The following is a 329,169-nucleotide window of genomic DNA, read 5'->3' as shown; positions in this document are numbered from 1 at the left end:
CAAACCACAACTAGACAGAGTTAATATTAACAGCGGATTCAGTTGTTTTATCTTTTTAAATTACATCAAACCACAACATAACCATTTTACTCATGTCTTGATTCTTGGTTGTTTTATCTTTTTAAATTACATCAAACCACAACGAACGGGGTGAAGGTGACAACTGCAAATGAGTTGTTTTATCTTTTTAAATTACATCAAACCACAACCATTGTTTTGGTTGTAAATTCCAACGGCACGTTGTTTTATCTTTTTAAATTACATCAAACCACAACTTAGCGGACTTCGCTTCTGAATCAGCTTGGGTTGTTTTATCTTTTTAAATTACATCAAACCACAACCTGAGCCACAAAAGGAAGTCCGGCCTCGTCGTTGTTTTATCTTTTTAAATTACATCAAACCACAACTATCATTTGGAGCAGTATCTTCCTGCCTTTGTTGTTTTATCTTTTTAAATTACATCAAACCACAACGGCCGCCAAGAGCGCGCGGCTGGATCCGGGGTTGTTTTATCTTTTTAAATTACATCAAACCACAACCGGCTGGTAATGGTATTTCGCATGCAACAGGTTGTTTTATCTTTTTAAATTACATCAAACCACAACTATCGAATCATCTGGGATGATTGGGAAGATGTTGTTTTATCTTTTTAAATTACATCAAACCACAACTATCGAATCATCTGGGATGATTGGGAAGAGTTGTTTTATCTTTTTAAATTACATCAAACCACAACTATCGAATCATCTGGGATGATTGGGAAGATGTTGTTTTATCTTTTTAAATTACATCAAACCACAACCATTTGACCTTCTTCAGCTCTGTTTTAGCAGTTGTTTTATCTTTTTAAATTACATCAAACCACAACTAAAAACCTGAAAGACTTAAAGGCGTTTTAGTTGTTTTATCTTTTTAAATTACATCAAACCACAACTAGAAATAGACAGTAGCAAAAATGATGCACGTTGTTTTATCTTTTTAAATTACATCAAACCACAACCGGCAAAGTTATCACTAACATTGATTAAATGTTGTTTTATCTTTTTAAATTACATCAAACCACAACTAAAGTCTTAATCATTGGAAAAGTACAAGGGTTGTTTTATCTTTTTAAATTACATCAAACCACAACGGGTTTGTACAACGAGCTTAAACCCGAAGCGTTGTTTTATCTTTTTAAATTACATCAAACCACAACCAACGTGCCCGGATAGCTTATATAATGCGTGTTGGAGCAGATAATAGAGCTAAAAAACCGGGGTAAAACAGCATGGAAGTGGTTAAATGCATTCATTTTTTCAATTCTGATGAATCACATTCCAGCACGTCAAAGAACAAACAAATTTAGTGAAATCGTTTATTAAATTTAAAATAATTCGAGCTGTTTCGGCCCTTCCGGTAAAGGTTTCGATTTAGTTCCCCAAAAATTCTGAATATTTCCATATTGCTTATCGGTTATGGACAGGATACTGATCTGTCCCTTTTCAGGCACAGAGGCTTTTACCCTGGTAACGTGCACATCTGCACTTTCCTTACTGGCACAATGGCGTGTATAGACCGAAAATTGCATCATTGTAAACCCGTCCTGCATCAATTCTTTTCTGAAACGGGTTGCAACTTTTCGTTCCTTTTTGGTCGTGACCGGAAGGTCGAAAAATACGAATAACCACATGATATGATATGCATTTAACCGGGTTTGTTCCATGATGTTTTAAATTACCTTTTCCAAAGTTTAAAACTTTGGAAAAGTTTCCTTAACTAACTGAATTCCGGATAACTTATTTTACGGCTTTCTCCCGCGAAGCACCTGGCTAGTGATGCTGTTGTCTGGGACAACGCTACCATTAATGGCCGCTTATTATCGCCAATATATACATCCATGGCCATAAGTTTTAATAGTTCGGCTTTATGCTCGGTTTCAATGGTAAAAGCATCGGGCCATTTTTTGTACATTTCTACAACAAGCTGATCCACAAATGGCCGGTATGGTTCCATAATATCATCGGCCAAACAAAAGGAATTGTACCTGTTTCTGTGAAAAATTCCCAGCGTAGTCAGCAAACCTGAACCGGCCAGCGCCCTTGCAACGGCTGAACGCAATAAAATATAACCATAGTTCAGAAAGTGATTAGGAGGATCTCCAAACCTGTCACGGATAAAGGTCTTTCCAAACAGGGTATTCCAGTAAACTCTGGCAGCAAATCCTTCCCGGTTATCACTATCCCCGCTTTTAACCGTTTTGGCAATGTTTTTTAATCCGGTTGGATCAAATCCGTTATGTTTGAGTAACGCCGCTTGGTTTAATATTTTGGCCTCAACCGTCTGTTTCCACAAATTCTTTTTTAATGGTTCAGACGCATTGATCTGATATCGGAATAATTCGGTCTGAATATGATTGGCATCCAGCGGAAGCAGCATAGATGAAGGCATATGTTTACTGTCGCAAAAAACTACAGCTACGTTAAATGCATTTAGCTGTTCAATCAGTTTCATACTGAATTTTAAATGCGGATGATCAAATACGATAAACCCAAGATCCTCAATCGGAACATTGGTAACCGGATCATTTTCCGGTGATTTTACTACCAGTTGCCGGTCTTTTAGCGACAGGTTGTAAGGATTTGAAAAGAAAAGCGTTCGTTTAAGCATGGTTGGTTTGTTTAACGTTTCCGGTTTAACGTTTCCGGTTTAACTTTTCCAAAGTTTTAAACTTTGGAAAAGGTCTACATATCAAAATCGTAAGGATGACGATGACAATAAAAGAAATTATCAAGTCCTCCAAACCTTTCAATTACTTCTCCCCGTTCAATCAACGTGTTCTTATTACCCGTAATGGCTTCAAATGATGAATATTTCCAATCTGATGGAGATGTGCAAAATCCATGAATGACAGGATTAAAATGAATGTAATTAACTAATTTGATGAAATATTCATCAGAGGTGACTTCTTTACGGCGAAAGTTTTTGTAGAACAGACTGCCTTTTCTGTTTTGGGTCAGATTAAAAGCCTGTGTGTAACTACTAAATAAGTTAGCATATTGTTTGCTGATATATTTACAGGTTCGATCTTCAATATTTTCCCGTTTTTCTGATTTACTTAACTTTTCCAAAGTTTCAAACTTTGGAAAAGTTACCAGCTTCGTAAGTTCATTTTCTTCCCGTATTTGAACAAAAAAATGAAAATGATTTGGTAATAAGCAATACGCCAGGGTTGAAGCTATCGGGGCAATATGGATTCTGTATTTTTCAAGGAAGAACGGATAATTCCGATCTTCGGCAAAAATATTTTCATGCCCGTTTGCATGATTGTAAATATGATAATATTTCCCTGGTTCTAGAGGTATCATCCGATATTAATTGGTTTTAAGAAATATATACCTTTTCCAAAGTTTTAAACCTTTGGAAAAGGTTAAATGAAAAATCAGTCTGACCGTTGTAAATTATTTATAAATTCAATATCGCCTAATGGATTGATTAAAAAATCTACTCTTTCTGTCAATGCATTAAACTGATTCTGACTCATTTTTCTTTGGGGTATATATTGTTCTTTGCTTTCAAACAATCCATCATATGTTTTCAAATCAGATGCGGGAGATGCCTCCATGTGATGCCTCATAAGAATATTTCCAAATTCATAATATTTTTGACCAGACTTTACTCTATTAGTTGATAAACCTACTATTTTGTATAATCGTTTATTTAAATCAGCTTTAGATAAATCATAGATTTCTTCAGGCGAATTTTCCCAAAGAATTACCATTGTGCCCACTTTAATAATTGCCTTTAATGGCAACTCAGTTTTTCCTGAAATTTTATTTTGCGAAAACAAACTGTCAACCGCCCCCAATTCCTGAACTTTTAATGCATTTTGAACAGAAAATTTAAAAAATTCCCCAGCCTGCAAATTATTTACTATCTCAAAATCACGCTTAATTTTCCCTCTCTCATCCTTGTTTTCATAAATGGCCATCATATAATTACCATCATTGGCAGCATAAAATTCCTCCTTCCATGGTTTTACATTCTTTACTGTCCTATCACGTTGTTTTTTAATATGTAATGGATTAGTAACAGAAGGCTGGTATAACCTCACCTTTTTAATAGGTATAGGCTCTCCATTCTTATTAGGTAGTGAATACAATAGTTTTATCTGTTCTTCAATAGCGATAATGTCCGATTTAATTTGTGATTCTGCTAATTCTTCAGCCTTCTGAAGTTTCTTTTTTAGTGAATCAATATCTTTTCGCAACTCCTTTTCTTTTTTTCTGGCGTCAGAAACAATTTCTCGTACACGTTCATCAACAATATTTTTTATATTACTGTCTTCCAAAGTGCCAAGCGGTTTACGAACCACATATTTTATTTTTTCTTCAATTTCACCTTTTTTATTTACCTCTTGTTGTTTTATGGCACCGTAAAATGTGTCTTTGTGAAGACTTCCACGCACCGTATCTCCTTTCAAATATATAGGTTTCCCATCTTTATTGTATTGAATCCTGCCACTTTTCCTTAATTTCTTTTTACTTTGTTTAGGCAGAATAGCAGGGGTATAATGTGAAATCAGAACTTCTTTTTCTATTTCCTTTACATCTTCTGTAAAAGTTGACCAAGGTTTGTCAACCTGAGGTTGTTGATCTACACCTTGAACATGCAGATCTTCAAATTCATGATAAAACTTTGCCAGCTTTTCGTACTGTTCTTTCGTTATACAGGCAATAGTTATGGCATCAATACAGTGGTGAATATGGTTAATACGAGCTTTCTTTTCGTATTCTTCTTGCAAGCCCCAATGTTTTCTGAAATCGGAAACGGTATTTCCTTTTACTGTGTAAACCTTGCCGAATAATGTTTTCAGATACAATCGTGAATATTTAGTAATGATTCCCGTATCAACAAGTTGGCTGTTTTTAAAACCTTCAGGAACATCTTGCATGGTAAATCGTTGATATTTGTCGCGCCAATAATCACGGTCGTAAGTCAATTTATGTCTTTTCTGAATGAATCTATCTTTTGATTCCTTATCTGTTGCTCCCCGCGTTTGACGTATAGCTATCTGAATTTGTTTATCCAATTCTTCATATTTTTCTTTCCAGCTTTCAATACGTTTAATTATTTCAGAATGATTGTTTAATTCAGATGGGATTTTATTCTTTTTAACGGAACGGTTAAAAACATTATCGCATAGTGTTTTATTTGCCTTTGAATTATCAAATGACAAACTTCTTGGAATAGTATGTTCAATATCGAAAGATGGGTTTGGTCCTAAAAACTCATGTATTGCAATTTCTTTACCTGTGTATAAACATTTGTGATTTTGTTCTTCCCAAAGCTGGTATTTTAATATTTCATCTTTTGTGGGTTCGCCTTCGTTCAAAAACTCCTTAATTTTTGAATAATATTCCTTTCTTCTATTTTCATTCTCACGCTGCCAGGTTTGAGTAGCTTTGCGTTCATTGGCATTTAGCAAACCGCGTGACATCTCGATATGTATTTTTGTTGAACTGTCAATAATTCCACTTTTAATCAGCTCATTTATAACGATTCGCAGTTGGTGCATAGCTCGCATGGCCATTGGGTTCCTTATTGATGAAACCATTGGGCTACCCAAATAATAGTTGCCATCTTTTCTTCTTACAGGTGGCTTATAAACATCAATTGCAGACGGATGATAAAGTTTAGTTAATTGTTTTTCCTCCACATCAAAATTATCAGTAATGAATTCAAGGATTCTTTCGTCAATTCGTTGAATTTTTGCATGTTCTCCCTTTCCTAAATTCTTTTTCATTTGCTTTTCCAGCAACTTCAAAGCATCTGATTCAATTCTAATTTTCTTATCATCAGAAAAAGCAGCATATCGCTTAGTACCAAAATATGAGGCGATTTTTGTCTTTAAGTCCTTTTCAAAAAGCTCTTTTGCTTCTTCGCTCCATATATAGTTATTCTCAGGATTTCGTGCCGTTGTAATAATACCGTTTACTATATTAATGATATCTTTTTCTTCATTTTGTGTATCAATAATCAATTTTATTTCATCCCGTATATAATCTTGATTCTTTTCATCTCTCCAAATACCATTCGGGATAACTTCTTCCATATTTGCCAGGAAAATAGCATGTGAATAAATAAGTCCTTTTCGCAAATACGGCAAAATCTTTCTTATTGCCTTCAAACTTAACGAAGCATAATCCTGTTTCAACCTGATCTTAAGAAACTCTTTAATCTGGTAATCGTTAAATATTAAACGATTTCTTGCAAATTCAGCCAGCTTTTCATCCGAATCATAGGAATAAAGTACATGCCAAATATCGTTAATGTCGATAACAGATTTTCTACCATCGCTTTCACGGTTATATTCAATTTGAATATTCATAAAATCGTCACCAAACAAATCTTTAAACCTTGATGATACTGGACAACCACTCACAGTTGTTTTCATACTGTAATTAAATAACCAGTCTTCAGGATTAATATCACGTTCTTTAAAATATTTGTATTGCTTTTTAGGAGACAATTGTTTTGCCAGGTCTTCAAAGTCGAAATGATCTTTACTTTTCCTATAAAACTGGAGAGCAATTTTATCCTTTTCCACATCTGTAAGAAATCGAAGCTGTTCATCTTCGGGAGTTTTGATTTTGATATTATTCACAAAACATAACATTCTGTATTCTTCAAACTCAGGTCGCGAAACTGCGCAACGGTGTTTATTGAGTTCAAAAACACATTTGCCAATGGTTCCTTTTTGAGATTTTAAAAGGCGTTGATAAAATATTGCTTTTTTAATTTGTTCTGTAAATTCCCTATCCAGATTCTGGAATTCACATATTTTGTTAAATTCTTCCAGATAATGGTCTTCTCTGTGGGTATATGTGTTTCTAATTTTTTCATTTCTCTTATATTTCTCAAAAAAGTATTGACCTAAGGTTTTATTTCCTTTTGATTCACTGATTTCAGTAATAGTCTTTTTAACCGCTCCATCGCTTTCCTTTGTGCCCTCTAATCTATTACTCAAAAACCCACGGCGTTGAGCTATATGATAAAAAGCACGTCCAATTTTATACCTATCTTCTTCACGATTTAAATTCAATTTTTGTTCAACAGCTAAAGCTCTAAAGTGATAAGGATTTTTCTTAGTTACCTCATCAGTTCTCTGCCATTCCAAAAATTTCTGGTTTGTTGGATATATTTTTTTGTTTTTCCACTCACTCAACTCTTTACCAGTTAATTCTGGACAAAACCCATATAAGGACAAAACTCTTAATGTATTAATTTTCCTTATTTTACGGCGATATTTTAATCTTCTTGCACTACGAAAACCTGTTCTCTCCGCAGCTTTTGAACCTTCAATACCTTTTTCAATTTTAACACCTTCCTGAAAAATTCTAACACCTTTATTCAATAATGTAAATTTTTCGTCTTCATTTTCCACAACAGCCCAGCCAATACTGTTGGTTCCAAGGTCTAATCCAAGAATTTTCATATTATTTAGTTTTTAAACCGGTGTGAAGTTTCAGGGTAAACATCACAGGGGCATTTTATACATAAGGTTATTAAAAGAATAGACAAGATACAAAAAGTTGATTAATAGCGCACTAAAACAAAACATGTTTCAAAACTGCATATTAGTACTTGTTGTTTTTATCGGAATACTGTAAATTTGAATCAGGATAAAATAAATTACATCTTATCACAATAAGGCTATATGCCGAAGGAAAATATTCCTATACTCCCGCTTCGGTGGGAGTTTTTATTTTAGGTAAATTGATACCTTTTCCAAAGTTTTAAACTTTGGAAAAGGTTATATAAAAAAAGAGACATCCAAAATTTGAATGTCTCTTTTGTGTTGTGACTCAGCTGGGGTTCGAACCCAGGACCCCATCCTTAAAAGGGATGTGCTCTACCAGCTGAGCTACTGAGTCTACACATTTTTTTCACCCTTCACTTTTTGCTTTCCTTAGCCACAACGGCTTTTAAGCGGAATGCCCTTTTTGTGTTAGGCGGTGCAAAGATATATTAATTCATATTACTCACAAATAAATCCTCTCAATTTTTCTGAAAATATTTACTTACTCAAAACTAAATTCCTGCTTTTCAGCATCTTGTTAATTCAATTTTTTTGCAAGAAATTTTGCGGTATACGAAATTTCATTCCTACTTACTTTTTCAGGTGTTCCTGTTATAACCAGACTGCCGCCCATATCACCGCCTTCGGGACCAAGATCGATAATGTGATCGGCACATTTTATAACCTCCATATTGTGTTCAATAATCAGAACAGAATGACCTCTCCGAATCAGCGCATTAAATGCTTCCAGCAGCTTACTGATATCATGAAAATGCAGGCCTGTAGTTGGTTCATCAAAGACAAACATTGTTGGATCAGGTTTCTCTTTGGATAAGAAGAAAGCCAGCTTCACCCTTTGACTTTCACCGCCTGACAAGGTACTGGACGACTGTCCCAGTTTAATATATCCAAGCCCCACTTCCTGAAGCGGCAACAGTTTTTTTACAATTTTCTTTTCGGTTGATCCTTTTCCTGATTTGAAAAAATCTATAGCTTCATCAACGGTTAACTCCAGCACATCGTATATGGACAAATCGTTGTACTTCACGTCAAGAATTTCCTCCTTGAAACGTTTACCCCCACAGGTTTCACAAGGCAGGTTAATGTCAGCCATAAACTGCATTTCGATTGTTATTTCGCCCTCGCCCTGGCATTCATCACATCGTCCGCCATCCACATTAAATGAAAAATGAGACGGTTTAAAGCCATTAATCTTCGATGCTTTCTGAGACGCATATAAAGCCCTGATCTCATCGTAAGCTTTCAGATACGTTACCGGGTTGGAACGGGACGATTTTCCAATGGGATTCTGATCCACAAACTCAATATCCTTCAACATATGAATATCACCTTCGATGGATGCATGCTCACCTGTTTTATCAGCCGATCCGCCATACAATTTTTTGAGTGCAGGATATAAAATATTTTTGACCAACGATGATTTACCAGAACCACTCACACCTGTCACCACAGTCATTACACCTAATGGAAATCTTACATCTATGCCCTTCAGGTTATTCTCAAGTGCTCCTTTTATTTCGATAAAATTATTCCACCTCCGGCGATGTACCGGAACAGGAATAACCTCGGCTCCCGTCATATATTTTGCCGTGTAGGAATCTACTCCGGTCAATTTATCCGGTTCACCCTGAAAGGTGATTTCACCACCCAAACGTCCGGCATCCGGACCAATATCGATAATGTAATCTGCTGCCTCAATAATCTCTTCATCGTGCTCTACCACAATAACCGTATTTCCCAGCTCCTTAAGCTTCTCAAGCACGCCGATTAACAGTTTGGTATCACGTGAATGCAAACCGATAGATGGTTCATCCAGAATATACATAGACCCGACAAGGCTGCTTCCAAGCGATGTTGCCAGGTTAATGCGCTGAGATTCTCCACCTGATAAGGTATTGGATAAGCGATTCAGGGTCAGATAACCTAAACCGACATCCAGCAAAAACTGCAGACGGTTCTGAATTTCAGGTAACAGGCGTTTGGCAACCTTACGATCCTTTTCATCAATCTCGATGCTGTTAAACACCTCATGCAGATCACGAATGGATAAATTAACCAGGTCGTTCATGGCATAACCGCCAACCTTAACATAAGATGCTTCTTTTCGCAGCCTGGTGCCATTACAAGACGGGCAGGTAGTCTTTCCCCGGTAGCGTGCCAGCATTACGCGATACTGAATTTTATACTGTTTGGATTCCAGGTATTTAAAGAATTTATGCAGTCCGTGAAAATATTTATTACCTGTCCATAGCAGTTTCCGTTGTTCTGGTGTTAACTTAAACACAGGTGTATGAACCGGAAAATCGAACTTTGAAGCATTATAGACCAACTCATCTTTCCACTCGCTCATTTTCTCCCCTTTCCAACACACCACGGCATCGTCATACACAGACAGATTTTTATTGGGGATCACTAAATCCTCGTCAATCCCGATAACCTTACCAAAGCCTTCGCATTCGGGACAGGCACCCAATGGATTGTTAAAGCTAAACATCTCTTCTGTGGGCTCAATAAATTCCATGCCATCGGCTTCAAATCTGTGCGAAAAAGGTTTTTCAATGATGTCATCTCCCTGATATACCTTTACAATGCAATTCTTCCGCCCTTCAAAAAATGCGGTTTCAACAGAGTCGCGAATACGGCTCAGAGAATCCTGATCATTGCTCACAGCCATCCGGTCAATCAGGATCAAACATTCCGAACATTTAATAGTTCTGTGGCTTTCAGTTTCCAGTTCCTCCGCGATATTGTAAAGTTCTCCACCGCGTTCTATTCTGCTGTATCCCTGCTTATTCAGGATATCCAGCTGTTCGGCATAAGAACGTCCTTTTGGTATAATCAGGGGAGAATAGATGGCAAAGCGTGTGCCTTCATCAAAGGCCATAAGGTAATCCACAACGTCCTCCACATTATCTTTTTTCACCTCAGAACCGGACACCGGAGAATATGTTTTTCCAATCCGGGCAAACAATAATTTCATAAAATCGTAAATTTCGGTTGAGGTTCCAACTGTGGATCTTGGATTTCGGGTATTCACCTTTTGTTCGATCGCAATAGCCGGTGGAATACCTTTTATGAAATCCACCTCCGGTTTATTCATACGCCCCAAAAACTGCCTGGCATACGACGACAGACTTTCTACATAACGCCTCTGCCCTTCTGCATATAACGTATCAAAAGCTAAAGAAGATTTCCCGGAACCCGACAAACCGGTAATAACTATAAGCTTTCTTCTTGGAATTTTAACTTCAACGTTTTTAAGGTTATGAACCCTTGCTCCCTTTATATGAATGTATTGATTTTCGTTTTCTGACATCGTCCTGAAATAAACCACAAATATAACTAAGATCGGTTTCATAACGTACAAAACATCCAAAGGGTTTATTGTTTAAACGTCTTCAGGACTATATTCTCTTCCTCTCAAAAAAAATTGCCATTGGTTGTAAGAAATTCAATCAGCTTACGTCTATTATTTAAACACAGTCTAAATTATATTTTATGGGCAAACTGTTAATCGTCCTGTTTCTGTTTCTTTTTACGGCACAAATACGGGCTCAAAACGTTGATATAGAAATGAAATCAACGGACAATAAGTGGGTAAATCTTCAGGATCAACTGGGAGAAAAACTGACCATCATCGATTTCTGGGCAACCTGGTGTAAGCCTTGTCTGAATGCGATGCCAAAGATCAACAGCATTTATGAAAGCTATAAAAATAAAGGTGTAAATGTAATTGGAATAAGTGTGGACAGTCCCAGAAACCATTCAAAAGTAAAACCGTTGCTCAGTTCTCTTAAAATTACATATCCTGTTCTATTTGATATGGACGAGGATTTGAAAAATGAACTGAACGTAAGTGTGATGCCTACGCTTTGCATCCTGAATTCTGAAGGAAAACTGATTTACATGCACGAAGGATTCACGCCGGGTGACGAGGAAAAAATAAAGGAAGAAATTGAAAAACATTTGTAAGATGGCCAGGTTCGTTATTCCCATATTGCTGTTATCTTTTCCGTTGAAAACGCTCGGGCAGCTGTCTCTGTATCATTTAGCAGAATACCAGCATGGCAATATTCCGGGAACAGAACCTGAAAACCTCAATACCCTCTATGATCAGTTTAACCTTCAGTATCGCTGGAAACCATTGAAAGCCAGCCTACGCATTGAACAGTTTTACTCACCTGACTCACTTAGTGGTGATTACCAAAAGATATCGCAGTTTATGCTGAATTACAGAAGACGTGGTCTTGACATAAAACTGGGAAACTATTACGAAACGTTGGGCAAAGGACTCCTCTTCAGAGGATATGAAATAAGCAATGCCGTTTATGAGGATCAGGTTTACCGGGTTAAACAAGGGTTTTATAAAGATTTTCTGGGTGCTTATGCAGGCTATACCGATCAGTGGTTTTCAGTAAAAGCCCTGACAGGGAAAATGCTGAATAACCAGTTGCCCATAACCAGCGATAAGCGTAGGGAAAATTATATAAATGCAGGAGAGGCACAGGGATTTTACAAATCGTTTTATTTCGGATCTGTTGTCATGAATTCCGTGTTCAATGATATGACCCAAAATTTTCTGAGCCTGTATACCGGTGGTTCTGTTGCGGAAAACATCAGTTATTACGGCGAATATGCATCTGCCGTTGGTTCGGATCAATCGTATTTTAACACATCCATGGACAGTCAATACGGCGCTTATTTTAATGTGACGTATTCCATTCCGGGATTCGGGATCAGTGCAGAGTTAAAGGATTACCACAACTTTTTCATCGGTTCCGGTTTTTCGGATCCGCCAACATTAGTCAAGGAACACTCCTATCGTTTACTTAACCGAAGCACCCATGTACCGGATCTGAATAATGAAAGCGGCTACCAGGTTGAACTGTTTTTTGCACCAGCTGACCAGCAGTTAATTACGGTGAACCATTCCAGAACTATCAATAAACTCTACGATAACTTTAACTCCTTTGAATATTTTGTGGAATGGTATGCTACACTATGCACATCGAACCAACTAAAGCTATTTGCAGATTATTCCGGAGATGAAATCAGGTTTGAACCGGAACGCTATACCACAGGAATATACTATACACATTATATGGGTTCAGAATGGAGCCTGTCCTTCGAATCGGAAGCACAGTGGTTGAAGCGGCAATTTACAAACAGCGCTGCCAGTATGTACCATAACCTGTTTGGCAGTCTGGCGGTAAATATGTCAACCACATTTTCTGCCACGTTTGTCCTGGAATTTACGGATGATCCGGTTGCTGCGGACCGTTCCAATACAGCAGAAATAGAAACCAGTCACTTTTTCCCGGGATTGAGCCTGTCGTACCGGCCTGACCGCAGAAACACCCTTCAGCTTTTTGCGGGAGAACGACGTGGCGGTCCCGCCTGCACCGCAGGAATCTGTTACGAAGTGCTGGATTTTAAAGGCATTGAATTACGATGGATATTAAAATTATAACATTTAAAATTGATACATTATGAAACGTTTAGCTTTACTTTTTACAATTATCTTTCTGGTGAGCGTATCGCTGCCGGCTAAAGATATCGGATCAACCGCACCTAATTTTACATTGGATAAACTTACCGGTGGTAACGGCATGTTAACGGATTACAACGGGAAGGTTGTTTTTGTATTTATGTTCGGTTATGCCTGTCCCTACTGTATTGGTGCTGCACCTCAGGTGAAATCACAAATCCTTGAAGCTTTTAAGGATAATCCGGACTTTGTAGCCATCGGAATAGATACCTGGAACGGAAGTGCAGCACAGGTTCAGAATTTTAAAAATTCAACTTCACTGGATATGACCATGTTTCTAAAGGGTGGTCCGGTTGCAAGCAGCTGGGAAACAACGTATGACAGGCTTATTGTTATTGGTGCCGACGGTAAATTCAAATATATTGGAACTTCAGGTGCCAGCAGCACTATCACACAAACGAAAAGTGCCATACAGGAAGCATTGAATAATCTGGCAACTCCAGTAAAAGAGGTAACATCAGAAGCACTGAAACAGAACTATCCAAATCCGTTCAGGGAAAGCACTACAATACCATTTCAGCTGGAAAACGGAAATGATGTTAAAATTGAGGTGCTTGACTTGTCCGGCAAAAATATAAAAACATTAACGGAGGCATATTATCCGGCTGGTGACCATAAAGTCATATTTAAAAATGATGGGTTGAAATCCGGCATTTATTTTTACCGTATCCGATCCGGAGACAGATCAGAATCCAGACTGATGACAGTGAAATAAATATTACAGATTTTTAAAAGACTGTCTTTTGCCATCGATGAACACATAAAATACTTAATTATCCGCGATTATTGAGGACGGCGAAACATTATAGTATTGTTTGAATGATTTACTGAAATATGCCGGATCGCTGTAACCTACTTTATAGGCAGTTTCTGAAACAGTGTACATACCTGTTTTAAGAAACTTACGGGCTTCCTGCATTTTTATCTTACGAATGTACTCTGTTGTTGACAAACCGGTAATTTTCTTAAGTTTTAAATGCAGAAGTGTTCTGCTTATAAGCAAATCATTACACAATTGCTCAACGGAATATTCAGCATTTGAAAGTTGATCCAGTATTATTTTGTCCAGTTTTTCCAGAAACATTTCATCCTTGATATTTAACCTGAAAGCCGGCACTTTCTCGTCATCGACTTCTGTTTTGGCAAAATCATTCCGAATATTCTGTTTGGTTCTCAATATGTTTCTGATGGTTAATTCCAGCTCCCTGAGGTTAAATGGCTTATCAATATAAGCATCAGCCCCCAGATTCAAGCCCTCCAGTTTTGAATCATGCCCTGATTTAGCCGTCAGCAGAATGACAGGAATGTGACAGGTTTCAAAATTATCTTTTATACTAGAACAGAGTTCATATCCATCCATCTCCGGCATCATAATATCACTGACTATTATATCAGGTTGAGAATGTTCAATTCTTTGAAGGGCAGCTTTGCCATCATAAGCCACAGTTACCTTAAAGAAACGTGAGAAATGATGACTCAGAAACTGCGAAAGATCCTTGTTATCCTCAACAATCATTAATTCAAAACTGGCATTCTCATTGTTTTTAAATGTTTCAGGTTGCATCTCTTCATTATATTCAACGGCATTTTCTATGAGGTCATCATTGAGTTTTGTATTTCTGGAAATGAAATCTTCATTCTGGATCAATTGTGGTTTGGGATAATGAATCAATGGCATATGGATGATCACGGTTGTTCCCGTTTTCCCATCACTTGTAATATTTATAGTCCCGTTTAAAAACTCTGTCAGGCTTTTTACGAGTGATAATCCGATACCGCTTTTATAAATATTACTTTCACTGTTTGTAAAAAACGGATTAAAAACCTGATCAATTTTAGATTGCGGAATGCCCGGACCGGTATCCTTTATGGTAAGAACCATTTCGCTTGCCAATTTCTCGTTTGGATTTGGATTGGTATGGTCAAAGCTGTCTATAATTTTTACGTCAATTAGTATATTCCCCTTTTTCTGAAATGAATTACAGGAATTACTTAACAGGTTGGTAAGAATTTTTTCTATTTTATCCGCATCGAAATAAACGATATGGCTATCCTTATTCGTTGTAAACCGCCCGGAGATATTCTTTTTTTCCATCAATGGAACGAACAGGTCAAAGGTACTTCTTAGAAAACCAATAATATCGCCATTATTAAGTTTAAGCGTGGAATGATCACTTTCCGTTTTTCTGAATTCCATCAACTGATTGATAAGGAACAATAATCTGTGTGCATTCTTTCTGATCATGATTCCGTAATCCTTAAGTTGGGGTAATACATCCTTATATTCCAAAAGTTGGTCAATTGTTGCAATTACAATGGTAAGCGGAGTTTTAAATTCATGACTGATATAGGTAAAGAAGTTCATCCGGTGCTGATTAATGGCATCGTTCTTTTCCTTTTCCAGTTGCGTCATTTTAATCTTCAGCTTTTCGCTTTGCCTTTGCATGCTGTATCTCCAATATCCATAGATCAGTGACAAAAGAATAAGGAGATATAACATGATTCCCCAGATTGAAAGCCAGAATGGCGGCAAAATCGTAATTTTCAAACTCTTCATTACACCACTTTCATGTCCTTCACTATCGAATACCTTCACATTAAATGTATAATTCCCGGGAGATAAATTAGTATAGGTTGCACTGGTTTTATTACCGACCTCATTCCAGTCCGTTTCAAAACCATCTAAATAATATGCATAATAATTGTTTTTAGGAAAACGGTAGTTAATTCCAATAAAATCTATGGCAAATACATTGTATTTATAATTCAGAACAACTTTGTCCTGATAGTTAATATGTGAACTTAATATACCTCTGTCCCCTATTTTAAGTGGACTGTTAAAGAGTTTAAAGTCGGTAAACAGGATTTTAGTCTCTGGATTTTTTATTTGCAGTTTGCCCGGATCAAAAATAGTAAGTCCGTTAACTGCCCCAAAATAAATTAGTCCCTCTGAATTATTAAAGCATGATTTATAATTATACTGGTTTCCTGGCAAACCGTGTTGTTCAGAGTATTTAGTGAAGGTATTCAATTTTAAGTTATACATCACTAATCCCTTATTTGTACTGAACCAGATATTCCCATCTTTATCTTCCGTTATAGCATAAACGGTATTGTTTGGTAATCCGTCTTTCATCGTATAACTTCTGAATGTATTGCCTTGGGAGTTGTATTTTATCAAACCTCCCTCAACTGTTCCAAACCATAAATCACCTTTAGAAGCAGTAAAAGAATATACGATAACATTACTTTTTATTGCGGGTTCAGTTTGTGTATTATAACGGGTTACATTCTGCTGTTTATCAATTTTATATATTCCTGTATAATAGGAACAAGCCCAAATATTCCCATTTTGATCCTCATTCACATGGTAAATAAAATTATCCTGAAAATATTCAGGCTTAAACATCTTAAAATCCACTTCATCAGGCTCTTTAAGGTACAATCCACTAATGGCACCAACCCACATTCGTTTCTTCGAATCAATTTTAATGGAAAATACGTACTGTAGCGGATTTGGATTCAACAGCTTAACTTTCTCAATTTTTTTTGTGCCGGCATTAAGTTTATTCAGACCACCTATAAACGTTCCTATCCAGACGTTACCCTCATCATCCTGTGTCAGGGCATGCACATTATTTGAGGCCAGTGAATACGGATTATTCTTTTCATGTTTCAGATATCTGAATTTTTCAGTTACCGGATTATAAATCGATATACCCGCGTCTTCACTTCCAATCCATATTTCACCGTTGTTTGTCTCAAGCATTTCACTAACGGCATTACCACTCAAAGTACTCATCCCTCCATCTGCAAAAATGTTCACAAACCCGGATTCGGATGGGATGGTATAATTCACCCCACCAAAATAGGTTCCTACCCACATGGTATTATCCGTGCTTTTATAGATGGAGTAAATGGCTTTGTCATTTAATCCTTTATAGGCTGAATTAAAGGTCTGGCCGTAAAACAGGAACTTTTGCTGTTCAACATCATATATATACAAACCAGATTCTGTACCAATCCATAAGCGACCCTTGTTATCCTCATTTATGACCCTTACAAAGTTGTCTTCCATTGGATTAACACCTTCCTTCATTTTTAATGATGTAAAGGCATCTTTATTTTCGTTGTATAACCCCAGTCCGTTTCTTTTGGTTCCGATCCAGATATCACCACTGGAATGTTTATAAAAGTACTCTACATTAACTGAAGTAAAATCAAAGCTTTCACATCCCGGAGTATTATTATTATAGTGTTTTATAATCTCTCCATTCAGATTCATCATATGTATTTCGTCGTGGGCAGCTCCCCAGATGATATCTTTTTTATATTCACAGATATCACGGTAATTTTCAGTGCTGACGCGTTTGACATAAAAGGAAGAATCTATTAAGTAAAGACCACTCGATGTTGCCGCCATCAGTTGCCCTGAAGAAAGTTCTATTATTTTGATAACGTCTCCTATGGTAAAACCATTTGTAATTATCGGTATAAACCGGTCCTTTTCCTTCTGATAACAGCAGGCTCCCTTATCTGTACCAACAACTAGTTTCTTGTTTGAAGTTACCAGAACCTGCCGTACTGTATTGCCAGGTATATTATCTGGTCCACCATTGCTGTAATAGGATTTCACCGTTTTACCATCAAATTTATTCAAACCTTCCCTGGTCGCAATCCACATTAATCCTTCCGCATCCTGGGTAATGTTGAATACCGTATTATTTGAGAGGCCATCAATAGACGTAAGCTGTCTGAATTGCAGGTAATTACTGATATATTTTCTATTGACTGCATTTAACGGCATAAGGGCATTCACAGCCGTAAATATCACGATCGAATAAACCATCCGCCTGAGGACAGAAAGGGAAGTCAAATGCTTGTGAAATGCGTACAAATTCATAAAAAATGACGTAACGTTCTAAAGATTCACAATATTAACTATTTACAACCGATAATTTTATTACAACAGGCAAATATTGAACACAGTTACATGAATATTGAACATAATTACACGGGGCATGCACTTCAAAAATTAACATTTTTTTAAGTTATGAACGCCAGCACATAACTTTTGAACTTCTGACACCGGTTGCTCCGGACAGGACTAAATACATTTGCCTTATCACACATTATAGTTAACAGGTTTAACCACACATTTAATTAATACTCTATGAAGCGTATTCTACTATTCACAATTTTAACATTTGCTTTTACCTCCTTTTTTGCACAAACAAAAATGGTTAAAGGCAAAGTGAGCGATCCTGCCGGTGAGCTCCTTATTGGTGTTAATATAATGGAAGAAGGAACTGATAACGGAACCGTATCAGCTTTCGATGGCACCTTTTCCATATCCTTAACTTCGCCCGAAGCTGTTCTGGTATTCTCCTATTTGGGATATGAAAAGCAGGAAATTCCGGTTCAGGCAGGGTCAGAATTAGACGTTGTTTTAAAACCGCGTGTAAGTAACCTTGATGAACTGGTCATTATTGGTTATGGATCGATCAAAAAGAGGGACCTCACCGGATCAATGTCTGTAATCAAACTTGACGATGCCCAAACTCCGGAGGCCCTTTCTGTCGGCAATGTAATCCAGGGTATGGCATCCGGCGTTAAAGTAAGTTCCAACGGTAACCTTGGGGCTGAACCAAACATCCAGATCAGGGGAATTGGAAACTTTGGTAACAGCCAACCTCTGTATGTTATTGATGGTATCATTTCAACAGGCGGATTACGCGACCTGAATGTAAACGACATAGAATCAGTTCAGATTTTAAAGGATGCCTCCACTGCCGCCATCTATGGTAATCGTGCTGCCAACGGTGTAGTTATCATTACCACTAAAAAAGGGGTAAAAGGTAAACCACGCATAAATGTAAGCACCACATTCAGTATGGATAAACTTCCTGCACTCCATCTGATGGATACTGCGGAATTCTTTAAATATAACGACATGGCCTACGAAAATGCCGGTCTTGAACCTCAGAACCATTATGACAATAGTACCGACTGGGAAAAAGAAGTGTTAAGAACCGGATTTTCAAAAGATATTAACCTAACGGTTTCAGGTGCAAATGATTATCTGAATTACCTGGTTTCAGCAAACTATTACAATATTAAAGGAACCAGCATGGGAACGAACCTGGATCGTTATAATATCCGTGCCAATACAGAATATAATAAAGGTCGGTTTACGGTTGGTGAAAAAATAGCCGTTACAAAGACAGAAGTCATTCCTTCATCCAGCGGTAATCCTATAACCGATGTTATGCGCATGACACCGGATATAGCTGTAAAAGACAGTACACATCCGGGTGGTTGGGGATATGGCGATGAAGACAGGGCCAGAACATTTGGAACCAATAGCCTTGCTGTGCAGGATTTGAACCGGATTAAAAACTGGAATACCCGAATTAGAGGAATCGTTTACGGACAGGTAAAACTATTTGACTGGCTTAAATACAGAGCCAATTTTGCCTACGAGACCAGTCTGGATGGAAGTCAGCACAGACGTCAGGAAGGTAACTGGACATTAAACCTGCCTTTTGAACCAAACAGTTTGTATGACTTTACAGGAAGATACCAGTCCTACCTGTATGAAAACTTCCTCACATTTGACAAAGAGATTAATGGTCATAAGATTAATGTGGTTCTCGGGTCAAGCCGTCAGGATCAATCCTATAAGCTGGAACAAAACACCGTTAAAAACTTTGCGGAGTGGAATCAGGATATTACCGCCATTGCAGATCCAACAGGCAGTGATACAATAAATGTAAAGCTGCGCGCAGAATGGTTTTTACTGTCGTACTTCACAAGATTAAACTATGACTATAAGGGCAAATATCTTTTAAGTGCCTCTTTACGCCGCGATGCATCATCACAATTTGCAAAGGAATACCGTGCCGGATATTTCCCTTCCATTGCATTAGGCTGGATCATCAGCAGTGAAGACTTCTTTAACGTACCATTTATAAGTAATCTGAAACTGAAAGCCAATTATGGCGAACTTGGAAACTCAGCTATTGTAAACTGGGGAGCTGTATCTGGTCTGTATGATTATATTCCTACACTTACAACATACCCACTGTATGTATTTGGGAATGATGTTATTCATGAAGGAGCCACCGAACGGGAACTTGTAAACAGGGATTTACGATGGGAAACCAAACAGATAGCCAATTTTGGAACCGATATGGGATTCATTAAGAACAAGCTACAGATCTCTGCCGATTACTTTATATCAACGACAAAGGATCTTTTGCTGGAATACCCTATCCTTCTTGCTACAGGAAACGATGGTGGAAATCCATGGGTTAATGCAGGAACACTGCAAAACAGAGGTGTTGAAATAGAAGCCAATTGGAGCGATCAGATAAGAGCCTTTAAATACTCTGTATCCATAAATGCCACGAAACTTAAGAACGAAGTTCTGGATCTCCCCTATTTTGACCAATCCATTACAACAGGGCTAACCAAAACCACTATTGGTGATCCTTTAGCCATGTTTCATCTGATTAAAACAGACGGGATTTTCCAGACCGAAGAAGAAGTTCTCGCTCATACGACAGATATTTACGATGAGGTAACCGGTGAATTTATTGAGACTGTTGTGATTCAACCGGATGCTCAACCCGGCGATCTCAGATATATCGATTACAATCAGGATGGAATTATTTCACAGGCAGGTGACAGGCAATATGCCGGAAGTCCGTGGCCAAAACTTGAGGCAGGTATCAACATTAATGCCAGTTACAAAGGTTTTGACTTTACCGCTCTCGGATTTGGCGCTTTTGGTCAAACCGTATGGAACGGCACAAAGGCCCTGATTGAAAGTTTTGCAGACAACTCCAATTATGCAACAGGTGTGAATCCATGGACCCCGGATAATACAAACACCACCATGCCCAGGATTATTTACGGTGACGACAGAAATACATTGGGCTACACAGACTACTGGCTGGAAGATGGCTCATATTTTAAAATTCAGCAATTAAGCCTTGGTTATAGCCTGAACGGAAAAGTTTTGGAGAAATATATCCGCTCTGCAAGAATAGGTATATCGGCTCAAAACCTTTATACATTCACAAAATACAATGGACTTGATGCAGAGTTTAATAACGGAAATAAACTTGAATTTGGAGTGGATGGCATAGCCTATCCTAATCCAACATCTTATCTGCTTTCCATAAATATTACATTCTAAAACAGTACAACGATGAAAAATAAAATCTCAATACTCATTTTTTTAGCCGCATTACTCATTTCCTGTAATGAAGATTATCTGAGCATCGATGATCCAAACTTTCCTACAGCCGCTTCCTTCTGGGAAAATGTTGATGATGCAGATAAAGGATTAACCGCGACTTATAGTCAGTTTACCCGTCCGGGAAACTGGGGAAGGTGGATCTACTTCCGTTACGACCTGACTTCTGACGAGGGTTACAGTAACAGTCCCTGGGTGACCCTGGCTGACTGGACAAGGTTTATATACACCGATTATAATTTTATACAGGGTGGATCACTGATGTATAAATCCCATTATAAGCAGATTTTCGAAGCCAATCAGGTGATTGCAAATGTGCCTGATATTGAGGCGAATGATGCCGAAGAAGAACAGCGACTGAAACAAATTGTAGCACAGGCAAAATTTATCCGCGCGTTTGACTACTTCAACCTTGCCATCATGTTTGGAAAAGCGGAAATCGTACTTCAGCCCTCCAGTGCCGGTGATACTTACGATGAAGCTAACACAGATACGCTATACGCAATTATTATCCGGGACCTGAATGATGCCATTGCTGATCTACCAGCAGAATGGGGCGAAGCAGATAAGGGACGTGTTACAAAAGGAGCCGCTTATGCGTTGCTGGGTAAAACCTACATGCAGATGCATGAATGGCAAAACGCCAAAGATGCATTTGATTGGCTGGTTGAAGGCGATGGTAAAGGTTACTACGGTTTAATGGATAACTACTTTGACAATTTCACCCATTATAAAGAAAATAACAAAGAGTCTGTGTTTGAGATTCAGTTTTCGGATGCCAGCCAACGTGAAATGGACCGGAATAACGGTTCCATGATTGATGATGATCTACCGAATATGTCACTTGGAAATACCCGCTCACAATTTTTTGCACCCGTAGGATGGCGCGACGGACAACCACGTTCGTGGCTGGTTGATGAATACAAAAAAGAACCAACCAAAGACAATACCGTAAACGGAACAACCATTGACGACAGATTACGTGTCAGCATCATTTATGAAGAGATATTTGATGATTTTCCCAACGAAACACTGTTTGCCGGAACAATAGACAAATATCCGCGTGCCTGGCGAAGAAACATATTCTTCAGAAAGTATGGAGATGATTATTTTAAAGCAGCAACAGATTATTATTCACCCATAAACTACCGGGTCATCAGATACGCCGACGTATTGCTTTGCTATGCAGAATGCCTTGCCAATCTGAACCAGTTATCACTGGCAATTCCTTATGTGGATATGGTAAGAGAACGCCCCAGTACCAATCTTTCAAAACTGGCAGACAGTCCTGTAACAGAAATTGCAGCGAGTGTAACATCCAAAGAGCTGTTCTTAAAACGATTACAAATGGAACGTGCCCTCGAACTCTCGCTGGAGTCGGTCAGGTGGATTGACATTAAACGCTGGGGATTACTGGACACACAGGAAGGTATTGATGAACTGGCATCCAGGGATCCTGATTTTGAAAACTTTGTAATAGGCAAACACAATGTGTTACCATTACCACAATACGAGGTTGACAACAATGATAAACTTTCTCAAAACGATAACTATTGATTTTTACAAAACTGTATTTATTAACTAAAATTTATTATCATGAAAAAAAATGTACTTCTTTTCGCATTTATTTTGCTGATGGGACAATTGGCAACAGCTCAGGATTATCACTGGCCTTTAAAAACAGATCTTAGCGATGTAGCCGGAGGTTTAGATGGTACTAACCACGGTGTAACCTTTGTGGATGATGCTGTAAAAGGTCCTGTTGCCTATTTTGACGGAGACTCTTATGCTAACTTACCGGGATTCGTAAACGGATTAACCGAAATTACAATATCCATGTGGTTCCGTATGGATGAGTTAAGAGTATGGTCACGTATTTATTCATTTGGTCACGGAGATCAAACCGAACCGAAAGATGTTTTGATGGTTATCCCAACATCAGGTGCATTGGATCCGGATACACAGGATAACATGTACCGTTTCACACTTTCTGTACCGGATGATACCTGGTATGACCTGGACTTCTTCCACGATGAAGTTGCTATAGAATTAGACACATGGTATCTTTCTACGGTTGTTTTAAAACCGGATTCAATCATTATTTATCATAACGACGAACAGATATTTGCTGAATCAGGATTTCCAAGAGCTTTCGGAACAATTGAAGATACAGAAAATGCCTTAGGAAAAAGTTTCTGGCCTGATCTTTTATGGAAAGGAGCTCTCAGTGATTTACAGGTGTGGAAAAGAGGATTAAGTAAAAGCGAAGTTATGGATATTTATAACGGCACTTCTACTGCCGTAAAACATACTCAGTCTAACAACATTAACATTTACAGTGTGAACAAACAAATTCGCATTGATACAAATCCAGGCGCTAATGTTGCGGTTTACAATATTGCAGGTGCATTAATTGCCCAAAAGCCGGCTGAAGAAATCCAGAAGATGACGTTCAGAAGCGGTGTTTACCTGGTTCAGGTAGAAACAGCCGATAAGCAAAAATTCACCGAAAAATTATTAATTAAATAAAGATTTAACGAACGCCGGTTTCCTTTTCAATAGTAAAAGGAACCGGCGTTTACTTCTAAAACTTTATCATTATGCAAAACCGATTCTGGCTACTGAATTTAGCCTTTCTGATAATATTTTCTGCATGCAAACCCGGTAATTCTGAAAATAACGATTCCGACGTGGCTGCTTTAAATAAGAGATGGAGCGTTGAACAGGCTCAAAAATGGAGTGAAGAACATCAGTGGCTGTGCGGAGCAAATTTCACTCCAAGCAGCGCTATTAACCAGCTTGAAATGTGGCAGGCAGAATCTTTTGATCCTGAAACAATTGACAGGGAACTTGGTTATGCAGAGTCAATTGGTATGAACTGTATGCGGGTTTACCTGCACCATCTGGCCTGGGAAACAGATAAAGACGGGTTTAAGGACCGAATGAAGAAATACCTTGCAATTGCAGACAGCCATGGTATAAAAACCATATTTGTTTTTTTCGATGACTGCTGGAATCCTGTATATAAAGCAGGTAAACAACCTGAACCGAAGTTAGGAATCCATAACTCAGGATGGGTGCGTGATCCGGGGAACCTTATCTTTCTCGATGAGAACCTTATGAGTGAACTAAAAACCTATGTTGTAGATGTATTATCAACGTTTAAAAATGATCCAAGAATAGCGATTTGGGACCTATATAATGAACCTGGTAATAACAGATTGAATTTGAGCTCGATGCCGCTTTTAAGGAACGTATTCAGATGGGGCTGGGAAGTCAGGCCATCGCAACCACTTTCTGCAGGCGTATGGAATAACAGTCTGAAAATATTAAACAAGTTCCAACTAGAGAACTCTGATATCATTACATATCATAATTACAGGGATGAAATGAACCATGCTGCAGCCATTGATTCATTAAAAAAATACAACCGTCCAATGGTATGTACAGAATATATGGCACGAACAAACGGCAGCAAATTTCAAAATATATTGCCGCTGTTAAAACAAAATAATGTGGGGGCCATTAACTGGGGACTTGTTGCAGGGAAAACAAATACGATTTATGCCTGGGATACTCCTATGCCGGATGGCTCGGAACCCAAAATATGGTTTCATGATATTTTCAGAATCGATGGTACACCCTATGATCAGGAAGAAATCGATCTGATAAAAAAAATGACAGGGAAATAAGATGATACGGATTATTAAAATATTTTCATTACAACTGTGCATTGCTTTGACATTCAGTCTAACGCTGTATGCGCAACAACCGGATCCACCGGGACAGGTTACGGAAGGAGAAGCGGTTAATACAGCCTATCTATTTGCACATATGACACATAAGGATTACGGACATCTCTACTATTCTGTAAGTCTTGATGGCTTGCATTGGCAAATGCTGAATGATGGTGACAGGGTATATGATGCCTACAGAGGGCATCCTGACATATGCAAAGGGCATGACGGCAGGTATTATTTAATGGGTAATAAAAATGATTCATCTCCTGACATCAATATTTGGGTCTCTGATGATCTTTGTACCTGGGAACCATTTTCAATTTTCACGCCGGATCTTCAAAAAACACCCGGATATGAAGAAGCACTTCCCAGAATAGGCGCACCGAAAATATTTTATGATAAAGATTCCGAAACCTATGTCATCACGTGGCATACACCTCATTTATGGGGAACCGATGGAGACCCTGAACGTTACTGGGCAAGTCAGCGAACATTATATGTTACCTCTAAAGATCTTAAAACGTTTTCAGATGTTCCACATAAACTTTTTGAGTGGAATATGGGAACTATTGATGTCATAATCAGAAAAATTGAAGATACGTATTATGCCATTTTAAAAGATGAAAGATATCCAACCCTTGAATGGGTAACAGGTAAAACCATCAGAATATCAAGTTCAGATAATCTTCTTGGTCCCTACTCCTATCCTACCGGTCCAATCAGTCCAAACTTCAGGGAAGCTCCTATGTTGATCCCGTCCCCCGATGCAAATGCATGGTATCTTTACTATGAACAATATCCCGGTGTATCATATGGATTGTCTGTCAGTAGGAATATCAACGGCCCGTGGTTTCAGGTTTCGGGATATACGTTTTTTATGGATTGGGACAAATATTCTTTACCACAAAAAGTCAGGCATGGATGCATGCTTACAATTACAAGCGAGGAATACACTAAAATAGTCACTAAATTTGGGATTGCAGAAGAAAAGGAATAAAAGATAATGAAGATAGCGGGTTGCAATTTTAAACATTTACTTAAGACATATGCTGTATGGATAACTATAGTCATTCTGGCTGTATCCTGTGCCAGCAAAAAAGATAAAACATCAGAACGGGATCAGGTATATTTTACAAATCCCATATTTGATGAAGGCCCCGATCCGTTTGTGTACCTGCATTCTGATGGATTCTACTATTGTATGGTGACCCGAGGTGACCGCTTAACGCTGTGGAAAACAAACAACTTCACGCAACTTCGTACCGCAGAATCAAAGGACATTTGGTTCCCTCCTGAAGCCGGGCCGAACTCCTGTTGTATATGGGCGCCTGAAATACATTACATAAATGATGAATGGTACGTCTATTATTCCGCCTGTGATGCTAATAATGCCGGCGATCATTCACGCTATGTTTTTGTGCTACATAATAAAAGCACTGATCCAATGGTGGACAGTTGGGAAGATCTGGGCAAAATAGATACAGAATTTCCCGGTATTGATGGCAATGTATTCCATTATAAAAATGATCTTTACTTTATGTATTCTCCCTACATTGGTAATCAGAGTGGAATTATGATTGCAAAAATGAAATCTCCTGTTGAAATAGAAACACCGGCAACCTTACTGGGACTTCCTTTGCATGACTGGGAAAAAACGGGAGACAGAGAAATTATGGAAGGTCCTCAGTTCCTTGAAGGGCCTGAAGATAAAATATTCATTATCTACTCTGCCGGGGCATGTTGGGACGACAACTACGGACTTGGACTGCTTAGCGCAGATAAAGATGCAAACCTGCTTGACTCGTCATCCTGGAGCCGCTCCGATCATCAGGTTTTTGAGCAATGTCAGGATAGCAGTGTTTTTGGTCCGGGACATAATTGCTTTACTAAGTCGCCTGACGGAAAAGATGACTGGATCGTATACCATGCGAAAGCTGCATCATCTGATCAGTGTGCAGGCAGAAGTACGAGGGCGCAGAAATTTACATGGTTCAAAGGGGAACCAAAGTTTGGCAAACCATATTCCACCAAAACGAAACTTTCTTTTCCCTGATAACAGTTCTGTAATTTATAATACTAAAAATGAGATCAATTTTTATCTATATCATAATATGCCTTAGCCTTTCTGCTTCATCTCAAACATGGAGTAATCCTTTCATCCTTGATAATCAATGGTCATTATATGGCATAGGAGATCCCTATCTGCTGAAATATAACGGGTATTATTATTTGTATAGTTCCACCCGCGATAATTCCATTGGCGTTAAAGTCTGGAAGTCAAAAAACCTTGTGGATTGGAGCTATCACGGACTGTGTGCAACAGATGCTGTTACCAAAACAGCCTATGCCCCGGAGGTCATATTTTATGAGGGAAGCTTTTACATGTACACATCACCCGGCGGTAATGGTCATTATATTCTGAAAAGTGATTCACCAACGGGAATGTTTGAAGTTGTCACCAATAACCTTGGCCATTCCATTGATGGATCTGTATTTATTGATGATGATGGATCATTGTATTTTTACCACGCCGGTGGTGACGGCATTCATGCCCATAATATGAGCTCTCCTACGATCATCGGTTCAGACATCGTATTGTCTTCCACACGAATGAATGGCTGGACAGAAGGCCCCTGTGTCATAAAAAGAAACGGGAAATATTACATGATTTACACCGGCAATCATGTCATCAGCAAAGGATACCGGATCAATGCAGCCAAAAGTACCAGACCAACATCATGGTTTAATCCCATCGATTATAATCCGGTTATTTTATCTGCGGAAGGAGACCATGTTGGTCTTGGCCATGGAAGTCTTTTTATCGGACCCGACCTTGATTCACATTACATCACCTATCACAATCTGGCAGGTGACTATGGCGTAGGCCCTTATCGCAATCTTAATTTTGACCGTGTTGCCTTTAACGGTGAGGAAATATTAGTCCTTGGTCCTACCGACACACCACAGGAAGTACCTCTAATGCCTGATTTCTTTGATTACTTTGACCAGGAAGGCATCAGTGCAAATTGGAATCTATCTGCCAATGCAAACTGGCAAATCTCGGAAAACAGTCTGCAATTACAATCAGTAGAAAGTTACACTGATGATAATTATAAAGCTTTAATTAATACTGTTCCTTCTGACGACTACACTGCTGAATTCAACTTTTCTAAAGTTCAGTCCGGTTCGACATTACAGGCAGGCATAATATTTAATTATACTGATGATGAAAACTACGGCATTGCATTACTGGAGGAAGCAGATAATCAGTTAAAAGTTAGTTTTAAAAACGGAGGAACCTGGTCTGATACCATATCAACTAAATTAACCGGCGTTGCCAATTATCTGGTCTGGCATTCCATACGGATAGAAAAGGAGACAAAGCAATTCAGATTCTTCGTCAATAACATGCTAAAGATCAGTACTGAAAATGATATTTCAAATGGAGAAATTGGATATTACTCGCAGAACGATAATGCAAAATTTGGTTACTGTGCATTTACGAATCAGATAAACGGGAACAGCATATTTGATTTTCACAAGCCCATTCCGGGAAATATAGCGGCTGTTCATTACCAAACCGAAGGTCAGGATGTAGCTTATCACGATCTTACGGATGGAAATACAAGCGGTATCAGCTATAGGAATGATGATGTGGAAACCATCAAATCAGGAGACGGAGGTTTTCTGGCTCTTGAGTCAGAGTCTGAATGGCTTACATACAAAACAATGGTTAGCACAACCGGCACCTATAATATTGGTATTAAATATGCTGCCGATGAAGAAAGCCAGTTGCGAATCTGGCGTAATAATTATGCCATCACAGATATAATTGATGTCCCGGCAACCGGAGGATTGAATAACTTTTCAAACATAAGTTTAAGCGATATACCACTGGAACAGGGTGAACAGAATCTGAAATTTGAAATCATCAAAGGTAATATTGCCTTATACTCATACGCATTCAGACTATATGATGAATTGACTCCGACAACGCTAAGCTTTGATCGTAATCTGGGGTATTCATGGAACTATGCCGATGGAACATGGTCTACAGAAGATGGTGCAGCAAAAGCTTCAGGATCATCTAAAAGAACATTGGGAAAAACGGGCTGGACCGATTATATGGTTTCAACCGATATAAAATATGTTTCCGGTATGAACGGCGGTATCATATTCAGGGTCAGTAATCCTGCACTGGGAGGCGCCGGAAATGATGCTTCGCTGGGTACGGACTTCTATCAGGGCTATTTTGTTACATTGGGAAGTAACGGAGTTACCCTGGGGAAACAGAATTACGATTATAAGACGCTTACAACCAGCCAGGGAAACTATACGACAAATCAGTGGTACAAACTTGCGGTCAATGTGTATAAAAACAACATTAAAATTTATGTGGATGATCTTACAAATCCTGTAATAGATTACACGGATAATGATCCTTTTATTTGCGGAAAAGCAGGCTTACGTACACATCAGTCGACCGTATTGTTTGATAATTTCGCCATTTCTGAAGCAAATACAATTGATACGGGATTCTCTGAACCTAAAACAGATAACGATGATCGAATAATGATTTATCCAAATCCGGCAACGCAGAAACTTTTTATAACGGCAAATAAAAAATCCGGGGTTAATATGGCATTTTTCAACTGCTACGGGGAAACGCTTATCCAACATATTGTAAATCAGTCAACTTCTTCTTTGGATATCTCCGGATTTTCCAATGGAATATATTTTTTAAAACTTGAATGGCCGGATGGGAAAATAAATACTCAAAAAATTATCATCCAGAGGTAAACTGGAACAGGACATTAGTTCAACATAATCTGAATGTTATAGCTTCTCAAAGTTGATAAAATCAAAATTGTTAATGTACAATATAGGCTGTCCTTTTTCGGACAGCCTATATTGTAGCGATTTATTTCTTTAAAATAAATTCAGTCAATAACTACTTTCGTTGCTTTAGCACCCAATTTTACAATAACCAGTACAGGAAATCCGGAGGTTGGAATATCAGCGGTCTTCCCAGCGGCTACACTGGAATTATAAATCTGTTTTCCTGCCAGATTAAAGACCTGTAACGATTTGGATTCAATGCTGTTATTTTCACATACCACGTTACCTCTTGAATAATAAACCCTGTCGGTCGATTTTTCCAACTGATCAACAGCGGCATTTTCGCCCCAGATTGCATTCACAAATTCAGGATGATCAATGAATGGATTCCGGTTATTTTGATAACTGTAGATCACATCATTCCGGTTACGTTCAAAATCGTCCGGCGGATCCTCTTCATTCCACCTCAATAAGGTACTCAACTTACCGTGATACGGCTGATTTGGCGTAATAGCAGTGATCGAAGGCACTTTGTCCACAACCTGTAAATCAGGGAACCCATCATCGCCATCGTAACGCACATCCATATAAAAAATAATCCGCGCAATATCTCCTTTCACTTCATCACGGGGCTCCCAGGTCTGATCATTCGTATAGCAATCCGTTTTATACGGTTTTGAATAACCTGCCGGGGGCGAATAATCGCTTTCCTGCCAGCCTCCTTCATCAAAATCCTTATTGGAGCGATCCTCGTTTATCGTAGCATCAGCCGGCTTCAGGTTATGCAAATCCGATCCCGGTCCGTCATCGGTACCAAAATCGCCATGCGACTTAGCCCATACATGTTCTCTGTTCCAGGTATTCCCGTAATCCCAGGTACTGCTCACACTGTATCCACCATATACTAATATGATATTACTACTTTTATTCGGATCCCTGTCCGTTTCATCCAGAATATACCGGGCATCACCATAAGTAAAAACCTTATTCCCCTTGATAATCTGATGCAGTTTACTATGCAGAGCTTCACGGTATAATCCATCAGTTCCGTCATAATAACCGGCGGGTATTTGTGCCTGAACCCAACTTAATCCTATCAGCAATACCGCCAATAAAACAATTCTTCGCATTTTAATTCGATCCGTTAACCGATACAGTACTTACTTCCCAGGTCACAGCCTCGGTTGCAGTAGATAAATATTTTAGTGCTACATAGATATTTCCGCCTGAATACGAAGTAATATCAACATTCTCTGAATCCACAAAATTCCAGTCACTACCTGCAGGTTTTGTATTAAATTCTATCAGATTCCATGTTCCCTGCTGATCCGGACTTGATGTACCATCATAATCATTCGACACTAAAACCTGACAATCACCCCATCCGTTAGTCTTAATATAATTCATGGCCTGACGAACCTGTATCGTCACGGTAGCATAACCTGCTGTATTTATAGCAGGAGAAACCAACCAGTCTTCATTAGCTCCCTGATTGTATGCATTGGCTACAGCACAACCTCCATCATAAGTTTGGTATTCCCATACTGCGGAACCAGCTACATTAAATGCCGTAAAAGCGTCTATATTTCCTGAGAATGTCTGACTGTAGATTTGTCCTTCAGGTACATAATCCGGATCAATACCGTCACCATCCATCCAATAACCGTTTACATTTTTAATACCCGGAACACCAAAATAAGCGGTCAATTCCCCTTTAACAATTACCTGTTTTTTATGATTTCCTGCATTATCAGCAAGATTCAATGCTGTACGAATATCACCAAAAGGTAGCTGTACTGGCACACAATTATTTATATCTGTCTCTTCAGGATCATCTGCAAGCAAGATGTTGGTTGTTGCTGAAAATGGTGAAGTAAAGGTTGCTGTACTTAAACTAATATCATTAATACAACCTACGATATAACCTTCAACCCAAACCGTACTGCCCTGATTATTGATAGCTTTCAACACATTGTAAGGATCGTCCTTTGTTCCGGTTCCCTGTTCTTCACCTCCACCACCTGAAGTTCCGGTATATCTTGGCTGATCAAACTGTACATCCTTAGTATCTCTGATAAATAACTGCTGATCCGCATTAAACACACCATAAACGGCAACCAGCACCCCACTTCCTTCAGGCAAAGTATCCGCTACGAACGAGGCAAAGCCACTGTTACGTAATAAAATGGTGTTATTGGTTTTATATTCAACCACTGTACGGTTTTGCGTTGTCTGTCCTACAGCATCGGCATAGGTAGCATTACCTGCCTGACCGTCTGCAAACTGTACATTTTTGATGGCTATCAACGTGTTGATATTATCATCAGATAACTGGCTGATTGCTAAAGTATCGGGTACTGGCGTTACATAATTACCTGTCAGGAAAAATACATCAGGCAACATCACCGGAGGCATCCTCACAATATTTGTAAAGCCACCTGAAGTTAAAACTGAGCTCCCCATCTGAATTACACCGGCATAATCTCCGATATAAAGTCCTTTACATTTCACAAGAACTTCAGCTCCGACAGGATATTCCAGATACAAATCATATTGATCAATCTGAAATTCAATTCCTCCGGTAGAATCCTGCAAAACCAGTTTTTTATAGAAATTTCCCGTCTCGTCACTTGAAATGACGGTTGCTTTAATTACTACATCTGTTTCAATCTGGTTGGTATCCTTATCAGCATCATACATCGCTTTCAGTTCAGCAATGGTGGTATTCGCTTCAAAATCATAATTTTTTGCAACCGGCGGCTCATCAAAATTCTCGTGAATACACGACCATGACAGTAAAGCCAGTAATGTCATGAAGATAACCTGTTTCATTTGTGTTTTATAGTTTTTCATTGTTCTAATATTTTCAGCGTCTTAAATCTTTTGTCTTTTGTCTTTTGTCTTAAATCTTACGTCTTATATCTTAATTAAAAGCTTAGGCTAACATTTAAAAAATAGTTGCGCCCGTAAGCATAGTAATATTTATTTGGATATTTATTCGGATCTTTTCCTGTATAATCAAATCTGTACTGTTCATAACCTCCCGTTACGATATTCTGATTATTAAATACATTTGAGACATTAAGGGAAGCAATCAGGTAATATTTACCCAAATACCATGATTTTCCAACAAAGACATTGGTATAATATGCATCACTGATCCTTTCTTGATCAATTATCTGATGATAGAGTGCATAATCGGCCGGATCATTCAAATTCAAGCCCTGAACCGCGTTTGTTGTTCTTCTGGCCGGATTGAAATCAAGGTAGCGGTCCGCCAGGTAATTGACATTAAATCCTGCCCACCAGTTTTTGGATCCACGATAATCCATACCCCAGGATGCAGCAGTCTGCGGTGTTCCCGGCACATAAAATCCCTTGGCATAAACTACACCTGATTCTTCTTCCACAAGTGCTGCCTGATTGTCTACATACGCCTGGATTGTAGGTCTTGAGGTATAGATATATTCACCTAAAGAAACCACTGCACTGGTTTTCAAGCCGTCTGTAATGGTATATTCAAATCCCAACTCCATGCCACGATGACGGGAATCAATACCTGTTAAAATATAATTCAGCAGGTTCTGATAAGCATCGTGATAGAAAGACACAACTTCTGTATTATCCTCGAACTTGTTGTAATATCCTGTAATCCTACCTGTGAGTGAAGGCAGACGGAAAATATATGAAGCTTCTCCACCATAAATGACCTCACTTTTCAGCCCGTCCACAATCTGATTCCGGGTTCTTGGAGAAACAAATGCATTTCTTACATATGGTGCCTGCGTCATATACATAGCATTCGCACGTAAAATATGCCGTCCGTTAATCTTGTAATCCACTCCACCATGGATACCATAATTCAGGAAACTGGAATGTTTGCTGTCTCCGTAGGAGTCATTCGGGAATAAACCTTTACGCGTATAACCGGTCCGCCAGAATTCAGTTCCTGATAACTTTGCCGAAAGGAACGCGTCAATGCTAATTGAATTATAAGCCAGCTCTCCCCAGGTTTCCCAGCTTCTTACATTAGCTGAATAATCGTGAGAGTATTTGTCGCCTACCTTAAGTAAACGGCCAGGATTATTCAGGTCGTTGTACGCAATTTGCGGATCAGGAAAATCGCGTTCCGCAAACTTGTCTATATCGTAAAAATATTCTCCACCCAATAAGTCTTCCACAACGTTGTAATGGCGACCATCGTAATACCTGTAAGTGGCTCCGGCATTTAGTTTTAAACGTTCTGAAAGCTCATGATTTAAAACCATATTGGCAGAGGCCGTATTCTTTTCGGTTACTCTGTTCTCTATGATATAACTTGAAACCAGACCAGTGAACGTTTCATCAGGATTCCCGTTTACTCCGGAAATAGTTGTTGCACGTCTGTTAATGTCGTACAAATTCTGAAAGTTAACCTGTCCCGTCACATCCGGCTGTGTTAACCAGTAAGAGCGAACAATGTTATAATTGATCTCGTTATCCTTATAATAACTCGGAAAATACCTGTAATAATCAGGTCTGGGATCTTTTCCTCTCAACCAGTTCAAAGCACTGTAACCATTTTTGGCCCATGCATAAGAAAGTACGGTAGTCAGTTTTGTTTTATCACTGATCTGCCATTTATAGTTCAGTATTCCGGTTGGCTCAAAATAGGAAGAAACCCTTGTATTTCTTTTTTCACCGTTCTGGTAGCCCCAATATGGATTATAATAGTTAGTGCCTGTCAGTTCAGCTGCTTCCTTTGTAATGGCTGAATTTCTTCCACTCCTGGAGGGAGCTGCAAATGCAGTAAATGTAATATCATGCTTGGTTCCGAACCTTTTTCCAACACTCAGGAATCCTGCATAGGCATCGTAAAATGTTCCGGGGACATATCCTTCTTCAGCCCAACGTTTAGATAAAGAAGCGGTCAGAGCCCAGTTACCTTTCAGCATACCGGTTGAATAGGTCATCATTACCCTGTTACGGTAATTTCTGTTGGCTGATGAAAGCGTAGTCTTTAGTCCCGTCCGATATAAAAACGGTGATGTATAAATATAACCTGAACCACCCAGCTGGCCGAAATCAAAATCGGAATTCGCCATTCCTCCTACGACTTCCTGGTTACGTACAGCATCATTCAAGCCGCCAAATATTCCATAGGTAGCCCGCCCGCTTTCCATATCATTAATGGGTGCGCCATTAAACCATAGGTTATAATACCTTGAGTCCAGACCACGTTCATTAAAACGCATCACTCCAAATTCATACGAACTGACTTTGTCAAAAACATCCTTTGAAGATGTAAGGATGCCACTTGCTGACTGCTGGTTATCAAGTTCATCTTCATCATCGGTTACCACAACCTGCGACAGATCCACTTTGGAAATATCAGCAAACTCATCTTTGGTTAACTCAATCAGTAAAAAATTCTCATCAGCAGGCAGAATCAGTGTTTTACGGGTATATCCCCTGGCTTCTGCATAGATAATAAGCTGTCCGGCCTGATCTGTTTTCATTTGCCAGGTTCCATCCTCTGAAGCAACAACATCGCCTACTCCATCTATTGTGATAAAGGCATAGGCAACAGGAAGCCTGCTTTCATTGTCAATAACTTTTCCCGAGATCTCCCTGTTCTGAGCTGAAAGAATTGACAGACTGAGAAATGAAAGGAATAAAAAATAAAATCTCATACGTGTGTTTAATTAGTAGTGTGTTCTAAAAAAAGAGAACTAAATTATACAATAACAACCTTTTTTCAAATTGTTTGTTTGAATCATTAAAAAAACATACGAAAATAACTATTTTTATCGCACACAAAACGAATATAAGTCATGTTTAAGATTTTAACACTTATCCTGTCTGCAGGATTTCTCTTATCTGTTCAGTCAGCTGATGCTCAAAAAAAGATTGAACGTGTTTCCATAGGTTTTTATAACCTTGAAAATCTGTTTGATACCGTAAACGACACTACCATCAATGATGAGGAGTTCCTTCCAGAAGGCGGAATGAAATGGACGGAAGAAAAGTATGAGAATAAATTAAAAAACATGGCTTATGCCATATCAAGAATAGGTGATAATGTCAAAAATGGCCATCCGGTCATTATGGGTGTCAGTGAAATAGAGAACAGAAAAGTACTTGAAGATCTCATTCATACAGCACCGTTAAGTCAGCAAAACTGGAAGATCATTCACTTCAATTCGCCTGACAGACGCGGAATTGATGTAGCACTGTTGTACCGTTCGGAATATTTCATGCCTACCAATATTCACCCCTACCCGTATCATTTAAAAGACAGACCCAATTTTAAAACAAGGGATCAGTTACTTATCAGTGGGCTTTTGCTGGATGAAAAAATTAATATCATCGTAAACCACTGGCCATCGCGTTACGGAGGAGAGCTATCCAGCCGTCCTTTGCGAGATAGTGCTGCAGTTCTTACACGGCATATATCCGACAGCATCATGAAGGATAATCCTGAAGCAAAAATCATAATTATGGGTGACCTCAATGATGATCCGATCAACGAAAGTGTGCATAAGTTTCTGAATACAACCGACAGTAAAAACCTGAAAAATGATCAACTATACAATCCTATGCTGACTTTGTTCAATAAAGGAATGGGATCTCTGGCCTACAGAGATCAGTGGAATCTGTTTGACCAAATCATTATTTCTCCGGGATTGTACAAACCCAAAGATAATTCACTGGAATTTCAGAAGGCTTTTATATATAACGAAGAATTCCTGAAACAACAGGAAGGACGCTATAAGGGTTATCCATTACGTACTCATGCAGGAGGAGCTTATCTTAATGGCTACAGCGACCACTTCCCGGTATTTATTTTGTTGAAGCGGTATGTAAAGAATTAGCTATATCTTTTTAAGAATATTGCAAAAAGAGATGTTGCTTTTGCCAAGTTTGCAAATTGTATCTCATTGTCGTTTAATTAACAGAGATTCCCTTGTTTGCGATTCCAACAACTTTGTTAGGAGCAGCGATTTCAGATCAGATAGAGATTTTTATCCTTTATCAAAAGTCGCAAAGACTTTTTTTCATTAATAAATTTCCAAGTATTTAAATCGCAATCTAACACAAAAGCCTTCTGAATGAGTTCGTTTATTTCTTTAAATTGGCGTAAATTTATACCTGTTTTACTCCAAATGCTTGCAAAATGAACGCTTCAGTTATAAAAAAAATTGAACTGACTCTCGTTGGTTTTATGGGAATTCTGCTATTGCCTTCCTGCGAGAAAGAAAAGTCCGGATTGCCGGCAGCTGAAATAACCGAGGAAAATATTGAAGGTATTTTAGAAGAAGGATTTAATCAATATGAAGATCTGATAACAACAGAATCTCCTGAAACGGCAAAGCGAGCGACACTAGATAAACTCGTAAAATCTGACTATGTTACGTCCGGTAAAGTTATTGATCAGGGCATTTTTATTACCTTCAGTGATGGCACACAAGGTGGAATTTTAACTGACGGCGAAGATGGTCCTGAATATGATAAAATTCCTGAAACTCCCGAACGGGAAACAAGTGTAAAATCCTCAAAAATTCAAAATCAATCTCCCCCATTAATTACTAAAACAATTTTCCTAAACCCGCATTATTACGAACGAAAAAAATTCGCTGACTGGCTTATTAATAAATATAAATCTTATTTTCCCATTGCCGGTTACGAGGAACCTGAAGTTTACTTAAATGAAAAATGTACACTTGATAAATTCGCATCACTCGGCGATTATGGCATTATTCACATCTATTCCCATGGAATTAAAATATCAGAAGATACGGTATTATTACTTACAGGAGAACCAATAAATTCAGCCTCCACCACAAAATATTCCGATGAAATAAAATCAAAAACCGTGTTCCGCTTTAGATTAAGGACAGCCAAAAATGTTTATGTTGTCAGCCCAGATTTCATTAAGAAAAATAATAATTTTAAAGATGAAAACAAGCTCGTTTATGGTGGATTTTGCTACAGCTTTTTAGGTGGATGGCCTCAAATGTTTTACGATAATTACAAGGGTGGATATTTCGGTTTCAATAATTCGGTTTATACCGATAAAAATGTTAAATGGGCTGAAGATTTGTTGTATAGGCTTTCATACCCGTATAATTTTGAACCTGAAACTGCCATGACGTGGAGATATAATACTTCATTAGGAAGTTCCTATATAAACAATGAAAATGAAGACGTGAGTATAAAATATATGGGGCTGAATGATTTGACATTATGGCAATGGGAAACAGCTCTGTGGGAACACAAGTTTTACAGGTTCACAGTTAAAGTTGACGCTACAATACAAACAAACAATGGAGCTGTAATTTTAAAAAATGATACCATTATTCATCAGTGTACAGGACAGGGAACATTTTCCGGGAATATCTATTCAGGGGCAAGTTTACAGTGGAGTACCAATAAAGAATCTTATGGTGGTCATTTGACATTTAATATTGATCCCATTACATTTAACATCACAAATTTTACAATAAGCGATACGACAGGTTACAGTTTATGGGGAATTACTGAAACCGATATTATGAAATGTAATCTTTCAGAACTTCCCTATTCAAGCAGCGCCGATCCGTTTGTAGATGGTGCTTACTTTCTATTAATCGGAGATGCAATAAATGATAATTTAAGTTTCTTATCCGATTATCTGTATCAAAATGTGAACGGCAAAGAAAAAACTGAAACGCTCATAAATTTTTCGGTAGATGAAAACAGTGAAATCCGATTTGAACTCCTATGGTCAAAATAGCCAATGTTTTGCAACTTATTTTTTTGCTAAGGAGTTATAATCAATATAATAAAGCACTTTTAGTGAGATACTATTGGTTTGAGAAAGGCTCAGCGTATGATCAAGATTTGAAAAATAACTTTTCATCAAATCATCACATACATCCAGCGAATTCAGCTTCCATGCCAGAGACATTTCACTTCCGGGGGCAAATACCCAACGAAGCGACATATCAATATTAAAGACATTAAAATTGACATCTTCATTATTGGAATAAGATGGATCGGCAGAAAGAGAACCATCAGGATTGAGTAGATAGTAATCCAGATATTTTGCGCATGACCAGTAATGCCGGGCTCTGAAACGCATGGACAGTTTATTATTGAACGCGTAGGAAGCCGACAGTGCATTTGTTATCTCCGCCACATCGCGCCGCCCAAACCAGACAGACATCTCATCTTCGCTTTGATCTACATACCCCCTGTCATTCCAGACATTGTTCACCTCCATTTCATATTCCAGGTTCAGCCTTTTACCGGCTTTTAAATTAACACCTGCGTCATACCCCATCTCCTTTTTATCGCATTTTATGTACCTGCTATTACTTATACTGCCCCAAAAAGTGAATGTTTTCCGGTTATCGGTTCTTAGAAACAGGTTGAACCAGGCATGTCCCGCTTCGGTAAAATAGCGACCATCACCCCTTGGTTCATAATAATCGTTGTGCTTAAAATTATAACCGGTATTCCATTCCATGTAATAGTAATTCTTAAACTGCTCAGAATTGTAAATGCCCCATTCATTTCCTGCCGGCACAAAGGGGTCATAAATTCTGGAATGAAAATACCATGTTTGGGTAAACATTTCGCGAAAAATCCAGAATGGCTCAATAATATTTCGTTGTAGCATGAGCTCGGTATGCACTTCATTGTTGCGGCGCAGATAGCCCAAGTCATTAGGATTAAAGGTGTCATCAATCACCTTCTGCAACAGGGTATACTGCCATTTTCCACTGTTTTTCTCAAGCTGTAACTTCGCTTTGAAACCAGTTTGTGTTTTTCCGTCTTCAAGTCGGTTGCTTACCGCTGCTGATCCCTGTACCGCATAGGTTTTACTTTTATCACGGATAAGGAACTGTGTGCCGCTGACATTGGCGTAAAACGGATTTCCCCACATGGATACATTGGTATTGATAAAACTGACGTACGAATTGTTTTTTAGCGACTGATCCAAAACAATCACATTGTAATTCGTGAAAGGCTGAACACGGGTTTTTCTTGTATCTCCTGTTAACGTATCCCGGATTTCTGCATCAGATGGCAACGACATGGCATTCAGAACACCTATGGCCAAACCTTTGGGTGAACGTCCGGTTATTTTGGTGGCATTTACAAGTTGTGTTTCGGTGGCTAAAGAATTTACAACTTCGTTTTCTTTCAATATATCTTCTGCCTTATATCCAAAGATCGGGGCTGATCCGATTCTGCGGGAATAAAAAATATCGGCCCGCTGAAACAGTTCGGTTCCTTCGTTAAAAAACTGACGCCGCTCATCAAAATAAAGCTCATAAGGAGATAGATTCAGCTCCTGATCATCAGACTGCACCTGTCCGAAATCCGGAATAACCATCATATCCAGCGTATGACTTTCACTTAAACCGTATTTCAGATCAAGGCCACCTTTGTACAAAAAATGGGGCTTTTCTGATCCTGAAAATTCGAGATAGGTTGCGGCATACGGGGAAAAGGATAATCTCACAGGTGGCTTAATATCTTTTATACCACCTAACCTGCCCTGCTGATGAATAAATCCGCTGACATTTCTATTCACAAAATTCCATGAGTTATTGGAGTCGAATCGCCGGATTCGTCTGAACATGTTCATGCCCCAGTCGGCCGTATTATGTTCAGGAAACCGCAAAGCCGAATATGGTATTTTCATTTCCACAATCCATCCCTTATCCGTAATCCTTGTTTTACTCTCCCATACGGCATCCCAGCTTCCGTCCTCATTGTCATGTTCTTTTTTAATGGCTTTAATATCAGTTTGTACACCGGCCGGATTTATAAAAAATCCATAAGCCAGTTGTCCCTGGTTATACGGATCAAGATACACACCAAAATAATCCGACATACCAATGTTATCGCGTTCCGTCACGTAATTGTAAATACTGTCCGGCGCCGAATCATACAACATGGCACCAAGATAAACTGCAGTCTGATCATAAAAGAACCACACCTTTGTGGGTTGCATGGCAGGCTTGCCGTTAAGCGGCATGAGTTGAAGAAAGTCAGTTGCAGGCACGTCTTGTTTGTAACAATCCTCATCCAGAACCGCATCAATTTTTAAAGGCTTTTCAATTAAAAGCGCCTCCACTCTTTTACTTGTATCAACCGGATTTGCAGCATATGACAATGCCAAAAAAAATAAGAAAATTAGGATAAGTAGTTTTTTCATTGCAGTGTGTTCATATGTAAATACGTACACCCAATGAAATTGTTACAGAAATAACGCAAAATCTTATTTATACTTACTTACTCAATAATGGAAGCATGATTTTTCTGACTTCATCAGGTTCATTACAAACCATTAACTGTGCCCGCAAATCAGAAGCATTATCAAAGCCGTTAGCATAAATTTTAAAGAACCGTTTCAGAATATTAAAGTTTCTTTTCCCCTGCCAGACCGCTTCATAAAGGTCAACATGTTTCAGCAGTACCTCTAGTTTTTCAGTTTTGGAAATATCAGTTTTGGATGGATTGAAAAACCATGGATTATGAAAAATACCACGCCCAATCATAATACCGTCAGTGCCAAAGGTCTTGCAGTATTCTTCGCCCTGTTCATAACTCCAGACATCACCGTTTCCAAGGAAAGGAATATCAGGCACCAACTGATTTCTGACCTCCACGCCTTTTGCCACTTCGTTCCAGTCCGCCGGTTTTTCCGACATCATTTTTTGTGTGCGGCCATGCAAGGTTATGGCTGCCGGCTTCACCTCGCAAAGTTGCGTGATCCAGCGCTCCGTTTCATGCTGCCGGATTCCGGTTCTTGTTTTCACGCTCACCGGAAGATGGGTGGCTTCTTTTGCAGCCAAAACTATCTCCTGAGCTCTTGTCGGTTGATCAATAAGCGCTGAACAGGCACCATTCTTCACCACATTTTTTACAGGACACCCCATATTGATATCGATCCCGTCAAAGTTGTAATGCTCCGTGATATATTTCGTGACCCGGTTAAATAATTCCGGTTCTTTACCCCAGATCTGTGCCACGAGTTTTACACCACTTTTTTTCAACCACTGTCGTTCGCTGTCAGTGACCACCAGTCGTTCGGCAACCCTCTCCCGTCCAACAGGATGGTTCATACCGTCTACAGATGTAAACTCAGTAAAAAGAATATGCAGTTTTCCCGGTTCGGAAATACGCATAACCAGCTCGCGGAAAGCTGTATCGGTTACGTCTTCCATTGGAGCCAGTGCAAAAACCGGTTTTGTTATGTCTTTCCAGAAATTATTCACGGGATGCAAAAATACGGTTTCAGGTCATTATCAACAACTAAAATACAGAATGGTTTGAAGCACAAACTATTTCATTGTTTTTCGTCGTTAAAAAGTTTGACCAGTTGCGTCCGGTTCTTAACACCAAGCTTCTGATAAATCCTTGAATTATGATCTTTTACGGTCTGTAGTGTAACGAACAATTTATCTGCTATCTGCTGATTGGTAAGCCCGTTCCGTATTTCCCAAATCACTTCCCGTTCACGTTGGGTTACACCAAACTTAATGAAAATCCTCTCAGAAGATGTCCCTGAAACTTCCGGTTCAACCCTAATATTTAAACCATAGTAAACGGCTACTGTAAAACTTGTCATTACCAGAAAAAAGAACAAGTTAACGACAGATACAATTAACAGATCACTGAATATAAAAACCAGAAATAGATTGCTTATAGCCACCAATGTATAACCGGCAGCATTAATTATACGCAAATTGAAATGAATACATTTACAGAAAAATAAGAGTGACAAGGAAGTCCAAAGCGCAAATAATGCAATTAATACCTGGTTAATCTGGACCGTATTTTGGAAAAAATCATAGTGATACACATAGTAATGCGCACCGGTAAGACTTAAAATTAGCAGAACACCTATGAGCAACTTTAACGTACCTATTTTAATCTCCGAATTGCTGAATATCCAATAAACCAACAAAATAAAACCTGCAAACATAAACGGAATTCCCAGTGCCTGATTCACATTTTGAATAATATCATAGTCGTTTGCGTAATTTGTTTCCGGTAAAATGATCCGGATAAATAGCCTTCCCCACAATACATAAAATCCGAACGTATATAACAGCACCATCGCATAATGTATCTGTCTGAAGTCAGCATTCTCATGTTTTTGTTTCAGCCGGAATAGCAAAAGTACTCCCGTAACCGATAAAGCAGCACAGAACACAAACAATAACCATATGATCAGCAACTCATAATTCATTGATGAGCTAAAAGTATGTAAGATATTACAATTGAGCACACTACTAAAGTAGTTTTTTTGTAAATCACTACTTTGGTCGTTAAAACTCAAACATAATTTAGCCTAAGTTTGAAATAAAAAATCATGGAAATTATAGATTATAAATCGTACTACCCTTCTGTTTCCTTTAGCTTATCAAAAGGATGGGAAAAAATGCTCCAATACTTTCTGCCGCTGTTTCTGGTCTCTATCATAATTATGCTGATTGACGGACCGGTAAATGCATCAGCCAAACATGAAAACTGGAACATTCCGTTTATCATAGAATTCTTTGGAATAATTGTGGGAACAGTCTACTTTTTTCTGCTCAGGCCTGCATTTCATTACAGCGCCGACTATATATATATTCAGGCCATAAGAGATGGTGAAGTTGAAATCAGAGACATTGTTAGGGGGTTCGACCGGTACTGGAATGTTGTTCTGGCTAACCTGCTAAAAACAATGCTGGTAGGAATGGCAACAATTTTGCTGATTATCCCGGGGATTGTTGTAGCGTGCCGGCTTGCTTTTGTATCCTATCTTGTGATGGATAAAAATATGGATGCCATCGAAGCTGTTGAAACCAGCTGGAAACTTACCCGTGGATTTGGATGGCGCATTTTCGGGCTTGCCTTCCTATCTGTTTTCATCATCATTTTCGGACTTATTATGCTTATAGTTGGTGTATTTCCGGCTTCTATTTGGGTTAGTGCTGCTTTTGCCACCATGTATCAGGGTGCATTAAACCAGCATCCGGAACTGTTTCCCGAGGAATATGATTTTGAAAATCAACTGATTGTGTAAAAACATTAGTTCAGGCAGACATGTTTTTACCAAGCTGTCTAAGCATCAAAAAATGGCTGTAAACGGCTTTAAGGAAGCTGGACTGAACATGATACGGGAGTTGGTATTTACGGGTTGTTTTTTTCACTATTTCTGACAGATTTTTATAATGCACATGGCTTACTGTTGGGAACAAATGATGTACAACCTGAAAATTTAACCCTCCTATTAACCAACTAAATACTTTGCTGTTCGGTGCATAATCAGTTGTTGTCATCAACTGATGAACAGCCCAACTGTTCTCAATATTGCCACTATCATCAGGTAACGGAAACGATGATGTCGGCATCACATGTGCAGTTTGAAAAATGATAGTAAGTGAAAATCCGGCCACAATGTGCATAACCAAAAATCCAATAAAAACCCAGTACCAGGCAAAAGGAATTAGTATAATCGGTAAAGCCAATGCAATACCATAATACAGTATTTTTGAAACGATCAGGTCCCTGTATAGTTTTGAATATGATTTATTACTCTTTACAAAGAGCTCATTATCTCTCCAGTTCCATAGCTGCTGGAAATCTTTTACTGTGATCCATGATATTGTCATCAGGGTATAGAAAAACCATGCATACCATTGCTGAATTCTGTGAATTTTATGATGTGGCTGGTTCGGTGAAAAGCGCAGATAACCGGTTGTATGTATATCTCCGTCAAAACCATCAATATTAGTATAACCATGATGTAACGTATTATGTTGAAATTTCCAGGTTGCCGGAAATCCACCCAACAGGTACAGGGAATTTCCTAAGAATGCATTGATTTTCTGATTTTTAGAATATGTTCTATGATTGGCATCATGCATCAGAACCATACCTAATCCGGCCATTCCTATTCCCATAACTCCCCAGAACAATAACATTAACCAGACGGAAGTAATTAGTCCTGAAAGCATTAAGACAAACGGAACGACATAGAGAACCATCATTAAAACCGATTTAATTTTAATCCCTGTATTTCCAAATTTTGAAATATTTCTGTTTTTAAAATACTCATTTACCTGTGATCGCAAATCATCAATAAAATCTGTTTTAGTATGATTTGCATAATTAATTCTGTTGTTACTCATAAAAAATGATGTGTTAGTTTAAAACCTAACAAAAACTTATATCCTAAAAAAAATGTGAAGTTTTGCTCTGTCCACAACTATAACACACCAAAACGCAGCATGTTTTGTGAAATGAATTATTTTATCAATAAATAACCTAATTTATTTTTAATGAACCAGGTTTTAAACGAAGTATTATACCTCTGACTTTTTCAACACAATATTTTCATTCGCTTTTTCAAGAATAAGCTCATAATATGACTTTAACTTTTTATAATCCTGTGCAGGATACTCTTTATCCTTAAACTTATAAGACAGTAAAACGATAAGTTCGTTTTGATTATTACCTTCCTCTATACGGTATTCAAGCTCAAACAAATCATTATCTACCTTTTTATTCAAAGGTTTAAAATCGATAACATAGCCATCCGGAATTTTCATCGTTGTATGAAACTCATTTTTACTGATTTTCACCATATCAATCGGCAGTTTGCGTTCTTTCTGTTTAAAGGGATTATCAGAACCCGCAAACGATAGAAATGGCGCCACATAAAGTTTATCATTTAGCCGGGTAAGTTCTATTTCGCTTTTAAAAGCTGCAAGATAAGGCTTGTTTCTGTCCTTTGCATTTTTTATAAATACAACGGAATCAATTTCGTCCCCCAGTAAATCTTTATAATACGATTTTAATTTATCTTCGTTTCCTCCGATTTTTCTTCTCAGATTCAGTGCTTCATATTCTGATGCAATAACCATTATCTCAGCCGTTGCCTTTTCAAGTTCAACATTCAGTGTGATATTTCTGCGGTAGTCTGACTCAATTTTTGTATTCAGGTTGATCCATTCAACTGGTCCACGTTTTACAATTAACCCTCTGTCGTTCAGACAGCGTTCAGGAATACGCCTGTCATCACAGAGATAATCGGCTCCATCAGTCAGGTACGAGTGTTCGCCATCTTTTACATAAATAATCTGATAGTTAAAGAAATCTGCAAACGGGTATTTATGTTGTATTTTACCATGCTCCCTTGTGCTTAACAAAACCGGATATGCCTCAAATCCGGCAGCCCTGAGTAATCCGGTCAGGAACAGGTTTATTTCAGCGATGGTTCCTCTTTTTTCCTTAGTCAAATCCTTTACTGATTTTGAAACCCCGTCACTGGTAAAACCATCCCAGCTGTAACCTGATTTTACGTAATCAACGATGTACTCAAACTTTTCTTCATTTGGCATGGCCAGCACCTTATCCATGTCCAGAATTTTTGGTGCTGATTTCTCACATTTCTTAATGAACTTACCAAAATTCGGACTTTTTTCATACTCCTCTACCATAGATTCCCAGGTGGTCATGATATCCTGCGTTCCACCCTGTAGCTGATGTATTTTGGCCAGCTGAAAATCAAGTGATAGAATATAATCATTTTTGGATGTAATAAATGATTCATCGCGGAATGCAGGGACATTTTTCATTCCGACCCGAAAAATATTATCCTTAAACTTAAGACCGGCAAAATAACGTTCTGTGGATGATACCTTATTTTCATACACATCAAAAGAAGATGCACCTTTTAAAATATACACATATTCATAAAAAGGGATCATCCGTGTAACATATTCACTGTAAATGGTTGGTATCTCAGACTGAAATTCCCAGTCTCTTAAATAAAATATACGCGGTGAATAAATATCATATGAATATTCTATGACCGATCCTTTTCTGACGTCCGGAATAACAAATTTGTACTTAACATAGTATTCGTTAACCTTTTCAATCTGTACATCCTTTTTATCCAGTTCGGTTTTAACCAGCTGGTCTCCATCCAACCGGAATGAAGCAGCTTTTATCTGTTCTACAGTTTCATAAATATCCCGTGTCCGATATATGAGTATTTCCACCTCTGCATAATCCAGGCCGGCATCATCAAGAATCTTAATTCTGGTTTGCCGCGAGAAACGAATGATAAACCCCTGACCGTCTTCATGGATAAACGCAGACTCCCCAAGATCAAAAATTGTTACAGCCTCAGCATCCGGGTCGTTATCGTATGTTGTCATTTTTAATTCAGACATACTTACACTTCCCATTTCCATAATAATCTTTTCAGCATGCAATGTCAGTGCTGTTAAGGCCACAAGTGTTAAAAGGATAATTTTTTTCATTTCTTATTGTTTAAGCTTAAATACTAAAAAATTCTTTTTCTCAAATTGCCGAATTGAATCCATAAACGCATAAAACTCCGGATAAATATCCAAAGGATAATTTCCTGCATAAAGTTTATAATTACGAACGATTAGTACCCGGTCCTTCATCGGGACGAATTCATACATGAACGCACCATAAGGCGAACTAATGTTAAAATCGTCATTTTCCATCCCCAGTTCATAACCTTCAGGATAAAAATAATAAACAGAGTCAATTTTATAAAAGGGGTAGTCAATCTGAAGAGGAAACTTTCGCTCCTTCGGTTCCTCCATTTCTGGAATATATATTTTAAATTGCCTGACAAGCAATTCATCGTTGCTTTTTATTACCGCTTTCTTAGAGGAGCTTTTGTACGAAATTTCAACATGTTTATATTCTTTATCAACAGGCTTCAGAGAATAGCTTTCAAGCATATATCCTTCATCTGCAAGATTATCAAATATCAACTCCTCCACATCCTTATCTGTAAGATTAGTGTTCATATTATCGAACATTTCAAACATTCGTCCCTTATATTTTGAGGTAAAATCCGCCAATAACATCGATGAATTAATTTCTACGTTTCCAATTCGGGTCTCCAATACATCTTTAGGTTCAAATGCAGGTGTTTTAACAAAATGACTATTGGATCCATCCACAACAAATACCCAGCGGTTTTGGGTAAATGAACCAAGATAATTGTAAGGCCCCTTACTGGTACAGTCAAGCCACACAGTATCGTGCTGCATTGGAATAAAAAGTATAATATGGTTAAACTGCTGAGCTACAAAGTTACGGTCTACCGGCCTTACTTTACTTCCTGCATATACCTTGGTATAAAAGGATTTGATACCGGCAAATTCCAATGCACTTTTAAAATAGTTGGTCAGGGCTTTACAATCGCCGTAACCGTTTTCACAAACATAAGAGGCACTGTTTGGTAAAAGTCCGCCAGTAGCCAGAGAGATGTTCACATAACGTTTTGTCTTCTGCATATCAGCATATAAAACTCTTATTTTTTCTTCATCACTACTACACTTATCTGTCAAACGCTTAATCTTCATCTGTTCTTCATAAGTGAGTTTATTCAATCCATCAAGCAGACTGCTTTGCCATTCTCCATAGGCTTCCCAACTGGTACTTTTTCCATCTTCAACAAAGTGAAAGGCATCCGGCACAATGCGAACACTCGGAAAAATACTGAACTGATGCGGTGTAAAGTATTCATAACTGACCGGCAGATAACTGGCTTCCCATCTTAAATGTTTCTGTTTTCCATCCGATTCAAAAAGTGAGTCAGAAACATGCTGAGCCTTATAATGTACGGGAAAATCCGCCGGGATATATACATCCAGACTGGCCGATAATGTGGCAACCTCATCGTCCATTACCGGCGACCACCACTCCAGATAGACATATGATTTACTATCCGTTTCATACTCATATTCAATAATATACGGATAATTATTATGCTTTATCGGACACAATTTGAGATAGTCATCCTCAAAAAAAGAAAAATCAGAAATATCGCTTTGCACATAAAAATCCTTGTTTGAAAACTTTTTCAGAATATTTCCATTGCTATCTTTCAGATATGCATAATTAATTGAAGCTCTGTTGGTTTCTGAATAGGGTATGCCGATTACGCTGTAGTCATCACCGGAGCGGTTCATAATCATTATTTTAATATGATTTGTAACTTTTTTCCTGCTCCCTTTCACTTCCACTTTTGTGGAATAATTCAATAATACGGCGTTCGATTCTGAAGCAGTCAATTCTATAGATAGCAACAAACAAACAGTGAGTAATATATATTTCATTCAACAGACAATTAAAACTGAACTAAAATAGTTATTCTATCAGAAATTAAAAAATTTTAACATAGTACATGCAACCAAAACTCTCTATATAGATTCATTAAAAAGATCAAACTCTAACTTTCATAAAGTTACGTAGTTATGTTTCCCTAATCAAATTAATAAGTATATCAATAAATAATGATTCGTTTACCTCAAAATTTACCATTATGAAATTCTTTTACGCTATACTCACAGTTTCTTTTTTTTACATGACCAATGTTTTTTCCCAGGTTCAGTTTTCCGATTATTATAACTTTACTGCAGAATGCAGTGACATTTCATATGACAATTCTAATCAGGTTATCGTTTATATACATCAGGATTCTGTTATTGTGGAAATACTTTGGTCCGAACAATGTTGTGCGAATTTTTCGCTTAAAATTAATGCTGAACCTAACGATACCATTTTCATGGAGTTAACTGATACTGCCGAAGCGCAATGTGATTGCATGTGCCGGTTTGAAATCAGAATAAATGCCGGACAGAAAGTGATTGGTACAGAAACAGTAAATTTAAACGGGAAAAACTATCGAATTCTTGACGAAGATTATAAACCACTGGTTCAGATTGGAAAGTCGTGGAATGTGATGAACCTCATTCCGGGACTTGAGAATTCCTTCTTTAAGTCGTTGAAATATTCCATAGATAAAGGTGATGGACACTACTTCTGCTGGAACGGTAAAAGCTATCTTAAAGTAAACACATCGTTATTAACACCATCGGATGGAAACGTTTATGATACTATTCCGAAGTATATCCGCGAAGAAAACGGCAAAATATATCAGCTTGACTCCTCTGATTTAGCTTTTGACGGCTGCAATGAATTTTTGCTGTATGATTTTACTGCCAAATCCGGCGATATTGTATATCAGGGTTATGATAGTATTCCTTTTGAGGTAAATGAAAAAGGAATTGATGAAGAAACCGGACGAAGATACTGGATTCTTAGCGACATATCGCAACCTTATCCTTCAGGGTCTTCCTTATTGCCAAACCCCGTAACAAAATGGATTGAAGGCATAGGTGATTTAAGAGGCATATTTGAGAGCAAAAAAAGCCTGCTTATTGACGGCAGTTATTCCAAGCTGGCTTGCTGTCATATAAATGACTCCTTGCTATATCAGGATTCTGACTATCCGGAATGTGGAGAAAGACCTCCATATAACTTCTTCATTGAAGACGGCAAAGAATGGACATATGTAACACATTGCGGTGAATTGAGTGAAGAACCCGGATACACCAGATTCAGCATTGAGATTGACACATCAAATTTTGAAGATAATCCGTATGCTATGCGGTTCTATCCCTATGGAAACACAAATGTTTATTATAGCGAAGAAAACGGAAGGGTGTATTACAACGATAACGAGAAGTTCCTGATATATGATTTTACATTAAACGCTGAAGATTCGATATTGGTTGAACCAAATACAAATGTGTATTTATATGTTGATTCAACAAAGTATTTGGAATATGAGGATGGTAGCATTAGAAAAACACTTTACATGCACGGTAATCCGGCTTTAACAGGACTGATTAACAGAATATGGGTTGAAGGAATCGGAGACCTTTATAATCCATTGTTTTACTGGCAACCGGTTCCAACAAACTACTGTTTTACAGAATTTGCCTGTTGCAGCCTATCCGGGAATCTGATCTATCATAATCCTGAATATCCTGACTGCGGACTGAATCTGGCTCAAGAAAATACACAACAACAAAGTCCCAGAATATATCCAAATCCCACTAACGGACAGATTTCATTGGAATATTCCGAAGAATTTGTTTCTGCAGAATATGCACTTTATAGCTTATCCGGCAAACTTGTCCAAAAGGGAGATATAAGTAAAACGTTGCTTTTGAATGTCCCATCCGGTGCATATGTTATTTTAATTGCAGTAGATAACACTCCGGTATTCAGAGACATACTGTTTTTGAATGAATAATTTATATCTAATATAAAATTTCCCGGATTGCTCCGTATCTTCATCTTAAAGTATCTAAAGCTATTCGTACACAATATACTTCTTCTAAAAAGACACTGCAATGCAGTGTCTTTTTAATAAAATACTTACCTTAGATTCGATATTTTTTAATTCCTGGAAATTTAACCCAGTTATTTAATGTATGAACAAAATCCTGTTAATCACAAGCAATTTAATGAATCGCTTTCATAATTCATCTTTATGGGACAAGACTATGTTGTAGATGCCAGAACTGCTGAAATAATATCAGAACTACAAATCAAATTATTACAGACGACTGATAGATTTGAAATTTACAGAGTTATACCAGAAAAAATAAGAGAAATACTTGGATTTGGTATTGTATTCACATCTATTTTGTACGAAGAGACTCAATCATTTAAAGTTGAAGCATATGCTGGATTGGAGATGCCTTTTGATAAATTCATAAAAGCCATTGGATTTGATCCTTTAAAACTCGTAGTTCCAATTTCAGCTGTTACACCAGAAGAGCTGAAGTTATTCAGAAGTGGTCATATTGAAAAACTGGAAGGTGGTTTATATGCTCTGGGAGCCCGAAAAATACCAAAAACCATTTGCAGAATCATGGAAAAAATCCTGAAAGTAAAGGATCTATATACAATGGGGTTTGTTTCAAAAAACATCCATTATGGTGGATTAATGATACTATCAGACAAGGATCTTACACCCTATAAACCTATTCTTGAACCGTTAATTAATCAGGCTGCTATTCTGGTTCAACGTTTATGGATGGAAGATGAACTGGTAAAAGCCAAAGAAAAAGCCGAAGAAAATGATCAACTAAAGACAGCATTCCTGCAGAATATGTCACAGGAACTACGGACCCCGATAAATGCCATCTGTGGTTTTGCAGAACTAATCAACGACCCTGATACACCAATAGAAACAGTAAAGGGCTATACCGATATAATCTATAACAGCTCGCTCCAGTTGCTTGACCTGATTAACGACGTACTTTCTATTTCCTTTATAGAAACGAAGCAGGTTACCGTAAATTATTCATTCATTGACCTTAACAAACTTATGACAGAATTGCTTGAGATTTACCGGTCCAAGCAAAAAAATCGTGATGTTAAAATTAATTTAGCAACAGAAATCAACCAAAAAGATATTGTCATTAAAACCGATGAACTAAAGCTAAGGCAAATACTGACCAATCTTTTAAACAATGCCATTAAGTTTACCAGTAAAGGAGAAATTACGTTTGGATATACAGTTAAGGAAAATGTAATCGAATTTTTTGTCAAAGACAGTGGTATCGGAATAAAAAAAGAAGCCCTGGATAAAATATTTGAACGTTTTCAACAGGAAGATGCTACCATCAGTTCACAATATGGAGGTACCGGACTAGGACTAACCATTTCAAAATCCTACGTAGAACTTCTAGGTGGAAAAATATGGCTTGAAAGCAATAAAAACAAAGGGACCAAATTTATTTTTACGATCGAGAAACTGTACTAGAATAAACTCAGATCAGTCCCTTTTTCTTCAGTTCCGTTTTTAACCGGTTATGGCGCTTGTTAAATTTTGATTTAATCCCTTCGAGAATTTTTTCAAACTCTCTGGTATGCACAACTCCCTTAAAAATTGGATCCATCTCTGTAAATTCAACAGTCCAGTAATGATAGTTATCCTGTTTAGCAAATAAGTTCATGTGCTCAAACACCTTTTCATTATCATGTTCAAAGGCATAATATAAGGCCAGCATCATATCCCTGTAGATTGATTTATCCTGCTCTGCCCTTCTGAGATAACTTTCCATGAGGGAATCAGCTTTTTGTACATTTCCTGTTTCTTTTAAAACCGTACAGATTTTAGGATCTTCGTACCAGAATAAGTCCATATTATACGTTTCCCTGACATCTATCAATCGTTGATAATATTTAAGGGCATTGGAGTAATCTTCCTTAAAATAATACATCTTTCCTACTTCCTGAAGAACATCCATTCGGGTGGTGTCCTTTTCGTAAACCTCAAGCAATAGCTTAAGCGTCTGATCCATATTTTTACTACCCGCAAAAAGGATATATGCTTTAACATATTGGGAATAAAGATTATTCGCATTGTAGCTAAGCGATTTATTTATGTAGTATATGGCATCATCTGCAAAGCCGTTTTGGATCAACGCATTGCTCACATGCAAATAAATAAAGCTGGCTGTCGATGAATCGTTGGAGGCAATATCAAGTTGAATGCCTTTCAATGCATATTCCAGGTATCTGGCACTGTTAGGTATATATGTCGTATAAAAATCCGATAAAAAGTTGATCACAAAAGCTGAGTTCGGATTATATTCCAATGCTTTCTCCAGGTAAGGCTCAGCTTTCGTAAACATGCCATCTGACATGTAATACAGGGCTCTGGCTACCAAACTCTGGGCAAGCTCCGGATCATAGAGCAATGCTTTATCAGAATATAAACTAATGGAATCCGTAAACTGCTTCTCGGCCTGCAGAATATCCATGTAATAATAGCTTATTGCAATATCGGCATAAGCCCTTGCAAACTTCGGGTCATGCACAAGTGCTGTTTTAAAATACCGAATGGCCATAATCAATCCTTCTCTTGTTCCTGCGTGAAAATACTCCAGACCTTTAAGAAAATTATCATACGCAATCATGTTCTGCGTTGGAATTTTATCAATTTGTTGTTCTTCTTCAGGAGTAATAATGGCCTTTATAGTTTGAGCAATACTCAGGGAGACATTCTGCTGTAATTTAAAAATATCCGAAGTATTTTCCTCATATTGCTCAGCCCACAAATGAGAATCCGATTGACCATTAATCAACTGAACATGAAGCATGATCCGGTCGCCAAGTTTTTGTCCACTACCCTCCACAAAATACTTCACGTTAAGTTCTTTTGCTATTTCAGGAATAGTTTTATTACTATTTCTGTATTTTTCTACCGAGGTACGGCTGATCACTCTTAAATCTTCAATTTTTTGCAGATTATTCAAAATTGATTCCATCAACCCATTGATAATGTAGATATTGGAAGAATCGTTGCTATCATTTTTAAAGGGTAAAACTGCAATGGATTTATCTGGCTGATTCTTAATCTCATCTGGCTGGAAAAACAAAAGCAAAGCAATTAAACCGGCCAGGATTATAATTATCGGAATGCCAAAAACTAACGTCAACTTTCTTTTTTTAGGTTGATCCGTTTTGTCCGAAGTTTTTTCTACCGGATGGTTTGCAACTTCACCAGGAGAATAACCATAAACTTCCTTAAAGCATTTGATAAAGTACGATGTACTGCTAAATCCTGTTTGCCAGGCTACCTCAGAAACATTTGAAGCAGAATTTCTCAAAAGTTCCATAGCATGTTCCAGCTTCACCTGCCGTATAAACTGACTAACCGATATTCCGGCCTGTTTGGTAACCTTTCGTAACAGGTTAGACCGGCTCATACCTACTTTATCAGCTAATTCGCTGACACCAAACTGCTGATTCCGGATATTATCATAAATAATATTCCTCAGGTTATTCAGGAAGTCGTTATTTGAAAAATCCTGCATTGATAAGCTATTTTCAACATCTGATGTATTTTGCAAAATACAAATTAAATACACATTATAAACCTTTAAGTAAGAAGAAAAACAAGCCACCTACGTCATATTTTATACTACTGCATCAAAATTTATACATTCTGATTTATGCATGTTTAAATCTGCATCATGATATGCCTGATCTTTGAAGTAGAAATTTAAAATCAATTTATCATGAAAAAACCAAGCAAATCTTTATTAAAGCTTACATCTTTTTTGATTCTTTTTACAGCAATTGTATTCACATCCTGCAACGGAAAATCAGGATCAAAAAATGAAAAAAACTCCAGACCTTCTGCACCAGTTACTACATTACATGCTGCTGCTTTTATGGGAGACATCAGTGCAGTGCGGCAACACATCGCCGCAGGTACCAGCCTGAATGCAAAGGATCAGTATGGTTCAACGCCACTGACCATAGCCGCAACATTTGGGAAAACTGAAGTGGCCAAACAACTGATGAATGCCGGTGCTGATACCAACATGAAAAACAATGAAGGCTCTACCCCGCTTCATGTGGCTGCCTTTTTCTGCCGTACCGAAATTGTAAAGGAGCTCTTAGACCATGGTGCAGATAAAACCATAAAAAACAACACTAACTCAACCGCTCTTGAAATTGTTTCCGTACCATTTGCTGACGTGAAAGTTGTTTACGACTATATTGGGAAAGAACTTGGTCCTCTTGGATTAAAGCTTGACTATGACTATCTGGAGAAGACAAGACCTGTAATTGCAAAAATGTTAGAATAAACCAAATAATAAAATGACAGAAAGAAGATACGATATTGACTGGCTTCGGGTAATTGCCATTGGACTTTTGCTGATATACCATATTGCCATAGTGTTTCAACCGTGGGGAGTTTTGATTGGATTTATGCAGAGCCCCGAATCATTAACTTCTGTTTGGACACCCATGACCATGCTGAATATCTGGCGTATTCCTTTGCTCTTTTTCGTTTCAGGTATGGGCGTTGCTTTTGCGATCAGAAAACGAAACTTTAAAGCATTACTCAAAGAGCGAACCCTAAGAATTTTTATTCCTTTTACAGCCGGGATGCTGCTGATAACACCTTTACATGTTATGATATGGCAGAATTATTACAACCAGGACATTACATATACAATCAGTCAGTCGCATTTGTGGTTCCTGTTAAATATATTCCTGTATGTTATCATCCTCTCCCCGCTTTTCTTTTACCTGAAAAAGCACAAAGAAGGTCTCTTCATGCAAGCGCTACAAAGAATTTTGAATAACCCGTTTGGCTTATCGGTAATTACTGTTCCATTTGTACTCGAAGCCTTAATCGTAAATCCTGAATTGTTCGAACTCTACGCTCAAACCTTACACGGTTATATTTTAGGATTTATGGCGTTTTTCTTTGGTTTTATTTTAGTGGAAACAGGAAATGCATTCTGGAATACCGTAAAAAAATGGCGATGGCAATTACTGTTACTTGCTATGTTACTTTACTTGGTCAGATGGTATTTCTTTAATTTGAGATCACCTGACTTCCTGATGAGTATTGAATCGAACCTGTGGATCTTCTCAGCTTTGGGCTTTGCGTTCAAGTATCTTAACCGTCCGGGCAAAACACTCCGGTATCTTAGCCAGGCAGTCTATCCGGTTTATATACTACATATGATCTTTTTATTTCTGGCATCATCTTTAATTCTGCCTTTATCTGTTTCTATTTGGTTAAAATTCATCATAATTGTTGTACTAACAATGGGAGGCTGCCTTCTTACATACGAATTCGTTATCAAACGAATTAACGTGCTAAGACCATTATTCGGGATGAAAATATCCTCTAAAAGTCAACCACGTTCACTTCAAAGAAACACTCTTCCTGCTTAACTGATACTCGCTTTAAGGTAAAAGAAATAATTCGTTTATGTTCTTTTGTTTAGTTTAACCAGCATTATTACAATATTAAATTGGGTTAAGATATGCAACAAAATATCTGCCATCCGGGTTTAACTGTAAGTTTTAAAATCTTATAAAAATGTACCTGACATAATTAGAGCTAAAGCTGAAATTCAGAAGGCAACCTGAAGATTTTTTTTGTAACTATGCAAACCATAAAATGCACATGGATAAACAGAACAACTCATATAATGATCTTTCAAAAGATGAAGAATATGTTATTCTTCATAAAGGAACAGAGCGCCCGTTCACCGGGACATATTATGATTTTTATGAAAAAGGCACATATGTGTGCAAACGATGCAATGCACCTTTATACGAATCTGTTACAAAATTCGATTCCGGTTGCGGCTGGCCCAGTTTTGATGATGAAATTACCGGAGCTGTAGAAAGACAAACCGACAGGGATGGCAGACGCACAGAAATTCTTTGTGCAAATTGTGGTGCACATCTGGGCCATGTATTTATTGGCGAAGGTTTTACAGCCAAAAATACACGGCATTGTGTCAACTCAATATCATTAAAATTTATACCAGAAAATAAACACTAATATAAGATATGAAACAGGAAACCGCAATTTTTGCTGCCGGATGTTTCTGGGGTGTTGAATATTACCTTCAGAAGGCAAAAGGTGTTATATCCACTACTGTTGGCTATGTTGGTGGCCATGTGGACAACCCTAATTACAAAGAAGTCTGTACAGGAACTACAGGTCACGCCGAGGCAGTACAGGTGATGTATGACCCTGAAAAAACAAACTTTGAAACACTTTGCAAATTATTTTTTGAAACACACGACCCTACCCAGGTAGACAGGCAAGGTCCCGATATAGGAGTGCAGTATCGTTCAGAGGTTTTTTACCTGAACGAGGTGCAAAAGATAATTACAGAAAAGCTCATCACTGAGCTGAAAAATAAAGGTTATGATATTGCCACAAAAGTTACACCTTCATCAACGTTCTGGGAGGCAGAGGATTATCATCAGGATTATTACGATCATAAGGGAACGCTTCCCTATTGTCATGGCTATCATAAACTGTTTTAAACATTTTGAGACGAATCTCGTTTTTAATTACATAAACTAAAAATACAACACTATGGCTGAATTAAAAGAAGGCGTGAAAGCCCCTGATTTCAAAGGAATCAATCAGGATGGAAAGGAAATTTCACTTTCAGATTTCAAAGGGAAAAAGCTGATCCTTTACTTTTACCCAAAGGATAATACTTCTGGTTGTACTGCGGAAGCATGTAACCTGAACGATAATCTTTCGGATCTTACCGGTAAAGGGTTTGAGGTTGTAGGTGTAAGTCCCGACAGTACAAAATCACACTTAAATTTTATTGCCAAGTACGATCTTAAGTTTCAACTGATTTCTGATACCGAAAAAGAAATATTACAGGCATATAATGCATGGGGTGAGAAAAAGATGTATGGCAAAAGCTACATGGGTGTACTCAGAAAGACCTATGTTATTGATGAAAATGGTATGATAGCCAAAATCTTTGATAAGGTAAAAACAAAAGAACATACCGAACAAATTTATGCAGAACTGGGGATTTCTTAATCCCCTTTTTTGTTGATAAAACTTTAATAAATACCCTTTCCCCTCCTCGCAAATTCTTCCAATCAAACCAAAAAAGTAGTAACTTGCACCCATTCGGCATTTTTTAGCCCTGAATTGATAATCAGCATATTAAAACTCTTAATTATATGACAGAACCAAATAAGGAAAAACTTAAGGCATTGCAGCTTACCATGTCTAAAATTGAAAAAGACTTTGGGAAAGGCACAATTATGAAAATGGGAGAACAATCTGTAATGGACGTTCCCAGTATTTCATCAGGTTCTTTAAGTCTTGATATCGCACTTGGTGTAGGAGGATATCCCAAAGGAAGAATTGTGGAAATTTACGGACCTGAATCTTCCGGTAAAACAACCCTGGCCATTCATGCCATCGCAGAAGCGCAAAAAAAAGGAGGAATTGCAGCATTTATTGATGCGGAACATGCTTTTGACCGCTTTTATGCTGAAAAGCTTGGTGTAGACACTGACAACCTGTTAATCTCTCAACCTGATAACGGGGAACAGGCACTGGAAATTGCCGACCAGTTGATCCGTTCCTCTGCCATTGACATTATCGTTATTGACTCCGTTGCTGCACTTACACCAAAGGCTGAAATTGAAGGTGATATGGGCGACAGCAAAATGGGACTTCAGGCGAGGTTAATGTCACAGGCTTTGCGTAAACTTACTGCCAGCATAAATAAAACAAATACTGTTTGCGTTTTTATTAACCAGTTGCGCGAAAAAATCGGGGTAATGTTTGGAAACCCGGAAACAACAACCGGTGGTAATGCCCTGAAGTTTTATGCCTCTGTTCGCCTTGATATACGCCGCATTGGACAGATTAAAGATGGTGAGGAAGTTTCAGGTAACCACATTCGGGTCAAAGTTGTAAAAAATAAAGTAGCACCTCCATTCCGTAAAGCTGAATTCGATATGATGTACGGTGGTGGTATTTCAAAAACAGGTGAAGTACTTGATCTTGCTGTTGAAAAAGATATCATCAAAAAAAGTGGTTCATGGTTCAGTTACGGAGAAACCAAACTCGGACAGGGACGCGAGGCTGTTAAACAGGTTCTGGCTGATAATCCTGAGCTTTGCGATGAACTGGAGGCAAAAATCCTTGAATTGATTAAGCAATAATGCTTTTGAAACTGTCTTATACGTACAAACGTTTGTTAAGTATATTGAATAATGCGAACTTTGTACTTTTAAGACAGTTTCTGTTTATATGAAAAACCTGATTAGACTCATACCCTTTTTGGTTTTGTTGCTGCTTACATGTTCTGTATCAGCAAAAAAATATAACCTGGAATACCACTTTAAACCGGGTCAGTATGCATTATACCATCTGGATATGAAACAAAACAATACATATATATTCCAGGGAATAGGAGAAAAGAACCGCATTCATCTCACCTTTGATCTGCATGTTGAAGTAGCAGATAAAACCAAAGAAGGAAACATTATTTTAAATATCAGCATTCCAATGATGGTATGTGAATTTTTTTCAGGCGAGCAGTCCATTTCAAGAATTAATACAAGAGAAAATACAAAAGAGGCAGGCATGCTTCGAAGAATGATAAATCAGGATATCGTTGTTGAGATCTCAACAAAAGGCAAAGTGTCTGTAAAAAAAGGTCTGGGGTCTTTTATTCAGGAAATGGATATTAGTAATTCTATGAAAGGAATTTTGTTACATACATTTTCGAAACAGGGATTTACAGAACTTGCTCATTATCTGTTTCCTGAATATTCGGACATTAAGTTACAGGCAAACGATAGCTGGCAAACAGCATCCAGGCATTTTGGCTCAAAAAATCAAAAAATAACCAGTAACTATGTGCTAACCGAAGTGGGAAATGTACTTAAAGTTAAAAGTGCTGACTACATAGAAAATCAAAAAACAACACTTAACTTATCCGGATCGGAATTTAAATTAAACCTGATGGGATCGTCAGATAGTTCCATTGAAATAGATTCAGAAAACGGATGGTTAAAAACAAACAAAGTAGAAATAAAACAAATATCAGAAGATAAATCAGTTGAACTGATCACTAACCTTAAAATCAGCCAGTAAATCCCATTCAATTCAAAAAGCAGATTTTATGGAAAAAACAGATTTAACCATTTTATTTATTGCCATTGGAGGAGCTCTTCTCGGCTTGATTATTTCTTTTATTGTCAGAAAAAGATTATTCGTTATAGCACGCAAAGCTAAAAATGACTACTGGGAAAATATTGTAAAGCTCATAAAAGACCCCGTACTCTTTTTAGGTTTTGTACTCGGTCTTTACGTTACACAACCGGTTTGGAATGATCTGGATCTTCCGGTTAATCAGAAAAGAATCATGTTTTTTCTATTCCTTTTTTCCATAAGCTGGCTTGTGATTAACAGCATTAAAGGGATAAAATATATTGTACTCACAAAATATGATATATCAACCAAAGACAACCTGAAAGCCCGTAAAATACACACTCAGTTCAGGTATTTCGAAAACCTGATGATTTTCATTGTCATAGTTGTTGCCGTATCAGTAGCATTGATGAGCATCGACAAAATACGTGAACTTGGTTACAGCCTTCTGGCTTCAGCTGGCGTGGCCGGAATCATAATCGGATTTGCTGCACAACGATCCATATCACTTGTACTTGCTGGCTTTCAGATCGCTATAACACAACCCATAAGACTGGATGACGTTGTTATTGTAGAAGGTGAATGGGGATGGATAGAAGAAATTACGATGACCTACGTTGTGGTAAGAATATGGGACAAAAGACGTTTAATAGTCCCCATCAATTACTTCATTGAAAAACCATTTCAGAACTGGACCAGAAATGATGCAGACATACTCGGCACAGTATTCATTTACGTTGACTATGGTTTTCCGGTTGATAAGTTAAGGGATAAAATAGCAGAATTACTTAAGGAGACCGACAAATGGGATGGAAAGGTTAATGTATTACAGGTAACCGATGCAACCGAAAGGACAATGGAACTGAGGGTTCTTGTTAGTGCTTCGGATTCACCTTCTGCATGGGATTTGCGCGTTTTCCTTCGCGAAAAAATTATTAAATTTATAGCTCAGGAATATCCCGATTTTCTCCCAAATTTCAAAATAGTAACTAAAAAAAGTTCAGATAGCGAAAAAAAATAAATTTGACATATTTTTGAGGCAAATGTTTTTAAAATATGCTTAAATTAGCTGAACCTAAATTTTAGCACCCGGATTGTAATGAAAGTAACCAAGCGAATATTACCTAAAGTTTTTCATCCTGAATTTTTTCAATCGCATAAAAATCACAGGAGGTATTTTGAAAACTGGTTATTCAAGCTTGTATCGGAAGATAGGAATTCGGTACTTGTCATCATTCCGGTTATGGAACTTGGGTCAAATCAAAGATGTTATGTTCAGTTTCTAAATGGAATTACAGGTGAAACCTGTGTGGCATATTATGACCTATCAGAATTGATTTCATCGAAATATGAAATGAACTTCAGTTTTGGAGAGAATTCATTTTCTGAAAAGGGTATTAAAATCAGTATTGATCAAAAAGGATTTAAGGGTTCAGGTAAGATCAGGTTTGGAGAACTTATGGAATATCCGTCCTATGGACTCAAACGAAATGTGATAGGATATTTAAGCTTTATGCCATTTCAGCATATTTATTATGCGGTAATATCCATGCATCATAAAATAAGTGGATCCATTTCAATAAATAATCAAACGCTTAATTTTGATAACGGTACAGGATTTATTGAAAAAACATGGGGAAAATACTATCCTGAAAGCTGGTTATATATTGGATGCAATACATTTACGGTTCCTGATACCTATTTTGTAATTACGGTGTCCACGGTAAATCTCGGGTTTACCAAAATTCTGGGTAATGTAGGATATTTTTATTACAAAGGAAAATTGATCAATCTTAGCTTCTACACGAAAACCAAATTTACAAAATTTGATCAGCAGGGTAAAGTGCTACTGGTTGAACTAACAAAAGGGAAACACCGGATTGAAATTTCGTTGATACCAAGAAATAAAGGTAAAATTAAAATACCTTCTGCAACCGATAACAGATACGTTTCTGAAAGTGCGGACTCAACACTGCATTTGAACTACTTTGTAAATAATGAACTCATACTCTCAACCGAAGGAGAACATGCGGAATACGACTTTGTTGAAGGTCTTAACGATCTGATTTCACGCAAATTTTGAATCACCTGAATTTATCCGTTTTTAAGACTTTCAGCGATTTAGGATTTATCACAATTTCAACCGGACTATCCATTTCAACGGCTTCACCATCAATATGAAACTGATTAAAATCTGTATGAATCACAGCACGTTCAAGTCCCTGAATATATTCCACATATCGTGATTGTCGTAGAGAACCTAAAAAAACCTGGATTGCAAAATATGGAAACAGAATCTTGGGGAAAGGCCTGAATAAAAGCAATTCGAATTTGCCATCGAAGGGGCTGGCTTTTGGTGAAATGATTGCATTATTCCCGTATTGTTTATTATTGGCTGCAGAAATAAGCAAATATTTTCCGGAACAGCTTTTTTGTTCGGTTATAATATCAGCATCAATTGATTTTAAAAAAGTAATTGTTTTAAGTGTAGAATAAAAATAACTCCAGAATCCTCTCCGCTTCATCCTGTGAAAAACGTGCGCAATCCTTGAATCAAATCCAGTCCCTGTCACATTAACTGAAATTCTACCGTTCACATTCAAAGAATCCACCTCTAAATATTCCCCTTTATGAATAGCTTTCAACAGTTTTTTCAGACTTTTACTAAAACCAAACTCCCGAGCAAAACCATTTCCGGAACCATATGGCAGTACGGCAACAAGCTTATCACTTCCAATGGCTGCGCCGATTAGTTCATTAAACGTACCATCGCCCCCAACGGCGACAAAAAGATCATATTTTGATTTATTCTCTTTAAAAATATTACGAATGTGACCAGGAAATTCTGTGAGTATATAATCAATGTTGCTGTATGTCGTTTTCAAATCATGCAATACTTTCTTCTTCTTACTTATGCCTGCAACAGGGTTAACAAGTAATAACGTTTTTAACTGGTGAGATTTTTCAAGCATACAGTTTACAATCACAGAATTACAAATGTATCTGAAAAAAAGAGCAAAAAAAAGTGTGATTTAATAAATCACACTTAAACTGTTAAAAATAAAATATTTATGTCGTTTGATTTTCTGTTGACTGTTGCTGTTTTAATGCCGCACTCTCAGCAGCAGTACCAATGAGTGTAAGCAACACAATGAATGCCACAATTACCAATACCCACATGGGCAAAGATACATACAGTAAAAACAGAAAGAATACCAGCATAATTCCAACCATGTACAAAGGGTTCCCAGTATTTTTCTTTTTTGAAAACCCTTAAAAGAAATATAAACATCGCAAGGAGCGGAAATAAAAGCAGAACGGCACGTGCAATTTCTGTCGACATATTGTTCTGTCCCAGTGCTTCTGCCCGGTTCTGAATACCCTTTAACGATGCACGGTTCAGGGGCATATCTACAATTTCATATCCCAAATTGATTAGCGTTACCGGGTTAACATAATGATATTTAATGCGCATGCGGCAAACCAGTTTTGTTTGACGCTTTCCCGAAGGCATAAGCATCCACGTTACAGAAGCATCCGATGATTTACTGATCCCCTTCCAAACAATAAATGTGTCTTTTTTAAAGTCCTGTATTTCCATCTCAAGGCCTGTTCTGACCCTAACAACATCACCTGTATCCAGTTTCTGATATGCAGGAATAATATTATAGGAACTTTGCTTGAATCCATTATTAAACCAGTCCCAACCATACATACCAGCTTTCTTTTTCCCCATCTGCACCAGCCATGGATAAATTTCCCACGGTTTGGCTTCAATTGTAATAGTTCTGGTTGCAATATATGACGGTGAACTTACTATAGAATCTCCAGGTAACGCCATTTCGGCTATTTCATCAGAAGAACCCCAGGTTGATAAAAATGGTTGAATGGCAAATCTGAATATCAGCCCTATGAATATAAAAAAAAGTAAAACAACTAGAAATCGAATGGTTTTGGCTTTAAAATTCATAACACATCATTTACTTATATTGGATTATTTACAAAATGTAAATACTATGAATATAAAAGTAGGCTTTTTTAACAAATTTACATAATTTAAACTCTAAATATTTAAACACCTGAACATTGCTTTTCACGTACTATTCGCTAGAAAATTTTCAGGTTAAATCTTAAAAACCGGTCATATTCTCATAGTATTTACATCCCGTTATCTTCATAAACAACATTCAACTATAAACTTTGTTTTATAACGTCAACTGACATATTGTTATTGCTTGATAAATTTTATCATTTGATTTTCAGTTGATACGATGTATATACCGGGATCAAAATCACTAACATCAATAACGTTGCCATTCCAATAGAAAGTCTTCCGCAAATTTCCGTATATGTCAAAGATCTGAACTATTTTTCCCGGTTCAACATCTGATAACATAAAACACCTGGAAACCGGATTAGGTTGAACAGTCATTGCATTATTTTTGGGTAAAATTACGGATGTCTCTGTCGAGATGATAATACCGATCTTCATTTTAACTGTTGTATAATTCAATGTATCTTCCGGTATAAAAAGTAAATCTACTTCCTCCCCGGTACTGTCCGGTACATATTCCGGATCTGAAAATTCATACGATCCATTGGTTGTAGTCAATCCACCCAGTATTTGGGAATTTATCAAAGATTGACCTTCAGCTATCGGAGTTGTTTCAGGCAACTCTGAGATCTCAGGCATAGCTTTTATTACTGTAAGTACACCGCTTATATATTCCGGTTCGTAATTTTGCGAAACACCACCTTCAATAAATATATTGTATGAACCAACATTGCAGTAATCTCCTGCATTTGTTGTAAGCTGAGGAGAATATACAAATACAGGATTGGGATCACTCTCAATTTTCCCCGATACCGTATATGAAAAGCCACCCGGCTCAGTTCCATAAACTATAGTGGTATCCTTTACCTTAGCAGTTATCAATGCCTTACTGATCGTGAGATCTCCACTTTCATAATGGAAATCATAGTTTTTGTCCAGGGCTCCGCTGACTGTTATAGGATAGACTCCTGCATCACTAAACAGACTTGCATCGGTAGTAATTTCAGGCTGTACGTCCAGTTCATAAACGGTATCTTTGGGAATAAAGCCAGAAATTGCATACTCTAATTCAGGAATACTGTCTCCATAAACAATCTGACGATTCTCAGCCGAAACGTTTAGAAGCCCCTTATCAACAGTTAATGTTGCATTATTATAATTTAGTTCATAATTCAAAGCACCACCACCTGTTATAGCAATTTCATACGTTCCGGCCTCCGGGATTAACTCTGCAGCAACATAATTTATTGCCGGAATACTATCTAATACTGTCGTATCCTCTCCATTTACAAATCCTGAAATAAGGTATTGAGCTTCAGGTAGTGAGTCACCATAAGTAATACGTTGATCAAGTGCCTCTATCTCCAGTTCTGCTTTCTTAACGATTAAAGTACCATTTATATGTTCAAATGTATAATTTTCAGCTTCGCCCCCACTTGTCGAAATGGTATAATTTCCTGCATCAGCCATATCCTGAGCATTTGAGTTTATTTGAGGCATACGAGTTAAAACCGATGTATCTTCATTACCGGCAAAGCCTGTTATTGTATAGGTTAGTGCCTGTAAAGAGTCGCCATAAGTAATTGTTTTGTCATCCGCTGATACCTTGAGAATAGCTTTATTAACAGTCAGTATCATTTTTTTATATGAAGACGGACTATAGTTATCATTTCCGGGTTGATAAACCCAAATAGTAGTTGATCCCATACCCGTAATATGCAATTTCTCTTCATCAGTAACTGTGGCAACATCGCTGTCAGAAGATGTATATATAACCGGGAGCCCTGAACTGGCAAATGCGCCGGGATCAAAGTCAGGTGCACCATATTCTTTCACAGGTATTTCCGGGAATACTACACTTTGGTACATTTTATTGGTCTGAAAAACCATTTCCTCACCATAAGCCGTTCCTTCTGAATTTGTGGCATAAGCCCGGATATAATATACAATACCAGGTTCCAGCGAATCCAGATGTGAGGTAAACTCTCCCGTTCCGCTTCCGTCTATTGTATAGAAATCATCCAACGTTGCACTCCCTGAAGTATTCCAACATACACCGAATGCTGATACGTTTGCCCCTCCGTCACAACCTACAGCTCCACCAAAGTCCGCAGAAGTAGTTGAAATATTCAGAACTTCCGTGGCTGAAATTACCGTAGGTATATCATTATCTCTTGCAATCGTAAAATAGCCACTTTTTACATCAATGTTGTTAAAAAATATCAGATTCCCTTCTATTTTATCTGCCTCATCTATAATCATGAAAGTATCTTCCACCGATGATTTATACATTAATTTATAGTTGTTTACAGGAAGGCAGTCATAAAACAATGCACCAGCTCCTGCATCAAAAATCTGAAATCTCAATGAAGGGTGTTCATCATCATGATTTGTAATAATTTTCCATACCCTGTTAGCTTGAAGATCAACCCCATCATTTGTTCCAACTGTAATTATTCCTGTTTGTCCGTCATGACCAAATAAATCAGCTTCCCGAATATCAAATTCATTATAATCAGTGATCCCAAGATTTAATCCACCTGATGGTTCAGAATATGTACCCTGACTAAATGCACTCCAAAGTGCACGGGTACTCTGCAATTCGTCATCCGAAAGAATAACAGGTCCCGAACTGATGTCAGAAATGATATTCTGGTACAATTCAAGATTATATCCGGTAACTGAATTTAAAATTTGGTTATTATCCAGATAAATATCAGGTTCATTAAACGGATAATACAAAACGAGATTTTGAATATAATCCGGTTTTATAGAATCTGTAACTTCCCGGTGCATCCAATTCCGAATATCAGAAGATGATAAACATTTGTTCCATATTCGCACCTCATCAACTTCCCCATTAAAATTTTGCCCTGTTGCACCATTGACCATTGATTCACAACCAATTGAAAGCCATGTACCGGATAATGGCTCCGTCAATACAGATTTAAAATCAAAAACATATCCGCGTTGATAACCGTCCATATAAAACCTGAGGTAATTTCCGTCAAAAGTCATGGCAAAATGATGCCAACCTCCTGTCATTCCCAAAACAGGAAATGAAATGGTTTGCTCCACTCCATCAAGAAAAGCTTTAAGCATTACCGATGTGCTATTAACTGCAAACTCCCACCCTCCATTCTCGAAATTTGATAAAAGCACTTCCTGGCTTGATACCTGCCATGTTTCCTTAAATGTCCAGAATTCCACGGTTGCAACATTCGATTCTATATAAAATGCTCCTGGAGATATATAGCCATCACCTGTGAAACAAACAGATTTATTAAGAGCTTCAGCAGGCACACTTAAAAGGCCACACAAAGTCAGGTAACAAAGCACAATATAAAGTCTCTTCGACATTACTTAAATTTAACTCAAATTAAACCAATAACAAATATATATTAATTTATTATAAATTTCAAGTTATTTAAAAGATAATTATCGCCATATAAAAAGATATTTAAAAATATTGCATAATGAACATATGTTCATTATATTTGTAAAAAATTAATGTATGTCCCGACCAAAAAGATTGCGAAAAATCAGTAACCCACCCCGCATAAGGGGGATGAATCCTTTTGGATACTACGGAGCGCTTAAAGATCCGGTTCAACTCTATCATGAAGAATATGAAGCCATAAGATTGCTGGACTACGAAGGGATGAACCAGGAAGATGCAGCGAAATTAATGGACGTATCGCGACCAACATTAACAAGAATTTACGACAGCGCCCGTAAAAAAATTGCCATATCGTTCACAGAAGCCAGGCAAATACAGATTGAAGGTGGGCAGGCATATTTCGCTGACGACTGGTATGAATGCAGAAATTGTAACTCGCGGTTTAATCTGCCCCAGAAAGATCCTTCTGTTTCATGCCCTGTATGTATGACTACTGATGTTTCAAACCTTTCAATATAGCCTCCATGAAAACAGCAATATCTGTCTCGGACAAATATAACAACAGGGTCAGTGATCACTTTGTGAGATGCCGGAAATTCATGATTATTGATGCCCAAAATGAAACCCGGGAAACCGTGACCAATCCCTATCACATGACTGCAGAAGACGCAGGCATTCAAGCCATAAATTACCTCAAAGCACTTGGCGTAACAAAATTAATTGCAGGAGATTTTGGAGTTCATGTGCAGGAAGAAGCCAGAAAGCAAAATATTCAGTTGATTATAGTGGATACAAATAAAATAAAAATTGAAGCATTAAAATTTTAAAGTAAAGATGATGAAAATAGCAGTTCCAACGAGGGGAGAAAAAATAGACGATCACTTTGGACAGTGTAATTTTTTCTCTGTTTATGAAATTATTGATGGTAAAATAGAATCTAAAACTCAAATGGATTCTCCACAGGGATGTGGATGCAAATCGAACCTTACCCAGTTGCTGAACGAGCAGGGCGTGACCAAAATGCTGGCGGGAAATATGGGGGACGGGGCCTTAAACAAACTAACGAATGCTGGTATTGAAGTTATTCGCGGATGCAAAGGAAATCCTGACGAAGTTATGAAAGCCTACCTTGCCGGATTTTTGATTGATTCCGGAATTGGATGTGAAAGTCACCTACACCACCATGAACATGGACACAACCATGAACATAGTTGTAACCATTAAATAATTAAACTCCAACCCTATAATAAAATATGACCGGAGTAAATAACGGGGAAGCATAGGGCTTCTCCGTTTATTTTTTTAAAATAAAATATTCCTCCTCAATCCGCAACGCAGAGAAATTAAAGTTATCCCGTATATACTCCAGTGCTTTAACAGAATAGAAAAACACATGGGTGATATCATTTTTATACCACCATGAGTCAAAATCAATGTCCCTGGATAACAGGTTTGTTTTAATATACAATTCTCCGCCTGATTTCATCATTTTACTTAATAACTCAAACTCCTTCGAGGGATTATGGAAGTGTTCAATAACCTCACAACAGACTAAATAATCGTATTTATTATCCAATAAGTCAGTATTATGACAAAAAACAGGATCGTATGCATCTATAGAAAAGCCTTCATTTTTAAGAATCTGACTCAAAACAGGTTCCGGCCCTGAGCCAAAATCCAGACCTTTCTCATCAACCGTATGAAATCTCCTGACTGCATCAATAAGTGGCATAAGAAAATCCACATAACCCTTGTTTGCTGTTCTATTATTGTGCAAGCTATACCGTTCCTTTTCAACGTCGGCTGAGGGAAGATTATCCGGATCAACCTGAACCGATTTGCAATTAACACACTGATAAAAAACACGTTCACCAGGCGCAAAGAATTTCTCTGTATCTGAGTGGCACAATCTGCATTTCATAAATCTAAATAACTGCTAAAATAAGGCATCTCAGCCTAAAAATTATTTAAAAAAGCGCTTATTGCCTGAAAGTAGTTAATTTAAGTTAAACCAAAAATATTAAGTTTCAATTTTTAATAATTTCGGTCGCATTTTGTTTAAAAAACCTTTAGATATTATGGACATTACTGTTGAAAATGTTACCAAGGTGTATGGTAGCCAAAAAGCAGTTGACAACATCTCTTTTAAGGTTCACACAGGTGAAGTATTAGGTTTCCTTGGGCCAAACGGCGCAGGTAAAACAACCACAATGAAAGCTATCACCTGTTATCTCACACCGAACCAGGGTATTATTAAAGTTGGAGGGTATTCAGTAAATGAACAACCTGACGAAGTAAAAAGAAGGATCGGCTATCTGCCTGAAAATAATCCGCTTTACCTCGAAATGGGCGTTATTGACTATCTGAAATTTGTTGCCGAACTGCAGGGAGTAGTAAAATCGGGTATCAATGACAGGGTCAGGGAAATGATCCGTGTATGCGGCCTGAGTCATGAAAAACACAAAAAAATCGGGGAACTGTCAAAAGGATACCGACAACGTGTTGGCCTGGCACAGGCACTTATTCACGATCCTGACGTATTAATTCTTGATGAGCCAACCACAGGGCTTGATCCAAACCAGATTGTAGAGATCAGGGAATTAATTAAACAAATCGGAAAAGAGAAAACCGTAATTCTTAGCTCACATATCCTTGCAGAAGTAGAAGCTACCTGCGACAGAATCCTTATTATTAACAACGGTAAAATTGTTGCCGATGGTACTGCTGAATCACTCAGAAAACAGGCTCAGGGAAATGAAATCATAAAAGTTGCGATAGAAGAAGGTGATAAAAACGAGGTATTCAAGGCATTGAAAGAACTCTCTTCGGTTCAGGTATGCGATTTTATACCAGATAATGATCAGGCCTTCGAAATTCAGAGTAAACCGGACATGTCTTCACGCAAAGCCATTTTTAATCTGTGTGTTCAAAAAGGTTGGATCCTGACCGAAATGACACCGATTGAAACAAAACTTGAAGACGTTTTCCGCGAAGTAACCATGAATTAGAAATTAAAAAAACTATTTTGATATGAATAAAATATGGATCATTGCCAAAAGGGAATTGCGGTCGTTCTTCGATTCTCTCATGGCATATATAATGATCATACTATTTTTAGGTTTTACAGGCTTCTTCACCTGGATAAGTGGTTCAGATATCTTCTTCATCAATCAGGCCAGCTTGGGCGCATTTTTTAATATTGCCTATTGGTCGCTCTTCTTTTTTATACCCATGTTAACTATGCGGTTACTGGCGGAAGAGCAGAAAACAGGTACAATTGAGCTACTGTTAACCAAAGATGTTAGTGACTGGCAGGTTGTTGCCGGCAAATTTTTATCCACATTTTTGTTGATAGCCATCACATTGGCACTTACCATTCCGTATTATATAACTGTCGCCAATTTGGGACAAATTGACCATGGAGAAGTATGGAGTGGTTATCTTGGATTGTTGCTGATGTCTGCCGCATATATTAGCATCGGTATTTTTGCAAGCAGTTTAACAAATAACCAGATTGTAGCCATCCTTATTGCACTGGCCATCGGAATTCTGTTTCATATTATTTTTGGATTTCTCACCCGTGCTACATCCGGCATGACAGCTGAAATATTCAACTATCTGGATTTGAATACCCATTACGAATCCATTACAAGAGGAGTCATTGATAGCAAGGATATTATTTACTTTCTGACCTTAATATTTGGTGGTCTGGTAGCAGCAGAATCCATGTTGGCAAAACGAAGCACAAATTAAAAAGAAATGCATCATGAATAAGAAAAGTAAAACTATATACTCATTGCTGATCATTCTTGGGGTGCTTATCCTTATTAACATTCTGGCAAGCCGGTTTTTCTTTCGTATGGACCTTACTGCCGATAAGCGCTACACACTTAGCGATGCAACTAAAAATATTTTAAAGGAGATTCCTGAACCCATTACAATCACAGCATATTTTTCGGAGGACCTTCCTCCTGAAGTAGGAAAAGTAAGAAAGGAATTTAAGGATATGCTGATTGAATACGTGAACCGTTCCGGTGGAAATATAGCGTACGAGTTTAAAAATCCCGGCAAAGATGACGCAACTGAACGCGAAGCCATGCAGAAAGGCATTCAACCTATTCTGATCCAGCAACGCGAAAAAGACCAGGCGGTACAGAAAAAAGCCTACCTGGGAGCTGTGGTTTCCTATAAGGATCAAACAGAGGTGATCCCGGTCATTCAATCGGGTTCAGCCATGGAATATGACCTCTCCACTTCTATTAAGAAACTTATTGCTACCGACAAACCTGTCATTGGATTTTTACAGGGACATGGAGAAGCGTCCATATCATCTATGATTCAAGCCGTTAAAGAACTGGATGTGCTTTATCAAATTGAACCGGTTAATATGACTGATTCCACGGATCTGTCTATATACAAGACACTCGTTATGGTTCGACCCGAAGACTCTATTCAACAATCACAATTCGATATGCTGGATAACTATCTTGCAAAAGGTGGAAACCTCTTAATTGCGTTTGATCGTGTAGAAGGAGATTTTCAGTCTGTTATGGGAAAAGCCAAGACAACGGGTCTTGAAACATGGCTGGCTAAAAAAGGCATCCAGGTTCCGGCAGATATGATTACCGATGCAACATGTGGAAACATATCGGTTCAGCAGAACAACGGTTTTATGACTTTTAGCTCACAGGTAAAATTCCCTTATTTCCCTATTGTAAATAAATTCGCAGATAATCCGATTACGTCAGGACTTGAAGCCGTAATATTTCAGTTTGTGAGTCCATTAAACTACAATGGCGACTCAACTGTAACCTTTACGCCAATTGTAATGACCGGGAATAAAAGTAATGCCGTACCAACACCGGTATATTTTAATATCGAGAAAAAATGGTCAGAAAAGGATTTTCCTGAAGCTAATATTCCTATCGGCGGTATCTTTTCAGGCAAACTATCTGGAAATACGGCATCTAAAATGATTGTATTCACGGATGGTGAATTTCCGATTAATGGTGATGGACAACGTCAACGCCAGATCAATGCAGACAACGTGAACCTGCTGGTTAATTCAGTGGATTGGTTAAGCGATGATACCGGATTAATAGATTTGCGTACTAAAGGAATTACCGCCCGATTGCTTGACCAGGTGGATGACAGTACAAAATCGTTGCTGAAGTGGTTAAACTTCCTGCTTCCGATTCTGTTGATTGTGATTTACGGAATTTTCAGGTCTCAACGTAACCGGATACGCCGGATTAAAAGAATGGAGGAAGATTATGTTTAGTAAATTCAACCTGAAACAACTGCTTGGAATCTTTGTGATCCTTCTTTTAATAGTATTGGCAGTTGAAGTTTTTGACAGCAAAGACAAAACCAACAGTTCATTTAACAGTAATATTGTTGCTGTGGATCAGGACAATATAGGATCGTTTATTTTATACACAAAAAATAAACCGGAAGTCCCTGTCACGTTTACAAAAAATGATGATCGCTGGAATTTTGAAAGCGAAGGGATATCATACAATGCTGCACCAGATGCAATAAATGCAATTCTAAATCAGATCAGCACTGTTAAAGCCGACCGGATTGTAGCAAATAGTAAAGATAAATGGAATGAATACAAAGTATCAGATTCCCTGGCAACCCGAGTCATTATTAATGACAAGAATGGTAAGGAACTGGCTGATCTCTATATAGGTAAATTCAGTTATAGCCAGCCAAAAAATCAGGGACAAAACCAATACCGGCAACAGCAGGGAACGATGACCTCCTTTGTAAGATCAGGAAATAGCAAGGAAATCTATGCTGTAGACGGTTATTTATCAATGTTGTTTGACCGCGATATAAAATATATGCGTGATCCGGTTATCATTAAAAGTAATTTTAACGACTGGAATAAAATTACCGTAACGGCTCCTTCTGATAGTTCCTTTACACTTGAGAAACAGGGCAATACATGGTTGCTGAATGGACAGACGACAGATTCGGCATCCGTTGTGACGTATCTTCGTGACCTTCAGAACGTAAGTTCGCATAACTTTTTTGATGATTCTGTGGTATCTCAACCCACTTACACCATGATGATCGAAGGTAGCGGATCTATGACTAATCCGATAGAGATTAAGGGCTACACAGTAGATTCAAAACATATAATCAGTACATCAGAAAATAAAAACACATACTTTGAATCCGGAACGGATAAGCTGTTTCATAAGCTGTTCCAGTCCCGACCGGATGTAAAATGATTAAAAAAGGCTGCCTCCGGGCAGCCTTTTTTATGCTTTATATTCTGTCTTGACTCGTTACATCTCATTAAAACAAATAATCCAATCCGATATATAAACCTGTATTTCCATCCTGCTTATTAACTGCTTTTCCAAAATCCACGGCAATCACAAAATTCTCATTCATGGCGATTCTTAATCCAAGACCGTAACTTACGTGGAGTGATTCAGCTCCAAAATCAAAATAACCCTGTGGCAAAGGCATGCTCCAAGTCATAAAATTTTTCTCCACATCAACTTTCTGCACCACCTGACCAAAATCAGAAAAAGCATTAAGTCCTATATAAAATTTCTGATTAATCCAGTCAAAATGAACCGGCTTCCAGCGCAATTCCACATTTCCATATACAAAACCATCGCCAATAACCCGTGCACGCTGTATGCCACGTAAAGTTTTACTTCCTCCAAGGCCAATCTGATCTTTCATTTTAGAAGTCTCTATTTGCGATTGGTAGTAAAACGGTACCTTTCCTGCCAAAGTTCCCTGATAGCTTATACGATACGCGAATGAAAGATCCCGCTTAATAAGCGTAAAATATTGCCGGTGCGTTATATTAAATTTTAAAAAGCCGGATTCAGCACCCAGAAATTTTGGTGCACCAAAAATAAATGCCTCCGTCCAGATACCATGCATCGGATTCGGTTCATTATCCCTGGTGTCATATACCAGACCAGCCTTTAATAAAGGAATAAAACCTCCATTCTTCTCATCATTCCCAATAATTCCCCAATTCACATACTGATCATAAAGCGTTAAAGTATCAGGAAGAAGATTACTCGACTTACCTTTATTCAAACGGTCTATATCCACGGTTGAGATAGTATACTGCTGTAGATTAAAACCGACAAGCCCCAACAATTTCTTACCTGAAAGCGGAAACTGGAGATCGGTTTTAAACCTGAATGTATTGTTTTGCATTTTATAAAACATCCTGGTCTTATAAGCACTATTCAGAGGATCATCATCAATCCATGACTGATTATATACTGCCTCATATCCATTGAAACCAAAAAAGTTAAATGCCATATCCGGCAGATAAGCGAGGTCAGAAGTTACCCGCATACCTGGAATAAGATATTCTGAATCATACGAAAGTCTGTAGATTCCACTCCCTTTTGTAAAACGTGATACTTCAAGATATATATTATGCAAATAGTCCGGATACTCAGATCCATCACCATAATTGAAAAAATTTACAAGACCTCCATATTGAAAGCCCAGATCGGTATTGTAAGTAATTGCGGGCAAGGCACCAAAATTCCATCCTTTTTTGACTTTGGAGTCAGAATTTTCTTCATCCTGAGCACTTACCGACAAAACACTCATGGACAGAGCAGTAAGCAGAATTAACAATAGATTTTTTCTCATTGTATAAATTTTTTTAACAATTCAAAGATAATTAAATTAACAAAATGACAATATTCTTGTTCTACATGACAAAAGCATAATCAATAATTTAACCAGGTATAATCAGGAGAATTGAATTACTGAAAAATTTACGTTTTTAATTTTTTATTAACTGAATTTTTTAGCATTTTTGCTCAGTCAATATTTAGAAACTTTGTTAGAATTGAACAGATTAAAAGTCACCATTTTTATCTTATTATCACTGCTTTTCGGAAGCATAATATATGCGTCTGATCAGGAAGAGTTTTCTATAGGGGATGAAGAAGCTGAGTTTGATGTTAATGAAGTGATCATGCATCACATCAAGGATACTCACAGCTGGCATATTCTGTCGTATAAAGATAAGGAAGGTGAAGAATATGATGTGGCCATTCCATTACCGGTTATACTTCTTTATGACGGACATCTGGATATTTTTATGTCTTCTGATTTCCATCATGGTGAGGAACCTGTGACCAAAGGAGACAGAACATATGTATTGCACCATGAAACCATATATGTTTTGCATGACGGACATGCTGATCATGGTGAACTGGATGAAAAACCGCTGGATTTTTCCATCACAAGAAATGTAGCTGCCATACTGATCAGTTCATTACTGTTATTGTGGATCTTCATTTCAGTTGCACGGTTTTACCGTAAAAACCCAAATACTGCACCTAAAGGACTCGCAGGTTTTCTTGAACCGGTCATCCTTTTTGTCAGAGATGAAATTGTGTTACCGAACATGAGTAAAAAAGATGCGGATAAATATATTGTATATTTACTTTCCGTCTTCTTTTTCATCCTTATAAACAACCTTTTGGGACTGATCCCTATTTTCCCCGGGGCATCTAATGTTACCGGGAATATAGCGGTAACGATGACCCTGGCATTATTTACACTCATAATAACTAATATTAACGGATCCAAGGATTACTGGAAGCATATCTTTGCAACTCCCGATGTTCCCGTTTTTGTATTACCAATATTAATTATTGTGGAGATCATTGGTATTTTTACCAAACCTTTTGCCCTGATGGTTCGTTTATTTGCAAACATCACAGCAGGCCATATCATTATTTTAAGCTTAATATCTATTATATTTATTTTTAAGTCTACGGTATTTGCATCTGTTTCTGTTCCATTTGGTTTATTCATGAGCCTTCTGGAGATATTGGTTGCATTTTTACAGGCTTTTATTTTTACAATGCTTTCGGCATTGTTCATTGGAATGGCAGTACAAAAACATCATTAATTATATAACTTAAATATTTAAAATTTTAATTATGGACGGAATTAGTTTAGCAGCAATTGGAGCCGGACTGGCAGCGATAGGAGCCGGTTATGGAATTGGTAAAATTGGTTCTTCTGCAATGGAAGGTATTGCACGCCAACCTGAAGCCAGCGGTAAAATCCAGACAGCGATGATTATTTCTGCAGCACTTATTGAAGGTGTGGCCTTATTTGCAGTTGTAGTAGCGTTATTGAATTCGTAAACCATGGATCTGATAACACCTGGCATAGGGTTAATTTTTTGGACCACAATCGTCTTTCTGCTTCTGATGGTTCTACTGGGTAAATTTGCCTGGAAACCTATATTAAAAGCAGTTCATACGCGTGAAGCCAATATAAACGACAGTTTAAAAGCGGCAGAACAGGCACGTATTGAACTTGCATCTCTTGAGCAGGACAAGGAAATGATTGTGCGTGAGGCAAAAAGTGAAAAACTCAAACTCATTGATGAGGGCAAAGCCACCCAGGTTGAAATAATCAGAGAAGCTAAGGTAAAAGCAAAAAAAGAAGCAGAAAAAATTGTTGAATCAGCTAAAAAGGATTTCGAAGCTGAAAAACAAAAGGCTGTGGAAAGCCTGAAACAGCAACTTGCGGTTATCTCTATTGACATGGCATCAAAAATTCTGGAATCAGAAATTGATACCAAAAAGAAACATGAAGAGATAATTAATAAAATGCTGGATAAAGCTAATTTTAACTGAGCATGGATAACAGCAGAGTAAGAGTAAGGTATTGTAAAGCGCTGCAAGAACTGGCAGTGGAAAAGAAACTTGAGGATGCGATCCTGCAAGACATGAAGCAGTTGCTTCGTGTTATTCAGGAATCGGAAGACTTCAAAAAGTTTCTTAAAAATACCACCCTTACCCCATCCAAGAAAAAAACTGTAATGCATGCGCTCTTTAAAGGCAAACTGAACGCTTTAACACTTAGTTTTCTCGACCTTGTATTCGATTATGAACGTGAAAGCATGTTGCTGACCATCGTTTATCATTACATTGAATCGGCAAGGCTGGCAAAAGGAATCCGGAAAGCTACTGTAACAACAGCAGTTGATATTGATCCGGGCTTCAAGAAAAAACTGTATCAGAAACTGGAAAAGAGTATGGGATCCAAACTTGAGTTTGAAGAAAAAGTTGATCCGGAAATCATCGGAGGATTTATTCTGCGTGTGGACGACCTTCAACTGGATGCCAGCATTAGTGGTAAATTAGCAAAAATTAAAAAGTCGCTGATCAACAGCTGATAAAAATTGTGCAGAAATGGCAGAAATCAGACCATCAGAAATATCTGAATTACTTAAAAAACAACTGGAAGGGTTCACCAATGAATCCGATCTTGAAGAAGTAGGTACCGTACTTGAGGTCGGTGACGGCATCGCCCGTATCTACGGTTTAAACAATGCCGGTGCCAACGAACTCGTTGATTTCGGATCAATGATGGGCATCGTATTGAACCTGGAGACAGATAATGTAGGTGTTGTACTTCTGGGATCTGCGGAATACGTAAAGGAAGGTGATACCGTTAAAAGAACGGGAAAGATTGCCTCCATTAACGTAACAGAATCCATGTTGGGACGTGTTGTCAATCCGCTTGGTGAACCTATAGACGGTAAAGGAGCCCTAGAAGGCCCGTTCTACAATCTGCCACTGGAACGAAAAGCTCCGGGTGTTATCTTCCGTCAACCCGTAAAAGAACCATTGCAAACCGGTATCAAGGCAATTGATGCCATGACCCCAATTGGTCGCGGCCAACGTGAGTTGATCATCGGTGACCGTCAGACAGGTAAAACAGCTGTAGCAATTGATACGATAATCAATCAGAAAGAGTTTTACGAAAAAGGGAATCCGGTTTACTGTATTTATGTTGCCGTTGGACAAAAGGGTTCAACCGTAGCTAATATTGCCAAAACGCTTGAAGATAATGGTGCGCTGGATTATACTGTAATCGTTTCTGCTACAGCATCAGAATCTGCTGCATTACAATATTATGCACCTTTTGCAGGTGCAACCATTGGTGAGTTTTTCAGAGATACCGGTCGTAGTGCACTGGTTATTTACGATGACTTATCAAAACAGGCGGTATCTTATCGTGAGGTCTCCCTCCTGCTCCGTCGTCCGCCAGGACGTGAAGCATATCCGGGAGATGTATTCTACCTCCACTCCAGACTGCTGGAGAGGGCTGCCAAAATCATTGATTCAGATGATATCGCCAAACAAATGAATGACCTGCCGGACGTATTAAAGCCAATTGTTAAAGGTGGAGGTTCGCTAACAGCACTTCCCATCATTGAAACGCAGGCTGGTGACGTATCAGGTTATATTCCAACTAACGTAATTTCAATTACCGACGGTCAGATCTTCCTCGAAGCAGACCTTTTCAATGCGGGTATCCGACCGGCTATCAACGTAGGTATTTCGGTATCAAGGGTTGGTGGTAATGCACAGATCAAACCGATGAAGAAGATTGCCGGTACACTGAAAATAGATCAGGCACAGTACCGAGAACTGGAAGCATTTGCCAAATTTGGATCAGACCTTGACCCGGCAACCATGCGTATATTGGATAAAGGAGCCAAGAACGTTGAAATTCTGAAACAGTTGCAATACCATCCACTTCGGATAGAACAACAGGTTGCGATTATCTATTGTGGCGTGAATGCGCTTCTCAGAGATGTTCCTATAAAAGATGTGAAAGCCTTTGAAGCAGATTTTCTGGATACAATGGAACGGGAACATAAAGATATTCTGGACAGAATTGCCGGTGGTGAATGGCCTTCAGAAAAAGATAATGACATTGTAAAAACCGTTGAAACTGTTGCACTGGACGTTGCACAGGGCTATAAAAAATAATAAATGGCTGGTTTAAAGGAGATACGCGGTAGGATAAACACGGTTAAAACAACCATGCAGGTGACCAGTGCCATGAAGATGGTTTCGGCTGCCAAACTTAAAAAAGCACAAAATGTTTTGCTGAGTTCCCGTCCGTATGCAAATAAACTGGAAGAAATTCTGGCACATCTGCTGGATGATGAGGAAACCAGAACCAAATTCCCGTATCTCGTTGATGAACCAAAATCGGATAATATACTCGTGATAGTCGTAACCTCAAACAGGGGACTGTGTGGTGCATTTAATTCAGGTTTGGTAAAAGCTACTCTTGAGCATGTAAGGACAGAATTTCCAGGTAGTAGCACTGACTATATTTCCATTGGCAAACAAGGATCAAAGCTGCTTAAAACCAGGGGAATTAAACCAATTGAAACACATGATGAATTGTTTGATGATCTTACGTTTGAATCACTGAATGATTTATCAAAAAAAATCACATCTGATTTTCTGAATGGCACTTATGATCAGATTATTTTTGTCTACACAAAATTTGTATCTGCCGGACGTCTGGATGTAACCTTTGAAAACTTTTTACCGGTTGAACCTGAAGAGATAAACGGTGACACACTTAACCACGATTATATTTACGAACCAAACAAGGAAGAAATTCTATACGATATTATTCCTAAAGCTTTACAGATGCATGCCTATATGGTATTGTTGAACTCGTTTACTTCAGAACATGCGGCAAGAATGCAGGCAATGCAACAGGCTACCGATAACGCTCAAACGTTATTGCGTGATCTTACATTGACTTACAACAAGGCACGTCAGGCTTCCATTACTAACGAAATTCTTGAAATAACCGGTGGCGCAGAAGCACTGAAGAATTCGTAAATTATATCATTAAATTCAGTTTCTGTTTTTGCATGATCTTAGGACATTTTTTATGTGCTACGGGATCGCCCAATACTTATATCCATATCAAAACATTCCTCAAATGGCTGCTATTAAGGTTGAAAAACATCTTTTATGCTCTTGCAGTAATAAAAGAATTATTCTACTTTAGTACCAACTAAAGCCTGTAAATATAATGAATGAAATTACTGTTTATCAATATTAAAACATCCTTAACTGACATGGTAATTTAGGAATAAGAATTATTATTGTCCGTTTAATTTATCCTATGCAACATACCAGCAAATACATATTTACATTATTTTTATTAGTTATTTCAAGCTTATTGGCCAATGCGCAGATCAGTTACTTTATCACGGATAGTTCAACGTCGTATGCCATAAACCTATTAAATGGAAATGATATTATAAATTCTACGTATTGTAGGGTCAAGGAAGGAAATCATATTATTAAATACACAGCTTATCAGGTTAAAGAATATGGTTTTGAAGATGGTCGGGTTTACATAGCAAAAGATATCCATTTAAATGACTCAGTTAAAAGAGTATTTTTAGAAAGACTGGTAAATGGGAAAACCTCCCTTTACTTCTATAAAGATTCAAATAACAGGTTGTTTTTTACAGAAAAGGATTCTGTATTAAACTGTATTTATAAAACAAATGAAAAAAGGAATGATTATAAAAACGAGTTAGGTAATCTAATTTCGGATTGCCACATAAATTCTGAGAACTACAAACTCGTTAAATATAATAAGAAGTCTTTATCAAAATTCTTTACTGGCTACAATCAATGCAAAATACAAAATTATCCATTTTTAAAGTATGGGTTCTTTTTGGGAAGAATCACAACATCCCCAACATTAAATGCAAACAATGAGGATGAAATATTTAAAAACTTTAATGTAAGCTCTGCAAACAGTTTGTATGGTGGTTTTTTTGCAGATTTACCCATAAATCAAAGCAATTTCAGTTTATTACTTAGTTTAGGCTATTACGAAAGTGCATATTCAGGTTCCTCTAAATCAGAATCTACAATTTATGATATGCTTATTGAGCAAAATACGCTGAGATTGCCAATATTATTAAGATATACGCTTCCAACGAAAAGAATAAAGGCATATGCTAATGCGGGTTTGTCGCTTTCAAATAACCTTAAGAATGAAACTACGATTTACAAGTCTGAGATATCAGGAAGTATTATCGAATTTGACTTTCCAACAAATCAAAAGTTGATGGCTGCCAACCTTTATGGTTTTGCATATGGAGGTGGAATTCAATATCATATTAATTATAGGAGGATTATATTTATAGAAGTACGTTATAACAAAGAATTTTCGTTTGGTTCTGCATCACTGCTGGGTAAAAATAGTTTAGAATTCATTACAGGAATAAATTTTTAATTATGATGACAAAACAAATAATCCTGGTATTTACGTTATCAATTCTCCTGTTCTCCTGTTCAAAAGAGACAGAACCGAGAAAAAGAGAATACCCTGCAATACAAACCCTTAGTGTAGATTCAATTAACCCTTTGGGAGCAACTTTCACAGGTGAAGTACTAAATACCGGCTATAAACACATTATAGAGTACGGATTTGTATATTACCCCACCGGCTCACCATTAAAATATATGTACGATACATCTTCTGTACATAGGGCAATTTTAAGTAAAGGATATTTCTCACAACAAATTGATCAGTTTCTATCAAAAAATATTACTTATAACGTTAAAGCTTATGTAAAAACGAGCATTTATACTGTTTATGGTCCCTCAGTGGAATTTACCAGCGAAGGCTGCAGATGGTTTCCTTGGGATTTAATAGCTCAACCCAAGATAATAGGTTATAATAATGTGTTTGCTGTGTCTAATAGCCAATATGCTTTTATTTTAATGACCAGTAAAGAATTTTATTCATTTGATCCTTTCTCAGAAACGTTTACAAAAGTCCGGGACTATCCGGGCAATACGTTATATAAGGCGGCTTCATTTATTATTGATAATGAAATATATATTATAAATAAAGGATCTCAGGATTTTTACAAATATGATATTTCAAAGAACACATGGACAAAATTAGCCAGTTTACCATTTATTCCTGAAGATAATAACTTTGTTGCCTTTGTAATTAACGACGCAGGATATTATTTATCAAACAACAGTTTTTATAAATATGATCCGTATTCAGAAAATTGGATTAAAAAAACAAATGTCCCGTCTACATTAGACATACAAAACTCTGAAGTGATGAATAAGAATGCCTATATTTTTACAAATAGCAAATCTATCTTGAAATATTCACAGGAAGATGATAACTGGCAAGTGGAAACAAATTACCCGGGGGATTTAAATCAAGACATCGTGAGCTTTGCTACCGATAAAAGCCTGTATTATGGTTTAAGTTATTCTGATATTATAACAGAAAAGCAAGCCTCCTCTGAATTTTGGCAGTATTCCCTGGAATCAAAAAAATGGAGAATAGTTCAGAGTTTGCCCTATATACACTCAAAGGACCATGTATTTAGCTTTTCTGTCAGGAATTATGGTTATCTGGGGTATGCTACATCATATAACTATGGTAACAGGGAGTATAATATCTGGAAATTTTCAGAAGACAAACTGTTAAAGAACTAAACATAAGTAATTTAAATACAAAGATATTTATCTTGTATTATTTTTAAACTACTAATATTATCAGTTCATGAAAAGACTTTGGTTACTCATTTCAGCATTCTGCCTATTATCTGTTTTTATTTCAAACGCACAAAAAGATTTTTACCCTGGATATATTATAACCCTAGAAAATGATACTGTTTACGGAACAATTAACCTAGGCACCAGTATTCAGAACAGTCAGAAATGTATTTTCAGAAACACAAATTCAAAAAAATCACAGGAAATATATCCTTCAGATATTTCTGTCTATGTAATTGCAAACCAGAAGCATTTTATATCTAAAGAGATAACATTAAATGAAGTAACCCAAAAGGTATTTTTAGAATATTTGGTTGATGGAATTGTGGACCTCTACTTTATTAAAGCTGATGGTAACAATTATTATTATGTGGAAAAGGAAGGTAAAATGTATCTGCTGTCAAATGATGAGGTTGAATCATATCCAAATGGAAGGTTAGAAATTAAACCCTCCCAAAAATATAAAGGGGTACTTTCATTTCTCTTTCAGGATGATCCTACATCTCTTAAAAAATCTACTCTGGTTCCTTATTCCAACAAATCATTAATCAGGTTCACAAAGGATTATCACAACCGGGTATGTACAGATTATGCATGCATCGACTATACTAAAAATACTAAACCCAATATTTATATTGAACCAATTGTTGGTATCAACCTCTCCAGACTTATGTTCAGAACATCCAAAGATTATGGTGATGATGCTTCTCCAGTTTTGGGTTTTAATATGAGAATAATACCTAGCAACTCATTTCATTTGATAAATTTTAATACTAGCCTCTCGTATTCATGCCTCAATATCAACCATACATATATCAATTCTATCCGGGAATCTTTTTATTTCACATCCGGGGATATTATTAGATCCATTGCTCCAAGATATGACTATCCGGCGAATGTTAAAACAAAATATTCGTATATAAATCTGCCCTTTCTTATTGATTACCAATTTCCTTTAAAAAAAATAATCCAACCCTTTGTTTTCCTGGGAATTAATAATGTATTCATAATAAAATCATCATATTCTGTATCATACACATCCATTACTCATGATATGTATTATCATCCTATATATACTGAATATTATGCTACACCTGAGTTTAAAAAATACCATATCGGTTTTTTAGGAGGTATTGGATTAAGATTTTTTACCGGAAATTCGAATTACCTATTTATTAAAGGCCAATACGAGTATAGAGTTCCATCATCCAAAAGAGGATATTTTCTTGATTATCAAAGAGTAAATTCATTACAGGTTTTGTTTGGTTACGGTTTTAAAATTTAACTTAATATAGTTATTTGAAGATCAACCTCAAACTGACATAGTTTTAAATAAATTACTATCTTTAGTTTAAATCATTCATTTGCGTCAATATATGATTGAATGCCAAAACATAAATGTGCAGTTTGATGGGAAACCAGTCTTAAAAGATCTGTCCTTTAAGGTTGGGAACGGGGAGCATCTGTGTTTTAGTGGCGTATCGGGCAAAGGGAAGTCAACATTGTTGAAACTTTTACAGGGATATGTTATTCCCGATTCAGGGAAAACCAATATTAACGATATCTCTCTGGAAGCATCCAATATTAAAACGATACGTAATCTGATAACCTGGATCCCCCAAAACGTAAATATGCCGGTTCAGAATGGCTTTGAGCTTGTTAAAATGATGGGGAAAGAGGAACGGCGCACCAGTATTTTAGATTTTATGGATCAGCTTGGCCTTGAGCCTGAAATGCTGGATAAAGATTTCAACAAAATAAGCATTGGACAAAAGCAACGCGTGGTGATTGCCGTTTGTCTTGCTTTGGATAAACCAATCATACTGATGGATGAACCTACAGCGGCATTGGATGAAACTTCCATTCAACAGTTGATTGATACCATAAACAAACTTAAAAACACAACAGTAGTATCAGCCTCTCACCATCCTTTATGGATCAAATCCGCAGATAAAACATTTGAGTTATGAAATCAGCGATGGACATTAATATATTTCGTTTAATGGCTGGATTTCTGATCCTGATTCTCCCCATTGCATTTCTGCTCTATTACCGGATTAAACTGGTAAAAAGCACCCTAATTGCAGCCTTACGAATGGTTATACAACTTTCACTGGTGGCTGTTTACCTGGAATGGGTTTTCGATAAAAACAGCGCCTGGTTAAATTCATTGTGGGTCTTTATCATGATATTTGTTGGCGTTTTCACGACCATTAAAAGAGCATCCCTGAACTGGAAGCGATTTGTTGTTCCCTTATTCATTTCAGCCTTGACATCATTGTTAATCATCGATACGTTTTTTTTGGGTTTTGTAATTAAACTGGATTACGTGTTTGATGCCCAGTATTTTATTCCTATAACCGGCATGGTGATTGGGAACGCTTTACGCCACAACATTGTCGGTTTAAGGACATATTTCAAAGAACTTTCCGAAAAAGCAGGTTTATACCAGTTTTTACTCACTAATACAGGAAGCATACAATTATCATTACGTCCTTTTGTTGCAGAAGCCGTAAAACAGGCGTTGAATCCATTGGTTGCTACCATGTCCGTAATTGGGCTTATATCTTTACCCGGTATGATGACAGGTCAGATTCTTGGCGGAAGTTCGCCTGCGGTAGCGATAAAATACCAGATCATGATTATGCTGGCTATTTTTACCGGCTGCTCCATCAACCTGTTTTTAAGCATTATGTTTTCAAAACGCTTTGTATTTGATGAATATAATAATCTGAAATCGGATGAAGTTTTTTCAAAACGTTCATCGAAAAATCATTCTGCGTAAATTAAAAATATTGTTACGTTAAGTATCAAGAAAGGTTATGACCCTTTTTTCCATTTGAGATAAATGGTTGATAATTTATAAAATCAGAAAAGCCAGTCATTATCTTAGATAAATACATCTGCCCTTCTCCATTTAAAGCTAATCGCATAAAATGGTTATGTCACCTTTTATGATATATGCTTAAATACATATATTATTTACATTGTATATAATTAACAAATTGTCTATATTTATATTTTAGAAATAAACCTTTAAAATGCCTATAAATACATTTCAAAAATCGAAAACTATGAAAAAAATATTCATTTTCCTCGGAATCTTCCTTTTATATAATACATTAACGCAAGGACAGACTACTTTTACTTTAAATAATATTAATTATGTTACCAAAAATGATTCTACTGTTACTGTAACAAAAGGGAGTAGCGGTATGTACGTTAACATCCCGTCTTCTGTATATTTTGAAAATAAAAAATACACTGTGACAGCCATAGGGGATAGTGCATTCTTAAAGAATGGAAGTATGCAGTCAATCTCACTACCAGAAACATTAAAATCAATTGGAGTAAAAGCGTTTTACGGATGTTCAGGTTTAAGTAGTATTATATTACCGGATTCTTTAACTTCTATATCTGATAGAGCATTTATGTCGTGTCGGGGATTAACTAATATAAACATTCCAAATTCTGTTCTCAAAATTGGCGAATTTGCATTCATATACTGTGATTTTCTTGAAAAAATTGAAATACCCATATCGGTATCTTCAATTGGATTGGGTGCATTTTATAGTTGCTATTCTCTGACTGCAGTTAATGTTGACCCCAACAATTTAAATTATTCGAGTAATGATGGTGTACTCTATAATAAGGATAAAACAATTTTATTAAAGTGCCCAGATTCAAAATCAGGAAATTTCGACATCCCATCATCAGTAAAAATAATTGAGGAATCTGCCTTTTATCAATGTGCTTTTCTAACAAATATTACAATACCCTCCTCTGTAACTGATATTAAAAATTTTTCATTTTCAAAATGTTTTGGTCTTGATAGTATATACATCCCAAGCAATGTAAGTTCAATCAGTTACCTTGCTTTTTCTACATTTAATGCTCCAATTCATGTTAGTATTGATAATAATTATTATTCTAGTTTAGATGGTGTATTGTATGATAAAGAGAAAACAACAATTATAAAATGCCCTGAATCAAAAACAGGACCAATAAGAATACCTCAAAGCGTGACAACAATTGGAAGTTTGGCAGTTCATAATTGTTTAAGATTAACTAGTATTAATATTCCTGAATCAGTTACAGAGATTGAATATAGGGCCTTTTTAGGATGTAGAAGTCTTGACACTATTTATGTGTATAATCCAGTTCCAATATTATTAAATCCAGATGATCTTATTTTCGGTTCAGTAGGAGAAATTGGTAATATCGATACAGCATGTATCTTGCTAGTTCCTCCCGGGAGTGCAGGATTATATCGATCTGCCGACGTATGGAAAGACTTTTATAGCATTAAGGAATTTGAAGTTATAGCATTAAATTCAATAGTCTCCAATGCTGCAATGTCAGTCAATCTAGAAAACAATAAAATAAGTGTGAAAAATCTTAAGAAATCCGCAACGTTAGCATTATACAATCTAAATGGCAAAGAAATCTTTAAAACCAGTATTTCACCTTTTGAATCAGTTACTCTTTCAAATAAATTATATGGAGTATATATTGTAAAAGTATTTACACAAGAATCAGATATGACTCAAAAAATCTTAATTCTGTAATTTTTTAAAAGTGAAATGAACAGTAAGGAAGTTATATTTTTTGAAACAATAATTGATATTCAATTACCAGAAAAAATATATGTGTAAGAGCCTAACTGACTATTAACCTAACATAATTAGCCATGACCAGAAAAGAACACTTAATGTTTTGCAAGATCTGTAAAAATCAGAAATTTGATCCAAAACAAGGAATCATCTGTGGTTTAACCGGCAAAAAAGCAGATTTTGATTTATCGTGCGCTTCATTTGATCCCGAGGAAAATCAGGCAATCGTTCAACCAACCATAAATGGTATTGATCCGGATATGGAAATGATGAAAGCTAACAATGGAATACGATTTGCTAATTATATGTTGGACACACTATTTATTTATGGCTTCAGTATGATTTTGGGAATTTTTTTGGGAATTATCTTTGGATTGTTTTCGCCATACGCTGATCTTCAGTCCGAAACGGGATTCAATCTACTGTTCTATTTACTCGGTATTATAGCAGTAGTAATGTATTATACATTTTTGGAGGCCACTACAGGCAGAACATTGGGAAAGTTTATAACTAAAACAAAAGTTGTCAACTATAAAGGCGAGACACCTTCATTTGGGGTTATTTTAAAACGAACACTATGCCGTCTTATCCCGTTTGAAGCATTTTCGTTTTTAGGATCAGATGAAACAGGATGGCATGATACGCTATCAAAAACACTTGTAGTAGATGTTAAAAGATATAACATGAAAAAACAGGAAATATTTGCAAACAATAATATTGAGTGAATAATTTTCTTCCCTGCATTCAACGAGGGGGCATTAATTGATCATTTGAAGCGATTAAGCGAGGCTTGAATAATCCACTACAAACAAATAGCAAAAATGCCTTATAAAACAATATTTACTGAGGCATTTAAGTTATTTATATAAACTGATAAAATCTGAATAAGCTATGAAAACTCTTATCCCATTAGTTTGCCTTTTGTTCTTTTTTAGCTCTTGTCATAAAATTATCAGCGTTGATGAGGCAATTGAACCTGCACTTGCAGAAAGAATGATTCCTGTAACCAGACAAGAACTTGTCAGCCCTCCTCCACCTCCCATGCCCAAATTAAAAACTACAGCGGTTATTAAACAAAAAATAATTAAAGACGGTAATCTGGGTATAAAGGTTACCAATCTGGAAAAATCCAAATTACGAATTGATAGTCTGACAAAAGAATTTAAAGGATATTATGCCACAGAAGAATTTAATAACCAGGAATGGGATTTATCTTACAAGCTTGAAATCAGGATTCCCTGTGATAATTTTGAGCATTTTATTTCAAAAGTTGAAACGGGTAAAAACAAAGTACTTTATAAAGAAATAAATGCCCGCGATGTTACTGATGATTTCATTGACCTTGAAGCAAGAATTTTAAACAAAAAGGCTTACCTGAATCGGTATAAAGATCTTCTCAAAAAGGCACAAAATGTAAAAGAGATACTGGATATTGAAGATAAGATAAGGGTAATAGAAGAAGAAATTGACAGTACAACCGGCCGCTTAAAGTATCTTGGAGATCAGGTGGAATACAGTACACTTGATTTAATGATTGCCGAGGAAACAGAGTATAAATATGAACCAGCTAAAAGAGCACAATTCACCGAAAGTTTAAAACAGTCTCTGGTAAAAGGATGGTATGGATTTGTAGACTTGATTCTTTTTATGTTTAAAATATGGCCATTCTGGATTGTTACTACGGTTTTGTTTCTGGGCTGGAGGAGACTCCGAAAAGACAGAAAAAAACGTAAGGACAATATTTAATAAAGCCCGTAAAATACAGCTATCAAAAAAGTAAGAACATATTATACGCCTTGTTTTAAACAAGGCTCATCAGCATATATTTGTGACTCACCCCAGTCTATAGTATTTCACCATCAAATTTTAGATAACCCTCTCTCTCATTTCGCTTCACTACATGACAAAGAGGGACTGAATAGACCAGCAAATATGATTCAAGTGCATCCCAACGAAAATCACTTTTCCGATCGCCCTCCATGGAACCGATTGAAGATCTGATTTAGGGAGGGCAGCTAATGCGAAACCTGCAAGTTTCTAAAAAGCTGGGGTGGGTCAAATAACCAGCCTTCTAAAAATATAAGTTAACCGACCACTCGTTACAAACGAATGACGGTAAACATATGCCAAGTATTGCCAGCGCGAGACAGAACTATGATAATCGTGATTTAAAATCCTGGTAGTTGAAAGTCCGGATCAGTTCAAAGTTTTCGTCATTGTGAATAATGCCAATGGATGGATGTGGTACACCGTTAAACATGGTTGTTTTTACCATGGTGTAATGAATCATATCTTCAAAAATCAGGGTATCCCCTATCATTAATGGTTTATCAAATGACCAGTCGCCCATGAAATCGCCGGCAAGGCAGCTGTTTCCTCCTATTCTGTAGGTTGGTTTGCCTTTTACCGGTTCATGATACGCACCGCGAATTTTGGGTTTGTAGGGCATTTCCAGGCAATCCGGCATATGGCAGGTAAAAGAGGCATCAATTATGGCGGTTTTTATACCTTTATTTTGAACGATATCCTCAACTGTGGTTTTCAAAAAACCGGTTTCCCAGGCAAAAGCACTACCCGGTTCCATAATAACTTTCAAACCTGTACGGGCTTTAAAATCCTTCAGGGTTTCTATCAGGTGATTGGTATCATAATCCTTATGAGACACCAGATGTCCTCCACCCATATTGATCCATTTGATCCGGCCAAACAAATGACCGAATCTCATCTCCAACGCATTCAACGTGTTTTTAAGATCAAATGAATTGGATTCACAAAGCGCATGAAAATGAAGACCTTCAATTCCATCAGGTAAACCATCCTTTAACTGATCTGCTGTAACACCAAGTCGGGAACCAGGAGAACAGGGATTATAAAGCGCTGTTTCCACCTCAGAGTATTCTGGGTTTACACGCAGCCCACAGGATATTTTGTGATCAGCAGAGTTAATCTTTGGCATAAAACGTTTAACCTGTTCCACAGAATTAAATGTGATGTGACTGCTGTATTCCAGGATTTTATCAATATCCTTTTCTGAATAAACCGGAGAGTAGGTGTGTGCCAACGATTTCATCTCCTCAAAGCAGAGCTGCGCTTCAAACACGGAACTGGCTGTAGCTCCTTTTACATATTCCCTGACAATTGGAAAAGCGCTCCACATAGAAAAAGCCTTGAATGCCAGGATAAATTCCACATCTGCAGCTTTGGAAATGTCCGCAATCAATTGCAGGTTTTTCCTGAATCTGGTTTCTTCAAGTACAAAACACGGTGAAGGAATGGAAGAATAGTCAGTCATAATAAATGATACAAGAAAATGGTTAGATGCACTTTAAGTCAATTTCTACCGGTTAAAAAATCCTCCGTCCCGATTTCTCGGGACACCTCCTTTCGAGCAAAGGAGGATGTAAAATGTTCAATTGACTTCGAGTTATATTTTTTAAAAGAGATGTCCCGACAACAATCGGGACAAGGACTCTTTTATAACGTTTTTTAATCAATGAATTATTAAAGTTCTAAGTCAACATCGTGCAACTCATGCCAGGGCAGTCCCTGCTTATTGAGTTGATCCATAAACGGATCGGGATCAAATTCTTCTACATTGAAAACGCCCGGCTTTTTCCATTTTCCCTGTAGGAACATCATGGCTCCAATCATCGCAGGCACACCTGTTGTATAGCTTACACCCTGCGCACCGGTTTCCTCGTAAGCTGCCTGGTGACTACAGTTGTTATACACATAATATGTTTTTTCTTTTCCGTCTTTCAGTCCTTTAATACGGCAACCAATTGATGTTTCACCGGTATAGTTTTCTCCCAGTTCACCCGGATCAGGAAGAACCGCTTTTAAAAACTCCAGAGGAACAATATCTATACCTTTAAATTTGATCGGCTCGATACCGGCCATGCCAATATTCTGGATCACACGTAAATGTGTCAGGTATTCCTGTCCGAAAGTCATCCAGAAACGTGCCTGCTTAATGGTAGGAAAATTTTTTACCAACGACTCCAGTTCTTCATGGTAAATGAGGTAAGATTCCTTAGGTCCGATATTTGGATAGTTTACCGGTTGGTGGATCTCATGAGGTTCTGTCAATACCCACTTTCCGTCTTTCCAGTATTTACCTTTCTGGGTTACCTCCCGGATATTAATCTCAGGATTGAAATTGGTAGCAAATGCCTTACCATGATCACCTGCATTACAATCCACAATATCGAGATATTCAATGGAATCAAAATGATGTTTAGCTGCATATGCCGTAAAAATGCTGGTTACGCCCGGATCAAAGCCACAGCCCAGAATTGCGGTCAGGCCTTTCTCCTTAAATTTATCCTGATAAGCCCATTGCCATGAATACTCAAATTTTGCTTCATCCTTGGGTTCATAGTTGGCTGTATCGAGGTAGTTTACACCTGCTTCAAGACATGCATCCATAATTGGAAGATCCTGGTATGGCAAAGCCACATTAATGACCAGATCCGGTTTAAAATTATTCATCAGGTTTACCAGTTCGCCTACATTATCAGCGTCTACCTGAGCAGTTTTAAATGTACCACCGCATGCCTCGTTAATAGCATCACATTTAGAAACGGTTCGTGAAGCGAGCATTACCTCCGTAAATACTTCAGGATTCTGAGCAACCTTGTGAGCCACTACAGTTCCTACTCCACCTGCACCAATAATTAATACTTTACCCATTTTTAAATTTAAGATGTTGTTTTTGTGATTATTACACCAATTTACCTGTAAGTTAATTTACAAGTGCAAATATTAAAAATAAAAATTTACTTTTTCCACCCCATTTCTCAGTTTTTTAGAGATAAAAAGGCATTTACCAATACACAGCTGTCTTTATATGATTCAAAAAACAGGTATATCCGTAAATGCCCTAATATGGAAAATTTCAATTTCTCTTAGTTAGCCTTAAACCAACCATCCACAAGTTCTTTGTGGTCGTGGTACCAGGCTTTGGCAGCTTCTACCTCTTTGCCGGGATTCTCTTCCATGGCAACCATTAAAGTACCGAGATTTGCATCGTTCATTTTAAAGTTGCTAAAGAACGTAGCCAGCTCAGGATGTTTAGCAGACCATCCTTTTGTTGCATAAATAGAAATGGTCTCAGCCTGTCCGTAAACACCTTTAGGATCATCCAGAAACTTAAGATCCCACTTAGCAAATTTTGTGTGAGGTTTCCAACCTGTAACGGCAATCCATTCCTTTTTATCGTACGCCTTTTTCAATGATGCCAGCATACCGGCTTCGGATGAAGCGACAAGTTCAAAGTCAAGATTATAATCTTTAATTGCTTTCTCTGTGGTTTTCATGATACCAGCTCCGGGATTAATACCGATAATCTGACCATTGAATTTGCCTTTGTTCGCATTTAATTCGTCTATAGAACTAATGGTAACATATGTAGGTACAACAAGTCCTACTTTACCTTCTTTATAAATGGTTCCTACTTTTTCCAGTTTATCTCCAAATTTCTCCATGTATGGTTTATGAGTTGCCGGCAGCCATACCTCCATAAACAGGTCTGCATCACCTTTTGCAACAGCAGCAAAAACAGGTGCCACATCTGCATTGACCACTTCTACCTCGTACCCTTTCTCCTCAAGTACTGCTTCTGCCAGGTACGTGTCTGCAATGCATTCAATCCAGTTTACCATGGCAATTTTAACTTCTCCTTTTGATTCGCTCGCGGAATCCTTCTTCTTGTTTCCGCAAGAAAACAGCATCAACGACGCTGCAAAAACACTGATAATCTTTAAACTTTTCATACTTTTCTATTTATTTCTGTTTTCCAAAATTTTGCGTTATCCTGTCTAATATAATTGCTAATAGTACGACGGCCAGACCACTTTCGAAACCAAGCCCTATCCTGAGCTGACTGATTCCCTGAAGTACGATTTCACCCAATCCCTTGGCACCGATCATACTTGCTATCACCACCATGGATAATGCCATCATTATGGTTTGATTCACGCCTGCAAGAATCGTTGGCATGGCCAGTGGCAGTTGAACCTTGAACATAAGTTGACGAGGTGTCGCACCAAATGCCCGTGTAGCCTCTACAATATCTCCCGGAACCTGCTTAATACCGAGCGAGGTTAATCTTACAACCGGAGGCATGGCGAAAATAATGGTCGCAAATGCTCCGGGTACAGTTCCCAGACCAAAAAACAAGACCGCAGGAATTAAATATACAAAGGCTGGCATGGTCTGCATAAAGTCCAGAACGGGTCGTATTATACTGTTTGCCGTATTGCTTTTAGCACTCCAGATACCAAGAGGTATACCGATAACCAATGCAACTATGGCAGATGCCAGAACCAGCGAGAATGTTTCCATGGTCTCATCCCAGAATCCCATATAGTAAATAAGCAGGAACCCAAGCAATGTTAATGCACCTGTTCCCTTGTTTACTTTCCAGAATGCATATCCTGAAAATACGAGTATGGTTACCCAGAAAGGTACCCATAACCAGAACGATTCAATACCGCTGATGATAGACGACATTCCGGTGTTTATTCCATCAAACAAACCCGAAAAGTTATCTGTCATCCAGTTTATTATCTTTTCTATGTAGTCACCTATATGAATCATAAGTCAATTGCGTTTTGAATGATTTCCTGTATTTCCTTCTTATCTTTACCTGTAACTTCCACAAGGATCGATGTATGCGTTACGACCCCCAGCAAATGATTTTCCTCATCAACCACGGGTATGGAGTGAACCGATTCAGTTACCAATGGCAACATATCCTCTACTGTTGCATCCTCATTAACAGAAGGGACATCGGCATTTACTACAGATTCAATAGATTTTTTCCCTTCTTTTTTACATTTCAAAGCATCCTGAATTGTAACGACCCCAACGAAAGTTCGGTTTGTTCTTACTACAGGAATAGAATCCAGACCTTTGTCCCGCATCTTTTTTATGACAACTTCTGGTCCGTCCCTGTGCATACTGGCGATTGTAGGTTTTCGGAACATAACAGAACCAGCCGTAATAATTTTACCACGGTCCACGTTTTCCACAAAATCACGGACATAATCGTTAGCCGGATCTGTAAGAATCTCTTCAGATGTACCAACCTGAACAATCTCTCCATCTTTCATAATCGCAATCCTGTCTCCTATTTTTATAGCCTCGTCAAGATCGTGTGTAATAAAGATGATGGTCTTTTTCATCTTTTCCTGAAGGATCAACAATTCATCCTGCATTTGCGCCCTTATGAGAGGATCCAGTGCAGAAAAAGCCTCATCCATCAGCAATACCTCAGGATCGTTCGCTAAACCTCTGGCCAGTCCAACGCGTTGCTGCATACCTCCTGAAAGTTCACTAACCTTCATATCTTCATAGCCTTCCAGACCAACAAGCTTTATCGTATCCAGTGCCTTTTTGTTTCTTGTATCTTTATCCACGCCCTGTAATTCAAGGCCAAAGGCCACGTTACTCATTACCGTTCTGTGCGGCAAAAGTCCAAAGTGCTGAAACACCATTGCAAACTCCTTTCTGCGTATTTCAAGAAGTTCCTTATCTGACGACCGGGTGATGTTATTGTCATTGACCCATATATCACCAGCGGTGGGATTGATAAGCCGGTTAATGCAACGCAGTAATGTTGATTTACCACTTCCGGACAATCCCATGATCACAAATACCTCTGCCTCCTTTATTTCAAGGTTAGCATTTTTTACTGCCATCGTGCAGTTGGTTTTTTCAAGGATTTCCTGCTTTGAAGCACCTTGCTTCAACAAGCTCAATGCTTCTTTTTTTCGTTTTCCGAAAATCAAAGACAGATCCTCTATTTTAACTTTTATCATGTTAACAGATTAAAAATAATATCCAATATTTATGTTGAACCTAAGTTCCCAGTCAAGCTGATCCATAGGTACAGGTGTTCCCTGCATAGTCGGATCACTGGAATAATATTTTGACGCCTGATCGTCGCTGTATGTCTGCCCTTCTCCAAATCCGGTTCCGAAGGTTGGGGTCAGCCATGGTTGATTTTTACCTAAAGCGAAATCAACGTAAGTGTAAATATTTCCTGCTGTAATTAAAAAGCCGGGAATCAGATGCTGTGCATCCGTAAAGTTTTTATTTGCCTTATCCACATATGTGTAATCCACATAAGCCTGAATATTGCTTACAGGACCTAACTTAACAGGAATTGAATAAGCCAGACCTGCTACGTACATATTTGCTTTTGTTGCCACCTGATAAGGAAAACCGTATGCGCCCATGGTCACCGTTTCCAATTCAGAACCATCATCAGCAAATGCATTGTAGTTATAAGAGACTAACTCTCCCTTGAAATTAAAACCAGCTGCATTGGCCACTATATGAGCAGCAAAAGCTGTTGACATTTTTCGCTTGTTTAAAACGCTGTTATATATGCCACCGGTCTGTCCCGAAACACCAATCTCCAATCCATCGCAAAGATGGTAAGCGGCTCTCAGGTTAAACTGATCCAGTTCACGGTTTGATGATCCTTCCGAGGGTACCAGATCGTACGAATATCGCCCTGCACCGGAGTTTCCAAAGGTGACATCACCACCATATACAGGCCCTTCCGGTTCTGACTGACGAAAGTACGCCACAGCAAGATCCAGATTTTCGATGCTTGAAATATCAAACTTCAGCCCCATATCGTAATCGTCTTCGAGGCCAACATAGTATGGCGCCTGAAACCACCATGAATGCGAAGCATAAGTGGTGATACCAAAGGGAACCTGAGATACACCCAATTTCACATAGACGTCGTCGGATAAGCCATATCCGAGCCAACCCTGTTTCATAAAATGTGTACCAAACGTAGGATAAAAACGGTATTCAAAATTCAGGTCTACACCCGCTGTACGTGCTTTAACATTTAATCTCCACGTATCAAGAGTTGCTTCAGGCTGTGTCTGATTCGACACCCAGCTTTTACTAAAAATATTAAACCGTAATGCCCCACCGAATTTCACATAATTCTCTTTCTCATCCTGCGCTCTGGCGGAATTGAGCGCCGAAAACACAACTAAAAAAATAAATAAATAAGTTCTACTTGTAGACTTTTGCATAATGTATATTAAATTAAAAATGAATTGATCCGGATTAATTCGGTCAAATGAATGTAAATAAGAGAATAACCTTCAGGCTAAAACCTTTATTCACAACTAAAAATAAGAACCAGGATGTCCATCTGCCAGCGAATGCAGCAGCATGATTTTTACGGTATTTTGTTTTTCAGCTAACCCGATAACACAAAATCTTTTGTCGAAATGCAAAGGTAGTGATACTTATGGCTAAAAGCAAAGTTCACTGTGACTAATCCTGTATTGTGTATTTCGCCAATATTTTGAAATAATCCCAGTAGATATTTTGATTATGATTATTGTCATTTAGTATTTTGAGGTAAAGTGATAATTTGACCGGAAAATCATTTACTATGAATACAAAATATTATATTGATCGCGAAGATACATACGGTGCACACAACTATCATCCCCTGCCTGTGGTACTGGAACGCGGAGAGGGCGTATTTGTCTGGGATGTTGAAGGAAAGCGTTATTTCGACTTTTTGTCAGCATATTCTGCTGTTAACCAGGGACATTGCCATCCATCAATTGTTAATGCACTTGTGGAGCAGTCCAAAAAACTCGCACTGACATCCAGGGCCTTTTACAACAATGTTCTGGGAGAATTTGAGGAATACGTGACCAAACTCTTTGGATACGATAAAGTGCTTCCCATGAATTCGGGAGCTGAAGCCGACGAAACAGCCCTTAAGCTTTGCCGTAAATGGGCATATAACGTTAAGCAGATTCCAGAAAACGAAGCCGTAATAGTGGTATGCGAAGGGAACTTCCACGGCCGTACCATCACCATTATTTCCATGTCAACGGATCCGGATTCCTACAAAGGATTCGGACCCTATACACCAGGATTCAAGGTAGTTAAATACAATGATATTAACGCACTTAAAGAAGCATTATCACAACCTAATGTAGCTGGCTTTTTGGTTGAACCTATTCAGGGTGAAGCAGGTGTGTATGTACCGGACGATGGCTATTTGAAAACTGCCTACGAAATGTGTAAAGCCAACAATGTGTTGTTCATTGCTGACGAGGTTCAGACTGGTTTGGCACGAACCGGAAAAATGCTGGCGTGTGATCACGAAGGCGTTCGTCCGGATATCCTCATTCTGGGAAAAGCGCTTTCAGGAGGTACTTATCCGGTATCGTGTGTCCTTGCCGATGATGACATCATGCTGACAATCAAACCCGGCGAACATGGGTCAACTTACGGAGGAAACCCGGTAGCCGCCAAGGTTGCTATAGCTGCCCTTGAGGTCATTCAGAACGAAAAGCTGGCTGAAAATGCGGAAGTACTTGGAGCGTATTTCAGGGAAGAATTGAGAAAAATTGATTCTCCGTTTATTGAACTGGTTCGCGGTAAAGGTCTGCTGAATGCTATTGTGATCAAGCCAACTAATGGTAAGACAGCCTGGGATGTTTGTTTGGCACTTAAAGAAAACGGGCTGATAGCAAAACCGACGCATGAACATATCATCCGGTTTGCACCACCGCTGGTTATTACAAAAGATCAGCTTGACGAAGCCATAACCATCATAAAAAATACAATACAGCAATTGTGATATTTTAACGAACGGCTGTCCGGATAAGATGTGTAAAGTAGCGGATATGCATTTTTATTCGGACAACTGTTTTTTAAAATAAGACGTAAGATATAAGATCCAAGACTTAAGACATAATTAGTGATCTGATAAATTTTGAGTTATCAGATGAGTCATATCTATTACCTAGTGAATTTACTTTTTTATCCGTTTAACCTCAAAATATTCAATATTTGAAGCGTTTTTTACTTCCTCTTCATGTTCTTTATTCCATTCAGCTCTTCCTGACTGATTAAATCCTTTCTGTATAATTAAGATGTCTTCATCTTTAAATAAACTGTCGATATTTGAATTTAAGAAGTTTCCATAATCATTTGGATTGGCAATGGTAATATTCTTTTTCTGACCTTCAAACCTGAAAATCCTGTTAGCATTAAACAACTGTTTCAGATCCGGTTTACCCTTATTAATTCCTATTCCTTTATCATCAATTTTTATTTCTCCTGCCTGGTCATCTGCCAAATACTTATATACAATAAAAAAATCTCCTGTGTAATCTTCGGGTAAAATAATAACTTCCTGATCTGGTTTCGGGATGGGCTCCATAGGATGTTGATTCTTTCTGGCAATGAAAACTTCATCAATCATATTCTCATCAACATAACTTTTATAATTACATCCAATGCATTGATTTTTACTCAGTCGTTGCAGTATTAGTTTTACAGGAACATCTCCGGAAGAGGATGTTATACTATATTCATTTGGGGCTAACTTAACTGCTTCAAAATCCATATTATCCATGACTCTTGTCCCAATTATATCCCAGTTCAATTTTTTGTTTTCGGAAAAAGTTACGGTACTAACCCCGTTTTCTTTGTTGAGATCCCATGTCCCTACATAAAAATCGTCTTTATTACTACAGGATAACAGGATAAATAAAAAAGGAATTAAAAGTATTGGTTTCATATTAGTTATAATTAAATAAATGAATAAACGCATCTGGCCTGTTTTTAATGTAAGCCAACTTTAGTCTTATAATTTCTAAATTATTCAGGAAACCGGTCAAATTTATTTATTTTTTCCAGCGACTCATCCCAGCTTGCTTTATTTGAGACAAAAATATGTGCATCAGGCCGTTTTTCCAGTTTAGTATCTAAACATCCTGCCGGAACGACTAACAATTTACCATCCATTTGTAAATTGGGTAATGCTGATCCACAATTTGTACAAAAGGCTTTCACATGATTGCTTTTGGGAGGTTGAAATGTTTTGATTTTGGTTTCCGTTTTTATCCATTCCAGTTTTGCGGTTGACGAAAATAAATTTGCGGCATGAGCAGAGCCGGTATCTTTCCTGCAATATCTGCAATGGCACAAATAAAAACTCTCAAAATCACCAATAACTTTAAACTTAATTCCTTTGCACAAACACGATCCCAGGTATTCCATTTAATAAACCACATTTTAAAATTACGAATTTAGTAGAAATCCTTTCCTCTGCATTAAAACTAAACTTCTTGTTTTTTCTAATTAACACACTTTAATCTTTCCTTTAGTTAAGTTCAGGATCGGTCAATATTTTGAACAACAGCGAGCGATATACTTTCTGTAAGATAGGACTGAAAGACGTTGGTAATACACAGTGAACGACAAAATAATGACCAAAAAAACAAGTTACAAAACTTAGTGTTTAGTTATTATGTTCCCATATTTAAACAAAACTACGAATAATGAAGATTAAGGTATTATTTAATATGTGTGCAATAATTCCATAAATCATTCCATAATTGACTCTAATAAATCCATAAAAACTACCACTAATAAGTTGTGGAAGAACAATGAAAGGGGCGAGAAGTAAGTTGTAAATATTTATTTCATAATTCATAATATGTACTAGACCAAAAACCAGAACAGAAAAGTAAAATATCCATTTAAAATTATTATCCCAATATTTTTTTATTCTACAGGCATACTTATTGAGTAAAAAGTATGCTATGACCCCTAATGAAAATGATACGGACACACGAATCAAGAAATCATTATTTATGTCTGTAATATATGTTTTAAAAATACCAAAAGTTGTATAATAATAAGATATCACTGTGATGGAGAGAGCTAGAAAAACTGGTCTGAATTCAAGGTATAACCTAAATGCTGTTTCTTCAATTAATGGCAATATAATAGCGATTACAAGGAAAAAAAATGTTGGAGAATATAAATTTTCAAGCTGTGAAATCCCTAGGTTTTTAGGTCTTAAAGCAAGACTAATACTAACAGCTACTATTACTAATAAAAAATTTTGAGTAAAGAGGATAACTGTATTAATCAACTTTTCATATCCTTTTAAATTACAATCTTCCCTTTGTATGGGGTTTAAAATAAAATGAATAAATGTTACGAAAATTAAGTAGTAATATCTTGGATCTATAAGTTTTTGTTTCATATGGTTTTCAGGCTCTTCTGTTTGTCTATACAATGAACACTAGGTTTATATATCCCCACAATTAAAGATATGTCTGCATTAGTTTATCTTAAAAGTCAGATTTTACATCAACAGAATCTTCTTGTCATGCAGGGCCGGTTTAATTTTAGCGGATTAAATGTAAGTATTTCAGGAGAATATTCCTAATATTACTCATTCGATGAACTTCAGATAGTCGGATAAGTAACGGTACTAAAATCCCCCGCCAATCGTATACGATTGGCACCCCCTTTTGAAAAAGGGAGACGATAATTACAGTAACAAATTACGCTCTATCGGGATAATTTTGGAATGTGCAGAGATCGCATAAGTTTCTGGATCAAGACCACGAAGATTCACAATTCTGATTCGGTTACCAGGCCTGATCGAATAATCTTCACCGTTTTGCCGGGCAGCACTCACAGAGATCTTGTTCCAGAATTCAAGAAAATCTTTCCCATAAAGTTTATATTCTGACTGAAGCTGCTGTAGTATATGTAGTAGCTTTGTGTATCCTAAACCGGATGCATCAATCACCTCAAATTCGTTTGGATCCATATTCTCATGAAGAATTTCCTTCAGCTTAACAGCATCAAAAGGCTGGTTGTATATTTCAGGTACAATCATTCCACTGTAGAACTGCGTTCTGGCACTTTCTGCATGTTTTAAATGTGTTGGTTCAACAGCCGTAATAATCTTATCCGGCATATACCTGATAATGCCTTTTTTAATAACTTCCTGTCCAGTAAATATTTTATGCGAAAGAATTCTGTGTTCCAGATACATGGCTACTGTTTTATGAACTTTTCCGGGAGCTGAAGAGCGGGATCATCCGGATCAGCTAATTCATAAAGCCTTATATTGTTCAAAATGGCATTCTTTCTGACTAAGGTCGAATCCTGATCCAGAAACATGATATTCAGTTTATGCAGAGGAAGAGAATCAGACGTATGCAGGTACAGATTGCAGGACACCAGTGAATCCCTGAACAGAAAGCAGGTATCCGACAAAATGGAATCACCCGTAACAGAATCTGTCAGATATTCTACCTGAAAAACAGTTCGCGGATTTAATGACGAATCATTTGGAAAAAGTCTGATATCCGCTTTTAGAACAAAGCCCTTATGTGGAACAGAATCCAGATAAACCTTATCATAATCACCTTTCCAACTGGTAACTTCGTCCACCACCACCTTACGGTCACCCCACCAGAATTCCTTCAGAACAGAATCGCGCAGTACAGAATCTTCAGGATAATCCTTCATGAGATTCATGGTTTTATAAAGATAGCTCCTATCAAATTGCCCGGCCTTCACCCTGGTTTCACGTATCATTAACTCCTGAATGACCTTATCGTACAACACCTCGTACTTACGTGTATGCAGCGCATAATAATGCATGGTTGAATCGAACCTTGCCCGTTCAATACCCTTAGCTTCTATAACGCGTTCAATAGCCTTACTACGGTCCTGGCTGGTCATGAACTGGCGCACGTTGGTATTCGTTATGCCCTCGGCATAATGGATATCAGAAAGAATCTCAACCAATTCATCCTGCGGAATGATATACGTATTTTTTTTACATCCGGGAATAAGAATCAACAGCAACAATATGTGCAGAAATACACGGCTCATTACAGCTTATTTTCCTTAAAGAAACGCCGTTGAAAAATTAACATGTATCCAATACCTATTGTTATAGAAGAGTCCGCCACATTAAATATGGGCGCGAAGAATTCAAAATATTTGCCGCCAAAAAATGGAATCCATTTCGGCCAGAAGAAGTGGAAAAGGTTAAAATGAAACATATCAACTACTCTGCCGTGTAAAATCGGCGCATAGCCAAAAATTACACCATAGAATACGCTGTCAATAATATTCCCCAGAGCACCGGCAAGAATCAATGAAAAGCCTACAATAATTCCGGTCTTCACATCTTTGCGAACCATTTTTACCAGGAAAACTGCGATGACTATGCTCGCGATCAACCGGAAAATAGTAAGAAAATACTTGCCTCCTTTCCCCGGCAGTTCAATGCCGAACGCCATACCGTTATTTTCGGTATAATCGATAAATGGTAAGGTATGAATCCAGGAAAGCGGTTGGGTCTTAACAACAATTTTAATAATCTGGTCGAACACCAGGATAAGCAAAATGAGAGAAATTGAAATCCACCCTTTTTTTGACATTGTTTCTTTTTTACAAAAAATGAAGGGTCATAGCGACCCTCCAAATATCAATTAATACTATTTCATTGTGTATTTACTGTCCCTGTTTGGCTTCGATAGACAGCGTAGCATGCGGAACAGCACGTAATCTTTCTTTTGGAATCAGCTTGCCGGTTACACGGCAAATTCCATATGTTTTATTTTCTATTCTGACCAATGCAGCTTCAAGATGCTGAATGAATTTTAACTGGCGCTGTGCGAGTCTTCCGGACTCTTCCTTACTTAATACAGCCGCACCTTCTTCAAGCACCTTAAACGTTGGAGAGGTATCCTGGGTATCATTATCATCACTGTGAGTAATGTTGGCCTTTAAAAGATCATAATCTCTTTTAGCTTTCTCCAGTTTTTCAAGGATAATTTGCTTAAATTCAGCAAGTTCCTCGTCCGAGTATCTAGTTTTTTCAGCCATAAGATTAAATTTTCACCAAAGTATAATTTATTTTGTTAAAATCAAAGTTGTTTCTCAATTTTAATCACTGTCTCAACTCCTTTATCTATCTCTACTTCCCGTGCGTCTTTAAGGGTTTCAGAGGGGACCAATTCTACACTGGTAGCCAGTGTTTGGGAGGCAATATATTGTTTATGAGCATTAACCGCTGCATCAATCTCAGAATGACTGCCAATGTACAGGCTAATCTTATCTGTAACCTCCAGTCCCGACTCTTTTCTGATATTTTGAATGCGGTTTACAAACTCACGCGCAATACCTTCCTGTTTCAGTTCCTCTGTAACTGTAACGTCAAGAGCCACGGTATATTTTCCTTCGGTTGCAACCAACCATCCCGGAATATCTTCACTCAGAATTTCCACATCAGCCATCGTCAGTTCTATGCTTTGACCGTCAATTTCAATGTTCTTTCCTTCATTCTTTTCAAACTCAGCAATATCTTCCTGGCTCATTCCATTAATGCATGCAGAAATTTGCTTCATCTGTTTTCCAAATTTCGGTCCCAGTGTTTTAAAATTTGGTTTTATCTTTTTCACCAGAATTCCTGCCGTTTCGTGCAGGTATTCCACCTCTTTTACATTTACCTCGTTCAGCACCAGGTCCTTTATTTTTTCAAACTGATCCACAAACGAACTGTCCAGTACAGGTAACATCAGTTTATTCAGCGGCTGACGCACCTTAATATTCACCTTGCGCCTTAAACCAAGCACCATAGATGAAACCGTCTGCGCAATCGCCATACGCTCTTCCAGTTCTTTATCGATCAGTGCTTCATCGTATTCCGGGAATATGGTTAAATGAACCGACTCCGAGTTATCCAGACCAGTTACCTTATTTAAATCAAGGAACAGCCTGTCCATAAAGAACGGAGCAACAGGTGCCGAAATTTTTGCGATTGTATCCAGACACTTATATAAAGTCTGATAGGCTGCGATTTTATCCTTATCATAATCACCACCCCAATACCGTTTCCGGTTCAGACGAACATACCAGTTGCTCAGGTTTTCCGTCACAAACTCCTGGATGGCACGCCCCGCACGGGTTGGTTCATAATTTTCATAATGATCACGAACTTCTTTAACCAATGAATTCAGCAACGAAATGATCCAACGATCAATTTCAGGACGCTCTTCCACAGGAATATCTTCCTCTTTGTGCGAAAATCCATCCACATTGGCATATAACGAAAAGAAAGAATAGGTGTTATAAAGCGTTCCGAAGAATTTACGCTTCACCTCTTCCACACCTTCCATATCGAACTTCAGGTTATCCCAGGGCTGAGCATTGGTTACCATATACCAGCGTAAAGGATCGGCTCCCTGCCCTTCCAGCACTTCGAACGGATCTACACCATTACCCAAACGTTTCGACATCTTATTGCCGTTTTTGTCGAGTACCAGTCCATTGGATATAATATTTTTATAAGCCACCGAATCGAATAACATGGTAGCTATGGCATGCAGAGTAAAAAACCATCCGCGGGTTTGATCCACACCTTCGGCAATAAAATCTGCCGGATAAAGCTGACTGAATTCGTCTTTGTGTTCAAAAGGATAGTGCTGCTGCGCATATGGCATTGCACCTGAATCGAACCACACATCTATCAGGTCAGATTCGCGCTGCATCGGTTTTCCAGATGGTGAAACCAGCACAATATCATCCACTACATGGCGGTGCAAATCTATTTTTTCGTAATTGTCTTTTGCGTTATTGCCAACTTCAAAACCGGCGAACGGATTGGCTGGCATCAGGCCTGCCTTCACAGACTTTTCTATTTCATTGTACAATTCTTCCACGGAGCCGATACACAGCTCTTCCGAAGCATCTTCCGTCCTCCAGATGGGCAATGGTGTTCCCCAGTAACGCGAACGTGACAGGTTCCAGTCCACCAGGTTTTCCAGCCATTTTCCAAAACGACCAGTACCTGTTGATTCCGGCTTCCAGTTGATGGTTTTATTCAGTTCCATCATCCGCTCACGCACAGCAGTTGTTTTTATAAACCAGCTATCCAATGGATAGTAAAGCACCGGTTTATCAGTACGCCAGCAATGCGGATAATTATGCACGTGTTTCTCTATCTTGAAAGCTTTGTTATTCAGCTTCAGCATAACGGCCAAATCCACATCCAGCGATGCCGCATCTTCGGGAATGGATTCATCGTATGCATTTTTCACAAAACGTCCTGCATACTCACCATAAAAGGCTATATCCACGTACTGATCCACAAATGAAGGATCCAGATCTTCCAGTTTATAGAATTTACCGGTCTTATCCACCATAGGCTGACGCATACCGTCTTTGTCAATCAGGATAAGTGGTGGAATGCCTGCCTGTTTGGCCACCCGGTCGTCATCCGCACCAAAGGTTGGCGCAATGTGTACAATACCGGTACCATCTTCGGTGGTTACATAATCGCCCGGAATAACTTTAAATGCTTCCTTTTCAGGCTTTACAAACGGAATAAGTTGTTCGTAAGATACGCCGGTCAGTTCTGTTCCTTTGTAATGATCCAGTATAACATAAGGAATCTTCTTATCTCCTTCTTTGTATGCATCGAAATCGAGTTCTGCACCTTCCGGTGAGAAATAAGCCTTTACCAAATCTTTGGCCAGGATTACCGTAAGCGGTTCACTGCTGTAAGGATTGTATGTTTTTACTTTAACGTATTCAATTTTGGGTCCAACAGCCAATGCAGTATTGGATGGAAGTGTCCAGGGTGTAGTCGTCCAAGCCAGGAAAAACAAATCACCATCCACATCTTTAAAGAGAAAATCGGATGCCTCATCACGAATCACCTTAAACTGAGCCGTGCACGTTGTATCCTTCACATCGCGGTAACATCCCGGCTGGTTCAGTTCGTGAGTACTCAAACCGGTTCCGGCAGCCGGAGAATAAGGCTGTATGGTGTATCCCTTGTACAGCAGACCTTTCTTATACATCTCTTTCAGCAACCACCATAACGTTTCGATGTAGCGGTTGTCGTAAGTAATGTACGGGTCATCCATATTGACCCAATACCCCATTTTATGAGTAAGGTCCTCCCACATATTGGTGTATTTCATCACCTCTTTGCGGCAGGTATTATTGTATTCCTCTACAGTAATGGTTTTACCGATATCTTCCTTGGTGATCCCAAGGCTTTTTTCCACACTCAACTCCACCGGAAGCCCGTGTGTATCCCAACCAGCCTTGCGTTTTACCAGAAATCCCTGCTGTGTTTTATACCGGCAAAAAATGTCCTTAATGGTTCGTGAAATCACATGGTGAATACCGGGCATACCATTAGCCGAAGGCGGCCCTTCATAAAAAACAAAGGTAGGCCTGCCTTCACGGGTTGACATACTTTTATGAAAAACATCTTTTTCATCCCAATCCTTCAGGACTTCCCTGTTAACCTCTGACAAATTAAGTCCCTTATATTCAGCAAATTTCCTGCTCATACGTCAGTATCTACTCCTTTTATCGGTTCTAAAAAAATTGAGTGCGAATATAGTAAAAATCTTTGGTGGAGAAAAGCAGTTGAAAAGCGGGATAAAGAGAAATGTAATTCATAATGGTTTTCCGCATAAAATATTTCTTTAAAAAGCTATTTTTCAATCCTTTACAAGGATATAAATTAGCATTAAATTATGTGAATAATTTCCTCTTTATATTTTGAACACAAACAATTTTGAACAGTATACGCTACGATTAACGGAATTGTACATTAAGGATGTTTTCAGTCAGTCCTACAGACTGAGCCTCCACTCCTGCCATCACCCGGCACTACGTACCGGGTTTACTACTTCCAGTCTTACAGACTGGATTTCAAACTCCGACCTTTTACCTCGGTGCGATATTCCAGACTTTTGCTGCCAGTCTGTTGGACTGAAACTTAACAATCATGCAAGTTAGATCCAAGGCTGAAAGCCTTACCGATTCCAGCCTGATATGCAATGTCAGGCTGATGAACGAAGTGAATACCCACGCTGAAGGCGTGGACGAAAATCTGAAAACAGGTCATTTTTTTTTGTTTTTGCCTAAACAGAAAATCTCTGTCCAACCTTTAAAAATACTTTTATGTGGTTACCGGGTATTATATTTGGCGTAAGTTTTGTATTTTGGCTCACTGTATAAAAAAACGATTGAATATGAATTTCCTTAAGATGCTCAGCACAATAACATTGACAGTAATGTTTTCGATGCAGATTTATGCACAAAATATTAAGTATGATAACCCAATTGCCGAGGAACGGGCTGATCCGTGGGTCATTAAAGCTGATGATGGCACCTATTATATGACCGCCACCGTACCGGAATATGACCGGATCATTATTCGGAAAGCAAACACTATAAACGGACTAAAAGATGCAGAAGAAAAAGTCATCTGGCGCAAACATAAAACCGGTGTAATGGGACATCATATCTGGGCTCCGGAATTACATCATATTGACGGGAAATGGTATATATATTTTGCTGCAGGAGAAGCGGAACATATCTGGAATATAAGGATGTGGGCTTTATCCAATGCGTCCAATGATCCAACTACCGGTGAATGGAAGGAAGAAGGACAGATTAAAACCAAAAGAGAATCATTTTCACTGGATGCCACAACATTTGAGCACAACGGTAAAAATTACCTGATCTGGGCGCAAAGTGTGAGGCAGGGAGATAACACCGGTCTGCTGATTTCAGAAATGAAAAATCCGACCACCCTGACGGGTCCCGAAGTTGTAATTACTGAACCTGAATTTGACTGGGAACGTGTAAAATACCATGTAAACGAAGGACCTGCAGTGATTAAAAGAAACGGGAAGATCTTTGTCAGCTATTCTGCAAGCGCTACCAATGATAACTATTGCATGGGATTATTGTGGATTGATGAAAATGATGACCTTTTGGTAGAATCCAACTGGCATAAGTCACCAGGACCTGTGTTTTTTACCAATGAGGATCTGAAACGCTACGGTCCCGGACATAACTGTTTTACTGTTGCCGAAGACGGAAAGACAGATGTCATGATCTACCATGCCCGTGATTACAAAGAGATTCAGGGACATGAATTATCCGATCCAAACCGTGCAATGCGGGCAAGACCCATTCGATGGACAAGAAGTGGTTTCCCTGACTTTATGCAGAAAACGGGAGATTAAAAAAATATTAAAGGTAGCGGTCCTTATAATTATGCCAGGAAACCTGCGGCCTGATCCATTACAATATTGAATGTTCTGTTGATGATTCCGGAATTTTGATTTTTAACCATCGGAAACGGATTTTCGTGTGTATAATTATAGTCCGGATTCAGGAAAGACATCCGGCAGCCCTTCAATGTTTTTTTGATCGATTCTGATGGAATTACCTTATCTTTCAACAAACCCAGTACCTGTATCTGATCGCGTATTTTTGAAAAGACATCCTTTTTGAGCCGGTTCAACCGATCCAGGCTGGTCATGCTGTAAAAGCTTTCGCCCAGTTGTGTATCCTTTAATATCTGCCGGACAGGCTTGTTTTCTCTTCTGTTTTCATCGATGGCTTCACCGTAATAATTTATGACCCTGTCAAATGCCACACTGTCCATAATGTATTTTGAAACACCATCCATTTGGTTAAACACGGAACCACCACAGAACATAAACAGTTTTGATGCATCGAATATACCGTTTGGATTGGTAATAAATAAGATTTGAGACAGAAATGCCCCAATGCTGTAGCTGAAAAAGTCGATATCAGTACCGGAATGGAATAACGGATCATTGCCTGATTTTATATCCGATACCAGCTTCAGTATATCCATAGCACTCTGATAACCCGACAACATAAACCGTTCTGGATGGGATGTCAGCCTTTCGCTCAACGCCAGATTTGCAAAAGACGCCATTTTCACATCACTAAACTTCTGCTTTCTGGATTCCAGCTTTTCCATGAGGCTTCTGGGGTTGATCCATTCTTTGGGTGACCGGCCCATATGAAAACTGATGGGAAACAGGATCACATCCTTACCTGTATTCTCAGCCAGCACATAGGCCCAGGACATATACTTATCCCAGTCACGTTCATTCAGTCCGTGTAATAAAACGATAACACCATCGGCCTGATCCTTATGCTTAATAACAGGATATGTGAACCGATCGTTTTCAGGAATCTGCCCGTCAGAAATGTTATAAAAATTGTCTGACTGGTCGATACTGAATAATTCCCGACGGGCAGATATAAAATCACGTTCGGTAATGGAGAGAGAAGTTCCCGGAATGGGCTTTGCCGCTGCATTGTTCATCCGGGCAGAACGCGTTACATATTGTATTTCGTTATAGTCCATTTCCTGAGTTTTGTGCAAATCAAAAGAAGATTTACGGCATCAGAAAAAAAATGTTACAGACACCCTTATACTGGGATAAAAAGTCCTATTTGGGGGTAAAATTCGCTATGTTGGGGTAAAATTTTCAGGCTGATTTATATTAAAAATGGAATATCAGGCAGGATTATCTATTTTTGTAGTTCAATTTACACAGATGGCAGATTTGAACCAACCCATACCACGCTATTTAGTTCTGAAACAAAATATTGTTAAACTCATTCTGTTTACAGCACTTTTCGCGTTGGTGTTCATCAATATCTATGCCCCATTCGGTGTTGAATACTGGTTTAATGCTGGCAAATGGGGTCTTCTGGCCTATTCCAGTCTGATTATACTCACAGGTGTATTGGTTGTTGTGGTGAGCCGGATCATCATGTATCATTATGCAAAAAGGCATTCTATAAAATTGTGGAGCTACCTGGCATGGGTAGCAGTAGAAGTCTTCTGTATGGCGCTATTTTATACATTGTTCGAGAGTCTCATCCTGAAAGATGAACGGTTTTTTATGGATATGCTGAAACTGTCCATTGAGAATACTGCCCTTGTTTTGCTGCTGCCTTATTCTGTTTTATGGCTGTATTTTTCGTGGCACGACAAAAAGCATAAACTGGAACAGCTTGAAAGCGGTAATTTTAGCATGGATACCGGTAATCTGGTATCATTTAAGGATGAACGCGGAACATTAAGATTGTCGGTAAAACAAAGTGATTTACTTTACATTGAATCCGCAGACAACTATGTAAAGGTTTATTACAACGAACATAATAAACCAACCAGTTACCTCCTGCGCAATACATTAAAGAAACTTGAAGCAGAACTTCCTGAGGATATCTTTATCAGGTGCCACCGATCTTACCTGATCAACATGAAGCTGATTAATACCATAAAACGTGAAAAAGAAGGTGTTTTTCTGGAACTGGACACCGAACCTGTCATCCGAATCCCGGTTTCAAAAACATATATTGATAATGTGATCCGGAGGTTTACGAATTAGACACAAGAATCAAGAACCAAGAATCAAGATTTTGTAATTCCTTAATTATTTAAATAGATAAACTTTTGGACAAAGTATATGACAACTAAAATCTTATGTTTATATTCTACTTAAGTGTTGTTTTTGTATTTATCATATGAAAATTATTCCGTTGCTTCAATTTTGATATTTTTTTTCGTGTCAGCACGTCAATTTGAGAGAATAAACTATAATAACTCTCTTCACCATAATAATAAAGAATAATATTCTTCTTTTCATAATATTTATTTGAAGTAGCATTATAAAAAAAGTCACTGAAATACATATGATCAGTTTCACCCAATGAATGACCAAACACAAAAAAATTAGAGCATTGCTCAATAGGTAAATTAAAGTCAATTGCTTTAAAATTTTTATTAACTGATTTTTTCAGAAAAACGTGTTCGGATTTAATTGAAGCCTGATCTTCTACACCAAAAATTATGTTATCTTCCGCAATAGATCCATGAATCTTTACCAGATCAATCAATTGATTAGAATCTTCATCAATTATTTCTTCTACCAAACGTATGACTGTATCAGTATAATTAAAATCAATGATTAATAATGTATAATCTTTAAGTTTATTAATTAATTTAAATCCATGATTATTTCTATCAAAACTATCTAATTTAATGGTTTTTAAATATTTCGACAAAGACATTGAGAGCTCCACAAATTCATAAAAGAATCCTTTATCATCTTTAGCTATCTTACTTGAATACTTTTTTAATTCATTTTCTATATCAATCCAATTTAACAATGAATTTTGCTGCTCAAGATAATTAACAAGACTATTGCCTTTTTCTGCCAAAGACTTAAAATAATTACTTGCTACAAAATCATTATATCCAGTTTTTAAACCAAAATTTAGATCAAAACCATTCCCTATTATTAGAACTGCTTCATAGTCATGATCAAATTCGGTAACTAAATTTAATTTTGTAGACATCGTAATCTGCTTTCTGTCTTTTTAAAAAACTTCACTCCATTCTTGAAATTATAACCTACCTGAACTATATAATGGATTCAATAATTTTCTATAGGCATCTCTAACATTTCCTAATTCTATTCCCAAAGATACAATCTGTTCATTACTATAACTTTCTGGGTTTATCCAATATTCAGATTTAGCATCACATATTCCAGCCAAATTTTCATCAAAGTGTCTCATAGGAATTGCAGCGGCGGACCAATACTTCGATAATTGTGATTCTCTTTCCATATTTCTTTCATTTGCATTTCTAAGATCACGATAATAAAGGTATGTTTCATTTAATGCTGTTGCAATAGCCCTTAAAGCACTATCTTTTAGTTCTCTTCTATCCTTTGATAAAGTTGCAATTGGCCCCAAAATTTTAGTAAGACCACTTATAATTTCACTTAACATTTTATTCTATTTTATTATTTTAAGAATCAATCTCAACATTCAACATAACCACCTCTAAATGTATCAATTAAATAAGAAATAAACAAAAGAAACTAGGTTTAAAATAGGAGATCAAAAAAATTGAATCAAAAAAGTCCAGACATTTTATCTAAAAACTCAGGACATTTTGCATAAAAAGTCCGGACTTTTTTGAAAGTACTTAAGGAAGTTTTGTGTTTGCAAAGTATAATGACTTACCCATCAGCCCAAAAGTAACAAAAAGGGGTGCTCAGACTCATGTAATGTTCCCACAGAAAATCCTGTGTATGTCTTGGTTCTTATGTCTTATGTCTTGCGTCTATTTAAGCCGTTTTCCTAAAACTTCTGACAGCCACAGATAACATAACAGTTCCGTATCCGGTAAGAATTACCAGATCCTGCCACAGGTCCATCACTCCCGAACCTTTTAACACCACATGCCGCATGATCTTTACAAAATAGAACAAGGGATTAAGATAATTGATAATCTGCGCCCAGTGTGGCATGCTTTCTGCCGGAGTAAAGAGTCCGCTCATCAGAATGAACACGATCAGAAAGAAAAAGCCCAGTAAGGCAACCTGTTGCTGTGTTTTGCTTAAGGTTGAGACCAGCAAACCTAAAGAAAGGATCAGTAACAAATAGGCACTTGTAAACAGCAGGAGTACTGGAATACTACCACGAATAGGAATTCGGAAAGCCAACCAGGCCACAAACAATCCTAACAACAGATCAAACAGACCGATAAGCCAGAATGGGATCAGCTTTCCGGCCAGAAACTGCCATTTTTTTATGGGCGTTACATTGATCTGTTCAATGGTTCCTATCTCACGTTCCCGCACAAGATTAACAGCTGCCAGAAACACCCCGATGATAGTCACCAGAACAACAAGAATACCGGGTGCCATATAGTATTTATAGTCCAGTACCTCGTTATACCAGTATCGGGGCTTTATGGTTATGGGAGATGTATTTTGCACATCAGCCTGCAAAACTCTTGCAGCAATTTGCGTGTTATACCGTTGTAATATATTTCCAGAGTATGCATAGGTCAATTCTGCAGCCGTACCGTTTATGGCATCAACCAGCAGTTGCACTTCTCCGGTCATCGAGTTGTAATAGTCCTTCTCAAAATTATTCGGTATCACCAATACCGCATTCGCCTGATTCTTCAGCAGCATCGCTTCCTGATCTTTTACAGCCGGATCAAGCGCCACGATTTTAAAGAACGGAGAGCCCGAAAAATCAGAGATCAATTCACGTGACAGGGTGGAATTGTCCTCGTCAATTATCTGTAGCTTTATCTCCTTCATTTCGAATGTTGCAGCAAACACAAGGATCATCATCTGCACCACCGGCAACATAAAAATGATAGGTAACATGGATTTGTTTCTGAGAATCTGCAGAAACTCTTTCTGAATAATATATAGTACCGTACGCATTACTCTAACCGTGTTTTAAATTTCTTTACACTGACCCCAAGGATAACCGCAATCATAAATATCAGAATGGCCGTTTGTTTCCAGACGATTAATAATCCGGCATCTTTCAGCATTACAGCCCTTATAATCTCAATAAACCACCGGGGTGGGAATATTCTGCTCAAATACTGTAGTACAACAGGCATATTTTCAATAGGGAAAATAAAACCAGATAATAACATGGTCGGCAGCATCAGTGCAAATGCTGATAACATCATAGCCAGCAACTGTTTATCAACAATTGTAGAAATCAGCACACCCAAACTTAAGGCGACCAAAATATACAGGATCACCTCCAGCATCATAAATACCACGCTCCCTCTTATTGGCACGCCAAATATCAGGTTTCCAAGAAGCAGAATCATACCTGCGTTTAAAATGGAAAGGATCAGATATGGAAACACCTTACCCAAAACTATTTGAGATGGTTTTAAGGGTGATGCCAACAAAATCTCCATGGTACCGAGCTCCTTCTCACGTGCGATGGTCACCGAGGTCATCATGGCGGATATCAACATCAGGATCACGGCAATAATACCCGGAACAAACATGTAGGAACTACTCAATTCTTCGTTGTACAACATTCTTACCTGCGGCTTGACGCCTGTGACAGCTTTGCCCTTCATCAGCTCCGACGACATATAATCGTTGACAATGGCAGTGATATAATTTGTTATAAGCGTCGCCGTATTGGGTTCAGAAGCATCGGAAATGATCTGCATCTGAGCATTACCATCGTGGACGATTTTTTCACCAAAGTTAGGTTCAAATACCACAATGGCTTTCACAATTCCCTTCCTGAACAACTCATCAAAACCGCTGTCATCCTCTGGTTCAGCTGCAATGGCAAAAAAACCACTGGACGCAATTTTATTGGTGATCGCTGTGCTCACATCATCGTGTGCCTGATCCAGAATGGCTATTTTAGCATCTTTTATTTCGGTCGTCAGCACAAAACCAAAAAGTATCAGCTGAACCACGGGAATGCCAAACAATATGATCATTGTCCGGGGATCGCGGAAAATATGCAGAAATTCTTTTTTTACAAATCCTATAAAACGTTTCATCTATTTAAGACTTAAGACATAAGAACCAAGACATAAGACTCATTTTTAATGAATAGTGAAAAGTGAATGATGAATAATTTTTCATCATTAATTGTTCATTGTTCATTATCACTCATCGTTATTTTTTCTTAATCGGGCCAGTTTCAAAAACACCTCATCCATATTGGCCGCATTATACTGCTTCATCAGGTTCAGAGGTGTATCCAGAGCCACTATCTTTCCATCTACCATTATGGACAGCCGGTCGCAATACTCTGCTTCATCCATATAGTGCGTGGTAACAAATACAGTTATGCCGCGCGATGCTGATTCGTATATCATTTCCCAGAACTGACGCCTCGTTACCGGATCAACTCCGCCAGTCGGCTCATCCAGAAATACGACCTTCGGCTTATGAAAGATGGCCAGAGAAAATGCCAGTTTCTGTTTCCAGCCCAAAGGCAGATCTGCAATTTTTCGGTCTTTCACCTCCTCAAGGTTCAGACGCCTGATCAGTTCTTCTTCGCGTTGTTTCCTTTCTTTCACCCTGATTCCGTATATACTGGCATAAAACCTGATATTCTCATGAATGGTCATGTCTTCGTATAACGAAAACTTCTGGCTCATATAACCAATATTCTGCTTCACCCGCTCAGGTCTGCGGCTAACATCCACTCCGGCCACCATCACGTCGCCGGATGTTGGCCTCGACAAACCCGACAGTATACGGATAGCCGTCGTTTTTCCTGCACCGTTAGCACCAAGAAAACCAAAAACCTCACCCTGTTTTACGCTGAATGTCAGATTATCATTGGCAACGAATGATCCGAACTTCTTTACCAGGTTTTTAACTTCTATCACATTATCGCTATTCATGTTCAGCCATTTTTTGCATGAATACATCTTCTATTCCGGGCTCCATCTGTTTTACCGTAAAAGCATCCTGAATCTGAGGTTTTAAAACCTCTTCCAGACTTTCTTCCGTCATATCATTGGCAGTGGTAAGATGCAGGAACTGTCCAAATGTATGCACCGATTCAACCTGTTCAATTTCCCTTATCAGCTTTAATGACTGATACAGTTTTTGTGTGCTGTACTGCCATAATTTTCCGTTAAAACCCAGTTTAAGTCCCGAAGGTGTATCGGTTCCAAGTATGGTTCCGTTTTCAATCAACGCAATTCTGTCACATTGTTCGGCTTCATCCATGTAAGGTGTTGACACCAGAATGGTAATGCCCAATGCTTTCAATCGTTTCAACATATCCCAGAATTCCTTACGGGACACCGCATCCACACCTGTGGTAGGCTCATCCAGAATCAACACTTCCGGTTTATGGATCAATGCACACGACAGGGCCAGCTTTTGCTTCATTCCTCCCGACAGTTTACCCGCACGACGTGTTTTAAAGGGTTCAATCTGAACATATATATCCTTGATAAGATCGTAATTCTCTTCTATCGTAGTTCCGAAAACAGTGGCAAAAAATGCAAGATTCTCTTCCACCGTCAAATCCTGGTATAAAGAAAACCGTCCGGGCATATATCCTGCTATATTCCGTATTATTTTATGCGCCTGCACCACATCGTGAAACATCATTTCAGCTTCTCCCTTATCCGGCAGGAGTAAGGTCATCAAAATGCGCATCAAAGTTGTTTTTCCTGCTCCATCCGGCCCTATCAGTCCAAACAGTTCACCTGTCTGCACCTTCAGTGAAACATCCTTCAGTGCCTCTGTTTCACCGTACGATTTTGATATATGTTTTACTTCAATCATATTTTTACAATGAAAAATGAATAATGAACAGTGAATAATTTTTCATTATTCATTGTTAACTGTTCATTGAAAGTACATTTCTCCGGGCATTCCTATTTTTATGGAGCCATCATTTTTGACCCGCACTTTTGTAGCATATACCTGTTTAACCCTTTCTTTTTTAGTCTGAACAACTTTTGGGGTGAATTCCGCTTCCGAAGAAACCCAGATGACTGTACCCTCATAATTTTTCATTGCACCGTCAATGGCATCAATCTTCACATTAACCTTTCTGCCCAGCTTTACGGCTTCCAACTGCTGACCTGAAACATACACACGAAGGTGAATGTTAGAGATATCTGCAAGCTTAAACAGTGGTTTACCGGCCACAGCCAGTTCACCTTTTTCCACATAGCGTTCCAGTATGGTTCCGTCAACAGGAGCAGTAACTGTACAATCGCTTATTTTTTTATCGAGCACCTTCATTTGTGCATCAAACACCATAGCCTGTTCGTCTATAGATAACAGGTTAGCCTTATATACACCTCTTTGTCTGTACAACACGTTTATCCTGTTTTCCACATCATCTTTCTGCTTCTGCGTTGCAGCGCCATCCTTATAAAGATTCTCCACCCTGTTCTTTTCTGTTTCAGCACCCGAAATATTCTCTTCCAGAACCGACATGCTTGCTTTTACCTGCGCACGGTTTGCCAATACCGAATTTTTCTGGGCCAAAAGTTGTTTCATCTGAAGCACAAGGTCCGTTGTATCTACCTGCAATAAGAGATCACCGGCTTTTACGGTTTCTCCTTCGTTGTGATACATGGCCATTATTTCACCTGTACTTTTTGAAGAAACAATGGTCTCCACTGCTTCAAAGTTACCGTAAGCATCAGCTCTGTCAGAATCCCCGTTACATGATGCCAGCATCACGGATAATCCTATCATCCATGACAGCATAAACAAATTGTGTATTCTATTTTTCATCACTATTTATTATTATCTTTTTCAGTTCCGGTTAATGTTATGTACTCATACTTGGCCTTTAGTAGTGCAACCTGATGATTTTCATTGGTTAGTTGCGCTACAAAATAATTGTTCAGGTCGCGGATATAATCTGCTGACTTAATTACACCGTTTTTTAGTTGTGATGCCGAATTATCAGCCACATCTTTTCTAAGTGTTACAAGTTCTTCATCTGTAGCAATGATCCGGTTCAGCTTTTCAATTTCATTCCATTTAGAACGGGTCAGCAAATCCAGCTGATACAGGAAACTTTCCTTCTGATTATCTGCAATTTCTTTTTGCAGTTCAATCTGCTCCTTTTTGCGACTGGTTTCTTTCCAGTCATATATTTTCCACTGCAATCCGACACCTACAATGTACCAGTCGGCAAAATTATCATTGAACATATTCAGCCCCGGACGACCGTAACCGGCCTGTCCGTATCCGTATATTCTTGGTTTGCGGGTATTTTGAAGCAGATCACTCTGATTATCCAGTTGTTCCTTCTGCGCCTCTATTAAGTCAAGCTCCGGACGGTTCACCGGAATTGATGTGCTGTCAGCCACCGGATTAGCCGGTAAAACCAATTCTGTTTTGTCATTGAATGTCTTTCCCGTTATCAACGACAGATTATCCAGTGACGCTTTATGCAGACTTTCCAGTTCAATAATCTGCTGATTCAGCAAAACCATTTCGGCTTTCAGGTTATTCTGTTCATTGCTGTTTACTGCACCGTTTTTAACAGCAGATTCAACCACCTTACTCTGATCCTGCAACACCTGTTTTTTAAGGTTCAGTATCTTGATCTGGTTTTGAAGGTTCAACGCTGAAAAATAAGCAAGGTTTACATTTCCCTTTACTGCGTACAGATTAACCTCCTGCTGCTGCACATCTGCTTCAGTCTTCGCATCGGCGACAGCTTTCTTACTTTTAGCCAGACCGCCATCATAGATGGTTTGGGTCACATCGATATAAAGTTTATACCAGTCCTGAGCCAATTTGGGAATTGTTACACCCGGAATCTGAAGATTGACACTTGTAACATCACTTTGCCAGGATGCGTTGGCTTTCAGAGTGGCCTGAGGCAGATTGGATACCCCACTGTTCTCGTTTTCCAACTCTCCTATTTTAAGCAGCAAACGCATGTTATCATATGACGGATGATGATAATACCCGTCACTGTAACATTGCTGCAGTGTTACCTGCTGACCCAGTAATGCCGCAGGCACGAATAAAAAGATCAGAAAAATCCTTTTTAATAACATGACTATTGGTTTAATAACATTTGTAATATCATTTTTTTTCGCGCAAGCAGAAAGGTGTTCATTTCTTCCGCATTGTTTTCAAATAATAGTGGTTTTAAAAGAGGCCTTGCCAGGTAAGGAAAAATTGTAAGCGAAATAAGGTTTACTATTATTTGCCGCGGGTCAATATCCGGAAGAATATTTTCATCTCTCAGTGCATTAAGAATTTTAAGCAGCTTTTCAATATCAAGTCCCATTTTCTGCAACCTGCTTTTCATACATTCAGGTTCACGGTTGACTTCAGTAATCAGAAAAATAGGCAGAAAAGGATTTTTTGATATCATATTAAAATAATGATCAATAATCATTTCCAACTTTTCCCTGATGTCTTTATCCGTATTAAAAATCTCCACCAGATTTGGAAAGAAATTTGTAAACGCATCCTCAAAAACGGCTTCAAACAATTTCTCTTTCGACCTGAAATAATAGTGTAAAAGGGCTTTATTAATTCCTGCTTCATCTGCTATCTCCTGCATCCGGGCCCCATACATACCCTTGCTTTCAAAAACATTTTTAGCAGCATCAAGAATCTTTTTTTCAGTATTTTGATCTTTTTTAACCATTTAATTTAACTATTTGGTTAAACCATATGGCAAATATAAAATGCATTTTTTTTACGGACCAAATAAATAATGTTAAAAATTAACCAAATGGTTAAACTTTGAATTTCCAGAATCCTGTGAATTCATTTCAAATTATTGATTTCCAGAAATAAAACCAGTAAATTTAACCGGTATTACATAACCGGATTATAATGGCATTAAATTCTCTGGCTTTGTTTTTTCATGATCAGACAGTTCTCTTATCCAGAAATTCTGAATTGACAAAAGAAAAACAAAGCAATAAAAACATACATAAACTGCGTCTTTCCATAAAGTCCATAAAATCCATCCTGAAGATACTGGAGAGCGAAAACTCTGTTCAAATTGATAAACAGGCCATATACGATCAGCTTATTCCCCCTTTCAAAACAGCAGGTTCCCTTCGGGAGCAAAAGGTTAATCTCAAACTAACTAAAAAATTTAACCTTACCGATATCACAGAACTCAATAACTTTTTACAGCAGAAAGTTTTTGAGGCAGAAAAGGAGTTGAAACCACAAATTGACAACCTTAATGAAACGGATCTGAAGAAATGTTGCCGAAGCATAAGCCTATTCATTAACAGTACTGATTTTACTACACTTACTCAAATTATTTTAAAGAGCTTAAATGAAAGATCGGATCAGATTAAAATGCTGACAGAGAAACCTGATGCAACAATCCCGCTTCATAAAATCCGACGCTACCTGAAAGATATCGACTTTGCCCTTACCTGGTTGAGCAACAGTTATGTTTTTGTTCCCGGTATTAATATGGAAACCGTAAATGCGCTCGGGAGAATTATTGGACGCTGGCATGATATTGTCGTTTTTAAGAATGAATTAAAAGAATTTGAATCGACATTTCCTAAGCTTCAACTGAATACCGAAAAAATTTCAGAAACTGAATCAGAGCTAAGACAACACATTATAAGGACGCTGAATGAAATACATTTTGTACCGGAATCAAAAATTGAAGGCGATATTTTCCTTTGGTTTAAAACAAGAAAGGACTACAGGGACTGGTTGTTGGTTAACCACGACAAATGCAAGAGATTCAGAATGGTTTTTTATAAGAAACATACCGGCAAATCTAACATCGAATATAATGATGCTGTGGAAGAATCCCTCTGTTTTGGTTGGATTGACAGCCTTGTGAGGCGGGTTAATGATGACATATATACACGGAAATTTACGCCCAGAAATCTTCGTTCCAGGTGGTCGCCTACAAATATAAAACGTGTTGAAAAAATGCTTAACACAGGTATGGTTGAAGCATCAGGGTTAAAAACACTGCCAATTGATCCAGCAACAGGCCAACCTGACTGGAATAAGGTCACAGTCAGTGAAATGGAAAAGAAGGTACCGGATATTCCGGATCATATCAAAACCATTTTCAAGCAACACGAACCGGCATGGACAAATTTCACTAACCTGGCAGACAGCTATAAACGCCAGTATATCCTTTGGATCACCGCCGCTAAAACCGATGCCACCCGAAATAAACGAATTAAGACCTCGCTTCAGTTGCTGAAAGAAAACAAAAAACCCGGTATGATTTAGGATTATTTTACACAGAAGAAATACTTAAATAACCTACGCACAAAAAATATTATACAGCACATATAAGCTATTAGTATGGAAAAAATTTTCATTTTTTAACATTTATGGTTATTTTTCGAACTACTTGCAATTAAGTATTATTTATAATTAAAATTTAACCACTATGACAAAGTTTTTTTCTATTTGTGTTATTGCATTAAGTTTGGTATTGAGTGTAAATGCTCAGAAACTTTCAAAGATGCCTCCCCGGGTAGTCCTGATTGGTATCGGAGCAAAAAATCCAACATTTAACGAGGCACAGTATCCTCACCTGAAAATTTATTACACGCCGGAATTAACGCCGGTAAAGAATGCTACAGAAACACAAAATGCAGCCGCCAGCCTTTCCGGAGCTGTTAAGTTTACCTATGATGGACAACCGGAGTTCCTTAAAAATATTTGGAATGATAAAAACATCGATGAGGCATTTATGCTGTTTGACAAAAACGGACTATGTGTGGCACAAGGCTATGATGTAGACAAACAGGGAGATATTGCGTCAAGACTTTGTACAGATAAAAAACCTTTAGCTGATCATATCAAGGACTGCGTAAAAAAAGGGAAAACCGGTAAAGCCGAAAAAAAGGAAATGAAACTGAAAAAATCAGATTTTATGGTCGGCTATTCATTCCCTGAATTTAATCTTAGCGATATTGATGGCAATTCAACAAAAATATCTGAAGTTTTAAACGGAGAACCAACACTGGTTATTTTCTTTAATATACCGGATAATATGGATTTGAATGCTGCCAAAGAAAGCGGAGAAGGAAAAAGCGGAAAGGCTTTTCTTAAAAGCATGGTATCGGGAGCTGCCGGAGCTGGTAAATCAGGCGTATTCTTAGCACTCGAAAGCCAGGTATACGATTACGATGCCCGTGAAAAATAGTCATTCTCAATATACTTTGATTTTAATCCTCTGCCTGTTTGGCAGGGGATTTTTTATTCCAGCTCAATAACCAGATCATTTCCGTTCAATTGTTGCCCTTCACTTACCAGCACACTTTTTACGACTGAATCGTGATCAGCTACAATACGGTTCTCTATTTTCATAGATTCTATCACCAACATGGCTTTACCCTTCACCACCTTTTCACCGGGCGTTACATACACCCTCATCACTCTTCCGGGCAATGGTGACAACACATTTCTGGCCTTGATCTGTTCGTTGGCAGGTGATAATTCTCTCCTTACTATGTGAGGCTGAACCAAAAATACGGCATGATCAATTTCAATAAAATATGACCGTTCCGTTTTTTTTGACCAGATAACTTTTACCGGCTCATTATTGAAAATAAAATGCAACTCGTAACCGTTTAATTTTACCAAACTGCATTGATAAATTTTATCATTCACTGTAATCTGCCATTCTTTTTCGTTGGCCTTATAGCCGGAAACAGCATACAGATGATCGCCTACAGTAATATTATTTTTCTGTTGGTGGCGCCAGTTACCCAGTTTTGACCAAACAGATCCATTCCCGGCCTGTATCCCTGCATTCAGAAAAAACCATGATACACCAAACCTTTCATCTGGTTTCATAGGCATATCAATATGTCTGTCCGTAAACAGATCACAATATTGAGTATGTATATTATTTTGGATTAAAACAGGAGATTTTAAAAGATTGGTGAGAAAACCTTTATTGGTTTTCACACCTTGAATTTTATAATCCTCAAGGGCTCCAATCATATTCCTCATGGCTTCCAACCGACTTTGTCCACCTGTAATCACCTTTGCAATCAGGGGATCATACGCGGATGACATAACTGCCGTTCTTTCAAAGGAGCCATCGACCCTTACGGATTTCAATTCGGGAGCTGCATTGAGAGTAAGCGTTCCATTTTGAGGCATAAAGCCTTTTTCAGGATCTTCAGCATACAACCGGCATTCCAAAGCATGCCCTCTACATATGATTTCGTCCTGTGTGAACGCAAACTCATTACCCGCAGCAATTAACAGTTGTTCTCTAACAACATCAACATTAGTAACAAATTCAGTGACGGGATGTTCAACCTGAATTCGTGTATTCATTTCCAAAAAGTAAAAATTCTCCTGCCGGTCTACAATGAACTCAACTGTTCCGGCATTTCTATATTTCGCTGCTTTAGCCAGTTTTACTGCATTTTGATGCAAACTTTTCCTCAGTGCATCGCTGATTCCGAAAGCCGGTGCTTCTTCAATAATTTTTTGATGCCGCCGTTGAACCGTACATTCCCTTTCATGCATATGGATCACATTTCCGAAATTATCTCCAAAAACCTGCACTTCTATATGCCGTGCATCTTCAATAAATTCTTCCACATAGAGTGACTCATCGCCAAAGAACATTCCGGCCTCTTTTCCTGTGATATGCAAAGCATCTTCAAAATTATCGGAAGATCTGACAACACGCATTCCCTTTCCACCCCCACCAGCCTGGGCTTTGATCATTACCGGATATTGTAGTACATCCTTATATTTAACGAGCTCATCAGCTGAACCATATCTGGCATGCAAAACAGGAATGCCCAACTTTTCAGCAAATTCCCGCGCACTTTTTTTGTACCCCATTAACCTGATAACATTTGGTGATGGTCCAATCCAGGTTATCCCGACAGCCTTACACATTTGAGCAAATTCTGCATTTTCAGACAGAAATCCGTAACCAGGATGAATGGCATCCACACCATTGGCCAGAGCAATATCAATAATGCGCTCTTTGTTCAAAAAAGTTTCTGATAAAGATTTTCCATCCAGGAGTACAGCCACATCAGCTTCCTTCAGGTAAATATGTCCGGTATCATCGTCGGTATATAACACCACAACCTCCGTACCCATCTGGTGTGCAGTCTTCATGATGCGCGCTACAATTTCGCCCCTGTTTGCAACTAAAATCCTGTTAAACGTTTTCATCTGCTCTTGTTTTAGTACCTCAGCGCCCCTTCCAGTTTGGAGTTCGCTTTTCGAAAAATGCTTTCATTCCTTCATACGCATCTTCTGTCTGCTTTGCAGAAACCAGGATTTCACAGGTTTTGTTAATCATGGCATCGTCCAAAACGCCATCCGATAAATCGTTGATAAGTTCCTTGGACATATTCACACCAACGGGAGAGCCTTTAACAACTTCGCTCATAAAAACTGTAGCGGCTTCAATTCCTTCACCCTTTTTTTTTACTTCATCCACAATACCAATTCGTAAAGCTTCAAAAGCATTGAACCGCTCTGCCGTGTAAACCTTTGATTTGGCAACTGATACCGGAATTTTTTTAAGAATATAAGGCATAATAGTTGCCGGAGTGATCCCAAGTCGCACCTCAGAAAACCTGAACTGACTGTCCATTTCAGCATATACCACATCACAGGCCGCCATTAATCCCAAACCTCCGCCATATACATTGTTATGAACCACGGCTATAACCGGGATCCGAAAACGATAGATCGTTTTAAATAAATCAGCCAACTGATGACTGTCCGCCAGACTTGTTTCATAGTCCTGTTGCCCGGATTCTTTCATCCAGTTAATATCAGCACCGGCACAAAATGAACCACCATTACCGGAAAGAATTACTCCTCTGAATCTTTCATTTGTTTCAATCTCAGCGAAGCATTCCAATAATTCGGTAATCATTTGTAGATTCATAGCATTGTGTACATCAGTCCGGTTCAGCCGGATATGCGCCACCTGACTTCCCAGAATTTCCTCAACTTCTATCGTTTGATAATTCATTATTTTATACGAAATTTTATCAACTTCCACCTAAAAAGACAGCATGAGAAATGTTTCATCCTTAATTTCTCATTCAACAAACAGCCTGTTAAAACCGGAATACTCCGGGCTGCGGATCCTTCACCTTCTTACAAAGCACAGCAGAAATGGCCATACCAAGTACATCTCTTGTATCGGCAGGATCGATGATTCCATCGTCCCACAGCCGTGATGTACTGAAATAAGCTGAACTTTCCAGATCATAACGGTCCGTTATCTCTTTTTTAAACTTATCCAGTTCTTCTATGTCCACCGGTTTTCCTGATGCCTGCATTTGCTGCACTTTAACCGTGCTTAATACATTTGCGGCCTGTGTTCCGCCCATTACCGCAATACGCGCATTAGGCCACATAAACAGAAAATCAGGATCGTATGCCCTGCCAGCCATGGCATAATTTCCGGCTCCATACGAACCACCAACAATAACCGTTATCTTAGGCACATTACTGGTTGCCACTGCATGAACCATTTTTGCACCTTCCTTAGCAATCCCTTTATGTTCATAATCCTTTCCGATCATGAACCCGGTTATATTCTGGAAGAACACCAAAGGAATTTTACGGTAATTACACAATTCAATAAAGTGGGTTCCTTTTAATGCAGACTCCGGAAAAAGTATGCCATTATTGGCTACTATACCTACCGTATATCCGTGAATACTGGCAAACCCGGTTATTAATGTTTTACCGTAATTAGCCTTAAATTCCTGAAACTTACTCCCATCCACTACACGGGCAATCACCTCATACATCTCCATTTGCTTCGTCTGGCGGGCTGGTACAATTCCATAAAGTTCATAGGGATCATACGCAGGTGAAACGTCTTCTGCCATACGTACCTGATGTTTCTTTGGAGGAGTTAATGTTGAAAAGATATCCCTGCAGATACGCAGCGCATCCAGATCATCTTCTGCCAGGTGATCTGCCACCCCGGAAACGGACGTATGTACATGGCCTCCACCCAAATCTTCTGCAGAAACATCTTCGCCAGTAGCCGCTTTTACCAAAGGAGGACCTCCGAGAAAAATCGTTCCCTGGTTCCGCACAATAATGGATTCATCACTCATTGCCGGAATATATGCTCCGCCAGCAGTACACGATCCCATTACTATGGCCACCTGTGGAATTTGCTTCGACGAAAGTTGCGACTGCAGATAAAAAATGCGTCCGAAATGATCACGGTCAGGAAAAACATTAATTTGTTCCGGCAAAAATACACCACCGGAATCTACAAGAAAAACCGCGGGCAAATTATTTGCCAATGCGATTTCCAGTGCCCGGATATGTTTTTTGATGGTCTCTTTTACATAGGTTCCACCCTTTACCGTTGCATCGTTAGCAATAATAACGGTTTCGATATCCCGTATCAAACCAATACCTGTAATGATACCTGCTGACGGAAAACCATCGTCGTACTGCCCGTTTGCAGCCAATGCTGAAAACTCAAGAAAAGAGGTATGCGGATCAATCAAATGATCTATGCGTTCTCGTGCTGTGAGTTTACCGCGTTCTCTGTGCCTGATAACAGGTTTTTCGCTATCGCGTTGCAGTACAGCTCCTAATCGGGTCCTGTACTCCTCCATGAGCACTTCAAAAGCCTTTGTGTTTTCGGTAAAGCTTTTAGATCCGGAAATAATATGTGATGTTAGCTTCTCCACGTTTGTAATACAGTAAAGAAACACGCGCCGCGCCTTTTTGTTTACAAATTGTCAGTTCGATCTTTAACTTTTATTAAGGAAAATAATACGTTATTTTGAATTTCTCAACTCAAACCGAACCAGCATCGTACTTTCAAATTTTATCTTTTCAAATTCTATTTCAGGAAGGGCTTCCTTTTTTACACTTGAAACACCACGGATCATTATGTTACTATTCAATGTATTCGGTCTGTAATAAGTAAAATTCTGTTCCTGAATAAACAAGGCTTTGCCGGCATCCTGTTTGATAGCCTCTGCCAGATAATCGGCTTTTTCACGGGCTGCTTTAATGGCATTGATCTTAACCTGCTTCTGGAATTCTGCTTTTTGCGAATGATCCACATGATCGATGGTAATATTGGAAATATCCATTTTTTCCAGTTCAATAAATACCAGGCTAAGGGTTTTGGTATCATGCACAATCAGTTGATATTCCTTGCTGGATTTTATCTCATCTTTTTTCAGCCAATGATCATTAAAATTACTGGCAAAATCCTTTACGGCCAGATCCTTATCCACATTCACTCCTATCTTTTTAAGTGCATCGTACATTTTCTGTTCCTTCTCTTCAAGTGCTACCTTGCTTTTTGTATCTGCCTCGTTAATAAGTATTTTAAGATAGATTTCGTCCGGAATGACTTCCAGTTCAGCTTTGCCCGTAACTTCGATATAATTTTGATCGATAAAGTTTTTTTCTCCGTTTTGAGCCCTAAGTACAAAACCAGAGCACAGGAGGAATAAGAATACGAGTTTTTTCATGTTTTAAAAATTTTAAGTTTATAAATAAGATGCATAAAGATAGAATTTCCATAAATGTGAGTGTAGTTTTTAATTTTTTTTAGATTTTGAATGCACCTCTGTAAATATTACCTTTAGAAGTGCTAAAAACAGATTTATGTTTTCTAATCCATTTTCTTCTTTCAGCAGGCATATCAGGCAGCTTTATACATACTCAGAGGCTATTCATGACACGTATATTGACCCGAAACTTTTTGATAGTTTACCAGCACCGGCTCAGCGATATTTCAGACATGTACTTGTTGAAAACCAAAACTACCTCAGCTCCGCCCGGTTAATTCATGATGGTGAATTCAGGGTCAACCCTAACCAGAAATGGTCAAAAATAAAAGGCGAAGAATACTTTACCGTTGAACCACCTGGCTTTGTCTGGCGGGGAAAGGTTCCTTTAATGAGTGCCACCGACCTTTTTATTAATAAGCAGGGAAATCTTCAAATTCGTCTTTTTCAAGCCATAAGGATCATTAATAAGAAGGATGAGAAAATAAATCAGGGTGAACTACTGCGCTGGCTTGCAGAGGCTCCGTGGTATCCAACAGCTTTGCTTCCCTCTAAAAACCTTTCTTGGGAAAAAATAAATGACTCCGAATGTAAAATTACACTCTCCTCTGAAGGTATAGATGTTGATGCCAGGCTTCATATTAATAGCAAGGGAGAAATCACCAAGCTTCAGGCAAAACGGTTCAAAGATGATACCTTAAATAACTGGACAGGGATTTACAAAGACTATCAGAAAGTGAATGGTATGTTGATACCGATGTCATGCGAGGTATCGTGGAACCTGGAAGAAGGAGATTTCAGTTATGCCCGTTTTAACATAAAAAAAATTGAATATAACATCTCAAAACAATTCTGATGAACCTTTATTTTATTGCGGTCATACCGGATGAGATTCTTATGGAAAAAGTAAAAAATATGAAACGGGAGATTCAGCAACGGTTTAATGCGAAACATGCCTTAAAATCTCCGGCTCATATTACATTGCAAATGCCATTTAAACGAAATGAAGAATTTGAACATGAACTGGAAGAAGTTTTGAAAAATTTTGCAACAAAACAGTCTTCATTCAAACTGCATCTTAAGAATTTGGGATGCTTTAAACCGCGGGTAATCTATATTGATGTGGAAAATCCTTCCCCTCTACAGCACCTTCATGCAGGACTTAAAAAGCAACTGATTACAAAACTTAGCTTTGACCAAAAAGAAGTCACTCAAAACGTCACGCCTCATATGACGCTTGCAACACGTGATCTGGACGCCAAAGAGTTTTATAAAGCCTGGCCGGAATATGAAAAACGAACATTTAATGCTGAATTCAACATTGAAAGCATATTTCTCTTAAAGCACAACGGAAAATTCTGGGATATTTACAGAGAGTTCGTTTTCCAATTGTAACAATATTTTGTTGATCTAATGAATAGAACTTCAAGTTTGTGTCGTTAAATTGTAAATGATTAATCCAAGTTAATATTCTAGTCTTTATTATAGTAATGAACAGAACTTTGAATAAGTTCGACCGGGCTATAAACAGTTACACTGGCTGTTTGAGTAAATGCAACAACTGAATAATACATATGATAATGCAGACCATCTGTGAAAGTAATGCTGAATTCATTATTTCCTTTTTGCATTTCACCATAATTCTCCTCTATTTTCTGTTGAAAACTTGAGTTCAAAGCCCTGTCCTCTATAATAAAACCATGATCAATAATTGTCTCATGGTCATCAAAAAGCACTTTAGCTTTTATGGTAAGACTTTCGCCTTCCTGAGATTCAACGCAAGAAATATATACAAATGGATAATCCTTTTTTTCTAACTCAACATCTTTCTGACATCCTGTAACAAAACAAAGGCTCAAAATCAAAAACAATAATTGTATTTTTTTCATCATTTAAAGCTATAACTTAGGACAAATTTGTTTTCTAATATATTATAAATATTAGTATCAGAAACTCCATATAGATGACTTAATCGAAATTCAAAACAAACAGATCGACGATACTTAAATATGCTTTCAAAGCCAAATCCTAATGAATAACCAAACTGATACCGATCAATAAAGGTATGATCTACGTCTTTTCTTATGTTATATATATTGTCATGATTATTAATCTCAAAACTTAAGTTTTGATTGGTATAACTATATGATATCGAAGGACCTGCATTCAAATAAGGTCTGAGTTTTTTTACCGGTAAAGTATAACGTATTAATACTGGTAATTTTAATCTTTCGATATTGATTAAAATACTATACTCTGTTCCATTTACAATTGAACTATAAGTGAATCCCTGCTTTGACAAGTTTAATTCAGGATGAATTGAAAAATTGCTATATAATATTGGTTTATCAAGAAATAAACCAACGCTTAGCGTTGAATTATAATCGTATTTAAATGATTTAATATTTTCAGCCTCCGATGTTGATTTCAAAATGGTGTTCTCTATTCCAAAATTCAAACCCCATTTTAAATGAGGAAGAGGTGTCTGATCAAGATTATTATACTTCCTGATAAATGCTTTTAACGAATTATCCGAATATGTAACAAAATTAATCTCTTGCTTCAATGCAGGGAAATCATGTGTACTTTTAAGTATTTGATTTTTAAAATAGTATTCAGAATCTTTAATGTTGTTCAACTCTACAAATAATGTACTGTCTTTTTCAATAAAATATCTTTTAAATCCATTAAAATTATATTTATACAAATTAATTCTCCCCTTGGTAAGACATTCAATGAAAACTTTTTGTTTAAAGCCATTAATATTAATTTCTTGTGATTTGAAGCTATTACCGTCATAGAATCCATACTCATTTATTTCCTCAGGAGAAAATTTTATTTCATCCCCATTTTGTTCAACATAACAATAGCTAAAATTTTTATTACCTTTATCCAGGAGTTTAATACCACTAAACGAGGTTGAATCAATCATATAATACCCTTTTAACTGACTATGCATATTTATTGAAACCAGCAATAAAAGAAGCATCGAGAGATAATGTTTTCTACTCACTTTAGATTTTACACCATAAAGCATTAATGACAAAAATCCATACAAAAAGTATTTTTTCAGCATATCGTTTTCTTCTGTTGGATTACACGGAATGTAAGTTTTCATATATAATTCCTATTTTAAAACCAAATGATGGAAACTTTTGTATCTTTTGAATTAAACAGGTAATATTTCAACATTCTTTTCATTGTTTGATTCCAACATTGATTCCCAGGTGTTAATTTCAATGCACAGGTTACTTATATCAGTCATCTTCAAGTTAAGTAGTCTGACTTAAAAAGAAAATAAATTAAATGGACACAAATCAACGTACAAATATAGTTTTTTATTCCGATCTCCTTAAACCTTTAAATAAACAATGATAATTTATAAAACCTCTAAACGATCCTACCTGCTGAGCCAATTTCCGATGCTATCAACTCATAAATCTGTTTTGGCACCAGTCCTACTTCTTTGCGGTGTGATACAAACAAGATGGTTGTAGTTGTCTCTTCTGCAATTTTATTAATCAGTTGATTAAATAACATAACGTTTTCATCATCCAGTCCAACGGTCGGTTCATCCAGAATAAGTAAAGGTGGATGTTTAACCATGGCTCTGGCCAGTAAAACTAAACGCTGCTGACCAAATGAAAGTTTCTGAAAATACGTCTTTTTCAGATGCCCCATTCTTAGCAGGCTCACCCATTCCTGAGCTCTTTCCCGTTGAATATCTGTTGGCTTGACATATAATCCAATGGAATCCAGAAAGCCAGAAATTACCATTTGCTCAACGGAATCTGTACGGGAAAACTGTTGCGCCATATCCGACGAAAAGTACCCTATTTTTTTACGAATATCCCAAATGCTTTCACCACTCCCCTTTTTTACACCAAACAGGGTAATATCCTGTCCGTATGCTTTGGAATTGTGGCCATTAATCAACGACAATAACGTACTTTTGCCTGAACCATTAGGACCTTTTAGTTGCCAGAAATCACCCTGGTTAATACGCCAGTTAATGTCATTAACAATTGGGCGTCCGTCGTATGACACATTTACGTTCTTAAATTCTATCAAGGGATTATCGTAATCCGAATAAGTTTGGATTGGTTGTGGAACAGCGTTTACAAAATACGTGGTACTGTCTGGATTATTAATAACAGATCTGTCGTATTCTGTAAAAGTTCCATCAGTATCAACATATATTTTATCAATAAAAGACAAAATATCATCCTTCCGGTTCGCGATCTGAATAACTAAAACTGTTTGGCTTAACTCAATAAGCCTTTTTGCAATGCTTTCCTGTGAAGCTACATCCAGATGATCGAAAATATTATCTACAATGATGTAATCAGGCTCATGATCGATAATCCACTGCAACAATAATTTCTTCTTTTCACCTTCCGAGTATTTCTGAAAACTGTTCTTCGGACTTTGAATAATCTCAAAATGTTCGTGTCTGATTTCCTCAGCAATTATTTTTTTCAGTGTAAGATCAGAGAAAAGTTCGCCTTTTAATTCTGAAAGAGACTTTATGATAATCCCGTTAAACAGGTTATCTATCAACTGCTCCTTATTATCTTTATTGGAAATATAAAATGTTGTGTGATGGAGTTCCATAATAATAAATAATCCGCTGTTCTTGTGGAATAATTGCAAAAATAGAAGAATAAAAAACACCTAAAAAGTGCTGATTATTATTCTCCTTTTAGTTTTTTAATACTTCTGAAGTACTTCTTTTCCGGTCTGTAGTTTAATCGGTTAGTATCCAATTCTAATATGTCCTGTCCAGAAAATATCCTTAATACAAGTGGTCCTGGATTTTTTCTCAACATTGGAATCCAGAAATACCTGGGATAAGTTAAAAATGTGAATATCTGTTTCAACATAGTAAATTCTACGATATCTGGTTCGCCATCCTTTTTTGCTCTTAACAGCTCTATCTTATCAATTGAACTATAACTAATTGCAATATAAGACAAATTCATATTATGGTTCATTCTCAGCAAAAATCCTTTTTTGAATTTTTGAAAATTACACCGAATATTTAAATCCGTTGAATCGGATATTTTGTCATTAATTTTTGCCCTTTTCAAACGATATACGGAACTACCCACAGCACCAAACATTATTTGTTCGCGTATCGTGACAGGCTCTCCAAGAAGCTGATCAACTTCTTTTTTCAGTTTTTCGTTATACTGCTCTTCAGAATAAAAAATCATCAATTTGCCTTTTATTATTGCACAGCCAATTCCAGGGTATGTTCAATCAATTCCATTCCACCATATTGTCCATGTCCGGGAATAACAATCTTTGCCTCGGCAAACTGCTTCTGAAGTTTTCTGATCGTTTCAGGATATGCTTTCAGGTCACCATCTGCTGTATTTCCAAGGTTTCGGGAATTTAGACTTTTAACGATACATCCGGGGAATAAAATTTGTTCCGAAGGAATCCAGACCACAATGTTATCCAGTGAATGAGCAGCACCAAGGTAAAAACATTTTATTGTTTTGCTACCGAACGCTAATACCAAAGAATCTCTGAATCCAAACAACGGAACAGGAAGCCCTTCTTTATGGCAAATCTCCCTGGTTTGTTCATTGGCATACGACAGGATGTGCTGATCCTGAATAAAGGTTAATCCACCCATACAGTCTTCATGCCAGTGATTAGGAACAAAACCAACTACTTTTAAATGCAGAGAATCTTTCAGGTAATTCAGCAGAATTTCTGTTTGTGCATTGTTCCAGGGAGAATCAAACAAAAAGGCTTTGCTCTTATCTGTTAGTACTAATCCATTGGCACCTACCCTGCCATACCCCTCGACATTAGTAAAAGAAACATGAATATAAGCATCATCAGATATTTGAATAAGGCTTACATCGTCTGATATTTTTATCGTTTTATTGTTAAAATCTTTTGCATCACTCAAAACAGGTACTGACTGTGCATTTATTGCAAAAAAAGAATACGCGAGAAAAAAAACAAAAAGAAATGAGCTTCTCATAGTTACAAATTGTTATATAAAGTGAATCATATTGATAAACACTCAAATATAACTAAAACAACAAATTGAATAACATAATCATGTTCAATTATTGCACCACAAAGTATTTTAATACGGCCGGTTCATTATCAGGTTTAACCTTTATCACATAAGCCCCCGGGGACAAGTTATTGACGGAAAGCGCCATTTCATTTTTATCCTTAAAGATTTCGGTCGATATCATTTTCCCTGTCAGGTCATAAACATCAACCTGTATCTTTTTGTATACAGACTTCAGACGAATATTCAGAATGCCAGAAGATGGATTGGGATAGATTGTTATTATTTCTTTCAGATCATTATACTCAATATTATTACCTAAATCCACGGAATACAACTTAATATCATCAATCATCCATCCTTCTTTGCCAGTATCCACGCTATCACTGATAAAATTAAAGCGAATGATTAATGTATCCATTGCATCGAACTTCATAGTTTTTAATCCAGATGGAAGTACATACCATGCTAAAATTATGTTTTGCCAACTCTGAGAATTTCCACTGAATCCAATCTCTTCATTTGTTAATTTAGTTGTCATATACTCATAATATCCATTATAAAGACTCCTTGGTGTTTCATTAAAAAAATATGAAGTATCCTTAAAAACATTTAACCAGCTTTTACCATTGTCATAAGATATTGTTATATACCCCCCATCTTTTAAGGTATCTGTATCATATTTTTGTTTGAATTCAATAAATATATCATATGGATAGTAGTCAGGATAATTAAACCTTCCAATTTTTATGTCAAAATAAGAGTAGTTATTTGCCGGATAAGATTTTACTGTATCAGTTACAATTACATTTTTCCCACTATAAGCACTTTCAAAGATAGATTTCAGAGGTTGGCCTATTTGCCAGATATTTTGCGATGATGTATCAACTTCCAAATATTCATAAGGCTTTTCAAATGTAATTGTATCCCAAACATATATAATTCTATCATAATCCTGTGGATATACGGATGAACGAACTAATCCTAAAAAACAAATGGCAAATAAAATCTTTTTCATGGTTCAAATAAATTAATAATAGGTTAGATAAAGTTATAAAAAATAACAGCTAAAGGCAATAAAAAAAGTCCCGGCTCTATGAGTCAGCCGGGACCTGTCCAAATGTAAAACCAAGACTCTATGGTTGAGCTATTTCTTAAAGATCATATCTTCATGATCCAGTACCTTGTATATTCTTACTTTCAAAAAGTCTGTAATTAAAAATGCTGCTATGGCATAACCCCATATGTACAGCGCCAGCGTCCATGATATTGGGGTAATGAACCAGCCATAAACAGCCACAAACGTGGCGAGTATTTTTGTAATGACTGCCGCCCAGAACATGGTTGCACTTGGCTTAATGGACCAGAACGGTCCTTTTGTCCGGGTCAGGAAAATGGTTAAATGGCCCGCAACAGCAAGCTTTAAAAATACAAACGTCTGTATCTGATCCTTGCTTAAATCCAGAACCTGCTGCCCAATATAAAATATTCCGAATGAACTGATGACACCTATTATACCCAGAAACGTTGCCATGCTTAAAATGACTCTCATATTCCATCGTTCGGGTTCATTGGAATATTTTACATTGTCGTAAGCAATGGCCATTATCGGAGCATCGTTAAATAATGCCAGCAACACAATCATAATAGCAGTGATGGGGTAAAAATTAAATGCTATGATCGCCAATGTGATAAAAAACAAGACCCTGATAGTTTCTGCAATCCTGTAAATCGCATAACTGTTCATGCGCTGGAATATCTTCCGGCTCTCTTTTATGGCATCAATCAGAACCGATAATCCGGGAGAGGTAAGCACAATGTCAGCGGCAGATTTAGCGGCATCCGTTGCTCCGGCCACAGCCAGACCAGCATCCGCCTTTTTAAGCGCCGGAGCATCGTTTACACCGTCGCCTGTCATTCCCACAATATGTTTTTGTTCCTGTAGTAATTCTACAATCCGGTATTTATGCTCAGGAAATACCTGGGCAAATCCATCTGAATTCTCTATAATTTCTACAGCTTCTTTATCCGGTTTATCCAAAAACTCGGTAGCTTCACTGATATGGTCACCAAGGTTGACTTTCCCTGCAATCTGTTTGGCTATAGCAAGGTGATCGCCTGTAATCATTTTCACATTCACACCCATTTTTTCAGCCATGGCAATGGTTTCTGCCGAATCTTCACGTGGTGGATCAAACAATGGTATCAGACCAACATATTCCCAGTCACTATTCTCTTCCTTAACAGCTACACCAAGTGCTCTGAATCCTTTTAATGCAAATTCAGTAATTTGATCATTGACGGCTTTTGAAATAGCTGCAGAAGATTTTGCAGATAACAAACTTAATATAACCTGCGGCGCCCCTTTAGATACAGAGAAATTTCCCTTTCCAGACTTGGTCACACTGGCTTCGCTACGTTTTATAACCGGATCAAATGGCTTAAAATCTGTGACCTGACAAGCTTCATATTGTTTGTTGACCGCTGCGTCTGCTTTTGCATCCTGTATAATGGCTGAATCAATCGGATCTTTATCTTCCTCCCTGGAAGCGAGCATCCCGTACAGCAACACATCTTCCTGTTTAAATTTTCCCAATGGTTTAACCTCGGAAAGTGTGAGTTCATTTTTTGTTATGGTTCCGGTTTTATCTGAACATAAAACATCCATTCCGGCCATTTCCTCTATGGCAACCAGCTTACTCACAATGGCTTTCTTTTTAGCCAGAGCAGATGCTCCAACCGCCATGGTCACGGACAGCACTGCAGGTAATGCCACAGGAATGGCGGCTATGGTCAGCACCAAAGCAAACTGTAAGGTATCCAGAAAGTTTTCGTGACGGTACAACGACAACAGGAAAATAATGGCAATCATGATAGCGGCCAGTACAATCAGGTAATGCCCAATTTTAATGACTGCTTTCTGGAAATGACTAATTGTTTTAGCCTCAGCCACCAGTTTCGCGGTCTTACCAAAATACGTATTCTGACCGGTAGCCACTACCAGACCATCCATTTCACCCTGACGAATTATAGATCCCGAGTAGGCCAAATCATTTGTATGCTTTTCTACAGGCAGGGATTCACCGGTTAACGCAGATTCATCAATAGTCAGATAATCGCCTTTAACCAGCTTTACATCTGCCGGAATAATATCCCCCAACCTAAGCCTTACCATATCTCCCGGCACCAGACCTGCTGCAGCTACTTCACCCCACTTTCCGTTTCTAAATACGCGGGCGTTCAGTGCCAGTTTTTTCTTTAACTGACTAATGGCATCATCTGCTTTATATTCCTGCCAAAAACCAACCAGTGCATTCAAAAGCAGCAGAATAAAAATGATCCAGAAATCTTCCCAGTGATGGATGACCGCAGACAGGACTGCTGCCACTTCAATCATCCATGGAATGGGTCCCCAGAAGTAACCTAAAAATTTTAGTACCGGGTTTACTTTCTTTTCTTCAAGTTCATTGGGACCGAACTCTTTTTCTCTTTCCTTAACCTGATCATCCTGTAATCCTTTGAGACCAGTTTCCAGATTCTCGCAGACCTCATCAATGGTCATTTTTTTAAAAGCGTCAATGTCAAAGTGTTTCATAGTGGACAAATTTTAGAAATACCACAATTAAGGGTGAAATATTACTATTCCGTAAAGTGTTAAAAAATTTGATTTCGGGAAGAATGACCTGAAATATGTAAGCTTTTTGTGATGTATTCAATGGTGTCATAATGTATGAATACTTAATTCCAATTACATAATCACACTAACAACATATCACAACCGGGAATATCTCTGTAATTATACTTTTTTATCCCAAACCGGACGTATTTTAAACTTCGTTAAACGAAGAACCTACCGGGGAAATAAAATTTAACAGACCTGGCTATACCTATAATCCAATTTGTAATTTGGGAGAAAATGAAATAAAATTTATCTTTCCATTTTAAATTACAATAACACTGTTATGAGCAAAGAAAAAGTTTTAGAAGTGCTTAAGGCCGCCGGCAAACCATTAAATGCCGGGGAAATTGCCGATGCCTCCGGTCTGGATAAAAAAGAGGTAGATAAGGCTATGAAAGAATTAAAAACAGATGATGCCATTGTATCACCTAAGCGTTGTTACTGGGAACCCAAATAGGTTCTCAGTTTTATTTACCTTCCTGAGTAATAGTTATCCCATCAAAATAGTCACCTGCTTCCAGTCCGATTCTTATTATCCGGTTTGAATTTGTCGGATTAGGATCAATTTTTATAAACAGACTCCGTGCGTCTTTTCTTTCCAGATAAAAACAACTGTCCTGAATAACATATTCGCTTACATATTCCTGATTCACATCAAAATGATAAAACCATACCGTATCAACAGCTACATCCGTTATCCACCACCAGTCACCTTCAGTGGTTACAGTAGCTGAATCGCCATTAGAACTAAAATTTAAAGATTTAGTTGAAAGTTTTATAATATCACCCCATTTCCCAATTGGCTCCTTTTCTGTGCAGGCTGCAATTAAAACCATCAAAACGACCAACATAAATATTTTCAGTTTCATTTATTCTGATTTTGTACAATAGAGGAAGTCAAATAAAAAAAGGTTGCATATCACCTATTTCCCAAATCTGTAAACCAAAGCGAGTTGTTGCGATTGATCCAAAACAGAAAAATTGAGCAGGTGAAACGACAGGTTAAAGTGGCCTTCAACGTGTTCTTTCTGTAAGAATTTCCAGATTACATCCGTTCTGAGATAGCTTTTTAGGTCGTAATACCTGTCACCATTAGTTATATGCAGTCCGTCACCCTGGCTAATATTTGCTCTTAGTGCAAAGTACTTAATTTCGGCATAGAGTTCTGCGGTAAAACTCCAGGATTTTTGGAAGGTATTTCCTTCACCTCTGTTTCTGTAGGTTGATTCTAATACACCAGTCCTGATATATCCCTTTTGTAGCGGCAATAATTCATCCAGGTCGGATCCTAAATATAAAGCAAGGGCAAGATTATCCTCCACGAATTCATTTTCCTGCCTGATCCCCTTTCCGGCATAATGAAACAGCGTAAGGTAATTCTGAAAGAAGAATGAACCGCCCCTGATCTCCCCGTTAAGTGCAGCCATAAACGTTTCCCTCCGATTATCCGTCTGACGACTGGTCCAGTCCACAAATCCTGCCTGATGCCCCCATTTCCATCTGTAATCGGCATAAAACCCTTCAATATTAGGACGGTAATAATTAAACGTATCTGTAATCAGAGCCAGGGGAAAATCAATCAGGTTCATTCGTGGAAAAGCACCAAAATAAAATGTCTTTTTGTCGTCTTCATACTGATAATAGGCAATCAGTTTGGGAAGCTTTTCATTCAGCCCACTTCCAAATTCAAATAAATGATCCAGTCCAAAACGGAAACTATTATTCCCTTCCAGCGTTGTCCCCAATGCAAAACTGGTTCGTTCACCAAGCATCGTTTGAGAAATGGCCTTGTCATACCCATCATACTCGCGGTTATCGCCAAATCCATAAAACTGAACATCGTACTCTAACTGCTGAGCAAACGTTTGAAAGCCCGAAACAATACATAGCGAGCATATTATATGATAAAGTCTGATCTTTAATTGCATAGATACAAAGGAAATAAAATATTGCATATCAGCTTTGATTGCAGCCCTGTTTTTATAATGCAAGAGGGAATCTGCCGCCGCAAACTCCCTCACTAAACTTTGGGTATTTAACTGGTTTAATAAAATTATCTCTTCTGTAAGAATCCTCAGGCAATTTGTGCCACCGGGAGATTAAATGAAAATGTTGTTCCCTTCCCATACTGGCTCACTACTTTAATATCCGAATGATGTAACTCCATGATCTTTTTCACTATGGCAAGCCCTAATCCTGTACTGTCAGCATATTCGTGACTTTTATAATATCTATCGAAAATATGTGGAATATCCTCATTTTTTATTCCCTGACCCGAATCTGAAATCCGTACCTGCACTTTTTCAACATCCTTCATATTCACCTCAATATTGATCGTATCGCCATCGTTACAGAATTTAATGGCATTATCTATCAGGTTTTGTAAAGCCCTTTCAAGCAAAGAGATGTCAGCTTCCACCATAGGAAGATCTTTCGATAGAATTGTATTGATGCTCACCCCTTTTTTCTGCGAAAGAATTCTGAATTTTGCTGCAATATCAGAAACCAGCTCACCGATCACCAGTGGTTCAAAATCGGGTTTAATCTGATTGGTTTCCAGCTTTGAAAGTTCAAACAATTCAAATACAAGTTTTTTCAAACGCTCACTGCTTTTGACAATGGTCTCCAGATATTTTTTCTCATCTTCCTTTTTCAGTTTTCCCTGCTTCAGCAACAACGTTTCCGCATAGCCCTGTATGGACGCTACAGGCGTACGCAGATCGTGAGACACATTGCTTATCAACTCTTTACGCAGATTATCCACTCCCTTCAGTTCCTCAATATTTTTCTCAATGGTATCAGCCATCTCATTAAAAACCAAACCAATCCTGTCAAGCTCGCTTTTATCCTGTACATCAATCCGTGCATCGTAATGTCCTGACCTGAATGCCAGAATACCTTTTGTTATATTGTTCAGTTTTTTAGTCAGGAACCAGAAAGCGATCAGCCCTGTCATGGCTGCAATCAACAAAATAACGATCATTGACCTGATTGAAATTCCCAGAATGTAACTTCCAAGCACGGTATGCGAAGCAGAAGCATATTCCTGACTGGCCAGTACAATATAAATGTAGCCTATCAACTTGTTATCTTCAATGATCCGTGTGGCAGAAAAGATTTTGGATTCTCCCGGATTCCTCGGATCATCACCCATGACTATTCCTTTGGAATTATCGGTGAGGAATTTTTGGATCGGATCCAGAGATACATTTTCAAGTTTCACTACCTTATCGGGAGCCACATAACTTAAAATTTTCCCGTCCGGATTTAAAATGTAAACTTCAACACTGGGATTAATAACCATCATGGAATGCATAATGTCTCCCAATGCTGCTTTATTCAAACTATCTTTGGCAACAAGCGGCTGAATTACACCCAACATATTGGATGCCAGCTCCCGGTTCAGCTTCTGGTTCACTTCCTCAGAATAACTTCTTGCCGATTGAACGGAAATGTAGAGCACAATGGCTGCAAAAAGCACAAGCACAAATAAAAATATGGCGGACAATTGCCAGAATAAACGGCTGAATACTCCGGGCTTTTTCAAATCTGTTTGTGATCTTTCCTGACTCATACTAGTTTTCTCTGAATTTATATCCTACTCCCCACGTTGTTAATATGTACTCCGGCTTATTGAGATTGGATTCAATTTTTGACCGCAACCTGTTGATATGCGAATTCACCGTATGCTCAAAACCTTCAAACTCATATCCCCAAACCTGATTAAGTAATGTCATGCGCGAGAATGTTTTACCCGGATTGGATGCCAAAAGCAATAAAAGGTCAAACTCTTTGGGACTCAGTTCCACGCGTTTTTTATTGATTTCAACAATGCGCATGGATTCATTGATATAGAGGTTGCCGCTTCTGATTTCCAGTTCATTATCATCAACTAGCTTTTGAGACATATCAATGCGGCGCAACACGGCTTTTATTCTGGCAATCAGCTCCCTGATACTGAACGGTTTGGTTATATAATCGTCAGCGCCAATTTCAAGCCCGAGTACCTTATCTATTTCTTCCGATTTGGAGGTCAACATTAAAACCGGTGTCGTAATTTTTTCCTGACGAATGCGCTTACAGACCTCGAAACCATCCATCAATGGAAGCCTTATGTCGAGCAATATGCATCTATAGGAATTATTCAGGGCTTTCATAAGGCCGTCCTTACCATCGTATGCCTTATCCACCTCAAAATTCATATCTCCTACATGAATGGAAATCAATTCGGAAATATCCTTATCATCCTCTATTATAAGTACTTTATCCATCGTTTTTATTCTAAAACAGAACAAAGTTAGGAACAGTTCATCACAGAAGTATCACAAAATCATCAAAGAACCGTGATAATATGAAAAAAGGAATGTTTTTTGAGTAAGTTAATTAACATCACAACATGTTAAATATCTGAACATATTATTGTACGTCTTGGTTTTATGATAAACTTTAGAAAATTATGAACTACTATTATTCAAAAACAGTCGATTATTCATTTGAAGATACAATTGAAAAGCTTAAAGCTGAACTTAAGCCTGAGGGCTTCGGTATTGTAACAGAAATGGATGTGCAGGAAAAGTTTCATGAAAAACTTGATGTATATTTCAGGCCCTACAGAATTCTTGGGGCATGTAATCCCAAATTTGCCTACGAAGCTCTGCAGGAAGATGACAAGCTTGGAACGATGCTACCATGTAACTTTATCGTTCAACGCCTGGATAACGAGAAAACTGAGATTGCAGCTATTAATCCTGTGGCATCAATGCAGGCTATAGACAATGCTAAACTCAATACTTTTGCCATCGAAGTGGGAGATATATTGAAACGGGTATTGGATAAGGTTTAAAAACGTTTCAGTGTATTTTTTCCGATAAAGGATTTTAGTACGTAATATACGTATTCCATTCTTATGATGTCCATTGCTGAGGCATGGCCAAGTTCCACCGGAATACGTTGTAAGTTGGTATAGATCTGATCCCGTTTCAACCCAGCTGTTCCGAATGTGAGGACCGGAGATACGGGATTATTTCTGAGCCTTTCGAAATACGCTTTACTAACCTTATCATCTGTAAACGGAAATGAAAACAACGGCGTCTTTATATCAAAGGCTTTAACAAGGTTTCCCACAGATTGCTCTGTCTGTCTCACCTGTTCTTCTATTGGAATCTCTGAAAATTTCGGGTGATCCAGACTATGAGCTCCTATGGTAAAACCATCCTTAAGTAATGATTTAATCTGAGCCGTACTTAAATATGGTTGTTCTGTTTTTAGAAATTCGGAGAAACTTATACCTGCTATTTCTGCAACATCATCCAACAGCCTTTTTTCAGCATATTTTACACTTTCAATACGCTCTTTTATCACCTGAAAATCGGTTTCTACCTCCAGCTTTCCTGCAATCTTTTTAATCACAACATTCTCCAGCCCATTAATTTGTTCTATAACCAAACTGGCTTTATATCTGAAAAACAGATCTTTATTATCTATAAAAGCCGTATTCACAAAACACGCAGCCGGTATTCCCTTACGTTTTAAAACCGGCGCAGCAAAATGGTAAAAACTACTTAATCCGTCATCGAACGATAACCAGAAAGAACGTTTTGATGGTTGCTTTCCAGTTTGAGCCCAATTGATCAGAGTTTCGGTGTCAATGGGTTCAAAATGATGCAATAGCTCATCAAGATCCTTTTCAAAGGATTTCACTGATTTAACCGGATAGGCGTGTTTCAGGTACGGCTGTGGCTCATCCTCAACCGCATGATAAAACGGCATCACCAGTTTTTGTCCGGTGAGTAAGGTCAGCAGACCTAAGGGTTTCAGGCGCCAGACAGGGGCCAGTTTTAAAAGAAAATCCTTCATAATCCGTTCACCGAAGATACATATTTTGCAGTTATTGAAAAATCGGTTTAATCCTGAATCGTTTTATCTCCCCGAATTCTTTATTTTTGAGCTAAAAAAGATGGCGTCACACCTGTATTTATTACCAAGTTTGATGGGAGACACAGCAGCAGAAGATGTGTTACCAGAAAAAAACATTGCACTTATTAAAACGCTGAAACACTTTATTGTTGAAGATCTTCGGAGTGCGCGCCGCTTTTTAAAAACCGTCGATAAGTCCATTGAAATAGATGAACTCACCTTTTATTTGCTCAATGAACATACCACACCAGAGGAAGCATCACGGCTTATAAAACCACTGCTTAAAGGAAACGATGTAGGACTAATGTCCGATGCCGGATGTCCGGGAGTAGCTGATCCGGGAGCAGATGTGGTGGCACTGGCGCATGAAAAAAACATCACCGTTGTTCCTTTGGTTGGTCCCTCATCCATTTTAATGTCTGTTATGGCAGCCGGAATGAATGGTCAGAATTTTTCTTTTGTTGGCTATCTGCCGGTTAAACCCCATGAAAAGCAAAACAGACTGAAGGAACTGGAGCGCCGGATTATGCAGGAAAACCAGTCGCAGGTATTTATTGAGGCTCCTTACCGAAACATGAAACTGGCTGAAGATCTGCTCAGGATGTGTTCCCCTGACCTAAGGCTGTGTATTGCTGTTGATATATCAACACCACAGGAATTTATTAAAACCAAACGCATTACAGAATGGAAAAGTAAGTTACCTGATATGCACAAAAAACCTGCTATTTTTGTTTTAGGTAAATAAAAAATGATGAAATTAATCCGGGTAACTTTGATAATTGTTTTAAGCATAGTGGTTGCGGCTTGTAAAACAGATAAACGATCCAATCAAATTATGAATGTTCCTGTTCCACTGGTAGTATATAAAACAAAAGCAGATTACAGCAAATATGTTCCGGTTTTGTTAAATGACTCAAAAGACAGGATCATATCGTATCCGGCACCTGGAGATCTGACATTTGATGGCGATCCTGCACTACCAACACAACTTAAAAACGGATACCTGCTGGATAATATGGGAATCGGCCCGAATACTGCCTTTACCACTTATACATACGAAGAATATTCAGCCTTTGATCATGCACCATCAACCCAGGAACTCCTGAATCATATTATTGACTCCGACCCGTTCTCTGAACTCTGGCTTTGCGGCACAAGAAATAACTTTAACACAACGCAAGATATAAATGAACTTATCCTGAAAGGATTTAAGCACAGCAAAAACCTGTTGAAAGAATAGACATACAGCTATTATCTCCGATTAATCGTTTAATACTCTTGATTACTTTTGTCCGGTTAAAGCGTTAGAGATTCTGAGCGTAGTAAAATGAAGCAAAGAAACTTTAAGTAATATTGATTTTTAGCCGGACAACAATGACACCTAATTAATCTGTTTATAATAAATGGTAGCAATATCTGCTTTGCGCCAGATTTCAAAATGTACCATGACCATGTTTGTTAAAATTCATTAAAAACAGTTCAGATTAAGAAAAATATTTAACTTTGTATCTCAAAGTACTATGCAATGAAAAACAAACAGGACGACATTCAGATCATACGAAAGATGATGGAGGAATCATCGAGATTTCTTACACTTAGCGGTTTATCCGGAATATTTGCGGGACTTTATGCCCTGGCAGGAGCAGCTGTCGCATATTTCATGATTCTGGACAGTGGTGCCAGAGGACTTGATTATTCTTTCGATTATTTCAGATTTGGAACCAACCGTACTGAATTATTTTATCTTTTGCTGGATGCATTGGTTGTTCTGATTCTTGCATTAAGTACAGCCTGGTTAGTATCATATAATAAAGCAAAAAGGGAAAACAAATCATTCTGGACAAGAACGGCAAAACGCATGCTGGTCAATCTGTTTATTCCTCTTATTGCCGGAGGTTTATTTATTCTCGCCATGTTGTATCATAACGATACCATGTTTGTATCCTCTTCCCTGCTTATTTTCTATGGCCTTGCCTTGCTGAATGCATCCAAATACACGCTTGGTGAAATAAAATATCTGGGATTATCAGAAATAGCAACAGGAATTATTTCGTTGTTTTTCTTAGGTTACAGTTTTGTTTTCGCCATTTTTGGGTTCAGCATTTTGCATATTATCTACGGATTCGTAATGTGGAAAAAGTATAAGTAGTGGGAAGTTTAATTGATGGTTTAAATAAAGCATTTGAGAGCAGGGTAAGATTAGGCATCATGTCTGTGCTTACCGTTAACGAAGCAGTTGATTTCAACACCTTAAAGGAGTTGCTTGATGTTACTGACGGAAACCTGGCCAGTCACCTGAAAGCACTTGAAAAAGAAGATATGATTACCATGAAAAAGAAATTTATCGGCAGGAAACCAAATACGACCTATTCTATAACAGAAACAGGACTTAGTGCTTTCAATGCACACATTAATGCACTTGAGAAATTATTTAGAAGCTAATTTTTTTTAATCAATCACTTTGTATTTCAAAGTACTTTTAATACAATAAATCATGGAAGACAAAAATGAAAAAACAAAATGGTATCAGACATTCACTGTAAAAATGGCGGTACTCGGATTTATGACGTTGATCCTGCTTATTCCACTGGAAATGGTAAAAGATGTTATTCGCGACAGAATTCATTTTTCTGATCAGGCCAAAAAGGAGATTACACAAATGTGGTCAGGGCAGCAGACTATCTCAGGTCCTGTATTAAATGTGCCGGTTTACACGTATGAGCAGACCAAAGACGGAAATGTGATGGTTACGAATATTCTACACCTCTTGCCGGAAGAACTGAACATAAGCGGGACGGTTAAACCTGAATTACGTAAAAAGAGCATTTACAGAAGCGTGGTCTACACATCTGATTTACAGCTTTCAGGTAATTTCAAACAACCGGATCTTTCTTCATTTTCCGGATATCACATTCAGTGGAAAGATGCTTATTTTACGTTTGGGATCAGTGATAACCGCGGTATAAAAGGGAATCTGAAACTGAAGGTGAATGACAAAACAGTTGAACCGAAACCCGGTGTAGCGGATCACGACCTTTTTAAATCGGGCATTACCTTCGAAATGCCGGTGGATACATCTTTGGAAAACCTGGCCTTCACCATGAACCTTGAATTAAACGGCTCTGATGAACTCTCATTTTTGCCCATTGGCAAAAGCACTGATATTTCCATAAAATCACCGTGGGCAGATCCTTCATTTAAAGGTGATTTTCTGCCTTATAAAAGAGAGGTGACCAAGGAAGGCTTTGATGCACACTGGAAAGTCACAGAACTGAACCGTACATTCCCGCAGATATGGAAAGGGAAAGCATATAATGTGAATCAACAGAGCCTGGGAATAGAATTTCTACTGATGGCAGATCATTATCAAAAGTCGTTGCGAAGTGTAAAATACGGCCTGTTGTTCATTATATTGACATTTCTGGTCCTCATTTTTTCTGAATTGTTTTACCACAACAGAATTCAGCTCTTTCATTACATTCTGGTGGCCTTTGCCCTTATCCTGTTTTTCTCTTTACTGACGGCGTTAAGCGAACAAATAGGATTCAGTGCGGCGTACCTGGTTTCAGCAGTACTAATCGTATCAGCTATCTGGTTCTTTACACGCGGATTTATAAACAGTCCCAAAGTAGCATTAATCCTGAACGGTATTCTTGTTTTGTTTTACGTCTTTATTTTCATCCTCCTTTCTCTGAAGGATTATGCATACCTGGCAGGTAATATTGGGCTGTTCATAATACTCACAACCGTAATGGGTGTCTCACGAAAATTAAAGATTAACGACAAATAATATTTCACTCCGTGGCTGTCCCTGTCTTATGTTGAATCTCAGAATGCTTACCTGTTTAAAGGGGCAGCCACTTTTTATTATTTATTATAAAGATGCACATCGCGCTGCGGGAAAGGTATGGTTATATTGTTTTTATCCAGCGCTTTCTTAACATTCTCAACAATGTCGAAATATACCAGCCAATATTCTGTCGTTTTTACCCACGAACGTGTTGTGATATTTACACTACTATCTCCCAATGATTTAACGGCAATTACAAATTCCGGTTCAGGTAAAATCCTTGTTTCTGCTTTCAATACGTCTGAAATTACCTTTTTGGCCTTATCGATATCATCAGAATAACTGATCCCAAATTCAATATCCACTCTGCGGGTATCCATGCGGGTATAATTCATGGTTGCAGTTTCCGATAGCTGTCCGTTCGGAATTGTAACCATGATATTGTCAAATGTAAGCAAGGTGGTATTGAAAATTGAGATACTGCTGACCGTACCGGAATATCCTCCACCGGTAATGTACTCCCCTACTTTAAAAGGCTTCAGGAGAAGGATCATAACACCACCTGCAAAATTCGAAAGGGTACCTTTCAGAGCCATACCGATTGCCAGACCGGCAGCACCGAGAACAGCCAGGAATGATGTCATTTCAATCCCCAGCATACCTGCAACTGTAATGAATAAAACTACTTTTAGTGTGATACTGATCAGGCTGGTCAAAAACCCACGCAATGAAAGATCAAGATTTCTTCGTTCAAACCCTTTTTTTACAGCTTTCATCACAAATTTAATCAGCCACCAGCCGATAATCAGTACGATAACTGCATAAATAAGTTTTAAGCCATATTCTGTGGCATATTTAATTAATGACGCCAACAGGTCTTTAATTTTTTCAGCGTCCATAATTGCTTCACTTTGCATAAGGTGTATATTATTATTTGTGGTCAAAAATAAAAAATTACGGTGAATCTTATATACACGGCATAAAAAAACGCCCTTTGAATAAGGGCGTTATTAAGCAAATGTATTTTTCTTACTATTTTACCATATGTACATCTCTCTGAGGGAAAGGTATTGATATCTTATTTTTATCAAATGCCTTCTTAATGTTTTCTGTCGTATCAAACATTACGGCCCAGTAATCTCCTGTATTTACCCAAAGACGAACGGCAAAATTCACAGAACTGTCTGCAAGTTCAGAAACAAGAATCTGATGAGCAGGATCTTTTAGGACACGGCTGTCAGACTCGACATAATCCTGAATAACTTTTCTGGCCTTGTCAATATCATCATCATAGCCAATACCAAATATAAGATCCACACGACGAACCGGTTTGGTAGTTTTATTTACCAACGCACCATTGGAAACAGGAGCATTTGGCAAAATAATTGTTCTGCCATCCGGGGTTTCAAGAATGGTGTGAAAGATCTGAATTTCCTTTACCACTCCTCCGTGACCTGAAGATTCAATGAAGTCACCTACCTTAAAAGGTTTAAGAATTAAAATCATAACTCCACCTGCAAAATTCTGAAGTGTACCTGAAAGGGCCATACCGATTGCCAGACCGGCAGCTGCCAGAATAGCGACAAACGATGTCATGGCAACACCTACCATCTGCATTACAGAAATGACAAGGAGAATTTTCAAAACTGCACTGATCAAAGAAATTAGAAACGGACGAAGCGATTCATCCACATTTCTTTTTTCCATAATTCGCTTCAGTTGTTTTGTAAATCCTTTTATGATCCACAAACCAACTATCAGAACAACAATTGCCAGCAACAAATCCGGCGCATAGTCCATGACCATATCCATGAATTTCTCAGGATTAAAATTGAGTTTTTCCATTTTTCAATTTAAATTAAGTTAATAAGACGAGATTTATACTAGTTGTACTAGAATTCCTTTTTTAACTGTGCCACCCAGTTTTTAATCCTTTCTTCAGACAAACCGGCCTGGTTCTCAAAGTCCAGTGCCAATCCTATAAATTCTCCGTTTCTGTGTGATACCGATCTTTCAAATTCATACCCTTCAGAAGAGGTATGTCCAACTACTTCAGCTCCTTGTCCCACAAGAATATCAGCCATGAGCCCAATTCCGTCAACAAAGTTTTCAGGGTAATCCTTTTGATTTCCTAAACCGTAAATTGCAACTTTTTTCCCTTTCAGGTCTGCATTTTCTATTTCGGGGACCATTTCGTCCCAATATGAGGGTAACTCACCATCGAACCAGGTTGGTACACCCAGTATCAATGCATCATATTTGGCAAGATCCTCACCTTTGGCATTATCCACATCAACAACTTCAAGCCCTTTTCCCCAGTTTTCAATAATATGTTTTGCTACTTGTGAACTTTTTTTTGCAGTATAGCTATAAAACAATGCTGTCATTTAAATTTGGTTTTGCTGTTAATTTTTTAAATCATAAGTAAAACAGTAGTTAACTTATTTTGTTCGATCACAAATTTACGGTCCGAGGCTTTCTTTTTAACAGAGAATATGTAAATACTGCCAAAACAAGCAATACCGTTCCAAAGTAAAATCCGGGTGTCATCAATTCGGATTCACCAAATATAAGAAAAGCCAGAAAAATTCCGTAGACCGGCTCCATATTAATGGTCAGAACAACCTGAAATGCACTTAATGATCGCATGACATGGATTGAAGCCATAAATGCATATGCAGTGCACAGCAGCGAGAGTATGAGCAGCCAAAACAAATCAGACAGATTTAATGCTAACGTCACTGGTGTAAAGGCAGCATAAACCGGAAGAAATACAGATAATGCAATAAAACCACCAGCCATTTCAAAAAGTGTTATAGTTACAGGTTTGTATTCCTTCTGAAACCGCTTGTTAAGCACCATAAACAGGGCACCTAATACAGCAGATGCCAATCCCGATATGATACCTAAGGTGTATTCAGATTCAAATTTAAATATGATAACAATAGCACCTATAATAATCAATCCCAGAAAAAACTCAAGAAAACTGATTTTAGATTTGTTGAATAACGGTTCCAGCAAACTGGTAAACAGAGCTGTTGATGCAAAACAGGCTAAAGCCACACTAACTGTAGATGATTTTATAGATCCGAAAAAGGCAACCCAATGAAAGGCCACAATAAAACCGGTTGCCAAATATTTTACCAGATTTTTACGGTCTGGTACAACAAGCTTACCTGTAAACTTTAACCAAATAAATAAACCAATAAACGCAAACAACATACGATACCATACCATTTCAATAGCAGGCAGTGAAATTAGTTTTCCAATAACACCGGTAAAACCAAGAATTACAACTATAAAATGAAGATGTAGAACATCGGTAATATGCTTGTCCTTTCCTATCAAACCGGTTGCTTTTTGTGTATGAACAAATTTAACTGTAAAGCTAATTCAATTCCATAAATTGATTTGTAGGTTTGGATAATTTTTATGATTTTTGATTCAAATATCAACCTAGATGATAATTGAGCATTTTACTCAACTTTCGATAATAAGCCAAATAATCGCTTTAACTCTGCTGTTCACGCTTTTAGTCCAGTTATTTTACTATTTATGGTTTTACAGCAGAATTATATTCACGAAACTTTCAAAGGATATAAACGCAAATAATTTACCTCCTGTATCCGTGGTAATATCAGCTAAGAATGAGCAATACAATCTTCCGGAATATCTACCATCCATACTTGAGCAGGATTATCCCGATTTTCAGGTGGTAGTGGTTGATGACTGCTCGGAAGATGAAACATGGGATATACTGGAACAACTGAAGAAAAAATATACCAACCTGTATACAACAAGAATTCATTTTGATCCGATTTTTAAACACGGTAAAAAAATGGCTTTATCGCTTGGTATTAAAGCAGCCCAAAACGACATACTTGTGTTTACCGATGCAGATTGTATGCCTGCCGGCAAGGACTGGCTACGACGTGTAGTGAGTAACTACAACGACAACACGGAAGTAGTGATTGGTTACAGCCCGGTATTAAAGGACAAGGGATTTATAAACCGAATGATCCGATACGATAATGTGTTCACCGGGATTCAATATTTGGGATCAGCACTTGCAAAGAAACCATACATGGGTGTAGGACGAAATTTATCCTATAAAAAATCTTTATTCTTCAGTCAAAAAGGATTTTCTCCTTATATTCAACTTATGTCAGGTGATGATGACCTGTTTATCAACAAAGTAGCTACAAAAACAAATTGTGCAGTGGAAATTTCTCCTGACGCGCATGTATTGACAAAAGCAAAAAACAGTTGGAAAGACTGGATCATTCAAAAACGCAGACACCTTACAACAGGTAGGTATTACCGGTTTGGCGACAAATGGCGTTTAGGAGTAGAAATAGGATCCAGATTTCTGTTTTATGTAACGTTCATAATGGCATTGATCCTTATCCCTTATACATGGATAGTTATTGCAGTATTCGGATTAAGATTCCTTGTACAGGGATTAATTATTAATCTATCCGCTAAAAAACTCAAACAACCACATCTGTTGTTTACCTTCTGGTTGTTCGACATTGTGATGCCTTTATTAAATGCCTGGCTATCATTTAAGAATATGAGAAACCCCAAAGGGATTAAATGGAAATAAACCGGGACAGCAAACAGAAAGTAAGAGATCAGGAGCTCGTAAAAAAGGCACTTGGTGGTAACAGTGCTGCATTTTCCTCTCTCATGGATTTCTATTACGATGCCATTTATTTCACGCTTCTGAAAATGGTTAATAACTACAGCGATGCGGAAGATCTGACAGCTGAAGTTTTTGGCAAAGTTTTTAAGTCGCTGGATCAGTATTCAAACGACTATGCATTTAGCACCTGGTTGTTCAGCATTGCCACAAACCATACCATTGACTTTATGCGAAAATCAAAAAAACTGATTCTTTCCATTGAAGATAATGATGACTCAGGTATGGAACCTACTTCGGTGATTCAGGATGACCAGCCTGGACCCGAGGAAAACATGATACGCCAGCAGGAATACAAAAAGCTGGAGAAACTCATCGAAAAGCTGAAACCGTTCTGGCAGGAACTCATTCGTTTACGGTATTATAATGAATTGTCTTACGAAGAAATTGCTGAAAAACTAAATCTTCCAATGGGAACTGTTAAGAGTCAGCTTTACCGGGCAAAAGACTCGTTGGCTAAACTATATAAGGAGCACAAGGAACAGTAATTACAAGTTAAAAGGTAAAAGGCAAAAGGTAAAAGGTAAAGGTTAAAAGGCAAAAGTTTGAAGTTTTAAGACATTATATAATGAGGTTTTGAGATATGAAAAAAATTGAAATGGTTGATCTACGGTCGCAGTATTTAAGAATGAAAGAGGAGATTGATAATGCTATTCAGGAAGTTATTGATTCCACAGCATTTGTTAAGGGACCTGCGGTAAAACGATTCGAAAATAACCTGGCTGATTTTCTGGGGGTAAAACATGTGATTGCATGTGCTAACGGAACCGATGCATTACAGATAGCATTAATGGCACTTGGGCTAAAACCAGGTGACGAAGTAATTGCTCCAACATTTACATTTATTGCATCGGCAGAGATAATTGCATTATTAGGATTAACTCCGGTTTTGGTTGATGTAGATCCGGATACTTACAACATTTCCGTTGATGCTGTTGAATCTGCCATAACTGAAAAAACAAAGGCTATAATTCCTGTTCATTTGTTTGGCCAGAATGCCGATCTGGATGCCATTATGGAGTTGGCTAAAAAATATAATCTGTATGTGGTTGAAGATGCCTGTCAGTCCATCGGATCAACTTATTTCAGTAAGGACGGTTCGGTTTGCCAGTCGGGCACAATAGGAGATATTGGTTGCACCTCGTTTTTTCCGTCAAAAAATCTTGGCTGTTATGGCGACGGTGGGGCTGTTTTCACTCATAGTGATGAACTGGCATCAAAAATCAGAGCCATTGCAAACCATGGTATGATGGTTCGATACTATCACGATATGGTTGGGGTAAACAGTCGTCTGGATGGCATTCAGGCTGCCATTCTGGATGTTAAACTAAAACAACTGGACGATTTCGGATCACGCCGCAGTTCTGCTGCAGCCTATTATGACAAAGCACTTGAAGGTATTGATGAATTGCAGATACCTCGTCGTTCTCAACTGTCTACACATGTTTTCCACCAGTATACCATGCGTGTAAAAAACGGAAAACGTGATCAGCTGAAAGATTTTCTGAATAAAAAAGACATCCCTGCGATGGTCTACTACCCCGTTCCGCTGCATTTACAGAAAGCCTATATCGATCCGCGTTACGATGAAGGTGATTTTCCGGTTAGCGAACAGCTGAGCAAGGAAGTTATTTCATTGCCCATGCACACTGAACTTTCTGAAGATCAGTTGTTGTATATTACAGAGAGCATAAAAGCGTTTTTCAGATAAGACACAAATACCAGGTATCAGGACACAAGATGTGCAAAAAAGGCAAAAGGTAAAAGGCAAAAAGTAAAAGCAAAATGAAAAACCTCGTAGTTCTTACAGGAGCAGGCATAAGCGCAGAAAGCGGACTGAGAACCTTTCGCGACATGGGAGGTTTGTGGGAAGAATACGATGTAATGGAAGTCTGTAGTCCGCAGGGATGGGAGCGTGATCCTGAACTTGTCCTGAACTTTTATAACATGCGCCGGAGACAACTTCTGGATGCAAAACCTAATGCGGCCCATTATGGTCTGGCCGATCTGCAGGAATATTTTAATGTACAGATCATCACTCAAAACGTGGATAACCTTCATGAAAAAGCCGGATCAAAACAGGTGCTTCACCTCCACGGCGAGTTGATGAAAATTCGTTCAACGGGAGATGAATCGCTTATTTATGAAGTCACTCCTGAAAATATTGACACACACATTGGTGATACGTGTGAAAAAGGGTTTCAGTTGAGACCCCACATTGTATTTTTCGGAGAAGCTGTCCCAGCCATTGAAGATGCCATACCTGTATGCGAAAAAGCAGACCTTTTTGCGGTTATTGGTACATCCATGAATGTATATCCAGCTGCCAGTCTGATCCATTATACGCCTAAAGGCATTCCGTTGTTTTTATTGGATCCCGAACCCGCCAGTCTGATGTACAGTATGGATGTAATTGCCGATAAAGCTGCGGCGGGTATAGAAATATTAAAACAAAAACTGATGAAATATGTATAAACCACTTTTTATTATAGCGTTATTGAGCGTAATAACCTTCAATACCAGGGCTCAGAAATTCGAAGGTGGTCTCATTGCAGGTCTCCTGGCCAGCCAGATAGATGGTGATTTTCTTGGTGGATACAACAAAGCCGGCGTTACATTCGGAGGCTGGGTTGGTTATCCAATTACTGAAGATTTTTCTATGCACGGGGAACTACGTTATATTCAGAAAGGGAAAGCCAAACTACCAGTACCGGAAGAGGGTATCATCAGTGAAACAACACGACTGAGTTATCTTCAACTTCCTATAATGCTACAATATAACCTGCAGACCAAATGGTTTTTAGAAGGTGGTTTTGGATTTGGTTATCTGTTTCATTACAGCTTTCTGGAAGGTGGAACAAAGTTAAACGAAGAGAACTACCCCATCCAGGCGGACGAATTTTTCTATGGAGAACTTTGCTTTCTTCTCGGAGCCGGTTATCACATCAGCGACAAACTAGCTGTGAACCTGAGATTTACAAACGATATTTTTCCTATAGCAGACCTGACAAACGCAGTAGGAACAAATCCGTGGATAAATCCCGGGAGTTTATTTAATAAAACACTGGAACTAACCCTGATGTATTCCATAGATATCAGGAACTAAGCGTTTCAATGCCAAAGCAGAAACCAATATTCGAAATTTATAGTTATGGAATCTATTCCAAATGGGACCGTAATTCAAGAGATATTCCAAAAATCCTGAAAATCACGGACAAAATACCCGCTGAACTTGATATTGAATTCGGGTATCTGCTTAAAATAAAACGGGGCAAAGGTATAAAACTGGACTTTGAAATTGACCATCCACCTTTTAAAGATGAATCAGGAAAAACAGCAGCACCTTTCCGTGGCGAACACTATGTTAACAGTAACGACTGGGAATTTTTTCTGGGTGATACAATCTGGGAACCGGTAGGTGATAAAACGGGTAAGTGGACATTAACGACTACCTGGAAAGGCAAAATGGTAGCGCAAAAAACTCTGTATGTTGTAAAAAATTAAAATACACAGGCTAATCACCTTATAACATGCACCTTAAATAAACTATACATATACATCATACATTATAAAAACAGTATAAAAACCTGATTAAATTCATGTATTTTCTCTGATTCGTAGTTATACTTTTGCAAAAAATTTTTTGAAGCTATGAGTCGTTTAATGCAAACAAGATTGTGGCCTTATATATCCATCACTTTTGGTCTTTTTATATTCTCAATAGGATGGACGGCTTTTCTTATTCCATCTGATATCACCGGTGGTGGAATTGCTGGTGTTGGAACAATTATTTATTTTTCCACAGGAATTCCTGTTGCTCTTACATACCTGTTGGTTAACGTATTATTACTTATTCTGGCTTTTAAAATACTGGGGCCGGGCTATGGCTTAAAAACCATCTATGGTGTTGCGGTTCTAACCGGCTTTCTGGCATTATTTCAGCATTATATTCATGAACCGGCGGTACAGGAACCTTTTATGGCCTGTGTAATTGGAGGTATTCTTTCGGGTGTAGGGACCGGAATGGTATTCTCAGGAGGTGGCAGTACAGGAGGAACCGACATCATTGCATCAATCTATAACAAATACAGACATACAAGTCCGGGAAAAGTCATTCTGTTTTGCGATGTCATAATTATTGGCTCATCCTACTTTGTATTTAAAAAAATTGAGACCATAGTTTATGGATTAACCGCAATGGCCATAGCTTCTTACACCATCGACCTGGTTATCAGTGGGGTGAAACAATCAGTTCAGTTTATGATATTTTCGACCAAATACGAGCAGATTGCTAACCGGATCAATACCGATATGAACCGTGGCGTTACCGTTATCGACGCAACCGGATGGTACTCAAAAGAAGAACGCAAAATTGTGATGGTGGTAGTTCGTAAACCTGAAGCGCTTGAAGTTTTCAGGATCGTAAAGGACATTGATCCTACTGCGTTTATCAGTCAGGGGTCGGTAATGGGTGTTTTCGGTGAAGGTTTTGAATCAATTAAAGCCTGATTTTTTTGTAATTAAGACCTAAGGCTTATTTTTGCAGTTTATTTGCAAAAATGAATTTAGCCACACTCATAATTATTGCCTTCGGTCTTTCAATGGACAGCTTTGCAGTATCGGTATCCTGTGGCGTAATTCACCGCAAAATCATCCTGAAGGATTTCTTTATTACAGCATTTTTCATGGGACTATTCCAGGGCGGCATGACATTGATCGGTTACTACCTTGGATTAAGTTTCAGGGAACATATTGAAGCTGTAGATCACTGGATAGCTTTCGGATTACTTCTGTTTCTTGGCATTAAAATGATTTACGAAGGAACCAAACATGAAGAGCAACGTAACTTCTGCCCTTCAAAACTAAATGTGATCCTAGGATTATCCATTGCCACCAGTATTGACGCTCTTGCTATTGGTGTTAGCTTTGCAATCCTGCTAACCTCTGCTCCCTTTAATGCATCTACAATAATAGCTATTACCACCTTTTTTATGTCATTAATTGGTATATTTACAGGTGCCAGATTTTCAAAAAGCCGTAAATTGCCATTTGAAATTATTGGTGGAATCGTCCTGATTGGCATTGGTGTTAAAATTTTAATTGAACACACAATACTTTATTAAACAATCTATTATGACTCCGGAAAAACTCAATCAGCGTGAAGGCTGGGTATCAGTATTCGGTAATATTATACTGTTTGGCATAAAGTTATGGGCAGGGATCGTATCCTCATCAGCTGCATTGATTGCTGATGCCTGGCATACGTTATCTGATTCTTTCAGTTCAATTCTGGTTTTATTCGGAGCTAAACTATCTGAAAAACCTGCCGATAAAGAGCACCCGTTTGGCCACGGGAGAGCCGAACTGGTCATCGCCTTATTAATTGGAGCCCTGCTGGCGGCTGTAGCCTGGGAGTTCTTTATGGAAGGAATATCGCGCTTTAAAAACAGAGAGGCTGCCAACTTCGGTATTGTTGCTATTATTGTAACTATTATTTCCATAATTTCGAAGGAAGGAATGGCACAGTACGCATTCCGGATCTTTAAAAAGACGGAATCCCGAAGTGTAAAAGCAGATGGGTGGCATCATCGCAGCGATGCCTTCTCTTCGCTTGTGGTTTTAGCAGGTATATTCTTAGGTAAACATTTCTGGTGGGCCGATGCTGTTTTAAGTATTGCAGTCGCTTTGCTCATTTTATACGCAGCTATTGAAATAATCAATGACAGTGCTAACAGGATATTAGGTGATGAACCGGATAACAGGACATTAAAAATACTTAAGTCCATTTGCGACCGGTATATAGAAAGCGATACAGTTCACCACATTCACATTCATAAATACGGAAGGCATTCTGAAATTACGTTTCATATTCGCATGAATCCTGAAATGACACTGCACCAGGCACATGATATAACACTGAAAATTGAAAAGGATGTGCGGAAAGAAATGAATATGGAAGCCACCATACATCCTGAACCGTGTAAAGCCAACGGTCAGGATTAATTATTTTCCATCAGCTCGCGGGCATTATTCAGGGCTGTTTCAGTAACATTTTCTGAGCTCAGCAACGTTGCAATTTCATGTAACCTTTCATCCTGCTGTAATTCCACCACATTAGAGGAAGGCTTGTCGCCATCCAACTTGAAGACCTTGTAATGGTGCGATCCACAGGCTGCAATCTGTGGCAAATGGGTAATGGTAACAACCTGCATCGCCTCTCCCATCCGTTGCATAATTTTCCCCATTTTGGCAGCAATTCCTCCGGAGATACCGGTATCAATTTCATCGAAAATAATTGTTGGAAGTGCTTTGCTGGAAGAGAGCAGACTTTTTAAAGCCAGCATCAGACGCGATTTTTCACCACCCGACGCAATTTTTGAAAGTGGCTGAGGTTCATGTTTTTTATTGGAGGAAAACAGAAAGGTTATCCGGTCCTTTCCTGTCTGGGTAAAAGCAGACACCGTTTCGTGCTGAACCTTTAACATACCATTCGGCATTCCCAGTTCCTGCAACAGCTCCGAAGATTTTTTTTCGAGCTGGGGGAGCACTTTTTTTCGCGATCCGGACAGTTCACCTGCCACTTTTTCAAGAGTAGTAAATGCCTTATTCACATCCTTCTCCTTATCCAGTATCGCATCCTCATACCCCGTAATATTCGTTAGCTTTGTCTCCAGTTCCTCTTTCAGCAGTATCAGCTCCTCAACGCTTCCAACCCTGTGTTTATGCTGCAAATCATTTAAGAGGTTCAGCCGGTCTGTAATCTCTTCAATACGTTCAGGTAGGTATTCAATATCATTGGCCTTCAGTTCTGCTTCACCCGCAATATCTTTCAACTCAATAATCACGCTTTCCAGTCTCTTTTCCAGCTCTTCAGCCAGCGAAAGATATGTACCGATTTTATGTGCTGCATTGCGGGCCTCAGTCAAAAGGTTAAGTGCTCCGTTAGTTTCATCGTCAATTGAACCGGAAATTTGTGAGAGTGCCATTTTGATTTCTTCAGCATGCGTCAGTGCTTCCAGTTCTGCTTCCAGAATTTCCTGCTCATCTTTATCTGTTAATACGGCCTCTGCCAGCTGATCAAACTGAAACTGAAAATAGTCCTTATCAGCCGCAGCGTTATCTGCCGTTTCTTTTAGTTCCTGTAACTCCCTTTTTAGCCTGAACCACAACTGATATGCCTGCTGATAAGCATTATAAACCGCTGTATTCTGAGCCATACCGTCAATGATCTGAAGCTGAAAGCCACTGTCGTTTAACAACAGGTTCTCATGTTGCGAATGAATATCAATAAGTGATTCTGTAAGCAACTTTAAAATATCAAGCGTTACCGGCGTATCGTTTACAAATGCACGGGACTTTCCGGCAGGAGTAATTTCCCTTCGTATAATGGTTTGATTATCAAAATCAAGATCGTTTTGCTTAAAAAAAGGTTCAAGCCCGTAGCCCTCAATACTGAACTGAGCTTCCACTACACATTTTTCATCCTTGGTAAGGATGGCAGACAAATCGGCCCGCTGACCAAGGATCATATTTAAAGCGCCCAGCATAATGGATTTACCGGCACCGGTTTCGCCGGTAATTACTGACATTCCATTGTGAAACCCGATATTCAGGTTTTGGATCAACGCAAAATTACGAATCGATAAAGATCTGAGCATAAAGTATGGTTTAACCTGAAATCATCCTGTCATAATCCTGAATATGCTGTGGATCGATAATCTTTAAAATAGTACCAATCTCACTTCGGGTAGCCGCATCATGCGGCTTAAACAGATTTATAAATTCTTCATATTTGGTATCGGCAAAAATCTGGAACAGTATTGCCGTAGGTTGTTTTCTGTACGGGTCCTGTAAAGTTGGAATAGCCTTTTTTATGTTTTCCAGACCTTCTACAGGATTATCAGCCATGAGATCAAGCCCCTTTCTGTGATAGTTATATATAAACATCCTGAAGGGTTTAAAATCATCGTGCAGCAGTTGCTCAATCAACCAGTACCTGTTCGTCCTGCTTTCCATGGCCTTCCAACCTGATTGCGATGCATTCTGAGCATTATTGACGATGTGCTCAGATACCTGGAAAAACTGTTGCCCACCCATCGGAGCGAATGAATCATAATCCATTCCAAGTATGATATATGCATAATATGCCAATACAGCTGTCAGGTTATTATCAAATGTGTTTTCATTGAATATGAGCGGATCAAACTCCACAAACGAAAATGCAAAATTCTTGTCAATATAATTAAACATCAGGGTATTGTACGAAGAATTATATACAGGACGACGTGCCTGAATAGTGAGAGTGCCTGAGAAATTCTCGTTATTCTGCATATCGGTCAGATTGATCAGAAAATTGCAGTCAATCCTTTCTTTCGGTTTAAACTCATCATTAGTCCATTTGCGGTTATTCATAAACTCACTAATGGTTTTCTCCATGTTCTCAAATATGGCGACATTGGTGCTTTGAATGGAACGGTGTGTCACAGAAACTTTACAGTTAAACTCCTGAGCCCGCATCGTGCCAAAGATTAATAAAAATACTATAATTACCAGATTCCTCATCTATTATGTCTTTTGCGTTCTGTACTAAAACGAACGATAATCTGAATTATTTCAGAACAAAAATAATCAATTTATAAGTCAAACCTTTTAAGTTGCTCAGTAATTAATACCGAAACCATTAGATGTAAATTGTGAACCGATCATCTTCTACCAAAATACAGAAAACTAAATCATCAACTATCTTGTGTCTTATGTCCTGCGTCCTGCATCTGATGTAAATCCAGATGCTCTTTAACTTTTTCGGCTACTTCGTCCATTAACCATCTGGGGGTGGATGTGGCACCACAAATGCCTATATTATGCTTCGCTTTCAACCAGCTGTAATCGAGTTCATCCACGGATGAAATAAAATAAGAATCAGGATTCGTTGATTTACAGGCCTCGAAAAGCATTTTACCGTTTGAACTTTTTTTACCGCTGACAAATAAAATTAAATCATTTTTCTTCGCAAACTGCTTAATGCCGGGAACACGCCTTGACACCTGTTTACATATAGAGTTATGCATCTCCAACACGCCATTGTCTCCCAGACGGTTTAGTATTTCTTGTTCAACAGAAAGCAGTCCTTCCTCCTGTTTGGTAGTCTGCGAGTACAAATAAATCGGTTGATTAAAGTTCAATCCATCCAGATCATTCTCATTTTCCACAACAACAGCCTCATCATCAGTCTGCCCTACCAATCCGTTAACCTCAGCATGTCCCTTTTTTCCGTAAATAACTACAAGTCCGTTGTCCTGCTTTGCCGATTCGAACCCTTTTTTAACGCGTTTTTGAAGCTGTAGCACAACAGGACATGTTGCATCAATAAGCGTAATGTTGTTGCTTTGTGCTGTTTCGTAAGTTGATGGTGGTTCGCCGTGTGCACGTAACAAAACCGTAACATTTTTCAAAGTTTTGAAGGTATTGTAATCAATGGTTTTCAGACCAAGTTTTTCCAGCCGCTCCACTTCCATACTGTTATGTACTATGTCTCCCAGACAATACAGTTCTTCTCCCCTGTTCAGTACATCTTCAGCTTTTTTAATAGCATTGACAACTCCAAAACAAAAACCCGACCCGCCATCAATTTCAATCTTATATGCCATCAGCTATTCTTTTTCGCGCAATGGAAAGTACTTTGTCAAGCTGCTGACTCTGATTCAGCATACTGTTATCCAGTTCAATTGCATCAAGCGCTTTTCGTAAAGGGCTTTCCTTTCTGCTGGTATCGTACTGATCCCTGTGGTTTATGTTTTCAAGTATTTCCTTGAAACTTACATCATAATCTTTTGATTTTAATTCATCAAACCGTCTCTTAGCTCTGATCTCCGGTTTAGCTACCAGAAAGATCTTAAGTTCAGCCTTAGGAAAAACAACCGTCCCGATATCCCTGCCATCCATAACAATGCCCTTCTCTTTTCCAATCTGACGCTGCAGCTGTACCATTTCTTCTCTGACAAATTTTAAGGCACTTACCTGACTTACATACTTTGACACCTCCATTGAACGAATTTCTTTCTCCACATCCTTACCATTTAACAAGGTAATATTTTCATTATGCAAAGGATCATAACGAAACCCGACCTGAATATCGTGCATAGCAAATTTCAGACTTTCAGCATGTACATTATCATCCTGAATAATATGGTTTTCAAGGCAATAGTAAGTTACGGCACGGTACATTGCACCGGTATCAACATATACATAACCTAACTCCTTTGCCAGGTCTTTGGCAAGCGTACTCTTGCCGCAGGATGAATATCCGTCAATTGCAATAATTATTCTTTTACTCACGATCGTTAATTTGTAACAAATATAAAAAACTTTGAACTGTACTTTTTTCTGAATTTGGAATTAGTTAAACAAAATTTATCCACAAATGGCTTAAAGTGGCATATTTATAGTATTTTCACACAAAAGAACAGTAATGTTAATAAAACTATACGAAAAAGATACCAACCAGAAACAGGTTGAAGAGGTTGTGGAGATACTCCGGAATAATGGAGTTATCATCGTCCCGACTGACACAATATATGCTTTCTGCTGTTCTTTAAATAACCCGAAAGGTATTGATAAAATTCATCAGCTTAAACGTAATAAATCATACAATCTCTCTTTACTGTGCAGTGATCTGAGTCAATTATCCCAGTTTACAAAACCTATTTCCAACCCGGTATTTAAACTGATGCGAAATAATCTTCCGGGACCTTTTACGTTTATTCTTGAAGCAAATAATAATGTTCCCAAGTTATTCAGAAGCAAAAAGAAAAGTATTGGGATTCGTGTTCCTGATAACAATATAATTAAAGAGATTACATCGCTTTTAGGCGTGCCCCTGGTTGCAACATCCATCCACTCAGATGATGTTGTACAGGAATACATAACTGATCCGGAACTTATTCATGAAAAATTCGAAAATCTGGTGAACCTGGTCATTGATGGTGGTTATGGCAACAATACTCCATCTACTGTAATTGATTGCACACTGCCCGAACCTGAAGTCATCAGAGAAGGTGCCGGAGAAATCGTCTGAAGAGTGAAAAATAAATAGAGATCAACTAGATATAAATTTCCAACTAATCTTTGTGTAAGTCCTATATCTTAAATCCTGCGTCCTGGTTCCTGTATCTAAATTCACCTTTTCATAAAACGGTCCATATGCCGCTTGTCATCTTTTTCCTTTAGGGTCTGACGTTTATCGTATTCCTTTTTACCTTTTGCAAGTGCAATCTGAAGTTTAGCGTATCCCTTCTCATTAATGAACAGTCGCACAGGAATAATAGTTAGTCCGGATTCCTTGATCTTCCGGTCCAGTTTACGCAATTCTTTTTTCTGAAGCAATAATTTACGGTCGCGTGTGGTATTGTGATTATTATAGGATCCATAAAAATATTCCGAAATATTCATTGATTTAATCCATAACTCACCATTTGCAAAATAACAATAAGAATCAACAAGGCTTGCTTTGCCGTTACGAATCGATTTAATTTCGGTTCCGGTCAGAACTATTCCAGCTGTAAACTTTTCTATCAGCTCATAATCAAACGTTGCCCGCTTGTTCTTAATATTAATATTATTCTGCTTTTTTTCCATTAAAATCCAGGCATTAGAATGCGTAACAAACTAAACACAGCATAGTTTCCTGCAATGATCACAAATGAACAAAACACCACAAAACTGGCTTTATCTTTTTCATCTACGTTAAATATAGGCGTCACACCTTCCCAGATAATATAAGCTGTATATAAGTTGAGTATCTTCAGAAAGAAAAGTTCAGGAAACAGCTCTGTAACAAATTTTATGGCAAAAATTACTGCAGATGAATAGGCAACAAAGCGAAACACATTGTTCCTGTCCTGTGTAAGATTAAATTTAGGCATCAGAAAATAAATCGCCCCCATGCTGACATATATACTGGAAAAGAGACTCACAAAAACGAGCAACGCTTTTTTCAGCGATTCCTCCACATTAAATCCCTCTAAATATATTGCAGTTCCAATAAAAGCTGCAATAGCAGACAAAGCAATTAACGGTAATGCAAACTGATGTACAACATTCAGACCGGTCAGCTCATCCTTTTGAATTTCCTTCCATTCCGCAGAAGGAGAAATGATTATATTCTTTAAGCGGTTAAATAAGGATTTGTAACTCATACAATGCGTTTATGAGCGCAAAATTAAACATTTTTATACATGGCCTGCAAATTAAAGTGAACTGTTAACTAATATTACTTTTTTCTTTGTTATTTTGACCCGGAATATGAATAAGAACCCGGATTCAACATATAATCTGCTTACTGTAATCGGCCCTACAGCTTCCGGGAAAACAGGTTTTGCTGTCGCTTTGGCCAAAGAACTGAATGCAGAGATCATTAGCGGAGACAGCCGCCAGCTTTACCGTGGAATGGATATTGGAACCGGCAAAGATCTGGTGGAATATTCATTGGACGGCACAACAATTCCTTATCACCTGATTGATATCGTAGATGCGGGATACAAGTATAATGTATATGAATATCAGCGCGATTTTGTTTCGGCATTCGAAGATATTTCCGGTAGAGAAAAACTCCCGCTATTGTGTGGCGGAACCGGTTTGTATATAGAGGCTGTATTAAAAGGATATAAACTTGTTAATGTACCCCAAAACCCGAAACTGAGATCAGCTTTGGAACAAAAGACATTGCACGAACTGGAGGATATATTAAAAAGCTATAAGTCATTACATAACAGCACCGACACAGATACTAAACGAAGAGCAATCCGCGCTATCGAAATCGCTGAATACTATTCTACCAATCAAATTGACGACACCGATTATCCTGAGATAAATTCTTTACTGATCGGAGTTTCAATCAACAGGGAACTGAGAAGAAAAAAAATTACGGCAAGGCTTAAGACCCGCCTCGAAGAAGGGATGATAGACGAAGTAAAGGCCTTGCTTGAAAAAGGCATTACTCCCGAAGATTTAATTTATTACGGTTTGGAATACAAGTTTGTCACCCAGTATCTTATCGGTGAACTTACATATGATGAAATGTTTGAATCACTTGAAATAGCCATACATCAGTTTGCAAAAAGACAAATGACCTGGTTCAGGGGAATGGAAAGACGTGGCTTTAAAATTCACTGGATTGATGTAAACCAGCCACTGAATGAAAAAATTGAAAAAGTAAAATCACTTTTTTATGGAACTGTTCGATAAAGATCATCTGGTTAAACTGGCTAATACGCGCATGCCTTTCGGAAAATATAAAAACAGGTTCCTGGTTGATCTTCCGGAGCCTTATCTGGTTTGGTTCCGCCAAAAGGGATTCCCTGAAGGTAAACTTGGTGATATGCTTAAAGAAATGTATGAAATTAAAGTCAATGGTCTCGAAGGTTTAATACGCCCTCTTATCAGAAGATGATCATCAGGCATTATCGACCAGGATACTTTCCTGAAAATTAATTACCCTTCCGGGGAATACTTCAAGCAGGCTGGAGTTATGCGTCGCCATTAGTATTGTGGTGCCTTCATCCCTGATTTGCTTCAGTATTTTCATAATTTGGGTCGAAGTTTCAAAATCAAGGTTACCTGTTGGTTCATCCGCAAGAATTAGTTCCGGTTTATTTAAAAGTGCTCTTGCAATGGCAATGCGTTGTTGCTCACCACCCGATAATTCATGTGGCTTTTTATACCCTTTATTCTTCATCCCTACATGATCCAGTACTTCGTTTATCCTGTTTTCAATTTTCTTTTTATCCTTCCAGTTGGTAGCTTTCAGAACAAATTCCAGGTTGGCACTCACGTTACGATCATACAATAATTGAAAATCCTGAAAAACAATGCCTATTTTTCTACGCAAATAAGGAATTTCTCTGTTCTTAAGTTTTTTCAGGTCGTAGCCTGCTACTTCTCCTTCTCCATTCAAAAGTGGAATATCGGCATAAAGTGTACGTAAAAGGCTGCTTTTTCCGGTTCCGGTTTTACCTGTTAAATAGATAAACTCACCTTTTTTAACCTCAAGGTTTACATTTTTCAGAACTACGAGTTCCCTGTGACTTATTTCTGCATCCTGCAACCGTATGACAACTTCTTCGTTATCCATAGAAAAATTTTTTCCGAAGATACTAAAATTTACAGCGAATTAAAACGGACGTGAATCTCCACCGCCGGACCTGTTAAAATCGTTTGATTGTGAATTAAACTCATCTTCATAGCTGTTCATTTTTGAACTGAGTGTAATTGGCTCTCCTGCTCCCGGATAGTTACCGGTAAAATCATCTTCCGGATCAATGAACTTAGCCAACTCTTTTCTGAACCTGATCTGTACCGTACCGGTGGCACCATTACGATGTTTTGCTATGATAACTTCAGCTACACCAATTAAATCATTTCCGTCGGGATCTTCAGTTATCCCATAGTATTCAGGACGATGAATGAATAATACCATATCTGCATCCTGTTCTATTGCTCCGGATTCGCGAAGGTCAGCCAGCTGAGGTCTTTTCCCTTCGTAACCTGTTCGTCCTTCCACACCACGGTTCAACTGCGAAAGTGCCACGATAGGTACATTCAGTTCTTTAGCCAATCCTTTTAATGAACGCGATATTAAACTCACCTCCTGCTCCCTGCTCCCCGGTTTCATGTCTTTGGCATTCATCAACTGAAGGTAATCGATAAAGATTGCAGAGATGTTATGTTTTTGCTTCAGGCGACGACACTTAGCCCTGAGTTCAAATATTGACAAACCGGGAGTATCATCCACAAAAATCGGCGCATCCTGAAGATTTTTAATCTTATGATTCAAATGATCCCATTCTTCATGGCTCAGGCGACCGTTCTTGATTTTTTCCCCTTCAATTTCACATTCACTTGAAATAAGTCGGTTAACCAACTGTACATTTGACATTTCAAGTGAGAAAATAGCTATTGGACGGTCAAAATCAAGTGCAATATTTCGGGTCATGGATAATATAAAAGCTGTTTTCCCCATCGCCGGACGGGCAGCCAGGATAATAAGATCTGAATTTTGCCACCCGGATGTAATTTTATCAAGTTTCCTGAAACCTGACGGCACACCACTCAATCCTTCTTTTTGTTTTGATGCTTCCTCGATATTATGAATTGCCTCTTCAATAATCGGATTGATCTGTGTTGTTTCATTTTTAACACCTACCTGGGAAATTTCAAAAATGCTGTTTTCAGCACTTTCAAGCAATTCATCCACATCCAGACTCTCATCGTAAGCATTGTTCTGAATTTCAGTTGAAACACGAATCAGTTCGCGCTGCAGATATTTTTGAGCTATGATCCTTGCATGGTATTCAATGTGAGCTGCTGAGGCTACCTTTGTGGTCAACTGAGATATATACACAGGACCACCAATTTCCTCCAGCTGTCCTTTCTTTTTCAGTTGCTCAGTTACAGTAAGCAAGTCGATCGGTTCTTCTTTTGAGAACAAATCAACAACAGCAGAATAAATAATTTGATGGGCTTCTTTATAAAACGAGTCTGTTCTTAATATATCCCCAACAGCAGGATACGCACTTTTTTCAAGCATTAGAGCCCCCAGAACTGCTTCTTCAAGTTCTATTGCCTGTGGCGGCAGTTTTCCAAATTCATTTGCCGGGACTGTCGGTTTATATTGTGCAGACCTCGTGTTTTTCTGAGCCATAATATTCCTGTTTATACGTAGAAGTTATATAAATTAATAGGTTTCCCCAGGTAGAAACTGACGTCAAATTTAATAAACACAATGCAGAAATCAGATTCGAAATCTCAGTTTGTTGACGACTTCTTTATTGGGCTATGAGTCAAAAACATAAGGAATCTATATTTGTTTATAAATTGTGAATATATATATTCTGCCTTCCGGAATTGCAGCTAAAGTGAAGATAATTCATTTTGTATAGTTATTTTTGTTTAAAACTGATCCAATGATTCTGCACCCCAATGCCAAAATAAATATCGGGCTGGATATTATTGAAAAACGTCCGGATGGCTATCATAATCTGGAGTCACTTTTCTATCCGGTTCCGCTAACTGACAGGCTTGAAATAACACCTGCCGATGCATTCAAATTCACAGAATCAGGTATAAAACTGGATTCTGAACCTTCAGAAAATCTGGTTCTGAAAGCATATCATCTGCTTAATAATAATTTCAGGCTACCATCTGTTGCCATTCATTTACACAAGTCTATTCCCTTTGGAGGTGGTTTAGGTGGTGGATCATCTGATGCCTCCTACTGCCTCAATGGTTTGAACCGCTTATTTAATTTAAATATTGGCGAAACTCAGCTCGCAGAACTATCAGCCAGGATTGGAGCCGACTGTCCTTTTTTTATATACAATAAACCGGCTATGGTTTCAGGCATTGGCGATATAATTGAACCTGTAGATTTTAGTTTGAAGGATTATTTTCTGGTGTTGGTAAAACCGGATGTTGGTGTTCCCACACCATTGGCATATAAAAATATTGTACCTTCCAGGCCTAAAAAGAAAATTTCCGGAATACTGGAACAACCTTTAAGTACATGGAAATATGAACTTAAAAACGATTTTGAAAGCTCTGTTTTTAAATCATTTCCTGAATTTAAAGTTATTAAGGAGAAATTGTATGCCAACGGTGCACTTTATGCTTCAATGTCGGGCAGCGGCTCAACATTCTACGGTTTGTTTGAAAAGGAAGTTGATATTGAAGATGAGTTCATTAATATGTTTTATTTTTCCTGTCTGTTATAAAGGTAACGTAAAATAGAAAGCTGTTCCCTTGTTTTCTTCCGATTCAAACCAGATATCACCTTCAAGTAGCTTTAAAATACCTTTACATATGCTTAAACCTAGTCCTGCACCTTCGTGATATATGTCTTCTTCCACTTGTCTGAACCGCTCGAAAATAATGTATTGCTTATCAACTGGAATGCCTTTTCCTGTATCTTTAACGTAAAATTCAAGATAACCTGAGCCATCTTTAGATTTCACTTTATATCCCACTTCAATACTGCCTTGTTTGGTAAATTTAAAGGCATTGTTAATCAGGTTATCCAATACTTGTTCCAAGCGTTGAATATCACTTCTGATCTGCAGATCATCATTTTTAACAGGTGTATTGATTATAAAATCAATGTTCCCATTTGCACCATAAATATCCAGACTCTGATATTTTTGCGATACATTCCGCAGTACTTCATTGACATTGAAACGTGACTTGGTTACACTGAGCTGACCAGCTTCAATCTTGGAGATATCAATAATATCGTTAATGATTCGTAACAGATTATTCCCGGAATTATTTATTAATCCAAGAAACTGCTTTATTTCCTCCTCATCAGCTTCCTCATCCTTTAATAAATGAGAAAATCCAAGAATGGCATTCAGCGGAGTCCGTATTTCATGGCTCATATTCGCCAAAAATGCCGATTTCAAACGATCACTTTCTTCCGCTTTTTCCTTTGCCAGTTTATATTTAAGGTTCTCCTCTTCAATTTTCTTGTTTGATTGTTCCAATCTACTCGATCCCAAAACCGCTAATACACCAGAACTTATCAGAAAAAAATTATTATTTAAAAACCAGGTGAATTCTTTCGAATGAATTCCATGTGATAATAATCCCTGCCAAAAAACCGCGACAGAATTATATGAGATCATTATTACAAAAAATAAAATTATTGAATAAAAAAACGAAAATTTAAAAACAAAGCCAGCCCATAAAAACAATAAAATCAAACCCGGATAATATCCCCAAAATGCAAATTCATTTGGTGAAGATAAAGCAATCATAAAGACGATGCCTATGGCTCCACACAATAAAAGAGCAAGCAATTTTTCGTTAGTATTCTTAAGAAAACTTTTGTGAAATGAGTAAAGATACATAAGAAGAACAGCTGGCAAGACTATAACGAACCGGATAAACCATGCTGATTCATAATTCTCAGGCAACATAAAGATATCTAAAATGCCAAATAGGCCATACACTAGAAAACCAGATATAAAACCTATACGGATATCTTTTAAATCTGTGGACCTCTGCAACGAATTATTAACTTTACTATTCGGCATCTTAAATATTTAGATGTTCAAAATTAAAAAAAAATTAATATAATGTATGAAAAAAACAGAAAAAGTTAATTAATCGTTAATGAAAAAGCACAAAAAAAGGATAACCAAGTAATAACTACTTAATTATCCTTTATATTTCTTTCAAACTTTAATTTAACATTTAATATGCAAAAACAGATTTACATTTTCAGGTTCACGACCGATATTAACTTGAGTGAAATTGTATCCTGCTTTCATTGCTAATGTAACCAGTTCCTCTTCAGTTCGGTGTTGTAAGAACCATTCACCCATAATTTCCATAAAGTCACGACTTGGATTATGTCGTTCATTAAAATTTCCAATAATAATCTCTCCACCTGGCTTTACCCATTCCTTCATTCTGGAAAGCACCATAATAAATGCTTTCTCGTTAAAATAGTCAAATAATCCTGCTGACCATACAACATCAAATTTCTTTTCTGTTTTAAAACGGAGAATATTTGCATTAATAAATTCAATATAAGAACTATGTTCGCTGTTTAATTTTTTTGCAAATGCAAGTGCATCACTGTCCAAATCGACACAGGTTGTCAACAATTTATTCTTATTATCTATCTCATCATATAACTCTTTAACATCTCTTGCAGGTCCACTTGCAAGGTTCAATAAATCAAGTTTATCACTAGCATTATCTATCTTATGATGCATTTTTGATTTGAAATACTTTTTCCTGTTTCTTACAGCTTTAAGTGATGAATGAGTATGAGCATATTTATCCCAAATTTTGAATTTTTCAATTTCAGAATGATGATAGGTATAAATCTTATCAATAATCATGTAATCACCTGCATAACCCTGAGGCTTTCTCAAAGCATGTCCCTGCAAGGTATTCATCAAAAACTCATTACCAAAACTTCTATTAATAATTGCGATATCCGACTTGTCAAGTTCATTACTTCTTACAGCATCGCCAATTCTTATTATTAATTTATCAAGTAATCTAAAATCATTCTCAGTAATGTTTTTTCGAGAGATAGACTCCACCTGCTCCATCAACTGAGACTTTGTTACCGATTGAGATAGTATTTTTGCATCCATGGGGAATTAGAATTGAGGGTTATATGTGTAATTTAATTTTCCTTTCATAATACAATAATCACAAGCGATTAATAATGACATTTAAAATCAATAATGTTGTTAAATATTTAAGGTTATATTACCTGTTCAAATTATCCAACGGCTTTAATTATGGACATAACAAAATTTGGGGTTATACATTAATTAACGCGTTATGAACAGTTACAAATATTGAAATATTTATTTGAAAAATAAAGCAATTTGCTAAAAATTTTAACATATAGCTCTTACTTTATATCTACATAACAAATTCAAATTGAATATTTTGCGACCTTTTCTTTTCTTATTTAGAATAAAAAAGGATACCGAATGCTTGAAAAATTTAACATTTATTTCCTATTCTGAATCAAAAACCAGCTATATGATACTCCTCTTAAATAACTGTATACTTGACACTTAAAACATGCTGAAATAAACCCTTTCAGATTGAAAAGGGCATTGAAAAGGGCATTCAAAAGGGCATTCAGAAGGGCATTCAGAAGACTTACTCTTATAAAATTATTTTCAATTTCAGTGAATTAAGAATTGTTTTAAATAAAAAATAAGTGGCCAATAATTTTTAGTTATTTTTTTGAAAAAAAAGCATCAATCAGCAATTTCCAGGTGCATAATACAGCAAATAATGCTGTTAAATTATACAAATTGGTCTTAAAAAACCTGTTTTCTACGGATTCTCAGGGATACTTTAAGTTTTTTGAGGCTCAGGAAGTACCATAAATTTCACAAATACGAACATTGATAATGCCAAAACGGCACTTATTAAAAATACATAACTAAAATGGCCGCCGATAAAAAAGAAAGCAGCAAAAACGGGTCCAATGGATTGACCAATCCGGAGTACCATGCCATTGACTGACATAAATGCTGCCCTTTCAGATAATGGTGCCAATCCGACTAACATTGTTTGCACGTTAGGAATAAAACTTCCATGTGCCAGACCAAACAAAATTGTTGCCAGGATAAGAAGCGGCCACGAGTCGGCAAACGCATAAACTGAAAGGCTTATCGCATATAAAACCGAACTAGCATACAACATTTTGTATGTTGTAAATTTTTCAACAATCCTGGAATATTGAGACGAAGTTAATGCCGTGGTGATTGACATCAGCGACATAATACTTCCAATGGTCAGAGTACCTACATCAAATCTTTCCTTAACCATTAATGGCAAAAATGTAAGGTAAGCGCCATATAGTACTACGAAAGCAAGAATATTTGAAATAAACAGTCCCCAGACAATTTTACGGTTAATGGTATCCCATACACGGTTCATATAGTCCCAGAATTTCACCTTTCCTTTTAAGGCAGGTACATTCAGGTTAAAATAAACGATAGCTATAAGCGGAATTATCAATGCGGGAATATAAAAAATAGTACGCCAGTCAATCGCTGCCAATGCGCCCCCAATTGCAGGAAACGAGGCCGTACCAATACTCAGGACACTGGCATTAAGTCCCATCACTTCCCCTCTTCTTTTGCCTTCAAAAAGATCCCCAATTAACGTAACATTTAAGGATCCCAAAGCTGAAGCTCCCACGCCCTGAATAAAACGCATAACCAGAAGCATCTGATAAGTTTCCTGAAACGCACACAGAAAACCGCCTATACCAAACAATGCCATAGAAGGGATCAGAATTGTCTTACGTCCGTAACGATCTGCAAGAATACCCATTACAGGTGTTAAAACTATTCCGGGTACGGTAAAAACAGTAATCAGGTATCCGACCTGTGTTTCATTCAAACCAAACTGTTCCATGATAACCGGAAATGCCGGGGCTAAACTTGCCACACCTGAGACACCGAACAAGGTGATCCCGAAAATTATATAAAGCCTGGAGTCTTTTAAAACTGATTGATTCATATTTAAATTTATTCTTCCTCAGGCATTTCAAGCGCCTGAACCGGAGCAATAGCATTTCCTGCAATACCTCTCACGGAATGATACATATGGTTGGTATTCAGCAATACTTTCTGAATTTGTTTTTCTCTTCTCTTCCAGGCTCCTTCCATAGCCCTGCGCTCTCTGTCCAGATCGTTTTGCATTTCAGTAAATCCTTCAACAATAGCTTCAATCTGTAACCGGAATTCATTACTGGTAAGATAATCATATAGCATCACCATCTTATCACCCTTGTTTTCCTGCGATGCCACGGCCTGACTAAGTTGCACCAATGATTCGCGTAATACCGCACAAAGGCCTTTAAATTCTACATAATTGCAAATCCATACTCCATCCTTCATACCCATACGGTCCATATCCTTTGGCATGGCCTCGGTTACAATTACACCAATGTTGGCATTCATATCCCGCATGTCGTTCCTGAATTTTTCAATCCATGCCGGCTGAAAATCCTTGGTTCGCTTACTCTCGTAATAAATCACGCCACAATTCTGGTGCGAACGGGTATTTACAATCTGCTTACAATCCGCTCCCCGCACACCTTTTCGAACTTCTTCAATTGTATCCAGTGGAAACTGTTCCCGCAAAAACTCTTCGATTGCCAATTCCTGAACCTCTCCCTGCATCTGCATAGATCCCTGTTCCGCTTTGCGCTTCATCTCATCCACCTGCTCTTTCAACTGATTGATAAGTGTGTCCTTTTCTTTCAACCGAAGCTCACTTTTTTCAATGGCCATTTTTTCAAGCCGCTCCCGTTCCTTTGCAATTTCTTCATTTATCTTTTTCTGAGCTTCCGCCTCCACAACATCTCGCAGTTCTTCCTTTTCCCGCTTCAGTTTTTCAATTTCTGCCTGTTTTTTATTCAAATCCTTTACCTTTTCGCTTTTCTCAAGCAATTCTTTACGCATGGATTCAAAAACCTCCTCCTGTTCCTCCTTCAGTGACTTTTTAAGTTCTGCTTCCAGCTTTTCCCGTTCACTTTTCAACTTATTCTTTACATCCTCGCTAACTTTTCTCTCTATATTTTCCTTTTGTTCCTCAATCAGTTTGCGTTCGCTTTCAACATCATCCTGAAGTTTTTTGAATTTCTTCCTTTCTTCACTTAAATAATTCTGGTACCTGTGTTTGAAATCCTCTTCCATCTGCCTGTACAGAATTGCATTTACATCAATCGCATAACCACAATTGGGACAGGAAACCTGATTTTCACTCTTTTTATCCATAGATTCTTTCTTTGAAAACCAAAGATAACGGAAGACATTGATAAAACCAACCTGAAGTTTTGCATGATTTTTGTATTTTAGCACGATACTTAACACATACTCAAATGAAAAAACATTTTATACTCTTTTTTTTTCTGATTTCAATATTTTCATTTTCTCAAAAAAGACCCGTTCAGATTTCAGATTTTAACAACTGGAATTCTATAACTGAAATAAAACTTTCAAATAGTGGTAATAAAATCGCCTACCGGCTTAAACCAGGAAAGGGTGATTCCAGAACCATCGTTTACGATGTAAATAAAGATAAACCAGATACCTTTTATCTATCTACCGGCCTTAAATTCAGCGGAGATGCAAATCTAGCTGCCTTTAAAATTGAACCATCTCTTCAACAGGAACGTGAGGCAAAAAAAATGGAGAAGCCTAAGGCTAAACAGCCAAAAGATTCTCTTGGCATTTACCTTTTCGCAAAAGATTCAATCGTTAAATTTCCAAAACTGAAGAATTTTGACATCCCAGAAAAAAATGGAAACTGGGTGGCGTTTACCACTGAAGAAAAGTATTTACCTCCTGAAGATACTACAATAGCCGACTCTCTTAAGACTAAAAAACCTAAGCTGCCAAAGGGAGGAAATAACCTGGTCATTTTTAACGGTTCAACTCTGGATACTATCCTGATACGAAATGTTACGGATTTTCACTGGTCAAAAGAGGGAAATATACTTGCTTATGCCGTTGAAAAAGAAGATTCCGTCACAACTTCATCCGTGCATTATTTTGATCCGAAAACACTGCAAAAGCATACCATAAACACAATTACTGGTAAAGTGACTAAACTGACAACGGATGACGACGGGAAACAAATGGCCTGGCTAAGTTCCACCGATACCCTTAAAGTTAAGACATGGCAACTGGAGTTTTATACAATCAAAGACAATAAGGTAAGTATAATAGCAGATACACTTTCCAAGGCCTTACCAACTGGCTGGGCACCTTCAGAACATGCCGGACTTTCCTTCTCAGAAAGTGGTGAAAGGTTATATTTCGGATCAGCACCAAAACCTGTTCAGGAACCTAAAGATACGCTGTTAAACGGCGAAAAGGTTAGTTTGGATATCTGGTCATGGAATGATCTGGAGCTTCAACCCCGGCAAAAAATAAACCTTAAACGTGATGAAAACAGGACTTTTGCTGCTGTTTATCTCGTAGATAAAAATAAGGTGGTTCAACTGGCAGATGAAAACCTTAAATATGTGCGATACAGTACAAAATGGGATAAAAAATATGCCTTGTTATATACAGCTGATCCTTATCTACGCACAAGCAACTGGACCGGTAAATTCATTAACGATTATTATGTATCGGATATAAATACCGGAGAACGTAAACTTTTGGTTAAAGCTAAAGATCGAGTCAATATTTCTCCGGACGAAAAATATGCGGTATACTTTCAGCCTTCTGACAGCAACTATTATATCAGTGACATTAGAAAAGGAAAATCGCATATTCTTAATAAAGGCATCTCAACCATGCTGGTTAACGAGGAGAATGATATTCCCTTTGATCCGGGAAATTATGGCATTGGAGGATGGAGCAAAAATGATGCATACATCTATTTGTACGATCGATATGACATCTGGCAGGTTGACCCTAAAGGCAAAACTGATCCGATCAACCTAACTAACGGCAGGGAATCAAAAACAAGTTACAGATTTATTGATCTGGATAAGGATCATGACTACATGGATCCGGGACAGAAACAACTCCTGAAAGTCTTTGATGAAAAAACCAAGGATGCAGGTTATGCAAATCTGGATTTACAAACTTACAGTGGACCAGTAAATATCCTTTTTGACGCCAAATATTACAGTAATCCGATAAAGGCAGACGATTCTGAGCGGATGTATTATACACGACAGGACTGTAATGAATACCCCGATTTATGGGTTTGCGACAGGGAGATGACCTTCAACAAAAAAATATCGGATGCCAATCCTCAAAAAAATGATTTTATATGGAATACCGTGGAGCTGGTAAAATGGCGTTCTTTCAATGGTGATGAACTTGAAGGTCTGCTTTACAAACCCGAAAATTTTGATCCGGAGAAAAAATATCCGATGATGGTTTACTTTTATGAGCGTAACGCGGATAATCTCAACAGGTTCAACTCGATATACCCGAGTTATTCAACCATCAATAAAACACTTTATACCAGCAATGGGTACCTTGTTTTTGTTCCCGACATAAAGTACAGAATTGGCTATCCGGGTCAGAGCGCATATGAATGTATTGTAAGTGGAGTTGAAAGTCTTATTGACAGGCATAATTGGTTAGATGCCGACCATATGGCACTTCAGGGACAAAGCTGGGGAGGTTATCAAACCGCTTACCTGGTGACCCAAACCAATATGTTTGCAGCAGCAATGGCGGGTGCCCCGGTAAGCAATATGACAAGTGCTTACGGAGGAATTAGATGGGGTTCCGGATTGAGTCGGATGTTTCAGTATGAACATACCCAAAGCCGAATAGGAGGTACATTATGGGAAAAACCACTGCTTTACATAGAAAATTCTCCACTTTTTTATGCGAATAAAGTTAAAACACCGTTATTAATTATGCATAACGACAACGATGGAGCCGTTCCATGGTATCAGGGAATAGAATATTTTGTGGCCTTACGGCGTTTAGATAAACCGGTGTGGATGTTGTCTTACAATAACGAGCCACATAATCTGAAGCCATCCAGCTGGGGTAACAGAATGGATCTGTCGACAAGGATGAAACAGTTTTTTGATCATTATCTGAAGGACGAAGAGGCTCCTGACTGGATGATCAACGGTGTAAAGGCAGTTGACAAAGATTTAATGAAAGGGTTTTAATATTAATCATATATTTAATAATATTGCACAAAATAACAGAAAGTCAGATATGAAAAGAATAATTTCGTCAGGAGTATTACTTGTATTTCTTATAAGTAGCATGGTTGCTGAATCTCCCCTGGATCTGGGCATAAAAGGTGGAATTACTTCATCAACGTTTACAATTGACAAAGTACAGAATATATACTATGGTAACGAAAAGCTTACATACAGCGGTAGTGAATTTATACAGGATGCGTCCAATGGATTAAGTATCGGCTTATTTGCGAGGCTCAAAATGAAGCGGCTCTTTTTACAACCAGAAGCAAACTTTGTGGTTCGTAATGGTAAAATGAACCTGGACGTTGTGGATACCCAGGTGAATACAGGCACCGAAAATGCAACTGTTTTAACTGCAGTTACACAGGGCATACAACTGTCCACATTGGATATTCCCGTATTGTTCGGAATAAAAGCGCTTGACCTAAAAGTTTTAAAACTGAACCTGTTTACAGGACCGTCAGCTTCCATTATATTAAATGAAAAAATCGACCTGACACCAAAATTCAATGTATCAACAGATCAAACCATTGAATCGAAAGGTGTTTCCATTAATAAACCATTTGAAGACGGATTTGATCTGGCTCAGGAACTGGAAACTGCAAACTGGAACTGGCAGGTTGGCGCTGGCCTTGATATCGCAAATTTTTATGTGGATGTAAGATACGAATATGGACTGAACGACATAACCAAACTCGACTTTGTTCAAAAAACCAATATGCTGATGTTTTCAGTCGGCTTTAAATTCTTTTAAAATATTCAAGCCTCTTCGGAGGCTTTTTTTATACCATCTTCGCGAGAACTATAACCGCATTAATTTTCGGTATTTCATTGCAGGTTTATATTTTTGTAGTAAAATTTAATTGTATGCAGGTTGCTGAGAATATTAAAACGATAAAATCCACACTGTCAGAAAATGTAACGTTGGTAGCTGTTTCAAAAACCAAACCCGAAAACATGATTATGGAAGCATTTGCTACCGGACATCTTGATTTTGGTGAAAACAAGGTACAGGATCTGACGGAAAAACATGACCACCTGCCCAAAGATATTCACTGGCATTTTATAGGACACCTTCAAACCAATAAGGTTAAATATATTGCCCCTTTTGTATATTTAATTCATGGTGTTGACAGTTTTAAATTATTACATACAATAAATAAAGAAGGTGAAAAGAACAACAGGATCATTTCCTGTTTGCTTCAACTTAAAATTGCTGAAGAAGAGACAAAATTTGGCTTATCAAAAGATGAAATCAACGATATTCTTACATCCAATGAATTTAAAGCGCTTCAGAATGTAAAAATTAAAGGGCTGATGGGAATGGCTTCATATGTTGAAGATGAAAATCAGATCAACCGGGAATTTAAATCCCTGCAAAGCTTTTTCAGTACATTAAAGCACGAATTTTTTAACAATGATCCGGACTTTACAATCCTTTCTATGGGCATGTCGGGAGACTATGAACTGGCGGTAAAAAACGGGAGCAACATGGTTAGGATCGGCAGTTCTATTTTTGGTGAGCGGGAGTATAAAAAATGATTTTTGGTACACAGCCAAGAATAGTTATATTTGCTTTATAAAATTCATTATATCAGATGATAAGTTTAAAGACTTCTTATTTAGGCCTTGAGCTTGAGAACCCACTTATTGCTAGTAGTTCCGGCCTCACCAACTCCGTAGAAAAAGTATTGGAACTTGAGAAAGCAGGCATTGGAGCCGTGGTTTTAAAATCGTTGTTCGAAGAACAGATTAATATGAATGCGGGCAACGCCATGGACCAAAGTCAGGATTATCCCGAAGCATATGATTACGTAAAAAATTATGTGCGTTCAGAAAATCTTGAAAGCTATCTGAAGCTGGTACGCGAATGTTCCGAGCAGACTAGTATTCCTGTTATCGCAAGCATTAATTGCTATTCGGGAGGTGAATGGGTGGATTTTGCAAAACGCATAGAAGAAGCAGGAGCTGATGCACTAGAATTGAATGTGTTTATCATGAACGCATCGTTAAAGGATGATTCATCATTCGATGACAAACACTATGAAATAGTACGCAAGGTCAAAAAAGTAGTCAGCATTCCGGTATCGGTTAAAATAAGCTACTATTTCAACAATATTGTAAAAGTGGTAGACAGATTGAAAGGAGAAGGCGCAGAAGGGGTAGTTCTCTTCAACAGGTTCTATCAGCCTGATATAAACATTGATAAACTGGAACTTACCGCTTCAGATATATTTAGTGTTCCAAGCGACCTTCACAATACATTACGTTGGGTTGCCATTACATCAGGGCAGACCGACCATATCGATATTTCAGCATCCACTGGTGTTCATGACTGGGACAGCGTCATAAAACTTATTCTGGCGGGTGCTCAAACCGTACAGGTTTGTTCAGCTCTTTATAAGAACGGAAATGGTATTGTTTCACAGATGACCACTGCACTTGAAGAATGGATGAATCAAAAGGGATTTAATACCCTGAAAGATTTCAGAGGGAAACTGAACTACAGCAATAGTGAGGACCCTGCATTTTACGAGCGTGTGCAGTTCATGAAGTACTATTCATCGCATAAATAGAGAATTTCAGTATTGAATTTTGCTGTAAATCAATCTGTTCTTAACACACCGGAATAATTTTCATATTTTTTTAAAAAAATATTTGGTGTGATTAAAATAACAGTCTATATTTGCAGCCGCAAACGAGAAAAAAGTTTGCCAAAAAACACATGTTGGCCCGTTCGTCTAGGGGTTAGGACGCAAGATTTTCATTCTTGAAACAGGGGTTCGATTCCCCTACGGGCTACAAATTAAAAGATTAAAGAACAGATTAATGGCACATCACAAATCAGCATTAAAAAGAATTCGTCAGACACAGGCAAGAAGATTGCATAACAGATATTATGCAAAAACTGCGCGTAACGCAGTTCGCAAGTTGAGAAGCATTACTGACAAAACTGAAGCTGCAGAGTTGTTACCTAAAGTTTCTTCAATGCTTGATAAGCTTGCTAAAAAGAACCTGATCCACAAAAACAAAGCAGGTAACTTAAAATCGAGTTTAACAAAACATGTGAACGCTCTTTAAGAACTGCTTTAAAGATACTGCAAAGCCTTTCAATTTTTTGAAAGGCTTTTTTTGTGCCCGTAGATTTCTTAAATTTGGTTTGATAAACACCCAAACCAAACTAAAATGAGCTCCAACATCACCATTAAAAACTGGGCACTGGAGGATCGCCCACGCGAAAAGATGCTTTACAAAGGATCCTCCGCCCTCTCCGACGCCGAACTGCTTGCCATTCTAATAGGTTCCGGTACCAGGAAAGAATCTGCGGTAGAACTTTCAAGAAAAATTCTGGCCGAAGCAAACAACAATCTTCCTAAACTTGGAAAGCTCAGTGTAGATGAGCTTGTAAAAAAATTTAAAGGCATAGGACCTGCGAAGGCAATAACAATAGTCGCTGCCCTGGAACTGGGCAAAAGAAGAAATCTGCACGAAGTGAGTCAAACGGAAAAAATCACCTCAAGTAAAGATGTGTATAAACTGTTTCAGCCCGTTATGGCAGATTTAAACCATGAGGAATTCTGGGTACTGTACATGAACCGGTCTAATAAAATAATCTCGAAACGAAGGCTCAGCCAGGGCGGTGTAAGCGGAACTGTAATCGATCCACGACTTGTATTTAAGCCTGGCTTGGAAGTACTGGCCAGCAGTGTCATCCTTTGTCATAATCATCCATCAGGAAATAATTCTCCAAGCGATGCTGATATTCAGATTACAAAAAAGTTAAAAAAGGCAGGAGAAGTACTTGACATTTCGGTACTGGATCATCTGATTATTTGCGAAAGCTCGTATTACAGCATGGCTGATGAGGGAATAATTTAAAACATACTCCAGTTATAGACATAAAAAAAGGTGTCTGAAAAGGCACCTTTTTTTTAACTTAACAAATCCATTTTGAGATTACTAAGAAAAGAACCTGCAAAACAGAACATTTAGTTAATGGTTACTCATACCGGTAACCTTTAACTCTGATAATCAGCTCGCCAAACCCTATGAAAGCTCTATAGAGTTTTTGTTTAATAGCGTTGACCGTCTTCATAATAATTGTTTTTTAATATTAAATTAAGCAATCACAAAACAAATTTACATTATATTAATACCAAATCCTAATTTTTAATGTATTTATTTTACTTTCAATTAATAATTAGATTGCATTTATTGGCATAATCAAGTGATTTGAAGAAAATTAATTAATCTTAAATTGATAATAAATACATCAGGATTCAACAATAAAAAACCAGGCTGGTGCATGAAATCAAACTCCCTTCATTCTGAAAGGATGATTTTTGAAGAATGAAAAAAGTTCTATAAATGTGTATAAAATTGTACAGCGTATTATTCAGGCTTCTTTTATAATGCGCTTAATGCCCAGCTCATTAGACAACATTCTTAAAATGATAGAAAGAGCTAAAAATGTGGTTCCCGGCTTCAGACTGGTCACAACAACCTGTGAATTCATTTTAATATGAAAAATGACCAAAGCGATAATAAATACGTCAAGCATGCTCCATTTATCCGAAATATAGTGTGAAAGATTAAACAACTTCATCTTTTTAAAAGGCGGATAAAAGAGAGAAGCTCCTAAATGAATAAATTTAACAATGGGAAACACAATAGTAAAAAAGAAAATAACAGAAGCCAGAAAATATTCTTTCCCATGCCAGAAGTATACAATTGAGTCCCATAATGTTGTTTCGGTATAACCAAAAGAAATAATCAGCTGCTTTTTGGTCGACATAATGGGCAGTGAAAGTCCCAGATAAAAGAAAAATACTGCCAGCATTAACAACATAGCTGCAAGGTACCACCTTAAATCAGGCTTTCCATTGCTATTCAATCGATATTTCAATCTTTGTTTTATCGTCTGTTGAATCTGAATCAAGAATCTTCAAAAATTCCTCGCCAATCTCCTTCAACGCTTTAAGTCCTTCTTCCAGCCCTCCTTTCAGGTCATTTCCATTGCGATAGAGTGCATATTTTATGGCCAATTTTTTTACGGCAATTTGTTCCTTTACGTCCAGCTCATCCTTAAACGATAAATACCATTCGTCCGTAAACTTATTGAACTCTTTATCTTTTTTCTCCCACACTTCATCCGTATAGTCTTTATACGACTCTCCCACATTTTCAACAAAACTGTTGAACTGGGCAAGATAGGCATCTTTGGATCGCGGCTCAAACGAACAACTATTCAGTACAGAAATAAGCATAACACTGATGACAAAAAAAACTTTAGAGGTCTTCATTCGTTTTAATCTTAAGTTAAACAGTATTTTTAGAACGTAAAAATCCTTTATAAAGTTACACCGAATTACTATAAAATGAAATTTGAAACCAGATTAATCAAAGGTACACTCATAAAACGTTATAAACGTTTTCTTGCTGATGTGAAACTCGAAAACGGCGAAATCGTAACTGCCCACTGCACCAATTCAGGAACAATGAAGAGCTGCCTGGAAGACGGTGCCGATGTTTATCTTTCACCGGCAAAAGATCCGAACAGAAAAACAAAGTTTACCTGGGAAATGATACAAATTAATGGTGACTGGGTCGGGATCAACACCATGAACCCAAACAAATTTGCCTTTGAGGAGATCAGTGCAGACCGCATTGCAGGATTAACCGGATATACATTCGTAAAACGAGAAGTGAAATATAAGGACAGCCGTTTTGATATCATGACTGAAAAAGAAGGAGAAACCTGTTTTATCGAAGTCAAAAATGTAACATTGAACGAAGACGGAATCGCTAAATTTCCGGATGCGGTTACCACAAGAGGGTTAAAACATCTTCAGACATTAATGGATGTAAAAGAAAACGGAATGCGTGCCGTGATGCTGTACATCATTCAGCGAATGGATGTAAATCATTTTGAACCGGCACGGGATATTGATCCTGACTATGCCCGGAAACTTCTTGAGGCACACAAGAAAGGCGTTGAGATTATTCCGCTACAGGTTAAAGTGACCCCGGAGGAAATTGTAAGTCATAAAATTTTACACTATATTCTTGAGCCGGAAATAACAGAAAACGTTTAATAAAAATATACTAAAATGAGTGTGTTACTTGAATTTGCGATGTTCCCAACCGATAAGGGGGAAAGTGTGAGTCATTATGTGAGTCGTTTACTAAAGGTGATAAGGGACAGTGGAGCGACCTATGAGCTTACACCTATGGGAACCGTAATTGAAACTGAAACAATGGATGAAGCACTGGCTATGATCAAAACCTGCTACGACCAACTGGAGCCGGATTGCAACCGTATTTATTCATCATTGAAATTTGACATTCGCAAGGGTAAACCTGGTCGGATGAAAAAAAAGATGCAATCTATTCGCGATAAAATCGGTGAGGTATAATCTATTTCAAGTTATATATTTCAGATTTTATAAAACAATATCAGGCTGTACGCCTAACCGGTTACAGTTTGGCAATGCACATCAATCTGATGATTGAAGCTAATTCCGTAATGCAAGGTAACGCTGACTCTGATTTATCACTATTTCAACTTCTAAATCATCATTTTTGTAATATCATTTTACGTGTCTCAGTAAAACCGGCTGTTTTGATCTGGTAAAAATAAACTCCGTCATCCAAATCGGCGGCATTAAAACTTATCTCATACAATCCTGCCGATTTTTTCTGATTCACTAAAACTGAAATTTCTTTGCCTGAGGCATCAAACACTTTAAGCGATACAGGACCGGTTTCAGGATTCCTGTAAGTGATTCTGGTTTCTGAACTGAAGGGATTAGGATAGTTCGGTTCTGGAAACAAATTGGTATTTTCCCCATCCGGTATTATATTCGCTAAGGTTATTCCTCCACCATTTGTTGTTTTAAGAATAACCCCGTTTCTCCCCGCAATATAACCTGTTTTATTATCACTAAAACAGATGGAATTTATCCAGCCACTGAATCCCAGTATTATTTCCTGCCAGTTGTTCCCACCATCATTTGTTGTAAAAAGGGTGCCAATAAAATTTCCATCCCTATAATCGAACCCACCGGCATATCCGGTTCCTGCATCTGTAAAATAAACCGAATAGAAGGATACAAATTCGCTAATGCCATCTGAGCAACTGCTCCATGTAGTCCCTCCATCTTTAGTTTTAACTACAGTTCCGTCATCTCCCGCAGCATAACCTGAAACCGGATCAGTAAAATAAACTGAACGAAGTGTGGCGTCTGTTCCACTGTTTTGTGAAACCCAGCTGATCCCACCATCAGACGTTTAAGTAGTGTGCCGTCATCACCTGCAATAAAGCCGTTTGTCTTGTCTGCAAAGAAAACAGAGTTCAAATCATTTGTTGTTTCCAGCGCTATCTGTTCCCAATCGGCTCCTTTGTTCGTAGTTTTCATTAAGGTTCCGTTGTTGCCGGTTGCAAAACCATTATCGCTATCAATAAAATAAACAGATGTAAGCCATTCTGACGTGTTGCTGTTTTGCCATACCCATTCATCTCCTCCGTTCGATGTGGTGAATATTCTACCTGCACCAGCAACGGCATAGGCATTATTTTCATCAACGGTAAAAACAGCGTTCAAATCTGAATGGATGGGGACTGACTGTTTGATCCACTCTTCGCCTCCGTCTGTAGTGTGCAGAATGGTATTTTCCTCTCCTACTGCATAACCGACGTTATTATAAAAGTGTATCGAACTGATATCATAATACGTAACACTGTTGTATGCTTTCAGCCAGGTTGATCCGGCATCTTTGGTTTTATACACACTTCCGTATGCACCTACCACATAGCCTGCATTGTTTACGAAAGAAGCAGAATTACCTCCAACCTGATTTGTAACTTCAAACCAGCTTTCTCCGGCATCATTCGTTTTAAACACCTGACTTCCACCAACGGCAAAACCTGTGTTTTTATCCGTAAAGCCTATGGTTGAAAACGTTGATGTTGTGCTGCCTCCCTTCTCAAGCCATGTTTCACCGCCATCCGCGGTTTTTAATATTCTTCCTCCCAAACCTACAGCATATCCGGTATTATCATCGGTAAAATATACTGAGTTCAGCCGGCTGCCCTCTTCTTTTTGTGCGACCCAGGTTGCACCACCATCTTCAGTTTTATAAATAAACCCATGTGGACTAACAAGACCGGCTACACCTACGGCATACCCGGTTTGAGCATTGGTGAAGAACAGGTCATACACTGTTCCTCCCTGGCTAATATTCACTGCATTCCATCTTAAGCCTCCATCGGTAGTCTTTTTGCAGGTACCGTTTTCTCCGGCAGCAAAACCAATATCATTATTCACAAAATACACAGCAAATAACCAGTCGCCGTAACCATCGTATTTCACCCAGGTTGTTCCACCATCCTTTGTACTCACGATATTTCCATCAGCTCCAACAGCATAGCCGGTATTTTCATCCGCAAAGAAAACTGAAGTAAGAGCGCTGTACACTCCACTCATCTGATAGTCCCAGTTTACACCACTATCTGTTGTTTTCAGAATAATACCGATTGAACCAACCGCGTAGCCGGTATTTTCATCCGTAAAAAATACCGAATTGAGCGTGTTGCCCTGAGGTTTAGGATTTTGATATCTCCATTGTGCCAATACCGCGTTTGAAACAAGCATAAATGCCAGAACAGGAATCAATAACACTCTGTGATTGAAAAATTTTTGTGATGCCATAATTAATAGTTTTACTATCATAATTTATATGACATCGAAAAACACTTAAAATGTCATCACTGGAAATTTTAAAACAGTGTCTCAAAAAACACCTACAGAAAACTATTAAGCTTAATTTATAGACGTAGGCTGGAGCCTATGCCGAACGAAAGGGTATAATCTATTCAAAATCAACAAAGTCATAATACTCAGGAAAAAATCCTGATCTCAACAAATTACTATCTGGTGTTCAGTATCAGTTTTTTGGTCATATTATAAACACTAAATTATAACTTTATTGAAAGTTCAATTAAAGTTACCTTTTCCAAAGTTTTAAAACTTTGGAAAAGGTTTTATATGAAGAGAGAAATTATTCACTCCAACTATCCCTGTCAAGGTTACGGTATTGGATGGCTTCGGCAATGTGTTCTGCCAGTACATTTTCTGAACCGGAAAGGTCAGCAATGGTTCTGGAGACCTTTAAAATACGGTCATAAGCCCGTGCAGAGAGATCCAGTTTTTCCATGGCATTTTTAAGCATGGCAAGGCTTGCTTCGTCCAGTTCCACGTATTTACGGATCATTTTAGAACTCATTTGCGCATTGCAGTGCACATCTTTTTTATCCCTAAAGCGTTCATCCTGAATCTGTCTTGCCTTCATCACCCGTTCGCGTATTAATGCGCTGTGTTCCGATGGCCGTTTATCAGCCATTTTATCAAATGATACAGGAACCACCTCAATGTGTATATCTATTCTGTCAAGCAAGGGGCCCGAAATGCGGCTGAGGTAGCGTTGAACAGCTCCGGGTCCGCATACACACTCCCGTTCCGGATGGTTGTGATACCCACAGGGGCACGGGTTCATAGAAGCTACAAGCATAAAACTGGCCGGATATTCCACTGAAAATTTTGCCCGCGCAATGGAAATTTTACGATCCTCCAGTGGCTGCCGCATCACTTCAAGTACCGTGCGCTGAAACTCTGGTATCTCATCCAAAAACAATACGCCATTGTGTGCCAGTGATATTTCACCCGGCTGTGGATAGGTTCCTCCTCCAACCAGTGCTATATTCGAAATTGTATGATGGGGTGATCGAAATGGTCGTGTTGTCATTAATGACGTACCCGAATCCAACCTACCGGCAACAGAATGTATCTTGGTTGTCTCAAGCGCTTCCCTCAAGGTAAACGGTGGCAAAATAGATGGAATTCGTTTGGACAACATGGACTTTCCGGAACCAGGAGGTCCAACCAAAATTATATTGTGCCCACCGGCAGCTGCAACTTCCAAAGCCCGCTTTACATTTTCCTGTCCGCGCACATCAGAAAAATCCAGCTCGCCTGTTCCAAGATGCTGGAAAAACTCTTCCCGCGTATTAACTTTAACAGGATCAGGATTAAACTCACCATTTACAAAATCCACCACCTGTTTCAGAGTTTCCATACCGTAAACCTCTATCCCGTCAACCACTGCGGCTTCTTTCACATTTTCCACTGGCACAATTATCCCTCTAAATCCTTCATGACGCGTTGTAATAGCCATCGGTAAGACACCTTTAATCGGCTTTAACCGTCCGTCTAGTGACAACTCTCCCATCATTACATATTCTTCCAGTCTGTCGGAATTGATGTACTCAGATGCGGCTAGAATACCAATGGCGAGTGGAAGATCATAAGCGGCACCTTCCTTACGAATATCGGCTGGTGCCATATTTACAATAATCTGTTTTCTGGGTAACTTAAGCCCGATTTCATTTACGGCAGATACAATGCGTTCATGACTCTCTTTAACAGCACTATCCGGCAGGCCAACCAGAAAAAATTTTATTCCTTTTGAAACATTAACTTCAATGGTAATTGTTTTCGCATCAATACCAATAACTGCTGAGGCATAAGTTTTTACGAGCATGGTTTAGTTTTAAGTGTTTCGGTATTATAAAAAAACAAATTTTTACGCTGTTTTGCAAATCAAATGTTAAAACAGGAGTCCTTAGCTTATTTATAGATATTCTATTGGCATGTACTGGTCATTTTTTATATTTTTACTTTTTTAAACAAAGTATGAAATTTTTAACATTATATATTTTCTTCATTATCATTGTATTTACCAATACGTCATGTCAAAAAACAGAAGCGGTAAATAACGATGAACGGTTTATTATTTTAAATGATCCTACCATCAAAACGAATCCGGAATGGTTAAAAAAAGGTGTGGATGCCTGGGGACTAGTTGTATACACTAGAGATGAAAAGGCAATGCTTGGAAAACCTGTTCACTGTGAAGTTTTAGATGTTTCTTTAAGAGGTGTAAGATGTAAGGCACTTGAGAAAGTATCTCTTTTTGATCAGCTTAACTGCTATAAAATTGGTATTGAAAAAGATGAGATATGGTTTGATGCACCACAGGACATATTCAAAACCCAGAATGATGCAGAAGATTTTTTAAAACAACATAAATTACTCCTTGAATTATAAATTAGTACTATGCGTTTATCATTATTTATTCTGATTAGTGTTTTAGCCTTAAACACAATTAGTGGACAAGTTACCTGGAACCAAAAAAAAATTGCGGATGGATCCAACCTGCAAAAAATGGTAGTTGTAGATGAAAATACAGCAGTTATTGTGGGATTAAATTCAGTAATTAAACAAACAACAGATGGCGGGCAGAGTTGGCATGATGTTAACCTTCCCGACTCCATTGGTAAATTTGATCCTGAGGCTTTAGACTATTATGATCTGGCTGTATACGGTGATACTCTTCTCACCTGCCTGAAAAGGATTAAACTTACGGACGATGCAAAACCGGAAGATTATGTCAATTCTATTTTACTGATTTCGTACGACAAAGGGACAAACTGGAATATTTTCAATTATGCTGCCATTAGCGATGCATCCAATATTCCGGCAACAGATGCATTTGCAGATAGTTCTTATTCCATTGATATTATTAATGTTGCCATGGATGGCAAAAAGAATATCTATACCTACGCTAACTGGGTCGAAACAAATGGAACAGAACAAAATAAACACAGTGCATTTTTCACCTCTTCTGATTTTGGTGAAAGCTGGAAGAATATCTTTAACTCAGACTTTGAGGGAACAAGTATCAAATCGATATTTTTTAAGGATACTATTGGATTTCTGGGAGGCAATAAAACATTATACACAACTCAAAATGGCAAATGGGTAGACATAACTGCAGGTTTGGTAACGGCTAATGAAAACGACGCAAATTTTTATGTATATAACATCGTTGAGGCTGACAATAATCATTATCTGATAGTAACAACAAGTGATGGTATTTATGATTATTTCCGTGAAGATGACAGCTTTTCCAAGCTCAGTTCGGTAGGATGCAACGATCTGTTCTATCTGGGACAGCAAAACATACTGGCTGTAGGATCCGTTTCGAAAACTGCGTTAACAACAGACTGGGGACAAAACTGGGATGCATATTCTCCAGGTGAAACTATTTTTGATGCCGGAGGTATTCTTGGGGATTCAATTTATGCACTGGCAAGTGATTTTGTTTTTACAATGAATATTACAGATATGGATCTTCCTGATTCATACCATCATGCAATTTATAACAATGATATAAATGTGTTAAGGACCGGTTACAATATTTTCACTGTAAATTCAAAAGTGCAGGCAAAATATGATGTGTATAATCTGAGTGGTAAGGTATTGATCAGTAATTTTATATATTCCGGAAGTACAACCGTTGATTTGAATGCCTTAAGTCGTGGCATTTATATCTTCAGAACAACCGATATTGACAATCGTATCTCGGTCCATAAGCTAATTATTCAGTAATTTCAATGCGGCCAGGCAGGTTATTTCTGAGCATATTGTTTTCTGTTATTTATATAACCGTAACAGCCCAGATAAAGAGTGTGTCCGGCACAGTTACGGATGCGGATACAAAAAAGCCACTCCCATTCTCAACCGTAATAAACGCGGATGACTATTTTAAAGTGATCACGGATAAGAATGGCAGATTTACGATCAGCTCTTCTTCTGACTCCTCGCGTTTTATCATATCTTATATCGGTTATAAAACGGTTGAGATCTTTGCAAAAGAGGCTGCAGATAGTATAGAACTCAATAAGGAATCTTATAATTTACAAGCGGTTACGGTTTCAGGAGAAGAAAATTCAATAACAGAAAACAGTACCTATATTGGTGAAACAGCCCTTTCGTATTTACAACCGGCTGGGTTAAAAGATGTTTTTCAACTTTTACCAGGGAATGTTACTGAGAATCCTGATCTGTCAACATTCAATGCTCCACTTATACGGGAAATCGATTACAATAATATAAGCTCTTTGGGAACCGCCTTGATTATTGATGGCGTACAGGTTTCTTCAAATGCAAAGATGCAAAATCTGACAACAGCGTTTAATTACCAAAGTATACCCTATATAAATTCGAAGGGTTACCCCTTCGCAAAAGGGAATGATCTGCGGGCCTTCACTACTGAAAACATCAAGTCCATTAATATCATAAAAGGGATACCAACCGTTCAGTATGGTGATATGACAAGTGCAGTAATCGATATTAAAACAAATGTTTATTCTCTGGAGACGAAGGCAAAAGTAAAATATAGTCCAAACCTTACAGGCGCCGGCATTTCGAAGGGAATCAGATTAAATCCGAACAACACACTGGGCGGAAATATTTACTACACGTCATCAACGGGAGACGTACGTTTACCTCTATCTATGTTTAAGCGATTAAATGCAGAACTGGGATCACGACACCTAATAAAAGAGAATCATCTTTTAACAAGTAAAATTTCCGGTTACTTTACCCTTGACAAACAGAAAAATGATGCAGATCTGATCGTCGAAAATGAAAATTATACAGAAGATAATTCCGGCTTAAAAATGATTCTGAGATATCAATCATGGAACACTGATAAGTTACTAAATCAATTTGATCTATCCTTTAACGCCAATGTGGATCGTGAACTGATAAAGATTAATGAATATATGTTTGGCAATGAAGTTAAGGCCTTTACAAGCACTAATGAAACTGGAGAGAATTTTGGTCAATATGTACCGGCTGAAACTTTAGCCAGTTACAGCCTGGAAGGTGTTCCTGTTTCTTTTGCCATAAAATCAAAATTTAATTTCAGCAAATCCTATTCAAATATAAAAACGCATACTCTACTGGGAACAGATTTAAATTATGAAAAAAATATTGGCAATGGGTTAGATTACAAGGGTAAATATCCTCCGGTAACACCTGATTTCATTTCCAGAAAGTTAAAGTTTTCTGATATACCCGCGTTGTATCACGGAGCCGTGTTTCTGGAAGAAAGCCTGAATAAAACAACCAGACATCATAGAATTGATGCACAAATCGGTATCAGACAAACATTTTACAACTCCGGTTCATACAGATTCAAAACGTATAGTGAACCGCGTTTAAATGCGTCGTACAGATATTCTTTTAATCCTGAATCGTATATTGCGCTTCACGGTGGATTTGGTATTCAATATAAAATTCCAATAATGAGATATCTTTACCCTGATACTGCGTGGTTTGATATGATAAGTTATAATTTATACGACACATCCGATCCGGGAAACAGTTACCTTGTTTATACCACCCAAAATCGTTCTACTCAAAATCATGATTTACGCCCTGCAAAAAGTAAAAAAGCAGAAATTAGTATTACATTTAATAATCGGTTTTTACATGCTGTTTTTACTGCATTTAGAGAATCACATTCAGATGGCTTATTTCTTTTAAGCAATTATATCAACTCAACATACAGGATATATAACCAGAATCAGCCTGTAAATACAAAACTTTTACCTGAAGAACAAAACCTGAGTTATTCTATAGCTAACTACTACAATAAATTCTACTATCCTGAGAATGGTGTTTATACATTAAAAGAGGGGATTGAATACAGTATAAGAACAGAAAGAATTAATCCGATTCAGACATACATTGATTTAACCGGTGCCTGGTTCAGAACCAAAAACATTGGCAATACAGGAATATACTATAATCTGCCCTTCTCTAACAACAGTATACAGTACGATTATATCGGAATATACAAGGATGGTTACGGTAAATTATCCGAAAGATTGACATCAAACCTTCGATTCATTACCCACTTGCCTAAAGAAAGTCTTGTTTTTTCTTTTTCACTTGAAACAATATGGATCTACTCATATCAGTTTTTAAGAACCTATAATGTGCCCCTATCTTTAATTGACCGCAACGGCAATATTTCAGATTTTACAAATGATATGTTGAATGATCCCTATTTTGAAAATTACATAAAAACCCCACTTGAATCTCATTATTTAAAGGAATATTTTCCTGTAACAGCACAGATTAATATGAAAATTTCAAAAGAAATAAGGAATGTTGTAAAAGTCTCATTTCTTGCAAATAATATATTTAACAACCGACCTTTGGTTAAACAAAGAATCAGTAATACTTTTATCAGAGTTAATACACCATTATATTTTGGCCTTGAATTATCATTCAATTACTAATGCAAAAGATTTTTTATATAGGGTTAATACTTTTTTTATTAAGTGGTTGTGTTGAGCAGTTCGAAAGAGATACTGTATCATTATCATTACAGGTTACTTTTAATGAAACCTTTGGTTCTGAAAATGCGGTGGATATTCCTGTTAGGATTCAGCATATGCAAAAAGACGTATCCCTAACAGGTCATACAGATTCAGAAGGTATGATCCATTTCAGTAATCTTGATCCCGGATTTTACACCATCAGTACAAATGTTATAATCTCTGCCCAAAAAGCAGAAGAATTATCGAATAAACATTTCGAAGATTCACTGGTATTTAACGCCAATACATACGTATCATTGCTCAAATCAGCCACTGATACGCTCATTATTGTTCCAGCATTTAAAAGTGACCTTATTATTAGAGAGTACTATTATTCGGGGTCGAGAACCGAAACAGGTAAACTTTATTATGCAGATCAGTACATAGAACTTTATAACAACAGTGCAAAAAGTGTGGACATTGGTGGTATTATTATAGCAATGCATGAATCACTGGGGAATGGATATAACATGTGGTACTATATTAAGGATAGCGTTATGGTCGATATGCTGTGGCAGATACCGGACCATGATGTACTGCAACCTGGAGAAGGTGCTGTTATTGCCAGGGATGCCATTGATCATAAATCAGATCCTAATGGAAATAAGTATTCTCCTGTTGATCTCTCAAAAGCAGACTTTGAATTCTACATGATAAGTGATGATAATTCAGACATTGACTCCCCTGCAGAAAATCTTAAGGAAATCTATACGATGGACAGGGGAAATGACATCACATTTAATACCAGGTTTGGTGGAGGACTCATGATAATAAGACCTGAGTCTGTTGATATTAATACATATATACTAAACCACAGAGAAAAAAAATATAACGTTACGGGAAGTTCATTTAAGTATGCTATAACAATTCCTAATTCATGGGTTATTGATGCCATTGATGTATTTCAAAATGCCAATTCTACCGCTTACAAAAGATTTCCTGAATCCATTGATGCAGGATTTACGTATAACGATGATGCCGGAACCGGAACATGTATCTCCAGAAAATTAGTTTCTGATGTAGATGGAAGAAAAATATATATGGATACAAACAATTCAACCTATGATTTTTTAAATCATCAAATACCCAATCCTAATATTAATGAATAAAAGACTTCTGGTCATATTATATATTCTATTCCTGTTTTTCTCATTGACAGGTCAAATAGAAGCTGACTCAATATATAACTCTCATCTGAGACTTTATACTGAGATCTGTAAAGGAGAATATATTAACTGGTATGAACCGGCAACTGAAAGTATTTACGGTATTTCTTATTCAGGCAACAAATCATTCAATTCTGCCTTCATGGAGGGTGGTTTATCATTTAGAAGTGGAATTAAAAACAACACATACTGGCCCCTCTACTCACCTGAAATTTATCCTTACATGTTATTTGAAGAAAGTGTGAAAACATTTTATAACGATATCATCAGTTTATATGGTGGATATTACCATAATGTAGCAGATAAATTAAATCTGGGAGTCAGAACATCATATATTAACTCTATCTCTTACAATCGTTCCGATCCCCGTTTTAAAAGTGAAGGTTATGACCTGGAGATCAAACCCGCCATCCGGTTTAAGAACATTCACTTCAAACTTTCACTTGAACCCATAATTAAAGCTTCTGGTAGTGAAATTAATATGCAAACACAGGGCTATAATGCCTATGAAATATACCATTTTCTAGGTTTAGGCCATACCGAAAACGTATTAAGCTACGCATCATATACAGGCGAAATAAAAAAAATGTCCTTTGGTACAAATGCACTTTTAAATTATACCGGAGAAATATATCAGATAAATTTAAAGAACAGATACCACTTAGGCGAAACTAAGATACATCAAAGTAATATTAGCTGGAATATTCTGAATCCGGTTGCTGTCTTAAACTCAAGGATTTTTATCCTCGAACCATCCATAAAACTTAATATCAATAATATCTTACACAACTTTTCATATATCTATAATCTGCAAAGCAAAACAGGTCAAGAATTTATAAAACAGGATACAGACAGTCCAACATCCGGTGAAAGCTGGGAGGTTTACGGCACAACCGATAAGTATCAACAGACCGAACTTAGTCATAGGGTATCATATTCTGTTCAGTTCATAGCAAGAAATCAGGAATTGATGATTCTTACAGGGATTGAAAGGAAACAACATAATGAAAGATATGTTGGAATTATTAAAGATTACCATTTTAATTATTCTCTTACGACACCTTATGTTTTTTTGTCATATAATACATGGATTAAACAGAATTTGTATGCCGTAAAGACTGGATTCTCAAAAAAATATTTTGATCTTACAGATCTGGATATTATTCCGGGAATACCATCGGAATACACATATGATAAAGAAATAAATTACTATTATGGAAACCCTTATATTATAAATATTAATGGTACATTTGGAACGTATCATAAACTATTTGGATTGGAGAGTTTCGGTCGTATTGGTTTAAACAGTACGTTTATTATACCTGAGAACGGTCAAAGCATGCGTTCTGTAGTTGAAATTTCGTTACAAGTTGATTTCTGAATGAAAGTGATTGATGTTCATAACCTGTCTTTTGGTTACGGCACAAAACAAGTGTTGAACAATGTTTCATTTTCACTTCAGCAAGGAAGGATACTTGGATTACTCGGGCCAAATGGTGTTGGAAAGTCAACCCTTATTAATATCCTGACCGGATTTCTGGAAGCAGACTCAGGTTCTGTTTTTATATTCGGAGAATCCTATAATAAACAATCTGTTAAAAGTAAACGAAGAACCGGGTATCTTATAGAAGGTCACATACAGTACACCTTTATGAATGTAACCGAAGCTGAAAAATTTTACTCCAGGTTTTATCCAAAATGGAATTTCGATCTGTATAACAGTTATATATCAAATGCCAAAATCGGACTAAAGCAAAAAATTGGTACGATGTCCCGTGGGCAACGCTCAAAAGTAGCACTTGCCATTATTATGGCACAAAATCCGGACCTTCTTATTCTCGATGATTTTTCCATGGGTCTGGATCCGGTTTACAGACAAATGTTTATTAACGACCTGTCCGATTACGCCAGGACCAATGAAAAGACTGTCCTTGCAACTTCACACATTATACAGGACATGGAAAAACTGGTGGATGATGTTGCAATAATGGATTATAATGATTTTATGACTCCCCTTTCACTGACAGATTTTAAACTCAACCATAAAGAGCTGGGGTCAAACCTTGATGATATTTTTGTAAACCTCTTTATTGATAAGATATGATACAGGGCGTTTTCTATAAAGAATGGTTAAAAACCAAATGGTTCATCATCGTTGGGATATTCGTGTCACTATCATTATTATTTATTTGGTACCAAATACTCAACACTCAGTTTTCCGGCCAGTTATTTGTTAATAATGTCTTTTCAATCGCAACACAAAATAAACTGTACCAAAGTGCATTGCACTTTATGCCCGCAGTTTTTGCTCTTATTCTTGCACTTTTTCAGTTTGTTCCTGAAATTAACAACCATAAATACAGACTAACCATGCTGTTACCTGCTACTGAGATAAAACTTTTTGCTCTTATGACCGGTTATGGCTACCTTATTTACACCGGATTCGCTATTCTCCTGATTTCTGCTTTCTTCATGATAAGTAATCATTTTCTACCTATCCTCGTAGTAAAGGCATCCTTAGCCAACATTTTCACCTGGATATTGTCAGGTTACCTAACCTACATATGGTTAACAACTGTGCTTTTTGAACCCGGATGGAAATACAGGATTTTTCTTTCCACTCTTGGATTAACTGTTATAACGGTTTCACTTTGGCAAACTGAGAATTATACAACGCATCAACTGAATTTTGTAATATTAGTATATGTCTTGCTGTCTTATACCATACCCTATTTTACGCTCAACCGCTTAAGAAAAGGAAAACAATGATCAGATTAAGTAAAAATATCGTCATAATTATTTCCATCCTGACACTGATGTTTTTAATTCCGTTGCTGTTTGATCTGATATTCAAACCTCTGCCTGAAAATGTACTTATTACCTACAGTACTTATAGAGATGAATTCCTTCTGAACAAGAAACATGGACCAACAACCCTATACTTAACTGCCGATGGGCAGCAAATCAGTAAGGAAACTTACTACAGCCGGCTACCCGTCTTTTACTACAGAAAACTTGAAAAAAATGGAACATTGCCCGATTCTATTATGGGTGAACCTTTGATCATAAGCAATCTTAAAAAACACAGTTATTTTTTCAGGCTGCCAGAGGGAATAGCAGATGAAGTACAACCCGTTCTGGTGCCAATGTTTGAAAACACTGATGAAGCAACACATTATAATATTCCGGTCGATTTCTTCAGTTTTAAACATAGAATAAAGTTTATTGATGTTTATACAGGAGAAGAAGATACAGAGAAGTCCGGAAAATTCACAAACAGTCTGGTTGAATCGGGTTTTGTTTTTCCTGTCAAACGTATTTTTGGTGATATCCGGATACAAAAGAATTTTGATAACGGGTATTATCTCTTAGATTCACATAATCATCTGTTTAACCTAAAGATGGTCAGAGGAGAAGCGGTTACTGAAATCATTCCACTTCCCAGAGACCTAACCGTAAAATTTATTTTTTGTACTGATCCTGTAAACATGGAAATCCTTGCTGTAATTGTTAGTCAGCAAAATGAAATATACCTTCATCTGGGTACTACGAATACCGTTATAAAAACGGATATTAATGGTTATAATCCAGACGCGGATGAATTGCTTATTTTTGGCAACCAGTTCAACAAAACCTTTCTTTTTCAGAATGACCGTGAAGTGCGGCTTAATGTTATCAATGATAACTATAAAACATTCAGATCGTTTCAGTACAAAAGAAGCCCGAAAAAATTCCGAACATATGATGTATTCAAAGACATCATTATTCCGGTAAGGATCACTGTTAATTTCAGAAAAAACCAGGTAATCAAGCCACATTTTGAAATATCAGCCGGCCTGACATTTCTGTTGTTTAATCTTATAATGGCTGTCATTTTCTTTTTTATCAGAAAGAAAGAAAAGCCATACATAGCCGCACTAATTACCCTGATTGCGGGTCTGCCTGCCTTCATTACATTCCTGGTTATCCGGAAAAATTAAGCGTTATTCCGCACCAAAATAAATACATTCAAGGAATTCGAATTCTTTTTCAAAATTAGGCGTAAATACATCTTTTCCCATATTCTCCCGGATTTGATTAATCGGCCAGAATTTACCATCATCAACCTCTTCCCTGTTTATTGAAATATTTTCATGGTCATTACAAATAAAACAATAGACCAACTCCTTTTCCATGTCAGTTTCCCAAACGTATTTGACCAAAAAACGGGGTGTAAAATCTTTAAGTCCAATTTCTTCAGATGCTTCCCTTCTCAATCCCTGCTCAATATCCTCACCGTAATTTAAATGTCCTCCAACTGCTGTATCCCATTTCCCTGGTTGAATAAGCTTATCATAAGGTCTTTTTTGTAAAAAAACTGAACGGTTTTTGATGATGTGAAGATGTACTACCGGATGCATGATTTTCTCCTTTCCATGACATTCTGATCTCGGGATCTTACCCTTTACGCCACCTTTGGCATCAACCATAGGCAACCATTCCACCAGCTTCATCCTGTTTTTAATAATGCGATACCTGATAACCTGAAACAGTAAATAGCCACCAAATAAAAGATACAATAATATACTGCTTACAAAAGCCCAGGCTTCTTCACTCATAAAATAGGCAGAGTAAATAACCATTAAAATATGAATAAGAAAAATATAGAAGGTAACTCTGAGATTAGCTTTAAACTCTTTCACCTGTGCCTCCGTCAACTTCACATCTCGCAGATACCTTTGAGACATCTGCATCATAATATTATGTTTTGAAAAGACAGATATTCCGATTAAAACCGCGAATATCGTTTCTATCATTGCGGGCTTTAACTTAAAGTATGCATCATTATGAAGCATCAGAGAAATTATACCAAGAATGATGAGCAACAAAGTATCGGCCAGGATAAAGAGGTCTGTTTTGTGATGCCTTACCAGAACATACACAAACTGTAACACACCAAAAGCTACTGCAACATAAAGCCCAGTCTTTATTCCCCATATACTGTCTGCAACTACAAACAATATAATCGGAATAAACCCGGGCAAAAATTTTATCAGTAAACTTTTAAGATTCAGCATCTGCTAATTATTCATCTTTTTCATTTTGAAAAACAATAAACAGTGCCTTTTGTTCTGATTTTTCTTATTTATCGCTTTTTTGAGACTGCAGGGGCTTACCAGCTTCAAATAATTCAATAAATGTTCCACCACCTATACCAACACTTCCCCCAAGATAAAGAACAAGATCCTTTTCAGTTATCAGTTTCTTTCCAATAAGATCCTTTACAAAGGAGCAGATATATTCCTTACTGTTTTCATCGGCCGGCAGGTAGCTTGCAAATACGCCATACGAAAGGGCGAGTTCACGCATTGTACGTTTATTGTAACATTGTGCATAAACCGGGTTTCTACCTCTGAATGCTGCCAGTATACGTGCTGTCCTGCCTGTTGAGCTATCGGTAAGTACAGCTTTTGTATTTACCCTGGATGCGGCTTTTACAGCCTGTTTACTCAGGAATGCAGTAACATCATGATCATCGTGAGAAAAAGGAATACGAATATCATTTGCTGCCATTTTTGTCTTCTCGGCCTCTTCTGCAATACGCGCCATGGTTTTTACGGCCTCCACTGGAAACTGACCATATGCTGTTTCCCCGCTTAACATTAAGGCATCAGTTCTGTAATAAATTGCATTCGCAATATCCGTAACTTCAGCCCTGGTTGGGCGCGGATATTTAATCATGCTATGCAACATTTGTGTAGCAACGATAACCGGTTTCTTTGCCAAAACACATTCTCTTATCAGATGACGCTGTATTCCAGGTATTTTCTCCTGTGCTATTTCAATTCCCAGATCACCACGAGCCACCATTACACCATACACCACACCAAGAATTTCGTGAATGTTTTCAACACCTTCCTGGTTTTCAATTTTGGCAATAATTTTGATCTTACTGTTTTTGGCATCAAGCAATTTCTGGATATCATGAACATCCTGGGCTGATCGGACAAATGAATGTGCTATAAAATCAATATCCTTTTCTATTGCAAAACCGATATTACTGATATCCTTTTCTGTTAAAGAAGGAAGATTAATCCTTACGCCCGGAACATTAACACTTTTACGGCTGCCTAATTCTCCATTATTCAGTGCTTCACAATATAAATATTCCTCATCTTTACCAACAACTTTTAAATCTATTTCACCGTCGTCAATTAAAATATTACTGCCGACAGATACATCTTCAACAATTTTATCGTAGGATACACAAATGCATTCCGGTGAACTTTTTACGCCCGGCGCACCTTTCAGTTTTAACTTTTGTCCCAAAGAAATTTCGAGCGACTTATCCAGTACTGTTGTCCTTATCTCGGGACCTTTTGTATCCATTAGGATAGCAATATCATCAGATACCTCTCTCACATTTGTAATAACTCTGTTAATACCCTCATGATCCATATGAGCGGTATTCATTCTTACTACATTCATTCCTGATTCGTACAACGAACGTACAAATTCTACGTCACAACGAAGATCTGAGATCGTCGCTACAATTTTTGTATGCTTCATAATATAATAATGGAATTTCTGATACTGTTAGTCTCTGCTTTTAAAACTTTCAAGAGCCAGCCGGTAGGAATCGAGACCAAATCCACTTATAGAACCGTAGCAGACCGGTGCTATAAAAGAATGATGTCTGAAGGATTCCCGTTTGGCAATGTTACTGATATGGACTTCTATAACAGGTGAATTAATAGCTGAAATTGCATCTGCAATAGCAACCGAAGTATGCGTATAAGCGCCGGCATTCAATACGATCCCATCGTAAGTAAACCCTACCTCGTGCAATTTATCGATTAATTCCCCTTCAGAATTTGATTGGAAATAACTCAGATCGAATTCTTTGAATTTTTGCTTTATTTCTTCAAAATAAACTTCGAAATTCTGGTTGCCATAGATATTCTTTTCTCTGACTCCCAACAGGTTTAAATTCGGTCCGTTTATTATTAATATCCTCATTTATAATATTTTATAAATTTAGCTTATCTGCTCTGCAAAAGTAATGCAAATATTCTGAATTTGTACAACAAATAGATTACAGATTGAATAAATTAAGAAATATCATTATTTTAGATCAAATTTATTTGTATTGAAAGAAGAGCTTATTTTAAGGAACTTTAAAATGTATCTCAGGCTTGAAAAGTCCTTGTCTGAGAATTCTGTTATGGCCTATATGGCCGACCTTCAGAAGCTGACACTGTTTTGTGAAGATGCCAACCTTTTACCCTCAAAACTTTCATACAAAGATCTGAGTCTTTTCATTGAATCACTCGCAGACCTTGGAATATCTCCCCGTACACAGGCACGCATTATTTCCGGAATCAAATCCTTTTATAAGTTTCTGGTTCTTGAAAAGGTAATAGATGATAACCCTACAGCGTTAATCGAGGGACCTAGAACAGGTAGAAAACTACCGGATGTACTGAGCCTGGACGAAATAGATAGTATGATTGCAGCCATCGATCTTTCGAAGCCGGAAGGACAACGCAATAAAGCCATATTAGAAACACTTTATGGCTGCGGATTACGGGTTTCGGAGCTGATCAATTTAAAAATATCGGAAATCTATTTTGATGAGATGTTTATCCGGGTTATTGGAAAAGGAGACAAACAAAGATTGGTCCCCATAAATAAAAGGGCACTGAACGAAATTATGCTCTATCTCCGGACTGACCGTGTTCATCTGGATATTGAAAAAGGTCATGAAGATTTTGTTTTTCTTAATCGCCGCGGGAAGCAGCTTACGCGAGTGATGATTTTTACCATTATAAAAAATCTGGCTGAAATGGCAGGCATACATAAAACGGTTTCACCTCATACATTCCGACATTCCTTTGCCACTGATCTTTTGGAAAATGGTGCAAATTTAAGGGTTATACAGGAAATGCTGGGACATTCCTCCATTCTGACCACGGAAATTTACACCCATTTAAACAAGGAAACCCTGAAAAGCACAATAGAGGAATTTCATCCCCGAAAATAGGATCAAACTACAATTTCCGGTAATATTACACCTGTCAGTTCAAGAATAGCGTATACCAGGCTAATTACAGAAAGAGCAATAATAATCAGGCCTGTTATCCTGTTTAAGCGCCACAGCCCACGCAGGTTGATTTTTTTTCGGAACAGACTTACAATAAAAGACAATGAAAACCACCATAAAATAGCACCGGAAAAAATCCCCGGGATCACAATTAACCGTTCTGCCATACCTCCACCCTGCATCACTTTAAATCCGGCAAAAACGCCAATAAACACAAATATCAACAGAGGATTGGAAATTGTAAGTCCGAAGGTGGTAATCATATCCTGAATATAGGTTCCTGTTCCAGATTGCTTTTGGGCCTTACGAAGCTGAACAGCAGGATTGGATCTGAACGTAAAATACCCGAATACAATCATCACCAGGCTCCCAAAAAGTTGAATCCAGCTTTGTTGCTCTTTCACAAAATCAATGATATAAGAAATACTGAAACCAGCAATGATAGCGTAGATCATGTCAGAAAAAGCAGCCCCAATTCCTGAAGCTAATCCCGAATGCCGACCTTTATTCATAGTACGTTGTATAATTAAAACGCCAATCGGCCCCAACGGAACGGATGCTAAAAGCCCTATAATTATACCGTCAAAAAATTTTTCAAACAACATGGCCGCAAAGATCAAAAAAATTAAATACGTACTAAAACATTGGCACAAATTTCAGACTCTTTTTCTAATATTTTTTTAGGTCTCTAAGATACAGGTTAAAAGGTATGCATAAAAAAGACTGCTCCAAAAGACATTTACGAATATGCTCTGTAGTTCGCATTTTGTTGCGCTCTCAACAATTCGAAGCATGCTTTATGAACAGTCCCGATCTTATTCAAAAAATTATCAGCCAATAATCAGCTTATAACCTTTTCCGTGAATATTGATGATTTCAACACCCGGTTCATCTTTAAGATGCTTTCTTAGTTTCGTAATATAAACATCCATGCTTCGGGCATTGAAGTAATTATCATCAATCCAGATTTTCTTTAATGCATAATTCCTTTCCAGAACATCATTCGCATGTGAACACAAAAGCTTAAGCAGCTCAGACTCTTTTGTAGTAAGTTTAACTGTACTGTTTTCGTCTGACAGCGTTTGTTTTTGTGTATCGAATGAAAACTTACCGAGCTGATAAGTTTGCTGTTCCTTTTGTTTTACTCCTGAAGTTCTTCTAAGAATCGCTTCAATCCTGAAGAGTAATTCCTCCATACTGAAAGGCTTGGTCAGATAATCATCTGCACCTATTTTAAAACCTTCCAGGATATCTTCCTTAAGCGATTTAGCTGTTAAAAAGATAATCGGAATTTCGGAATTCAGTACTCGTATATCCTGTGCCAGGGAGAACCCGTCCTTTTTAGGCATCATCACATCTAAGATGCAAAGATCATATTTTTGCTTCATAAAAGCATCATATGCGGCTTCACCATCCGGTTTTAAGACAGTCTCGAAACCTTTTGCCATGAGATACTCACGTAATAACATGCCAAGATTTTCGTCGTCTTCGGCTAATAGAATTTTGAATTTTTCTTCCATCACTATGGGTTTTTTAAGGGTAAACAAATAATGAATGTTGTACCTGTGTTTACTTCACTTTCAACGCGAATTGTTCCGTTATGGTCATCGATAATCTTTTTCACGTATGCCAGTCCAAGTCCGAATCCCTTCACATTATGAACATTTCCGGTCGGCACACGATAAAATTTCTCGAATACGCGTTTCAAATTTTCTTTCTTAATACCTATACCATTATCTTTAACACTTATGCAGAGCTTTTGTTTTTCATTCCATGTCTTAATTTCCAGTTGAGGCTCTCTGTGACAATACTTTAATGCATTATCGAGTAAGTTAAAAATAACATTGGTAAAATGTAGTTCGTCCACTGCTAAATAACTTTGCTCAGCTTCAAGTTTTTCGTCAATATGCCCACCTTTACTTTCAACTTTCAACGAGAAGTTAGTTACCACTGAATGGATCAGCTCATTTATATCGTATTCGTTTAGCTTCAAACGGCTTTTGTCCTTGTCAAATATTGCCATCTGCAAGACCTTTTCCACCTGAAAACCTAAGCGTTTGGTTTCATCATGTATGACCCTTGATATATGTGAAAGACTTTGAGGAGTCTTTGAAACACCTGTATCTTTTAACATCTGCGACGCCAAAGAAATAGTTGAAATAGGTGTTTTAAATTCGTGGGTCATATTATTTATAAAGTCATTCTTTATTTCCGACAGTTTTTTCTGCTTAAAAAGAATATAGATCATTAATGCGATAGACAAAATAAGAATTGTGGCAAAGATGAGCGTAGGTGTAGCCAATCGCATAGACTGGAATATATAGCTCTTTTTTGTAGGAAAATAAACAGAAACAAAATGAGCTTTAGGGTGAATGTCATTGGGGAACAAATGTCTTTTATAGACGGCATTAATATTTTTCACAGATGAAGGATCATCTGTATACACCGTATCTCCTTCATTATTGACTACAGTTACAAAAAACGGTAAATAAATCCCATTATCATAAAACTCACTATTTAATTCGCTTTTTAACTTACTTAAATTTATACGGTCTATAACAGGCCGGTCCTCAATGTCAAGTAGTTTTTGAATATGCGTTAACCTGTCCCGCTTCTGTTTCACCCTGCCGTTTATCTTCTCATTAAGTTGCATCTGCCTTGAAGCAAATGTTTCAGGTTTATTTGAATTAAGATTTAACTGTGGTTTATTTGACAGATTTTGTACCGATTTTTCATACGTCCCGACCACCTTAGGCTCACCATTTTCCTTTTTAATCTCGTAGTTAAATCGTTCTGATTGAATATTAATGGAAATCTGCCCGTTTCCAAGGACAGGATTAGCTTCGCTAACAGTATCTTCTGCCAGCATCTCCTCCGTTTCCAATGTCTGTATTACCCTGGTAATGCAATTATTTACTATCTGGTTGAAAAGATCGTTACGCTCATGAACCATACGGGTTACAAAGACAAACTGAATAAACAGCAACCCGATAAAACAGATCGCCACCACAGATGCTAAAATCCATATGTAAAATCTCTTCATGGACACAAATATACATCTTGCCTTTGCATTGCAATATGTATTAACAAAGTTTAACAGGCACAACTTGCTAATAATCAAAATGTTATAATCTGTTAAAATCATTAATTATTTGATTTTTAACATTTTGAGATAATGTTAAATCCACATAACTGACTAAATACATGTAAGGTGAAAAATTAAAAAACCAAAAAATGTAAACAAAAAAATGATTTTGCTATATTTGCGGCTCATAAAAAGAAAAACGTTCTTTTTTAATAGCAGTGGAATGTAGCTCAGTCCGGCTCCGAAAAATTTAAACTCCGTTTTATTATTTTTCGTGAGTCCTCGATTTTCAACCCAATTTTATAAATTGGTGAAAATCGGCATTTAGAGTACACAATCTGAGATACTAATAAATATTTCAAATATCACGGGATGTAGCTCAGTCCGGTTTAGAGTACACGTCTGGGGGGCGTGGGGTCGCTGGTTCGAATCCAGTCATCCCGACTGATATGGTTTGATTATCAATAGGTTACAGCATTTTGAACCTGATTTTGAACCAAAAAATTATAAGGTAGTCATTTTGGGCTACCTTTTTTAGTATGTCCTCTACCCTATAGATATTGCTTCCAAATATCGTTTTCATATCATCAAAAATTTTCCAAGAAAAATTTCCCAGAAAAAATTTAAACATCAAATGTTGCAGCCAATTTTTTATATCCTTGCTTTTTTAAAAACCCATCACTCCTACAGATGCCCTATTCACATGCCTATAACCCCACGGGGGCGGTATCCCACGTAGCGGGGGTTACCTATCTTTTGGGACATTCTTATAGCATAATCACTCTATAATTCATTATAATATCTTCTAATATTGATTATTTGAAACGTTTTATTAAATTTAATGTGGATTTTACCTGCCAATTTTAAGGATGGATTTTATTTGAAGGGATTGAAACACAATTGGTGTTCATGGAATAACTATTACCTCGCCTATTAACTATATGATGGGATTGAGTAGGCGAAGCATTCTAAAACACATAAGTATTTGGCTATATCGACCAATATTGTACAAAAAACAGCCATTATAACCGTATATTTCTTGTAGTGCGTCATTATATAACAATGACTAGTGAATAAAACTTATAATATTCTTTTAGATAACATAAAAATTGGAACTACCCAACTAGAAAAAGGTGATGCTCCAATGGGTGTAGTGTTTGGACTAATAAACTTTGATGAATCAAAAATTGGATATGATTTTATTAAAAATTATTGCATTAAAAATGAAATTGAGTTAGTAAGTGATTTTCCAGAAGACAAACTAATTTCAACCAGAACAATCGATGGACTAAAAATTATAAATTGTGATGGTGTTGAAATTAAAGGTATCGGAAATCAAATAGATGGAATGGACAGTAAAGGATTTGACATTATTATTGAGGGCATTCCATATCCATTTTACAATGACGAATTTCCAAATCATGTAAAAGAATATGAGAAAAGGTACAAAGATTAAAAATAACGAACGCACAACACGGGTTCATAAGTTAGTGGGCATTTAATAATATGAGATATCTGACAATAATATTATTCCTAGTTTTTATACTTCTTATTTCTTGTGAAAATAGAATTACAAAAAAAGAAATTATTGGAGTTTATGCATATAATAATTGCCAAGATACAATTATCATCAAACCTGACCATACATACATTCATTTCCATGACTATCCAACAAATGAGGGAAATACCTATACTGGTAACTGGAAATTGGATTCGGTTGAGAACGAAATCTTATTTTATGAATTTGATAATTTTTGTGAACCTGAAGCGCTTAACACACCTAAAGGAATATGGATATCAAGAATAATAAGTAAAAAAGGAATAATAAAATTAATGTATGCTTCAGACTTAAATGCATATTATATGAAAATTGAAAAGAATAATATTAAAAACGCTCACTAACACACGGTAAAGTGTATGACAGTACTTTTAAACATAATAATTCAACGTTCGCTGCCTGCTCTTTTCGTCCTGACAGTTCCTATCCTATCGGACAGAAATTGTCACGACACCATACCGTGGGAACGTTGGCAATAAGTTTAATGAAATGAGAAATCTTGTATTAATAGTCGTAATTTTATTTTTTTCAAAATCATATTCTCAGGAATATTATTTTGCTAATGATGATTGTGTATTAAATAACCAATTTACAGGATATACATTTATCAATATAATTAGGACATTGGATGAAAATACTAAATATGTAGAGCAAGATGAAAAAATTGGTGAAATTGCTGAATTTCCAAAAATTCAATCTGAAAATTATCAGGAGAATATAGATAAATCAGTTCAATACTATTTAAATGGAGAATATTACAAAGCAGCAGAAGAATTAAAAAAACCATTTAAAAAAGAACCAGATAATTTATTTATTACCTTTAATTATGCAAGAGCATTATATTGGATAGAAGATGATAACTCTAAGGAAAATTCATTTAAGATATATAAGGATTTTGTATATAGACTAGATTCAATTAATGGAAAATCAGATTCAACTATTACAATAGATTTTTGGTTCAGGGAATCATATTGGAAATTAGCAACATTATACATGGATTATAATGATTGGTCAAATGCGGCACAATTAATTAATAGATTTATATTAGGAATTCAAGATTTCAAAGGAACACCTGTTTATGTGCAATCATTGGAATATTTAACAGAATGTTATTTTAATATGTATGACGATAAATTGGCGAAATATTTTGCGGAAAGAACATTGTATTATGATTCTAATAACAAATACGTGAAGGACATTTTGAAAAAAATAAAACAAGAATAACAATGCACAACAAAAAAATAAAACCAATGCTACGCATAGGTATTATTTTAAGCCGTTGGCTGCAAGGTTGAAGATAGTATGAAAAGATAATGCTGCTCATATTGGCGGGTTATTAACAGGAATATTAGTTGGGTTTATATTAATACTGACTAAGTGGAGCAGTTTAGGTCAAACTAATACTTTATATTAGTAATGTCAGTCAAAGTTCCGAATATCTTTATGAAACAAATAGTTTCCCTAGTATTTCTAATTATTCTTTCAAGTTGTAGTTTGAAAGAACAAAATTGTAAAAAACATTATAATAATGTCCTAATTCACTATTATGTAAGAGGAAATATAAAAAACACGGATAGTGTGAATTTAATAACATGTATAAATAATGATACAATTTCATATACATTTATTCATGATACCGATACTTTGGCATATTCATATAGAAAATCAGCAAAAAGCGATTCATCTATAATATTCTTTGGTATTCCATGCCCACTTATTACGACCAAGCAAATAGTTATAAATGATACTGCTTATATTATTAAAAAATATCTCTATGATAAAATTGATGTATCCGATGAAGAAGCAAACTTATTTTATTGTGAAAATTATGGATTGCTAGTTGGATATAGTAATTTCTTGTACGGATTAACTTTTTCAATTGACTATGATTCAATTTCTGAAAAATTAATTCATGATATAATATCTGACCGAACAGGATTTTATGAAAATTATTTTGTTCCACCACCACCACTTGAAGAGGTAAAAATAAAAATCTCAAAAGAAAATTTATTTGGAGCATACGGTGGTGATGAAGAAACTGAAAATGCTTATTTCGGTATTTATGAAGATTCTATTTACTATCCAGACCCTGATATATGGGCAAAATATGAATTGAAGGGTGACACTATTGTTATAATAAATAGTGATAATTCAATAGAAAAACTATTGATTCTAAAACTAACAACTGATTCTCTTATAGTTAATTATTTAAACTATAACATAGAAAATCACTTAAATAAAAGAACGCAATAAATATTAAAACAGAATATGGAAACCACGGTCTCAGTAATAAATTATGTTATTAATGGACTAGTATTTGTACTTATTATTGTCAAAATCTACTATAGTTATATAAGCAATGCTAAGGTCAATTTTTTAATTACTGAGTATTATGCTGAACTGAAACTAAACGTACTTAATATTGATAAACTAAACCTTACAGAAAAAATCAAATATGGTGTACCAATAAATTCATTGTTTCGATTTTATGGATTTTTCTTTACAATTTTCAGTCTTAAAACCAAACCTGTACGAAAGGTCGAACTGGATGATATAAAAGGAAATGAATTCACCAAATACATTGAAGTGGTTATCAAAAAAAGAAAATTGATTTCGTGTAATGAATTTGATTCATATGAAATATAAAATGCATTTGGTCAGGACTTTGCTGATATTTTATCAAGCTAAAAGCAAACGACATTTAAATCATAATAGGTGAACTTTATTTTCCAAGATTAATGAAATTACAGTTATTGGTAATATTCTTAGTATTTTCTTCCTTTCAGCAAAACGAAACAGTAAAATTATCGGAAATAGAAAACGTTATTAATGCTGTAATAAGATCTAATGATGATTTAAGTTCCGAAATGTACATTGTTTATAATAGATTATTTGAAAACACCTCTCCTGTTTTCCTTGAATATGGATATAAGTTTACAGATGAAATAAATATCGCTGATTCAATTATTCATAATTGTAGCTTACAGTTGATAAATGATAAAGAATTGGAGAAATTTAAATTAATGGCTGATAGCATAAACAGAAGAAAAACAAAAGATGAGTATCTGCTTAATAAGGAAAATAAGTTTACCGTAATCAAAGAAAAAACAGATAAATGGTATTGTGAATTTTCAATACCAATATTCACAACCGATAAGAAATATTCAATAGTAAAATTTAACGTAAAATCGGGTTATATGTGGGGAGATTTATCGATGACTTATTTAATGGAAAAATTGGATGGAAAATGGATTAAAAAAGAAATTTTAGAATTTTCTGAAGATTAAACCATGGCATTCAAATAACAAAGTATTTAAATTCAAATACCTAAATGATTGGCAATGCAAATAATATATAAGAATAAAGGCATTTTAATACCAGTGTACCTATTTGTATCTTTAATTGTAGTAGCACTTATAAATGGTCTTTTAAAACGCTATTTGGGCGAAGTATTTGCTTCAGAATATGACTATAAAATCTCATAATAGGAATCACATTTATTTTTTCAGCATTATGGACGTATAAAACAAGTGAGGATTTCGTTGAAGTTGAAGGTAAAAAGATAAAGGTAGATATTGAAAATTCTTTTTTCTTTATTCCTATGAAAATATGGGGTTATATTTTATTGGGGTTGGGGCTGTTATTCACTATACTTGGAGTAATTGACACAACTAATATCTAACTCAGAATTATTACCAATGAAATCAATATTATACATAACAATATCTTTCTTTTTTATTGCCAATTTAAAAGGGCAAACAAATAATTCGAAAAAGGTTAATACCTTTTTTAATTCCGCTTCTGATATCCATATTATAAAATCAGAAAATGAAAAATATTTTTTAAAAACACTCTCTTATGACAACCTTAGAAATACATCTGTTGGTAATACAATTATCTACAGTTCAGACTCTACAGAATTATATACAATAAATCGCTATTTTTATATTCGTAAAAACGAAAGTGAAATATTAATCAGCAATGATGGTACTAAAGTAGCCTATATTAGCGATAAAGTTCTTGGATTAAAAGATGGTAACGAAAATATTATTGTATTTAACAATGGTGAAAAAACTACATCATTTAATCTTTCTGAATTGACAGATTGTGATTCAGAATCTTTAGATTGCTATTTATTTTATAGGAGGAAATACGAGGTTTGGGCTAATAACGAACATGTAAATATCAATGACACCACCCACTTAGAAAATAAATTAATGGAAAGTGTTTTATACACGGATAATGATACTGTATATATTTTCTCAAAGTTGGGCAGGCTTATAAAACTTAACTTAAATACTTCTGAAATAAATTTTGAATCCTACAGAGAAATAGATATATCTATATTTGATCGATTAAAATCAGTAAAAATTAATACATTAAAATTAAAAAACGTTCCCTCATTCTTAAATTTACCTAAACTAAAAGATGGAAATAGTTTTTATGAATCACTTGCAAAATATCTCAATCTGCAAGTTACTCCTGAAACCTTAAAGTACAAAAATGAGTATAAAAAATATTGGATTAATTTCGATTTAATAATCGATAAAACAGGGATAGCAAACATTGATTCAATCATTAATTATACCTATAATTTTCCTGTGTCTAAATTAACTGAATTTGTAAAAACCTGTTCCTTTAATTCAAGCACAGTCCCAGAGGAAGTTGGGAAATGGAAATACACAGTATCAATAAGTTTAATGAATACAAATTTAAAAATCTCTAAAAAAGAAAGATTAATTGAAATTAAACAAGAGAATATTATTAGGCAAAAAAATTATGTTGCGGATTCAATAAATGGTATTTATATCCCAAAAAACATTGAAGAATGCTTTTACCAACTCAACAAGATTCTTGAACCAAGATTTGTAGAAAAAATAAAAAATTTAAATAATAGTTCCGAAACAATTAGATTTCATTTTGGACTAGGAATGTGGATTCGTAATAATTGGGGATTATGGGGTGGGTCAAGATTACAACTGTATATGCAAAAGAGAGGTATTGAACATCCAGATTCTATGTCTGGTGTAATACTTAGTTATTATTATGATTGGTTAAACGGGAATAATGATAATTGGCAAAAATTTGACAAAATGAAATCTAAAAGTAATATACTTTGGCTTTAATTCAGTTCAAATGTTGAATCAACTTTAATTACTTTATACTTTATTCCTGTACGAAAATTCTTATAAACAAACTCCTTTTCATTTAATTTGAGCACTTTGTATGTATCCCGATTATGAGGATTTGTTGCGTTTTGCACTTCAGCGATACCATCTTTTAACAATATCTTATAAATTGAAAAATATACACCACCTGAAATTCCCCACTCGCCATTTTCAGACTGTTTAAACATTTTTCCATTGGGCTTCGTCAGTTTAAAATTAATGGTATACAAACCATCAACTGACCTATCGGTTAACCATTCAAGTTTTGACCCATCTTGAGAAATTTCACTTCCATACCATTTCCCTGTCATTAAATTCCAGTCATTTTTATCTTTTTCGGTAAGGCTAGGACTATAAACTGATTTTAACGTGGAACAACTTGATATTAAAACTACCAAGGTTAATAGCGTAATTTTTTTCATTATAATGTATTTAATACTTAATAAAATCTATTCAACAAGATTTACCAACCCAATAAAAATAATAATAATTAAACACATAAATAAAAACATCATAAATACCGATTAGTCAAATAGTCAATATACTTTTCATTTCCAACATAAAAATGTTTTTTCATTTTAACTATTAATTCCTGATAACTAATAGAATGAAATTTGACATTGTCCTTAACTGCAATTCTTTTAAACTGATCTATTTCTTCTCTATGTTTACTCCCGTCAAATCCATATACATCGTACCAAAGGTATAGTAGTCTAAATGCAGATTTACCGCAATTTTTCTTTAACCCTAGAATATGTTTTATAAGTTGAGCAGCATGTAAATATTTGAATTTATTATCATTTGGTGAGATTTCTTCTGCCAATTCTTTAAGATAACTAATATCTTTCCATTGTTCAGGTATTTCTTTTAAATATTTTTCACTTATTCCATCATGCTTTCTTGAAGAATATGATTCAGAGAATTTACATTCAATGCCGAATAATTTTACTGTTGATTTATCACTGTTTTTAATTACAACATCAAGATTAGGAGCAAATCTGAATGATTTGCTTATTTCAAATTTCTTTTCAAATTGAATATCTTGAGAAAATGAATTATTGATATTACATAGTCCACAAGCATAAGCAATATTCTTTATCTGTTTTGATTTACGCCAATATTCAAAAATGTTAACTCCAATCGCAGATGAAGAATGTAATGCAAACATTTTTGGTAAGAAACCATTCTTGTAATTCAATTCACCACCATCCCCATTATTGAAATCGTCAACCGTTTCCTTAGAAATACCAGTAAATAAATTATCTGCCAATTTTTGGACGTAAATTTTTTGATCTGATATTGATTTGCTACCAGAAAGGATTATGTCATTCCGATTTGCCCAAGATATTTGCTTTTGCTTGATAAATTCCAGACCATTCATTTGTAATATGATTTTAGAATAATTGTTGATATTTTCATTATAAATAAATCTTTTGTTAATAGTATTATATTGGTTGAATCATAGGTTCACAATATTTGAAATTCACGACTTTGTTTCTTAACATACTTTTATCTTTAAAATGTCTTGAAATAGAATAATTCTTTTTAGTATAATCATTCGAATCCCCAACATTGTGATAATATACTTTAATAGAAATACAATTTTCATGTTCAAAGATTTTATTAAGCATTGTTCTGTCAGATATTCCACATGAATGACCAAATATTTGTACTTGAAAAGCATTAGACTCAATAAATTCCATAAGGTTTCTATAATTATTACTTTCAAGATATTTAAATGATTTTATATGTACGAATGCTTCATCCTCATTTTCCTCTTCGAATTTTTCGTATTTTTTGTCAAACTCATCCCCAAAACCAAAAATAGGCGATTGCCCATTAGCCAGTTCTGCATTTATTGCCCCATGAATATAATTTATGGTTGAAAAGAAATCACCCATCTCATCTACATATTTTTGCAAAATGTTGGTATAGTTAAAATTTAGAAAATAAAATGACTTGGCAACTAAATCCTCTTCAATTGTATTTATTAAACAATCCTGCTTTTTTATTAATGACTTAAACTGATTTAATAAACCTTCATGAATAATACATTTTGATATATTCTCTTGCTTTAATAAGTATTCAATTAATTTACTTTTCAGAAATTCTAGTTCTTCATTAAGTGATGAAATTTGACTGAATTCTTTATTTGAAACTAAGTCAGCTAATAAATCAAAAAATATAACTTCAATATCATACCAATTTTTATATTGAAAATTATCAATAATACTTTTAAGTAATTCGAACTTAAAATGAAAATTAATATTTGATCTTGCCTTAATTTTAAAAAGAGATTCAATGCTATTATCCTTATTTAATTTTGACACAATATCAGTTATATGAAATAAATCTGATTTAGAAGAAATTTGAATAAGACTATCATCGTAAATTCTTTCCTTAAGAAATTCTTTAATAACATTTAATATATAATCAGAAATAAAATCTTTGAAACTTGAATTTAACCCATGGGCTAAATCAAAACCATTTCCAACAATTATTAACTTATTTACCTCTTTATACTGATTGAAAATACTGTTATTTATTCCAAAAGTTTCATATTCAGGTGCGTGAGTAAGTAATGCTGTCATTTCAGGTATAGTAATTAAAAGAAATACTAAAGTAATTATTTTACTTTGAAACTGAAAGTTTAAACAAACGGTCGTTTATTTACTACCTCTATTACAGGGGAGGTTATGACACAAAAATGGGGGCTAACAAGCCCTCTTTTTTGTTATATCCACCATTTTTTGTTTATTCAATTCAGGCGTTTTTCAATCTGTTTAAAATGTCATTTTTACAATTCAACTATAAACAAATAAAATTAATTAAAAGAGGCCGGAATTAATTCCGGCCTCTCCCCTTTTGTTAATCAATTATGATAGATTAGTTTGTTTTTACAACTTTAAATAACTGATTGCTACCTTCACTTTCGGCCTTTATCAAATATACACCATTTTGTGAAATTGTAAGGTCTTCTTTTGAAGAAGATGCAAGTTGCTGTTTAACGATTTTACCTGACAAGTCATACACGGTTATCAAGCCTGGTTTGCCTGCAAATTCAACGGTAAATGAACCAGAGGAAATTGAAGGATAAACATGAATTGTGTGCATTTCATTTCCTACCAGTCCTTCGTTAGTGTCATCAGGAATTGTTTTGGATCTTTCGCTAATTGTTGCAGTATCCATAATTCCTTCATACATGTTGAATTCATACACTGAACCTACCCATGTAGGATCACTGGAATAACCACCCTTGCAGATATAAGCCAGGTTATTGCTCAATAAATCAATTGCATTATGCGATGCGAGAGTTTGAATACCCTGTAATTCACCATCAATAAACATAAGGATAGAATATTTTGATAAAATGCTTACTACATGATGATCCGCGGCATCTTCCAGTTCTGGTCCGTCAACTCCTGTTTCATAGTTCCAGGGTTCAGTATCACTTCCACAACTAATGCCTGTACGCGATTTATTATCATCTCGTGCAATAGTCAGGAAATAACCATCAGAACCAAATCCATCCGCACTGGTATTACCGAAGTATGATAACATAGACCATCCACCGTTAGCTCCATTACCGCCTTTCACATAAGCTTCAATTGTAATTGCAGAATAGCTGTTGATGGCTATATCAGCAGCCGGAAGATCAATATACTGACCACTGGCTGTTGTAGTATAAATACCATCGGCTATGGATCCACCAACTAATGTACCGTTGGCATCACCTGCCATATCGTCTGCAGTGCCATCGGCAAACGTATAAGAATGTGTTTTGGTAAGTGTTGATTCAAGCTCATATTTTACCATATATGTTTTAGTTAGTGTGCCATCAAGGGATGTGACCATCACAGAAACTGTATCAACTTCTGCATCCAACATCACTTCGCCGGTATCAGCAACAACTGCAAATCTGTTTGATGCCTGTGCAGACACATTAACGGCTTCGGTTCCTGACGGTAAAATTGCTGACATCTCTTCGGCATCAGAACTGAATGCAGACATTAGACCTTTGTCCAATGAAAGGGAAGAAAGCGATGCTTCACTCATAAGAGCTGCATGTTCCTGTACCGTAGCTGCGTCCATGATACCACTGTAAATATTGAATTCATGAATTGATCCGTTCCACGTAGGATCAGGCCATCCACCTTTACCTAACCATGCATTGGCAGTACTTAAGGCAGAAATATAATCCGCAGGATTGCTGATTGGTGTAGTTCCCAGTAGTTCTCCATCCAGATAGAATGAAACAGATTCATATGTAAATACACTAACATAATGATGAACCTCACCGGTTGCCGGTTCCGGTCCGTTAACCCATGTTGAGCCTGTTCCTGTACGACTGATATCATCATTACGGGCAATCGACAGGTAATAAGTGTTCCGGCTTTCAAGATCACCGAAATATGCATAGAATGTCCATGCCGGATTATTTCCTGCAGTTATATACGTCTCAAGTGTTATTGCCGGATAAGCATTCAATGCCAGGGCAGCACCATCAAAAGACAAATAGTTACCGTCCTGAGTTGATGTATATGCTCCGTTTGCAATTGTTGGTGTACCATTGATTACAGCATCAAGGTCTCCCGCCATATCGTTGGCAGTTCCATCATCAAAGGTATACGAGTGCGCCAGCGTCAAATCGGTCTGAACCACATAATTCAGTTTATATTCACTGCTATCCTCACCGTTTTTAACTTTTACGGTTAAGGTGTCAATACCTGCGGATACATCTACAGTTCCGGCGCCGGTAATTTCTGCCCCGGCATCAATTGCAGTAGCAGTAATGTCAATACTTTCAGTTCCAACCGGCAATACAACCTGATAGTCATATCTTGAACTTACAAATGCAGGAAATAGTTTACCGGCACTTAAAGTCAGTGCAGATAATGACGAAGTATTATCAACCAGGAAGTCTGCAGCATGCGTTCTTATTGTAGCAGCATCCATAGCACCGTTGTAGATATTATACTCATAAATACTACCATTCCATGTAGGATCAGGCCATCCACCTTTACATAACCACGCATTAGCTGTACTGATATTTGAAATCGGAGATGTTGAAGCGACGCTGTTCATCAACACGCCATCAATATACCATGAAATTTTATCGTTGGTTAACACACTAACAAGATGGTGCAGTTTTCCGTCATCTATCTCAGGCCCTTTAGCAGTAGCTCTTGATCCACCATTGAACTCAGTTATACTGATATTATCATCTCTTGCAATCGTAAAGAAATACGCATTGTTACCACTCATATCCCCAAAATAATTAAGGACTGTCCATCCTGGGTTTGTTCCGTCCCCGGCCTGGATATAGGTCTCCAGGGTAATGGCATCATACGTGTTCAATGCAAGTTCAGTACCATCAAACGAAATGAAATCGCCATTGGTTGCTGATGTATAAACACCATCCGTAATTGTTCCGGTTCCGTTTATGGTACCATCTGCGGTTCCTACCATATCATCAGCAGTTCCATCTTCAAATGTATAAGAGTGCATCAATAGTGTCGGACCAACGGCATATTTGATCATATATCTTGTAGAATCTGTTCCATCCAAAGATTTTACATCCACAAATAAGGTATCTTCCGCTGATTCAAGCGTAATTTCACCAACACCTTTTACTGAGGCAAAAGGTGTGGTTGCTAAAGCTGCCACATTAACAGTTTCGGTTCCTGTAGGTAATAAAACGGTATATTCAGTAACATCAGAACTGAAATCAGGTGATATTGATCCTTCAGCCACTGATAAATCAGAAAGTGTCACCGCATTTCGTGCATCCGAATGTGCTGCAATTGTTGCTGAATCCATTACCCCGTTGTAAATACTATATTCATACAACGTTCCGTTCCAGTTTGGATCCGGCCAGGTACTCTTACCAATCCAGCCATTATCAAGACCAATATTTTCAATATTACCTGATGGTACTGATTTAACAGAATGCAGTACTCCGTCGATATATAAAGAAAGCGTAGATCTGGTAAGAATAGTAACATAATGATGTGTTTCACCTGCGGCAGGTTCTGTACCCCGGACAAAAGAGCCGCTGGATGCTCCCATAGTGACATTGTCACCACGTGTAATTGTCATAAAATGACTATTATTATCACCGTCTCCACCAAAGTAATACAGCATTGCCCAATCTCCATTGGTACCCTGCGTAACATACGATTCCATTGTAATGGCTGCATATGTATTCAGCGCGATATCTGTTTGTGGAAGATCAATATATGTGGCACCGTCAGATGGTACAAAGACACCATTTTCAAATGCATTGGCTCCGACCACTGTTCCGTCAGCACTACCTACCATATCATCAGCTGTTCCATTTTCAAACGTATATGAATGCGTTTTAGTCAGGCTGTTTTTCATATAACGTAATACATATTCCGTACTGTCGTCACCATTTTTAACCCAAACTGAAATGGTATCTTTCTCCGCAGATACATCAACAGCTCCATCACCGGTAACTGATGCACCATCTGTAAACGGAGTAGCTGTTATATCAATACTGGTACGGTTTGCCGGAATGATTATATCATATGTTGTTGTTGTACCAACAAATGAAGGATACATGGTTCCGGCGCTCAGTGACAGATCTTTTAGACCTGATGTATTCGTGATAAGAAAATCCTGCGCGCGTTTGGCTATTGAATCTTCTGACATGACACCTTCGTAGATGTTATATTCGTAAAGTGTACCATTCCATGATGGATCAGGCCATGTACTTTTACCTATCCATGCATTATCGGTTCCAATATTTGCAATATTTGTTTCGGGTACTTTTTGCACAGCCTGTAAAACACCATCGATATAAAGTGACAGGGTTTCTGTTGTCAGGGTCAGCACATAATGATGTGTTTCACCTGCAGCAGGTTCTGTACCGTGTGCAAATGTTCCGTTAGAAGCGGCTCGTGTTACATTATCGCCCCTTGTAATGGTTAAGAATAAGCTGTTATTATCACCATCACCCCCAAAATATGACAACATGGCCCAGTCACCATTGGTTCCCTGGGTTGCATAGGCTTCCATAGTAATGGATGAATATGTATTTAATGCCAGATCAGCAGGAGTAAATTCAATATATGTATTGCCGTCAGCCGGTGAATAAGCACCATCTGCAATCGCCGCTGCCCCAACAACAGTACCATTGGCGGTTCCAACAACATCATCAGCGGTTCCATCTTCAAACGTGTACGAATGTTTTAAGCTCAGGTTTGACTCAATCACAGGCACTTCCATAGCTTTGGCAACACCATTAGCCATAATGTATGCTAAATCTGTTTCATCCAGCACCTCTCCGGTAATCAGTAATTCATCCATCATACTTTTCTGAATAAAACCTTCATTCTCTGTTTTTCTGGCTCCTAATACCAACTGACCATTATTACTTTCTGTTCCGGCATCTAGTTCATTTACTTTAACTCCGTTTACATACAGATACCTTTTGCCGGCTACGGCATCTTTTACATTGGCAACAAAATACCATTCTCCGGCAGTTATTGCCTGTGAGTCGTCCAGTCTCTGGCCATCCGTAAATGATCCCCACGATGTATTGGTACGCCATAATTCCATGTGAATACGTCCGGGACTCATTCCTCCTGCATCTTTTTGGTGGATCCACGTCTGCTCTTCTGCTGAAGAAGGATCAGACAATGTAACCCACGCTGCTATTGTAAAGCTGTTTTGAGGATTAAAATCCAATCCCGAAGAAACCACGGCAATGCTGTCGAAATAACCTGCCTTACCAAATTTTCCGGCAACATACGTAAGATCATTTGTTCCGGCTGTTTTGGAAAAGTTTACCCCATTGTCGGATGAATCATCGAGATTATCATCAAACTTCAGGTAGGTCTTTACCTGTGCAGGATCGATTTGTTGTGCACTTGCAAAATGCACCGATAATAGTGCACCTAGCAGAAAAAGTAATGATTTTAATTTCATAATAAAAAATTTAAAGTTTGTACTATATAATTCACTTAATATTGGGAAAAATGAATTCCTACTTTAACTTGTTTTACGAACTGCAACAGGGTAACCTTTCCACATGCTTTAAACCGGTGTTGCAATCAGAAATTCGCTGATTCGGTTTTATAAAAACTACATGGGAAACAGAATCTGTTCTGTGGGATTTAACTGACACAACATTACTGTCAACAGAACAAAAATCTGTAAAAAGCACCCGAAGGTTACCAGCTTTAAATCCGGTATTCTGATCGGTAATTGTTTTATTGTTTCGGATTTCTCCTTTAACCATACAAATAAATCATATATGACTAAAGCTAACTCTATGTTTACTAATACAACCTGCCGAATTGCCTTACTCATTAAAAATCCCGGTTTAGTTAATTTTTTTAAAAAAAATTTCATTTTTTGTCAGGCTATCTACAGATTATGAGTATCTTTTCTAGCCATAGTGTATGTACCAACATGATATGTTCCTGTTAAATGACAGTACCAGGTACGCTGGAAACCTTGAATACGAAAATTCAAATCAATATAAAATGAAAAAGATCGCATTATTTTTTCTTCTGGGATTATTGTCAGTTGCCTCTGTTGATGCAGATATCAAGGTTGCTAAAATATTTGGTCCTGGTATGGTCCTTCAAAAAGGACTAAAAAATCCTATTTGGGGTTGGGCTGACAAAGGTGAAAAAATTAAAATTGAGTTTGCCGGTAAAACTATACACACCAGGGCTAATAAGGAAGGGAAGTGGTTAGTTAAACTCCCTGAGATGGATTATGGTGGACCATACAAAATGGTTATTAGTGGAAATAACACAATCGTTTTTGATGATATTCTGATTGGTGAAGTCTGGGTATGTTCGGGACAGTCAAACATGGAATTTAGTGTTCAAAGTGTTAAAAACAGTACGCAGGAGATCGCAGAAGCCAATTACCCCAAATTAAGGATGTTTACTGTTCCAAAGCGTGTGAGCCAGTCTCCGGAAGCGGATCTTGCCGGTGGTGAATGGGAGATTTGTACGCCTGAAACGGTGGGAGATTTTTCAGCTGTAGGTTACTTTTTTGCCCGGGACCTTATGAAAGACCTTCAGGTTCCGGTCGGGATGATCCACACATCCTGGGGAGGAACCGTAGCAGAAACATGGATCAGCCCTGATGTCATTGAAAATGATCCGGATTTTAACAATGCACTGGGAAAACTAAAGACCCTTGATCTCGATAACTACGCAAAGGAAAAAACTAAAAAGATGGCAGATCTTTTCGGTGGCAAAATCCCGGCAAAGGATAAGGGAATATTAGATGGCAAAGCGGTTTTTGCGGATCCAAAGCTGGATGATAAGAACTGGAGTACAATCAATGCTCCGGAATTATGGGAATCAGAGGGTTATGCCGATGTGGATGGTATTTGCTGGTACAGAAAACATGTATATCTGACCAAAGAACAGGCAGAAAACGTGAATGATGTTTATCTGGCAAAAATTGACGATCAGGATATTACCTGGATCAACGGTAAAGAAATTGGAAAGACCAATGAGTATAATCTGGATCGTATTTATAAAATTGAACCAGGCGTCTTACATGAAGGAGATAACGTAATAGCTATTCGGGTTCTGGATACTGGCGGTGGAGGTGGTATTTATGGGAATAAAGACGCTCTCAAATTTAAAACTTCAAATGGGGATATTTCGTTGGCCGGTGACTGGAAAGTGAAATTTACAGAGGTATTTCCTGTCTCATCCTATATCAGCCCTAATGCATACCCTACACTGCTTTACAACGGAATGCTTAACCCGATTATACCTTACGGCATTAAAGGTGCTATCTGGTATCAGGGAGAATCCAATGCTGACAGGGCATACCAATACAGGCGCGTATTTAAAAGCCTGATAACTGACTGGCGGACACACTGGGATTTGGGTGACTTTCCGTTTCTTTGGGTTCAACTGGCAAACTTTATGCCTGCTAAAAATCAACCTGCTGAAAGTGAATGGGCCGAATTGCGTGAAGCACAAACCATGGCACTGGATCTTCCCAATACAGGAATGGCACTGGCCATAGACATTGGCAATGCAAACGATATTCATCCTAAAAACAAACAGGATGTTGGAAAGCGGCTTGAATTAAATGCATTAAAAGTTGCATATGGGAAAGATGTGGTAAATTCAGGTCCTACCTATGAATCCATGGAAATTAATGGGAATAAGGTTATTATACATTTTAGTAATACGGGTAGCGGTTTAATGCTGAAAGACAAATACGGTTACCTGAAAGCTTTTGCTGTAGCAGGGAAAGATAAAGTTTTTCATTGGGCAAGAGGTAAGCTTCTGGACAACAATTCTGTAGTTATTTATTCTGACGAAGTAGAAAATCCAGTTGCAGTACGCTTTGGATGGGCCGATAATCCGGATGATTTAAACCTGTATAATAAAGAAGGTTTACCGGCAGTTCCGTTCAGAACAGATACCTGGAAAGGGATAACCGAAAAATAACAAAACAGGCTGCCTTAAAAGGCAGCCTGTTTTGTTTTAAATCATGGGGTCTATTCTTTTATAAACCTGTATTTTTTAGCACTATTCCCATCATTGACTTCCAACATGTACAATCCTGCATTAAGGTCTGAAACCTGAATCCTTTTAGGATTACTCTCAATAACCTTGACTTTTTCTCCATTAATATTATAAATATTTGATGTAACAGCTGACTGAAAATTTCCGGACAGACTGATATATTCCTTAGTGGGACAAGGATATATACTAACCTTATTTTTATCTACTGGGACGTTAATTGAATTGGGAATGGTGATATTGGGATCATCTACACTTACAATAGATATTCCTGCATCAATGTATTGACCACCAAAAATTTGTTTACAATGAATGGCAATCAGGTTTTGATCATTAGATTTTAAGGCATTTTTGGCGGCATCGCTAATAGCCGCTGTTATATAATTGGTTGTCCAACCAGTGAAAGTGGCAGCCAGCACGCCATTTATGTATACTTCGCAATCCTCATCGTGATGAATATTCAATACAAAATTATCGGTATTGATGTTGGAAAGATCACCCAGGTAAAATTCCCGCCTTAGCCATATATCTTCAGTATTCCATACAGTTCTTACAATAGCCCCTGGAGTACCGTCCGTTCCAAAACCGGCCTCTCCTTCAGACCAGTCCACATCTGAATACTGTGGTTCATACCAATTAGATTCAGGAGAAGTATACCGATATCTCCACATTTGCGCTTCATCTTTCGACGTCCTTATCACATCAGCATAGTATATGTTATGATCAATAATTAATCGGTTGGCATTGTAAATTCTGTTAATATTAGCCTTTATCGTTCTGTCATATGTTAAAAGCCCGTTTAGCTCAGTTTCTACATCAGTAATTTCAGTATATACGGACGCACTTAATCCTGAATTGGTTTTTAGGGTTGTAACCTGACTCATATAATTCTCATAATAAGCCAGATATTCTTCTTCATCGGCTGCCATAACATATCCAAAGCCATCACTCCATAAATGTCCTGGTATTTTATAGCCAACACCTCCAAATTCACCGCAGGCTAGCACTTGTGTTGTACTTGTGGGACACGCAGGAGGTGGATATGAATGTATATCAAGAATATCTCCAACATCAAAATGACTTCCACCGCTGGCCTGATTAACAAGCCTTGTAGAATCCATATCTTTTACCATCTGAACCAGTTGAGGTGTATCGTGCTGTCCCTGGCTTTCATTAAAGATTACCCAAATTACAATAGAAGGACTATTCCAGTGTAACTCAACCATTTTCTTTAATTCATTTTTAAACGCTGATTTTTCAATTGCCTTTGGATTAGAAGTATATGAATTCTCCGAAGGCATATCCTGCCAGACCATTATACCCAGTTTATCGGCCCAGTAATACCATCGGTAAGGTTCAACTTTAATATGTTTTCTTACCATATTAAATCCAAACATTTTTATCATTTCCAGGTCATAGCGAAGCGCTTCATCCGTTGGGGCGGTATATATGCCATCCGGCCAGAATCCCTGGTCCAAGGGGCCATGCTGAAACAGGAATTTATTATTAAGATAAAGTTTCTGAATACCATCTTCCTCCTGAACCGAAATTTTCCTCATTCCGAAATAACTGCCGATCGAATCCACTGTAACACCATCCTTAACCAATTTTACCTGCAAATCATACAAGAACGGATTATCCGGTGACCATAATTTCTGGTTGGGTATACTAAATGTGATAACTTCATCAGCATTACCGCTTTGTGTTTGAATCACACTTCCTTCATCAAGTACAGTAGCATCCACAATAATTCCTGCCATATCACCAGCAGAATTAACGCTTAACTTAAGTTGTCCATGATCAATATCCGGAATTAATCTTATTGAACCGATCCGGTTTTCCGGAACAGGTTCCAACCATACGGTTTGCCATATTCCTGTGACAGAAGTATACATTATTCCGCCAGGATATAAGGTCTGTTTGCCCCTCGGAAATCCTCTGTCGTCGGTTGGATCAAATACACGGACTATTATTTCCTGTGTCCCCGATCCGCTAAGATATTCTGTAATATCAAATTTGAACGGATCATATCCACCGTAATGATTCCCAACTGAAATTCCGTTTATAAAAATTTCAGAGTAATAATCCACAGCTCCGAAATGTATCATTATTCTCTTACCATTCCATGTTTCAGGAACAGTAAATGTCCGACGGTACCAAACATATGGATGATGTTCCATTATTCCGGAAATGGCAGACTCGACTGGAAATGGTACAAGTATTTTTCTTGAGAGATCTCCTGTAGGAACAGGATCTGTCAATGCTGTACCAGGCTGAAATTGCCATATACCATTCAGGTTAAGCCAATGGTCACGCACCATTTGTGGACGTGGATATTCCGGAAGAACACTGTCAGGATTAATTTCTGATGAAAACCGGGTCATTAAAGGTGCCTCTTTCATTTCCCATTGTTGCGCATTACCCGAAAATGACAGGAAAAGTGCAAAAATAACTATCAACGTAGTCTTCATTTGAATTGGTTTAATGTCTGATTTCTATATTAAAAGATAAAGGGTGTCAACTGTACTAACTACATATCAACACCCTTATCAAACGCTTATTTAATTTATATTGTAAAATGTATAAGTGCAATGCACCAACATACACCGTATTGGGTATATCATTTACTGACAAATCTAAAGTTCCTGGTACTGCTTCCTTCTTCAACTTTCAGAAGGTACACGCCTGGATTTAATTCAGAAACATCTATCCCACTCAACCTTCCTGTCATGCGCTTAACTTCTGCTCCGTTAATATCATATATACAGGCCATAACTGTTTCCTTGTATGGTTTTGAAAAGTTCAGAAAATCATCAACAGGTACCGGAAAAATACTTACTTCGTCTTTTTTCTGAGCAGTTGATACAAAATTCGGATTTTTCAGAATCGGTTCATCCAGACTTAGCATGGAAATGCCTGCATCAATATATTGTCCACCCCCGGTTTGTTTACAATGAATAGCCATAATATTATCACTGTTTGCTTTCAGCGCATTTTTAGCTTCAGCATTTATTTCTGCTGTTACATACTTTGATGTATATCCGCTTAAAGATGTGGCTAAAACCCCGTTAAAATAAACCTCGCAATCCTCATCATGATGTATGTTCAGGACAAGATTATCCATATTTACACCTTCAAGATCAGCTAAATGAAATTCCCGTCTCATCCAGATATCTTCTGTGTCCCAGTTAGTTCTTACAACTGCTCCCGGTGTTCCTTCCGTCCCAAATCCTGCACTACCCGCATTCCAGCCAGCATCTGAAAAGTCGGGTGTGTACCAGTTAGCTGCGGGTTGTGAAACAGTAAATTTCCATATCTGCGGATCCTTCTCTGAAGCTGGTACAACCACCGCTTTATAAAGATCATGATAAATTACTTTACGGTTAGCATCACGAATGCGTTTTACATTTGGTTTGATTAAACGATCGTATGTCATTAATCCGTTCAATTCAATTTCCACATCGGTTATCTCAGTATAAACAGCAGCACTTAAGCCGTTATTGGTCTTATAGATGGTTAGCTGATCTGCAAAGTCCTCGTAAGTTGAAGCCAAAGCATCGGTAGTTGGCAAAGTCACATACTGAAACAGATCATCAGCGTTCCATAAGTGACCGTCCACAATATACCCCAATCCACCATATTCACCGCAGGCCATAATCTGATCTGTACTTTCAAGATATGATGGAGGCGGATAGCTGTGATGATCCAGAACATGTCCGACACCTTCATGCCATCCACCACTTGCCTGGTTAACCAGCCTTGACGGATCCATATCCATAACCATTTGAACCAGTTCCTTTGTATCGTGCTGTCCCTGAGCTTCATTAAACACTACCCACATAATGATTGATGGACAGTTAAAATGAGTTTCAACCAGCTTTTGCAGTTCATTTTTAAAGGCCACCTTTTCGAGGGGCTGCGGATTTGAGGTATAGGAATTAATAGAAGGCATATCCTGCCAGACCAGTACCCCAAGTTTATCGGCCCAGTAGTACCAACGGTAGGGTTCAACTTTAATATGTTTCCTTACCATATTGAATCCGAAGGTTTTAATCATTTCAAGATCATACTTCAGCGCCTCATCAGTCGGTGCGGTATATAATCCATCCGGCCAGAACCCCTGATCCAATGGCCCCATCTGGAACAAAAATTCATTATTCAAAAACATTTTTTTGATTCCATTCACATCTTCCATCGAAATCTTGCGCATTCCAAAATAGCTGCCTATGGAGTCTACTGTCTGACCGTCCTTTACCAGTTTAACTTCCAGATTATACAGGAACGGTGATTCGGGACTCCAGAGTTTTTGATTCGGCACAGGAATGTTCAATTCCTGATCAGCAGCACCTGTTACTGACTGAATTTCTGTATCACCATCCATTACTGTTGCTTTTACAGTGACACCGGTCATATTACCGTCTGAATTTACCGTCAGATTTAGTTTACTGTTATCAATATCCGGGATCATTTTTAAATCTTCGATGTGCGAAACCGGTACAGGTTCCAGCCAAACAGTCTGCCAGATACCGGAAGTTGATGTGTACATAATCCCTCCCGGATGTAACGTTTGTTTTCCTCTGGGATAGCCTTTGTCATCGGTTGGGTCATACACCCTTACAATTATTTCCTGATCTCCGGATTCATTCAGATAATCAGTGATATCATAGCTGAAAGGATCATAGCCTCCTGCATGGATACCAACAGCCGTTCCGTTAATAATAACCTGAGATCTGTAATCCACAGCCCCAAAGTGAATAATAACCCGTTGCCCTTCCCAGGCTTCAGGAACTGTAAACAGTCTTCGGTACCAAAACAAAGGATGGTATTCCATCACCCCGGAAATTGCTGATTCAATAGGATAAGGAACTAAAACCTTTCCTGCAAGATCGCCTGTCGGAACCGGTTCAGTCATACCTTCTCCGGGTTGATACTGCCAAATACCGTTAAGGTTCATCCACTGGTCCCTTACCATTTGTGGTCGCGGATATTCGGGAAGTACATTATTGGGATCTATATCCTTTGAAAAAGAAGTCATTAACGGTGCCTCTTTCATCTGCCAATCCTGCGCAAACGTCAATACCGGCATCATTACCAGTATTACTCTCACTAATAATTTCATAATATTCATCCTTTTGTTAATGGTACTTTGTTAATATTTGTTTGTGTATCTACTATTTAGTCATTCTAAATCGACAATAATAATCCAGAATCAGAACTTATTTTAGTTTATATTCATTTGATACAGAAAATGGTTTGTCACTGTCCCCTATTCCTCTTTTCTTATTTGGTTTGGGGCCCATTACAAATTTCAGGATCCCTCCGTTGGAAATATCTGAATAGCGGATATAATTCTTAGAATACGGCTGACCATTCAATGTTGCAGACTGGATGTATACATTGCGATCACTGTTATTTTCTGCTTCAACGATAAACGTATTCCCGTTTTCCAGAGTCAGAGTGACTTTTTTAAATACGGGGCTTCCAAATACATACTGATCTGTTCCCGGACATACGCTGTAAAAACCCATTGCACTCAATACATACCATGATGAAGTCTGCCCCTGATCTTCATCGCCCGGATAACCATTTTCCGTGGCATTGTATAACTTCTTCATTACTTCGCGTGCCTTTTGCTGAGACTTCCATGGAGCACCGGCATAATTATACAGGTATATCATGTGTTGTATAGGCTGATTTCCGTGCGCATATTGTCCTAAACCAGCCATCTGCATTTCCGTCATTTCATGAATCTGATAGCCATAAGTACCCACATTTACAGTGTTAGGAAGCGTGAATACAGAATCCATTTTCGCTACAAAGTTCTCTTCACCCCCAAGTAAATCAACAAGCCCCTGAGGATCATGGAAAACAGACCACAGATATTGCCATGCATTTCCTTCCGTGTAAGGTCCACCCCATTCATACGGATCAAAATTCTTATTCCACTGTCCATTTTTGTCCCGGCCTCTCATAAATCCGGTTTGAGGATCAAAGACATTTTTATAATTAAACATTTGTCTCGCAAATGCATCTTCAAACAATTTATTTCCGGTTAGTCTTGCCAGATTATAGCCACAAAAATCATCATATGCGTATTCAAGTGTCTTTGCAGTACCTTCGCCATATTTCGGATAAGGCACATAACCAAGAATATAATAATCGTGCCAGCCGTGCCTTCCGTTTGCAGCTCCCCATGGTCCCTTATTTGTTGCCTCATGAAAATATGCTCTTAGTGCTTTATCAGGGTCAAATGTCCGGATTCCCTTTACCCAGGAATCAGTCAGTAACGAAATGGCATGATTTCCAATCATACTACCGGCCTCTCCAGGAAAAGACCATGAAGGTAACCAACCACACTGATCATATGCATCCAGCAATCCTGCCACATACCTTCCGTGCATGGTTGGATGCAAAAGTGCATTTAACGGGAACTGAGCTCTGAATGTGTCCCAGAATCCAGTATCTGTAAAAAGGTATCCTTTATGAACTTTACCATCATACGGACTAAAATAATAGGGTTCACCGTTTTCATCGTATTCGTAAAACATTCTGGAAAAAAGACTTGCCCTGAAAAAACAGGAATAAAATGTCGCTTTGTCATCTTCCGAATCTCCCTCAACAACGATCTGGCTTAGATACTCATTCCATATTTTAAAAGCACTATTCTTTGTTTTTTCGAATGATGAATTTTTTCCAATCTCCCTCTTCATATTCAACAATGCCTGGTCAGGACTTATGTAAGAAGAGCCTATTTTTGCCTGAACCTTTACACCCTCCTCAAATTTAATCCATGCCCCTGCACCTTTGCCTGAAAGTTCAGTTTTATCATTCCATCTTCCCCGTTCCCTGTTTTCCCATACACCATATGATTTGAACGGCTTATCAAATTTTATAATAAAATAATCCCTGAAGTTTTTTTTCAGTCCTCTTCCATTGTGTACATAACCTGTTATTGTGCGTTTATCAGGGTCTATCTTTACTTCACTGTAGCCTGTATATCCATCAAAGACTATATATGCATTTGATTTTTCAGGAAAAGAAAATTGCATATGCGAACTCCTCTCCCCCGGTGCTATTTCTGTTTTTATACCGTTTTTAAAGGTGACCGAATAATAGTAAGGTTTTGCTATTTCATCCTTATGACTAAATTGTGATGCTCTTTCTTCCTGATCCAGTATTAATTCTCCGGTTACCGGCATTAAAGAAAAAACCGCATAATCATTGGTCCATGAACTGCACTGGTGGGCCTGCTGAAAACCTCTTATTTCATCTTTGAAATACTGATATTTCCAACCATCACCATTCGGCCCTGTTTGAGGTGTCCATGTATGCATAGCAAAAGGTAAAGCAGTAGTAGGATAAGTATTACCGTGTGTCAATTCAAACTTAGAATTGGTCCCCTGTAACGTATTCACATAATCCGCAAGATTTTTATTCTGGGCGAATCCATGGAGTACAATTATCAAAAATAACAACAGGACAGATTTTTTCTTATTAAAACTCATTACCTTAAACAATCTTTTACTATTAATAATGACAAGTTACACCTCTAACTCAACCGCAATAACAATAAAACAAAAGCAGCTGAATTACTCATTTGAATGGCAGATTTAAACCAAATATATTTATTATATAAAGGCTCTGCATAAATTAAAGATATGCCCACGGAGGGGCATAAATCTATAAACTTCAAACGAACAAAACATATAAAAATCCGGTTAATATTACCCGTTTTATTCAAAAGCCATTCAGAATGTCTTTTCTAAAAATGTTTACAAGACCGGAAGTGAATTGAGAATTTTATAAGATGTACTAACTAACTTATTCTGGAAATATGATCCAGCCTGTAACTATAACGGATGAATATTGAACCGGACTTTTAATTGTTCGTCAACGGTAACAACACTACCGGTTAATCCGGTAGCATTGCTTAATTTGATAATTATTCTTTTATAAATTTAACAGCACATCTTTCACCTCTGTCCATAACAGAAGAGATATAAATTCCTTTCGGTAATGCATTAAGATTAACTTTTACATTATCTGCACTGTTAATATTTACAGATTTTACCAGTTTACCCGAAATACTGTAGATATCCACTTTAGATACCTGGTCACCTGATACCGTAAGATTATTTGTTCTATTATTAAAATATACTGAAACTGGCTGTTCAGCAAGAACTTTTTCAATTGGAGTTCCAACTTCATATGCTGTAAGTATTCCCATATCAATATACTGACCACCTTCGTTTTGATATGTATGAACCGCGATGGTATTTTCACCACCATTTACGATAGCGGCTCTTGCTTCTTCAGTGATATCTCTCTGAACATAATTTGTTACCCAGCTTGGCGCGGAAAATGCTAAAACCCCGTTGATATAAACTTCTGTATCATCATCGTACATGATGTTTAATACAACCTTTTCGAGCTGAGCAGAAGATAGAGTTGGGAATGTTACTGTTTTTCTCAGATAAATATCTGTGTAATTTGTTGGCCCCCAAACAGTATTAATTGGTAACCATAAGATTGTTGTATCATCTCCAAATCCGCCCTGACCTTCTGACCAACCGGAGTCATCAAACCCAACAGTGTTCCAGTCAGCATCAATTGTCTCAAAAGCAATTTCCTTGTACTTCCATGTTTGTGCTTCCAGTTGAGCTGTAGGAATAATTGCAGTAGCCGGCTCTTTCGTTTCAATACCAAAGTCAATCATCTGACCTCCTACACCCTGTGTACATTTTACAGCTATCAGGTTATCCTGATTAGAAAGAAATGCATCCTTACCTTCCTGGGTCATCTCCCTAACTTCGTAGGCATCGTTCCATCCGGTTTCCTGGAATGCCACAACTCCGTTAATATAAATAATTACATCATCATCATGAAAGATGTTTAGATACATATTTTGAATTAACTCGGCTGACAAATCACCCGGATTAAATATTTTCCTTAACCAGATGCTGGTTCCCTCCGCACTGGTCCATTCGGTACCCTGCGGTCCTCTGTTACCAAATCCACCAGGAGCATCATGCGTCCATGTGGTAAACCAGTCGTCGGCCTCATTGTAGTCTGTATTCATCCAGTTTTCCAACGGTTCAGACAGTGTGTAACTCCATAGTACCGTGTTAGCTGATGCTTTACCTGTAGGAAGGATTACGAGTGATTTAATAGTATCAGCTTCAGCGCAAACATCTTGCACATAGGTTCCCAGCATAAGTGCCAGAACAACCATAAATGTTGAGAATAAACTTTTTTTCATAATCTCTAATTTTAAATTAATGTTAATTTTTAAAAATAATGATCACTTATATTAGAATTTCGGTTCTATTCGTTTGAAAATGAGTACGGAAAATCCGACTTTTTGATACCGCGCTTTTTATTTGGTTCATTTCCCATATCAAATGTTATATCGGCACCATCCATTAAATCTCCATACCTGAAATAATTTTTATCGTATGCCTTTCCATTCATTTGTATAGCCTGAATGTATTTGTTATCCAAACTGTTATCAGGAGCATTCAGGACAATCTTGTTCCCGTTTTCAAGAGTTACAGTCATTTTCTTAAATAGAGGTGTACCAATTACATATTGATCAGCTGATGGTGTAACGGGGTAAAATCCCATGGCACTGAAAACATACCACGCCGATGTTTGTCCGTTATCCTCATCCCCACAATAACCATCCGGCTCAGGTGTATACAACCTGTCCATAACCTCACGGATCCAATATTGTGTTTTCCACGGCTGACCGGCATAGTTATACAGGTAAATCATGTGCTGAATTGGCTGATTACCATGTGCATAATTGCCCATATTCATCACCTGCATCTCCCTTATCTCGTGAATCACCTGTCCATAGTAAGAATCATCGAATATCGGAGGAACAATAAAAACAGAATCCAGCATCGCCAAAAATTCCTTTTTCCCACCCATCAGGTCAATTAATCCCTGAACATCATGAAAAACAGACCAGGTATAATGCCAGCTGTTTCCTTCTGTAAATGCATCACCCCATTTAAACGGGCTGAAAGGTTTTTGAAATGATCCGTCTACATTACGCCCTCGCATCAGATTGTGACCTTCATCGAAAACATTCCTGTAATTTTGCGACCGTTCAGCAAAAATCTTAATTTCCTTTTCTGGTTTACCCAGTTTTTTACCCAGCTGATATATGCAAAAATCTGCAAATGCATATTCAAGTGTCCGGGCTACATTTTCATTCACTCCAACATTATATGGGATATACCCTAATTTGTTATAATAATTAACACCATAACGGCCAACGGAATGTAGTGGTCCTTCATTTTGTGTATTCTTTACAACGGCCTCCCATAAGGTTTCAATATCGTATCCCCTGCATCCTTTCAAATATGCATCTGCTATAAGTGTGGCTGAGTTTGATCCGATCATGCAATCCCTGTGTCCGGGACTTGCCCATTCAGGCAACCAGCCACTTTCCTTATACGCATTCACCAGACCTGCCTGAATCTTCTCATTCAAAGAAGGATACATCAGGTTAAAGAAAGGGAATACTGCTCTGAACGTGTCCCAAAATCCATTATCTGTAAACATATATCCGGGCAGGACCTCACCATTATAGGGGCTGTAATGTACAATAGTTCCGTCCTTGTCTACTTCATAAAATTTACGCGGGAACAAAAGTACACGGTAAAGCGCTGAATAAAAGGTTTTGATCTGATCGTCCGTACCGCCTTTCACTGCAAGCCGCGACAATTCCTTATTCCAGACAGCCTCACCTTTGTTTTTTAGCTGATCAAATGAATCATTTGCTAATTCCTTAAGGTTCAGTTCTGCCTGTTCATAACTTATGAATGATGAAGCCACTTTAGCATGTATCTGTTCTCCTTTTCGTGTTTCAAACTGAATGGCAGCACCTACATGATACCCCTGCATTTCCTTGGCATTCTCAACCAACTGATTACCATTCCATGCATCACTTTTAACAAAAGATTTATCAAATACAACAACAAAGTAGTTTTTGAAATTTTCCGGTACACCCCCACTGTTTCTTGTTGTATAACCGATCACTTTATTTTCACCCGGAACAATTTTGATGTAAGATCCCTGATCAAAAGCATCGATCAATACAAATGATTTATCATTTTCAGGAAAGGTGAACCGAAACATAGCCGCCCGTTCTGTCGGGGTAATTTCAGTTGTTACATCGTAATCTGCCAGGTAGACTTTATAATAATGTGGTTTAGCCGTTTCTGCCTTATGCGAAAACCAGCTGGCTCTGTCATCCTCGTCAATTTTTAAATCCCCTGTCATTGGGAACAGAGAAAACTGACCGTAATCATTGATCCATGGACTTGGTTGATGTGTTTGTTTAAAGCCTCTTATCTTATGCGCATCATAGCCATATACCCAGCCATCTCCCATCTTGTTTGTCTGTGGTGTCCAGAAATTCATTCCCCAGGGCATAGCAATAGCCGGATAGGTATTACCATTTGATAAAATAAATTCAGAATCAGTGCCCATTAAGGTACTGACATAATCCACAGGCTTAATATCCTGTCCTCTGACACTGAATAGCGACAGCTCAAATATTAATATTATAACAAAAACCAACCGTTGTCTCATCTTCCCAATATAATTGACATTGGCAGACAGTAAAACTGTCTGCCATATTTCCTATTCCAATAGTTTTATAAAATAACCTCCCACAACTGATCTTGCCTGAAAGCCTACCTGTTCAGCATTTGGTGTTTCATACCAGTCACTCATCGGAACCCTGTCAGGTGTATCCGTCACATAGTCGTGCAACGGATCAATGAATTTCTGAAATGTTGCTTTATCAGATGCCATTGTCGCGGTCCATACCACCCAGTCAGATTTGGTATATGTGCGACGGTTATCCAAAGGAAGTCCGTATTTATTTTGTTTGGTTAAATAATATGTCACTTCTTTTTCCGCTACGGTCCCAGGGAAAATTCCAAAACCCAGCAGTTTATCCCATACCAGATTATATTTCTGACTCCAGGTACCTGGCTTGTCAAAAGTCAGGCGGTAATGATCGCCATCATCGGCCATTTTCATCCATTCTTCAGCCATTTTCTTAGCTTCTTTGGTATACGTATCTGCTACTTCAGTTTTACCCAGCATTTGGGCCAGTTTGCCATAGCTGGCAATACCCATAATCGCTTTTACCGATAGATTTACATTATGGGCAAAATGACCGGCAAAATCATCCGTACACAACTGATTTTCAGGATCCAGACCATTCTCCATCAAATAGTCGGCCCATGTTGTCAGTACTTCCCAATGTTGTTCTGCATAATCTGCATTTCCTTCCATTTCTGCAATAGCCGCTGTGAGGATTACCATGTTTCCACACTCTTCCACCGGCATATCACCACCATAGGTCTGGCCGTTTGCCTTTGGATAGGTTCCCACGTCATGCGCTGCAAAGGGCTTGGTCCATTTCCCACTTTCTGAGTAATAGAAGATTGGATTCAGCATACCTTTCAGCATGTCCGGGTTATATTTTAAAAATAATGGAGCTGACGGATAGGTCACATCCACTGTTCCGATAGAACCATTACTGAAATTTTCTTTCGACAGGAATAAAATATTTCCTTCGGGATCCTTAACCAGTTTATGTGCAGCAACCGACTGACGATAAGCCAACACACAGAGATCGGCATAATTCTTTCCACCTGCCGTAACAGCTTCGTTCCAAACTTCATTATCAAAAGCATTACAACGTTTCAATACTACATCATGATCCGAAGCTGCAGCTTGTAAGGCATCATCAAACGTTACCTCACCACCCTGAGTCCACCATGCTTTTAGATTATCACCAAAATATTGAATGGATTCAATGTCATCATAGCCGATCATAACAAATCCTGAAGTTTCTTTTGAAACTTTACCCAGCTCTTTAACACAAACCATAGAAGGCATTTTCTGTGTCATTTTTGTGGTGATAGCATCGATATTTGCACCAGCATTTCCTGAATTTACAAATGCTTCTTTTGATTCAAAATAATCGCCAACCGACACCTGTGAATTATCATCCGAGACCGATGCCAGGTAAGCATATCCCCAGTCAATTCTTACATTGTCACCTTTTTTCTCAAGAATAGGTTGTTCTGTTGTCCCTGCTTTAACATACATCACATCTCCGGTATGTCCCTGAGTAACCTGAACTTCCTGAAAAGGATCATTCACCGCCCATTCAGGCGTGGTTTCAAAATACACCTGAACTTCATGCTCTGCCCCATCGTTGGATGTTACATTATAATTGATGTAATTAACAGGACGTGACAACAGGTCAAGGTCGTCCGGTAGTAGTGGTGATACAAATTCCACTTTTAAATCAACAGGTCCGCAGGTAAAATCATAATGGGTTTGAGTGGCAGATAATGCGACTGATTTCTGTTCCGCAGTCTGCTCAAACACCTGTTTTCTGTCGTTTTCGGTATATAATCCGAAATCAACATAATTCAGACCTCCACGATCAAGGCAATGAGCTGTTATGACGTTTTTCCCATTCGAATTAAGCAGTGATGCATCAATCTTCTGAACTACATTCCGGCGAGCTTTATTCCCTGTATTCACGATCTCTTTTCCATTTAGATACAGTTCAAAATCATCATCGTGGGTATATTTCAGATAAATATCCGCGCCCTTGGCGAGCTCCGGTAATGTAAATTCCCTGCGAACCCAGATATTATCCGTATCCCAGTCTGTTCTTGCCTGAATAGTTCCCAACGTACCAAACCCGGCTTTCCCTGATTTCCAGGACTTATCGTTATACTTACTTTGTTCCCAACCTTTGGCAGGTTTATCAAATGTGTATTTACCAACCCATTCCTCTTCTTCTGCCATGGGCAAAAGAGTCTTCAATGGTATATCCTCCTTCCCCAGAAAACGATAAACTTCGCAGTCAACGCGAATAGCACCGATTAAGGAATGTGTTCTGCCTGTCCAGTGTTTTACCGGTGTATCAAACAACTGATCGGATGTGGACCATGCACTGGTATATGGATCGATCGTAATTAATGGATAGGCGGGAGCCCGGAGCTCTGTCGTTGCAGTTTTTTCAGATACTCCTCCAATGCATGAGGATAACAAAATCCCAAATCCGGCAATGCCGGTAATTATTTTACCCAGGTTCATTATTTTAATTCTGTTTGCGATCATAATTATATGTTTATTATTCTTCTTCAAGTGCCATTACCATCACACCATCAAAAAGCTTAGTAGATTCACTTACAGGATCATAATAACTGAACGTAAGTGTTAATGTTCTGGTTAAAGCTTTTTCATCTTCTTCAAAATAATTCGTTGTTTCACCTGCCAAGGTTGTATCGCTTTCCACAATATTAAGTTCATCCTCATCACGTCCTGAAATAGTCAAACTGTTATCCGAATTAAATGTTACAAGAATTGGTGGATATGTATTATATACATCGCCGGTATAATTAGAAATAAAAAAGCAGGTATTTTCATCCACCACTTTAAATTCCAGATTTCCGTTTCTCTGTATACCACTTACACTGCTTGTAAATACATACGTTCCTGAATAATTATTCACAAACTGTACTTCAAGCATCAGCACAGAATAAACAGGAGCTATCGTATATTCCGATGCACTTACAATGCGTAAGGGTAATACATAATTATGGAATTTATTTACTTTGCTTCCAATAATATTAACCGGAATAAGACCATATTCATCTCCGGCTTTTACCGTACCTGATAATGATTCAAAACTGTAACAGGAATCCGGTAAAGTCTGCAAATACAAAGAGGAATCTTCCAGATACCTGGCATAGTTATAATCCTTAAGTGTATCCGGGTCAACAGCAATCGTAAAATCCAGATCCTTATTTAGTACAGATGTACCACTGACCGAAACACTGATATCTTTGCGTAACAATGTATCAGAACGATACTCAAACTGATGTTCTACGAATCCGTTTCTGGCAAAAAGCACGTATTTCACAAATTGCTCCTCCGGTAATTCATCACAAGACGACATAAGGAACACGCCCAGAAAACCAGTTAAGACTGTGATATATTTTATTATATTTTTCATTTTTCTATCGTTTTAAAACATTGATTATTCCCAACCCGGATTTTGTACCAGTTTACTGTTCCTTCTCAGCTCGTTAAGGGGTAGCGGCCATAGATACATCTCCTTCCCAAATCGTTTTTTAACCCAGAGTGGTTCCCTTGTATAAAAGTCTTTATAGCTTGATGCGGTAACATCCACACTGTAACGCCATAAAGGCAAGGCTTCCTCAACTTCTGCATCCTTCCACCTTCTCAGGTCAAAATAGCGTGCACTTTCTATGAAAAGCTCAATCTGTCGTTCTCTTTTAAGCGCTGTATAGAATTCAGTTCTACTGGCATATACGTCCTCTGAATAATCAGGTAATCCTGCCCTGAACCTGATACGGCTAATGGCAAAACGCATTTCATTAACATCTCTTGACACAGTGATATCAATCTGATTATCAAATGATTTTAATGTGTACGACTGCGTAAGATTGTTCAGTGCCTCTGCATACCATAACAATACATCTGCATAACGGATGCGCGGCTCAACTTTATGCAATCGCTGTCCACCTTCACTCCATGAATCCAACGGATTGTAAAATTTTTTAATGCCAAGACCTGTTAGCACATAGTGTTCAATATCAGCATCGTTCTTACCATCAATTCTACCTTTGTAATAGAATATCTGCTTATTACGGAGACTGGTTACAGTAGTACTTTTGTTTTCCCATATAACGCCATTATATGATGCCGATGCATAAAAACGTGGTTCACGGTATGCATAAGAATAATTGACACCAGCAGGTAAAAAAGGTACCTGAGTTGAAGACGTTGTAAACACATCATCGCTGTAAGGAACCTCCGCCGTTGCATCATGAATATCTTTTCCATCGAACATATAATACGCATCCAGTTGTTTCAGAGTCATGGCAAAGCAATTCCAACCTGTTAACTGTTTTGGTGTAAAATGTTTTACCATATCATTAATAGAACTTTCAGGAGCCACAAAAATCAACTCACGATTATTAGATGCTGTCACCTCACCGTTAAATGTCTGACGGTATGATTCAAACGGATCAATATTACCAGCACCATTTGGGTAAGGATCTGTCGGTACATTTGAAGCCAGTGGTTTGGTTACACCTTCTTCGTAAGGCACTGTATTCAGTTCATACAATCCTAAATTGATAACGTCTTTAGCAGCAGCTGCTGCCTTTGCCCATTTTTCCTCATCATACACCTGGTTAATCAACAACGTACCGTCCGGATTTTTAAAGTTATAGTAATCTGTATTTCCGTTATAAAGTGGACTGGCAGCATATAATAATACTTTGGCACGGGTTGCCAGTGCTGCACCTGCAGTAGCCTGTCCCAACCAGTTAGCCTGTCGGGACTTTGGAAGCGTACGTGCTGCTGTTAAAAGTTCTGTGGTGATGTAATCCACACATTCATCAAATGGTGTACGCTCCATTTCCAGCTCTTCATAAGTCAAACTTATGTCAGCACCTTCGTCCGGTTTAATGATGGGAACCGGGCCATATTGTTTCAGTAGCATCCAGTAAAAATACGCACGAAGAAATCTGGCCTGTGCCTTATAATCCTGGCGAACACTTGCATTCAGCTCCTCACAGTTATCTACATTATAAATAAATGTTGATGCCTTACGAATACCGCGATACAAATCACCCCAACGGTCTTCATGAATCTGTGTTGATTCGTTGTATTCACCGTTCTGGTACTGTTGAATTTCCAAACCACCGCCCCAGTCAGAAAATACCGCCTCATCTGAAGCAAATGAAAAGGCTGTATTACCCCTGGTTGCAATTTCACGACCGGAACCCTGCAGCCATGAATAAGTATTCCATAACCACTGTTCAGTATACTGCTTTGATTGAAAAGCCCGCTCTTCTGTCAACATATCAGTAAAATACTTGTCGACTTCAAGGTAATTACAGGACGTTATACTGAAGAGTATAATGAATAAACCTGTTTTGAATATTATATTTAGTTTTTTCATGATGCTCTTAAAAATTAACATTAATACTTAAGGTAAATGATTTCTGTAAAGGATATGCTGCACCGTTACCTGTATCCTGTTCCGGATCCCACCAGTCAAACGGTGAAAATACCAACAGGTTGGTAGCAATAAGGTATATCCTTGCAGATTGCATGTGAAACTTTTTAATAAAATTCCGGTTTAAGTTATATCCGATTTCCATATTTTTCAATCGCAGATACCGGTTATTTCTTAACCAGAAAGTAGAGTTCCGGTTGTTATTCTGATTAGGACCATACGTTAGACGAGGAAACATGGCATCCGGATTTTCAGTGGCAGTACTTCCAGAAAAGTCGCTGGAAATCCAACGGTTACTTTCATTAGCAACATAACTACTTATATTTCCTGTCTCACTTCCTGAAAACGGATAGGCGATATTGCCATCAATGAAAAAGTCACTACTACCGGTTCCCTGAAATAAGGTACTAAAATCAATATTTTTATATCGTAAGCTTAAACCAGTACCGTACTGAATCTCAGGAATCGTGGCATGTCCGATCGGGACAACATCAGCATCGTCAATCTGACCGTCACCATTTACATCTTTGTATTTTATATCACCTGGCATTACAGTACCAAATGTCTGAACCGGACTGTTGGCAATTTCTTCTTCATTCTGAAATAGCCCAAGTGCTATTAATCCACGGGTTTGTTGCCAGCGGTAGCCCTCCGTTTGCTGATAGTATAACGAATTTGCTGCCTCATCGTAGTCTATCACATCACTGGTGCTGTAAGTAAAGTTTCCTCTGATTGTATAGTTTAATTTACCTATTTTACCTTCAAAAGATGCCGTCCCGTCAATACCCTGACTTTCCATTACACCTACATTGGCCCATGGCTGCTGTCCCTCGAGCAATCCAACAGCATAAGGCACATATCCTCTCAACATAAAAATATCTTCACGGCGGTCTTTAAATACATCCGCTACCAAATCTAATCTGTTAAAGAACCTGGTATCAATACCAAAATCATATTTTTTGGCCGTTTCCCAGGAGAGATTTTGTGCTCCAATGTCCAGTGTTCTCAATCCATCAAGGTAAATCTGCGCATTTTCTCCAAACCGGTAACCAGTACCGCTACCAACGGTTGTAATGTATGGGAATCTTTGATTCAACTGATCATTTCCAACCTCTCCATACGAAAAGCGCAGTTTAAATTCATCAACCCAGGGAAGGTTATCCATAAAATTTTCCTGTGATATACGCCATCCTAATGCCACAGCAGGGAAGAAACCATACCTTGAACCTTTTTCAAAATTCTCTGAACCTGTATAACCGAAGTTATATTCAAACATATACTTATCATTGTATGCATAAGTTACCCTACCAGAAACAGCCTGATTACGTTTTGGAACTGCAGCAATGATATCACTACCTGCGTCATTACGGCTGTATTCCTGATGATAGTACAACAACAAACCACCCACTCTGTGTTTCTGATTAAATACATGGTCGTAATTAAGGGATGCTTCTGTATAGTATCTTATATCACCCCAACCACCGGAAGACTGCGCGAGAGGATATCCATCCACTACTTTGCGGAGTACCAAATCTCCGTATCCATCACGTTGTTTTTCAGCTCTATACAAATCTGGAGATGTTAATCGGCTTACCTGATTATAATTGTATGCGTCATAAGAAAAACGTCCTGTAAAATTCAGGCCATCAGCAATAAAACTTAAATCCTGTTTTATGGCAATATTGGTTTCCAGTTTACTTTCCCACTTTGTAGTATAACCGCTCTGACTCAATAATACGTAAGGACTAACCAGGTTCCCTCCTGAGCCATAAGCCGGAAAGAGACCATTGGAATATTGAAAAGGAACCGTTATTGGTGTTAAGTTAGAAAACGATCCCCATATATTATCTGAATTGCCATCAGCTGGTTTGTTCTGATCCACGATCCATGCTCCGATACCCAATTCAACAGATGTAGTTTTTGTAACGTTCACGTTTACATTTGACCTGAAGTTGTAACGTTGATAGTTTACATTCGTATCATATTCATTCAAATCTCCATATTTGTACATGCCTGATTCATTTACATAACTTCCTGATATGTAATACTGCACCAGACTACTACCTCCACTTATGCTTAGGGTTGAACGGTATCTTGAAGAAGATGGCAGTAAAAGATCTTCTCTCCAGTTAATGCTCGGGTATAAATCAGGATCAAGTCCATAACCAATAATTTCAATTTCAGAAGGGGAGTAAATGGCATCTCTGCCCCGGGTCACAGCAGCTTCGTTAGCTAAATTGGCATAGGTAATACCATCCACATAATCCGGCATTTTTGACCGTACGGAAACGCCCCTTTCAATTTTTGCATTGATGTTGATTTTACCTTCCTTACCACGTTTTGTTGTAATTAAAACAACTCCATTTGCACCACGGCTTCCATATACTGCTGTTGCCGACGCATCCTTTAAAACGGTAAAGTCCTGAATATCCTCAACATTTATCTCATTAAAATTTCGCTCTACCCCGTCTACAAGGATCAATGCCTGGGAATTAGCTCCAAATGTACTGATTCCCCTGATCCAGAATTCGGAATTGTTTTCACCCGGTTCACCACTACGTTGCACCGCAATAACACCGGCTATATTACCGGCAAGTGCATTACTGGGCTGAATAGATGCGGACTGTAATGCGGTGGGTTCAATGGATGTTATTGCACCAATCACCGACGTCTTCTTTTTAGTACCATGTGCCACAACAGCTACTTCTTCTATCTGCTGACTGGCTTCATGCATTATTACATTTATGGAATTATTCCCATTAATGCGTACTTCCTGCTTTTCAAAACTGATAAAAGAAAATACAAGGATGTCATTCTCACCTGCCTTAATTTTATATTCCCCTTTATCGTTTGTTACAGTTCCAATACCCACCTGGTTCTTCACAACCACATTTACACCAAACAACGGTTCATTATCCTGATCGGTAACCGTACCAGTAACAGTTATTTGCTTAACCTGCGCCAGTCCTGTAAAAGAAATCAGGAAACCGACAATAAGTAATAAAGATTTATATTTTGTCATCATAGTTAAAGTCTTTTACTGGATTACAATTTTTCTGATCCGGTGATTACCATTATCTGCAATATACATTGCACCATCAGCTCCAATACAGATACCTGTAGGACTATTGAACTTAGATTTTAAAGGCAAGCCATCTAAATATCCAGATTCACCCCTCACACCAGCAAATGTTGTAAATGTTCTGGTTTTCGGGTTCCACATCTCAATAGTGTGGTTTCCTGAATCACATATATACAGATATCCCTGATCATCACAGGCTATCTGTTCAGGATAATTCAGATAATCAATAGAAATAAGCTCAGAGTTATCAATGGTTTTTGTTTCAAAATTCCATTCCCCCCGGTAAAGTTTACCGCGATCAGCCTGAAAACCATCAGATACAGCCATGTATACATATTTCCCATCCGGAGAGAAACACATATATAAAACATAATCTTCGCCGAATGTTGTTAAATCTCTACGTGTATCGGTTGCCACATCGTAGTACCGGATAATGGATTTCTGGAAATAAGAATAGATAAATGAATTATCCACCGGATTTATTGCAATTCCATTAACCGTCATGCTGTTATGAAGATCCTTTGAATCGTACCAGCCTTGTTCCCGCGTTAATGTAAATAATCCTAAACCATTTGAATCCCATGTGTCATTTACACAAAATAAGGTATCCTGTGTTTTGCTAAATTCAACAGCGCGTAAAAAGTTATTACCGCTTGTCGTATATTTTGTAGTTACCTGATCATCACTCAATGCAACCAAACGAATAGCTTGTGTCTGGTCACCAGTAGACTCGGTGGCAATACCCTGACGCTGAACTACAAACAAGTTGTTCTCATCATCTATGGCCAGATAATAGGGATACAAAAAAGTGGCCTCATCAAGCCTTCCGTCTTCCATGCTTCCATGTCCGGTATCATCGGTACTTCCACAAACAGTTGAAACACTTTGTGTAAGTTTATAATTAAATATCTTTTCGCTTACAACAGTATCAGTACCATTTAAAATTACAGTTACGGTTCCTGTTCCTGCACGAGCCGGAACAACAGCATATATTCGGGTATCGTTAACTCCAATTACTGTTGCCTTGCGATCATTCACAATAACGCTTACTATTGATGGATCCTGACCGTAATTTTCACCTATTATCACAAGCTGAGTCCCAACACCTCCACTATCCGGCACAAAACTGTTGACTTTAACCGGAATATCCGGATTGTAAAGGATCACTTCCGGTTCATCATTACCACCACAGGACCATAGCAGAAGTACAGCCATGAAGGGCAAAAACCAAAGCTTGCTAATACGCCTTATTAAACTTGATTTTTTCTTCATAATTAACAGAATTTATTTTTAAATGCATTTTTATCCATTTCTGGTATTATTTTAAGTCATTATTATTTAAAGTAAAATGGAAGAATATGCATCGGGATTTATCTTCCATACCGTTGATTGAAATATTGGTTAACATCAAAAAAAATTTAATCCTTCAGTATTAGTTTTATCGTGATTTATGAAAAACTTCAATCTTTTGAATATCTTTTTATAAACGATATTGCTGTGTTCTTCAAGGAACTTTTCAGATAATATTACAATTTATCAAATAGGTTTACTCACGATACTATTTACATTTTTCAGCAATTTATTTCGCTTTTAATAAGCGTATTTAAAACACTTTTAATGACTTTTTAAATTGTACACTATTTACACAGGGCGATAAAAAAAAAGAGCCTGAACGATTATAGTCCAGGCTCTGCAAAAAATTAACGACTTCTATCTCAACACTACTTGTTCTGAATTTTTAAAATTGTCATATAATGGTTGTACAGGAGTTATATTGTCTCCTTTCAATTTTGCTGCGGTAACAGCAAGCACTTTTATTCTGCTGTTATCCGGGAATTTGAAAGTTTTGGCTCCTTTAGGAACAACTATTTCATATTTATACATATAGGCATACTGATATGTCCTGTTTTTCGAAGGATAGCATTGATGCGTATGTGAGGCAAACCAGGCGATATTGTCATCTTTTGCAAAAGGTGTTGCAATAGATGTTACCGTTTGTCCATCATTCGCAAAATTCCTGTTATAAAACTGTCCGATATTACCGGTCCAGCGCTGGACTGAAATCCTGTGGTTTACATCATCTGTAACAAATTCACCATTGGTTTCTTCGTCTGCTGCAGCAAGGATGTAAATTCGGTTGAAATCTCCCTCAGGCAAGGTAATTTGCTGTCCCCGACAGTTTACTACATTATCAGCTTCATTTTCCTTGCTTCCCATTTTAAATAAGATGCCATCACTCACCAATGTATCAGGGATAAGCTCTGCCGGCATATTTATTCTGTACTGAAAGTCACCATCATTCCGATAATAGTCCCAACTCATCACATCCTGATTGTAGGGAATATCCACAAATATCTGACTGGCATCATCAGATCTAATTTCAGGATCTTTCAGTTTAACTGCAAAACTCCGTATGGTATAATGGGTCATACCAAAATTAAGCTGATTGCTTTCGAATTTCACATCGCCAATTCTTTTTTCCTGTCCGCTTACTTCATAAGCATCCTGAATATTCCCGGCAAAACTCAATGAAGCTTTGTCAAGATCATTTCCGTTTAATTCAGTAACTCTCACCAAATAGTAATCGCTGTTCTCCATCTTTTTAAACGCCATAACACCGATCTGCGGCGTACTTAAGGATAGGAAAGACGCAGTTTTTCCTGCTTTACCGCTATGTTTTGGAGCTTCAAATGCCATTAATGGCTGATTGAAAAATTTCCCCTGCCATTGAGATTCATTCTGCCAACTGCCTGCATGACCATATATGCCATACCGAAACTGGTGAATTCCCCAATCCTGTGTTTGCTGAACCGGATACCAGTTTTTATTCTCAGGTGTGTACAGTAGAGTGAGCCTTAATTTATTATCAGCCGGTTTATCAGAGCCGTATTTGCAATCTTCCAGAATGGTTACCCCATAATCACCTGAAATATCGGTCAAATCAAACCACTGTTTTGCAGGCACCTCAAATTTCACACTGTTATTATTACCCCTCTGCAACGTTCCAACCCCAAGATTATAGGTTGCCTTTTCATTGCTTACGATAAGTGGAAAAGCTGCCTTTAAACTTACACCTTTGGATTGCCAGTCCAGCGTGTTAGATACTTCAATGCGTTTACCGGCTTCACCCGCAGCCAGACTAACCATCTGTGTAATTTCAGAATTTCTTCCTTTCCTGGTAATTTCAAGTGCTACTCTAACCTCACCATTCCCCGCGATGCGGATAGAGCAATTATTATCCATGAAATCAACCGGCGGATTTTTACGGTCTTCCCAGTCCATATTCCAGGCCGGCCATTGTTCCGGCGATTCAGTCTGAAATTCAAGCTTTGCCGGTTCAGACAGTAATTCTTTTTGTGCAGTTTTATCGTAGATACTTGTCATATCTCCGTTAGACGCAAACACAACCCTGTAATATTTATTTTCGATGGTTTTATCTGTCACAGCCAGTTGTGAATTAAAGGATATCGCCTTCTTTACGCTCCTTACATCATAAACGGCCATTCCCGATGATGGAACTTTCGCAAGAAAGATAAACGTTATTGCCTTGCCTTCTGTAGCAATGATCTGGGTGGGAACAGGCTTGCCATCAGGATTATATGCCTGAATTGCTGCCGGCAACTGTTCATAAGTTAACTCTGCCGATACCACATCCTCTCTGTCCCGTTCAACCGGATTATATACAACCAAAGGTCTCCCTTTTACTTTTGTATTCAACTGTCCGGACAGCGAACTGACAGAACTTTTCAGGACTTCGGCAAATCCGTTAGCCGCAATAAATTCGTCATTCCATGCATACTCATACGCCTTTGGAATACTGGTTCCCGGTAGAATATCATGAAACTGACTTCCCAAAACCAACTCCCATGACCTGTTTAGCTTATCTGATGGATATGGAACTCCTCCTTTCCAGTCTGCCATTACCGCAAGCTGCTCCGCTGATTTTGCCAGCAGTTCATTTTTCCGGTTCATCCGTTTCATAAAAGCCTGCGATGTTAACGAACCGGCACTGTGTTCAATCAACAAAAGATCTCCCTTATACTCCGGAAGTTTTGCTCTAATTTCAGGCGTGATATCTTTATACATCTGATCCGATGATGTCAACACAACTTTAAACTTACTGTCATTGTTCTTCAAACTTTTTACGGCTCGTTCCACATCAGTCAAACGAGGTGCCCCACCCATATCTCCTACACCGTAATAGCGGTAATCGAAAGAAATACCGTGCTTTTTAATATCATCATTTAAACGGTCATTCCAGTTATCATTCAAATCAAGTCGGTTTTCAATTCCACTGGTATAACTTGTCGCATTCAGGGCACAAACCAAACCTTTATCATCAGGCCCTTTCCAAACGCCAACATTAAACGGTATGCCTGCTGCAGAGTGCCAGGTCAGCTTTTGTGTGGAAAAACCGAGCAACCCACAGTGATTCCATATCGTTGGCAGATTCGCTAAAAACCCAAAACAATCCGGAAGCATATAATCTGAACTTTCCACACCAAATTCCTTTCTGAAATAATCGTTGCCATAAAGGACCTGACGGATCAGAGACTCTGACGATGAGATATTTACTTCACCTTCATCCACGGATGAACCGGAGACATACCATCTCCCCTGGTGAATATAGTCCTTCACTTTCTCATATAAATCAGGATAGTATTCCTTCATCATGTGGTACCTGCGGGAACCGGTGAAATTGTAGACATAATCAGGATAGTGTTCAAACAGATAAAAGTTTTCTGTCATAATGTTTTTAATGCACTCATCGATGGTGGTTACATAATCCCAGTTCCACTCCGTATCCAAATGCGAGTATCCAATGGTATACAGCACCTTATCTTTTGAAATATCATAGTCCTCTCTGCTGCTGAAGGGTTGCGCATTTAATACCAGCGGCATCAGTATCAGTAAAATTAATAATCCGGTGTTTTTCATTTTTATTCGTGTTATTGGTTATATATATTCAATGGCGGATACCTAGTCCATCTGCCCATTTTCCCCAGGCTGCATTCAGTTCTTTAACGCGTTCGGGAAATTCTAAAGCCAGATTGTTTGTTTCTGTGTGATCCAAACTAATATTGAACAATTCCCATTGTTGGCCCGGCAAGGATGCCATTTTCCAATCCCCTGTCCTGATTGCCCGTCCGCCTTCATGTTCCCAGTACATGGTATCATGCAGGGTTTCTGTATTCCCATAAAGTAGCGGCATCAGACTGGCACCAACAAGATCCATGGTCTTCTGCCCATTGATAGAATCGGGATAAGATGCATCTGCCAGTTCCAGGCAGGTAGGTAATACATCAACTACGTGTGCAAAGCCCCTGTTAATGGTATTCTGCTTATCCTTTAAACCTGCCGGCCAATGCACAATGAACGGTGTGGCACTGCCTCCTTCATACGATTCCTTTTTCCAGTACCGGAACGGTGTGTTCGATGCACTTGCCCAGGCATTTCCTATATAATTCCAGGTCGTTTCCGGACCGGGATGATCCGAATTATATTCTATAATAGTTGAATCACGGGTGAAACCGGGACGATCAAATCCTGGTGGATATCCCCTCTCGTATGACGCTCCGTTATCTGATAATACCAGAATGATTGTATTCTCATACTCCCCTTCATCTTTTAACTTTTGAATAATCTCGCCCACGCTCTGATCCACATGATCAACCATCGCAGCATGCACAGACATACAAGCCGATTCATATGCTTTTCTGTCACATTGATCCCATGACCTTCCGGAAGAATTGGCTGGCAAATGGTAGGTAGCACTGTCGATCAATCCCATCTCTACCATTCTTTTATACCTGTTTTTCCGCAAGACTTCCCAGCCATCATTGTACGCATCCTTATATTTTTCGATATCCTCAGGTAATGCATGTAGAGGCCAATGTGGTGCATTGTGTGCCACATATAAGAAAAATGGCTTATCATCACTGCTAAACTCATCTATAAGATCCAGTGTTTTTTCTGTAATAAAATCCGTCATATAAAAATCATCCGGCACTTCCTTTATGGGTTTTTCGTTGTGCACCAGACTGAAGGGATCAAAATAATTAACAACGCCCCATATTACTCCCCAATGCTCTTCAAAACCACGGTTACACGGATAATTTTCAATGGGAGAAAAAGGACCATGATCCGTCATGTGTGCCATCCAGCGTAACTGTTCAACATTATCGTCCAATGCCTTTGTTGTGGACAGATGCCATTTTCCTGTCATTCCTGTATGGTAACCGTTTTCCTTCAACACCTCTGCAATGGTTGCAGCATTCATATTCAGGTTTACGCCCATTCCATTTATGCCAGCCTGTTGCGGATGTAAACCGGTTAATAAAGAAGCCCGTGTAGGGCAACACCGGGCACTGTTATGCATTTGTGTAAAACGAATGCCATCCCTTGCCAGTCCGTCTATATTAGGAGTTTGTATCTCCCCACCATAGCATCCCAGATCTGAATATCCCATATCATCAGCCATAATCAGCACGATGTTGGGTCTTTCTGATTTTGTTTTCTTTTCCTTTCGTGATGAACAGCTGAAAAGGAGAACATTTGTTAAGAACAAAATGGTTAGTTTTTTTATCATCTTTTACTGTTTTAGAATGATATTGATTTTATTATTAAACCGATGATTCTTACAAGGGCTGCCCTAAGCCAATAAATGCACCTTCCCTTCATTCACAAGCTTGAGAACCAATTCGCCAAACAAGGTATTGGCCCAGGCAAACCAGGATCGTGAAAAATTTTCAGGATCATCCTTGTGAAATGTTTCATGCATGAAACCTGTACCTGCATCAGTATCCCGAAGAATTTTAACACATGTTTCTATTTCCTTATCGTCGGTACTGGTCATTGCCCGCATTATAATACTCATGGGCCATACCATGTTATAGCCTACATGTGGTCCACCAATTCCTTCACCAGCTTTCCCTTTAAAGAAATAAGGATTGTCCTTGCTCCAGACCAGTCTGCGCGTATTTTCATAAACCGGATCGTTTCGTTTAACACAATCCAGATATGGTAAGGCCAGAAGACTCGGCACATTGGCATCATCCATGAATGTGTGGTTACCGAACCCATCTACTTCAAAGGCATAAACCTGTCCGTATTTCGGATGCTCCACCACTGCATATTTGTGAATGGCCTCATTGACCTCATCGGCCAGATCTATACATTTTTTTGCGAAGCTGCGTCCGCCGGTCACTTCTCTACTGATCTCTGCCAGCTGAAGTAATGATGTAACAGCAAATAAATTTGAAGGGATTAAAAAACCATATGTTGAAGCGTCGTCAGAAGGACGAAAGGACGAATTGATCAGTCCAACAGGATTCAACGGTCTTCCCCAACCACCGTTCGACAATGTATCCAGCTGCCTTGTTGTTTCTCTCTCAAAACGGTAAGGCCCCAAACCATCTTTACGCTGTTGTACTTTAAAGGTATTTACTATGGTTTCAGCTGCCTTTTGCCAGTCCGCATCAAAAACAGTCGTATCACCCGTAGTCTGCCAGTAATTATATGCCAGACGAACCGTATAACATAGTGAATCAATTTCCCACTTCCGTTCATGTAAACCGGCTTTCATGTCCGTTTTATCTGTCATCCATTCTCCTTCCACGCTGGTATCCTTGTTAAATGCATTGGCATACGGATCGAGCAAAACGCACTGCGTTTGCCGGTGGATCACTCCGGCCAGTAATTTTCTAAGATCACTATCCTGTTTAGACAAAGGAAGATAAGGCCAAACCTGTGCAGAAGAATCACGTAACCACATGGCATGGATATCACCCGTGATTACAAAGGTATCGGGTCGACCATTTTTCATGCTATATTCCACCGTAGTATCCAGAGTGTTCGGGAAACAGTTTTCAAACATCCACGCCAGTTTCGGATCCTTAATTTTAACCTTTGTATTACGAATCGTCTCTTCTACGGCTTTAGATGTAAAGTGGCGTTTTGCTTTTGATGGTCTGTTGGAGATATATCCACTCTTTAAAGTTGATGCTAATACATCTCCTGAACCTGCTAACGTAAGGCCAGCCACTGCTACACCTCCGGTTCTTATAAAATTTCGTCTGCTTGTCATATCTGTGTTTTATCTTACTTTTCCTGTTATTCTTTTATAAACTTAGTAATTATTTGTCTATCATTCAGTGAAACATTTAATATATAAATGCCTTTGGTAAGACAATTTACATCGATGCTATACCCAGTTACTTCTTTTATCAAAACACCCATTGTATTGTAAACCGTAAGTGTTGCATCATGGGGAATACCGTCTATGAATATTTTGTTTTTCGCAGGAACAGGATATACTGTAACCTTATTTAACTGGGTAGCCGTTGACGTAGATATATCCGCGTATAACTGACTTTGTGGAACAATGGTCCTTATCTGGTCACTCGACCATTCCAGTTTGCAGTTGGCGCCACCGGATTCTTCAAAATACTCAAGTTTAATATCATATTTTACGCCGCCGATTAATCCAATCGCTCCGGAATATTCCACGTCATAATCATTGATCCATTTATCGATGATCAGGCGATTGTTGACCCAGAGTCTGCGTCCGTTATCACTGTTGATATAAAACGTATGCACGCCCGATAATACCGGCTGAATTTTACCTGTCCATCGCACCGAAAAATTATCTGCATTGATTTTGCTATCGGGAGAGATATTCACCCAGTTAAAATTCACCATAGGATCAACCCTTGTCAACTGATAACTTTCAAAATTTTTCCCATTGTAATAATCACCTTTCAAGCCATCACCGGTACCGAATTGAACATCCGCCGGAATCATCTTCCATTGACCGCTTTCCTGTGCACCGTTTTCATACTGAACCACATTAGCTTCCGAACTGCGGCTACTCCCTTTAATATCAACTATTTTACCACTGTGTCGCGCAATAAATTTATAATTCCCGATTTCAGTCACAACTACAATAAACTGCTGATTTGGAGAATTATAATCCGAAATCTGCTGTATATTGGCATCATTTTCAATGCTGAAATTCTCAACATCCAGAGATTTCAGGCTATGCATCGGAATGATATTGTATAATCCATTTTGCAGATGTTTAAACCAAAACATCTGATTGGCCTTTTTGGTCAGGCTGTATTGCTGAATATTAACACCATCGCCCTTTCCCCCTACGCCACCTACTACGTCCATATACAATCTGCTGTGTGCATTTTGAAGGTAATAAATGCCTTCCAAATCAGGTACACCATCGGCACATACTTTCAATGAACTTACCTGATTACTCCATGGAGTTGTTCCATCACTCATTAACATAGTATCCAAACAGTTATTCATTGTTGAAAATACACGTGAATCACCCTCAAAATTATCATCCTCATACAAGATCACCTTAAATCCTTCTGTCATTTCAACCACTTTTATGGAATCTTCTTCTATGCCAATGGCATTAAGATCACTAACCGTATAATGCCCCAAATCCAAAGCTGCAGAAAAGCCATTCATGTCACACCGTGTAAATGCTGAAACAGTTTCACCCACCATTGCCTTTACTGCCGAATACAATTGACATCGCGGAATTACCTGCCGCACATGCGAATCGCTTTCCCATTCCAAATCACAATTTGCACCATCGGTTGTTGATGAATATTCCAGAACGATATCATACTTCAATCCTGCTTCCATCATAATTTTACCGGTTTGAACCGAATCAACAACTACGTCCAGTGAATCAAACAACACCTGATTATTTACGGTAAGTTTTACACCCCCGGCAGCATTCACATAAAACGTATATTCTTCGGAATAAAGAGATTGAACCTTGCCACTCCAACGGACTGAAAATGTGTCGTTATCGTCCCCCTCTACTGGTGATTTTTCATGCCAGTTAAAATCAATTTTTGAATCTGTCCGGGTCAACCTTAGGTCTGAAAATCCGGTTCCTGAAAAATATTCCCCTTCTAACCCATTTCCATTGCCCATAGGTAAGCCTTTGATATTTTTCTTCATGAGCCAGACAAATTCTTCCGGATCAACTACACGAACATTTGGGCCAAGGTTTTTAATCACTTCCAGCACCCCGTCTACGTTCATAGTCCATATATGAACAGGAATCAGGCTATAGCCATCTTCTGAATGAATATCTTTGGACAGCTTATTCAGTTCTTCGGCCATTGCCAGCGGATCCCTGTCCCTGTCATTCCAACCTTCACCATGCAGGGTATAACGACCTCCAATGCAGGGTTTATCTTTATACCAGGAAATACTGCCATGTAATCCCGAATAATTGGAATGCAGGTAGTAAAACATGGCATCAATATGAGGTTGTTCCAAATAAAGCGGCAGCAACTCAGGCGTGTAAAATTCATCAATGATATTCACAACTCCCAGATCGGCTTTTTTCATAAACGCATTTGTCAGTTTTACTTCGTTCTCAATATCAGGATAGAGCCCCGGGAAAAAGTAGCCTCTTCCTGATGGACCTGAAATCAACAGATTTCGCCCTTGCTCCGTGGACTGCATGTTTTCAACATATTTGTTGTACACGATTGGTGCCAGTTCTGCCAATGCCGGAGAAATAGTCCACCCAAGACTTAACCTGGCCTGATTCGGATTCCGCCATGTTGTTGTACTGTTATGTGACCCAAGCAACCATTGAACATTATCTCCGTCACTCATTACAAAACAGACCGTATGCACATTTTCGACTGATTTGAAAGGTTTTACCTGATCCTTTTGTTTCGTAAGTTGGCAAGGAATATTCGACAGTGTAGAAAGGTTTGCAGCAAAATCAGAGGGATGCATCACATGCGATGTTTCTGATAAAGCCTTAATAGTCTTATATTCATCAGGTCCCCAACCCATAAAGGTAGCTCCACTATCCATAGAACTATATACATAATTGCACAAACTACTGTGTACATCTTCATGCCAGAACTGCAGTGCATTATTGTAGACCGAATAATCTCCGACATAAGTCCAGCGATTATCCGGAGCCTGATAAGTGGCTATCGTTTTACTGAACATATCCTTGTAATTAACAAGAGCCCACCGTTCATCGTGTCCTCTTGCATCAACCAGCATGGCAAGGCCGGCTGCTTTGGCTTTATATTCAATATCCGTTGGGATAGCAACGCCGTTAAGAATTCCGGCCAGCGAAACAGCTACATTAGAAGAAACATCTTTGGAATTGCATAAAATGTACCCGTCAATCCGGTTTGCGAATTTGGTCAGGAGGCCGGTAAAATTCGTATAGTAAGTATCATCAATAACAATATCATATTGCTGCACAATCTCTTTATGTCCCTGAATATCCCTGAGAATCATCGGCTTTTCTTTGGCCAGGTTGCCCTGCAGGGTTTGAATGGCAAACCGCTCAGATTCAGTCATGTTCTCAGAAGTCAGATATAGCGTATCAGGAACTGCCGTTGTTTTGTAGGGACTTCCGGTAATTGCAGAAATATCCCGCACGTTAACGACCAAAGCAAATAATGAGAATATGAATAAAAGTATTTTTTTAACCATTTTATTGTATTTCTGTTGATGCCAGTCTTGCATACATTTCCACCATACTGGCCTGATCGAGTAACCATTTATATTCTTCCGATTTTTCACCTGTCCAGTCCCTTCCAAACAAGCCATTACCATCCTTTTTATGCGTCCACAAATAATCAAGATTATCTTTAAACACCAGAATATAATCCGGATTATGATCAATGTTAAATAACTCCGTATATCCCCTGAAAAGAACTGCGTTAAACCAGTTTCCTGTATTTGTAAAGATCCTGATCTTTTTACCTTCGGGTGTAATAAATGGTTTCGTAAAGAAGGATATTACTGAAGCGGCAACCTGTTGTGCTTCATGCAGATATTTTACCTCTCCGGTTATGTTATAAAGTAAAGCGGATGACTGGATCATCTGACCACTGTTGTACGTATATTTTCTTTGGTCAACCCTGCCTTTCAGATTTATATTATCAAAATACAAAAAATCCGTTGTATCCTGTAGGTGTGTCTTTGTCCAGTGGTATATCTCTTTGCCTCTATCAAAGTAACTTTTATTACCAGTGACCTTGTAAAGTTTTAAAGCTAACACCGCTGATGGTGCATTAGAACATGTGTTCTTGGAATGTTTTTTTTGTTCGCACCAGTAAATTCCGCCATCAAGCTTATCGTCCCATCCGCTCCATATAAACTCCCACAAAAGTTCAGCCTGCTTTAAGTATTCCTGATTGTTTGTTGCCTTGTACAAGTCACAGAAATCAATAGCCAACCACACATTATCGTCATAATAACGGTCACTTTTCCCGACTTCGGTAATGTAAGACTGGTAACAGAAGGGCATTCTTGTAGTGTCAAAATAACTATGAAGTCCAGGCAGAATTTTAGTTCTTATTAATTCATAATATTTTTCATCCTGTGTTTGCAGAAAAAGCGTATTCACAGCTGAAAAAACACCAGATGATGGCCAAAGAAAAGCAACCCGTTTACCTTTCAATGTGTCATCTTCGGACAAATAAGTAACCTTATCATCTTGTTTATATGGGTAATTTTCGTTAAAAAGGTTGTCGTGACCAGCATCATAAAACCCGTATATCTGAGAAAGTATTATATCTGCTTTATTAATATTACCTTTTCCACTTTTCTGGCTGCATGAGCAGAAAATAAGAGGTATTATAAATACTATCATTAACTGTAACAACTTCATAGCAAAACAATATAAAGGATCTCTTAATAATGACGGTAAAAAAACAATACCAATCTGTCAATCATTTCTGACAATAACAGACCAGTATTGCTCTAACACCATAGTACCATATTAATTATAATCCACTGTTATTTCAAATTTACCGGTTAGAATTAACCACGGAGTCATAAGGAACTCCGGTTTGAACGATGAGTTATAACGCGATAAAGTTTTATTGGGATTTAAATCGCTAAAGTTCTTTATCAAAAGGTCATCAATTCATAATTAAATACATTTAAGATCTCATATTTACTCATATAACTCAGTGTTTTATTGGTAAAATTTCCAGCCGTTGTCGTGCAAAAAAAATCATCAGCCCCTGCAGGAACTGATGATTTTGATTAACTAACTATATGAAACAATTACAATTCACATTCAGTAAAGCCTTTTACTGTATCAGTATTTTTCTGTTCCCTGTCAACCCCTCCTGGGTTGTGATTTTAACAATATACTGCCCGGAAACCAAATCATCTGTGCGCATCTCATTTGTTTCGAATACTTTTTTAATAACCTTTCCTGAAATATCCAGCAGTTCCATCTTAATACATATCACACCTTCAACATTCAGAAAGCCATGTACCGGATTCGGGTTTATCCGAAACAATTCCGGCTGTAACTCATTTACAGCATCTGCATGGTTCCAATTATCATTCATTACATCCTGTATTTCTGCCTGATCTAACATACCTTTAAAAAGGTATAACTCATCAATCTTACCATTCCAGAAATTTTTATCACCGGTTTTATGGGCACCTATTCTGTACCCTCCGGTGCATGATTCAAATGCCGGCGTATAGCAAATGGTATTTTTTTCACCATTGATGTAATATTTCACGGTCTGGCTTTGCGGATCACACACAACTGCCACGTGGATCCACTCACCCCTGACAAAAGATCCCTTAGAAGAAAAATTCAGATTGGCACCCAAAAAATTATTAAACATGCCGCCATCCGGATCCATTCTGTAATACATGTAAATACGACCGGCTGCATCTGTTGGTCCGTCTTTATGTGCCAGAATCACCTCTTCGTAAAATGATCCGCTCGCAGGAACCGTTGGTGACACATTGTATACCCATGCACATGCAGTAAACTGTGTTGTAGCAGGATTAACAAGATTAGTCTGATTGAGATCAAGGTATTGATTAATCCCATTCAGTTCAAGGGCTTCACCATGTTTCCCCGCGGCGAAGTTCTGGCCACTGTGGCTGGTCAGAACATACTTGTTAGGAGAAGAATCATCCAGATTACCATCAAATCCATAATGGAAAATTAATTCTGTTGGCACCTCCACTACTGGTTGTTTCAATCCAACCTTTACAGCCCATGCATCCCAGACTTCTGACATTTCAAAAACTTTTCCCGGATATTCAGCTGATAAGTCGTGATTTTCTGAGGCATCTGTTGCCAGGTTAAATAACTCCCAGGAACTGTTCGGTAATGATACCAGTTTCCAGTCACCGATGCGTACAGCTTTTCCCCCTTGATGTTCCCAATACAATGTATCGTGTATACTTTCTGTTTCACCACTAAGGAGAGGTATTAAACTTTTACCGTCAAGTTCATTGGTTTTTAATCCGTTAATTTCATCAGGATATGTAGCTCCCGCAAGCTCCAGGCAGGTAGGCATCACATCAATCACGTGTCCTACCCCACGGTTAAAGGTATTCTCTTTCCCTTCCATGCCATCAGGCCAGTGTACAATAAATGGTGTTGCTGTACCACCTGCATAGGATTCCATCTTCCAGTACCTAAAAGGGGTATTGGAAGCACTTGCCCAGGCCTGGCCGATATAATTCCATGTTGTTTCAGGACCTGGATTTTGTGAATTGTATTCTATAGTTGTCCCATCGCGTGTAAATCCGGGTCTGTCAAATCCGGGCGGATATCCCCGCTCGTATGATGCCCCATTGTCTGAAAGCACAAAGATGATGGTATTATCATATTCTCCCATATCTTTCAGCTTTTGTATAATCGTCCCAACACTTTGATCCACATGATCAACCATTGCAGCATGAACCGACATACAATTGGACTCATAGGTCTGATCTGCAGTTGCCCAGTCTCTTCCGGATGAATTTGCCGGAAGGGTACAGTTATCCCCATCAATGATACCAAGTTCAATCATCCGGTTATACCTGTTTTGTCGCATCACATCCCAGCCATCTTTATAGGTATCCTTGTATTTCGCAATATCTTCGGGCAGTGCATGCAGTGGCCAGTGTGGTGCAGTATGTGCCACATACATAAAGAATGGCTTATCATCCTGACTGAATTCATCGAGCAGATCAAGCGTTTTTTCTGTTACAAAATCTGTCATGTAAAAGTCATCCGGGACCGTATCAATTGGATCAGTATTATGAACCAGACTAAATGGATCATAATAATCAACTACGCCCCAAATCACGCCATAATGTTCCTCAAAACCACGGTTAGACGGATAGGTCTCAACAGGGGCAAACGGGCTGTAGTCCACCTGATGAGCCAGCCATTTTAAATGCTCTGAAGAACTGCTCAATGCTTTGGTTTCTGATAAATGCCACTTACCTGTCATCCCGGTATGATAACCATTATCTCTTAGCACCTCAGCAATAGTGGCTGCATTCATATCCAGATTTACACCCATTCCTGTAATCCCAATATTCTGAGGATACTGGCCTGTTAACAGTGAACCTCGTGTTGGACAACAGCGGGCACAATTATACATTTGAGTGAACCTGATACCGCTTGCTGCCAGTGAATCAATGTTGGGCGTTTGTATTTCACCTCCATAACATCCCAGATCAGAGTACCCCATATCATCAGCCATGATAATCATTATGTTGGGTTTCTGCGTCTGAGCCTGTACAGCAAGAGAACCAGCCAATCCCATTAATGCGAGTGTTTTTTTCATTGTATTAAAATTTTTTTCAATGCCGGTTAGCATTTATTTGAATTTTCTTCAGTTAACTGGAAAATCAGAAAATGTCATAACATCCTCAATCCTGATATATTACAGTTTGAGAAAACTATATACTCATGAAAAATGTGGAATTTTATGTAATTGTGAATGGATTTCGTATCAATCCTTAAAAGAAGTAGTAGGACCGTATACAACCAGAATGCCATCCTCTTTTATTTCCATAGGATCGATAAAGACAACCCTGTTTTCACCTGTTTTTACTGTGCGTCCATGATACACACACAACATTTGTTTACCATCAGGTGACACGGTTATGGAGTTATGACCGGTTCCGGTAACCACACCACCAGTTTCGCTGTTCTTTTGTAATACGGGATTATTATCAGCTTTAATAAATGGTCCCAATGGAGATTCTGATGTAGCATAGCCAACAGCATAGTTGGCACCACCGAAGTAATTCGCAGAGTACATCATGTAAAATGTAGTATCATACTTAAAGATGTAAGATCCTTCAGTCCATCTCCGGTTCACCTCTCCTGAAGTGACCGATCGGCTTTCCCATTTGGCCTGCTTATCATTCATTTTTACCGGAGGTCTTAACAATAATTCCGGATCACCAATAATGCCAGAAAAATCCGGTTTTAGTTCTACTCCGTAAACCCAACTTTCCTCTATTTCATTAAACAGCCCCTTTGCACGTGCCCAGTCAGCCACCTCACTTTCTACAGGATGTTTATAACAACATCTGGAATAATACAGATACGTTTTCCCGTTCTCAAATAAGAGATTCCCATCGATTACCGGATAACCAGGATCAAAAACAGGCCTGTTATTCAGATCCTTATAAGGGCCTGTAGGTTTATCTGCAACAGCAACACCAATTCTGAAATTTTCCAGTTCATTGGTTGGATTTTCGCGCCAGTCGGCACTAAAAATCAAATAAAATTTACCGTCTCTTTCATACAGTTCCGGAGCCCAGAAATTAGCCACACACCACGATGAATCTGTATGCCCCTGATAAATGCGTCCTTCATCTTTCCATGTACTCAGATCAACGGAGGAATACATTTTAAACCCATCCTTAACCCCTCCGGTACCAATCATATAATACGTGCCATCAGAAGCTTTCAAAATATAAGGATCACCAAACTCAACAGGAACAGGATTTTTAGACTGAAATGATGAGCTACCTGGTTTGCATGCACTAATCAGACTTATAAAAAGGATAACGGAAATGTATATTTTCAAACGCATTGCAAATAATTCTGTCAAGTATTTAATCAGATTAATTTCGGGTCCAAAGACATCTCATTACAGATTTACCTTCTGAATATCAGAAAAGATCATATCTTCCACACCCATAATCTTCAGGCCAACACGGGCAAAGACATAGGTTTGAACAGGTACCATATCTGGCACCTTAACCTTCATCAGCACAGAATCCGGATTGGTCACATATCGTCCACCAATTTGAGCCGAAGAGATATTCCACCTGTAATCCACAAACATGGTTTTATTTATGTACAGGTAAACCCGGTCTATAGATCTGGCATCACTTCCCGAAATAATTTGTTCTGCTTTAAATGTGGCGGTAATGATGTTATCTTCTACAGAAAATTCTGTATTCCTGATCATATAGTACGGTAAAACCTCAATATCCAGATCCTTATTGCCATTCAGATTTACAATAATCGTATCTGATCCGGTTTCTTCATTTATTAACATTTTGAACGGGCCCTGAAATGATGGGATTATCAACTTATATTCCGCGTTAAACAGTTTTGCTGAAAATGATCCGTCCTGATCCACTGCTACATCAATAGGGGTACGTTTTTGCCAGCCAGGCTCCCATAATTCAAAAGAGACATCTGTAACGCTTACACCAATCGGATCACCCTGGTAAACAATTTGACCTTTCAAAAACGATTCGGGCTCTTTATAATTATCATAGCTACATGATGCGAAGCATGTGAGCAGAATTATCATTGTCAATATTATATTAAGCACCTTCATAACTATCAATTTACTGATTCGGGTTGCGTACCAGTTTGGGATTACTACTTATTATGTCATCATTTATCAGTGAATAATAATTTCCTAAACGGAATCTGTCCCGTCCTGTAACCTGACCAGGCAATACCTGCCTGTAAATATATTTCCCGTCATTGAGATCACCCGGATTATAATAGCGATAAGGCCAAAGACCATACACCCGCGTACTTACTTCATCTGCTTTCCCCGGGTTATCAGTCAGTGAAACAGCTTCACCATTCCAGACTTTATGTGCCAGTCGCCATCGTTTCATATCCCAAAGGGTGTGTCCTTCAAATGCCAGTTCCACTTTACGTTCATGCACAATCCTGTCAAATGTTACGTCAGATACTGTCAGCGGAATTGTAAATCCTGCACGTTGCCTTAACCGATTAAGGTATTGAGCTGCCTTATCCGGATCACCAAGTTCAAATGCCGCTTCTGCAGCGTTCAAATAAACTTCCCCCAAACGGTACCTTACCCACCAGACATCACTTTTAACACCTCGTTGCCCTGATCCAATGGTTTTGTCCATGTATTTGCGAACATAAAACCCTGTTTGTGCTGTAAACTCAAGTCCGTCGATAGGACCATCGAATCCAACAACCTGTTCAGCTGAACTCTTACCCGGTAAAATTTTTCTGGCTCCGTAAATATCTCCTGTTATGATCTTCCCGTTAGGTAGCAGGTAACCTGCCCAGATATCAAGGTCTTTACCCTTGTACGTTGATCCGGGAACCATTACCGTTCCTTTTAGCCGGGCATCCCGGTCAGCAAAAATATCCTCAGGTCTGTCATAAAAGATGTAATTCCCATCACTATCCTTAGTTTGAAATGTTTCAAACGTATTATCAAGTTTCTCGAATGACTGCACGAGATTAAGCGATGGATTAAGCCGGCCTCCTTCAAGATCTTCTGTTACCGACCAGGGTTGATTTGATACGGTAAATCCTTCCACTTTGCTCGTCTGAAGCTGATAATCCTTTACAAAAATGACTTCAGGATTTTTCACCTTATCAAGGAAAAGGCTGGCAAAGTTATCGGACAAATCTTCCTTACGTTCATACAAGTAATAGGGGCCTTCATTCAGCAGTTTCTCTGCTGCACCCAATGCTTTCTGATAATAACCATGAGCCATTTCTGCAGGAATTCCTACCTCACCTCCAGGCAATGACACATCAGGCGTTTCCACTCCGTATTTAGCTATGGATGCCGCGTAAAGAGCTACTCTGGATTGCATGGCTAAAATAAGTCCCTGGGTTGCCCTTCCTTTAATTTCAATATCATCCGGAAGATCGCTTTTAATCGTGTCAAGTTCGTTCAGCACAAAATCGTATATCTCTGATTCTTTTGTCCGTGGAAACTGGATGGATGACGGATCACCACTCAAATCATAGCTAAGAGGTTCCAGGATTAGTGGCACTCCTCCCATTCGCTTTACGAGTTCAAAATAAATCGTTGCCCTTATAAACCTGCCCTCAGCAATAAACCGTTGCCGATCCTCAGGTCTTAGCTGTGAAGCTATATCAGATTTTGCATTCTGCAAAAACAAATTAATTTCACGTACCAGACCATAATCCCAGTAAGACCAGTAATCATACCCATATTCATTGTTCTTATGCCGCCAGTAATCACTGTATGAAGAACCGAAGGCCTCATCAAAATCCACATATCCTGCCCAATATTCTATAGTCTGATATTCCGGAATTCGGTCATACAAGTCGGATAAGACAGATAAAACCAAGGTCTTATCTTTCCACACCTCTTCGTAACTCAGAATATCCGTTGGCTCTCTTTCAAGAAAGCTTTCATCATTACACGAACTCAGGATTAAAGCCGTCAAAAATAAAACTGATATGTAAATTACCGTTTTCAACTATTTGTTTCACGATTTAAAATGTCACATTTACTCCTACATTGATGAGCCTGTTCTGAGGATATTGTAATCCGTTTGCATCCATAACTTCCGGCTCAACACCGAGCTCCTTCAGATTATCAAAAGAAAAGAGGTTATAAGTATTTACAAATATTCTCACCCTTTTCAATCCGGCTCTGCGTATAATTTTACGCGGAAGGGAATATCCAAGTTCAATGGTCCTGGAACGCAGATAGTGAACATTTGTAAGCCAGAAAGTGGAGTTCTTATTGTAATTGCTGTGCCAACCTGTATTATAGCGTAACGCCGGATATGTACCAGGAATCCATTCACTGTTCAAATCATATGGATCTTCACGGTGCCAGCGGTCCTCATAAAACTGTTTCAGGAGGTTTCCGGTATTCTGATAAGGCCATCGCATCTCATAATTCTGGTTAAAAGCATAACCGGTTGCACCTGAAAAATCTGCTCTGAAATCAAATCCTTTGTACTGACATGAGAAATTTACCCCAAAGTTAAAAATGGGATTTCTGTTACCCGGATAACCAATCGGACGTTCATCATAAGCATTAATCAGACCATCTTCATTTACATCTTTATAAATCAGATCGCCTGGCAACATTGTGCTGTTTCCCTCACCATCGTTATCTACAGGCCAACTATTGATCTGATCAAACGACTCAAACTGTCCAATAGCTTCATAGCCCCAGAATGTTCCAGTCCATCGGTCTTCCTGTGAATTGCGGTAGTGATCCCATGAATTCCCCCATTTAGGATTATATGAATGCAGGAACATCTCTCTGGCTACCGAAATATTTCCACCAACGGTATATTTGAAGCTTCTGATTTTTCCATTGTAACTGATTGAAGTTTCTGCACCTGTTATAGCATCACTGTTAAGGTTTTGAAGTGGCAGATCATAACCCAGCTCCTCAGGAACTATCTCATCTTCCTTATTGGCAAGAATTCCTTCCCTTCTACGGTAAAAATAATCCAAAGATCCACTAATCCTACCATCCTTAAGGGTATAATCGGCACCAAAATCGGTCATCTGACTCGTATACCATGAAACCTTTTCAGTATTGACATCTGTTCCCCGATCCCTTGCTCCTGTAATTACTTCGCCATCAATTATATTTGTAGACGTGGCATAATTATATCCGGAGTACGACGCGTAGGGATCGATTCCAACATTATCATCTCCCAGTTCTCCGTATGAACCTCTTAGTTTTAGATTTAACGATTTGTCTCCCAATAATTTTTTTATGAATTTTTCATCCGTAATACGCCATGCTCCTGAAACAGAAGGGAAAAAGGCCCAGCGTTTAGCTTTGGCAAAAATCCAGGAAGCATCCCTACGACCAGATAATTCAACAAAATATTTATTCTTATAGCTGTAGTTAAACCGTCCGATGTAACCGATTCTGGCCTGTACACTTTCACCATCATCGTATGTATCCATGTCCTCAAACTGAACCAAAGGTAATGCATTTGTTTTGGGAACAGCGTGCAGCCATGTTGATATATCACGTCTTTCAATTCTTTCATTCACAAATATTCCTTCCACATGATGATCACCAAACTTCCTGTTATATGTTGCCTGTGTTTGTATAACCCACTCAAGAACTTTTCTTGTCCCTCTTTCTCTCCATGGATTAAGATTTGAAAATGTTACGACATATTGATAGCCTTCAGGATTATCTGGATAATAAGTATAGGCATCATAAGTATATTCATGTCCATTCATTAACCTGTCGGCAAAATAATAAGACATCGTTCCTTTCAGTGATAGTCCTTTTACAGGGGTTTCGTAATCCGCGGTGTAATTCATCTGCAGCACGCGCCAGTCTTCACGCCAGTATCCGGATAACTCCTTATTCAACAAAGCCCAATTGGTATCCATATGCCCTATATCGTTGATGTAATCCGGATTATCGTTAGCATACGGTCGTTCTGTCGGACGGTTTCTGAACAGTGCGAAACGCGGTGCCCAGTAATCATCCGTTCCCGGCAAACCAGGATAGTCACGTGTTTCAATCCTGCCGTTCATCTGAGCGCTGATCACTAAGCGGTCTGTGATCTGTGCATCAAGATTGGACTGAACGTTGGTCCGGGAGAACCTGAATTCATCTCCTAAGACGGACCTTTGATCGAGTTGGGTAAGTGACAGATAATAAGCAATACGTTCTGAACCTCCGGAGGTATTCACATTAAAGGATGTTTGCGGAGAATTCTGGCGGATGATGAAATTATACCAGTCAAAACTTTGGTATCCCGATTCAGTCCCTTCCTTCCATTTCTGAAGTTCTTCCGGAGTTATCTCTGTTGTTCCGTTTAGATTCATCTCCGCATCTGCTTTCCCCAGCATCCATTCATATGCTCCAACTGTTTCCGGAAATCTTGACCAGTTTTGCCAGCCTGTATAAGCATCTACATTGACGACATTTTGTGCACCTTTTTGTCCGCGTTTTGTCGTCACCACTACTACTCCGTTTGCTCCTCTTACCCCATATATAGAGGCAGAAGCGTCTTTTAAAATTGAAATGCTTTCGATATCATTCGGCGACAGGTTATTAAAATGTCCGATATCCTTCTGTATTCCATCGATTATATACAGAGGCTCCCCCATATTTCTTATCTGTATATTTGCACTGGAACCCGGTCTTCCATCTGACATACGATAAGTTACACCGCCAATTTTTCCTGCTAATGTGGAACTTACTGTTGATGCATGAACCTGTTCCATTTCGGTAGCTGTAATAGCTGAAATGGCTCCTGTTAACGTTTCTTTTCGTTTGAAACCATATCCTACAGCAATTATTTCATCGATTCCATAGGCTGATTCCACCATGGTAACATGTTCAAAATCATTGGCATATACCGACATCTCTTTGGTTTCCATACCAATAAAAGAAAAGATAAGGATAGAATCTGTCGCCCTAATTTTGATAGAAAAGTTTCCCTTCATATCTGAAATGGTACCCGTTTTTGAAACTTTTGCAAGAATAGTAACTCCCGGTAAAGGCTTACCTTCCATATCAGTTACATTCCCTTGAATAATCTGAGCCTGTCCCGGACGATTGGCAATGAGTACAATAAGATTGTTTTCAAGGATCTCGAATCGTATATTTTTATCTTTCAGAATTTTATTCAGTATTTCTTCAATACCCAGGTTATCGAACTGGATGTCGACTTTCTGACGTGTATCTATAAGATCATCATTATAAAAAAAGCGATACTGACTCTGGCTTTCAATCATTGTGAAAAGTTCCTGCATCGTCTTTCCTTTGTAATTGCCACTAAACCTATAATTCTGCGCATAAACAGAAAGGTTTAACTGAAGTAAAAACGCCAGAAAAATAATAGCAGCACTCTTCACTACAAAACATTTTTAATTTTTCCCGGAAGAAAAAACGATCGCACTAGATTTTTTTCACACTCCCTTAAATTATCAAAAACTGTCCCTTTTAATTATTACTTTCAGCTATATGAGATAACGTTCAGGATGCATCATTCAGGGAATTATGTGATGCCCCTTATTACTAATTGAATTTTTTCAGCCTTGATATATCTTTCCTTATTACTACCTCTTTCCCCTGTATTGCATACGTTATTGGACAGGATAGTTTTATTGCATCCATAACCTGAAGCAAACTCTCATCTGCAAACGATCCTGAAAACCTAAGATCTTTGATATCGTCCGATTCAAACCTAAAAGTATAATCGTATTTTCTTCCAAGTTTTAATACCAATTCCCTGAATGGTTCACCTTTAAAAACCAACTTATTATCTTTCCATGATATTAATGGAAGCGGATCTACATTTTGGCTTATTACCAGCCGTGATGTCTTTCCATTTGCATTCATTTCAGGATTTTTGTAAAAAATCGCCTTATAATTCGGATTCAAATACACATCCTCAGCAAATTTTTCACTTTTATGATCAAGCTTGACCTTCCCCTCAACCAAAATAGTTTCAATGGCATCTTCATCCTCATAAGCCTTTACATTGAACTGGGTCCCAACCGCTTCAACAAGAAATCCATCGGCATTTACAATAAATGGCAACTTTTTGTTTTTGGCAACCTGAAAATATCCCTCACCTTCCAGAATAACATTCCTGTTCTTTTCGTTAAAAGTTCCTGAATACCTTAGATTACTTCCTGCATTAAGCCACACGTGAGATCCATCAGGTAGAATAATTTCTGAAATGGATCCCATAGGAGCTGCAACCTCAGTACAATTACTATTTCCTGCCTGGAATACCCTTTGGTTATTTATGAAATAATAGGTTAATCCACCCAGAATGAAAGATACAAAAACAACCGCAGCAATTCTGGAGAAGGCCATAAATTTAGGCCAGATTACTTTTTTGTCTTCATTTCTTTTTTCAATCCTGCTGCTAGCAAAACTGAGTTCATCTGATATCCTGTTAAAGAGTTTATCCTTATCAAATGCTTCAGTTCTTTTATACTTCTCATTTTCAAGCTCATCAAGCATCTGACTACTAAGTTCATCAGATGTGTCCTTTCCTTCAATTATTGTTTCAAGCTCATAAAGCTCCTCCAATAAAGTGTCCCCGGAATTTAATTTGTCCAGCAATTCCTTAAATCTAATATTGTCCTTTTTATTCTTCATTTCACTGTTAATACAATATATGCTCAGGCTCTACTCACTTGTTTCTGCTATTAAACATATTATTAACAAACATTCACTTTTATTTACATTACTCCTCCCAACAGAAGTATCAATAATCCAACTATAAGATACTCATCTTTAAGGTTTTCCTTTAAAAATTTTGTTGCACGATAAATCTGATTCTCCACGGTTCTGATAGAGAGTCCAAGCTCTTCAGCAATTTGAGAATTTGAATTCCCGTCAACCCTACTCATTTTAAATATATTTTGTTGCTGCCCCGGCAACTTAACTAATAATGTCTTAATTTTAGTATTAAGTTCCTTAAAATGAAGGTCTGCTTCAGGATTATCATTAAATGACTGGTTTACATTTTGCAGATAACATTCATATTTTTGTTTTACAACCTGATGCTTAATATGGTTCAATACCTTATTAACTGTCATACGATAAAGAAAACTCTTGAATGATTTCTCTTCATCAATTTCTTCCCGCATTTCCCAAATCCTCATAAATACATCCTGAACAATTTCTTCTGATTCAAACGTATTTTTAAGATAAGAAAAAGCGAAATGGAATAAATTTTCAGAAAATGCATCATAGATCTGCCTGTAAGCATATTCATCCCCTCTTTTTAATCTGCGTATTAACTCCTGCTCAATATTTCCAGTCCCCTTAGTTGTCAAACGTTAAAAATTGTTAGATGAAGGCTCAAAAATACAAAAAAATAAAAAACAGCAATGGTTATTTATCATGTTGTTATCAACTTTTTGATAGTAAATATCCTTCGATTGGTACTATACTGAATTTTAAACTTTATTTATACTTTCTGACACTATATCATTTGCGTCTTTTAACAAATCGAAGATTAATCATGCCTGCTAAGGACATCAATTATCATGTTTTTTATAAACCCATTTAATAATACGCTGTATTTTTTGAACCTGGTTCAGGGAATAATACACCTTAAATTATTTGTATACTCATTAATTAATTCCATTATCTTCTGATTTATGGTCTCTTTTTTACAATTTTAAATTGGATAATAAGTGAGCAATTATCAAAATAAGATTGTATAATCATAACAACGCAAAGATTTCATAAAAGTGAAACAAGAGGCTCAAAAGAGAAGTATATGAAGCAAGGCATATTATCAATAGTTGTGGTTTTAATTTTTTACAGTTTTTCAATGTTGGCACAGGGTTACTTCACCAACCCTATTTCTACATTTGATAATCCGGATCCTTATGTTATCCAAAAAGATGGAAATTATTATTATTGCGCAACTTATGGCAATGGCGTCACCATCAGAAAATCTAATCAATTACAGGAAATCGGAAAAGCTAAAGGATTCGAAGTATGGAATGCAGCTAATACACCAGAGGTTGCCCACACCATTTGGGCTCCTGAGCTACATTATATTAATGGCAAATGGTATATCTATACCTGCGGAAAACCATGTTCGGAAGAAACGAATACATGTGAACACCAGATTATTGTGCTGGAGGGAACAACTCAGAATCCACAGGATCCTTTTGTCTTTAAAGGTTATCTGGCACACGGTATTGATGGCACGGTCATACAAAAGGATGGTGAATTGTATTTTGTCTGGATGCGTCATGAAAACGGAACGACTTACCACATATCAATTGCCCCCATGCTGTCTCCCATACAACTAGGGTCACCAACAATACGGATTTCGCGTGATCCTTTTTATGACTGGGAAACACATGATCAGTATTGTAATGAAGGACCTGCAATTTTATATCGGGGAGACAAGGTAATTATTATCTATTCTGCCAGTGCCAGCTGGACTCAGTGGTATTCTTTAGGGATGTTTTCAAATGATACAGGCAACCTGCTTGATGCAGCATCCTGGATAAAATCACCAACACCTTTATTTCAGAAATCAGATAAAAACCGGATTTATTCCACAGGGCATTGTTCGTTCACAAAATCACCCGATGGCAGGGAAGACTGGATTTTGTTTCATGCCAAAACAGTTCCTGATAATGGCTGGGATGGACGCAAACCCCATCTTCAGCAATTCACCTGGGATGAAAATGATAATCCGGTATTTGGAGAACCCTTATCTGTCGATACCAGAATTCCAATTCCTTCATCCGATAACAGGAAGCATCAGACCATAACTTTTGCCGCGATAAATACAAAAAACGTAACGGACGAAGATTTTACAATACATGCGGAAAGCAGTTCAGAATTACCTGTTTTTTATCTTATTAAGGACGGTCCTGCAAGCGTAAGTGGGAATACCGTATCACTTACCGGGAAACCCGGAAAAGTAGTAATTGCCGCGTACCAGTTGGGTAACGATACTCTAAATGCTGCCCCGGAGACTTTACAGAGTTTTAGCGTACGTGACCCAGATATGCAGTGGGGAAACGGAGATGGTCTAAAAGCATATTATTACTCCGGAACGGACTTTAACAGTTACGTATTTAAACGCATTGATCCGGAAATAAATTTTGACTGGGGAGCCGGTTCTCCGGGGAATGGTGTTCCAAACGATAATTTCTCAGTAAGATGGCGCGGTTATGTACAACCGCTTTTCAGCGAAACATACACATTTTACATTACTTCAGATAATGGCCGAAGGTTAAAAATAGGCAATACTACACTCGTGAATAAATGGCTGGAAGACTGGGGATTTGAATATTCCAATACTGTAAAACTAACAGCTGGAGAAAAAGTGCCAATTGAAGTAGATTTTTTCTCCGCCACAGGAGATGCAAATATTAATCTCTACTGGTCAAGCGCTTCAAATCCCAAACGACTCGTACCGCAAAGTCAGCTTTACAGTGAGCTGGGGACTTCTGCTTCAGACAAAATCAGTACATACGCTGTTTTTAATGTATTCCCAAATCCTTCTAACGGATCTTTCCATTTAAGCTTTCCAGACCGAACAGCAAAAAACATTACCATTCTCGATCTTGCAGGCAAGACTGTTTATCAAAACAAGGGGTGTGTTTATGATAAAATTCAGATCAATTTGCCTCCTTCAACAAGCCGGGGAATATATTTACTAAAAGTTACGAATGATGATCAAAGCATGACGACAAAATTCTTTATAAAATGATGCCAACAACTCATAATCATAGCTTAATACCGGTTATATAATGAGCAAATCATTCTTTTTAATTGTAATTATAGGGAAGTAATCAAGATTGCAAGACAATTATTATGCATAAAAAAAGGACCTCAACATATATGAACATGCATTTATCTAAGCACATTACTATTATTCTGGCAGCGTTAATTTTTTCTGTTTTTCAGGGTTCAGCCAAAACTTTTGATATTGTATCAGGTTCAACCTATATCATCCGGTCAAAAGCCAGCAATAAAGTCCTTTCTGTGGAGAATTCTTCCCTGGAAAATAATGCCCGGATTGTAATCTGGACTGACACAGGTTCTGACGCCCAAAAATGGATTGCCACTGACATTGGAGATCAGGTTTTTACGTTTACGAATTTGGCAAGTCAAAAAGTACTGCATATAACCGGTGGTATAATTGATCAGTATCAGAACACCGGCGATAAATTAGTAAAATGGACAATGACGGATGCCGGTGATGGATCAACCTATATAAAAACAGTGGCAAATACTGATTATTTACTGGATCTGGAAGATGGGCTTTCTACAGAAGGAACACATGTAAAAGTATTCCAGACGTCTGACTCAGAAACGCAAAAATGGTTTTTCGAACCACAGGATCCAACACCATCAGCACCATCACCAGAAGTCATGGACAATGTTTTTTCTGACTGGATAAAAGCATATTATGATACAAGAAATGGCAACGAAGTGGTTAAAGGAGAAGGATTCTGGGCTGTGGCAGAGATCATGGAAATTGTTGATGATGCTTTCGAAGTAAGCGGTGACGTAAAATACATAACTTTATTTAATGCAATGTATAATCAGTTTATTGCCCGCGAAGGACAGGACTGGATGTGGAATGAATATAATGACGACATTACCTGGATGGTTCTGGCATGTACAAGGGCTTACCTTTACACCGGAAGTACCAAATACCTTACCATAGCTAAAACAAATTTTGACAATATGTACGCTCGTGCTGCCACTAATGACTTTGGTGGCGGACTAATCTGGAAACAAGGTGTTATGTCAAAAAATGCCTGCATTAACGGTCCGGCCATGGTGGCCTGCTGTTACCTTGCGGAAGCAACAGGTGATAATACCTATATTGATAAGGCAAAGGAAATTTATGAATGGTCAAAGCTTTACTTGTTTGATCCGAATAGCGGAAAAGTAAACGATGCATATTATCTGAATACAGATAATAATCAGTATGAGACAAACTACTGGAGTTCCACCTACAATCAGGGAACCTATCTGGGTGCTGCCATAATGCTTTACAATCACACAAAAGATCCGCAATACCTTTTAGGAGCCCACTATATTGCGGATTATACAAAAAATACAATGTTTAACTCAAGAGTGATCAATTCTGAAGATGGTCGTGACCTGGAAGGATTTAAAGGCATTTATCAACGTTATGCCAGAAGATATGTCAATGATTGCAATCGTTCAGACTATATCCCGTGGTTACAGCTCAATGCAAAAATGGCATACAATAATCGTAATTCGCAGGGATTGATCCAGACATTGTGGGGAACTAAAACTCCGGAAAATGTTCAGCCTACCGCATTCAGTGCCTCTACAGCTGTCTCCCTATTGGTCAATTGCCCGATGGAAGAGAACATTGTAAAAGATGCATACCAGATTATTGAAGCAGAAAATTTTACTTATCTCAGCGGAATTATAACGGCTGCCTGCTCTGAAGGAACTGATATGGTACGGATTAAGAACGGAGGTTATATGGCTTATTATAACGTTGATTTCGGCCTTACCGGTTCAGCCACAGCAGAAATAAGAGCATCCTGTGAACTTACCGGCGGGTCCATTGAAATCCATTCTGAAAGCGAAACCGGTCCCTTATTGGGAACATTTAATATTCCGTCGACAGGAAGTTATGACACATATACCGCGGTAAGCTGTGAGGTGACCAATATAAAGGGCCTGCAAAATATTTATCTTGTCTATTCCGGTTCGGGTACAATGCTGAACATAAATTACTTTACATTCACAGAGGCAGAAGAAACAGGTTCAGCAAACGGACTTCTGGGAAGCTATTATAACGGAATGACTTTTAACACTCCAACCCTCGAACAGATAGATTCTGTGATAAACTTCGACTGGGGCACTCTATCCCCCGTACCAGGAATTTCTAAAGATTATTACTCTATCCGCTGGACAGGACAAATTGAACCCCGTTTCACCGATGCCTATACCTTTTATATCACGTCCGACAATGGTAGAAGATTATGGATCAACGACCAACTGATCATCGACAAATGGATCAGCGACTGGGACATTACGTATTCTGGAAATATAGCACTTGAAGCAGGCAAAAAGTATAGTATTAAATTGGAGTATTTTGAAGAAGTTGGCGGCGCGAATATTAAACTGGAATGGGAAAGCAAGACACAACAGGTCAGGGAAGTTATTCCTGCTTCACAGCTCTTCCTACCGGAACAAAACTCTACTGCGATTAAAGGTCCTGATGCGGTTTTTCCTAAGGTTAATCTGTATCCAAATCCTGTAACTGAAAGACTCTTCATTGGTGGGAAAGCTTATGATAGGTATGTTATCACAGATTTAAAGGGGAAAATCTGTATGAAAGACCAAATTACGAATAACCAAGCAGGGATAAATGTTTCAGATCTGAGTCAAGGCTTATATTTCATTCAATTAGTGAATAAAAAAGGAGACAAAACGATCTCAAAGTTTATCAGGTTATAGTTTATTAGAAGGTTAAAACTCAAACTTATCTATTTAACAACAAGAATTCCCCTTTGATAGTAGGTTGAATCCGTAAAACGAACCTCGTAAATGAACATCCCAGGGCTTTTGGTAAACGCATCCGTATTTAATGTGAAAGAGCCCTTAGATTGTGCTGAATACAATGTTTTTCCTGACAGATTAAAAATTTTCAGATGAACCGATTCATTTACATCCAAAATCATGTTGAAATTGCGATGCAGACCAACAGGATTTGGTCCAATTAATAGGTCATCCTTATCTAACGACTGCAAATTAGTACCTAAGTATACACTGCATCCATAAATATTTCCCCAGAACGATTTAAATAAAAGCTGATCATCATTATGTTTACAAAGTATCTCTGAAAACCCGTTACCTTCAGGGAAAGTATAATAATTCATTTCTCTGGAAGGTCCAACTCCTTCAATAAGTTTAAGGCCTTCTTCCGGGCTTCCTTTAAAGTATATGACTTTCCTGTGATCAACAGTATCAATATTGGTCACAATCATTGGCAAGATCTGAGATGAATTCACATATTTTAACGTATCCCCGATAGTCAAAGTCATGTCATATACGATATTTTCATGACACGGTTTGTCTGTGCAGTCATAATCATAAGCTAACATATACATTCTTCCATTTACCGTATCTTCTCTTAGGTAAGCCACGATTTCAGAATAACCTTCGGTAACTTCCATTGCGAGTTTTTTATAATGCAGATCATTAATGATCGTGTCACCGTATGCTTTTTCTACAATTGTATGTAAACAATCACCACATCCAGTATCAGACAGGTAACTCCAGCTTACAGTGTCTGCATCCAAAACCTTTTTAAAGTTTTGCGCATTTAAATATACTAACTGACTCACAAAAACAAGAAGTATTGTAATCCATTTCATAGCAGATATTTTCAGATAATCTGAAGACAAAGTTATCAAATACTTTCTATCTGAACAACTCGTCAATTTCTTTCTGAGAAAGGTTCTGGAAGGGATTATTCGTATTGATAAATGTACTGGCCAGTTCACTTTTCTTTTCCTGCAGTTTGCTGATTTTTTCTTCAATGGAATCGCTGGTAATAAACCTGTAAACCATCACATGTTTATCCTGTCCTATGCGGTGTGCACGGTTTACTGCCTGCATTTCTGCCGCCGGGTTCCACCACGGATCAATAATAAATACGTAATCAGCTTCGGTGAGGTTCAAACCGACACCACCTGCTTTCAGGCTGATCAGAAATACATGGTTATCAGGATCATTCATAAACGCATCAATCACCTGTTCCCGGTTTTCTGTAGCGCCAGTTAACATGCTGTATTTCCATTCCTTTTTAATAAAATACTTTTCCAGTATCTTCAGATGTTTTACAAACGACGAAAAAACCAACACCTTATGTTTCTCAGCTTTCAGGTTTTTCAGGTTTCGTTTGATCCGGTCATATTTACCGGAATCTCCCTCATATTCTTTGTTTACAAGAACCGGATGATTGGCCAGCAAACGCAACCGCATCAGTCCCTGAAGTGCCAGTAAGCGGGTTTTGTCAACGCCGGCACTCTCAATATTCTGTAGCAGATTATTGCGTATTCCCGATTTTTCTTTCTCATATAACCTTTTCTGATCATCGGTCATCGCACAATATAAAACCTGCTCATGCAACGGTGGTAAATCCTTTGCAACCTGATGTTTGGTTCGGCGCAAAATAAAAGGCTGAATAATTTTCTGCAAACGCTCTTCACGTTTCTCGTCCTTATTTTTTGTGATAGGAATTACAAAATGATTCCTGAAATAATTCTGTGATCCCAGCAACCCGGGATTGATAAAGTTAAACTGTGCCCACAGATCCTGCAGCGAATTTTCAATGGGTGTTCCCGTAATAGCCAGGCGGTGTTTTGCATCAAGCTGATTCACCGCACGGTATATTTTGGAAGATGGGTTTTTAATAAAATGACTTTCATCCAGAATCAGGTAATGATACTGGTATGTTTTAAGAAATTCAAGGTCATTACGTACAACGCCATAAGATGTCAGGATCACATTAAAATGACGGAATATTTTCCAGATATCCATAGACCTAAGGCGCTTATTACCTGTGTAAGTATATACCAGCATACCCGGACAGAATTTCTTTATCTCGTTCTGCCAGTTATGAAGGAGCGACTTGGGCATAACAATAATGCTGGCCGGTAACCGGTGTGACTCAGCTTCTGTTTCAGGCTCATCATTCAGCTTCTGATCAAAAAGATTGAGTTGTTCCTTCGGTTTGGTATCATCAATGATCCTGTTGACAACCCTTCTCTTTTTGGTTCCAAAGCTACCTTCATATATGTATTGCAATACAGTTAATGCCTGCAATGTTTTCCCCAGTCCCATATCATCTGCCAGACAGCCTCCAAACTCATTTTTTCGCAGGTGCATTAACCATGAGTATCCTTCTTTCTGATAGCTCCTTAATGTGGCATTAAGACTTTCAGGAACCGGAATATTAATATCGGGCCGGTGCGAATATACATCTTCAAGTACCTCCCGGTCAACCTGCCTTACATCACGGTTCTGTAGCAGATTAAAATGGATTTTATCCAGAACTATTTTGTCCTCTTTCTCTTTGCTAAACTTAAAAATCTCCTGATAGCGTGTAAACCATTCTGTCGGTAAAACCACAACCTCACCATCTGGTAGCTGATACTCGCGTGTGCCGGTTAAAATATGCTTTTTAAACCTGATAAACGGAATGGTATAACCTCCAAGTTTTACAGTCCCGTACAATTCAAACCAGTCAATGGTATCCGACATATCCATAGTCAAATCAATATTCCCGGTATAAAATGTGGTTTTATAGTGGCTCTGATCAATTTCAAAACCAATTTCATTCAGTTTTTTTGTGTTCTTATTGATCCAGTTGACCAGCATATACAGGTTAGCTGAAACATTATCTGTAAATCCTTCCGGCCTGAAAAATGAATTCTGTTGTTTTCTTACACCGGTCTCTGTCAGCTTTTGCTCCAGTTCCTCTTCCCAAATCCATTTCCGGTTGAACCGCTGAAAAATATACGCTTCATTTTCTTTAAAAAAACTGACATCCACTGCCTTCCTTCCACTTCTGATAAAATACCGGTTACCATATTTAAATTTAAGGCTCAACACAGGTTGTCCATCCAGATCTTCTTCCAGGAAAAGATGTGCAGAATGTTCCGGTTCCTGATCAATGATAGAAAAACCTTCGGCCAGAACGGTATTATTCTTAATGGCATTCAGCACAAATGTTTCCATATATTTATTTCTGGCTGATCCGGGTATTTCAATATGTCGCTTTTTAGTAAACGGTTGAAGTTTTTTGGCATCCACATCATTAAAATTGAACAGGGAATGACCGATTACTACCCATGCAGGTGAATTACTGAGGATAATCAGATTTTTATTCATCAGCTTTATATCATCGCCCCTGTGACGTATGGAAAGACTGTAGTGAATGGCTGTCTTTTCATCCTTGAAATTAAAGATGGTCTTTGAGTCAGATCCTGCCATCTTTAACTGGTCTGCATCATAAAGGTTATTATAATTCGGTTTTCGTATAAACACAGGTATCTCGTACTCAACAATGATGTTCAAAATTTTATCAGCCCACTCTTCAATAAAAGGCCTTATGCGCTCTTCGAAGCGATCAAGTGTTAACTGTCCGAAAAACTCATTAACTGTTTTAGTTTTGCTGAAAAGCGCTACGAGATTATGTTCTGAATATTTTTCAAAATACCGGATAATGGTTTTTTCATGCTCCTCAAACTCATACCCTTCCTTTCCAAAATGGAATGTAGAAGCCTGCTCATGAAAAGTAATAAACGATTCATTCGTTCTTTTCACAAGCGTTGGAACAACGATCCATCCCAGATAGCGATGCTCGGTAATGGTTATGATAAACTGATACTGCACGTTTGCTTTATACTGATTTTAAATCCGTTTTTCATCATCAATAAACGACAAAGATAATGCATTCCGATTTTCAGCAACAAGCCCATAGTAGATTTTATGTCGCTTATATTTGAAATAAATAAGTAAAAATATATGGAAGCATTATCGGCAGCAGATAAGAATCCACGTACCTTTGAGATCATAAAAACCTGATTATCAAACTGAATATAAATAACAGACCAGCATATTTTAAGCATTCTTATAAAATGGTTCGCTTAAGTTTGTATATTTGTCGCGGTTTAATAAAAAAATAATAAAATGAAACTACTTGAAGGGAAAACAGCATTAATAACAGGGGCAGCCCGTGGTATTGGTAAGGCTATTGCCATTGAATTTGCCAAGGCAGGTGCCAATATTGCATTCACAGACCTCAGAATAGACGAAAATGCTCAGGCCACAGAAAAAGAAATAGAAGCATTGGGTGTAAAAGCAAAAGGTTATGCTTCGGATGCCAGCAAATTTGAGGAAACTCAACAGGTTGTGGAAGCTATTAAAAACGATTTCGGACAGATTGATGTTCTGGTTAATAATGCCGGAATTACCATGGATACACTTTTAATGCGTATGACCGAACAACAGTGGGATGCTGTTATAAACGTGAACCTGAAATCTGTTTTCAACTTCACAAAAGCAGTTCAACCTATCATGCTAAAACAAAGATCCGGATCCATTATTAACATGAGTTCTGTGGTTGGTGTAAGTGGAAACGCTGGTCAGGCTAACTATTCTGCTTCCAAAGCCGGAATGATTGGTTTTACAAAATCTGTAGCCAAAGAGCTGGGATCACGCGGTATCAGAAGTAACGCAATCGCACCTGGTTTCATTATCACTGAAATGACCAATAAATTGTCTGATGAAGTTAAACAGGAATGGGCTAAAACAATTCCTCTTAAAAGAGGTGGAACTCCTGAAGATGTAGCTAATGCCTGTATCTTCCTTGCATCAGATCTCTCGCAATATGTAACCGGACAGGTACTGCATGTTTGCGGTGGAATGAATATGTAATCATTAAGACACAAGAACCAGGATTTAAGACTTAAGATAAATTTGTTCTCGTGATAAAAGGAGGTGGTCCCGATGACCATCGGAATCGAAGGATTTCAACTGAATAATCGCATTTATAAAATAATTAAGAGCTGCCAATGGGTGGCTCTTTTTTATTGCATATTTTGTTCCGATCAAATAAAACATTACTTTTAATCTGTTTACCACAAATCATTAACGTCTAATTAAATTAACTGATGAAAAACCTGTTGTTGCTATTGTTTTCCAGACGGTTTAATCCAGTAATTGTATTTATATTTCTACTCCTACCGGCAACTGAATTCTTACATGCTCAGAATGATTCTGTATTACTTCAGAACGTTCTTAAAACCGGGCAATATGGCATGGGGCTATCATCGCAGGTCACCGGAACCAGCAAACTAAAGCTGTTCGGGCAACCACTGATTATTCTGGATGGAATGCCATACTACACCTTTAGTTCGAATATAATAAATTATGCCACCGCAGATCTAAGTGACATAGCCAATATGCTTGGAATTTCAGAAGAAGAAATTGAATCTGTGACGGTTTTAACTGACCCTACCGATTTAATGAGCTACGGTTCAGCAGCAAAAAACGGTGCCATTTTTATCACAACAAAAAGAGCAACCAATAATAATATTTACTACAACTTAAAAACGCGCATTAGTTGGGAAAAGCCCAAATATAATATGTTAGATAATGATCAATATATAAACTATTTAAATGAAGCCTATTGGAATAGATATAGCCTGGATGGAATTATCACTGGAGCCCCAACGGATAATTTCATCAGCTATTTCATAGAGGATTTAATGACTGATCCCAACTATAGAAGAAATACAAACTGGTTTGATGAAATCACTCAAACCGGATTTCAGCAGGAACATACTTTATCTTTAAGCGGACAGCATAAAGGAATTGGTTATCGATTCTCATCAACATTCAATAAAGAAACCGAAACTATTATCAATACAGGAAATACAGATTACAATTTCAGGTTATTTTTAGATTATAAGGTAAGAGACCTTCTATATATTTCCGGAGGAGTTGATTATATAAACCGTTCAAATAATGACTATTATAAATCGGATAATGTAATGGATATTAGAGAACTAGCTTTAAAGATGCTGCCTAACATGTCCATTTATGAATATACTGATGAGGGAGAAATAACAGAAAATTTCTTTTTGCCAACTACATCGATTCAAGGTTCTCAATTTATTAATCCTGTAGCATTAGCGATGCTTGTAAAAAATAATACAAATCAGTCCTTTCTTAATCCCAAATTAAGTATTAATCTACAACCATTTAAATCACTCTCCTATTATCTAACACTGGATTATTTAAAACAATCTAATGAGAATATATTAGCTTATCCTGATTTACTTAATAGTTACTTTTCAAAACATTTACAGGAAACCGCAAATAATAAAAACACGGATAAAAAAAGCTTAAATATACGTAACCGAATTAATTTCAGACCAAATCTTGGTACCCGGCACATCCTCAATCTATTTGGAGAATACAATTCTAGAATCTCCGAATACAGTGGTAAAGTATCATACGTTAGTCCTTACTCCAATGTAAATATTATTCACTCCGAATCAACAGATAAAATAAATGATGCCCTTGTCGGATTAAATTACAAATTGCTTAATAAATACCAGGTAGAATTCATCAGCTCAACTGAAAAGATGAAATTAAATAGAACTATTCATAATAGAACGTTCAACTATGGTGGTAGTCTACAATGGATAATTTCTAATGAAAGCTTTTTTACATTTAGGCCTTATATCAATTCCATGAGATTTAAAGTCTCCAAAGGGATTACATACAATCCTTACACCATAACTACGACACGTTACGAGCCAACTCGAGTTTATATTGACAGACTGGACACAGTTGAAGTATATGAATCTACTGACTTTGATCTGAATACTTCTTTTTTAAACAATAAGATATTATTAAAAATTAGCTACTTTAAAAGATCTTATGCTAACGAAAATCTTATTGCAACATATTTACCTGTGGCTCCCGGAGCAGCAGAACCCAATATTGTTTTTCAGAATTCAGATGTTCACGGTTGGGAAATACTTTTTAATTCTCAACTTGTTAATAAAAATGATTTTAAAATCAATTTTGGAATTGTTATTAAGAATACTAAAAATTCAATCTCATATCTGAATTTTCCAAGTTATTATTTTTCTTATTCAATTTATAACGGGATCTATCCTAATGATAATTTTGAATTAAACAAACCTTTTGGAGAAATCGCCGGACTTAAATATATGGGAGTATATCAATACGGCTCTTTCATTGCCGGATCTCAGGATGATGCGCCGGTTGCAAGAGATATAAGTGGAAATGTAATCAGAGATTTATACGGCAATCCAATTTACATTACTTACAAAGCAAATGATATAAACTATATCTTTCAGGGTGGAGATGCTAAATACCAGGATCAAAACTTTGACGGGACCATTGATGAGAATGATGTTGTCGTTATTGGTGATGCCAGACCATTACTTTCAGGTACATTCGGTCCGGATATAACATTTAAAAGATTTTGGCTGGGAACCTTTTTTAATTTCAGTTATGGCAATGATATTGTTAATCTTGCCAGAATGAATCTTGAAAACATGTATACCTTATCCAACCAAACCATTACAACACTTGACCGATGGAAAAAACCAGGCGAAGTTACTGATGTTCCAAGAGCAGTATCTCATTTTAGCTACAACTGGCTGGGATCTACACGATTTGTTGAAGACGGTTCTTTCCTACGTTTAAAAGCTTTAACGCTTAAATATGCTTTGCCTGAACATATCCGTGAAAAACTGAATCTGAAAAAACTGTCATTTTATGCTACTGCTAAAAACCTGTTCACATGGACTAAATACAAAGGAGCCAATCCTGATATCAACCTGAATACAGACTGGTACAGTTACGGTTTTGATTCTAATTATGCGGTACCAATAAAAGAAATAGTTTTTGGTGTTAATATTGGAATCTGAGTTTTAGTTGTTCTTTAATATATTTTGTTATTTTTGATTTAAATTACTTGTTGAATGAAAAGTTTGAATATACCTGTTGGGATTCTAATATGCTTTATCTTCATTTCAAATTTTGCCCTTTCTTCAGAAATTTGCAAAACAGATAATGCGTCTTCAGAAATAAATGACATAATTAACTTTGATGAAGAAACTGTTTATAATGAGTTTTCAGATATAGATTTGTTTGTTTCACAGTTGAGCAATCGCAGTATCAACTCATACGAAATCCCTGCCAGTATATTATCAGATCAGGTACAAGTATCATTAAACCAACAGCAAACAGATATTAATTATAAAACATCTCTGGGACTCCCTTCTATTATCTGGGGTTGTGCACTCGGCGTTCCTGGTGTGATGTTTATTTATGCTGCAACCGATCGTGATGTAAAACAAACAAATAATGCATTTGCAGGTTGCTTTATCAATACAGTCGCTCTTATATTTATCTTTATTTCAAACCAAAACAATATAAACTACTTTTAATATATATTAATTATGAAAAAAAGACTCTTGAAAATTACGTCACTGTTGTTTGCTTTATTAATTTTTACCAGCCAGACCCAGGCGGGAAATTATGTAACCAGTCTGAATTCGGACAATGAAATTGATGAATTCTTTGCTTTCAATGAGAGTGAAATATATGACTCTTTTGAAAGTTCAGTATTAGGGGAATATGCTGATAACATAAACGATGCTGCTGCTCTTCTGCCCCTGGCAAGTGAAGATGATCCTTATGCTATGGATGAGGCATTTGGAATACCTTCATTTTTATGGGGTTGTGTTGGCGGAGTGACCGGAATTATCCTGGTAAAAGTGATCACAGAAGATAACAGAGAAGCTAAAAAAGCATTCACTGGTTGCCTGATGAGTTACATCCTGGCAGGTGTTGTTTATGCGGTTTATATTACTGAGGCTGTAAACCAATAAGTGAAATTAAACTGTATTGAAAGCCATTCAGATAAAATATGGATGTTTTTTTTCTTGACTATATAGAATTGTTCTGTTATATTTGCTATTCGTATTATTAACCCAAATATTATAACCATGGCTAAATTTTTTCAAAAATTCTTAGCTGTATTTTTAGCACTAATCTTGCTAAATCTGCAGACTTTCGCATCTCCTTTTGCAGGATCAGATTTTAGTGATGAAGCACAGGAATTGGTTAACTTCAACGAAGATGCTATTTACAGTGAATTTCAGGAAATTGATGCGTTATCAGACATGCTTTTATCAAACGATGTCTCTGCAGACGAGATTACAGATAATTCTATGCTGGAAAACGTAAGTATGAATGCTTCCCTCCCTTTAAGTGCTGATGAAGACGGAACAACAGGACCTCCTCTTGGTATACCTTCATTCCTTTGGGGTTGTATATTGAGTTGGGTAGGTATTTTGATAGTCTACTTCCTTACTGAAGAGAACAAAGATGAAACCAAAAAAGCAGTATGGGGTTGTGTTGCAGGAGCTGTAGCATATACTTTATTCTATGTTATCGTCTGGGGCGTTGGAGCTGCTGCCTCAGCATCAACATATTAAAAAATTTCATATCCTTTAAAAGCCAGTCATTGACTGGCTTTTTTTATGTCCATTACTTGTAATTTATTCATTCAAAAATTACATTTGTATAATACAATTATTTGTACCTGCTATGAAGAAAATTCTGTTTAAATTCATCTCTATAATCTTAGCTTTCCTGTTAATAAATATTCAGGTTCTGGGAAGTAATATAATCAGTGTCTCGTCCGGTTCAACAGATAATGTTGATGAGATAATAAATTTTGATGAAGATCTGATTTACAGTCAATTTGATGAAATCAACGATTTAACAAACCAAATAAATTCTCAGGGCGCATCTACCGAAACGGCTCATAATTCTTTACTTCTTAAAAATATTTCTTTGGAGGCTTCTCTTCCATTGCCTGAAGATGATGTAGACACAACTGAGCCTCCTTTGGGCATACCCTCATTTCTTTGGGGATGTGTTTTCGGCGTTGTAGGGATTATTATCGTTTATATTTTCACTGACGAAAACAAAGTGGAATTAAAAAAGGCATTAAACGGATGTGTTGTTGGCTATGTTGTGCCAACAGTAGTATACATATTAGTTTACGCAGTATTTGTAGTAGCCGCAACCTCAGGTTCAACATCAGGCAATTTACAATACTATTAATTTGAATAATTAAAGGTAAAAGCTATATTTGTATATGTCGCTTCTATGACAATATAACTCACTTAAATTAGCTATTATGAAAAAGTTTTTTCTAAAAATTGCTTCTGTACTGATGGCACTCGTGTTGTTTAATGCCCAGACGTTTGCAGGAGCACTATCATTTAGTAGTTCTGACCTTTCAAACGAAGCTCAGGAAGTTTTAAACTTTAGTGAAGATGCCATTTATGCTGCTTTTTCAGAGATTGAAGATGTAACCAGCCTGATTTCTCAAAGCGATGTAACATATGAAGAGCTTGCTTCTCAGGATGTTGCAAACCTTGAACTTGTTAGTTCATCCTCGTCTTTACCTTTATCTGCTGATGGCGAAGTAGGCCCACCACTTGGTATTCCGTCATTCCTGTGGGGATGTTTGTTAAGCTGGGTCGGTTTATTAATTGTTTACTTCCTGACAGACAGAGACAAAGATGAAACCAGAAAAGCCCTCTGGGGTTGTATAATCTCAACATTGCTTTACGGGGGTGGAGTACTTTTCACTTATTAAAATACAGAACAGCCCGGTGCAAATCCGGGCTTTTTTACATACTTTATGAAACGCTTTTTTCTAATATTTTTTTGTTCGATTATTCTCTCAGTCGCAGGCTTTTCTCAGGAAGCTTACCGTATCCATTCAGATTTTTTGTTTAAATCGAAAGGTCTGGACAGTTTATTCCGGGTCACTAAAGGAGAGGTATTTTTTGATAAAAATATAAAGACACTTGTTTTCAAAAACACATTTCCTAAACGGGAAACATATGTTATTAAAGATACGCTTTTGTACGTTTATCATGGTGACACGTTAATGGAAACCAGAAAAAACATCATCCCGCCCGAACATACCATGTTCAGTTACTTGCTGAGTAGTACATTTGCTAATTACGGATTAGAAAGTGCCGGATTTCAGATAAACAACGTTGAGAAAAAGAAAGGTATTGTCGTTACATCATGGTTGCCAAGTGGTATTATTGGTAAATATGTAGGAAAAATTCTTGTTGCTAATAAAGACAAACGCCTTTATTCTGTGGTTATCTACGATAAGGATATGAAAATATTAAGTCGCCAGATATTTAAAAAGTATGAAAGCATTGATGGGACAGAAATTCCCAGTGAAATTTTAAGTGTAACTTATTACAACGACTCATCCCAGTATATGCAGATAACAAACCTGGCAAACATCAAACTTAATGAGAGTAGCAATGAATCATTGTATAATTTTAAAATTCCTGATCTGTGAAACTTAAATACTTGATCATATTAGGCTTCATAGGCATCTGTATTGAAATTTCGGCTCAAAACAATGAAAAACAGGAATTAAAAGATCTTTTTGAGGTTTCGGAACATACGTCTTACAATGGTTATATCAAAAACAGTTCCAATGAGCTGGAATTTACAGCAGCTGTTTTATTTGTAGGGTACAAAACATTCTTTTCTTCCCAGGATATGCAATCCTGTGTGTTTTATCCCAGTTGTTCTGTTTATGCCGTTGAATGCCTGCGTCAGGAACCATTTCCTAAATCTGTATTTAAAATTTACGATCGTCTTACCCGATGTCATCCGTTTGCATCACCTAAATATTATAAAATTCATGAATCAGGACAGTTTTATGATCCGGTTAAAGAATAGTCTCCTGTTTTTTTTGCTGTTTTTTTCCCTCAATGCATTGTCCCAGACAGCATACGACTTTGAGCATTCCCTCAAATTCGGTCAGTATCTATTCAATACAAATCAATATAACCTGGCGGCACAGGAATTTGAACGTGCCGTATATTTTCAGCCTCAGGATTCGGTCAGCAATTTTATGTTGTTTAAAACTTATTCTATACTGAACCAAAAAGACAAAGCTCTGATTGCCTACAGGAACTATTCAAAGGATTATGATCTCAAACTGATGCCGGACAGCTACGGCACCCTGTATGCCAGTTTGTTAATTAAAGATGGGGATTATGATGAATGCATGTCATTTATTGAAAAGAACTGCTGTCTTTCTTATAAATCAAAATATATCGTTTCTACCCGATTGGTTGAAAAAGACTGGCAGGAAGCCTGGGATGCAGCTGAATTATTGAATGGAAATGAACCTAATATTTCTCCACTATTGAATCTTGTGGATGAAAGCAAAAACCTGAAACTCAAACATCCGGCACTGGGAGCGGTATTTTCTGCTATCATACCGGGAACCGGTAAAGTGTATGCCGGGGCATGGCAGGATGGACTTGTCGGTTTTTTTATGACCTCAATATCAGGACTTCTGGCCTACAGGGCATACGATAAATACGGCATAAAAAATCCTTACACCTGGTTTTTAGGAGCCATGGCCGTAGGATATTATTCGGGAAATGTATATGGTGGCTATAACACGGTAAGAAAGTACAACCTTTCAAAAGAAGATGAAATTGTTAATAAAACGAAGTTATATATATCTGATTTTTAGTCTGCTTACCTTTTCAACATATGCTCAGGTAGGTGATCAGGCATACAGTTTTGCCAGACAGCAATTTGAAAAAGGAAATTTCAGTGATGCGGCCAGGGAATTTAACCGTGCAATTTTTCTTGGTACAACCTACACTGCGGAAAGTTACAGAAGTATTGGCGAATGTTATTTTAAAACAGGATCCTACGGCCTCTCAGACATATTTCTGGACAAAGCTTACTTTGCACAAAACAATGACAGCATAAAGACCGAGATTCTTTTACGGAAAACATATTCAAATATTTTAAGAAAGAGGTTTTCTAATGCATATTACGAACTGGTGAATGTAGATTCACTTTATGATACAGCTCAGACAGAAACATTTTGGTTTTATCTGGGAGTCGTATATTATGGGATGGATGATTTTGAAAATGCCAAAGCCAGTTTTGCAAAAAACTTAAGCCCCGGAGAAATAAATCAACTGGATGCTGAATTTGCATACCTCAAAAAAATGCAAAAAAGACATCGCCCTGGAAAAGTTGAAACCATGAGCTATATGTTACCCGGATTAGGGCAGATTCACACCGGTAATATAAAGGATGGAATTAATTCATTTGTATTGTTAAGTGCATTAATGTACGGAATGGTTCAGGTAGGAATTATCTACTCCGGATTCGACGGACTGTTTTTGTTCGGGCCCTGGTTTCAGAGATACTATATGGGAGGAGCCGAAAAAGCCAAACATATGGCAGAACATAAACTGATGGAAGTAAAAAACGACGTATTTAATCATATTCTTGAAATTGGTAAAGCACATCCATAAATACCTCTTTCTGGTCATAATCATAACATCACAACTGTACGTATCAGAAATGCAGGCTGGGCAATTTAAACTGTCCCAACTGGACTCCATTGTCAGCCTCATTTACAACTTCAGATTTAAAGAAGCCCGTGAACTTACATATTCCATGCAGACGGACGAAGAATACAAAGTTCTGCCCTATGCCTATTCATATTATTGGGAGTATCTGAGTGGAAACGAAGCAGAATTCAATATTAAGACCTGTACCAATTACCTTCGTTACAAACCCACACCGGGAAATGATGATTCTTTGAAACGAGTATATGAAGTTTCGGTAAACCTGTTAAAACTAAGAGTAAATATTTCAAAATCAAATTATATTGCCCCTCTTCTACTTTTTGATGATATCAGACAGTTTTTTAACCAGTATGATCCGGAACCAACCGATGATTTCAATATGCTTTACTGGGGCTTATTTAACTACTACATTACGTACGCCAGAGAAAACACTTTTGCAGCAAGGTATATCCTGAACGACTGGCCGGAGTCAAATAAACGGTCAGGCATTATAATGCTCGAAAATCTAAAAAATTCACCATCCGTCTTTGTAAGAACTGAAGCTTTGTATTTTTTGGTCCGCATTTATTTCGAAGGAGAAAAGAATTTTGACCAAGCGTTAAAAAATGCTAGGGAACTTGTCGCATATTACCCAAACAACTACATTTATAAATGGTTCTGCTTAAGAATTTTAAAAGCAAAAGGTGATACAAACGAGTTGAACCGCAGCCGTCAGGCATTTCTGGACGACTTATTGCAATCAGATTTTTACTCCGAACAGCAAAAATCACACTTCAAAAGACTATTAACAAGTATATAATTGTGTGAATTTTAAATAAATATAATATTGATTAAGATTATGAAACAGATTTTTTTCATTCTGGCATTAATAGCTTTGGTTACTGGATGTAAACCTTCTGATACAGCTGAAATTATGGGTAATATTTCAAATGCAGGCGATGCCACTGTATATATCAGAAGTAATGTAACCGGCAATATCGATACGCTGCAGTTATCAGATGGGAATTTCAGCGATGTAGTAAAAATTGACAACGGAGAGTTTCTGGATCTGATTATTGACCGTTATGGAATTTGGGTCTATGCCAAACCAGGTGACAAGATAACGGTTAACTTTGACCTTCAGGATCTTAAGAACCGTAAATTCGATTTGGTATCCATTCAGGGAAGCCCTGAAAGTAAACTGACACTGAAAGTGGTAGATAATACCTTTAAAATACCAGTACAGCAATTGCTGGCTTACCCACCATCCAAATTTGATGATTATCTGCAAAATCACCTAAACAAGGACTTTGCTTTGATCGATAGTTTTAAGACGGCCTATAATCTGCCGCAGGATTTCACCGATATGATAAAAATGTATACCAACATCAATGTGGCTCAGATATACAAGTATTACCCTGCTTATCATACGCGGTACGCCCCAGGTGATACATCGGCAGTTCCTGAATCTTTTGCATTGGTAGGAGAAGATATACCGCTGGATAATATGACTTTCTACAAATATCTGCCAAGCTATAAAAATTTTGTACTAAACGAATACCAGATTAAAATCGATAATGCTTTGGGCAAATACAAAGATGATACTGAATCTGATGAATATTTGAATGAATCGTTTGATGCGATTGATTCGCTGGACGCAGATCCGATGGTTAAAAATGACCTTGGCAAAAATATTCTTCGCATGTACCCGCGTATGACGCCAAGTCAGAAGACGATTGCTGAAAACCGTTACCTGGATGTTTTATCGAATGATAAAGACATCGACGAATTCATGAAACAAATAGATATGTATAGTGCTATTAAACCCGGTAAGCAGGCGCCTGAATTCAGTTATCCAGATATTAACGGAAACATGGTTTCACTCAGCCAGTTAAAAGGGAAGGTAGTTTACCTGGACATTTGGGCAACATGGTGTGGTCCGTGTAAATATGAAATCCCGTTCCTGAAAAAACTGCAATCGGATTTAAAAGACAAAGACATAGCATTTGTGAATGTTTCAATTGATCCTGATAAAACAGACTGGGAGGATATGATAAAAAAAGAAGATCTACAGGGATATCAGCTTTTTGCAGACAAAGCTGGAGAATCTACTATTGCTCAGGATTATATAGTTGACGGAATTCCCCGCTTTATTTTAATTGATAAACAAGGGAAAATTATTAATGCGGATGCTACAAGACCATCAGACCCTACAACGCTTGAAACTCTGTCAAAATATGCAAACATGAAGTAACGCAAAATCATATAAGAAAAACGCCGCGGTGAACTCATTGTGGCGTTTTTTATAATTGCATTTAATTTTTAAGCTGACGTTAGCGTTTTATCCATTTAATCAGTTTAGGCAGCCTGTTTATTTTTATATGATAATATTTTTCATCTGTTGAACCAAATCCTTTATAAAAGCGCGCTATTCCAGGTATATCTGAACCTTCAAAATCCAATATCATATTAGTTCCTGCATAGTTATGAATTTGCTTTTTCACAATATATGCCATTGCACCGGTGGATTTGGCTTCATCTTCAGCCGCTGAAAACAAGTATATTATACGTGACGCTGATTTCTGAAAATAGGTTCCACCCAAACAATTATTCCCCGAATCATACGCATAAAGAAGCTCCCCAAATCCGTTATGAATGCCGGATTGAATTACGTTCCTAATGTTCTCTGCAATATTATCATCAAAGCGTGAATTGTATTTTCGTTGTTTAAAACGGGTGTAAGTATCTATCATAGGTTCAGGGTTATCTGATGCATTAACTCTGATACTCTGCTTTTCTGCTTTTTTAATATTACGCTTGGTGTTTGTATTAAAACAGGAAAACAGTTCTGCTTTGCTTTGGGACAGATCAAGAATAAGATTGGTATGAGAATAAATTTCTGCGTTTTTCAATACAGGTTTAAATGGCAAATAAATTTTAAAATCAAGATACCTGAACTTTGCAGGAATGGCTTTTATAAATTCATGAAATAAAACATTATCAGGCTTTAAACCATAAATGGTTGTATATTGCATGAATGGTACATTCAGCACATAACTCAAACCTGCCTTTTTTGATGTAACAAGCGGCATAACCGCCTTATAATCATCAAGTACCAATCCACTCCATCCAGGTGTGACAATATCCAGATACCAGCAATATCCGTAAGCGGTTTCATGCCATGACCCGGAAATGGCATTATCCCATTTCTTTGTGTCTATTTCTTTTCCTGACAAAAAACGGATCATAATGCAGCCACTTTAAATATGTGTTTAAGAACCTCTTTCCAGTTGTGCCAGTCTCCGGGTCTGTCAAGTGATGAATTATGCCAGATAAAAATAAACTCCCCGTGATTTTCTTTGACAGCTTCAACAAGATTATTCACATGCAACTTTGCAGCTTCCACATCAAGTTTCATATGATCCTTTAATGTACCGTCCATCACCATGAACGGCTTTAAGATCAGTGCGGTTTCAGTATTCGTAGTCAGATCAAAAAACGGGAAAGGATGACAGGTTCCTGCCCTGAATCCCGTAACATGAGCATAACCAAGAGAATATTCCTGTTCAATTCCTTTTTCAGCCAGCTTTTGAAAGGTACCCGGAAAAGTTAACTTCAGATAATGCTGACGCGTGGCAACAGGTTTTCGCTTTAGAATCTTTTCGAACAGCTCAAATTCATACGTGAGACTTTCCGGATCTGAATTTGAATGATATGAAGGATGCAACCCAACCTCAGCCCATTCATCCGTATCTGAAATAAGATTTTTCATTAGTGGCAGAAGAGGATACAGGTTTTTATCATAGGTATTCCTTACTCCAAGCTGAAAGAAAAAAAACGGTTTCACGGCAGCATCATTACATACCTTTTTTATTTCTGCATATGTATCATAAGGATCTTTGTCTAAACCGGTATTAACCCGGAAACGTTCTCTGAACAAATTGAAATTTCGCCTAGTTAAATCTCTCGCGTAACCTGCCAAAGTTAGCCAGAAGGGTCTTCCAAGGTATGCAAATGCCACATCTACATCAAATGTAGGCTGAAACCGGTATGATGGAGGATTTATTTCCAAACCAAATTCGTCAGAGAGTATTTTCCCAAAGGAAAAAATCCACTCATCCACAACCGGCCTGTGAATGAGTCCAAGTTTATACAGGATACTATTTTCAGGTTTAAAACGACCATGCGTATCAGTACCCGTATTGTAATATTCCTCGTACCTTGAAACAACGTAAAACACGGCACTGAACAGATCTGATTCAAGCAAGAATTCACCCTTAGCAGAAAATATACCATCTTTAAATTCAGGTAATTCATCCCTGAGACACTCCTCATCCAGAAAGCCTGAATTAAAAATGACAAGTTTGTTTTTTATTGGTTCTGAGGCATATGCAATTACTGAAGCTTCCGAATTGAGGTATTCAGGATCATCCACCCATTTGAACGGAATACCTAATCTGTCGCTGAATAATCGTGCAACAAAACTATGACGACTGGTTATGTGTTCTGTATACAGGAACATAAATCAAAAATAATGATAACCTTGATTTATTCATAGTAACGTTATGTTTATTTGTTGGAATTAGGTGGTTTAGTTGATTTTGTCCTACGTTTTGCTATTTACATTATGTTTTACAAAGATGTTATTAAATATTAAATGTGTATTAATTAATGGTTTTTTTTATCTTTGTTTGTCAGTCATAAGATTAAAAAATAATGAGTGATAAAAAAGTGGCCATATTTCCGGGAAGCTTTGATCCGATAACCGTTGGACACGAAGCCATAGTAAGAAGAGGTCTTGTACTTTTCGATGAAATCATTGTTGCCGTTGGCTACAATTCCAATAAAAGTACATACTTTTCGTTAAGTACCCGTATGGCTATGATAGAAAAGGTTTTCGAAGATGAGCCCACAATTACAGTTCGTGGTTATGACGGACTTACAGTGGAATTTGCAAAAGATGCCGGTGCTCAGTTTATTCTGAGAGGAATCAGAACATCTGCAGATTTTGAATACGAACGGGCCATAGCACAGGTCAACAAAAAAATGACAGGTATTGAATCTGTTTTCTTACTAACCACACCCGAGCAAACACCTGTGAATTCAACTATTGTAAGAGATATTTTAAGACATGGCGGAGATGCATCAATGTTTCTGCCTGAAAAAATTAACATAAAGGATTTTATTTAAAACAGGGAAAGATGGGAAGGATTAGTGTTGTAGTATTTCTTTGTTTGATTTTATTTTCTGCTCAGGCTCAGAATGATAGCAAGGCACCGTTTAAGAGTGATTACCAGAAATATCTGGAGCATCCTGAACTGTACAAGGCATATCGCCCCTCTCCTTTCAATGTCCACTATTCAGATCTTGAACTGAAAAGTGCTGAGATGTTACCTGAAGCATTTGATCTGAGAGATGTTAACGGTACCAATTATATATCTTCAATTAAAGACCAGGGAATCTATGGTACCTGTTGGGCATTTGCAGCATCCGCATCTCTGGAATCCTATTGGTTAAAACTCGGCCTTCCGGAAGTTGCCCTGTCTGTTCGAAATTTTGCCAATTGTCACGGTTTTGAATGGTCTCCGTATGATGGTGGGAATGCCTTTATTGCTTCGGCCTATCTGACACGTTTATCCGGTCCGGTTTATGAATCAGCCGATCCGTATTCCAATATGAATGTGGAAGGGTGCAAATCAATTACAAATAAATCAGACTATCCGGCTTATGTGACTCAAATGTACACCGCTACCGGTATTGAAAACATCAAACAGCTGATTATGAAATATGGCGCTGTAGCTACGAGCATGAGCACCAACAATTTCTATACGCATTATAATTCAACATCGCATACATATTATTACAACGATGTCCAGCCAATTGATCACGGAGTTACTATAATTGGATGGGATGATAATATGATTGTCAATAATATTTCTACAGGCAATCCTCCGGGAAAAGGTGCATGGATCATTAAAAATTCCTGGGGTGCAGATTGGGGACTTAATGGTTATTTTTATGTGTCATACTACGATAAATATGTTGGAAAGGAAATTTCACTTTATCCGGGCAGAATAGAAACTGAAGAAGTTGATACGCTCTACCTTTATGACAGGCTTGGAGCAATTACTTCATGGGGTTTAAAAGATGCCGAAAACCGTGAAATAGGTTATGCTCTTGTAAAATTCCATGCTCCCAAAACACAGGTTATCAATCGTATTGGTTCATATGTAAATACCGGTGGAACAATTGTGGATGCAGTAATTGCCAAAAACTGGGATGGTGCAGAATTACAGGATACCATTGAGGTCCTGCCAACCAAGATTTGCCGTTTCCCTGGTTACCATTCATTTGAAATGGCATCAGAAATTGACTCCGGAGACTTTTATGTACAAATAAGGTATGAAACGCCGGGATATAACTGGCCTATTCCAATTGAAACAGTTGAATCAGGTTTCTCAAATCCACGGATTGAACCGGTTGGTTATGAATGGATAAGTAGTGACGGTATTAGCTGGGAAGATGTTGGGATCACCACCGACAATGATTTTGATCTTTGCGTAAGAGCTTATGCTAAGAATATGGTTGCACCGGTGGCAGGTTTTGTTGCAGAAAGGCCAAACTACTGTATTGATAATGATATAACACTGATAAATACCAGCATTGGAAATGTGGATTCATTCAAATGGATTTTTTATCATGAAAATGTGGCGTTCGACACATTGATGAGTTATACACCAGATGAAGACCTGACCTATCACATGAATGATGTTGGATTTACGGATGCTAAAATGATAGCATACAGCCAGTTGGGAAATGACACAATAACAAAATATCAGGTACTGGAAGTTGTATCTGAACCGGAAATATTTATGATAAATGGTGTTGGCAGTGATATAGTTGCACGTGGTAAACCTGTTACTATAATTGCTCACGGAGCTGATGATTATATCTGGCCTGCGACATCGGACTATCCTGAAACAGCAGGAGCAATATTGACCTTTGATATTCAATCACCTGATTTATGGATTAAAGTCAGGGGAATGTTGGGTCATTGTGAAACACTGGACAGTATTGAAATTCAGAGTGTTGTGGTTCCATATGACGATATTTCGGATGCTTATGAGTTAACTATCAACGTGCTTGAGGGGCCTTTTAGCAATGCGTATGCAACCGTTCAGGCAAATGAGCCTGCACCTGAAGAAGGTGATTGCAATAACCAGATTGACTGGTGTGCAGAAGGTGGTCTTCAGAATAGCATCTGGTTTAAGTTCAGAGCCCCAATGACAGGTAAAGTAGGTATAACATCAACAGGTTTTGACAATCAGCTTGCACTTTATGATGCTATTTCTACCGGAACATGGGAAGATATATTGAGTGGAAGTAAATCCAACTATACGTTACTGGCTGCTAATGATGATGCCCATAGTTCAGATTATTCAGCTGAAATATATACAGTATCTAACCTGACACCAGGAAAAACATACTGGATTCAAATGGATGGTTCAGCCGGAGGAGAAACCGGTGAAGTCTATATTCAGGTTAAAACTGATCTACCAACTTTCGATGATTATCCGGTGAATGTTTATCCGTCAATCGTTTTGGATACATTGAAATTTGATTTAAAAGGAATGACCGAAACGGGTGCAGAATTAAATATTTACGACCTCAACGGCAGGGTTGTTTACAATAGACATATAGACAGGTCAATGACAGATCAGACAATCTATGATGAGACAAAATACGGCATGTTTTATTTAAGGAATCCTAACTTGCCAAGAGGTATTTACATCGTTGAAGTCAAATCTGATAACTTTCACTATATCAATAAGTTTATATATTAAAACTTCCTTATTTCTGACTTTGGCACACCATTTGCTTTAATGTTTTCAAGCGCGCTGATAAGTTTAACTTAAAATCAGTAGTCATGAAAACAAAAACAAATTACAGAGTACTCGCGATGATGTTAATGGTAGCATTTACATTATCAGGCGTAAGAGCTCAGGAAAGAAACAGAGCCAGATCTCATGAAAACAAGAAAGAGAACAGGAATAACAGAGCTGAGCAAAAAAAGCATCACTCTACCTATACATATAAAGACTATAATTACACCAACAACCATCATAAAAAAAACGGACCTGTTGTTTTTAATAACAGACCTGTAAAGTTTAGAAGCGAAAGAGTTTATCACAGACGGTTACCGGTTCAGAGGCCTCCTCACCTGGTAGCAAAACTCCCAAGAAACTTTTTAGCAGTTCATATTGATGGATGCAGGTATTATGTAAATGAAGGTCGTTATTACAGACATATTCCGAACAGAGGATTTATTTTGGTTGAGCGTCCGACACACATCAAAGTATTACCCGCTGGTGTTGTTAAGGTAAGAATAAACGGAAACTTTTATTTCAGGTATCATAATATTTTATTCGAATGGACTCCGTGGGGTTATCGGATTGTTTAAATGTTGAGTTTTGTTTGGCTTAGTCCATAGTGGTGATTGCTTATCGCGTGATGCGATAACACAAAGGCCGGATCAATCCTGATCCGGCCTTTTTCTGAACTTTATTTAAAGTCTATTTTTTATCCTCTTCTGCTGATTCGCTATCAGTTTCCTCTTCCTTATCTTCTTCGTCCATTTTTAACAGATCATTCTCTAAAAGAAGATTAAACCATACCAGTACTTTTTTCATATCTGAAACATAAACACGGTCACGATCATACTCTGGTAAAATCTCTTCAAAGTATTCCTTTAATTCATCTCCTGAGATTTTCTTTGCATCAGGTGCCGGATTACCTTCACCCTCTTTTTCGATAATAGCTTTAAAGACCTCCGCCAATGAAACTTCTTCAGTTTCTGTAAAAATCGCAATATCTTCCAACGATATTACTTTGGCGAATGAATGAGCCGGAATGCGTTTCCCGTCCAACAACGATTCAACAATAATGCTGTTTTTACCCTGCGTAATCATTTTGTAAAGTCCGGGTTTTCCTGATATTGATAATATTCCTTTTAACATGTGTTTGTTTTTTTAAACTCGGCAAAAATAACATTTAGAAATAAAATTAAAAACAATGAAATGATAATTCATTAAACGTTGCCCGTGAAACAATATTACCTGGGCAAAAATTAATTCATTCCACGCTCCTTTTTAATCTTTTCATATGCCTCGTTAACTTTCTGAAACTTTTCTTTTGCCTGAAGAACTACTTCCTCACTTAAATGATTTACTTTATCCGGATGAAACTTAACCGCCATTTTACGATATGCCTTTTTCACTTCATCATTTGTGGCATCTCTTTCTATTTCAAGAACTTTATACGGCCAGTAAACATCCGTAACAAACATTGATTTAATTGAATTAAAATCGCTGTCCGTTATATTAAAATACCCTGCAATTCTTTGGAGGAGCTCCAGCTCTTTCGGATCAACATGACCATCGGCAGCAGAAACGCCAAATAACAAATGTAATAACTGTAACCTGGATGGATGATCAATATTATGCGTGATCTGAAGACACACATCGCGAACGGGAATATTTTGTTTGATAAGATCGCCCAACATCCTTACAGCTTCCCTGGCTGCTTCAGGCCCAAACATGCGTACAAAGTTATCTTTAACATAATCCAGTTCTGATCGCAAAACCTTACCGTCCGCTTTCATAACCGCTGCTATCAATACCAAAAAGGAAATATTAAAATCTCCCCTTGTCGCATTAGGCTGATATGTTTGTTGTGTTGATCCCCGATATGACTGATACCCCCCCTGAGCTTTTGCTCCTGTTTTCATCTCGTCAACCACATAACCCAATGCAGCACCAATAACGGCACCTATGGGTCCGCCACCAAGAATAAAACCAAGACCTCCTCCTATCCAGCTAAATCTTCCCATTAATTGAATTGTTAAATTAGCGCGTTAAAAGTACATATTTTAAACGAATTGATACTTCAACGGAATTATCAATTAAGACATTTTAAGACAGATAGTCATGCAACCATCCATTTTATATTACAATCTTTAATGTAAATTTTGACACATGCGCACATTGTTATTAATCATACCATTACTTACTTTACTATCGTGCTGTGATCACGATCCGGTAAATTATTCAGATGATCATATTTATCTGAACGATACAACTCTATTTGCCTTTCAGCAAACAAGAATTAACACCTCTGAAGGATTTACAATAACCTTTGATAGCGTAATAACCGATTCCAGATGTCCGTTAAATGTGGTGTGTGTGTGGGAAGGAAATGCAGCAATAGAATTTTCCTATGCCGGAAATGACATGGATACTACTTTTGTGCTGAACACCTACGGCGATAAACTGTTTCCCGATACTGTCATAGTGGGCAATCTCCTTTTTAACCTCTTATTGGTTGAGCCTTATCCTGAATACCCTAATCAAACTTCCATAGAAGATTACAGGTGTTCCTTAATCGTAAAGAAAGTTAACTAACGGGGGCATCGTGTGACAAATTACTGCCGAACCTTTCCGACACGATACCTATAATTTCATTGGCAGATGTTTCAATTGGCTTATTGGTTACATTAATTGTTGTAAAGCCTCCCCGTTCAACAATCAGATTAAAATTTCTGATTTCCTGATTCACTGCAATGGAATCAATATATTTTGAGTTACTCAGATTATTCATTTGAGCCAATCGCTTATATCGCTGTGCTATAAGGCTCTGTGGCGAAATTTTTAATGCAAATACCCGTTTAGGATCAATCTGAAACAACTCTTCAGGTGGCTCAATTCCCATTACGATTGGCACATTGGCAACTTTCCAACCGTACATAGACATATAAACACTCAATGGTGTTTTTCCGCTTCGCGACAGTCCTATAAGTACAATTTCCGACTTCAGCAACCGGTTATGATTTAAACCGTCATCGTGATTCATAGCAAACTCAATCGCTTCAATCCGATCAAAATATTGGGCATTAATTCTACGGTATAATCCTGGCACATTCACTGACTTCAATCCCAACTCATTTTCCAGGAAATCAGCCAGCGGCCCCATAAAATCAATGTGATCTACCTTGTTATTTTCACAGGCCGTCACAAGAATCTTTCTCAGGTCTCCATTAACCATTGTGTGACACAAAAGTCCGTTGTTATTCTTAACCTTTTTAACTACCTCTTCTATTTTTTCCCTGCTCTGTACGTTCGGTATTATATTTACAGGTATTTTGTTATCAGGATACTGTATAATAAGTGATTGTACCATGGTATGTCCTGCCACTCCTCTACCGCCGGATACGATAAAAATGGGTCGTTTTGAATTTTCACTATTGGGCATAGGCGTTAATATTGTTATTTTTACAAAACAAATCTGAATTTATAAAAGTTTATAACGTAACCAGTCCGAGCATGAAAAACATTACTATTTTATTCCGCAGTAAAAAGGGGACCACCAATGCTTTTGCAAGAGAAATTGGTTACTATTTAAAGCAAAAAGGAAATAATGTAACTGTAAAGTCAATAGATGATTACAGTGATGAATTGGTTCAAAAGGCTGATATTGTATTTTTAGGTTGCTGGACCCAGGGGATGTTCCTGATGTTTCAGCACCCGGACAGGGAATGGAAACAATTTGCAAAACATTTACCTCCACTTAAATCACAGAAGACAGTACTCTTCACCACTTATAAAGTGTATACCGGAAAAATGTTTAAGTCAATGCATCGTCATTTAAAAGATAAAATAAGCAGTGTGGAAGCAACCATCAAATCCAGAAATAACAGTTTATCGGATCAAAACAAGCATATACTTGATACATTAGTTGATTAATCCTTGCCCAGTTTCCCGTTAAACTTACGCCATATTCCCAGTGGGTTTCCATTTTTCAGTTCATCCGGAAGCATTGACTCAGGTGCATTCTGAAATGCAACCGGCCGCACAAACCGCAAAACAGAATCAGGGCCAACAGATGTAAAACGACTGTCTGTTGTTGCCGGGTAAGGTCCACCATGCTGAATGGATGTGGTCACCTCTACCCCTGTAGGGACTCCGTTAAAAATTAACCGTCCTGCTTTATCCAGTAACTTATTAATTAGATCACCTGCATCGTTAAAATCCTTTTCTGAACCAAATACCGATGTGGTGAGTTGACCTCTCTGTAATGCTGCAAAGTCTTTCATCTCATCTATGTTTTCACATATAACCAGCAGAGAAAAAGGCCCGAATATTTCTTCGTGCAATAACGGATTTGTTTTAAAGACCTTAAACGGAACTGTTGCAACTCCTGGCATACCAGAGTTTTCTGTTCCATCCGAACGTACAGATCGTTGTGTCAGTAAAGTGACTCCCTTTTGCTGCAAGGCCATTTCAAGTTTCGAGAAATAATTGCCGGCAATACCAGCACTTAACATAACAGACGGAATAACCTTTTGAAACTCTTCTTCCAAAACAGCTGCAAAACTCTTTAATGCATTACTTTGAATTCCAACCATTAACCCAGGATTTGTACAAAACTGTCCCGCCCCAAGAGTAATAGAGGCAGCCATTGTTTTGGCCAATTGTGCACTGCTTTGATGTAAAATATCTTCAAGTAAATAAACAGGATTAGTACTACCCATTTCAGAAAAGACCGGTATAGGCACCTCCCGTTCATTTGCCAGTCTCCACAAAGCCATACCTCCATTGTAGGATCCGGTAAATCCTACGGCTTTTGTATCAGGATGCTTCACGAGTTGTTCTCCTACACTGAACGAATTATCATTCAAAGAAGAAAAAACACCATCAGGCATTCCTGTTCGCTCTGCAGCTTTTGCAATAGCATCCGCTACCATTTCATTTGTTCCTGCATGTGATGGATGGGATTTTACAACTACCGGATTTCCAGCAGCCAGTGCAGAAGCAGTGTCACCTCCTGCAGTGGAATAAGCCAGCGGAAAATTACTGGCCGTAAATACAACAACAGGCCCAATGGGTAAATACATCCTGCGCAAATCCGGTTTCGGATTAGGCTTTCTGTCCGGATCACCCAAATCGATGCTGGCATTTACCCACGAACCTTCTTTAATATGTTCAGCATACAATCTAAGCTGTAACATCGTTCTGGCTCGTTCGCTCTCAATTCTTTCCGGAGATAGAGCTGTTTCAGCAGAAGCACGCCTCACCAAAGCATCTCCCAAAGCCATTATTTCTTCAGCAATAGCCTCCAGGAAAGAGGCCCTTTTAAATGCAGGGACTTTTCTGTATGCGATAAAAGCGTCCTTTGCTTTTTGTATAGCCAGGTTTACCTCATCCACGGTTGCACAAAAAAATGCCCCTTCCAACGCTTCATTTTTTGAAGGATCCATCGTGGCGTATGTGACAGAACCTATACAACTTAGATTTTCCCCAATTCTGTTTTTTCCATGTACCATCATGTGCTAATTTAATATAAACAACAGCATTGCACTTTAGTTACAAAACTTATACGAAGTTAAGGCATCCATTTATTAATCAAAAAAGTAAATTATAGATTCTTAACAAACTATTTACAAATACGTGTTGATTTTACATTAATGTTATAATAATTTTATATTTTTAGATGAGATTTTGATTTTCTCATGTTTACAAGGAATAAAAATTAAATTTTAACGATTCCTTCTCTGATATTACGAAAGTTTAAAATCTGCCGGTTAACATTCATGGATGGAGAATTATTTGTACGATAATATTGAAGAATTTGGAACTAAGGATATTCTTTTTTTCTATTATGCTCAAAAGAATAATTTATGGGGAATTCTGGATATTGACTACGAAGAACTGATTCCTTGCAGATATGCTGAAAAACCTGATCTGGCATTTTTTGATGAATTGTTTAAATCCAAGGTTTCTCCGCAACAACCACAAAAACTGTTTTATCCTGATTATTATGCTTACGAAATGGTTTTTAAAGCTAAAAACGTCGACCATAAGTATGCTGTATTTTTTATTCAGAAACAATTAATGCCTGAAGTAAAAGTTTTTAAAAACTTCAGCAAACACACCTTTGATGATTTAAAAATTGATACAAAAACCAAAGAGATTCATGTTTCTGAAAACGGAACCAATAAGACATACACATTTGGTTATTTCGAGGAACATTATCTGGACCTTTGAACACAGGCATTAATTAAATCTTACATCTTTTTTCAATACGTGGATTTTAATCCGGAAGTGTTAACTATTTGACTTTTAACGCCTAGGACTTTCTGACTACTGTACAAATTGCTTTATACTTTTTTAAAAGTAACAAATTCATTAAACTTTTAGGAGAATCTAAATGTTCTTAAAACAAAAATGCCATGAATAATCTCACTACAAAATTAATGGGTGTAGAACTTAAAAACCCACTTGTGCTAGGGGCTTGCAGCCTTTCAAATCATCCTGAAAAACTAAAAGAATTAGAAGAAGCCGGTATTTCAGCCATCGTTTTTAAAAGTTTATTCGAGGAGCAGATCATGCGTGAAGCCTATGAACTGGAAGAACAACTTCATCAGTATGATGATCGAAATGCTGAAATGACTAATTTGTTTCCGGTTGTTGAGCATAGTGGCCCGGGTGAACATATTTTAAAATTAAAAGCGGCTGTTGATGCGGTTAGTATTCCTGTTTTTGCAAGTATAAACTGTGTGTATGAACAAACATGGGTGGAATATGCTAAAGCGCTTGCCGACACAGGTATTGCTGGTCTGGAATTGAATTTCTACGACACACCGAAAAAAATTGAACGTACTGCACAGGAGATAGAAGATTATCAGGTAAGAATTGTTGAAGCTGTAAAAAAGGCTACAAATCTTCCGATCCAGATTAAATTAAGCCGCTATTATACAAATCCGTTGAATCTTATTGAAAGACTTGACAAAGCCGGTGCAGATTCATTCGTACTGTTTAATCGTTTATTCCTGCCCACAATAGACACTCACAAGGAAGAATTTGCATTAAGCTGGGATTATACAGAGCCAGAGGAAAGATTATATGCTTTGAGGTTTGCAGGACTCATGTACGGTAAAATTGATGCTGACATTGTTAGCAATACCGGTATTTACACATGGAATGATGTGGTGAGCATGATTTTAGCTGGGGCCAATTCGGTTCAAATTGTAAGTGTAATTTATAAATGGGGATGGAAACATATTCCAACAATACTGGACAGACTGGATGGCTGGATGAACTCAAAAGGTTACAAATCACTGGATGACTTCAGAGGTAAACTGGCCCATATAAATATTAAAGATAAAACGCAGTATACGCGTGCACAATACGTTGATATCTTACTCAAACAAAAACCATTGTTTTTAACAGAAGATATCCGTTAATTCAAATCAATCATTCAAAAAAGAGCGTTGCATCCCTGCAACGCTCTTTTGCTTTTATTGTGCTATTGTTTATTAATTACATGTTCGGTGTAAACCCGTCTTAACCATTTCATAATAAAGAAAATTACCAGAAATGCGCCAAATGTTAGAACAGCATTGGTCAGGAAGAAGTTGGACTTTTTCTCAAAAAGATCCCACATTCCGGAAAGTACGCCCGACAATTTATTACCAATAGCTGTTGACAGAAACCAGCCTCCCATCATCAGGGCGGCAATTCGCTTTGGTGCCATTTTTGAAACCAAAGATAATCCCATTGGACTCAAACACAATTCACCAATAGTAATTACTCCGTATACACCAAAGAGCCAGAAAATGGAAGCTTTATCCATACCATTTTTTGAAAAGATTGCAGCAGCAACCATAATCAACCATGAAAAGGCTGAAATAAGCATCCCCCAGGCGATCTTACCGGGTGTAGTTGGTTCTTTTTTTCGTCTCCGAAGAAAACCAAAAAATGCCACAACCAAGGGCGTCAACAACACAACAAAACCGGGATTTATGGAAGCCTGCAGTTCCGTAGGCCATAGATTTAATTTACCGTATTTTGACCGTCCTTCCTGTGGTACTTTTTCCCATGCTTCTTTTGATACATCTGCTGGTTTTCCTTCCAGATTCCCCGACGGCAAATCACCTGTATAATTGTCAAAATAATAGCTTGGACCTGTTTCAACTCCCTTAGGTTCTCCATGCAAACCAACGATCTCGCGTTCCCGAGGCACAGTAGAGACCTCCTCTGTACTGGCAATACGGTTCAGTACCATTTCTGTAGTTGGTCCGACATCACGTTTTGTATTGTATTGCGTCCAGTAAGTAAGCGCTGATCCATTCTGATGAAATACAGCCCAAAAAATGATCACCACACCAAAAATTGCCAATAGAGCTGCAATGGGTTCTTTTTCATTTTTATCTGCCGTACGCCAAACATTATAGAAGTAGTAAAGTACCGGTAAGCAGAAGAAAATAAAAGCATCTGTGGAATCACTTCCGAATATGTTATTCGGGATCAGCCAACCTAAAGCAGCAGCACCAAATGCCGGTAAAAACATGGTTGAGAATATCCTAAGTAAACTCATGTCGTTCTCACGTTTTGGTGCAATCTGATCCGCTTCTTTAAGTTCCGGCGTGGAAAAGTTTCCGTATGTGAACCATATCAATCCGACAAACATTCCGATACCGGCAGCTGCAAATGCCCAGCCCCAGCCATAAGTCAAACGAAGGTAGGCAGCCACAAAGTTGCAAACAAAAGCGCCTATATTAATACCCATATAAAAAATATTAAAACCGGAATCCTTTCTGGCTTCAAATTGAGGTTTCTCATAGAGTTTTCCCAGTAAAACAGAAATATTTGGTTTAAACAAACCGTTACCCAGTATAATTAACAGCAACGACAAATAGAAAAACATCATGTTATCAGGAATGGATAATCCGATATAACCCAGAGCCATTAATGTACCTCCAATGTATATGGAAAGCCTGTATCCAAATACCCTGTCGGCTAACAAACCACCAAAAAAAGGAGTCAGGTAAACCAGTGCAAGGTAGGTGCCATAAATATCAGCAGCTTCAAACTTACTCATTCCCAGGCCGGGAAATGTTGCACCTTTCGAACCCGTCATATACAGGGTAAAAATACCAAGCATTAAATAGTAACCAAACCGTTCCCACATCTCGGTAAAAAACAGGATCATTAGACCTCTTGGATGATGTCGTTCTTTGCTCATTGTAATGTGTTTAGATGTTAAATGAAATACCTATAAAAACAAATGTAATTAAATAATTCTTTTAAGATTCACAACGTGATAAAAGTCATATTGCCAAATAACAAAAAGCCCCGGAATAACCGGGGCTTTCAACTATTTATATCAGTTAGTCTATTTCAAACCTTTCATCATTTTCTTAAGGAAAGGAGCCGCAATAGCCATAATTACACCAACAATAGCTGTTTCAATTGCGATAAACCAGTATAAAGGCAAATCGAATTTCTCAACGATTGGTTTTAGCATTGCTGCGAGGTAATTACCCAACGCAAATGACCCCATCCAAATTCCCATCATTGTAGAAACCAGCTTTGCAGGAGATAATTTTGTAACCATCGACAAACCAATCGGTGACATAAATAATTCTCCCCAGGTGTGCAGCATAAATACAGCTACCAACCATAACGGGCTTACAAGTATTCCGGTTGATGCTCTTTCATTTGCAAATGCCATAACTACAAAACCAGCACTCAACAGAAATAAACTCCATGAAAACTTCATTGGAGTATTGGGATTCATCTTCCATTTATCGAGTTTAGCCCACATCAAAGTGAATAACGGTGCAAACAAGACAATAAATATGGCATTTATAGTCTGAAACCATGTGGCAGGAATTTCGAAATTACCGATTGTTCTGTCAACCTGATCCCTTATGAATATATTAAGTGTACTTCCGGTCTGTTCAAATCCACTCCAGAAAAATATATTAACAAGAGCCAGCACAAGAATGACCCCAACACGACTCCATTCCGTCTTTCCATTTGTATTCTTATAGATATTACTTCCCAGATAACCAACACCTACTACTGCAACAGTAATAATAATAATATTCTGAATAATATCAGGTATCTGTTTCCAGCCAAGTACAAAAGCTGCTACCAAACCAACAATTCCTGCAATATACATCACGATATCCAGTCTGTCTTTAGCCATTAATTTGGTTTTTGTACGGTTATATTTTGGTGGCATACCGGTTGTACCTAAAGCACCGTGTGAAAAATAGAACCATGTAAAACCAATCAACATCGCCACAGCCGCTGCAAGAAAACCGTATTCCCAGGCAATATCTTCACCAAGCCATCCAGCTATAAAAGGACCAATTGTAGCACCAATATTGATACCCATGTAGAAAATTGTAAATGCGCCATCACGTCTTGGGTCACTAATATCATAAAGATCACCTACCATCGTGGAGATGTTAGGTTTAAAGAACCCGTTACCACATATAAGCACCCCTAAACCGATAAAAAATATCGTCTGTTTGTATTCGTAAGTTTCCGGGCTGATGATGGCAGAATAAGCCAGCAAAAACTGTCCTATCGCCATGGTCATGGCACCAATGTAAATCGTTTTACGCTGTCCCAGAATTTTATCGGCCAGCATACCCCCGATTATCGGCGTAACATAGACCAATCCGGTAAATATTCCATAAATAACCTGAGCATCATTTTGCTCCATTCCAAATCCACCGGTGGCAAACGATGCTGTTAAAAACAACATAAGCAGTGCCCTCATGCCATAATAATTGAAGCGCTCCCACATTTCTGTAGAAAATAGCGTCAACAGGCCAATCGGGTGTCCAAAGAAAGCCGTGTTCTTGTTTTTCATGTATAATCTTGTTTTTTAGTTTGTCTATATGACTTACAAAAATATCATTTTTTTACTTCCTTGTCCCCTTTTCACAATACTCTCTCCAAATTTCCTCAAACTCACTTATCATCATTGCTGTCGCACCCCACAGTTTTTCACCGTGCAAATTATAATAAGGTGCTTCAACAGAAAAGGTTCCTTTTACGAATGTAAAAACATCTTTTTTACCGGGATCAGTAAATAAACCTAGATCAGCTGTTATCACTTCTTTAACCTCACCCGGATCGGGAATAAATACTGGTTCATAACCAATAAAACCTACATAAGGTTCAACCACGAAACCACTTACCGGAATCTGAACAGTAGTCAGCTTTCCTAAAATCCTTACATCTGCAGGATTTACGCCAACCTCCTCAAATGATTCGCGCAAGGCTGTCACCGACAAATCGGCATCCTCTTCTTCTTTCTTCCCACCCGGAAGACTTATCTGACCACTATGAACCCCGTCATAATCAGTGCGCTTAATAAATACAGTGTTCCAGTTCCCGTTTTTTTTAAACAGCAACAATAATACTCCGCTCATAACAGGATTGTTCATCGGCTGGAACCGGTTTGATCTGCCAGATGGAGGAACCATTTTCAGTTGAGCCTCTTGTCCTGGAAGTTCTTCTTTTAAACGTTCATGTAACCAGTCCGGAAATGCCATCATATCACTCAAATTTCATGGATTTTGAGGGATTAATACGCGTTATAATATAGGAAGGTAGTACCATCATCAGAACAATCATAAGCATTGAACCGGCATTTAAAGCCAGAACATGCCACAGTTTTAAATTAATCGGAACCGTGTCAACATAATAACTATGTGGATCAAGCGGGATAAACTGGAAATAGTATTGTGCTAAACAAAGTAAAACTCCAATCACGTTGCCCCACAATAAACCCTTTAAAATAAGGAAAGCAGCATTGTATAAAAAGATCTTTCGTATGGACCAGTTTCTGGCACCAAGAGATTTAAGCAATCCAATAGTGCTGGTGCGTTCCAGGATCAGAATCAGCACTCCCGAAATCATATTAAAGGATGCAACAGTAAGCATTAAAGCAAGAATGATCCAAACATTCATATCCAGTAAATCGAGCCATCCAAAAATATCGGGATGCAACTCTTTAATGGTGCGTGAAAGCAATGAAGAACCTTTGTCATCGAATTTATTAGCCGTTTTCAGAAAAACTTCCCTTCCAATCTGATCCAAATGGTCGAAATCGTCGATTATAATCTCAAAACCGCTCACCTGATCATCGTCCCAGTTATTTAATTTCTTTATATGCCGGATATCAACCAGAACAAATAATTTGTCGAACTCAGGGAAATTGGTTCTGAATATACCTTTCACATAAAAACTACGGGCTCTTATCTTGTCCTGAAAAAAGAACGTATTGAATTTATCCCCCAGTTTCAGATGCATCATCTTAGCCAGACGTTCGGAGATCATCACACTGTCATTCCGCACACCACTTCCAAACTGAACCGGTTTTCCACTGATCAGGTTCTGATCGATAAACGTATGATCAAAGTCCTTATCAAATCCTTTCAGAATAACGCCCTGAACAGCATCACCATGCTTTATTATTCCGGGTTTAGTGGCATATGATTGTACCTTTTTAATTCCCTTAATACCATACAGGGACTTAACGAATGAAGAATCCACGCGGATGGGAACAGTTTCAAAACTGTTGTTATTATCGAAGTTTGAAATACGAATGTGTGAACCGAATCCAATGACCTTTTCGCGGATTTCTTTTTTAAAACCGGTAACAATCGCTACTGCAATAATCATTACAGCAAGGCCAAGCGCAATTCCTGCAATAGCTACTTTTACAGCAGGCCCCGAAAACCTTGTGCTTTCCGAATTACCTTTATATATGTGTTTTGCTATAAAATACTCGAGATTCAACGCTGAATGAATTTTCACAAATGTAGAAAAAAAAGACGCTGTTTAAAATGCAGCGCCTCATATAAAATGTTAAGTGTTTTCTAAATTGTTCTTCCCGGATAAACTTTTAAAGCTTCCTCAAGTATAATTACACTTTTGCGTAAATCTTCCTTATTCAGCACATAAGCTATCCTCACCTCATCTCTGCCAAGATCCGGTGTGGTGTAAAAGCCGGACATTGGTGCCATAAAAATGGTTTCATTGTTTAGCCTGTAATCACTTAGCAGCCATGCGCAAAAGCGATCAGCATCATCAATCGGTAAACGTGCCACACAATAAAATGCACCCATTGGAATCGGACAATACACGCCATTAATCCGGTTCAGACGGTCAACCAGAAATTTTCGCCGTTCCACATACTGATTATAAACATTCAGCATGTACTCCTGAGATGTTCCAAGGGAAGCCTCTCCGGCTATTTGACCAATCAATGGAGGACTTAGCCTGGCCTGGCAAAATTTAATTACATTATCCTTAACAGCCTTATTTTTTGATACCAAAGCACCAATCCGGATCCCACATTCACTGTAACGTTTGGAAACAGAATCGAACAGAATCACATTATCTTCAATTCCTTCAAGATGAAAAGCTGATATATAAGGAGCACCTGTATAACAGAACTCACGGTAAACCTCATCTGAAAACAGGAATAAATCATATTTCTTTACCAGATCCCTGATGCTGTCCAGCTCTTTTTGCGTATAAAGGTAACCCGTTGGATTATTCGGATTACAAATCATAATTCCCTTGGTCCTGTCGGTTATCAACTCTTCAAACTTTTCAACCGGTGGCAAGGCAAATCCATCCTCTATGTGCGATGGAATGGTTTTTATGATAGCTCCGGCAGCAATGGCAAACGCAGTATAATTGGCATATGATGGTTCAGGAACAATAATTTCATCTCCCGGATCAAGACACGACATGAATGCAAATGTAACTGCCTCACTTCCACCAGTTGTTACGATAATATCTTCGGCTGTAACATCAATATTAAAGGTATGGTAATATTCCGCCAGCTTTTTACGATAGCTCAAATATCCTTCACTGGGTGAATATTCCAGCACAGTACGCTGGATATTCCGAATAGCTTCTAATGCTTCGGGTGGCGAAGGTAAATCAGGCTGTCCGATATTAAGGTGATAAACCTTTACACCCTCCGATTTTGCCTGATCTGAAAGAGGCCCCAATTTACGAATCGGGGACTTCGGCATACGTATTCCTCTGTCTGAAATTATTGGCATAAAAACGTTCTAACCCTGATTTTTATCAGTTTTTTAATAGCGAGCAAAGATAATCATGCAAACGAATAATTGCAATTTTAGACGCTTTCATTTCTTTTTTTATTTTTGTCCCCTGTAATTATGCTTGTATTATGCGATTTTTAATATCAGTTATCATCTTTTTCATCACAATAAACTCATTTTCCCAAATCATCAGTCTGGATGAGCGTCGGTCAAAGAATCCGGTCAGAGGCTTTCAGGGAGAATTAAGCTATTCGTTAAATTTTACGCATAACAATAAAAACATTGTTCAGAATGGATCCAGAATGAAACTGCAGTATAATGATAGTTTAAATACTTACATGGTGTTTGGTGATATTGTTCTGGATCAGGTAGATAAGGAAAAAAACATAAACAAGGGACACTTCGGCGTAATTTATAATTTTATGGTTCCTGAAAAATTTATTTCTGCAGAAGCCATTTATCAGTATGATTACAATGGTGTTCAACGCTTAAAATACAGAAATATTCTGGGAGGAGGCCCCAGGTTTAAGATTGCCTCATCGCAAAAATTCTCACTAAGCCTTGTAGCCTACACTATCTATTTGAATGAGCTGTACGAAAGTTCAAATATTCAAAACAGGAAAAGTCTGGTTAAATTCAGCTCACTCCTTAGTTTTAGCTGGCAAATGACAGAAAATACCAGACTACAACACAGCACTTATTATGAACCGGATTATTCCGATCCGGAAGATTACCGCATCTGGAGTGAATCACGTCTAAAAATAGATATCAGAAAAAATTTCTCCTTCAACCTGTTTTTTAAAATTGACTATGACTCTATTACGCCGAGCGGAGTTGATAATCTCTATTACACAGTAAACAATTCGTTTAATTACTCCTTTTAAACATTACATTGTATTTAATCAGGTTTTACTATGATCGCAAAAAAAATAAAGGCTTTTCTTTTCGATATGGATGGCGTTCTCTATGATTCAATGCCTTTGCACGAAATGTCCTGGAAAGAAACATTTAAATCAATCGGTGTGGATTATCCTACAGAAATGATTTATATGAATGAAGGCAGACCTGGCAGAGAAACAATCGTGGAGGTCTTCAGCGACATACTTAATAAAACCCCTGACAAAAACACTATCGAAGAACTGTATAGCAAAAAAACTGAAATCATGAATACCATGGGCACAGCCAAATTAATGGAAGGCATGCCTGAAATTGTGGAATACCTGCATCAAAAGAATTTTCAGTTATGCGTGGTAACCGGTTCTTCACAGAAATCATTAATCGAATATATTAACCACAACTACAACAACAGGTTTAATGATTCCTTTGTTACAGGTGAGGATGTAAAAAGGGGGAAACCGGATCCGGAACCATATCTTAAAGCACTGCAATTAACCGGTTGCAATGCTAACGAAACAATTGTAATTGAGAATTCGCCGTTGGGAGTAAAATCATCAAAAGCAGCAGGAATTTACACCCTGGCGATTAATACCGGTAAACTTAAAAATGAAGCATTAACCAGTGCCGGTGCTGATAAGGTATTTGAAAATTCAGCTGATATGCAAGACTGGCTGATGAAAAAATTTAATTAATAGTGCCCAAGTGCCTTACTTATTTTTGCGACATTCGGATCGGTACCCGGATCAATAATCGTATTGCTGGCTTTTGCTCTTAGCATATCTTTCCTTAGTTCAATAAAGGCTGTATTAATGGCATCAATCTTAGCTTTTTGCTCTGTAAGCTGATTTTCAACCTCCTTAATAGCTTCATCTTTTGCAGCCATCTCATTCTGCAATTTTGCAATATCGCTGTTCTTTTCATTTAACTGATCCACACGTTCCATCAACCGCTTCTGCACCTGATCATTTTTCTGTTTGGCCAGCTTAAGGGAGTAATTTAAACTTACAGTATCACGTTTCAATTGTTCAATGGCAAACTCAAGACGCGTAATTTCATTGCTTGCCTGTGTATTATAAAAACGCTGATCCTTATATAAATCCTGGGTTCTGGACAGCTCTGACTGGGCTCTGTTAAAGTTTTCTTCCATATCCTTTAACTGTTGGGTAACTTCTGCAATATCCCCATCCTTAACCGAATTACTGTATCTGAGATTCTGATTAAATTCGTCAAATTCCTTTTCTGCACTTGTAAGATTATCCTTCAACTCATCATTCTCCTTTTGTAGATTGGTTGCCTGCTTCACATACTGGTTCTTTAATGTTTCCATTGCAAGATATTTTTTCTTTGAGACACAGCTACCAGCCAACAAAACTATAAAGATCAAGAAGCTTACCCCCAGTATATTTTTCATGTAGTTTTTTTTTCTAATTTTACCCCAAATATAGATAAAAAAACAACTTCATGAAAAGCAGATTCAGAAGGGCAGATCTTATACTTAAAACTCTCACAATATTCATAATAACAACCTTATTTACAAACTCTTTAACCCTTGCTCAGGAAACTGAAACAACGGATTTTAATTTTGAAAAAACAGAGGAAAAAGAAATAAAAGGAAAGATCGTTAATGAATATAATGGCGAAGGAATACCATTTGCCAACATTGTAATTGAAAATACACTCACCGGAACTTCTACAGATGACGATGGAAACTTCTCCCTGAAATACCCTGTAGATTTGGAAAACAATAACATTTTTATTTCTGTAATTGGGTTTTCTTCTAAAAGATTTAAACTGTCTGAACTTGAAAAAGTTGAGAATGTTATTATTCAGCTGAAACCTATCAACTACGAAATCATAAGTATTAATATTGAAGCTGAATCAAAAGTACTGTATGGTTATGTCAGGAAAACCATCAAAAATGTGGGTGAAACTTTTATTACAGGTCCCTTTGACTATAATTTTAAATATAAAAACACATATATCGCAGGCAATCTAAACAGAGTTACCGAATCTCAGGGAATAATTACTGATGATTCCGGATACATCCAGCAGACACCACCTGAGCTATTCAAAAGCAGAACTTATACCTTTAGCAATACCACCAGAAACTACCGCGTAAAACCTTACAAAACAGGTATTACCAATATGGACGAACTGCTTAAATACGATATTGTAAGGAGCCATACCAGTATATTTTCTGACGCAAATTTATATCAATACCGGTTGGAACTAATGGATTCTGAGCCATATGATGGAGATACATTGCTACACATAGCATTTAAGAATTTGGAGCCGGATTTAATTACCACTCAGGATGCTTACATTAAGTATTATGAAGGAGAATTGTACATATTGAAAAATGCAGGTGTACTTATTAAATGTGTGATTAAGGGTAGCAGTACAAAAAAATCAGTATTAGGAAAATCCTACTATGTGAAAGGGAACAATGATTTATTTGGCGAGGACATCCGCTACGTTGCCACTATTATGTATCATAATCAGGGAGACAAATATCACCTCAGCTCAATTAATTTAAATGAAACTTTTGTAACTGAAAATAAACTAAAAGGGAAATCGGTTACACAATTAATAATTCCTGATCATAAAATGTTAGATCACAAGCCTTCAATAGGTATTCGTGACTTCTACAATAATCCGGATGGATACTGATTATTCTTCCGGTGAAGGAGGCGGTGGTGGCGGGCCCTGTTGTCCATTACGCATATTTGTACTGTCACGTTTAGCATTCCTCCACCTGTCATTGCGTCCCTGATTTTTAGTCCGGTCTCGGAATCTTTCAATTCTTCGTTTTTTAATCGCCTCAACAACTTTCAACTGATCCTGAGTCAGAATTGGAGCAATCTCTTCCTCCATTTCTTCCCATAACGGTTCGATTTCCTTCATCGCATCCCGCATAACCTGATGACCTTTATCGGAATATTTGAAAACAATGGGCATTATCTCATCCTTCTGTTCCTGTGTCGCATGGATCTCATCCAGGGTCCGCGTCCAGAAAACTACTTCTCCCCTTCGCCATGAATAGTTCTTTATCTTTTTCGAAACAATACTGCTGTTTGTTAAAAAACCGATAAAAAAGCCAAGGACAAGAACTATAACTAATTGAATAACAACTTTTAGTTTCATATCAATATTTTATAAATCAGCTAAAGACAATACAAGAGAGTTCTCAACTGAAAGATCTTTAACTCCGATTAATGAATCCACACCCAGACTTCCATTCATAACAAACAAAGCAAGCAGAATGGCTGCAATTGCAATAAAACCGGAATACACAATACGTTTAAAAAAACGGTTGTAAACCATTTCATAGCGCGCTTCTTTGTTGTCCTTTTCAAATCTGGCTTTAAGCCTGGTTTCAAAAAACGGCTTAAAATCACGATCGTAATTTTTAAAAAGGACATCTAAATTTTCACTGTTCTTTTTCATCACACTATCATTAAGTCTTTTATAACCTCTTTTAATTTATCCTGTGCTCTGGCCAAACGGCTAAGCACAGTCCCCTGAGGTAAATCTAACATTTCAGCAGTTTCTTTGGTTGAATAGCCTTGTATTAACCTCAAAACCACCACAGATCTGAATTTGGGCTCAAGTTCCGAAAGTGCTTTTTCAACGAGTTCGTTATTATCATTTTCCTCATCCATCCTGGTTTCATCTTCCACATCAATTTCCATGTGTGAACCATCACTTTTCTGAAAAAAGAAAAAAGCCTTGCGTTTTCTTTTTTTTAGCTCGTTCAAAGACAAATTAATAGCAATTCGTGTCAGATAAGTCCCCAGACTACTCTCACCCCGGAATCCGTCAATGGAATGATAGAACCTTATAAATACATCCTGTCCTACATCATCGACCTCGGCTGTATCCCCCAACATACCAAAGACTGTTTTCGCAACCTGTCTTCTATAGCGTTCTACGATCAATGTATATGCATACTGATCGCCGTTTTTTACCCTTTGGAGTAAATCTATATCAGAAATATTGCTTTGCAAAACTGATTCCATTTCTTATTTAAGACAACCAAATATATCATTTTATTCCATTGAACAGAAAAACTTTACCTTAGAGTAATATTTTAGTATGGGTTCTTCAGACGATGTTGCTAAATTTTGCTTTGGGTAACAAACTTTTTAGTTTAAATTTGTCGGCTTAGAACACATACGTTATAAGAACATGCAACAAATACAAATTCACGACAAAACATTCGAAATTTCAATCCTTCACGAAGAAATAAGAGCTTCAATACGAAGGCTGGCTATGAAGATCAATGAAGACCTTAAAGATAAAACGCCGATTTTTGTTTGCATTCTCAATGGATCGTTCATGTTTGCAGCCGACTTACTAAAAGAAATTTCTCTTCCTTGTGAAGTAAGTTTTGTAAAAATGGCTTCATATCAGGGAACAAAATCTTCAGGAATAGTAAAAGAACTTATCGGCTTTAATGAAACACTTAAGGGACGTACAATAGTAATTGTGGAAGACATTGTGGATTCAGGTAACACCATGGGGTTGATCGTTGAAAAACTGAATGAGTTAGGTGTAGCTGAAGTTAAGATTGCCACTCTTCTTCTAAAACCCGAAGCCTATAAAAAGGATATTCCCCTTGATTATATAGGCTTAAGTATTCCAAATGACTTCATTGTTGGTTATGGATTGGATTATAATGGACACGGCAGAAATCTGAGAGATATTTATAAAAATATAAGTGACTGAAGAATGAAAAATATTATAATTTTTGGCCCTCCGGGTTCAGGAAAAGGGACACAGAGTGATAAAATTATTAATGAATTTGGATTAGCACATATTTCCACCGGAGATGTATTAAGGGCAGAAATTGCCAATAAGAGCGAGTTAGGAAAGCTTGCCAAACAATACATTGATGAAGGGCAATTGGTTCCTGATGATGTTATCATTGGAATGCTGGCATCTAAACTTGATGAATTAAAGAACGCAAAAGGAGTAATATTTGATGGTTTTCCTAGAACAACGGCCCAGGCTGTTGCTTTAAAGAAAATGCTGAATGAGCGGAATACAGATGTCTCAGCAATGATAAGTCTGGAGGTAAATAAGCAAGAACTGATTGAACGCTTACTTAAGCGTGGACAGGCTTCCGGAAGATCTGACGATAACCTTGAAACCATTGAAAAAAGAATAAACGTATACCACGAACAAACTGCACCTGTTATTGATTTTTATATAAATGAAGGAACACACAATCCTGTGCACGGAGTTGGTTCAGTTGAAGATATTTTCTCACGAATAGCAGCAATTATTAAAAACGCATAACTTACAATGTCAGGAACAAATTTTGTTGATTACGTAAAAATATTCTGTCGCTCAGGGAAAGGTGGTGGCGGTTCGGCGCATCTTAGACGAGAGAAATTTGTTCCAAAAGGAGGTCCGGATGGAGGCGATGGTGGTCGCGGAGGTCATGTCATCCTCAAAGGAAATAAACAACTGTGGACCTTACTGCACCTTAAATATCAACGCCATATTTTTGCTGACGACGGTGAAAGTGGTAGTCAAAGCCGCAGTACGGGTGCCAGTGGTAAGGATCAGATTATTGAAGTACCATTAGGCACAGTAGCCAAAGATGACGAAACGGGAGAAATCATTTTTGAAATCACCGAAGACGGTGAAGAAAAGATCCTGGTGGAAGGTGGTCGTGGCGGATTGGGAAACTGGCATTTTAAAAGTGCAACAAATCAAACACCAAGATATGCACAACCCGGCGAGCCACGTGTTGAACGAGCTGTTATTCTGGAACTGAAAATTCTTGCAGACGTTGGTCTGGTAGGTTTCCCTAGTGCCGGCAAATCTACCTTACTTTCCGTTGTTTCTGCTGCTAAGCCGGAAATTGCAGATTACCCGTTTACAACGTTAGTTCCGAATCTTGGAATTGTCTCATACCGGGAAAACCAATCATTTGTGATGGCAGATATTCCGGGTATTATTGAGGGAGCTCACCAGGGGAAAGGACTTGGATTAAGATTTCTAAGGCATATTGAGCGAAATTCTATATTACTCTTTTTGGTTCCGGCGGACAGTGATGACATTCACAAGGAATATCAGATCCTTTTAAATGAATTAAAACAATATAATCCTGAACTACTGGACAAAGACAGAATTCTTGCAATCTCTAAAAGCGATTTACTGGATGAAGAATTGATGCATGAAATTGAAAATGACCTGCCTGACATACCTTACATTTTCATTTCCTCAGCAAGCAATTTTAATATCTTAAAGCTTAAGGACCTAATCTGGAAGGAACTGAACAAAAACTAAACTTATACTATCGGTTCACCTTTTGCCTCGTAATGATTAATTAGAGGATTGGAATACATCTCAATCAATGAATTCAAAAGAAAATCGTATTCCTTATTCTTTTCGGGCACCTTACTGACTTGATTTTCCAGATAATTATGAAATTTATTCTTATCAGCTTCGGAATATTTATCTTTAAACTTATCTCTTCCTGTCAGCATATCGTAAGCTATAAAGTTTCCTGGATAGAACCGGTAATTTAAATGAATATGTTTATCTATTAATTGCGCCAAGCCTGCAACCTGTTGATTTCTGTCTCCAACATCTCTCAGATCTGCCAGTTCATCGGTAATTGGTTCACAAATATGAAAATGAACCCTCCCCTTGTAACCTTTAAGACCTGTAAACATACTCTCAAGATCATCCTCCTGCGTCTTTTTATATTCCGGGTTATCTCTCTTTAACAGAAACTCTCTGGCCTTAAGAAAATCACAGGGATCATATTCGTACGAAATAGATACAGGAAGAAAATTCAGTTCTTTCATATTATCTATAAAATTGCTGTCCCCACTCATATTCAGCATTTTAAGAACGGCCAAATGGGTTCTGTCATTTGCATCTTTTGAACGCCCTTCCCTTTGGGCCATCCAGATAGAATGCCCGTTATCGTTCATTGTATGTTTAATGTAATCTGATAATCGCTGCGAAACCTCAAACATTTGGCGTACCGATACATTCCGGTTTACGATAAAACTTTTATTCAAACGAACCAAATGCCTGATCCAGGGATAAATAAGTAAATTATCACCAATTGCAATTTCTGTGGTATCAAAACTGTTGGAAATAAGCAATATATTCAAAAAAGCCGGATCAAGAATTATGTCCCGGTGATTGGAAATATAAAAATACGTTTTACTCTTATCAAGTTTCTCCAGGCCGTCTATTGTCAATGAATCAGCAGTAAGCCTGGCTATATTTTGAACATAAGGTGCGATAACCTGTTCCTGAAATTCTGCAATAGAATTTAAACTGAATAGTAATTTCAAAAAACCTTTTACCGATAATTCCGGGTATAAAAATCCAATCAACCTTAAAAAATCAGGTTCGTTCGAAAGTTCATGAAAAATGTGTTGTACTTCATCGTCCCTGTATGGTCTGATGGCATCAAAATCTGAGTGATCAAACATGCTGAATAATGTAGTTTTGTGCAAAATTAGACTTTAAAATTAATTATTTCTAATTTTGGTTTCTTTTTAAGTATATTTATAATATGTCTTACACTTACGAATATCCCCGTCCAATGGTCACAGTAGACATTATCCTCATATCAAAATCTGAGCCTGAAAGCTTATTACTTATTCAGCGTAAAAATGACCCGTACAAAAGCAAATGGGCGCTACCAGGAGGATTTGTAGAAATGGATGAGGATCTTGAAGATGCAGCAAAACGTGAACTTCAGGAAGAAACCGGGATCATTTTAAAGGAATTAAATCAGTTTAAAGCTTATGGCACAGTGAATCGCGATCCGCGCGGCAGAACCATTTCGATTATTTTTTATATGATTCTTGATGAAAAACTTGATGCAGTTGCTGCTGATGATGCCGGTGATGCTGGTTGGTACACTATGGAAACATTGCCCCAACTTGCATTTGATCATAAAACTATTATTGATGATTTTCTGATGTTCCGTAATCATCTTCATCAGTAATCTCATACAAAAAATCATTGTATGGAAATCTGGTAATATGAATATCCTTCACCTTTTCATAAATCACCGCTTTTAGTGCATCAATATTCTGCTTTTCTTTTGCTGAAATAAAAATACAGGGTGCGTTATGGCTTGCCATCCAGGACCGTTTTAATTCGTCCAGTGAATAGTTTAGCTTAGTTCTGGGAGTCAAATCATCATCATCCTTCTTAATATATGTATAGGCATCAATTTTATTAAAAACCACCAGGGTTGGTTTCGGAACTTCAGTAATTTCAAGCAAGGTATTGTTAACCACCTCAATCTGTTCTTCAAAAGAAGGATGAGAGATATCTACCACATGGATCAGATAATCAGCTTCACGGACTTCATCAAGGGTAGACTTGAATGATTCTACCAGATCGTGAGGTAACTTTCGGATGAACCCAACCGTGTCAGAAAGTAAAAAGGGAAGATTGTCCACCACAACCTTTCTTACCGTTGTATCCAGGGTTGCAAAAAGCTTATTTTCTGCAAACACCTCCGATTTACTTAAAAGGTTCATCATTGTAGATTTTCCAACATTGGTATAGCCAACCAAAGCAACACGAACCAGCTTTCCCCTGTTTTTTCGCTGTGTAGTCTTTTGCTTGTCAATTTTTTTTAGTTGTTCCTTTAAACGGGCAATTTTATCAAGAATAATCCTTCGGTCCGTTTCTATCTGAGTTTCACCCGGACCACGCATTCCTATGCCTCCCCGTTGCCGTTCAAGGTGTGTCCACATTCGGGTCAACCGGGGAAGCAGATATTTATATTGTGCCAATTCAACCTGCGTTTTGGCATGTGCTGTTTGCGCACGCTTAGCAAAAATATCCAGTATAAGGTTCGTACGATCCAAAACTCTTACCTCCAGAAATCGTTCAATATTCCTGAGCTGGGTAGGCGTCAACTCATCATCAAAAATAACCAGATCCACCTCGCCGGTTTTACAGTAATCAAGTATTTCCTGCAATTTCCCCTGCCCCACAAAGGTTTTTGGATTGGGTTTTTCAAGCTTTTGCAAAAATTTTCTTACAGGAATTGCTCCTGCAGTCACAGCCAGAAATGCTAACTCCCTTAAATACTCATTTGCCTGTTCTTCTGTCTGATCCTGATTAATAACACCAACAAGTATTACTTTCTCCTCTTCTCTTTCTATTCTGGATTCAATCATATTAGCCTTTAAAACTAAAAAATGTGTTTACAAAAAAACCCGGCAATAAGCCGGGTTCTCAATATTATTAAGAACAATATTAGTTCAATACAAAGTTTATCGGAAGCATAAATGAAACGTTAACCGGTTTTCCCCTCTGTTCTCCCGGTTCCCATTTTGGCATTGATTTAACTACCCTGATAGCTTCCTGATCAAGTGCCGGGTCTACACCACGAACCACTTTAATGTTTGAAATCTCACCTGTTTTACTCACGACGAAATTAACGTAAACACGCCCTTGTATACCATTTTCCTGAGCAATAGTAGGATATTTAATATTATCACTAAGGAATTTCATCATTGCAGCTTCACCACCCGGAAATGATGGCATTTTTTCAACGATCTGGAAAACAACGTTTTCGTCAATTTCCTCATCTTCAGTATCAATATTAACAAAATCTACTTCTGTATCCTCATCAATCTCTGTATCTTCAATAATCAGCTCTTCTTCCAGTTCCACATCGTTTTCCACAATGTTCAAAACTTCTGAAATTTTTGGTGGTGGTGGTGGTGGTGGTGGCTGAACCTGCTCTTGTCTGGTAACAGGAATAGCTTCTTCTTCCAGAACTTCTTCCTGTATCTGAAACTGATCTACGTCACTTACATCACTCTGTGACCATTCAAAAGCGATAAACATAAAACCAAGAACAATGACCAACCCCAGCTGGATAAACATCATCTTTGATTTTTCAAGATTTGCTTTCGGTGATTTCTTAATATCCATCTTAAATTATTTATTATATCACAAAATTACAAAATCAATTTGTTTTTATTGCCCGGTAAATATATATATTTTCTAAATCTTAAAAAATTTATTTTACCTGAGCACAAATTTTACTGGTAAGATCATTCTGACCCTAACCTTTTGTCCATTCTGAATGCCAGGTTTCCACTTTGGCATCATATTAACAATTCGTAAAGCTTCTTCATCTAAAGAACGATCCTTTCCTCTTGCTATTGTTACCTGGCTTACAGAACCGTCTTTCTCTATAACAAATTGCACATATACCATACCGGAAATACCAATCTCTTTAGCAATTTCCGGATATTTAAGGTTCTTTTTCAGAAATACGTACAAGGCAACCTCTCCTCCTGGAAATTTTGGCATGATTTCCACAGAAGGTAAAATTTCATCAATATACTCCACCTCTTTAGGTATATTTACGGAAGGAGTGTTCATAACTTCTTTCGCAGGAGTTTCACTAAAATCAATAGGCTCATCTATAAGAAGAAACATATCCTTGACCAGTTTCAGCTTTTCATAAGAAGCATTCGGTATTGGTATCTCTACCTTTTTATTCTTTTCTCTGTAAATTGGTATTTGTTGTTCAGGAACAAATACATGTGCCGGTTGGTCGTCTATAATTCTGACATGGATTTCAGAGGAGGACCATTCAAATGAGATGAAAATAAATCCCAGGGAAATTAATACTCCTATTAACAGGTTCACTGAAGAACGTTGATCTTTACTACGTTTCATAACTTAAAAAATTAATTGGTTAGTAAAAGCGTAAAATCAAGCCATATGTCCTTTTTATATTAAGAGTAATTTTTATTCAAATTCCATAAAATATACCGTTAATTATTTAATGTATTATAAAAACGTTGTATACCAACAAAATATTGTACTGAACATTCGTCATTTAAATATCATTTTGAAATATATTAAGATGATAACATTTCTTTTTGACACAGACAAACATCATATAAACATCATTAAATGCCATTTTTTTATGTTGTATAGCAATATTTCAAACACAAAAAAGTGAATAAATACAATACAACCCCTTATTTTTCCTACCTACAATGTAATTATTTCGCATTTTTTAACGTACAATGCCTGTTTTTACGGGGTAGTTTCTATTTTTTTTATGTTTTTTACATTTTTCTCAAATATTATTTGGATAATATATCTTTTTGACATTATATTTGCACCGTGATTAACAATTAGTCATTTTGATGAATTGAGAATAAAATTTGGAAATCATAATTAAGAGAACAAACAAAACAATTGTATAACACTAATTTTTAACATCATGAAAAAGGTAAAAAGAATCTTGAGTGTATTGGTTTTAAGTCTTATTGTATTGCCTGGCCTTACTGCACAGGAGTTTTCCACCGGACTTGATATTTATTCAAGTTACATATGGCGTGGTTCTAAATTTGGAACAGGTGCTGCATTCCAACCTTATGTTGAATTCAGTGCCGGTGATTTCGCCCTTGGTGCATGGGGATCAGTAAGCACCGGTGGCTGGGATGGAACATTTGAAGCAGATGATGCTGGTATGATCACCTCATTTACCGGATCCGAAGGTTTTGAAATGGACCTGTATGCAAGCTATTCATTCGGACCAGTATCATTAACAGTTACTGATTATTATTTTGGTGGTGACTGGACAGATTATTCTGCCGCCGGAGGATACCACTACATTGAACCAATGATTGGAGTTGGTGTCGGTGATCTGAGCCTTACAGGTGCCTATATGTTTGCTCCGGGTTTTGAAGCAGGTGATACATATGTAGAAGCAGCGTATGCATTTGGATCATTCGACCTGACACTAGGTGCTGGTGATGGCGCTTACACTTCCGATGGTAGTTTCACAGTGTGTAACATTGCTGTAGGCACATCTAAAGAAGTTAAGATTACAGACAGCTTTTCTCTTCCTGTTTCAGGAGCTGTAATTCTCAATCCTTCAACAGGAGGCTTTTTTATCACAGTTGGAATCTCCCTATAATAAATAAAGAGGAATTTAACGACAAAACATTATTATCATGAAAAAGATTGAAGCAATCATTCGATTAACAAAATTCGAAGAAGTAAAACAGGCACTTGAAGCCGAAGACATCACATTCTTCTCTTACTGGGACGCCAGAGGTGTTGGTATTGCAAAGGAAGGTCATCTTTACAGAGGAACTAAATATGATACCAGTATTATTGAGCGTAGGTACATTTCAATCATCGTTCGGGACATCAATCTTGACAAAACACTGAATGCAATTACAAATGCAGCCCGTTCAGGCGAAGTAGGCGACGGAAGGATTTTTGTTTCAGATGTAGAGGATACTGTAAGAATCAGAACCGGAGAACGTGGTCCTGAAACATTATACGAGAAATAAAAAATTTTAAAAGGGGTGGCTGCCGCAAACAGTCCAACCCTTTTTGAACAAGATTAAAAACACGTAAAGGTATAAAAATTATTATCATGGATACATATGCTTTAGATTTAATGTGGGTTCTAATAACCGGAATACTTGTAATGTTTATGCAGGCAGGATTCGCACTGGTTGAAACAGGTTTTACACGTGCTAAGAACGCTGGTAACATTTTGATGAAGAACTTTATGGACTACGTTTTTGGTTCATTACTTTTTTGGATTGTAGGTTACAGTATTATGTACGGCGGAGAAGGTTGGTTTGCCGGCAAACTGAGTTTCTTTTATGACAATCCTGAAGATATGCACAGTTTGTTTTTCCAGACTGTATTTGCAGCAACAGCAGCAACAATTGTATCAGGAGCTGTAGCTGAACGTACAAAATTCACAACTTATTTAGTTATAAGTGCAATAATAACTGTTATTATCTATCCTATTTCAGGTCACTGGATTTGGGGCGGTGGATGGTTAAGCCAGCTTGGATTTATTGACTTTGCCGGATCAACAGCAGTACACTCTGTAGGTGGATGGGCTGGTCTTGTAGGTGCAATCCTTGTAGGTCCTCGCTTAGGTAAATATGAAAACGGAAAAGTTAACGCTATTCCTGGTCACAACCTAATCTTAGGTGGTTTGGGTGTATTCATCCTCTGGTTAGGATGGTTTGGATTTAACCCTGGTTCTCAGCTGGCAATCAGCGGCGATAACGCAAATGCTGTTGCTATGATCGTAATCACTACTAACCTTGCTGCCGCTGCAGGTGCATTAGCTGCAATGGTTACTACCTGGATTCAGTTTGGTAAACCTGATGTTTCAATGACACTCAACGGTGCTTTGGCTGGTTTGGTTGGTATCACCGCAGGTTGTGCCGCCGTATCACCTGAAGGAGCTGTTGCTATAGGTATAATAACAGGTATTGGTGTAGTGTTCTTTGTAGAATTATTCGATAAAAAACTTAAAGTTGACGACCCGGTTGGAGCTATTTCCGTTCACGGAGCCTCTGGTGCTTTAGGTACCTTACTTGTAGGTGTATTCGCAACAGACGGTGGTTTACTTTACGGTGGTGGATTACATCAGTTAGGTGTACAGGCAATTGGTGTTGTAGCTGTGGGTGCATGGACAATTGTTACTGCTTTCATCCTGTTTGGAATTCTTAAGAAAACTATGGGACTTCGCGTACCGTCTAATGAAGAACGTGAAGGTCTCGACATACACGAGCACGGTCAAAGCGTATATAACTAGAACGAATTTCCCAACGTGGTTTTTGCCATGTAGTTTTGTTCTCCCAAGAAGGAAGTTTCGGGCCACCGAAGCTTCCTTTATTTTTATACAGTTTTCAGGATAAGAAAAACCGAATTGTATTAATCAGAATTGAAGGTTGCTGTACATGCACCCAGTGTCCGGCATTTTTAATGGTCACCAGTTCAGCATTTGGAAAATATTTTTTGATGTAAAACAGATCATCGGGATGAATATAAGGTGATAAATCTCCACGTACAAATAAAACATCTGCAAAACTCTCACCTTCAACATCTGTAAATCCATCCAGAATCCCGGTTAAGGATTTATGTAAAACTGGCAGGTTAATCTGCCATGAAAAACTTCCATCTTTATTCCGCTCTATATTCTTTAGCAGAAACGACCTTAAAACCGGATCGGGCAAATCTTTGGCAAATAGAGCATCAATATCGTCCCTGTTAGAAATATCTGTAAGACTATGACTCATCAATATTTTGATAATATTGGCATGATTGGCCGTTTCCGTTCCAAAATTAGTGGAGTTGGAATAATTTTTCGGAGCAATATCAACAACAATTAATTTACTGATCCTTTCAGGATATTTGAGGGCAAACCGCATGGCCACTTTCCCGCCCATTGAATGCCCCAGCAAAACTACTTTTTCAAGTTTAAGTTCATCCAGCAAGTCAAGAAGATCGCCAACCATTGCCTCATACGTATGATCATCACTAAACTCACTTCTTCCGTGATTGCGCAAATCAGGCAATATAAATTTGTATTCCCCTTCCATCTTTCGCACAATGGACATCCAGTTATCGGACATGCCATATAAACCATGCAAAATAACGAAAGGAGAACCGGCACCTTTTGTTCTGTAAAATAACTTCAAAGCAAAAATTATTTTTTGAGAATTTCTAAATATTGGGTTATAGTGTGTTCCAACCCATAGTAAAGGGCTTCACAAATCAATGCATGCCCAATTGAAACTTCTTCTATATATGGTATTTTCTCCAGCAAAAAACCCAGATTTTCAAGGCTCAGATCGTGTCCGGCATTAATTCCCAATCCAACTTTTCTGGCCATCTTTGCCGCTTCAACAAAAGGCAACACGGCTTCGTCTTTATCTTTAATGTATGTTGAAGCATAAGGCTCTGTATACAACTCTATTCTATCCGTTCCCGTTTCTGCTGCATTTTTTATATTGTCTACATCAGTATCAATAAATATAGATGTCCGGATACCTGCTGTTCGAAATTCTTCAATTACTTCAGTCAGAAAACCAAAATTTTCAAAGGTATCCCAGCCACTGTTTGATGTGATTGCATCAGGAGGATCAGGAACCAGGGTTACCTGTTCAGGACGAACCTTTTTAACGAGATCAATAAATTCCTGTGAGGGATAACCTTCAATATTAAATTCTGTCGTAACAACGGGACGAAGATTAACAACATCTGTTCTTTTGATATGCCTCTCGTCAGGCCTCGGATGTATAGTTATACCATGCGCACCAAAACGTTGACAATCCCTGGCTACCTGAACAACATCAGGAACATTCCCACCCCTGGCGTTTCTAAGCGTGGCAATTTTATTGATATTTACACTTAATTTTGTCATCGAATATATTTAGACTGCAAAAATACAAATCATTTTCTGATCCGTGCAAGTCCTACATACTCATTAGAAACAACTTCCGGCTAAATAAGTTTTAACCAGTTCAGGTTAAACCACTAAAATGCTTAGTGTTCATCATTAAGGGATAGAATATTTTGTCTGTATACTTTTCCAATAGGCAAAAGTTTACCATTCACATTCATTTGATTTCCCTCTACATATTCAACATGTAAATTATTAACAATAAATGATTTGTGAATCCGATCAAAGCCAAAATCACGCAGGCGTTCCTCCAGGTCTTTCATTTTTTCGTGTATAATAATTTTTCTGCTATCAGTTTGAACACATACATAATCGCCCAGTCCTTCAATAAACTGAATCGAATCGTACTTTATTCTATAGACCCGTTTATTTGATTTCAAAAAAACAACATCCGTATTTTCATGAATACCAACCTGTTTTTCCTGTATTAGGAATTTATTTACCGCCTTTATAAAGCGATCATAAGAAAATGGTTTTAACAGAAAATCAACAGCACTAATTTCAAAACCTTCAACTGCAAACTCCTGGTAAGCAGTTGTTAATATTACTTTTGGTGGATTAACCAAGGACCTGTAAAAACTGACCCCATCTGTACCAGGGAGGTTTATATCTAAAAACAACAGATCAATCGTATTACTACTCAAATACTCCCTTCCCATTTCCGCAGTCTGGGCTTCACAGACAATTACAAAACCCTTTAGCTGCCTGATATATTTCGAAAGGATTTTCCTTGCCATAGGCTCATCCTCGATTATCATACACTTTATTTCAGGTATGGTCATTACGTGCCAAGTGTTAATTTCACAACATAAACAGAATCATCCTTATTCTCTTCAAAGGTATAATTATTTTTACTGTATAATAAATCCAGTCGTCTTAGCGTGTTCGTTAATCCCAAACCACCCTCTGACTTGCTTTGCGTTTTATATGTATTCTCAGACGTGAAAACAATAGACTTTTTTTGCCGGACGATCTTTATTTTAATACAAAACCCGCCTTTTTCATTTTCTGCCGCATGTTTAAAGCAGTTCTCAACCAGAGGTAAAAATATCAATGGAGGAATACCGACGTCTGAGAATTTACCATGAACTTTTAGTTCAATATTTTGTCCTTCACGACCAAACCGTTTTTGCTGGAGCGTAAAATAGGAACGAATAAAATCAATCTCGTTAGCTGCATTGACCATTGTCTTATTTGACTCATACAAGCTGTATCTTAACATATCCGAAAGATTCAAAATTGAATCAGGCAGAGTTTTCTCCTTATTCAGTGCTTCACCGTATAAAGTATTCAGTGTATTAAATAAAAAATGTGGATTAAGCTGTGACCTGATAAGCTGCAGTTCCATATCCTTTTTTTCATTTTCTATTTCTGCTAATCTGAACCATCCTTTAGCAAGCTTTATAAGTGTTGTGAGGATTATATACGCCGAGAGAAATAGAAAGTAATCCCAAAATTCAAAATATGATATAAAGAAATATCCGGGCAAAATTACATCTATCAATGAACCAAATAAAAATTCATAAAACCATGACAGCAAAGAAATAAGAGCTAAAACAGACGCAAAATAGCCAGTATATTTGTTTTGTTTTAAAATCTTTGAAATTAAAATATAAAGATTCACATAAACGCCAATCCAAATGGGAATATGAAAGATAATGGCAAATATGATATCTATTTTATCCGGTGTTGCAGATACTTTTAAAAGAAACGTTAAAACAGTAACAGACAACATCCAAAAAAGGATATGTTGCAACACTCTGAATCTTAAACAATACGAAAAAACTTTATCAAATTTCAATTTAATCCAGTTTAAAAAGTTTTACATCCATACCATATGCATCCTGAATATGCCCATATTTTTTCACAAATTCCTTCAGTTCATGCGGCCTTGCAGTTAACAGCGTATTCTCTTCATTTTTTTCATGCCTTATTCGTACCTTATTTTCACTAATCTGCTTGTCAAGCCAATCCGGATCAAACCATTCAATATATAAACTATCATTCCATGCTGTTAATTTCGCAAAAGTATGAACCGGCATAAGGTGCATATCAAACAATACAAAGTCACCGCGATCCTTATTTGTAGGGTCATAATCATCTATATAAAAATCAAGAAAATAGTTATCTCCCAATTTTATCAGGTGAACCAGAAGGCTTGATTTTTCAGTTGTTCCATCCTCCGAAGTGAGATGTAAAATATAACCTAAACTGTCATCGACCATTTTTCCATCCTGTTTCTTATGCGGGAAATTAAAAGTCCAGAGTGTTGAATCCTTATCCAACCACTTACCCAGCATGATATCGTTTGCGAAAAGATCGTCTTTTTCATACAAGGGATAAAAAGAGATTACAACGCAACCAGGTACTAACACCAATATTAAAATGGCGATAATAATACTAAACTTAATTCTTTTTGTTTTCATAATTTATGAATTATATCCAAATGTATGAATTGAATCTTTGCAGGACCATTTTTTTCGACAAACACCTTGCATGTATCGACAAATGATAACCAACAGACAAAAAGACAACCTCATTATCAAATAAAAGGTTATTATTGCAAAAAAGTCTGATGGATTCTAACAAATACGTGAAAGATACCTGGATTATCGTTATTGCAATTACAGCTTTTGCTTACTTAATAACAGGTTTCATTGAGCTGAATAACGGAGCACATTCCTTTCATACAATCGCAAAGCTAACAACAGGTATTATATTAATAATTAATGGATTTATAATAAAACTACGAACAAAAAGTATTTTTAAAAATCCAGCGCCATATTTTATTATGTTCTTTTTAGGATATGTACTTTCTCTCGTAGGGATTATGATAACATTTAACGCTGCTTTATGGATTCCAGGAGTCTTACTTCTCCTGGGCACATTAATTTTAGCCTATATAAAGCCTTTTACCTGAACCGGACTTAATCAATCAGCCTTTACAACGTATACCTGGCCACTTTCCTGAGCAATTACTCTTACTGCTGACCCTTTTTCAATAAATCCATCTTCAGATTTTGCATCGTAATATTCATCATTAATAATTACTCTGCCTGAAGGTCTTAGTACTGTTGTCGCCACACCTGTTTTTCCCACCAGTTTTTTTAATTCCGGATCAAAACTAACGTAGCCGAGGTCAGCGTTTTCAGAACTATGTAATGCCAGTTTAGCCAGCCTTCCTCTCCCCCAGAATTTCTTAGTCAACCAGACAGAACCAATCAAACCTATAAACATTCCCATCACAACAATAAGTAAGGCACGAACCAGTCCTGAAATATCCACTCCTTCAAAGTTGAAATTTCTATTTGCTACCATACTTAATGTCAATCCCACGATAATGAGCAATATTCCCGAAATACCCGCAATCCCAAATCCCGGGATAACAAATATTTCAAGAGCAACAAGAATTAAGCCGATTATAAAAATCAAGATTTCCCAGTTTGCCGCTAGTCCATCAATATATAATGGAGCAAAATACAGTATCGCTGCAAGCACAGCAACCGCCAGAGGAAATCCAATTCCAGGTGACTGAAGTTCAAAATAAATACCTCCTATTATAAGTATTACCAGGATCCCGTGCAACACAGGACTTGTAAGCAGTCCCTTTAGACCATCATAAAAACTCGGCTTAAATGTTACAACTTCAGAATCTTCATTACCGGTTCTTTTAATAACTTGTTTTAAATTTTCAAAAATTCCTTCACAATATCCATGCTCCATCGCTTCCTGAGCAGTAAAAGTCAAAACTTTACCGGTATCAATAATACCAGGTATATATATAGATTCATCTACCATGGCTTCAGCAATCCTTGGATCCCTGAACCACTTTATTATTGTGTCATTACCGACAATTACCGTATCCTTTCCATGTGCTTCAGCAGTAGATCGAATAGTTGCCCTCATATAACTCTGGTATTTATCAGGCATTTTTTCGCCTGTCTGGTTCACTACGGTTGCGGCACCAATATTGGCACCCGGGCGCATATAAACACTGTCACATGCAATAGAAATCAATGCACCTGCGGAAGCAGCATTATTATCAATGAAGACATACACAGGAATTTTAGAGTTTAATATTTTAGTACGTATTGAATCTGCATATACCACCATACCTCCATAAGTATTCATATGAATATAAACAGCCTTTGCCTTTAAGTCAGTTGCATCTTTAAAACCTTCGGCAACATGTATCCAGGATGTACTGTTTATTTCCTGCTTAATATCAATAACATACACGGTATTCTTTAAGCTATCTGTCTGAGCAAAAGCAGCTAGTACAAAGATATAAACACAACATAAAACAAATACTAATCTTTTCATTTCTAAATGGTTAGATAAAACGCATTAAGTTTAATACAAATATAAGCAATTGCATTGTACTCTCTCAATATTATTTGTTGATCCGATATCTTAACATAATTAAAAATTTTTAAAAATATGACAATTTTTTATTTAGACAACTATATTTTCACGAACTTCATACTTCACTTATTCAAATACTTACATCTATGTCTATTTAGACATATTCTACATTAAAGAAATTTTTCCACATATCTTTATTTGGACTTTATCTAAATAATGCATTATATTTGTTACAGCAAAACCAAAATAACGTATTGTTAAACCAAAAAATTCTAAAGACATGACAACACTTCAATTTCAGGATAAAGTTTTAGGTCTTCAAAGCAAATTATACACATTTGCTTTAAGTTTAACAGCAAATGTTGAAGATGCTCAGGATCTTCTACAGGAAACGACGCTTAAAGCACTCCGCAATAAAGATAAATTCGTTGATAATGTAAATTTTAAAGGATGGATGTTTACCATTATGAGAAACATCTTTATTAATAATTACAGAAAATTCATCAACAGTCAAACACTTATTGACAAGACGGAAGATTTATACCATTTAAATTTGCCACAAGACTCAGGATTTCAGACTCCGGATGGTGCGTATTCATTAAATGAAATAAATAAAGTTCTAAACAGTTTTCCTGAAGAATACAAAAAACCATTTTCCATGCATGTGGCAGGTTTCAAGTATAAAGAAATAGCAGACGATATGGAGTTACCTATTGGAACTGTTAAAAGCAGAATATTTTTTGCAAGAAAAAGATTAATGAATCAGCTTAAAGATTACAGATAATAATTTTTGTTCTATAACCAGTTAAAACCGTATGCAAATGTGTACGGTTTTTTTATTTACATCACATTCAGGTAAGTAGTTTTTTCAACCCGACTGTCTTACATTAAAAAAACAGTAATTTATCATTAATTTAAAACTACAAAAAAAAAGGATTCCACCTATTTTCATTTGTTTTCTTTTGCTAAACATGTTGCAAAAAATATAACGGCAAATGAAGAATCGCTGGCTGCTTGTAAATTTAAATATTAGTACTGTTTAAAACAGTAACTACTTCTCATGAATAACCCAATCCCTCCTTGCAACTTTTTGCAGGAGGGATTTTTTGATTACACTAAGTCCTAATTTTTCAGATGAAATTTTTTCATTCATAAAAGCCCACTTACCATGCTATTCTTAATACTTTCCGATTTGAAATAGTCGCTATTTCAGGCCAATTTCCCCTGTTTAAAGTCTGTAAATTGATCAGAATCTTTGTTTGTGTTTGCAGTGATCCTAAATATCCAACCTATATCAACAAAAAAAGATCAACTGATTTCTCAATTGCTCTTTTCTATAAAATGGCGGCTTCCGATAGCTATCGGAACTATTTTCCCAGCCCGGCACCAACA

At 37.7% G+C, this 329,169-nt stretch carries 273 protein-coding genes, 3 tRNA genes, 1 pseudogene and 1 CRISPR repeat array; of the genes and pseudogenes, 134 read left to right on the top strand and 143 right to left on the bottom strand.

The genetic code is table 11. The features are described 5' to 3' along the window. Positions 1–41: 41 nt before the first annotated feature. Positions 42–1,198: a CRISPR direct-repeat array (repeat unit 36 nt; unit sequence GTTGTTTTATCTTTTTAAATTACATCAAACCACAAC). Positions 1,199–1,366: 168 nt separating this feature from the next. From cas2 to uvrA, 6 genes are all read right to left on the bottom strand, one after another. Next, positions 1,367–1,705: a CRISPR-associated endonuclease Cas2 gene (gene cas2 / locus ACE1ET_RS14605; RefSeq protein ID WP_375729160.1), complete on the bottom strand. Its 339-nt coding sequence runs from the start codon at positions 1,703–1,705 to the stop codon at positions 1,367–1,369. Between the two features lie 53 nt (positions 1,706–1,758). Then, positions 1,759–2,649: a type II CRISPR-associated endonuclease Cas1 gene (cas1, locus tag ACE1ET_RS14600; RefSeq protein ID WP_375729159.1), complete on the bottom strand. Its 891-nt coding sequence runs from the start codon at positions 2,647–2,649 to the stop codon at positions 1,759–1,761. Positions 2,650–2,723: 74 nt separating this feature from the next. Then, positions 2,724–3,347: a transposase gene (locus tag ACE1ET_RS14595; protein WP_375729158.1), complete on the bottom strand. Its 624-nt coding sequence runs from the start codon at positions 3,345–3,347 to the stop codon at positions 2,724–2,726. A gap of 74 nt (positions 3,348–3,421) precedes the next feature. After that, a complete protein-coding gene (gene cas9 / locus ACE1ET_RS14590) occupies positions 3,422–7,477 on the bottom strand; it encodes a type II CRISPR RNA-guided endonuclease Cas9 (protein WP_375729157.1) in 4,056 nt (1,351 codons plus the stop codon). 366 nt (positions 7,478–7,843) lie between these two features. Next, positions 7,844–7,916: transfer RNA gene (locus ACE1ET_RS14585), tRNA-Lys, on the bottom strand. A 183-nt stretch (positions 7,917–8,099) separates the two neighbouring features. Further along, positions 8,100–10,940: an excinuclease ABC subunit UvrA gene (uvrA, locus tag ACE1ET_RS14580; RefSeq protein WP_375729156.1), complete on the bottom strand. Its 2,841-nt coding sequence runs from the start codon at positions 10,938–10,940 to the stop codon at positions 8,100–8,102. Positions 10,941–11,080: 140 nt separating this feature from the next. Here uvrA and ACE1ET_RS14575 point away from each other — a divergent pair, with 140 nt between their 5' ends. From ACE1ET_RS14575 to ACE1ET_RS14565, 3 genes are read left to right on the top strand one after another with little or no spacing between them, the layout of a single operon-like run. Then, on the top strand, positions 11,081–11,554 hold the full coding sequence (locus ACE1ET_RS14575; RefSeq protein WP_375729155.1) for a TlpA disulfide reductase family protein: 474 nt from the start codon (positions 11,081–11,083) through the stop codon (positions 11,552–11,554). A gap of 1 nt (position 11,555) precedes the next feature. Then, positions 11,556–13,052, top strand: coding sequence for a DUF6029 family protein (locus tag ACE1ET_RS14570; protein ID WP_375729154.1), 1,497 nt, complete (start codon positions 11,556–11,558; stop codon positions 13,050–13,052). Positions 13,053–13,071: 19 nt separating this feature from the next. Further along, a complete protein-coding gene (locus ACE1ET_RS14565; protein ID WP_375729153.1) occupies positions 13,072–13,845 on the top strand; it encodes a TlpA family protein disulfide reductase in 774 nt (257 codons plus the stop codon). A 54-nt stretch (positions 13,846–13,899) separates the two neighbouring features. Here ACE1ET_RS14565 and ACE1ET_RS14560 read toward each other — a convergent pair whose 3' ends face one another. Then, entirely contained in the window at positions 13,900–17,979 is a 4,080-nt protein-coding gene (locus tag ACE1ET_RS14560) for a hybrid sensor histidine kinase/response regulator transcription factor (RefSeq protein WP_375729152.1), read from the bottom strand. Positions 17,980–18,303: 324 nt separating this feature from the next. Between ACE1ET_RS14560 and ACE1ET_RS14555 the strand changes: the two genes are divergently transcribed. The 7 genes from ACE1ET_RS14555 to ACE1ET_RS14525 all read left to right on the top strand — a co-directional run bounded on the left by ACE1ET_RS14555 (position 18,304) and on the right by ACE1ET_RS14525 (position 29,933). After that, entirely contained in the window at positions 18,304–21,333 is a 3,030-nt protein-coding gene (locus ACE1ET_RS14555) for a SusC/RagA family TonB-linked outer membrane protein (RefSeq protein WP_375729151.1), read from the top strand. 12 nt (positions 21,334–21,345) lie between these two features. Further along, positions 21,346–22,950, top strand: a complete 1,605-nt coding sequence (locus tag ACE1ET_RS14550; RefSeq protein WP_375729150.1) for a RagB/SusD family nutrient uptake outer membrane protein — start codon at positions 21,346–21,348, stop codon at positions 22,948–22,950. Between the two features lie 39 nt (positions 22,951–22,989). After that, positions 22,990–23,922 (top strand): LamG-like jellyroll fold domain-containing protein, encoded by a 933-nt coding sequence (locus ACE1ET_RS14545; RefSeq protein ID WP_375729149.1) that lies wholly within the window; start codon positions 22,990–22,992, stop codon positions 23,920–23,922. Positions 23,923–23,993: 71 nt separating this feature from the next. Continuing rightward, a complete protein-coding gene (locus tag ACE1ET_RS14540; protein WP_375729148.1) occupies positions 23,994–25,085 on the top strand; it encodes a glycoside hydrolase 5 family protein in 1,092 nt (363 codons plus the stop codon). Between the two features lies 1 nt (position 25,086). Next, positions 25,087–26,130, top strand: coding sequence for a glycoside hydrolase family 43 protein (locus ACE1ET_RS14535; RefSeq protein ID WP_375729147.1), 1,044 nt, complete (start codon positions 25,087–25,089; stop codon positions 26,128–26,130). Between the two features lie 6 nt (positions 26,131–26,136). Beyond that, a complete protein-coding gene (locus ACE1ET_RS14530; RefSeq protein ID WP_375729146.1) occupies positions 26,137–27,186 on the top strand; it encodes a glycoside hydrolase family 43 protein in 1,050 nt (349 codons plus the stop codon). A gap of 29 nt (positions 27,187–27,215) precedes the next feature. Beyond that, positions 27,216–29,933 (top strand): family 43 glycosylhydrolase, encoded by a 2,718-nt coding sequence (locus tag ACE1ET_RS14525; protein ID WP_375729145.1) that lies wholly within the window; start codon positions 27,216–27,218, stop codon positions 29,931–29,933. A 140-nt stretch (positions 29,934–30,073) separates the two neighbouring features. Here the strand turns inward: ACE1ET_RS14525 and ACE1ET_RS14520 are convergent, their stop codons facing one another. The 3 genes from ACE1ET_RS14520 to ACE1ET_RS14510 form a co-directional block, all read right to left on the bottom strand. After that, positions 30,074–31,102 carry an endonuclease I family protein gene (locus tag ACE1ET_RS14520; protein WP_375729144.1) on the bottom strand — a complete coding sequence of 343 codons (1,029 nt, stop codon included), beginning with the start codon at positions 31,100–31,102 and terminating at the stop codon, positions 30,074–30,076. A 1-nt stretch (position 31,103) separates the two neighbouring features. Continuing rightward, a complete protein-coding gene (locus ACE1ET_RS14515) occupies positions 31,104–32,825 on the bottom strand; it encodes a DUF5689 domain-containing protein (RefSeq protein WP_375729143.1) in 1,722 nt (573 codons plus the stop codon). Between the two features lie 74 nt (positions 32,826–32,899). Continuing rightward, positions 32,900–35,644, bottom strand: a complete 2,745-nt coding sequence (locus ACE1ET_RS14510) for a hypothetical protein (protein ID WP_375729142.1) — start codon at positions 35,642–35,644, stop codon at positions 32,900–32,902. Between the two features lie 141 nt (positions 35,645–35,785). Here ACE1ET_RS14510 and ACE1ET_RS14505 point away from each other — a divergent pair, with 141 nt between their 5' ends. Together ACE1ET_RS14505 and ACE1ET_RS14500 are read left to right on the top strand one after the other, a co-directional pair. Next, positions 35,786–36,826, top strand: coding sequence for an endonuclease/exonuclease/phosphatase family protein (locus ACE1ET_RS14505; protein ID WP_375729141.1), 1,041 nt, complete (start codon positions 35,786–35,788; stop codon positions 36,824–36,826). Between the two features lie 302 nt (positions 36,827–37,128). Then, positions 37,129–38,727: a hypothetical protein gene (locus tag ACE1ET_RS14500; protein WP_375729140.1), complete on the top strand. Its 1,599-nt coding sequence runs from the start codon at positions 37,129–37,131 to the stop codon at positions 38,725–38,727. 15 nt (positions 38,728–38,742) lie between these two features. Here ACE1ET_RS14500 and ACE1ET_RS14495 read toward each other — a convergent pair whose 3' ends face one another. The 3 genes from ACE1ET_RS14495 to ACE1ET_RS14485 all read right to left on the bottom strand — a co-directional run bounded on the left by ACE1ET_RS14495 (position 38,743) and on the right by ACE1ET_RS14485 (position 43,203). After that, the gene (locus tag ACE1ET_RS14495) at positions 38,743–41,163 is read right to left on the bottom strand and encodes a DUF5916 domain-containing protein (protein ID WP_375729139.1); all 2,421 of its coding nucleotides are present in this window, start codon (positions 41,161–41,163) and stop codon (positions 38,743–38,745) included. A gap of 73 nt (positions 41,164–41,236) precedes the next feature. Further along, positions 41,237–42,226: a tRNA dihydrouridine synthase gene (locus ACE1ET_RS14490; protein WP_375729138.1), complete on the bottom strand. Its 990-nt coding sequence runs from the start codon at positions 42,224–42,226 to the stop codon at positions 41,237–41,239. Positions 42,227–42,297: 71 nt separating this feature from the next. Then, positions 42,298–43,203 carry a helix-turn-helix transcriptional regulator gene (locus ACE1ET_RS14485; RefSeq protein WP_375729137.1) on the bottom strand — a complete coding sequence of 302 codons (906 nt, stop codon included), beginning with the start codon at positions 43,201–43,203 and terminating at the stop codon, positions 42,298–42,300. Positions 43,204–43,326: 123 nt separating this feature from the next. Between ACE1ET_RS14485 and ACE1ET_RS14480 the strand changes: the two genes are divergently transcribed. Further along, positions 43,327–44,025, top strand: a complete 699-nt coding sequence (locus ACE1ET_RS14480) for a hypothetical protein (RefSeq protein ID WP_375729136.1) — start codon at positions 43,327–43,329, stop codon at positions 44,023–44,025. A 10-nt stretch (positions 44,026–44,035) separates the two neighbouring features. Here the strand turns inward: ACE1ET_RS14480 and ACE1ET_RS14475 are convergent, their stop codons facing one another. From ACE1ET_RS14475 to ACE1ET_RS14465, 3 genes are all read right to left on the bottom strand, one after another. Further along, on the bottom strand, positions 44,036–45,133 hold the full coding sequence (locus tag ACE1ET_RS14475; RefSeq protein ID WP_375729135.1) for a fatty acid desaturase family protein: 1,098 nt from the start codon (positions 45,131–45,133) through the stop codon (positions 44,036–44,038). A 174-nt stretch (positions 45,134–45,307) separates the two neighbouring features. Further along, complete coding sequence (locus tag ACE1ET_RS14470; protein WP_375729134.1) at positions 45,308–47,272, bottom strand: hypothetical protein; 1,965 nt, start codon at positions 47,270–47,272, stop codon at positions 45,308–45,310. Between the two features lie 3 nt (positions 47,273–47,275). Beyond that, positions 47,276–49,114 carry a DUF3857 domain-containing protein gene (locus ACE1ET_RS14465; protein ID WP_375729133.1) on the bottom strand — a complete coding sequence of 613 codons (1,839 nt, stop codon included), beginning with the start codon at positions 49,112–49,114 and terminating at the stop codon, positions 47,276–47,278. 206 nt (positions 49,115–49,320) lie between these two features. Here ACE1ET_RS14465 and ACE1ET_RS14460 point away from each other — a divergent pair, with 206 nt between their 5' ends. Beyond that, positions 49,321–51,099 (top strand): T9SS type A sorting domain-containing protein, encoded by a 1,779-nt coding sequence (locus ACE1ET_RS14460; protein ID WP_375729132.1) that lies wholly within the window; start codon positions 49,321–49,323, stop codon positions 51,097–51,099. Between the two features lie 240 nt (positions 51,100–51,339). Next, entirely contained in the window at positions 51,340–52,620 is a 1,281-nt protein-coding gene (locus ACE1ET_RS14455; protein WP_375729131.1) for a sensor histidine kinase, read from the top strand. 7 nt (positions 52,621–52,627) lie between these two features. Here ACE1ET_RS14455 and ACE1ET_RS14450 read toward each other — a convergent pair whose 3' ends face one another. Continuing rightward, complete coding sequence (locus ACE1ET_RS14450) at positions 52,628–54,679, bottom strand: helix-turn-helix domain-containing protein (protein WP_375729130.1); 2,052 nt, start codon at positions 54,677–54,679, stop codon at positions 52,628–52,630. Positions 54,680–54,883: 204 nt separating this feature from the next. Between ACE1ET_RS14450 and ACE1ET_RS14445 the strand changes: the two genes are divergently transcribed. The 9 genes from ACE1ET_RS14445 (at position 54,884) to ACE1ET_RS14405 (ending at position 62,416) form a co-directional block, all read left to right on the top strand. Further along, positions 54,884–55,459 (top strand): ankyrin repeat domain-containing protein, encoded by a 576-nt coding sequence (locus tag ACE1ET_RS14445; protein WP_375729129.1) that lies wholly within the window; start codon positions 54,884–54,886, stop codon positions 55,457–55,459. A 13-nt stretch (positions 55,460–55,472) separates the two neighbouring features. Beyond that, entirely contained in the window at positions 55,473–56,564 is a 1,092-nt protein-coding gene (locus tag ACE1ET_RS14440) for an acyltransferase family protein (protein ID WP_375729128.1), read from the top strand. Between the two features lie 235 nt (positions 56,565–56,799). Beyond that, complete coding sequence (locus tag ACE1ET_RS14435; RefSeq protein WP_375729127.1) at positions 56,800–57,183, top strand: methionine-R-sulfoxide reductase; 384 nt, start codon at positions 56,800–56,802, stop codon at positions 57,181–57,183. A gap of 8 nt (positions 57,184–57,191) precedes the next feature. Beyond that, the gene (gene msrA / locus ACE1ET_RS14430; RefSeq protein ID WP_375729126.1) at positions 57,192–57,677 is read left to right on the top strand and encodes a peptide-methionine (S)-S-oxide reductase MsrA; all 486 of its coding nucleotides are present in this window, start codon (positions 57,192–57,194) and stop codon (positions 57,675–57,677) included. A gap of 52 nt (positions 57,678–57,729) precedes the next feature. Continuing rightward, complete coding sequence (gene bcp, locus ACE1ET_RS14425) at positions 57,730–58,197, top strand: thioredoxin-dependent thiol peroxidase (protein WP_375729125.1); 468 nt, start codon at positions 57,730–57,732, stop codon at positions 58,195–58,197. Positions 58,198–58,343: 146 nt separating this feature from the next. Continuing rightward, on the top strand, positions 58,344–59,339 hold the full coding sequence (gene recA / locus ACE1ET_RS14420) for a recombinase RecA (protein ID WP_375729124.1): 996 nt from the start codon (positions 58,344–58,346) through the stop codon (positions 59,337–59,339). Between the two features lie 88 nt (positions 59,340–59,427). Continuing rightward, positions 59,428–60,276, top strand: coding sequence for a DUF6263 family protein (locus ACE1ET_RS14415; RefSeq protein ID WP_375729123.1), 849 nt, complete (start codon positions 59,428–59,430; stop codon positions 60,274–60,276). 28 nt (positions 60,277–60,304) lie between these two features. Then, on the top strand, positions 60,305–61,354 hold the full coding sequence (locus ACE1ET_RS14410; RefSeq protein ID WP_375729122.1) for a mechanosensitive ion channel family protein: 1,050 nt from the start codon (positions 60,305–60,307) through the stop codon (positions 61,352–61,354). A 78-nt stretch (positions 61,355–61,432) separates the two neighbouring features. Beyond that, positions 61,433–62,416, top strand: coding sequence for a tocopherol cyclase family protein (locus ACE1ET_RS14405; protein ID WP_375729121.1), 984 nt, complete (start codon positions 61,433–61,435; stop codon positions 62,414–62,416). A gap of 1 nt (position 62,417) precedes the next feature. Here ACE1ET_RS14405 and ACE1ET_RS14400 read toward each other — a convergent pair whose 3' ends face one another. The 3 genes from ACE1ET_RS14400 to ACE1ET_RS14390 form a co-directional block, all read right to left on the bottom strand. Then, a complete protein-coding gene (locus ACE1ET_RS14400) occupies positions 62,418–63,305 on the bottom strand; it encodes a diacylglycerol/lipid kinase family protein (protein WP_375729120.1) in 888 nt (295 codons plus the stop codon). A gap of 146 nt (positions 63,306–63,451) precedes the next feature. Continuing rightward, the gene (locus tag ACE1ET_RS14395; RefSeq protein WP_375729119.1) at positions 63,452–64,303 is read right to left on the bottom strand and encodes a hypothetical protein; all 852 of its coding nucleotides are present in this window, start codon (positions 64,301–64,303) and stop codon (positions 63,452–63,454) included. Positions 64,304–64,561: 258 nt separating this feature from the next. After that, a complete protein-coding gene (locus ACE1ET_RS14390; RefSeq protein WP_375729118.1) occupies positions 64,562–67,747 on the bottom strand; it encodes an MBG domain-containing protein in 3,186 nt (1,061 codons plus the stop codon). A gap of 154 nt (positions 67,748–67,901) precedes the next feature. Between ACE1ET_RS14390 and ACE1ET_RS14385 the strand changes: the two genes are divergently transcribed. The 3 genes from ACE1ET_RS14385 to ACE1ET_RS14375 are packed head-to-tail and all read left to right on the top strand — an operon-like array spanning position 67,902 to position 69,011. Next, entirely contained in the window at positions 67,902–68,306 is a 405-nt protein-coding gene (locus ACE1ET_RS14385; protein WP_375729117.1) for a DUF134 domain-containing protein, read from the top strand. Between the two features lie 5 nt (positions 68,307–68,311). Next, positions 68,312–68,614, top strand: coding sequence for a NifB/NifX family molybdenum-iron cluster-binding protein (locus tag ACE1ET_RS14380; RefSeq protein ID WP_375729116.1), 303 nt, complete (start codon positions 68,312–68,314; stop codon positions 68,612–68,614). A 7-nt stretch (positions 68,615–68,621) separates the two neighbouring features. Continuing rightward, on the top strand, positions 68,622–69,011 hold the full coding sequence (locus tag ACE1ET_RS14375) for a NifB/NifX family molybdenum-iron cluster-binding protein (protein ID WP_375729115.1): 390 nt from the start codon (positions 68,622–68,624) through the stop codon (positions 69,009–69,011). 70 nt (positions 69,012–69,081) lie between these two features. Here ACE1ET_RS14375 and ACE1ET_RS14370 read toward each other — a convergent pair whose 3' ends face one another. Next, complete coding sequence (locus tag ACE1ET_RS14370; protein ID WP_375729114.1) at positions 69,082–69,708, bottom strand: class I SAM-dependent methyltransferase; 627 nt, start codon at positions 69,706–69,708, stop codon at positions 69,082–69,084. A gap of 157 nt (positions 69,709–69,865) precedes the next feature. Between ACE1ET_RS14370 and ACE1ET_RS14365 the strand changes: the two genes are divergently transcribed. The 4 genes from ACE1ET_RS14365 to ACE1ET_RS14350 are packed head-to-tail and all read left to right on the top strand — an operon-like array spanning position 69,866 to position 74,029. Then, positions 69,866–70,795, top strand: coding sequence for an ATP-binding cassette domain-containing protein (locus ACE1ET_RS14365; RefSeq protein WP_375729113.1), 930 nt, complete (start codon positions 69,866–69,868; stop codon positions 70,793–70,795). A 22-nt stretch (positions 70,796–70,817) separates the two neighbouring features. After that, the gene (locus ACE1ET_RS14360; RefSeq protein ID WP_375729112.1) at positions 70,818–71,540 is read left to right on the top strand and encodes an ABC transporter permease; all 723 of its coding nucleotides are present in this window, start codon (positions 70,818–70,820) and stop codon (positions 71,538–71,540) included. A 13-nt stretch (positions 71,541–71,553) separates the two neighbouring features. Then, on the top strand, positions 71,554–73,068 hold the full coding sequence (locus tag ACE1ET_RS14355; RefSeq protein WP_375729111.1) for a GldG family protein: 1,515 nt from the start codon (positions 71,554–71,556) through the stop codon (positions 73,066–73,068). Next, positions 73,061–74,029 (top strand): DUF4340 domain-containing protein, encoded by a 969-nt coding sequence (locus ACE1ET_RS14350; RefSeq protein ID WP_375729110.1) that lies wholly within the window; start codon positions 73,061–73,063, stop codon positions 74,027–74,029. The genes ACE1ET_RS14355 and ACE1ET_RS14350 overlap by 8 nt, the downstream gene beginning before the upstream one ends. A 67-nt stretch (positions 74,030–74,096) precedes the next feature. On the opposite strand, the gene omp85 is transcribed toward ACE1ET_RS14350, so the two are convergent. Next, complete coding sequence (omp85, locus tag ACE1ET_RS14345; protein WP_375729109.1) at positions 74,097–75,437, bottom strand: Omp85 family outer membrane protein; 1,341 nt, start codon at positions 75,435–75,437, stop codon at positions 74,097–74,099. 202 nt (positions 75,438–75,639) lie between these two features. On the opposite strand from omp85, the gene atpB reads away from it, so the two are divergent. The 14 genes from atpB (at position 75,640) to ACE1ET_RS14275 (ending at position 89,547) form a co-directional block, all read left to right on the top strand. Beyond that, entirely contained in the window at positions 75,640–76,713 is a 1,074-nt protein-coding gene (gene atpB, locus ACE1ET_RS14340) for a F0F1 ATP synthase subunit A (protein WP_375729108.1), read from the top strand. 31 nt (positions 76,714–76,744) lie between these two features. Next, entirely contained in the window at positions 76,745–76,954 is a 210-nt protein-coding gene (atpE, locus tag ACE1ET_RS14335) for an ATP synthase F0 subunit C (RefSeq protein ID WP_375718714.1), read from the top strand. A 3-nt stretch (positions 76,955–76,957) separates the two neighbouring features. After that, positions 76,958–77,452, top strand: coding sequence for a F0F1 ATP synthase subunit B (atpF, locus tag ACE1ET_RS14330; protein ID WP_375729107.1), 495 nt, complete (start codon positions 76,958–76,960; stop codon positions 77,450–77,452). 2 nt (positions 77,453–77,454) lie between these two features. Continuing rightward, complete coding sequence (gene atpH / locus ACE1ET_RS14325; RefSeq protein WP_375729106.1) at positions 77,455–77,994, top strand: ATP synthase F1 subunit delta; 540 nt, start codon at positions 77,455–77,457, stop codon at positions 77,992–77,994. A 16-nt stretch (positions 77,995–78,010) separates the two neighbouring features. Continuing rightward, on the top strand, positions 78,011–79,600 hold the full coding sequence (atpA, locus tag ACE1ET_RS14320) for a F0F1 ATP synthase subunit alpha (protein WP_375729105.1): 1,590 nt from the start codon (positions 78,011–78,013) through the stop codon (positions 79,598–79,600). Positions 79,601–79,603: 3 nt separating this feature from the next. Beyond that, complete coding sequence (atpG, locus tag ACE1ET_RS14315) at positions 79,604–80,476, top strand: ATP synthase F1 subunit gamma (protein WP_375729104.1); 873 nt, start codon at positions 79,604–79,606, stop codon at positions 80,474–80,476. A gap of 289 nt (positions 80,477–80,765) precedes the next feature. Then, complete coding sequence (locus ACE1ET_RS14310) at positions 80,766–81,896, top strand: porin family protein (protein WP_375729103.1); 1,131 nt, start codon at positions 80,766–80,768, stop codon at positions 81,894–81,896. A 2-nt stretch (positions 81,897–81,898) separates the two neighbouring features. Continuing rightward, on the top strand, positions 81,899–83,128 hold the full coding sequence (locus ACE1ET_RS14305) for a Kelch repeat-containing protein (RefSeq protein ID WP_375729102.1): 1,230 nt from the start codon (positions 81,899–81,901) through the stop codon (positions 83,126–83,128). A 67-nt stretch (positions 83,129–83,195) separates the two neighbouring features. Further along, positions 83,196–84,473: an outer membrane beta-barrel protein gene (locus tag ACE1ET_RS14300; RefSeq protein WP_375729101.1), complete on the top strand. Its 1,278-nt coding sequence runs from the start codon at positions 83,196–83,198 to the stop codon at positions 84,471–84,473. 91 nt (positions 84,474–84,564) lie between these two features. After that, the gene (locus tag ACE1ET_RS14295; protein WP_375729100.1) at positions 84,565–85,158 is read left to right on the top strand and encodes an ABC transporter ATP-binding protein; all 594 of its coding nucleotides are present in this window, start codon (positions 84,565–84,567) and stop codon (positions 85,156–85,158) included. Continuing rightward, entirely contained in the window at positions 85,155–85,973 is an 819-nt protein-coding gene (locus ACE1ET_RS14290) for an ABC transporter permease (RefSeq protein ID WP_375729099.1), read from the top strand. Before ACE1ET_RS14295 ends, ACE1ET_RS14290 begins: the two co-directional genes overlap by 4 nt. A gap of 289 nt (positions 85,974–86,262) precedes the next feature. Continuing rightward, the gene (locus tag ACE1ET_RS14285) at positions 86,263–87,756 is read left to right on the top strand and encodes a leucine-rich repeat domain-containing protein (protein ID WP_375729098.1); all 1,494 of its coding nucleotides are present in this window, start codon (positions 86,263–86,265) and stop codon (positions 87,754–87,756) included. Between the two features lie 122 nt (positions 87,757–87,878). After that, positions 87,879–88,526: an RDD family protein gene (locus tag ACE1ET_RS14280; RefSeq protein ID WP_375729097.1), complete on the top strand. Its 648-nt coding sequence runs from the start codon at positions 87,879–87,881 to the stop codon at positions 88,524–88,526. A gap of 166 nt (positions 88,527–88,692) precedes the next feature. Continuing rightward, a complete protein-coding gene (locus ACE1ET_RS14275) occupies positions 88,693–89,547 on the top strand; it encodes a DUF4349 domain-containing protein (protein ID WP_375729096.1) in 855 nt (284 codons plus the stop codon). Between the two features lie 406 nt (positions 89,548–89,953). On the opposite strand, the gene nspC is transcribed toward ACE1ET_RS14275, so the two are convergent. From nspC to ACE1ET_RS14245, 6 genes are all read right to left on the bottom strand, one after another. After that, positions 89,954–91,093: a carboxynorspermidine decarboxylase gene (nspC, locus tag ACE1ET_RS14270; RefSeq protein WP_375729095.1), complete on the bottom strand. Its 1,140-nt coding sequence runs from the start codon at positions 91,091–91,093 to the stop codon at positions 89,954–89,956. Positions 91,094–91,302: 209 nt separating this feature from the next. Beyond that, positions 91,303–92,493 (bottom strand): saccharopine dehydrogenase family protein, encoded by a 1,191-nt coding sequence (locus tag ACE1ET_RS14265; protein ID WP_375729094.1) that lies wholly within the window; start codon positions 92,491–92,493, stop codon positions 91,303–91,305. Between the two features lie 215 nt (positions 92,494–92,708). Continuing rightward, the gene (locus ACE1ET_RS14260) at positions 92,709–93,575 is read right to left on the bottom strand and encodes a glycine betaine ABC transporter substrate-binding protein (RefSeq protein ID WP_375729093.1); all 867 of its coding nucleotides are present in this window, start codon (positions 93,573–93,575) and stop codon (positions 92,709–92,711) included. A 10-nt stretch (positions 93,576–93,585) separates the two neighbouring features. Next, positions 93,586–94,401, bottom strand: coding sequence for an ABC transporter permease (locus ACE1ET_RS14255; RefSeq protein ID WP_375729092.1), 816 nt, complete (start codon positions 94,399–94,401; stop codon positions 93,586–93,588). Further along, positions 94,398–95,624: a quaternary amine ABC transporter ATP-binding protein gene (locus ACE1ET_RS14250; RefSeq protein ID WP_375729091.1), complete on the bottom strand. Its 1,227-nt coding sequence runs from the start codon at positions 95,622–95,624 to the stop codon at positions 94,398–94,400. The genes ACE1ET_RS14255 and ACE1ET_RS14250 overlap by 4 nt, the downstream gene beginning before the upstream one ends. A gap of 9 nt (positions 95,625–95,633) precedes the next feature. Continuing rightward, positions 95,634–96,866: a hypothetical protein gene (locus tag ACE1ET_RS14245; RefSeq protein WP_375729090.1), complete on the bottom strand. Its 1,233-nt coding sequence runs from the start codon at positions 96,864–96,866 to the stop codon at positions 95,634–95,636. A gap of 368 nt (positions 96,867–97,234) precedes the next feature. Between ACE1ET_RS14245 and rocD the strand changes: the two genes are divergently transcribed. Then, positions 97,235–98,443 carry an ornithine--oxo-acid transaminase gene (rocD, locus tag ACE1ET_RS14240; RefSeq protein ID WP_375729089.1) on the top strand — a complete coding sequence of 403 codons (1,209 nt, stop codon included), beginning with the start codon at positions 97,235–97,237 and terminating at the stop codon, positions 98,441–98,443. Positions 98,444–98,617: 174 nt separating this feature from the next. Here rocD and ACE1ET_RS14235 read toward each other — a convergent pair whose 3' ends face one another. The 8 genes from ACE1ET_RS14235 to ileS form a co-directional block, all read right to left on the bottom strand. Further along, the gene (locus ACE1ET_RS14235) at positions 98,618–99,388 is read right to left on the bottom strand and encodes a hypothetical protein (protein WP_375729088.1); all 771 of its coding nucleotides are present in this window, start codon (positions 99,386–99,388) and stop codon (positions 98,618–98,620) included. A gap of 80 nt (positions 99,389–99,468) precedes the next feature. Next, positions 99,469–99,870: a GFA family protein gene (locus ACE1ET_RS14230; RefSeq protein WP_375729087.1), complete on the bottom strand. Its 402-nt coding sequence runs from the start codon at positions 99,868–99,870 to the stop codon at positions 99,469–99,471. A 262-nt stretch (positions 99,871–100,132) separates the two neighbouring features. Next, positions 100,133–100,864: a CPBP family glutamic-type intramembrane protease gene (locus tag ACE1ET_RS14225; RefSeq protein WP_375729086.1), complete on the bottom strand. Its 732-nt coding sequence runs from the start codon at positions 100,862–100,864 to the stop codon at positions 100,133–100,135. 291 nt (positions 100,865–101,155) lie between these two features. Further along, a complete protein-coding gene (locus ACE1ET_RS14220; RefSeq protein ID WP_375729085.1) occupies positions 101,156–101,668 on the bottom strand; it encodes a hypothetical protein in 513 nt (170 codons plus the stop codon). 2 nt (positions 101,669–101,670) lie between these two features. Next, positions 101,671–102,516 carry a DUF4296 domain-containing protein gene (locus ACE1ET_RS14215; protein ID WP_375729084.1) on the bottom strand — a complete coding sequence of 282 codons (846 nt, stop codon included), beginning with the start codon at positions 102,514–102,516 and terminating at the stop codon, positions 101,671–101,673. After that, positions 102,516–103,070, bottom strand: a complete 555-nt coding sequence (locus ACE1ET_RS14210; RefSeq protein ID WP_375729083.1) for a signal peptidase II — start codon at positions 103,068–103,070, stop codon at positions 102,516–102,518. The genes ACE1ET_RS14215 and ACE1ET_RS14210 overlap by 1 nt, the downstream gene beginning before the upstream one ends. 73 nt (positions 103,071–103,143) lie before the next feature. After that, complete coding sequence (locus ACE1ET_RS14205) at positions 103,144–103,518, bottom strand: TraR/DksA family transcriptional regulator (RefSeq protein ID WP_375729082.1); 375 nt, start codon at positions 103,516–103,518, stop codon at positions 103,144–103,146. A gap of 41 nt (positions 103,519–103,559) precedes the next feature. Further along, positions 103,560–106,997: an isoleucine--tRNA ligase gene (ileS, locus tag ACE1ET_RS14200; RefSeq protein WP_375729081.1), complete on the bottom strand. Its 3,438-nt coding sequence runs from the start codon at positions 106,995–106,997 to the stop codon at positions 103,560–103,562. Between the two features lie 443 nt (positions 106,998–107,440). Here ileS and ACE1ET_RS14195 point away from each other — a divergent pair, with 443 nt between their 5' ends. Together ACE1ET_RS14195 and ACE1ET_RS14190 are read left to right on the top strand one after the other, a co-directional pair. Beyond that, positions 107,441–107,647 carry a hypothetical protein gene (locus tag ACE1ET_RS14195; protein WP_375729080.1) on the top strand — a complete coding sequence of 69 codons (207 nt, stop codon included), beginning with the start codon at positions 107,441–107,443 and terminating at the stop codon, positions 107,645–107,647. Between the two features lie 40 nt (positions 107,648–107,687). Beyond that, complete coding sequence (locus ACE1ET_RS14190; protein ID WP_375729079.1) at positions 107,688–108,689, top strand: glycoside hydrolase family 43 protein; 1,002 nt, start codon at positions 107,688–107,690, stop codon at positions 108,687–108,689. Positions 108,690–108,718: 29 nt separating this feature from the next. On the opposite strand, the gene ACE1ET_RS14185 is transcribed toward ACE1ET_RS14190, so the two are convergent. Beyond that, entirely contained in the window at positions 108,719–109,852 is a 1,134-nt protein-coding gene (locus tag ACE1ET_RS14185) for a DUF6051 family protein (protein ID WP_375729078.1), read from the bottom strand. A gap of 145 nt (positions 109,853–109,997) precedes the next feature. Between ACE1ET_RS14185 and ACE1ET_RS14180 the strand changes: the two genes are divergently transcribed. Beyond that, positions 109,998–110,885 carry a LytR/AlgR family response regulator transcription factor gene (locus ACE1ET_RS14180; protein WP_375729077.1) on the top strand — a complete coding sequence of 296 codons (888 nt, stop codon included), beginning with the start codon at positions 109,998–110,000 and terminating at the stop codon, positions 110,883–110,885. Positions 110,886–110,991: 106 nt separating this feature from the next. On the opposite strand, the gene ACE1ET_RS14175 is transcribed toward ACE1ET_RS14180, so the two are convergent. The 9 genes from ACE1ET_RS14175 to ACE1ET_RS14135 all read right to left on the bottom strand — a co-directional run bounded on the left by ACE1ET_RS14175 (position 110,992) and on the right by ACE1ET_RS14135 (position 119,460). Then, positions 110,992–111,855 carry an AbiH family protein gene (locus ACE1ET_RS14175; protein ID WP_375729076.1) on the bottom strand — a complete coding sequence of 288 codons (864 nt, stop codon included), beginning with the start codon at positions 111,853–111,855 and terminating at the stop codon, positions 110,992–110,994. 48 nt (positions 111,856–111,903) lie between these two features. After that, entirely contained in the window at positions 111,904–112,293 is a 390-nt protein-coding gene (locus ACE1ET_RS14170; protein ID WP_375729075.1) for a hypothetical protein, read from the bottom strand. A gap of 341 nt (positions 112,294–112,634) precedes the next feature. Then, the gene (locus tag ACE1ET_RS14165) at positions 112,635–113,750 is read right to left on the bottom strand and encodes an ABC transporter permease (protein WP_375729074.1); all 1,116 of its coding nucleotides are present in this window, start codon (positions 113,748–113,750) and stop codon (positions 112,635–112,637) included. Then, positions 113,750–114,856 carry an ABC transporter permease gene (locus tag ACE1ET_RS14160; protein WP_375729073.1) on the bottom strand — a complete coding sequence of 369 codons (1,107 nt, stop codon included), beginning with the start codon at positions 114,854–114,856 and terminating at the stop codon, positions 113,750–113,752. The genes ACE1ET_RS14165 and ACE1ET_RS14160 overlap by 1 nt, the downstream gene beginning before the upstream one ends. Positions 114,857–114,964: 108 nt before the next feature. Continuing rightward, the gene (locus tag ACE1ET_RS14155; protein WP_375729072.1) at positions 114,965–115,711 is read right to left on the bottom strand and encodes an ABC transporter ATP-binding protein; all 747 of its coding nucleotides are present in this window, start codon (positions 115,709–115,711) and stop codon (positions 114,965–114,967) included. After that, on the bottom strand, positions 115,704–116,609 hold the full coding sequence (locus tag ACE1ET_RS14150; RefSeq protein ID WP_375729071.1) for an ABC transporter ATP-binding protein: 906 nt from the start codon (positions 116,607–116,609) through the stop codon (positions 115,704–115,706). Before ACE1ET_RS14150 ends, ACE1ET_RS14155 begins: the two co-directional genes overlap by 8 nt. A gap of 63 nt (positions 116,610–116,672) precedes the next feature. After that, positions 116,673–117,575 carry an HlyD family secretion protein gene (locus ACE1ET_RS14145; protein ID WP_375729070.1) on the bottom strand — a complete coding sequence of 301 codons (903 nt, stop codon included), beginning with the start codon at positions 117,573–117,575 and terminating at the stop codon, positions 116,673–116,675. Between the two features lie 2 nt (positions 117,576–117,577). Further along, the gene (locus ACE1ET_RS14140; protein WP_375729069.1) at positions 117,578–118,858 is read right to left on the bottom strand and encodes a TolC family protein; all 1,281 of its coding nucleotides are present in this window, start codon (positions 118,856–118,858) and stop codon (positions 117,578–117,580) included. A gap of 2 nt (positions 118,859–118,860) precedes the next feature. Further along, on the bottom strand, positions 118,861–119,460 hold the full coding sequence (locus ACE1ET_RS14135; protein ID WP_375729068.1) for a TetR/AcrR family transcriptional regulator: 600 nt from the start codon (positions 119,458–119,460) through the stop codon (positions 118,861–118,863). A 191-nt stretch (positions 119,461–119,651) separates the two neighbouring features. Here ACE1ET_RS14135 and ACE1ET_RS14130 point away from each other — a divergent pair, with 191 nt between their 5' ends. Beyond that, complete coding sequence (locus ACE1ET_RS14130; RefSeq protein WP_375729067.1) at positions 119,652–121,040, top strand: YdeI/OmpD-associated family protein; 1,389 nt, start codon at positions 119,652–119,654, stop codon at positions 121,038–121,040. A 163-nt stretch (positions 121,041–121,203) separates the two neighbouring features. Beyond that, positions 121,204–121,965, top strand: coding sequence for a hypothetical protein (locus ACE1ET_RS14125; protein WP_375729066.1), 762 nt, complete (start codon positions 121,204–121,206; stop codon positions 121,963–121,965). Positions 121,966–122,018: 53 nt separating this feature from the next. On the opposite strand, the gene ACE1ET_RS14120 is transcribed toward ACE1ET_RS14125, so the two are convergent. The 4 genes from ACE1ET_RS14120 to ACE1ET_RS14105 form a co-directional block, all read right to left on the bottom strand. Further along, entirely contained in the window at positions 122,019–123,971 is a 1,953-nt protein-coding gene (locus ACE1ET_RS14120; RefSeq protein ID WP_375729065.1) for an acetyl/propionyl/methylcrotonyl-CoA carboxylase subunit alpha, read from the bottom strand. Positions 123,972–123,990: 19 nt separating this feature from the next. Beyond that, entirely contained in the window at positions 123,991–124,785 is a 795-nt protein-coding gene (locus ACE1ET_RS14115) for an enoyl-CoA hydratase-related protein (protein WP_375729064.1), read from the bottom strand. 88 nt (positions 124,786–124,873) lie between these two features. Then, complete coding sequence (locus ACE1ET_RS14110; protein ID WP_375729063.1) at positions 124,874–126,481, bottom strand: carboxyl transferase domain-containing protein; 1,608 nt, start codon at positions 126,479–126,481, stop codon at positions 124,874–124,876. A gap of 90 nt (positions 126,482–126,571) precedes the next feature. Next, on the bottom strand, positions 126,572–127,279 hold the full coding sequence (locus tag ACE1ET_RS14105; RefSeq protein WP_375729062.1) for an SIMPL domain-containing protein: 708 nt from the start codon (positions 127,277–127,279) through the stop codon (positions 126,572–126,574). A gap of 136 nt (positions 127,280–127,415) precedes the next feature. Here ACE1ET_RS14105 and ACE1ET_RS14100 point away from each other — a divergent pair, with 136 nt between their 5' ends. Together ACE1ET_RS14100 and ACE1ET_RS14095 are read left to right on the top strand one after the other, a co-directional pair. Further along, the gene (locus tag ACE1ET_RS14100; RefSeq protein ID WP_375729061.1) at positions 127,416–128,174 is read left to right on the top strand and encodes a DUF6920 family protein; all 759 of its coding nucleotides are present in this window, start codon (positions 127,416–127,418) and stop codon (positions 128,172–128,174) included. Continuing rightward, on the top strand, positions 128,174–128,713 hold the full coding sequence (locus ACE1ET_RS14095) for a 2'-5' RNA ligase family protein (protein WP_375729060.1): 540 nt from the start codon (positions 128,174–128,176) through the stop codon (positions 128,711–128,713). The genes ACE1ET_RS14100 and ACE1ET_RS14095 overlap by 1 nt, the downstream gene beginning before the upstream one ends. A gap of 77 nt (positions 128,714–128,790) precedes the next feature. Here the strand turns inward: ACE1ET_RS14095 and ACE1ET_RS14090 are convergent, their stop codons facing one another. The 7 genes from ACE1ET_RS14090 to ACE1ET_RS14060 form a co-directional block, all read right to left on the bottom strand. Next, complete coding sequence (locus ACE1ET_RS14090) at positions 128,791–129,210, bottom strand: hypothetical protein (protein ID WP_375729059.1); 420 nt, start codon at positions 129,208–129,210, stop codon at positions 128,791–128,793. Further along, entirely contained in the window at positions 129,207–130,436 is a 1,230-nt protein-coding gene (locus tag ACE1ET_RS14085) for a porin family protein (RefSeq protein WP_375729058.1), read from the bottom strand. Before ACE1ET_RS14085 ends, ACE1ET_RS14090 begins: the two co-directional genes overlap by 4 nt. 272 nt (positions 130,437–130,708) lie before the next feature. Further along, a complete protein-coding gene (locus ACE1ET_RS14080) occupies positions 130,709–131,932 on the bottom strand; it encodes an ATP-binding cassette domain-containing protein (protein WP_375729057.1) in 1,224 nt (407 codons plus the stop codon). A gap of 77 nt (positions 131,933–132,009) precedes the next feature. Further along, a complete protein-coding gene (locus ACE1ET_RS14075) occupies positions 132,010–132,534 on the bottom strand; it encodes a hypothetical protein (protein WP_375729056.1) in 525 nt (174 codons plus the stop codon). Positions 132,535–132,548: 14 nt separating this feature from the next. Next, a complete protein-coding gene (gene bla / locus ACE1ET_RS14070; protein ID WP_375729055.1) occupies positions 132,549–133,319 on the bottom strand; it encodes a subclass B1 metallo-beta-lactamase in 771 nt (256 codons plus the stop codon). Positions 133,320–133,407: 88 nt separating this feature from the next. After that, the gene (locus ACE1ET_RS14065; RefSeq protein WP_375729054.1) at positions 133,408–134,376 is read right to left on the bottom strand and encodes a T9SS type A sorting domain-containing protein; all 969 of its coding nucleotides are present in this window, start codon (positions 134,374–134,376) and stop codon (positions 133,408–133,410) included. Positions 134,377–134,505: 129 nt separating this feature from the next. After that, on the bottom strand, positions 134,506–136,953 hold the full coding sequence (locus tag ACE1ET_RS14060; protein WP_375729053.1) for a plasma-membrane proton-efflux P-type ATPase: 2,448 nt from the start codon (positions 136,951–136,953) through the stop codon (positions 134,506–134,508). A gap of 367 nt (positions 136,954–137,320) precedes the next feature. Here ACE1ET_RS14060 and ACE1ET_RS14055 point away from each other — a divergent pair, with 367 nt between their 5' ends. Beyond that, positions 137,321–137,494, top strand: coding sequence for a hypothetical protein (locus ACE1ET_RS14055; protein WP_375729052.1), 174 nt, complete (start codon positions 137,321–137,323; stop codon positions 137,492–137,494). Positions 137,495–137,504: 10 nt separating this feature from the next. On the opposite strand, the gene ACE1ET_RS14050 is transcribed toward ACE1ET_RS14055, so the two are convergent. From ACE1ET_RS14050 to ACE1ET_RS14035, 4 genes are all read right to left on the bottom strand, one after another. After that, a complete protein-coding gene (locus ACE1ET_RS14050) occupies positions 137,505–137,906 on the bottom strand; it encodes a hypothetical protein (RefSeq protein WP_375729051.1) in 402 nt (133 codons plus the stop codon). Between the two features lie 54 nt (positions 137,907–137,960). After that, the gene (locus tag ACE1ET_RS14045) at positions 137,961–138,992 is read right to left on the bottom strand and encodes a hypothetical protein (protein ID WP_375729050.1); all 1,032 of its coding nucleotides are present in this window, start codon (positions 138,990–138,992) and stop codon (positions 137,961–137,963) included. Between the two features lie 119 nt (positions 138,993–139,111). Continuing rightward, complete coding sequence (locus ACE1ET_RS14040) at positions 139,112–140,611, bottom strand: sensor histidine kinase (protein ID WP_375729049.1); 1,500 nt, start codon at positions 140,609–140,611, stop codon at positions 139,112–139,114. 1 nt (position 140,612) lies between these two features. After that, complete coding sequence (locus tag ACE1ET_RS14035; protein ID WP_375729048.1) at positions 140,613–141,308, bottom strand: response regulator transcription factor; 696 nt, start codon at positions 141,306–141,308, stop codon at positions 140,613–140,615. Between the two features lie 185 nt (positions 141,309–141,493). On the opposite strand from ACE1ET_RS14035, the gene ACE1ET_RS14030 reads away from it, so the two are divergent. Beyond that, positions 141,494–141,880 carry a DUF302 domain-containing protein gene (locus ACE1ET_RS14030; RefSeq protein WP_375729047.1) on the top strand — a complete coding sequence of 129 codons (387 nt, stop codon included), beginning with the start codon at positions 141,494–141,496 and terminating at the stop codon, positions 141,878–141,880. On the opposite strand, the gene ACE1ET_RS14025 is transcribed toward ACE1ET_RS14030, so the two are convergent. Next, the gene (locus ACE1ET_RS14025) at positions 141,877–142,893 is read right to left on the bottom strand and encodes a polysaccharide deacetylase family protein (protein ID WP_375729046.1); all 1,017 of its coding nucleotides are present in this window, start codon (positions 142,891–142,893) and stop codon (positions 141,877–141,879) included. The two genes, ACE1ET_RS14030 and ACE1ET_RS14025, sit on opposite strands and share 4 nt — an antisense overlap. 34 nt (positions 142,894–142,927) lie before the next feature. On the opposite strand from ACE1ET_RS14025, the gene ACE1ET_RS14020 reads away from it, so the two are divergent. The 5 genes from ACE1ET_RS14020 to creD all read left to right on the top strand — a co-directional run bounded on the left by ACE1ET_RS14020 (position 142,928) and on the right by creD (position 146,743). Beyond that, the gene (locus ACE1ET_RS14020; protein ID WP_375729045.1) at positions 142,928–143,698 is read left to right on the top strand and encodes an SAM-dependent methyltransferase; all 771 of its coding nucleotides are present in this window, start codon (positions 142,928–142,930) and stop codon (positions 143,696–143,698) included. A 3-nt stretch (positions 143,699–143,701) separates the two neighbouring features. Next, positions 143,702–144,193: a hypothetical protein gene (locus tag ACE1ET_RS14015; protein WP_375729044.1), complete on the top strand. Its 492-nt coding sequence runs from the start codon at positions 143,702–143,704 to the stop codon at positions 144,191–144,193. Positions 144,194–144,478: 285 nt separating this feature from the next. Further along, positions 144,479–145,102, top strand: coding sequence for a hypothetical protein (locus tag ACE1ET_RS14010; protein WP_375729043.1), 624 nt, complete (start codon positions 144,479–144,481; stop codon positions 145,100–145,102). Further along, complete coding sequence (locus ACE1ET_RS14005) at positions 145,102–145,395, top strand: winged helix-turn-helix domain-containing protein (RefSeq protein WP_375729042.1); 294 nt, start codon at positions 145,102–145,104, stop codon at positions 145,393–145,395. The genes ACE1ET_RS14010 and ACE1ET_RS14005 overlap by 1 nt, the downstream gene beginning before the upstream one ends. Positions 145,396–145,447: 52 nt before the next feature. Beyond that, a complete protein-coding gene (gene creD, locus ACE1ET_RS14000; protein WP_375729041.1) occupies positions 145,448–146,743 on the top strand; it encodes a cell envelope integrity protein CreD in 1,296 nt (431 codons plus the stop codon). A gap of 77 nt (positions 146,744–146,820) precedes the next feature. Here creD and ACE1ET_RS13995 read toward each other — a convergent pair whose 3' ends face one another. The 4 genes from ACE1ET_RS13995 to ACE1ET_RS13980 all read right to left on the bottom strand — a co-directional run bounded on the left by ACE1ET_RS13995 (position 146,821) and on the right by ACE1ET_RS13980 (position 150,091). Further along, the gene (locus tag ACE1ET_RS13995; RefSeq protein ID WP_375729040.1) at positions 146,821–147,660 is read right to left on the bottom strand and encodes a mechanosensitive ion channel family protein; all 840 of its coding nucleotides are present in this window, start codon (positions 147,658–147,660) and stop codon (positions 146,821–146,823) included. Between the two features lie 115 nt (positions 147,661–147,775). Continuing rightward, entirely contained in the window at positions 147,776–148,588 is an 813-nt protein-coding gene (locus ACE1ET_RS13990) for a mechanosensitive ion channel family protein (protein ID WP_375729039.1), read from the bottom strand. 47 nt (positions 148,589–148,635) lie between these two features. Beyond that, complete coding sequence (locus ACE1ET_RS13985; protein WP_375729038.1) at positions 148,636–149,130, bottom strand: flavodoxin; 495 nt, start codon at positions 149,128–149,130, stop codon at positions 148,636–148,638. A gap of 67 nt (positions 149,131–149,197) precedes the next feature. Continuing rightward, complete coding sequence (locus tag ACE1ET_RS13980) at positions 149,198–150,091, bottom strand: DMT family transporter (protein WP_375729037.1); 894 nt, start codon at positions 150,089–150,091, stop codon at positions 149,198–149,200. 112 nt (positions 150,092–150,203) lie between these two features. Between ACE1ET_RS13980 and ACE1ET_RS13975 the strand changes: the two genes are divergently transcribed. The 9 genes from ACE1ET_RS13975 (at position 150,204) to ACE1ET_RS13935 (ending at position 157,448) form a co-directional block, all read left to right on the top strand. Continuing rightward, positions 150,204–151,349, top strand: a complete 1,146-nt coding sequence (locus ACE1ET_RS13975; protein WP_375729036.1) for a glycosyltransferase — start codon at positions 150,204–150,206, stop codon at positions 151,347–151,349. Continuing rightward, positions 151,340–151,933 carry an RNA polymerase sigma factor gene (locus tag ACE1ET_RS13970; protein ID WP_375729035.1) on the top strand — a complete coding sequence of 198 codons (594 nt, stop codon included), beginning with the start codon at positions 151,340–151,342 and terminating at the stop codon, positions 151,931–151,933. The genes ACE1ET_RS13975 and ACE1ET_RS13970 overlap by 10 nt, the downstream gene beginning before the upstream one ends. A gap of 110 nt (positions 151,934–152,043) precedes the next feature. Then, positions 152,044–153,156, top strand: coding sequence for a DegT/DnrJ/EryC1/StrS family aminotransferase (locus tag ACE1ET_RS13965; RefSeq protein ID WP_375729034.1), 1,113 nt, complete (start codon positions 152,044–152,046; stop codon positions 153,154–153,156). Positions 153,157–153,230: 74 nt separating this feature from the next. After that, the gene (locus tag ACE1ET_RS13960) at positions 153,231–153,920 is read left to right on the top strand and encodes an SIR2 family NAD-dependent protein deacylase (protein ID WP_375729033.1); all 690 of its coding nucleotides are present in this window, start codon (positions 153,231–153,233) and stop codon (positions 153,918–153,920) included. After that, a complete protein-coding gene (locus ACE1ET_RS13955) occupies positions 153,913–154,551 on the top strand; it encodes a porin family protein (protein WP_375729032.1) in 639 nt (212 codons plus the stop codon). Before ACE1ET_RS13960 ends, ACE1ET_RS13955 begins: the two co-directional genes overlap by 8 nt. Before the next feature lie 8 nt (positions 154,552–154,559). Beyond that, a complete protein-coding gene (locus tag ACE1ET_RS13950; RefSeq protein WP_375729031.1) occupies positions 154,560–154,949 on the top strand; it encodes a DUF3859 domain-containing protein in 390 nt (129 codons plus the stop codon). A 147-nt stretch (positions 154,950–155,096) separates the two neighbouring features. Beyond that, the gene (locus ACE1ET_RS13945) at positions 155,097–155,954 is read left to right on the top strand and encodes a YitT family protein (RefSeq protein ID WP_375729030.1); all 858 of its coding nucleotides are present in this window, start codon (positions 155,097–155,099) and stop codon (positions 155,952–155,954) included. Positions 155,955–156,004: 50 nt separating this feature from the next. Further along, positions 156,005–156,568, top strand: coding sequence for a manganese efflux pump MntP (locus ACE1ET_RS13940; protein ID WP_375729029.1), 564 nt, complete (start codon positions 156,005–156,007; stop codon positions 156,566–156,568). Between the two features lie 10 nt (positions 156,569–156,578). After that, positions 156,579–157,448 (top strand): cation diffusion facilitator family transporter, encoded by an 870-nt coding sequence (locus tag ACE1ET_RS13935; protein ID WP_375729028.1) that lies wholly within the window; start codon positions 156,579–156,581, stop codon positions 157,446–157,448. On the opposite strand, the gene recN is transcribed toward ACE1ET_RS13935, so the two are convergent. The 4 genes from recN to cmk form a co-directional block, all read right to left on the bottom strand. Then, positions 157,445–159,103, bottom strand: a complete 1,659-nt coding sequence (gene recN / locus ACE1ET_RS13930) for a DNA repair protein RecN (RefSeq protein ID WP_375729027.1) — start codon at positions 159,101–159,103, stop codon at positions 157,445–157,447. The genes ACE1ET_RS13935 and recN overlap by 4 nt on opposite strands. Positions 159,104–159,113: 10 nt before the next feature. Next, a complete protein-coding gene (gene porD, locus ACE1ET_RS13925; RefSeq protein WP_375729026.1) occupies positions 159,114–160,007 on the bottom strand; it encodes a type IX secretion system protein PorD in 894 nt (297 codons plus the stop codon). Positions 160,008–160,180: 173 nt separating this feature from the next. Next, a complete protein-coding gene (locus tag ACE1ET_RS13920; RefSeq protein ID WP_375729025.1) occupies positions 160,181–161,092 on the bottom strand; it encodes a 4-hydroxy-3-methylbut-2-enyl diphosphate reductase in 912 nt (303 codons plus the stop codon). After that, on the bottom strand, positions 161,082–161,780 hold the full coding sequence (gene cmk, locus ACE1ET_RS13915) for a (d)CMP kinase (RefSeq protein WP_375729024.1): 699 nt from the start codon (positions 161,778–161,780) through the stop codon (positions 161,082–161,084). The genes ACE1ET_RS13920 and cmk overlap by 11 nt, the downstream gene beginning before the upstream one ends. A 133-nt stretch (positions 161,781–161,913) precedes the next feature. Here cmk and ACE1ET_RS13910 point away from each other — a divergent pair, with 133 nt between their 5' ends. Next, entirely contained in the window at positions 161,914–162,519 is a 606-nt protein-coding gene (locus tag ACE1ET_RS13910; protein ID WP_375729023.1) for an L-threonylcarbamoyladenylate synthase, read from the top strand. A 101-nt stretch (positions 162,520–162,620) separates the two neighbouring features. Here the strand turns inward: ACE1ET_RS13910 and smpB are convergent, their stop codons facing one another. Beyond that, positions 162,621–163,079 (bottom strand): SsrA-binding protein SmpB, encoded by a 459-nt coding sequence (smpB, locus tag ACE1ET_RS13905; RefSeq protein ID WP_375729022.1) that lies wholly within the window; start codon positions 163,077–163,079, stop codon positions 162,621–162,623. Then, positions 163,079–163,639: a Yip1 family protein gene (locus ACE1ET_RS13900; RefSeq protein ID WP_375729021.1), complete on the bottom strand. Its 561-nt coding sequence runs from the start codon at positions 163,637–163,639 to the stop codon at positions 163,079–163,081. The genes smpB and ACE1ET_RS13900 overlap by 1 nt, the downstream gene beginning before the upstream one ends. Positions 163,640–163,745: 106 nt before the next feature. Between ACE1ET_RS13900 and miaA the strand changes: the two genes are divergently transcribed. Both miaA and ACE1ET_RS13890 read left to right on the top strand, forming a co-directional pair. Further along, on the top strand, positions 163,746–164,687 hold the full coding sequence (gene miaA / locus ACE1ET_RS13895) for a tRNA (adenosine(37)-N6)-dimethylallyltransferase MiaA (RefSeq protein WP_375729020.1): 942 nt from the start codon (positions 163,746–163,748) through the stop codon (positions 164,685–164,687). Beyond that, positions 164,671–164,892, top strand: a complete 222-nt coding sequence (locus ACE1ET_RS13890; RefSeq protein WP_375729019.1) for a DUF3820 family protein — start codon at positions 164,671–164,673, stop codon at positions 164,890–164,892. Before miaA ends, ACE1ET_RS13890 begins: the two co-directional genes overlap by 17 nt. A gap of 3 nt (positions 164,893–164,895) precedes the next feature. Here ACE1ET_RS13890 and ACE1ET_RS13885 read toward each other — a convergent pair whose 3' ends face one another. Next, positions 164,896–165,573 carry a cell division ATP-binding protein FtsE gene (locus tag ACE1ET_RS13885; protein ID WP_375729018.1) on the bottom strand — a complete coding sequence of 226 codons (678 nt, stop codon included), beginning with the start codon at positions 165,571–165,573 and terminating at the stop codon, positions 164,896–164,898. A 39-nt stretch (positions 165,574–165,612) separates the two neighbouring features. Beyond that, positions 165,613–167,142 carry a replicative DNA helicase gene (dnaB, locus tag ACE1ET_RS13880; protein ID WP_375729017.1) on the bottom strand — a complete coding sequence of 510 codons (1,530 nt, stop codon included), beginning with the start codon at positions 167,140–167,142 and terminating at the stop codon, positions 165,613–165,615. Positions 167,143–167,404: 262 nt separating this feature from the next. Between dnaB and ispE the strand changes: the two genes are divergently transcribed. Next, the gene (ispE, locus tag ACE1ET_RS13875; protein ID WP_375729016.1) at positions 167,405–168,211 is read left to right on the top strand and encodes a 4-(cytidine 5'-diphospho)-2-C-methyl-D-erythritol kinase; all 807 of its coding nucleotides are present in this window, start codon (positions 167,405–167,407) and stop codon (positions 168,209–168,211) included. Here the strand turns inward: ispE and ACE1ET_RS13870 are convergent. The 4 genes from ACE1ET_RS13870 to ACE1ET_RS13855 form a co-directional block, all read right to left on the bottom strand. Beyond that, entirely contained in the window at positions 168,206–169,117 is a 912-nt protein-coding gene (locus ACE1ET_RS13870) for a sensor histidine kinase (RefSeq protein WP_375729015.1), read from the bottom strand. The two genes, ispE and ACE1ET_RS13870, sit on opposite strands and share 6 nt — an antisense overlap. 564 nt (positions 169,118–169,681) lie before the next feature. Further along, the gene (locus tag ACE1ET_RS13865; protein ID WP_375729014.1) at positions 169,682–170,605 is read right to left on the bottom strand and encodes a class I SAM-dependent methyltransferase; all 924 of its coding nucleotides are present in this window, start codon (positions 170,603–170,605) and stop codon (positions 169,682–169,684) included. Between the two features lie 724 nt (positions 170,606–171,329). Continuing rightward, positions 171,330–172,505, bottom strand: coding sequence for an MFS transporter (locus tag ACE1ET_RS13860; protein WP_375729013.1), 1,176 nt, complete (start codon positions 172,503–172,505; stop codon positions 171,330–171,332). A gap of 8 nt (positions 172,506–172,513) precedes the next feature. Beyond that, positions 172,514–173,767 carry a DUF2130 domain-containing protein gene (locus ACE1ET_RS13855; RefSeq protein WP_375729012.1) on the bottom strand — a complete coding sequence of 418 codons (1,254 nt, stop codon included), beginning with the start codon at positions 173,765–173,767 and terminating at the stop codon, positions 172,514–172,516. Between the two features lie 104 nt (positions 173,768–173,871). Between ACE1ET_RS13855 and ACE1ET_RS13850 the strand changes: the two genes are divergently transcribed. From ACE1ET_RS13850 to radC, 7 genes are all read left to right on the top strand, one after another. Beyond that, positions 173,872–176,646, top strand: a complete 2,775-nt coding sequence (locus tag ACE1ET_RS13850; RefSeq protein ID WP_375729011.1) for an alpha/beta hydrolase family protein — start codon at positions 173,872–173,874, stop codon at positions 176,644–176,646. Between the two features lie 49 nt (positions 176,647–176,695). Next, positions 176,696–177,439, top strand: coding sequence for a porin family protein (locus tag ACE1ET_RS13845; RefSeq protein ID WP_375729010.1), 744 nt, complete (start codon positions 176,696–176,698; stop codon positions 177,437–177,439). 113 nt (positions 177,440–177,552) lie between these two features. Beyond that, complete coding sequence (locus ACE1ET_RS13840) at positions 177,553–178,227, top strand: YggS family pyridoxal phosphate-dependent enzyme (protein ID WP_375729009.1); 675 nt, start codon at positions 177,553–177,555, stop codon at positions 178,225–178,227. A 56-nt stretch (positions 178,228–178,283) separates the two neighbouring features. Then, a complete protein-coding gene (locus ACE1ET_RS13835; protein ID WP_375729008.1) occupies positions 178,284–179,261 on the top strand; it encodes a dihydroorotate dehydrogenase-like protein in 978 nt (325 codons plus the stop codon). 154 nt (positions 179,262–179,415) lie between these two features. After that, positions 179,416–179,487: transfer RNA gene (locus ACE1ET_RS13830), tRNA-Glu, on the top strand. A 27-nt stretch (positions 179,488–179,514) separates the two neighbouring features. Then, the gene (rpsT, locus tag ACE1ET_RS13825; protein WP_375729007.1) at positions 179,515–179,766 is read left to right on the top strand and encodes a 30S ribosomal protein S20; all 252 of its coding nucleotides are present in this window, start codon (positions 179,515–179,517) and stop codon (positions 179,764–179,766) included. A 105-nt stretch (positions 179,767–179,871) separates the two neighbouring features. Next, positions 179,872–180,564: a RadC family protein gene (gene radC / locus ACE1ET_RS13820; protein WP_375729006.1), complete on the top strand. Its 693-nt coding sequence runs from the start codon at positions 179,872–179,874 to the stop codon at positions 180,562–180,564. Between the two features lie 517 nt (positions 180,565–181,081). Here the strand turns inward: radC and ACE1ET_RS13815 are convergent. After that, positions 181,082–181,591: a paraquat-inducible protein A gene (locus tag ACE1ET_RS13815; RefSeq protein ID WP_375729005.1), complete on the bottom strand. Its 510-nt coding sequence runs from the start codon at positions 181,589–181,591 to the stop codon at positions 181,082–181,084. After that, positions 181,572–181,988, bottom strand: a complete 417-nt coding sequence (locus ACE1ET_RS13810) for a DUF6565 domain-containing protein (protein WP_375729004.1) — start codon at positions 181,986–181,988, stop codon at positions 181,572–181,574. The genes ACE1ET_RS13815 and ACE1ET_RS13810 overlap by 20 nt, the downstream gene beginning before the upstream one ends. A 75-nt stretch (positions 181,989–182,063) precedes the next feature. Between ACE1ET_RS13810 and sfsA the strand changes: the two genes are divergently transcribed. Both sfsA and ACE1ET_RS13800 read left to right on the top strand, forming a co-directional pair. Further along, positions 182,064–182,780, top strand: coding sequence for a DNA/RNA nuclease SfsA (sfsA, locus tag ACE1ET_RS13805; protein WP_375729003.1), 717 nt, complete (start codon positions 182,064–182,066; stop codon positions 182,778–182,780). A gap of 15 nt (positions 182,781–182,795) precedes the next feature. Then, positions 182,796–183,101: an MTH1187 family thiamine-binding protein gene (locus ACE1ET_RS13800; protein ID WP_375729002.1), complete on the top strand. Its 306-nt coding sequence runs from the start codon at positions 182,796–182,798 to the stop codon at positions 183,099–183,101. 160 nt (positions 183,102–183,261) lie between these two features. On the opposite strand, the gene ACE1ET_RS13795 is transcribed toward ACE1ET_RS13800, so the two are convergent. The 4 genes and pseudogenes from ACE1ET_RS13795 to ACE1ET_RS13780 all read right to left on the bottom strand — a co-directional run bounded on the left by ACE1ET_RS13795 (position 183,262) and on the right by ACE1ET_RS13780 (position 187,284). After that, entirely contained in the window at positions 183,262–183,519 is a 258-nt protein-coding gene (locus ACE1ET_RS13795) for a T9SS type A sorting domain-containing protein (RefSeq protein WP_375729001.1), read from the bottom strand. A gap of 204 nt (positions 183,520–183,723) precedes the next feature. Continuing rightward, positions 183,724–183,960: pseudogene (locus tag ACE1ET_RS13790) on the bottom strand (WD40/YVTN/BNR-like repeat-containing protein); the annotation flags it as partial. Beyond that, positions 183,858–185,396 carry a WD40/YVTN/BNR-like repeat-containing protein gene (locus ACE1ET_RS13785; RefSeq protein ID WP_375729000.1) on the bottom strand — a complete coding sequence of 513 codons (1,539 nt, stop codon included), beginning with the start codon at positions 185,394–185,396 and terminating at the stop codon, positions 183,858–183,860. The gene ACE1ET_RS13785 and the pseudogene ACE1ET_RS13790, both read right to left, overlap by 103 nt. A gap of 349 nt (positions 185,397–185,745) precedes the next feature. Beyond that, entirely contained in the window at positions 185,746–187,284 is a 1,539-nt protein-coding gene (locus tag ACE1ET_RS13780) for a YifB family Mg chelatase-like AAA ATPase (RefSeq protein WP_375728999.1), read from the bottom strand. 152 nt (positions 187,285–187,436) lie between these two features. On the opposite strand from ACE1ET_RS13780, the gene ACE1ET_RS13775 reads away from it, so the two are divergent. From ACE1ET_RS13775 to ACE1ET_RS13740, 8 genes are all read left to right on the top strand, one after another. After that, entirely contained in the window at positions 187,437–187,850 is a 414-nt protein-coding gene (locus tag ACE1ET_RS13775) for a hypothetical protein (protein ID WP_375728998.1), read from the top strand. A 9-nt stretch (positions 187,851–187,859) separates the two neighbouring features. Next, positions 187,860–189,194 (top strand): T9SS type A sorting domain-containing protein, encoded by a 1,335-nt coding sequence (locus tag ACE1ET_RS13770; RefSeq protein WP_375728997.1) that lies wholly within the window; start codon positions 187,860–187,862, stop codon positions 189,192–189,194. 5 nt (positions 189,195–189,199) lie between these two features. Then, the gene (locus ACE1ET_RS13765) at positions 189,200–191,899 is read left to right on the top strand and encodes a carboxypeptidase-like regulatory domain-containing protein (RefSeq protein WP_375728996.1); all 2,700 of its coding nucleotides are present in this window, start codon (positions 189,200–189,202) and stop codon (positions 191,897–191,899) included. After that, complete coding sequence (locus ACE1ET_RS13760; RefSeq protein ID WP_375728995.1) at positions 191,899–193,089, top strand: DUF4876 domain-containing protein; 1,191 nt, start codon at positions 191,899–191,901, stop codon at positions 193,087–193,089. The genes ACE1ET_RS13765 and ACE1ET_RS13760 overlap by 1 nt, the downstream gene beginning before the upstream one ends. Then, positions 193,082–194,527, top strand: coding sequence for a DUF6850 family outer membrane beta-barrel protein (locus ACE1ET_RS13755; protein WP_375728994.1), 1,446 nt, complete (start codon positions 193,082–193,084; stop codon positions 194,525–194,527). Before ACE1ET_RS13760 ends, ACE1ET_RS13755 begins: the two co-directional genes overlap by 8 nt. Beyond that, complete coding sequence (locus tag ACE1ET_RS13750) at positions 194,528–195,250, top strand: ABC transporter ATP-binding protein (protein WP_375728993.1); 723 nt, start codon at positions 194,528–194,530, stop codon at positions 195,248–195,250. Between the two features lie 188 nt (positions 195,251–195,438). After that, positions 195,439–195,915 (top strand): hypothetical protein, encoded by a 477-nt coding sequence (locus ACE1ET_RS13745; RefSeq protein ID WP_375728992.1) that lies wholly within the window; start codon positions 195,439–195,441, stop codon positions 195,913–195,915. After that, positions 195,912–197,126, top strand: a complete 1,215-nt coding sequence (locus ACE1ET_RS13740) for a DUF4857 domain-containing protein (protein ID WP_375728991.1) — start codon at positions 195,912–195,914, stop codon at positions 197,124–197,126. The genes ACE1ET_RS13745 and ACE1ET_RS13740 overlap by 4 nt, the downstream gene beginning before the upstream one ends. 3 nt (positions 197,127–197,129) lie before the next feature. Here the strand turns inward: ACE1ET_RS13740 and ACE1ET_RS13735 are convergent, their stop codons facing one another. From ACE1ET_RS13735 to aroQ, 3 genes are all read right to left on the bottom strand, one after another. After that, complete coding sequence (locus ACE1ET_RS13735) at positions 197,130–198,203, bottom strand: NUDIX domain-containing protein (protein WP_375728990.1); 1,074 nt, start codon at positions 198,201–198,203, stop codon at positions 197,130–197,132. Between the two features lie 64 nt (positions 198,204–198,267). Continuing rightward, a complete protein-coding gene (gene pyk, locus ACE1ET_RS13730) occupies positions 198,268–199,695 on the bottom strand; it encodes a pyruvate kinase (protein ID WP_375728989.1) in 1,428 nt (475 codons plus the stop codon). Positions 199,696–199,722: 27 nt separating this feature from the next. Beyond that, positions 199,723–200,145, bottom strand: a complete 423-nt coding sequence (aroQ, locus tag ACE1ET_RS13725) for a type II 3-dehydroquinate dehydratase (RefSeq protein WP_375728988.1) — start codon at positions 200,143–200,145, stop codon at positions 199,723–199,725. A 130-nt stretch (positions 200,146–200,275) separates the two neighbouring features. Here aroQ and xerD point away from each other — a divergent pair, with 130 nt between their 5' ends. Further along, on the top strand, positions 200,276–201,169 hold the full coding sequence (gene xerD, locus ACE1ET_RS13720; RefSeq protein WP_375728987.1) for a site-specific tyrosine recombinase XerD: 894 nt from the start codon (positions 200,276–200,278) through the stop codon (positions 201,167–201,169). A 2-nt stretch (positions 201,170–201,171) separates the two neighbouring features. On the opposite strand, the gene ACE1ET_RS13715 is transcribed toward xerD, so the two are convergent. The 3 genes from ACE1ET_RS13715 to ACE1ET_RS13705 all read right to left on the bottom strand — a co-directional run bounded on the left by ACE1ET_RS13715 (position 201,172) and on the right by ACE1ET_RS13705 (position 204,272). After that, complete coding sequence (locus ACE1ET_RS13715) at positions 201,172–201,834, bottom strand: LysE family translocator (protein WP_375728986.1); 663 nt, start codon at positions 201,832–201,834, stop codon at positions 201,172–201,174. Between the two features lie 225 nt (positions 201,835–202,059). Beyond that, positions 202,060–202,749: a response regulator transcription factor RprY gene (gene rprY / locus ACE1ET_RS13710; protein ID WP_375728985.1), complete on the bottom strand. Its 690-nt coding sequence runs from the start codon at positions 202,747–202,749 to the stop codon at positions 202,060–202,062. Between the two features lie 2 nt (positions 202,750–202,751). Then, positions 202,752–204,272 carry a sensor histidine kinase gene (locus tag ACE1ET_RS13705; protein ID WP_375728984.1) on the bottom strand — a complete coding sequence of 507 codons (1,521 nt, stop codon included), beginning with the start codon at positions 204,270–204,272 and terminating at the stop codon, positions 202,752–202,754. Between the two features lie 410 nt (positions 204,273–204,682). Here ACE1ET_RS13705 and ACE1ET_RS13700 point away from each other — a divergent pair. The 8 genes from ACE1ET_RS13700 (at position 204,683) to ACE1ET_RS13665 (ending at position 210,998) form a co-directional block, all read left to right on the top strand. Continuing rightward, positions 204,683–204,758: transfer RNA gene (locus ACE1ET_RS13700), tRNA-Pro, on the top strand. 625 nt (positions 204,759–205,383) lie between these two features. Beyond that, positions 205,384–205,770, top strand: coding sequence for a hypothetical protein (locus ACE1ET_RS13695; RefSeq protein ID WP_375728983.1), 387 nt, complete (start codon positions 205,384–205,386; stop codon positions 205,768–205,770). Between the two features lie 50 nt (positions 205,771–205,820). Then, the gene (locus ACE1ET_RS13690; protein WP_375728982.1) at positions 205,821–206,216 is read left to right on the top strand and encodes a hypothetical protein; all 396 of its coding nucleotides are present in this window, start codon (positions 205,821–205,823) and stop codon (positions 206,214–206,216) included. A 145-nt stretch (positions 206,217–206,361) separates the two neighbouring features. Then, on the top strand, positions 206,362–207,096 hold the full coding sequence (locus ACE1ET_RS13685; protein ID WP_375728981.1) for a hypothetical protein: 735 nt from the start codon (positions 206,362–206,364) through the stop codon (positions 207,094–207,096). Between the two features lie 219 nt (positions 207,097–207,315). Beyond that, positions 207,316–208,125, top strand: coding sequence for a hypothetical protein (locus ACE1ET_RS13680; RefSeq protein ID WP_375728980.1), 810 nt, complete (start codon positions 207,316–207,318; stop codon positions 208,123–208,125). 15 nt (positions 208,126–208,140) lie between these two features. After that, positions 208,141–208,518: a hypothetical protein gene (locus ACE1ET_RS13675; RefSeq protein WP_375728979.1), complete on the top strand. Its 378-nt coding sequence runs from the start codon at positions 208,141–208,143 to the stop codon at positions 208,516–208,518. Positions 208,519–208,610: 92 nt separating this feature from the next. Continuing rightward, positions 208,611–209,159, top strand: a complete 549-nt coding sequence (locus ACE1ET_RS13670) for a hypothetical protein (RefSeq protein WP_375728978.1) — start codon at positions 208,611–208,613, stop codon at positions 209,157–209,159. Positions 209,160–209,570: 411 nt separating this feature from the next. Beyond that, the gene (locus ACE1ET_RS13665; protein ID WP_375728977.1) at positions 209,571–210,998 is read left to right on the top strand and encodes a DUF6794 domain-containing protein; all 1,428 of its coding nucleotides are present in this window, start codon (positions 209,571–209,573) and stop codon (positions 210,996–210,998) included. Here ACE1ET_RS13665 and ACE1ET_RS13660 read toward each other — a convergent pair. The 4 genes from ACE1ET_RS13660 to ACE1ET_RS13645 form a co-directional block, all read right to left on the bottom strand. Next, a complete protein-coding gene (locus ACE1ET_RS13660) occupies positions 210,995–211,462 on the bottom strand; it encodes a hypothetical protein (protein ID WP_375728976.1) in 468 nt (155 codons plus the stop codon). The genes ACE1ET_RS13665 and ACE1ET_RS13660 overlap by 4 nt on opposite strands. A gap of 89 nt (positions 211,463–211,551) precedes the next feature. Continuing rightward, a complete protein-coding gene (locus tag ACE1ET_RS13655; protein WP_375728975.1) occupies positions 211,552–212,421 on the bottom strand; it encodes a PGN_0703 family putative restriction endonuclease in 870 nt (289 codons plus the stop codon). A 64-nt stretch (positions 212,422–212,485) separates the two neighbouring features. Continuing rightward, on the bottom strand, positions 212,486–213,631 hold the full coding sequence (locus tag ACE1ET_RS13650; protein ID WP_375728974.1) for an AbiH family protein: 1,146 nt from the start codon (positions 213,629–213,631) through the stop codon (positions 212,486–212,488). A gap of 295 nt (positions 213,632–213,926) precedes the next feature. Beyond that, entirely contained in the window at positions 213,927–218,993 is a 5,067-nt protein-coding gene (locus ACE1ET_RS13645; RefSeq protein WP_375728973.1) for a LamG-like jellyroll fold domain-containing protein, read from the bottom strand. A 560-nt stretch (positions 218,994–219,553) separates the two neighbouring features. On the opposite strand from ACE1ET_RS13645, the gene ACE1ET_RS13640 reads away from it, so the two are divergent. Then, on the top strand, positions 219,554–221,503 hold the full coding sequence (locus ACE1ET_RS13640) for a sialate O-acetylesterase (RefSeq protein WP_375728972.1): 1,950 nt from the start codon (positions 219,554–219,556) through the stop codon (positions 221,501–221,503). 50 nt (positions 221,504–221,553) lie between these two features. On the opposite strand, the gene ACE1ET_RS13635 is transcribed toward ACE1ET_RS13640, so the two are convergent. The 22 genes from ACE1ET_RS13635 to ACE1ET_RS13530 all read right to left on the bottom strand — a co-directional run bounded on the left by ACE1ET_RS13635 (position 221,554) and on the right by ACE1ET_RS13530 (position 266,620). Continuing rightward, the gene (locus tag ACE1ET_RS13635) at positions 221,554–224,049 is read right to left on the bottom strand and encodes a sugar-binding domain-containing protein (protein WP_375728971.1); all 2,496 of its coding nucleotides are present in this window, start codon (positions 224,047–224,049) and stop codon (positions 221,554–221,556) included. 149 nt (positions 224,050–224,198) lie between these two features. Beyond that, on the bottom strand, positions 224,199–226,697 hold the full coding sequence (locus ACE1ET_RS13630; RefSeq protein ID WP_375728970.1) for a sugar-binding domain-containing protein: 2,499 nt from the start codon (positions 226,695–226,697) through the stop codon (positions 224,199–224,201). A gap of 97 nt (positions 226,698–226,794) precedes the next feature. Beyond that, positions 226,795–229,083, bottom strand: coding sequence for a GH92 family glycosyl hydrolase (locus tag ACE1ET_RS13625; protein WP_375728969.1), 2,289 nt, complete (start codon positions 229,081–229,083; stop codon positions 226,795–226,797). 437 nt (positions 229,084–229,520) lie between these two features. Continuing rightward, entirely contained in the window at positions 229,521–230,837 is a 1,317-nt protein-coding gene (locus tag ACE1ET_RS13620) for a T9SS type A sorting domain-containing protein (RefSeq protein ID WP_375728968.1), read from the bottom strand. A gap of 65 nt (positions 230,838–230,902) precedes the next feature. Then, a complete protein-coding gene (locus ACE1ET_RS13615) occupies positions 230,903–233,182 on the bottom strand; it encodes a GH92 family glycosyl hydrolase (protein ID WP_375728967.1) in 2,280 nt (759 codons plus the stop codon). A 51-nt stretch (positions 233,183–233,233) separates the two neighbouring features. Continuing rightward, complete coding sequence (locus ACE1ET_RS13610) at positions 233,234–235,747, bottom strand: glutaminase family protein (protein ID WP_375728966.1); 2,514 nt, start codon at positions 235,745–235,747, stop codon at positions 233,234–233,236. 13 nt (positions 235,748–235,760) lie between these two features. Then, positions 235,761–236,645 (bottom strand): BT_3987 domain-containing protein, encoded by an 885-nt coding sequence (locus tag ACE1ET_RS13605; protein ID WP_375728965.1) that lies wholly within the window; start codon positions 236,643–236,645, stop codon positions 235,761–235,763. Between the two features lie 24 nt (positions 236,646–236,669). Beyond that, entirely contained in the window at positions 236,670–238,625 is a 1,956-nt protein-coding gene (locus ACE1ET_RS13600; protein WP_375728964.1) for a RagB/SusD family nutrient uptake outer membrane protein, read from the bottom strand. A 7-nt stretch (positions 238,626–238,632) separates the two neighbouring features. Then, on the bottom strand, positions 238,633–241,707 hold the full coding sequence (locus ACE1ET_RS13595; protein ID WP_375728963.1) for a SusC/RagA family TonB-linked outer membrane protein: 3,075 nt from the start codon (positions 241,705–241,707) through the stop codon (positions 238,633–238,635). A gap of 12 nt (positions 241,708–241,719) precedes the next feature. Next, on the bottom strand, positions 241,720–243,036 hold the full coding sequence (locus ACE1ET_RS13590; RefSeq protein WP_375728962.1) for an IPT/TIG domain-containing protein: 1,317 nt from the start codon (positions 243,034–243,036) through the stop codon (positions 241,720–241,722). Between the two features lie 438 nt (positions 243,037–243,474). Further along, positions 243,475–246,702 (bottom strand): alpha-mannosidase, encoded by a 3,228-nt coding sequence (locus ACE1ET_RS13585; RefSeq protein ID WP_375728961.1) that lies wholly within the window; start codon positions 246,700–246,702, stop codon positions 243,475–243,477. Positions 246,703–246,730: 28 nt separating this feature from the next. Continuing rightward, positions 246,731–248,353, bottom strand: coding sequence for an arylsulfatase (locus tag ACE1ET_RS13580; protein WP_375728960.1), 1,623 nt, complete (start codon positions 248,351–248,353; stop codon positions 246,731–246,733). Positions 248,354–248,416: 63 nt separating this feature from the next. Then, the gene (locus tag ACE1ET_RS13575; protein WP_375728959.1) at positions 248,417–249,850 is read right to left on the bottom strand and encodes a glycoside hydrolase family 125 protein; all 1,434 of its coding nucleotides are present in this window, start codon (positions 249,848–249,850) and stop codon (positions 248,417–248,419) included. A 26-nt stretch (positions 249,851–249,876) separates the two neighbouring features. Beyond that, positions 249,877–253,269, bottom strand: coding sequence for a PA14 domain-containing protein (locus ACE1ET_RS13570; RefSeq protein ID WP_375728958.1), 3,393 nt, complete (start codon positions 253,267–253,269; stop codon positions 249,877–249,879). A gap of 1 nt (position 253,270) precedes the next feature. After that, positions 253,271–254,452: a glycoside hydrolase family 76 protein gene (locus ACE1ET_RS13565; RefSeq protein WP_375728957.1), complete on the bottom strand. Its 1,182-nt coding sequence runs from the start codon at positions 254,450–254,452 to the stop codon at positions 253,271–253,273. Between the two features lie 427 nt (positions 254,453–254,879). Continuing rightward, on the bottom strand, positions 254,880–257,384 hold the full coding sequence (locus ACE1ET_RS13560) for a sulfatase-like hydrolase/transferase (RefSeq protein WP_375728956.1): 2,505 nt from the start codon (positions 257,382–257,384) through the stop codon (positions 254,880–254,882). Between the two features lie 168 nt (positions 257,385–257,552). Further along, positions 257,553–258,647, bottom strand: a complete 1,095-nt coding sequence (locus tag ACE1ET_RS13555; RefSeq protein ID WP_375728955.1) for a glycoside hydrolase family 43 protein — start codon at positions 258,645–258,647, stop codon at positions 257,553–257,555. A gap of 57 nt (positions 258,648–258,704) precedes the next feature. Next, complete coding sequence (locus tag ACE1ET_RS13550) at positions 258,705–259,406, bottom strand: DUF3823 domain-containing protein (protein ID WP_375728954.1); 702 nt, start codon at positions 259,404–259,406, stop codon at positions 258,705–258,707. Between the two features lie 10 nt (positions 259,407–259,416). Continuing rightward, positions 259,417–261,300: a RagB/SusD family nutrient uptake outer membrane protein gene (locus tag ACE1ET_RS13545; protein WP_375728953.1), complete on the bottom strand. Its 1,884-nt coding sequence runs from the start codon at positions 261,298–261,300 to the stop codon at positions 259,417–259,419. A 16-nt stretch (positions 261,301–261,316) separates the two neighbouring features. Beyond that, positions 261,317–264,679: a TonB-dependent receptor gene (locus ACE1ET_RS13540; protein ID WP_375728952.1), complete on the bottom strand. Its 3,363-nt coding sequence runs from the start codon at positions 264,677–264,679 to the stop codon at positions 261,317–261,319. A 163-nt stretch (positions 264,680–264,842) separates the two neighbouring features. Next, positions 264,843–265,937 carry a FecR family protein gene (locus ACE1ET_RS13535; protein ID WP_375728951.1) on the bottom strand — a complete coding sequence of 365 codons (1,095 nt, stop codon included), beginning with the start codon at positions 265,935–265,937 and terminating at the stop codon, positions 264,843–264,845. 83 nt (positions 265,938–266,020) lie between these two features. Then, a complete protein-coding gene (locus ACE1ET_RS13530; RefSeq protein WP_375728950.1) occupies positions 266,021–266,620 on the bottom strand; it encodes an RNA polymerase sigma-70 factor in 600 nt (199 codons plus the stop codon). 449 nt (positions 266,621–267,069) lie between these two features. Here ACE1ET_RS13530 and ACE1ET_RS13525 point away from each other — a divergent pair, with 449 nt between their 5' ends. After that, the gene (locus ACE1ET_RS13525) at positions 267,070–269,031 is read left to right on the top strand and encodes a family 43 glycosylhydrolase (RefSeq protein ID WP_375728949.1); all 1,962 of its coding nucleotides are present in this window, start codon (positions 267,070–267,072) and stop codon (positions 269,029–269,031) included. Between the two features lie 137 nt (positions 269,032–269,168). After that, a complete protein-coding gene (locus ACE1ET_RS13520) occupies positions 269,169–271,775 on the top strand; it encodes a glycoside hydrolase family 76 protein (protein WP_375728948.1) in 2,607 nt (868 codons plus the stop codon). Between the two features lie 29 nt (positions 271,776–271,804). Here the strand turns inward: ACE1ET_RS13520 and ACE1ET_RS13515 are convergent, their stop codons facing one another. Next, positions 271,805–272,695 carry a T9SS type A sorting domain-containing protein gene (locus ACE1ET_RS13515; protein WP_375728947.1) on the bottom strand — a complete coding sequence of 297 codons (891 nt, stop codon included), beginning with the start codon at positions 272,693–272,695 and terminating at the stop codon, positions 271,805–271,807. Positions 272,696–272,741: 46 nt separating this feature from the next. Then, entirely contained in the window at positions 272,742–275,720 is a 2,979-nt protein-coding gene (locus tag ACE1ET_RS13510; protein WP_375728946.1) for a DEAD/DEAH box helicase, read from the bottom strand. 297 nt (positions 275,721–276,017) lie between these two features. On the opposite strand from ACE1ET_RS13510, the gene fabG reads away from it, so the two are divergent. The 13 genes from fabG (at position 276,018) to ACE1ET_RS13445 (ending at position 287,567) form a co-directional block, all read left to right on the top strand. Continuing rightward, positions 276,018–276,764 (top strand): 3-oxoacyl-[acyl-carrier-protein] reductase, encoded by a 747-nt coding sequence (fabG, locus tag ACE1ET_RS13505; protein ID WP_375728945.1) that lies wholly within the window; start codon positions 276,018–276,020, stop codon positions 276,762–276,764. A 236-nt stretch (positions 276,765–277,000) separates the two neighbouring features. After that, a complete protein-coding gene (locus ACE1ET_RS13500) occupies positions 277,001–279,799 on the top strand; it encodes a SusC/RagA family TonB-linked outer membrane protein (RefSeq protein ID WP_375728944.1) in 2,799 nt (932 codons plus the stop codon). A 54-nt stretch (positions 279,800–279,853) separates the two neighbouring features. Next, a complete protein-coding gene (locus ACE1ET_RS13495; protein WP_375728943.1) occupies positions 279,854–280,321 on the top strand; it encodes a hypothetical protein in 468 nt (155 codons plus the stop codon). A gap of 12 nt (positions 280,322–280,333) precedes the next feature. Continuing rightward, positions 280,334–280,765 (top strand): hypothetical protein, encoded by a 432-nt coding sequence (locus ACE1ET_RS13490; RefSeq protein WP_375728942.1) that lies wholly within the window; start codon positions 280,334–280,336, stop codon positions 280,763–280,765. Positions 280,766–280,882: 117 nt separating this feature from the next. After that, on the top strand, positions 280,883–281,374 hold the full coding sequence (locus tag ACE1ET_RS13485; protein ID WP_375728941.1) for a hypothetical protein: 492 nt from the start codon (positions 280,883–280,885) through the stop codon (positions 281,372–281,374). Positions 281,375–281,486: 112 nt separating this feature from the next. Further along, positions 281,487–282,008 (top strand): hypothetical protein, encoded by a 522-nt coding sequence (locus tag ACE1ET_RS13480; RefSeq protein WP_375728940.1) that lies wholly within the window; start codon positions 281,487–281,489, stop codon positions 282,006–282,008. Between the two features lie 76 nt (positions 282,009–282,084). Beyond that, positions 282,085–282,549: a hypothetical protein gene (locus tag ACE1ET_RS13475; protein ID WP_375728939.1), complete on the top strand. Its 465-nt coding sequence runs from the start codon at positions 282,085–282,087 to the stop codon at positions 282,547–282,549. Positions 282,550–282,594: 45 nt separating this feature from the next. Beyond that, entirely contained in the window at positions 282,595–283,278 is a 684-nt protein-coding gene (locus ACE1ET_RS13470; RefSeq protein WP_375728938.1) for a hypothetical protein, read from the top strand. Beyond that, positions 283,275–283,667: a membrane protein insertion efficiency factor YidD gene (yidD, locus tag ACE1ET_RS13465; RefSeq protein ID WP_375728937.1), complete on the top strand. Its 393-nt coding sequence runs from the start codon at positions 283,275–283,277 to the stop codon at positions 283,665–283,667. The genes ACE1ET_RS13470 and yidD overlap by 4 nt, the downstream gene beginning before the upstream one ends. After that, a complete protein-coding gene (locus ACE1ET_RS13460; protein WP_375728936.1) occupies positions 283,630–284,475 on the top strand; it encodes a tetratricopeptide repeat protein in 846 nt (281 codons plus the stop codon). Before yidD ends, ACE1ET_RS13460 begins: the two co-directional genes overlap by 38 nt. After that, positions 284,432–285,277 carry a hypothetical protein gene (locus tag ACE1ET_RS13455; RefSeq protein ID WP_375728935.1) on the top strand — a complete coding sequence of 282 codons (846 nt, stop codon included), beginning with the start codon at positions 284,432–284,434 and terminating at the stop codon, positions 285,275–285,277. Before ACE1ET_RS13460 ends, ACE1ET_RS13455 begins: the two co-directional genes overlap by 44 nt. Continuing rightward, positions 285,252–286,133: a hypothetical protein gene (locus ACE1ET_RS13450; protein WP_375728934.1), complete on the top strand. Its 882-nt coding sequence runs from the start codon at positions 285,252–285,254 to the stop codon at positions 286,131–286,133. The genes ACE1ET_RS13455 and ACE1ET_RS13450 overlap by 26 nt, the downstream gene beginning before the upstream one ends. A 39-nt stretch (positions 286,134–286,172) precedes the next feature. Next, positions 286,173–287,567: a TlpA family protein disulfide reductase gene (locus ACE1ET_RS13445; RefSeq protein WP_375728933.1), complete on the top strand. Its 1,395-nt coding sequence runs from the start codon at positions 286,173–286,175 to the stop codon at positions 287,565–287,567. 79 nt (positions 287,568–287,646) lie between these two features. Here ACE1ET_RS13445 and ACE1ET_RS13440 read toward each other — a convergent pair whose 3' ends face one another. Both ACE1ET_RS13440 and ACE1ET_RS13435 read right to left on the bottom strand, forming a co-directional pair. Continuing rightward, the gene (locus tag ACE1ET_RS13440) at positions 287,647–288,561 is read right to left on the bottom strand and encodes a hypothetical protein (RefSeq protein WP_375728932.1); all 915 of its coding nucleotides are present in this window, start codon (positions 288,559–288,561) and stop codon (positions 287,647–287,649) included. Then, the gene (locus ACE1ET_RS13435; protein ID WP_375728931.1) at positions 288,558–289,835 is read right to left on the bottom strand and encodes a polysaccharide deacetylase family protein; all 1,278 of its coding nucleotides are present in this window, start codon (positions 289,833–289,835) and stop codon (positions 288,558–288,560) included. Before ACE1ET_RS13435 ends, ACE1ET_RS13440 begins: the two co-directional genes overlap by 4 nt. 194 nt (positions 289,836–290,029) lie before the next feature. Between ACE1ET_RS13435 and coaD the strand changes: the two genes are divergently transcribed. From coaD to ACE1ET_RS13420, 3 genes are all read left to right on the top strand, one after another. Continuing rightward, positions 290,030–290,503: a pantetheine-phosphate adenylyltransferase gene (gene coaD, locus ACE1ET_RS13430; RefSeq protein ID WP_375728930.1), complete on the top strand. Its 474-nt coding sequence runs from the start codon at positions 290,030–290,032 to the stop codon at positions 290,501–290,503. Between the two features lie 11 nt (positions 290,504–290,514). Then, the gene (locus ACE1ET_RS13425) at positions 290,515–293,157 is read left to right on the top strand and encodes a C1 family peptidase (protein ID WP_375728929.1); all 2,643 of its coding nucleotides are present in this window, start codon (positions 290,515–290,517) and stop codon (positions 293,155–293,157) included. An 83-nt stretch (positions 293,158–293,240) separates the two neighbouring features. Continuing rightward, a complete protein-coding gene (locus ACE1ET_RS13420; protein WP_375728928.1) occupies positions 293,241–293,774 on the top strand; it encodes a DUF6515 family protein in 534 nt (177 codons plus the stop codon). A gap of 112 nt (positions 293,775–293,886) precedes the next feature. On the opposite strand, the gene ACE1ET_RS13415 is transcribed toward ACE1ET_RS13420, so the two are convergent. Both ACE1ET_RS13415 and ACE1ET_RS13410 read right to left on the bottom strand, forming a co-directional pair. Next, a complete protein-coding gene (locus ACE1ET_RS13415) occupies positions 293,887–294,330 on the bottom strand; it encodes a DUF5606 family protein (RefSeq protein ID WP_375728927.1) in 444 nt (147 codons plus the stop codon). A gap of 110 nt (positions 294,331–294,440) precedes the next feature. After that, positions 294,441–295,202 carry a TerB family tellurite resistance protein gene (locus ACE1ET_RS13410; RefSeq protein WP_375728926.1) on the bottom strand — a complete coding sequence of 254 codons (762 nt, stop codon included), beginning with the start codon at positions 295,200–295,202 and terminating at the stop codon, positions 294,441–294,443. Positions 295,203–295,347: 145 nt separating this feature from the next. On the opposite strand from ACE1ET_RS13410, the gene ACE1ET_RS13405 reads away from it, so the two are divergent. Then, positions 295,348–295,773 (top strand): hypothetical protein, encoded by a 426-nt coding sequence (locus ACE1ET_RS13405; RefSeq protein ID WP_375728925.1) that lies wholly within the window; start codon positions 295,348–295,350, stop codon positions 295,771–295,773. Here the strand turns inward: ACE1ET_RS13405 and ACE1ET_RS13400 are convergent. Next, positions 295,766–296,620 carry a pyruvate, water dikinase regulatory protein gene (locus ACE1ET_RS13400; RefSeq protein ID WP_375728924.1) on the bottom strand — a complete coding sequence of 285 codons (855 nt, stop codon included), beginning with the start codon at positions 296,618–296,620 and terminating at the stop codon, positions 295,766–295,768. The two genes, ACE1ET_RS13405 and ACE1ET_RS13400, sit on opposite strands and share 8 nt — an antisense overlap. Positions 296,621–296,691: 71 nt before the next feature. On the opposite strand from ACE1ET_RS13400, the gene ACE1ET_RS13395 reads away from it, so the two are divergent. Further along, positions 296,692–297,111 (top strand): flavodoxin family protein, encoded by a 420-nt coding sequence (locus ACE1ET_RS13395; RefSeq protein ID WP_375728923.1) that lies wholly within the window; start codon positions 296,692–296,694, stop codon positions 297,109–297,111. Here ACE1ET_RS13395 and ACE1ET_RS13390 read toward each other — a convergent pair. Next, positions 297,108–298,694, bottom strand: coding sequence for an aldehyde dehydrogenase (NADP(+)) (locus tag ACE1ET_RS13390; protein ID WP_375728922.1), 1,587 nt, complete (start codon positions 298,692–298,694; stop codon positions 297,108–297,110). The two genes, ACE1ET_RS13395 and ACE1ET_RS13390, sit on opposite strands and share 4 nt — an antisense overlap. Before the next feature lie 268 nt (positions 298,695–298,962). Between ACE1ET_RS13390 and ACE1ET_RS13385 the strand changes: the two genes are divergently transcribed. Continuing rightward, positions 298,963–299,412 (top strand): hypothetical protein, encoded by a 450-nt coding sequence (locus ACE1ET_RS13385; RefSeq protein ID WP_375728921.1) that lies wholly within the window; start codon positions 298,963–298,965, stop codon positions 299,410–299,412. A 185-nt stretch (positions 299,413–299,597) separates the two neighbouring features. After that, a complete protein-coding gene (locus tag ACE1ET_RS13380; RefSeq protein ID WP_375728920.1) occupies positions 299,598–300,611 on the top strand; it encodes a dihydroorotate dehydrogenase-like protein in 1,014 nt (337 codons plus the stop codon). A gap of 62 nt (positions 300,612–300,673) precedes the next feature. On the opposite strand, the gene ACE1ET_RS13375 is transcribed toward ACE1ET_RS13380, so the two are convergent. The 5 genes from ACE1ET_RS13375 to ACE1ET_RS13355 all read right to left on the bottom strand — a co-directional run bounded on the left by ACE1ET_RS13375 (position 300,674) and on the right by ACE1ET_RS13355 (position 307,253). Beyond that, a complete protein-coding gene (locus ACE1ET_RS13375) occupies positions 300,674–302,392 on the bottom strand; it encodes a peptide MFS transporter (RefSeq protein ID WP_375728919.1) in 1,719 nt (572 codons plus the stop codon). Positions 302,393–302,542: 150 nt separating this feature from the next. Beyond that, a complete protein-coding gene (locus tag ACE1ET_RS13370) occupies positions 302,543–304,036 on the bottom strand; it encodes a peptide MFS transporter (RefSeq protein WP_375728918.1) in 1,494 nt (497 codons plus the stop codon). Positions 304,037–304,088: 52 nt separating this feature from the next. Next, positions 304,089–304,727, bottom strand: a complete 639-nt coding sequence (locus ACE1ET_RS13365) for an NUDIX hydrolase (protein WP_375728917.1) — start codon at positions 304,725–304,727, stop codon at positions 304,089–304,091. A gap of 1 nt (position 304,728) precedes the next feature. After that, positions 304,729–305,973 (bottom strand): ABC transporter permease, encoded by a 1,245-nt coding sequence (locus ACE1ET_RS13360; protein WP_375728916.1) that lies wholly within the window; start codon positions 305,971–305,973, stop codon positions 304,729–304,731. 80 nt (positions 305,974–306,053) lie between these two features. Continuing rightward, the gene (locus ACE1ET_RS13355; RefSeq protein WP_375728915.1) at positions 306,054–307,253 is read right to left on the bottom strand and encodes a pyridoxal phosphate-dependent aminotransferase; all 1,200 of its coding nucleotides are present in this window, start codon (positions 307,251–307,253) and stop codon (positions 306,054–306,056) included. Between the two features lie 131 nt (positions 307,254–307,384). On the opposite strand from ACE1ET_RS13355, the gene ACE1ET_RS13350 reads away from it, so the two are divergent. Both ACE1ET_RS13350 and ACE1ET_RS13345 read left to right on the top strand, forming a co-directional pair. Next, positions 307,385–308,140 carry a DUF481 domain-containing protein gene (locus tag ACE1ET_RS13350; RefSeq protein WP_375728914.1) on the top strand — a complete coding sequence of 252 codons (756 nt, stop codon included), beginning with the start codon at positions 307,385–307,387 and terminating at the stop codon, positions 308,138–308,140. Positions 308,141–308,170: 30 nt separating this feature from the next. Beyond that, positions 308,171–308,845 (top strand): HAD family hydrolase, encoded by a 675-nt coding sequence (locus ACE1ET_RS13345; protein WP_375728913.1) that lies wholly within the window; start codon positions 308,171–308,173, stop codon positions 308,843–308,845. Here ACE1ET_RS13345 and ACE1ET_RS13340 read toward each other — a convergent pair. Beyond that, positions 308,842–309,480, bottom strand: coding sequence for a hypothetical protein (locus tag ACE1ET_RS13340; RefSeq protein ID WP_375728912.1), 639 nt, complete (start codon positions 309,478–309,480; stop codon positions 308,842–308,844). The genes ACE1ET_RS13345 and ACE1ET_RS13340 overlap by 4 nt on opposite strands. 134 nt (positions 309,481–309,614) lie before the next feature. Between ACE1ET_RS13340 and ACE1ET_RS13335 the strand changes: the two genes are divergently transcribed. Further along, positions 309,615–310,823: a carboxypeptidase-like regulatory domain-containing protein gene (locus ACE1ET_RS13335; protein WP_375728911.1), complete on the top strand. Its 1,209-nt coding sequence runs from the start codon at positions 309,615–309,617 to the stop codon at positions 310,821–310,823. On the opposite strand, the gene ACE1ET_RS13330 is transcribed toward ACE1ET_RS13335, so the two are convergent. The 3 genes from ACE1ET_RS13330 to ACE1ET_RS13320 are packed head-to-tail and all read right to left on the bottom strand — an operon-like array spanning position 310,824 to position 312,172. Beyond that, positions 310,824–311,297, bottom strand: a complete 474-nt coding sequence (locus ACE1ET_RS13330) for a hypothetical protein (RefSeq protein ID WP_375728910.1) — start codon at positions 311,295–311,297, stop codon at positions 310,824–310,826. A 9-nt stretch (positions 311,298–311,306) separates the two neighbouring features. After that, the gene (locus ACE1ET_RS13325; RefSeq protein ID WP_375728909.1) at positions 311,307–311,600 is read right to left on the bottom strand and encodes a hypothetical protein; all 294 of its coding nucleotides are present in this window, start codon (positions 311,598–311,600) and stop codon (positions 311,307–311,309) included. Continuing rightward, positions 311,600–312,172: an RNA polymerase sigma factor gene (locus ACE1ET_RS13320; protein WP_375728908.1), complete on the bottom strand. Its 573-nt coding sequence runs from the start codon at positions 312,170–312,172 to the stop codon at positions 311,600–311,602. Before ACE1ET_RS13320 ends, ACE1ET_RS13325 begins: the two co-directional genes overlap by 1 nt. 169 nt (positions 312,173–312,341) lie before the next feature. Between ACE1ET_RS13320 and hpt the strand changes: the two genes are divergently transcribed. From hpt to obgE, 3 genes are read left to right on the top strand one after another with little or no spacing between them, the layout of a single operon-like run. Further along, a complete protein-coding gene (gene hpt, locus ACE1ET_RS13315; RefSeq protein ID WP_375728907.1) occupies positions 312,342–312,881 on the top strand; it encodes a hypoxanthine phosphoribosyltransferase in 540 nt (179 codons plus the stop codon). A 3-nt stretch (positions 312,882–312,884) separates the two neighbouring features. Then, positions 312,885–313,454, top strand: a complete 570-nt coding sequence (locus tag ACE1ET_RS13310; RefSeq protein WP_375728906.1) for an adenylate kinase — start codon at positions 312,885–312,887, stop codon at positions 313,452–313,454. A gap of 6 nt (positions 313,455–313,460) precedes the next feature. Next, a complete protein-coding gene (obgE, locus tag ACE1ET_RS13305) occupies positions 313,461–314,453 on the top strand; it encodes a GTPase ObgE (protein WP_375728905.1) in 993 nt (330 codons plus the stop codon). A gap of 2 nt (positions 314,454–314,455) precedes the next feature. Here obgE and ACE1ET_RS13300 read toward each other — a convergent pair whose 3' ends face one another. After that, entirely contained in the window at positions 314,456–315,619 is a 1,164-nt protein-coding gene (locus ACE1ET_RS13300; RefSeq protein WP_375728904.1) for a 1-acyl-sn-glycerol-3-phosphate acyltransferase, read from the bottom strand. Positions 315,620–315,702: 83 nt separating this feature from the next. On the opposite strand from ACE1ET_RS13300, the gene ACE1ET_RS13295 reads away from it, so the two are divergent. Beyond that, a complete protein-coding gene (locus tag ACE1ET_RS13295; RefSeq protein WP_375728903.1) occupies positions 315,703–316,140 on the top strand; it encodes an NUDIX domain-containing protein in 438 nt (145 codons plus the stop codon). Here ACE1ET_RS13295 and hflX read toward each other — a convergent pair. From hflX to ACE1ET_RS13280, 3 genes are all read right to left on the bottom strand, one after another. Further along, the gene (gene hflX, locus ACE1ET_RS13290; RefSeq protein WP_375728902.1) at positions 316,097–317,332 is read right to left on the bottom strand and encodes a GTPase HflX; all 1,236 of its coding nucleotides are present in this window, start codon (positions 317,330–317,332) and stop codon (positions 316,097–316,099) included. The genes ACE1ET_RS13295 and hflX overlap by 44 nt on opposite strands. A 79-nt stretch (positions 317,333–317,411) precedes the next feature. Continuing rightward, positions 317,412–318,095: an energy transducer TonB gene (locus ACE1ET_RS13285; RefSeq protein WP_375728901.1), complete on the bottom strand. Its 684-nt coding sequence runs from the start codon at positions 318,093–318,095 to the stop codon at positions 317,412–317,414. Between the two features lie 93 nt (positions 318,096–318,188). Next, positions 318,189–318,851 carry an energy transducer TonB gene (locus ACE1ET_RS13280; protein ID WP_375728900.1) on the bottom strand — a complete coding sequence of 221 codons (663 nt, stop codon included), beginning with the start codon at positions 318,849–318,851 and terminating at the stop codon, positions 318,189–318,191. Between the two features lie 556 nt (positions 318,852–319,407). Here ACE1ET_RS13280 and ACE1ET_RS13275 point away from each other — a divergent pair. The 3 genes from ACE1ET_RS13275 (at position 319,408) to ACE1ET_RS13265 (ending at position 321,762) form a co-directional block, all read left to right on the top strand. Continuing rightward, complete coding sequence (locus ACE1ET_RS13275; protein WP_375728899.1) at positions 319,408–320,106, top strand: hypothetical protein; 699 nt, start codon at positions 319,408–319,410, stop codon at positions 320,104–320,106. A 37-nt stretch (positions 320,107–320,143) separates the two neighbouring features. Then, positions 320,144–320,488: a P-II family nitrogen regulator gene (locus ACE1ET_RS13270; protein WP_375728898.1), complete on the top strand. Its 345-nt coding sequence runs from the start codon at positions 320,144–320,146 to the stop codon at positions 320,486–320,488. An 86-nt stretch (positions 320,489–320,574) separates the two neighbouring features. Continuing rightward, complete coding sequence (locus ACE1ET_RS13265) at positions 320,575–321,762, top strand: ammonium transporter (RefSeq protein ID WP_375728897.1); 1,188 nt, start codon at positions 320,575–320,577, stop codon at positions 321,760–321,762. A gap of 94 nt (positions 321,763–321,856) precedes the next feature. Here the strand turns inward: ACE1ET_RS13265 and ACE1ET_RS13260 are convergent, their stop codons facing one another. From ACE1ET_RS13260 to ACE1ET_RS13240, 5 genes are all read right to left on the bottom strand, one after another. Then, positions 321,857–322,648 (bottom strand): alpha/beta fold hydrolase, encoded by a 792-nt coding sequence (locus tag ACE1ET_RS13260; protein ID WP_375728896.1) that lies wholly within the window; start codon positions 322,646–322,648, stop codon positions 321,857–321,859. Between the two features lie 8 nt (positions 322,649–322,656). Next, on the bottom strand, positions 322,657–323,373 hold the full coding sequence (locus tag ACE1ET_RS13255; protein WP_375728895.1) for a pyridoxine 5'-phosphate synthase: 717 nt from the start codon (positions 323,371–323,373) through the stop codon (positions 322,657–322,659). A 122-nt stretch (positions 323,374–323,495) separates the two neighbouring features. After that, positions 323,496–324,170 carry a LytR/AlgR family response regulator transcription factor gene (locus ACE1ET_RS13250; protein WP_375728894.1) on the bottom strand — a complete coding sequence of 225 codons (675 nt, stop codon included), beginning with the start codon at positions 324,168–324,170 and terminating at the stop codon, positions 323,496–323,498. A 23-nt stretch (positions 324,171–324,193) separates the two neighbouring features. Next, positions 324,194–325,213, bottom strand: coding sequence for a sensor histidine kinase (locus ACE1ET_RS13245; RefSeq protein ID WP_375728893.1), 1,020 nt, complete (start codon positions 325,211–325,213; stop codon positions 324,194–324,196). 1 nt (position 325,214) lies between these two features. After that, entirely contained in the window at positions 325,215–325,838 is a 624-nt protein-coding gene (locus tag ACE1ET_RS13240) for a hypothetical protein (protein ID WP_375728892.1), read from the bottom strand. A 149-nt stretch (positions 325,839–325,987) separates the two neighbouring features. On the opposite strand from ACE1ET_RS13240, the gene ACE1ET_RS13235 reads away from it, so the two are divergent. Further along, complete coding sequence (locus ACE1ET_RS13235) at positions 325,988–326,332, top strand: hypothetical protein (protein WP_375728891.1); 345 nt, start codon at positions 325,988–325,990, stop codon at positions 326,330–326,332. A gap of 11 nt (positions 326,333–326,343) precedes the next feature. On the opposite strand, the gene ACE1ET_RS13230 is transcribed toward ACE1ET_RS13235, so the two are convergent. Next, the gene (locus ACE1ET_RS13230; protein WP_375728890.1) at positions 326,344–327,735 is read right to left on the bottom strand and encodes an NfeD family protein; all 1,392 of its coding nucleotides are present in this window, start codon (positions 327,733–327,735) and stop codon (positions 326,344–326,346) included. A gap of 322 nt (positions 327,736–328,057) precedes the next feature. Here ACE1ET_RS13230 and ACE1ET_RS13225 point away from each other — a divergent pair, with 322 nt between their 5' ends. Then, positions 328,058–328,561, top strand: coding sequence for a sigma-70 family RNA polymerase sigma factor (locus tag ACE1ET_RS13225; RefSeq protein ID WP_375718539.1), 504 nt, complete (start codon positions 328,058–328,060; stop codon positions 328,559–328,561). Positions 328,562–329,169 lie beyond the last annotated feature (608 nt).

Source organism: Quyinboa mangrovi (genome assembly GCF_042219825.1).
Lineage (GTDB): Bacteria > Bacteroidota > Bacteroidia > Bacteroidales > UBA5342 > JBHJHP01.
The sequence above is the reverse complement of the archived record's forward strand: the minus strand, read 5'-3'. Positions and strand labels throughout refer to the sequence as shown.

Coding starts and splice junctions, on each gene's coding strand:
- cas2 (WP_375729160.1), bottom strand. CDS start 1,705: ATGGAACAAACCCGGTTAAATGCATATCATATCATGTGGTTATTCGTA.
- cas1 (WP_375729159.1), bottom strand. CDS start 2,649: ATGCTTAAACGAACGCTTTTCTTTTCAAATCCTTACAACCTGTCGCTA.
- ACE1ET_RS14595 (WP_375729158.1), bottom strand. CDS start 3,347: ATGATACCTCTAGAACCAGGGAAATATTATCATATTTACAATCATGCA.
- cas9 (WP_375729157.1), bottom strand. CDS start 7,477: ATGAAAATTCTTGGATTAGACCTTGGAACCAACAGTATTGGCTGGGCT.
- uvrA (WP_375729156.1), bottom strand. CDS start 10,940: ATGAAACCGATCTTAGTTATATTTGTGGTTTATTTCAGGACGATGTCA.
- ACE1ET_RS14575 (WP_375729155.1), top strand. CDS start 11,081: ATGGGCAAACTGTTAATCGTCCTGTTTCTGTTTCTTTTTACGGCACAA.
- ACE1ET_RS14570 (WP_375729154.1), top strand. CDS start 11,556: ATGGCCAGGTTCGTTATTCCCATATTGCTGTTATCTTTTCCGTTGAAA.
- ACE1ET_RS14565 (WP_375729153.1), top strand. CDS start 13,072: ATGAAACGTTTAGCTTTACTTTTTACAATTATCTTTCTGGTGAGCGTA.
- ACE1ET_RS14560 (WP_375729152.1), bottom strand. CDS start 17,979: ATGGTTTATTCGATCGTGATATTTACGGCTGTGAATGCCCTTATGCCG.
- ACE1ET_RS14555 (WP_375729151.1), top strand. CDS start 18,304: ATGAAGCGTATTCTACTATTCACAATTTTAACATTTGCTTTTACCTCC.
- ACE1ET_RS14550 (WP_375729150.1), top strand. CDS start 21,346: ATGAAAAATAAAATCTCAATACTCATTTTTTTAGCCGCATTACTCATT.
- ACE1ET_RS14545 (WP_375729149.1), top strand. CDS start 22,990: ATGAAAAAAAATGTACTTCTTTTCGCATTTATTTTGCTGATGGGACAA.
- ACE1ET_RS14540 (WP_375729148.1), top strand. CDS start 23,994: ATGCAAAACCGATTCTGGCTACTGAATTTAGCCTTTCTGATAATATTT.
- ACE1ET_RS14535 (WP_375729147.1), top strand. CDS start 25,087: ATGATACGGATTATTAAAATATTTTCATTACAACTGTGCATTGCTTTG.
- ACE1ET_RS14530 (WP_375729146.1), top strand. CDS start 26,137: ATGAAGATAGCGGGTTGCAATTTTAAACATTTACTTAAGACATATGCT.
- ACE1ET_RS14525 (WP_375729145.1), top strand. CDS start 27,216: ATGAGATCAATTTTTATCTATATCATAATATGCCTTAGCCTTTCTGCT.
- ACE1ET_RS14520 (WP_375729144.1), bottom strand. CDS start 31,102: ATGCGAAGAATTGTTTTATTGGCGGTATTGCTGATAGGATTAAGTTGG.
- ACE1ET_RS14515 (WP_375729143.1), bottom strand. CDS start 32,825: ATGAAAAACTATAAAACACAAATGAAACAGGTTATCTTCATGACATTA.
- ACE1ET_RS14510 (WP_375729142.1), bottom strand. CDS start 35,644: ATGAGATTTTATTTTTTATTCCTTTCATTTCTCAGTCTGTCAATTCTT.
- ACE1ET_RS14505 (WP_375729141.1), top strand. CDS start 35,786: ATGTTTAAGATTTTAACACTTATCCTGTCTGCAGGATTTCTCTTATCT.
- ACE1ET_RS14500 (WP_375729140.1), top strand. CDS start 37,129: ATGAACGCTTCAGTTATAAAAAAAATTGAACTGACTCTCGTTGGTTTT.
- ACE1ET_RS14495 (WP_375729139.1), bottom strand. CDS start 41,163: ATGAAAAAACTACTTATCCTAATTTTCTTATTTTTTTTGGCATTGTCA.
- ACE1ET_RS14485 (WP_375729137.1), bottom strand. CDS start 43,203: ATGAATTATGAGTTGCTGATCATATGGTTATTGTTTGTGTTCTGTGCT.
- ACE1ET_RS14480 (WP_375729136.1), top strand. CDS start 43,327: ATGGAAATTATAGATTATAAATCGTACTACCCTTCTGTTTCCTTTAGC.
- ACE1ET_RS14475 (WP_375729135.1), bottom strand. CDS start 45,133: ATGAGTAACAACAGAATTAATTATGCAAATCATACTAAAACAGATTTT.
- ACE1ET_RS14470 (WP_375729134.1), bottom strand. CDS start 47,272: ATGAAAAAAATTATCCTTTTAACACTTGTGGCCTTAACAGCACTGACA.
- ACE1ET_RS14465 (WP_375729133.1), bottom strand. CDS start 49,114: ATGAAATATATATTACTCACTGTTTGTTTGTTGCTATCTATAGAATTG.
- ACE1ET_RS14460 (WP_375729132.1), top strand. CDS start 49,321: ATGAAATTCTTTTACGCTATACTCACAGTTTCTTTTTTTTACATGACC.
- ACE1ET_RS14455 (WP_375729131.1), top strand. CDS start 51,340: ATGGGACAAGACTATGTTGTAGATGCCAGAACTGCTGAAATAATATCA.
- ACE1ET_RS14450 (WP_375729130.1), bottom strand. CDS start 54,679: ATGCAGGATTTTTCAAATAACGACTTCCTGAATAACCTGAGGAATATT.
- ACE1ET_RS14445 (WP_375729129.1), top strand. CDS start 54,884: ATGAAAAAACCAAGCAAATCTTTATTAAAGCTTACATCTTTTTTGATT.
- ACE1ET_RS14440 (WP_375729128.1), top strand. CDS start 55,473: ATGACAGAAAGAAGATACGATATTGACTGGCTTCGGGTAATTGCCATT.
- ACE1ET_RS14435 (WP_375729127.1), top strand. CDS start 56,800: ATGGATAAACAGAACAACTCATATAATGATCTTTCAAAAGATGAAGAA.
- msrA (WP_375729126.1), top strand. CDS start 57,192: ATGAAACAGGAAACCGCAATTTTTGCTGCCGGATGTTTCTGGGGTGTT.
- bcp (WP_375729125.1), top strand. CDS start 57,730: ATGGCTGAATTAAAAGAAGGCGTGAAAGCCCCTGATTTCAAAGGAATC.
- recA (WP_375729124.1), top strand. CDS start 58,344: ATGACAGAACCAAATAAGGAAAAACTTAAGGCATTGCAGCTTACCATG.
- ACE1ET_RS14415 (WP_375729123.1), top strand. CDS start 59,428: ATGAAAAACCTGATTAGACTCATACCCTTTTTGGTTTTGTTGCTGCTT.
- ACE1ET_RS14410 (WP_375729122.1), top strand. CDS start 60,305: ATGGAAAAAACAGATTTAACCATTTTATTTATTGCCATTGGAGGAGCT.
- ACE1ET_RS14405 (WP_375729121.1), top strand. CDS start 61,433: ATGAAAGTAACCAAGCGAATATTACCTAAAGTTTTTCATCCTGAATTT.
- ACE1ET_RS14400 (WP_375729120.1), bottom strand. CDS start 63,305: ATGCTTGAAAAATCTCACCAGTTAAAAACGTTATTACTTGTTAACCCT.
- ACE1ET_RS14395 (WP_375729119.1), bottom strand. CDS start 64,303: ATGAATTTTAAAGCCAAAACCATTCGATTTCTAGTTGTTTTACTTTTT.
- ACE1ET_RS14390 (WP_375729118.1), bottom strand. CDS start 67,747: ATGTCGAAGAGACTTTATATTGTGCTTTGTTACCTGACTTTGTGTGGC.
- ACE1ET_RS14385 (WP_375729117.1), top strand. CDS start 67,902: ATGTCCCGACCAAAAAGATTGCGAAAAATCAGTAACCCACCCCGCATA.
- ACE1ET_RS14380 (WP_375729116.1), top strand. CDS start 68,312: ATGAAAACAGCAATATCTGTCTCGGACAAATATAACAACAGGGTCAGT.
- ACE1ET_RS14375 (WP_375729115.1), top strand. CDS start 68,622: ATGATGAAAATAGCAGTTCCAACGAGGGGAGAAAAAATAGACGATCAC.
- ACE1ET_RS14370 (WP_375729114.1), bottom strand. CDS start 69,708: ATGAAATGCAGATTGTGCCACTCAGATACAGAGAAATTCTTTGCGCCT.
- ACE1ET_RS14365 (WP_375729113.1), top strand. CDS start 69,866: ATGGACATTACTGTTGAAAATGTTACCAAGGTGTATGGTAGCCAAAAA.
- ACE1ET_RS14360 (WP_375729112.1), top strand. CDS start 70,818: ATGAATAAAATATGGATCATTGCCAAAAGGGAATTGCGGTCGTTCTTC.
- ACE1ET_RS14355 (WP_375729111.1), top strand. CDS start 71,554: ATGAATAAGAAAAGTAAAACTATATACTCATTGCTGATCATTCTTGGG.
- ACE1ET_RS14350 (WP_375729110.1), top strand. CDS start 73,061: ATGTTTAGTAAATTCAACCTGAAACAACTGCTTGGAATCTTTGTGATC.
- omp85 (WP_375729109.1), bottom strand. CDS start 75,437: ATGAGAAAAAATCTATTGTTAATTCTGCTTACTGCTCTGTCCATGAGT.
- atpE (WP_375718714.1), top strand. CDS start 76,745: ATGGACGGAATTAGTTTAGCAGCAATTGGAGCCGGACTGGCAGCGATA.
- atpF (WP_375729107.1), top strand. CDS start 76,958: ATGGATCTGATAACACCTGGCATAGGGTTAATTTTTTGGACCACAATC.
- atpH (WP_375729106.1), top strand. CDS start 77,455: ATGGATAACAGCAGAGTAAGAGTAAGGTATTGTAAAGCGCTGCAAGAA.
- atpA (WP_375729105.1), top strand. CDS start 78,011: ATGGCAGAAATCAGACCATCAGAAATATCTGAATTACTTAAAAAACAA.
- atpG (WP_375729104.1), top strand. CDS start 79,604: ATGGCTGGTTTAAAGGAGATACGCGGTAGGATAAACACGGTTAAAACA.
- ACE1ET_RS14310 (WP_375729103.1), top strand. CDS start 80,766: ATGCAACATACCAGCAAATACATATTTACATTATTTTTATTAGTTATT.
- ACE1ET_RS14305 (WP_375729102.1), top strand. CDS start 81,899: ATGATGACAAAACAAATAATCCTGGTATTTACGTTATCAATTCTCCTG.
- ACE1ET_RS14300 (WP_375729101.1), top strand. CDS start 83,196: ATGAAAAGACTTTGGTTACTCATTTCAGCATTCTGCCTATTATCTGTT.
- ACE1ET_RS14295 (WP_375729100.1), top strand. CDS start 84,565: ATGATTGAATGCCAAAACATAAATGTGCAGTTTGATGGGAAACCAGTC.
- ACE1ET_RS14290 (WP_375729099.1), top strand. CDS start 85,155: ATGAAATCAGCGATGGACATTAATATATTTCGTTTAATGGCTGGATTT.
- ACE1ET_RS14285 (WP_375729098.1), top strand. CDS start 86,263: ATGAAAAAAATATTCATTTTCCTCGGAATCTTCCTTTTATATAATACA.
- ACE1ET_RS14280 (WP_375729097.1), top strand. CDS start 87,879: ATGACCAGAAAAGAACACTTAATGTTTTGCAAGATCTGTAAAAATCAG.
- ACE1ET_RS14275 (WP_375729096.1), top strand. CDS start 88,693: ATGAAAACTCTTATCCCATTAGTTTGCCTTTTGTTCTTTTTTAGCTCT.
- nspC (WP_375729095.1), bottom strand. CDS start 91,093: ATGACTGACTATTCTTCCATTCCTTCACCGTGTTTTGTACTTGAAGAA.
- ACE1ET_RS14265 (WP_375729094.1), bottom strand. CDS start 92,493: ATGGGTAAAGTATTAATTATTGGTGCAGGTGGAGTAGGAACTGTAGTG.
- ACE1ET_RS14260 (WP_375729093.1), bottom strand. CDS start 93,575: ATGAAAAGTTTAAAGATTATCAGTGTTTTTGCAGCGTCGTTGATGCTG.
- ACE1ET_RS14255 (WP_375729092.1), bottom strand. CDS start 94,401: ATGATTCATATAGGTGACTACATAGAAAAGATAATAAACTGGATGACA.
- ACE1ET_RS14250 (WP_375729091.1), bottom strand. CDS start 95,624: ATGATAAAAGTTAAAATAGAGGATCTGTCTTTGATTTTCGGAAAACGA.
- ACE1ET_RS14245 (WP_375729090.1), bottom strand. CDS start 96,866: ATGCAAAAGTCTACAAGTAGAACTTATTTATTTATTTTTTTAGTTGTG.
- rocD (WP_375729089.1), top strand. CDS start 97,235: ATGAATACAAAATATTATATTGATCGCGAAGATACATACGGTGCACAC.
- ACE1ET_RS14235 (WP_375729088.1), bottom strand. CDS start 99,388: ATGAAACCAATACTTTTAATTCCTTTTTTATTTATCCTGTTATCCTGT.
- ACE1ET_RS14230 (WP_375729087.1), bottom strand. CDS start 99,870: ATGGAATACCTGGGATCGTGTTTGTGCAAAGGAATTAAGTTTAAAGTT.
- ACE1ET_RS14225 (WP_375729086.1), bottom strand. CDS start 100,864: ATGAAACAAAAACTTATAGATCCAAGATATTACTACTTAATTTTCGTA.
- ACE1ET_RS14220 (WP_375729085.1), bottom strand. CDS start 101,668: ATGTATCTGGAACACAGAATTCTTTCGCATAAAATATTTACTGGACAG.
- ACE1ET_RS14215 (WP_375729084.1), bottom strand. CDS start 102,516: ATGAGCCGTGTATTTCTGCACATATTGTTGCTGTTGATTCTTATTCCC.
- ACE1ET_RS14210 (WP_375729083.1), bottom strand. CDS start 103,070: ATGTCAAAAAAAGGGTGGATTTCAATTTCTCTCATTTTGCTTATCCTG.
- ACE1ET_RS14205 (WP_375729082.1), bottom strand. CDS start 103,518: ATGGCTGAAAAAACTAGATACTCGGACGAGGAACTTGCTGAATTTAAG.
- ileS (WP_375729081.1), bottom strand. CDS start 106,997: ATGAGCAGGAAATTTGCTGAATATAAGGGACTTAATTTGTCAGAGGTT.
- ACE1ET_RS14195 (WP_375729080.1), top strand. CDS start 107,441: ATGCAAGTTAGATCCAAGGCTGAAAGCCTTACCGATTCCAGCCTGATA.
- ACE1ET_RS14190 (WP_375729079.1), top strand. CDS start 107,688: ATGAATTTCCTTAAGATGCTCAGCACAATAACATTGACAGTAATGTTT.
- ACE1ET_RS14185 (WP_375729078.1), bottom strand. CDS start 109,852: ATGGACTATAACGAAATACAATATGTAACGCGTTCTGCCCGGATGAAC.
- ACE1ET_RS14180 (WP_375729077.1), top strand. CDS start 109,998: ATGGAATATCAGGCAGGATTATCTATTTTTGTAGTTCAATTTACACAG.
- ACE1ET_RS14175 (WP_375729076.1), bottom strand. CDS start 111,855: ATGTCTACAAAATTAAATTTAGTTACCGAATTTGATCATGACTATGAA.
- ACE1ET_RS14170 (WP_375729075.1), bottom strand. CDS start 112,293: ATGTTAAGTGAAATTATAAGTGGTCTTACTAAAATTTTGGGGCCAATT.
- ACE1ET_RS14165 (WP_375729074.1), bottom strand. CDS start 113,750: ATGCGTACGGTACTATATATTATTCAGAAAGAGTTTCTGCAGATTCTC.
- ACE1ET_RS14160 (WP_375729073.1), bottom strand. CDS start 114,856: ATGAAACGTTTTATAGGATTTGTAAAAAAAGAATTTCTGCATATTTTC.
- ACE1ET_RS14155 (WP_375729072.1), bottom strand. CDS start 115,711: ATGAATAGCGATAATGTGATAGAAGTTAAAAACCTGGTAAAGAAGTTC.
- ACE1ET_RS14150 (WP_375729071.1), bottom strand. CDS start 116,609: ATGATTGAAGTAAAACATATATCAAAATCGTACGGTGAAACAGAGGCA.
- ACE1ET_RS14145 (WP_375729070.1), bottom strand. CDS start 117,575: ATGAAAAATAGAATACACAATTTGTTTATGCTGTCATGGATGATAGGA.
- ACE1ET_RS14140 (WP_375729069.1), bottom strand. CDS start 118,858: ATGTTATTAAAAAGGATTTTTCTGATCTTTTTATTCGTGCCTGCGGCA.
- ACE1ET_RS14135 (WP_375729068.1), bottom strand. CDS start 119,460: ATGGTTAAAAAAGATCAAAATACTGAAAAAAAGATTCTTGATGCTGCT.
- ACE1ET_RS14130 (WP_375729067.1), top strand. CDS start 119,652: ATGGCATTAAATTCTCTGGCTTTGTTTTTTCATGATCAGACAGTTCTC.
- ACE1ET_RS14125 (WP_375729066.1), top strand. CDS start 121,204: ATGACAAAGTTTTTTTCTATTTGTGTTATTGCATTAAGTTTGGTATTG.
- ACE1ET_RS14120 (WP_375729065.1), bottom strand. CDS start 123,971: ATGAAAACGTTTAACAGGATTTTAGTTGCAAACAGGGGCGAAATTGTA.
- ACE1ET_RS14115 (WP_375729064.1), bottom strand. CDS start 124,785: ATGAATTATCAAACGATAGAAGTTGAGGAAATTCTGGGAAGTCAGGTG.
- ACE1ET_RS14105 (WP_375729062.1), bottom strand. CDS start 127,279: ATGAAAAAACTCGTATTCTTATTCCTCCTGTGCTCTGGTTTTGTACTT.
- ACE1ET_RS14100 (WP_375729061.1), top strand. CDS start 127,416: ATGTTTTCTAATCCATTTTCTTCTTTCAGCAGGCATATCAGGCAGCTT.
- ACE1ET_RS14095 (WP_375729060.1), top strand. CDS start 128,174: ATGAACCTTTATTTTATTGCGGTCATACCGGATGAGATTCTTATGGAA.
- ACE1ET_RS14090 (WP_375729059.1), bottom strand. CDS start 129,210: ATGATGAAAAAAATACAATTATTGTTTTTGATTTTGAGCCTTTGTTTT.
- ACE1ET_RS14085 (WP_375729058.1), bottom strand. CDS start 130,436: ATGAAAACTTACATTCCGTGTAATCCAACAGAAGAAAACGATATGCTG.
- ACE1ET_RS14080 (WP_375729057.1), bottom strand. CDS start 131,932: ATGGAACTCCATCACACAACATTTTATATTTCCAATAAAGATAATAAG.
- ACE1ET_RS14075 (WP_375729056.1), bottom strand. CDS start 132,534: ATGATTTTTTATTCTGAAGAGCAGTATAACGAAAAACTGAAAAAAGAA.
- bla (WP_375729055.1), bottom strand. CDS start 133,319: ATGAGAAGCTCATTTCTTTTTGTTTTTTTTCTCGCGTATTCTTTTTTT.
- ACE1ET_RS14065 (WP_375729054.1), bottom strand. CDS start 134,376: ATGAAAAAGATTTTATTTGCCATTTGTTTTTTAGGATTAGTTCGTTCA.
- ACE1ET_RS14060 (WP_375729053.1), bottom strand. CDS start 136,953: ATGAAACACTTTGACATTGACGCTTTTAAAAAAATGACCATTGATGAG.
- ACE1ET_RS14055 (WP_375729052.1), top strand. CDS start 137,321: ATGAGCAAAGAAAAAGTTTTAGAAGTGCTTAAGGCCGCCGGCAAACCA.
- ACE1ET_RS14050 (WP_375729051.1), bottom strand. CDS start 137,906: ATGAAACTGAAAATATTTATGTTGGTCGTTTTGATGGTTTTAATTGCA.
- ACE1ET_RS14045 (WP_375729050.1), bottom strand. CDS start 138,992: ATGCAATATTTTATTTCCTTTGTATCTATGCAATTAAAGATCAGACTT.
- ACE1ET_RS14040 (WP_375729049.1), bottom strand. CDS start 140,611: ATGAGTCAGGAAAGATCACAAACAGATTTGAAAAAGCCCGGAGTATTC.
- ACE1ET_RS14035 (WP_375729048.1), bottom strand. CDS start 141,308: ATGGATAAAGTACTTATAATAGAGGATGATAAGGATATTTCCGAATTG.
- ACE1ET_RS14030 (WP_375729047.1), top strand. CDS start 141,494: ATGAACTACTATTATTCAAAAACAGTCGATTATTCATTTGAAGATACA.
- ACE1ET_RS14025 (WP_375729046.1), bottom strand. CDS start 142,893: ATGAAGGATTTTCTTTTAAAACTGGCCCCTGTCTGGCGCCTGAAACCC.
- ACE1ET_RS14015 (WP_375729044.1), top strand. CDS start 143,702: ATGATGAAATTAATCCGGGTAACTTTGATAATTGTTTTAAGCATAGTG.
- ACE1ET_RS14010 (WP_375729043.1), top strand. CDS start 144,479: ATGAAAAACAAACAGGACGACATTCAGATCATACGAAAGATGATGGAG.
- creD (WP_375729041.1), top strand. CDS start 145,448: ATGGAAGACAAAAATGAAAAAACAAAATGGTATCAGACATTCACTGTA.
- ACE1ET_RS13995 (WP_375729040.1), bottom strand. CDS start 147,660: ATGCAAAGTGAAGCAATTATGGACGCTGAAAAAATTAAAGACCTGTTG.
- ACE1ET_RS13990 (WP_375729039.1), bottom strand. CDS start 148,588: ATGGAAAAACTCAATTTTAATCCTGAGAAATTCATGGATATGGTCATG.
- ACE1ET_RS13985 (WP_375729038.1), bottom strand. CDS start 149,130: ATGACAGCATTGTTTTATAGCTATACTGCAAAAAAAAGTTCACAAGTA.
- ACE1ET_RS13975 (WP_375729036.1), top strand. CDS start 150,204: ATGATAATTGAGCATTTTACTCAACTTTCGATAATAAGCCAAATAATC.
- ACE1ET_RS13970 (WP_375729035.1), top strand. CDS start 151,340: ATGGAAATAAACCGGGACAGCAAACAGAAAGTAAGAGATCAGGAGCTC.
- ACE1ET_RS13965 (WP_375729034.1), top strand. CDS start 152,044: ATGGTTGATCTACGGTCGCAGTATTTAAGAATGAAAGAGGAGATTGAT.
- ACE1ET_RS13960 (WP_375729033.1), top strand. CDS start 153,231: ATGAAAAACCTCGTAGTTCTTACAGGAGCAGGCATAAGCGCAGAAAGC.
- ACE1ET_RS13955 (WP_375729032.1), top strand. CDS start 153,913: ATGTATAAACCACTTTTTATTATAGCGTTATTGAGCGTAATAACCTTC.
- ACE1ET_RS13950 (WP_375729031.1), top strand. CDS start 154,560: ATGCCAAAGCAGAAACCAATATTCGAAATTTATAGTTATGGAATCTAT.
- ACE1ET_RS13945 (WP_375729030.1), top strand. CDS start 155,097: ATGAGTCGTTTAATGCAAACAAGATTGTGGCCTTATATATCCATCACT.
- ACE1ET_RS13940 (WP_375729029.1), top strand. CDS start 156,005: ATGAATTTAGCCACACTCATAATTATTGCCTTCGGTCTTTCAATGGAC.
- ACE1ET_RS13935 (WP_375729028.1), top strand. CDS start 156,579: ATGACTCCGGAAAAACTCAATCAGCGTGAAGGCTGGGTATCAGTATTC.
- recN (WP_375729027.1), bottom strand. CDS start 159,103: ATGCTCAGATCTTTATCGATTCGTAATTTTGCGTTGATCCAAAACCTG.
- porD (WP_375729026.1), bottom strand. CDS start 160,007: ATGAGGAATCTGGTAATTATAGTATTTTTATTAATCTTTGGCACGATG.
- ACE1ET_RS13920 (WP_375729025.1), bottom strand. CDS start 161,092: ATGGCATATAAGATTGAAATTGATGGCGGGTCGGGTTTTTGTTTTGGA.
- ACE1ET_RS13910 (WP_375729023.1), top strand. CDS start 161,914: ATGTTAATAAAACTATACGAAAAAGATACCAACCAGAAACAGGTTGAA.
- smpB (WP_375729022.1), bottom strand. CDS start 163,079: ATGGAAAAAAAGCAGAATAATATTAATATTAAGAACAAGCGGGCAACG.
- ACE1ET_RS13900 (WP_375729021.1), bottom strand. CDS start 163,639: ATGAGTTACAAATCCTTATTTAACCGCTTAAAGAATATAATCATTTCT.
- miaA (WP_375729020.1), top strand. CDS start 163,746: ATGAATAAGAACCCGGATTCAACATATAATCTGCTTACTGTAATCGGC.
- ACE1ET_RS13890 (WP_375729019.1), top strand. CDS start 164,671: ATGGAACTGTTCGATAAAGATCATCTGGTTAAACTGGCTAATACGCGC.
- ACE1ET_RS13885 (WP_375729018.1), bottom strand. CDS start 165,573: ATGGATAACGAAGAAGTTGTCATACGGTTGCAGGATGCAGAAATAAGT.
- dnaB (WP_375729017.1), bottom strand. CDS start 167,142: ATGGCTCAGAAAAACACGAGGTCTGCACAATATAAACCGACAGTCCCG.
- ispE (WP_375729016.1), top strand. CDS start 167,405: ATGATTCTGCACCCCAATGCCAAAATAAATATCGGGCTGGATATTATT.
- ACE1ET_RS13870 (WP_375729015.1), bottom strand. CDS start 169,117: ATGATCTCATATAATTCTGTCGCGGTTTTTTGGCAGGGATTATTATCA.
- ACE1ET_RS13865 (WP_375729014.1), bottom strand. CDS start 170,605: ATGGATGCAAAAATACTATCTCAATCGGTAACAAAGTCTCAGTTGATG.
- ACE1ET_RS13860 (WP_375729013.1), bottom strand. CDS start 172,505: ATGAATCAATCAGTTTTAAAAGACTCCAGGCTTTATATAATTTTCGGG.
- ACE1ET_RS13855 (WP_375729012.1), bottom strand. CDS start 173,767: ATGGATAAAAAGAGTGAAAATCAGGTTTCCTGTCCCAATTGTGGTTAT.
- ACE1ET_RS13850 (WP_375729011.1), top strand. CDS start 173,872: ATGAAAAAACATTTTATACTCTTTTTTTTTCTGATTTCAATATTTTCA.
- ACE1ET_RS13845 (WP_375729010.1), top strand. CDS start 176,696: ATGAAAAGAATAATTTCGTCAGGAGTATTACTTGTATTTCTTATAAGT.
- ACE1ET_RS13840 (WP_375729009.1), top strand. CDS start 177,553: ATGCAGGTTGCTGAGAATATTAAAACGATAAAATCCACACTGTCAGAA.
- ACE1ET_RS13835 (WP_375729008.1), top strand. CDS start 178,284: ATGATAAGTTTAAAGACTTCTTATTTAGGCCTTGAGCTTGAGAACCCA.
- rpsT (WP_375729007.1), top strand. CDS start 179,515: ATGGCACATCACAAATCAGCATTAAAAAGAATTCGTCAGACACAGGCA.
- radC (WP_375729006.1), top strand. CDS start 179,872: ATGAGCTCCAACATCACCATTAAAAACTGGGCACTGGAGGATCGCCCA.
- ACE1ET_RS13810 (WP_375729004.1), bottom strand. CDS start 181,988: ATGAAGACCTCTAAAGTTTTTTTTGTCATCAGTGTTATGCTTATTTCT.
- sfsA (WP_375729003.1), top strand. CDS start 182,064: ATGAAATTTGAAACCAGATTAATCAAAGGTACACTCATAAAACGTTAT.
- ACE1ET_RS13800 (WP_375729002.1), top strand. CDS start 182,796: ATGAGTGTGTTACTTGAATTTGCGATGTTCCCAACCGATAAGGGGGAA.
- ACE1ET_RS13785 (WP_375729000.1), bottom strand. CDS start 185,396: ATGGCATCACAAAAATTTTTCAATCACAGAGTGTTATTGATTCCTGTT.
- ACE1ET_RS13780 (WP_375728999.1), bottom strand. CDS start 187,284: ATGCTCGTAAAAACTTATGCCTCAGCAGTTATTGGTATTGATGCGAAA.
- ACE1ET_RS13775 (WP_375728998.1), top strand. CDS start 187,437: ATGAAATTTTTAACATTATATATTTTCTTCATTATCATTGTATTTACC.
- ACE1ET_RS13770 (WP_375728997.1), top strand. CDS start 187,860: ATGCGTTTATCATTATTTATTCTGATTAGTGTTTTAGCCTTAAACACA.
- ACE1ET_RS13765 (WP_375728996.1), top strand. CDS start 189,200: ATGCGGCCAGGCAGGTTATTTCTGAGCATATTGTTTTCTGTTATTTAT.
- ACE1ET_RS13760 (WP_375728995.1), top strand. CDS start 191,899: ATGCAAAAGATTTTTTATATAGGGTTAATACTTTTTTTATTAAGTGGT.
- ACE1ET_RS13755 (WP_375728994.1), top strand. CDS start 193,082: ATGAATAAAAGACTTCTGGTCATATTATATATTCTATTCCTGTTTTTC.
- ACE1ET_RS13750 (WP_375728993.1), top strand. CDS start 194,528: ATGAAAGTGATTGATGTTCATAACCTGTCTTTTGGTTACGGCACAAAA.
- ACE1ET_RS13745 (WP_375728992.1), top strand. CDS start 195,439: ATGCCCGCAGTTTTTGCTCTTATTCTTGCACTTTTTCAGTTTGTTCCT.
- ACE1ET_RS13740 (WP_375728991.1), top strand. CDS start 195,912: ATGATCAGATTAAGTAAAAATATCGTCATAATTATTTCCATCCTGACA.
- ACE1ET_RS13735 (WP_375728990.1), bottom strand. CDS start 198,203: ATGCTGAATCTTAAAAGTTTACTGATAAAATTTTTGCCCGGGTTTATT.
- pyk (WP_375728989.1), bottom strand. CDS start 199,695: ATGAAGCATACAAAAATTGTAGCGACGATCTCAGATCTTCGTTGTGAC.
- aroQ (WP_375728988.1), bottom strand. CDS start 200,145: ATGAGGATATTAATAATAAACGGACCGAATTTAAACCTGTTGGGAGTC.
- ACE1ET_RS13715 (WP_375728986.1), bottom strand. CDS start 201,834: ATGTTGTTTGAAAAATTTTTTGACGGTATAATTATAGGGCTTTTAGCA.
- rprY (WP_375728985.1), bottom strand. CDS start 202,749: ATGGAAGAAAAATTCAAAATTCTATTAGCCGAAGACGACGAAAATCTT.
- ACE1ET_RS13705 (WP_375728984.1), bottom strand. CDS start 204,272: ATGAAGAGATTTTACATATGGATTTTAGCATCTGTGGTGGCGATCTGT.
- ACE1ET_RS13690 (WP_375728982.1), top strand. CDS start 205,821: ATGAGATATCTGACAATAATATTATTCCTAGTTTTTATACTTCTTATT.
- ACE1ET_RS13685 (WP_375728981.1), top strand. CDS start 206,362: ATGAGAAATCTTGTATTAATAGTCGTAATTTTATTTTTTTCAAAATCA.
- ACE1ET_RS13680 (WP_375728980.1), top strand. CDS start 207,316: ATGAAACAAATAGTTTCCCTAGTATTTCTAATTATTCTTTCAAGTTGT.
- ACE1ET_RS13675 (WP_375728979.1), top strand. CDS start 208,141: ATGGAAACCACGGTCTCAGTAATAAATTATGTTATTAATGGACTAGTA.
- ACE1ET_RS13670 (WP_375728978.1), top strand. CDS start 208,611: ATGAAATTACAGTTATTGGTAATATTCTTAGTATTTTCTTCCTTTCAG.
- ACE1ET_RS13665 (WP_375728977.1), top strand. CDS start 209,571: ATGAAATCAATATTATACATAACAATATCTTTCTTTTTTATTGCCAAT.
- ACE1ET_RS13660 (WP_375728976.1), bottom strand. CDS start 211,462: ATGAAAAAAATTACGCTATTAACCTTGGTAGTTTTAATATCAAGTTGT.
- ACE1ET_RS13655 (WP_375728975.1), bottom strand. CDS start 212,421: ATGAATGGTCTGGAATTTATCAAGCAAAAGCAAATATCTTGGGCAAAT.
- ACE1ET_RS13650 (WP_375728974.1), bottom strand. CDS start 213,631: ATGACAGCATTACTTACTCACGCACCTGAATATGAAACTTTTGGAATA.
- ACE1ET_RS13645 (WP_375728973.1), bottom strand. CDS start 218,993: ATGAAATTAAAATCATTACTTTTTCTGCTAGGTGCACTATTATCGGTG.
- ACE1ET_RS13640 (WP_375728972.1), top strand. CDS start 219,554: ATGAAAAAGATCGCATTATTTTTTCTTCTGGGATTATTGTCAGTTGCC.
- ACE1ET_RS13635 (WP_375728971.1), bottom strand. CDS start 224,049: ATGAAGACTACGTTGATAGTTATTTTTGCACTTTTCCTGTCATTTTCG.
- ACE1ET_RS13630 (WP_375728970.1), bottom strand. CDS start 226,697: ATGAAATTATTAGTGAGAGTAATACTGGTAATGATGCCGGTATTGACG.
- ACE1ET_RS13625 (WP_375728969.1), bottom strand. CDS start 229,083: ATGAGTTTTAATAAGAAAAAATCTGTCCTGTTGTTATTTTTGATAATT.
- ACE1ET_RS13620 (WP_375728968.1), bottom strand. CDS start 230,837: ATGAAAAAAAGTTTATTCTCAACATTTATGGTTGTTCTGGCACTTATG.
- ACE1ET_RS13615 (WP_375728967.1), bottom strand. CDS start 233,182: ATGAGACAACGGTTGGTTTTTGTTATAATATTAATATTTGAGCTGTCG.
- ACE1ET_RS13610 (WP_375728966.1), bottom strand. CDS start 235,747: ATGATCGCAAACAGAATTAAAATAATGAACCTGGGTAAAATAATTACC.
- ACE1ET_RS13605 (WP_375728965.1), bottom strand. CDS start 236,645: ATGAAAAATATAATAAAATATATCACAGTCTTAACTGGTTTTCTGGGC.
- ACE1ET_RS13600 (WP_375728964.1), bottom strand. CDS start 238,625: ATGAAAAAACTAAATATAATATTCAAAACAGGTTTATTCATTATACTC.
- ACE1ET_RS13595 (WP_375728963.1), bottom strand. CDS start 241,707: ATGATGACAAAATATAAATCTTTATTACTTATTGTCGGTTTCCTGATT.
- ACE1ET_RS13590 (WP_375728962.1), bottom strand. CDS start 243,036: ATGAAGAAAAAATCAAGTTTAATAAGGCGTATTAGCAAGCTTTGGTTT.
- ACE1ET_RS13585 (WP_375728961.1), bottom strand. CDS start 246,702: ATGAAAAACACCGGATTATTAATTTTACTGATACTGATGCCGCTGGTA.
- ACE1ET_RS13580 (WP_375728960.1), bottom strand. CDS start 248,353: ATGATAAAAAAACTAACCATTTTGTTCTTAACAAATGTTCTCCTTTTC.
- ACE1ET_RS13575 (WP_375728959.1), bottom strand. CDS start 249,850: ATGACAAGCAGACGAAATTTTATAAGAACCGGAGGTGTAGCAGTGGCT.
- ACE1ET_RS13570 (WP_375728958.1), bottom strand. CDS start 253,269: ATGGTTAAAAAAATACTTTTATTCATATTCTCATTATTTGCTTTGGTC.
- ACE1ET_RS13565 (WP_375728957.1), bottom strand. CDS start 254,452: ATGAAGTTGTTACAGTTAATGATAGTATTTATAATACCTCTTATTTTC.
- ACE1ET_RS13560 (WP_375728956.1), bottom strand. CDS start 257,384: ATGAAAAAAACACTCGCATTAATGGGATTGGCTGGTTCTCTTGCTGTA.
- ACE1ET_RS13555 (WP_375728955.1), bottom strand. CDS start 258,647: ATGCGTTTGAAAATATACATTTCCGTTATCCTTTTTATAAGTCTGATT.
- ACE1ET_RS13550 (WP_375728954.1), bottom strand. CDS start 259,406: ATGAAGGTGCTTAATATAATATTGACAATGATAATTCTGCTCACATGC.
- ACE1ET_RS13535 (WP_375728951.1), bottom strand. CDS start 265,937: ATGAAGAATAAAAAGGACAATATTAGATTTAAGGAATTGCTGGACAAA.
- ACE1ET_RS13525 (WP_375728949.1), top strand. CDS start 267,070: ATGAAGCAAGGCATATTATCAATAGTTGTGGTTTTAATTTTTTACAGT.
- ACE1ET_RS13520 (WP_375728948.1), top strand. CDS start 269,169: ATGCATTTATCTAAGCACATTACTATTATTCTGGCAGCGTTAATTTTT.
- ACE1ET_RS13515 (WP_375728947.1), bottom strand. CDS start 272,695: ATGAAATGGATTACAATACTTCTTGTTTTTGTGAGTCAGTTAGTATAT.
- fabG (WP_375728945.1), top strand. CDS start 276,018: ATGAAACTACTTGAAGGGAAAACAGCATTAATAACAGGGGCAGCCCGT.
- ACE1ET_RS13500 (WP_375728944.1), top strand. CDS start 277,001: ATGAAAAACCTGTTGTTGCTATTGTTTTCCAGACGGTTTAATCCAGTA.
- ACE1ET_RS13495 (WP_375728943.1), top strand. CDS start 279,854: ATGAAAAGTTTGAATATACCTGTTGGGATTCTAATATGCTTTATCTTC.
- ACE1ET_RS13490 (WP_375728942.1), top strand. CDS start 280,334: ATGAAAAAAAGACTCTTGAAAATTACGTCACTGTTGTTTGCTTTATTA.
- ACE1ET_RS13485 (WP_375728941.1), top strand. CDS start 280,883: ATGGCTAAATTTTTTCAAAAATTCTTAGCTGTATTTTTAGCACTAATC.
- ACE1ET_RS13480 (WP_375728940.1), top strand. CDS start 281,487: ATGAAGAAAATTCTGTTTAAATTCATCTCTATAATCTTAGCTTTCCTG.
- ACE1ET_RS13475 (WP_375728939.1), top strand. CDS start 282,085: ATGAAAAAGTTTTTTCTAAAAATTGCTTCTGTACTGATGGCACTCGTG.
- ACE1ET_RS13470 (WP_375728938.1), top strand. CDS start 282,595: ATGAAACGCTTTTTTCTAATATTTTTTTGTTCGATTATTCTCTCAGTC.
- ACE1ET_RS13460 (WP_375728936.1), top strand. CDS start 283,630: ATGAATCAGGACAGTTTTATGATCCGGTTAAAGAATAGTCTCCTGTTT.
- ACE1ET_RS13455 (WP_375728935.1), top strand. CDS start 284,432: ATGAAATTGTTAATAAAACGAAGTTATATATATCTGATTTTTAGTCTG.
- ACE1ET_RS13445 (WP_375728933.1), top strand. CDS start 286,173: ATGAAACAGATTTTTTTCATTCTGGCATTAATAGCTTTGGTTACTGGA.
- ACE1ET_RS13440 (WP_375728932.1), bottom strand. CDS start 288,561: ATGATCCGTTTTTTGTCAGGAAAAGAAATAGACACAAAGAAATGGGAT.
- ACE1ET_RS13435 (WP_375728931.1), bottom strand. CDS start 289,835: ATGTTCCTGTATACAGAACACATAACCAGTCGTCATAGTTTTGTTGCA.
- coaD (WP_375728930.1), top strand. CDS start 290,030: ATGAGTGATAAAAAAGTGGCCATATTTCCGGGAAGCTTTGATCCGATA.
- ACE1ET_RS13425 (WP_375728929.1), top strand. CDS start 290,515: ATGGGAAGGATTAGTGTTGTAGTATTTCTTTGTTTGATTTTATTTTCT.
- ACE1ET_RS13420 (WP_375728928.1), top strand. CDS start 293,241: ATGAAAACAAAAACAAATTACAGAGTACTCGCGATGATGTTAATGGTA.
- ACE1ET_RS13415 (WP_375728927.1), bottom strand. CDS start 294,330: ATGTTAAAAGGAATATTATCAATATCAGGAAAACCCGGACTTTACAAA.
- ACE1ET_RS13410 (WP_375728926.1), bottom strand. CDS start 295,202: ATGGGAAGATTTAGCTGGATAGGAGGAGGTCTTGGTTTTATTCTTGGT.
- ACE1ET_RS13405 (WP_375728925.1), top strand. CDS start 295,348: ATGCGCACATTGTTATTAATCATACCATTACTTACTTTACTATCGTGC.
- ACE1ET_RS13400 (WP_375728924.1), bottom strand. CDS start 296,620: ATGCCCAATAGTGAAAATTCAAAACGACCCATTTTTATCGTATCCGGC.
- ACE1ET_RS13395 (WP_375728923.1), top strand. CDS start 296,692: ATGAAAAACATTACTATTTTATTCCGCAGTAAAAAGGGGACCACCAAT.
- ACE1ET_RS13390 (WP_375728922.1), bottom strand. CDS start 298,694: ATGATGGTACATGGAAAAAACAGAATTGGGGAAAATCTAAGTTGTATA.
- ACE1ET_RS13385 (WP_375728921.1), top strand. CDS start 298,963: ATGGAGAATTATTTGTACGATAATATTGAAGAATTTGGAACTAAGGAT.
- ACE1ET_RS13380 (WP_375728920.1), top strand. CDS start 299,598: ATGAATAATCTCACTACAAAATTAATGGGTGTAGAACTTAAAAACCCA.
- ACE1ET_RS13375 (WP_375728919.1), bottom strand. CDS start 302,392: ATGAGCAAAGAACGACATCATCCAAGAGGTCTAATGATCCTGTTTTTT.
- ACE1ET_RS13370 (WP_375728918.1), bottom strand. CDS start 304,036: ATGAAAAACAAGAACACGGCTTTCTTTGGACACCCGATTGGCCTGTTG.
- ACE1ET_RS13365 (WP_375728917.1), bottom strand. CDS start 304,727: ATGATGGCATTTCCGGACTGGTTACATGAACGTTTAAAAGAAGAACTT.
- ACE1ET_RS13355 (WP_375728915.1), bottom strand. CDS start 307,253: ATGCCAATAATTTCAGACAGAGGAATACGTATGCCGAAGTCCCCGATT.
- ACE1ET_RS13350 (WP_375728914.1), top strand. CDS start 307,385: ATGCGATTTTTAATATCAGTTATCATCTTTTTCATCACAATAAACTCA.
- ACE1ET_RS13345 (WP_375728913.1), top strand. CDS start 308,171: ATGATCGCAAAAAAAATAAAGGCTTTTCTTTTCGATATGGATGGCGTT.
- ACE1ET_RS13340 (WP_375728912.1), bottom strand. CDS start 309,480: ATGGAAACATTAAAGAACCAGTATGTGAAGCAGGCAACCAATCTACAA.
- ACE1ET_RS13335 (WP_375728911.1), top strand. CDS start 309,615: ATGAAAAGCAGATTCAGAAGGGCAGATCTTATACTTAAAACTCTCACA.
- ACE1ET_RS13330 (WP_375728910.1), bottom strand. CDS start 311,297: ATGAAACTAAAAGTTGTTATTCAATTAGTTATAGTTCTTGTCCTTGGC.
- ACE1ET_RS13325 (WP_375728909.1), bottom strand. CDS start 311,600: ATGAAAAAGAACAGTGAAAATTTAGATGTCCTTTTTAAAAATTACGAT.
- ACE1ET_RS13320 (WP_375728908.1), bottom strand. CDS start 312,172: ATGGAATCAGTTTTGCAAAGCAATATTTCTGATATAGATTTACTCCAA.
- hpt (WP_375728907.1), top strand. CDS start 312,342: ATGCAACAAATACAAATTCACGACAAAACATTCGAAATTTCAATCCTT.
- ACE1ET_RS13310 (WP_375728906.1), top strand. CDS start 312,885: ATGAAAAATATTATAATTTTTGGCCCTCCGGGTTCAGGAAAAGGGACA.
- obgE (WP_375728905.1), top strand. CDS start 313,461: ATGTCAGGAACAAATTTTGTTGATTACGTAAAAATATTCTGTCGCTCA.
- ACE1ET_RS13300 (WP_375728904.1), bottom strand. CDS start 315,619: ATGTTTGATCACTCAGATTTTGATGCCATCAGACCATACAGGGACGAT.
- ACE1ET_RS13295 (WP_375728903.1), top strand. CDS start 315,703: ATGTCTTACACTTACGAATATCCCCGTCCAATGGTCACAGTAGACATT.
- hflX (WP_375728902.1), bottom strand. CDS start 317,332: ATGATTGAATCCAGAATAGAAAGAGAAGAGGAGAAAGTAATACTTGTT.
- ACE1ET_RS13285 (WP_375728901.1), bottom strand. CDS start 318,095: ATGGATATTAAGAAATCACCGAAAGCAAATCTTGAAAAATCAAAGATG.
- ACE1ET_RS13280 (WP_375728900.1), bottom strand. CDS start 318,851: ATGAAACGTAGTAAAGATCAACGTTCTTCAGTGAACCTGTTAATAGGA.
- ACE1ET_RS13275 (WP_375728899.1), top strand. CDS start 319,408: ATGAAAAAGGTAAAAAGAATCTTGAGTGTATTGGTTTTAAGTCTTATT.
- ACE1ET_RS13270 (WP_375728898.1), top strand. CDS start 320,144: ATGAAAAAGATTGAAGCAATCATTCGATTAACAAAATTCGAAGAAGTA.
- ACE1ET_RS13265 (WP_375728897.1), top strand. CDS start 320,575: ATGGATACATATGCTTTAGATTTAATGTGGGTTCTAATAACCGGAATA.
- ACE1ET_RS13255 (WP_375728895.1), bottom strand. CDS start 323,373: ATGACAAAATTAAGTGTAAATATCAATAAAATTGCCACGCTTAGAAAC.
- ACE1ET_RS13250 (WP_375728894.1), bottom strand. CDS start 324,170: ATGATAATCGAGGATGAGCCTATGGCAAGGAAAATCCTTTCGAAATAT.
- ACE1ET_RS13240 (WP_375728892.1), bottom strand. CDS start 325,838: ATGAAAACAAAAAGAATTAAGTTTAGTATTATTATCGCCATTTTAATA.
- ACE1ET_RS13235 (WP_375728891.1), top strand. CDS start 325,988: ATGGATTCTAACAAATACGTGAAAGATACCTGGATTATCGTTATTGCA.
- ACE1ET_RS13230 (WP_375728890.1), bottom strand. CDS start 327,735: ATGAAAAGATTAGTATTTGTTTTATGTTGTGTTTATATCTTTGTACTA.
- ACE1ET_RS13225 (WP_375718539.1), top strand. CDS start 328,058: ATGACAACACTTCAATTTCAGGATAAAGTTTTAGGTCTTCAAAGCAAA.